This window comes from Rhizobium sp. USDA 3886, assembly GCF_056279785.1.
Genome location: NZ_JBWCDC010000003.1, coordinates 1,923,396 through 2,376,844 on the forward strand (window position 1 = coordinate 1,923,396; position 453,449 = coordinate 2,376,844).

Consider the following 453,449-nt stretch of genomic DNA (forward strand, 5'->3'; position numbering starts at 1 on the left):
TCACCGTTTCGACCACGGCGTCCAGCGTCCGCATGGCGATCGCCATGTCGCTCGGATGGGTGGCTATGCAGGCGTCGCTCGTGCCGACGACAGCGTGCTGGCGGCTAAAGCCGCCGATGGCCGAACAGCCGCTGCCTGGCTGCCGCTTGTTGCACGGCTGATTGGTATCGTAGAAATACGGACAGCGCGTGCGCTGCAGGAGGTTTCCCGCCGTCGTCGCCCTGTTGCGGAGTTGGCCGGATGCGCCGGCGACGAGCGCTCGGGAGAGCAGCGCGTAATCTCGACGGACGGTTTCGTGCGCGGCGAGCTCGGTATTGCGGACGAGCGCTCCGATGCGCAGCCCGCCCTCCGGGGCGGCTTCGATCTTGTCCAGGCCGAGGTCGTTGACGTCTATCAGATGCGTCGGCGTCTCGATCTCGAGCTTCATGAGGTCGAGAAGGTTGGTACCGCCGGCGATGAACTTCGCGTCCAGATTGGAGGCGGCCGCCTTGGCCGCGGCCTCGACGGACGAGGCACGCTCGTAGGTGAAGGCTCTCATGCTTTTGTCTCCGCGACTTCGACGATGGCGTCGAGAATGTTGGAATAAGCGCCGCAACGACAAATGTTGCCGCTCATGCGCTCGCGGATTTCGGCCGGCGTGACGGCCGTCTGTGCGGTTAGGTCGCCAGTGACGTGGCTCGGGATGTTCGCCTTGATCTCTTCCAGCACCGCCACGGACGAACAGATCTGTCCGGGCGTGCAGTAGCCGCATTGGAATCCGTCATGCTTGACGAAGGCCGCCTGCATCGGGTGGAGATCGCCTGGCTTTCCGAGACCTTCGATCGTCGTGATCTCGTCACCCTCGTGCATGACGGCCAGCGTCAGGCAGGAATTGATGCGATGGCCGTCGACCATGACCGTGCACGCGCCGCACTGGCCGTGATCGCATCCCTTCTTCGTGCCCGTCAGATGAAGATGCTCGCGCAACGCGTCGAGCAGCGTCGTCCGGTTGTCTACGTCGAGGTCGCGGCTCTCGCCGTTGACCGTGAATGAAACCTTCGATGTATAGGCCATTTCATTACCCGCCGACTGTGCCACCGCCTTCCCGGCGGCCCCGGTGACCGCGACAGTCGCGGCCGACGAGATAAGTAAGTCCCGGCGGGACATTTCAAGTTGGATCACTGTCTGCATGTCCAGTTCCACTTCGTTCGTTGGACGGAGGCGCGCGAGAGAGATCGCTCGCGCAACAACGCCGTTCGAAATGTAGAGAATGCTGGGACAGCGATTAGGGGGGCTTTCGCGCATACAGTTATCGATCTGGCTCATGAAAGCTCCTTGCCTGACCTGCGGGTGGGCACCAATCCCAGCCAGCGGGGCGAAATACTCTCTTCTCGCGTGGAACCGCAGGATCCTATCACGCCCGAGATCTTCACGACGCTCGCAAAGCCTCTGCTCGCAGTTTTCGACGCGGGGGGAACGATGTTTTCACCCTGTGCCGGACAACATCGCCGTTACGAAAGACGTCGAAGAGTACCTCGGTGGCAAGGTTGGTCGGACGTTGTTTTCGAACTCGGATTATAGACGGTATGACGACGCCTTGCGTTTGACGCCGGACTGCACGCCTGAGTAGATCAAACAGGTCGAAGAACGTCTGACTTCTGCAAGACAGCATGGGGAGGTCAGTTCTGGACTGCGCCGGTCCCATGCCCTGATGACCTGCCTGATACCGTGCGGCAGCCCGAATTCGCACCTTCATTTCCTGGACGGGTTGGGTGGTGGATACACAAAGGCTGCTGCGATGCTGAAGCTCAAAGCGTTGAATTGCCATCCGACATTGCGACTGCCTGAATCGAGCAACCAGCCACCGGTGCTGCCATAGATACACGCGGATACAAAAACGAGGTTTCGGGACACATCCCTGGTTCAAATGTCGTGTGAAATCCCAATGCGACCCATCGGGCCATGAATGGCCTAATTTTACGAAGGATGACGACATGAAAACTATCCATGCAATCGCGCTTGCCCTTGCTTTCGCGGGAAGCGTATCTCCTCTCAGCGTGGCGCTCGCTGAGCAGCCATTGCAACGCACCGATCTGCTGAAGAACGATGTCGATATACCCGGTCACCAAGTCGTGCAGGTCCGCGTTGATTTCGTACCAGGCGCTCTGGCCGCAAGGCATTCCCACCCCGGCGAGGAGGTTGCTTATGTCCTTGAGGGAACGCTGCAATACGAGCTCCAAGGCCGAAAGCCAGTCGTGCTTACGGCCGGGCAATCCTTGTTCATTCCATCAGGCGTGGTTCACTCAGCAAAGAATGTCAGTAGCGGCAAAGCATCGGAGTTGGCAACCTACATTGTCCGCAAAGGCCAACCACTCGTCGAGCCTGCGAAGTAGGTCCCGCGAATCTCGTTTTTTCAGCGAACGCCGATTTTGGGGTTTTTTTAACAGTATCGGCCCCAAGCAGCGAAGCGGCATGCTCTTAAAACCAAAGATCGCTAACACAGCGCCCTTTGGAAGGAAGGTCTTCAAACGTGTCGAGACCGTCGAAATGATCAATAGGCAGATCATGAACGAGATCTGGTGGCGCAAGCCGCAAGTTTACGGCCATGCGCCGGCGGCCATCCTGTTGAAGCCGTAAGCCGCGCCAGCTCAATACACACGCGCAGGATGGGCAGAACAATACCTCGAGAGACGACTTATCCCTGCCTGCGCGGGTGTAGGAGGCAGTCTGCCCGGTGACCGCGATACGCTCTCCTTCGTAATCATAGGCCCATAGAGCGCCGTAGCGTCGGCAGAGCGTGCAGTTGCACGCTGTGATTGAGCCTGGATCACCTTCGAGTGTCCAGCTCGCCTTGCCGCAATGACATGAGCCCGTCAGCATGAGCGTAGGTTCAATCCTGCTCCATATTCAAGGATGGCATCCTGCCCCAATCACGCGATGACCGCAATTGCCGCGATCCGACCGGTGTCGCGCCCTAAGAGGTCAGATGGGTTTCCTCTAGACTTCGGCATTTCCGCGATCTACATTCGAGCTTCTGTGAGCCTGAAATTGTATCAAGCCTCAGCCCCTTCGCGTCGCCCACAGCAATGAATTGCGGTTTGGGCCTACGCTTCAGCCCTCAATCCAACGCAATCTCACCGTGCAAGCGGGAGGAGTTTCGATGGCCACTGCCCAATGCGCCTGCGGCGCTCTTAGACTGATGCTTAGCGAACCACCACAATTGACTGCGCTGTGTCACTGTTTCGCTTGCCAGCGAAGGATTGGTGCGCCGTTCAGCGCTAACGCGTTCTACTCGATTGACTGTGTCGAAATAATTGGAACGTCTACAGAATTCATTCGTACTGGCGAGAGCGGTCGCAAGGTCCGAATGCATTTTTGTCCAATTTGCGGCTCGACCGTCTACTGGAAGGTCGATGTTTCGCCGTCCTGGATCGGGGTGGCGGTAGGTTCATTTGCCGAGCCGGCCTTCGCGCCGCCTGCCATATCAGTATTCGAACAATCGAAGCATAAGTGGGTGCAGCTGGACGAAACGGTAGAGCCTTTCCAAGGCCTTCCAATCGGCCAATATTAGGATGAATCGACCCAGGGAGGCTAGCAGTTGGTGGGCGCACCGAACTTCGGATTTCGGCACAACGGCGGACATCGACAGTCCCGTCACTAAGCTTCGCGCCGCAATTCGGTCGTTACTGAGGGCCGTCGACTACCCCGAAAGCGGACGTTTCGAAATGTTAAATATTCAGAGCGGTCCTGGATCGCGGAAGGGGATGTGACATGGTGGATTCTGATCGGATCGACAACCTGATCGCAGCGGTGCCCCCCGCCTTGGCGCTTCGCGCCGGGCTGGACCTTGGCATCTTCACCCGGATCGGTGGCAGCGCGGTGACTGCTGATAGTCTTGGGGCGGCACTCAAAGTCGAGCCCGATCGTCTGTCGCGGCTCCTCTACGCGCTCGCCAGCATTGGTCTCCTCGAAGTCAAGGATGGTGAATTTCGCAACGGCGCCGAAGCGTCGGCCTTCCTCGACGCGTCCAAGCCGACCTATCGCGGCGGCGATCATGCGCTCCTGCGCGAGCTCTGGGGAGCCGACCTGCTGACTGCAGAGTCGCTGCGACAGAACCGGTCGGCTGCGCTGCACGACTTTTCCGAAGCGGGGCCTGAGGCCGCGGCGGCCTTCAGCCGCAGGCTCGCACCGGGCGGGGTGATTTTCGGCCGACATCTGGCCCGGGAGATGGACCTCTCGGCGATCTGTTCGGTGATCGACATCGGCGGAGGCCCCGGGACCACTCTCGTCGGACTTCGCGAGCGGCGGCCGCAGATTGCGGCGACGCTGATGGAACTCCCAACGGTCGCAGCGGTCGCGCCAGATATCCTGTCAGAATACGGTGCCGACGACGTGGTTGTCGAAGAGGGGGACATAACTGTCGCGCCATCGATCGGTCGGCACGATCTGGCGATCCTCAAGGCCGTGGTCCAGGTCCTTCCGCCGGACAAGGCGCGCAGTTCGATCCTGAATGCGGCGCGTTGCCTCACACCCGGAGGCGAGATCGCAATTGCGGGGTGGGGTGTCGTCGATGACGACCGCCTCGGCCCGCCTGAGGGCGTCTTTCTAAATCTCACCTTCTTGAACCTCTATCGCCACGGCGAATCGTACACTGATGGTCAGTATCGCGCGTGGATGACCGAGGCTGGATTCCGGGATATCTCCAGGTCGCGCCTGACGGACGGCTCCACGTTGTTTCGTGCGCGCCTCACGGGCTGACCGCAGCAGAATGGTTGGTTTCGGACGCAAGGATCTCCGAGGCGCCCCGACCCTATCCGGGGAGCCCTGCAACCTCCAGCGCCAAGAGCGTTCGCTTGTCCGGCGTCAACTCGAAGCGAGCCATATCGATGAGCTCGCATCGGCGAGCAATATTCCTTCCCGACGAATTGTCGAGGCGTGCGGTCTCCAATTGGAGCCGGTCCTGACATGCGGAATTGCGACCCCTCATGAAAGCGTGCGCTTTATAAAGTGACATTGGATGGAGAAGAGCGCGAAGCTGACTTTACCACATTGAACGCGCTGGTCTCTTTCAAGCCAATCCAACTTGAAAGCTGACCATCCGCCTGCGTGAAGAGTTTCGGGCGCCGACGGGCGTACGAATGTCGCCGAGGAAGGAATCCGCTGCAGTCTCCGACCCCGCGGAACAACAGGTCGTAGACCAGCGCCTTGTTGTGGAACGCGACATCGGAGACTGCAGCGGGCTCGTTCTCCGGCCCCGGAGCGGACATGCGCCGTGCCAACGCAATTTCGTGATTGTGTTTCGTAGCGCGTTGGTGGAGTGTCATGCGCAGAAGCGAAAGGAGTTGGCACGCTGATGGGCTGGTCGGAGATACTTGCATTTTTGTTGGCGGCCACCTTTTTGGTCACCTCACCTGGGCCAAACGGAGTGCTGATTGCCAAGACTGTGCCTACGTCCGGTCGCGAGGCCGGATTTGCTAATATTGCTGGCTTCTTTACCGCGTTCTACGTGCATGGTGCACTGTCGATCATGGGCATCTCAATCATCCTACTGAAATCCGCAACCGCCTTTACGATCGTAAAGTATCTTGGAGTTGCATACCTAGGCTGGATCGGGATCAAGGCGCTGTTTGCCGCGTACAAAGGGATCGAAACGGTAGCGAATGTTGCGCCTGCACGACCTCAGCGAAGTCTCCTCAGAGCCTTCGCTGAGGGATTCCTGACGAACGGCTTGAATCCCAAGGTGTCGATGTTCTATCTCGCCGTATTTCCTAATTTTATACCGCTAAATGACCATGCTATAGCGTATGCCTTTCTACTCGTTTTCCTGCATTCTATGGTCAATGTTGTTTGGTTTGGCTCCATAGTTGTTCTATTCTCGAAATTGACGTTCGTTGCACGGCACGGGCGCTTTCAGCGCTGGCTGAAAGGCGTGACAGGCGTCGTGTTCATCGGATTTGGGTTAAAGTTGGCGACTTATCGGCCAACCGTCTGAGGTCTGGTGCCTTTGGATTTGTTGTAAGCCGTGTTGATGTGGCCGATGCCGCGGTCGCCTGTCAGCCCTGAGGGTTGATAGTTTCGTGGGCGATCTCATAACTGCTCGACGTTCCCACTATCTCAGATCCGGCCGTCATGACCCGCCTATTTCCGAACATTTTCTAAGATTTTCTAATTGAGATTGCAGCCGGAAGATGGTCCTATGCGATCCGCATAGCTGCCTTTCTCGCCCCTCCCGATATTAGATCGAGTGGCCCCATGTCGATTTCAGAAGCGATCTACCGTCCCTTCGAGACGCTGATCCGGCCGCTCGACATCCCTTACCGGCCGCTGCCTTCCAAGGGGCCTGTGGCCGTCCTTCTGCACTTCATCTCGATGTTTCGCGGCGTTCTGATCGCCCTGGCGCTTTCCTCCATGACGGTCGAGGCGATCAACCTGACGATCGTCTGGGGACTTTCGGTCATCGTCGACGGCGTGACGCAGAAGGGCGCGTCTGCCTTCCTGCACAGCGAATGGCCGCTCCTTACTTTCCTCGGGCTCCTGATCTTTCCGGGCATGCCTGTCGCCTCGTTTCTTACGAACACCCTCACCTCGCATACGCTCGGTGTCGGCATGCCGGCCGCCATCCAATGGCAGGGTCACAAGGCGGTGGAGAGGCAGGATCTTGCCTTCTTTCACGATCTCTTTGCCGGACAGGTCGCCTCGCGCCTGTCGCAGGTGGCGTCCGCCGTCCAGCAGCAGATCATCGCCGCCTTCCAGTCCATTCCGCGCTTTCTGCTGCAGATGGTCGGCTCCGTGATCCTGCTTACGAGCCTGTCCTGGCAGCTCGCCCTGCCAGTCGTCGTCTGGATCGCGCTCAATGTGGCGCTCGCCGTCAGGATGGCGCCAGTCTTCGCAGAACGCTCGCGCCGCACCGCCAAGCAGCGCAGCCTCGTCGCCGGCGCCATTACCGATCTCTACACGAACATGCAGATGATCAAGCAGTTTGCGGCCGAAGACAGTGAGGCGGGCGCCATCCGCCGCGTCATTCAGAAGGCCATGCAAACGCAGCACAGGGAACAACGCATCTATCGCACGTCGGAACTGACTGTCGTGGCGCTCAATATGGCGCTCTGGCTGGCGATGCTTTCGATCGGTTTTTCGGGCCTCGTCAACGGCTTTCTGACGGTCGGAGAGTTCGTCGGGGCGGTCTACATTCTCAACCGGCTGTCCGGGCATACCTTCACCTTCCTGCAGATGGGCCAGCAGATCTTCCAGGCGATCGGCACCATCAAGGACGCCATGCCGGTGATGACGACGCCGCCCACCATCACCGACCGGCCGGACGCGGCCGAAATGACGGTCAGCCGCGGGGAGATCCGTTTCGAAAATGTCCGCTTCGCCTACAGGTCCGGCACGCCGGTGATCGATGCGCTGTCTTTGACGGTCCGGCCCGGCGAGAAGGTGGGCCTGGTCGGCCTCTCCGGGGCCGGCAAGACCACGCTGGTGAGCCTGCTGCTGCGCTTCTACGACATACGGGACGGCGCGATCTTGATCGATGGACAGGACATCCGCGCGGTCACGCAGGCAAGCCTTCGCCGCAACATCGGGGTCATCGCTCAGGATGTCGCACTGCTGCACCGTTCAGTCGGCGACAATATCCGTTACGGCCGGCCTGAGGCGACGCAGGATGAGATCGAACAGGCGGCGAAGATGGCAAGAGCCGATGCGTTCATTGCCGACCTTGCGGACGGCGAAGGGCGCAGGGGCTATGACGCCTTCGTCGGCGACCGCGGCATCAAGCTGTCAGGCGGCCAACGGCAGCGTGTGGCGATCGCCCGCGTTCTGCTGAAGGACGCGCCGGTCCTCGTACTGGACGAGGCGACCTCCGCCCTCGACAGCGAATCTGAGGCCGCCATCCAGGAGAAGCTCAACCTGGTGATGGAGGGAAAGACGGTCGTTGCCATCGCACACCGCCTTTCAACCATTGCCAGGATGGACCGGATCGTCGTGCTCGATCAGGGACGCATCGTGGAAGAAGGCAGGCCCGACGACCTGGTCGAACAGGACGGCCTGTTTGCCCGTCTGTGGAAACGCCAGACCGGCGGCTTTATTCCTGAAAAAATCAATTAATCTAATTGTTTATCCCGTTCGCGCAGGTAGACGCTTCTAAGGTATTTCGAGGCCAAGCGGATCTCATTCCCAAAAGGCCGGCGGAGCGGTCCTCGGGCCGGAGTGAGCGCAAAATCAGCGACGTTAGGATCAGCTCAGATTCGCCAGGCCATGTCGCGTCAGGTGGTAGCGGGGCCGCCGGTTGATCCGCAGTTGTTTTCAGATTTACGCAGCAAACGCGACCACCGCAAGGGGAGCATCTGGCCCCGCCCTGGCAGGCAGTCCGCCCCTACACGTCAGGACGCCACTTCGTCCTGAGGCAGCTGGATCAACGCCCTTGCTGCAGCTTTCCCCGCCGCGAGCATGCGATCCGATAATTCCGTCCCTTCCACTGCGCGGGCCAGTTGCAGCGAGCCGATGAGCGTCGCAAAGACACCCAGTGCCACACCGTCCGGATCCTTGGCCTGGGGAAGTGCGGCAGACAACTGGCGCACCAAAGACAGTAAGTGGTGGGTGTAGACTTCTCGCGTTTCGGGTGGCTGGCGCGCGAGCTCCGGCAGAAGCGCGGCAGAAGCGCAGCCCTTTCCCGGATTGTCCCGGTGCTCAGCTGACAGATACGCCTCTATGGCCATCTCCGGGCCAAGAGAGGCCAGTGCTTCCGCAAGTTGCTGCGACTGGAGCTCCATAGCTGCCACCACGCTTTCACGCACAAGCTCCGCCTTGGAGTGAAAGTGCGGATAGAAGGCCCCGTTCGTAAGTCCGGCGTCGCCCATGATGGTTGCCAGTCCAGACGCTGCTATGCCGTCACTTCGAAAACGGTCGGCAGCGACCTCCATGATCCGGCCGCGTGACGCGTCCTTTCGGCCCTTTTCGTAACGCATGGCTGCTACTCCTTTCTGCTATTGCATTATACTCATAATTCTATATTATAAACGTAATCTAATTAACGCGAAAAAGCTAGCCCTCACGATTTTGGAGCACGAAATGAAGACGAATTCGGGAAAGACGGCGCTCGTGACCGGAGCCTCCTCAGGCATCGGCCGAGCCAGCGCCGAGGCACTGGCGCGGGCCGGGTTTACAGTTTTCGGGACAAGTCGACGCGCGGTCGGCAACGGCCCAGACGGGGTGACCATGCTGGTTTGCGACGTAACAGACGGCGAGTCAGTCGCATCGCTGGCTTCGACGGTACACTCGCAGACCGGCCGTATCGACCTCCTGGTCAACAATGCCGGCGTCGGCATGCTTGGAGGCGCCGAGGAATCCTCGGTGGCGCAGGTACAGGCCCTGTTCGACGTCAATCTGTTCGGCGTCATCCGCATGACCAATGCGGTGTTGCCGGCGATGCGGCGGCGCGGTGGAGGACGCATCATCAACATAGGCTCGATCTTGGGATTGGTCCCCGCGCCATACTCGGCTCACTATTCGGCCGCCAAGCACGCGCTCGAGGGCTATTCGGAATCCCTCGATCATGAGGTTCGTGCCTTCAACATTCGTGTCTCGGTCATCGAGCCGGCATTCGTCCGTACCGTCTTCGACCAGAACGGGATCGAGCCGGATTCCGCGTTGAAAGAATACGATCTGGCTCGAGCCGGGGTCGACGCGCTCCTTCGCGATGTGATGCCGAAAGCCGATCGGCCCGAAGTTGTGGCGGATGTGGTCGTGAAGGCCGCGACCGATGTTCGTCCGCGACCGCGCTACACCGCCGGCAAGACCGCGCGGCAGGTCAGCCTCCTGCGCCGTTTTGCCCCCGCGGAGATATTCGACAAGAGCTTGCGCAAGCAGTTCCGCTTAGCGGTCTGAAAAACAGCGATGCAGAGGATTTCACGCACATGCGTCAAGCAACCACAACACAATTGGCCAGGCCCTACAGAACGGAAGTGCCAAGCATGACGCATACATCCAATCAGTCGCCCCGTTCACGGGCATTGTTCCAGGACACGCCAACTCGCTCTGTCGATGTCGGCGGCACGGCATTTGTCTACCGGGAGGTCGGGCCCAAGACGGGCGTGCCGGTGCTCCTGCTCAACCATCTCGCGGCTCAGCTGGACAATTTTGATCCGCGCATCGTCGATGGCCTCGCTGCGACCCGGCGGGTGATTGCCTTCGACAATCGCGGCATCGGTAGTTCGGGTGGCAAAACTCCGTCGACCATTCCCGAGATGGCGCGGGATGCGGTCGCCTTTATCCGGGCGTTGAGCTTCGAGGAAGTTGACCTCTTCGGCTTTTCACTCGGCGGCTTCGTGGCGCAGGAGATTGTGCTGACTGAGCCTAAGCTTGTGCGCAAACTCATCCTGGCTGGCACGGGGCCAGCCGGTGGGGAAGGCATCGACAAGGTGACGCCGCTGACGATCGCGGACATGATCAAGGGCGCGCTGACTTTTCGGGATCCGAAATACTATCTCTTCTTCACAAGGACGCCGAATGGGCGGCGCGCTGCCAAGGCATTTTTGGAACGGCTGAAAGAGCGCCGGACCGACCGGGATGGGGCGATATCGCTGAGCGCGTTCGTCGCGCAACTCAAAGCGATCAAGGCCTACGGACTGCAGGCACCGCATGATTTGAGCGCCATCCGCGTTCCTACTTTGGTTGCAAATGGCGACCAGGACAGGATGGTGCCGAGCAGCAATACCTACGATCTCGCCCGGCGTATCCCGGGGGCGCATCTGGTTATCTACCCGGATGCAGGGCATGGCGGGGTATTTCAGAACTTCGCCGATTTCGTCCCGAAAGCTCTGTCGTTCCTCGAGGCTGAGGCCTTCCCGCAGGGCGGCTATGCAGCTGAAAACGTTCGACTTGTTTCGTCCAAATACACCAACAGACATTCTTAGAAAGTCACTGCCATGAAGGCATTCGTTGTCGATAAGTATAATAAAAAGGGCATTCTGCGGCTGGCCGAGATGCCGGAGCCGGAGCTTCAGGATCACGACGTCTTGGTCGAGGTCCATGCTGCAGGGGTGAATCTGCTGGATTCAAAGATCAGAACAGGCGAATTTAAGCTCATCCTTCCCTATCGCCGACCCTTCATCCTTGGCCACGATGTGGCCGGGATGGTGGTCCGCGTGGGATCAAACGTCCGAAAATTCAAGCCCGGCGACGAAGTCTACGCACGGCCGCGCGATGGCCGGATAGGGACGTTCGCCGAATCCATCGCCATCAATGAAGCCGACGTCGCCTTGAAGCCCAAGAACCTCAGCATGGAAGAGGCGGCCTCGATCTCGCTGGTCGGTCTGACTGCCTGGCAGACGCTCGTCGAAAGGGCAAAGCTGAAGAAGGGACAGAAGGTCTTCATTCAGGCTGGCTCCGGCGGCGTGGGAACATTCGCCATCCAACTGGCAAAGCAGCTCGGCGCGACCGTTGCGACAACAGCGAGCGCAGCGAGTGCCGATCTGGTAAAGGGTCTTGGCGCCGATATCGTCGTCGACTACAGGAAAGATGACTTCGAGAACGTCCTGTCGGGCTACGATGTCGTCTTGAACAGCCAGGACGCCAGAACGCTTGAAAAATCCCTGAATGTGCTGAAACCGGGTGGGAAGCTCATCTCCATCTCCGGCCCCCCGGATCCCGAATTTGCCAGGGAGCGGGGACTGAACCTGGTGCTGAGGTTGATACTGCGCCTATTGAGCCGCGCTATTCGGATCAAGGCCAAGCGCCGTGGCGTGAAATATTCGTTCCTCTTCATGTGCGCGCAGGGTGATCAGCTGACCAAAATCACGTCACTCATAGAATCCGGAGCGATCCGCCCGGTTGTCGATCGCGTCTTTCCATTTGCAGCGACCAATGAGGCTCTGGCTTACGTCGAAACAGGACGTGTCAAGGGCAAGGTCGTCATCAAGGTCAGGTAGCAATTCCTTGTTTTTGTAAGAACGCAAGACGGCCTCGCTCGACGTCCGGCCATGGCGCATTCCTGCCGGTGTCGGCCCATTGCTGATGTTAATGCTTTTGGTATGCTACCCGCATGGCTAGTATGGATTTGACAGCACTTTCAGCCGCAAGGGATAGGATCATCTCGGTCGCGTCGGATCACTTCAAAGGTGATCCCAATGTGCTAGCCATCTTTATTTCTGGCTCCGTTGCGGCGGGAAGCTCGGACGCATACTCCGATGTAGACCTGCGGGTTGTTGTGCGCCACGAACGTCATAGCTGGTTCGTTGAGCATCGGCGCGACTTTCCACAGCAGTGGCCCGGCTTTCTTTTCAACGAATGGATGCCCAGAACCCGTCACTGCGTTTCACATTTCCGGCCCTTCAACAAGCTAGATATCTTCTATCTCGATGCCACGGAACTCACACCATCGGCGTGGTACCGACTTCCTACGATCATCCTGCATGATCCTGACAAAATTGTCGCTGACGTCGTTGATCGCTCCAAAGACCTGACCTTTGTTCTCACGGTTGACGAGATCGACTTCTCTATCAGTAAGGGGCTTGCGGCGGCGCATGAGACATACAGGCGTGCGAAACGTGGAGAACTCTTTTACTCCCAAACTCTTCTCGACGAACTGCGTCAACACATGATGCAAGCCGACGACTGGCTTTATGACCGGACGCCCGGGACGTCGGTCCTCGCGAAATTCGACCGACCGTCCAGTCTGGATGTGCGAGAGGTCCTAGTAGGCTCGTATTGCCCGTGTGATGCAGAAATGATCTTGGGTGCACTAAATCGTCTATTGGCCGTCTATCGCGGACAAATCGTGCACCTGCATCACCGGTTTAAACTGAGCCGCCCAATAGAACACGATCTGACCGCGTTGGATATCTGCACGCAATGACCGCAATTGGCGGCGCTTTTCAGCCGAAGGCCCGCGACGGCCGTCGGCTTGGGGAAACGTCGATCCGGCGGAACTACTCAGGCCGGGCGAACTTCGGCAAGCCGCTTGACTGCATATTCGTCCCGCCAGCAGACGGCGGCTTCCCATGCGGCTGATGCTTGCGCGGCGATGTCATGCGCGCCGTCGTCGAGATCGGCAGCGTTGCCGGGCAGCACCAGGTCAAGGTCGGGGACGTCGACATGTGCCTCGTCCCAGTCGATCAACGTGACCCGATCTGCGGTCATGCGGACGTTGCCGGGGTTGTTGGGGTTGCCGTGGACAACGCATGTCCGGCGTCCGACTAGCCGTGCCCATGCTGCCCGACATCTGATGACGCCCTCCGGCGGCATCGCGGCTAGGTTGATCCTCGTTCCGGTTTCGGCATGCAGGAGGTCGCTCGACGATCGCCAGCCCGGGCGCTGCGGCCAGCCCTGCGTCAACCGATGCAGCTCGCGGAGCGTTTCGGCCACGCGACGCCAGTCGGCCTCCGTCTCGGGCGGTCCGCCCTCCATGTATCTCATGACCACCAGACCGTCCACGAACAGCCGGCCGTCCATCGTCGGGATCGGCACTGGAACGGTCATCCCTTCACGGTCGAGATGTTGGAGCAGCCCGGTTTCCCTTGCGAGATCAGCGTCGGTCCTGGAGCCGCGACGACCGACGGCGATCTGCCTGTAGATGCGAACGCTCCACACGTTGTTAGCAACTCCGCCGGTGAGTGGTTCGATGCGAACCGCATCTTCACCCCATTGCCCGAGTGCTTCCCATCCCATTGACGATATCCCTGGCGGTCGTGATCAAAATCGACGGAGAAATAGAAAAAGTTTGCGACGCCACGATGTCCGCTGTCGGCCCAAAGCGGACGAACGGAACAAACTTGTTCGTAAAAATTAAGGCCCAGATTTCCTTTCTGGGCCTCATGTGATGTCAATGACGTGCCGCGTGAATCACGCCGTCAGGTGCTGATTGAAGAACGTGGAGAGCTTGTCGAACGGAATGAGGTCGACCCGGTCGTAGAGATCGACGTGCCCGGCACCCTTGACCCAAACCAGTTCCTTCGGCTCTGCGGCACGATTGTAGGCATCCTGGCTGAACTCCTTCGAATGGGCTTGGTCACCGGAGATGAACAGCATCGGGCGGGGAGAAACGGTCTCGATGTCGTTGAACGGATAGAAGTTCATGAACTTCACGGCGCTGGTCAAGGTCGGCTTCGTCGTCGTCTGCTTCGTCGCGCCAGCGGGGGTGAATTCACCACGCGAGGTCCGATAGAAGTCGAAGAACTCGCGCTGAACGGGATCGGTGTCGGCCGTCAGTTCCAGAACCGTGCCGCCGATGTACTGGGTTTCTCCGCCATCGAACTCCGCCCAGCGCTGTTCGGCTGCCGTCGCGACGAACTGCTTGCGCTGTTCGACGGTCTGCGACTTGTTCAGTGCATCGCGGAACGCCGCACCCATGTCATACATGCTGACCGTGGCGATGGCCCGAATGCGAGGGTCGATCTTGGCCGCGCTGATGATGAAGCTGCCGCTGCCGCAGATGCCGATGCCGCCGATCCGCTGGCGGTCCACATATCTCTGGCTCCCAAGGAAATCCACGCCTGCGCTGAAGGCCTCGGCGTAGACATCGGGGGAAACGAGATTGCGGGTCGTGCCTTCGCTCTCGCCCCAGAACGGCAGGTCAATGGACATGGCCACGAAGCCCTGCTCAGCCATCTTGGTCGCGTAGAGGTTGGCGCTTTGCTCCTTTACCGCTCCCATGGGGTGACCGACGATGATCGCCGGGGTCTTGCCGTTGCGGTCCAGGTCTTTCGGGGTGAACAGGCTGCCTGCGACGGTCGTCTTGTACTGGGACTTGAACGTCACTTTCTGCATAGTGACCTTGTCGCTGGTGTAGAAATTGGCAGCGCCACGGGACATGTCCTGCGCCATTGCCGACGAAAAGCCGACCAGAAAGGCAGCTCCGACCGCAGCCACACCTGCACCAGTCATTTTCAGAATCTGGCGGCGGTCGAGGCCTGCCGAGGTTTCGGTCTTGTCATTCATGGTCGTATCTCCGTGAGTTGAGGAAAAGGCGCATGCAAATTCGGGTGTCGTCAAACCTGTTCAATGCGGAGCGAGAACTCGCCGCGCATCAGCAGGGGTTCGAAGCCGTCGTCGAAACGGCCAAGACGGATCAGGCCGGATGAATAGCGGTAGCCGCTGTGGAAGAGCGCCAGGTTGCCCCAGGGCGCGTAATAGCAGAGGTCGCCCGGACGCTCATTTTTGAACGGACCGCTCCCAGCCTCGCTCAGCTTGTGCGGTAGGTAGGTGATCTTCTCGTTGGTCGAGTAGTCCTCGATCTTCAGGTCCAGCGGCAGTATCGACGCGAAGTCGCGGGCCGAAGCATTATCGTAGAGGGTCGCGGTCATCGTCTGACCGTTGAACGTCATCCTGATTTTCACCTTGCTCGCCTCCTGGCTTGCGGGATCGTTGCCCTGTTGTGCTCGGGCCAGCGGCGGGAACATCGCAGTCACGACCATCGACCCGAGTATGGCGCGGCGGCTGAATGTCTTGGAATTCAGAACCATGTCAGTTGCTCCTGAGGTAACGCCATGCGACAGCGGCAAGGACGGACGAGCCGGTCAGAAGCGCGGCGGCAAAGGCAAAGGTGGTCCACCAACCCGTCGTGTCGAACAGAACGCCTCCGAGAGATGCGCCCATGGTGATGGCGAGCTGGATGGTGGCAACCTGCAGGCCGCCGCCTGCCTCCGCGTCGTCGGGCATGGTCCGACTGAGCCATGTTCCCCAGCCGACCGGGGCGGCCGTGCCGAACAGGCCCCATGCAATCAGAAGGATGGCGGTGACGACGGACGACGTGCCGAATGCGATCAGCAGCAGTGCGATGGCCGCCATCACCAGCGGGATCGATCCCAGAATGCTGAACAGCCGTGTTTGAAGAAGGCCGCTGACGCAGTAGGTGCCGACGATGCCTGCCAGTCCCATCAGAAGGAGCAGCAGGGAAAGGGTCGAGATCGAGACCTGGGTCACGGTTTCGAGGAACGGGCGCAGATAGGTGAACAGCGCGAACTGCCCCATGAACAGCAGCATGACGGAAGCCATGCCGATCGCCACCTGCGGACGGGCAAGCAGGCGCAGGACGCTCGGCGAGCCTTCCTTACGGCGTGGCGGAAGAGATGGCAGGCTGATCCACTGCCAGACGAAGGCCAGCAGGGCGAGTGGCACCACGGCGAAGAACGCGCCACGCCAGCCTATATAGGAACCGAGCAGGCTGCCCAGCGGTGCGGAAATCGTTGCGGCGATGGCATTGCCCGCATTCAGCATCGCCAGTCCCTTCGCAACGGCCTCTTCGGGCACCAGGCGCATAACGATCGCGGTCGACATCGACCAGAAACCGCCGATGGCGACACCGAGCATCGCACGGCCGATCATCAGCACCACGTAGTTCGGCGCAAAGGTGACGATGGTCCCGGAGAGGATCAGAAGCAACGTCAGAGACGTCACCACCAGCCGGCGGTCCAGTCTACTGGTCACCGACGACACGAACAGGCTGGTGACGACAGCGAAGATGCCCGAGATCGAAATCGCCTGACCCATATGACCTTCTGTGACGCCGAGATCCGTCGCGATTGGCGACAGCAGGCTGACGGGCATGAATTCCGAGGCGATCAGAACGGCAACGCAAAGCGCCATGGAGAACACCGCTCCCCAGGCTGCGGTCAACGGGACGTCTTTACCTCGCGGGCTGGCCGCACTCTCTGCCATCAGTTCGAAGACGAGGTCGGGATCGATTGTGAGTGCTTGCTGTGTCATGAGGGCAATATACAGCGCACGCACTTCACTGATTAGCCGTTGCAATTAGGATGGACTTATCGAATGGTGACATAAGTTATCGGGAGGTTTGCGTGAAGAGAGAAGACCTGAACGACATGCTCTGGTTCCTCGTGGTCGCCGAGGAGCGCAGCTTCACCAAGGCGGCCGCAAAGCTCGGCACCTCGCAGTCGACGATCAGCCATACGATCAAGAACCTCGAAGCGCGGATGGGATTGCGGCTTCTGACCCGCACCACGCGAAGCGTCTCGCCCACAGAAGCGGGCGAAAGGCTCATTCGATCGCTCGCTCCCCGGATAGAGGAGATCGAGACCGAGATCGACGAACTGATGGAAATCCGCGACACCCCGTCCGGAACGGTCAGGATCACCTTGTCCGACCACGCGATGGAAAGCGTCGTGTGGCCGAAGCTTCTGCCCGTGTTGAAGGACTATCCGGACATCAAGGTCGAACTCAACACCGACAACGCTTTCCGCAATATCGTCGAAGACCGATTTGATGCCGGGGTCAGACTGGGCGAGAGCGTCGACAAGGACATGATCGCCGTGCGGATCGGGCCGGATTGGCGTCTCGTGGCTGTCGGGTCTCCAGCGTATTTTGCCGCTCGGCCTGCGCCCCGGTCACCGCAGGAGCTTGTAGCGCACAACTGCATCAACCATCGCCAATCCCGATCCGGTGGCCTCTATGCTTGGGAGTTCGAAAAGGGAGACAAGGAACTGCGTGTTCGTGTCGATGGACAGCTCACATTCAGCACGTCCTACGCGATGATCGATGCGGCAGCCAATGGCTACGGGATCGCCTACGTGCCGGAGAACATCGTCGGCAACGACATCGCCTCCGGGCGGTTAGTTCAGGTTCTCGACGACTGGTCACCGATGTTTCCGGGCTACTATCTATACTACCCAAGCAGGCGGCAGAACTCTCCCGCGTTCAAGGTCGTGGTCGATGCGCTGCGCCTCTGAGTGAGAGGGCCGCCGCCAGAAGCGACTTCTCCTTTTGGCGCAATCCTGCCAGGGCGGCTATCGGCCCTTAACAGTTATTGAGTTGCGCTTCCATTATGTGGCACTCGCCATCTATTGGCTCCCGCTGTCAAACCTGTAGGCTCGCTGAACAAGAGCGACGCGAATTTCGTATTTCGAGTACCAGTCTTTGCGGCCTCTTCGTTGTGCTTCAACATGGTCGACGACGGCCTTCCATGCGCGGATACTGTCTTCGTCCTTCCAGAATGAGACCAGTATTCCGAAGCCATCTGCGCCGCGAGCGCTTTCGAAGCCAAGATACCCCCGGTTGTTGACTAGCAAGTTTGGTCATTGCGTAACCAATCTCGCCATATCCATCGTCTACGTTTGTTCGCTGCGAGGTGAAGCTAACCATATAGTATGGTGGTTCTGGTAGGGCGGCTATCGGCATGTGATTCCTCTGTTTTCGAGGCGGAAGCTACTTGCGCAATCCATTTTACATTCATTTCGTCGGGACCGATGAGGCTGCTTTTGGCGCGAAGCCGCAGGTTCGTCTGCAGTCGGCCCAAAGCGGACTTTGCGTGCAAGGCTAAAGCAACTTTCGCAAAAATATTCTCTGGTGTGTATCGGGGGGATATCGTTCCAGCGTTCCGAACACAGAGTATCCTTGCTTTTGATAGAAGCCCGGAGCCTGAAAGCTAAATGTGTCAAGCCAAATCCCCACGCAGCTTTGTTCTTCGGCCCATTGCTCCGCCTGAGCCAGAAGCTTTGCCCCCAGTTGCTGGCCCCTCATAACTTCGGGCACAAAAAGCAGCTCGACGAACAGCCAGTCATAATAGCATTTCGCCCATAGGCCGCCTTGGATTCCGCCCTCATCATCGCGCAGTAAAATTGCAAGCGGCTTGTAACCATCCTCTCCAGCCTTCGAATCATTAAAGGCGAGCAGGGGATTTAGGATTGCCTCGCGGTCACCTTCGTTAGGGTCGAGCTTCACTTCTAATACAGGCATTTCGTATCTCCATTCAGCCATTTCCGCCTATGTGGCCGATGTAACAGACACGTGAATTTGTCGCCATACTCGGGAGACCACTTTTGGCGCAAAAGCGGCCGAGGCTCGTCGGCGATCGGTCCCAAGCAGCCAGCGGCTAGTCATCGCGAAATGCTGCGTTTTAATCGTAGCTGGCCCGCCGACGCTGGAGGTCGTCCTCGCGCAATAGGCGAAGTGCCGCCGCCTTCATCTGTGCAGCGCACAGGAACTGTGGCATAACTGGGCCATGGCGATACATGTCTTGGCGGTCCATCGCGACACGGTCGGGACGGAACAGGCGGCGGGCGGTTCGCTTGCAGCCGCCTATTCCGTGGGGGTTTTCTGCTGGCTGCTGTCGGCCGGCGTCTATATCGCCGCGAAATGGGTCTCTTCGGAGATGCCGCCCTGGGCGCTTTGCTTCTGGCGCGTGCTTATCGCCTGCGCGATCCTGATGCCGATCGTGTACCAGCATTTCGGCGCCATGGTCGCGCTCGTGCGGGCTCGCGGCCTCGAGTTGCTCGCCATCGGCGGTATGGGGCTTGCGATCTGCCAGGGCCTGATTTTTGTCGGCCTCGAACATGCCGATGCCACTACCGCCGGCATCATCATCGCCCTGATCCCGATCATCACCATGATTCTTGCCCGTTTCATTCTGGCTGAGCCGATGGGACGCTGGCAGGTGATCGGATCGATCCTCGCCTTTCTCGGGATCGTGGTCATTATCGTCAAGGGCAGCCCGGCTGCGCTCTTGCGTCTCGACCTCAATCCCGGAGAGCTGTGGATCGTCGCTGGCGCGTTCTGTTTCAGCCTCTATACCGTCCTGCTCCGCCGGGCGAAATTCGATGTGAATCGCCTTGCGCTCCTGGTACTCCTCCTCGGTGCGGCGGTGCTGACGGCCCTGCCCTTCTACCTGTTTGAGCTTCTCTCCGACGAGCGCTCGACGCTGAATGCCAGCGGCCTTATCGCGCTCGGCTATGTCGCGATCCCGGGCGGCGCGGTTATGTATTATCTCTTCAATCGCAGCATCGAGGCCCTGGGGGCGGCGCGGGCGGGCGTGCTGCTTTACATCCAGACGATCTTTATCGCCGTGCTCGCCTACCTGTTCCTCGGCGAACAGTTGCAACGCTATCATCTCGAAGGCACGGCACTCATAGTCGCCGGCTTGCTTCTCATCATCCTGCTGAAGCCAACGACCAGAGCGGAGGCGACCAAAGCCTGAGGACGAACGCAATGGCTTTCCTAGTGACCGCTTCTGGCGCGAAGCCGCCGAACGCGTTCGTCTGCAGTCGGTCCGAAGCGGACCTACCCTCGCGGCGGCGCGACGGCAGGCCGTGACCCAAGCCGGACATGGGTGCCTCGGTTTGCAATGCAATTGCCGGGTCTACACCTCACCCAGACTGTCGACGTCCACTCCCGATCAGGACTTCCATCTCGATCACGAGCCGCCGACCATCGTCGGGCGCACCAAGGCTGTCCCGAACCTCGTCACGCACGCGGCGCTGAACGCTCGGCGATAGTTGAACGAACTCTTGGCCGCTCAGCGTTGCCCCCTTCTCAATGCCGCTGAAGTACCCATCGAACGATGCAAACTCGATCCCCCGGCTTTCTGTCTGTATCTCAACCTCGCGGAAACCCGCACCGCCCATCAATGAGCGCAGACGCTCGGTAGTTGGAATTGAGAAAAAGCGGTTCAGTTTCTCCGCCTTCTCGGGAGCATGGCGAGCGATAACGGCACCGATGCGAGCGAAGAGCGAGCGTTCGGCCGTCGTTGTGACACTTACAGCCGCCCATCTGCCGTTGCGGAGAACCCGATAGAACTCGGACAAGCCACGCGCCGGATCATTGAAGAACATCAGCCCGAGCTGACAGATCACGGCATCGAAGCGGTTATCGGGATAGGGCAGTTCCTGACCGTCGAGAATCTCCAGCCTGACCGGCAATTCCTTCAGATTGCGCCGGGCCGCCTCTAGCATAGTGGGTGAGGCGTCGCCCGCGATGACAGAGCCCGATGAACCGACGACGTCCATCGCCGCTCGTGCGGCAGCGCCGGTCCCAGTGGCGACATCTAGTACCGTTTGCCCTGACTCTATGTGTGCCGCGCGAAGGAGCGAGGGAATGAACAACTGTGTAGCCCGTGCGAAGAGTTCGTCGTAACCCTCCGAAGCCCCTGCATAGATCGGTTCGGCCATTGGGCACCCGTCGTGTCGGAGTACATTCTCAATCTCGAAGGGCAGGCTAGCACAGCATCGACAAGTCCGGAATTGGCGCTTTCTGGCCAAGGCACCCTTCCGCAGTCGGCCCATTGCTGCGGTTCACCGGAGCGAGTGCTAAGAAGCGCAATCGCGACGCTCAAGCTTTGGAGTAGCGATACACAAGGTGCTCGGGGTCGTCTCTTAAAGCTGATGTGTCGAGAATTCCTCCAAGCCGCGTCGCAACGGCCATTGATCTGAAATTATCTGGAGCCACGTAACTCACTAAAGTGCGTGAATCCAACGTCTCAAAGGCCCAGTCACGCATTTCGCTGGCGGCCTCCGTGGCATAACCGCACCCCTCATATCCATCGTATAGGAACCAGCCTAGTTCCTTTTCACGAAAAAGAGGTCCGTGATTGATGCTGACCTGTCCAACACACTCTCTCGTTTTAGTCAGTTCGACCATGAGTGCGCCGTGGCCGAAGAAGCGCCACATCGCCAAGTCACCGCAAAAAAGTCCCCAAGTAGTGCGCTTGTCAAATGGTCCACCCATTCCAGCTGATCGTTTCGACGCTAAGAAAGCCTCATAAGCGGGAAAATCCTCTAACGTTTGCGGACGAAGCGTTAAGCGGTCAGTTGCAAGCGTAGTCATCAGTTGTGGCATGTTGTGGCCCTCTCGATGGAGCCCGTCGGCGGGACGTCGTTCAGTCGCGCGTCGCTCTCTTCGTTGCCAGCCAAAAGAAGGATCGGCGGACGACGAAGATTCATCGACAATGCAGGTCGCTCGCTCAGGAACTCTGGAAGTGGTGTCGGCTCGCCAAAATGGTCCAATCGAAATCCGGCTCTGAGAAGCGTAGTGACATACGTTTCAGTAGTGCGATGGAATTTCACCACGCCATCGACAAACCACTTCGTATGACGCACTCCTTCCTTTTGATAATTATCCAACGGCCAGCTAACCGGATGCCCATCCGCGTCTTTCGTCCATCCAACCGGATTTGCCGTGCAGACCGGATGCTCCACAGAGAAGATGAACCGACCTTCAATGGGAAGGCACGTAAATACTCTCTGCACGATGGAGGCGTAATCATCGACATAGTGAAGAGCCATCGAGGAGACGACGAGATCAAAGCTTTCGGGGGGAAAGGCGATTTCTTCAATTGAGCTACAAAGATAGTCGATCTGCGAGTCGTCGGTGAGAAGTCTCGCTTCAGCGGTCATGCTCTCGGATACATCCAATCCGGTGACCGATGCCGCGCCGGACGACCGGGCATAGCGAGCGAAATCACCGAAGCCGCAGCCCATATCGAGGACACGCAGCCCTTTGAGGTCAGGGACCAGAGCACGAATAGCCGGCTGCTCCAGTGCCCCATTTAGACCGGTGTCGTTCTGGCGAAGATTCTTGTAGCGTTCGAAGAAGATTGGCTCGTCGTAAATATTTTGTGGCATGATTCACCTCGGAACATTGGCTTTAGGTTAGAAGGGAAGGTCTTCTCCCAAGAGCTAAGAAAACCGTCTAATTACATCATTTTGCGAAAGTTGCATGACCACACATGGCGCGATCCGGCCGAGGGCCTCGCCTGTCGGCCCAAACCGGCCGTAGTCGATCAAAAGCGAGTTCCTGAGCTTCGTTTTGAAGCTCAGGCGCGCTGGTGCTCTGATCCGGAGTGTGTCGGGAGCTTTGGGCTTCGACGCTCAGATTCCGAGGCCACCGGCTATATTCACGGTTTCTCCGTTGATGTAGCCCGCATGTGGTCCGGCAAGGAAGCAGATGGTTTCCGCCACTTCTTCGAGGGTTGCGATGCGACGGATCGGATGCATGTCCAGGATGGCGTCACGGTTCGGAAGCTCACCGGCAACGTCCGCGGCCATGTCCGTGGGCATAATGCCCGGCTGGACCACGTTCACAGTGATATTGCTTGGGCCGAGGTCGCGCGCAATACCTTCGCGTATCCGGCGAGCGCCCACTTTGTTCCGGCATAGTCGGCGACACCTGGGAAGGGTACGCAGGAGCCGAGCAGGGAGCCGATGAAGATGATACGACCACCGTCGGTCAGCTTGCGTGCCGCCGCGCGGGTGCTGGCGATCGTGCTTCCGAAAGGCCCTGGCGCGCTATTACGAGCGATATCTGGACTACGTCCCGGCGGCGCTAAAGCTCGCCACAGCGCGAGACGTTGCCGCGCAAATCCTGCATAGCGCCATCGAGCTCAACACACGTTATCCCGACCATACAGGATGTCTTGGCATCAATGGCGTCCTAGCGGGATCGGATGAAGCGGAGCCTGTTCGGCAAGCCTTGATAGAGGCTCGTGCGGCTGGTGAGGCACAGCTTCGTGAACGCTTCGAACGGGCAAAGGCCGAGGGCGATTTACCAGAGACGGCCAAGTCCGACACGCTTGCGGCATTCGTGATGGCTGTTCTTCACGGCATGGCTGTGCAGGCGAAAGCCGGTTTCAGTCGTGACACACTGGAGGCTGTTGCCGAGCAAGCGCTGTCTACGCTGCCTACCGGTAGTTCGACCCTGTCCAGAAAATCATCCTGAACGCCCGGACGGATTGGGCATCGCGGTAGACCTGGCCTGCGCGGACCTCGCAGTGCTCGCCGTCTTAAGCCATCCCGCCGCGCACAACCCACTCCAGACGATTTAAGAGCGTTTCATACGTCGCCACTGACGCGACTTGATCATTTTGCTCCCAGGAACCCGAGCAGGACGGTGCCAAAACGACCTCGAGAAGCTCGTGTTATCCGGCACCGTCCGTGATTTTTTATATTTGAGTTGAGTAGGAAAGCTTGGGATACCAATCTGCCGGACGTCCTTCCGGCGTGGTATCGAGTACCGTCCAGATCGGCATGGGGTCGGGCGCACCGCGCGGATCCTGTCCCGGATCGGCCGTCACCTGTCCCATTTCTTCGCTCCAGAAGTGGCGTATCGTGCCGTCGCGCCGTGTAAAGACATTGAACGCGGCATCATCGCTGCCGCCTTCTCCGAGCGCGCGATAGTCCCGGCTGTAGTCGCCATCAATGTCCGAATAAAGCGGGAGATAGCGCCAGCCGCGCTCCTTCTTGAACGACAGCAGCCTTTCGATGGGCGAGCGGGCAACGACCGCCAGCGCCACCCGTTGCTGCATGTCGGGCACTTCACCGTCCCAGGCAGAGAGCAAGCATGTGCACATAGGACAAGGACGCTCCCGTTCGGGACCGAACATGTAGCTGTAGACAACCAATGTATCCTTGTCGGCGAACAGGTCTTTCAATGTCACGGGACCGCCATTTCCCTGGAACCTATATTCCTTCCTCACCCCGCCTCCAGGCGGAAGAGCGCGCCTTTGCTCGGCGACGCGCTCGATGTGGCGGCGCAACTCGATTTCTTCGGCAAGCAGAGCATCGCGCGCACGCCGATAGTCTTCACTTTCATTTGGAAATCGCGCACCGTTTCTGCGGGCGAGTTCGATTGCGGGTGTGAGGTGCTGATGATCAGTCATAATGTCCTCCGTCGATCTGATCGTGAGAGAGGAGCCATCTGCCGTCTCTCCCAGGCTATTGAACGCAAGGCACCGGCCGTCATTCGAATGCCGGTCTGGGACTTGAGCGTTCGCCTGTTCAAGGACGATTGACGGGCGCCGAAATCGACAGCGCTGCGGATAATGTTTCCCTGTGCTTGCGAAAAAGATCGGCCTGCCCGGCTTCGAAGACTTTGTCTAAACGCCGACAGGAAGATGGTATGCAGAACCTGCGGATCAACCCGGTGGAGTTCGGATCTCGAAGGTGTGTTCCTTACCCGGGAAACGGCGGTTTCGGACATCGTCGGCATAAGCGCTTGCCGCGTCTTCGATCGCCTGTGCGAGACCGGCATAGCGCTTGACGAATTTGGGCGTGAAATCCGTGAACATGCCCAGCATGTCGTCGGCAACCAGGATCTGGCCGTCGCAGGCCGGTGACGCGCCGATGCCGATCGTCGGCACGTGGATTGCAACGGTCACCTCGTGCGCCAGGGGCTCGACCATACCCTCGATGACGACGGCAAAAGCACCGGATCCGCCGACCGCTCTGGCATCCCGCCTGATCTTGGCGGTCTCGCTTTCGCAGTGGCCGAGTGAGCGATAGCTGCCGGCCGTGTGCACCTGCTGCGGCATCAGCCCGATATGTCCGCAGACCGGCACGCCGCGGGCGGTCAGGAAGGCGATAGTTTCGACCATCTCCTCGCCGCCCTCCAGCTTGACGCCGTCGCAACCGGTTTCCTGCATGATCCGCACGGCGCTTCGAAAAGCCTGTTCCTTCGATTCCTGATAGCTGCCGAAGGGCAGATCGACGATCACGCAGGCCCGTGTGACGCCCCGCATGACCGCCTGGCCGTGGGCGATCATCATGTCGAGCGTAACGGAAATCGTGCTCGGTAGGCCATAAAGGACCATGCCGACGGAATCACCGACCAAAAGCAGGTCGCAATGGGCATCAAGGGCGCGCGCCATCGGTGTCGTGTAAGCGGTCAGGCAGACGATCGGCGCTGAGCCCTTCATCGACTGGATGCGAGACGGTGTCAGCCGTTTTTGACCAGAAGCCTTGCTCATCACGCAGCCCTCGACTGGGTTTGGCGCTGGCGGCCGACGACCCTGTTGTCGAGAAGCCTGGTCGTGCCGATCCGCACGAAGAGGGCGACAAGTGCTGGCCGATCGCGCAGCGTTTCAAGCGGCGCCAATGTTTCCGGGTCGCGAACGGCGACGACTTCAGCCACGGCGAGCGGCTCGCGTGCAATGAATGCGGCCAATGCGGCCTCGAGCACCCGCGGATCATCGGTTCCCTCGCTGTAAAGCCGTTCAGCCTCCTCAAGTGCCTTTGGAACGATGACCGCAGCGGCACGCTCCTCAGCCGTCAGGTAGCTGTTACGCGACGAAAGCGCCAATCCGTCTGCCTCGCGCACGGTCTCGACGGCAACAACGTGAACCGGCAGGGCAATATCCTCGACCATCCGTTTGATGATCACGACTTGCTGGTAGTCCTTTTCTCCGAAATAGGCCGCATGCGGCTGAACGATATTGAAAAGCTTGGTCACGACGGTCGCGACACCGGCAAAATGTCCGGGCCGCACGGCACCCTCCAACTCGCAACCAAGCGACGGTACGTCCACGATCGTCTGCATCGGCCGCGGGTACATCTCCTCGACGCTTGGGGCGAAAAGCATATCAACGCCGGCGGCGGAGAGCATGGCACTGTCCCTTTCGAGGTCTCTCGGATATCGCGTGAGGTCTTCGTTCTGGCCGAACTGCAGCGGATTGACGAAGATGGAGACGACGACCGCATCGTTCTCGCTGCGGGCATGCGCGACCAGTTCCATATGCCCGGCATGAAGGAATCCCATCGTCGGGACGAACCCGAGCGTCCGGCCTTCATTCTTGATCGCCGCGATGTGCTCCCGCAGTTCGGCAATCCTTGTTACGACACGCATCCTTCACCTCCCCAGAAAGCGGTGGCGGATAGAAGTTGATTTCGCGCGAAGCGTCAACTTACCTGCTAAGATAATATCGATTAGAAGCTCATCAAACCGATTTCAGGCAATAATGAGCGGAGCTGGCTTCCGGAGTGCGGTTGCCAAGCGGAGACTTCAGCATCGTTGGCGCGCTAAACCGATTTCCTGGGACGTCCACCCTTAGCACCGTTCGCGCGGCTTGCTGCTATTTTTGCGGGAGAACGGGATTGTCCGCCGCGTCGCTGAGCCTCCATAAAGGCCTTTGAACCGAATACTCCGTTCATGAGGCCGGAAATCGTATAGTCCGCGTCGAGGCTTTCCCAATGCAGTCCCGTTTCGCCCAACAATTCGACCTCAGCAAGCTCCGCAGCCGTTGCTTCTTCCAGGCCCTGTAGAGATCGTGCCGGGAACATGAAAGCGGCCCCGTTTGTAAATTCGACAATGATCCGCTCGGAGGAACTATCGAAACGGACTGACGCAGGAATCGGCCTTTGAGCGCGTTCGACCTCCCAACGCCGCTTTGCTTGCGTCAGTTCTGCATCCGTGATCTCAACCATGATACTTTCTCCACGTGTCGAGGAATAATTCCTGGTTCTCTTCGATAACCGCAACGGCGCGCCTAACGTCTCTATCAGACATCCTGCCTTGTGTGATCACTTTCAGATTGACGATATCGATACGTGCCTCGCCTTCGCCTACTACATGGGCATGCGGAGGCTCGTGGTCAGCAGTCTAAATGACAAAGCGCAGGCCATGTTGCCGGATAACTGTAACCAAGAGAGAATAACCTAACAACTTAGGTATTTCAAGATCAGCCTGCTATATCCTGGCGGCAATTGCTACGCCACACCGTTTTGCCGGGCGACGAAGTCCGCGAGATGCGGCACGTAATCCTCAGGACCGTTGCCGCCGCCTGCGACTGCCGCGGCATAGGAATTCTTCACCGCACTTGCGAGCGGCGTGGCAACCGTCGCGTCATTCGCCATGGATTCCAGGTATTTCAGATCCTTGTAGGCATTCGAAAGGGTGAAGCGATGGGCATTCCGGTTGCCTTCCAGGGCGTAACCCATGAAGGTCTGGTAAAATCCGCTGTCCATGCGCCCACCACGAATGACGCTGTCGAAGCGTTCGACCGAGATTCCGACTTTCCGAGAAAGTGACAGAGCTTCCGCGAAAAGAGCACCCATTCCCAAGGCGATGAAATTGTTGAGGAGTTTCATGCGATGGCCGTCGGCGACCCCACCGATATGGACGATCTTCGCCGCCCAGGTCGATATCACCGGCTGAATCCGCTCGAACGTCGCGGCATCCGCGCCGACCATGCAATCCAGCGTGCCCTCCCATGCTTCCTTCGGCGTCCGGCTGAGCGGTGCGTCGGCAAAGTGAACATTCTGCGCAGCGAGCGTTTCGGCCAGACGAACCGTCACCGTCGGATCGCCTGTCGAACAGTCGACAATGACGGTTTCCGGGGCAAGGGCCGGCCGCATTTCCTCGATGACGGCGGACACTTCCTTCGAGCTTGTGAGGCATAGAAAGATCATGGTCGAATTTTTCGCGAGATCGATGAGAGAGCTTGCCTCCCTGGCGCCGCGGCTCAGCAGATCCTCGATCGGCTTGCGATTGCGGTGAGCGATCACCGTCAGGGGCAAGCCTTTTTCGACGATGTTCTTCGCAATGCCATGCCCCATTAGTCCAACACCGACAAAGCCGACTTTTTCCTCTAGTTCAGCCATTGCTCTCTCCCATTCATTCGTTGTGACGTTCCGCCGTCGACGCGGCCTAAGGAAGGTTGAAGCGTTTGCGCAAGTCGTCCACCTGTTCTGCGGTCAGCATCCTTTTGGCGTGATGCTGCAGCATGAGAAAAAGCTTTGCGGTTTCTTCAAGCTCTTCGGCGGCGAACTGGGCATTTGCAAGCGTCGTGCCGGCAACGACCGGCCCGTGATTGGCAAGCAGCATGGCGTGATGGCGCCCGGCGAGCGAGCGGACTGCGTCTGCGAGCGCCATATCGCCGGGTGAGAAATAGGGAACAAGCGGCAAGCGCCCGACGCGCATGACGTAATAGGCAGTCAGAGGCGGAAGGACGTCCTCAGGATCGATGTCGCGCAGGATGCTGACGGCGGTTGCGTGGCTCGAATGGAGGTGGACGACGGCACCGGCATCGCTGCGTTCACCATACATCGAAAAATGCAGGAACGCCTCCTTGGTCGGCGCATCGCCCGACAGAAGCCGGCCAGAAGCATCGAACAGCGAAAGGCGCGCCGGATCGAGCGAACCCATTGAGGCATTGGTCGGTGTCATCAGCCACCCGCCCTCGGAAAGACGCGCCGAAATATTGCCGGTCGAGCCGGAAGTCAGCCCGCGTTCGAAAAGCGACTGCCCCGCGCGGCAGATATCCTCGCGCAGGCGATTGATCTCATGCATCTGGAGCCTCCGTTTCAAGCAGCGCCCATGCCTTCTGGAAAAAATCCGGGGCGCCGAAGTTGCCGGACTTCAATGCAAGCACAATATCTGGACCGCCGATGCTGCGGGTCCACGGCACGCCCGGATCAATTTCAGGGCCGATCGAAAGCGCCCTGATCCCAAGCGCATTGATCACCGCACCCGATGTTTCCCCGCCGGCAATGAGGAAACGGGTAAAACCCTTCTGCAAGAGCCGCCGGGCGACATCGGCCAGCGTCTGCTCGACAAGGGCTCCGGACTCATGCCTTCCCATGCTTGCCTGGATGCTCAGAAGCTCCTCCGGACTGGCGCTGGAATAGATCAGCGGCGGACGGTCACCGGTCTGCGCAATCGCCCAGTCGGCAATCTGCGCCGCGCTCTGGCTTCCATCTGCAATCGCCAAAATATCAAGCCGCAGAACCGCAGCACCGGCGTTACGGGCGACCTCTATCTGGCCACGCGTCGCAAGCGAGCAGGATCCGGCAAGGATAACCGCTCGCCCGGCCGGGGCCGTGATGCGGGTCACGGCCTTTCGGACCGGCAATTTTCCTCGTTTTCTGAAATTGTCCGGCAATCCCATGGCAATCCCGGATCCGCCCGTGACAAGCTTCATGCCGTCGCAGGCAGCACCGATCGCCCGCAGATCGGTGTCCGACAACGTGTCGACGATAAGGATGCGCTTGCCGTCCGCCTCGTGTTGCGCAAATGCCGCCCGGATGGCGGTCTCCCCTCTGGCGATCACCGGCCAATCGACGAGACCGACCGGACGCCTTGTCTGCCGCTGCAGCACGCGGACGAGGTCGGGATCTTCCATCGGCGTCAGCGGATGGTCCTTCAGCGGGCTTTCCGACAGAAGCCGGTCGCCGACAAAGAGGTGACCCTTGTAGACGGTGCGGCCCGTCGCGGGAAAGGATGGGCAGGCAATCGTCAGTCCGCCACCGGTCAGGTCCTGAAGCGCGTCGGCGACTGGCCCGATATTGCCGTCATCGGTGGAATCGAATGTCGAACAGTATTTGAAGAGCAGTTGCTCTGCGCCGGCAGCGAGCAAATTGCGTGCCGCTGCGACCGAATCCCTGACGGCTTCCTCGGACGGCGCCGTTCTTGACTTGAGCGCGACGACCACCGCATCGGCATCCGCAAAAACGGCACCCTCTTCCGGCAAGCCGATCAACTGGATGGTTCGCATGCCCTCACGCGACAGCATGAGGCACAGATCGGTGGCTCCAGTGATATCGTCGGCTACTGCGCCAATAAGCATCATCCCTCCTCGCTCTACCGCTGTTCACGCTTTTCCCACGATCGGCATGTGGAAGTTCCGGCCAAAAATAAGAACTTGCAATCCGTTTCACCGATAAGCTAACCATAGAGTGGCAGCGCTGTCATTACTTTTCCGCGGGTCACACTTCAAGCCGAATTTGGCGCGTGAAAGGAACAGAACAATGGATCTCGAACATGAGCGAACGGACAAATTCTAAGGTCTGCGTCATCGGTCTTGGATCGATGGGTTTTGGCGTGGCGTCGTCGCTGCTGAAAAAAGGCTTTGAGACCAGCGGCTACGACATCAGCGCGGAGACGATGACCCGCTTCTCAGCGGAAGGCGGACGGGCGGCGGCAAGTCCGGCCGAGGCGGCTGACGGCGCCGACGTCGTCATCACGGTGGTCGTCAACGGCGCTCAGACCGAAGCCGTGCTATTCGGCGAGAACGGAGCCGCCACCAGAATGTCGAAGGGCGGCACGGTCCTGTCCTTTGCAACCATGCCGCCACAGACGGCCGAGGATCTGGCGCGGCGCGCCGGCGACCTCGGTCTGAACTACATTGACGGACCTATCAGCGGCGGCGCAAAGCGCGCCGCTTCCGGGGAACTCACGGTGATGGCCTCCGGACGGCCGGAGGCTTTCAACCATGCGCGTCCGGTGCTCAACGCAATCGCCATGAAGGTCTACGAGCTCGGAGACCGTCCCGGCATCGGATCGTCTTTCAAGATCGTCAATCAGCTCTTGGCCGGGGTTCACATCGCGGCGGCCTGCGAGGCGATAACCTTTGCCAAGGCGCTCGGCCTCGATATCGACAGGGTCTACGAGGTCATTACGGCATCGGCGGGCAATTCCTGGATGTTCGAAAACCGCGTCCCGCACATCCTGCAAGGCGATTATTCCCCGCAGAGCGCCGTGGACATTTTCACGAAGGACCTTGGTATCGTGTCGGACCTTGGACGCGGACTGAAATTTCCGCTGCCTATCACCTCGACCGCACTTCAGATGTTCATTATGACGGCTGCAGCCGGCATGGGCCGGGACGACGATGCCTCCGTCGCAAGGCTGATCGCCAAGGTGACGGGCATCGAACTTCCCGGCGGGCCGGAGGACGCCTGATGCCGCAGTTGGCCGCAAATCTCACGATGATGTTCAACGAAGTTGCATTTCTGGAGCGGTTTGCGGCAGCCGCCATGGTGGGATTCACCGCTGTGGAATTCCTCTTTCCCTATGACCATACGCCGGAAGTCATCGGCGAGCGCCTTCGGGAAAACGGGCTCACACCGGCACTCTTCAATATGCCGCCCGGAAACTGGCAGGCCGGTGAACGCGGCCTGGCTGCACTCGACGGCCGCCAGAACGAGTTTCGGGCGTCGGTTGATGTTGCCCTGCGGTATGCCCGAAGCACCGGTGTCCGCCGACTGCATGTCATGAGCGGCCTGGCGTCGGGGAAGGATGCGGCCGCGGTTGCGATTTACCGCAACTCTCTGACATACGCCTGCGATCAGGCGGGCGCGGACGGCATCGACATCGTCATCGAGCCAATCAATCCGCGGGACATGCCGGGGTACTTTCTCAACGACTTCGACTTTGCCGCTGATACTATCAGTGCATTGGATAGGCCAAACCTGAAGCTTCAATTCGACATCTACCATCGTCAGATCATTCACGGCGACGTGCTCACCGCACTTCGGCGGCTGATGCCGATTATCGGCCATGTGCAAATCGCTTCTGTGCCGCTGCGCAATGAGCCGGCGACAGGTGAGCTTGACGATTTTCGTCTGCTGAGAGAGCTGGATATCCTTGGCTACAAAGGCTTTGTCGGCTGCGAATATCGCCCGGTAGGCAACACAGTGGCCGGACTTAGCTGGATTGACGCGTTTCGCAGCCAGTGAATGCAAGCGCTGCGGCAAAAGCGTAAACTGCGCCAGCGAGACGCCGTAACGTTGCATTTCGGCGCCTGCGGCTCGCAAGGCCGGGGCGCCTTGATATAAGGGCCGCGCAATATCAGCAGATGGCGCCTGCTTGCGGGCAGAGGGCACGAGGAATCCATGCAGCAAAAGCAGCGCCTGCCGGCGAGGAAAAGCAAGGTAACCGTCAAGGATATCGCGCTCCGCGCCGGGGTGGGCGAGTCGACCGTCTCGCGGATCATGCGCAACAAGGGTCCCGTGGCCGAAGAAACGCGCCAGCGGGTGATGGAGGCTGTACGGGCGACAGGCTACGTGCCCAACCGGATTGCCGGCTCACTCGCCTCGCTCGACTCACACCTGGTCGGCGTCGTCGTGCCGTCGCTTTCCAACATCGTCTTTCCGGAAGTTCTGCAAGGCGTTCACGCCGCTCTGCATGGCAGCGACTACCAGCCCGTCATCAGCATCACGGGCTACGATATCGATTTGGAGGAAACGATTGTTCGCGGACTGTTGTCATGGAAACCCGCAGCCATCCTGATCGCCGGTTTCGACCATACCCCGGCAACCCACCGCATGCTCTCTGAAAGCGGCATCCGCATCGTCGAGATGATGGACATCGATTCGACGCCGATCGATATTGCCGTCGGCATGTCGCATCGGCGTGCTGGCTACGCCACCGGCCAGTACCTTGTCGAGCGCGGATACCGCCGTTTCGGATATGCCGGACATGACTGGAAAGCGGACAGGCGTGCGCGGCTGCGCTATGACGGAATTTGCGACGCCTTGCGCAACGCGGAATTGGGAATTGCGGCCCACGCGATAGCCGAAGGGCAAAGCTCCGTCGGTGCCGGACGGGAGATGACCGCACGTCTTTGCGCTCAGCCGACGAACCTGGACGCAATCATCTATTCGAACGACGATATGGCGGTCGGCGGCGTCTTCCATTGCCTGGGTGCCGGAATTCGCATGCCGGACGATCTTGCCGTTTTTGGCTTCAACGGCTTGGATATCGGCCGCGAATTGCCGCAGCCTCTTTCGACGGTGCGCTCCAACCGCTTCCTGATCGGCCGCACATCGGTGGAAAAGGCCTTCGAAACGCCTGAACGGCCGCAAACGAAATCGATCGTCGATACCGGCTTCGAGATTTTCCCCGGCGCCACGGCTTAAGGCGGTGAAGTCCGCGATATTCTTCAATAGGTGGCGCGACCGCCAGACAGGTCGAAGGTCGCTGCCGTGGTAAAGCTGTTTTCCTTGGAGACCAGCCAGGCAACCATGGACGCTGCCTCTTCGACCTTCAAAAAGCGGCCGCGCGGGATGCGCGAGCGCATGTATTCGATGAACTCCGGCGTCAGCTGCTCGAGAATCCGCGTCTGAGCAGTTGCGGGCGTAATGCAGTTGACAGCGATGTCATAGCCGGCAAGCTCCTTGCCCAGCGATTTGGTAAGCCCGATGACGCCTGCCTTCGAGGCGGAATAGGCTGCAGCATTCGGATTGCCTTCCTTGCCTGCGATCGAAGCGACGTTGACGATGCGGCCGTAATTGCGTGCCTTCATGTCCGGAACGACGGCGCGGTTGACGTAGAAGGTGCCGGTGAGATTGATGTCGATGATCTTCCGCCACATGCCGATGTCATAGCTGTCAACCGGCGCGGCGTCTCCTGCGATACCAGCCGAATTGACGACGATCGAAACCGGCGGGCGATCGGCGGCGGTGGCGGTATAGGCGGCCTCGACCTGTTCCCAGTGCGAGATATCGGCGACGGCGCTGCGAGTTCCGGCGCCGAGCGCAGCCTTGGCCTTCTCAAGCAATGGGGCATCCATATCCCAAAGCGTCACCACCGCGCCGGAGGCGACGAGGCGGCTGGCGATCGCAAAGCCGATGCCTTGTGCACCTCCTGTTACGATCGCGTGCTGGCCTTCCAGGTCGATCCTGTTCATCCGCCCCTCCCCTCACCAACGTCAACTGCACTCATCATTCCTTCACCGCGCCGGTCATCGACGAGACATAGTAGTCGACGAAGAACGAGTAGAGGATCACGACGGGCAGCGAGCCGAACAATGCACCTGCCATCAACGATCCCCATTCGAACACGTCGCCGCGCACCAGTTCCGTCAGAACGCCGACGGGGATGGTCTTGTTTTCCGACGACTGGATGAATGTGAGCGCGTAGATGAATTCGTTCCATGAGAGCGTGAAGGCGAAAATGCCCGCCGATATCAACCCGGGCACCGCGAGCGGGAGAATGATCTTCACCAGGATCTGCCAGCGGTTCGCACCGTCGACCAGAGCACTTTCCTCGAGCTCGAAAGGGATCGAGCGGAAATAGCCCATCAGCAGCCAGGTGCAGAAGGGGATGAGGAAGGTTGGATAGGTGAAGATCAGTGCCAGCCTGGAATCATAGATTCCGAGCTTGAAGACGATGAAGGCGAGCGGAATGAAGAGGATCGAGGGCGGCACGAGATAGGCGAGAAAGATCAGGAGCCCAACCGGGCGCGAGCCGGTAAAGCGCACGCGCTCGATTGCATAAGCGCCGAAGACGGATGCTGCGAGCGATAGAACCGTCGAGCCGACGGCAACCAGCATCGTGTTCCAGAGCCAGCCAGGATAGGATGTTTCGAGGAACAGATATTTGATGTGATCGAGCGTCGGCTCCACGACCCAGAAGGGACTGTAATTGTTGTAATCGGTTAGCTGCGAGTTCGGTTTGACGGCGGTGATCGCCATCCAATAGAACGGAAAGAGCAGCACGAAGACGAAGACCGCCATCGGCAGATAGAGCATGACGATCCGCCGTGGCAGGCGATTGAGATAGCTCATGCCCTGGACATTGTCGGTCAGAACCTGATCGGTGGTGTTGGCGTTCATGATTGTCTCCCGACCTTTAATCCTGGCCGCCCTGCTGCCATTTGCGGCGCTGCAGACCGAAGAAGCTGAACATGATGGCGGCAAGCAGGAAGGGAATCATCGCGACTGCAATGGCAGCACCCTCGCCCAGCTGTCCGCCCGGAATGCCGCGCTGGAAGGACAGCGTCGCCATCAGATGCGTTGCGTTGACAGGCCCGCCTTTGGTCAGCACGTAGATGAGCTGGAAATCGGTGAAGGTAAAGAGCACGGAAAAGGTCATCACAACGGCGATGATCGGCGTCAACATCGGCAGCGTCACGTAGCGGAACCGCTGCCAACTGGTTGCACCGTCGAGCGAGGCCGCTTCCTGGAGCGAGGCAGGGATGGTCTGCAGGCCGGCGAGCAGCGAGATGGCGACGAACGGGATGCCGCGCCAGACATTGGCGATGATGACTGAGATGCGCGCATTGGTGGGATCGCCGAGAAAATTGATCGGTCCGTCGATCAGGCCCATCTTAATCAGCGACCAGGAGAGGATCGAAAATTGCGCGTCGTAGATCCACCAGAAGGCCAGCCCTGAGAGAACCGTCGGAACGACCCATGGAAGCAAGACGATTGCGCGGAAGAACGACTTGAATGGCAGGTGCTGGTTGAGAAGCAGCGCCAGCCAGAGGCCGAGCACGAATTTCAGGATAGAAGCGACAACCGTATAAAGCAGGGTGTTGAAGACCGAGAGCCAGAAGACGGAGTCGCTGGCAAGGAACTGATAGTTCTCAAGGCCGATGAAGATACCGTCGCGACCGATGCGGGTATCGGTGAAACCGAGCCAGACACCGAGCCCCAGCGGATAGGTGAGGAAACATACGAGAAAGATGGCCGCCGGCAGCATGAAGAGGAAGCCGTGCACATTGTTGTTCTGCATGAGCGATGCGATCGGGCCGCGCGTCGTATCCCCGGATGTCACGGTCGACATGGTGGTATCTCCTGATGGACAATCGCAGCATGCCGTTGCCGGCATGCTGCAGACCTTTAAGCGGGCTTAAACACGGTAGTAGCGGTTTGCCCGGCGCTCCGCTTCCTTCATCGCGTCTTCGGGCGTCATCTGGCCCGTTACGGCAACGGCGAACATGTCGACGAGGACATAGTCGGCCATGGTGCCTGCCGAGGCATAGCCCAGCGGACCGGCATAGCCGTTCGGGCGAAGCGTCTCCGATGCACGGGCATAAGGCGCGTGTATCGGATCGGACGTCCAGACGGGATTGCTGGCGAAAGCCTTCAGAGGCTGGCAGCAATAGGCACTGGAACCCGTAATCCAGGCGTTCATCTGGTCAGCTTCCATCATGAACTTGATGTAGGCCTTGGCAGCTTCTGGATACTGGGTATGGTTAAAGAGAAGCAGCGAGCTCGTCTGGTGCAGCTCGACGCTCTTGCCGACAGGGCCAATCGGGAAGTTCGTTGTTCTCATATCCGCAGCGATTTCGGCAAGCTTTGGATCTTTCTTCGCCGCATAATAGACCGATACGCCGTTTGCGATCAGCGAAACCTGCCCGGCGAGGAATGCGCGGTTGTTGTTGATGTCCTGCCAGCTTTCCGTGCCCGGAATGAAGGTTGCATAGAGTTCCTTGGCATAGTTGATGGCAGCCAGCGTTTCAGGGCTGTTGATCGTCACCTTGCCGCTTTCGTCCACCATCTTGCCGCCATGGCTCCAAAGCAGCCAATGGGCGTAATTGTTGCCGTCGCCGACAGCCTTGCCGTGCGGGAAGCCGGCGGGCGTACCCTTGGCCTTCATCGCCTTGCAAAGTTCGAGGAGGCCCGCGGTGTCCTTCGGGAATTCGCTGAAGCCTGCCGCCTTCACATGGCTGTCGCGGTACACGACGGCATTGCCGATCGCCGTCAGCGGCATAGCGATGAACTTGTCGCCGCGCGTTGCATAGCCGCGGACACCGTCATACCAGCCGCCGTACTTGTTACCGAGATAGTTGGCAAGCTCGGTCAGGTCGACGAGCTTGTCGGGATACTGGTGGGCGTCGTCGAACCAGCACATCACCATGTCCGGACCGGAACCGACATTGGCGGCAACGGCAGCCTTCGGGCGGATATCTTCCCAGCTTTCCTTGTCGACGCGAACGTCGACGCCGGTCGCCTCGGTGAACTTCTTGGTGTTGGCCAGCCAGGCCTCCTCGTCTCCTTTGACGAACGGCGTCCAGCGAAGAAGCCTGAGGGTTGCGCCCTCTTCCGGCTTGTAGCTCGGCTCCGCCTGGGCGAAGGACGGGCGTATGCCTAGCGGCGACAGGCCCGCGATACCGGCGGCAGCCGCCGACGCAGCAAGGAAATCACGTCTTTTGATTGTCATAATACCTCCTCCTATAAAAGCGGGAGCGAATTCTCCGGCGTTCACTTTCCCGCTTCGTGAACGGCGGTCATCGCATCGGCGGATGGGCAGGAAAAGACTCCTCTTCTTCCCATGCCTCCGCTGAAGCGTTATCAGGCACTCAATCTCTGGCCGCTTTCGGCATCAAAGAGATGCACATGTGGCGCGTCGATCGAGACGCGCAAGATATCGCCGGGCCGCGCATTGACGCGTTCGCGGAAGATGCAGGTGACATCGCTGCCCGCGAGCTTGGCGATCAGCTGTGTCTCGTAGCCCATCGGCTCAATCACGACGATCTCCACCGGCAGGCCATTGGCGTCGAGCGTGATATATTCCGGGCGTAAGCCATAGATCAGATCGCGTCCCTTTGCGCCGGCGGGTGGATTTGCAACCGGCAGGACGGTTCCGTCCGATGCGATGAACTGATTGCCGTTGTCCGGATTGAGACGGCCCTTGATCATGTTCATCGCCGGTGAGCCGATGAAGCCCGCGACGAAAAGGTTGGCTGGTCTGTCGTAGAGATCGAGCGGTGCGCCCACCTGTTCCACGACGCCATCATGCATGACGACGATCTTGTCGGCCATCGTCATGGCCTCGATCTGATCGTGGGTGACATAGACCGTCGTGGTGCTGAGGCGCTGATGAAGCTCCTTGATCTCGGCGCGCATGGCGACGCGGAGCTTGGCGTCGAGATTGGAGAGCGGTTCGTCGAAAAGGAAGACCTGCGGATCGCGCACGATCGCCCGACCCATGGCAACGCGCTGCCGCTGGCCGCCGGAAAGCTGGCGCGGATAGCGGTCGAGAAGTTTGGTGAGGCCGAGGATGCCAGCGGCCTTGTTGACACGCTGATCCATGTCCGCCTTCGGCGCCCGTTTGAGCATCAGCGAGAAGGCCATGTTCTGCGCCACCGTCATGTGCGGATAAAGCGCGTAGTTCTGAAAGACCATGGCGATGTCGCGTTCGCCCGGCGCCAGCCCATTGACGACGCGGCTGCCGATGCGGATTTCACCGGCGGAAATATTTTCAAGCCCGGCAAGCATTCGCAAAAGTGTGGATTTTCCGCATCCGGACGGTCCGACCAGGATCACGAACTCCCCGTCCGCGACCTCGATGTTCACACCCTTGATGACCGGGAACGCCCCGAATGATTTCCTGACATCGACGAACTCGACACTTGCCATAAAAGTTCCTCCCAGAACTTGTCTTCGCTTTTGGCCTCCATCTGCCGGTCATCCCTCCTCCAGGATATTCACCGCCAGGACTTAAGGCCAATTGAACTCGATATGCCTATCCCCTGCCCACGAGCGGCATCTTTGTCGCCATCACCGTCATGGTCAGCACGTTTGCCTCCAACGGCAGGCTTGCCATGTAGACGACGGCGCGGGCGATATGCTCAGACGGGATCGTCGGCTCGCTGGCGGTCTCGCCATTTGCCTGCAGCACTCCCGAGCTCATCTTCGACGTCATGTCCGTCGCAGCATTCCCGATATCGATTTGGCCGCAGGCGATATCATATGGTCGCCCATCGAGCGCCGTCGATTTCGTCAGGCCGGTGATCGCATGCTTGGTCGCCGTATAAGGGGCGGAATTCGGCCTCGGCGTCGTGGCGGAAATCGACCCATTGTTGATGATGCGGCCGCCGCGTGGCTCCTGCGACTTCATCAGCCTGAAAGCCTGCTGCGTGCAAAGAAAGGCGCCGGTCAGATTGGCCGCAACCACCCCGCTCCACTGATCGAAGGTAACCTCTTCCAACGGGATCGCCGGAATGTTGCTACCGGCATTGTTGACGAGAAGGTCGATCCTGCCGAACTCGGCTTTGATGTTGCCGAAAAGATCCGCGACCCGTTCGGCAGCACCGATATCGCAGATCATCGCGCGGAGCGTGCCGCCGGTTTCGGCAGCGATCTCAGTGGCGGCCTTTTCCAGAACATCGCTCCGGCGGCCGGTGATAACGACGATATAGCCTTCGGCGCTCAGTGCCTTGGCGATGCTGCGACCGATGCCGGTGCCTCCGCCGGTAACGAGCGCGATCTTACCTTTCTGCAGGGTTGCGGATTGCGTCATCTCAGATCTTCCCCCCGAGTTCATCCTCAATGTGGATCTTGATGATCTCGTCGAAATTGGTTTCGGCCCTAAAGCCGAGTGCGGTCGCGCGCTGCGCATCGAAATCTGTCGCCCAGCCGGAAACAATCGCACGAATGACGGGGTCGGCTTCGCGGCGGATGAGCTTGACTGCCTTGTCGCCGGCAACGCGGCGCAGCGCCTCGATCTCTTCGCCGACAAGCGCGGAAAGGCCGGGCATGGTCAGATTGCGGCGTGGGCCGATGTTGCTGGTGTCGATACGCGCGGCATGGACGAAGAAGCCGATCGCCGAACGGGGACTCGCAAACCAGTGGCGGACGTTCTCTTCAACCGGGAGGACGGCCTCCTGACCGGCAAGCGGTTCGCGCAGGATGTTGGAGAAAAAGCCGGAGGCGGCCTTGTTGGGCTTGCCGGGGCGAATGCAGATCGTCGGCAGGCGGATGCCGATGCCGTCGAAGATCCCACGCCGTGAATAGTCGGCCAAGAGGAGCTCGCAGATCGCCTTCTGCGTCCCGTAGCTCGTCAGCGGCGTCGTGAAGAAATCATCTGCGATCTTTTCCGGGAAAGGTTGCCCGAAGACAGCGATGGATGACGCAAAAATCAAGCGCGGCGTATAAGGCGCTTTCTGGCCCTCGTGCCGGATCGCCTCGAATAGCGAACGCGTGCCGTCGAGGTTAATACGATAGCCCTTTTCGAAATCGGCCTCGGCCTCGCCGGACACGATCGCCGCAAGATGGAAGATCAGATCCGGCCGCATCGCGGCAAGCCTGGCTGCGGCGCCGGCTTCCGAGAGATCAAGCGCCAGCGCGTTGGAAACGGAGGCAAGTGCGGCAGGCAGCGGCGGAGCAATGACGTCGACGAGCGTCAGCCTGTCGATGCCGCGGCCCAGCGCTTCGGCGTCGGAGCCGAGCTTTTCCACCAGTTTGCGGCCGATCATGCCGGCTGCGCCGATAACCATCACATGCATCTCAGGCAAATCTCCTCATGCCATCCGGCTCAAGCCGGCCTGCCGGCGGTCAACAGGACCCTTGTCGTTTCGTAAATACGCGTCAGATGATGCTGAAACGCCGCCACAACGGCCTCCCGGTCATGCCGCGCGAGAGCCTCGACGATCGCAACATGATCGTTGTAGCTGGCCTCGATGGCACCCGGCTGGGACATGGCGTTGCGCCGGTAGTTCATCATGTAAGTGTACAGATCGGTGACGAAGTCGGCGAGCAGCGGGTTGCCGCAGGCGCGATAGATCGCAACGTGGAATTCGCGGTCGCAGATGAGAAAGCGCATCGCATCGTCCCCGCCCAGACGCTGCGCTTCCAAAAGGCTCTGCAGCTTGTTCAGCGTTTCGCCGTCTATCCTTTCGGCGGCGTCGCCGACGATCTTGAGCTCGATATGCAGCCGCGCGGCATGAACCGATTCCAGATCGTAACTGTCGATGGCGTTAGGGGATGCGATCGTGACGGTGATGTGGCTGAGGTCAACCTTGCCGACACGGCTGCGGCTGCCATGCGACACCTCGATAATGCCTTGCGCAGCAAGCATCTGGACTGCGCCGCGCACGGTTTCCCGGCTGACATGAAGAACATTGGCAAGCTCACGCTCGCCCGGCAGTTCGTCGCCCGGCCGCAGCATGTTTGTGGCAATCAGGACCATCAGCTTTTCAGCAATGACGTCTCGTGCGGTCTGGCGGGCGAGGCTTCGCCCGACATTCGGCACCTGCGTCAAGATCGGGCTTTCGTCCATGATCCGCATCACTCACTGATATACTGGTTGGTCCAGCAGATCAGTTGAGTAAAGGTTACGGGCGACAGCCGTCAAGGGACATTCGTCGCCGCACCGCAGCATAGATTGTTCGCGAAGATGCGCATTGGCGCCGATGGGCACCCTCTGAGATTGCACGTGGCGCCGCGGCGCCACGTGGTGGGCTCTTCACCTCGCGGGGCAGCCACTAGTGAAGGCCGCCCGACTGCGAATGCTGACCTCCGTGCCGCGATATGCCCGCAAGAGTTGCGCCTGCCGACCCTTTTTCGACGATTGTTGCCAGATCGCCGAGGGACAGTATGCCGACCAGCTGCTTGTTCCGGTTGACCACTGGAATCCGCCTGATCTGCTGATCGGCAAGATTCTTGCAGACCTCTTCCGTGTCTTGATCATCAAAGCAGTACCTGACCTCGGACGTCATGATATCGCCGACTTTCGCCTCGGGGCCCTGGCCCTGAGCAATGGCGCGCACCGCGATGTCGCGATCCGTCAGCATGCCAACGAGCCGGTCATTGTCCTGGACCGGCACGACGCCAGCGTCGAGTTCGGCCATGATCTTCGCTGCTTCCTGTATCGTGTGGTCCGGCTTGACGAGCCGGACGTCACGCGTCATCACTTCGCTCACTTTCATGGTCTTTTTCCTCCGCCTTGCATGGATTTTCCACAGGGGCCGAACGTATTGGACCCCCTAATGTTCCAAGCCGCTTCGGCCAAGGTCGCGGCAGTTGTTTTTGCGGCTCGGGCCAGCCAAAAATGCGCCGATAATCCCGTCTGCTGAAGTTTTCTTTGCAGGGCAGCGAAACAATTACGGCCGATTGCGGTTGTGCTTATAGAGAAGGATTTTCGGGGTTCGACCGGCCCCTTGCAAAGGAGGGTGTGAAGATGAGCACATCCGGTCTCGATGTCTTCGACAAGACACTGCAAACCACCAATACCTGGCTGAACGAAATCATGGCCGATCATGGTCCCGACAGGCACGTCGCATGGCATATACTAGGCGCCGTCCTGAAGGCTTTGCGCGATAGGCTTTCGCCGGACCTTGCCGCCCATCTCGGTGCGGAACTGCCACTCATTGTGCGCGGCATTTACTACGACCAATACCGCCCTTCGAAGACGCCGGACAAAACGCGTTCACGTGATGAATTCCTCGAGCATATCGCGGAAGGGCTGAAATCCATTCGCCCGGTCGATCCCGCCGCTGCAGCAAAATCCGTATTCCAGGTTCTTGCCCGCCATATCGATCTCGGCCAATCGGCCAAGGTGCGCGATGCGCTGCCGAAGGAGATCCAGGCTCTGTGGCCCGAGAGCGTCGGCGTGAAATAGCGGTGGTAGACGTGCGATCCGTCTCGCCGCGGCGGGCGCAATGCGCGGCCCGATCGCAGCGTTTTGGATCACATGAAATCGAACCAGCCTAGGCCTGATAGGTTCCGGTAATGGTCGCTTCCGCGAGCACGTGTTTCCTTGCTTCGTTCCACATCGACGCGATACCTGCGTCGCCGGGAATCGAAAGGCTCGGGACATCCAGAGCGGCAAGGCGAAAGATATAGTGATGCGGGCGGTCGCCCCGCGGCGGCTGCGGACCGTCATAGCGCGCATTGCCGAAATCATTCTTGTAAAAGCGTGCCGTGTTTTCCGGTGCAGTATCGGCGCTTTCGGCCAGAGCATCCCAATCGGAGGGGATATTGGCAATGCCGCAATGGCGGAAGGTACCGCGCGGCGCATCCGGGTCTTCGACGACCAAGACGAAGCTCCTCGTTCCTTCCGGAGCGCCGCTCCACTTAAGAGGCGGAAACAGATTTTCGCCGGAGCGCGCATATTTCTGTGGAATGGGTTTGTCCTGGGTGAATGCCGGGCTCATCATGGTCAGTGCCATAGCTTCCTCCTCCTTTATCCTGCTGGCTCGCGCGGCCTCGCTTTTGCGTTGAAGCTAGATCAACCTGACGGCAGCGATATTGTTCCCGAGTTAATGGCGTTTCGAAACACTCAGACGAAAGAGCACGCGCTCGGTGGCATAACGCGTCATCGGTGGCGTCCTCTTGGCGTTCGCGAGCACGCTGAGTGAGCCGATCGCGCACGCAGACGCCAGTATTCTTCGGCGCCTTTCTGAAATCATGGCCTCGATATAGGGAGGCATTACGGTTTGGGTGCGATCGATCTCAGCTGTTGGGCGAGAGCTCGGGCGCGCGCTTACGGTGCTCCGAGGCTGAAGTTTGGACCGCCAGTATTTTGGCTGGAATTAACGCCCGCCGAAGCCGGAGCCGATGGTGACGCCCCGGTAGATTACCCTCTGCAGCACGATGGCCAGGACGATGCCCGGCAGCATGGAGATCGCCGCGCCTGCCATAATGTAGTTCCACGAGGTGCCCTGTTGTGTCTGGAACAAGGTGAGCCCGAGAGGCAGCGTGGCTTTCTCCATGCCGTTGGTGACGATCAGCGGCCACAGGAAGCTGTTCCACTGCCCCATGAAGGTGAAAAGCGCCAGCAGGCCGATGGCCGGCATGGCGAGCGGAACGATGATCGTAACCAGGATACGCAGGCGCGATGCCCCATCGATCATCGCCGCCTCATCGAGATCCTTGGGAATGCCGAGAAAGAACTGCCGAAGCAGAAAGGTGCCGAAGGAGCCGAACGCCACCGGCAGGATCATGCCGTGATAGGTGTTGACCCAGCCGAGCTTGCTGACCACCAGAAAGAGCGGGATGACCAGCATCACCTGCGGGATCATCAGCGTGCCGAGATAGGCCAGCAGCAGACCCTCCCGGCCGGGAAATTTCAGCCGCGCGAATGAGTAGGCGGAAAGGCAGGACACCGCAATCACGATTGCCGTGACCCCGCTGGCGACCACGAAGGAATTGAACAGGAAGGTTCCAAACGGCAGTGAAACCAATGCTTCGACAAAGGTTCCCCATTGATATTCCTGCGGCAGAATGCGGACCGGCACGGCCAGCACTTCCGTGTTGGAGCGAACCGCGTTCGACACCATCCAGAAGAAGGGGAAGAGGAAAAGCATGGAAATCAGCGAAAGCGCGGCATAACTGATGAAGGTGCCAATGCGCCGCAGGGCTCTGTTCCGCGATACGGAATCCGGGTGTATCAGGTCCGGCCTAGTCGCCATAGTGCACCCATTTGCGCTGCATATGAAACTGCAAGATGGTCAAGGCCATGATCATGATGAACATCACCCAGGCCAGCGCCGAAGCGTAGCCCATCTGGAAGTTGGCGAAGCCCTTCTGGTAGATTGCGAAGCCGAGCGTGGCCGTCGCCGAGCCCGGACCGCCGCGAGTCATCGCATAGATTTCATCAAACACCTGCAGCGAGGTGATCGCCGTCATCACGGTGGCGAAGAAGATCGTCGGCGAGATCAGTGGCAGGCGGATGCGCCAGAAGCGCTGCCATGCGTTGGCGCCGTCGATTGTCGCAGCCTCGATGTAGTGCCTCGGCACAAGGTCGAGCGCGGCGTTGAACATCACGACATTGTAGCCGACATTCGCCCACAGAGTGACGAGTACGATCGCCTGCATTGCCCAGGTCGTGCTGAGCAGGAAATTGGGCAGGCCGAGGCCAAGCGAACGGATGAGGCTGTCTGCCAGTCCATCCGGCGTAAAGATGAGCAGCCACACCACCGACGCTGCGATCGTCGGAGTGAACGTCGGCAGGAAAAAGATCACCCGGAAGACCGCCTTGCCATGCCTCAGGCTCGATATCCATACAGCGAGCGTCAGCGAGACGATGATGTTCAGCGTCAGATACTCGACGGCGAAGAATAGTGTGTTGCGCAATACGGTATAAAAAGCCGGATCAACGGTGAAGAGGCGGACATAATTCTGAAAGCCGGCGAAGGACGGCGTCGAGATCAACTGCCAATTGGTGAAACTGAGCGCCAACGACGCTGCGATCGGCAAGGCCATGAAGGCCATGAATCCGAGGAAACTTGGCAGCAGGAACAGCACGGCCGTCTGCGTGTCTGGCTTCAGAAAGCGCCGCCGCTGAACGGGCTGTACGGGAACTTCGGCGACGGCGCTTTGCGACATATTTTCCTCCATGCGCGGCAATTCCTGCCGGGGCGAGAGCTATTGTTGCGCGAGGCTCTGGATGGTCTCCATCGTTTGCTGGGCGTCGGCACTGCCGGCGAAGGCGGGAGGAAAATACTGGTTGAAGAGGTTTTCTACCGCCGCCCAATTGTCGGTGATCGCGTAGGGTATGGAGTGCGCCAAGGAGTAGTCGAGGGCCTCGCCGCCATTGGTGATGTCTTTGGCCGCCACTTGGTACCAGGACGATTGCGCGGCAGTGCGCGCCGGCAACGCACGCCCCTTCTCGGCAAGGTACGACAGCGCTTCAGGGCTCGTAAGCACCTGAATCGCCTTCCAGGCCGCATCCTTGTTCTGGCTGCTGGTGGAAATGCCGAAACCGGAGCCCGCCGTAACGGCCGCCAGCTCGCCCTCGTCGCGCGGCAGGGTGGTGAGACCGACCTTGAACTTGACCTGGTCCTTCATGCCAATGATGGACCAGGGACCGTCGACATACATGGCAATATTGCCTGAATTGAACCGGCCCTGGATGACCGTGCCGGCATCGTTGCCTGACGGGACAAGCGGCGCGATCTTATCCTTGGCGGCAAAGCCGATCAGCCTGTCGGCTGCGGCAATCGCGCGCGGATTGACGAGGTCGAGCTGTCCGGCGTCGTTGACGTATTTGTCGCCCCAGGCGGACGCCATGACCGAATAGTTGACCGGGGCGACACCGAAGCCGTAATTGCCGTCCTTGGTGAGCTTCTTTGCGGCATCGGTAAACTCGGCAAGCGTCCAGCCCGGTTTCGGCAAAGGAATGCCGGCGGCCTCGAAAGCCTCCTGGTTGTAATAGATGACCCATGGACCGACATCGTAAGGGAGGCCGTAAAGCTCCTTGTCAACCGACATGCCGCCGATGATCGAGGGGGTGAAGGCGCCAAGGTCGAATTTGTCCGCCTCTATCCTGGCATTGAGCGGTTCGAGCAGCGAATAGAAGTTCGACATGCGCAATGATTGCATGGAGACAATGTCGGCCAGCTGGCCCGACGCTGCCAACACCGGCAGCCTGGTCCAGTAGTCGACCCAGCCGGCGGTCTGCAGCGTCACTTTGATGTCTGGGTGCTTGGCACTTACCATGTCGGCCAAGTGCTGCCAGGTCTTGGTGTCGGTTTCGGAGGCAGTCCACATCTGCCAGGTCAGATTGACCTGATCGGCGGTTGCAGCCGTAGCAAAGAGGCTGCCGCCGATTGCGGCAAGCAATAGCGCTTTCTTCAGAACCTTCATGGGTTTTCTCCTCCCTCCATGAATGCAATGGACAAGCAATGGTCGAACGCTACGGCTTCAGGACGATCTCGATCACCGGAACAGTAACGTCCGGCCGCCGTACCGGCAGTTCGAGCGTGATCACGCCTTCCGGCACGGTCACGCCGATATTGGAATCCACCTCCTTGATGTGGCTGAGCCAGCGCACCTCACTGGCGTCGTGCAGGAACTGCGCATAGGCGATCCTGTCGGCGATACCCTCGATGTGGATGTGGCGGAAAGGCCAGTTGCAGACGTGCAGGTAGAGACGGTTGCCGCGCTGGGTATAGCGGCAGCCCGACGGCACGGGATAGTCGCACGGCCCTGCCCCGTAGATGGAGCGCCCGTTCACTGAAATCCAATTCTGGTAGACCTCAAGCCCAGCGATCGCGCGCGCATCAAGCGTGCCGCGGCCGGTCGGGCCGACATTCATCAGCAGGTTGCCTCCCATGGCGACGGAATCGATGAGCAGCTTGATGATTTGTTCTGGGCTCTTCCAGCTGTCCTCGTCACGATGATAGCCCCAGGAACCGCTGAAGGTATGGCAAGCCTCCCAGCGCACGGGCCGGCCAGCGATGGTGGGCGCGACGCGCGGCGTGTACTGCTCCGGCGTTACAATGTCGGGCAGGTTGTCGCCGTCGAGCGGCAAATCGAGGCGGTTATTGACGATGATGTCTGGCTGCAACTCGCGCACCAGCCCAACCAGCCGCTCGCTCTCCCAGTCGGCGCGTCCCTTGCCGGGCAGGCCGCGATATTCCCGTCGCGGATAGCTGAAATCGAACCACATGATGTCGATGCGGCCGAAGCCGGTCAGAAGCTCACGCACCTGTTCGTGCATGTAGGCGGTGTAGTTGGCCATGTTGCGGCCGGCATTCAGCGCCTTCGCGTCGGGGTGGTTGCGCAGCGGATGATGGACGTCGATCGGGAAGTCGGGGTGGTGCCAGTCGATCAGCGAATAGTAGAAGCCGATCTTCAGTCCCTCGGCGCGGAACGCCTCGACCAGCGGGGTCAGCAGGTCCTTGCCGCAAGGCGTGTTCGTCGCCTTGTAGTCCGTCACCTTGCTGTCCCACAGGCAGAAGCCCTCGTGATGCTTGGTCGTCACCACGACATATTTCATGCCGGCGAGACGGGCTCGCCGAGCCCATTCCTTGGGCTCATAAAGATCGGGATCGAAATTGTCGAAGTAGCGCTGGTACTGCTCGTCGGTCAGTTCCTCGCGGTTTTTCAACCACTCGTGCCGGGCGCCCAGAGCGTAGAGACCCCAATGGATGAACAGGCCCAGACGGTCGTGGCTCAACCACGCATGCTTGTCCAACTCCCCAGATGCCGGGCTCCCCGACTGACGCACCGCAATCGCCACAGGCCTCTCCTCCCTTGTTTCCAGTTCAGCATCCTCATCGAACCGGTTCGGCATTTTGATAATCTTCCTTGATCTCGTAGCTGTCAAGCAGGAATCAAGGATTGCGAATTCTGAAAAATTTCCCTGCAACTTCGGGATAACCAAGATCCATGTGTTGCATAGGCGAAAAGAATCTGACACAAGAGCGTCATAGAACCGGTTCGATCATAATGGCAACCATCCGAGATGTCGCGCGCCTTGCGGGAGTTTCGATCTCGACCGTCTCGCTCGCGCTCAACAGCCCGAAGCGGGTCGGGATCGAGACGCTCGACCGCATCCAGCAGGCCGTAAAAGCGACCGGTTATCGTATCGACCCGGTGGCCCAGACCCTGGCACGGGGACGCAGCTCGCTGATCGGCTTTGTCTCGGCCAATCTGGGCAACATGTTCTTTGGCGACATCCGCCGCGAGATAGAACACCAGGCGCTGGACAACGGTTATTTCGTCCTGATCGCCGACTCATCCGGTAAGGCGGACCTCGAGCGGGCGTTGCTGGAGCGGCTGGAAGCGCAGAGGATGGCCGGCATCGTGCTGGCTGCAAACGGGCGCGGGAACGACTACGCCGCATTCCTGCGCGACTTCAAGATCCCCATCGTCATGTTCGACCAGAAGGTGGAAGGCGCCGAGCGCGATTTCGTCGGCTCCGACAACCCGCTCACCACCGCCATCCTGACGGAACACCTGCTGCAGCTCGGCCACAGACGCATCGCCTTCATCTCCGGCCCGGCCGGTCTGCACACCGCCGACGAGCGCCTGAAAGGCTATATGGACACGATGGCCGGTGCCGGCGTGGACATCGACCCTTCGCTGGTGGTCGAAGGGGGCTACACGCGGACGGGCGGCTACAGGCAAGCGATGCGCCTGCTCGCCCGCCGCGATCGGCCGACCGCCATCATCGGCGCCAACAACATGATGGGCCTTGCAGCGCTTCAGGTGATGCAGGAGATGGGCTTCCGCTGCCCGGACGACGTGTCGCTGGCGATGGTCGACGACGTGCCCTGGAGCAGCGTGATCACGCCCCGCATCACGATGGTCGTGCAGGACGCCCAAAAGCTCGGCGAACTGGCGGCACAGCGCCTGCTGGCAAGAATCCAGAGCTCCGAGGGAGCCGCCGCGCCGCCGCAGGACCTCATCCTGACGCCGAGATTTGTGCGCGGTGACTCAACCAGACGTCTCTGACGTGTTTTCCAGAAAAACTATGCTGTGTGGTGCTCGTACCAGGCGGATCGGCGGCTGTCGATCGATCCGTGGGATGGACAATGCGCATGCCGCGCGCGGGCGCACGATAAGGCAGCCTTGAATAATGGAAATCTTATGATACATTAATGGCCGTAACGTATCATAAGATTTGCATTATGAAGACAAAAGTAACGATAAGTCCAGCCACTAGACGAGAGTTGCGCACCTTGGGCACGCAGCTCCGCGAAGCTCGCTTACGTCGAGAACTTCCCCAATCCCTTATAGCCGAAAGGGCATCCCTAAGCCGACCGACGATTACGCGGATCGAAAATGGCGATCCCAGCGTAAGCATCGGATCATATGCGATGGTGATGCAGGCACTAGGATTGATCGACGGATGGGGCAACGTCGAAGACAAGCTCGGCGAGGTACTAGCCGAGGAGCAGTTGCGCAAGCGCGCGCCGAGGGACGGGACATGACGATCGATGTCTACATTGACGCATATGGCGTCAGCCGCAAGGTTGGAACACTGCGCCGACATGCAGGCGCAGGACGCGAGCGCGTCACATACGAACACGACGACGCATGGCTCAACTCGCCAGAGGCGTTCCAGTTCGACCCGACGCTTCCGCTTAGACGCGGCGTGTTACACCCGGGCGCGAATAAGCTGATGTTCGGCACTTTGGGAGACAGCGCCCCCGATACGTGGGGAAGAACCCTTATGCGCCGCCGGGAAAACCGAGAAGCGAAGCGGGAAGGCAGAGCCCCGCGCACTCTCCATGAAGCCGACTACCTTCTAGGGGTATCAGACGAAACCCGTTTAGGCGGTATACGATTTTCCGTGGAAGGTACGTTTCAGTCGCCGCAGTCGAAGGGAGTTCCGACGACCGTGGCTTTGGGCGATCTCCTAGCCGCGGCCCAAAGGATCGAACGAGGCGAGGAATCCGATGAAGACTTGATGTTGATCTTCGCCCCTGGCTCTTCGCTTGGTGGAGCGCGGCCAAAAGCATCCGTATTCGATCAACACGGCAACCTTTCGATAGCGAAGTTCCCAAAGGAGCTGGACAAATACTCGGTGGAAAGATGGGAGGCCATTGCAATGGACATTGCCGCCGCCGCGGGCATCGAAACGGCGCGCCACGAACTGGTTCAGGCGGCCGGCCATACAGTGTTCCTGTCCCAGCGCTTCGACAGGATAAGACAAGCGGGAGAGGAAACGCATAGGATTCCCTTCGTGTCAGCGATGGCGGTTACCGAACATAATGACGGGGATAAGGACTGCAGCTACCTTGAAATCGTTGATGCCATCAATACCTTCGGCGCGAAGCCCGCTCACGACCGCGCCGAACTCTTTCGCAGGATAGCGACCAACATCCTGATATCGAATGTTGACGATCATTTCCGCAATCATGGGTTCCTGTGGGCCGGCAAGAAGGGATGGCAGCTCAGTCCCGCCTATGACCTGAACCCCAACGCGAGCAGCATTCGGGTTCTCTCCACGAGGATCGATTTTGAGGATGGGACCGCATCGATCGATTTGTTGCGGTCGGTTGCCGAGTACTTCGTCACGATGGTCGATGCCGACGCAATCATCGCGGAATGCAGAGCCGTGACATCGCGGTGGCGTGACTTCGCCCACGCACGAGGCGCGCCGCCATCAGAGGTCCGAATGATGGAGACTGCTTTCGAACACGAGGAAACCCGCTGACGGGCGAAGACGTCCGCCATTATGGCAAGCGGAGCTCGTCTCCACCTTTCCAGCCGGAGCGGACCGCTTGCCGCCCTTTAGCCGCCGCGCCGGCTCGATCTGGCGAAGATGGCCGGCAGGCGTTCGCCATCAATGCGCACTTTTTGTGTCATGGGCATTCCAACTCCAAGTAAGCCGCGTTGTGAAAGTCGATCTCCAGCTGCTGGACCCGGCCGAAGATGGCGCTGAGCCGCGTGCGTTCGGCAGGATCGAGCGTGTCGCCCGCGAGATCCAGTTCGGTCTTCAACCAGCGCGCCTGTGCAGCGAAATCCTCGTGTCCGTGGAGGTCCACCCATTCCTTGAGCAACGGATCGCTGATCCGGCATTCGGCGGCCTGCCTGGACCAGGTCCAGTACATCCATTCGGCTGCGAACATTGCGGCGATCGTATCGAGGTATTTTCCGGATCTTGCAGTTTCCAGCATGCCGTCGCGGAAGGCTGCCACCTCCGGGCGATTGGTGTCGAAGGCCGAGGGATCGATCCCGAGCAAATTGAACGTCTTCTCGAAATAGGCGATCTGCTGATTGGCAAGCGCATCCAGCACGCCGATCAGCCACCGTTTCTGCGCGATGGTCGCGGCCTCGGCCGTCGCGTGGGCGAAGATCGAAATGGCCGTGTCGACGAAGTCGCCTTCGTAAACAAGGTACCGGTCGAAGACTTCCTTCGACAGCCGGTCCGCCTTGATGTCCTCGACAAAGCGGTGACTGACCATCGCCTCGAAGACGGCGCGGTTTTCCCGGATGATCTGGTCCGAAAGGCTCTCCAACATGCGGCTCATCGCTTCAATGCCGGTGCGGCCGCGGCGACGAAAGCCTTGACCCGTTCGATGTCCACCGGGCTCCACCACACGCCGCCATGCTTCAGCGACGACGCGACGATGACGCCGTTGGTGCGCTTTAGGATCTCGACGATATTCTCCTTGCTGACACCCGACCCGACCAGCAACGGCAAATGGGTGGCGGCGCCGATCTCCTCAATCTCCTCGATGCTCGCCGTGCTGCCGGTGCGCTGCCCGGTGGCGATGACGGCATCGGCATCGAAAAATGCGAGGTCGCGGGTCAACTCCTGGATCGTGCGGTCGGCCGTTATGGCATGGGCACCGTGCTTGACATGGCTGTCGGCGAAAACGCGGATATGTTCGGCTCTCAGCATGGAGCGGTAACGCATCGCTTCGGCCGCGCGTCCTTCCATGAAACCCTCGTTCGCTACATAGGCATTGGCCCACTGGTTGACACGGATGAACTTCGCGCCGCCGGCCATGGCTATTGCGAACGATGGGATCGGCGCATTCGCGAGGACGTTGATCCCGAGGGGGACACCGACGGCGCGGGCGATGCGATCGGTGATGACGGACATGAAGGCCGCGGTCTCGGGGCCGATATCCTCCGGCTTCGAGAAAGGGATGTCGCCATGGTTTTCGATGATCAAGCCGTGCATGCCGCCTTCAATCAGGGCCTCCGCATCACGCATGCAGGCGTCGTAGATGGCGTTCATCGCCTCACCACGATAGCGCGGCGCTCCGGGGAAGGCGGGGCAATGGATCATGCCGATCAGCGCCTTGTCAGTCCCGAATATTTCCCGTATGGCGCTTGAGGTCTTGTCGGATATTTCCTGCATCTGTTTCCCTTTTCGAAAGCCAGTTATGCGTGCTTATGTCATCGGCAACGTCACAGTGGACGAAACTATTTCCGTATCGGCCATGCCAGAGGCAGGCGCCTCGATCCTTGGCCGCGAGGAGACCCGTGATCTGGGCGGCAAGGGTGCGAACCAGGCCGTGGTGATGGGCCGCGCAGGCCTTGCTGCTACGCTGGTTGCGGCCGTCGGCGAAGATTTTCGCGCCGAGACCATCCGCAGCCAGTTGGCCGAAGAGCCAGTCGAGGCCAGACTGATCCAGCTGGCCGGCAAGGCAAGCGATTTCTCCATCATCTTCACGACCCCCGACGGTGAGAACGCCATTGTCACGACCACGGATTCGGCCGGTTCGCTGACGCTTGCGGAGGCGGTCGCTCCGCTTGCCGAAAGCATCCCCGGCGATCTCCTCGTCCTGCAAGGCAATCTCACCGACGAGGTTACCCGCGGCATCCTTGAAGAAGCCAGGCATCGCCAGCTGCTCACAGCCTTCAATCCATCCCCCCTTCGCCCCTTCTTCACCGGCCTCTGGCCGCTCGTCGATTTTGCCTTTCTGAATAAAGGCGAGGCCGAGAGCCTGACCGGAACCGCAGGCCAAGCTGCCGCCTCGGTCCTGATCTCCGCGGGGGTCAAACACGTGGTCCTGACCCTCGGCGGCGAAGGCGCGATGCTTGCGAGCGAAAGCGGCGCGCTGACGATTCCGGCGACACCCGCCGGCGTCATCGATACGACAGGTGCTGGCGACACGTTCATGGGCGTCACGCTCGCGTCTGCTGCCTTGCGGGGCGTGCCGATCGACGCACGCGCCGTAAGCCACGCGACCGCCGCCGCTGCCCTCACCGTCAGCCGGCGGGGAACCCGATCTGCGTTTCCCACCAAGGCCGAACTTCGTTCCATTCTCGCCGGCTGATCCTTCAGCGCGCCTCCGTCATCCAGGCAAGAAGATTGATCCACAAGCGTCCATAGCCCTTCCATTCGCAAAAACCCGGCGACAGCCAGTGAGGGCCGATGTCGGAGGTCCAGGCGGCCGTGCGGCCCTTGCCGTGCGAACCGATTACCAGCAACGGATGGCTCCCTTGATCCTCTGGCAGACGAGCAAGAACCTCGACATCGGGGCGGTCGCGCACTTCCACCTCGTTGACGCCGAGAAGCAGCGGCCATTCGCCGTTAAGGCCGGCCATGACGGGATGCTCCGGCTTCAGCACGACGGCGGTCGAGCCCTCCGGCATTTCGACGCGGTCGTCATAGGCAAGGCAGGTGACCGGCAGGACATCTTCAACCGGCGTGCGGCGCCAGCGCGCCTTGCCGTCGATGCCCTGGAACGAGAAGTAGCCGCCGACCATCAGCAGGCCGCCGCCTTTTTCGACCCAGGCCTTGATGAGTTTCAGCCGGTTCGGCACTGTCTTCGAATGCAGCCAGACCGCCGGTGGCAGTAGCAGCGAGTTTGCCCCGATATCGGAAAGGATGATCGCATCATAGGCGTCGAGCCCGGCCATATCGAAGGGGAATTTTTCGACGGCCTCATGCGCCGGCATATAAGTCAGTTCGAACTCGCTGCCTTCGAGCGCCTTTACCAGCGGCTCGGCGCCCAGATGGAAGGTGACGCTGCCGAACTGGTCGAAACCCTTGTAATGGGTTGCCGAGCTGACCCAGCTTTCACCGACGAGGAGCACTTTCTTTGTCATTGTCTTACCGTATCTTACCGTTTCTTTGAGGAGTTCCGGCCGTCAGGCAGAGGCTTGGAAGACCGAACGCGGGTTGTCGCGCATCATCCGGCCGATGACCGCGTCATCGAGGCCATGCCGTTTCAGGCGCGGTAGGAAATGTTTGAGAATATAGGCATAGCCGTTGCCGCCGTATTTCGTCAGCATCATCTTCAGGAAGACGTCATGGGAGAGCAGGACGCGGTCGCCATGCCCCATCCCCACGAGCCTGACGATGGCGCGCGCGGCCTCCTCGTCGCTCGGGCACTGCACCTGCTGGTCCCCATAGAAGAAATCCATGCCGATCATGTCATACTCCAGGAATGCGCCGCGTGATGCGATCTCGCTCTGATAACCGAGATCGTCATGCGACGGGTTCATGTGGCAAAGTACGGTGTGGCGAAGATCGCCGCCCTCTTCCGCCACGATGTCGAGCACCTTGTGGCCGAGCCGGAACCAGCCGGGCAGATGCACCATCAGTGGAAGGCCTGTGCGGCGATGAGCCTGGGCCGCACCGCGCAGCGACTTTTCTTCCTCCGCTGTGAAATCGGAAGAAACGCCAATCTCGCCGATCAGGCCAATCTTCACATCCGTGGCGTCAGCACCCTCGATCGCCTCGCGGACGATCTCGTCGGCGATTTGCGTCACACCCATGCCCGCCACCTTGGCCGGATGCGACGACGCAAGGTAGTAGCCCGCACCCATCACGATATTGAGCCCGGTCGACTTGGATATGCGTCGGAGCGCCAGCGGGTCGCGGCCGATGCCCTGGCATGTCGGCTCGACGACCGTCCTGCCGCCTTCTCTCGCGAAATCCTTGAGCTCGGCGATCGCCAGCGCCTCGTCGTCCAGCGTTATATTGTGCTTGTTGACGAACGGATCCTGCCGGAGCTCACCGAGGATTTCCATGCACACGAAGCCGTCGGCGAGATATTGCCGCTCCGGCGTCTTCGGCGCATGCCACCAGCAGCGGCAGTCGTTGAGGATATGCTCGTGCATCAGCGTGACGCCGAGCCCATCGGTCGGGACCGGTCCGGCAACGGTCATCACCTTGCCGGAGCGAATATGGCCTTCAGAGAGTTCGGCTGCCATCGATCAGCCCTTTCTCTTGCCGCCGAAACGGAAACTGGTGGTGAAGATGCGGGTATTGAGCCAGATCGCCAGGAGGATGATCGCGCCGGTGACGATCTGCGTGAAGAACGGCGAGATATGCATCAGGATGAGCCCATTGCCGATCACTGCGATGGTCAGCGTGCCGAGTACCGTGCCGAGGATCGTACCGCGGCCGCCCATCAGCGACGTGCCACCGAGCACCACGGCCGCGACCACCTGCAATTCGAAGCCGACGGCCGCGTTCGATGATCCGGAGCCAAGACGTGCAGCGATCAATAATCCGGCCAAGGCCGACGCCACGCCGGAGACGAGATAGACGGAGGCGACGATCCATTGCGCCGGCATGCCGACGCGGCGGGCCGCTTCCATGTTAGAGCCGACCGCCACGACCTGTCGTCCGTATTTCGTCGAGGAAATTACGACATAACCGATGGCAGCGACGAGAATGGCGATCAACGCCGGCACCGGCAGCCCCACGAGCTGGCCGCGTCCCAGCCAGAAAAAGCCCGGGACGTCCTTGATCGGGATCGAATATCCCTGGGTCAGATAAAGCGCCAGGCCGCGCAGGATGGAGAGCCCCGCCAACGTGACGATGAAGGCCGGAATGCCCTGGTAGGCGACGAACCATCCCTGGACCAGGCCCATCAGCGCACCAAAGGCCAGCATACCGAAGACGACGACAGGCCAGGGATAACCCATGGCGAGGATGATCGCCGCCACGGCATTGACGAGCGCCACCTGGGAGCCCACCGACAGATCGATGCCGCCGGTGACGATGACCAGGGTCATGGCGACTGCCACGACGAGAATCGGCGCCGCCTGGCGTATGACGTTCAGAATGTTTCCGGTCGTCATGAATGTGTCGGTGGTAATCGAGAAGAACACCATGCAGGCGAGGAAGAAAAAGGCGATCGAAAGGACCTGCGCATGTTCGCTGACGAAATCGGCAAGCGGCGAGCCCTTGGCGCGTTCAGTGTAGACTGTCACTGTCTTTCCCCTCCGACAATGAGCTTTACCAGATCCTCGAGATTGGTCTTGCCGATATCGCGCTCGGCGACCTTGGTGCCCTCATACATGACGGCGATACGGTCACAGACACGGAAAAGGTCCTGCAGACGATGGGTAATGAGTACGACCGAAACGCCCTTCGCCTTGACGCGATTGATCAGCGAAAGCACGGCTTCCACCTCCGCAACAGCAAGTGCTGAAGTCGGCTCGTCCATGATCAGGACCTTGGGGTTGAAGGAAGCGGCGCGGGCAATTGCAATTGCCTGGCGCTGGCCGCCGGAGAGCTTTTCGACCTTGGCCGTCAACCTCGGGATACGGATTTCCAAGGCGTCGAGCATCTTGCGCGCTTCGGCAAGCATTGTCGCACGATCGAGGAAAGGACCCTTGGTGATTTCTCGGCCGAGAAAGAGATTACCGACGACATCGATATGATCGCAGAGGCTCAAGTCCTGGAAGACCATCTCGATATTGCGCGAGCGAGCCTCGGCGGGGCCGGAAAACCGTACCTCCTCCCCGTCGATCGAGATCGTTCCGCCGTCGGGAATATAGGTCCCGGAGACGATCTTGGTGAGTGTTGACTTCCCCGCTGCATTGTCGCCGACAAGCCCGAGGCATTCGCCGGGATAGAGGTCGAGGTCGACACCGCGCAACGCCTGGTGCGAGCCGAAGGTCTTGCGAATATCGCGAAGCGACACGCGCGGCAGTCTTCCCGCCTCCCCGGACTGCCGGGAGAGCATGGCTCCCCCGGCCCCGGAGACAGCGCTTGAGTGCTGTCCATTCGCGATCATTTAAAAACGGCCCTGTAGGGTTCGACATTCTCCTTGGTGACGATGGTGACCGGAATGGCGATGTTTTTCTCGACCGAACCGCCATCCGAGATCTTCTTCAAGGCATCGACGGCAGCGGCACCCATGGCTGCCGGATCTTGCTGGATCACGGCTGCGACGTAACCTGCGTCGATGCCGGCGATCGCCTGGGCGGTTAGATCCCAGCCGAACACCTTGATGGTGTCCTGTTTGCCCTGGCTTTCAACAGCTGCGATGGCGCCCATCAGCGCCGGTTCGCCCGTCGCATAGACGGCCGTCATGTCCGGATTGCCGGTAATCAGGTTTTCGGCGGCGGCCAGCGCATTGTCTTGGATGTTCTGGCCGTCGACGACGCCTGCCTTTTCAATACCGGAGACACCTTCCAATGTCTTTTCGAAGCCTTCCTGGCGGACGTTCTGGATGAACGAATTCAGCGCGCCGACGACCCCGATCTTCGCCTTGCCGTCCATGCTTGCCTTGACATAGTCGAGGAAGAACTTGCCCATGTCGGCGCCGGCCTTGGCATTGTCGACGCCAATCTGTGCTTTTTGCGGGCCATCGGGGAGGATGGCGTCGATCGCCACGACGGGGATGCCGGCGTCTGCCGCCTGCTTGACGGCCGGCATGATGCCGTTGACGTCGATGGCAACGACGGCAAGGCCGGCGACCTTTTGCTGGATGTAGGTTTCGATCGCGCTGTTCTGGGCAGCCGGATCGTTGTTGGCGTTGAAGATCACGAGTTTTGCGCCCGCGGCATCGGCCGCCTTCTGGGCGCCCTCGTTCATCTGGTTGAAGAACAATGCCTGCTGGTTGATCTGCACCAGCGCGAAGGTCTTTTCCTGCGCCTTTGCGCCAAGCCCTGCGAGCGAGGCGGCTGCCAGTGCTGTGAAGCCGAGTGTGATTGTAAATGTTCTGCGTTTGATCGTCCGGTCCATGTTCTCATCCTCTGGTTCTTTTTTGCCCATTGCATTTATGGCTTCGCAGGCGGCGCAACGGAATTCCGCACAACGATTTCGACCGGCAGGAGTTCCTCCTGAGAGGACGGAGCCCGCTCCTGCCAGTTCGTCTCAAGAAGCAGCGAGAGTGCGCGCTGGCCGATCTTCCGAACGGGCTGGCGGATGGCCGTCAGCGGCGGCGCAAAAAGATGCAGCGGTCCGACGTCATCGAAACCGATGACCGATACGTCTTGCGGGATCGAAACGCCCTCGCCGCGTAAGACCTCGATGAGGCCGATGGCGATCTCGTCCGAACTCGCGAAGATCGCGCTGGCAGGCATTCCTTCGCCGATAAAGCGCCTGGCGGCTTCCCGCCCGAAGGCAACGGTGTATTCGCCCTTGTAATTGAGGAAGGCGGCATCAGCGCCCCACCGTTCACGCACACCTCTTTCGAGCCCATGGAAACGGCGCTGAGCACTAATCATCCGTTCAGGCCCCCCTACGAACAGGACGCGGCGATGCCCCGTTTCGGCAAGATGCTGCCCCGCGAGATAGCCGCCCCTTTCATTGTCGCAGAAGAGCTTCGGCGCCAGTGCATCCGGCACGTCTTCGTCGACGACGACGACTTTGCCGGTGCGGTTGATGAGCGCACCAAGCTGTCCGTCGTCCGGATGGTTGGTGACGAAGATCAATCCGTCGACATGATTGCGCTCGATAAGCTGGAGATAGACGATCTCGCGGCCCGGTCGGTTCAAGGTCGCATAGAGCGAAACGGCAAGCCCGCGGCGATCCGCCTCCTCCTCAACCGCCGCAACCAGCGTTGCGAAGAACGGATTGGCGATGTCAGGCACCACGAGGCCGATCGTATCGGAGCGGCCGCGGCTCAGGCGCCGTGCATGCGGATTGGGCTGATAGTTGAGGTCGCGGATCGCATCCTCGATTCGCTTCCTCGTCTCGTGGGGAAGTGCCAGCGAGCCGTTCAGCAGCCGCGAAACCGTCGTCACGGAAACGCCAGCAGCACCCGCGACATCCTTCAGGCTCGTAACCCGTTCATTCGCCATGACAGTCTGTAAACCGCTTTAGTAAACCGATTTACTATTTAGCCCACCGATGCTTTCATGAGTCAAGCGGACTTTGCGCGCGTTGTTGCAGGCGCCGAACCACCGGCGCCGTCGCCTCACTGCAATTGCGGCTTTCTAAGAAAGCTGCTGCGGTCGGCCGACTTGATACGCAACCAGGCCTCGCGCCCATCGCGCAATATTCTCATGGGGATCTCCACGCCCGCGGGACCGCTCTTCCAGAGCTTGCGGTAAAAATCGGCAAGGCCGTCAACCTCCCCATCGCGAATCTCCGAGATGATGTCGCCCTGACGCAAGCCCGCTTGGGCCGCCGGCCCTCCTTCGGCCACACTCATCACGACGACGTCGCCGTTGCTTTCGGCAGAGAAGGCCCCGAGCCACGGGCGCGGCGGCTTGTTGACTTGGCCGCGGGTGAGGAGGTCATCAAGAATTGGCGGCAGCAGGTCGATCGGCACGATCATGTTTATGTCGGCACTCTCTCCCCTTTGGCTCATTTGCAGGCGAAGCGAGCCAACGCCCAGAAGCTTGCCGTCGGAGCCGATGAGTGCTGCACCTCCCCAGGAGGGGTGTGCCGGCGCGATGAAAATCGCCTCGTCCAGCAAGTATTCCCAATAGCCGGCGAATTCCTGCTTCGCGACAATTTGTGCCTGCACGAACTGACCGATCCCATCAGCGAGCATGACCGGAGCACCGAGCTGCGCTTCAGCCGCATCGCCAAAATCCAATGCGGGAACCTCAAGCGACCCAAGCGCCTGTACCAGACCGAAGCCGGTTTCCTGATCGTAGGCAAGGGCATGAGCCGGAACGACATACCCGTCATTGCGTGTCAGCCAAACTTCCTCGGCCTCGGTGATCAGATAGCCGATCGTGAGCACCAACCCATTTTCCCGGATCACCACGCCACTCCCCTCCCTTTGGGTGCCCAGCGTCGTCGCCGTGAAGGCATCTTCGGGAATTGAGGCGCGAACGGCCACGACAGACCGCAAAATCCTATCGATATTCATGCTTTCGTTCCTGTTGGGGCAAGATTTACGCACAGGAGGCTTCAACCGCTGGCACGCGGGCGCCTGACTCTAAGATACGGCGCGCCACAGAGCAGCACAAGCCTTGGTGCCAATCTGCTTTCGGCCGATGCCGCATTTGAGGAGAGATCGATGTGCGCCGACACGCAACTGTCCTTCAATGTGACGCATGACAGAGCGTACGTGAAGGATTGACGTTTCGTACACCACAACAAGAACTCGCAGAGCTCCATCCCTTGTCAGCACAGTGGCACCGTCTCAGATGAGAAGAGGAATGTGCTGCGTCCGAGTCTGCCAATGAAAATCATCGAGTTAGCCAGTTCTGCGTCCCGTCCTGTTTATGCCGTTGGCGATGTTCATGGAATGGCCGGCTTGCTCGAAGTTCTGTTAGCGACAATTGACGAAGACGCGGACAAAAGCGGCGCGAAGCCGCGGATCGTTTTCCTTGGCGATATCGTCGACAGAGGACCGGAAAGCCGCCGGGCGATGGAACTCGTGCACGGGACCCTTCAGCAGCGTGAGGGATCGCAACTCATTCTCGGAAATCACGACTACCTGTTCCGCGAGGCGTTGAATAATCATCTCGGCGATCTCGCTCTTGATCATTGGGTGTCAGGCCTCGGCGGAAAGGCGACCCTTCGGTCGTATACCCACCGCATGCCGGGCTGGGCAGGAGAGCTGCCGGATATGCTGCTTCCTCGATACGCGCATCATCTGGCATTGCTAAATCAGGCCGCGGACATGGTCATCGTGAACGGCTATTGCCTCGTCCATGCCGGGATCGATCCGAAGAGACCGCTTACCGAACAGAACGAGGACGATCTTCGCGAAATACGCGAAGACTTCCTCGATGCCCCCGAGCCACTCGAAAAAGTCGTGGTGCATGGGCACACGATCACAGACTCCGAACTCCCGGAAATCCATTCGAACCGGATAGCGATCGATACGGGCGCCTATCGCACCGGACGCCTGTCAGCCGTCGTGATTGCCGGCAATAGCGAGCCGCGCTTTCTGTATGTCTCCCACTCCGACTAGATTCAATCCACATTCAGGATTCCATTTGGTGATGAGTTCTGGCCCACTGAGTTCCGGATTTATATGGTTCGAAGCGATCGGATGGGCGTAAACCGGTATGCGAGGCGTAGAAGCACGGTCGGGGCCGGCGATACGCGCGGGTCGGTGCTGATCATCGCGAGAATTGTCCGATCGCTGATGGAATTGACCTTCCTCCAGGAGCGGCGATATTGGCCCTATGACGAATGGTTCGGAACGGCCCTCGGACAGCTTGCCGCAGGAGACGGAACGCCCCTTCACAGTCACCGCACCTGCGACGAAGTGATCTACGTCGCATCGGGCGATTGCTATGACGGTCCGGATCCGGATGGTGCCCTGACGCGCGATCAGTTCGTCACTCTCCTTGAGGATTTCGCCGTGCGCAACGCGCTGCCGATCGAACCGGATACTGCGGTAAGCGAACTCACGCACGAGAATGGCGCTTATCGGCTAACCACCTCACGCGGCACGCTTTGGGCGCGCAATGTGATCGTCGCAAGCGGCAGCCTGAATTGTCCGGTGCGCCCGGTCTGGGCCGCTGCGTTGCCGCCCGCTCTCCGCCAAATCGATGCTTCCGGCTACCGCAGCGCCGCCGATCTCCCCGGTGGAGCGGTGCTGGTGGTCGGAAGCGGCCAATCAGGTGTCCAGATCGCGGAGGAGTTGGCGGACGCGGATCGAGCACTCTTCCTTGCCACCAGTCGTGTCGGACGGCTCCCACGGCGCTATCGAGGCCGCGACATCATGGTCTGGCTCCTCGAAAGCGGGTTTCTCGATGTGCGACGAGAGGAGGTCATTCGACTTGCGGGACGCATCCCGCCTCGTGGTGTGCTCGGGTCGGTGCGCACGATATGCCTTCAGGCGCTGAGCGCACAGGGTATCGTGCTTCTTGGGCATTTCACTGGCGTCGAGAATGGCGACCGCCTCTCGTTCGCTGACGATCTCGAAGCGAATGTTCGCTTTGCAAATGAAGCCTCCGAAAATGTCAAACGCCATGTCGACGACTATTATCAGCCGCACCGGGATCGATGCACCCGTTGCCGAGCCCGACCCGGCGGAGACGGTCGCGATGCGTCAGCCTAACCCGACGATCGGTTCGCTTGATCTCTCCCGCTCCGGCGTAACGAGCGTGGTGTGGTGCACGGGCTTTAAGGGCGATTTCAATTGGATAAGGCTTCCCGGTGCGCTCGACAGCGCGGGACAGCCTGCTCACGAGGATGGTGTGGCCGCCCTGCCAGGCCTCTACTTCACCGGGTTGGATTTCGCCTCCACCCGCAAGTCAGGCATCATCTTGGCGACCGCCGAGGAAGCACCTCGCCTTGTTGAACACATCGTAGAGCATTCGTGACCGTCTTTGGCGCTTTCCCGCCGAGCCGTTCATCCCTGTCGGCCCGAAGCGGACACTCGACATACCTCAGATTTAGAGGACAAGCGAATTGGGGGACTGGCTGGCTTGGGCGTGGCCTATTAATTTGGTCGGGGCTTTACCAAGGTGGCCCCATGGATGTACAAAACAGCCGCGACAGCCGGGGGGGAAAATTATGGGGCATCAGTATATTTCGCTCGGCGCAGCGTGCAATGCTGCGACGATGATCAAAAAGCTGGGCCTGAGAAAGACGTCCTATCCGTTTGATTGGCTACTTAATCTTGATAGCGGTCTCGCATCCGTCACCGAGATGATTCAGGATGACTTTCACAAGGTCTGCGCACCCGATTGCTACATGCCCGCAAGCCATTCGATCGTCACAACTGAGGTAGTCGCGTATCGGGATTATCCGACCGTACTGCACATCCACACCAATCCGATGTCGAAGACCGGCGAACATGATGAACTGGTCCGGCGGTTTGACCGCTTTCGCCGTACTCTGAGATCGAGAGATAAGCTGCACTTCGTGTACTATCGCAATCTCGCCGCCGCACGGCTGACCGATCCGTCCGCCACGGCGCAACAGGTGCTAAGGCAGCTAATCGACGAGGCGAGTGTCTTTCTCGACACCATATCTGCGTGGCGCGGTGGCGACACCTCTCTGCTTCTTGTCTTGGAAACCGGCATTGAAGACATCGAGCCGGCCTTGATCGCACTGGCGTCAGTGACAGTACCGGATCGCCGCATCCAAGTCGGGCACGCTATCTCACGCTATGATGAGAACCCTGTGTTCAATGATGTCTGGAAACGGCAATGGACCGATCTGCTGCTGAACCGGACGGAGATGCCGTTACACCTCACAGCCCGCGCTCTTGCTAAGGTCTATTTCAGACGGCTGAAGAGCTTCATCAACGGCGACCGCCTGCCTCCCATTTCTTTGCCCTCGCCGCTCACCCATTGAGGAGCGATTCCGTTATAATTCACTCACCTTAAAGGCTGTTTGCGCGGCGACAATCAATCAGGTGAGACTCGTATGAACGATATCCTTAATAAGCTAAAGATGTCCGAAATTGCTATCGGTCCCGTGCTCAGACGCGGCATCGGAACTTCTGAGGCTTTCCCGTGGCGTCTTGGCGAACGAGTCGGTCTATTCGCTCTGCCGGAAGTTGCGGATCCGGTCGAACAGCACGGCAAGCACGATGGCGCCGCCGATGAAAGTGCCCTGCCAGAAGGCATTGATGCCGAGCAAGCCGAGACTGTTGCGGATCACTTCGATCAGAGCGGCTCCGACCAGAGCGCCGAAAGCCGTGCCGACGCCGCCTGCCAGATTGGCGCCGCCGATGACGGCGGCCGCGATGACCTGAAGTTCCATTCCCGCGCCGATATTGGTGGTGACGGCACCGAGCCAGCCGGTCTGAACGATGCCGGCGATCCCAGCCGACAAAGCGGAGATCATATAGACCGCGATCTTGATCCGGCGCACCGGAACGCCGGTCAGTGTTGCGGCGTGCTCATTGCCGCCGATTGCGAAAACATAACGGCCGAACCTGGTCCAGCGCAGCACAAAACCCGTCAGCAGCGCCAGGATGATCATGTAAAGAACGGGGTTAGCGATACCGAGAAACCATGCGCCGCCGCCCAGCGACAGAAGCGCCTCGTGGTCAGGGCCGAACTGGAAGACGACGGTGTTGTTTGACGCGACCATCGCCAGGCTGCGCGCGATCGACAGCATGCCGAGCGTAACCACGAACGGCGGGAAGTTAAGATAGGCGATCAGCACGCCGTTGAACCCTCCGATCACAAGCGCCGTGCCGATCGAGGCGGCAATGCCGATCTCGATGCTGTAGCCGGCATGCATGACAACCGCCAGCACCATGCTGCACAGGCAAAGCACCGAGCCGACGGACAGGTCGATGCCGCCGGTGATGATCACCAGCGTCATGCCGAGCGCGATGATCGCAACGAATGTGACGTTGCGGGTGATGTTGTAGAGGTTTTTCGCCGTAGCGAACGAGTCAGTAGCGAAGGATAGAAAAAGACAGGCGAGAATGACGGCGATCAGGACCCAGAACGTCTGGCCCCCCAGTATCCCCGCAAGCCAGTTCCGCTGCTTCTGTGCAATTGTCTGGTCAAGGGTAATTGCCATCGTCGACCTTCATTTCTGCCGATACCGGTAAGCAGCGCCATCACACCTGTTCGATGGCGCCGGTGATAAGACCTGTGACTTCCTCGGGCGAACTCGCCGCAATCGGCTTGTCGGCGACCTTCCTTCCCCGCCGCATCACGATGACACGATCGGCGACCGTAAAGACGTCAGGCATGCGATGACTGATCAGGACAACTGCAATGCCGCGGTCGCGCAGCTCGCGGATCAGATTCAAAACCTCCGCCACCTGACGGACGGAAATCGCCGCAGTCGGCTCGTCCATCAGCACGATCTTCGCTTCCGACAGCATGGTGCGCGCGATCGCCACCGCCTGCCGCTGGCCGCCCGACATCTTCCTTACGAGATCTCGCGGGCGTGTCTCCGACTTCAGTTCCTTGAAAATCTCTCCGGCCCGTCCGTACATGGTCTTGTGGTCCAGGACCTTCAGTGGGCCGATGCCGCGCCGCAGCTCGCGTCCGAGGAACACATTCGCCGCAGCCGTCAGATTGTTGCAAAGTGCCAGGTCCTGGTGAACGATCTCGATGCCGTGCTGACGCGCCTCCACCGGACGGTGCATGACGATTTCCGCGCCATCGAGACGCATCGTTCCCTCGCTCGGACGGAAGTTCCCCGCGATCATCTTGACCAGCGTCGACTTGCCAGCACCGTTATCGCCCATCAGGCCGACGACCTGCCCCGCCTCCAACGAAAGCGAAACGTCGTTAACTGCCCGGATGGCACCGAAATGTTTGGAGATGTTGGTGAGTTCGAGAACCGCCACCAGCCTGCTAACCTCCCCGATTCCGCGGACTGCCCGTTACCGTCGCTTATTCTTCCTTGGGCAGGCGCACCCTATCTCGCCTGTCCCATTTCCTCCCGGAAAAAGCGATTGAACGCATTTACGCAAAACCTTGCAAGACCGTCAATCAATTGTCCGGAAAATCGGGCCGTCATCACAAAAATCTGTTTTGTATGACAAATTCCATTGACGCCGAAAGCGCGCGCATATTAGCTGTTTCTGGGAGAGAGAGCATGCTGATCCTTGTCACCGGCGCAACGGGCAAGGTCGGGCAGCGCTTCATTGCTGGGCTGCTTGACGATCCGAGATTTTCCAAAGCACGCATCCGCGCGCTGTGTCACAATCGTTTGCTCGAAGAGACCGACCGCGTCGAGGTGGCAAGGGGCTCCATCGCCGACCGCGATGTCGTTGTGGCCGCATTGGAAGGCGTTACCCACGTCCTGCATCTTGCGACCTGTAAGGAAACGCCTGCCGACATCATGGATGTAACGGTCAGGGGGCTCTTCTGGCTTCTTGAAGAATTTCGCGCGAGCGCCACCGCGCAACAATTCATCCTCATCGGAGGCGATGCCGGTGTCGGCCATTTCTACCATCGCCACGACGGACCGATCACCGAGCATGCGCCCCATCGTGCCTATCCGGGAGGCTACGCGCTGTCCAAGGTTCTCGAGGAGGTGATGCTGGAGCAATTCGGTATCCAGTACGGCACCAACGGCTGCTGCCTTCGCGCGCCGTGGATCATGGCAAAGGACGATTTCAAGTACACGCTGTCCTTCGGCAGCGACGTCTTCGGCGGTCCCGACTGGAAGACGCTGGTTCCGGAAGGCGACGCGAGGCGGTATGCGCAAACCGGTGCTGTGCCGCTGCTGCGCGACGCCGACGGGCGTCCGCTGAAGCGCAATTTCGTGCATGTCGACGATCTGGTCTCGGCAATATTGGCGGCAATCGACAATCCCCGCGCCAAGCGCCAGCTCTTCAACATCTGCATGGATCGCCCGGTCGACTATGGCGAGGTCGCCACCTACCTGGCGCGCACGCGGGGCCTTGCGGCTGTCGATATACCAAGCCAGTACCACTCGAACTGGATGGACAACAGCAAGGCCAAATACCTGCTGGGCTGGCAGCCCAGTTACGATCTGGAAAGGCTTATCGACTCGGCCTGGCAATACGAGCGTTCGGAGGATGACCCTCGCATTGTCTGGTATCCGGGTTGATCACGTATGGCGGTCGCGCCGCGCCCGTCTGTTTCAAGGGAGGAAACTATGAGGAAGGCATTATTACTTGCATTCACCGCTCTGGCGCTCACCGCAGGCCCGGCGCTTGCTAAGAAGCAGCTCGTCATCGTCGTGAAGGGCCTCGACAACCCGTTCTTCGAGGCGATCAACCAGGGTTGCCAGAAATGGAACAAGGAAAACCCAGACTCGGAATATGAGTGCTTCTACACAGGTCCGGCATCGACGTCCGATGAGGCCGGCGAGGCACAGATCGTCCAGGACATGCTGGGCAAGGCAGACACGGCTGCGATCGCCATCTCGCCGTCGAACGCCAAACTCATCGCCCAGACGCTCAAGACGGCCAATCCGAGCGTTCCGGTGATGACGCTCGACGCCGATCTCGCGGCAGAAGATGCAGCGCTCCGCAAGACATACCTGGGCACCGACAACTACCTGATGGGGGCCCGCATCGGCGAGTACATCAAGAAGGCCAAACCAAACGGCGGCAAGATCTGCACGATCGAAGGCAATCCGGGAGCCGACAACATCCTGCGCCGCGCGCAAGGCATGCGCGATACGCTCACCGGCCAGAAGGACCTTGCCGCGCTGAAGGGCGAAGGCGGCTGGACGGAAGTCGCCGGCTGCCCGGTCTTCACCAATGACGATGGCGCCAAGGGCGTTCAGGCGATGACCGACATCCTTGCCGCCAACCCGGACCTCGACGCATTCGGCATCATGGGAGGCTGGCCGCTTTTCGGCGCGCCGCAACCCTATCGCGACCTCTTCAAGCCCATGGCCGAGAAGATCGCCAGCAACGAATTCGTCATCGGCGCCGCCGACACGATCGGCGACGAAGTGGCGATAGCCAAGGAAGGGCTTGTCACCGCGCTGGTCGGCCAGCGTCCATTCGAAATGGGCTACAAGGCACCGACCGTGATGATGGACCTGATCGCCGGAAAGCCGGTCGAGGATCCGGTGTTCACCGGGCTCGACGAGTGCACCAAGGAGACCGTCGACACCTGCATCCAGAAATAACGCGTGTCTCGGAGCGCCCAAAACAGTGGGCGCTCCGCTTCCCGGTCATCTCAGCAGACACCGTGTCTCCCGGAATTTTTATAGGTGACGAAAGCTCGCCGCGCTTCCTGTCATCGCAGCGACTTTTGACCTGATCCGTGCTGCAGCATGCGCAGAAACGTCATGAGAACATCGAAAAAACTTCGATTGCAGCGGCGGCACACTGCCCGCGGTGCGGTTCGCAAGGCATTGGCAAACACCGGCCAGATCATATCCGGGCGCTCACGATAGGTGCCCGCTCCGTAGTTGTCCCAGTCATCCGGCGCACGCCGATCCATCAAGACCGGCGTGACCGTGATGGCTGGGAAAAGCGGCGGGATGTCCCGCAGCCGCCTTCACTTTCATTTACCGGCGGCCTGTGTGGCGTACATGTAGCTGTCGTAGCTGTATTCGGCGACGCGGAACCACTCGAAGGATTCGTCGCGGAATTTCTTCCAGGACGGATAGATCTTCGCCCAGGCCGGATATTTGGCGCTGTATTCGCCATAGAGCTCGAATGTCGCCTTATAGGCCGCATCCATGACGTCGCGCGGGAGCGGACGAAGTTTCACGCCCTTGCCGACCAGCGAACGGATCGCCTTGGTGTTCTTGACGTCGTAGAGCGCCTGCATGTTGACATTGGCCGCCTTACAGGCGGTGTCGAGCGCCGCCTTGTAGGCGTCCGGAAGCCCTTCATACTGCGCCTTGTTGATGAAGAAGTGGATGGTCAGGCCGCCTTCCCAATAGGCGGGATAATAGTAATAGGGAGCGATCTGGTAGAAGCCGAGGCGCTCGTCATCATAGGGTCCCACCCATTCGGCCGCATCGATCGTGCCGCGTTCGAGCGCCGGATAGATGTCGCCGCCGGGAAGCTGTTGCGGAACGACACCGAGACGCGACATCACTTGGCCGGCGACGCCGGCAATGCGCATCTTGACACCATTCAGGTCTGCAAGGCTGTTGATCTCCTTGCGGAACCAGCCCCCCATTTGGGCGCCCGTGCCGCCGCCGGGTTTGCCGACGATGCCGTATTCGGAAAGAAACTCGTCATAAAGCTCATTGCCGCCGCCGTGATAGAGCCAGGCGTTTTGCTGGCGGGCATTGAGGCCGAATGGGATCGTTGACCCGATCGCAAAGGTCGGGTTCTTGCCAGTGAAGTAATATCCGCAGGTATGGGCGATTTCGACAGTGTTCGCCTGAACGGCGTCGATTGCCTGGGGGCCTGGAACGATCTCGCCGGCTTGAAAGACCTGGATCTGAAATTTGCCCTCGGTGATCTTGGAAAGCGCGTCGGCCATGACGACCGCTCCACCGTAGATCGTATCAAGATTGTTCGGAAAGCCCGATGTCAGCCGCCACTTGATCGTCGGCAGTTCCTGGGCGACGGCAGGAGCAGCCAGCGCTGCACCGGCAACGGTGGCAGCCCCTCCGAGCGCTCCCTTAGTCAGAAAATTACGGCGGCTCAGTTTATCGGTCATTATTTCCTCCTCGGTTGATGGCATGCAGCACTTGGCAAAGCGCAATTGGGCAAACGGTTGTGTTACTTGGCGGGTTCGGACGGCGGCGCGCCGAAGCTTGGGGTCGGCGATCCGAAATCCGGCGCGGGTGCCCCAAAACCTGGCGCTGCCGGCGCACCGTTTGACGGCTCAGGAGCGCCAAATGGCTGTGCGGGGGTTCCAAACGGGTTCTCTCCGCCGGCACCCGGCATCGGGACATTCAGCTGGATGGTCGACGGATCGACTGTGACCTGGCCGGATTTGTAGTGGGTGACGAGCTGCGGGAACGCGATCACAACGATGACCATAGCAAGCTGGATTCCCAGGAAAGGCAAGGCGCCCATGTAGATCTGACCTGACGTGACCGGCTGGATCGTCGCGCCAGAAATACGGTCCTTATAGGCCCGGCTCGGCGCGACAGATCGCAGGTAGAACAGCGAAAAGCCGAATGGCGGATGCATGAACGAGGTCTGCATGTTGATCGCCAGCATCACGCCGAACCAGATCAGGTCGATGCCGAGGCTGTCGGCAACGGGGGCGAGCAGCGGAATGATGATGAAGGCGAGCTCGAAATAATCGAGGAAGAAGGCAAGAAAGAAGACCAGCAGGTTGGCGACGATCAGGAAGCCGACTTCGCCGCCCGGTATCGACGTCATCAGATGCTCGACCCAAACGTGACCGTTCACTCCATAAAACGTCAGCGAAAAGACGCGCGCGCCCAACAGGATGAAGATCACGAAAGACGAGAGCTTCGCCGTCGAATAAAGGGCGGCCGTGATCATCTTGAGATCGAGGCGGCGATTGAATGCCGCCAGGATCAGGGCACCGACGGCACCCATCGCACCACCTTCGGTCGGGGTTGCAAGACCGATGAAAATGGTTCCTAGCACCAGGAAGATCAGCACGAGCGGCGGCACGAGCGATGTGACGACTCTGCCGGCGAGCTTCCACCCGCGCAGCAAACGCGCTTCTGCCGGTAGCGCCGGAACGCTCGCGGGCCGCAGGAAGGACATCACGATGATGTAGCCGGAATAGACCGCCACCAAGAGCAGGCCGGGCACCAGGGCACCCTTGTACATGTCGCCGACAGACCGGCCGAGCTGGTCTGCAAGGATAATCAGGACGAGGCTTGGCGGAATGATCTGCGCCAGCGTCCCCGATGCCGCGATGGTGCCGGCGGCAACGCGGCGATCATAGCCGTAACGAAGCATGATCGGCAGCGAGATCAAGCCCATCGAGATAACGGAGGCTGCGACTACGCCGGTCGTTGCGGCAAGGATGGCACCGACGAAGATGACGGCAAACGCCAGGCCGCCGCGTACCGGTCCGAAGAGCTGGCCGATCGTGTCCAGCAGATCCTCGGCCATGCCACTTCGCTCGAGGATCAATCCCATGAACGTGAAGAAGGGGATGGCAAGCAGCGTTTCGTTGGACATCTGCCCGAAGATTCGGTCCGGAATCGCTCCGAAAAGATTGATCGGTAGCAGGCCCATCTCGATACCGATGAAACCGAACACAAAGCCGACGAAAGCCAGCGCAAACGCCACCGGATAGCCGAGCAGAAGCACGACGATCAACGACAGGAACATGATGGGCGCGAGATTTTCCGCGAAGAAAGCAAACATGGATTTTTTCCTGCCTAGAGAATTTGTGCTTCAGCGTCGGCAAGCGCGATCGCGTCCGGAAGATCGCCCTTCAGGATCGCGATGCGTTTGATGAGTTCCGAAAGGCCCTGAAGGGTAAGCAAGCCGAAGCCGGCGGGAATGAGCGCCCATACCGGCCATAAGAGCAGGCCGCCGGTATTGTTCGACACTTCACCGCTGACGAACTTCGAAACGACGATCGGCCAGGACAGGTAGGTCGTGATGAGACAGAACGGGAAAAGGAAGAAGATCGTGCCGAGGATTTCGATCCAAAGCTGCGCTCGCCGCGGTAGCTGACCGTAGACAAGGTCCACCTTGACATGCTCGCTCCCCAGGAGCGTCCAAGCCGCAGCGATGAGGAATGCGGCAGAAAACAGATACCACTGGGCCTCGAGCCAGGCATTCGAACTGAGGTTGAACAGCTTCCGGGTCGTTGCATTGATCGCGCTGATCAGGACGGCTGCCAACAGCAGCCAGGAAACGGATTTACCCAAAAACGTATTGATCGCGTCGATGACGCGCGACAGCGACAGCAAGCCAGACATGATGTAATCCTCCCAGCGGTCACCGGCTTTGAGAAAGCCTGACCACCGGGCAACTGGTATTGCGTGGAAATTTTCGGAACAAGACTGAAAATGGGCAAAATATGCGGGCCTACCCAGTACTGGGTAGGCCGCTTAACTGTCGGCCCAGGTCAATCCGTTCTCGATCGCATAGCGGGTCAATCCGGCCGTCGTCGCGATGCCGAGCTTCTTCTTTATGTTCTTGCGATGCGTTTCGACTGTTGCAGCCGAAATGCCCAGTGTCTGGGCAATATCGCGATTGCTTTTTCCTGCCGCGAGCAACAATAAAACATCATGCTCGCGTGTCGTTAGAGGAAGCGCATCCGGCGCCTCCTTTCGCTCGAGCAGAACATCCGAGACACCGGAAGAGAAGTAGGTTTTTCCATCTGCCACGGCTTCGATCGCCGCAATGATCTCGTCGGTCGAGACATCCTTGAGGATGTAGCCGGAGGCCCCGTGCAACACCGACGTGGAAATGTACTCGCGACTGTCGTGCATCGACAGCATCAGGATCCGCGTCTCAGGCAATTGTTCCTTAAATAGCTCGATCGCATCGATTCCGCTTAGCTGCGGCATATTGATATCCATCAACACGACGGCAGGCCTTTCCCTCTGCGCAATCTCAAGTCCGGTGCGTGCCAATCCGGCGGTGCCGACAATTTCGATGTGTTCATAGGTTTCCAGCACGGCCCCTAACCCGTCGAGAACCAGGGGGTGATTATCGATCAAAAGAACCTTGATACTTTTCCTGCCGCTCATGCTGCTTCCTTGCGTTGCACGCGGTTCACCGTTGCCGACCTTGGAAGCATCGCCGTCAGGATCGTGCCAGCCGACGTTGTCTTGATCAGCAGCAAGCCGCCGAAATGGGCCAGGCGCTCCTGCATGTTGCGCAGCCCGAGCCCACCGCCGAGTACTTTCTTTCCCTCTGCGATGTTTTCATCGAAGCCGTTGCCGTTGTCAGAGATCGTCATGCGGACGCGGCCGCTAACGCTCCAAATCTTAATAGCGACACGCGTTGCTCCGGAATGCCGCTCCACATTGTTCAGCGCTTCCTGCGCAACACGATAAAGCGCCGTGCTCGCCTCGGGCTTCAGCATGTTCTTGAAGGTCAGCGCCTCAAGCCGCGTGTCGATGGCAGTGCGCTCCGAGAAGTTGTCGCAAAGCGCCTTGAGCGCCGGGGTCAGGCCGAGATCGTCAAGCGCCCGCGGACGCAGGTCATGCGACAGGCGCCGCACTTCCTTGATCGCGCCGTTCAGCGCCTCCGCGCCCCGATCGATTGCACGAGCCGCATCCTCGGACTGGCTCTTGACCTTGCGGCTCGCCAGATCGATTGCGTAGCGCACGCCGATCAGGTTTTGCGAAATCCCATCATGCAGTTCGCGGGCAAGGCGCGCCCTTTCCTCTTCCTGCGTGTCGATGATGCGCTGCGCAAGCTGCTTAAGCTTGCTGTCTGCAAGCCGCCGTTCCCTCAAGGTCAGCAGCATGCCGGTGGCAAAGACGGTGAGAACCGCCGGCACGGCGATCAGCGCGATGATCAGAAACGTTTTGCGGATATTGGCGCGGAAATCGGCATTTGCAGCGGCGGTCTGCGCGAAGACGTCATCGAGATAGACGCCTGTGCCCAGCATCCATTTCCATTTGTCGAGACCGACGGCGAAGGAGAGTTTGTCGGCCACCTCGCCGGAAGACGGCTTCTGCCACTTGTATTGGTGGAGCCCCCCGCCCTCCTTGGCCTTCTGGATCAGGTTGGCGATCACCTTGTCGCCATCGGGATCCGTCAGGTCGAGCCAATTATGGCCCGGGCGAAACGCCTGGCGCGGATGCACGATATTGTTGCCCTCGTAATCATAGACGAAGAAATAGCCATCCTGGCCATAGTCGAGAGCAGTCAGGATCGCGCGAACCTTCTCCTTTGCCACTTCGTCATCCGGACCGGCAGCCGTGTAGATGTCATGGATCGCAGAGAGCGCAAGATTTGTGAGGTTGAGGAGCTCCGTCTCCTTGGCCTTCAGCATGTTTTGCTCGAAGGTGTCGATACTGCTGCGCACGAGCGTCGCCGATTGCCACGTGATGAACGCAGTGACGATCAGGATGGCCAGGATCAACGGGATGATGGCCAGCGCCACAATCTGATGCCTAAGGTTCATATCCTCACCTCCCCACCGCCTTCGTCAGGCGGACGAGCGACGAGCATATATACGAAATAGCACCGACGGATAGCGCAAGCATCGCCGCATCCGCAAACTTCGTTTTTCTCTACAAATGAGATCGTGAGCTCGGCGAGGGTGTCTATTCGAGTAAATGCCTTAGTGGGCCACTTGGCCGCCCTCTTAGCATTTTGAGAGAATATCATTGACAACGCTGGCGAGCGGCGCAGTTGCGTCGATGCTCATCGCGTTCTTCGGAGTATCCTCTTGCGTTGTGTGCAGCCGCACAATGACTTCTCGTTCGGCCGGCTTTCCGCCAAACTCGTCTTCTGGTCTGCTGGCAAGCCGGCTGTTCAGCGTGTTCAGATCGACGTTGAGAACGAAAACCCCGTCAAACAGATCAATAAAGCGATGGAAATTCCTGGAGCCGCCGCAGAAGAAGGTGATCGGGTGGCTTCGATCGGCGACCAGCGATTTGACTTTGTCGACGTTCCAAAGGTGGTGCTTGTGCCCAAAGGGCACATCCAGAATGTACTCGTGCGCAGAGCCGTCCAGCGGTTCACCCGTTTCTGGATCGCCTTTATAAGCCAACTCGCGGTCGCCATGGATAACGTGGTGACCGCGCCGCTGCAGCTCGGTGGCGACTGAGGTCTTGCCCGTCCCAGAAACGCCTTCCAAACTGAGCGACGGCTTCTGCCGCGCACTTGACCTCGCGACTGTCAAAATTCGGTCCTATCGGGTGGTTAGCCTCGGATGCTCCAAACCGGAGGTATCGAGTGCCAATCGACCCCCTGATAGGCAGCGGAAGCGTGAGGAGCCGGCGCGAGCATATCAGCACGCGCGAGGCATTGCGCTGGCACGACAGTGGATTCGTCTTCGAGACCGCCGATTGGCGGAGCGAGGAAACCGAACTCGAATGGGCTGCAAACTACCATCTGTTTATTCTCACGAATTACGGATCGACGAGGGTCACGCAGGTGCGCGGCGCAGGACAGCTTGCGTTCGAAGGCCGGGACAAGCCCGGCGCCCTATCCTTCGTTCCAGCAGGCGTCGATCGCCGATGCAGCTATAAGTCAGCCGATCTCAACTATTCCGCTCTGTGGCTGAAACCCGATCTCTTGAAAGAATGGTATCTGCCTCTACCGCCCGACAGGCTGACCATCAATGGTCACGATCCGGTGATCGCTGCGATCATGGTGGCGTTGCGCGATGAAACGCTGAGCGGCGAAATACCTGATTTAGCCTATGTCGAACAGGCCGCGCGGATGATGATGCACCGGCTGTCGCATCTCGACCGACAAAGCCGTCCCGATGCCGGGCGGCTTTCACGGCGGGTGCTTTCCGCCGTCGATGATTATATCCGCTCCCATATCGGCCGGAACATCTCCTTGTCCGACCTGTCCCTGGTGACTGGCATTCCGGTTGATACCTTCGCCCGGCGGTTCAAGGCGACAACCGGTTACACACCCTATGCCTGGATCTTGGAAATGCGCGTGCGATGCCTGACAGAGCGGCTGTGCGAAAAAGACGTCGATCTCGGCCACCTTTCGATGGAGCTTGGCTTCTCGAGCCAGAGCCATATGACCAATACCTTCCGCCGGATACGGGGTGTCACGCCATCCCGCTATCGTCGTCAATTTCTTTCGGATTCGTGATAATCGCCCGGAATTCTGCAAGAAAGAGGACGATCCGCATCCCAACTTCGCTTTCGTCGCACTTGATCGAAGGAGTTTTGGATGACGCCGAATTGCCCAAAAGATCACCCTGCTGTTTTGGAGACGACCCGCCGGGACCTGCTTCTGGCGAGCGGTGCTGCTGCCGTTGCCACTGCCTTTCCACCTGGAGTGAACCAGCTTCATGCGCAGGAGGCATCGCAGGCGTTTGAGCCCATACCGCTCAGGCTGTCGGTCAACGCCAATCCCGTTGAACTGACTGTCGATCCGCGCATGAGCCTTCTCGACATGCTGCGGGAAGAGCTCGGCCTGACCGGGACCAAGAAAGGCTGCGACCATGGCCAGTGCGGCGCCTGTACGATTCTTCTCAACGGCCGCCGCGTTAACGCATGCCTGACGCTTGCCGTCATGCATGAAGGCGACGAGGTTCGAACGATCGAGGGGGTCGGCGAACCGGGCAAGCTGCATCCTCTGCAGACGGCTTTCGTGGCGCGCGACGGCTACCAATGCGGCTATTGCACGCCCGGCCAGATCTGCTCGGCGCTCGGCATGATCGAGGAGGCAAAGCAGGGCTGGCCGAGCCACGTCAGCGCCGATGTCGCACAGCGCGATATTGCACTCACTGAAGCCGAGATCCGCGAACGCATGAGCGGCAATATCTGTCGCTGCGCCGCCTACCCCAACATCGTCGCCGCCATTCGCGACGTGGCAGTGGAGGCTTGAGATGCGAGCCTTTACCTACGAACGCGCGGCTGACGTCGCCGCCGCCTGCGCGTCGGTGGCTGGCGATCCCGACGCCAGATTCATCAGCGGTGGAACCAACCTGCTGGATCTTATGAAACTCGGCGTCGAGCGGCCGGCCCATATCGTCGATATCAGCCGCCTGGACCTGAAGGATATTAAGGAGACGCCGGACGGCGGTCTGAAGATCGGTGCGCAGGCGTTAAACAGCGATGTTGCCGCCAACCGGCGCGTGCGGGAGCGCTATCCCCTGCTTGCCCAGGCACTGCTTACGGGTGCCTCCGGCCAGATCCGCAACAAAGCGACGACCGGCGGCAATCTTCTCCAGCGCACCCGCTGCCCCTATTTCTATGACATGCGGATGCCCTGCAATAAAAGGTCCCCCGGGGCAGGCTGCGCTGCGCTTGAAGGCCTGAACCGCAACCATGCCATACTGGGCGCCAGCCAGTCCTGCATCGCCACGCATCCCTCCGACATGGCCGTTGCCCTGACAGCGCTCGGAGCCAGCATCGAAATCGCCGGCAACCGAGCGGAGCGGCGGACCTTGCCTGTCGGCGATCTTCATCGCCTCCCTGGCCAGACGCCTGATACTGAGAACAACCTTGAGCACGGCGAAATGATCACCGCCGTGATGCTTCCGCCGCCGCCTGTGGGCCGTCAGCTCTACCGGAAAGTGCGCGACCGGGCGTCCTATGCCTTCGCTTTGGTTTCTGTCGCGGCCATTGTGGCCACCCAGGACAATCGGATTGCCTCCGGACGCATCGCACTGGGCGGCGTTGCACCAAAACCCTGGCGGACAGAAGAGGCGGAAAAAACCATGGGCGGCCAGCCGCTTACGAAGGAAACTTACGATTCCGCAGCAGGTGTCCTGCTTCAGGGCGCACAGGGCTACGGACACAATGATTTCAAGATCGAACTGGCCAGGCGAACGCTGGGCCAGACCCTGGCGGCTTCAGCCGGTCAAGCTTGAGGACTATTCATGACGCAGACAAGCCAATCGCAAAATAGGTCGTTCATCGGACAACCGATGAACCGGATCGATGGTCCTCTCAAGGTGAGCGGCCGCGCGACCTATGCCTACGAGCAGCCGCACGGCGAACCACTTTACGGCGTGCTTCTCGGTGCCAGTATCGGCAAGGGCCGGATCGCCAGGCTTTCCGTTGCGGCAGCCGAGGCCACGCCCGGCGTGCATCTCGTCATGACCCACCGCAACGCGCCCGCCCAGGCGCCGTTCGGTGAGCCGACCGTCCGGCCGGGCGTTCAGCGTCCCCGGCCGGTCGTCTTCCAACCGGAGGTCCGCTATTTCGATGAGCCGGTAGCGCTCGTCGTTGCAGAAAGCTTTGAGATCGCCCGGGCGGCGACAGAGGAGATCGAAATCGAATATCGCGAAGCGGGCGGAACTTTCAGCCTCGACGACGCGCGCGAGGCCATCTACGCGCCGGCGATGGCCAATGCCGGTCTTGCCACCGACAGCGTGCTCGGCGATCCCGACGGCGCATTTGCCGCCGCACCTGTCAAATTCGATCAGACCTACACGAACGCCTTCGAGCACCATGCGCCGATGGAGCCGCATGCCGCGCATGCAATCTGGGACGGCGATCAAGTGACGATCTACACCTCCGCGCAAACCCCGGCGCAGATCAAGGATGGCGTTGCCAACACGCTGCAGATTCCGCCCGAAAACGTTCGCGTCATCTCGCCCTTCATCGGCGGTGGTTTCGGCTCTAAGCTGATCGCGCATGCCGAAATTATCTCGGCCGTGCTCGCCGCCCGGATGCTGAACCGCCCGGTGAAGGTGGCGCTGACGCGCCAGCAGATGTTTGCCAATGCCGGTCACCGGCCGATGTTCGAACAGCGCTTCCGCATCGCTGCCGACACCGGCGGACGGCTCATCTCCTTCAGCCATGATTCACTCTGCACAACGTCGCGTTTCGAAGAATTCGCCGAACAGGCGGCTACCGCCTACCGGAGCATGTATGCGGCTCCCAATCGGGCGACACGCCACCGGCTTGCGCCGCTCGATATCAATCGCGGGGAATGGATGCGCGCACCGGGCGAAGCACCCGGACTGTTGGCCGGTGAATGCGCCATGGACGAATTGGCAGAGCAACTCGGTATCGACCCTATCGAATTCAGGATCCGCAACGAACCGGAGCGCGACCCCGAACGCGACGTCCCCTTTTCGACCCGGGGTCTGGTGCAGTGCATGCGGGAAGGTGCTCAACGTTTCGGCTGGAACAGGCGCGTCGCCAAACCGGCAAGCGTGATGGAAGGCCGCAAGCTGATCGGCATCGGCATGTCGGCCGCCATCCGCCCGAACCTGATCGGGCCAGGCGCCTGCCGCGTCAGGATCCATGCCGACGGACGCCTGACCGTCGAACTCGACATGACGGATATCGGTACCGGCACCTACACGATCCTCGCCCAGATCGCCGCCGACAGCATGGGCCTTCCCATCGATCGCGTCGGGGTCGCGCTCGGTGATACCCGATTTCCGAAAACCTCCGGTTCCGGCGGCTCGTGGGGATCAGGCAGCACGGGGGCGGCGCTTCATGATGCATGCCGTCTTCTCAAGGAACAGATCACCACTGCCGCGCGCGCGATGTCCAATTCGCCTCTCTTCGGTGCGAATGCCGAAAACGCCGTCTTTTCGGGGAGCCGCGTCACGATCGGCGACCGGAGTGCTGCTCTGACCGAAATCCTCACCGTGGTCGCACCGAAGGGTCTGTCGGCGGAAGGCAAGGTCGAACGTGGGCAGGCGCTTAAAGACTTTTCCCAGCATACCTACGGCGCGCATTTCGCCGAGGTTTCCGTCGATGCGGATACTGGCGAAATCCGGTTGCGCAGGATGCTCGGCGTTTTTGCCGCAGGGCGGATCCTCAACCCGAAAACCGCACGCTCCCAGATCATCGGCGGCATGATCTGGGGCGTTGGTGCGGCCTTGATGGAAGAAGGCGGGCTCGATCCGCGTTACGGCAACTTCCTCTACAGCGACCTCGCCAACTACCACGTGCCGGTCCATGCGGACATTCAAGACATCGACGCCGTCTTCCTCGACGAATATGACGACAAATCCAACGTCTTCGGATCCAAGGGCATCGGAGAACTCGGCATTTGCGGAGCCGGCGCGGCTTTGGCAAACGCTGTTTACAACGCGACCGGATCGCGCATCCGCTCGTTTCCGATCACCGTCGAGAACGTACTGCCCGGATTGCCGGATGCTTAACGTTGAGCCAGGCGTTTCAGCAGAAATCGTAAATCAATCCTGGGAAGGTTGTTTTAGTAACAGATAAACTTTTTGAGTGCATGGTCCCATGAGAGGGCGGGCCATGAAGAGAACTCAAATTACGTCACACATTACGATCGTCTTGACGCTCGTAACGGCCATCACCGCGGTTTTGATCGCGGGCTTTGCGTGGCTTGCATCGACGAAGGTCGACGACCTCTCTCTCATAAGGCAGGCGGACTTCGTCAAGCAGGGTCTTCAACAGCAGATCAACGCGGTCCCGCGTGAGCAGGAAAGCGTTACCAAATGGGACGACGCGGTCCTCTACGGCAAGATGCGCAACCACGACTGGCTGCTGGAAAACATCGGCAAATGGACGCATGACTACTTCGGCCATGACCGCACCTATGTTTTCGATGACACCGATCATCTCATGTTCGCGATGCGCGACGGTATCGATGTTCTTTCGCCATCACTCGGCGACGACCATGATCCGGTAGCACGCCTCGCCGCCGAGATGCGGCACGCACTCAAGGAACGGTTGCAGGCCAACGATCCTGCGCCGATTGCCGATGTCGCCAGCACCAAGGTCGTCGATATCGTGGGCAGGCCTGCCGTCATCAGCGCCCGGCCGATCATTCCAAGTTCAGAGCGAATGACGGTCGAAGCCGGGTCGGAGTTCATTGCCATCGCCGTGAAATTTCTCGACGCCTCTCCAATCGAGCACATCGCCCACTATGCGCGTCTCGACGGCTTGCACTATGCGCCCGCCGGCGAAGAGGCGGGCGACGCCAGAATTCCCGTCATCACTACGAGTGGAGCAACGCTGGGTCATCTTACCTGGGAGCCGATCAAGCCCGGCCTAATGCTTCTGGAGCAAATTGCGCCGGCAAGCATAATCGGCATGTTTATCGCAATGGGAGTCGTCCTGTTCCTTGGCCAGGGATTGCGCAGGACATCGTTGAATCTCATCGAAAGCAAGGCGCAACTCCTTGTGCACCGCGACCACCTCGAAGAAACCGTAAGACTGCGCACCGGCGAGATCGAGAGGCAGCGGCAGGAGCTTGATCGATTGCTCGCCCAGGAACGGCAGGTCAATGCGCTGCAAAGGCAGTTCGTGACTATGGCGTCGCACGAGTTCCGCACGCCGCTTGCCATCATTGATGCGGCTGCCCAGCGCCTGACGCGGACGAAGGGGGAGCTGAGCACCCAATACATCTCGGAAAAGTCGGGCCAGATCAGAAGCGCCGTATTGCGCATGGTCGATTTGATGGAAAGCATCCTTGCGGCCGGCCGCCTCGAGACCGGGCGCATTTCGCTTTCGCTTGCGGACTGCAATCTCATCGACGTGATCGCCTCGTGCTGTGCAAGACAAAAGGAAATCAGCAAGGAACATGTGTTCCGTACAAACCTTGGCGAACTGCCTGCGACCATGAAAGCCGATCGCGCGGCACTCGAACAGGTGTTCACAAACCTGCTCTCCAATGCCGCAAAGTATGCACCGCATGCACCAGACATTCACATTCGCGGCTGGGCTGATGAACGATTTTCTTACGTATCGGTTTCAGATCAGGGGATTGGAATCGACACCGACGACTTGCCAAAATTATTCCAACCCTATTATCGAGCCCGAAGCGCCACAGGGATTGCAGGCACCGGTATCGGCCTGAACATCGTCAAACAAATCGTCGAGTTGCATGGTGGCACTGTTACCGTGAGCAGCGCCCTCGGCCATGGAACGACTTTCACTGTAGCACTCCCGCGGGACGGTGCCGCGTCTTTAACGACGCCGCAGGCAGCATAGAATAAGGAGAAGAAAGATGATCACCATATTGTGCGTCGAGGATGAAGCAGACATCCGCAAGCTAATTGTCGAAGAACTGAACGAAGCTGGATTTGCCACCCTCGAAGCAGCCAATGGTCAGGAAGCGCTGGAACTCATCCTGTCGAAATGGCCCGATATCGTGATCACCGATATTTCTATGCCGATCATGGACGGCCACCAGTTGCTCGCCGAGATCCAGGTCAATCATCCGCAGTTTTCCAACATTCCGTTCATCCTGCTGACGGCACTCACCGACCGGGAGAACATGTTGACCGGTCTTCGGGCGGGAGCGGCGGACTACCTGACGAAACCCATCGACTTCGACATATTGCTTGCGAAAGTTACAGGCTGCGTCACCCGGATTGAAAACGATAAAGCGGCCGGCCGGGCGTTCTGATTGCGTCCACCGCATTCCTCTACACTGCGAATGCTGGCTGCCTCGTCAGGCTATGGTCTTTCAAAAGCCATAAAGCTGCGGAGGCTGGTGGCCGCGCAGAGAGATCAGACATGATCGTCGCCGGCCGCTTGGCGTCAGCGTCTCTGTAACGGCGGCTTTTCTACCTTTTGAAAAGCTGCTCATGCCCGAACGGGCATGCCATAAGGACCTGAACGAGAAGGTTCGCCGTGACCAAAGCAGACGTGCGAGGTTCAATGCGATGCATTCCATACAAGATCATGTTCCGGTTTCCATTATCATCGCGAACTATAACTATGCGCGCTTCTTAAAGCGCTGCATCGATAGCGCACTGGAACAAAGCCACGATAACGTAGAGGTCATAGTTGTCGATGACGCATCAGCTGACGACAGTGTCGGTGTCATTGGCGCATATGGGTCCCGGATCAAAGCTCTTCTAAAAGAGCGCAATGGTGGTCACGCGGCAGCGTTCAACACGGGATTTTCGGTCAGTCGCGGTCAGATCATTCTGTTTCTCGACGCCGACGACTATCTTTATCCGAATGCCGTATCGGAAATCGTCGAAGCTTGGGACGACGAAGCTGCCCAGGCGCAATTCAGATTGCACATCGTCGACGAGCGCCAACGCGTCAAGGATGTGTTCCCGCCTGAGGAATTCCCGTTCGATTCAGGCGATGTCACCCCCCAGCTATTGCAGAAAGGCCGGTATCAGACCACGGTTACAAGCGGCCTGGCCTTCAGGCGTTCGGCTTTGGAGGCGGTCATGCCCATCCCCGAGACGGACTTTCGCCAAGGGGCGGACGGATATCTCGTCACCGTAGCGCCCCTCCACGGAACGGTGACGTCGATCGATTCCTGCCTCGGTGCATACCGCATGCATGGCGCCAATCATTCCGTCTTTGCAGAAAAACTTGGCCAGCGGGCGCGCTGGCGTGTAGAGCACGACTTTCGCCGGCTGGAGGCCTTGTCCGGTCAGGCCGCCGAAGTCGGCCTGACCGTGCCGCCCGACGTTAGCCTTCATGACACGGTCCATCTGGAAGAGCGCCTGGCATCGCTTTGCATAGACCGTGACCGGCACCCGGTACCCAATGACTCCAGGCACACTCTCGGCGCCGCGGGCGCAGTCGCCAGCCTAGAAATGAATGTATCCTTAAGACGCCGTGCCGTGCTGGCGGCCTGGTTTCTCTCCGTCGGCTTCCTCCCCCGGCGTATGGCAAAAGCGCTCTTGTCGTGGAAACTCGTCGCCTCCTCGAGACCCGCCTTCCTGCTGCGCCTGTCGAAAACCATCCGGCATGCCATGGGGTAGGGGTCAGGAGAGCGGGCAACACCTCGCGCTCTTGCGGCTGTTCGGGTTTGCCGTCGGCTTGTGCCAGAAGCGCTGCGCGACGTTGAACCTGCTTCAAGCTCGGGAAATAATGGAGCAAGTGCCACGAACCTTATCGGCGGCTCGTAGCACACTTGAGTTTTGGAGATGCGATCACGTGATGATCGGTGCTTCCCAGCGATATTTTGATGGCCGGTTAAGCAGGATCGATCATGCTGACCACTCTGGCGACAATTTCGTCAGTGGTGGAGGTGTCTAGCGTGTCGACATGTCTGGCCGTCTTTTGTTTCACCCGCTCCATGATGTCGAGCGCTCTCACCTGATTGCATAGAGCGACCCCGGTCGTCTTATGACCTGAGATGTTGACGGCAAGTCCAGCTTTGCGGGTAAACGCACCCCCCGTTGTAATAGGAACCGTAAGGCACATTCCCACAAGATTGATTTCGCGAGGGGTGATTACGACGCAGCGATGATCATCCCTCATTTCATTACCTACGACTGGATTCAGGTCGACGAGAAAGACGTCGCCACGCTTCGGAACGTTGCTCCGGACCATCAGAACACTTCGTTACCGACAGGCGAGCTAACATTCCAGGAGGCTGCTTCCTTGTTGAGCGCGGCCATTTCATCTGCTCCTTCGAGCAGCTCGGCTAAAGTATATCTTTTCTTCGCCTGCTTCGGCGTCGCCACAAGCGACCCGTTACTGACAACCAAGGTCAACTCCGTGCCGACTTCGACGCCGAGCATTTTCAAAAGCGCGGGAGGAATGCTAAATACGGTTGCGCCGCCCTGACGGCGAATCTTTACTGTGTTGCTCATCTGAATACCTACAATTTGTGCTACTTAAATAGCACATTTTTTATATGAGACAAGGTGCTCGCCTGGCCTGACCCGAAAGAAGGCTTCGGACAGCATCCGCTGTTGCGCCCGGATGGCCGCGATCTCGATCCGGAGAAGGTCTGGTCGCTCTCCGAGGACGACGCCTACGGCCTGTTCGTCGACTTCCGCTGGGCCGACAATGGCGGCAATCCGTTTGCCCTCGCTGCGGATGCCTGGAGCCGTATAGTCCGCCGACATCGTTTCCGATGCTCGGAGCCGGAATGCCGCGCCGAGTTTTCCGTAACCTCCGGGACGGTCTTTGCCAACCGAAAGCTGTCGTTCAAGAAGACCGTCATTGCGATCTGGGAGGAGATCACGGCCGCCAAGGGCATGGCGGCACTTCATCTGAGCCGCAAGCTCAACGTCCAGTATAAGACGGCGTACGTCCTGCTCCAGAAGCTCCGCGAGGCCGTCGTCGCCGCGTTAGTCACCGCGATTGATCTGGAGCATGCGCAGGAGACTGACCTGCCGGTTCTCTCATCGGCTGGCAAGTGAGGCAAGCTGGGCGAACATGTTCTCTGCAGCCACTCTTGCCTTTAGTACATAAGATCGGCCGCAATCGAAGTCGGCCTGCTCCCAAGTTGAGATCCGCTCGAACGCCTCTTTTGGCGTCTGCACGTAGAATTTCTCAACCCCAGCTGCTCGCAGCATTCCCTGCGTTTTGGCGGTGTTGGATGGCATGGCCACAAAGGGCGTTCCGGCGACCAAAGATAGACATGCTGCATGGAAGCGACCCGCTACCACAGCGCGAGCTCCACTAATCGCCTGCAACAGATCTTCCGCGCTCAGTGGATGATCTAACTGCTTTTTCATGCGCATTCGAGCGAACATATGGGGCCGAAAAGCCGATCTCGCGACAAGCGTCATTACCGAGACGCGCTGTGTGGTCCGTCGCTCTCCTTCCGGCAGAACCGCGACCAAAGGCTCCAGATCCGACGGGACAAAGCGATTCTTTGTGTCCGATACGTCCATTCGCATGAACTGTATGCCCCTCTGCCCGATCGCGTAGGCAAGTGTCGGGCGGCCGAACTCGCGATTAGCGTTATCGGTAACGATGATATTTCCGGTCCGGAGCGCCCCCTTGTAGGGTTCCAAGACGTCCGACGATAGCGTCAGGTCAGGAACGACCGCACACTCTAACCCGGCGGCTTGTGCGTTCATCGCACTATTTGGTTCTCTAAAAAATCGCATCGCGAAGTGGCTGCAATGTTCCGCAATTTGATCACTATTCTGCTCATAGACCGAATTGATAAGGACGGACGGAATTCCCAACGAGCGGCAATATGAGGCAACCTCGGCCAACGCGAGGGCCTGAGGCGTAGCATGATGTAGGGTACCTTCACCATTGACGATGACGAGGTCGGCTCCTTTCATCGCATCAAGGATCGCGCCTTGACCGCGCCAATCCACGTGAACGGAACAAGTTGCCACCACCTTTATCCCAGCCTTTGCAGCCAATCGAAGAATCTGGGAGACCACGATCCGGCACCCGATGTGCGATTTTGTTGAGGTGTCGTTTATGAGGACTGCCGTTTTCATCGGATATCCTAGCGTGAACTCGTTGGCAGCGCGTTCGAAACTTGACCCCGGACGCGGATGCCGGAAAGGACGGGGTCAAAGACAAAGGAAATCGATCTAGCGCCAGTTGCCGACAGATGATCTCCGTCTTTATAACGAACGATGCCACCTGAAGTCGCGCTGCACGACAATTCACTACAAAGGACTGGCAACGGATCGACAACGCCGACTTTCATGTCCAGTGCCACATCGCCTACAACGCGACGCGCTGCTGCCTGGCGCGCATCCACGTCGTTTCTCGGCACCTCAAGCTTGGCGGAGTTTCCCTGCATCGATAAGCGCGCAAGGGTTTGCGGCACAGCATATCTCATCTCGGGCACATCCATAACAAGCCAGACACGCGCGCCATTCGCCTGCATCCTTCTGATGCTTTCGACTAACCGCTTCGTGACAACAGCTGCATGATCGTCGGACGCCGAAGCCGTCGCATCGAAGAAATCACGCTGGTTTGTCAGATCGGTTTTATAAATGTATTTGCGCCAGTATGCGGCAAGCAGGACATCGCGTATCTGGTTCTGATCGATAAGCGATTGCACGGCATCATTGAAGCTATCGCAGCGGCCTACACGATCAGCTCTTATCAGATCGTCCGAGCCGAAAGGCGGACATCCGGCGCTCGCTACGAAGACGCCACCGATACCTGCCCGTCCCGCGGCAAGGTCCAGGCCTGGGGCTATCGCCGCAGCGTGAGAATCTCCCCAAAGAATGAACTTCGGTTTCGTCGCCGCCGTTCCCATCGGGCAAACTTTGCCGTCTCGCACATCTGCAATCGAGAGGCCGTTTCCATCCGGATCCGCAAAACACTCTGGCTCCATAAACTGGCTGCCGTCGTCCTTTGCAGCGTAGAGACGGGCGGCTTCGTCCTTGAGGCGTTGAGGTAGTCCATTCAGCCTTATGACTAAGACGTTGACCGAGACCAATGATGCGACACCGATCGCCAAAGCGACAAAGGCAGGTTGTGGTCTTTGGATTGCAAGCGCGCCAAACCGGAACGGCTCCTCAACAAAGCGCCACGAGATCCAGCCCAGAAAAAGCGACAAAGCAAAAATCAGTGCGACGGCTGCTCCGGGCGAGGCCGCACTCGTAAAGTAAGGGAGAAAAACAACGATCGGCCAGTGCCAGAGGTAGATTGAATAGGAAATCTTCCCCACAAATTTCATGGGCACATTGCCGAGCAGCACTTTTGTGATCTTTGATTGATCACCGAAAGCGATGACGGCGGCCACCGAGAGACACGGCAATAGCGCAGCAAGTCCCGGAAACGCGGTGGCATCGGAATAGAGAAGCGCGCAAGCCAGAAGGCCAGCGATGCCGAGACAAGGGATTATTTCTGCAAGGGCGGGTCGTATCAACGGCCTATGAGCACCAATCAGCGCGCCGAGCAACAGTTCCCACAAACGGAACGGCAATAGGTAGAATGCTTTTGTCTGATCTTGTTGCACCATCAGTTGGCTTGCCGCGAAAGATGCCACAGCGACAATCGCCAAAATTGGAACGATCGCGTTTTTCTTCATCCGATAGGTGATCATCAGGCCAATGGGAAAAACGAGGTAAAACTGCTCCTCGACAGAGAGTGACCAGGTGTGAAGCAAAGGTTTCGTATCGGCGGCCAGATCAAAGTAGCCACTTTCACGCCCGAACTGGATATTGGAGTAGAAAAGTGCGGTCGCCCGCGCGCTCCGGGCGAAATAAACGAGATCGTCTGGCATAAAAAGCCAGGTTGCGAGGGCGGAGACTACGGCCATCATCACAAACAGCGCCGGCAGGATCCGGCGGATCCTTCGGACATAGAAGTCGATGATTGAAAATCTCCCGTTGGCGAGGTCGCGCAGGATCATAATTGCCATGAAATAGCCCGACAGCACGAAAAAAGCGTCCACGCCGACATAGCCGCCATAGCCGCCAGCGACGGCCTGAATACCAGCGTGGTAGAAAACGACCAGCAGGACGCTAAGGGCTCGAAGGCCGTCCAAATCGCTCCTGTAGGGAACACCAGCGATCAATAAGATCCTCCCTTGGACTTCGGGGCAGGACTTTGATAACACGTGAAAATCAAAAGACAATGCGAGCGTCTGCCAAGACCGGCCAATGCGCGGGAATCCGGGATCGATTTGATGGGCAATGGAGGTTCCGATCACGCGGATATCGATCTTCTGACGTGGTGCGTGAGCGAGGAAAAAATCGGCACGATGTCGCAGTGCGTCGGGGTCGCGCGAAATCTCAGCCGGAAGGAGCCGGTTGTGAAGCCCTTTGTGCCGGTCCATGGGATAAGGAAGGCCTTTGCTCCCGCGCTGTATTCCCGCAAAGAAAGCCGTCCGGACATCATCATTTCCTGTGGCTACCGGCCGGAGAAGCTGGTTCTGAAGATGAAAAGGACATTTAGCGGCGAGCCCTTCACAGTTCATCTGCAACGGCCCGAGATTGAGGGCTACGATCTTGTCTTTGTTTCCAATCACGACTGGACGAGGGAGCTAGAGGCACGGCCGAACTACGAGAGGATGATCGGCGTGCCTCACCGGCTCAGATTGGACGAGATATCGAAACGCCGCCATGCGGCAAGAAGTCTTTTTAGTCCCGACGACCGTCAGTTGGCTTCTGTCTTCGTCGGCGGCGACAACGGCGCCTATATCTATGACGAGAAGTCGGTTGATAACATCACAAATGCCATCGACAGTCTGACGAGCAAGGATTGGCGCGTTCTGGTCTCAACGTCCAGGCGATCCGATAGACGGACCTTTGATGCGCTCCTGGCTCTGTCGTCTCCATTGGTTACCGTCTGGGATAGGCGGGAGCCTAACCCGTATCTTGATTATGTCGCTGCTGCAGACGCGTTTCTAATCGCCAAAGATTCCATCACAATGCCTTGCGAAGCCTTGCTCACAGGCCGGCCTGTCTATTCCCTGGAGTTGACAGAGGTGCCAGGCGAACGCCTGATAAAATTCGAACGCTTCCACCGGGATCTACAAGAAACACTCAAGCTCACCCGCAGGTTCGATGGCGGTCTTCAATCATACTCTTACCAGCCGATCAACGAAGCGTTGCGCATCGCGGAAGTCATACGGTCAAGGGTTGCTAAGCACTCTTGAAAGGCCCTCATGGTTCATCGTACCAATGGCCGGCAATAGCAGAAAATCGGCTTGGTATCGGCCATTAAGAGGTCGCAAACGAGCTAGTGCCCGTCCATAGTCGTGACGGGAAAATTCATGGGAATGAGTAGAGCACAAAAACAGCTGTTTTCCCAACCGTTACAGGGCCATGATTCATCTTGCCGCAGGCGCTGTCAGCCCGTCAACAACGGTCGCCTGACCTTGGTCGGGCGGATCTTTTTCCAATCCATTCCGGCCAGCAATGCCATAAGCTGAGAATGGTCCAGACGCACCCGCGTCACCGATATGCCCGGCCAGCAGAAGAACTGCAACAGGATCTAAAGCCGCGTGCAGGAAGTTGAAGCGAAGGTTCCGCATGTTTGCCCCGCGAAAGGAAAAATGGGCGATGTCCCTTTTCGGCCGCCCTAAACCAGTTCCTGAGCGGCGAACCAAGCGGAGATCTCGGGCATATTGCGTTCAAATCCACCGGGTATGAAAAGATTGAGCAGCCTGGCGGTCGTCTCTCCTGGGTTTCGGAAATCGTGGACGACACCGGCCGGTATTCGCAGGAAAGTGCCCGGTGTGCACCGCCGCCAGCAGTCGCCGACGAGGATTTCGGGCACACCTTCAAGCACGTAGAAAACCTCGTCATTTGCTGCATGGCTGTGTCCGCCGACACCTTTCAGACCAGTCTCGAGAATCCACTCGGACACGGAATAGGCGGCCTCCGTCTCGGCTTCATCGGCCTTGAACACGCCCGTGAGCGGGCCGAGCTCGTAGCGCCGCCCCTCTCCCGGCTCCAGAAAGATGACGTCACAGCAGCGGTGCGACGGACTGCCATCGCCCGCTCCGCCGCCTCCTTCACTTCGATTTCCGTCGGCCGCGTTCACGCCCCGGTTTCCTCGTCCCAGCGGCGCTGCATTTCTTCAGGCGCCACAACTTCGATCTTCTGCGAGAGCATCCACCGGTGACCGAATGGATCGACGACCATGGCGACACGCTCGCCATAGGCCTGATCTGCGGCGGCACGCAGAACGACGGCCCCCGCTCTGACGGCCCGGTCAAGATTTGCGTCGACCGTCAAAGTTGCGAGGTGGAAGGTTACGGGAGAGCCCCCGATCGTATCGGGGCTCAGTGCGCCGAAGTCTGGATACTCGTCGGCGATCATGACCGTGTTTTCGCCGAGCTTGAGCTCCGCGTGGCCGATCCGACCGTCATGCGGGTCGGTCAGCCGGAAAAGCTCCTCGGCCCCGAAGGCGCGGCCATAGAAAGCAATCGCTTCCCGAGCATTCTTGACGATGAGATAAGGCGTCAGGGATTGAATCGAGGTGGACATGGCCGGCCCCTTGCCGCTGGCATATGATTACGTTACGTTACGTTTCATAACTAGTTGAGTCAAGAGCACATGAGCCCACCGAAACGGCGTGGAAGACCGCCAAGCCAATTGGCCCGGGCGAGAATCCTGAAAGCCGCGCACGACATACTGATCGAGGATGGATTCGGCCGTCTGACCGTCGAGGCGGTTGCCTCGAAGTCCGGCGTAGGCAAGCCGACGATCTATAGGCAATGGGCGAACGCCTGCGAACTCGCTATGGCTGCGCTGATGTCTGGAGATTCGGGCGCCATCGAAGAACACGGCATAAATTTGCGATCGGCGCTGACTGCGCAAATGCGATCGCTGATCCAGGCTTTTGCGACCACCAGAGGGCGCCAAATCGCCATGACGCTCGCGGCCGCCGACCCCGAAAGCGAATTCACCAAGGCCTTCCGCAACCAGGTCATTCTCTCGAGCCGCGAGGCGGGTCGCGCCTTGTTGATCGAGGCAGCCGCTCGAGGAGAAATCATGCTGCCGCAAAACCTGGAGGTGTTGCTCGATATGATGTACGGACCTGTTTTCTACCGGCTGCTGGTCGGACATCGCCCACTCGACGCGAGCTTCGCCGAAAACATCGTCGCGATCGCGCTGAAAGTTGTAGCGAGCCCCTAGCGACGGGTAAGAGGTACCGGCCGACGGCCGATGTTCCCGTCGATACATTATCGATCATCAGGACTACCTGGTTCATAACCCGACACAGCCGTACATCGCCTTTGTTGAACAGCCTAAGGTGGACGCTCTGAAGCTGCATTTTCCATCGCTTTGGAGAGATCCCGCAGAATGGCCAAAAACGTACGGTTTCCGAATACCGAGGATTCGCCGTCCCTCTGTGCCAAAGTCTGTTTGATGCAGTCAGCGATCTCTTTCTCGATTGCCGCACGGTCATCGGCTGACATGCTCTGAAGTTGTGCATTCGCAACATTGTGTGGGGAGCGGCCGAAATCGGTGCGGTCATGAACCAATCCTTTGCCGGCGCCCCCTACCCCGCCGACGCTCGTTCGACGTAGCGTAAAATTCTGGTCACGGTCGATCGACTAACGCCTGCCTCTCGGGCGATACAATCTGTTGACTTACCTTCCGCCTTTAGCCGCAACACGTCGTCGGATTTGTGTCTCATGGCGTTTGCTGACGAATCGTGTGCCGCCATCATGCCGAAGGAGATGGCATTTTTGACCGCTGAGGCTTCGCAATATTCGGTATTGATAAGCGCCATAACACGCTCCCTTGCAATCACTGGAACATCAGAATCAATGACGTCAATGTTGCCGCGAGTAAATTCAGACCTTAGCGGTATCTAATTCAAGCTTTATTCGGTACAGGCAATGAGGTGCGCATACCGCTCTCGTTCGAGCAAGGGGTTGATTCTAGCGAATTGGCGCGTATGCCGGCTCTCAGTACATGAAGGCCATTCGGCATCGTTATGTGAATGGCGACCAGAATAATTCCAACGAGATCGGCATGTTCACTCGCGGCGCGCGCTCCGTCGGAGCCTTGTGGGACAATGTCGGCAAAATCATTACGTTCTTCAAACCACAGGAATGTGCCGACTACTTCGCATCGGCCACATATGACCCCGATTAAAATGGGCGCGCGCTAGCGTGGTGCTGAAAGTTCGGTCGCGTTCTGAATGAGCGTCATCCCTGTAATCTCCGAAAGCTCCGCCTCCGTCGTAAAAAGGTTTGGATACGCGCTGAGCTTCGTGAGCGCGTAGATATCCTCGTCAATCTGCTTGCGCGTTTTTCCAACCTCATTGTACGAATGCCCCATTTTTGTAACGGACATTCCTGAAACGACAATGCTGGGAGCGCCCAGAAAAAGGCCATAACAGATGGCCGCCACACCATTTGTAGCCTTCCCTATTTTGCCGATGCCTTCAGGGATCGGCCCGACAATCTCGTTCATAATCGCGTTGCGCTCGTCCTTTGTAAGTTTCTGCAGGGTGCCGACACGGACATGCGGCTTTAACAACAGTTGAAGCCGCATGATCGCCGTCGGTGCGGTGTGAAACCAAACTAAACCGCGGGTATTAAGCCTTGGATGCTCCAGCCAGGACTTTCGTCGCTTGCGAATTGTCAGGTCGGCCCGGCCGAAACCAAGCATTTCAGCTGTGCGGCCGGAATTGTTGACGTCCACACGTGCACAGAGTTCTATGAAATCGTCGGTAATCGTTGGATTTGGGGCGGACCCAAAAATCAACCACGGCCTGTGCCGAATTCCGAGCTTGTCGAGCCAGGCGGTGTGCCGCCGCTTTAGTTCTCGAAGGCGCTGTTCCGTTACAAAATGGTGCCGCGTCATTTCTGTTCAGATTCGCAGAGTTACGGTTTCAGTTAAAAGAGACTCGCGATTGTGAGTGATCATGTCAATCGCCGCTCAGCCTGGCGCCTGATTCATCGACATTGCGCGCAGCCGGCAGCTCCGCCAGTTCAGAAAATGCGGCTAATAGTTGAAAAACTCTTATCTAAATTTTTATTTCGGCGTCCCTTGAAAGAACCAGATTGCTTTTTGGTATTGTTCGAGGCGGTTGCATTAGACTATGCTGCATCTTCGCAAACGTGCGCGCTCGCTCTGATCAACGACGCAAACTTTGAGATTTGAACCGGCAATGAGACGTGTGAATGGGTAGGACCGCCGTTTATACATTCACGGATAAGTACATGCTGCCTGCTGCTTGTTGCGCGCTTCTGTCAGTCGCACGGCATTCGCGCGATCGCGATTTGGGGCAGGTGATTGTCGGGATCGATCTTTCGCCGGAACATAAAGCCTCAGTTGCGGCATTCAACGCAAGACATGGCAGCAGCATCACAATCGTCGATTTCACCTTGCCGGCGGACCTTCCTGAGGCAAGCGGGCGTTGGACGAAAGCGACCCTTGCACGTCTCTATATCGATGAAATCATTGATGAAACCACCGAGCGCGTTCTGTACATCGACGCGGACGTATTGGTGGTCGATCCTATCGACGCAATATTTCAGTCGGATCTTCGCGGCAATGTAATTGGCGCCGTCGACGATTACGTCACTGCTTTTCCTGACAAAGCCAAAAAAAGAGAGTTGAAGCTCGGTCTCAAACATGGACCACGATACTTCAACGCCGGGGTTATTCTTCTTGACAGTACAGCCGTTCGTACCACTGGGCTCTTCAAGATGGCCCGAGAACTACTGCAGTCCGGAGAACGTTACGATGCGAACGATCAGGATGTACTTAACATTGCTTTTCAGGGAGCATGGGAACCATTAAACCCTCGGTGGAACGTGCAGACGGGCATCATGCCATTCGTCCGCGACCCGGTGATCGTTCATTTCACCGGACGCCGAAAGCCTTGGCAATCCTCGATCCGATGGATGCACACTCCCTACGCCCACGAATATCGCCAGATGCTACTCCAAACATCTTGGGCAGAATTTGTGAAGGAACGCTGCGTGCAACGGCAAATCGCCGATCTGCTTCTTTCCTTGGGTGGATACCTCGGCGGCGTTTACCGCGCAGGAAAAGTTAAGGCATATTTTGGCGATCAACGACGTTTGCCCGATGCCTGACAGCTTTCCAGACCTGTATAACACCCAAAGCAACGAAGCCTGGCGGGACTTCTTCGAGAAGCATTCGCACATCGTTTTGGTCGCAAATAGTGACGTCCTCGATCCCCGATCGATCCGCTCGCATGTGCCGGACGACACCTTGTTTATCTTCTTCAACAAAGCCTACAAAGTCCTGCACGAGAATTTCGCCGGACGTTCGATGCTCGTTGCCCGCAGTGGATCGATGGGGGCAAACATCGTGCACCGACATGAGGTCGACGATGTATTGCGATATTTCTCGAAATGTGAGTTCGCAGGAATACTCAACATCCGGACGGCAGCCGATGAGCGCTTCAGTCCCGCCTCAAAATTCAACGGCGCCAAGGTGTTACACGCGGATCTTGAACCCCTGATGTCGACGAAGTACCCGCCGAACAAAATACCGACGAGCGGGTTTGCGTTGATCATCTGGATGAGAGAACTCCAGATAAAATCCAATATTGTCTTGGCCGGTTTCTCGGGGCGGCGAAGCCCGCGATGGAAGGTCTTTGATGTGCACGACTGGACGTTCGAAAGAGCCTTTCTACGGCTTCTGGCCGACCGTGAGGTCATTACGAATTTCGGCCTATTGACATCGGCGCGGTTCGAAATTCTGAGCCAACAATTTCAAGATGCGAGCGCAGCGGAAATTCAGTCGGCGATAAATGAAACACTTGCAGCGCGCCTTGATGACGCTCTCGCGCATATCGATAGTTTGATGTCGATTACCAAATGGCAAAGAGCATTGAATTCTGCGTTTCGACGAATTCGACCAAAAACCCGAAAGCAGCGCAGCCTGGATCACAACAAATAAGCCGCTCACTTTCCGTGACTTGCCAAGCAACCAAGGGTCCCGAACGAGAGGAGAACACATGACGGAAGTCGTCAACATATATGTCGGTTTCGATTCGAAAGAAGTCGTCGCTCACCACGTGCTGTCGCAGAGCATTCTGGAGAGATCAAGTGTGCCGGTTCGTATAACGGCGATCTATCTTCCAAACCTCGGAAAGGTATTTACGAGAGAGCGCAACGCGCTGCAGTCGACGGAGTTCTCGTTCTCTCGTTTCCTAACGCCATACTTGAGCTCCTTTCAGGGGTGGAGCCTCTTTATGGATTGCGACATGCTCGCGAGAGCAGATATCGCTGAATTGTGGGCACTCAGAGATGACCGGTTCTCAGCCATGTGCGTCAAGCACGACTACCAACCAAAAATAGAGACGAAGTTCCTGGGCCAAACGCAAACGAAATACGAAAAGAAAAACTGGTCCAGCTTGATCCTCTTCAACAATGCTCGGTGCAAAGCGTTAAGTACCGAGTACGTGAATACCGCGACCGGCCTACAGTTACATCAGTTCAAATGGCTTGAAAGCGATGATCTGATCGGCGAACTGCCGGTCACGTGGAACTATCTCGTGAATGAATATGACAAGAGAGATGATGCCAAAATTGTGCATTTCACGGACGGCGGCCCGTATTTCGACGAGTATAAGGATAATGACTACGCCGACGAGTGGTTTGCGACAAGAGATCGAATGCTCCATGTTCAGCAGCGAGCATGAGCGATCGCACTGACGGCTCCACCCCGGAAGACCCGTCTTCAAGAGACCTGCGTAGCCGTCGTCAGGTTGTCGGCACCGGTTGCCACAGCGGTAGACCGGTGGCCTCCGATACATTCGGATCAGCCGTGAAAATCGGCATCCCCAACTTAACCAATCGCCGGATCATGTTCATATCCGGCTCTGAATGTTTTCGTGCCAGTCCAACATGATTATACACGTGTCCCGCTGATGATGGATCAATGCCCGACAAAATCACGGCCGCCGCATTGCTATTGAGAGCGAGTAAAGCCGCGATAATGCCGTTCGAGTATTTCGTCGAGGCATCGAGCTCGAAATTAAGAATCCCACTCACCTTCCGAACCAGTGAAACTCGCCTATAGCGGTCGACAATCTCAAGATTGTCGCACCGGTAATCAAATGCGCGTAGCCCCTGCTCTAGTTGGCGCCGGCCATGGCGCCAAAGCATAAGATAAAGAGTTCCGGTCTCCCTTCCCCTCAAAATCCGACGGACTTCGCGAGCATTCGTATTAAGCCCTTCAATCTGGTTGTACTGCATGATCGTTATGTGTGGCTTGGCGACGCCCCATGATTCCACCGTATGTTGAGAACCATTGATCGTCACGATTCGATACGTGTCATCCATGTTGGCGGGCATGTTCGCCTGTGGCGCCGATCCGACGACCGCAACAATCTTACCGGTTAGTGTGGGATCGAATACAGGCTCAGGTCGCACTAACAGGTATTTTATAAGCCGATAAATCCATTGCTTGGCACGAAACACCTGGCCGTGCTGGATGTTTTCCAAATCATCATTCTGCAAGCTCAATCACCCCAGATTGCCAAACCAGAAGTAGCGCGTTCATGCGCCGATCCCGAAAATGCCGTCGTCATCGGTCACTATGCATGACCAGACGCTTTGCCCATATTGATTGAACGCGAAATTCTTTGCCTCATCAACGGTCGAAAAATAAGGCCCATTGCATAGAATCTTCTCTCCGGAAAATGCAGCTTTAAGAACGCAAATCATTCCAACGGGCGTCTCGGCGTTCCGGTGTATCGCGAACTCGCTGTCAATGAGATCTATCTACGCTAAAACGGCTTGATTTGAATTGCCATTTTCAGCAGGCTCGCGCGTAGCTTTCGCCTCGTGAACCTGAGCTTTCGAAAATATTACAGCCTTCATGGGCCTGGTTATCGTGTCTACTACATGATTGATGCCGTGTCCGTGTGGTTGAGCAAAGCCCGAAGCTGCCGTTTGTCCGGCGCTGTGCCTCGGGTGCGGTCGACACGAACGGGCGAAGCGGCCCGGCCCAAGGTCAGGACGATGCGAGGCGAGAAAGGTGGGGTTGCGGACAATGCGGACCGCGTCCGCGGTCTGCAGTGGACGCGGCCATGCCTTGCGAAGCAAGCTGAATGATTGCAAGAACCGACAAGAGATTTTACGCAGCATCTCGAGGCAATGAAGGAGAAAAAGAATGGCTAGAACATTGGATGAGGTTCTTCAGAACCTCTCCGCGGAGCGCCGCGAGCGTCTCGAACTCCTCGGCAACGAGCGCCTAGAGGAATACCGCACACTTCAGGACCTCCGGAAAGCTCGAGACTTGACCCAGGTTCGCATGGCTGAAACGCTTGGCGTAAAACAGGAGAATATCTCGCGGCTGGAGAAGCGAAGCGATCTGCTGTTGTCGACCTTGCGCGGCTATGTCGGAGCCATGGGCGGCACGTTGGAACTCGTCGCCCGGTTTCCGGACCGGGAACCGGTGATCTTGTCGTCCTTATTTGACGATAACGCCGAACCAGCATCGAAACAAAGAACGCCGAGAGCTCGCGTTAAAAAACACCGCTCGGCGGCCTGAGTCGATCGCCGTCGCGGGCTCCTTTTTAATACGTCAGCACAATCGAGACAAAAAGGGCGCTCGACCCTTTCGGGGAGCGCCCTTCCAACCCGGACAGCATCGAACGCTCCAACCGGAGGTCAAGCAAGAGGCCGTCAAAACGGGAAGTGAGCTCTAAATGAGACCTGCATGGGCCGATTTCAAGTGGCACGAATCTTCAGCGATTGCTATCGCGCGAGCCATGCTCGTAATTCGAAATCGGAGCCGGACAGAATGACATCACGCCATAGCCGAGCGGGTGATTCGACGGAGACGCCGAGTTCATGGCGATCGTCGAGCTGTGGGTTTCTGGAGACATCTAAGCAGACGAGATGCGCGATCGGTATAATGCGTTGCTGGCACACCGTTCGCGCAGCAAACGCCGACTCGGTCTCAGCCGCGAAATCAGTCCGCAAATACCGAAAGCAACGGCCGTCCGGGCGGGCGATGGTTAGACACAGGACGTAGCGAAGATAGCCGCGCTTAGGATGCAGATTATCACCGGTTTCATTCGACCCTCCGGGACACGGCTTGAGCCGTGTCCCATTCCCTTAGAGTTTGCGCTTTATCAAGCGCCAAGCCAGGCCACTGCAGCTCTTCGCATTTACGCGGCGATCTGCAGATCCACATGGATGTTGCCACGCGTTGCCTTAGAGTATGGGCAAGTCTGGTGGGCTTCCTCGACAAGCCCTCGGGCGAGTTCCGGCTCGATACCCGGCAGGCTGATTTTCAAGCGGGCCTGCAGGAGATAGGCGCCATCCGTAGTGCCGAGATCGATCTCCGCATCGACGGCCGCGTTGTCGGGAAGCCGGAGCTTGCGTTTTCCGGCGGCAAGGCCCATAGCGCCGATGAAGCAGGCCGACCAGCCGGCTGCGAAGAGCTGCTCGGGATTAGTGCCGGCGTGGGTACTGCCCGGAGGCGAAAGCTTGATGTTCAGTTGACTATCATCGCTGCGCGAGAACCCGTCGCGCCCGCCGGTGGTATGAGTCCTGCCGGTGTAGAGAACCTTGTCGATCTTCGTCATGGAGCATTCCTTTGTTTGTGTCGCTGTCTGCAACGTCTTCTGACAGGGAGTCGTTTGACGGATTGACGTGTCCGGCATGTTTCCGAAATCGGCGAAAGTGTAACAAAGCGCAGCAGCGGCCCGGCGGACGTTTTTCCAAAAACGTCCGAAATTCCCGGAGTTAGCCGATGCTGACCTCGGCCGCCAGTCCGCCTCCGGCGCGATTGTAGAGCCTGACCGAGCCACCGATCGTCGCGGCAAGCTGCTGGGCGATGGCAAGACCCAGACCAGTTCCGCCGGTCTCGCGGTTGCGGGATTGCTCGAGGCGGAAAAAAGGCTGCATCGCAGCTTCGAGCATCTCTTCCGGAATGCCGGGTCCGCGATCCAGCACCGTGATGATGATATTGCGCTCGCCTTTTCGCTCCACGCTGATTTCGGCGGCACCGGCGAATTTCAGCGCATTGTCTATGAAATTCGACAGGATGCGGCGTAACGCATGCGGCTTCGTCGTGGCCGTGCCTTGGACGAGGCCGGTGACGGTCACGGATTTCCCGGTATCTTGATAATCATACGCAATGCTGTCGATGAACGACGCAAGCTCAATGCGGGAGGTCTTCTCGCCATTGCCATGCGAACTGCGCGCATAGGCTATGCCGTCCTGCACCAGCCGCTCTATCTCGCCAAGATCATGGAGGAGCTTGTTCTTTTCGGGCGAGTCGTCCGCCATGTCGGCGCGCAGCCGCATGCGGGTGATCGGTGTCTGCAGATCGTGGGAGATCGCCGCGAGGATCTGCACCCGCTCTTCGAGGTAATGGGCGATGCGGTCGCGCATGGCATTGAACGCTCGCGCGGCATGGGCGACTTCGCGCGGCCCGGTTTCACTGAGCGGCGAGGCTTTCTTGTTCGGGTCGAGGGCGTCAGCCGCGGCGGCGAGGTCGCCCAGCGGCCGGATCGCCTGGCGAACCGCGAGCCAGGTGCAGAGCACCAGAAGGGCCATCTGGACGGCGAGCACATAGGGCAGCCATTCGGCGATCGGCATGACGCCGGTCGGCGTGACGTCGATGGTGAGCGGCGAGCCGTCGGAAAGCGTCAGATGGCCCTGCAGCCTTTTCCCGTCGCCGGGAATGGATTCGATGCGCAGCGGAAGCCGGTGCCCGACTGCCTCCTCGATCCGGCCGGCGATCTCGGCTGCCCGCCCGGACATGTCCGGCACCCCGGGAAGGCCCGGCCCGAGCACGACACGGTAATTGCCGCGGCTAAGGCGATCCAGCCAGTCAGCCCTTTCGTTTGCCGGTAGACGGTCGAGGATCGCGATCGAGGTCGCAATGTCGCTCTCGAGCGTACCGAGCATGACGGCCTTCGCCGACATGTAACGCTCGAGGAAGAGCACGCTAAAGGAAAGGCCGTAGGCGATCGTAAGACCGGTAAACAGGATGAGAAAAAGCCGGGCGCGGAGCGTGCTTGGCCACCAGCCGGGACGAGACATGCCGTCCGCTTTCATGGCTTGGGCTCCGCGATCTCGATCGGAACCGCAAAGACATACCCTTCGCTGCGCACCGTCTTGATATAGACCGGCTCACGCGCGGCGTCGCCGAGCCGCTGGCGCAGGCGACTCACCAGGAGATCGATCGAGCGGTCAAACAGGTCGGCATCGCGGCCCTGGGTGAGGTTCAGGAGCTGGTCCCGGCTGAGGACGCGCTGCGGGTGGTCGATAAAGACGCGCAGCAGCCGATATTCGGCGCCGCTCAGCGCGATCTCCGTTCCCTCCCTGTCAAGGAGATGCCGGCCGACCGTGTCGAGCCGCCATTCGCCGAAAGCCAGCAATTCGCCTGCCTCGCTGATCTGCAGGTTCGGCGGCAGCATGCGGGTGCGCCGCAGCACCGCCTTGATGCGGGCCAGAAGTTCGCGTGCGGCAAACGGCTTCGGCAGATAGTCGTCGGCGCCCATTTCAAGCCCGATGATCCGGTCCATTTCGTCGCTGCGGGCTGTCAGCATCAGGATCGGCGTCGCCTTGTGCTTACCGACCCGCAACTCCCTGCACAATACGAGCCCGTCATCACCCGGCATCATCACATCCAGCACAATCAGGTCGACCGCATTGGCATCGAGGAAACTGCGCATCTGGCGGCCGTCCGCGGCGGCCGTTGCCCGAAGGCCATTCTTCTTCAGATAGCTCGACACCAGTTCACGGATCTCGCGGTCGTCATCGACGATCAGTATATGGTCGACATGCTCCATCTTCGGACCTTCAAATCCTTTATCAGCTCCGGGCAAGATCGTGGCCCGCTGCCTTTCTTAAACGCTGATCCGGCTGCCGCGAAGTGTGGAAATGCTCTGACGGCAGCCAAGCGCCCTTCAGAAGCGATCGACATCCAGGATGGCCTGCGCGAAAGCCTGCGGCGCCTCCTGCGGCAGGTTGTGACCGATGCCGCCAGTAATGGTACGATGTTCATACTTGCCGGAGAACTTCTTCGCGTAAGCGGCCGGTTCGGGATGCGGCGCGCCATTGGCATCGCTTTCCAGGGTGATCGTCGGCACGGTGATGACCGGAAAGGCGGCGAGCTTCTTTTCCAGTTCGTCATATTTCGCCTCACCCTCCGCAAGACCCAGCCGCCAGCGATAATTGTGGATCGTGATCGCAACATGGTCCGGATTTTCGAGGGCCTGAGCCGAGCGGTCGAACGTTGCGTCGTCGAAACGCCACTGCGGCGAGGCGAGCTTCCAGATCAGTTTTGCAAAGTCATGCCTGTTGGCCTCGTAGCCGGCGCGGCCGCGTTCAGTGGCGAAATAGAACTGGTACCACCAGGAAAGTTCGGCCTGCGGGGACAACGGCTTTTTGTTCGCTTCCTGGCTGCCGATCAGATAGCCGCTGACGGAGACCATAGCCTTGCAGCGTTCCGGCCAGAGGGCCGCCATGATATTTGCCGTGCGGCCGCCCCAGTCGTAGCCGGCGATGACGGCGCGTTCGATCTTGAGCGCATCCATGAAGGCGATCATGTCCGCGGCGATTGCAGCCTGCTGGCCGTTGCGCGGCGTATCCTTGGAGAGGAACTGTGTGGTTCCGTAACCGCGCAGGTATGGCATAAGTACGCGATAGCCGGCCGATGCCAGTAGTGGCGCAACATCCACGAAACTAAAGATGTCGTAAGGCCAGCCATGCAGCAGCAGGGCGACAGGGCCGTCTGCCGGACCGGCCTCGGCATAGCCGATATCAAGCACGCCGGTCCTGACCTGCTTCAATGTATCAAAGGAGATATGCGTACCCGCCTCGACGGCAGGCAGCGCCGCCACGGGAACCTGGGCGGGCTGGGCGCCAGCGGTCCTGCTGAGGCCGAATTCGACCGCTGCCACCGTCAGGGCGGCCATGCCAAAGAAACGACGGCGCTGGTGATTGATCTCACTGGACATTGGCTTTCTCCGATTTGAGTTTGATGACGGCAGAAAACGGCCGGCATGTATCCCCGATGTTTCGCGCATCGCATCCTATTGCATGCGGATGTAGCATCGAGCCCTCCAGATACATTCCGATACAATTCACCTGCGGCCGGCACGCTAGGGCAGCAAGGTCCGCGGGCAATTTGTGTCGCACTGTAGCGCCCGGCCGATTTCTACACTTCGGTACAATTCCCCTTAAACCGGACACATCCTGGATACGTCGCACCCGCCAGATTGGCCCCCGTTGCTGGTCGAGCCGCATCGCCGTCCAGAGCCCGACAGTTCGGTTTCAAAGGAAACGATGATGACGCTTCTTATCATTGCCTATCTCGGGGGAGCGCTGACCATTCTCAGCCCGTGCATCCTCCCTGTCCTTCCATTCGTCTTCGCCCGCGCTGGGCAGCCTTTCGTCCGCAGCACGCTGCCGATGCTGATCGGCATGGCCGCCACCTTCTCGCTCGTTGCGACACTTGCCGCGGTCGGCGGCAGTTGGGCAATCCACGCCAATGAATACGGCCGCCTCGCCGCAATCGTGGTGCTTGCCATCTTTGGCGTCAGCCTTCTTTCGCCGCATGTGGCGAGCATCGTCACCCAGCCGGTGGTCGACTTCGGCAACAGGCTGCTGAACGCCTCGGGTAAGTCGGGTTCCGCACAGACTGCGGCAAGCTCGCTTGTGCTCGGTGTTGCGACCGGCCTGCTTTGGGCGCCTTGTGCAGGGCCGATCCTCGGCATCGTGCTCACGGGCGCTGCGCTGCAGGGCGCCAATCTTGAGACGACGTTCCTGCTGCTCACCTATGCTGCTGGTGCGGCGACCTCGCTTGCAATCGCCCTTACTGCCGGCGGAAAAATCTTTGCCGGCATGAAACGGTCGCTCGGCGTCAGCGAGCGGATCCGCCAGGTTCTGGGCGCGGCCGTGCTGGCCGGCGTCGCCGCCATTGCGCTCGGCTTGGATACCGGCCTGCTGGCTCAGCTTTCCTATGCCAGCACCACCTCCTTCGAACAGACCGTGCTCGACCGCCTGCATGCAAAGCCCACCGCCGATGCGCCGTCCAAGGCCGCCAGCGATGACCGGATGATCGCAGCCGCCGATACGAAGCGGCCGTTCCGCAGCGACCTGCCCGTCGAGGGCCCAGCGCCTTCCCTGGATGGCGCCGTCGAATGGCTGAACTCGCCGCCGCTTACGACAGAACAATTGCGCGGCAAGATCGTGCTTGTCGATTTTTGGACCTACTCCTGCATCAACTGCATCCGCACCACGCCTTTTGTCCGTGCCTGGGCCGGGAAATATAAGGACCAGGGCTTGGTGGTTATCGGCGTGCATGCCCCGGAATTTGCTTTTGAGAAGAAGATCGACAACGTCAGAAAGGCGGTCGGCGACTTCAAGATCGGCTATCCCGTCGCGATAGACAACGACTACCGCATCTGGCGTGCCTTCGAAAACAGCTACTGGCCGGCCCATTACCTGATCGATGCCAAGGGCCAGATCCGCTATCACCACTTCGGCGAAGGCAACTACCGCCAGACCGAGCAGGCGATCCAGGATCTGCTGCGCGAAGCTGGAAGCGCGATGGCGGCCAGCGCACCGGTCAGCCCCAACGCGAAGGGCGCAGAAGCAAGCCCCGACCTTCGCAATGCCCGCTCCGGCGAGACCTATCTCGGCTACAAGCGCGCCACCAACTTTGCCTCCCGGGAAAACTTGCAAGCCGACGCCGCCCGCGACTACTCGGTCGCCGAGCCGAGCCTCAACGAATGGGGCCTCTCCGGCAGCTGGACCGTCGGTGCGGAACAAGCAACCCTCAACCAGCCGGGGGGCCGCATCGCCTACCGCTTCAGCGCCCGCGACCTCCATCTCGTCCTCGGTCCGGGTCCGTCCGGCAAACCGGTCCGCTTCCAGGTGACGATCGACGGCAAGGCTCCGGGAGCCGGCCGGGGAGCCGATATCGATGCCGACGGCAACGGCACGGTGACGGCGACCAGGCTCTACCAGCTCGTCCGCCAGTCCGGCGACGTGGAGGCGCGGAATTTCGAGATCCGTTTCCTCGATCCCGGGGTCGAAGCTTACGCTTTCACCTTCGGCTGACCATCCCTTCCCTCATCGAAAACATAAAAAAACAGGAGTAACCCCATGAACCGCCTTTATCTTTCCACTCTCGCCATCGCATTCGCCTCCAGCGTGATCGCATTCGCAGCCCAGGCTGCGGACGTGAAGAACATCGTCATCGTCCGCGGCGCATTGGCGGACGGCTCCGGCTGGCGCAAGGCGACCGAAATCCTCGAACGGCGCGGCTTCCATGTTACCATTGTCCAGGAACCGATCACCTCGCTCGCCGACGATATCGCCGCGACCAAACGGGTCCTCGACCTCCAGGACGGCCCGGCCCTGCTCGTCGGCCACAGCTATGGCGGCATGGTGATCACCGAAGCCGGCCACAGCACGAATGTCGCCGGCCTTGTCTATGTCGCCGCGTTCCAGCCGGACAAGGGCGAAAGCCTGCTCAGCCTCGCAAGCTCCAAGCCGGCCGGCGGCATGAACATCCGCGAGACGACGGACGGAAAGTATCTCTATCTCGATCCCGCCGCCTTTGCGAACGACTTTGCCGCCGACCTTCCGAAAGACGAAGCCGCGTTCCTGGCGAAATCACAGGTCTTCGCCTCCAAGGAAGCCTTCTCGGCCAAAGCCGGTGATCCCGCCTGGAAGACGAAGAAAAGCTGGACGATCGTCGCCACCGAGGACCGCGCCATCAATCCGGACCTCGAACGTCAGATGGCGGAACGGGCCGGCAGCGAGGTGACCGAGATCAAGGCCAGCCATGCGGTGTTCGCCTCGCAGCCGGAAAAGGTGGCCGACGTCATCGAAAAGGCGGCGAATGAGGCCGGAAACTAACTGGGCGGCGGCCCGTGCAAGCGCGAGCACGGGCCGCCGCCCCTTCTCAAGTGCCCCGACCAGTCAGCCACGAAATCCGGCTCTTCTGCCCAGTGGAGGTGTCACCGGCACATGCCGAATTGAGATTATTCCATCTCCCAAATTGAAAATGCCCGCACAAGGCGGGCAAATCCTTCCATACTGTCAGCAAGCTGCTATCGCAGCACTTCCAGTCCTTTTCGTTCGACAAGATCAAGAATCTTGATGGCCATGCTGCCAGGCTTACTCGCCAGAACAGATTCTCCTAAATCGCTGATAAACTTAATTTAATCTCTATCGGCCATCCAGATTTAGTTGCTCCGGAGCCAACGGGATAAGCCATTTTGAGAAAGCAATCTGCTGGTCGATGGCTGAGTTTTCGCGCCCGCCTGTTCCACTCGACAGCTACCCGCAGTACCTACGCAGTCTCTTACTTTCTGGATGCATCATTTGCAATTTCGCCGTATCGTTCCGAGAGACTTGGGGGCGGGCGAAATCCAATGCGTCATCGCACGAAAATTCGAACGGCGCTGGGCGCCGTGACTATCCTGCTAGGCATATATTTGCTGCTCGCTTATTTTGTCATTCCCGAGATCTGGGTTTTTCACGATGCGGATCGCGTTGCGAAGCTGGGCAACATGGTCACGACCACCGCGCAGGACATTCCGGGCGATCCGGTCAATGTCGGTCTCGTCGGTTCGAAGGAGGACGTGGTCCGCGCCTTTGTCGCGGCCGGATGGGATCCTGCCGATAAAATCACCTTGCGCACATCGATCGATATCGGGTTGAGCGTCGTGCTTGACCGGCCCGACCTCGATGCCCCGGTCAGCCCGCTGTTTTTTGAGGGAAGAAAGCAGGACCTCGCCTTCGAGAAGCCTTTGGGCAAAAGCGCCGACGAGCGCAACCATGTTCGTTTCTGGCTCACGAAGCAGCCCGGGGAGGACAACCGTCCGCTATGGTTTGGCTCGGCAAGCTTTGATCGTGGCGTCGGTCTCAGTCACGACACCGGGCAGATTACGCATCATATTGGCCCGGATATCGATGCCGAGCGGAACCTGGTTATCGGCGATCTTCTCAAGGCGGGCCAACTTCTGTCGAGCTATGAGATCGATGGCATCGGGGCGACAAGAACCGGTCGCAACGGAGGCGGCGATCCCTATTTCACCGACGGGAAGGCCCTCATCGGCGTGCTTCGGACGAAAAAAGGCGATTAATCATCGATGTCGTGACCATCCGTTTCTTGTCCGTCAGCTTGCATTCCGGAGATTTGCCTTGCTTACACACTGAGCGCCTTGTTGATTGCCGCGATAAGATCGGATCCGGCAAACGGCTTTCGCAAGTACGCGATGCACCCCGCCCACTCGGCCTCTGCCTGCAGGCGTCGCTCTTCGAGTGCTGTGATAAAGATGACCGGCAGGTTCGAGCCCGCCTCTTTCAGCCTACGCTGCAATTGCATGCCGGACATGCCACCGTCCAAGTCGATATCCAGCACAAGGCAGGCAACGTCGATGCTTTCATATTGAGCGAGAAAGGCTTCAGCGGATGCATATTCTGTGGCTGCAAAACCATAGGCGTTGAGGAGCCGTCCGACGCTCCGCCGTATGCTTGCGTCATCGTCTACAACGGCGACCGTGCGGCGCAGCTTTCCCATCTCAAGCCCCCACTCGTGACTATGTGAGAGATACACGATAGCCCTAATAGTAGGCGTGTTGGCGTTCGATTGATATTGCCCTAAAGGGAACTCGCCGGGACGTTCCGCCCAGAAGGGCTTCGCTCTACAGGACTGATACTGGCTGCAATCGACACGACTTCGGCAACGGACCGTACGCCGAGCTTTTCCATCACGCGATGGCGGTGCACCTTCACCGTACGCTCCGAAACGCCAAGGGCATAAGCGATCTGCTTATTGAGACGGCCACGGATGATGAACTCAAAGACTTGGGCTTCGCGCGCGCTCAGGCTCGCCACCAACGCCCGCTCTTCCTGACGCCGCTCGTGCTCGCTGCGCTGCCTCTCATATTGGGCCAACGCTCGCTCGATCGTTTCTATCAGCACCGCCGTCGATGTGCGTTTTTCCAGAAAGTCCTGTGCGCCCGCCTTCATCGCGTCGACGCTGGCCTTTATATCTCCTTCGCCTGTGAGGAAGACTATCGGCAACAGAGGTGCTCGCTCCCGCAGTTGCCGCTGTACTTGCAAGCCGCTCTGGCCGGGCATCTGCAGGTCAAGAAGAACGCAGCCCGGCTCGCAGTCTGAAAGGCAAGAGAGAAACTGATCGCCGGATTCGTAGGCCTCGACTTTGAGACCATACGTGGAAAGCAGCCTCGCAGTCGCCGTTCGGTAGGACTCGTCGTCGTCTACAATATGGATGACCGGCTTCATCAAACGTTCTCCTCCCGCCGAGCCAGGGGCAGGACAACGCGAAAGATTGCGCCGCCTTCGGGCCGGTTGGAAGCCGAGATCGTGCCTCCGTAGGTCTCGACAATAGCGCGCGCTATGGAAAGACCCAATCCGGTCCCGGCTTGCTTGGTCGTATAGAACGGGTCGAAGATTCTGGGAAGGCGCTCCTCTGGAATACCGTTGCCTGTGTCGGTGACACAGAGCGCGGCCTTCTCGTTGGCCAGTCCTGTCGCGAACGTCAGTGTCCTCCTGGGAGAACCGACATCCAACATGGCGTCCATCGCGTTTGTTGCCAGATTGAGGACGACCTGTTGCACGTGAACCTTGTCGGCACGTACGGGTAACTCTGCTGTCGGCTCAGTCGCCTTCAACGTAATGCCCCGGCGTTCGGCCTCACCGTGAATGATGCGAATGGCGCTCGACATGACGTCGTTGAGGTCGAACTCTTGCCAGTCGATCTCGCTTCTCTTCTTGAGCAACCCCCTCATCCTGCCAATGATATCGCCTGCCCGCTGGTCGTCTTCCTGGATGTCTTGAAGAATCTGCCGGATCAATTCCAGATTGGGGGTTTCGCTTCGAAGCAGCTCGGAAGCGGCTTCGGCATTGTTTCGGATGGCCGACAGGGGCTGGTTCAGTTCGTGGGCGATAGACGACGACAAAGCGCCAGCCGTTGCGGACTGGTTGAGATGAACAACCTCGAGCAGGTGAAGGCGAGACCGGCGCTCCGCGTCACGGCGTCTGCGTCGCTCGAATAGAAGGATTGCGATAACGCCCGCCTGCATAAAAACGACGGCAAGGACCCCTGTCGCCGCTAGCCAATGTTCCTCCCAAAAGCCTTTCTGCTTGTACATCTGGATGGTACCCGGCGGCAGATCCTTCTCCGGCAGCCCCCAGCGCCGAAGTTGCCGGGCATCGACGATGTATGTCTGCGACGCGTTGACGTCCGCCACCAGCTTGCCGGCGATCGCATCGATGACGAGGTTTCCGACGGTGCGCCCCAACGTCTCGAACGTGACGGTATTGCCGCCGACGACGCCGTGGTCGATGTAGGTTTGATAGGGGCCGTAGACGGGCGCACTGGCAGTTGCTGCAATCTGCCTCACCGCTTCGCGCGGAATGAAGTTCCGTCCTGCGCGATCTTTAAAAACCGTCAAGGCAAGGATGATGCTGTCGGAGGGCACATGTGCTGCGCGTTCGATGAACTCCTCAATCGTCAGATCTTCCAGGTATGTCGTGTCGTATGATTTCGAGAACTCGCCGAGATCGGCGCGGGCCGTCGCCAACCATCCCCGGTCGAAGTCGGACGATCCGCCGATGATGTAGAGGTGTCGGGCCTTGGGTTGCAGGTTGCGGGCCATTTCAGCGGTTTTCAGGATGTCGAATGTCGTGAAGGCGCCGATGACGTCATCCGGGAGATTGATCTTCTCGGCAGTGGAGTTGCCGAAACCGGCCGCGACAATTTTTGCGGTGGGTGCGATCGCACTGCGGTTGGCCGATATGAAGCTGGCGGACTCCCTGCCAAGCGCGACGACCACATCGGGGCGACGAGCGGCATACTTCTCTGCGAGGTATTGCCCCATGCGTGCGACATGGTCGGCTTCCGGAAATCTCGACAGATCCAGGAACTCTGAAAACAAATCAACCTTGCCATCTGTCGCTCCCAGCAAACGGCTACGCAACGCTTCTCCGACAACCGTCGTCGCCACGACCCTCTCGTCGTAGGGATAGAGGATGAGGATGCGCGGGACCCGGTCGATGATTGGGAACGATGTGCCGGAATTTGCCGCGTGGCAGTTCGAAACAATCAATGCGCCGGCCGCCAGCAAGAGGCCAGCGCACTGCAATCGACCTGACCACTTGCCCGAACCCATCCGGCTTCCCCCAAAGCCGCACAACAATAACACCTTAACGGTGTAATGTCATCTCACAATATACTACCATTGATTGGGACATCGCATGCCAGATTCCCTAAAGGGCAATATCGGCGACCACCTGCATCCGCTAATGTCCACGTCGGCCGACTGGGTAGAGGCTCCGTCGGTTTATCGCAGTGTAAAGTTCCGTTTCGCCTGACGCATGCAACCGCGCGGCGACGCCCGGTATCTGCCATCACTCAGGCGAACGTCCAACCGAGGATTTGATATGAACAGCAGAATCCTTATCCGCTGCATGGGAGCATTGGCTTCCTCCACCATTGCCTGGTGCGCAGTCTCATCCGCGCAAGCGCAGGACGCGCCAGCAAAGCCCAACATCCTGTTCATCGTCTCCGACGACACAGGCTACGGCGATCTCGGCCCCTATGGCGGCGGCGAGGGCCGCGGCATGCCGACGCCGAACATCGACAAGCTGGCAGACGAAGGGATGACGTTCTTTTCTTTCTATGCCCAGCCGAGTTGCACGCCCGGCCGCGCCGCGATGCAGACCGGACGTATTCCAAACCGCAGCGGCATGACGACAGTTGCCTTCCAGGGCCAGGGCGGAGGCCTGCCCGCCGCCGAATGGACGCTCGGATCCGTAATGAAACGAGGTGGCTACCAGACCTATTTCACGGGCAAGTGGCACCTTGGCGAGGCAGACTACGCGATGCCGACCGCTCAGGGCTATGACGAAATGAAATATGTCGGCCTTTATCATCTCAACGCCTACACCTATGCCGATCCGACCTGGTTCCCGGACATGGATCCGAAACTCAGGGAGATGTTCCAGAAGGTGACCAAAGGCTCGCTGTCCGGCAAGGCCGGCGGCGAGGTTAAGGAAGACTTCAAGATCAACGGCCAGTACGTCGACACGCCGGTGATCGACGGCAAGGAAGGTGTCGTCGGCATCCCATACTTCGATGGCTATGTTGAGAAGGCGGCGATCGAATTCCTGGATGCCGCCGCAAAGAAGCCGGATCAGCCGTTCTTCATCAACGTCAACTTCATGAAGGTGCACCAACCGAACCTTCCGGCGCCCGAGTTCCAGCACAAGTCCCTGTCGAAGTCGAAGTATGCAGACTCGATCGTAGAACTCGACACGCACATCGGCAGGATCTTGGACAAGCTGCGTGAAACCGGCATGGACAAGAACACGCTGGTTTTCTACACGACGGACAACGGGGCCTGGCAGGACGTCTATCCGGACGCCGGATACACGCCGTTTCGCGGCACCAAAGGCACCTTGCGCGAGGGTGGCAACCGTGTTCCTGCGATTGCAGTCTGGCCGGGCAAGATCAAACCTCGAACCAAGAATCACGATGTCGTCGGTGGCCTCGACCTGATGGCGACCTTCGCCGCCGTCGGCGCGGTTCCTCTGCCTGACAAGGACCGCGAAGACAAGCCCATCATCTTCGACAGTCACGACATGTCGCCGATCCTGCTCGGCACCGGAAAGTCGGACCGCAAATCATGGTTCTACTTTACCGAGAACGAGCTCTCGCCCGGCGCGATACGCGTCAACAACTACAAGTTCGCGTTCAATATCCGCGGCGATGACGGAGCCTCAACGGGCGGGCTGGCCGTCGACTCCAACCTCGGCTGGAAGGGTGCGGAGAAATATGTAGCCACAGTGCCTCAGGTGTTCGATCTGTGGCAGGACCCGCAGGAACGCTACGACATTTTCATGAACAACTTCACCGAGCGGACCTGGATGGGCGTGGTCATGGGCGAGGAATTGAAGAAGATCATGGCCACGTACGTGGAGTACCCGCCTCGGAAGCCCCAGAGTCTGACCTACAACGGCCCCATCACACTGTCGGATTACGAACGCTTCCAGTGGGTCCGAGACTCCCTGGCGAAAGAAGGCGTGAGCATTCCGATGCCGACCGGCAACTAACGCCGCACGGCGGCCTAGGATCACGCCTGGGCCGCCGGACTCTGACCGCCTCAGTGCGAAATTGGGCACGTGTCAGTTGGGCAGTTTTCAACGAGGGCGCAGGCCACCGGCCCCGCCTCGGGCAGTTGGGAGGAATTGAACAATGCATAGATTTAAAAACGTCTGGCTTGGTCTTTTGGGTTCCGCATTTGCCGCGATAACAACGGTCGACCCCGCGGCGGCACAGGAAAAACCCAACATCGTCGTCATTATGGCAGATGACGTCGGTATCTGGAACATCGGCGCCTATCACCGCGGCATGATGGCCGGGCGCACGCCGAACCTCGACAAGATCGCCAACGAGGGCATGCTGTTTACCGACTACTACGCCGAGGCGAGCTGCACGGCTGGTCGCGCGGCCTTCGTTATGGGCCAACTTCCAATTCGCACCGGCCTGACCACGGTTGGCCAAGCCGGCGCCACTGTCGGCATGCCGGCGGAAGCAATGACCATTGCGACGGCGCTCAAGGACTTGGGCTACGCCACGGGGCAGTTCGGCAAGAACCATCTCGGCGACCGCAACGAGTACTTGCCCACGGTCCACGGCTTCGACGAGTTCTTCGGCTATCTCTATCACCTCGACGCCATGGAGGACCCGTCACACCCCGGCTACCCGCAGGAATTGTTGGACAAGGTCGGCCCCCGCAACATGGTTCACAGCTTTGCGACCGAAACCGACGATGCAACGGTAGACCCGCGCTGGGGCAAGGTCGGAAAGCAGAGGATCGAAGACGCCGGTACTCTTTATCCGGATCGGATGGAGACGGTGGATGAAGAAATCCGCGATATCGCGTTCAAATGGCTCGACAAAGTGAAGGCGGACAACAAGCCGTTCTTTCTGTGGCTCAATCCCACACGCATGCATATCGTGACCCATCTGTCACCCAAATATGAGGCTTTGCGCAATTCGAAGAACGGATGGTCGCTTCAGGAAGCAGGCATGGCCCAGCTCGACGACATAGTGGGCGCGACCATGCAGAAGTTGACGGACATGGGCGTGGACGACAACACGATCGTCGTGTTCACGACGGACAACGGCACCGAGACCTTCACCTGGCCGGACGGCGGCAACACCCCGTTCAAGGGGCAAAAAGGCACCGTCTATGAAGGCGGCTTCCGTGCCCCCGCGATGATACGCTGGCCCGGCAAAGTGCCTGCGGGCAAGGTCGAAAATGGCATCGTCTCCGGCCTCGACTGGTTCCCCACCTTTGTTGCCGCTGCCGGCAATCCGAACATCAAGGAGGAACTGCTGAAGGGCAAAACCGTCGGCGACAAAACCTACAAGAACCATCTCGATAGTTACAATCAGCTGGACTTGGTCACCGGCAAGGGACTCTCTGCCCGGCAGGAGGTATTCTATTTTGGCGAAAGCACTCTCGGAGCGGTGCGCATAGGCGACTACAAGTATCGCTTCATTGACCAACCCCACGGTTGGATCGGCGTCAAGAACCAGCTCAACGCGCCCACCCTGACAAACCTGCGCCTGGACCCGTTCGAGCGCTTAGGCGATCCGGAAAACGGGACCTTGGATGGCGCGCAGGGAAATTTCATGGGCTGGTTTGTCTACGAGTTCTGGCGCTTCGTGTTCGTCCAACAGCAGGTAGCTGCCCTCGCCCAAACGGCAATCGAGTATCCGCCGCTGCAGAAGGGCGCAAGCTTCAACCTCGACGCTGTGAAGGCGCAAATCGAGGCCGCGGTTAAACAACGCGCAGCTCAGTAGCATGGCGTCAATCTGCGCGGCTGATCGCTCTTTGCGGTCGGCCGCCAATGAATATTTCGCCGTCGATCGGCAACGTGATGAACATAACAATACGGAGTGTCACATGCTTGCGAAGTATGATCTCCCCGAACTGACCCGTCGCGTCATATTGGCTGCCGCCGCGGCTCTGCTCGTCGCACCGCTGGCTTTCGCCCAGACCGATCCTCTTCCCTCCTGGAACGACACCGCCCCGAAGGCGGCGATCGTCGCCTTCGTCGAGAAGGTGACAAAGGAGGGTTCGCCGGAGTTTGTCCCGGAACTGGAGCGCATCGCCGTGTTTGACAATGACGGCACGCTTTGGACCGAGCATCCGATGTACACGCAACTCGCCTTCGCGCTCGATCGCGTGAAGGCGCTTGCTCCGGAACACCCGGAATGGAAGGACACGCAGCCGTTCAAGGCCGTGCTCGAAGGCGACATGAAGACGCTGGCCGCATCCGGCGAAAAGGGTCTCCTGGAACTCATCATGGCGACCCATTCCGGACTGACCAGCGACGACTTCCAGAAGATCGTTACCGATTGGCTTGCCACTGCGCGCGACCCGAAGTTCAAGCGCCCCTACACCGAACTCGTTTATCAGCCGATGGTCGAGCTGCTCGCCTATCTGCGCGCCAACGGCTTCAAGACCTTCATCGTCTCGGGCGGCGGTGTTGAGTTCATGCGGCCATGGACGGAGCAGGTCTACGGCGTCCCGCCAGAGCAGGTTGTTGGGTCGTCGATCAAGACCGAGTTCAGGATGCGTGACGACACGCCGACCTTGTATCGCCTGCCGCAAGTCAACTTCATCGACGACAAGGCAGGCAAGCCGGTTGGGATCAACGAGCATATCGGCCGCCGGCCGATTGCGGCCTTCGGCAATTCCGACGGTGACCTTGAAATGCTGCAATGGACGACGATGGGCGGTGCGCCCGCGCGTCTCGGCGTCCTCGTCCACCACACCGATGCGGAGCGCGAATATGCCTACGACCGTGACACTCAATTCGGCCGCCTCGACAAGGCGCTCGACGCGGCAGCGATCATAGGTTGGACCGTTGTCGACATGAAGGCCGACTGGAAGCAGATCTTCAAAGACTAAGGCCTTACGCGGCTCTGCGGTGACATTGGACTCCAACAGCGTTCACCGGGACAGGTGTGCTGCCTGTCCCGCCTGGGAGGATATCACAATGAAAATCGACCATATTGCTTCACTGGCCTTCGCCGGAGGTTTCGCGCTGGCCACTGCCGCCTTTGCGCAGGAGCCCCGAAAAAGCCCCACGTACCGCTCGAAAAGGCAATTGGCAAAGTCGCGCCAACGGGTCCGGTCCCGTCATTGGCGGTTATCAACTCGGCAGCCAAGATCGAGAACGGAAAGCTCGTGCTGACCGGTGTCTCGCCCAACTCGATCGTCTTTGCTGACCGGCCGGTGCGAGCTTCCGGGCATATGATGACCGAACACTTCATCATGCAATGGGACGACGGCAAGGACAATTTCGCCGTCGATCCTCCGAACGCGACGGTATCGGTGCTGGGTGGCGACGGATCGGACGTCAGCGACGCCGTCGTCACGCTCAAAACCCCGAAGCTCGACGGCAACACGCTGACATTCGACATTGCCATTCTGGAAGGAAGCCTGAGCGGTGCAACTGGGCCTGCAGCCCTGTTCATCGATCACTTCGGCGGCGGTGGCGGCTTCGGCGGTGGCGGCTTCGGCGGCGGCAGTTTTGCTGGGGGAGATTTTGGCGGAGGCAGCTTCAGGGGCAATGGCGTGCAGATCGGCGACACCAACATCAACCGTGTGGGAGGCAGCTACTGGCATGCGCCCGTCTATCACGGAGCTTGGTATCGCGGCGCCCCGGTCGCCGCTGGCGTGGTCGCCGGTGCGGCCATCGGAGCGGCAGCAGCGCGTCCCTACTATCCCTACTATACCAACGGCCCGCAATGCGGCTACTATCCCTACCCGCCTTGCTACTGACCCCATTCCCGTCACGCCGCCGCGGCGGCGTGACGTTTCCTAAACTGGTATGATGGAGCGATTGAGTGGCAGCATCTGTTCGGTCAGCGGCGGTTGGAAGGATAATCCTCCTGTTGTTGGTGTTGCTCGCGTCCACCGGGGGGAGCCTTGCGACCGATGACGTCGCGATACCTGTCCCGGATCCTCGGATATCTGTTCATGAGGGCTTCGTCGACGAGAAGACCTGCGCGTCCTGCCATGGCGATCAGGCGGCCGCTTTCGCGAAATCCGACCATGCAAGGGCCATGGCGTTAGCCGACGAAAACGCCGTTCGGGCGGATTTCAACAATTCCCGGTTTGAACATGACGGCACTGTCACGACGTTCTCCCGCCGCGACGGACGGTTCCTCGTCAGAACGGAGGGACCGGACGGCAAGGAAGCCGAGTTCGAGGTGAAATATACATTCGGCTATGAGCCCCTTCAACAATACTTGGTCGACACGGGAGGCGGCCGGCTGCAGGCGCTTGACGTCGCCTGGGACACAACCAGACAGCAGTGGTTCTGGCTCGGCAACAATACCCCAGCCAAACCAGGCTCGACCTATCACTGGACGGGTCCGTTCTACCGCTGGAACCGCACCTGCATCGACTGTCACTCGACCGATCCACAAGCGGGCTTTCAACCGGCGACGAACGAATACAAGTCGACCTACATCGCCACGAGCATCGGTTGTCAATCCTGTCACGGCCCTGGCGCGAAGCACGTCGCCTGGGCGGCGTCCGGCAAGGCCTCCTCCATCAGCAATCCAGACCTCGGATTGCCGAAAGCCGACGCAAGCGCTTGTTTTGCCTGCCATGCAAGACGGACCAGGCTCCTGACCGGCCACGAGGCCGGGAAGCCTTTTCTCGATTACTTCTCCCCGGCACTGCTGCGAGAGGATCTCTACTTTCCCGATGGGCAGATACTCGACGAGGTCTTCGAGTACGGCTCGTTTCAGCAAAGCAAAATGGCAAGGGCGGGCGTGACCTGTCTCGATTGCCATCGTCCGCATGAGGCCGGCCTCAAGGCCGCGGGCAACGCGCTCTGCACGCAATGCCATTCGGAAATCAAGCCCGAGCGCTTTGCGAAGCAGGATCCCAGCGGACTGTTCGACGATCCGAGCCACACCCACCATCCAGTCGGCTCGGCCGGCGCGCAATGCGCCAACTGTCACATGCCACAGCGCACGTATATGAAAGTCGATCCGAGACGCGATCACTCGTTCGTCATTCCTCGACCGGATCTATCGGCGACCTTCGGAACGCCAAATGCATGCATGACCTGTCACGCGGGCAAGAGCAACGCCTGGGCAGCGGAAACCATGGACAAATGGTACGGAGCGGAATGGCGCAAGCGTCCGACGATCGCCCATGCGTTCGCGGGCGCCGCGAATGGCGAGCAGGCTGCGTTGGACGCACTCCGCAAGCTCGTCAACGACGAGGACCAGGCCGGGATCGTCAGGGGCAGCGCCGTTGCCAGAATGAGCCGAATTGACGGAGCGGACGTCACCGCTGACGTTCGATCCGCATCCGTGGACGCAGATCCACTCGTCAGGCTCGGAGCAGCGGAAGCCGCAGTCAACCTTCCGCCGGAGCGCCGGCTGGAGGCGATCGGCGGCCTGCTCAGCGATGAAACGCGCGCCGTGCGCGTAGCGGCAGCAACGGCCCTCGGAAGCACACCTCCCGACCTCTTCGGCAACCAGCGAGGCAGCTTCGAAGCCGCCGTCAACGACCTTCGTGCCTACGTCGATACAAATGCAGACGTTGCGGAAACGCAGAGCAACTATGGCTTCTTCCTGTTCGGCCAGCAGCGCATAGCAGAGGCGGAGGCCGCCTTTCGGCGAGCAATCTCGCTGGACCCGACACTGGAAGGATCACGGGTTAATCTTGCGGAGTTCTATCGTGCCACCGGCCAGACCGACAGATCCGAGCAAACCTATGCCGAAGCAATCTCGGTGGCGCCCGATCGCGCCGATCTGCGTTACGGGCATGCTCTGTCCCTGGTTCGCAAGAAGGCGATTGACAACGCCATTTTGGAACTGGAGGAAGCGATCCGGCTCGATCCTCAGAACTCCCGCTACAAGACGACGCTTGCGGTTGCCCTCGACTCCGTCGGAAGGACGGGAGACGCGCTGAACAGGCTCGATGCCTGGGCGGCCGCCGGCTCGGATCCCGATTTGACGGGCCTCGCGCTCCAATACAGTCTCAAGCTTCAGCGGTTGCCGGACGCGTTGAAGTTCGCAGAGCGCATGGCCGAACTGAGACCACAAGACCAGCAGATCTCGGATCTGCTGAGGCAGTTGCGACAGGCCGTCAACCAGCAATAGATGTTCCTGCCTGCCGAAATCCACTTCCTATCGCACAGTCGCGAGCAAACGATTTCGGGGGCCTTCTCATGAAGGCCATTCATGTGCATGCGATCCTACTGCTGACAGGCGAATCCTCGGCGGGGCGAAGACGGTCGAGACCCGCAGCCAGCAGGGGCCGATCGTCGGCGTGTCCGTTCATTTCTGGGGATTGCAGTCGCCGGATGGGGAGCGGCTGGCGATTACGATGTCGGGCGATCGTCGTGCTCGCGCTGTGAGAGCCGGATGTCCTGCAAGAGCCGGAAGAACGCCACCGCGAGGAAGGAAAGAGTAGCGATGAAAAGAAGGGCGGCTCCCGGCTCGTGGCGGTATCCCAGGAAGGCGATGACGAAGCCTAAGAGCAGCAAAAACGCGCGATTAGGTAAGCAACTGCCACCAAGGCGAGCCGACTAAAACTCGTTGGATCACCGCGATCCAGAGGGGCTGATAAACGAGAAGATAATAATATCTCATCCTACGCGCGCTTAAAATTGCATCGACAGGACTGTTAAGCAGGTAGTGCGCACCCTGCAATCATGTCTTGACTTTATATCTTTGAAGATATATTTCTTGAGGCAGTCGATGACATACAACGTGCAATTCCACCCCGACTTCATCCCTGAATGGAAAGAGCTGGAGATGGGTTTGAAGGAGTTGGTTGGCGAAGTGTTGGACCACCTAGAAGACGATGGTCCTTTCTTAGGTCGTCCTGAGGTCGATACGCTTTCGGGTCCGATTATGCGAATATGAAAGAGATCAGAGTCAAGTTTGGAAAACAGGCGTGGCGTTTTGCTTTTGCCTTCGACCCCGCTCAAAGTGCGATTATTCTTTGCGGAGGGGATAAGCAAGGCATGAACCAATCGCTCTTTTACAAACAACTGATCAACAAAGCTGACGCGCGGTTCGATGCGTGGTTAATGGAGAAGAAAAATGAGCACTGAGTGGAAGACGTTACGAGCCGAACTTCCCGAAGATGTTCGAGCTCGGCTTGACGCAAAACGTCAAGAGCGTCGTCTGGGTAAGGCCCTGGCGGAAGTGCGCAAGGCGATGCATGCCACGCAGCAAGAGGTTGCGGTACGTGCCGCTATGACGCAGAACACGGTTTCGAAGATCGAAAGCGCTGACGACGTCCTCATATCGTCAGTCGTGCGGTACATGCATTCTATTGGAGGCGGAGTCGAGCTTATCTTGAAAACGCCTGATGGGAAGGCAAGGCGCGTCGACTTTGATCCCGAGATTTATGTGAAGCAGACCGCGTAATTGTAGAGCACCAGCAGGGGGAGCGGCTGGCGATTACGATGTCGGGCGATCGTCGTGCTCGCGCTGTGAGAGCCGGATGTCCTGCAAGAGCCGGAAGAACGCCACCGCGAGGAAGGAAAGAGCAGCGATGAAAAGAAGGGCGGCTCCCGGTTCGTGGCGGTATCCCAGGAAGGCGATGACGAAGCCGAAGAGCAGCAAAAACGTCACGCCGATTCCGGCCAGTACGGACAGGTGGAGCGCATTGTTCAAGAGCCGTTCCCGCCGCCGCAGTTCACCTATTTCCTTCTTCAACCGCGCTCTTGCGACATCGTCTTCGTGGATCTCGCGAAGCTTTCTGATGCGCTCCGTGACGCTGGCTGTTCGATTGACCAGAATTGCCACCATCGCGACGACGCAGTTGAGCATGAACGCCGGTGCGACCGCGTGATTGATCATGCTCGCAAGCTGGTCAGCTTCGACCGACACGTTTCTCACCTTGTATCCACACATATGCCCGATCGCGGCCCCAGCCATTTGCCCCACACACTACCGGGCCAGAGACGAATAGTCGATATACAGCGACGCGCATCCGAGCGGGTGCAGGACGAGGCCCAAAATTTAGACGACAAGTGGGCGCGAAGGTGACCTGGCGTCGGCAGACATGGACGGCGATGGGTCAGCATCAAGGCCCCTTCATGCTGACTGGCCAGACATAGGATCAAGCGAGATCTCGCACGAGAAATCGATGAGCCTTTTGACAGCAATGAGTTGGCGACACCCATTCCTCACGTGGAGGTGTCTGCCAGGCATACGGTTGGTTTACGACAGGGTCGAGCTATCGTCGTGGTCCGCGACCTTCGAACTCGGTCTCTTCGGACGAATCGTCCTGCTCGTCTGGCAGGTCGATGTCGAAGGCGTCGCGAACGACCGCTTCCGCTGACTTTACCTCCTCGTCGGTCATCTTCTCGAACTCACGACCGCGCCGCCTCTTGGAAAGAGTACCCTTGTTCTGACGGATGAAGTTGACGAGGCTGGCGATCATCGTGTCCGGCATCTCGAGGAAATCCTGAATACGGCCCTTCGCCTCATCGAAGCGCGCGAGGTGGTCGAACTCGTTCGGCAGGTCGTGCATGATGGTCTGTACGACACAAGCATAGAGAAATTCGGTCAGCTCCGTGAAATCCCCAAACCTGTAGAGATCGGCGGTTTCGTTGACGACACGCACGTTCTTTTCCGCTGTCGGCACCCATTCGATAAAGGGCAATAGCCGTCCAGTGTAACCGCGCAGGCGCGCGCCATACTCCTCCTGGCGTTCGAGAAGTACGGTAGAAACAGGAAAGATCATTCCAGGAGGCGTGTATCCGCGCTCGGACAGCACATGGTGTATAAGGTACCTATGCAGACGACCGTTTCCGTCTTCGAAGGGATAGACGAACACAAAGGCGAAGGCCATGACGGAGGCTTGAAGCACGGCGTCAACCCCACTCTCCGACATCCTTCTTCCTCCGGTTATGATTCCTCCGAGGAGATCGTTAATGTCTTCGTGCCGGGCTGAAACGAATTCGGGGAGAGGATCGTCGTTCCAGTCGCGATCGCCAATGAAGCCGCCGGCGTCCCGCAGCCCGCGCTTAATGAAACGGTTCTCCTCGATGACGATGTGCTGGAGGCGCACGAGTTCATCCACAGAGATCGGCCGCTTTCCAGCTTGGGCAACCGCCCGCATCCACCGCTCTAAGCGGTTTCGTGGCGGGCGCTCGCCTTCGATCTGATAGGATGCCTGGCTATCCGAAAGAAGCAGAAAGCTTGCCGCGCGGGCAACGATCCCCTTCCCGGTCTTTCCGATGAGCTCTTTGGCTTCAGCGTCCCAGCGGTGGGCGACCGTTTCGACGAGATATTCGGTGCGCCTTAAAACCGGGCAGAATGCTGGTGTGCCGAGAAGATTGTCCCGCACGCGGTGGCGGGGCGAGTTCACAGGGGTCGATGTAAAGTAACTGGCGGTATCAAGCGCTTCAACATAGTTCCCCCGTTCTGCATCTGGAATGTCGAGACGTGTACCGGTCAGCCATTCATAGAAGAACCAGATGCGGCGCGTCGCGCTGCTTGTCGGCTCGGCTTCGATCAGCGCCGCGATCTCACTTGCCGGAACGGCGTGAAACAGCTTTTTCAAGACCAACAGATCGATCGTCTCGTGCCTTAGTGCGAAAGACAGATGCCCGAGCAGACTGTCCTCTGGAGCGAAGCGCTTGTCGAAGATCGTCCAATCCTCATGTGCTCTCCTGGAACCATAGATGAAGCCCTTCGCGACGCACGAGGGAAGACGAACAGGGGCTGCGATCCCGTATTTCTGGACGAGAGCGCTATACCCAACAGGCGCTGTATCCGATGGCACAATACGTTCCTGGAAAACCGCCGGATTTGCGGGATTGGCTGTCATGCCCCCTCCTTTGTTATCGTAAAACGAGCTGCGCCATCGAAAGACAGTTATTTCCGGCCAGTGCAATCGAAAAATTATTACATTACCACGCCGATCATATCGAAAATCAATTAGTAGCGCCTTTCCATCGAAAACGCTAGTACCTCATCGAAAACCGATTATCAAGCAGACTGCATATCGAAATACGATTAGGACGACCAAGCAACTGCGGTACTCGTTAGGTTGTCGCTTGCACCTCCGCTTATTTTATGGACGCGCACTGGCGAGATCGCACCACATCAGGAGCATCGCAGTCCTGTTCTGCCACCTAGCATTTCCAACTGGTTCAGAGAACGCTCCGCTGCATGCCGATAATCTCATCAGGGAACATTTCTTAATGGATGCGGTTACGGATATCACCGAGAGAATGCCGCCTCGTCGCCCCGCTAATCGCATCGTTGATCGGTTGGGTATCTGGAACATGCAGTCTGGCTGCCATCCTTGCCACGGCGCCATCCACGGCAAGTTCGTGAAGTGTAATTGCCGATATGAAAAGGGTGGCCGTTCCAGCACCGGCTCGCCAACCGCGGAAATTCGTTTGGCGCGATCATCATCTGCTCGATCACTTTTTCATCAGGCTTTCCACCACCTCGGGACCGAGAACTTTTTCTAGGGCTTTCACCCCGTTCTTGGGCAGTCTCGATAGGCCGCTGACGATGCCCTCTTTCCACGCATCCCCTCGCTCCCATGCTTCCTCCCAAGCATCGGCCAGCTCGTCGCCATGGCGCGTCTCCATGAGGGCTTCGAAGAGCAAGGCGGCCTGCGATAGGTCTTTGTCCGCTTTTACGCGTCCTAGCGTGTCTGTGAGTCTTCTGGAGGATACGATAAGCTTGTGGACGGCATACCTCTCGGGAGCGGGGACGAGAACGTTCACGCCTTCGCGGAAGAGAAGCACCGTGCGGACAGGCTCGTAGATCAGGTAATCGAGAAACCGCAGGTTTTCCGCCGACGCGCCGCCGAGAGCGGGCATGGGCGACGGCTTGCCCGTGTATTCGTCCGATCCCCGGTTTCCCGTCAGGAACTCTACCCGATAGCCTTTGGCGTTCTGGAAGGCGACCACCTTGGCTTTGTCCGCCTGGTGCGGAACCGCTCGGAATTCGGGATCGACTGATTGGAGAACTTCGAGGATCGGTGGCAGGCTGTCTTGGACCTCGGCCGAGATCGCGAAGTCCTGCGCGAAATCCGCGTCGCCGGTTTGCATGGCCGACGATGGCAGCCGGACGCCGAGCATCCCCGCATAGGTGCTGAATGCCACCGACCCGATCAGGACAGCCCTGAGCCGGAACAATCCGGCGTCGGCTAGGGCTTTCGTGACGTCGCCCGCAAATGGATCGGGACCGGGTAGGCCCGCACGGCGCAGCGTGCTAACCATGCGCCTCCGCTCGCGGATGTTGTCCTTGATCTCCTTGTGGGCCTTCACCCGCTCCGTGATCGCTTCGTCGCTGTGTCGGCCGACATAGCTTCGCTTGTCCTTGCCCTCGGGAGTAGGGAGATCGAAATACCAGTAGTCGCGGCCCTTCACGGTAACGGTTACGAACCATCCCTCCATGGGGAAGTCCGCCAGAAATTGCCCGTCAAGCGTCCGCTGCGCCAGCTCCGCGAACATCGTCCGATAGCTGATGTCGATCTCTTTCATCATTGGCATCTTTCCTTCTCGAGTGCAGCGGCCCTCTCGGCGGCAAAGTCGACCATCGCCTTGTCGAGGCGACCTTGCCTTCTCTTGATGAAGTCGTCCCCACTCATCTGATCTTCGTTATAAGTTTCTGCCAAGACCTTATAACGGACCTTGCCGTTGTCAAGTTATAAGTTCATGCCAAGACCTTATAACGAAAGCCTGACCTGATCTTGATCAGGCGCTCGACGATGATGAGAAGCGGGCGGACGAAACTTTGTCCGTCGCGGCTTAGCTTGCCTGTTGACGCAACTCTTCGATCAGTTCCGGATGCCGGTCGAGAAGACGCAGCAATTGGCTGGTCGGGCCGCTTGGCTCGACCAGGCCGCGCTCATACTTATCGAACGCCTTTTCACCAGCCTTCAGGATCCCGCCTGCTTCACGCTGCGACAGTTTTAGCTTTTTGCGTACTCTGCGGATTGTTGACGGAGAAGGAATGCCTTCAACCTCATCCTTTAAGGCGCGCAAGGGCCGCGTCCGTTGCCTCCATGTCACTGCCGACATGAATACCTTCGTCGCCATTTTCGGGATAGTATCCCGGCAGGTCAACCGTCTTGCTCTTGCCCTTATAGGTCACGGCAAAAGGCCGGACATCCCGCCGCAGTGTCTCTCCGGTTTCCGGGGAGATCATCGTTTCGGGCAGGATATTTGTTGCAGCCGCCATTATCATCTCTCCTTGAACGACATGATCCGGAATTCCGTGATCACGTCCGCCTGGAATTTCACATAAAGCACGATGCCGACCTCGGGGACGGGCACATGATAGACATCTTGCCATACCCGGTGGCGGCGTTGGTCGTCATCGACTTGTAGAACATACGGCGTTCAATTGTGTCGATGGTCGCGACGATACTGGAGCGGTCGTAACCCAATGAAGCCGCATCCCGCAGTGCGGTCGTCGTGATGGCAAGCGTCGAAATCGACCCGAAAACAGCTTTAACGGCCTCGAGATCGTATGTCGGGCGCTTTTTCTCCATAATTCTAGATGACACCTTAATGGTGGCAACTCAAGATTGTCGTTCCTGCGGAAAACGAAAAAAATAGGGAGGAGAACCCGTCGCAGAGCGTTCGTCCGTCGCCGCTGACGGTCAACTGCGGCCCCCGCCTCGCGACCGCTCGTCCCGCGCAGGCCCTTGCCCACTTGTCCTTCGCAGCAGGGACGCCCGGCTGCAGTTGCGCCGGTCCGCCCGCCCTGCGGTCCGGGAAGTGTCTTCATCGGTACTTCCGCAACACGGGCGCGGTCATCCGCCATGGCGGTTCGCAAGCCTACTACTCGCCGGTCGCGAACCATATCCAGACGCCGCCGCTCGAGACCTTTCGCGACGCAGCTTCTTACGTGGCTACGCTCAGCCATGAAGCGACGCATAATGCCGATATCGGCATAACGTCCACGCATCGGGCGCCAAGCATCGCCTCGACCGCGATCTTTCCGGACGGTTCGGTTCGGCCGCCTACGCGATGGAGGAGTGCATCGTCGAGCTCTTGAGCGCGATGATTTGCGCCGATCTCGACCTCGGCGTCGAGCTGAGAGCGGACCACGCCCGCCATATCGCTTCCTGGCTCAAGGTCTTGACCGACGACCCTCGCGTCATATTCACCGCCGCGAGCGAGGCACAGCAGGCGGCTGACTGGATGCATGCGCAGCAGCCGCAAGCCAAGCAGATGCCGGCATGATCAGCACTATCTCCAACGGCGTAAGTTTCAAAAAAAGGGGCTGCGCCGTCGGATATTGGGAAAGCATGGGATCAATAGCCACCGCACCGAGTAGTGCTGTGACAGACAAAGCGTCGGGCGCCCGGAGAACCGGCTTGACTTCATGTCAAGCCTGGAGCATTCGGGCATCGATGACATTGATAAAACTGTCATCGATTCAAAGGAAAACCAGATGAACCCCGACGGTCGAAGTTCGACGTCATCACGACCGCTGCTCCCGTAACCCGTCTCCTGGTAAAGGCTCCGGAGAGGCCGGCGGTCTTTCAGGAGAGCCCATGCTGCGCACCTACTGGCACCACGCCGATCACCTGGCACGCGAGTCGCCCATTCCCGGTCCGGGAACAGTCTCCGCTCCGGTCTGGCACGACCTGCTCAATCCAACCCCCGATGAGGACAGGTCGGTCGAGCGACAATTGGGTATTGCCATTCCGACGCGCGAGGAGATGGAGGACATCGAGCTGTCAGCCCGCCTCTACCAGGAGAGCGGTGCGGAGTTCATGACGATGACCGCGCTCACCGGTCTCGACGGCGACGAACCTGTAAAAACACCAATAACCTTCATCCTGAAGGGATCGACCCTGGTGACCGTGCGATATGCAGAACCAAAGCCGTTCGACGTATTTCTGTCGCGAGCGCAGCGCACGAATGGCACCGGCGTTCCCTGTGTCAATGGCGAGATGTTGATGACTGGGCTGATCGAGGCGCTAATCGACCGTCTGGCTGACTCGCTTGAGCGGCTTGGTAACGAGATCGATGCGGTCTCGCGCGAAGTCTTCCGCTCGAAGGTTTCGAACGTGACAAAGAAGACGCAAGACTTGCGGTCGCTGATCGAACAGATCGGCAGGAAGGCCGATTTCCTGACTGCGATACGTGAGAGCCTGATCAGCATCTCTCGGCTCGTCGCCTATCATGCGGCGCTGGAGAGCCCGGAAAGTCGGCCGTCCAAGGAGATCCGGCAGCGTATCAAGCTGCTGCAGCGGGATGCTACCTCGCTGGGAGACCATGCCAACTTCCTATCGGGAAAGATCAATTTCCTGCTCGATGCGACGCTCGGGCTCATCAATCTCGAGCAGAACCAGATCATCAAGATTTTCTCGGTGGCGGCCGTGGTGTTCCTGCCGCCGACCCTGGTCGCCTCGATCTACGGCATGAACTTCGACTTCATGCCGGAGTTGAAGTGGTATCTCGGCTATCCCTTCGCCATCCTTCTGATGGTCCTGTCCGCCGTGATGCCCTACCTCTATTTCAAGAGACGAGGATGGCTCTGACAGCGGCCAAGCGATCTCTGCATTGATTCCAACACTCTTGGTGCCCGCGCCGATTTCTTCATAGAAGGACAAAACGAACTCAAACGCGGCCCCTGTCCCCGTGATGCGCTCGACCGTGTCAACAGGTTAGTGTGCATGGTTCCAAGGATTGAAGATACTAACGCCGGTCGGCCCAAAGTCAGCGGGGTTACGCGTCACGACCTCACGCGGCGACACGCCTGTCGGCCGCCTCTCCCGCATTCGCCGCGAAAACGACGTTGACGCGCTGATCGCCGAAATCAAGGCCCAACGCGCCGGCCGGCAGGTCGCGACGCAGGACGAGATTCGTGAGTGCCGCGATGAAGGCCGCCGCTCCTGATGTCCTTTATTCTTGAGAATTTTGGGCAATCCGAACGTCATCGTGACGTTGTTACAACGCGCGAGCATCAAAGAAGCTTCAACGAAAACAGCAATTTCAGCTTAAGTCTGAACGCTTAGCTTCAAACGCGAGGGGCCTTGTCGGATATGAGTCAGGGGATGTCTATTTTCACCGGATGTTTGTGGATCGGCAGATCGACGTAGGCGCCCGGCTCGTTGACATTTCGCGCTAGCAACCTCGAGGCAATACCCTCGGCAGCAGCCTCCGCTCCCTCTTTCGAATAGAAGTTGCCGCGAACCTGCACGGAGGCGGCGAGCAATCGCATGAACGCGTCAAGAAGCCTTGCCGACGGGGGGTGCGGAATCTTGCCAGAAACGATCGATGGAGTTCGGATCCGTCAGCCCTTCGATAAGGCGAGAGCTCGGCGTTCATGATGACCGCGGCTCCAGCGGAGCTCGATAGACGATGACCCGACCGCTCGGTATAATCTGGGAGAGGAAATCGAAGTCCCGGACGTTACCAGTCAGCACACTCGCGCCGAGTTGTCGTGCCTGCAGGAAAACGAGGGCGTCATTGACGAAGCGGCGCTCATGTCCAGCACCCTTTGGCAACTTGCTCAAGCGAAAGAGCAGACCCGCCAACACGCCGGCCTGTCCCCAGATGGCTGCATCTGGGGCATGAAGTCGGTGCTCCGGAATGTCTTCTACGGTCGCCGTGATCGTTTCGAGGACCGCTTTTGTAGAGGCATGCTTTGGATCCAGCCGCCCGAAGGCATGAGTCAGCTCAGACAGGCAGACTGCCGAATGGTGGCATAGGCGATACGTAAGCAGCGTATCAACCTCCACGGGCGAGCGCCCTTGAAGCACATCCAGATAGACGCTGGTATCTAGAAATAGAGGCCCTCCGATTGCCGGTTCGTCAGCAGCCCATGGGATATCTTCGTCGCGCCTGCGCTCGAGCGTTCCGACATGCTTCTGGGGCTTTAGTGATCGGAGGGTCTCAGAAAGATCAAACCCCAAGATCGATATCCGTCGGGATAGTGCCCTTGCGGCCCACCAGACGGGCGCCGAAGTCATCTTCAAGAGCCAGCCGGGAAAGCGCCAATTCCAGCAGCTCAGTGTCGGAGGTGACATGGGCGCGCTTCTTCGCCGCCTCGATCAACTCCGAGGGCACTCGCCCCGACAAGCGGGTATTCTTCGCCGTGCCAAGGAGACCGACGGCCTTCGCTTGCTCGAGCACGAGCTTATTGCGAGCCAATGCGACCTTTGCTTCTCTTTCCGCAGCAGTTCGTGGTTGGGTACCCATAGGATTCTCCCTGTGTTGAACATAATATGGATTGCGTTGAACTGGAAGGCAAGGTTCAATAGTGGTCGGCGAGTTGGGAATCACGAAACGCCAACCGTCCAGATGCGGCTGCCAGCCGGGAAGGAAGGTCTGGATAGCGACGTCGGCATCTGGGGTTTCCGATAACGATCGGTCGCTCGGCTGTAAACGGTGTGCTGCTCACACGTGGGACAATTCCAGTGTTCGATATCAAAATGCCCCCGCATGGAGCGGTTCGCGTCACGAGCGGCATTGACCTGCAAAGCGCACGGTCAGAGGTTTTCTGCCATCCAAGTGCGAGCCAGGGTGAGATCACGATCATCGGACGCCCAGCCGTGTCCTGCCTCCAGCGCATGATGCGTGACATTGGCCTCAGCATGTCGAAGCTGCTGCGCAAGCTGCAGAGCATGGTGCGGCTGTCGTCTGCTATCATGGAGGCCAGAGATGATGAGAACCGGCTTCCCTGAGAGATTTGGAAAAGTAAAATCATCGGCAATTACCTGCGGACGCAGCAGGATGGCACCGACGAACAAACCCGGTGCAACAGCAAGTTGGCCCGCCGCGAAAATTGCTCCACTGGAATATCCAACGGCGAGTATCTTTTCGCTGGTGACTCCGGAGACAAAACCGGATGGGCCGACGCTTTCTTTTGCAAGGTCGAGCAGCTCGTCGGCGGGTATGCTGAAATCAGGGTTGCGTTTAAAGAAAGTGAAGCCGTCACTATCGGCAAACGTCCCTCTTGGACAACAGGACGGAGCGTCCGGGGCAAGCCGATCTATAAAGCTCTGGATAAAGGCTGGGTGGCCAGACGACCCATGAAGGCCAAGTATCGCAAACATCGAGTCGCTCCGACCAGCTCCACCACGCTGCGGATAGCATGATTTTGCATGTCCGCGAGGGAGAGGATTAGCGGTCATTTGTGCCTCTTGCTACACAAGACCGAATAATTCCACGGAAGCAGATCATCAATCTGGCTCTGCTTGTCGTTGACGATGGCGGTGAGCGCGGCGGTCAGGTAAGCTAGCGGATCAACAGCGTTGAGTTTGCAGGTCTCAACGAGCGAGGCGATGGTGGCCCAGTTTGCGGCCCCGGCGTCGTGCCCGGTTCATCCACAGAAACTTTAAAGCGGCGAGTGAGGCGCTCCAGTTTTTCTTCAGTAGTAAGATCATCTCTTGCCATACCGTCCAGAAGGGCGGCAACCGACGGCTTCAACTCCACGCCTTCAATTGCGTTGTTCTCGTGCATCTGCTGCACTCTCCACGCAATATCTTCTGGCTTACGAGACAAAAATCGTGAAACCTCTGCCATAGAATCTTCCTCTTGCAAGCTCCAAAACTACCAAACCACATTGGCTGTCGACTTAATTTTCGGCGATCCGAACGTCATCGTGACGTTGTTACAACGCGCGAGCATCAAAGAAGCTTCAACGAAAACAGCAATTTCAGCTTAATTCTGAACACTTAGCTTCAAACGCGAGGGGCCCTGTCGGATATGAGTCAGGGGATATCTATTTTCATCGGATGTTTGCGGATCGGCGGCTCGACGTAAGCGCCCGGCTCGTTGACATTTCGCGCTAGCAACCTCGAGGCAATACCCTCGGCAGCAGCCTCCGCTCCCTCTTTCGAATAGAAGTTGCCGCGAACCTGCACGGCGGCGGCGAGCAATCGCATGAACGCTTCAAGAAGCTTTGCCGATGGCGGTTGCGGATCTTGCCAGAAACGATCGATGGGCTTCGGATCGGTCAGCCCTTCGACATCGTAGATCGTAACGCCGAGCGTCTTCACTGGCTTGCCTGCCTGCAATGCCGAAAGGGCGGCTGTGGAATTCACCGTTACCATGCCCCGGCATGTCGAAATCAATGCGGAGAGATCACCGCCATCGATAACCTGCACGCGGCCCGACACTCCAAGCGACCGGGCGGTGGCGTTCACATAGTCGTCCCAGTCGATAAGGCCATTGTCGAGGGGATGGATCTTGACGACCAGCTGCGTATCTTCGGATGCATGCTCGGCAAAGGAGCGCAAGACGTATCGGATCGCATCCCGCTGGCTGCGGAACGGCGAATGGGCTCGTAACTGATAGTCGGTTTCAATTTGCAGCGGATAGATGAAGAAAGCTGAGGCTCCCGAAGACAACCTGCGAACCTCGAAATTCGCCTTGCGCCCGCGACCTCGCCCCATTGCGAGCCTCCTCAGCCAGCCGGCATATTCGGCGAGCGGATGAAACAGTGCGTGCCGCCGATAATGCGGATAGAAGAACCAGAAAAACACGGTCGGCAGATTATAGAGCAGATCGGCGATCGCTTCCGACAGGAAAGTATGACTGTAGCGCCTGGTCCAATCCGGCTCCGGCAGTCCCTCCGCCGCCTCAAGGATATGCGCCGGATCGACAGGAAAACGTGAATTCGAGGAAAGGCCCTCGCGCTCGATCGTCACCCAGTCAGGCCTCAGATGCCCCATCTCGATGGCGTAGACCGAAACGCCCATCGCGCGGGCTTCGGCGATGGCAGCACGGTGATAGGGCCTTTCCTCTCCCTGGACGATGAGGTCGGTAATCTTGCGGTCCGCCATGAGCTGACGAACATAGCCCGGCCAGGCTGCGAAGGGACCGCGATAGTTCACGGCACCACGCCTGCGCCAGAATAGCCAGTCTCCGCTGTTGAGGTTGACGCGAACGCACGCACAGCCAGCTGCCTCAAGACGATCCGCAATCCGGCAATAGAGGATGGACGACGGCCCCTGCAGAAACAGGAAGACGCGTTTCGCCTTCTCCTCTGAGCGGACCGGCATGATCATTCCGCCGGCAACTCCTTGCTGAGACCGGCATAGCGCAGCAGCGTGCCGAGCAGGTTCCACGGCGCTTCTTCCCGCGGCGGGACCGGACGCTGCGAATGCGACCGAGCGCGACCGAGCGGCACAATCATATAGTCGGTACGAGGATCCGGAAACGGATCAGCGAAAGCCTTCAAGAGCGGCGCATGATCTCCGTAGAAAAGCAGCCAGACTGGCCGGTCCAGGGTGTCGAGGTGATGGGCCAGGTTTCCAAGCGCGTGATCGGCGCGGCGAAGTAGCTCGGAATAGATTTCCACAGGGTCCGTGAGATCACCGACGCGACCAGCCTCCCAGGGGCCATGGTTGGCCATCGAGGCGACGAACAGGAAATTCTTGATGTCCGGATCCTTTTCGATCTCGCGGATCACGTTCTTCGTCAGCGCCTGATCGCTGACGTAGGGGCCGTCGCGCTCCGGATTATGATCGAATTCGTCGAGCATCATCATGTGATCGAAGCCAAGCTGCGGCATCGCCTTGTGGCGCAGGAAGAAGGTACGGTCGTAGGGATGAATGAACTGCGTCTTCCAGCCGGCCTCCTTGAGTTTGTTCGGCCAGACGACATCCGCATATTGGCTTGCGCTCAGATAGGGATAGCTCGCATCGATATGCACGTCGTCCGGCTGAAGGCCGCTTAAGACAGCAAATTCGGTACGAAGCGTATAACCGCCCTCGAAAACGCTCGTCATGCGACCCCATTGGGCCGCCCGCTTGCGCAGCCGATCAAGGTTGGGAAGCTTAAGGTCTTTGACCTCGAAATGACGAAGATCGATGAAGGATTCCGACTGCCAGATGACGATGAGCGGCGGCTCCTCATCGCCATCCGGATCCCAAAGATCGTGCAGCGCCGATTTCAGCATTTCGGACAGCTCGTGCACGATCTTCTCGCGGCGGCGGCCGAGCCATATGATGAAATGCAGGACGACAGACGTGAACGTGCCGAAGCGGACGGTATTCTTCTTGATATCGATTGGTCCGACGAGCTGCTGCGTGGCCCGCGATACCGGTCCGTTCACAGGACCCCAGAAAAGTGCCAGCCACGGGCCGAAGGCAACGGCAAGCCCGACCAGCACCCAGAACGCCTGTGCGCTGTCAGGCAGGATATGGGACTCGAAATAAAAGTAGAGCCCGGTCACGCCGAAGACGTAAAGGAACGAGAACATCCAGAAGAAGATGTTCAGCGAGGTCGCGTAGAAGATCTCCTTGTATTTGAAGACATCGACGACGAGCGCAATGTCAGAGAAAATCAGCGGCTCACGGATGAACTTGAACTTGGCGCGCGAAATCCCGGTGAAAATCACGAAGAAGCTCATCGTCGCCTGCATGGCGTAGATCGGCCGCCACGTCACCGAGAAGAAACCTGCAAAGACGAGAGCGATGACCGGAAGGCGCGCGGCAAGATCGAGCGCATGGCGTGCTGGCGTTCGCTCGATGTTGTTCTGGCGATAGACGGCGGACGGCATCGCGAACCAGTCCGTCGCATAGACGAAGATGCACGTCAGGGCGAAGCAGAAGGCAGTCAAAAGAAAGGGGAAATCAAGTAAGCGCAACGGAACCATCGATTTTCTATTACCGGCAACAAATGCCAAATCCGACTAAAGCTTGGGCGTGTCAATGCCCGATGATATCCCCGTCTTCAAATGCACAGTCGATGACATTGCATGCGTTTCCCTTGCGCCACGCCTCAATCGATGTCGATACCAGAGCGAAAGCAGCGGTTTGATGAAAGGCCCGAGATAGGCAAGCGCCATGAGAGACGGCGTAAAGTGGATCTTTGAGCGGCCGCGGTCGATACCGGCGATGATGCGCTCTGCAATTGCTTGCGCCGTCCACGGCTTCACCTTGCCCATCAGAACCTCGGCCTGCCATGGCCGCACCGTCATTTCACGCTGATACTGCGGTGTCAGCGTGTCCGGCGGAAAGCAGATGGAGATGCGAACGCCCGTTCCGACGGCTTCCGCCTGCAAGGCTTCCGCAAAGCCGTTCAGCGCCGATTTGGAAGCGCAGTAGGCCGCATAGCCATGAAGGCCGATCAACGCGGCACCTGACGACACCACCATGATGGTGCCCTGCCCCCTCGCCTTCATGCTGTGATAAACGGCACGGGCAGCATTTGCTGTGCCGAGGAGATTGGTGGTCACCTGCTGATCGAAGAATGCTGCCGGAAGAGCGTCGAAGGCAGCCGGCTCGACAATGCCGGCCGAGGCAATCATCACGTCGCAGGGACCGTTTGCGGTTTCACAGGCTTTGACCGCAAATGCCAGGTCCTCATGCCTGGAAACGTCGGCCGAAACGGCAAAAGCGCTTCCGCCCTTCGATACAGCCTGGACGTCTCTAACCGCCGCATCGAGGCGTGCTGCATCGCGCGCGATCAGCGAAACACGCTCGCCTCTGGCGGCGTAGGCCTTTGCGACTGCTAACCCGATACCGCTGGACCCGCCGGTTACGATGACATGCATTGCATCGTCCTGCCTTAAGGCTTCCCCGCCATCTGGTTCATCGGCAGGAGCTTCATGACCTTTTCGAAGTCGATCGAACCTAGGCCGAAATTGCGGTCCTGTAAATCTTTCAGCCGCTTCGCTGTCGCGGTGACAGCGTGGGCGATCTGCTCATCGGTGTGATTGCAGGTGATAAAGAAACGCAGCCGCGCCATGCCCTCAGGAACTGCCGGATGAATGATCGGCAGTGCGTTTACGCCCTCTTCGAGGAGGTCGTTGGACAGCTGCACGGCGCGAACGGAATCTCCAACGATGACGGGGACAACGGAATAACCGGTCGCAAGGCCGGTATCGAGACCGGCTTCCTTCGCAAGTTTGAGGAAGAGCGCGCCGTTGCGCCGCAGCCGGGCGGTACGCTCCGGTTCTTTCGTCAATATTTCCAGGCCGGCCAATGCCGCAGCCGCCAGCACCGGTGCCAGGCCTACGCTATAGACAAAGCCGCCGGCCTCCGCCTTCAAGACGTCCGCCAAGGCCTGGCTTCCGGCTATGTAACCGCCGCAGCTCGATGTGGTCTTGGAAAGCGTTCCCATCCAGATGTCGACTTCATGTGGGTCGATGCCGTAATGTTCGAAGCTGCCGCGGCCGGTTTTTCCGAGCACGCCGAGGGCGTGCGCCTCATCGACCATCAGCCAGAAGCCATAACGCGACCTGAGCTCGACCAGTGCCGGCAGATCGGCGATATCGCCATCCATCGAGTAGACGCCTTCGACAATCACCAAAATGCGCCGGAAGTCGGAGGACAGCGTCTTCAGAACAGATTCAAGGTTCTCGACATCATTGTGCTTGAAGAGACGGCGCGTCGCGCCCGATTGCTTGATCCCGGCAAGCGCGCTGTTATGGATGAACTCGTCGTGGATCACGAGATCCTGCGGGCCCATCAAACAGCTGATCGCAGCGACATTGGTCAGGTAGCCGCTGACGAAGCAGACCGCAGCATCGACGCCATAGACCTTGGCGAGCGCCTGTTCCAGTTCGACATGTACTGGCCGCTCTCCGGCCACCAGGCGGCTTGCCGAAGCGGAGATGCCAAAGCGATCTATCGCCTCTTTTGCCCGCTGGTTAACAAGCGGATCGGTATTGGTCGCGAGGTAATCATACGAGGCGAAGTTGGCGAACTCCTTGCCGGACATGACCGTCGTCGCACCCGCCGCCTTGTCATGAGAGCGGTAGAAGGGGTTGCCGATGCCGGCCATCTGCGCCCCGATCTTCTGGGTCATCACCCGCTGGTACTCCGGCAGTTCGTCGAATCTTGTCACCTGGCGAACCGGCGGCTGGGGATGACGGCTCATCCGGGCTGCCCGGTTTCTCCCAGACGACTCGTTGGCGTGCCGCATCTGATCGAGCAGTCCCGTTTTCCGGTCCTGCGCCTTGCCGTCTGGATTGTTTGTCATCTCACATTGCCGCTTTCTGAACGGTTCCAGAATGACTCTGGATCAGCTGGCTGACAACCTGCGAGGCCTCGCCTGCTCCCTCGTTTCCACTGCTACGGCTGGCCACGCGCTCCCGGAGACGAGCCACAACATCGCCGATGGTCGTGCCATCGCTGATGCCGCTCAGCGGAATGTCGAAACCGGTCTTCTGCTGGAAGCTCATGCCGAGTTCCATCGCCATCAAGCTGTCGAGGCCAATATCCTTCAGCACCTTTTCCGGCGTGATCCCGTCTTCGGTGACACGCAGGATCGCCGCGATTTCGGCGGCGACCAGCTTATGGAGAAGGGCCTGGGCTTCATCTGCGGTCTTTCCGGCAACCATCGCCTCGAGATCGATGGTTTCGCTGTCATTGGCCGCCTGGCTGCTTCCCGCCTGGCGCATGATCGTTTCGAAGAGCAATTTCCCAGCAATTGGCAAGAGCCGAGCCGCACTCCAGTCGACCTCGGCGATCATGACGGTCGCACCCTCGATGAGGCCCTGATCGGCAAGCATGTAGCGCTCGACCTGCTCCAGAGCATCGCCCGCCTTCAATGCCGACTTGCCGATGCGCTTCGAAAGAAGCTCGTTCACCTCGGCGTTGCGTGCCAGGTAGCCCTTGTCTGCAATCGCGCCGAAGCCAACCGCCAGACCGGCAAGACCGGCTGCGCGGCGTAGGCGCGCCAGACCTTCCAGGTAGCCATTGGCAGTGACATAATTCGCCTGGCCCGGATTGCCGAGCATGGTCGTCGCGGACGAGAAAAGCAGGAAGAGATCGAGATTGTCATCTGCCGTCAACCGGTGCAGGATTTCCGCGCCCTTGACCTTGACGTCGACGACGGGCCGGTTGCGTTCTGCCGTGAGGTTTGAAAGCAAGGCGTCGTCAAGGACCATGGCTGCATGGACGATGCCCTTCAGAGGCGCCTTGGTCCGCAATTCGCCAAGCAGAGCGGCGACTGCCTTTTCCTCGGTAATGTCGCAAGCATGCACGCTTGCCGTGACACCCTTCTTTGTCCATTCGGCGATCGCCTTGCGGGTCTCGTCGTCGGCAACGCCCTTGCGCGAACAAAGCGCGATCTTCCGGGCGCCTTTCGAAACCAGCCAGTTTGCGGTCGCAAGGCCGAAGCCGCCGATACCGCCTGCCACCAGGAAGATGCCATCGGAACCGAAATGAAGCGCCTTGCCAGGTGCCGGAAGGACCTTGTCCTTGCCGATGACCGGCGGACGGACAACGATCTTGCCGATGTGGCCGGCATTCTGCATCAGTCGGAAGGCGCTGCTGATCTCGTCGTAGCGGAAAGCGCGATAAGGAATCGGCACCAGCTTTCCGGCGGAAAACAGCTCTCCGATTTCGGTGAATATCCGCTTCGTGAGTTCCGGCACGTTGACGAGCAGCTGATCGGCATCGATGCCGAAATAGCTGATGTTGCGGCGGAAGGGTCTCAGCCCAATCTTGCGGTCCGAATAATAATCACGCTTGCCAAGTTCGAGGAAGCGCCCGAATGGCTTCACGAGCTCCAGGCTGCGCTCCATGGCTTCGGAGAAGAGCGAGTTGAGAACCAGATCGACACCGGCGCCATCGGTAAGGCTGCGGATATCGGTCACGAAATCGAGGGAGCGCGAGTCGAAGACATGATCAGCGCCAAGGGTTTCCAGGAAACGACGCTTCTCGAGCGTTCCGGCAGTGGCAATGACGGTCGCGCCCTTCAGTTTTGCAATCTGCAGGGCAGCCAGGCCGACACCGCCTGCGGCACCATGGATCAGGATCGTCTCGCCGGGCTGAATGCGGCCAAGCTCGACCATGGCGTAATAGGCCGTGAGGAAGGCGACCGGCACGGTTGCTGCGGCGCCCGTGTCCATCCGTTCGGGCAGCTTGGTGACGCCGTCCCGGCGAACCCTCACATGCGTCGAGAAGGCGGCCGGGCCGATACCCATCACCTTGTCGCCAACCGCCAAATCGCTGACGCCCCTGCCCGATTCGACAACACGTCCGGCAAACTCCATGCCGATCGTGGCGCCGGCAAAGCCGTCTTCCAATGCCTCTTCAGGCAGGAGGCCCATCGCCCACATGACATCGCGGAAGTTGAGACCTGTTGCCTCGACCGCGACAACAATCTCGCCGTCGGATGCGACCGGTACGCCACAGGCTTCCCAGGCGACACTGTCGAGGCGTCCGGCCGAATGCTGGCGGATCGTGGCCGCGGCATAGCCGCCGGTCATCCGTGCAGACGAAGCCGAAGGCCCGGCAACGGCGCGCAGTTCACGGACCTCGCCGGTTGCTGCATCGAGCACCCATTCACGGTTTGCGCCATGCGATCCAAAGATCGAATTCACGATGCCCGAAAGACGCCGATCGCCGGCCTCCGCATCGAGCATGTGGACGTCCAGGAATTCATACTCGTTCTGCAGAACGCGCGCAAAGGCCCAAAGTCCGGAGTTCGCGCCGTCGGTTCCAACGCCGGAAAGCGGCGAGCCGCCGGGCGCAGTAATCAGCAGCTGCGGCCGGCTGTTTTGCGCAGCCTCGCCGGACTGCATGTAGACGGCAAGCGCCTCTGCAAACGCCGCAAATGTGACGAGCCGATCCTGTGACAGCTTCGACGGGTCTTCCTTCGACGCCCGCTCGGCATAATAGACCGCACGCACCGGCTGGCCTGCAAACTTGGAGAAGGCTTCGGCGTAGGCGGACCTTGGCTGGTCGGCCGCAACGGATATCGTTGCCACCCCACCGAAATCCGAGGCGTGGTTTGCGCCTTCCCCGATCACAAGCAGCGGACCATTATCGGCTCCGGCGGCCAATGGCTTTTCGGTCACCGCCTTCGGTTGCGCAATCAGCGAAACGAGCCGGCCCTCCGGATACTCGGCTTCCTCGACCTTCGCATCCGTAAATCCGAACGAATGTGCAAGTTCTTCGATCTGCCGGGCGGTTCCGAGCTTCCCGATCGGAAATTCCGGAGACTGGCTGCCTGCAAACCAGCCGTCGGACAGGCCGAATACGAAGTCGTTGAAAGCGGAAGGCGCGCGCTCGGCAAGGACGAGCGCCGCACCGTGAGCCGCTGCCTTGCGCATGATAGCCTGGAGCGCCTCGTCGCTGGAAAGATACTGCTGGCTCTGATCGCCCGCAGCGACCACCAGATCGACTGCTGCCTGATCGCCGAGCTGATCGGGCTCTGCGACAATGACATGCGCACTGTCTTCGAAGGCGAGTTCCAGCGCACGCCGGATATTTTCGCGCGGTTCGGCAATGACGAGCAAAGCGCCGTGTTCGGCCGCCGCCAGGGCGAGCTTGCGGCTGAAGGCGGTCGAGATCGACCCGGCTTCCAGGATCCAGCGGATGCCGCCTTTCTTCGCCTTCAGCAGGCTATCGACCATGCCGCTTACGACGGAAAGGCGCCGTGTGCTCAACGGCGAATGGACGAGAACATGTTCGAGCGTCGCTTCGCTGACCGACTTCGAAGACGGTATGTCGGCGCCCTGCTTGAGGGCCGCGATCTTTTCGAGAGCGTCTCGATGCGCATCGTTGATGAGCACGGCTTCCGCGATGCGGCCGGCATCTTCTCCATAGAGTTCCCGCAGAACCTCCCCGACCAGCGGCAGCGAGAATTCTGTCGCAACCGTCCATTTTCCGTCACCGGAAGAGGCAATGCCGGCATCTTCGAGGCTGAAGAGGCAGCTGGTGAGGAAGGATCTGAACGCGGCATCGCCGGGAAGATTGCCAACCGCAATCGAGCCATTCTTTGCCGCGACCGCAAGCGCGATCTCATGACACGCGCGATAGACGGCGGCGTCGAGCAGGAGAGTTGCGTTATTGAGCGCCACGTCCGGAGCGCCGGCAATGACCGGGAGCGCACGAATTTCGGACGTCGCAGCAAAGCGCGTTGACGGAACGCTCTCATAGTGGAACGCAACGGAATCCAGCGTGTGGTGGCGCCTCAGATATGTCCGGCGGAAGCGGCAATCATCGAATGCGGCGACCTGTGTGCCGGCATCGTCGAACATCCGGAAACGCACTTTGATCGAATTCTGGCTGAACCGCTCGATCCCGATCGTCGCCTTGACGACCGGCCTTACGGAACGCCTGACGCGAACCGAGCCGAAGCGCACGGGGATATAGGGCGCGCCTGCCTGGTCGCCCGACAGCTGATCGAAGAGCGCCACCAGACCGTGAAACGCCGCATCGACCGACATCGGATTCAGATTGTAGCGCAGGTAAGGATGGGCAGGCTTTTGCGCCGTCTTGAGATCAACCTCGATCAGACCGTGCCCAAAAGCGACAGCCTTCGACAACAACCGGAAATGCGGACCATATTGCAGGCCAAAGCGCTCAGCCGTCTCATACGTCTTTTCCGCCGTCAGAACCGATTTGACTTCGCCGGCGACGGGGGCTGCGCGCTCATCGGCCACAGCGTCGATCGTCTTGCGCACCCGGGCAACGGCATGAACGGTCCAGTCGTCATTGCTCAGCCGCTCGCGCGAGCGGATCTCGATGTTGCCGGTTTCGGGAGAAAGGACCGTCGAAAGTTCGGCGATGCGGTCATGCCGCAGTTCCAACGGCCGGACGATCTCCAGATTTCCGAGCTCGACCTCGTCCGTATCATAGTACTGCTGGGCAGCTGTTACGGCGATCTCGATGAATCCGCTGCCAGGCATGATCGCCTTGGAATCCACGACATGCTCTGCAAGGTCTGGCATTAGGTTGGCGTCGACATGATTCTTCCAGCTCGATCCGTTTGGATCGGTGCGCCAACCGAGCAGCGTATAAGGCACACGCTGATCGCGACCGAAGATGTCGATCTCGTCGCTCGTCGGCTGCGGACGCAATTCCACCTTCTCGAACGGCAGCGGCGGAAGTTGAATGAAGGCATTGCGACTGGCGGCGTTGCGTGAACGAAGCGGAGAAACGCCATGCGCGACGGCACGCGCGAAGGACTGCGCGACCGGATCGCGGCCGGTTCCGCTTTCGCGCAAAAGCGTCGGGATTACGGCCGCTTGATGCGAAATGTTCTTGGCGATGTCCGTCACATAATTCGAAAGAATCGGGCGCGGCGAGATTTCGATGAAAAGGTTGCAACCCATTTCCATCGCGGCTTCGCAAGCGTCCTTGAAGAGCACCGGATCGCGCACGTTGCGCCACCAGTAAGCCGTGTCGAGCGTCTGCCCATCTGCATGGCTGCCCGTGACCGTGGAAATGAAAGTGCCGACGCCGGCATCCGGCTCGAGATCCGGCAGATCGTCGAAGAATGCATCCTTCGCCCGATCGATGATCGGATGATGGAACGGATAGTTGATGTCGAGCACATGCGCCACGATCTGCGCCTTGCGGGCGGCGTCGCGGAAGGCTTGCACCTGGTCTGATGGGCCGGAAATCGTTACAGAATTCGGGGCGTTGATGGCTCCGATGCAGATATCCTCGAAACCGTTTGCTTTTGCAAAAGTAAGCGCGGCATCCGCGCTCATGACGACGGCTGCCATCTTTCCTTCGCCAGCGAGCAGGTCCTGACGCTGCGAACGCTTGGCGACGATCGCCACCGCTTCCGCGGCCGTCAACGCCTTGGCGGCGTAGGCGGCGGCAATTTCGCCAACCGAATGGCCAAGTACGGCATCGGGCCTGAGACCCTGCGCCGAAAGGCAGTCGGTCAACGCCGCCTGCACCGCAAACAACATCGGCTGCGCGATCTTGGTGTCCGCGAGCCGTTCCGGCAGGTCTTTGGAAAAGAGCAGATCGGTCAGCTTTTCGCCGAGGTAATATTCAAAAAGAGCGCTGTAGGACTGGAAGCATTGGCGGAAATGCGCATTTTCGCGATAGGCGTCCACGCCCATGCCCGGCCACTGCGAGCCGTTTCCAGCAAAGACAAATGCCACCCGCACGCCGTGACCAGGAACCTCCCCGCGCTCGCCAGCCGTCGGCTCACCCGCCAGATGAGCCTTGATTGCCGAGAGCACCGCATCGCTGTCTTTCGCTTTGACGGCAAAACGGTGACGCATTGCCTCACGGTTCACGGCCGCCGAAGCGACGAGTTGGCGCGCCTCCCGCGTTTCGGCTTGTCCAAGACGCTGCTTGTAGTCCTCAAGCAGGCCCTCGAGTGCCGAGGCGCTGTGAGCGCTTGCCATGAAAATAACGCGATCACCCTTCGCCTGCGGCTCAGGCGGTGCGACAGGATCCGGATCGCTGATGACGACATGGGCATTGGTGCCGCCAAAGCCGAACGAATTCACGCCTGCAAAACGCGGCGTTTTCGCAGGCATCAGCTCGATCGCAGAGGTGTTGACGCGAACGTTCAGGCTCTCGAAATCGATGTCCTCATTGGTCCGTTCGATGTGAAGAGTTGCCGGCAAGAAGTTGTTTTCAAGGGCAATAACGGCTTTGAGCAGGCCAAAGAGACCCGAAGCCGGTTCGGTATGGCCGATATTCGACTTGATCGAGCCGATCGGGACCGGCGCGCGACGGTTTTTGCCGATAACGCTGCCGATCGCCCAGACTTCTGCCGGATCGCCGACACGTGTACCGGTACCATGGCCCTCGATGAAGGCGATGCGGTTCACATCGATATTGGCGCCTTCGTAAACCGACTTCAGGAGCGCAGCCTGCGCCTCGCGCGACGGGAGAGAAATGCCATTGGTACGGCCTGACGAATTGACGCCGGTTGCATGAAGGCGGGCGTAGCTGCGGTCCCTTTCGCGCAGAGCCTTGTCGGTGCGGCGAAGCACCAGCACGACGCCACCTTCAGCGCGCACATAGCCGTGGCCATTCGTGTCATAGGCACGGCACAGCCCCTCCGGCGACAGCATCCGAGCCTGCGCAAAGCCGACGAAGGAAAGCGGATGCGCCAAGAGATTGATGCCGCCGACGATCGCCGTATCAATGTCGCCGCGATCGAGCGCCCGCACGGCCTGGTCGAGTGCGACCAGCGACGACGAACAGGCCGTGTCGATCGTCATGCTCGGACCGCGCAGCCCGAAGATATGCGAGATGCGGTTCGAAACGATCGAAAGCGTATTGCCCGTCATGAAATATGGGCTGCCGGTCGCAGGATCCTCGACGGCCAGATTGCCGTTATCGAGGCTCGATGCGCCCACATAGACGCCCACCTGCTCGCCACTTAAGGAAGTTGCAGGAAGATTGGCATCCTCAAGCGCACGCCAGACAAGGCTCAGCAAGATCCGCTGCTGCGGATCCATCTGCATCGCTTCGCGCTGGGAAAGACCAAAGACAGCCGGATCGAAATGATAGACGTCGGTAAGAACGCCGGCGGCGAAGGTGTAGGTCTTGCCCTGGATGCCTTGATGCGGGTGCCAGTAGCGAGCAAGTTGCCAACGCTCAGCGGGGATTTCGCTGACGGTGCACTTCCCGTCCTCGAGAATTTGCCGCAGTTCATCCACGGAAGAAGCGCCTGGAGCAACGCTTGCGCGCCCGATAATCTCAATCGTCATGTTCACCCGGTGTCGTTATGGCGGTAGTCGGCAGAGGGTGGATATCAATGCCAGCTAAAGTTCACATCATAAAAGATACGGCTTGTCACCCGAAAAAATCGTATCTGTGGTTGTATTCCAATAACTTTCAATAACAACCGTAACCGATTGTAAACAAAGGAAGGAGCGCCATCATTTCCTGATGGGACCCTTCCATAGGCATAGCAACGATCAGCAACTGGGTCTAATCGTTCATGTTGTTGTAAATCCCGGCACTCTGCGCGGCAATACCAACCGGTTGTCCAACAATACCCAGGAACATACGTATATCGACGGCCGGATGACGCGAGATGTAGATAACGTCGCGATTTTTGACCGGGAATGTCTGTCCGACGATCAAGCTATCCGGATGACTCATGTCGAAACGATAGACGATCGGATAGCGGCCGACGCTGTCAGGCGCCAACCCCTTGTTCAGCAACTCATGGAACCGCTGGCTTCCAAGCAGGCTCATGACGACATCAGGTTCCTCATAGCGGAACAGGAAGTATCCTTTTGCATCCGTTGCCAGGTCGTTACCACCTCGACCGAGTGCTACCGCCTCAAGCAAGTTCAGATCGTTCGCACCGAAGTTAATGCGTGCATTGAGATTGGCAGTGCCAAGAATTGTAAACGTCCGCGGGTCCTTCGACACGAAAATCCGGTCTCCGGGCTGGACGTAAATGTCTTCCGACGGATTTTCGATGATCGACTTCAGAAGCGCCGTGCCGGTTTTCTTGCCACGAACGAGCGTAACGTAGGCTTCGTAGGGCTGCGCCTGCGAGCCCCCTGCCTTCGCAAGCACTTCTGTGATCTGCTCGCTGACCAAGCTCAGCGGCACCTGGGATGGCTTGCCGACCTCACCAGAAACCGTCACGTTTCGCGATGCGGTGCTGACACTCGTCACGATGACGTCCGGCTCGACGGCTTTGTTCGCCAGTGACGCAAGAATTGCCTTACGTGCTTCTTCAAGTGTCTTGCCCTCAAACTGAACCGATCCTGCATAGGGAATTGCGGCCATACCATCTGGCTGCACTACGATATCGAGGTTCGTCTGCTTCGATTCCGTCGTCGAGAAGAGGCCGTCGCTGCCTGCTTCGAAAATCGTAACCTTCAGGTGGTCCCCGACACCGATCACAACGCGGCCAACGCCACCACCGATGCCAAAACGGCGATTCAGAGCAGTCGTCACATAGTTGGAAACGAGAGTGGCAGAGCGGCTGTCAACGTCGACGATATCAAAAACGGCAGCGTTACGGCGGCCGACTTCTGCAGCGGATCGCCCAGCATCCTTGTTAATTGTATCGGCATGTGGCCCCTGCGAAGGCAACCCCTGGCAGCCCGCCAAGGCGAGGCAGATCAACACAATACTCGATCGAACCAATTGATTTCCCTCAATATCGGCAGAGACAATTTTCCTGGTTGTCACAGCCGACCTATTTGCAAAAGATTCTAATTGGCACCTGCAAAGCACACTGAACGTCTCACAACAAGCCAATTGGCGAACCGATCCCTAAAAAAATCACAGCTGCGTTATCAATGCCATAGTGCAGTAAGGGCTCAACCACGCTCCTGCAAGCAGGCCCAGCGAACTATCTACAATTTGAGTTAAAGGCGCTTAAACAAGCCGGAGTGCGCCAAATCTTGCCGGTCCGCTAAAAGCATCGCGACGACGACCGCGGCGCTTGTGTCCATGCGAGATCCCTGGTGGTCCAGTGCTCGGTTGCTCAACCATTATTTGACGCAGGACTGCTCAACCGATCCATACAGCCGACGTGAGATAGCGGCAAAGATGCCAAGGATCCCAGGTGGCGCGATCTGCGCCCGCGAAGCCGCACTTAAAGCCACTCGCCCTGAACTAAGCTGAAACCCGCGGCGCGACTTCCGGAGCGTTGGGCCTTTGTGGGCTCTTTCAATCGGAGAGTTGCTCATAATACTTGCGCAACTAAGCTTCCATCCTCGCCGAAATCCAAGATATGTTGCTTAACGCGGGCATGAATAACCGCTTTGGCTTGTTCCGCATCCCGCAAATCCACGGCATAGCTATTGCGCAGCAGATACCAGAAGCGTCGAAGGTCGGCCGGTGATACAGCAGTTCGTCCGGGCTGGAACTGTTTCTCGAAGGCACCTGTTTGCTCACAAACGAAGCACGCGGCCATGTAGTCTGAACGACCAAAGACATAGACTGGCTTTTCGTGCAGCAGGGCCTCAGCACCAACGCCGGAGTTTATCACACAGACAGCAGCCGATTTGGCGATGATGCTGTGAATGCTGCCGGTGGCTGAGATGATCCGGCCGGCGCTTTCGTTTTCTCGGATATACTTTCCGATCACTGTCGAGCCGCAGAGCGGATGGCGTTTTGCGACAACAGAGTAGCCGATCTTCTCACACGTGGTTACGACTTCCTCCATCATTTCGATGGGGCTGCAGTACGCCAATTCCTGAACTGAATCGCCCACCATTTGAAGAGCGATGAAAACAAATCGGCCGGGCAAAATCTCCGCAGCATGAATTGGGTCTTGAGCATATTTAGACAGGTTGCGGGAAATGGTTTGTTCTTGATCTCGCTGAAAAAAGTTGGCGGCAGTCGTAGCGTCCACCTCATCGAGCGGCAGTTCGGCTAGGCTTTTTCTTGAGAATTCCGACCATCCGGAGTAGCCGCCGGTATCAAAGCTGAAGCGTGATGGGCGGTCGGTCTCCTTGAAGTGAAGACCATTTCGATGCCCGGACACCGTGTGATACGAGAAGAAAGGTACCGGCAAGTCTTCGACACCGTGCAGCTTGATCTGCCCCTTCACTCCGTAATCGAGACCGATTGTCTCGAGGCAGTCCGCGATGGTCTGCAAAACAAACCTGATATCGGCGCGAAAGCCGGAATAGTCGATCTTGTTGGACCGCAATGCTGCCGATGGGATGATGATGACGGCATCGGGCGTCCGGGGTATCGGAGAGCTCAGCCCAGCGCGCGCCAGAATATCCTGATGTCCGCGTCCGATAAGGCCAGACATCGGTGCAAGTGCATCAAGGTTGAGCCGTCCCTCCAACCGGTCTGCCGCTTTTTCCATCCCGCTCTTGCGAAGAGCTTCGACCACCTGCCTTGCTCCCGCCAGATCCAGGAGCCATATCGAAGCCTCGACCGCCCGTTGAGCAAACCTCGAAAGGAGCTTCGGGTCATTGAGAATTGCATCGCGATCGCGAACGATTCGCTCGATCACAGACCTGAGGATGTCATTACGGCCCGCACTATCGGCTGCGGCAGCTACGGAAGCGGCAAACTGGAAGAGGGGTTTATCGGGGTCTTGCGAGAGCCGCGTCATACCGTCGACGGCGAACTCCTCGTGCCTCCGTTCCTCCAGCAACAAACTTCTTCTGAACTCGGCGACCTGAATCCGCGCAGGAAATGACTCTGCAACATAGTCCAAGGCAGAGAGAGCCGCTTCATACTCCCCGCTCCTGCGCAGGAGAGCCGCCTCGATAACCGGCGAGAGGTTGTGATCGAATCGGGGTGTCTTCATTAATTTATGCGCATATCGAGGATCGACATGCCCGAGAACCTCGTAGAAAAACAGCCGCATCGAATCCGCACCCGGCGTCTCCCGGTTGCTTAGATCAACGAGGATTTTGGCTGCCTTTTTGAAATTTCGCTGCTGACAAGCAATATACATCCGGCCGTCACAGATCCGGCGGCGGTGCGCCGGCATCGGCAGAAAGCGAACGACAAAAGCAAGGGCAGCGAGGATCACGCCTAGACCGCCGAGGAATTTCTTTCTCTCGATCAAATCTTGAACGTGTTCCGCCAATCGGTCGATCAGGTACTTCATTGCATCTCGGTCTAGTTGCTTACCGTCGCAAACGCGAGGTCGCGCAATCAGCTTGACGGCACTGCGTCTACACCCCGGACGTAACGCGTTGTCGTCCATCCCGCAACAGAAGCCTCCGCTGCATCACCGGGGGTCGAGCGGCCCTGCCCGACGTCCTTCCAGATTTGCCGCCATAATAGCGCTCCCGTGGGCTCTCGCATCAGGAGATAAGAGCGCGAATGAGGGGAACGGTCGAGGTGGCCTTTTTTTTGTCTTGGCGACATCATGCAACTCAACACATAATGTGAAGCAACCCTCCGTTGCTGATACGCCTTGATGTCGAATACTCGGCTCTGCTGCCCGGCACTTGGTTCAGACTGTCTTGTCAGATTGGCGAGATCTTCTCGCGGCTTGACCTGTTAATTAACGCGCAGTTTCATTGGTTCGAATGCCACCAAGGAGAACTACGGCGCACGGTGCTTGCCATGCCGCTTCGTTTCGACTACCGGATTTGAAATTGCGCGTGTCGGAGTTGACCCATTACCTTCCTCCACGCCGGTATGCTAGAAGTGTCGCAGAATGCGTGCGCGTTATGGCAATAGGATCGACGCAACCGTTTTTGGACAAGTTACGTCTTTGAGACCTCCTATTCGACGGAGCAGAAACGCGGTATCTCATGGCTAATGCAGTCAGATTAATCTTCTCCTCGCTCTTTGGCAGTGCACTTCGCCAGTCGAAGAAAGAGCCAGCGTTTGTTATAGGGCTGAGCGCGTGGCGCCCTTACCTTCGCGATTGGTTCGAGGGTGAAAAAATCTACAAATACGGACGCAGCATCTCCTGGTTGCGATTCTATCTAACGGTGGCTCCGCTGATCCTGGCTGATCCCCGTTCTAAGGTCTATGTATGGGCATACAAACACCCGGATTTTATTAAGAACTTTTGTCGCGCTTGGAACGTTCCCCTGATTAGAGTTGAGGACGGCTTTATCCGCTCGGTTGCTCTTGGTGCAACGCGGGCGCCTCCGCTCTCCCTGTGCTTCGACTCCTCCTCGCTTTACTTCGACGCGACTGAACCATCAGACTTGGAAATAATCATTCAGACGCACGACTTTGATACCGATAACGAGACAACGGCACGTGCGCGCAAGGGCATTGAAAGGCTCATTACTTCGAAGCTCTCCAAATATAATAATTCTCAGAATGCAGACGTTGAAGAACTATACGGTCCAAAGCGTCGTCGCCGCGTTCTTGTTCTGGGGCAGGTCGAAGATGATGCGTCAATAAAGTTGGGCTGCAATAAGAAATTAAGCAATAACGATGTCGTTCGAATTGCCGCAGTGGAAAATCCCGATGCTCAGATTATCTATAAGCCGCATCCCGAAATACTTCACGGAACAAGACCCGCCCAGTCGAACCCTGACGCAGTTCGAGATATAGCCCTTATTCTGGATGTCGATATAAGTTTGGCAGATAGCCTTGAGACGGTTGACCATGTTTATACAATTACCTCCTTATCGGGCTTTGAGGCATTGCTACGCGGCATCAAGGTTACCTGCTTGGGAATGCCTTTCTATGCTGGTTGGGGCCTCACAGACGATCGTCAGATCTGCGAACGGCGAACGACCAGGCGATCGGTGGAGCAGCTCTTTGCAGCGGCATATATTTTGTACGCGCGTTACTTCGACCCGATACGCCACTGCGAAATCACGTTCGAGGACGCAGTGGAACTTTTACGATCAATGAAGCAACAACAACTCGACGATCAACGGCCCGCGCAAGTCATTCCTATTTGAACTTAGCCCCGCATCGAGCTCTCCAAATAGTGCTGCGCGCTAGCTTTTTTGGGCTAGCCAGACAAGATGCCCTGCTATCAGGAGCTTTTGAAAGTTTTTTTCTTCATGCGAGGACTTGATCCAGCGACCGTCGATGTAATGGTTGAATAGGCTCTCGAAACTAAAGAAATTATTGAACTTTTCTCGATCAATCACCCGGCGCATCGTAAGCGTTATTCCGTCAATTCCTGGGCGTATCTGCTTCACGAATAAATCATGCGATTCGAAAACTTGGACGATTCCATATGCGGTCCAATTGAAAATACTATGGCTGTGATAGGGCTCAAGCTGCGAGCATGATCCTACGAAAATACCGCCCGGCTTCAGTATTCGAGAAACCTCCGCAATTACGGCATCGGGATGCCTGACATGCTCGAGTACTTGCTTGCAGAACACGACATCAAACGTCTTGTTCGAAAATGGCATAGTTTTGCCATCATAAACCCTAAAGTCTAAATCTGTTCTTGTTCTCGATTCTACCTCGGGAGAACGCTCAATATCCAAACCCGTATACTTTAAATTTGGAATATAACGCTTCAAACGATCAAACGACGCTCCGGTCCCAGCCCCGAGATCAAGAACTTCTGTTTTGTTCTCAAATTCCGCGGAATTCAGTTTAATGATAGAAAAAGCATCGACTTGCGCTGAAGAGTCGCCCGGTACTTTCCCTTTAAGTACCTCATGAATTGTATCGCTCACTTCTCATTCCCTTAATCTTCTTCTCACCTACGCTCGTAGCGCCTTGTTCTTCCAGACATGCTTAGCGAACGCAATAGGGCGCCTTGTCGCCGCCTTCCTCATAAAGTGGCGGGCAAGGACGATATCCCCATTATTTTGAGCAAATCGCCACGCGAGCATGTCCATACGAAACAACCTCATCTCACAGAAACGATCGCCGTACCGTCTAAAAAGCGTTCGATGCTTGTCGAAAATGATCTGATTGCACTCTCGGATTTCGAGAGCTTTCCGACCCTCGTCGGATTTGTGATATGCGCAAAGCGGTTCAGTCTTGGTAGCGTTATAAATTCGACCGCCATGCATCTGAAACCGTATAAAGAAGTCCAGGTCCTGCATTCGTGGCAGGCGCTCGTCAAACCAACCAACATCCTTGAACGTGGCAGCCGGCCCTATCAGGGTCCATAGGTAGGCTCGCAATTGCGATCCTATTAAAAGAGATTTCAATTGATCCCCGTCTACCTTTTGGACGCGCCTGCGCGGCAATCCACCGGTCCAAATCCAGTCGTAGTTACAAGTAACCCAAAACGGGATTCCGCCGCTGGTTTGTTCAAGCTCGGCAATCTTTTTAAATTGTTTCTCGAGTTTTAATGGGTACCATTCGTCACCAGCGTCAAGCCATGCAACATACGGGCTCTCAATAGCAGCCAGAAGGACGTTTCGTGTGTACGGGCGCCCACGGTTTTGCTCATTTTCAATGATTTCAATCTTGAATGAAAAACCAGCGGCGATTTCTCTCAGCTTTAGTTTCGTAGGAGCATCTGAACCATCATCTGCAATTACCACGCGAACCTGCCCCACCCAGCTCTGGGCTTCAATTGAGCGCAAGCTTAGGTCGAGCCCTGCGGCGTCATTAAAATGCGGCATAAGGATGTCGAGATCAGCCATCAGGCAGCCTCCCCAATAAGTTTACCTATCAAGCTCATCCAGCGATGACGATAGTTGTCTACTGTAAAACCTGCAACCGACGGGGGGCCATTCTCCGCCAGCGCCTGGCGCAGTTCATCATTCGCCATCAAAAGCCGAAGTCCATCGGCAAGTCCATCCGTTCCGGACCGCTTGCGAACAGCTACGCCGTTATAGCCATCCTTGACGAAATTGCTTAACCCCGGGCAATCATCATAGAAAACCACCGGAGTTTTGAGATAGAGCGCTTCCGCGGGGGCTAAGCCAAATCCTTCGTGGTGGGCTGGATGGCAGAATATAGAGCTCTTTGCATACACCTCGCCCAAATCACTGCGGTGTCCAAGAAGTTTGAAACTTTCACCTATTCCCAAGGCCTCGACTTCGCCACGCAGGTCGTGGCGCTGCGGCCCCGTCCCGAACAGGTGGACTTTCCAATCTGGAAAGTCGGCAGCAACCTCCCGCCATGACCTAACCAACTGAAGATAATTCTTAACAGCAGCAAGACGCCCCGCGGCTACTATTATCTTCTCACGCTTGGGTGCCGGAGTATGCGATGAAAACTCCGGCGAAATATAGTTTGGAATCGTCACAATCCTATCCTGGAGATGGGGCGGGAACCAGTTGCCAAAGTCGTCAAACAAAACGTGGATGGCGGCCGCATGGTCGAGTGCCTTCAGGCGCATCTCCCTATCGAGCGGATTGGGATCCCATCGCGCAGCCGACTCATAGTCTTCCCTGGGAACGTTGTGGTTTGTAGCAACCACCTTTGTATTTGTTCTCCAACCTGCGATGAGTGTAACCGTGTTCGCGGACGGCAGCAGACTTATTGCAAGGTCGGGGTTATTATACCGAAAATAGTTTTCTAATTGCTCAAGGAAAAAATCGTGTTTGGCAACCCAATTAGCTCTATTGCGCCAAGATTCGGGTATAAATTTAAATGACGGCAGTGCTTCGGCCCGCCTATGCGCTTTGGTTTTAGTTTTTCCATAAAGATTTATAACTTCGACTTTTGGATTCACAGGATAAAATGGACGCCCCGCTTTCTCGTCGAAGTGAAGACATGTCACCCTAAAGCCCTCATCTGAGAGCATATTGGCTAGCTCGCAATAAATTCTCTCGGCTCCACCGCTACGCCCCGCCAAGAACCTTATGACTATAGCTATATGCTTGCCGGTTCCGAATTTTCGCAATGCGATGCCCCCATACGTTGATGTCGGCGGCATCCTCCATAGCAAGGGGCAACAGGTCAAGTAGACGTTGAAAATCTTAAACAGGGAACCGCGCACTTGAAACGAGGCTCAGCGAGAGGCTACGATTTGGAAGGAATATGCAGGAGCCACCTTGAGAGATTCTTCACACGACGACTTTTTACGCAATTCGCATAGGCGGATCTACGAACTGCCATCCGATCAGCCAACCTGCGACGTCAGTGTTGTCATCCCAACCTTTAACAGATCGAAGTTTCTCCACAGAGCGCTTTCGAGTGTGCAGGCTCAAACCATGATGCCTGCCGAGGTATTAGTGATTGATGATTGCTCCAACGAGGCGGAGGCGGAGGCAACGGAGCGGATCGTCAGAGACTTTTCTGAGCGGCTAAATTTAGTACTACTGAAGAACGGTTCGAACAGAGGAGCCAATTACTCCAGAAATCTCGGGATACGCATCGCTAAACACAAATACATTGCTTTTCTCGATAGCGACGACTTTTGGATGCCAGAAAAACTTGCCACGCAGATGGCAATACTTGAGGCTCAAAAGGAGGAAAAGAAAGCGACACTTTGCGTCACTGGGCGGTACCGGGTCGCTGCGGAGAGTGGACAAATACTAGCTCGTCAGCTTGTACGAGCGAGCTTCAGTCGCGAAGCGATTATCCGATCAAACTTTATTGGCACGCTATCTTCGGTTTTGGTGGACGCGTCATTGGCGCGAGCCGTCAACGGCTTCGACGAGTCGTTACCTGCTTGCCAAGATTGGGAGTTTTTTATTCGCATTTCGGAGAACGTCAATTTCATCTCGGTTGCCGTTCCCTTATGTGTATACGTTGAACACCGTGAAAATAGAATAAGCGCCAGTAACAGGAATCGGCTTCGTGGCCATCTTTTCATAAAGCGGAAATACATAAACAGCTTGGAAGACAAGACGGGTCTCTCGGCATTCTATCGCAATGTTGGGGAGGAGTTACAGCTACTTGGGCGAGATCGCTTTGCAAGAAAGATCTATATTAGAGCTAAGACTGAAGGCATCTTCCCAGCTTGGAAGCAGTCACTTGCGGAGGCATTGCTGTATACATACTACACGTGGCGTCGAATGCCCATGTTAAAGACGGAACGATACTTATCATATAGTCAGACACTTGCAAAGTTGAAAAGCAACAGCGGAGAGATTTCACAATTCAGAATAGACCAAAACTTTATCTATACAGCGTTCCAGCGTTGGTAGAGCGAATACCGTGTGACATATTAATTATTTAAGAATACCGATCTTCATTTTACCACCGTCCTTACTTACGCCAAGTTTCCGCGCCGACACCTTGCTTGATGCAGTCGGACTGCTAAAGGGAACAAGGAAGCACGTTTGTCCGGTCGAGCAGTTTGTCGACGGGTGGCCTGCTTGGCATTGCTGCTCAACGCCTGGGTTCGGAATTCAAGAGTGACGAGGCGTCGGTTGAACGGGCAAACGTGCTTCCTTGTTCGAAGTAAAACCTGATGGACACGATCGCCTCGATGAAGGTACTCAGGCGCTTAGAAGTGGTCTGCTGACATGGTGATTTTTCCTCTTGCGAGTCAATCGGTGAAACGACATAACACACGGTAGAGTGGAATAAGCAGGCGGAGATTTAATGACGGGCGTTATAACTTCCATAAAGAATGTGAGCTTGACGGGAGATGAGAGGGTCAACGGGCTTCTCAGCGGCTATGCATGGGACGGAACGATAACTTATGCGTTTCCCACCAGCTCTTCATCGTACTCGTATAATGGCGAGAAAGATTACAGTTTCTCTTCAATTTCCCAGCAACAGCAGTCTGCTGCCTTGTTGCTCATGGAACAATCCTATGGAAACACGGCGAATGACGGTTTCTCCGTAGAGGGATTTACTAACGCCAACTTTGTCGCCGGGAACGTGGACACCGCATCGGTGCGATTCGCTCAGTCGTCGGACCCCAGTCTCCCGACGGCAGGGGCCTATTATCCAAGCACAGATAGCTGGGGTGGCGATATCTGGTTCGGGACAGAATATGCTGGCACAGAAAGTGATTATCGGTTTCCGGAGTTCGGCAACTATGCGGGACATACGTTGGCGCATGAACTGGGTCATGCTCTTGGCCTGAAACATGGTCATGAACCGGATGCCAATCCGTCGGTCGTGCCCAGCGACTTCGATTCTATCGAATATACGATCATGACTTACCGCACGTATATGGGAGACGACGTAAGTGGCTACGACTACGAGCAGAATGGAGCGCCACAGACCTTCATGATGTTCGATATCGCCGCCCTACAGGAAATGTATGGAGCGGACTACACGACCAACAGTGGCAATACTATCTATAAGTGGAAGCCGAACGAAGGCATCACCTATGTTGACGGAGTCGCGGCCATCACGCCCGATGACAACAGGATCTTCGCCACGATTTGGGATGGCGGCGGTGTCGACACCTATGATCTGAGCGCCTACACCACGCACCTTACAATCGACCTGCGGCCAGGCAGCTACTCGGTCTTTTCCCAAGGCCAGTTGGCCGATCTGAACGGTGGTCCGAATAACGGCTATGCTCGCGGTAACATTTTCAACGCGCTTCTCTGTGGTGGAAATACCGCGTCTCTGATCGAGAACGTTAAAGGCGGATCAGCCAGCGACACCATTCATGGCAATGCTGCGAAAAATGGCCTTTACGGTTATTCAGGGAACGACAAGCTCTATGGTGATGGCAACAATGATGGGCTCTATGGCAACGACGGAAACGACCGCTTAGTCGGCGGAGCTGGCAACGACCGGCTTGGCGGTGGTGGGGGAAGCGATACCTTTTTCTTCGAGACATCGTTCAGTAGCCGAACGAACATCGATGTCGTCACGGATTTCACAAATAACAGGCAGCAGAATGACCTGTTCTGGTTGGATGATGCGATTTATGAGGCATTCATGCTCGGTGACATTAGTTCATCAGCCTTCAAGGACCGCGCATTAGGCAGAGCTGATGGATCAGACCGCATCCTGTACTACCAGCACAGCGGCGAGATCTACTATGATGCGGATGGATCTGGCATAACCTATGACCCCATCAAGTTCGCGATTGTGGAGAATCACGCGACGCTCACGGCAGCAGATTTTTTTATTGTCTGAACCTGGAAGATGATTTCGCCCCGAGATTGTCTACATCACTTCGGTTCGTCAGAAGGAAGATTGCGACCCCATCATGACTGACGCGTTCGGAGATCTACCGAGTCGCATTCCCGCATTCTCGACCGCGTCGGAATCGAAACGGGAAGCCACTACCGCACGCTTCCAATATAAGACTTAGCCGTCCACTGTTGTTGCTTAATAAAGCACGTGTTGGCACTCAAATGCCTGGGAAACTCAGATATCTGGCAACCGATTTTTGGCAAGACGCGTTCTCGTTGAAGAGCTGCCTTCTCAGTCGGCAGGCATTAAGCTACAAAGCGGTCAGGCCAAAATTGGAGTGTGCACATTTTGACACTAGAGGAGCTCATTCACCGACTGGAAAACGCAACAGGCCCCGACAGGACTCTTGATGTCGAAATCGCGTTGGCCGTTGGATATCAGCGAAGAGCGGAGAATTCGAACGACGCCGAACGACGGGTCGTTTGGATCAAACCAGATGGCAGTTTGCCGCAGAAAATTCCCTTCTTCACAGCCGCCGTTGACGACGCTCTGGCGCTCGTCATGCGTGTAGCCCCTGACAAATCAGGTGGCTTCAGCTGGGAATCCGGCATGGGTAGCGCCAAGCTAGGTGAAAGTCAGTACGTTCAATCGGCGTCTCCAGCAATTGCGCTGTGTATTGCGGCTCTGAAGTACAAGACGTACACGGGTACTTGATATCAGCGACGCGTTCGTATCGCGAGACATGACGTCGCTTACAAGCCGCTGTCGCTCAGATGTTTTAGTGCCGCCATACATATGGCGATAGCAGGCGTGCCGCCTTCAAGAGGCGAGCCGTCATTCAACGCGGCTTTTGCTGACATCCCGCCAAACGTACATGCGCCAAAATTCAGGGGACACGCACTCTCTGCCGCCATCATCGCAGCGTCAACAGAAGCGGTGAATGGCGGCACACGATTGAATGTCCGCTCGCCAAGAACCCAGTAGGACGCGCCACCATCAGATTCCTCTCTCATCCCCAGGACTATCGCGATGGTTCGATCAGCACGCCTGTCGGGCTCAATCATTCTACTCAGATCGGAAATGATTGATTCTAAATTCATCAGCCAAGCCGCTTAAGACAGAATGAAAAATGCCCGTGAGATTCAAGGGTAATGTACTCGTACTGCCAGCCGTATTCGGTGCAAAATTTCGCGACCGCCTGAATGACGCCATACACCATCGGTCTAACCACGTTCCCCGTACAAAAATCGTGGCCCGCAATATGCCCCTCCCGCTTAACCTTGGCGTCACACAATACCAACTCCTCCCACGTTGTCTGGTATGTATGGTTGGTGTCGATATACACCCAATCAAAGAAATTGTCGGAGAATTTTTTCAGCCGCTCAGTGGAGTAACCTTGGTGAAGGTGAAGCCGTCCGGTCCCTATCTCGCTCACAAAGTTCTTCTTAATCTCCTCCATGCCTACCTTGTACCGGTCGGTGTCCCATGCATCAATGAGATGCAATTGCCGAGGGCGATTTCTCGCCAAGATCTCAGCACTGTAATTCCCGAACGCAGCTCCGATCTCGGCGACAATGCCTCGATCAGGTAGATGATGCAATAGTTCCAACCTGTTCGGAAGAACTCGGCAATTAACCGTTTGAAAATACCCCAAATCTGTCAGGGGCGTGTCCGCAACAAGCTTCGCACGGCGCCTTTCGCGCTGCTCGTACAGATCCATGGGCAAAAACTCCTTTGAAAGGCGATCAATTTAGTAACAGCAATATGAGAAGGCAACAGCACTTACCCGTTTTTCCGCCTTGATGTCGTACATCTTTTATGTACAGTCGCGCAACGTTTCAGCTAGGGGGTACAACCTTGACAAACTTTAAGAATGTCCTTTCGCTTTGCGGCCTATCCTCTCAGGCAGCAGCGGATTTTTTGGGTCTTTCGAAGAGTACCGTGGATTCAATGGCCTCCGGGAGACGGCCGGTCTCGGACAAGACATGGCGAGCTATGAGTGACCTTTGGCAAGAGATAAACTGCGCGGCAGCCGACATGAAAGTCGTCCTTCAATCCGTCACAGGCAAGGGTATTGACCCAAGAGTAGGCGACGCGGCACCGCCGATAAGCGGTTACGAAAATATGCAAATGGCTGCTCAAGGCGTTGCCGCGGCGATTGCGACATTAGACACCATTTCAGAACTTCCGAGGGAAGAGGACAAAGAGGACTCGGCGGCTGGGAAGCGTCTTCTTATGCCAATCTCCGATATAAAATTGCCGGAGATTGGCGGTCGAATCGGACGCATACTCCTGCGCGAACGTTGGTATGAACAGGAGATGCTCGATTATATTCGCACGCTCGGCATAACGGGAAACTATCTGGACGTGGGGGCCAATATTGGCAACCACTCCGTATATTTTGCTGCCAATACGGAAGCAACGCGCGTCTTTGCTTTTGAGCCCACAAGAAGGGCCCGCGCTGCGCTCAATAAGTTCATCGAGTTGAACTCGCTGTGGACGAAGATCTCCACAATTCCTTATGCATGTTCTGATTTTGAAGGAGAGATCGAGGTCGTCGAAAGCCTCGCCAGCTCAGCGGTGCCGGTAAAATACCCCTGCCGTCGTATTGATGACTTGATCAACGTTCCAGTATCACTGGTGAAGATGGACATTGAGGGTGCAGAGCCTTTTGCGCTTAGGGGGGCCGTGCGCGTTCTTCGCGAATTCAAACCTATTATGTTTATCGAAGTACACGACGACAATCACATGAATGAGATTATGAGCATCATCGCGCCCATTGGGTACGAAGCTACTGGGAACGTTTGGAACGCGTCGCCAACGTACGAGTTCGTCGCGAATAAAACTTAGGCCTACCGATGGTGCGACCTATCACGGGGTGCAATGCCTAGTCTTCGGGAGGATCGTCAGACGGCTATTGGTTCGAACGATGTGTGGCGATGGACTTCGTGCACGACCAACTCGCGACCGGGAAAAAGCTGCGGGTTCTGACGGTGGTCGACGCCTTCTCACGTTATGTGCCGGTCCTTGATCCGCGTCACAGCTATCGAGGTGAAGATGTCGTGCAGACCTTGGAACGGGTGTGCCGGAAAGTCGGCTATCCGAAGACGAGCCGTGTCGATCAGGGGACGGAGTTCGTGTCCCGCGATCTTGATCTTTGGGCCTATGCCAAGGGCGTGACCTTGGACTTCTCACGCCCAGGCAAGCCGACCGACAATGCTTTCATTGAAGCTTTCAACGGCCGCTTCCGGGCCGAATGCCTGAACCAGCACTGGTTCCTAACCCTTGCGGATGCCCGTGAAAAGATGGAGGATTGGCGTCGATCTATAACGAGGAACGGCCTCATGGTGCGATCGGCAATAAGGTGCCGATCTCGCTGATGAATTCAGGAAGCGCAACCAGCCCGCCTCCCTGATGAAGTCGGAAAACTCTTGCCACCGCTGGTCCAGTGTTTGGGGGCGGTTCAAAGCCGCCGAGACTCTAATCGCCGCTGGATGAAAGTTTAGTGGCAGGTCAACATGGGTCCTCTTTACGCGGAGCAATATTTAACCCACGGAGCCGTCGCCTGAAAAAAGTGCGAAAGATTCTGGACACTACCAACTGCCAGATGACTGGATGGGGTGGACGGCCTCCGCTCCCGACATCAGGTCACCTAAAGTGACGAGTTGTCGATAGTGATCATGTCGCCTCCTTTATCCAGATACACAAAGCCCCACCGTAGCGGGGCCTCGCTTCCAGTTTTTATATGTCGTGAGATCAGAGCACGAAGAAGCCGTTGTCGAGCGTCATTATCGTGTCGAGATAGATGGACATGTCGGCCACCGCGTCGCCGTTGATGTCGGCATAGATTTCAGTTCCGAATGCCGTCTTCTCATACCTCAGTTGACCTGGCCGGCCTGTGAAATCCGCCTCTTCAAGGAAGGTAAAGGTGTTGTTCGTCCTCGTCAGCGCGTTGGCGTCCATCGCCGACAAATCGATCCTGTCTTCGATGGTGAAGTCATAGATGGTGTCACGGTCCGAGCTATTGGCACGAGATTCCTTGACCGAGTAGAAAATGAAAGTATCTGCTCCAGATCCCCCCGTCAGGAAATCTTGGTCCCGTCCGCCGTGCAGGATGTCATTGCCGCGTCCGCCAACGAGCGTGTCCCTCCCGTAGTTCCCGATCAGCTTGTCGTTTCCAGCCTGGCCATTGAATGTATCGTAGCCAGATCCACCGCTGAAACTATCATGGCCGGTAAGGGCCCTTGCGATCAGCGCCGCATCATCGTCTATGCCGACCGTATCGGCCACCGCGACAAACGAGGCTGCGGCAATCGATATTCCCTTGATGCTGATTTCGACGTTTCCATCATATAGGAGCGAATAGCTTGTCACCGTGCCGGCGAATGGAACTCCATCGCTGTCGTAGCGGAATCCGCTGCCGCTGAATTCCTCCGCCTCTCCCGTATCGTACGTCGCCCGAAAAATCGTCGAATTCCGGTAGTACGACTCCGCATAATAAATGGAACTAAAATCAGGCAGACTAGAGTCGAAGTCGTAGATCGAATTAATTGTGATCGTCGCGCCCATGGCACCCCTCGCTTGTGGACGTTGAACCGATATCGCATTCTATGGTTGCGATAAAGTGATGAGCGCCCGCCTACTTCAGAATCGAGGATGGTGAAGCCTACCACGATGCACGCAGGGTGAAATGCGACTGGACTCGCGGAAAGCGAATCAGCCCCTATCTGAGCTTTCAGTTGCGGGGCACAGGCTCGGGGCACGTGTGAACAGCTCCGCCTGGTAAGGGGCGGCATTGATTCCATTAACCTGAGAGACCTGCTTGGCTATATCAAGACCGACGATGCTAACATTCTCCACGGACGACTCTCCCTCGTGTGACCCAGCCACACTATGGCACAGCGATGCCAGGAGCCGAGGCCGTCCGCCTCATTAGGTCGCCGACGGGCACAATTAGACTGGGAATTTCCGGGAGCTTCGCCATTACCGTGACCCGCAAATGCTTGCCGAGAGAATTTTGCCTCGCATTATGCCGATTAACAAGATTCTCCAATTGCAGTCAGCATTTCAGTTCCGGTCGCGAATATTGTAATAGGCCATGACGGACACGCCCCAAGCAAAAAGGCATCCTAAAAAGACGAGCGCAGACACCATGAGCCGGCTCGGGTACTGTGCCTTTTCAGACAGTGTTGGCTGGATGAAGGTGGCCAAATATCGCTGCTGATTATTGGCATCGATGCGCGCTTTCTCGAGGCTAGCAAGAGAGCCAGTATAGGCCTTCTCGGCAAATTCCCGCTCGGTCTCGAGTTCCTCATATTGCCGAATCCGGTTTGCAACATCGCTGCCGCCAGCTCCACCTGCCATCCCGCTGCCGAAACGCTGTTTTTCCTGCGCCAACTGTTTTTCAAGACTGTCGATCTGTGTGGTGAGCACGCGCATGCGCGGTGAATCCGCTGCCATTCGCGTACGAGCGGTCATCAAATCGGTGTGAAGCTGGGTAAGCTGCTGTTCGAGGGAGGCAACTAGCTGGCCAGCCAGCTTTGCCGCTTCTACTGGATCGGCCTCCTGAGAGACATCGCGGAAATTGCGCAGGGCATTCCGCGCTGCAGACAAACGGCCTTCGGCGAGCGCCACTTCGTCCTGGGACGCTTTCAGAACACCATTTCTTGCCTTGAGCGAAAGATCATTGATAAGCCTCTCACTCTCGCCGATGATAACGGATGCGATTTTTTGGGCGTTTTGCGGATCGAAGCCCTTAACCGTCAGGTTGAGAATGGACGAGGTGTGATCGAAATCGACATGTACCATCTTTTTCCAATATTCGAGCCGCTCCTCAATCGGCAGGCCGGCCGCCATGCTGAAATAGAAGTCGGCGCCGTGGCGCGCAAAGGCGGCGTCGAGATCGACGGCCTTCTCGACGGCCTCGATCATCCGCTCGCTCTCGACGTAATCGAGGAGCATATAGGAGTCCGCCCCGGTCGTGCTGCCGCCAGTACTTTGCGTAAACATGCCAAGGATATCGCTGCCTGCCTTGCCATCGATGCTGCGCACGGCAAAGGCAGCCGAGCTATGATATTGGTCGGCTGCGACAAAGAACATGTAGAACGATGCAAGCACGGTCGGAAGCGCGACGGCCAACGCGAAGCTGCCGGCGATAATTAGATGCCGCAGCTTCAAATGCCCGACTTTCAAAGAGCCGTGCAGTGGTTTCTTCTGATCGGGCTGCGGCGTCTCTGGTTTTGCGGGACGCACCTCGAGTTTCAGCAGACTATCAAGCAAAGCAATGCTTGGCCTTTTAGCAAACGCCCGGATCTCGGCCGTCTTGCTCTCTGAACTTGGCGGATTCGCGCTTGTCATCAGTTGCCCTTCATGTTTCGCTCATGAACTCGAATAGCATCTTCCACATCATCGAAATAGGTGAGTTTGCCATTTTCGAGAACCACACCACAATCACAGTACTCACGGATCGTGCTTGTGCTGTGGGAAACCATAATAACGTCAGAATCTTGCAATCGATGTTTGAAGACATCATGACATTTTTTTTTGAAGTTCGCATCGCCGACTGCAGTGATCTCGTCAACCAGATAATAATCGAAGTTGACGCCCATGCTGACACCAAAGGCTAGACGGGCCTTCATGCCGGAGGAATAAGTACCAACCGGGGCGTGGAAGAATGGGCCTAGCTCGGCAAAATCGGTAACATAGTCAACCAGCTCTTCGGTATCGACACCATAAATGCGCGCGACAAAACGAACATTCTGCTCGCCGGACATGTTTGGTTGAAAGCTACCTTGAAAACCGAGGGGCCAGGAAATCTTGCCTTGCCTTACTATCCGCCCCCGATCGAGCCGCAGCGAGCCCGCGATCAACTGCAAAAGTGTCGACTTTCCCGCACCGTTCCTGCCGAGTAGACCGACACTTTTTCCGCGCCGGATAACAAGAGAAGCGTTCTCGATGATTGGCTTCGTTAGGCCCTTGGTCTTTACATACATAGTAGCGCGTTCAAGTCTGATCATCGGCCCCTCGCCACCGCCACGGAATTGGTGAAAACAAAGAGCCCGCCGAAGATCGCCGTAAAGACAATAGAATAAAGATAGAACATGTCGAGTTCCGCAGCCCGGTATTGAGGGTAGAATCCCTGGCGAAATAGCATGACCACATGAACCAATGGATTGAATAGGACCACCTCACGCATAGGTCCCGGAAGCGCGTCAGGCAAGAAAAAAACGCCAGAAATCAGAAACATCGGTCGATTGATGATACCGAAGACCTGTTCATAGAATGGAAAACGTAAGAACATTACGGTGTTAAATATGCCCACTCCGAGACCCAACAATGTCGCTGCAAAGGCCGCCTCCAGGATCGCCGGCCAATAGAGCTCGGGAGGTTGATGCATCGTCATAATGATCGCGCCGAGAACACAGATGGCGACGAAGACCGTCGTAGCAGCCTGAAGGATGTAACGAGCGACGATGGTATCGATCGGGGCGACGTTTGGATAGCTGAGCAAAGTCCGATTGGATTTGATAGCGCCGTTCAAAAAACCGCACATCGCGGCGTAAAACTGGAATGCAATATAGCCGGTTGCAAAAAACAGCGGAAAGCTTGTCCCGAGCGCCGGTAATCTTGCGATCCCCATGAAGATCACCGACATGAAAGCGATGTGGGCCGCGGGGTCAAGGATCGCCCAGATGTAGCCGCCGGGCTTATTGCCGAAGCGTGTCGACATTTCGCGTATGAGCAATGCGGCAACAACGCGAATATGGGTCGTCAAATAATACAATAAAAGCCCCCGAAACAAGCCACTTCGCCAGACCGGCATTAATATCATTTTTTTTGGCGAGAGTTAGTCCCTCGGGCCAAATTCCTCCACCATTGATCGGATAGAGCATGCCTCGCACCCGAGGCACCGGGTGGATTGTCCACAAAGATAAGTCCTCATCGTACTATCTCCATTTTCTTTCATATCAATTTCAGCTTCGTTGCCAGAGCTGTTGCCTGTGGCAGCGTGCCCGCGTCCAAGGCTTTACGAGCGTTATTCAAATGAAAATTCACATTGTGGTACGTCATATTCTCGATGGTAGCGATCGCTCTCATGGACTTGCCCTCGGCGGACCATTTCAAGAGCTGGGCTTGTTTCAGCGTCATCCGAATCCTTGATTTTGCGGTCGGATCAAACTCCGCGTGCTCGATCCTTGCATGAAGCTGCGCGACAGCCGTCGCAGCGGCAACCTGATCTATCTCTCGAGCAAGCGAAATCGACGGTCTATGCGAAGCAACCGTCAACATTGACACGTGCCCGAATGCCGTTGCGACAGGAATGGTAATACCGGATCGGATACCGAAGTCGGCGGCATCCGCATAAAATCGCCGGATCGGCTTTGACGCGCGCCTTTTTGAGCTCTCAGAGGACCAGACGAAAGTCCTCATAGTGGATTTGGCGATTGCGACTATCGGATCGACCTCGTCGAACTTGTTCGTGAAATATCGCTCCTGCCATTCGGCAGGATAGTTAGAAAAGGCAGATGTTCCGATCGGCTGGACATTCAAGTAGGCGTAATAGTCGCAACCGAATTCCCGTGTGAGTTCTGACAACGCTTCCTTCAACATCTCTCTGGTACGCGCCAAAGCCGAAATATCAATTAACTTTTGAAGCCAGATCTTCACCTTCTCAACTCCGCTGCACCGCCAACAGACGTCTGCGTTGTCGACGGAAAGTTGAAATAGTGGCAACGATAGTGGTCGCCACTCGATCGGAATGTCTTGACGATTGGCGGACCGGCAAAGACACCCTGTCTAACCGGGACTGCCCGTTTCGACTTTCGCGAGTAGGCCCGATAAATTTTTTATGTGCCCTCGGCAACAATAAATTTCAACGGACTATGTCAGGCCATACGCAAAGTCTTCATCTTGAACCGCTTGCTCGCGGTGCCGATGCCAGCGAGCGGGCGATCTCGACTATCTCGTCGCGGTTCGCGGTAGGATCTTCCTTGTTCCAGGCGAGCCCCAAGCCGATTGTGAAGTTCATGTCCTGCACCTCACGAAGCAGAAACGAGCGATTGGGCAGATCCTTCGTCCATTCCGGGACGAAGCCTACGCCGATGCCCGCAGAAACCAGCGAAACGAGCGAGAGCGTGTCATCGCAGCTGCAGGCAACGTTATTGAGAAGCCCATGCTTCCTGAACTGGTCAACGAAGAACTTCTCCGTGTAAGACAGATTGGAACGGGAGAAGGAGATGATCCTCTCTCGTTTCAGGTCGCTCATTGTGACTTTCTCCGCCTCTGCCAGTGCGCTGCCAGCCGGGACTGCCAGGAAGTACCGTTCATTGGCGATGCTCTGCCAGCGCAGCGACCCGATGTTTTCGACCGGCCGGATGAAACCCAGGTGCACACGACCTTTTTCGATGTCGCGGACAATCGCATCGGTGGAGCCGCTACTGATATGGATCTGGATATCGGGAAATCGCTTACCCAGCCTAGTTAGAAACTGTGGGAGGACGCCGAATGTGGCGGGATAGATCGTGCCGATGGTGATCCTGTTGACATCCTTGCCGGCAACGGCTTGGACGATGGAGGAACTGTTTTCGATGTCTTGCAGGATACGGATGCACCGCTCGTAGAAAACTTCGCCGGCTTTCGACAGCTGGACTCGGCGGGTTGAGCGGATGAGGAGCTGAACTCCGAGCTCCTTTTCGAGCGTCTGGATTTGAAGGCTAAGGGCAGGCTGTGCCATGGACAACATTGCCGCCGCCCGGCCGAAGTGCAGTTCCTCGGCTAAAGTTGCGAAACATCTGATCTGACGCAATTCCATTCACGATCCTCTCTGCGCCTCCTCCGGGTACAGGTCGGAATTCGGTCGCGTACACGGCCAGGATCATTGATTAATAGTACCGCAAGATCAATCCGCTGTTTTTTGATACCGCATTTCCTATAACTTCCAGTAGTAGACGGCGAATCGTCTTTGGCCTATCGATGGACCCATGCGATCGTCCCTGGAACATCTGCCGGAAGAAAAGCAGCGCGAGCTTGCCCGCGTCGTTGCGATCATCCATGAGGAGTTCGCCGATGCGCTGTCGGGGACGTCTGCCGCCTTCAAGAAGCGCGGCCGGATCTTAAAGATCATTTTGTTCGGTTCGTATTGCCGCGGCAGTTGGGTCGACGAGCCGCACACGATGAAGGGCTACCGCTCCGACTACGACATCCTGGTCATCGTCAATTCCAAGCAGCTAGCCGAGCCGCAATACTGGGACAAAACCACCGACCGGCTGATGTGGGACAGAGGCGTCAAGACGCCGGTCGGGCTGATCGTCCATGGCGCCAGGGAGGTGAACAACTTCCTGGCCGACGGCCAGTATTTCTTCGTCGACATCCTGCGCGAGGGCATCGTGCTCTACGAGCTCGACGACCGGCCGCTGGCGGAGCCGAGAAAGCTCTCGGCGGTCGATGCGTATAGGGTAACGGAGGAGCACTTCGAGAATCGGTTTCCATCGTCCACTGGGTTACTCGACACATCCCGCTATGCGTTAAGTAAAGCACGTGGGAAAGAGGCGGCATTCCTCCTGCACCAGTCCGTCGAGTCGGCGTACGCTGCATTGCTTCTCACGCTGACCAACTACAGCCCGCCATCGCACAATCTAAAATTCTTGCGCGGGCTGGCTGAAGATCAGGACCGCCGGCTCATCGACGCCTGGCCGCGCGACCAGCACCGCTACACCGCCTGGTACAACATCCTCAACGAAGCCTATGTGAAGGCCCGATACTCGAAGCACTTCGAGATCACCGAAGAAGCGCTTGGCTGGCTGCTCGAACGGACGGAGCACCTGCACCAGATCGTCGAGACGATCTGCAAGGAGCGTTTGGCTGAACTGGAGCGCGCCACCAGTGGCAGTTGACCACTGCGACGATGGCGCGGCTTCCATAAACAAGTAGACAAAAGAAATTTTTACTTCACCTCAAGCGGGAAGTGATCTAAGATTCAACCTAGCCGACATGCAGGATGCATGTGCTTCCGGACGATGCGATTTCGATTTCGCTGTGAAACACGTCCGGCCACATTTTCCTTGCGCCGGGCTCTCACAGGAGAGTCTTCATGTCGAAGCTATTGGAACATAACCCAGATCCGTCATACGGGGCGGATATGCAGCATGACGTCGCGGTCGCGGCGGCGGTAGAACTCGCTATGGAATTCTACGGCTGTGATGCGGTCACCGCCGCAGCGAAGCGCGCGATCGAAGCTAGAGACCTCGATCGCGAAAGCCACTTCCGGTTCTGGGTGAATGTCTTCAAATCCCTGAAATCCAAGCCGCACCTGATCGCGGACATCTGCCGTTCGGGCTGATACGGCTGCATAGCCGCTTGACGCCAGCCGCACGGTCGGGGCCGCCGCTCCAGCGGCTTTACAGCGCACGCTTCGATGGTTCCGGCGTGCACGGTCCGTCCGCGTTGCTGCGCTCCGTGCGGCAGAAAGGTAACGCTATTGATATGAAATCAATATCAATACGCGTGAAACAATATTGGAAATTCCCCGATCGCCCAGCGCACTGTCGCCGGATCGACAACGAACAAAGGGAACAGCCATGAGATTTTCCATGCTCAGCGCAAGCGCGCTTATATCGCTGGCGTCGCCCACATCCGGCAGCGCCGAAACGCTCGTCGTCAACAGCTACGGCGGCCCCTACGAAAAGATCATCCGCGAACGGATCATCGAACCCTTCGAGGACAAGTTCGGCATTGATGTCGTTTACGACGCGGTCGGCTCGGCTTCGCAAGATTACGCGAAGATCAAGGCCACCGGCGGACGGCCCGGCTTCGACGTCGTCGTCATGACCGCCTCCCAGTCTCTCGATGGGTGCAAGGAAGGCCTTTTGGAGAAGTTCACACCAGAGACAGTTCCCAATCTTGCGCGTCTGTCGCCGGCGATTGCAGCCGTCGCCGGGCCCTGCGGCGCCGTTCACGAGGTGCAGTATCTGTCGCTGCTCTACCGCAAGGACAAGCTGCCACAGGCGCCAGATTCCTGGTCCGTGCTTCTCGATGAGCGCCTCAAAGGAAAGATCATCCTGCCGACCTTCCAGAACATCATGGCCGCCTATCTGACGGAGGTCCTCTCGGTCGCCAATGGCGGGGACCTGCTCGACAACGTCGAACCCGGCTTCGCCGCCATGGCAAAACTTGCCAAGCAATCGATCGGTTTTGAACAGTCCTCCTCGGTCATGGAAACCTACATCAAGGACGGCCAGGTCTGGGCCATGCCATTCTGGAACGGCCGAGCCCAGCTTCTGGCCGACAGTGGCCTGCCGGTCGACTACGTCCTGCCAAAGGAAGGGTCGATTCCTCTTGTCGCCACTTTGAACATACCCAAGCACGCCGAGAACCGGCAGGCGGCGCTCAAATTCGTGGACTTCTTTCTCGAAAAGACGAGCCAGGAGGCCTGGGTTACCGGTTACAAGGTCGGAAGCGCAAGGACGGATATCGATGTTTCCGCCGACATCCGCGCCAAGCAAATCACCACTGAGGCCGATCTGAAGGCGCTCCTTTTGCCCGATCTTGGGGCAGTCGCTGCGCACCTGTCAGAGTGGGGCGAACGCTGGGAACGCGACGTCGTCGCCGCAGCCGATTGAGGTGGAGCATGGCGACGATTGCTTTTTCCACTCCGCAAAGGCCAACACGCACCGCCTTTCCTTTCAAGGCTTTTCTGCCGCTATCACTGCCGTCGATCGTGCTGCTCCTCTTCTTCGCAGTTCCGATGGGACTGATGCTCGGTCTCAGCTTTCAGAACCAGGAAACCGGCACCTTCACACTGGCGAGCTACGGTCGTTTCTTTAGCGATGATCTTGTTCTTGCGGGCCTCGGACGCACCGTGGTGATGTCGGGATTGGTCGCCATTTGCGTGACCGTGCTCGCCTATCCCCTCGCCTACTACCTTGCACGCTCGACATCACGCTGGCGAACGCTTGTCTTTGCTCTTGCCATTGCCCCTGAGCTGGCCGGTGTGGTGCTTCGAACCTATGGCTGGCTTGTCATTCTTGAAGACCGAGGCTTTATCAATTCAGCATTGATTTGGACCGGCCTGATTTCCGAACCCTTGCCGCTGTCGAAGAACCTGTTCGGCGTCGTCGTCGGGCTGACGCATGTGATCCTGCCATTTGGCGTCCTTTCGCTGCTTACGAGCCTCCAGGGCATCAATCCAAATCTGGAAAGATCGGCCCAGATTCTTGGCGCCTCGCGACCTGCAGTCATCCGCCATATCGTCCTGCCGCTCTCTGTGCCGGGAATTGTAAGCTCGCTCCTGATCGCCTTTACGATGGCGGCGAGCGCCTATGCCACCCCGTCCCTCCTCGGCGGCGCGGGTTTCAAGGTCATGGCCACAATGGTCTACGAGCAGGTGCTCTTTTACATCGACTGGTCTTTTGCGGCGGTCATGGCCAACGTCCTTCTCGCCATGATGCTCATTTCGGCGTTTGTCGGATCCAGGCTCGAATCCCGCCTTCAACAGAAACTTCACCTGTAGTCTCGGGAGGCTTCAATGAACCGACTGCTCACCATTCTGTTCAGGGTATCGCTGACTGCAATTCTTGCATTCATCACCCTGCCGCTCTTGGTCGTTGTTGCAGCGTCCTTCAGCCCAACGTCGACCGTCACGTTCTGGCCGGGCGCTTGGACATTTCAGTGGTACACGGCACTCCTGGAGAGCCGCTGGCTTGATCCCTTTCTGCTCAGCGCAGGGCTGGCGATCATCGTCAGTCTCGCAAGCGGGTTGCTGGGCGTCCTTGCAGCCTACAGCGTCGCCTACCAGAAATGTCCACACCGCCATCATGTCGTTCCTGCTATCGCCAATGGCTGTGCCGCAGATCGTCAAGGGTGTGGCGATCGTTCTCTTCGTTTCGTCGGCTGGTCTTTACCAGCTGCTCGGCACGCCGGGGCTTGTCATGGCCCACATCGTCCTCACCATGCCCTATGTGATGCGCATGGCGGCAACCGCGATGTTCAACTTCGACAAGCGGCTGGATCGGGCCGCCCGCATTCTTGGCGCGGGTCCGGTCCAACGGATCAGATATGTGCTTCTGCCGCTGATCCGCTCCGGCCTGTTCTCGGGCATGACCTTCGCCTTCATCATTTCGTTCAACAATATACCGCTGTCTGTCTTTCTCGTGAGACCCGGACAGACGACGCTCCCGATCGCCGTCATCAATCATCTCGAATACAGCCTGGACCCGGTGCTTGCGGCCGTGAATGTCGCATCACTCCTCTTCGTCCTCGGCACGATTATCCTTTTCGAAAAAATCGGCGGTTTCTCCGCGCATTTCCATGGGGGTAGCAAATGAGCAACAACGATATCGAGCTTCTTTCTGTCAGCAAGCAATTCGGCGCGAACCGCATCGTCGATAACATCAACCTCGCCGTTCCGAAGGGCAAGTTCGTCAGCATCCTCGGTCCCTCCGGATGTGGCAAGACAACGACGTTGAATATGATCGCCGGGTTCGAAAGACCTTCGAGCGGAGAAATCCGCATCCGGGGTCGCAACCAGGCAGGCGTCCCACCGGAGGCTCGCAAGATCGGGCTCGTCTTCCAGAACTACGCGCTCTTCCCACACATGACGGTCGGGGAAAATGTCGGTTTTGGCCTCAAAATGCAGGGCAAACCACACGAAGACATCTCCGAGGAGGTCTCGCGGGCCTTGAAAAGCGTTCATCTCGAAGGCTTCGAAAGGCGCTATCCGAAAGAGCTGTCGGGCGGTCAGCAACAAAGGGTCGCCGTCGCCCGTGCCATTGCGCCGTCCCCCTCTGTCCTGCTTCTCGATGAACCGCTTTCAAACCTCGATCTGAAGCTTCGCGAGGCAATGCGTGTCGAGTTGAAGGACATCCAGCAGGAACTCGGCATAACCTTCGTCTATGTCACGCATGATCAGGAAGAGGCCATGGCAATGTCCGACCAGATCATCGTTATGCACGAAGGGGCTGTAGCGCAGGAAGGCTCGCCAGCAGACATCTACAACCGACCAAAAACATCCTTTGTGGCGGACTTCATCGGCAAATCCAACATCCTGCCGGTTTCCGGCCTGGACGACACCGAAACCGGTGGCGAATGCGTGCGCATATTTCTCGGAAAAGAAAAACTCCCGATCTCGGCCGTTTGGCCACACGACCTTCGTCCGGGCGAGGCCCGGTTCTGTTGCATAAGGCCCGAGGCAGTCAGGCTTGCAGATGCTGCAGGGGCCATGGATGGGCCTGTGAACCTTTTGACAGCCACCGTCCAGAAGGTGGTCAACCTCGGCGCCTATCTGGAGGCCTGGTTGTCCGTGAATGATGAGACGACGTTGAAATCCATGATCCGCTCCACGCGCCTCGATACGCTCGCCGTGGGCAGTCGCGTCGAACTCGCTATTGCCCATTCCGCGGTCCTACTGCTCGAATACTAATTCGATTGATAAAAATCCAATATCAATAATGACGAATTGATTTTGGATTGCCCCTTGCAACCTTGGCTAGACTTCAGGAGATCCCACGTCCGGGATCTCCTGAAGGAGGCACAAGAATGCTCACCAGAACGAAGGTTTCCGCTGTTCAGAACTCCAGCAACGTCTGCGCCGACATCGTTGGGTTCGACTTCTCCAACTATCACGACAGAGAAATCGCGGCGATCCGGTCATACTGGCTGCAATACGGCGTTGTCCGCTTTCGCGCAGCCCATATCACCGATCAACAGCAGGTGGATTTCTCCCGTCACTTCGGCGACTTCGTCATCCATCCGAAGCAGTTGCAGGAAGGCGGACACGCGACACACCCTGAGATCCTGGTCATCAGCAATGCGATGAAGGACGGCAAGCCGAGCGGCGCGCTCGGCAACAGCGAAGCAACCTGGCATACCGATACCTGGTTCTACGAACGTCCGCCGGCAGGAGCAATCCTCAGAGCAATTGAAGTCCCTCCTTCGGGAGGTGATACATATTTTCTGTCGACCTACCGTGCTTACGAAACGCTTCCTGACGAATTGCGCAAGGCTGTCGATGGACGCCAGATCTTCTTCCAGAATGTCTACGACAAAACGGGCAAACTGCGACTTGGAAAATCCGAACCGAAGAGCGACGATTTTCGCGAGTGGAGCGGTGTCGTCCATCCCCTGGTCCGGACCCACGGCGAGACTGGGCGGAAGGCTCTCTACCTCGGCGGCACGTCCGAGGGATCCTGGATTGTCGGCATGCCGCTCGATGAGAGCGTTGATCTGATCACAAAGCTCTGGGAACACACGACCGGCAGTGCCGCCCAAGTCTTCATCCAGAAATGGAACGTCGGCGACATCATGATGTGGGACAACCGCTGCACGATGCATCGGCGCGACTCTTTCGATCCGAACACGACCCGCATCATGCATCGGACGACCACCGCCGGCGAACGTCCGATCTAAGGCACGATGACAGAGAAGATCGGAGTATTGTCGAATGACTGAACCATACCGGATGAAAACACGGCCAAAGGTTATTCCGGAATCGTTGCGAACACTCCTGGAGGGTGTCGAAACCGCGACCATCGGCCATTTCGAATATGTCGGCTTCGTGGGTGCAGGTGTCGCCCCGGTCTTTCCGGCAAGGGCAATTGGAACGGCGATGACGGTGGCCGCGCCAGGCCGCGATGGAACCGTCATCTACAAAGCCATTGATCTGCTTTCCCCGGGAGATGCTCTCGTCATCTCCAGGGTTGATCAGGACGACGTTGCCTGCGTCGGCGGCGGTGTCGTGGCGGCGGCCCGCGCGCGCGGAGCGGTGGCCGTCATCGTCGATGGTCCCTGCACCGACGTCGAAGAGATTCGGGCCAGCCTGTTTCCAGTCTGGTGCCGCGGCGTCTCATCCAAGACGACGAGCCGCCGGCATCAGATCGGCGGCGCGATCAACGTCCCGATTGCATGCGGTGGCGCAGCCGTCCTGCCGGGCTACGCAGTCCTGGCTGATAACGAGGGCGTCTTCGTTGCCGAACCATCGCATATGCGCCGCGTCGCCGACTCTGCTCTCAGGCGACAACGGCATTCGCTTCAGCTGCGGCCCCATCTTGAGGCCGGCCATTCCATCTTCGATTTGGATCGGATCGTGTCATGAAAATTTCCCTCATCCAGATGAATTCCCAGTCCGACCGCGATCTCAACCTGCATTCAGCCATGACCCTGATGCACCAGGCAATGGAACGCGATCGACCGGACCTCATCGTGCTTCCGGAGCATTTCGACTGGTCCGGGGGGACTGCTGCGGAGAAGCTCGCGGCGGCCGACGACATGCCGGGCGGCAAGGCCTATCGGATGCTGCAGGAATTTGCGGCCCGAGAACAGATCTGGATTCACGGCGGCAGTCTGCTCGAAAGGATTGGAGGAAGTTCGAAGATATATAACACGACGGTTGTTTTCGACCCGAAGGGTCGGGAGGTCGGTCGCTACCGCAAGATCCATCTATTCGACATCGAAGCGCCGGACGGCAAGATCTATCGAGAATCGGAGACCGTGGCTCCCGGCGGAAAACTCTTCATCTACGAAGCGCACGGCTTCCGGATCGGCTGCGCCATCTGCTACGATCTTCGTTTCCCCCTGCTCTTCGATGCGCTTTCAAGTGCGGGTGTCGATGTCGTCATTCTACCCGCGGCCTTTACGCTGCAAACTGGCAAGGACCATTGGGAAGTACTTTGCCGTGCGCGCGCTATCGAGCTTCAGGCCTATTTCGTCGCCTGCGGCCAATGGGGTGGTTATATGGCAGCGAATGGAGAACGGCGTTTCACTTATGGCAATTCTCTTGTCTGCGATCCCTGGGGCCAGGTGATCGCCCGAGCGGTCGACCAGGTCGGCGTGCTTTCTACTCACATCGATCGCACCCGCGTGGCGGTGGTCCGGCAACTCATCCCGACCGCATCGCACAAGACGAGCTTCGAGGGGTTGGCCCGAGAGTCACTCGATTGCGGCATCGCAGGCTCCTGCGGTTGCTCCTCCTGCACCGGCAGGCGGCATGATGGGGCTCCGGATTCTTATCGTCCGGCGCAGCAACTTCAGATCGCGTTGATGATCGGCCATGTCGTTCCCTCTGTTTTTTACTTTGTTAGTCGTAAGGCGCGAAAGGCAGCAAGAGGAAATGCCGACAATACAAGCTTGAAGGTGCTTTGCATATATTTTGTGCGTCGATGCCCCTTATGGATGCATGGGTGAAAAGGCGGGACGAAAAATCCGGGAAATTCCTGGTTTTCACTTGGCACACTGATTGCTTCGCTTCTGCCGAGTAGAAGCGGTCAGAGCCGTATGGCTCGGGACATTGCTCGGGAAACGGTTCTGAAAGGGACTGCCGTGCTGTCTGCTGCTGCTCGAAATCATCTGAACCACGTCCGAGTTGCGCGCGTGCATGGCATATCGCCATGCACTTGGCTTCAGCTCGTCCAACAATGAGGGGAACAATTGATGCTTCGAAAGCTGTCGCGGATCCTGCCGGCAACCCTATTGGCCGCCGGCGCGCTCGTTTCCAACGCCCTTGCCGCCGACAAGGTGGTCTTCCAGCTCGACTGGCTACCGGGCGGCGACAAGGCGCCGATCTATGTCTGTATTGAGAAGGGCTTCTGTGCCGACGAAGGCATCGAAGCAACCGTGGCGCCGGGCCGCGGCTCCGCCGAAGCGATCACCCGGCTCGCCGCCGGCACTTCTGACGTCGGCTCCGCCGATATCGGCGCGCTGATGGCGGCGAAGGTCACCGATAAGGTCGGTATCACAGCCATCATGTCGATCTTCAACAAGGGGCCGCACGCCTTCTTCGTGCTGAAGGGCGGCAACATCAAGAAGATCGAAGACGTAAAGGGAAAGAGGGTGGCGACATCGCCCTTCACCTCGTCGAACGTGTTCCTGCCGTTGGTGCTGAAGGATGTCGGCCTCGACGAGGGCGACATCACGCTCACCAAGACTGATCCGGGCGCCCTCGGCCCAATGCTGATGACCGGCGCCACCGATGTCATCATCGCCTGGACGACCAATGTTGCGATCTTCACCAACCAGGCCAAGGCGGCCGGCAAGGAGATCGACATCTTCACCTGGGATGCGGCCGGCCTGGAACTTTATTCCGCCTGCCTGCTCGCCTCCGACAAGTTTATCACCGAACGCCCGGAGGTCGCCAAACGCTTCGTGAATGCCTTCAAGAAGTCGCTGGAATACGTCAAGCAGGATCCGGACGGCGCGGCTGCGGCTGTCGCCAAGCTCGTGCCGGAACTAACGGTCGCCGACGTCAAAGGCGCTATTCTCGACACCATGTCGCTGGAGTTCAACGAAGTGACCACCAAGGACGGTCTCGGCGCCTTTGAGCCGAAGCGGCTTGCGACCACCTGGGAGCGCGTTTCGGCAGCCCAGAACCTCGACAAGACGGCCCTCGATCCGGCCAAGGTCGCCAACACGAGCTTCCTGCCCTGATGAACATGGCAAGCCCCACTCCGTCCATCGCTCCGCCGGCATTGTCCTTCAAAGGGCTCGGGCAAGTTTACCAGACCGGCTCCGGTCCGCTGGAGGCACTCCGCAGCGTGGACTTTTCCGTCGACCGCCACCAGTTCGTGGCGGTCCTCGGGCCGTCCGGCTGCGGCAAATCCACACTGCTGCGTCTGATCGCCGGGCTCTTGAAGCCCACGAGCGGCGGCGTGGAAGCCTTTGGTCACCCGATCACCGAGCCGCGCGACGACATCGGCATCGTCTTTCAGAAGCCAACTCTGCTTCCCTGGGCCTCGGCCGAGGACAATGTCGTCTTCCCCGTGAGGCACAAGTCAGGCCGGGTTACGCGCGAAGATCGCGAGAGGGCGCGCGACCTGCTCGCCAAGGTGGGGCTGGCGGGTTTCGAAAAACGGCTCCCGGCGGAACTTTCGGGCGGCATGCAGCAACGCGTCGGCATCGCCCGGGCGCTCCACATGAACCCGGACATCCTTCTGATGGACGAGCCCTTTTCGGCGCTCGACGCGCTCACCCGCGAGGAAATGGGCTTCGAACTGCTGCGCATCTGGGAGGCCCAGCCGAAGACCGTACTTTTCATCACCCATTCGATCAGCGAGGCGGTCCTGCTCGCCGATCGCGTGCTGGTCATGAGCGGCCGTCCTGGCAGCGTCATCGAAGACATCAGCATCGAAATCCCCCGCCCGCGGGACATGGAAACATCGAGTTCCGCCGAGATGCAAGATTATGCCGGACACCTGCGCAAGCTGCTGCTCAAGCGGCCGGAGACCATATCATGAGACAGGTTCCATCCTTCCGCTCGCTGATGGACATGCCCTTCCTCCTGCCGACGGTGACTTTCGCGCTAATCGTTATCCTCTGGCAGCTCGCAACCGACGTCTTCGCCATCCCGAGTTACATTTTGCCCTCGCCCACCCGGATTCTCGGTGGCTTCGAACAGATCGATCTCGCCCGCTGGACGGACCATGTCTGGGCGACGCTCCGGATCGCGTTGATCGGATACGTCCTATCGATCGCGATCTCGTTGCCGATTGCCATCATGCTCGTGCGTTCGAAACTGCTATCGCGCGCCTTCTATCCGATCCTGGTGGTGATCCAGTCGGTTCCGGTGGTGGCGATCGCGCCGATCATGATCGTCGTGCTCGGCTCCGACGACGCCCCGCGCATCGTCATCACCTGCCTCATCACCTTCTTCCCACTGGTGGTTTCGACCGCAACGGGCCTCATGGCGACCCCGGAAGAGCTGATCGAGCTGTCGAAGAGTCTCAGGGCTCCCGCATGGCGCGAGATCACGCAGATCCGAATTCCCTATGCTGTGCCCTATATCTTCTCGGCCTTGAAGATCTCCATCACGCTCGCAGTGATCGGCGCGGTAGTCGCCGAATTCGTCGCGGCCGAAAAGGGGATCGGCTACTTCATTCAGTTCTCCACCTCCTTCTTCAAGCTTCCGGAAGCCTGGGCTGGCCTCGTGATCCTGGTGATCATGTCACTCGTACTTTTCCAAGTGGTGGCGATCGTCCAGCGCGTCTTTTTCCCCTGGAGCCTGCCAAAGGAGGGACGATGAACAGGGCAACGGCAAAAAGGAGGTAAGACCGGCACTTAGGGGCCGCCTGCCCGTACGAACATGAGACCGGAGTAGAAGCAGTCAGCGCCGAGCGCGCGGGTCATTGCTCCTTTGCGAAACGGCCGGACCGCCCGATGTGGCAGGCCAGAACCGAATGGAGATCATGATGCAGACCAGTGCAGGTCAGAACGAACATACGCTCGCGGAATTGAAAAAGGAGAAAGGTTTCGGCGGTGCAGGGCTCGAAAAGGCGCGCATCGTTCCGCGCATCGACATGGGCGACTACGAAAACCGCAAGGTCGAGATCGCCGATGAGCTTTGGGAGGCCTCGACCAACAGCGGTTTTTTCCAGCTTGTCAACCACGGCATTCCGCAGCAGGCGATCGACGAGGCCTTCGAAATGTCGGCGCGTTTCTTCGCCCTGCCGGTGGAGGTGAAGGGCAGATATCCGCTACGCCCGGGCTCCAATGCCGGCTGGGAATACAAGGCACAGATCCGCCCCTCGACCGGCACGGCCGACCAGAAAGAGTCCTATCAGATCACCTTGCCGCGCATGGTCGACCTCTGGCCGACCGGCGAGGAACTCTCCGGCTTCAAGGCCGTCATGCTCGCCTTCGAACGCTACAACTGGGCGCTCGGCATGAAAGTGCTGGAATGCTTCCGCATGAAGCTCGGCTTCAAAGTGGATTTCTTCACCGAGGCGCACGACCCGCAGTCGCCGGACTATCTCAGCACGCTACGCCTGCTCCACTATCTCGGCATGGAGAATGCCACCACCGAGGACCTAAACTACTGGCGCGCTGGCGCGCATACGGATTTCGATTGCCTGACGTTGCTTCACCAGCGCCCCGGCCAGGGCGGCCTTCAGCTTTGCCCGGGCAAGGAGTCCGACAAGCTGGAATGGACGGATGTCGAGCCGCTGCCAGGCGTCGTCACCTGCAATATCGGCGATATGCTGATGCGCTGGAGCGACGACAAGCTGCTCTCCACCCTGCATCGTGTCCGCATGCCGAAGGAAGGCGAATCTCTCGGTCCGCGTTATTCGCTTGCCTTCTTCTGCCAGGCGAACCGCGATGCCATCATCCAGGGACCGGAGAAGCGCTACGAGCCGATTACGGCTTACGATTACCTGCAGCAGCGCATCGCCGCCAATCGGCTCTGATTCCCAAGGCGGCGGCTGTTCCGGCCGTCGCCGCTTCTTCCATCCGTCTTTGGAGATTGCCCCATGAATTCCATGCTGGATGCCCGGCGGATCGATGCCGCCACCCTGCCCGTGATTGACGTTTCCGGCCTTTCCTCGTCCAGGTTCGAGGACCGCAGGGCCGTGGGTACAGCGTTGCGTGCCGCCTGCACCGACACCGGCCTCTTCTATTGTTCCGGCCGAAAAATCGAAAGTCTCGAAATGCACCGCGGCTACGAGGTGCTGGGCGGCCAGACGCTGGAGGCCGGCGCACCGCCGGACCGCAAGGAGGGCTATTACATCGGCCTCGAGCTGCCGTTGCCGTTCGTGTCGAAGACCTGCTTCAATGCTTCGAGGTCGGTCTTCGCCGAAGAATCCCATTCGGTGAAAACGAACTCCCTCGACCGGCTGATCTTGCCGTCGCCGTCCGCGTCGATCACCAGCACGCCGGTTCCCTCACCCGCCCAGGCGGTGCGGCTCTGGTAGCCACTCCCGTCGAAGTCGAGGAACTTCGACGAGGACGAAAGATCATCGACGTTCAGGCCATTGCCCGAGATGTCGAGAAGAACAGCCCAACCTGCAAAGCCACCCCATCCGCCGCTCGAGCTTGCCCTCCCCATATCGCGGTCGTCCTTCTCCTTACCGGAAAATGACGATGACTGTCTGGAGCTTGACGTCTTCCCGGCCGTACTCCTGGATGCACCGCTCAGGCTGCCGCTCCAGCTGGTAGCGCGCAATATACCCGCTGTCTCCAAAATCAATGAGCCATTCCCGATATTGATCAGGCAGGTCTTCAACGAGGCGTCCCGCGTAGGGATGTGCGCCAAGGGCCTGCACACCTTTGCGAATAGTTTCGCCTGCTCGCCTGGTGCCGATGGGTTTTTCGACCGCAAGAATTCCCGAAGTCGTTCGAGGTCACGAATTGCAGCCGGGGAGAAGATTATTTGTGGCATTCCGGTGCGGCGCGCTCGTCGTCAGTGCCCCATGTCGAAAGCCATTTTTCGACCTCATCCGAAGTGACATGCAGGCCGGTCGCCTGAAATTCATCCCAGGCGTCCAGTGTCTCGCGCCGCAGCGCCTCCCGTTTCTCTTCCCGTTCCACATATTGCGTAATCGCTTCACGCATGATCCAGTGAGACGAACGGCGACGGACTTCGGCCAAGTGTTGGACGCGGCCTTTTAGCTCATCATCAAGCATGAGCGAGGTCGGGGATGCCATGGCAGCTTCCTTAGTTAAAGGTAATACCAAGCGCTAATATAGGTTCTGTCATTTGCGCTTGTCCATGACGCTGCTGAATTGTCGCGCTGAATGACTGGGGAGGTCCCTTCGAACATCGCTTTCGAACGCCAATCCAATCCCGGACAACGTAACGAGATGACCGGCAGGAGCAACTTGGCTGAGCGAATACTTTTTGTTCTGGCTCATGGTCGGTATCGTGCCGGGCTGCGAACGTTTGTCGACGGTACCAAAGATGTCTTTCTCGCAGAGCGCTCGGCTTGGTGAATGGCCGGCAGCGATTCCGTTTTCGACCTCGTCGGAAATCCCGACGACTGGATCAGGCTTGGACAGGACTCGGCCAGGATTGGCGTAGAGTTCCAGACCCAGGACCAACCGATCCGGAGCGCCGGCTTGACCTTTGAACGCGGGACCAGGCTTCGCAAGTTCGCGCACTGAATCCAAATGTGTACTTTGGCTGTTCGGCCTCTCTCGGATTGTTTCAAATTGCCCTCCCCCAACCCCACCACTCAAATAGTTCAGCTACGTCCGCCATCGGTCGGAACAACTTCAACGGCTGGTCGGGAAACGGCAAAAAACTCTCCCGCTCATAGAAGCGGCGTGCATTCTCATCCTTGTCGTCAACGATGACCGCGAAAGAGGCGATTTCACTGCGGACGGCCCGAAACAGAGCATCCGCCAGAAAAAGGGCCGTACCCCTTTCCCTGCTGACGCCGGTCGACAGCGAGGCGCCCCAGCAGTGTTGCCGGATTAACCGGGTAGCGCGGCAGCTCGCGGCCAGTCTGAGCAGGGCCACTCGCCCACATTCACTGCTGTTGACGACAGCGTGCAGTAGCCCGCGACGGCGACATCGGGCACCCGCGCTGTGAGCGAGACAGATATTGACAAAGTAAGGATTTTTCCTTACATGATAAATCACATATTAAGTGGGAGATCGCAATGGTCGCGCTGCTAAAGGAAGAAAGCACCATAACGGCCAAGGGCCAGACAACCGTCCCGAAAGCCGTTAGACAGGCGCTTGGCGTGGACTACGGCGGACGCATCGCGTTTTATGTGGACGATGAGCGGCGGGTGTATGTCGAACGTGCCGATGAAGAGGTCTCCGATCCCGTTATCGAAAAGTTTCTGGCGTTTCTCGCACGCGATATGGAAGCGCGTCCGGAAAAGTCCATCGTCGAATTACCGGCTGCGCTTCGTAACCGCGTCGCCGCGTTGACGAAAGATATGAAAGTCGATCTGGACGCTCCGATCGAAGGCGACGTCGCGCTGTAGCCATGCTCGTCATCGATGGTTGGACCATCCTCGCTCACCCGCTATTTCTCGATCAGCTGGAAAAGCTGACTCATGCGGTTGGGGCACTGAAAACGAAAGACCCAGAAGAGTACCAGAAAAGCGCGAACGCAAAGTTGCTTGCGGCGCTCAACGAACTTGTCTTCAACAAGATCCCTTCCGATCCGACGTCCGGCGCCTATCGTCAGGGCAAGACGCTGGGCGGCGACAAGAAACACTGGTTTCGCGCAAAATTTGGAAATGGGCGGTTTTGCCACTTTTTCCGATATAATACGACCGCAAAAATCATCATCTTCGCGTGGGTGAATGATGAGGAGGCCTTGAGAACTCGCGGCTCCAAAACGGACGCCTACAAGGTCTTCAAGGGGATGCTCGATGGCGGCAATCCGCCTGACGACTGGGCGGCCCTTCACAAGGCCTCAGGCCGCCTAAGGCCACAATCAATCAAAACCAAGACTCTCCCTCAACCCGGAGGAGATTAGAGTCTCAGGTCAGGACGAGGCCCATCCTTTCCTGTCGCCGAACGACGAGTTCGCCAACTTCGAGGCACGACGATGACCGTCACCGCGCGATCCTAATACCCCGCCGATCTGGTACACACCGTAAGCAGCGAGTCATTGCATGACGCACTCATTGACACGGGCGCAAAGACCAATGTTTAGTCTGAGTGAGGGCCGCAGCCCGGCAGCCTCGCGCTCAACGGCGGGCTCGCGAAGCTGCAGGAGAGCGGGAAACACTGACCGGGTTCTGGAAATCAGGGGGCGTCGGACAAGCGCCTTGCGCGACCCTCACGGCCAATGGGAGCAGACTCATGACAGCAGAGAAAATCCGCTCGCCTGCGGCGATCGTCCGAAGAGCAAAGCGCGAGCTCAAGGAATATGCCTTTCTATCCGCGTATCTGTACGTCTGCTTCGGAGCACTCGTTCTTTACAAGATAGCGATCCTTGGCGGGCAGGGTGTGCATTTCTCGGCATTCGGCATCCCGGCTATCAAGGCGCTGATCCTCGGCAAATTCATCCTGCTCGGCCACGTCCTCAAGTTGGGTGAACGAGATACAAGGCGGAGGCTCGTTTCCGTTATACTCTACAAGGCGATGCTCTATCTTGTTCTGCTCATCGCCCTCTCGGTCGTCGAAGAGGCGATCGTCGGGCTCGGCAACGGCAGAACGATCGCCGCCACGCTCGCGGAAATTGGAGGCGACAAGCTGCCGGAGATGATGGCGACGAGCGTGATCATGCTGCTGATACTCATCCCCTATCTGGCTTCAAGGGAACTCGACGTCGCACTTGGCGAGGGGAGGCTGTGGGATCTGCTGCTCGCATATCGCGTCCGTCTCGATCATGACCGACCAGTAGTCTCGAAAGAGTGACGTTTCCTGTAGCCTGGACGATGTTGACTAGCGGTCAAGCTTCCGGAGGAACTCGACCATTCGAGATGCGGCCGCTTTGGGCTTGTTCTAAGGGAAGGGGATGGGCTGCCGCAGGAACAGTGACGAGCGTGGTCGGCGGGGTTCACAGCAGGTCCAGAACTCGGTTTTCGCCGACGGGACAGAAAGTGCGGGGTACACCAGGTTAATCGCTCGAGCGTTAGAACAGGGTCCGACCCGTCGGCAGCAACTGAAGCAGACAGTCGAAGTCACTCACATTGGCCGTGAGAACGGTGAGGCCGAGCTTTTGCGCCGGCAAGAAGAGGACGCAGTCGTGAAGGGCGCGTAGGCGGGCATCGTGCTGGTAACCTTGCAATCGACATAGCATCCCAGACAGGAGAGCCGCGCGTCCCAGTATATCGGCATCCGGCGCGAAGATGCGGTGCGCCGGCATTTCACGGATCATCGTCCTGATCTGCCGAACCGCCGTCCTCGTGCCGGGATGCTCGGGATCGAGCACGCCGACAGTGTGCATCAGTTCCTGGACAGCGATTGTCGAATGATTGCTATGGCGGATGTCGAGCAAGTCCGCAACGATGTCAGGGGCACGTCCCTGCAAACCATCTATGTAGACGCACGTGTCGAGAAGGAGTTCTTGCCCGGCCTCCGCCACATCGGCAACTCATCATCATCGCGCCGCGCCAAGGTTTTTCCCGGATCGAACCGTGCCCAACGGACGGCCGCGTCGAAGTCGAAGCCTGACACATTAGAACCCGAGCTTCAAAGCAGGATCGACGGTCCGCCGTGTCCTGCGGAACGTGGATCCAAAATTGTCGTCGAGAGCTACGTTCGCCAGGGCGAATTCGATGAGATCGGTATCGGTTTCAATGCCTGTGTGCTTCTTCGCCTGCTCAATAAGCGCGGGACTGATACGGCCCCCTATTCGCTTGCTTTTTTCCCCGAGCAGGCCGGAATGTTCGGCAGCTCTCATCACGGCATTAAAGCGTGCTTTACTTATCGCAACGAACTTTCCAGTTTTTACGTGACGTCCCGCCTTTGTCAGAAGTCCACCGTCCCCTGTTGTCGGCTTTTTGGAGTTGCTTCGCTTTCTCATGACCTCGGACTCCAACAAAATTAAATCTTGTCGAACATAGCATTCACAGTCTTTTTTTAAGAAGGTCTTTCTTTGACTGTGCGCTTGAGTACTGCAGCGGACGCCAAGGCTCGCTTTGGGGCTGGTCCGACTTTAATGCGTCGACGCGTGGGAGGTTGGTGCTGGCGGTGTTCTGGAACTGGGATGACGTCGATCCGGCAAACGAGGTCAGCGATCAGTGGTTCGTCGCGGGGCTTGAATGCAGTGGTGACGGCGAGAGCTATCCAGGCGACACGGTCCAGATGGCGCCGGGTCAGCACCGGATCGTCAATCTGTACACCAGCATGGCGTTTCCCGCCAACAGGAAGGTGTGAGTTTACGTCGGTCTCGCTGACGAGATTTGGGCACTGCTCAACGACGTCAGCATCGATATCTCGATCGACTCGGCGTGGTGGCTCAACTCCATAGCCGTCCGGTCAATATGAAACCAATAGGCGGAAAGGCAATCCACTTCTATCCGGCTCGGCGATTGGATTCAAAGCCTCTCCGCACGAGCCAATGACGGAATGCTCGAGAGCCACTTCTCTCGGACGTCCTCAAAATTAGTTCCTGCCAACGACACCCCATGTCCTCTTCGACGCCAAGCGAAGGAACCAAAGCAGCGTCTGGTCACGACGACACCACCAGGCGGAGTCTTTCTTTTTCGCGCATCCGGAGCCGAGAATCAGCCAGCAAAGCCGCTGAGCTATCTGGTCATCGCCCGTGATCATCCTGAATGATGCACTTGGCGCAGGTTCTCCAAAAAAGAGCAGCGGCACTTGAACATCGGTGACGCTGGACCATCCTCTCATACGTCCTAGGCCGGGCTACCGCGCCCCCCAATGGCGGACGAGTGAGGGATCGATTGCTTTCCACCAGCCGATTTTACGCTGACGCGCGCGCCGTATGGGGATACGAACCAAGCCACGACGGCACGCTGATGGCATGGTGGGGTTCCAAACTCGGCGTTCGTGCCGTGTTCGTTGGGGAGCTTGTTGGCGCAAAATTGAATCTGCTCGCCACTTTCAAAGGCGGTGTCGTCCATTTTGGTTGGCGACGATACGCGAACCTTCTTGTTCTCACCCAGAATGACCGCCTGTGGGAGGTCGATCCCAGGCGGCCGCAGACAAGAACCGACGTGACACCAAAAGGATTGCGAACCTGGCAGGTCATCGCGGAATCACGACATGCCGCCGACGGCCAATCGATCCTTTCATATGACCGAAACCCCGCCTTTGCCGACCTTTACTCAGCGAGGGCAGACGGAAACGGCAAGCGGCTGCTCGAACAAAATAATGGCCGGACGGAAAGCTGGCTGTTGAATGATGCCCAGGTCCCGTGCCTCCGCGTTGAACTCACCTCGTCCGGAATGAGGCGCTATCTTCACCGAGCCGGCGAGAAAGAGCCGTGGCGGGAACTCGCGATCATTGAACCCGAGGATACGCTCATCGTTTGGCGCACGGACAGAAACGGCAAGAGCTACGAGGCTCTCTCAAACCGGCAACGGGACAAAGTTGCGTTAGTGTTCCTGGATCCCGCAACCGGCGCTGAATCCGTTCTCGCCGGAGACAACAACGTAGACGTATCGGACGCATTCCGCTTCACGCCCGCCGAGCCGACGGATGTCGCCGTCATTCATGATGGCTATCCCCGGTATCTCGCGCTGTCGGAAAGAGGCGCGGTCTTCACTGAGCTCATTTTTGATCGCGGCAGGCATTGTGATGTTGCGATATCAGGCTCGTCAAAGAATGGCTCCCTCGTCACTGTCGCAATTTCTTACGATGAGGAACCCTATCAGCACTACCTTTTGGACTTAAATCAAGGGAAGAAGACGCTCCTTGCCCCGTCCGCTCGACAGCCGCTGCCCGCTCCACCGGCGGTGACCAGGCCCGTGAGCTTTAAGGCCAGAGACGGCGAGCGCATACCAGCGTTGCTGACACTTCCGGTGGATGCCTCCTGCCCCGTCCCAAGCATCGTGATGGCCCATGGCGGCCCTGCACGACACGACCGCTGGGGTTACGATGTCGAGAAAAGCTTCCTTGCAAGCCGTGGATACGCGATCTTATCCGTCAACTATCGAGGCTCCACCGGCTTCGGGAAAAGATACCAATCCCTGGGCTATCGGCAGTTCGGGCGACGGATCCAGGATGACATTGCCGATGCCGGGCTTTGGCTGATCGCAGAAGGCATAGCCAGAAAGGGAAAACTTGCTGTTGCCGGCGAAAGCTACGGCGGGTTCGAAGCCGCACTGGCGATGAGCAGTGATGACAAGCTTTATTCGGCGGCAATCATCGATTATGCGATTTTGGATCTACCCTACCAGATGCAGAACAACCCTGCCGGTTGGGGATTATTCCTGAGCCAGGTCATACGCTACTTCGGAGATCCGGACGAACCTGGGGAGCTTGCGCAAATGCGGACCTTCTCACCGGTCCACAACGTGAAGAAATTGCATGGCTCGTTCCTGCTCACTGCCGGCTTGGACGATGCGGTCGTGGGATTTGAACAAACGAAAGCGTTCGAGAACGGATTGCGCGGCGCGGGCCTCGATGTCACGGCTCTTTACTTCCGGCGCGAAGGTCATGGGTACCTGGGCTGGCAGACCAAACTGGTTCGAGCACGCGAGATTGAGATGTTTCTGAAGCGGATGGTGGGTGGCAGGGCAAAAAAGATAGACGCGTTCGCTTGGTTGTTAAAGCACTGGATTCGGAGGCGTTTTATGAAGCGACATTGAATAACTCGCGCTTTCCGTGCGCTAATTGCGAAAAAAGAACCTTGATACCCTCCCTGATTGCCCTAACCTCCCCTCGTTCGCCCGACTGGCGGTTTGGCTTTACCTCGGAGGCACCTATGGTTGACGTTCAGAGTGTTAATGCAGATTCCAGCGAATATTACATTTATCCCCTTGAGGATGACGAAATCGACGCGGTGACAGGCGCCGGCTCCTGGGTCGGCCATGTCGATCGCGGGCTCATAGGTGGCGGATACGCGGCAGGCGGAACCTACGCGACGACCGGCAGCATCGGCAAGGCCGGTATCGCGGGCGGCGTGGGGTTCGCGGCCGGCGCGACTGGCAGTATCTATAACGGTGGCCTTTCCGGCGGTGGCAACAGTAGTGGTCGTGTCATCTGCACCCACTTCTTCCGTCGCGGGATGCTGGACCGCGATCTTTGGCGCGCGGACCTCGAATTCACGTATCAGGCGTTATCGCAGACAACCGTCCGCGGTTATCAATATTGGGCAATTCCTTACGTCCGCCTGATGCGGCGCAGTCCTCTGGCGGAAAAAATCATGTACCCACTCGCGAAGGCCCGCGCCGAGGAGATCGCTTATCAGGCCGGCCGCCGCTCCAGGGGGTCGCTGGGTGGGAAATTCGTGCGCCTCATCGGCGAACCGCTATGCTTCCTGATTGGCAGCGTGGTGAAGCAGAAGGACTGGGCTCCGCTTTGGGCCGAAGGCCGGCAATCGTCAGGAGGACAATGATGACAGCTCTTTCAAAATTGATCGCCCTGGAGATTGCCTTGTCGGCGCTATTGGCGGCCGTCGCAGTCATCGGCATTCCGAAACTGACGGATCCGAACACCACCGCCAACTATCCCTTGGCGATAGGCGTATTCCTGGCAATGTCCGCAACCTTCGTGGCATACGAGTTCCTAACCAGGAGACCGTCCTGATCGTATAGGACCACTCGCTGTTCGTGGTGGATCCATGATGTGTCAGGGCCGAGAGAATAGATCTCTTGGCCCTTTTTCCTGTGCCGAATGTCGAGCGCAAAGCCAATAATCATCATCTTCAGGTTGACGTGATCGCCGCCAGGCCTAGTTTTCCCGTGCACGTGGTGCTTTCGACCCTTTCCGAAGAAACGAATGGTGAGTTAAGTGCAAGGCATCAAAGACCTCTCGAAAACGGAGATCGAACACAGTGCTGGTGGTGCCGTCAGCTCCGGCGTTCGAAGCGGAATCGACGCGACAGCCGCGCGCGCAGGCAGCCGTAGCCTGGCCTATCCCGCAGCCATTGATGCCGGTATCGGCCTTTCTGCCGTTGGTGTTGGAGCGCTTGCTGCGGCCGGTGTTGCCCGTAATGCATATGATGTTTGCAGATTAGCCAGAGCTTTCACCTGAGCATTGAAACAGGAGGCTCTCCGTCCAGGAGGCGGGGAGCCTCCCCTTAGCCTAACGGTCGCATCTGATCAGCATGAGTCTGTTTCGTCGAGAGGCCCTCGAACGTCAGTCCCAGCGTTTAACGGGATCGGTGTCGATGGCGGTGCCCATGGGGTGGCACGCAACTGGCTATCTGATGGCCAGCGTTCTTGTTGCCGTTGTCCTGTTCCTCTCCATTGCAAGCTACGCCCGGATCGTCACCGCAACGGGTGTGATATTGCCTGATAGCGGCGTGGCTGCGGTGATGCCGCCGCGTTCCGGCGTCGTCATGAAGATGATGGTCCATGACGGCGACCAGGTAAAGGAGGCTCAAGAGCTCGTGGCTGTACGCTCCGAGGACTATCTGGTGAGCGGTGAATCGGCGTCCCAGAAAGTCGCCCAGATGCTCGCCCGGCAAAACGCAAGTATTACCGAGCAGCTGATCGAGGTGAAGAACGATCAAGCCTCCCAGACTGCGCAATTCGACGCGCAAATAGCCGGCTACCGGACGCAAATCGAGAAACTGCAAAATCAGATCGTCTTGCAGCGAGACCTGGTCGCTTCGATCGAGCAGGACGTTGAGCGGATCCGGGGGCTGGTGGATAAAGGGATCGTTCCAAAACGTGACGTGCTTTTGCGCGAAGATTCGCTCACGGAACGGCGGCAACAGATGGCCGTCCTCGAAAGTACATTGACGGAGCGACGGTCGGATCTATCCGACGCCGAGCGGATGCTCGATCAGGTCAAGGCAAGGGCGAACGAGAAAATTGCCGCACTTCAATCTCAGCGTGAGGATATCAATCGCAACATTGCCGCCAATGAACAGTCCCGCGCCTACGTCATCAGGTCCCCGATCGCCGGAACCGTTTCCGGGCTCACGGCCAAGATCGGCGAACCGCTGAACGCGCAGCAGGCGCTCATGAGCATTGTGCCCCTGAATGCCCCGCTGCACGCGCAACTGGACGTCCCGAACGCAGCAGTCGGCTTCGTGGAAGTCGGACAGGCGGTGCGCCTGGCGATCGATACCTTTCCCTATCAGAGTTTTGGAACGATCGCGGGGCGCGTCAAGAGCCTCTCGAAGAGCCCGGTCAATCGCGGCAATGGCACGAATACCAACCTGAATTATCTCGTAACGGTAGAGCTCGAGCGGCAGAGCATAATGGCCTTCGGTAAGCCGCAAGCCCTGTTTGCGGGCATGACATTGTCCGCCCGAATTGCAACGGCCCGTCAGTCGCTGCTCGAATGGCTGTTCGAACCCCTGTTCGCGTTGCAAAGACGATAGGATAGCGCGATTGTCTCCAACGCCACTTCAAGCCGGATTCCTGTCGATCGCGCGTATTCGTCTCATTCGCCAGAATGAAGTCAGCGAATGCGGCCTGGCTTGCCTGGCCATGATCGCAAGCTTCTACGGGCGCCAAATCGACCTGGCAACCATGCGCCGCCGCTTCACCCCCTCTTTCCGTGGAGCTCCGCTTTCAAGCCTGATAAAGATCGCCGACCAGATCGGCCTTCTTCCGCGCGCGGTAAAGCTTCCGCTCGAAGCGCTGGCCAATCTCGCGCTGCCTGCCATCCTTCACTGGAACATGAACCATTACGTCGTCATCGAACGGGTTTCGGGTGAAAAGGCGTTGATCCACGACCCCGCCGGCCGCAGCGAATGGCTGAGGATGTCCGAGATCTCGGAGCACTTCACGGGCGTCGCCCTCGAGCTGCGGCCGAACGAAACATTTGAGAAAAAGACCGAGCGCACCGTATTGGGCTGGTCGCAGCTCTGGACCCGGATCAACGGCCTTGGAAGCTCCTTTCTGCAGGTTGTCGTTCTAAGCGTCGTGCTGCAGGTCTATGTTCTTGCACTTCCCTACTTCCTGCAGATCGGAATAGACAACGCTTTGCCTGCACTCGATCACGACCTGCTTTCGGTCCTGGCGCTGGGCTTCGGCCTGTTCACGCTGTTTAACGCCAGCGCCAGCTTTCTTCGCTCCTTCGTGATTTTGGCCGCGGGGTCGGCCCTTGGCTTCGGCATTGCTTCCAACATCGCCAGGAAGCTGTTCCGGTTGCCGCTCGATTGGTTTCAAAAACGCGAGGTCGGCGACATTCTTTCCCGGTTCCAGTCGGTCGAGCCAATCCAGAAGATGCTGAGTGAAGGCGTCGCCGGAACGCTTGTCGACGGACTGCTTGCTCTGACGACGCTCGCCATCATGTTCTTCTACAGCGCCAAATTGGCGCTTGTCGCGTTGACGGCCTTCGTCCTCTATCTCGTTGTCCGCCTGCTGTCGTTTTCATTCGAACGCCGTGCCCGGGAAGGCGCGATCATTGCGCATGGCAAGGAGCAGACAGCGCTGATCGAGACGATACGCGGCATCCAGACGTTCCGCCTCTACAATCGCGAAACGATGCGTCATGCGATGTGGCAGACGCTGTTGACGGATGCGGTAAACGCAAACATTCGCGCTTCCCGCGTTGGCATTTGGCAGGCGACGGGCAATGCTTTGCTGTTTGGCCTTGAAAACATCCTGACGATCTATCTTGCGATCGGCTTCGTCATGGACGGCGGCTTCAGCGTCGGCATGGTCTTTGCGTATCTCGCTTATAAAGGCCAGTTTCTCGAAAAAGCCGGAAATCTCGTCGACCAAGGAATGGCGTTCATGATGCTGAGACTGCATCTCGAACGGCTGGCCGACATCGCCCTGGAGGATGACGACAGAAGCTTTGGAGCAAGCTCGGTCGCCGTTACGGAGCTCAAAGGGAGGATCGAGCTGAAAGGTATGTCATACCGCTATTCCTCAACCGATCCTCTCGTCTTGAGCGACATCGACCTCGTTGTTGATCCAGGCGAGCATGTCGCGATCACGGGGCCATCAGGAACTGGAAAATCAACGCTTTTGAAGGTCATGCTTGGTCTTTTGGAGCCGCAATCGGGTGACGTCCTAGTGGACGGCATGGCCCTGCGGCAGTTCGGTTATAAGAGTTTTCATGATCAGATCGCGGCCGTCTTGCAAGACGACAACCTCTTTGCCGGTTCGATAGCGGACAACATCACCTTGTTTGCCGAGCAGGCCGATCCCGTCGCCATTGCCGAGGCGGCAAAGGCTTCGGCAATTCATGATGAGATCATGAAAATGCCGATGCAGTACGAAACGCTCGTCGGCGACATGGGCTCGAGCCTGTCGGGCGGTCAAAAGCAGCGGGTTCTGCTCGCTCGCGCTCTCTATCGAAAGCCGAAGATGCTGTTCCTGGACGAAGGCACGTCTCACATGGACGCAGCGAACGAAGATCGCGTGAACCAATCCATCCGCTCGCTCGGCATCACCCGCATCGTCGTCGCTCACCGGCAGGAAACCATCGCATCTGCCGACAGGATACTCTACATGGACGGCAGCGGCCTGCAGGCGATCAGCCAGCCAAGCGAGGCTGGAAATCAAGAACCGGCCGAGTGCTCAGGCGCTCTGACGCAGGCAAAAATTTAGGTGTTCGGAAGCCGAATGGCATCGGGCCGGACTGTTTTTCATAAGCGGTGTCGGCCATGACGATGTTGGCGGGCAGGCCTCGATCAGGGCATCGGCTTGCGGCGCATCGCCCTTCTGGCCTGCAGTCAGTGTGAAGCGGACCGGCGTTTCCAGACTAGTCTCTGCCGGCTTGTCTTTGGCGTTGTTTGCCTCTGACAAGCACAAGGTACGCAAGGCCATTTTCAATAGGAAGTGTCATTCCTTTCCCAAATTTCTGACAGGCGTGCGGAGTAGTGCTTATTTGGGGCCTTCGTTGCCGACTGCAATCTCAGGATGCTCCGCCAGAACCAAATGCGAGACGATCAAGCAGCGGTGCTTGCAAGATCGCCGGCAAATCACATAATTGAGATGCAGGCGGTCAAGAAACTCCAATCTTCGCAATGCCGGCTGGTTTCAATTCGGTTGCGGACGGACGAAATGGGCGTGGGGCCGCGGAGCGCATTTCAAAAATCAAAGAGGTTGTGAGGGATTTACATGGCATTGACCATACGTGAGGCTGTGCGCGCAGACGCCGCGACGCTGTTCGGTTTTATCCGCGAATTGGCGATTTACGAAAAGGCCGAGGACGAGGTCACGGCAACCGTCGAGACGATCGAGGAATCGATCTTTGGCGAAGGCTCCGTTACGCGAGCGCTGGTTTGCGAACAGGATGGCCAAGCGATTGCCATGGCGATCTGGTTCTTCAACTATTCGACGTGGCAGGCTAGGAACGGCATCTATCTCGAGGATCTCTATGTGACGCCGGAGGCGCGCGGGTTGGGTGCCGGCAGGGCACTGCTGAAGCAGCTGGCGCAGATTGCGCAGGAAAACGGCTGCGGCCGCTTCGAGTGGAGCGTTCTGGACTGGAACGAACCGGCGATCCGCGTTTACGAGGCGATCGGCGCAGAGCGGCTGCAGGAGTGGATCCGCTACCGGATGTCAGGAGACATGCTGAAGAGCTTTGCCGATACCTAAACTGTGGGATTCGCGTCCGGCATCTGCATCGATCTGCGTTTCGCGCCACTTGCACTCGCAGGGCTCTTTGGCGGCGCGATTGCGGCTGCGATTGCGGCAATTCCGGCGATCGTCTTCCGGGGCACCGCCGGTGGTGCCGGAGCCTTCGACGGCGTCGTTGCCATACTGGTCATCAGTGCCATAGGCGCGGTAGTCCATTTCGCCTTTCGACGGAAAACGGCTGACATTTACAAGCTCGCGGCTATGACCACGGGGCTTGGGATCGCACTGTCCGTCATATTGGCGACTCTCGCGAGCCTTACGAAATCCGGGGCATCTTCGCATCTTCGGCATTCCGCTTGTCCTCATGAACTGTGTCGCCACGATCGTCTGTGGTCTGATCATGCTGAAGACGGCCAGATTGAAGCTGGAACGGCAAGTGCTGGAAACCGCTTTCTCACAATCGCCTGACTATCTCTCTGTGAAGGACCGGGACGCCGTTCCTGACAGCAACACGCCCATCGATTACGACATGCCTGACACGGCCAAGGTTCGCGTGGTCAACAACGGTCAAATCGGCGCGTTTGCGTTTTTCAATCAATCCGCGATCCCCTGCCATTTGTGGGAAGACGGCCGCGACATTCCGGGTGGCAAGCGCAACCGCTGCAGGCGCGGACAGCTGTCCGGTTTTCACCATCCGATGGATTGCCTCGAGGATTCCGTCCCAATGACCACCGGCGAAGTCGGTCGAAATCGTATCCACGCAACCGGCATCGATGAGCGCATCCAGGTTGACGGCGTCATTGCGCCACTGCGTGCTAATGCAGTCCAGTGTCGAGACGTCTATAATGGCACCCTTGTTTCTCAATTCGGTAGCAACCGAGACGGCCTCATCCGGCAGGAAGCTCGGATGATTGCTGTGTGCGGCAACTATCCGCGCGTTTGGATGTTCCTCAACAACCGCGCACAAGCGTTTTGCCGATGGCGCCGCGTTGTGAAAAATGGCGGGATAGCCGACCCGCTCCGCCTCCTCAGCGATCTCATCGAAACCGTCGAGCGAAAGTGCGACGGATGGCATTACAGATCGTGTGATGATTTCGCGGATGCGCTCCGTTGTGACATGCCCAGACAAGGCGGCACGTTTCAACTCATCCGCCAGCATCGAATCCGAGATTCCAGCGGCTTGATCGAGAAAGCGACCGAGAACAGCATCCTTCAGACGGCTTGCCGTTGTGGGCGTCACCTCTATCCCAGTCTCCCGCAGGACCGCTTCCGGAATGAACCTGTATTCCTGAGCCCCGCCGCCCAATGTCTGCCCGCCGCCAACCTCTCCAAGTGCGACCGCGCCGGCCGCAAGCATTTCATCGATCGTCGCACTCAGGTGCGGCACGGACAGGCCTCTACCGTCGACCGCAAGGGCTGCCTGGATGTTCTTGAGCGTATGAGCGGTGGATACGTGAATATCCATCTGATGGCGGACCTCGCCGTCAGAATAGACCTCATCGGCCATTGCCAGACCACAGACATTCAAAAGAGTGGTTGTTCCCTGAAGAAGATGCCGATTGCGAAAATAAGCGACGTCGTCAGCACTGAGCGGCGGCGAGCCGCTCGGCATCGACGGCCCGCAAATGCATCCATGCGCATGCGCATTGATGATACCTGGAATGACAATGCCGCCTGTCGCATCAATGACTGTTCGGGCCGCGATTTCGTCGCTCGTGTCGGCACTCCCGATCTGGATATCTGCAATCCGACCGTCCCTGACGTAGACGGTCGCTCTTTTGTGAAACGCTTTGCCATCGCCGGTTATGAGGGCTCCATTGCGGATAACGAGATCCATGACGAATGCTCCTTTTCGGGGGCATGATGCAGTGCTAGCTGTCGGCCTCCTCGTCGGGCCGATCCGCCGTCGGGTTTGGATTGCCCGGGCGGGAGGCATCCAGCATGTATCCGGACGACCGTATCGTCCGGATCACATCGGAACCGCCGGACACGTTCAACGCCTTGCGCAGCCGTCCGACGTGCACGTTGACCGTCTTGATCTCGACGTAGCGCCGCTCCGGCCAACCGGCTTCGATGAGTTGCGCGCGGCTGCAGGCTTGCTCACGATTCTCCATCAAAAATTGCAGCAATCGAAATTCGATCGGCCCGAGATGAATGCTGATACCAAAACGCCTGACACTGTGCCGGACGGTATCGAGTTCGATTCCCGCGTAGGTGAGAAAGCGCCCGTCTCCCGCCCACCAATGTGAGCCGGGCTGGAACAGGACGCGATCACGCAGAAATCCGAGCAGCTTGGAAGGTGCAACCGGCCTTACGAAGTTTTCGTCGATTCCGGCCTTCAGGAGATCGATGAACCGGCCCTCCGCGCCCGGTCCGACAAGGGCGACGGTCATGATCCCTACGGTCTGCGGCTCCTGTTTCAGCCTCAGGCACGCCTCTGGCGCCAGAGTTTCGCCGGAGCGGCAATCGAGCAGAACCGCATCGACGTGTTTTTCGCATGCGAGATGGACGATCTCCTCCACGCCTGAGCCCAACGTCACGTCATATCCTTCGGCTTCCAAAATGTGGACAAGCAGCAGATAGTAGTCCGCATCGGTTGAACCGATGAGAATCTGTGGCCTCCTCGACGTCAATGCTCTCTCCCTGCTCGGCGCCACGTTCCGATCGCTCAAAATAATCCGCCTTCGGCTGAACAGAGCCCGAGCCGCGACCAAGGGCTGAAGGGCATATGCGAGCTTGCCGAATTTCGCAGACGCTTCGCATATTGTGGCTCCTGGCTGCATGCCGATACGGCTCGACAAGGGATACCTTAGCGGAACGCAGCGCGTCTGCTATTCCCATTCCAAAAACAGTCGAGCCGTTAGACTCGCATCATGCAGCGACATGATCGTATTCCAATTGCCGATCGGTAGCCGACGGGGCGAAGGCGTTCGAAACTTTCAGCGTTTGCAGGAAGGGTTCCCGCAACAGCAATGGTATTTCCAATGGGACACGGCGCGCCAAGACGCTGCATTGGCCACCCAGCACGTTTGAGGATTCGTTCGAAACGCAAATCGGTCGCCGTGACAATCTCATGAAAGCCACTTGCGATCGACCATTCGATAATGCCTGCAAACATCATGCGCGTTGTCCTGTGTAGAAAGCCGCCCGCATGATTTTGGGCGATTGACGTATCGACGCAGAAGCGTGAGCTTTCGACCATGCGCGCATGCACCTTAAGGCTGCGCGATGACAGCAGCTGTGGAAAGGTGTTGGCGAGCATTGTCGGGCCTGTCGCCGGAAGAAGCCTGGCGCAACCCGCAACCTTCCCCGCCGACGAGACCGCAAGGATGTAAGTCGGATCGAGTTGGTCGTACTCGTCAGCCTCAAGACCGTTCCTGACCTCTACATCCCAATTCAGTCTGTCGCGGAAGACACGCGTACGCAGCCTGTGCATTGAATCGATCAGGTCAGCAAACTTACCGCAAGCGGTCACCCGAAAAGCCAGTATCTGCATGAGCAGCTCCGATAGAAATTGGTTCGCTCCATATTGGACACCAGTCTCCTTCCGTAGGCGACTAATAGAATTAGCAGTCGAGTGCGCCGGCTAACCGTGCACTAAATTAGGACGACGGCGGCATCAGGCACCTGTCCTCAACGGCCGTTGGAGGAATGGGCTGTCCCGGCAACTCAAGGAGGTAACGGTCTGGTGGCAACGAACGGGCGGTCGACAATTAAAGCCGAAACCCATAGAAATGCCGCCGAGAGCTATATCTTGGCGTCGAATCCGTGCGACCTCGTTGAGCAGATTACCCTGCCGATTTCCCATCTCGCCCGGAGGGTCAATGGCAACGGGACGGAACGGACGCTAGTCTTCGACGAAGGCAAGGCAATCGTCCGGGGTTTCGAGGGAGGCCTCCTGCTGTGGGTCTGTGCCAGCACCCTCGTCGTCCGCCACGCTCTTCAGATACTGCTTGAGAGCAGTCTCTTTCTCGCAACGTCGGAGAAGCGGCTCGAAATCTCTTGGTACCCAAGTGTCGGCGAGCCCTTTGCGGTGGTCGAGAAACTGCTGTTTGCAAGGCCTCGCATCGACGGACAGCGGCGGCCGCTTACTAAACCAGGCAAACTTCTATGATGAACGAAAATCCACTACACCCTCGATCCGACCAATGCGCAGGCGCTTTCGCTCTGAGGTTAGGCAACTAGTTTGCTTTAAAAGCGCGCCACAAATATTGCGGCGTCAAACGGAAATAAGAACCGCATATACAAAGCACTTTTGTATTTGCGCTCATCTCCAAGAAATACAATATATTTTGCAATTATCCCAGGAATACAGAACATAGCCCAAGTCTCAAAAAATAATAAGCATATCTCAGACACATACGAAGATATTGCAATCGTAGCGCAGACTAATATTCTGTATATTATAATATGATCATCGATAATTTTCATGAGTGCCTCGACTGTCTCCTTATCTGTATCCGGTCAGCCGTCCACTACAATATCAAGCCACGAGGCCAACTGGTCCGCTAGGGCGCCAGTAGTCTCGTACGCAAGCCGCAGCGCCGATGCCGGCAGCAGAAACGAGACTGTTAAAACATTAACCCTATTACCCGTTGTAGCAGTCGCGAAGAGATACGCGGCTGTCCAAGTCAGGTTCAAACCGGGAATACACTTGAAGTGAAGCGATCTGCCGACCTGCACCTCCAGTAACGGTTAAATTCTATTGCGATTTGCCGTCGCTTTCATCAACCGAGCCGTCGGCTCAGTATCGCTGCCCGTCGTGAGTCTATGCTCTAATCAAGGCAGCAAAGGTGAACCAGAGGATCGTACGATCCTAAGAACCCCTACGCTCGTCTGCCGTCGCGAGCGAAGTTGCCCGGTTGAACAATTCTCCAATCTTGACATGGAGTGTTTTGATATCGATAGTGGGGGCCGCCGGTTCCGCCTTGGCCTCATCACCGAAAACCCCGGTCGCCCCCTCAAGGAGCTGGTCTTTCCATTGCTTGATCTGATTGGCGTGCACGTCGAACTGCTGGGATAATTCCACGAGCGTCTGTTCGCCCCTGATGGCTGCAAGCGCCACCTTCGCCTTGAAAGCCGGCTGTGGTTCCGGCGCGGTCGTCTCGTCATGCTATCTCCTGTTTCCGGCATCTAAGCCAAATTCAGGCAGAAATTCCACTTATCCCGGCTGTTCAAATTTCCCGACCCAGCTCTGCTGTCACGGACACCGCCGGCAATATCGATGCAGAACTCGGTCGGGAGCCAACATCGACCATTTAACGTACCCGCTTCAGTACGCCACCTCATCAAAATAGCGAAGTGGCATTTCCCATATGACATATTTGAGTTGCTTCTGCTGGTGAAGCTTCTCTTTGAGGAAGGTCTCCATCGGGGTGAACGGCCCTTTTCCTTCCTCAGCGAAATTAACAACGTCGACTTTCGCCTCCACCTTCAACTGGGCTTCGAAGCTCCATTTGGCATTGGCGCTGTAGCTAGAGCCCACTATCGCTATCTCGGGCCCCTCATCGTCGTCGGATATCAGGTCGTCAAGGCTGGCATCCGGGGTCACGGCGGCAAGCGACGTGAGGGGATCGCCGGGCATGGGGACGAAGCGCTCAAAGATCGAGAACTTGGCGAACTTGTAGAGGTCACCCACGTGCACGATTTCTCCTTCTGGCTTCAACGCAAATTCTTTGTGCTTCAGCTCGGAATCATGTGCTAGCACCTGCGCGACGGAACGGGCGGCCACACCAGCGCCTTGCACAGTCCAGTGAGTGTCAGACTTCAGGAAGACCGGCTTTTGTTCACGAGCTTGTCGGAAGGCCTTCTGCAGATCGGGAACCGGTGCACCCATATTGCTCAGCCGCAGCCGCACGCTTTCATAATAGTGCTCACGTGACGAAGGCTCGGCGGCATTGCCGAGCTTATCGCGATAAATGTCCGCCTTTTCCGGAACCAAAAGAAGAATAGGCTCCACACCGGCCCCTCTTAACGTGGAAAGCGTGTCCTCGACGAAGCTTAGATGCTTCTCAAGCATGCTCAAGGATTTGCGGCTCCAGCTGAATTCCTCATCACTGAAGAACCAGCCGTCGCTCCCCTTGATCAGTCCCTTGCGCGCTTCGCCAAATACCTTGAAGCTTATGAGGTTCAACAGACCGGTGGAGAAATCCCTAATCGGGAAGATATCTTTGTAAATCCTCTCGACCGCCAATGCCTCACGTCCCTGGACGACATCAGCGAGGGAACGCTTCGACTGCATATGCTCAGCCACCTCCTTGCTATTCCAGAAGTGACCGAGGACCGCAACGCCGCAAGCAAACAGGATAAAGATCGACAGAGCTGGGAGATAGGCCAGTGTCCCCTTCAGACTAGGTCCGTCTTTTTTCGGCGTGAGAGCATCTATTTTGCCGGAAGTGATAACCTGAGAGATCTCGTCCATATCAGGACTCTCCTTAGAACTGAAAATAGAGGAAGGGTGTGTCGCTATCGGCCACGAGCTTGACGATCGCAGCCAGACCGAGAAGGGCCGCGGTAACTGCCAGGACCGGATTGACATGCGGATAATCGATCCCTCCGACGTACACCAGTTCGTTGGTCGTTTTAAGACCGAAGAACCGGCGCAATTGCGGCTCGCCAAGCGCCGTGAGAACGCCGACCACCATCAGCAGAAACCCAAAGTTGGGAAACTCCCAGGCATAGTCACTGCGCAAACCAAATCCATTCCGCCCGACCATTCCGGCGAGCATGCTCATCGCTTCAGTCATATTGGCCGACCGGAAGAAAACCCAGCCGATCACCACGAGCAGCATGGTGAAGAGCCAGGACGAAACGCGAAAGGGCGCACTGGCCGAAACCTTGAAATAGCGCTCGACCACAAGCCACAAGCCGTGCCAAGCCCCCCAAACGAGGAAGGTCGTGTTTGCTCCGTGCCACAGGCCTCCAAGAACCATGGTGGCCGCCAGATTGAAATAGGTACGCCCAACGCCTTTTCGGCTGCCGCCCAGCGAAATGTAGAGATAGTCGCGTAGCCAGCTCGACAGAGAAATGTGCCAGCGGCGCCAGAAATCGGTAATGTTGACGGATCTGTAGGGCGCGTCGAAGTTCTCGATAAAATGGAAGCCTACCATCATGCCGAGTCCGATCGCCATCGACGAATAGCCGGAGAAATCGAAATAGAGCTGGAGCGTGTATGCAATGGCGCCGAGCCAGCTCTCTGCCATCGTCGGATTTGGGATCGAAAAGGCCGCGTCAGCAACCGGAGCGATCGAGTCGGCGATCAGCACCTTTTTGGCAAGCCCCGTCAGGAAGCGCATCGCACCATAGTTGAACTTCGCCCAGTTGTGTTCACGGCCATAGAATTGCTCGGCAAGATCGGAAAAGCGCAGCACCGGACCGGCGATCTGATGGGGAAAAAAGGCGATGAATGCCGCATAATCCGCGAAGGTCCGCGAAGGTTCGAGATCGCGCCGATAGACGTCGACGACATAGCTGATGTTGTGGAAGATGTAGAAGGAGATGCCGATCGGCAGGATGACGTGCGGCAACGACCAGCTGTAGGGCTCGCCCTGATTGAACACATAGGCGCTGCTGTCGGCGAAGAAGTTGAAATACTTAAAATAGAAGAGCAGCGCGAGGTCGCCGGCGATGGTTGCGACGAGGAACAGTTTTCGCCTCTGCTGTGTTTGAGCCCCGTGGATCATCAGCGCCGCGCAATAATTGAACGCTGTCGTGGCCAGCATGAGCAGAGAGAAATCCACCCGCCACCAGGCATAGAAGCAATAGGAGCCAATCAGGATGAAATAGGACCTATATCGAACCGGGCAGGCGTAATAGAGCGCCAGGAACAGCGGCAGATAAACGAAAATGAAGATGACTGACGAAAAGACCATGTCCGCAACCTCTCCTAGTTCTGGCGGGAACTCGGGCGGCAACCGGCGCGGCTCGATACGGCCGGCGCAACCTCCCGCGAGAATGAGTAAAATGCGCAGCCGGGCAGAGCTGCGCCCTCATGGTCAAATGCAAGATCAGTGGCCAAGTTGATGTCCTCATTTTGTGATTGCCGGCCGGCGGCGAACCATTCCGTTCGGCCTGTCGGGTCAAATCAGACCGGCAAAGCCGGAATTCACTGCAATTCTTTTAGGGTGTCGTCGACTTCGTAGATCGAGCAAAGGATGTGGTAGAAACTGCTGGCAGGCGCAGGCTCGTTGACAAACTGCCCGCTCGGCGGGAGTTTGTCGTACCAGAGCCCTGGAATGTCTGTGGCGAGGAATTTGCGTAGCGCGGCTGCCGCCTTCGCTGCCTGGCGCAGATAGTAGGTCCGCTGCTCGCCGCGGCTGATCTGGGCGAGTAGCGCGGAAGCCTTCAGCCACTCGGTCTGCGGCCAAAGCCTGGCGACGTGGTCAGAAATCGAAAAATCGTCGAACAGCCCCATGAAGGCTACCTGTCGCTCCTCGCAGACGCCGTGTTCGACGCCGATTTCGAAAAGTCGCTCGGCGACTGCAATTGCCTTCGGGACATTGCGCGCAATCCCCCAGCGGGTCAGAAGCCATGCCCATTCGAATTGATGGCCGGGCTCGACGATCCGCCCCTTGTCACCGGGAAAGGGTGTCCAGTCACGGTCGAAGAACTCCCTGAGCGCTCCGGTCTCCCGATCGATGAACCGCGTCATTGCGAGATTGGCGATCTCATCGGCCAATGCAGTCCAGGGTGTAGGATCGGCGGCGACCCGCTCCCAGGCGAGGCAGGCCTCGAAGAGATGCATGTGCGGATTGGAGCACAACGGCAGCTTGACGGGGCAGTCTTCCTCGAATCCAGCTTCCGGATGGGCATATTCCGCCTTCAGCGTGCCGAGCAGGGCGCGTGCCTTTTCTTCCATCGCGTCCTTCAGTTCGGGGGCGGACAGGGCCAACTGGGAAAAGGCGAACAGGGCGAAGGCCTGATTGTAGAGGTCGAAGCTTTCGTCGATCATCTCGCCCGAAGGGGACGCGACACTGCCGAAGAACGCATCGCCCCTGCGATAGACGCGCTCGAACCACGAAAATCCGTGCTGGATCAGTTCGCGCCAATCGACAGACAGATTGCGCGCGCCGGCCGCGGCAAAACAGTAGATCTGCCGCGGATGCACCCGAGCCCTCCGGTTGTCCGCCATGCAAGGCGTGCCATCCAGCCCGATCCGTTCAAAGAAGCCTCCAGCCTGCCGGTCGTAGCCGACCTCGTACCAGAGCGGCAGCGCGTCACAGTGCAACCAGTCGCGCAAAAGAGAGACCTCGTCCGAAAAGGCGGCCAAGGCGCGTGCATACTCAGCGTCCAACATTAGCCGATGCTCCCGTTAGGTCTTGGATTTGAGATAAGTCAGGGCGAAGGGGTCACCCTGCCCCGCTGCCTCGTTGAGATATTGCAACGCCATCTGCTTGGATTGCGGATTGCCACCATTCTCGTAAAGATCGACGCCGAGCTCGTATTGCGACTTGGCGTCGCCCGCGTCGGCTGCCCGTTGCAGCCACTTGAGGCTTTCTGTCCGATCGGCAGGCTTGAAGCCGCCGATACGGTAGAGGGAGCTTAGCGAGCGGGCCGCCTCGACATTACCTTTTTGTGCCGCGTTGACGACACCGTCGAACAGGATGTCAGCGGCCTGCCGCCCGGCTTCCGCACGCATCAGCTGGGAGATCATCAGGTCCAGTGCCTCGGGCTTGCCCTTGGAATAGGCCTTGACGAGGAGACCGTTGATTTCGCTCGGGTCGCCGCGCATGCCGATGTAAATAGCGGCAAGTTCATAGGATGCATTCGGATCATTGTTGCGCGCTGCTGCCTTCAGCGGTTCGAGGATCTTCGCCCGGTCCAGATCAGTCTTGGCGCTACGATAAGCTTCCAGCAACTGCTCTCGTGACAGCACGTTGACGCCGGCGGACGTCGCAACACTGATCAGATAGGATCCGTCACGCCCGCCGGAGGTGGCACGATAGACGCGTGCGGCCAGTTGGCCAGCGCCCTGCTTGTCGAGCTTACGCGCCAGTTCAAGCCAGGCGTGACCGAGCTTCGGGTTGGAGCCGCTTTCGAGGCCGAGATATTGGACCCGCGCTTGGCGCAGGGCACGATCGGCCTTCGATGTTTTGTCCGCCCCGTAGTAATAATCGGAGGCAAGCGCGACATTGCCGGACTTCTCGGCCCGCTCGGCCAGTTCGCGGAATGCCTTCGTCGAACCTGCGGATGCCGCTTCGTTGAGCCAGGCGTCGGCGGTGCGAAACTCCCCACCTCCGATCTCACCTCGCTCAAGCAACTGCGCCAGGAGCAGCCTCGTGTTTGCGTCGGACTTGTCCGCTGTCAGCGGCAGATAGACCGAATGAGCGATCATCGGGACGTTTGCCGGACGATAGACCCCATCGAGATGACCCTTGACAAGGCGGCGGCCGGAGCTGGCATCGCCGGCAAGTGCAGCACGCTCGAAAGCGGTATAGGCCTCATGGTTCTTGCCGCGATCACGCACCAAGTTGGCATAGGCGCGGTTGTAGCGGATTACCTCGTCCTCAGCCTTCGCATGCTGCGCGGCATACGCAAGCAACGGTTCCGGATCACGGCGCGACTTGAAGCCCGCCTTCTCGTAACCGATCTGGGCCTTAGCGTCGTCATAAGCAAACTCAGGCGAACTCGTGCACGCGGCCGCTGAGATCACCATGGTTCCCACCATCAGCGCCTTACTCAAACTCATCATCTTCTTCATTTTCAATTCACCCTTACCCCTCAAATACATCCAACGGCGGTCCTAACCGATCACGCGTCGGCCGGTTCAAACCACCACCAAGGCCGGCGTCAGGCCGGCGCTATCCCCATGTTCAGCACCGATCGGGCTGTGTCGAAGTCGCGCAGTAATCCCAGCCCTATATCGAGCACCTGCGCCGTCTCCTCGGGGCTGCCGGCCTCGACATAGCAGCGCATCTCAGGAGCATTCCCGGACGGTCTGAAATGGACGATCCTGCCGTTGCTCAAAGTCACCCGCAGTCCGTCGAGCTCGCTGGTCCCGGAGACTTGCCCCAGTGGGGCAGTAAAGCGTTCAAGATTAGTGTCATCAGCACGCAGCCAAGCCATCAATGCGGCGCTCCGCTCGGTCGCAAAGTTCTCCAACCGATCGGCAGCTGTGAATGGCAGACCGAGGTCCAGTTTCAGCTTGGACAGCGCCTGGCCGGTAGCCGCCGCGGTGGCGAGTACGGCCAGAATGGGAAGGAACGAGTCACGTGTTGGCAAAGGCTCAAGCAAGCCTGACGCCACCGGAAAGGAGGAACCGGTCAACGTCCCACCATTGGCCTCGAAACCAACGACGCCTTGGTATGTCTTCAGTGCTTCTTGCATTGCGGCGACCACAAAGGGCGAGCCTACCTTGGTACGCACGACGTGACGGCCAAGCGCCTCTATGCCCGAGTTGGAGGTGACCGGCGTGACAATCGCATCGGCGCCGAGAAAACGGGCGGCGATCAGGCCGCATATGTCTCCATTGATCGGCGTGCCGGTCTCGTCGGCAATCAGCGGCCGGTCACCGTCACCATCGGTCGATACAATCGCGTCGAGGCGGAGCTCGGCGGCCCACTGTTGCAACGCCGCGATGGTTTGGACGGAGACGGCTTCCGTATCGACCGGAATGAAGACTTCGGATCGGCCTAGGCCGAACACCTCGGCCCCGTAGTAATTCAGGATCTCGTTCAGCAAGTCGCGCGCAACCGTCGAATGCTGGTAGACGCCGACGCGCATACCGGACAAGCCATTTTTTGGCAGCAAGGTCTTGTTGCGATCCATGAACACCGACACGGCATCCGCCGCCCCATCGGCTTCCTTTGCCGAATCCGTCGCGACAGGCAGCTCCAAACCGACCAATTCCTGGGCGATCGCGGAAATTCCCTGCTCGTGATTTTTGTCGATTTCTCCGTCAGGGAGGTAGAATTTGATGCCATTGCGATCGGACGGAATGTGCGAGCCGGTGATCATCATCGACGCGGCGCCCGTGCGGATCCCGTAGAAGGCGAGCGCGGGGGTAGGCAGATTGCCGCAGTCGACCGGCTGCAAGCCGTGTGCGCCAAGCGCCAATTTGACGTTGGCGGCGATCGCCGGACTGGAGTCGCGGAAATCATAGCCGACCAGAACGCGATCGCCCGGTTTTGCGATCCGGTTTCGCAGCAGAAAGGTTGCAAACGCTGCCGAGTAGACGAAGGAGGGCTTCCCCTTCAGATCCACAGACAGACCGCGCAATCCACTCGTACCAAATTTCAGGCTCAAACCAGCCTCCTTGAAGCAAAACGCAATTAAAGGTCAGTCTCGTTGCGATACGTTGTAGAGAACGCTGACGCGTCCTCCGAGATTCGAGGAGAACAACGCCCCTTCGAACAGTTTTCCGTAAGCCTTTCTGTCCTCTGGATAATAATGCAGGTAGGCATCCAGCCATGCGATGCGATCAGGACGGATCAGGCCGTTCTTGTCGCGCGGCAGTTTGACCTGCGGTTCTCCCGCCAGCATCTCCATCTTCGATGGGTCGTTGATTGAATCCAAGGCGAAGTGCGCCAGCCTCTCCAGGCTGTTGTCGCATTGCGACAGCGCATCGTATCCGTTGGCCTCTAAAAGCGACGCCATCATCACCAGAGGCCCGGCGGCATGGAGGTGGTAGTCGCGCGCCTTCTTCTTGCGCATGAGTTCGAGAGGCAGCGCACCGTCGGCCGTCACCTGACAAACGCCCAGCTTGTAGCTTTCGAAGCCGAAATCCAGGAAGTCCTTGCGCCCGATCGCAACTCCGACCGCGCTCACGGCAAATCCGCCCCAGTAGCGATGATTCTGCTTGTTAGAGTTACGGTCGCCCGATTCCGTGTAGACGGGGATCGTCCGTTCGGCGAGGTCGCCCAGCCACTTTTCGATGGCACCGGTATCGAACTTGAGCAGCGCCGCAGCAGGGCGAACCTGAACATAGGCTAGGGCGGCACCGGCCAGAATTCGCGTCGTGCTCAGATAGCTCTGGCGCGTAGTCAAATCCGAAAGCGCATCGGCCCGCGCCCAACTGTCCAACGCCTTTAGGGCACAGCTTGCCGCATCCAGACGGTTGCCATCTGTCTCGGTATAGTTGCTCGCATATTTCGTGACGAAGCCGGCGAACTGACGCGTCTGGGCAATCGCCTTGTCGTAGCGTTGCTTGTTCTGCGGATCGATCGTCGAGTGGCTCTCGTCTTCATCCTCGTAGATGCTGGTCAGACTGAGCGAGATCACCGGCAAAGGTAGGCTGACCGTGCAGGTCGTCTTGCCATTGTTCTTCGCGACATGCCTTGCGAGCTCAAAGGGCACCATCAATGTGGCGCCCTGAACGGCCTGTGTTGTGCCCACCACGATAAAGGCACTTGCCAGAAGGCTAAATCTCGAAAGCTCGACCATTGCCATTTACTCGGTTCATTTCGTTGCATCGCCGGTTTCCAGCCCCGATCTTCACGACCGGTGCTGAAATGCTCTTCATTGCCCCGTGGACAGGGCCTTGTATTTACTGTCCCAATAGGCAGCCTTGTCGACATCGGGATCCAGTCCGACAACGCCGACCTTGTAAGCGACGGCTAACTCGCGCACAGCCTTGGAATTACCGGCGTCCGCCGACTTGGTCAGCCAGTCGACAGCCTTGGCGGTATCCTTTGCCGCGCCGTTGCCGAAGAAATAGGCTTGATAGAGGCGATACATGGCATGTGGCTCTCCGGCCTCAGCCGAAACTGTCAACCAACGAATGGCCATGGCATCGTCCCGGCTCCCCAGCTTGCCGTCGATATTAAGGCGCGCGATCTTCAGCAGATACTTGCTAGGCGCATTGATGTCCGGCCCAAGGAAAATCAGAAGCTCGTTCACTTCGGCCGGCGTCGACGCGATGCGTTCGCCGGCAATCTCGCTGATCAGCTTGTTGGCCGCATCCTTGTCGCCGGAGGCATAGAGCTTAAGCAGGTCTTCCTTGGCGTTTTCGGCGGAGGAGTCGGTCCACATACCCTGCAGATGGCCTTCGGCCAGGTCGCGCAGGACGGAGATGCGCCCAAGCGCATAGGAGCGCAGGAAGAAGCCTTCTGCCTTGCCACGGTTGTCTACGCCGTCCACGCCGTCGCGAAATGCGGCGCCGACCGCGTACAAGTCGTCGGCATCCTGATCGGACATGCTCTCGGCCACCGACAGCCAATAGCGTGCCAGGGTCTTGGCCTGAGGATCCGGCAGGGTCGAATAGACACGAGCAACATTGACGATGGCATCGACCGAGCAAGCCTCGCCCGCGGCGGTCATTTTCGCCAGGTCCTGCAGCGCGTTCGGATCGCCGGGATCGACAAGCGAGATCCTCGCCTTCAAGTCGCCGGCATCTGCCGCCCTGCGCAGCCAGGCGCGACCGGGTGCGGCGTCCTGTGACAGGTCGGTAAGAAGGATCTTGCCGTATTCCCGCATGCCGCGCGGATCGCCCATTTCGGCAAGTTTCTTGTAGATGTCGTTGAGAGCCGCCGGCGTCGCCTGCCCGGCTCGCTGCAAGAGCTGGGCCTTCAGCATCAGGGCATCCCGGTCGCCTGTCTCGGTCAGCGGATCAAGGGCGGCGATCTGGACAAGCTTGTCGCTGAGCTTGGTCATCACATCGAAGCGGTTGCTAACGATCGACAGTTGCGCCAGGCGCTGCTGCTCCTTGTCCCTAAGCGACGAGACGAAGCGAAGCAGACGCTGCGCAGCTTCTGGGTTTCGCTCGAAGCTGTCGGCACCGGTCTCCCAGCGGGCAACGACATAGCCGATGGCGTCCGGACTACCCTTAAAGGCTGCCTGCTGGAGGTATACGCGCCCCTTGGCGCGATCAGCCTCCTCCGCCTTGGTCAGCATGTTCAGACCTGTAACATAGATCGAATGGACCGACCCAAAGATCGCCGCCTTATGGCGCCAGTCGTTTGCCAGTTCAACCGAGATCGGGGCGCCCTGTCCGCAGGCGAACATGCCGGCGAGTTTTGCCGCACCGTCGGAATTCCCGGCCATCGCAGCTTCGCTAAAGAACTGCATGGCTTTGCTCAGGTAGTTGGGATCCTTTCGGCCCATCTGCAGATAGATTTTGCCGATCTCGTCACTGGCATCGGAGGAGCCGGTCGCGGCGGCGGCTTGCAGGACCGTCAGTGCCTTCTCGACGTCGTCTTTTGAGGCATCGCTGCTGGCAAGAAACTCGCCATACTGCACCGGCACATCTTTCGAACGGTCCGGGGCCTGCATGGCGCGCTCGAAATAGGTTTTCGCCTTCGCGTCATCGCGGTCGCCGCCGAATTCACCCGCATAGATTCGGGCCAGCCACTCGTCTGCCGGACGAAGCCCGGCTCCGGAGGCGGCGCCTAAATATTTCACGGCCAGCTTGAGGTCCTGCGGCACCGAGATGCCGGTCGCATAAGCCTTGCCGAGGCTGAACTCGGCCGACGACATTCCTCCGTCGGCGGCCTGCTTGAGGTAAGTCATCGACTTCTGGATGTCGATCTGGTCGATCTGGTTTGAGCGGTAGAGTTCGGCCAGGTTCTGTGCCGTTTTCGGATCACCGGTTTTGGCGAAGGCTTCCAGCCACTTGAGCGCGGTTTCGACCTCTTTACTGACGAGGTTGCCGCGTAGATAGAGAAAGCCGATCTGGCTCAGGGCCGAGCAATCGCCCTGCTTGACCTGTGCCATAAGTCCGAGAAGGGCGTTGGTCACCGCACTCTTCTTCTGATCGTCAGAAGCCTGCGGGTCGAGCGTAACGATGCGGGCATATTCGATCATCCCCTGCGGGTCGGATGCCAGGGCCGACTTCTCCAGGTAGAAACGCGACTTTGTCAGATCACGAATCTCGCCTGGACCCTCGTCGCCATAGAGCTGACCGAGGACGAAAGCAGCACGGGTACTGCCCGAACCATAGGCATCGAGCAGATAAGTCTCCGCCTCGCGGAGTTCATCGATGGTCGATCCGTTCTCCATCAGCACGCGTGCGAGAGGGATGAGGAAGATGTCACGCCGGGCGGGATTTTTCTCCAGGCCGGCGCGCAAGAGTTCCTCGGCCAAAGCAGGCGCCTTCGGCACCCGCTCGCTGCCCCGGCTGTATTCAAGGGCAAGAGCAACGACATCCTGCGCCGGCAGCTTGATGTCGCCGATCGGACCCTTCGTCCAATCCCGATCGAGTTTCACGCGCGCCGCCTGATTGGTTACAGGCTTGCACACAGCCTTGTAATCGAGATTCGGAGGGTCGAGCGGGATTGCCGGATTGCCGGCCCGGACTGTAGTCGCAAACCCGACCGAAGCGGCCACGACCGCGACGGCAGCGACTAAAGACTGATGAAAATGAAATTTGCGCACTCTACTCGTCCCCACTCTCGTGCCCCATACGTTTCGAAGTTATCGGTCGATGCCCGTCGCTGCCAGGAAACCGGCCGGACCACTCGGCGTCTCAACGACAACGACATTCTGTCGGTCCTTAGCGGTCAGAGAAACTTTCTCTAGCTGGGTGACCTTCCTGTCCCCCTCAGAGACTTCCAGGCTGATGTCGATGACCGGCAGTTCTTTGGATGCCATGGCGGCTGGCGCAAGATTTTTGAACAGCACCTTGCTGTCGCCGTTGAGGCGCAGGGACAGGTTGGCCGGCTTTGTCGAGAAATTGTAAAAGGTCAAAGCTGACTTCGAGGGATTTTCGACCTCCTTGTCGGGAATAACCACGATGCCTTTTTGCCCGGCGCCGTCCGCGCCGACCGCCACGGTGTAGAATTTGCCGGGTTCGAGCGTGGCTTCGGTCGAGCTTGCATCGTCGGAAATCTTATAGGAGCCGTTGCCGATCAGCCGGTAATTCGACAATGCGACAGGATCGACGTCGAACTTCTGTCCCGAGAAATCGAGGCTCACTCCGTTCTTCAGCTTCACATTGAGGAAGCGAACGAGGCTTTTGTCGGCCGGGATCGGCGCATCGTAGAGGCCGGCATCGTTTGCCAGAAGGTGCGTTGAGAAGGTGCCTACAGAGGCTCCTCCCAAGACGAGTGCAACAAGGACTGCTTGGATTTTGCGTTTCATGATCTCATCATCACTCTTCAATTGGAGGTTGCTGCATTCTGGAAAATGCGTTCTGGGTAACGGCACAGTTTCACCGAGCCCGCCGATTTTGCCGCTCCCTCGATCTTGAGGCGAACGTGGACAGGTGCATTCCGCGTCCCTCCCGGGAGCGCCTGATAAAGCTTAGCAAGTCCGCTCACGCGCGATGGGTTTTCGAAGGAAGCGTTCTTGGCGGGACCATTGGCGTAGCTATAGGTCGACTGGAACCCGGTCAGTGCTTTGTTGGTAAACGCGTAGGCGAGGTAATGATCGGATGCCTTGCCAACCAACGTAGGCAGATCAAGATCAACCGTATCGGTCTCATCAAACGTCTTCTCGGCGAGCTTTAATTTACCGTCGCAATCACCGACAATTGCAGGAACGATCGTCTCGTCAATATAGTCCACGCTTCGCAGCACCGACTGGAGATCCGAGTACTCCCACACCAGTATTTCAGGCTTCTTGGCCAATCCATTGGCGTTCTGCGTCCAGCCGTAAATCGACTGTGTCAAACCACCACCAGCAATCGAGAAGCCAGATACATCGTGCTTCAGGGCCTCCCGAAGGAAGCCGTTGAAGTTGAAATCCATCCGCTCATCGGTAAAAGACGTGCCAACGACATGGACGACTTCCCGGCCCGGCGTGTCACCCTCGCTCAGCAGGGCATCCAAGTTATCGACATTGCGCTTAGTCGAATAGCCTGTGACACTTTCGGTAGGGATCTTCTCTTGGCAAAGCTCATTGAGCGCTTTGCCCATATTGAAGCGTATCGGAGCGGCCTTACCAGTCAGTTCAGTCTTAAACTCAACCGTGTCAGTAATGTCCCCAGCCAAGCCACGAATCTTCTCCGCCAGAGCCTGGGCGACAACTTGCGCACCCTCCGGAGTCCAGTGAATATCCCGCTTCAGATAATAGGCACTCCAGTCGAAATCCGGTTTGATGTCTTTGATTTTAGTAATGTCGATTGCATCAATCCCGACGTCGCGCAAAGACTGAACCATCGCTCGGAACTGCTTGGCGGAGAACGCCGGATCGTAGAACATGTCAGAAAATATGCCGCCATCGGGGATAGACTGCGCACCGGCAATGCCACGGGGCAGCATCGGCACCAAAATGAGGTGAATGCCTCGATGGCGCAGGGCGTCGCTCACGTCCTTGAATGCATCCAGTGTTTCCGCAGACAGCTCATACATGTTCTCCATGTCGCCTTCGCGGAAGAACCAGCCGCCATAACCTTGATACATTTTCACTGCCATCGAGGTCTGAGGAGACTTTTCCTCGAGCCCCTCGCACTTGTAGAGTATTTCACCGGCCGACACGGAAGCCACCGAAAGAGCCCAGGTAAGAGCTGCCATGCCAGCCATGAAAAAAACGCTCAATAAACGCGCCGTGCTGAAAGAGTTGGCTTGCATCATTTCGAAACTCCTGCACGGGCTTCCTTGACGTAGGAGTTTTTCAGGCGCCGCGCGAACTGGCTGCCCAATTCCTCGGCGTGGTCGAGCAGGGCGAAGATCTCATCCTTGTTGGCGTCCTTGTCGCGGCCATAGAGCAGAACGGCTTTGCGCAGGATCATGTCCGGAACTTCGGCCGCAACGAGCGCGTTGAGCCAACGTTCGGCCTCGGGGTTCTGGTTGGTCGGGTTCTTGATGAAATGGTAGTAGTAGAGCTGAATCATCGCGTCGGTGTTACCGAGCTCGGCAGCTTTCTCCAGCCAAGCAACGCCCTTTTGCTCGTTCTGCACGGCACCGGCACCGGCAAGATAACTCCGACCCATCTCCGTCATCGCGGTGACGGACCCGTTGAGCGCGGCCTTGATGTAATAGGCGAAGGCTCGTGATTCATAGACGCGCGAGCTCGGTCCCTTGGAATAGTTGCGCGCCAGCGCCAGCGCGCTACGGTTAGATCCCATGAATGCCAGATCCCGATAGAGCGCTTCGGCCCGATCGCGATCCATCTCGACATCCTGGCCGAAATAATAATTAGTCGCGATGCTGTTTAGAGCTTCCTCATTGCCCAGTTCAGCCGCCTGCTTCGTCAGTTGGTCGGCCTTGGTGAAGTCCTTGGGCCTGTATTGGCCGTTCAGATACTGCCGGGCAAGGAACATACGCAGATTACCGTTGGTCGGCAGATGCGGCAGTGCGCCTTCGACCGTGTCGATCAAATAGCGGAAGCTCTCGTCGCCGACCACCTTGGGATTGACGTTGACGGCGACGCGCGTGAGTGGCCCGCCTTGTCCACGTTCGGCAAGGATGTTGCACCAGCCGACCACCTTGCGGAAGTTTAACGCTTGGCTCGACGGCCATTTCTGGCGGAGCTTGAACGCGGCGATGATCGCATTGACGTCACGCCGGTCCGCGAGTTGTGCCAGCCGCACTAGAATCGGTTCGGCAAAATCTTCGCTGAGGCCATCCTCCTGCGTTAGTTGCTGAACGAAGCCGAGTAGAGTGGCATCGTCGCCCTTGAAGGACACGACGACATCTTTCATTTGTCGATGCGCTTCCGCCGCATCCAGCTTGCCGGCCGCCCGCCTGACTTGGACCAAGAGAAAGCGGCCAGTCGGCAGTTCCAACATTTCCGGGGTGTCCAGCAGGACCTCTGCCTTGTCGAACTGCTTGAGCGCAAAATCGATCTTAGCGAGCTGCACATTGCTTTCCGGCGTGAGGATGCGCGGATCGAAATTTGCGTAGACATCAGCAAGACGTTTGAGCTTGTCGGCACTGCCGGTGGAAAGCGCAAGTTCGGCGGCATCCGGACCGGCGGTAAAATAGCCTTGCGACAGCGCATTCAGAAGAAGCGTGAATCCGGCTTCCGGATCGGCTTCGAACTGCGGCGCCCCCTTGGCCAGCAGCACGCCATATTCCTTCATCGCCCACAGGTTATGCTGGCCGGCCAGCTCGCGGACCTCGGCATAGTAGGGCGAATAATTCAGCGTAACTTCGAGGTCTTGCCGAACCAGCTTGGCAAGCGCCTCGCGCAGCTTGAGCTGCATCTCGGGCGAATCCGCATACTGCTGTTTCAATCCCTCGTAGATCGAATGGGCCCTGGCCGACTCCGCCTTGACCAGCCGCCCCTCGCGAAAGATATCACCGAGGATGAGGCCTACCGAAAGGTCACCCGCGTCATAGGCGCTCGACAGTTCGGCGACGAGCTGCTCCGGCGGGATGGGCATCGCCGCCGATGTCGCATAGTAGCCGGCCTTCTCGGCGCTGACGACTATGCGAGCCAGACGACCGATGACCGACGATTTTCCGCCCTTCCAGATGTCCAGGTAGATCGGCAGGGCGTATTTTGCGATCAGGCTGTCCGACAGGTTAATGCGGGCGAAGCGGTCTGCTACGACGAGACGCTCCTGTCCTGCCTCGGCGGCTCCGTCCACCATGCGGTCCATAGCAGCGGTGGCGCGGGCCAGATCTTTCTCGACATAGATGCCCTGGTAATAGAGCTTGGCGATCAGGTAATTGGCTCGGTAGCTTCTGGCCTCTTCGAGCATCGATACGGCCCACTTGGAATCCGCCTCGTCGAAGCCGTAGACGTTCTCATCAACTAAATCGAGCGCGATAAGCTCGGCTGCGCGGCTCGAGCCGCCGTCGACGAGCTCCCACATCTGATGACGCAGTTCGTCCTTGCCGAGGATGGAAAACAGCACACCCCGGTTCTTCTCGATGATCCCGACGGCGCTATCGCTACCGTAACCGGCGGCCAGTGCCAGCAATGACTTGAGCACATCGGGGTGCTGTTGTGCATCGAAGGAGGAGGCATAGCGTCCGGCGAGGCGGATAACCGCGCTGTCGCTGTCGAGTGCCGATAAGTTGGCCATCAGCACGAGCTGGCTGCGTAGCGTATCGGCTTCGGGGGAGTTCTGACGATTAAGGAGCAGAAGTAGCTCGAACGCCGCATCGAGCGAGCCCTTTGACATCTTGTCGCGTAGGGCCGCTTCGCCGTCCGTGGCAAGATCCTGTGTCTGTGCATCGGCGCCGGGCGGAGCCTTGGTAGCAGGTTCGGCAGGGTGCAACGCAGCGCGCAGAGCTTGCGCTTCGCCTTCGTTTGCCGCACCGCCCTTGCGGAGCAGCAGTTCGGCCAGCCCCGCCGTCACCTTGGCATTGATCTTAGCATCGCCGGCCGCCAGCAGACTGCGATAGACGGCGATGGCCGCGTCGATGTCGGCAACCCTCACGGGGTTGTGATCGTTGGCGATCCTGCCGCGCGCCAGCAGTCGGGCATAGGCCAGGAGCGCGCTCGCCTCCGTCGCCGTGCTGTAGTCGGCTAGTATCTTCTGCTCGGCCTGATAGGCCTTCTTCGCCTCGGCCGCCAACTGTCGCGGCATTTCAGACGCGGTCGTAGCCGGCGCCACGCCAAGGAACACCACCGAACACGCCAATACGTTGAGCAGCGTCACGGAGAGGTGTGATTTTCTCGTTGCGAGAATCATCCTCTCACTCCCCTTGTTGCGCGTTGAACGCAGCCGATTGCGGCGAGCCCGCAGCGTTGATGCAATAATTGGTCGAGGCCCCGTCGGCGCGGAATTCCGGTTGCAGGGACTGCGCAATGATGATGCCGTTCTGCGTCAGCGCGCAGTGCTTCTTCACCGGAATGCGCGGCACGCAGACCGACCGCACCAGCACACCCGTCTTCATATTGCGGGTGACGACGTCGAGCCCGAGCGGCTTGAGATCACCCGAAACGTAGCGAGGCAGCTGGTCGACGAACTTGTTGCGGTAGAACATCGCCTCGGACGCACCGCGGGTCATCAGACCGACGCGGTTATTCTCAAGGAGGTTGTCACGGGCAACCATCGTCGCGATCGGATAATACGGGTCCTCGACGAAATCGCGGAACTCACTCTGCTCTGCGACCTTGAGGTTGTCGATATACGCTTCGATGCCGGCGGCCTTATTCTGACGGATCTGGTTGCCCTCCACATGGACGTCCCAGGAATTGCGCACCTTCACGCCGGATCGGCCATTGCCGTAGAACATGTTGCTGTCGACGAGAGCGCAGGGACTTTCCATCGCGGCGAACCCGTCGCCTTCGTTGCGGCTCGAATCGTTGGCATAGACGATTGTGCCGTAGCTTTGGCGGTCGAGCATGATGCCGGACCCGTGGTTCTCGAACGAGAGGTTGCCGAGGATGAAGCTGTCGTCGACCTCGCGCGAAATGATGATGCCGTGTTTCTTCTGCGTTCCATAGGCCGTGTTGTAAGCCATCATCAGGTTCTTCGACCGGTCGTGCGGGTCGAGGCCATAGATCACGCCGTTGACCAGTTCGTTGCCGACGAAGACGATGTCCTTCGCCTCGAACGCGTAGAAACCGTAATAGAGGTTCTCGAATGAGTTATTGATGAAGTAGCCGGTTGGCGCAGCCGCCTGGACCTTTCGGGCCACTACGTCGGTCGAACCGGAGGAAAGCGACATGCCGTAGGTGCGGCCGCCGGCGTAGCCCAGCGCGACGAAGTGGGAATCCGAGGCAAGGGTCTCGCTGCCGCTCCAGCTAAGGATGAAGGGACGGAAGAAGATGCCCTTCTCGTGGTCGTAGACATAGCTTGGCTGATCCGTCGTCACATCCACCGATGAGACAGTCACGCCATCGAAATAGATCTTGCCGCTGTTGACGATGAAGGCGCCGGCCTTGGTATTGAGCTTCAGCGACTTGATCTCTTGGCCGCTGACGACCAGCGAGGCACCGTCGTTCACAGCAAGCGGCACGTTCAGGGTAACCTCGTTGCCATCCAGCGAAATGGCATCCGGATCGGTCGCCCGCACCTGGGCGATGAGCTCGCTCATGGTCAGCACCCCACGCGTGACGAAGATGATGCGTGGAACGGTCGATTCAGAATTGAGGTAGAGATATTCCCGGACACCGAGGTTGATGATCTCGTCGAAATGTTCGGATGAGAAGCGGATCAGGCGGGTGGCGCGCGTCTCGCCGCGCTTGGAAATGTCGGCAAGCGCTTCGTTCGCCTCCCGCAGCGGCGGCACAGGAATCCTCGAGGTGACCGACTCGCGCCCGAGCAGCAGGTTGGGCATGAAGGGCCGGCCGGCCGTCGGCAGACTGTTTTCCTTCGGCGAGTACAGGACCATGCGCCCATCGCTGATGGTTGAGGCTCCCCCGACGTCGAGCGCATCGGGCTCTGACTTTGCCGGCGCGGTAGCGCTATTCAGCCAGCCTTTGTCGTCAAGCACGCCGGCGCGGGCCTCGGCCAAGCGGCGGAATTCGCCGACGCGTGCCCTGTAGTCGGGAACCGTCTTCAAGCGGGTGGTCGCCACGTCGACATTGCTGAAGATGGCGTCCGCCTTCTCGACTGCGACCTTGTCGGCATCGGCGACAGCTGCAAGCGGAGCTACGGACTGGCCCCTCGCAGCCAGATAACGCGCATAGCGCGACAGCGCCTCGCCCCGCAGCCTGGGGAGTTCTGTCCCCTGACCTATGGACGCAGCAAGCAGCGTGTGCCCCTCGCCCGAAGTCGACGGCAACAGGTCGGCGATAGCGGCGACGAAGTCGGCACCTCTGCCCTCAGTGCCACGGAAGCCGGCAAAGCCTGTTACGCCGAGCGCAACCGCCTGCCTAAGATCGGCATCGGCTCTGCCGCGGACGAATTCGGTAAGCAGTTCCCGACGGCTGGCATATTGCCAGAGCCGCGCCGCCGCCTGCGACAGCAAGGCAATGTCGCCGGCGTTCGATGAGTCGATCTTGGCGAGCACCGCTGCATCCGGGACTTCTCCATTGATCAGACTTGCAGCCACCTGCAGAGCCTTTGTCGCATCCGGACCGGTTGTAATCATCTTCGCTCCGACCGGTTGATCCACGGGAAGGGAAAAGACCGTCCGGACGTCGGCACGCAGTGCGGTGATCTGCGAGATCTTCGCGTCACCCGTTATGTCCTGTCCCAGCGCCCGGATGAAAGCGGGGTCACGAAGGATCTCCATGTCGCGGAACAACGCCACGGCTTGCCCGTCTCTCAATTGCAGCTGTTTCGACTTGGTGGCACCGGCGACGAGCTCCACCAGGGCCTTCACGTAGTTGTCGTAACCGGCGCCGGAGAAGCTGTGAATGAGCGCCAGATAGCTATCGATAGCCACGGCCGGCGGTAGTGCCAGATTGACCACCCTGTCGTAGCCCACCAGCGGTCGCTTTTCCCGGATGTCGGCCATGACCGCATCCGAAACCAGCCGGTTGCGCGCCGCCTCATCCTTTTCTGCCAAAATCAGGAGCTCGAAGGCACGCGTATCGAGGCTGAGCCGCGCCTGTTCGCTAAGCGTCGCGATATCATCTCCAGCCTTGACGCCATGGGCAACTTCCACGGCATCGACCCATGCCGACAGGATCAGGTTGCCAGAACCGGCACTGTCACGGGCATGCCGGACAACGTCGACGTCGATCTGATCGAATACAAGCTGGGCGAGTTCGACCTTTTCGGCGCGCGGCGACATGCGCAACAGATCAGTCAGCACCCGGAAGACAGCCGGGTCGGCGACTGCGCCCGCATTCGCGCTGGCGAGCTTCATCAGCTCCTGCCGATCAGCTGCGGAGGTCAGACCATTGAAATAGAGCGGCAGGAAATCGACATAAATGTCCAGTGCAAGTTCATTCAGCTTCGACTGAGCCAACCGCTTGGCAAGATCGAGGCTGAGGTTGGCTACCTCGATCCCGGACATGTAGTCGAGAATGAGCGTATAGCGCACCTTGAACGAATCCGGATCCGTCGTCGACAACGACCTGTCGGAGCTGGCAATGAGAGTTTTCAATGCGCTGACACCGGCATCGCGCGCCGATAGCCCTTGCGCGTTCATCTGGTTGTTCAGCTCGGCGGCCACGACGGCCAGCCGGCCGTGCACGTCTACGCCGGCGATCTGGGTGGCATGGTCGAGACTCTCGATGCGGGCCACTTCCCTGAATATCTCGAAATAGGCGTCGAAACTGCGTGACTTCTCGTCGTCGCGCAGGGCCTGCCAGCGCGTCAGCGCGAGCTGCGCCCCATATTTCAGGCTGTCCTCGGTGATTTCGCGCTCAGTCGGAGCGAGCTGGTCCAACTGCGGGCTCTGCTCGCCGACCGTCAATTCCTGCGCGTGGACAGCGCGGGGGCTCATGCCCGTTGGTACAACCGATAGGAGCGTTACCAGGGTGGTCAGGCCGATAAGACCCTTGACCACAGGCGTTGCAATAAATGTCAAAGAGGTGCGCATGCCATTCGATCCTTACGACAGCAGCGAGGAGACGGTCTTCAGCCACTGCGGCGACGTCACCGAGGGCCACCATATCGACCGTTGGAATTTCACGATCACCGGTTCGCCGACAGGAATGTCAACGCCGTCCGGGATCCTGAGTTTAATTTCCGCTAGGGCCTTGCCGTCCTCGTCAGTTAAGACTTTGGTGCTGTTCACATAGTTGCTTGCATCGATCGGAACCGAAACTGTGCGCCCGGATTTGGGGAACTCGATCCAGGCCTCTGCCGCGTTCAGGGCAGTAACGGCATCAGTCAACCTGACATAGGCCGCAACATAAGGCCTTGCGCCGTCGTCTGCGAGGCGCACGACCGGCGCGCCCTTGCGCACATAGTCCTGTTGCGCAACAGCCTGAGCACTGATGTCGCCACCATTGCTGGCCTCAAGAAACTTCGCGAAGTTCTGGGAGGTTTTCAGTGCTGCGAAGAATTCCCCCTTCGCCACCTTCCCGACATCCTTCACATAGACGACCTGGCCCGCGGTGTGGGCATCGAGCTCCACTCCCGGTACGGCCACATAGGCCATCTGCGAGGTAGCGTTCACACTGCGTTGCGACACCAGCTGGAAGATTAGTCCGATCAATACAAGTGCGACCACGCCAAGACCGGCCAGCTTGGCGGATCCACCAAGGCCTGTGGAAACACGGCGAACATCCGGCGGTACGCTGTCGGCGAATTGATCGGCAAAGGACGGATTGCGCCCGTCATACCAGTTGAGCACGCTGACCAGCCTGCGATATTGGTCGCGTCCACCCGCGACAACGAGGTTAATCTGGTTGCCGGACCGCTCCGCCCGAACAAGAACATCTCCCCTCCAGGCCCCTTCGTTCTTGACCATGGCAACGCGAGCAACGCCGCGATAACCCATGAGTTCCTGCACCAGCGGAACGATGAGACCGCCGGAACTCAGGTCGAGCATGGGAAACGTGCGGCCAGAAATTTCCACCGTTATATCCGCAGGCGCGTTCATATCGTTTATATCCCTCGTGCTCAGCCCAGACGGACCTTGGGTGCTTCGACTTCGGCCACCTGGGGGAACCAGTCGTCGATCTTCCAGTTGAGATCAGGGTCCTTGCGGACATACGTGAACTCGGACAGTCCGGACGCGTTGCGGATCGTCACCACCTGCCCCCTGCTGAAGGAAACCGGGTTACCGGAGACGAAGGGTGTGAAATGCCCGTCCACGCCGTACTCGGCACGCTTGTCACCATGCAGGAACCATGTCTCGCGCTCGGCACCAGAGACGATGTAGGTGACGGAGTTCCTGCCTTGGAAACTCACTGCGCAGACCTGGCTGTCACCGTAGCTGCGGTCGATCTTAACCGCTCCCCAGCTTTTCACCGCACTACGGGTGAAGCTGACCTCTGGAGCGTCCATCTTCTTCAGCGAGTTGACGATTTCCTTCACCCGCTGCGCTTGCGCCTTAGGCAGCACGACGACAGCATCCTCGCAGTCAATGACCATGATGTCATCGATATGACTGAGAACGACGCGACGGCCGGACTGTGCATGCACGAGGCAATTACGCGACTGCGAGACGAAACTGTCGCCACGCAGCACATTGCCGTTCTCGTCCTTATCGCTGATATCCCAGAGGGCGGACAGCGACCCGATGTCGGCCCAGCCAATGTCGTCACAGGGCACAACCGCGACATTGGCGCTCTTTTCCAGGACCGCCGTGTCGATCGGAATGTCGAGCGGGCAACGAGCGAAGTGCTCCTCCGCAGGCATCAGCAGCATATGGCTGCCGAGGTCACGGCTCGTGCCGCCGGCGATCGAGGCCGCAACGGCTTCATAGACGGCCGGAGCGTGCCGCTTGAGTTCCTCGACCAGCGCCGATGCGCGGAAGAGGAAGATGCCCGCGTTCCAGAGGTATCCCATCTCGACGAACTGCTTGGCTCGCTCCAGGTCCGGCTTCTCGAGGAAGCCCCCGGGTTGGTTGACCAGCGCACCAACCTCCTCGCCGTCCACAACATAGGGATCGCCGGGACGGATATAGCCAAAGCCGGTTTCCGGTTCGGTCGGCACGATACCGAAGGTTACGATCTTAGAACTCTCGGCCAGCGGCACCGCCTTCTTGACAGCCTCCAGGAAGAGGGCCGGATCGTCGATGACATGATCCGCCGGCATGGCCAGTACAAGCCCATCCGCGTCGCCCTGACTCGCGGCAACCGCTACAGCCGCAAGCGCCGCGGCCGTACCGCGCTGGAACGGCTCCAGAACGATGCCGGCGAGTTCCTGCTCCATCTGCCGCGCCTGGGCATTGACCATATCGATGAAGGCACGGCTGGTCAGCAGCCAGGGCGCCGAAAACATCGCGTCGTTGACGCGTGCCAGTGTGTTCTGGAACAGGCTGCGGTCGTCGACTAGTCGCAGGAACTGCTTCGGCATATTACTGCGCGACAACGGCCAAAGCCGCGTGCCGCTTCCGCCGATCATGATCGCTGGCGTTATTTTTACAGACTTTGTCGGTATGCTCATTGTCATGCCTCCGGCCTCATCAGCGCAATGGATCTCAATCGTGCAATTTAGTGCCACGGCGCCGTGTCGAAGGTCGCTAGCACCGGCTGGCCGACCATGGACGGGTCCAAGCTGCGACCGGGCTGCACCTGAATTTCAAGCTGTGTGGTGGTGTATTCGGTCACCTTCGGAATGGAGACGATCTCGACCTTCTTCGCCTCGACACCGTCGAGATAGCTGAGCGAGATCTGCGGTTTCTCGGAGATGTTGGCGAGACGACGGAACGGCACGCGAACCGACACGTAGAGGGGCGCATCCTGGCGGACGAGCGAGAGCATCCGGCCGCCCGCGCGGCCATAAGTCGAGCCCGGATGGTCGACCGACAAGACATAGCAGTCGCAGGCAGACAGAACCTCCACAATCGACTTGCCGTCAGCGGTCGGCGCATCGAGGACAATCGTCGCTAGACGGTCTCCCTGCTTCACCTTCTGCGGCAGAGCGGCAAATTCGACCACCCCATCGCGTGGCTGATAGACCGTAACCGTCTCCGCAGCGATGCTCGCCGAAACAGCCTCGAAGGTGAACAGCCTCTTGTAGACGATACTGGAGAGGAAGGTGAAAGCGGCCAAGCCGATGACGACGAATATCAAAAGCCCGAATATACGCCCTGCAAGACCGTTCCCAATCGACGACGCCGTCACACCGACCACCGCAGCCTTAGCATCTACTTTTTCTGCCATCTGATGTCCCAATACGTAAACTTTCGAACCGCTTTGAACGACCCGCCCGGCGAGATAGAGGTCGGCGAAATGCGCCAAAGGCGCTGTTGTCTCCGCAGGGTCGAGAATTTGTAGGCCGGCGCGCCGCTCGTCTGCATTCACCCAGACAATGCGCGTATTAAGGGCCAGCTCGAGACAGGAGCCCTCGGTTTCTAAGAGCAGGGTCACGGCGAGGTAGTCACCTGGAGCCTGCGTGAGCGCGACCGCGGCGAGCCCGAGACCGGTCACCGACCAGTCGCATACCTCGATGCGTTTTCCGTCGATTAGCGCCGCCAGCGGCAATTTGAAGCGCGGGAACTCCCGTTCGCGACGCTTGGGCACGGCAACCGCAGTCATCAGAACACCCTATCTGTGATTTTCGGCAAGCGTTCCGGTGCTTCGTCCGTGAAATAGCTACCGAGATTTGTGAGAAAGACGAGAACCGAGACGAAGACCAGCACGGCAACGGAATTGACCAGCCGGGACGACCATAACTTGAAAGCCGCGTCGAACTGAGAATCGGTCCGCTTGAAGGCAGTCTTCTGGCGCGTCCACTTCTGCCGGTCGAGCCGGAAGAAGATCAGCACCTTAACCGCCGAGCCGAAGATCTGATTGAAGTAGAGTAACGGAATATAGACCAGATTGATCGATGGACGCACAGTCAGGAAGGTCAGCGCGAGGATGTATCGCGAGACAACGACCCAGAGGACATAGAAGGCGGCCGTCCACGGTGTGATCATCGCGGTCCCGAGAAGGGCAAGCGTGATGCCCGACAGGCTGGTCCACATCGACATGCGCTGATCGAGAATCGACCACCAAGTAAACGCGCCGATTTTGATCGGCCCAAGATTAAGGGCGCGAGCATTTGTGCGCAGCATGTTTCCGAACCAGCGGGTCATTAGCACATAGGCGGAGCTGATGAAGCTCGGGCTTGGCGGCTGCTCGATGGTCTCCACCTGAACGTCCGGCACGTAATACATGTTGTAGCCGTTCTTGAGCAGCCAGAACCAGCTCGACTTGTCGTCGCCGGTGAGCATGCGGATTCGGCCCAGGCGCCAATGATCGATATAGTCGTTCTGCACATGATCAATGAAACCGGGATCACAAGCGAGCCGCGCGCGGAACATTGACATGCGTCCTGTCAGCGTCAGCACGCGCTCTGCAAGACCATGCGACGACATCAGAATCTGCCGCTGTGCAAAGCGCATCGAATACCACTGCTTGAAGATTTCCGCGCCCTCGACGGTGCACACCTCATCCGTGGTAAGCGCGCCCAGATTCGGATTGATCAGGAACATGCAGGCACAGCGCTCTACGAGATCGGGCGGCACAATGCTGTCGCCGTCGATCACCGAGACCGTGTCGTCGCCAGCCGGATTGAGCGCCGCGATGGCACGGAAACCGGCAGCGAGGGCATCGCGCTTGCCCGTCCCGGGAATGCGGACGATTTCCAGCCGGAACGGCAGGCTATCGCCATACATCACTTCGGCAAGGCGACGGATGAGGCGCTCGTCACCGATTTCGACAATCGAGCAAACGATCGTTGCGCCGGCAGGCGCATTGGCTGCCGCGATGAAAGCGCCGCTATAAACCTTGGTGGTGGTCGGGGCATCGATCCTGAAGCTCGTGATCAGAAAGTAGGCATGCCCCAACCCTTGCGCCTTTGCTGCCGCTTCGGCCATCCGACGCATCCGCGGGAAGCGGACCAGCCGGAACCAGACGCTGCGCAGCAGATGAAGCAGTCCCCAAGACCATCGCCACAGCCCGATGACGCCGACCACTAGTGCGGCGTCGCGTGCCTTCTCGTCGAATGCCTGCTGCGGCAGCAGCGCTGCACACACAGCCAGCAGTAGGACGAAAACGATATGCTTGAGGATACCCAACATCACCGTTTACCAGACGAGACCTTCGTAATGCACGCCGGACGGCATATCGACGGGAATACGGACGAGGTCGATGACCTTGACGCCTTCCCGCGCTTTCTTCAGCGCATCCTTAGTGCCTTGGCCGTTGATGCCGACCACGATGGCCTCGCTCTCCGACACGACTTCGTCGGGCGACGAACGCATGAAGCTTGCCAGGTGCGAGATGTAGTTCCGGCCGCCATGATCGTTGACCGAGACGTTGGAGTCATAGATCGACAGCTCGTAACCCTTACCCATCAAGCGTTCGGCCAGAAGCACAAGCGGGCTCTCACGCAGGTCGTCCGTGTCCGACTTGAAGGTCAGGCCGAGAAGGCCGATTTTCTTGGCGCCGGAGCGGTTGACGAGGCGGAAGGCGCGCTCGAGCTGGTATTGGTTCGCCTCGACAGTGGCGTCGAGAACCGGCGTCGACACGTTCTGCATCTTGCCGAAATGGCGCAGCGCCCGAAGATCCTTCGGAAGGCAGGAGCCGCCATAGGCGAAGCCGGGCTTCATATAGGCGCGGGAAATATTGAGTCGCGTGTCGGCGCAGACAACATCCATCACGACGTGGCTGTCGATGCCGACGGATTTGCAGAGATTGCCGATTTCGTTGGCGAAGGAAATCTTTACCGCATGCCAGCAGTTGTTGGTGTACTTGACGATTTCGGCGCTGCGGATCGGGATGACATGCGGCTTTACTTCGACCGAGGCGCAGAGGTCGTGTAGGGCCTGAATGGTTTTCTCATCGCCTTCGTACTGGCCAAAGACGATCGCACCTGGGCTGTAGTAGTCGGCGATTGCCGTACCTTCGCGCAAAAATTCCGGGTAGTATGCCAGACCGAAGTCCACTCCGACCGTCTTTCCGGAGGCGCCTTCAAGGGCCGGGATGACCACGTCCTCAACAGTGCCTGGAAGGATCGTCGAGCGCATAACGACCATGTGGAAATCGCTCTTGCTGCGCAATGCAACACCGATCTGCTCGCAGACCAGCTTAACATAGCTCGTGTCCAGCGAACCGTCTTCACGGCTCGGCGTACCCGGGCAGCAGAACGAGATGTCGGTCTCGTTGATCGCGGCGATATAGTCGCTGGTTGCAGTCAAGAGGCCGTTCTCGGCGGCCGTTTCGATCAGGTCAGGCAGACCCGGCTCGTAGATTGGGGAGCGACCTTCGGAGATGCACTTGACTTTGTATTGGTCTGGATCGACCGCGACTACTTTGAAGCCGTCTTTTGCAAGACAACCGGCTGATACAGCTCCAACATAGCCCGCACCAAAAATACTTACGCGCCAATTTTTCTTGCCCATAAGCTGCACCTTTCCCGCAATGTTTGTTCAAAAAAGAATAGAAATGCCGCTTTTCTTGCCGCCACATTAAATTCAAATAAATCTATATGTTGCGTCTGCGAAGAGCACCCCTCTCAATTTCGCAATACAGCATCTGTTTATGACGTCAACATAACGAATCTCAGTTATCAACATGCCAGGCCGGTAATATTTGCATCAAAATTGTGCAGACTCGTTTCGAGCCAATATTACGTGTAGTAATACATAGGAGTGACATGCTGACTAAGATTTTGTTAACAATATCAACATATTAGAATATGATTAAAAGATGCGCACAGGGCGCTTACTTTTTGTGCGCCGCAGCATTAACCAAAACTTGATTTCGGTTGGTTTTTTTCAACTGAGGCAACTGCGCAACGCTCGGGCATCTGCGCCAACTGAAAAACGAATCAACAGCCGACGCACGCTCTGCGCAAGAGCTCGCAACGGGGCGCAATGCTAAGTAGATCTTCGTCGCAATGCCGCTTGTCTGCCCCACGACAGAGGTCGCCGAAAGCATGGTGCCAATCCGTAAGAACAGTCAGCTTTGACAGCCAACGCTTCGCAGCCGGACAGCCGAACATCGTCGCTCGTATTGACGATGAGCGCTCTCAAAGAATGAGACATAGTCCACCTAAATATGCAGAAGCGTCCCGTAATTAATTTTCACTTAATCCATTCCATAAATTACCGTCATCAGAGTTAACTACCAGTATACAAAATAAAAAATCGATTGTTTAAAATTTTATACGTCAAAAAGACGGAATATTGCTTTGTATTTCTTATTGTCTTCCCAACGACGGGAGATAAATATGAGAATAAAAGCATTCCAAATCGGGACTATTATTGCACTCAACATATTCTCCCCAAACATCTGCGGCGCTCAGGAAGCGGCAACTGTGCCCGAAACGGTCACGATCCAATCGCCAAGCACTTCAAAGAGACTAACGGCTCTATTCTCAGATTTGCGTGGCCGCGTTTTCGGCACTTCTGACCAACAGGATGCCGCCACGTCAGTTGACAGCGCAAAAGCGACAGCGGCTAGCACTATCGACAAGGACTATACGATCCAAACGGGCAGTATTTCGTCCCTTTCCACCGGCAACGGCTTCGGGACAGCCGGTGCGGAACCAGAGCAAGTTCCTCTTTGCGTCAGCATCCCTGCGCCACCCGCAACGCTGCAGACACAATCGAAATACAAGGCTGACGACAGTTCAAAATCCTCGATCGACGACGACGCCTTGCAAGCGCGCGATAGGACCGTGCAGCCAATCCGCAACTCTATTCGCCTGCTGACCAACATTGCCTATGCCGGATCGAACAGTTCGCTAGTGACCCAGGCGCGGGCAGAATGCGTGCTGCATAATGTTGATCGGTGGGCGTCTGCGAAGGCGCTGACCGACATGCGCACTGTTGACGCCTATCTGAGCCGCGACCGTTGGGTGGCCGAAATCGCTCTTGCGGTTCGGTCGGCCAGCAAACGTGTGGAGCTCTCCAGTAAGCGTAAGGCTCTTTACTCGACATGGTTCAGCACAATTGCCGGCGATACCATGGACGCTTATGCGTTTCGCCTCGGCCCGAAGGCGAAGACGAATAATCACCGTTATTGGGCGGGCCTGTCGGTCGCTGCCGTCGGTTTTCTTCTCGATAATGCTGAATTCAAGACATGGGGCAAAACGAGTTTCGAGATCGGCGCTTGCCAGGTAGATGATCGCGGTTTCCTGCCGGCGGAGCTGGCCCGCGGCGAGAAAGCCCTTGACTACCATGTCTATGCGTTGCGCCCACTCGCTGCCATCATCAAGCTCGCCTCCGACGACGGCGAGCCGCTTCAGTCAAAGTGCCTCGATAGGTTCAAACGTCTCACCGCGATGACGCGCGAGGCCCTACTGGATCCCACGGAATTCGAGCGTGTCGCCGGTCAGCGCCAATCGATAATCTCCTCGGAAACCAGCTACTCTGCTGCGTTGAAGCTCGACGCACTTCCGCTCCTATGAGACAGTCCGAAAGCGTTGCAAACGGTCGGGAACCTGACATCAGTTGCGCGTTGGCGAAGCCGGCAGTTTGATCTGTGCTGCTTCGCGCCATCTTTTCTGATCTATAATGGAAGTGCTTGTCGCGGCATTGCTGCCTAGCAGTAGCGCGCTGTAGATGGCCTGTTTCATGCCGTCGGCGCCGAGCTTGGCGAATTGAACCATGTCCATACCAAGTGCCGCACTCACCTCATCGATATGTCTTGGCGCTGCGAGATTTTCAATATCTACAAGCGCCGCCTTCAAAATTGCTCTTTGCTGAAAGTTCACAGGATCCTCCCATCCTTTTCCTAAGCTGATTTTCCCCCAAAAGCCCATTAAGGCGAAGTGTGGATGCCCATTCTTCAATTGTGACACGAATTGAAAGATCCTACAACTTCTTATATTATAAAATAGTAATATCCAATTTACGAATACAAAGCCGTGACTTGCGAGTGGGGGAAATACAAGCGCGTGGCCAAAATAGAAAGACGCTCAATGGCTGTAGCTATGTCCTCGCCGGTTAAATCAATATGTGACCTCTTTTTTGGGCTTGCCCCTAATTTAGACCGTATGTTCGTGCGGACAGTGCGACCACCTATTGTCCGTCAGAAGATAAAGTCACTGCTTTGAAGCTGAACGACGCCATCGACGTGGATCGAAAAGTCCGCAGTCCCATCCCCATTGATATCGCCGTAGATATAGGTCTCGGACCCTGTATTGACGTAGCGCAACTCGCCGACTTTCTCTGAGAATGCTCCAGTCCCGATGAAATCGAAGGCTTGACCGCCATTGACGGCGGTGTTCGCATCGATCACGCTGAGATTGATTATATCGCCTTCAGCCTGAGAAAACTGGTAGATGTCGTCGCGACCGATGGAGGTTAACGTCGACGGATCGAGCCAAGTGAAGACGAAGGTGTCGGCGCCTGTCCCGCCGTAGAGATTGTCAGCGCCTTCATCGGCATAAAGTCGGTCGTCGCCGGCCCCTCCGTAGAGCGTGTCGTCGCCGTCGCCGCCCACCAGCTTGTCCGATCCTGCGTCGCCGTATAGCTTATCATTATCGCTATAGCCATAGAGCGTATCATTGCCAACTCCCCCCGACCAACCTGTCAGCGCCGCCCTGGCCCACGAGCATGTCGTCACCGTCTTGGCCATAAAGCCGGTCGGCGCCTTCACCGCCATAGAGCCGATCGTTATCCCCGCCGCCACTGAGGATGTCGTCGCCCTCACCTGCAACGATCGTGTCGGCACCGGCGTCACCGCTCAGGTCATCGATACCTGCCCCACCGTAGACGATATCGTCCCCGTCGCCGCCGGTGATCGTATTCGCGCCGGCTTCGCCCTTGAGTGTGTCGTTACCGGCACCGCCATCGATTGTGTCGTTACCGGCACCGCCGTAGACGATATCATCGCCCGCCCCGGCGGAAACCACATCGGCGCCGTCCTGTCCCTGGAGCTTGTCAGCGCCAGAGCCACCCACAATCCTGTCGTCGCCGGCGCCGGCGCGAACTACGTCATCGCCACCATAGCTGTAGATGACGTCAGCAAGCTCACCGCCTGTAAGCACATCATTGCCGATCGTACCGGTTGAATCTGCCGAGTAGTCGCTCGTGCCGTCATCGGCTGTCACGGTGCTCACCAGGCCGCCCAACCCGTCTCCTGTTTCGTGAGAAAAATCAAACCCATAAAATGATACCTGGCCAGCGCCGGTACTGTTCGTCTCATTATTTCCCAGATAGGCACCCGCCTTGAAGTAGAACTGGTCTCCGTCCCAGACAGAACTGACCGCTGTGACCGACTTGTAAGTGTACCCGTCGGCATAGACGATGACCGTCAGCGTATCGCCCTGGACGTCAATCTTGTAGGAGAACTGCTCCCCAAGGGAAACTTGCGGCGTGTCGCCGTCCGCATTGGTGAGCTCGAATTTCAAAGAATCGTTGCCGTCTCCGCCCTTGTCGCTCTTGAAATAGACCTCTCCATTGTCCCAATAGAGCCTGACCAGTTCCTCTTCCGAACCATGAATCTGGCCGACGACGATACGCCCATCCGCACCATCCGTCGTTTGCGGCGCCTCATCGACCTTCAAGGTCGCGGTCATAGTGCCTCCTTCATCTACGCTCCAGGAGGCTAACGAGTGACCATCCATCTCGCGCAGCTCCGACCTCGCGCAGGTTGTACCCTTGGTCAAGGCGCCGTCAGTGATCGCGCGAAACACCATCGCCCCATCGTCGGCTGTATAAAAATAGGACGAATGTTCGAAACCCGTGAGATCTAGAACCTCCAAAGCCGTACCAACAGTTGCACCGTCCTCGTCGATCGGCAGGCAGAGTTTCCAGCTCACTAAATCGAAGTTATCGGAATTTGTCGCCACTAACTCGTCCTCAAAGGGGGGATAATATCTCGTCTCATCAGGAACTTGGGTCTATGCGGTCATCGAGACTGTTCGTCGAAGCTAACAAAATCTGAGAGCGCTTCGGTACGAATGATCTCCGACGAAAGAGCTGAAACCGCTCCATCAATCGTTTTGCTTGCCCTACTATGCAGGAAGAAATGCTACGGGAACGTAAAGGTCACCGCGAGGGCCTAACATTGCAAAGGCCCATGCCGAGCATAGCGGTGCCTTGTGTGGCCGGAGGCGCAAAAGCCCCAATCAGATGAATAAGGAGATTGAGAAAGGTAAGGTGCCGAAAGGAGTGAATGTGTTGACACCGGTAAAATCAAGCAAACTCACGTGCACTTCAACGACGGATGCGCCCCCGGAAGGACACTACACGGGCATGGGACATGGCAGGTATTCGGCGCAGCCGCCGCGGCTGCAAAGCTGATGCGGCTTGACGCGAGACAGTGGCGCAAACAATTGCGATCGCCGCGGCCAATGCGCCAGTCGCCTCATGAAGACGGTTGCGGCGAATCCATCCGATGCGAATAGCCCATATTTTGCCGGCCCTATGATGCGGGCAAAACGCAGCATCACCTCATATGCTACCCTTCGCGATAGGGCTTGTTCCAGCGCCCGCGTTACCACTTGTTGAGGCTCACGCCTTCGCGCCGTGCGGCGCTCGACAAAGCCTTGTGCACGCTCGGTTCGGTCCGGACGACGAATTGGCCGGAAAATGGCTTCTCGGGTTCCTCGCCGCGTTCTTTGCAGCACGCCAGATAATCCTCTACGGAATCCGCAAGAGCTTTCGTCAACTCCATAGCCGAGCTGCCTTGAAAGGTGATGACATCGCGCATGTCGATGACTTCGCAGTGGAAGATTTCGGCATCTTCGTCAAACTCAACAACAGCTTCGTAGCCCTTATAGTTGCATTGTGGTCATGGTTGTATCTCCGCTTCGAGCAGGAAGCGCCGGACGGATTTCACCGCTCCTTTGTCGATTTCCTTTTGCGGGTGCGGCCGATGACATACTGCGCGCACGCCGTTGAGAGAGACCCGCACCCGCGACCCCTGCCCTTCCGTGATTTCTGCCCCACATGCGGCAAACAATGCCTCAATATCGCCAGGCAATCCCGGCACGAACAGGGTCAGCAAACACACGGCTTCAAGGTGGACGGTCGAACGTCGATCAAGGAGCCATTTCGAAGCCGCGGTCGGATCCTCGCGCCAGCCATTTCTTGGCGACAACTGGTTAGACTTTATTAACCATGTCCACGCAATTTCATCATCCATAAGGTGCATGAAGCGTCGATTCCATTCCTACTTCAGCCTCCGGTTTCGTTTTCAGGATCGTCGATGTCTTCCGTCACGACAAATGTCGCATCGATTGCCGCGCTTCAGACACTGCGACTCATCAACTCGAGTTTGCAGAATACCGAGGGACGAGTCTCCTCCGGCTTAAGGGTTGGAACGGCCTCGGACAACGCTGCTTACTGGTCGATCGCGACCACCATGCGTTCGGACAGGGCGGCAGTTTCGGCGGTGCGAAATGCACTCGATATCAGCGCGAGTGTCGTCGACATGTCATATGAGGCAATGGCACAGGTCAAAGACGTCCTCAGCGAGATGCGGGCCAAGCTCGTCACGGCAAAGGATGACAGCGTCGACAAGTCGAAGATACAGGATGAGATATCACAGCTCGCGCAACAGACGCTCAGCATTGCGGCGGCGGCTTCCTTCAATGGAGTGAACTGGCTGTCCACCGATATCCACGATCTCTACGAAGCCCTCCCCAAGGACCGGTCGGCAAAGTTGACGTCATCATTCGTGCGCAGCGCCGACGGCGCAGTTTCGGTTGGCACGACGATGTTCGATCTGATCAACGCGTCGCTGTTCAACAGCGAGGGAGACGGGATCCTCCAGGGCGATCCACGCAGTCCAGGGACGATTGGTGGCATCCGGCCGTACGAGAATTGGCTGACCCCGGACATCGGAAATGACTATCAGCCCAACTACCCCGTCCCGGGCATGCCTGCGACCCTCCTGCAATACATCCCTTACACGGTGGTTGGCGACGACGATGTTCCCACGCCAATAGTATTTTCAAACACCGACGCGATAACCTTCGACATCACGATCGACGGCGACGACCCGTCGCAAGGTTTGGCCGGCCCGCTCAATCCCGGCGTCACGACGACTGGCATTACGATCGACTATGCTCTTGTCAATTCGATCGCGGGCGGGGCGATCGACAATGCGACGGAAATGGTCGCGGTGCTGAATGCTGCCTTTCAGGCAAAAGGAATAGACACTCTGGTTACCGCATCCCGTCCGATGATCCACCCACTGGGTGCCCCGCCCTACCCCGATCCTGCTCACTATGAGATCACGACGATGGAGAACTCTGGTCTCGACGGGTCACAGGTTCAGATCTCGAACTTCTCCTCGACCATCAATCTCGGAAGTCTCGGCGACGCCAATAGCTACGGGATCCTCGGATCGCTCATCCCTCTGACCTTCGAACCATTCAAGGTGTTTAAGGACGTCGCGATCGATTTCACTTTCGGCGTCAACGGTGAACCCACCGAAACACATACGATCGACCGAAACACGGTCAATTCGATTCTTGGAACGACGGACGGATGGGTCAATACGGCTGACGACATGGTCACGATCTTGAAGGCGCTCATCACCCGTCCGAACACGATCATCGAGGCGAACGGTTCGAGCATCCTTATCCGGTCCGATCCACTCGACGACCGACTGAACGGCGGAAAAACCCGCATCGGATTTACCGACATGTCCGTCAACGTCGAGCCTATCCCGGAAATGGGTGTGCTGGACATCGACATCGACAAATATCCCGGTGCCGTGGGCTCGTATCTGAACAGCGTCGACATAATGCTCGCGCGCGTCACGAGCGGAACCGCCGCGCTTGGCGCACTGAAGAAGCGGATCGACATCCAGGCGGACTACACGGAGACGCTGATCGACGCGATCAGCTCCGGCGTAGGGCGACTGGTCGACTCGGACATGGAAGAGGAGGCTACCAGGCTGGGCGCCCTTCAGACCCAACAGCAGCTCGCACTCCAGTCCTTGTCGATCGCCAACGGTGCGCCGCAAGCTCTCCTCAGCCTGTTCGGCTAGTGCTAGTGCCGGTAGAGGGCCGCGCGAAAGCAGCGCTTCCAAGGTCTGCCCGGGCGGCTGGCTTCGAGGTGCGCGGGCTGTCCCGGGAAATGATGGTCGCGATGATCAAGGAATCCGGCAAGCCGACGCCGCCAAGCCTCGGTGAACGGCTCGGGATCGTTCGTTAGTCAACGCATGCCACAACCGTTCCAGACCCGCATCGAGCGGCCGGGAACGGAGCGAGGGGCGCCCTGACGCCCCTCCCCAACCACGGTCGCCGCCCGTTTCCCGGTGTGGCCGGCCACTCCGGTGCGGCCGGCCACTTCAGCTTATTGTCGTTGTCGCAGTCGAACACCGGAGCCAGGCCGTCGCCTTCTCCCTTGGGCATCAGGCGGCGGCTTCGACCCCGGCCATGCCCTAGGATTTTTCCCACCATGGTGACGATCTCGTGCTAACCTCAAAGCGGTTTGCACTGGAACTGCCGAAGAATGTCGAGGATCAGCCTATACCATCGGTTGGCGACACGTGCCGATATGCCGGCGCTGGCTGTGCTGATGAACGCCGCCATCGGTGAGCTTCAGAAGCCATTCCTCACAGAGGAGCAGATCGCTTCGAGCCGAGCAATCATGGGGCTCGATACGCAACTCATTGATGATGGAACGTATTTCATTGTGGAGCAAAGTGGCGTCTTGGCCGGTTGCGGCGGATGGAGTCGGCGCGCAACCCTCTACGGCGGCGACCGTTCACCCGGGCGCGATGCAGCGCTGCTTGATCCGACGAAAGACGCTGCGCGCGTGCGTGCCATGTATACACATCCCAGCTTCATCCGCCGAGGCGTGGGTCGTCTAATCCTCACGCTATGCGAGGACGCCGCCCGCGGCGAGGGCTTTACAAGTGTCGAGCTCATGGCAACGATGGCCGGCGAACCGCTCTATCGGGCCTGCGGCTTTGAGGCGGTTGAAGAAGTCGTCGACAATAGAGGCGGAGCGGGCGTGCCACTGTTGCGGATGAGGAAGGCATTGTGAATGATCGGCGGGGTCGCACTCATAACCAGTAGCTGACGGTAGCTGTGAGGCAGACGGCGGCATGGAAGTTCGTCGCCGATCGATCGTACCGAGTGGCGATGCGGCGGAAATCTTGTCCCGTTCGAGGGCAGCGGGAAGCAGCGCTTCTGAGGTCTGCATCCGCGACCCGGTGCCGATCGACCTCTTGCGGAAAGCATATATCTGCTCAGATTGTTCGCAAAATGCCGTCCGCTCCTCGCTCGAGAAGCCTAATCCGTAAGCGCCAAGCTGAGGCCGTCCAGGGGCGTAATTCCAGGCCGGGATGCAGTGGCGCGGGAGTCCCGCGATGCTTCGCTCACATGCCCCTCAAACGCATCGATCCCTGATATACGTTTGATGTACGCCTCCTAGACCACGGTGTGATTACGCCTCCATTGCGAACGGAGATAATGGATCACATCAGGAACGGAACAGTCAGGAGGGGCCGACCATGAATATGAACAATACCTCATACCCCGGCAGACCGGAACCGACGGCCGGCAGCATGGAGCCGATCATGGACGTATATGAGGCAGTCACAAGCCGACGGGCGGTGCGCGGATTCAAGGACGAGCCTGTGAAGAGGGAGGTGCTTGAGCGTGTGCTGTGCGCCGCAGCTTGGTCGCCGTCAGGATCGAACATCCAGCCGTGGAACATCTACGTGATGACCGGCGCACCGCTGGCAGAGCTGAAGACATCCGCCGTCGAGCGCGTGGCTCATGGCGACCCCTGGGACAAGCGGCAGTACGAGATGTATCCGGCCGTGCTGAAGTCCCCCTACGGGGAGCGCCGATCCGCCTTCGGCAAGGAGCGCTACAGCGCGCTCGGCATAGCGCGCGAGGACTGGGAGGCGCGCCAGCGGGCAGCAATCGCCAACTGGAACTGTTTCGGCGCGCCCGCCGCCCTGTTCTGCTACATCGACCGTGACCTGGGCCTACCCCAATGGGCCGACGTCGGCATGTATCTGCAGACCGTCATGCTGCTGCTCCGCGCGGAAGGTCTGCACAGTTGCCCGCAGATGGCGTGGTCGCAGGTTCGCGAGACGGTCGCGGAGGCCCTGTCGCCGCCGGACGGGCTCATCCTCTTCTGCGGCATGTCGATCGGGTACGAGGATCCGACGGTAAGTTACGCCCGTACAGGCCGCGCCCCGCTCGACGAGACGGTCACGTTCCTCGGCGATTAGTGACTTGCGATCAAAGGACAAGAGACCCCTTCTATGTTCTTGCGTATAATACGTCCTTATCATGCCAGATATTGGAGAATGCCATGACCACGCATAAAGTAGGCTATCTCATTGGCAGCCTTGCCAAAGGATCGATCAACCGAAAGCTCGCCAAGGCATTGGTGCGGTTTGCCCCGCCGGAACTTGAAATGTCGGAGATATCCTTCAAGGACCTGCCGCTCTACAGCTACGATTATGACGCCGACTACCCTCCGGCTGGCAAGGCATTCAAGGCAGCAATCGCGGCCGTCGACGCCGTGCTGTTCGTCACGCCCGAATACAATCGATCCATACCCGGCGGGCTGAAAAACGCAATCGACTGGGCGAGCCGCCCCTACGGCACCAATTCGTTCACACGTAAGCCATCAGCGGTGATCGGCACGTCGCCGGGCGCGATAGGCACAGCAGTCGCCCAGCAGAATTTGCGCAGTGTGCTCAGTTTCTGCAACTCTCCCCAGATGAATGCCCCGGAAGCCTATATCCAGTTCACACCGGGGCTGATTACCGATGACGGTGAGGTCACCAACGACACCACCGCCGATTTCCTTCGCACTTTCATGCAGGACTTCCATGTCTTCATCGCAAGGGTTCGCTCAGTGCTGCCGAAAGATGCCTAGCGCATCGGCCAAAATCGGAATCGATTTTCGGAAGCACGATGCGTAGATTCAAAAGCCTAATCTCCGTAGTAGTAGATCGGCTCCCGAGTGAGTTCGCCCTGCCCGATATGCCGATACAGTTGCTTGCCGAAGATCCAGAAGGCGATCGTCTCGGTCCTCATGCAGAAGACGTAGTCGCCGTCTCTCCAATACGTGGCGGCCGACGAAGAGAGAGGAAACAGATAGTCGCCGGCCTCATAGAAAACTGCCCTGTCCGATTCACAGTCATAGAGGTACCTCTCCTGAGCAGCCACGTGATCCTCCCGACAACCGTCCCTGAGACGCCTACCAATGCTTCAGGCTTCGCGGACACCGCTCGCCGGCGGTGGTCGACCGACTCGAGCCCGAACTGCAAAGCCCATTCCAATAGAGCTTGCTTATTTAGGATTTTTCAACATGCCGAAGGGTAGAATTTGTTACCTTCTTCTCAATCAACGCTCGCTAGTTGTTCTTTTGGTAACCACAACGAGATTTGATTGCAAAAATCTGCGGCAGCATGTTAGCAATGTCTCAACATGACTGATGCGGGAATGAGAGATTCTAATCTGGCTGCGTCTATGCAAGGTCAAGCTAGTGAATTTGTTTCCTATTATGGGAATAGCCTAAGACTCGTAAAATGCTCTGCAAAGGTTGCCCAGGCCTACAGAATCGTAGGCGCGGGAGATGCGACCCTTTGGCAGGTCTATCCAGAGCTGCTGGTTTCCGATCGCAAGCCGTTTGTCGAAGCCGTGCTTGCCGGCGGCCTCCCGCGCAATATTGCGATTGAACCTGGCGCGTCCGATGAGGACCGCAATCTTCTCCTTTTCAGCACAGAGCGCGGACTCGGCGTCATCGAGACGCGAAATCAGGTCGCGCTTTCGCAAGCGTCGATTGCAGATACAGATCGGGCTCTGCTTCTCTATCAGGCCAGACACGACGCTTTGACGGGATTGCCCAACCGCCGCCAGTTCAGCAGCGATCTTGCGACAAATCTTCCGTTGCCTGGCGGGCAGAAGCTTGCACTCATGCAGATCGATCTCGACGACTTCAAGCCGGTCAACGACACCCTTGGGCACGGCGCCGGCGATATCGTACTGAAGATGACGGCCGAACGAATTCAAACAGTACTCCGCAATGGGGAGACCGCCTACAGGCTCGCCGGCGATGAATTTGCCGTCATCCAATGCCATGACGATCAGCCTGCTGAAGCCGAGCGGCTGGCCGAATCGCTGGTCCATGCGTTCAAAGAACCGTTCACCATCGACGGGATCGATGTCTTTGTAGGTGCAAGCGTCGGAATCGCCGTTGCGGCAAATGACGGAAACGACGGCGAGCAATTGATGAAGGCCGCCGACATCGCTCTCTACGCTGCGAAGAACGATGGACGCGGCCGTGCGCGGACATTCAACCGCTCGATGCTCATCATGCTGGAGCAGCGCGAGATGCTGAGGCGCAGCTTGCGTGTCGCGCTCCAGGAAGGGCAGTTCTTCATTGAATACCAGCCGCTCATCGAGCTGCCGGAAGGGATCGTCGGCTTCGAAGCTTTGCTGCGGTGGCGTCATCCCTATGCTGGAGTCATTCCGCCGAACCTTTTCATTCCCATGGCCGAAGCTGACGGCCTGATGGGAGAAATCGGCGAGTGGGTGCTGGAAAACGCCTGCCGCCAGGCGACAACGTGGCCGCCGCACTTCATTGTTGCGGTCAATCTTTCCCCGGCCCAGTTCCTACTCGGTGGTTTCACCGATCGCGTAGCGGGAATCCTTGACGAGGTCGGACTCGCCGCCGATCGGTTGGAACTCGAGATAACGGAAACCGTCTTGCTTGAGCGCGTGACCAACAATCTTGACACGCTCAACACACTCGAGGTCCTGGGCATCCGGATCGCGCTCGACGACTTCGGTACCCGATATTCGTCCCTGAGCTACTTACAGAACTTTCCGTTCGATACGATCAAGATCGACAAGCACTTCATCAACGATGTCGAGACGAACCGGAACAGCCAGACGATCGTGCGCTTCATCATCGGGCTTGCTCATGGATTGGGGATGCGGGTCACTGCCGAAGGCGTCGAGACTGTCGGCCAGGCGAGCTGGCTAGGCAGACGGAAATGCGACCGGCTACAGGGAAACCTCTTGGGCGCCCCGATGCCTGCCGAAGCCATCGGGGATTTCTTGCATCATCCATCGCTTGCTATTTTGTAAAGAAGATCGAAGTCTGGATCTGCTACACCGCGCCGCGCTTTTCGGCACGCGAGTCCATCAAGGCTGATCTTATGGAGTTCCCATGATGAAGATTGTAGCAATTACGTTCGCTGCGGCAACGGCGGCCGCTGTTGTCATGACGCCCGCGGCAGCGCAAGCCCTAGTCAGTAGCATCATTGTCGAACGCGGCCCATGTCTTGGGACATGCCCTGTTTACCGTTTGCAGGTGGACGCCGCGGGGGCGGGCCTGTTCGAAGGGCGGCGATTCACCACTGCGCTCGGCAAGCACCGCTTTGTCGTCACTCCGAAGGCATGGGCGGCCTTTCAGGCAGCCCTTGCGCCCTATCGTCCGGTCGGCACCGAGGAGATCACCGTCGGTCATCCCCGCTGCAAGCGGATGGCTACGGATCATCCATCCGTGTCCGTCACCTGGCAAAATGGAAAGGGTACCGATCGCCTCAGCTTCAATTTTGGCTGCCGCGATCCGAAGAACGCTGCCATGGCACACGCTCTTGCGGAAGCACCCGATCTCTTGCCGGTCGCCGACCTTATCGAGCGAATTCGCCTGGACGAAGGTGAGTTTCACGGCCGCAGATAGAACCTCAATGGCGCGGACCGGGTAACCCTGTGAATGCCTCGACTCAAGATTCGCCAAGGTGACGCTGTCATCGGTGCCGATCGCGCGATGGGAACGCGCCGCCATGAGCGCCAAGCAAAATCCTTCCGTACACAGAGATTGTGTTTGCCGGAACAACGGGAGACAAGCAATCCAGCGATCGGAGGGCGTCCTTCCAAATATTCCTGACGTCATTGTCAAACATCATCGATTCCAGGCAAGAACGCCTCGGACTTTCCGCTCAATCGGCGGGGAACGAATAGCTGTTACAAAGGTAGAATTTCCTCTGGCGGCGTCGTGCCGCGGCTAAAAACCTGCGCAACCACTGAACCTGGAACCTCATTGGAAAAAAGCCAAGAACAACGGCAGTGTATCTGCATCCAGACGTCCTTCTCGCAACTGCGAAAATTGTCCCGGATTTGAAGTAACTGTTCGGTTCCCACGCACTCGCTGCCCACGATATATTTCTAACATGGGAGATATATTTATACACGCATAGATAGTGCCTCCCAATTTCAGCCGCTCCTTCGCCACGATATCACCCTATTTGCCAAAATCGGTCTTATATGCTTGATTTTATGGGGTTTGGGGGCAATTTCGTTGTGTACTTGAAGAAAGGAAACACGGATGCTGAAAGCGTTACGCGGCGCCGCACCGGCCGGCCTCGCACTACTCATACCCATGGGACCCGCCCTTGCTGCAACCGCAACGGGCAATATGACCGTCCGCATCACAATCCAGGCCGAATGCAGGATCCAAACCGCCAGTGATCTCGATTTCGGCACCGCGGGCGTTATCGACGCCAACATCGACCAGACGAGCACTATTGGCGTTCAATGCACGTCCGGGCAGACCTATAATGTGGGCCTAAGCGCCGGTGCGGGCGCCGACGCAACCACAGCCGTCCGCAGGATGACCGGACCCGCCGCGGCGACTCTTGATTACACGCTCTACCGCGATACGGCGCGAACCCAACTGTGGGGCGTCACCATTGGGACTGATACGGTGGCGGGTACGGGGAACGGTGACGTGCAAAATCTGACCGTCTACGGCCGGGTCCCTCCGCAAGTCACACCGGCCGCCGGTGTCTATACCGATACGGTAGCGATTACCGTTACCTACTGAACTCTTCAGCCCCCGGAGGCTCGCCATGCGACGGATGCTCTCATGCATTGCCGTGACTGCGCTCTTGTCTTTGACTGCGCCTATTGCAAACGCCGCCTCGCTGAGGGTGGCTCCGACCAATCTCGACCTCGTCGCGCCCGACAGCGCCGCCGTGCTCAACCTGACAAACGACGGTGATCATCCGATCAATGTCCAGGTCCGCGTCTTTAAATGGAGCCAGACGGACGGCGCCGAGCAGCTCGAACCGACCACGGACGTGGTCGCCAGCCCGCCAGCCACGAAGATGGGTCCACACGCCGAATACGTGGTTCGGGTGGTTCGGACCAGCAAGGCACCTGTCCGCAAGGAAGAGACCTATCGCGTCATCGTCGACGAGCTGCCGGATCCTTCGCGGGAAAAAGCCGGTACCGTGACCCTGATCATGCGTCACTCGGTTCCCGTCTTTTTCCGGAACCCCGACGCCAAAGCTCCCGATATCACGTGGAATCTCAGCCGACGCGGCGGCAGCCTGTTCCTGACCGGCACGAACAACGGCGACAGTCGCTTCCGTCTCTCGAACGTGACCCTCAAGCAGGGGGCCACGAAGGTGGGCGGCCGCAGCGGCCTGGTCGGCTACGTTCTTGGCGGTGCGACAATGCAGTGGCCGGTCGCCAGTGCAAAATCCCTCTCCAGCGGGAGCGTGACGTTGCAGGGCCAGAGCGATCTGGGACCGTTCGATGCCAACATCTCAGTTAAGAAGCGCTAGCGTCGGGATCGTCGTTGCGGGCACCATTCTTTCTGTCTCGGCGCTGAACGCGCAAGAAGTTCCAAACGAGCCGGCGGCGACCGAAATCGGTGAGACGCCTGCCGACGTGCGCGACGTCCTGCTTGAAGTGTTCATCAACGACGCGTCGATGAAGATGATCGGCACCTTCCGGCAGCAGCCGGACGGGTCGCTTGCTGCGACGGCCGACGAACTTCGCCAGGTGGGGATCAAACCGCCGACAGGCGCATCCGACGATGAACTGGTCGAGTTGAACGATCTGAGCGATCTGTCGTACCGGGTGGACGAGGAGGGCCAACGGCTTTACGTGACCACGACGAATGACGGCCGCGTGGCACGTGTGATCGACGTCGCGCAAAAGCAAAAGAGCGAGGTCCCGGACGCGCAGGCTGGCTACGGTGGTGTGCTCAACTACTCGCTGTTTGCCAGCTCAAATACCTTGTTCGAAGACGACGTGAACATGTTTCAAGGAGTATCGGGATCGTTCGATGCACGGCTCTTCAGCCCCTATGGTACGCTGAGCCAGTCGTTCCTGGCCGGCTATTCGGACGGGGAACTTGACGGCATCACCCGTCTCAACACGACCTGGAGCTATTCCGATCCGAAGAGCCTGATGACGTATCGGATGGGCGACTTCACGACCGGCGGACTGTCCTGGACCAGGCCTGTCTATTTCGGCGGTATTCAGGCGCAGCGCAATTTTGCATTGCGTTCCGATCTGGTGACCGAACCGCTTCCAGCATTCGAGGGAACGGCGGCGGTTCCCTCGACACTCGAGATCTACAGCCAGAACGTCCGGACCTACTCTGGCGACGTTCCGGCCGGACCGTTTCAGGTTACCAACCTCCCCGCTTTCGCGGGCTCGGGGGAGGCCCGCGTCATCCTGCGCGACAGCCTCGGCCGCGAAACGACACAAACGCTGCCATTCTATTCCTCGAACCTGCTTCTGCGGGAAGGCTTGCTCGACTTCTCCGTGGAGGCCGGCGTTCCGCGCCGCAACTTCGGAATTGAATCGGACGATTACGACGACCGCGTCATGGGGGTTGCCACGGCACGCTATGGGCTGACCGACTGGCTGACCGTGGAGAGCCATTTCGAGGGCGGCGAGGATGTGCTCAACGGCGGTGTCGGCGCCGCCTTTCCGGTGGGCCCTTGGGGTGTGGCTTCGGTCGCCGTGGCAGGAAGCACGAGCGACGCGGGCTCGGGCGCGCTTTTAAACGCCTCTCTGGAATTGAGCAACGGCGACTGGTCGGTCTACGCGCGCATGCAGCGCGCCTTCGACAATTACGACGATATCGCGTCGGTCACGGCAGAGCCGGTGTCCAACAATTCGGGGGAATTGCCGGTGTTCAGCGCGGGCGTCCCGCGCGCGCTCGATCAGGTGACTGTCAGTGTTCCGGCACCCCTCGACCTCTCGAGCCTCAACTTCTCCTATACTCGCCTGGAAAGTGCCGACGGCGAAAAGAGCCAGATTGCCGGCGTCTCCTACAGCCAGACCTTCAAGCGAGCGACATTCTACGCCTCGGCCTTTGCCGATCTCGAGGACAACGACAGTTTCGGAGTCTTTGCCGGCCTTTCGATTCCGCTCGGCGACAATATTTCCGCCAATACCGGCGTCGAAAGCGGGCCGGACGGGTTCAATGTCGTTGCCGATATTTCCAAGTCCGAACAGCAGGAAGACGGCGGCATCGGCTGGAGGGCGCGCACGTCCGAAGGAAAAGTTTCCAACCGGGAAGCCGCGATCAGTTACCGCGCCCCCTTTGCAAGATTCGAAGGCGGCGTCCAGCAGTATGACAGCGATTTCCGTGCCACGGCTCAAATGGACGGCGCCGTTGCTGTTGCCGGCGGCGGCCTCTTTGCCACCAACCGCATCGACGACGCCTTTGCTATTGTCGATGTTGGAACGCCGGACGTCGATGTCCAGCAGCAGAACAGGCCCGTCGGCAAAACGAACAGCAGCGGTCGGATCATTGTGCCGAACCTCAAGTCCTATGAGCCGAACACGGTGTCGCTCGATCCCAAAAACCTGCCCGTCGATGCCGACGTGCCGGCGACCAGGGAGGTCGTCGTGCCCGCAGACCGTAGCGGCGTCGTCGTCAAGTTCGGCGTTTCCGATGCACCGCAAGCCGCGCTCGTCACGATCGAGGACCAGAATGGAACGCCCCTTCAGGCGGGCCTCAGCGGCAAGCTGCAGGGCGCGAACGACGAGTTTGTCATCGGCTATGACGGCCAGACCTATATTCGCGGCCTCGGCGACCGGAACTCGATCGACGTCACGCTTAGTGACGGCAGCAGATGCCATGCCGAGTTTTCCTACAAGCCTGACCCGGGAAAACAGGTTGTGATTAACGATGTGAAATGCCTATAACCAAGGAACGATGGATGCTACGCGCGGTCGGTCTCTTGCTTTTCTTAATGCTGCCAACTTTGTCCTTTGCGCAAAGTTGCAGCTTCAGCACCTCGAACATGAACTTCGGCGCTGTCGACACCTTGTCCGGCAATCGGGTCAATTCGACCGCGACGATCAGCGTCAATTGCACCGGAACACCGCTGCAGCGCATCCTGCTCTGTCCCAACCTCGCCGCCGGCAGCGGGGGCGCATCCTCGGCGGCGGCCCGGCAGATGCTGAGTGGAGCTAACCCCCTGAACTATCAGCTCTACGCCGATTCCGCCCGGAGCGTGATCTGGGGCTCCTATAGCTGGGCATATGCCGCCCGTGCGCCGGCCTTTGCGCTGACGATGAGCGCCGTCGGGACCGGCTCGGGCACGATTACCGTCTATGGGGCGGTATTGGGAAGCCAGCCAGCGGCTACGACTGGAACTTACCTCTCGAATTTTTCCGGAACCCACGCCCCGTTCCGATATCGCTACACAACCAACAGCAACTGCAATGCAGCCTCGGGAACTTCGGCCACGACGTCGTTCAGCGTCAATGCGAGTGTTGCAGCGAATTGTCTCGTCGCAGTACAGAATATCGACTTTGGCACCAGAGGGGTGCTCAACGCCGATGTCGACGCCACTGGTTCCGTTACGGCGACCTGCACGCCTGGAACGACCTATATGATCTCCTTGAACGGCGGCACGACGAACGCAGCACCGACGGCCCGCAAGATGTCGAGAGGACCGGAAACCGTCACCTACGGCCTCTACAAGGACGTGGATCGCTCGCAGCCGTGGGGGGATGCGACCACACCAGGCAGCACAGTCGCGGGAACCGGAAACGGCGCGGCCCAAGTCCTGACCGTCTATGGACGCGTGCCTCCGCAGGACACGCCCAACCCCGGCACCTACACCGATACCGTGGTCGTCACGCTGACCTATTGATGCGAGACGGCGATGCTTGAACAAGCCTATCGCCGGACAGACCGGCGTCCCGGTCGGTCGTGCGACTGGGTCGTCGCGTGCTATCGATTAGCGGTAACCGGTGTTCCTCTCCCACGTTGCTCTCGCCGCCGTGATCTGTGATCGGCTTTCCAAGGACGAGCAACGGGAGTTTCTCCATGGACAGTACATTGGAGGTTTTCACGACCAGGAAGTCTGGACGTGAGGTGCATCGGCATTGGCCAGACGACGTCAAGGCGCAGATCGTTTCTGAGAGCCTTCGGCCCGGCGCTATGGTCAATGAAGTCGCGGAACGACATGGCCTGAAGCCGAACGACCTGTCCACCTGGCGGATGATGGCACGGCAGGGCAAGCTGGTTCTGCCTGCACCCGAGGATGCGGTAGAGTTCGCAGCGGTCATCGTCGATCCACCCGTTGGGGAACCGCCGATCAAGAAAGCCAGCCGTCCCGAGATCATCGTCGGCTCTCTCACGATCCGTCTGGAAGAAGGTGCGTCTGCCGCCCAGATCGCCGCTGTCGCGCGTGCATGCGCAGGTCCGGCATGATCTTTCCATCGAACCGTGTGCGGATCATGGTGGCGACCAAGCCCGTCGATTTCCGCAAGGGTCACGACGGCTTGGCGGCGCTGGTAAAGAACGAGCTGCACAATGACCCGTTCACAGGGACGGTCTTCGTATTCCGGTCACGCAAAGCGGATCGGTTAAAGCTGATCTACTGGGATGGCAGTGGTCTGGTGATGGCCTACAAACGGCTGGAGGAGCACACGTTCACCTGGCCAGACATCCGGGACGCCCTGATGACCTTGGGACATGCCCAGTTCGAGGCGCTGTTTGCAGGGCTCGACTGGCGGCGGGTCCGGTCCGTTGAGGCACGAGCGCCGACGGCAATCGAATAGGTGCGTCACGATGACTCGGTTCGCAAATTCCGGCGGTGAGACGACGCGTAATTTGATAGACTTCCTCCATGTTGGATGCGGTCGATCTTCCAGACGATATTGCTGCCCTGAAGGCGATGTTGATCGCGGCGCAAGCGCGTGAAGTCCGCAAGGATGAGCGGATCGAACGGCTGGAGAAGCTGGTCGCCGCTTTCAAGCAGGCAGCCTTTGGTCGCAAATCCGAGAAGGCCGATCCCGAGCAATTCGATCTTGCACTTGAAGTGCCATTGCGGCTGTCCATGCCGAAGACGAAGCAGACAGCCCCTCGGGTAAACCGCGCCCCAAATCTCGTGCCACCAATCGTGGCTCTCTTCCCGCCCACCTTCCTCGTGTCGAGGAGATCATCGAGCCGGAAAGCCTGATCTGCCGCTGTGGCGGTGGCCTGCATTGCATCGGTGAGGACGTGTCCGAGCGGCTGGATGTCATCCCGGCGCAGTTTCGCGTCATCGTTACTCGACGTCCCAAATATGCCTGCCGTGCCTGCACCGACGGCGTATCCCAGGCTCCAGCGCCAGCGCGACTGATCACCGCCGGATTACCAACCGAGGCGACTATCGCGCATGTGTTGGTGGCGAAGTACGCCGATCATCTGCCGCTCTACCGCCAGGCCCAGATCATGAGCCGACAGGGCATCGACCTTGACCGATCCACTCTCGCCGATTGGGTCGGTCGGGCAGCATTCGAACTGCGCCCGGTCTTCGACACTCTGATTGCCGACCTAAAGCGGGCGACGAAGCTGTTCATGGACGAGACCCGTGCGCCGGTCCTCGATCCCGGCTCCCGCAAAACCAAAACCGGATACTTCTGGGCGTGGCCCGTGATGACCGACCGTGGAGCGGAGCTGCGCCGCCAGGCGTCGCCTTCACCTATGCTCCCGGTCGCGCCGGGCACCACGCCGAGCGGATATTGCAAGGGTTCACGGGCATCCTTCAGGTAGATGGATATGCCGGATATAATCGGCTGATCGCACCGGATCGCGTTGGACCGGACATCCGACTGGCCTATTGTTGGGCCCATGCACGTCGCAAACTGGTCGAGATCACGCGCAACGGCTCGGCACCAATTGCCGAGGAAGGCGTGAAGCGGATCGGTGAACTCTATCGGGTCGAGGCCGAGCTACGCGGGCTTCCCGCAGAAGCTCGCCTCGCCGGGCGGCAGGAACGATCAGCGCCATTGATTGCGGACATGCGAACTTGGCTCACGCAGCATCGTGCTCGTGTCGCTGGTAAGTCGTCGCTCGGCGAAGCTCTCGCCTATGTGGCCAAATACTGGGATGGCCTCTGCATTTTCCTGACCGACGGTCGGATCGAGATTGACAACAATGCCGTCGAGCGGACAATCAGGCCCGTTGCCCTCAATCGGAAGAACGCTCTCTTCGCCGGGCACGATGCAGGAGCGGAGAACTGGGCGACCATTGCCTCGCTCATCGAAACCTGCAAGCTCAACGCTGTCGATCCGTTCGCCTACCTGTCCGCCACACTCACCGCTATCGTCAACGGCCACAGGCAGAGCCAGATCGACGTTTTGATGCCCTGGAATTATTCGCGGCGGACAAACGGCTGAAGTCTGCTTTTGGCCCATTCCGGTCGCTTTCGGCCCAATGCGGAAATACGCGTTATCTGCCGCCCCACAAAAATTCGAAAGCTTCCAATGGCAGCAGGCTGGGACCGTAAGTAGCTTCCTCGTTCTTCTTCCTGCGGCCACCAAGGAGCCAATGCCTCACCGCTAGACCGAAGCAGGCCAACGCCATCCAACCCCCAAAAAACAGCAAAAACATCTCATGCACGAAGCAAAGCGAGAGCGCAAAGACGACAAGCGCTACGCGATAAAGCAACAGATGATCCGCGATGAAAGTCTTGGCGGCCGAAAATGCCTCTGTTGGAATTGAGGCGATTGCCATTAACAAAAACACCAGCGTGGCGGCGGGGACAAATACGTATAAGACAAGCATAAGCAGCACCCAGCAAAGTGACTTGCAACTATAAGGCAGAGCGTCGATAGAAATCAACTTTATACGCTTGACAGCTTCTGGCGCTTCGCTGCCATTGCGATGGCGCCAGTCGTGCCGAAGCGGCCATCCAAAGACCGCCGATGGCAGAGCCCAGTCTCGTCAAATCGACGCGCCACGAGACCGAGTGATAATTGGCGAATCCGCAAAAATCTGCAATGCTGACGGGAACGCTAGGCAACGATGAGGGACTGATGTCAGGCCGAATAATTGACCGCGTTGATCTTCCGGATAACGCGGGCAGCGTCGTGCTTTACCACTGGGAAGATATGAGGGACGGCGACAACCTCGTGAGGCGAAATTCAGACGATGAGGTTCTTTGGAGAACTGCCCCTCCGATGAAAGACATGCAGGACTGTTTCACCGCGATATCATGGGACGGCAAAGTCCTCATCGCCAATACGTGGAGTTGCTACCGCATTGGTGTAAACCTACAGAACGGCGCAACTACGGTTCTGGGCTTCGCAAAGTAGATGCTTGCTGAGTTTCAGGTCCTAGCAATAAGAACCCAGCCCCTCACCTGACCTTTAGTCTTCTCAAACCCCGAATTGGCGCGATCCTTATGAGGTGCTGTCGCCAGTGGGCGCTTCACTGCCATGAGCCAAGTCGCCTGTCGGCCCGAAGCGGACACCCGATGCCAGAGCGTGGGGTGGCGCTCCTCATCGCCTAGCCTATATGCTCCTGGCGGGAGTAGGATAGCTATGGGCCACATCGTTTCGTGTCATTGCGGGCGGCTGCGACTGGAGGTCGATGCGGAGTTGGACGAGGTTATTGAGTGCAATTGCTCGATCTGCACCCGCAGCGGCTTCCTGCATTGGTATGTCCCGCCGGATAGTGTGAAGTACCTCAGCGAGAAGAACGGCGCGAGCACCTATTGGTGGCGCTCCGCGACTGGCGGTCAGCACTTTTGCTCCAACTGCGGTATCGCGGTAGTTCGTACGTCAACACTCTTCCCGCCACCGGTGTCGATCAACGCCCGCTGCATCGAAGAGATCGACGTTTCCAAGCTCAACATTCGCAAGTTCGACGGCCTACACGCCTACCCGTAGGCGCTGGAGTGCGGGTATCCGCTCCTGGCGCATCCGGCCGGTGTCGGCCCTTAGCGGTCATGCTATGGTCAATGTTTGTCCATCACGAAGGCCGCAAAATATCCGCTCGGAGGAGTTGCTCACGCCATATTGGCCCACCAACTCCTTGTTCGGCGGCACCCCCACAAAAATCGGCATGGAGCCTTTTGGGGACATGATATTCAGCATCCCAAGCGGCTATGATCTCGAACGTCTGGATCGCGGGATCATTTGGGAATGTTTCATAGGACGGTGCGCCGTTGAGCCAAATAGTCACCTTCGACGCCCCAATCGGCCATTGCACGGTCGGCTGTGAACGAATGTCTGCCGGGAGAGGTGCACGGCCAAGCTTCTTCCACCTACCCGACCGAAGCGCCCGGCCTATAGAGGGATACGCAACCGTGAAAATCGACATAACGGATGAGGCTGTAATGTCTCCGATATCCGGAATAACTTTTTCTCGCCTAAGGAAGAACGCCAGGGACTTATCTCTGCAGACCTGCCCAAAGTAAATCCACTCATCATCTCCGGCGATGGCGTATAGCGTTCCTTCTTTGACGTCCGCCTTTGCCTGGGGAGCCGCTTCAAACATCGCACCTCAATACCTTAGTTGGTCAGCTCTAGTTCCGTAGCAGTTCTTCCATTGAGTATCCTAGTGGCTCAATGACCGCAATTGGCGCGAAGCAGCTAGCGGCTCAAAGCAGTCATTCCTCGCAACCCACACCCCGTCAAAGGCGTGGGTCGGCGCTAAGCGGTCGACTCACTCGACTAGGAACAAGCGCAGTGGTACCATTGAAAAATGACCTACTTGGTGCGAGACGCAGCCACGATCAGCGGCCGAATTCGTTACCCGGCCTGATACGTCGGGTCGGGTTTATGCGCGTCTGCAACACCACGCGTAAATCGCGTCTTCGCAAGGTCTCGATCCATGTTTTCGCACGAAACAACACTGCATTTCCTATGCGGCAAGATCGCTTCTGGAAAGTCCACCCTCTCCACTGAATTGGGTACGGGCCCAAGTACGATTGTGGTGAGGGAAGATCATTGGCTCGCCCGCCTGTATCCGGGCGAGCAAAAGACCTTGGCCGATTACGTTCGTAATTCGACGCGATTGCGTGATGCTATGGCTGGGTTGCTCGTTGATCTACTCCGAACCGGACTGTCGGTCGTACTCGACTTCCCCGGGAACACTCCTTCCCAGCGGGCATGGATGCGCACGCTGTTTGTGGAGGCTGGATGTGCACACCGGCTCCACTATCTCGATGTACCTGACGAGGTCTGCAAAGCCCGACTTCTTGGAAGGAACACGAGCGGCAAGCACGAGTTCTCGGTCAGTGACGAGGACTTCGATCTCTTTACCAGCTACTTCGTTCCGCCTTCCCCCGATGAGGCGTTCGACTTATTGGTGCACCGCCAGTGAGCTCGGCATTCAATGACGGACGACGCGCTAACTCGTGGATTAGGGAAACCGGAGGCAGTCGCCTCCGATGGTTAGAAGTGACCTTAGGTCTGCTTCTGGCGCTAAGCGGTCATTTCAAAAGCTTTGCCATAAGAGGATTAGGCCGGTGTGCATCGACAATTTCCCAGCCAATTTTGTAATAGAAACCCACTGCGTCGGGCGCTGCGTGGGCTTCTAGCCTGACTGCGTCGTGAGCCATGGCTAGTCTCTCGACAGCGGTCATCATGGCTCGGCCGATACCTTGCCGCTGGCGCTCCGCAACGACTGCAACCGTGCGAACCACCCCATTCCCGTTCCCAGTGAGATCAAGACGGACGGCACCGACGCACTCATTGCCGTCGACAAAAATCAGCGGAAGATGCTCCGGCTTTCTGTCGTCAGGATGGTGATCGTCGTATCCAGACAATCCGCGCAGATCGAACAGCACATGCCGTCGAATCTGATGATACGCCTCCCATTCAGATTGGCTCGATACCCGTACCAGCTTCAAATCAGCAGCCTCTCGCAGTAGAACGATTATAGGGGCGGTCCATCGGGGCGCAATGACCGCAATTGGCGCGAAGCAGCTAGCGGCTCGAAGCGGACTACTTCCGACATTTGAACCATCGCCTTAATCAGTCGAAAACGAGCTGCGGCTATACCTGAGGATCGGCGCTAGTTGCAAGCCGGTGGAGGACGGGCCACGATGAGAGTTCGGTTTTGCTGTGCGATTTTGTTGTTGGGTACGACGCTGCTTCCACGAGTTTCAATGGGAGAGACGTGGACAATTGAAGGGCCGAACAACGCCACAATTTCTGTCGATTCGGCGTGCGTTAAGCGAAATGAACCAATCGTTCTCAGCGACACTGATCACGAAACACGTCCGGTCTGGATTGACTGCGAATTTGCAGGTAAGCCGGTGACCCTGATGATAGCTGGGCTTTCCAGGGTTCTCACAAATTACAACGACTTTTCATCCGATAAGGCTGACAACCTATTCGACGAGATCACCGTTGGTACTGAGTGGTACCCATTGAGGGAACGGTTATCGTTCTTCGGTGGATCGTCTAACAGCAGCTTTGCACCCTTCGCCAGGATACACTCGGATGGATGGATATGTCCCGACGCGAAGAAGGGGTGCGGAAGTCCTGAAAGAGTCATAGATTTAAAGGTCATCGGGAGCCAGGTTGCAACCATTGCGCTTTTGACAATAGGCGACTTTGAAAGAGGCGAGGTGAAAGCAGCCGATGGAAGGACAATCGGGGTTCGTTGGTATTTTCCCGAGCCTGTCGGAAAGATGATTGCAACTTTTAGTTTTGAAAACTAATCGTGAATTTAAATACTGCAATCGTAAGCGTCTGAAAAGCTTGCGGAGATTATCAATTACCGACAGGCCGCCAAAGTGAACGAACGCTATAACACGACAATCATTCAAATCGTCATCGGTGCATTGAAGGAGCTGGAGAAAGACGACGATGTCATCCTTCTCGGACCTTCACCTCGAAAGGCCGCAGAGAAAATCGCCGCTGAGTTAAGATCAGTGGTGCCGAATCCTAACCTCACGCCAGAGGAATTGCATGGTGTGCGACTGCTGATCCTTCATGCGATCGCTAAGAAGTCTTTTTTTGACTGGGAAATGCCGACGCTTACGGGATTTACTGCTGAGCAGTTTCAAGAAATTGCGGACAAACTTCCTCGCGAATGACCGCTGATGGCGCTTTCTGGCCAAGGCACTCTTCCGCAGTCGGCCCGAAGCGGACACCCGATGCCAGAGCGTGGGGTGGCGCTCCTCATCGCCTAGCCTATATGCTCCTGGCGGGAGTAGGATAGCTATGGGCCACATCGTTTCGTGTCATTGCGGGCGGCTGCGACTGGAGGTCGATGCGGAGTTGGACGAGGTTATTGAGTGCAATTGCTCGATCTGCACCCGCAGCGGCTTCCTGCATTGGTATGTCCCGCCGGATAGTGTGAAGTACCTCAGCGAGAAGAACGGCGCGAGCACCTATTGGTGGCGCTCCGCGACTGGCGGTCAGCACTTTTGCTCCAACTGCGGTATCGCGGTAGTTCGTACGTCAACACTCTTCCCGCCACCGGTGTCGATCAACGCCCGCTGCATCGAAGAGATCGACGTTTCCAAGCTCAACATTCGCAAGTTCGACGGCCTACACGCCTACCCGTAGGCGCTGGAGTGCGGGTATCCGCTCCTGGCGCATCCGGCCGGTGTCGGCCCTTAGCGGACGACCTCCGAAAGCTGGAAGTCTTGACGCCAGACACGGAGGGCATTATTCGAACGATGTCGAAAAAGGCAGGGTCAGATTAGGTAAGCCTGACCCCTTCCCGTAGAGGAAGCTCTGTCCGTGCCCTTGGCATGAGAACCCGCGACGAGAACAGTGTGCATCCCGCACGCTGCCTCGGCGGATTCCGGAGCTGATGTAATGCTCATATTCGTCGGGAAACCAGGATATTAGCATGCGAATGAATCATCTCGACGTTCATGTCCCCGATGTTCAACGAACTGCCGCAGTTCTCGTAACCCATTTTGGGTTTCGGCAAGAATTTGCCCGCGACGGCCTGATCGTCCTACGTGACGAGGCCGATTTCGAACTGGTCGTCAGTCAGCCCGTTGCCGGGTTCGGCACTTCCGATCAGGTGAGCCTCGGTACATCGACGTATCACATCGGCTTCATGCTGGAGTCCGCAGATGCCGTCGACAAAATGTACGCTAACCTGCAATTGTCCGACGTGGAGCTTAATCGACCGCCAAAGGCTATTCGCGACGGCTGGCTCTTCTACTGCATGCTCCCTGGTCGCATACAGATCGAAATAGGTTTTCGAGGCACGCCACTTTGACCTCCTAAGGCGCAGCTCGAGAACCGGGTTGCGCCTGCAAACGCCATGGTCGTGCCGGGAATGCGCGCAACACGCTATGGCCGCTTCGGCGCGAAGCCGCCGAACGCGTTCGTCTGCACTCGGCCCGAAGCGGTCACTGGGAATAATCCGATTGATTGTCTCAGAGAGGTTTTAGGCCCTGGCTGTTACGATCCAGATCGAGGCGACTAGTGCGACGCTAGCCGGATTGCCGAGGTCTGCGAGTGCTTCGCGCAACTTGGCTTCAGCCGCCAACTTGATCGTGGCGTTCTCGCGAGCAATTTTACCAAGCGGGCCAATGCTCAACAGCACGCGCGTCATTGCGTCGACGTCACCACTTGTCACTGCTTCGTCATAAGGCACGATTGCAATGTCTTTAAATCCGGCAGACATCAGAACGTTGTGGACATATCCCGCCTCTGAAAAGCTGAAAGGGGTCTCGTCTTCTGGCGATTGAAATCCCGCCGCAAATAACGGAAACCTGTCCAATTCATTATCCCGAAAGGGCCGCCAACAGCAGAATGCAAGCCTGCCATCGAGCTTTAGCAACCGATGGAAATTGGAGAATGCGGCTATTGGATCGCCAAATGACATCACGCCAAAACGGGAGAAAATCGCATTCACGCTGCGGGGTGGTAGCTCCAGAACCTGAGCATCGGCCTCAATCAAGCGAACACATTTGCATTGGCTCGTGCGTTGACGGGCGACCGTGAGGAGCTGTTCTGCAATATCCACACCGTAAATCAATGCTTCCTCACCGACTCGATCCGCTAATTGCAAGATCGTCTGCCCGGTCCCACAACCGACATCGATGACGGTATCCGTAGGACCCAAATGCAACTCCTCCATGGCTCGCAGGCCAAGAGGAGAAAGCTGGCGGTCAATGAGTTCGTATTCTTCGGCCCAGGCCTTGGCGTGCATTTGCCTTGGACTGCAGGTATCGATGCTTGCTTCTGTCATTCACTGGTCCGTCCGATGATCCCGCTCGCGCAGAACTGTAGACCATTCAAAGCAATGACCGCAATTGGCGCTTTGTTGCCGTCAATGTTGCAGCGGTAGCTTTCGGAACGGCCTACCGCGCTTGGTCAATGGGGAGGAAGACACCGCTTACGATTAGCGCATCGCCACGACCATCTTGCAGAGTTTGACAAGGCTTGCGTCGAACCCGCCGGAGCGCAAAACGTCCTTGCAGCGTAACTTGGCCTTGGTTTTGTCGATCGCGGACATCTCGTTGAAGGACATCAATGCACCGCGTGGAACGCTGCCGTTGCCAACAGCGCCGGTACCGGTGGCATCTCCGGAAAGCGTTCCAACTCCAACATCGCCGTTGAGAAGCGCGTCTTCGGAGAGGCCTATCCTTGCCGAAGCGGCGGCGAGGCTTGATTCGCCAAGGCTCGCGTCGATATCCGCGTTGACGCCCTTCGAACCGCCGACGCTAGCCGTCGTGCTGACGTCGAGGGCGGAGCTATAGAAATTGGTTCGCTCCATATTGGACACCAGGCTCCTTCCGTAGGCGACTAATAGAATTAGCAGTCGAGTGCGCCGGCAAAGCGTGCACTAAATCATGCCGACGGCGGCATCAGGCACCTGTCCTCAACGGCCGTTGGAGGCATGGGCTGTCCCGGCGACTCAAGGAGGTAACGGTGGCAACGAGCGGGCGGTCGACAATTAAAGCCGAAACCCATAGAAATGCCGCCGAGAGCTATATCTTGGCGTCGAATCCGTGCGACCTCGTTGAGCAGACTACCCTGCCGATTTCCCATCTCGCCCGGAGGGTCAATGGCAACAGGACTGAACGGACGCTAGTCTTCGACGAAGGCAAGGCTATCGTCCGGGGCTTCGAGGGAGGGGTCCTGCTGTGGGTCTGTGCCAGCAATCTCGTCGTCCGCCACGCTCTTCAGATACTGCTTGAGAGCAGTCTCTTTCTCGCAACGTCGGAGAAGCGGCTCGAAATCTTTTGGTACCCCCGTGTCGGCAAGCCCTTTGCGGTGGTCGAGGGGATGCTGTTTTGCGACGCCTTGCAACGACGGCCTCCCAACAATAGTTGAGAGCCCATCTGACAATTGACAGACTTGCGATGACGCAGGGTATCGCCCTCTAAGTCGAGGGGACCATGACGATATTCTCGTAGGACTTGAAGACGCGGTTTGAGAGCCAGTTTTCACGCATGAAGAGACTAGAACGGACGTGCTCTAGAACTCAAAATCCTGCGGCTTGATATCCTCAGCGCCGTGCTTGACGCGGAGGACCACGATGCGGTCGTGGTACGAGCGATAATAAATGCAGCGGTTGCGATAAGGAAGGCCGCGCAGGCCCTCGGCGATGTGGTCACGAGGCGAGCCGGTGAAATCTACCTCGGCGATCCATGCGATCTTGGCCGTCAGGTCGGCCAAGAACTCTTGTGCATAGTGGGGGCTGCTCTCGGCAATATAGCGCCGCATGTTCCGGAGATCCTCGATCGCGGACGGCGCGACAATCAGGCGTTTCGGTTTAATGGCCCTATCTTTCGTTCATGAGGTCTTTGAGGAGATCCGCACCGCTAGGGTATTCTTTACCAAGCCCAGCCTCAATCTCGGCGTCTGCCGTCTGAATGTCTTTGCGCAACGCCCGCATTTTCAGCTCGTGATCAGCCAACATGCGGATGCCAGCGCGCACAGCTTCGGTTTCCGTCCCGAAACGTCCATTGCGGACGAGGTCCGCTAAAATCCCATCGTAGTTGTCGCCAAGAGAAAACGTCTTTGCACGTGCCATGTGGGTCGCTCCTTTTCCTCCCGCTATATTGTAAAATACCATACTTCTACAATATTTTGTTGGCAAGTCTGATAAGTGTCCCAGGACCGCACCCGCTCCGAGTCAACCTGAGGGGCGATCAGATGCTCAAAAATCCCCACCGTCATCGCGCCGTTGAAGACCGCCAGCTTCCCGTTTGCCACGACATGGCGGACACGACCAAGATTGTGGCTGTCCGCGATCACGACGTCCGCTCACGACAAACAGCGACTGTCATATCAATTCCGATTCTGCGTTCAACGGACGTGCTCTAAAACGCCGGGAGTGCGACATTCCAACTTTGCAGAAACAGGACACACTCTTAACTTTGCAGTTGGAGAATCTACGCCAAGTGCAAGATGCCAGACTACAGGGCATGGGATCAGCCACATTCCCGCAAATGGGCGATGAACACTTCGGCCGGTGTTTTGTAGCCGAGGCATTTGCGTGGCTGCGCATTCAGATGATGGGCAAGGTCGACGAGCTGTTGCTGGGTGATGTTGGATTGGTCGGTGTCGCCAGGCAGGAAGCGGCGGATCCGCCTATACTGCACCCGACCGGTATATACGTTTGAGGATCCTTAGATGGCAGCAAATGCAAGCCGACAGCACGAGGATAAAAAGAAGCGTCCCGAGCGGTGAGGATAGCGGCAGGAAAGACCAGTCGCCGCGCAGCAGTCGCGGCAATGAAAAGCTGGAAAGGCCGGCCTGCGCCACTGCCGCCCGCCCCATAGTGAGACCGGTCGCGATCAACGCGACATGCGCATGGATGAAACCTGACCGCAGGTGTCGTTGTGGCTGCAAGGCGAGCTGAATCCCGAAGAGCGATGCAAGAATCAGGAGCACCGTAGCGATCCAAATTCCGACTCCAGTTACCGCAAAAAGCAGGTAGATAGGCTCGCGCATGAGCGGAAGAATCGCCATATAGAGCCACCAGGCGGATGCGCTTGAGGGAGAGTATTCCAACAGCAGCATACTGATGAGGAAGACCGCCGCTGTCGCATAAGCCAGGGATGGCCCCAGTCGCACCAAAGTGAACATAGCGGTCCGCATATGACTTTTATCCTTTGGCCTTACGGTCACGCTACGACCGATAGGAACAATATAGGTGACGTTTGATTAATTTTTACTCTACCAATTACAATCCGCGAAGCGCGGGTTCGAATCGCGCGTTTCCGAATACTGGCTCATTTTGCCTCACAACGGGCGGCGCATCTGTCGCTATTTTACGACTGTTTATCTAAATTATTGAGTTATTAGTTTTTTTCAAGAAGACTTCTCGTGGACACATCCGAATGCTTGGCTAGGATGCCTGAAAGATCGGGGGATCAAATTGCAAATGCTGCAGGTTAGTGCTCGGATTAAGTGCATCGCATTCCTGCTTGCGAGTGGAGCGATCCTGGTCGGGTGCCAGTCGTCCAGCTTTGATAACCTGGCAGCTTATGGCGATAGCGCGAAGACCGTCGAGGATGATTCAGCCGTCGCCTTCTACAAGAACGACGAACTGATCACTGTTGGCAAGCTGCAGTTTCAGGAAAAGAACTACGGAAAATCATACGCCATTTACAAGCGCGCGGTTAACGTCTTTCCGGAAGATCCGGCCGCCTGGCTCGGCTTTGCGGCCTCTGCAGATATGGTCGGCCGCTTCGATACCTCCGACCGCGCTTACCGGGAACTCGCAAGGATGATCGGCAATACCCCGGTCTACTACAACAACATCGGATACTCGCACCTCTTGCGCGGCGACCTTCCCGGTGCCAGACGGTACTTTCTGAAAGCCTACGAGCTCGATCCCGCAAACGAGGTGACTGCCCGGAACCTCGAATTGTTGAAGAACAGCGTGAATTTCGCACAACGGAGGTAGGTTTTCGGCGATTCGGGCTCCCAGTCGAGATTCCGCCGACGGACAGCCTGGCGTCGTTTCCGATTGTGAACCGACACGGTACCAGGACGATTCGCGTCGCCGTGCGATTGTGTTGGAGATTTCGGTGAGGTCGCGGTTTACTGCACCTTCCGGAGTATAAGCTTCCCTTCCGGTGAGACCGTTCGCTCGTAGCGCGGCAGGTCGTCGACCGCGACGCCCTTAGCATCGATGGACGTTAAACTTTCATCCGGAGTCTGATATCCAGCTGGCGGGGCAGCGGGCGATGGCGCGAAATATTGTGCCGGTTCCTTGCCAGGAGCACTCAGCACCAAAGCTCCGCCAGCGCGCGAAGCAAACGAACCAGAGCGCATCCGTTCATTCATTATGAAAATCGTCTTTTGCAGGCTTTCGGTCTGCTGCCGGATGACTGCCACTTCATCAGCCTTCGCATTTCCGGCAAAATTGCGCCCCTGCTTGTCTACCTGCGCTTTCAGGCCGTCGATCGACCTCTTGAGCGCGACAATCGTCTCGCGGCTCTCGCGCAAATCCGCGGCGTTTTTGGCAGTATAGATCAGAATGCCTGCATTGATCGGCAGAAGCATCACAACCATGGCGATAAGCGGCGCATTTCTTGGGTGCCTCTGCTCTCCGGTCTTTCGCATACCGCGCAGTTTTGCGTCGTCCGCTTCGGCGTCGAGATTCGGGATGCTGGTCATTCGCTTTGCTCCACCGCTCGTCATCACGTCATTGTTTCAGGCATTCCTTAATAACGCTGGCACTTATTCCAGAGTGAACACCCCTTCCCAGGCCCGTTCCAGCATATCCAGCGACGCGACCTTCGGTATTCCATTGAATTCACAGTAAGACCCGACGAAGTCGAGAATATACTTCGGATGATAGCAGGACGCGAGCATCGTGCCATGGTACTTGCGATCATAAAAATGGTTCAAATCAATATCAGTGACATGTATCGCGGCACCGCCGGCATACGACTTGAAAATTTGGATGTATTCGTCGCGCGACGGGTTATTCACGAAGATCTTGTACTTCAGGCGCCTAAGACCAGCCTCGTCGGAAAGATCCTTCGGGGCGATGTTAGTCGAGAAGACGACCAGCTCGTCGAATGGAACCTTGAACTTCTTGCCGGTGTGCAGCGTCAGGAAGTCGTATCCGCGCTCGAGGGGCACGATCCAGCGATTGATAAGCGATTGCGGCGCCACCTGCTGGCGCCCGAAATCGTCGATGATGAAAACGCCGCCGGATGCCTTCAGATGCACCGGCGCTTCATAGACATTTGGTCCGTCGTTGAAGGTGAGATCGAGCAGATCGAGGGTTAATTCCCCGCCGGTCTTCACCACTGGACGACGGCATTCGATCCATCGCTGATCGGCCTTCGGATAAGGTTTTGCGTCAGCCCCGGCTATGGGTTGATGCACAGCTTCGTCAAAGAAACTGATGACATGGCCGCCAACCTCGATGGCATGGGGTACAAAGATCGTTTGGCGAAACAGTTGCGACGTCCGCTCGGCAATGCTCGTCTTTCCGTTTCCGGGCGGTCCGTAAAGCAGGATGGAGCGACCCGAGTTCATGGCCGGACCGAGCTTTTCGACCAGCGAATCTGAAAGCACCAGCCCTTCAAGGCTCTCGATCAGCCGCTCTGGGGTCACGCGCTCGTCATGGATGGACTGCAAACCCACTTGTCGGCAGAAAGCGTCCAGCGATACCGGCGCCGGTCCGACATACTGGGATTGACGCGACGCCGCGCGGGCATATTCGAGGCCATTCGTCGAAAGCGCATAGCGAATGTCGGACCTCACATCCTCGCCGGCCAGGCCCCGAGCCTCCAGGAGTGCGAGCTTCACAAGTTCCTTGATCAGGATATTGGCCAACACTTTCGGCAATTTCATGCGGTCAGCCAGGTGAGATGCCGTGATGGTATCCTGCTCGGCCGCACATTTTGCCGACAGCCTAAGCAGGAACGACGATTCCAGGCCAGTCTCCTCTAGGCTTGCCGGTGCCATCGGCATCCGTGGATCGAGGAGCACTACGACGTCTTGACGATTCTGTTCGGGCGAATACTGCATACGGACCTCGCTTGGCTCAACCGCCGGGTTTCAAGCCGACGAGAATACTGACGACACGGATAACAATCGGCACGAGCACGATGATCAGGCTCACCGGAAACAGGAAGGCTCCGAGCGGCAGCAACATCTTGATCGGCAGGGCGTTGGCCTTTTCCTCGGCCCGTACGATACGAAGATCGCGCATTTCCTTACTGTAGACCCGTAGCGTCTGAGTAACGCTCGTTCCGAGTTCCTCCGATTGGCGGAACAGTACCGAAAGCACCCGCGCCTCATCTATCCGCAAGCGTGTCGCAAGATTGGCCAATGCATCGCGCAAGCGGCGCCCGCCGCGCACTTCCAGCATCATGATCGAGAGATGCAGGCCGAAGTCCTGCTGCTTGTCGATGAATTCCCGGGTAACGCGGTTGGCCGCTGCCTCGATGCTCATCCCCGCATCGAGGCAGACGATCAGCATGTCCATGAAGTCGGGAAAGAGCCGGCGATACTCCCGCTCCTTGGCGCCGCCGCGCCGGTCGATATAGATGTTGACCAGAATAAAGGTCACGCCGGCGGCAAACATGGCGATGATCAGCGTAGCTATCCGCGACATCTCGGGCACGAAGCGATCGAATGCCGAGACCGCCGCGACAAACACGCCGATACAGATCAGCGCGCGAACCACCTGGAAGATCGTCACTGCGCTGGCATTGAAAAATCCTGCGCGGATCAGGCGGTTCTGGGTGGAATTCTGATTCGTGTCACGCCGGGTAATCTCGAAATAGCGGCGGATCAGGCGGTTTTCCGCCTCGCCGAGATCGGCAATCGTTGTATCGCCAAGGTGGAGTTCCTCGCCTGCCGTCGTGGCCTTCGACAGCCGCGCCCCGACCTCACGCCGACGAAAAACCAGTTCCGACGCCGCTGCGGAAAATATCAGCACTGAAAAGAAGACGATGAAGTAAATTCCATATTCACTCGACATGGCTCAGTACTCGAAGTTGACCAGCTTGTAGAGAATGAGATTGCCGACCGCCATGAGGGCCAGCAGCACGCACACCACGATGGTTCCGTGGCCGCTGTCCCAGACGGGATCGAAGTAGGTCGGCGACAGCGCCTTGATCATCCCGTAGAGCAGAAACGGGTACATCGACATGAAGATCGCGGTGATGCGCCCTTCCGAGGAGATTGCCTTGACCTTTGCCTTCAGCATCGTCCGGTCGCGCAGAGTCTTCGAAAGGTTCTGCAGGATTTCGACGAGATTCCCGCCGGTTCCGGCCTGTACGCTCAGCGATATTGCGAGCAGGTTTAGGTCCTCGACGCCCACCCGGTCGGCCAGATTTATGAGTGCGTCGTCAAGCGCCACACCATAGGTGAGTTCGTCCGAGAGGAGGCCGAACTCACTGCCGATCGGATCAGGCATCTCGCGTGCCACCAGAGCAATCGCCGCAGGCAGCGGGTGGCCGGCGGCCAGGCTGCGGTTGGCGACATCGAGCGCTTCGGGAAGCTTCAGTGCGAATTTTCGCATGCGGCTCGCCCGGGTGCGCCAGACGACGAGCACAGGGATGAGAAGGCAGATCAGGAGAAAGACCGGTACCCTGACCAGATTGCTCGGCACCAGAAACTGAACGACCAGCCATATTAAAGGTGCGCCGGCGATCGCGAAGAGGCCAAATCGCCTGGCATCGAACTTAATGCCGGACTGGACGTAGAACTGCCGCAGCCGCTGCATCAACGGTGTCTGCCGCCAGCTGCCGTCCGCACCACGCTCCTTCAGCATGTCGCGGTAGGTCTTACGATGATCATCGCTGACATTGAGCAGGCTCAGCCGATGGTTTACCGCGCGGTGACGCTCGGATGTCCTGAAGTAGCCGCGAACGATTGCATCGACGGCAACAAGGGCCGCGATGAATACGGCCGCGTAAAGCAGGATCAGGGTCATGGTTCAACGGGCCCCGTTTGCAGCGGTTTACCGGGATCGAAGATCATCGCAGGAATCTCGATCCCGAGTTCGGCAAATTCCTCGATGAAGCGCGGCCGTATGCCCGTGGCGCGGAATTCTCCGTGGATCCGCCCGTGGTCATCGGTGCCGGTCTTCTTGAATTTCATGATCTCCTGCATCTGCACGACCTCACCCTCCATGCCCGTGATCTCTGAAATCGAGACGATCTTGCGGCTGCCGTCGCTCAAGCGCTGAACCTGCACGATAATCGTAATGGCGGACGAGATCTGCGAGCGAATGCTGAGCTGCGACATCGGCATCCCTGCCATCCCGACCATCTGTTCGAGCCGGCCGACGGCGTCGCGGGGCGTGTTAGCGTGAATGGTCGTCATCGACCCCTCGTGACCGGTATTCATCGCCTGCAGCATGTCGAAGGCCTCGTCGCCGCGCACTTCGCCGACGATGATGCGGTCCGGTCGCATACGCAGCGCATTTTTCAAAAGTTCGCGTTGACGAATTTCGTTGCGCCCGTCGAGCGTCGGCGGACGAGTTTCCAGCCGGCCGACATGCGGCTGCTGCAACTGGAGTTCGGCCGCGTCCTCGATCGTGATCAGACGCTCCTTCGGAGAAATTTGCGACGAGAGCGCGTTGAGCAAGGTGGTCTTGCCCGAACCCGTGCCACCCGAAATGACCATGGAAACCTTGCCCCTGACTGCGGCGCTAAGAAGGACGCGCATCGCGTTGGCCATGGCGCCATATTCCACGAGGCGCTCCATCGTCAGCGGCTTGCGCGTAAATTTTCTGATGGAAACGAGCGGTCCGTCGACCGAGATCGGTCTGATGGCGACGTTCACACGAGAGCCATCCTTGAGGCGGGCATCGACCATCGGCGTCGATTCGTCGACGCGGCGGCCGACCGCCGAGACGATCTTGTTGATCACCCGCAACAGATGGTCCTCGTCCTTGAAGCGCACGGCGGTGCTTTCGAGCCTGCCGCCCCGCTCCACATAGACGCTATCGTGGCCGTTGATGAGGATGTCGGCAATCGTGTCGTCGGCGAGTAGTGGCTCTATTGGTCCCAGCCCGAGCATCTCGTCGGTGATATCGCGGATCAGATCATTGATTTCCTTGGCATTCAGCGGAAAGTTGTTACGCCGGATATAGTCCTTGACCAGCGGCCTGATCTCAGTTGCAATCTCCTCGTTGTCGAGCGTGTCGAGAATGCCCAGGTTGATCCGATCGAGAAGGTAGCGATGCAGATTGACCCGCTCCGACACCATGTCTGGCCCGAGCGAAGCTTCTTCGACATGTATCGGCGCTTCGCCAGACGCGGGTTGCCGAGCTGGGACGTGCGGAACCGCGCCGGCCAGAGACAGTTCGATCGCCTCCGGATGCTCCCGGTTTTGCGGTTCCCGCTGCTTGTAGAAACGCCCGATGATTCCGTTCGTCATGCCTTCCACCCTCGACTATTTTACAATGACCGTGGAACCGACCTTCACCCGCTCATAGAGATCGATGACATCGGCGTTGCTCATGCGGAAGCAGCCCGACGATGCGAAACCGCCGACCGTCGACTGCTCGTTCGTTCCATGAATTCGGTAAAGCGTGTCGGTGTTACTCTTGTAGAGATAGATTCCGCGAGCGCCCAAGGGATTAAACGGCCCTGGAGGTACAAGGTCCGGAAGTTGCGGCGAGCGCGCCTTCATCTCGGCCGGTGGCCGCCAGCTAGGCCACTCTGATTTGCGCCCGACCTTCACGACGCCGCTCCAGCGAAATCCATCGCGACCGACACCGATTTTATAGCGGATCGCCCGATTTCCGGAGACGACGAGGTCGAGCGTCTGGTTCCCGCTGACAATGACGATTGTCCCTGCTGCGTAGCTTTGCTCGATGGTCACCATGGCGCCTGTTCTCGGTCCGAGACTTCGCGGCACAAGCCCGCCTGCCGCGGCATCCGCGACCGCTGTCGCGAAAACCGCAACACCAAGAATGGCGGCACAGGTCCTTATGCGCCGACGGTCGATCGCCTTCATCGCACCAGTGCTCCGAGTTTGCCGACCGCGCTGCAGAAGCGCGCTCGGGAATTCACTTCCACCGGCAGCACCCCGCGATTGACCGCCTCACTTAGGGTATCCCAATCATCCGCGATGACATGAGTGGGGATCTCCCCGAATATCTTCTGCGTTTGCTGTCGGCGCACCCCGAGGCCGAAAAGCTTGGTGCGGTATTTGTTGATGACGATGAATATCTGATCCGAATTGCCGCGCAGCCGCACCAGATTGGCGAACAGGTCCTTGGTTTGCGAGAGCGCAGGAATGGTCATTTCGGTCACGATGCAGACGCTGTTGACCGAACTGAGCACATCGTACTTCCACGGCGTGTCGTAGTAGGGAATGTCGATGACGGTGTGATCGCTCTCGAAGGCGGCTACGTCCAGCATCCGCAGCACCAGTTCGGAGCCCCTCGGCGTCAGAAGGACGGACGGCTGCTTGAAGGACAGCAGCGAAAAGCCGCCCGAATGGCGCTTGCGGACCAGATCGATGAATTCCAGGTCGACCCGGGAAGGATTGGCGATGACCGGCTTCAGGTCGTAGTCGTTGACAAGGTTAAGATAGTAGCCGAGCGACCCCGATGAAAAATCCATGTCGAACAGATTGACCCGCGGCGCGGAAGTCTTGGTCGGCTGGGCAAGCACATGCGCCAGCGACGAAGCGATCACACTGGCGCCCGCACCGCCGACGGCCGAAACCACGGCATGGACCCGGCTGTCGCTTGCCCCGGTGCCAGGAGCGTGGGTCGAGATCATGTCGATCAACGCGCGGCGCTCGAGGGGTTTCTTCAGCCAGTCGTTGCCGTTCAGGCGAAAGAGCAGCCGCAGCATGTCGTCCGGCAGATCCTCGGAAACGACAATGAGCGGAATGTCCCGATGGCTGGTGCGGAACGCAAACAGTTCCGGACGGTGCAGTGATTCGCCGTCGTCGACGTCGAGAACGATCAGGTCAAACTGTGTCGAATCGAACCGACCTTTTTCGCCAAGCGCCTTCAGCGCCACATGGCGCACATCGTAACGCGACAACGCACCGAACACATCGAGCATGAGGCTTGCGGCCGCAGCATCGTCGGAAAGGACCAATATCTTGGTGGATGCGGCAATGTTGATGTGAGCTGTCATTTCGCTTTCCTACGCAAGATTTAAGGAGTCAGCAGGTTGAACAAGTCTTGAGGTCTTCCGTCGTGATCGTCACCGGATGGGCTGGAACGACGATGTCGTTGATCCCGAGCAGTGCCCCGAGGATTGGCAGTTCGAAAGTGACGTCGCGCACTTCCAGGCGCATAGTCAGCACCGGCCCGTCCGGACGGCCCCAGTAGCCAAGCCCGGAGCGCTGATAGGTCACCACGACATTGTCCGGCTGGATCCGCCAGTTCAGATCGCAGATGCCCGGACGCGAATTGCCGACCGGCCCGCAGACTCCATCGCTCCCCAAGACGATCCGGTCTAGTTCCGCAACGTTGCATCCGTCTTTGCCCGGTCCACAGGTCGCGGAGATCGTCGCATCGTTCGGCGCCGCGTTGCCGTTATTGATCGGATCGGCAGCCTCGGTCGGGAAGGCCACCAAGAAGTCCTCTTCCTCCACCAGCGGATCGGATACTGCAGCCAGGCGGGCTCCATATTGCAGCGCCTTGACCGTCTGGTTCCATTGCGACATCGCATAGCCGAACTCAACGAAGGCGGCGAACACCAGCATAACGATCGGAAAGGTCAGAAGCGCCTCGGTGAGGCTGACGCCACGGGTATCTTGCCAGAACGCCTCAAATGTCCGAGAGCTCACCATCCGATGTATCTCTCTTCATGGAAGGAACTGATGGTGATGGCATCGAGTCCGAGCCAGCCGAACAGAGGCGAAGTCTGGTAGAGGTGAGCGGTAGAAATAGTAATGTTTCCGTCGGCATCGGGCGCTGCGATGGTGATGTCGGCAGCGTCCTTCCAGCCCGGCACGCGGGGTTTAGCATCCGCTGCAGGAGTTTGCGTTCCGTAAAAGGCGATCGTCTTCGCCGTCGCCTGATTGCATGTCGGCTCATAGGTTGCCGACGCCGGCCGACAGCGCGACAAATAACGCCCCGCATCGCGCAGGCCTGCATCGATCTGCATCCGCTCCCAGAAAATGTTGCCGAATTCGAGAATACCGGCGGCGAACAGCGTCACAAAGGGCACCGCCACCAGTGCTTCGGCCAGTACCGCTCCCTCCTGCCTTGACCAGAACCCGAGACCAAGACCTTGACGGACGAACTTGCGGAGCGCCATCATCATCGGACTAGTTCCGCTTCTTCGCGCAGGAACTCATCGAGCGTACCGCGCCCGCCCTTGCCGGTTATGTCGATCATTTCGAGCGAGAGGTATCGCTCACCGCCATCTTTGATCGCCGGCTTGGTCAGGAACATCCGGGCAAAGGCGATTGCGCGGGTTGCCTTATGCCCGTTCAGATGGCCAACGGACTGCTCGTAGCCGCAGTTTACGATGGCAGAGAAGATCTCGCGGCGATCGCCATATTCGGCCGCCGTATAGTCCGCGAGGTCAGGCCCGCTGTAGCACTGGCCGCCTGTCGCAGGCGTCCCCGTCTCGCCGTTCGCCGAGGCGTGGCTGATGAGCGCCGGGTTAGTGAGCTCGTAACGGTAGACGTCGTAGGCGGAGGGCTGGGATGGTGTACCGGCTGCCTGGTGCGGATAACTGGAGTGGTTGCTTAAAATCGTGCTTGTTGAGGGAGCGGCCGTTCCCTGCGCAACGTTCCAGTATGTCGTATACTGCCAGTTGTTGCCGCTGCTGATCTTGCCGCCGGAGAGGGAGGTCATCGCCGCTCCGTAACCTAGCGGTAACGCCTGGGTGGGATCGCCGACAATGTCTCCGACTTTTACCGGATTGTAGGCTTTGCAGCCGTCTTTGCCCTTTTCGGTTGTCGTTTGAGCCGAACGCACGTTCTGCGCCGGCCGGTAACGCGGATCAGTCTTGCTGCCAATTGAACCGTAAAAGCCGAAGCGCGTATTCACGCCGTCTTCGACAGGCCCCGCCTTTGCGCCGGTCTCGGTATCGAGGCTGTCCCGTGTATAGCAGGTACCGGGCTTACCGGTGGCAAGAGCCTCCGCCAGCTCGTGCGCGCCGTTACCCAAGGGAGTTCGCAAAAACCCAAAATTGCCAGGGCCGGGGTTGGACGCCGAAGTGCTGTGAAGCTCGATCTGCACGCCATAGAGATTGCCGGCCGCAAAATTGGTGTGCAAGGCCTCTGCCGCATCTTCGCTTGCAGTCTCGCTCGTGTTCCCAACGGGTTCGAACGGATTGCAGATAAACAGGGGCGTCACGTCGCAGGCGCTCACCCGGTAGACCGCCACGGCATCCGCCGAGACATTCACCGTGTCACGCGTAAAGCCGACTGGTATCGGGAAGATCGTCTGCATCGCCTGTTCTTTGGCGATCACCCAGGCATAGGAGGCTTCGTTGGAGTTCTCCGCCTCCATCGTACCAAGGTCGATGTCGTCGTCATCCTGAGCCGGTATGCTCTTGAGATACTTGACAATAACGGTGCTCGCGGCATCGTTTCCGGGGTCATAGCTCACCGTTATGTACGAGCCGAGCGACATGCCGTTCCCGCCGCCGGAAAAAGCTGCACTGTTGGCAATTTTCTCAATTGCCGCGTCCGCCCGGTCGATCGCGTCGTCGCGGCCGTCGAGTTCGCGGGCTCCGGCGAGCGCCATCGCATCGACGGCGCTCTGCAGGTCGGTATGCAGATTGCTGCTGCGGCCTACATCGATGACCAGCAGCGAAAAGCCGAGAAGCAGCGGCATGGCGATGAGCGTCAAGGCGATGACGTAGCCATGATGATCATTCCAGAACCGTCTGATAACCCTGCTAAGCATTGGCATACCCCCATCGCAGCGCTATCGCCGTGACCTCCGTGCCTTGTGCGTCTTTTCCTTCCGGCGTTGCCGCCGTTCATGCCGTTCGATAGTTACTTGCCGACGCCTGCCCCATTGGACGTGCCATTGGCTGGCACCGGCTGCACGATAGCCGACCCGCCGTTCTGGTACTCGGTGACCACCCTGCGGATCACCTTGCCGTCGCTGGCGATATGGGTTCGCTGCGCTTCCGGCGGGAACGGGTCCTGCGTATGGATGGCCTTGTTGGCTTCCACGGCATTCCCGAGCCCGAAGGTGATCGAGTCTCGATGGTTCATGTAGTCGGCGCAGCCGGAAACGAGGCTGGTGACGATAAAGACGAGAAGCACGCGCTTATCTTTTTGCAACAGCAAGTTGGCCTCCCTGATCCAGATCGAGACGATGGCCATAGGGGCCTTTCACACCTTCGCCGTTGCGAAAGCGGCGCAGCATGTCCTTGTCCACTTCCAGTATACCGAGCGCGAACAGCTCCGCATCGTTCGATGAACGTGTCTGGTCGAGCGGACTATAGAGGTCCTCGCCTGGCGACGCCGGCCGCACGATATGCGGGGTGACGACGATGACGAGGTCGGATTCCTTTTTCTGGAAACTCGTCGAGCGGAACAGCGCGCCGAGAATCGGTATCTGCCCGAGACCCGGCAATTGCTGGATGTCCTTGGCATTGATCGACTGCAAAAGCCCCGCCATTGCGAAGCTCTGCCCGTCGCGCAGCGCTACCGTAGTGCTGGCAGCGCGCGAGATGAAGCCCGGATTGCCGTTGACGTTGATCGACGTATCGAGCTCGGAGACTTCCGGCTCGATCTGCAGGTTGATGAGGCCGTCATCGAGAACCACCGGCTTGAAAGTCAGCCGCACGCCGAAGGGGCGATAGTCGGTCTCGGTGGCGACGGTCGCGCCGTTGGTCGTCGTCGTCAGGATCGGCACTTCGCCGCCTGCATGGAAGCTGGCGGTCGAGCCGCTCATGGCGATCAGGTTCGGCTGCGCCAGTCGGCGCACTACACCTTTCTGCTCGAGCGCGTTGATCACCACGTCGATTTGGCCGCCCGAGATTTCCAGCACCTTGGCGATTAGTTGGCCGAAGGGCTGCATACCCGTCGCTGCGCCTTTGGGGTCGAGGAGGGTGCGGACGAGGCTGCCGTCGTCCACTCCGATACCCTGGCTGGTCGTTGCCTTGCCGATGCCGTTGTTGCCCTGCCCGGACCAACCGATCCCGAGGTCGCGGCCCGTCTGGCGCGAGGCTTCGATGATACGGACCTCCAGCATCACCTGCTGGCTGTCGCTGACCCTGAGCTGGTTCAGCACCGGTCGCTCGGAATAGGACTGGGCGATTTCAATCACCCGCTGCAATTCCACGGCATCACGTACGGTGCCGGTCAGGCGGATGCGATCGTTGGAGTTGAACACCCTGACCTGAGCCCGGGGCGCGGCGGAGCGGATGGCGAGGGCCGCCTCGCTGAAATCGCTGGCGACGCGGACGTCGATGACGCCGAGCAGTCTCTTGCTGTCGTCATAGACCGAGATATTGGTAGCGCCGATCTGCTTGGCGCGAATGAACAGCGATCGGTCCGACAGCGGCACCACGTCGATCATATCGGCGCTGCCGATGACGAGATCGCCGAAAGTCTGGCCGGTATTGAGCGTCAGCGTCTCGTTTGGAGGCAGCGTGACCTGCTGGACCGAACCGCCGAGGGTCACGAACTTTTCCTGCGCGTCGGCGCGCCCGGCAAAGCCTGGCCCCCAGCATACACAGGCCGAAAAAACTGCGACTAGTGCCGCAAGTCTTCTGGACCTTGCAATTCCCTTCTTGCCACACCTCGACATGCCTGCCTTCACCCCCCATTCGGCCGCCGCGCTCGCGCTGCGGCCACCCCGCATCTATGTCACTGGATCAGGCCGACTCTGTGCTCCTCGCGCTTCGTTGTGTTCCAGACGCCCACAGTCGCCCACCTTGGCTCTATCGGCAATGCCGGTTCGACCTTGCTTTCGACAATCTCAACTTGTTTTTCGCGCTCCGGCTTCTTCGCCAGATCCTTGCCGAGTTCGGTCGCCGTCGGCCCACCGCCGAGATCGGCGACGGTGATCTGCCGGGTCTCTTCGACGGAGGACGAAGCGATGTTGCGAAGCGCCAGCGACAGCGTGCCGATTGTGGCGCCGAGCGTGAGGCGCTGCGCCTCGTCGGTCGTCACCTCGAAGGTCACGGTTTTCACGACGGAAGGCTCGTCCTTGCGCTCGTCCGCGGTCTGGTCCACGGCCAGCACCTTGACCCCCTGCAGCAGCACATCGACAAACGTCTGGTCGTTGCCGGCCTGGCCGCGCACGACCCGCGTCAGAAGCACGTCGACGCGGTCGGACGGCCGCACGAAGCCGGCGACGCCGAGCACATCGTTGACGCGGATGGAAACGGCCTTCATGCCCTGGTCGAGTGCCGCCGAGAGCGTGGCGCGCTCGCCGGCTCCGGTGATTTTCGAGGACAGAACCGGCTCGCCCGGATCGATCGCCTCCATGGCATAGCGCGGCTGGGCATCGTCGCCGACTACGGCCTCGATGCTTGCGAACGAGCCTGTGGGCGTTTCGTTTGAGGGCCATGGGATGGCCTTGAGATTTTCAGGACGTACGCGGTCGCCGAAGCGCATCGGCTTGGCGGCGACAACCAGCGTTTTTTCCTGCGTCTTGGTGCGGCCCATCGCCAGCAGCCGAGCCTGCTGATCGGCGAGATACTCGCGCATTCCAAAGACCGCTGCTCCTGCGAGCACGAAAGCAATAACGAGACTGAAAATCGTCGAAGAACGCATTGCCGCTACTCGCTACACTGGACGGAACACATCCATCTGCTGTTTCTAATTTAGAAGAGAGGGGTTAATAAACCCCCCTCTATCTTTCGGTAGCGTTATACGCCGGCCGCCGGAGGAGTAACGTCATCCGGAGCGTTGTCACCGAGAAGGCCAAAGAAGTCACCCCAGTCAGTCCAGGCGGCACTCAGATTTTGTCCTGCCACCATTACAGCCGTAATAACGCCACCAACCAGAAGCCCAAGAAGGACAAGATATTCTGACAGCGCCACGCCATCTTCTTCCCGCGCGAAAGCGCGTACACTATTTACAAGTGCTTTCATCGAGAATTACCTCCAGATTACTTGGCTAGCCGTCATTCCCCCGGCACCGCCTCTTGCCGTCGAGACCACCCCTCCGACTAGGTATATTAATAATCTGTTAATTCTAATTTAGTCAATTAGTGATATTGCATACGAATCGTCGTATATAGTTTATGGTTAAGATGCGGCTCGACAAATCGCGCCGCAAAAACTGCTCCATCGCGGCACGCATCGGCTTTAGAGCTGAATTTGTAGATTATCTTCGCCAATAGAGTTAGGTGGCATGTTACAAATAGTCAGCTTTACTACGTGGCTTTCCGTATTGCTTTTTCTTTATGCCGGGTGGACCGATTTCCGAACGTGGAAAATTCCCAACACACTCGTCCTCGCGCTCGTAACCCTGTATGCGCTGCGCGCCGTGGCAGTAATGCTTGGCTCCGAGGATGTCGGCGCGACGCTGTTTGCCCCTACTGGGATCGGCGGCGATGTCGGTGCCGGCCTGCTGATGTTCGCGCTCGGCGTCGTGCTCTGGGCTTTCCGGATGTTCGGCGCCGGTGACGCCAAGCTCTTCCTGCCGATCGGCCTTTTCATCGGCTGGCACGGCATGCTGCCGTTTTCGATCTTCCTACTCGTCCTCGGTGTCGCGACGATGCTGATGCTGCGGCTGCCGGTGCCGCTGCCGTTTAGCCATCTCGCCTTTTTTATGCGCATCGAGGAAATCCGGGCGAGCCGCAAGGTACCCTATGGCGTCGTCATGGTCTTCGCGGCGCTCCTCACCTTTGCTTTGCCCTCGGCAGAAACTGACGCTTCGGCAACGTCCGCTTCCAGGGCACCAGGAGTTCCCGCACTACTGCTTACGGTGTGATCACCAGCATGAAAGCGAAGAGCTGGAGACCATAGCTAACGGCTTGAAAATGGTGCCGCCTAGGGGCGTTCACGCACCTCTGTCTTGATCGGCTGAAAAGGGCCGTATCGGTCCGCAACAGGTGGTGGGAAGCGGAGGTTCACGAGCAAATGAGAGGCGTTTTGCCGCTCGCCGAAACCGCTCCATATGAGAAAATGGCCCACCACAAGAGCCTGCCGGCATCCCAAAACTCAGGAGCACGCGCGACGTCCGAGAGGCCCCAAGCCAGCCACCTTCGATATTCTGAGGAGAACGGGATTGAGGAAATCCGTTAATCCAGCTAATCGCAGCACGTCTTGCGGACGTAGGTGTTTCCGAACGTCACCATCGAATCCTTTGCAATTAAGTCGGATTTCTTACCGATCGGTAAGGAAAGATTGTCCGGCGAATGTCCGACCTCAGCGCCCTTGCAATGCCTGGTAATTGAGAAGAGAGGATTTCTGGTTCATCGGAGCCCGATCAAAGGAAGCGAAGATGAGACAGAAAGCCGGGCCGCAAAAACCAGCGGCAGAGCAAGTCATCAAGGATATCCGGCGTGCGACGCGCAAGCACCATTCGGCGGAGGACAAAATTCGCATAGTGCCATGACTTACTCTTTTGATGTTGGCCCTTCCATGCTGCGTGATGCACAGGCATGCGCCCATGCCAGGGCCAGGACCAGGGTCACCAGAGCCATGAGCAGATGCAGCTTTGCCGGCTGCGTCACAAGCCGCGGGTCTTTGTGTCTGCGAACGGGCATCCGGAAACAGGAGCAGGTCATCAATGCCCCCACGGCTCAGATTCGCACCGCAGGCAAGTTGATTGCATCGATGTCAGACGAGCTGGGCCGGAACATTTCGTTCCCGCGGAAGCTCACGGCCAGTTCGGACAGGCACCGGCGACGTCCGCCAATCGAGGGCATGGCGGAACAAATGGCCGCCATTATCCGTTGCGGTTGCATGATATTGGGACGCAGACAATGGGTTGGGTTGTCAGAGCTACCGATATCTTACGATCTTGTGCCTTCGCTGAGACTGATAAATACACGCGCGTCTCGGCGACCTGGAGGGGAAACGAATGCATGAGCATGCGATAGGATTCCTGGTTGCAGCGGAGCTGTCGGCCATTTTCTGGGCCGGTCTCTTTCTCGTCCTAGGACACGTTTGACACTCGCAATTGCGGCCGGTTCGCCGCTGCCCGCGATAAATCTGCATCGCCCATCGGCCCGCGCAGGCCCCTCTAGTTGAGCCTCCGAGGTGCGAGAACGAAGTCTCGGCATGCTTAGGCATCATAGACCGGAATAATATCGATGATGTCGGCAATCCGAAATCGATGCTTCACGCCGGCGCCATCTACGAGCACGAAGTCGCCTTGAAAGATCAAACCTGTCGATAGAAAGTTGCGTTCATTCCCGCTATCAAGTATCGACACGATAAGCATATGCTTAATCCTATGCATTACTTACGATAGACCTATATTTACAGACGACAGTAAATTTAATGTATTCACTTGAAGTGGAACCTGAGAGCCCGATCCGAAATTAAGATAAATTGTATCAGCAGGTTAGCTTGACGGCTTGGTCAGTCGCTGATTTTGGGTTTCGCCAAAAACTACCAAGGATCACCTATGCCGGCGACCCGCGCTCGTCGTGGGCGAAGCGGGCTCCCACGTCTCCTGTTGTTCTCATTGACTGAAACGGGGCGCCCGCCCGCTTTCGCCGCAGATCTCACGGGAACCTTTCTGGTCGAGCAGGCGTTCACACCGAGTTTAGGGCCTGGAGAAGGACAAATGAAACTGCAGAAGATCTACACCGCATTCCTCACCGCAGACCTTGCTGCGGCCGAAGGCTGGTATACGAAGTTGCTTGGTCGTGGACCGGATTATCGGCCGATGGACACGCTGGTGCAGTGGGAGCTCTTCGATCAGGGCGGATTAGCGCTTTCAACCGACGATGCGATCGCTGGCAGGGGCGTGATGTTCCTTGTCGTCGATGATGTCGCGGCCGAGCGCCGCAGGCTGCAGGGCCTGGGGATCGTGCTCGGGGACGACATTGAGGGCGACTACTCGACGTTGGTGCAGGTGCGTGATCCCGACGGCAACCTGCTCACGCTGGCGACGCCGCCCTCGCGCCCCTATCCGCCGGCATGACCGCGCCGGAAGAGCGAAATCCATTTCAAGCGAGAAACGCGCCGGCCGATGAAGGCTGGCTCCCCGAATTGAATTCGAACCAACGGCCGCTCGACTAACAGTCAAGGGCTCTACCGCTGAGCTATTGATATCAGCAGGTTAGCTTGACGCCTCGACCTGTCGTTGGTTCAGTGGTTTCGCCAAAAACTTCGAGGGATCAACGATGTGGACCAATACCGCCCGCGCCCTTCATCCGCGAAGCGGGCTGGCTTCGCCAAGCGATTTGACCGACGCCGAGTGGGCAGTGCTGGAGCCGTTGCTCGCTCTTGCCTCGCATGTGGGGCGGCCGCGCAAACGCAGGGATGCACTGCGCCGGATTGGCAAATGGACTGTCGAGATCGTCAAGCGTTCCGATCCGCCAAGGGCTTCGAAGTTCTCCCACGCCGCTGGGTGGTCGAGCGCACGCTGGCCTGGCTCAACAGAAACCGCCGCCTCGCCAAGGATTTCGAGCAAACCATCGCCTCGCCTCGGCCGCCGCGTGGCTGTTCGCTGCCTCCGTCCAACTTCTCGTCAGACGCATTGCAAGACATCGCTACCAAATGGAATAATTTCGAATCCGACCCTGAGGACTTTGAAGCAATATCGGTGGCCGTCCGCGGAGACGTCCGGGCGCGACGGGATGAGGCAGTCGACACCAAAAGCGATCGCCGGCAGTTAAAATAATGCGGACGCAATCGCGAGAAGGGTCGCGGCTAGCGCAGCAAGACTGGGGATCATGACGGCGACACCGGAGATCAACGCCAGCGCTCCTACCCAATCGAACGGCCTGTCAACCGACCTGATCATGACTGCTTTCCTTCGTTCTGTCCTTTAGCGGAACGATGCCGATCAGACGTGTGTTCCATGTCCTCTGCAGCCACCTCGCCTTTCCGCTTCGTGTCGCGAAGGGGAGCGTCCACCGCATTGGGCAGCAGAACCCTTTCCGCGGCTCCATCGAGATCGTCGTACTGGCCGCTGCGCATCGACCATAGGAACGCCATCAGGCCGACGACACCCATCCCCAAGGCAATTGGCAGGAGCCACACGAGATAGCTCATCGGGCAGCCTCTTTGAGATCGAGCCTGCGAATAGCCTTATGCCGCCGGGACGAAACCTTGTCACCCGAAAGCCGCAATGCATTGCCAACCACGAGGATCGATGACGTTGACATCGCGACCGCCGCCATGAGAGGCGTGACATGGCCCGTGATGGCGACGGGCACGAGGAGAACGTTGTAGGCGACGGCAAGGGCGAGGTTCTGGCGCACCAGCCCGGCGGCAGAGCGCGCGACGCCTATCGCTTGTGGGACAGCTTCCAGGCTGGCGCCCAGGAAGACGAGATCGGCAGCATTCCGTCCGATATCCGCGGCCGACGAAGGCGCCATCGAGACATGCGCTGCGGCAAGCGCCGGGGCATCGTTCAGCCCGTCGCCGACCATCAGGACGTGGCGGCCGATCGCGGCCAATTCCGTCAGGCGCTCGACCTTGGCTTCGGGGACGGCGCCGTGGCGATGTTTCTTGATGCCCAGCACAGCGGCAACCTTGCCGACCTCCTCGAGACGGTCGCCGGAAAGAACCTCGGTTGCCAGTCCGTCGGCTGCCAGCCTTTGGACCGCAGTCCTGGCGCCGGGGCGCATATCGTCGGCGATTGCAAACCAGCCCACCGGCTGTCCGTCGCGCGAAAGCCACACGCCTGCTTGTTTCGAATCCTCGAATGTGCCGCCGGAGACCCACGCCTTTCGCCCCAGCTTATAGACGGTCCCGCCGATGCGGCCTTCGATTCCGCAGCCTGGGGTCTCGCGAAAATCCTCGACCTCGACTTTGGCGGGCTGTAGCGCGGTGACGGCCCGCGCTGCGGGATGCTTCGACAGCGCGGCAAGCCCGGTCGCGGCGGCCAGGTCCCGCGGCGCGACGGTGTGCTCGATCACGCGGGCGACGCCGGTCGTGAGTGTTCCCGTCTTGTCGAAAACCACGGTGTCGGCCTCGGCTAGCCGCTCCAGCGCACTGCCGTCCTTGAGTGTGATGCCGAAGTCGAACAGCCGGCGGGCGGCCATGACTTGAACCATGGGCACGGCCAGGCCAAGCGCACACGGGCAGGTGATGATGAGGACCGAAATCGCCACCGTGATCGACCGATGCCAGTCGCCCGTCTGCAGCATCCAGACGGCGAAGGTTGCGAGCGCGAGCAGGTGGACGACAGGAGAATAAAGTGCTGCCGCGCGGTCGGCGATGCGGCGGTAGCGCGCCCGGCCGTTCTCCGCCGCCTCCATCAGTCTCACCATGTCGGCAAGGAAGGAATCCTGTGCCCGTCTGTCGGCCCTGACCGTCAGTGCGCCGTCGACGCTCATCGTCCCCGAAAGAACCGCGCTTCCAGGTTGCGCGCTTTCAGGCGCGGACTCGCCGGTTACCACCGAAACGTCCAGCTTCCCCGTGCCTGCAACGACGGTTCCGTCGACGGGCATACGGTCGCCAGGCCCGACGAAGACGATGTCCCCCGGTTCGACTTTCGCCAGTTCGCGGAACTCGCGGCTTCCGTCCGCTCCAATCACCGTCGCGCCCCTCGGCAGCAAGCGGGCAAGACCGGTAACGGCAGTCCGCGCCTTCTGCCGCATCGCGTGATCCAGCGTGCGTCCTGCCAGGAGAAAGAAAATCAGTGACGTGACCGCGTCAAAATAGGCATGCGGTCCTCCGGCAAAGGTGTCGTAGAGGCTCAGTCCCAGAGCGAGCAGGATTCCGACGGAGATCGGCAGATCCATGTTGGCCGTCCGCTTCCTCACCGAGTTCCATGCCGAAACGAAGAACACCCGTCCGGAATAAGCAACAGCGGGTATGGCGAGCAGCGCCGAGATCAGATGGAAGACATTCCGCGTCGCGGCGTCGGCCCCGGACCACACCGACACCGACAGCAACATGATGTTCATGGCGGCAAAGCCCGCGACCGCCGTCGCCCGCAGCAGCCGGGACATTTCCTGATCGCGTCCGCCATTATCCGTCTCGGCAAGACAAGCGTCGTATCCAATATCCCGCAAAGCCTCGATCATCGGAGGCACATCGCCCTCGGCCCTCCACCTGACGGCGACGCGGCGGGACGTCAGGTTCAGTCGAGCCGCCACGACTCCGTCGAGGCCCTGCAGCGCGCCCTCGATCGCGGCAATGCAGGCGGCGCAACGCGCCTGCGGCACCGAGAGGTCCGTCTGGAACAGGCCACCGCCGAGGTCACGGCTCGCAAGCACGATCTCGCGCGCGGAGGTCCCTCGCGGCGGTACCGGCAGCGATCCGGCTTCGGTTCCGGTCGCACAGCAGCTCATTGTGGCGGCTCCTCGGGACGCGCAACGACCCTGTAGGCATGCCAGGTGGCATGGCCCAGCAAAGGAAAGATGACAATCATCCCGACGAGGCCCGTCGCCACGCAGACTGCGAAAAGCACGAGCAGCATGGCCCCCCAGGCGACCATCGGAGCGAGGTTGTTCCACACCAGCTTCATGCTCGAGCCCATGGCGGTCAGCGCGTCCACACGCTGGTCAAGCAGCATCGGCACCGAAAAGACGCTGAGCGCAAAGGCAAAGGCCGCAAACAGGCCGCCAATTGCCGTCCCGACCACCAGCATCGTCCAGCCATAGGCGGTACCGAAGAGCATGCCGGCGATGTGGTCGAGGCCGGGGAACGCCGTCACCCCGAAAAACAGCGCGTAGAGAAGCACGGCCGCCCGCATCCACAAAAGCACGAGCATAAAAAGCAGAAGGCCGGCGAAGAACACCTGCGCGCCGGCACGGGGACGCACAAACAGCATAGAGCCGAAGCCGATCTGCCGGCTCTCTTCGATCGACCGGCTCTTCTCGTAGAGGCCGATCGCCAGAAACGGAGCAACGATCATGAAGGCCGCTAGCGCAGGAAATAGAATGTAGTCGAGCCCGAAGGCGACGAGCATCCAGACGAACGCGACGGAAAGAAGGAAGACGCCTATTCCGTACGCCAGGCTCGAAGCCGGCCGCGTCCAGACGTCCCGCCAGCCCGCTGACAGCCAACGGAGCCCCTCAAGGACGGGCAGCCCTCGCTGAAGGCGGGGATCCCGTGTTTCGCCAATGCCCGACGTCTCGCTCAGCAGCCAGTACGACTTGTCGCTCTCGCCCATCTCGTGTCTCCTCAGCATGCCGGCTTGGCAGCACGATAGCCGTGACCATCGCCCACTGACTTCAAATGCTCGACGCATTCAGGCTGCGACTGGACGGCCACGTAGACCAGGTGCGCATTCGCCGCGGCCACCAGAAGCAGCCCTGCGGGGATCAGCGCCCAGAGGAGCCACTTCGTTCGGGATCTCTTCATGCGTCCCGTCATGGCTGTTGCGTCCCCAGGTCGTGGACGTAGATCGCCAGCGTGCGGATCTCGGCGGTCGTCAGCCTCTCGTCCCAGGTCGGCATGTGGCCCTGGCGCCCGCCGTGCACGGAGGCGATGATCGTGTCCAGGTCACCGCCGTAGATCCACGTGGAGTCGGTGAGGTTCGGAGCGCCCACGTCGCTTTTTCCCTTGGCGTCTTCGCCGTGGCAAGCGGCACAGGTGGTGATGAACACTTCGCGCCCGGCCTCCAGGCGGTCGACGTTTGCCGGCGTCGAGTAGTCCGAGTGGGACAGCGAATAGACATAGGCGGCGACGCTTCGGACCTGCTCGCGGTCGAGCATCTGATCGCGCCCGAAGGCCGGCATCTGCCCGATCCGGCTTTCCGCATGCCGGGTGTTGATGCCGACGCGCATCGTCTGCTCGATAAGCTGTGGACCTCCGCCCCAGAGCCAGTCGTCGTCTGTGAGGTCGGGGTAGTTCGCCCGCCCCTTCCCGTCCCTGCCGTGGCAGGCCGCGCAATTGTCGCCGAAGAGCTGCCGTCCGGTATCGCGCACGGTCTGCATCAGCGCTTCGTCGGAGAGAATGGTGTCGTAGGGCTCTGTCGCGATGCGGCTCATCCAGCCGGACCGGCTGCGCTCGGCCTCGACGACCTGAGCCTCGACCGTGGTCTTCTGGTCGATGCCAAAGAGCCCCTTGGTGTAGGTCGTTCCGAGCGGCCAGGCCGGCACGAGGAACCACCAGGCAATGGCCCAGATGTGGGTCACGATCAGGAAGATGAGAACGCCGCGCGGAACGGGCGTGTCCAGTTCCGTGATGCCGTTCCATTCGTGGCCGGTCGTCTCGCGGCCGGTGACAGGATCGCGCTCACTCACTTCCATGGCGTGTCATCCCGCTCGAGGATGCTGTGCTTGGCCCGGTCGAAGCGCGTCCGGTTCGACGGCCAGAAGGTGTAGACGAGCACGCCGACTGCAAGGGCGATCAAGTAGAACAGCCCCCAGCTCTTGGAGAATGCGACGACGGTGTCGTGGTCCAGGTCCATGTGACAGTCCTCCGCCTTCAGTTTCCGGGATCCGGTTTCTTCTCGGGAGCCGCGGTATGTTCGTACGCGGCATTGGTCAGCCGTCCCAACACCTGGAGATAGGCGACGAGCGCGTCCATCTCGGTGACGTGCGTCGTGACGCCGTCGAATGCGCTCACCTGCGTCTCCTCGCCGTAGCGCTCGGTAGCTCCGGCGGCAAAGCCCGTGTCGGGAGTGGCCTGGCCGTAGGCGTCGCGCGCTGCGTTCTCCACCATCTCGTCGGTGTATGGAACGCCGAGGGCGCGCTGGGCCGCGAGGTGCTGCGGCAGGTCTTCCATCTTCAGCGGGTTCCGCGCCAGCCAGCGATAGGCGGGCATGTTCGATTCTGGGACGACGTCCCGCGGGTTGGTGAGATGGGCAACGTGCCAGAAGTCGGAATACTTTCCGCCGACGCGGGCAAGATCCGGGCCTGTCCGCTTCGAGCCCCAGAGCATCGGGCGGTCATACCGGGATTCGACGGCCAGCGAATAAGGGCCGTATCGCTCCACTTCGTCACGGAGTGTGCGGATCATCTGGCTGTGGCAAGCATAGCATCCCTCGCGGATGTAGATGTTGCGCCCGGCGAGCTCCAGAGGCGTGTACATCCGCATGTCCGGCGCCTCTTCGACCGTCTCGTCGATGGTGAAGAGAGGGGCGATCTCGACGATGCCGCCGACGCTCGCAGCCGCAATAATTGCGATCACGAAGCCGATCGCCGAACGCTCGAGCTTGCGGTGGAAGAGTTCCGGCATGTCGTCACTCCCCCGGTACGGCGGCGGGGACGACGGGCATATCCCCTTCATGCGCCACGGCAAGCTGCGCGGACCGAACCGTCATCCAGATGTTCCAGCAGCCGACGATGGCGCCGAGAAGAAAAAGCAGGCCTCCGAAAGCGCGGGCGATGTAGTACGGATACATCGCCACCAGAGAATCGACGAACGAATAGGCAAGCGTCCCCTCCCCGGTATAGGTCCGCCACATCAGGCCCTGGATGAGGCCGGAGTTCCACATCGCGAAGACGTAGATCAGCGTTCCGGCGATCGCCAGCCAGAAATGCACCTCGACGAGCGCCGCCGAATACATGCGCTCGCGCTTCCACAGGCTGGGCACCAGTGTGTAGAGCGAGCCGAAGGTGATCAGCGCGACCCATCCGAGCGCTCCGGCATGGACGTGACCGACCGTCCAGTCCGTGTAGTGCGACAGCGAGTTCACCGGCCTGATGGCGAGGAACGATCCCTCGAAGGTGGAAAGCCCGTAAAATACCGCGGCCGCCATCATGAAGCGCAGCGTCGCGTCGTCCCGAACCCGGTGCCAGGCGCCGTTGAGCGTCAGCAGCGCGTTGCCAGCCGACGCCCAGGACGGCACCAGCAGCATGACCGAAAAGGTCATGCCGAGCGTCTGGACCCAGTGGGGAAGTGCCGTGTAGTGCAGGTGGTGGGAACCGGCCCACATGTAAAAGAAGGTGATGCCCCAGAAGCTCAGGATCGACAGCCGGTAGGAGAAGATCGGCCGCTGCGCCCGGACCGGCAGGTAGTAGTAGAGCATTCCGAGGAAGCCGGCCGTCAGGAAGAAGGCGACGGCGTTGTGTCCGTACCACCACTGCACCATCGCGTCCTGGACGCCCGGCCATATGGTGTAGCTCTTGGCGTGTCCCAAGGAAACCGGGAGGGCGAGATTGTTGACGATGTGGAGGATCGCGACGACCAGGATGAACGCCATGAAGTACCAGTTGGCGACATAGATGTGCGGCTCCTTCCGGCGGGCGATCGTTCTGATGTAGAGCACGAAATAGGTGACCCAGACGACGACAAGCCAGATGTCGGCGTACCATTCGGCTTCCGCGTATTCCTTGGACTGGGTGATACCCATCATGTAGCCTGACACGGCCAGCACGCAAAACAGGTTGTAGCCGAAGAGCACGAACCAGGGACTGAGCTGGCCCGCCAGCCGCGTCCGCGAAGTGCGCTGGACGACGTGGAAGGAGGTAGCGATCAATGCGTTGCCGCCGAAACCGAAGATGACGCCTGTGGTGTGCGTCGGCCTCAGCCGACCGAAACTGGACCATCCGGCGTCGAATGCGAGATCCGGCCAGGCGAGCTGCGCCGCCACCCAGACGCCCATGAACATCCCGAACACAGCCCAGGCCATGGAAAGCACGATGCCGACCTTGATGGGATCGTCGTAATATGACGCCTCCCGGTCCTCAACTGCTTCAGGCTCGAAGAGCGAGGACATGACGAGGTAGAGGAGGCCTCCGGAAAACAGCATGACGATCACGCCGTGGACCCCGAGCGCATCAGACCGGCCGGCCGCGGCCATCGTTGCTCCAGCTATCGCGACAGCGATGGCGATGGCGAAGGCCGCCTGCCGTTCCGAGGTCGTAAGCCGCGTGATCATGCTCCCCATCCTCCCCCGACGCTGCAACTCATCGCGCTACGTCACAAAACCGCCGCGGACGTCAAAACAGTTCCACAAGTAAAGTGCGTGTGCGTGCGATATCGGCAAGGTGTAGCCGCCAAATACTTTGGCACCCCTCTCAGCCCATGGAGTGCGCGGTATACCCGTATACGTGAGGCGCTATGCAACGCCCCGTTCGAAGTTGGGAGCATATCTTCAGACATTTGACGACGTCTTCGAACCCATTCTCACACGGCTTGATGCCATTCGCGAACACCGCAGCCATGGCACGTCGATAGAGTAATGTTTATTTGGAGGCTTCGTTGCCGACCGCAATCTCAGGATGCTCCGCCAGAACCAACTGCAAGACGATCAAGCATTGATGTTTGCAAGATCGCGGGCGAAAGCCCCGTTACGCGAGCGCTGGTTTGCGAACAGGATGGCAAGGCGATTGCCATGGCGATCTGGTTCTTCAGGACGTGGCAGGCGAGGAACGGACATCTAACTCGAGGATCGCTATGTGACGCCGAAGGCGCGCGGGTGCCGGCAAGTACCCCGGAGTTCGAATGACGAAGGTCCTGCATACACCCCTCACATCAACAGGGTCTTCTTGAGGCGATGTATATGCCCGGCGCCAATGCCGCAGCAGCCGCCGATTATCGTTGCACCGGCCTCCGCCCAAGAGCAGGCAAAGTGCGAATAGGCATCGTCGCTGAGATCGTTGCGGGTCGTATGGAGGTCTTCGTTAGCGCCGGAATCATTTTGCTCCCCCTCGAAGGCATTGGCATAGACGCCAATCTCTAACGTGGAACTCCTGTTCTTGAACACATGAGATGCTGCCTCCACCGCCGCCCGCATGACTTCCGGCTTGCTGCAGTTGAATAATAGCGCCTTCGCCCCGGATGAGGCCGCCCAGATTGCCGCATCCTCGACCCGTTCGCCGGAACGCAGCTTCGGCTCGCCGCCTTTGACCTGTGCCTCATCATCGGCCAGCGTAAACGACACCCAGAACGGCCTGCCGGTTGCGGCGATAGCAGTGCGGACGGCTTCTCCTTCGGCGATCAGGCTAAAGGTTTCGCCGAGCCACACGTCCACATAAGGGCTCAGATTTTCGACCAGCACCTTGAGATAGTCCTGCACGCGCGAAACATCGAAGTTCTGTGGCTCGTAGGAGCCGAAGATTGGCGGCAGCGAACCGGCAACCAGAACTTTCCGATCCTTGACTGCATCGGCGGCTTCGCGCGCCAATCGACCTGAGAGTGCGATAAGCGCCGCACCCTCCTTCTGGAACCGTTCCTCGCCGATGTGGAAGGGCACCAGCGCATAGCTGTTGGTGGTGACAACGTCCGAGCCGGCGGCGATGAATTCCTCGTGGACCTTTCGCACAATGTCCGGCGAATTCATCAGCGCCAGCGCCGACCATTCCGGCTGCTTCAGCTCGGCGCCGAGGCGCAGGAGTTCGCGGCTCATGCCGCCGTCGAGAATGCATAGTCTGCTCATGGATGGGTCTCCTTAAGGGAATTGAATCAAAGCCGGCCGTAAAGCCTGGCGCAGTGCCGATGATGTCGTCCGCGGTTTCGAGCCGATCGGCAACCGCAAGAGCCTCCGGCGGATGGCCTTCCAGCACTCATTTCTGCCAGCACGGCGAAACGGTCCGCAAAGGCGTGGAATCATGACCGTTCATTTCCCCATTTGCGTTAGCGTCGCGATGGCACCTGCGCCTCGATGAGGCGGAAGGCTCGGGCGATGATCGCCGTAAGAATGAGATAGAAGACAGTAACGACGATCAGCGGCTCATAGACGAGCAGCGTGTCCTGACGCACCTTGCTCGCCACCGCGTAGAGATCCATCACTGTGACGGTGAATGCGAGCGGCGTCGCTTTGAGCTGCATGACGATTTCGCCGCCGATTGTCGGCAAGGCGATCCGAATGGCGCGGGGCAGCCAGATGCGCCGGATCAGCGTGAAGGGCCGCATGCCGAACGCTCGGCCGGCTTCCAACTCGCCCTTCGGTACTGCGAGCAGCGCACCGCGCAGCACCTCTGCCTCGTAGGCGGCATAGTTTAGCGTAAAGCTCACCGCCGCGAAGAAGAAGCCCTCACGCAGGATCGGCCAGAACAGGCTCTGGCGAAGGCCGGGGATCATAGGCAGCAGCGCACCGACACCGTAATAGAGGAGCCAGAGTTGGATGAGCAGAGGTGTGCCGCGGAAAAAGGTGCAGTAGCCGCGAGCGAGATATTGCGTCAGCGGACCGCCGCTCACCTGCGCGAAGGCGAGGCCGATCGCGAGGACGAAGCCGAAGGCAACCGAGATCACCAGCAGCAGCACCGTCTGCCCGGCGCCTGCCAACAGAAGCGGCCAATAGGAGACTATCCATGAGAAGGTCATGCCGTGTGCTCCTCAGGAGGCTTCGGCTGTCCGCGGCGCACATGGCGCTCGATCAGGTTGAAGACGATGTTGGAGACGAGCGTGATGGCAAGATAGAGAAGGGCCGAGGCCAGGAAGAAGATGAAATAATGCTTGGTGCTCGCGCCGGCCAGGCGCGTGGCGAGCGCCAGCTCCTGATAGCCGACGACGGCAACCAGCGCGCTGTCCTTGGTGACCGACATCCACAGATTGGCAAGACCCGGCAGGGCATTTGGCAATAACGCCGGCAGGATGACGCGGCGGAAACGCAGCATTGGCCCCATGCCGAAGGCCTTCGCTGCGTCGATCTGGCCAACGGGGATGGCGAGGATCGCGCCGCGCAGCACTTCCGTCACGTAGGCGCCCTGCACGAAACCGAGCACGGCGACGGCGACGACGAAGCCGTTCACTTCGATCGCAGGCAGATTGACCGCGGCCAGGAGCCGGTTGAGGCCGTCCATTCCCGCATAATAGAGCCCGACGATCAAAATCAGTTCCGGAATGGCGCGGATAGCTGTCGTATAGAGATTGAGCAGCAGGCCGAGCGGCCTGTTGCCGGAAAGCTTGCCAAGCGCGCCTCCTGTCCCGAGCAGGAGGCCGATCAGGAATGCGCCGACGGAGATGGCGATCGTGGAGGCGGCGCCCATAAGCAGGGTTCCACCCCATCCGGGCGGATAGGGGGAGAGCAGATCCAGAACACCTTGTGGGGCAGCCGCCATCGATTGGGTCGCTTACTTTGCGCCATAGATGTCGAAGTCGAAATACTTCTTGGTGATTTCGTCGTATTTGCCGTTGGCACGCACGGCAGCGATCGCGGCGTTCAGCTTTGCCTCGAGCTCGGTATCCTCCTTGCGCAGGCCGCCGGAAACGCCAGCCCCGAGAATCACTTTGTCGTCGGCAACGTCGCCCATCTTCGCGCAGCAGTCCTTGCCGGCGTCACTCTTGAGGAAGGCATCAAGGGCAAGCGAATCGCCGAACACATAGTCGATGCGGCCGGCGGCGAGATCCTGGAATGCCTCGTCAAGCGTCTGATAAGTCTTCTCGTCGGCGACATCGGCGAAATACTTCTTGTAATAGTCCGACTGAATGGTCGAGACCTGAATGCCGATGGTTTTGTCCTTGACGTCATCGGCCGCAGCACCCGGCTTCTGGTCCTTTGGGCCGATCAGGGTGCTCGGCGTGTTGTAATACCTGTCGGTGAAGTCGATGACCTTCGAGCGCTCTGCGGTGTTCGACATCGATGACCAGATGACGTCGAACTTCTTGCTTTGCAGGGCCGGAATGAGCCCGTCCCAGGAGAGCTCGACGATCGAGCATTTCTCCTTCATCTCGTCGCAGACGGCATTCATCAAGTCGATTTCCCAGCCCTGCCACTCGCCGGAGGCGTCCTTGGCGAAAAAGGGGGGATACGATTCGTTCATGACGCCAAAACGGACTTCAGCCTGAGCTGTGATGGCAGAAATGGCCAGCGTGGCGCCGGCGAGAAGCAGGGGGAGCAGTTTCATTCGTGGCATTCTCCTGTTTGGATTGTCTGTAATGAAGCGGTGCATCAATGCGTAAGCATGCCGGTGAATTCCCGGCAGCGGGCACTCAAGGGGGCGTCGAAAATCTGTTGAGGCGGACCCTCCTCCTCGATCCGTCCCTGATGCAGGAAGAGAACGTGGCTGGAGACGTCGCGGGCAAAGCGCATCTCATGGGTGACGAGCAGCATGGTGCGGCCCTCCTCCGCGAGGTCGCGAATGACCTTGAGTACCTCTCCGACCAGCTCGGGATCGAGTGCGGAGGTCGGCTCGTCGAAGAGCATGACGGCTGGATCGACGCAAAGTGCACGGGCAATGGCGGCTCGCTGCTGCTGACCGCCGGAAAGAAACGCGGGATAGGCGTCGCGCTTTTCGTAAAGCCCGACCTTGTTGAGCAGTGCTTCCGCCTTCTCGATAGCCTCGCGACGGTCAACGCCCATGACATGGACCGGCGCTTCGATGATGTTCTCAAGAACGGTGCGATGTGCCCAAAGATTGAAGTTCTGGAAGACCATGCCAAGGCCCGTGCGCAGCCGCTCGATCTGCCGCCGGTTCACCGGCTGCATCTTCCCGCTGCGGCTGCGTTTCAAGGTAATTTCCTCGCCGTTCACGACGATGCGGCCCCGATCGGGCATCTCCAGCAAATTGATGCAGCGCAGGAATGTGCTCTTCCCTGAGCCCGACGAACCGATGATTGAAATCACATCGCCTTTACGGGCCGTTGTCGAAATGCCCTTGAGGACTTCATGTGGGCCATAGCTCTTGTGAAGATCATCCACACGAAGTGCCTGGGGAGACGATTCTGTCATGCGCGGTACCGGTCCAAATAATGTTCGGAGAATATCGCGGATAGATGCGGTTTTTACGCGCAAATTATGATTGTTTTGCATATATAATGCAGAAATCTATTTCTGATGCATTTAATATGACAGAACGCCGGTATCGCCGGGTAATTTCGCCGCCGAAATGGAGGAACAGGGATGGAAAGACTGGATGCCTTTGATCGCGATATTCTCGACATCATTCAGCGCAATTGTCAGCTGACGGCGGAAACCATCGCCGAAAAGGTCGGGCTTTCGACCTCGGCGGTGCAGAGGCGGCTGAAACGCCTACGCGAGGACGGCATCATCAAGGCGGAAGTAGCCGTCGTCGATCGCAAGGCGACGGGCACGCCGATGGTGTTCATCGCCGGATTGGAGATCGAGCGTGACAACTACGATGCGCTCGCGAAGTTCCGCCTTTGGGCGGAAAAGCAGGATCACGTCCAGCAGGTTTACTATGTGACCGGAGCGGTGGACCTGATCGCCATTGTCACGGCCCGCGATGTCGAACATTACGACGATATCGCGGCCCTGATCATGAAGGAAAACCCGCAGATCCGGCGCATGCATACCAATGTAGTGTTAAGGGACGTCAAGCTGGGTCTGTTGGTTCCGCTGAGCGCTTGCGATGATCCCAGCAGATAGGACGGCCAGAGAGGCACACGCTCGAATACCTTGGCCGAGACCATGTATAAAGACCGCCCAAAGATTGCGGGCGGTCGCACTAGGGCCAAACCAGTGCTCGTTGTCTGGTCCTACGAAATTTTGATATGCGCCGGGACGAGAACGCCTCGCTCAAAGGGTCCGGGTTCGACCGAATGTCCGAAGCAGTAGGTTGATCGAGACAGCGACTTTGTCAATGTCACGAACGTCCTGAGAGTAACGCCCGGTATAAAGCTTGACGATCATCTTATCGCGGGCCGACCCGCTAAGATCGAAATGGAGGTGCAGGTAGAAGGCCTCCTTGTCGCCATGGCGAGCAACGCTCCTTCGTCTTTGAGTGACCATCCTTAGTTCCGTTTTGAAGGGTGAAAAACCCTCGAGCGACAGCGTGACATCGGCAGATGCAAAGCGCGTCTTTGTCGGCACGGCAACGACTGCCTTGTCGAGCGCCAGACTGACCATGCGGCCGGGAACGCCGTCGACGTGAACCTCTTCATCAAGTTTGAACGCATTGAAGAGCCGTCGCGGTTTTTCAAAGCAGATCAAGGACGCGATAGCGAGAACGACAATGTTGATGCCCGACCAACAAGCCGCAATCGGCGAGAATTGCGCCTCGACATGGGAGGTCTCAGGCACAATATTGATGACAAGACCGATGGCCGTCGCCAAGATCAACACTGCTATCCAGGCAAAGCTGTATCCATCAACTCCGATCGCCTCGTTGCCGCTGCCCTTCGGGGTCACCCTAAACGGTTTGCCGAAGGGACGCACCACACTGGAAATAACGGTTGGTAACATCCGAAACGTCGCAAAGGCTCCGACGGCACTCGATACGACGGGCAAATACCGCGTCGGTGTTATCCAGAGCATCAAGAGGAAATAGGCCGTCAGCAACGGTACCTGATTGGAGATATAATCCGCAGCGTTGGTGAAGTAGAGCGGAAGCAAGCCGAACCAGAGATATATGATCGGAATGATCAATATCGTAAAGCGCACCAGATACTGCACCAACCACGACAGCGGAAGGAACATGATGCGTTGAAAAAGTGAGAGACCAGGGCCGCGCAGTGGGCCGTTGTGAAGATAGAGTGTTTGAATTCCCCCCCGACACCAGCGCTCGCGCTGTACGAAATAGCCAGTCAAATTCTCAGCGGCCAATCCCATCGACAGGCGCTCATTCAGGTAACGGGTCTTGTAACCCTTGTTGAGCATGGAAAGGGTGGTCAACAAATCCTCTGTGATGGATTCTGTCGGAAAACCCCCAATCGCGTCGATCGCCTTGCGTCGCGCGATCGAGCATGAGCCGCAGCAGAAACTGACGTCCCAGATATCTCGGCTCGGTGCAATTTCGTCAAAAAACAAACGCTGCTCGTCCGGCCAGATATTTTCGAGACCGAGATTTGACTGCACCGGATCGCTATTGAAGAAATGCTGCGGCGTTTGAACGATGCCGATGGTTCCATCGGAAAAGAAGGGAAGCGTGCGGCGCAGGAAGTGACGATAGGGCACGAAGTCAGCATCGAATATCGCGATGAAGTCGCCGGAGCTGACCTTCAGACCGTTGTTCATGTTTCCGGCTTTGGCATGGCTGTTGTCGGGCCGTGTGACGTGGATTGCTCCCCTCTCCTTGCAGTACGCCTTAAGCCAATCACGACGCTGATCGTCGAGCACATAGACTTTCAGCTTGTGTTGCGGATAATCGAGCGCAAGCGCCCCTATAATCGTCCTTTCCAGGACGTCGAGCGGCTCGTTGTAGGTAGGAATGAACACATCCACCGTGGGTAATTGTTCCTCGTCACCTCTAAAGAAGTCTCGCGCGAGCCTGTCCGCTTCTGCGCTCCGGTCCACGTATCGACTCATCAAGACCAGGAAGAGGACGACTTCGAAGAACGCGAGAATTTCTACGATGAACAGAAACCAGACCCAGTAGAAGTTGGGGCCATCGTTGGGATAAGGAAGTACCGTCTCGAATAACCGCCAGAGTATATAGCGCAATGCAATGGCGCCAACGACAGCGCATGTGATTGCGCGGGTCCAGCTATGGTTACGCGACCAGTTGAAAGGCCCAAGCAAAAAGAACGCCAAGACCAAAAACGTCGGCGCCAGTGCTATGAGATACTGAACCACAGGCCTTCCACCCAGTTCCATATGCGGATGTTAGGTTTGGGCAGGCGCACCTGAACAGAACGCCCCACCTGGCAAAAGTTCGCAAAGTCCGTGTTGAGAGCGGAAGGAGTCATGCCCACGCGGATTCGATCGTTGCGTTTGGCTGTTTCGGGCTGATTTGCTGCCAGCGTATCCTTCTCGGCGACCGCGGCGCTACCTCTTACCGACAGGACCACGCCTTTGAAGACGTCGCCAGCGCCTAACAAGCGCACCTCTGCAGCAAGGCCAGGATAAATCTCTTGGTAATCGACCTCCGGAACCAGGATATCGACGAAAAGATCGCTGCAGTCGAGGATACGCATCAGCTCGTTATTGAGAATGACGTTCGAGCCGTTGACGACGTTGCTACTCCATACGACTCCATCGAAAGGCGATGGAACGGATGCCGAAGTGAGACTGCGGACGCGGTTTTCCTCCTCAATCAGCTGCTTTTGCACCTGTGCGGCCCGTGTTTCGTTTTCGGCGATGCGCGTGTTGAGATCGTTGATACGAACAATCACCTCATCCTGCCGCTGGCGGGAATAGGGCACATCGTTCTGGCCGTCACCGAGAACGAAAACTCCTTGGCGAACCGCCTCCAGCTTTTGTTCGAGCTGGGCAACGGTCAAGCCACTGATTTCGAGTTCGCCCCCCGTGGCTTCCCAGGCCGCTCGGGCGGACTCGACCATCTTGGTCGAGAGGATACCCTTCGCTTCGAGCGCCAGCCGCCGGTCAAAGTCGACTTGCGCGACATTGTCCTGCGCCTCGGAAACCTTGACCCGCTTGTTTAGAATCTCAACTTGTCGCTCCAAGTCGGCAATGGTTGTCCGTGTAAAGACTTCCATGCGTGCAGCCAGCTGATCACGAAGCCGTACGAGCTCATCGCGTTCCCGCTTCAGCGCCGCAGCATGTTCGACGGCAGTCATGTGGTCGGCCTGCAGCGAAGTCAGTATTGCGCGGTTCACGCGGGCATTGCGAATTAAGGCGAGCGGCTCTCCTGCCAACACGCGCGCACCAACTTTGGGGGGCGTTTCTGCGACCTCGCCGTCGATCGGAGCGTTCACGATCGCAAATCGCGCATTCACCGTACCGTCGAGGCTTGTGAAGCCAGTGAGGCTGGGCAGCATAAGAACGATCACAAGCGCGAGGAGTGATATGCCGACCAGAATACGGGTGATGCGGTGATTCCAAATCATTAGCGTTTCCGAAAATTATCAACTGCAAGGCATTCGTGCGGGGTTAACGCGATGCCAATGCAACCCAATCTTGTGGTGATCTAGGCTTGTCAGAGCCACCGGCAAGAGCGAGGAGCTGGCTGCGCGCAATGCGTGCAGTAAAATGTTGGATATGGCTAACCTTTGGACCAGCTGTCTTCTATGGCGGGAGGCTCGTCTTGTATCATGATTGGAGCGTCGACGCTTCTTTTGGCGAAGTTGCCGGTCGTTCCGTGGTTCCTTTTTAGCCCAAGTCGTCCCAGTAGGATCAAGAGCAGCTCAAAACGAGCAAATCTGCGATTTGGGCTTTTCCGCTTTCCGGACTGCAGCCTCGTGGCGGTTGAAGCAGTGGGTGTCGCGATATTTCAGCCCGCTGGAGGCCTCACTTAGCAAAACAGGAACAGCACCTGTCGACAGTCATTGTGACGTTGCCAGATAGGCCAAGTCGGCCCGCTGCGATTTAGGCCATAGGGAGCCGGGATAAGGCAATCAGTCAGAACAAGAGCTGTGCCGTCTGCCCTTGTTGCGTTATCAGTTCGATCGCTTGTTTGTCGAACGAGACGAAGGTTTCGCCACCCAACCAATTGCCCTCATAGGCCATGATGCCATCCGCAAAATCGCCGCCAGCTTCGAGGATCGCAAGCCCGGCCTCGACAGCGGGACGGTTCATCACGACATTTCCAGCATCCAGCAAATCACGGATCGTCACGGCTACATCTTCTTTCGGGAGCTTCGCGCCCCTGCGCAGTATCCAGACCAGTTCACACAAGCAAGGCAAGGAAACCGCGATCAGCGAAGCCTCTTTCAGGAGCTTACTTGCGGCGCGGCCTCGCTTTGCGTCGTCCTGCAAAACGGCTCGAGCCAACACGTTTGTATCGACAGAAATTTTCATTGCTCACCCGCCCAACCAGAGGCGGCAATCTCGTTCATTTCTTCAATCGTCATCGGTTTTTTAACCTTGCCCGCATGCCGACCAATGAAATTATCAATAGTGCCAGTTGGCCGCGCCGCCTTCACCCGAAGCTCACCGCCCGGCAGCTTGTCAATGTCGATCCGTTCGCCCGGCTTGATGCCGAGGTGCTGCAGCAAATCCCGCTTTAGCGTGACCTGCCCTTTCATCGTTACCGCTAGTGAAGTCATGGGGCGTCCCCTTTCGTTAATACGCTTATATGGTAATTGAAATTTTCATTACAAATAAGCTGAATCGAAGATTCGATCGTGTTGGGCTGAATTGGGCCGTGTTGCATGGAACGGATCGCAGATGAAATGATCCTCCAGGTATTCCAATCGGCTGGCTTTGCCTCTGAGGGGAACAGCGTTGATGTTCGCGCTCGCCGTTCCCCTCCCCTCAAAAGGGAACAGATGCTTGACGGGGCTGACGTGCGGCCAAGAGCCAAGAGCCCGCATGAGAAAGCTATTACGGAACGGCCTCAACGTGCTTTTCGAAGCGAGGAATATGAGGATTAATCCAGGCCCAGTCTGGAGCTGATGCCGTCCAGATCACACTCGTCGGCTCCGCGATGTTCGGCTGATCGAATGTGCCCACGCGAACCACAATATAGCCCGGCTGAGACATGGCTTCGCTGAACATCTGGGTTCCGCAGGTCGGGCAAAAGCGGCGTCGGATAATCTGGCCGCTGTCAGCGACGCTTGCGTATTCTGCAAGCTCGCCTTTGATGGCAATATCTCCGCTGGCGAAGACGACATTGATGGAAGCATTGCCACAGGAGAGGTATTGGCAGTCCCTGCACCAGCAGGCGCGTTTGAGGATCGGTGCGCTGGATACTTCGAACTGGGCCGCTCCGCAAAAACACCGCCCTGTTATCGGTTTGCTCGTCATGCTTCACCTCATTTGCTTGCTCAGGTGTAATATCGTTCGTGAACATGGGCACGTCCACGCTGTCATAAAAATGGTTCCCGCCCGGCTTTGCGAAACAGACGGCAAGTTGCGTCCGTATCGATCAGTCAAACAGGCCTGAGGAGGCGCGACAGGAGTGCGGGAACGAGGATTTTGTGTAACGGCAGGACGGCTGCGAGATAAACGCGGCCGAGCAGGTTGTTTCGCTGAACCAGCGTCGTGGCGGTAACCCGGAGCGTGGCGTCGTTCAAATCTGCGACGTCGACAATGAGCCGAAAGTTGAGGTGCCTGTCGTCAAGGCCAAGAACGATGCGCTCGGGAGACGATGAAAAGACTGGAAGACCTCTGTGCTGGGTCGACAAGTCCAGCTCGTCGCCGGACTTCAACCCAAAGGGAGCGACGACGAGATTGCGAAGGGCCAGAAGTTTCGCGATCCAGCCCGGCGGCTGACTGAATGCCAGCTGTGCTGCCTGAGGCGCGCTCATCGTCGTATCGATCACCTCGATGGCAAAAGCGTCGCAGAAATCGGCGGATGGCAGGATCTGTCCGCAGCCCTCGGGGATGGATATAGGAAATGGCCGCACGGAATGCTCCTTTCGATCTGCTTGCATTGCGTCGAGTGGCGGCTGCGTCTGAAGGCATTCAGTTGGCAGAACCGGTCGCCGGCATGTTTCCCCAGACGACCAGAGCGAATGCGACGCTCATCAGAATCCAGCTTGGATGAAGACGGCGCACCCCCCATAGGGCGCCGAGAGCGCCAAAGAGAAATGAGCTGCCCGCGAAAAAACTGGCTGCAAGTTGCGCCTCACGTCCGTACCAAACGACAGCCGCGATCAAAGCAACGCCGCTAAGCAACCAGTTGAACGTGGTGAAATGCAGCAGCAGCGGTATCAGCCTCCGCATCGGTGCCGGCGGTGCCACTTCGGTGGCAATAAGCGCGTCAATGCGGGTGATGATCAGCTTCTGCATGAGAATACCGTGAGGCACCGCTGTTCCGCCGCCGATGACCCCGGCTGCTATCAGGGCTGCGCCATGCAAATCCATCATCTCGAACCTTCTCCATACATATCTGTATGGTCAAGATGAAACGCTTGTTGCCAAGAGTCAATACACCTGTGTATGGTCGGCCCATGAATGATCGTCTTGCGAAGTCCGACTGGATCGACCATGGCCTGCGCACCCTTGCCGAGCGCGGCCCCAATGCCCTGAAAATCGGCGCCATGGCGGAGGGGCTGAACGTTTCCCGCGGCAGCTTTTATTGGCATTTTCGGGACGTCGCCGATTTCCGGACACAACTCCTGGAGCATTGGAGAGACTGGACAACGCAGCGGGTCATCCGGGAACTGGAGGCTGATCTCAATGAGCCGGACCGCCTGAAATCGTTGGTGAGCAGTGCATTTGCCGGCGATCGGGGGAACGGTCGATCAATAAGATCACTGGACAAGGCTGTGCGTGCCTGGGCCATAGATAGTGATGAAGTTGCGGCGGTCGTTGCCTCCGTCGATGCCGACCGGGTGGCCTATATCGCAAGGTTGCTGGTGGAATCCGGGGTGGAAAGCGAAAAGGCGGCCTATCGGGCATCCTTCCTTTATTGGGCCTATCTGGGCCAGCCGATTGCGATGAACCCCGTTTTTTCATCCGTCACATCGACCGCCATCGCCGATATCTGCGAGCTATTCAGAAGATGAGGATCAAGACGATGTTCAGATTGACGCCGCGCTCTCTGATCAACTTCACCGCTTCAAGCTTGTATACGCAGTTGAACTTCCGTCTTTGGATTCACGCTCTCCGGTTTCGGGAAGAAGCACCTTATCTCGATGTCCAGGAAACGGGGAGCAGGCCGTTCCATCGCTCGCTCAAGGTCCGTCGGCTGCGGATCGTAGTCCAATCAGCACAGCGCGCTGTGGCGTGCTGTAGCCTGGTTGCGGGGGCAGGATTTAATCTTAACTTGCGATCTCCGAGCACCCCGAACCCCTTACTCAAGCTTCTGGTTGCCGAGAACCGCATCGGCCTTTTTCGTAGCGCTGCGTAAACATGGCACCCTAATTCTGCGCGCCAACCGAGGGCTCAACCTCTCAAGCTTTGCGGCGCATCGGCGCTCATACCGCTTCGCCGAATACAAGGACCACTCTTCCTCTACGGCTGGCCGCATTGTACTCAAACCATCGAGATCAATCACGACCGTCCCGCCAAAATAGGCATCTGCAACATCGATGCACTCGGTAACGGGTTAGGCAATCTTCTGCAATTTATCATCACTCTGGAAGCGGGATGTGCTCATCCCGGTCGTCGACCCGAAGATCGAAGCGACCCTTGCCCCAGTTTTCAGCGCGCCACTCGGCCTTTGCGGCTTCGATACGTTCCTGCGACGAGGCAACGAAGTTCCACCAGATATATCGGGGTCCAGCTAGCGTCGCACCGCCCAGGATCATCAGCCGCGCGCCTTTTTCCCCGGCTGCGACCGTGATCCTGTCGCCAGGACGAAACACCATCATCTGGGGTGCTTCGAACTCCCGGCCAGCGATTGAGATCGAGCCTTCGACAATGTAGATGCCCCGGTCCTCATGATTGTCCGGCATCGGCAGGCGAGCGCCTGCTTCAAGCTTAACATCAGCATAGAATGTTTCGGAAAACATGGTCGCGGGAGCGAACTTGCCATAGGCGTTCCCGAGAATGAGCCTCACCGACACACCATGGTCCTCTATCATCGGCAGCGTCTCCTTGCCGTGGTGTTCGAACATCGCCGCGATGTCTTCGTGGCTTTCCGGCAAAGCCAGCCAGGTCTGGATCCCGAACAAGCCGTTCGGCCCTGTCCGCGCCGCTGCGGATGTCCGCTCGGAATGAGAAACACCTCGCCCTGCGACCATCCAGTTCAACTCACCGGGACGGATGATCTGGTCAGCCCCGGTGCTGTCACGGTGGTGAAAGTCACCGCGATACAGATAGGTGACCGTGCCAAGACCGATATGGGGGTGCGGCCGAACATCGATGCCCTGGCCGGTCAACAGCTCGGCCGGGCCAGCCTGGTCGAAGAAAATGAATGGTCCCACCATCTGCCGCTTCGGCGCCGGCAGGGCGCGCCGAACCTCGAAGCCGCCAAGGTCACGGGCCCGAGGAACGATTAGGGTCTCGATCGCGTCGATGCCGACCTCGTCAGGACAGCCTGGTTCGATTGCAGGGTTCCAACTCATGCGCCTTCACCTCATCCGTTTGGCGATCTCCTGCCTGCGTAGAGCGCAGGGGTCGCTGCATGGCCCCAAGTGACTAACGGGTGAGCGCCCCCAAGACTAGTTGCGCGGCGCGGTGAGCTGTGTCGCAAAAAGTGGAACGCAGTCCATGCGTCAACACGCAGATCCTACAAATGCGGATTTCTTTCGAACGATTCGATCAGGAACTCGGAGAGGATACGCACCTTTCGCGCCGGGTGCGGGCTGGGTGGCCGCACGACGTAGACCCCACCGACCGGTAGCGGAAAACGGGTCATGACTGGAACGAGCGCGCCGGACGCAAGATATTCATGGGTAACGCAATCGGGAAGCCACGCTATACCAAGCCCTGCTGCGGCCGCGCTGGCGAGCGCCGCGCCATTGTCGGAACTGAAGCGCCCCTGCGGCTGCACAGTGATGATCTTGTCGCCATCCATGAAACGCCACGTTTCGGCGCCCACGAGGGCTTGATGAGCGGCGATTTCATCCGGCTTTTCAGGTGAACCATGTATCCTGATATAGTCCGGGCTCGCCACCAGCTTGCCGTAGATCTGACCAACGCGCCTTGCAATCAAGTTCGAGTCGCGCAGGGCGCCGACCCGGATCGCGCAATCGAACCCGTCCGCAATCAGATCGACGAACCGATCGGCATACTCGGCATGGATCTGAAGCTGCGGGTGGTGGCGCGCCATCTCCGCAAGCACGGGTGCGAAGTGTATCGGGCCCGATGTTAGCGGGACGGCCACCCGCAAGCGCCCGCGAAGATCACCGGCAGGCAAGATCGTTTCCCGCGCAAGGTCGATCTCGGCACAAATCCTGGCGGCATGTTCTCGAAACGTGGTCCCGGCTTCCGTGAGACCGGCGCCACGGGTCGTTCGTGCAAGAAGCTGGATACCGAGCGCTTCCTCAAGCCGGATGAGGCGCCGACTGACCATTGACTTAGAGATCCCCAGTCGACGTGCCGCGCGAGAAACGCCCCCGGCATCGGCAACTTCGACAAATGTCCGCAGATCCTCGATGTCCAATTGGCGTTCCCCGCTTTTGCGATACAGCCTGGCATCCATGCCTATCGCGCTGCCCTCACGATTGGCGCGACTTCAGTGCCGAGAAGTTCGATCGATGTCTTCATCGCTGCCGTGTCGAGAGAGGCTGTGCTCATCTGGAAGGTGATGCGCGAAACGCCGCCAAGCGTCTCACTGGCCTGCAGCATCTTGGCTGCGACCGTCTTCGGGTCACCGACCAGGAATGCGCCCTCCGGACCTGTCATGCCTTCGAACTGCTGGCGCGTCGGCGGTGACCAGCCGCGTTCGCGACCGATCTTCGTCGTCAGATGCGCCCATCCCGGAAAGAAGGCGTCCTTCGCTGCGGCGCTGGTCTCGCCCAAGAATCCCATCGCGTGGACGCCGACCTTAAGCGTCTCGGGGCTATGTCCCGCGCGACTGCCAGCTTCGCGATAGAGATCGACAAGCGGGCGGAAGCGCTCGAAGCTCCCGCCGATGATTGCGATCATCAGCGGAAGGCCAAGCGCACCGGCACGAGCGAAGGATTGCGGCGTGCCGCCGACCCCAATCCATAATGGTAGCTGTGGTTGATGGGACGCGGAAAAACACCTTGCCCTTTGAGGGCCGGACGGAAGCGACCTTCCCATGCAATATTGGTCGCCTCGCCAAGCTTGAGAAACAGGTCAAGCTTTTCAGCAAAAAGGTCGTCATAGTCCCGCATGTCGAGGCCGAATAGCGGATAGGCCTCGACGAAGGAACCTCGGCCGGCAACGACTTCCGCACGACCTTTGGAAATCAGATCGAGAGTTGCGAACTCCTGAAAAACCCGCACCGGGTCGGCGGCACTCAGAACGGTCACCGCGCTCGTCAATCTGATCCGGCTCGTCCGGGCCGCTGCCGCGGCCAGAATGACAGTCGGGGCAGAATCGAGAAACTCGCCGCGATGATGCTCGCCCATGCCAAAGACATCGAGCCCGACGCGGTCCGCGACGACGACCTCCTCGATGAGTTCGGCCATACGCTCGGTCGCCGAAGGAAGCCTGCCTGTGGTCGGATCCGGGAGGATGGCTGCAAAACTGTCGATACCGATTTCCATTTTGGTCCTTGGATATTTGTCAGTCTACGCCGGCGACTGACGCTGGAAATGCATCATGCGCACAATCAAGCCGGTGCTTCAGATACTTCGACCTGTCATGAAAAAGGGACGACGAGGTACAACGCACCGTCCGGGCTCTTGCGACACGTTCATCGAGAAACCCGTCATCCCCGTTAGGTTTTTTAGTGCCCGCTTTGGGTGCTCGGCACCGGCGTGTTGAGAAGTTGCTGCTCCCAAAGATACGCGATGCCGCTGCCGCCGAAGTGCTGGATGAGAATCTCGGTCAGCTCCTCGACATGCTCGGTGCGCGCCCAATCGCGTTGCCATTCGCCAGCGAGCGCCATCACGGTCATCACGTTCGCGCCGGCCGCGATCATTCGCTGGATGGCAACTTCATGAGACTCCTTCGAAATCCCGCCCGACGCGTCGGTGATCACGGTCACGTCCCAGCCTTCGCCGGCGGCCTGGATGGCAGGCATTGCGACGCAGACCTCGGTCCACAGGCCGGCGATGATCAGCTGCTTGCGGCCGGTCGCCTTGACGACGTTCACCACATTCTCGTCCTGCCAGGTGTTCACCCAGGTGCGATCGATGACTTCCTGGCCAGGGAACACGTCGGTGATCTGCTTAAAGAGAAGTCCACCGCGCGCCGCGATCACGCTGGTGAGAATGGTCGGAACATTGAAGGCTTTTGCCAGCTTCGCCAGCGCGGTCGTGTTGTTGACCACCATATGAGGATCATGGCTGTTCAGGTTCGCGAGCTGATAAGGTTGATGGTCGATCAGAACGAGGACGGAATCTTCGGGGCGGAGAAGTGAGTCAAGGCCGTTACGAAAGGTCATGGTTTCATCCTATGTTGGCGGTTTATTGAAGCGCGTTTGCTCAAAAGACATGCGCCCTCCGAGGCGCTGCCGCGGGACGAAACTTGTCATTCCTGTTTGTGATGCGGTAGTCCTTGCCTGTGCTAAGCTGTGTCGCAGAATGAGGAACACTGAGTGGATATCGAAGATCTCCGGACATTCGTCGAAGTTGCTGATGCGGGAGGCGTCACCTCGGCCGCGCTGCGGCTTGGCATCTCCAAGTCGATGGTCAGCCGACGGCTTGTGCGGCTTGAAGCGGAGCTTGGTGTCCAGCTCCTAGCCCGATCCACACGCGGGGCTTCTCTAACAGAGGCAGGCGCAACCTTCCGGGACTACGCAGCCAGGGTTTCCGCCGAGATAGATGTGGCGAGGGAGACCATCCTGCCGGCTGGTGAGCTTCGCGGTCGCTTGCGTGTAGCCGCGCCGCTTTCCTTCGGGCCGACGCATTTCGCGAAAGTACTTGCACAAATGGCGCGTCGCCATCCTCATCTCCAGATCCAGACCTGTTACAGTGATCGCTTCGTGGACCTCATCGCAGAAGGATATGATTGTGCGATCAGGGTCGGCACTCTTCAGGACTCAAGCCTGATCGCAAGACGCGTCGGTCCCCTCTACGGGAATTTCGTCGCAAGCCCGGGCTACATCAAAGCCCATGGCTCTCCGGAGACACCGGACGAGCTTGTGACCCATCAGGCTCTCATGCAGGGAACGGAAACCTGGCAAGTGATGGATGGAGACAAGGTGATAACCGTTCGCCCGCAGGGACGCTTCAAGGCCGACAACGGGGTCGCTCTCGCTGTCGCCGCAGTAGCCGGCTTGGGTATCGCCGCGCTCCCTGACGAGCTTATAAAAGATTATCTGGCCTCAGGCGAGTTGGTTCCGGTCATGAAACGCCATCCACCAACCCCGATCGGGATATATGTCGTCAGACCGCCCGGGCAGCATCCTGCAAGAAAAGTCCGGGTGCTGACCGAAATGCTGATCGAGTGCTTCGACCATGGCCCGGCATTGCCGAAGACGGCGCGGATGTAAATCGCTAACCGGCCGGATATTTCGCATAGAACGCCGCCAGCCGCTCAATCGCTGCTTCAGCTGTCCGTTGCTTTCCGACGCCCAACAGAGGTTCGTGAACGTCGGGAAGCATCCCACGGAAGCTTGCCCCCCGTCGTTCCCGTGAAGGCGGCCCTTGCGCCGGTGGCGACAAAGTCAGGGCACCATTACAACGCGCCCGCAGCGCATCCGCGGCCGTCAGACCCTGTTCGATCGGGCTTTTGTCGAGAAGGCTGAGGAGATAGGTCATGACACCACGATCCGATCGCTGGTTGCAAAGTTTAGTCTATAATAGAAATGACATTCTCTTTCGAACGCTTGAATGAAAAAAACGGCCGTGTCCCGTCGCCGTCGAATGGCTTCTTTCAATCGACCACTTGATGGTCTATATTCTGGTCGAAAGGGAGTAACCGCATGAAGCTGTCAGAACAGGTCAAGCCGATCAGCTATCTCAAGGCGCACGCGCCCGAGATCATCCGGACATTGAAGGATAATCCGCAGCCGGTCGTCATTACGCTTCACGGGGAGGCGAAAGCCATCCTTCAGGACGTCGGCCAATACGAAGAAACCCAGGAGACACTCGCGCTTCTGAAGGTGCTGGCGCTCACCAACCGGCAAGTCGAGGAGGGTAAACTGCGCCCTGCTGCGGAATCCTTCGCGCGCATCCGCAAACGTCTGGCGGACAGCCAATCCTGATGCCATATCGTGTTCTTTTTGCCGAGGACGCGGAACGCGACATCGAGGATCTCTATCGCTTCATCGCCGGTCGCGACGGCGCCGAGACGGCGGAGCGCATCCTGACGGAAATCGAGAGCGCATGCGCCGAGCTCGAAGAATTCCCCGCCCGCGGAAATATTCCGAAGGAGTTGGCGGGTATCGGAATCTCCGAATATCGGGAACTGCACCATAAGCCGTGGCGGATGATTTATCGCATCATGGGCACTGATGTCGTCGTCTACTGCGTGGTGGACGGACGGCGCGACATGCAGAGCTTTCTAGAGCGAAGGCTCATCCGCTGAAGTTCGGCATATCGTTCTTCGTCGATTCCGACATATGACTTGCCTGCGATCACCCCACCCCTTGTGGAAGAGCTTTGTGCCGATGATGCCCTATGCGCGCCGCTCCACGGTTTCGCTCACTTCGAGCAGTGTGCGCCTCAGCCGAGCTATGGCCTGGATCGCTGTCGTTCCGACGGTGCCAGAGCATAGTCTCCTCGTATCCGGCATATTCGAATGGCACCGGGAAAGCCCGTATATCGGGCCCATTTTCCCGATGCTCTTTGGAGATTCGCGTGTTTGTACGCATCCAGTTCTCGTTTCACGATTTCGACGAAACTCCATAATGTAAATTGGTTGCACGCGACCGCGCGGCACCAGAAGCGAAATCAGCGCCGGCTCCAGCACCCCGGAGGCGAGCGGGGTCCAAGCAAGCTTTCCCTCAGAGACCTCCTTTTCCACACCGAAGGTCGTTAGCTCTCTTGACGGCGCAATGTCGGGACGACTGGCGATCGGGGCGCCAGTTGGGTTTGGCACAACCGTGTTGGCCGACTACCTCATTGACTTCAAGCGAACGCATCCCGGCCTTTTGCTGGACGTCTCCCTGACAGACAGCTTCGTCGACGTCGTTGCCGAGAGGCTGGACGTGGCCATACGCATGAGCGGTGTGGTCGATGATCGGTTGATTGTTCGACGTCTGGGCGTTATCGAACGATGTCTGGCGACAACGCCAGCCTACCTTGAACGCGAGGGACGGCCACAACATCCGTGCGAGCTGTCGGGCCATGACTACATCCTTCATAGCAATGTCGTCGGCGGAGAGCGGTTCAGACTGATGAATTCCCAAGGGGAAACATGTGATATACGGGTGGAGCCGGTCTTTTGTTCAGACAACTCCGCTCTGACCGGACAGGCGATATCCGCTGGACTGGGGATTGGCTTGATCCATAAGGTGTTGCTCGACCCCCTGGTCGCAGACGGCACGCTGGAGCACGTGTTGCCCGATTGGCGGTACGAGCCTCAATTCGTCCATGCCGTTTATCCGTCCAATCGATATGTGCCGGTCAAAGTGAGAGCCTTCGTGGAGGGCCTTTCAAGACATCTTCAATCGTTGAAGATCTTCAGCCACGAGCACAAATAAGCGGGAACTGTGTGGGCATGCCTTCTCCGCTTCGGCAATTTCGGCCATCAACAAGCGGCTGGACGAAAGCCTCAAGGCTTTTGCCAAGCGCCTGCTTCCCGAGCCTTTCCCCCACCTCATCCTCGATGCCCGCTATGAGAAGGTGCGCGAAGCTGGCGTGGTCAGGAGCCAAGCGGTGCTGTTTGCAATCGGGATCGACTGGGACGGCCGCCGTCAGGTCCTGGCTGTGGAGATCGCCAATCGCGAGAGCAGCTCGTCATGGAAGGACTTCCTGCTTGGCCTGAAGACGCGAGGCCTTCACGGCGTTGAGTTTGTTGTCGCCGACGATCATGCCGGCTTGCGCGCCGCCATTCGCGAAGTGCTCAACGCCGCTGCCTATCTGGCTGTGACGAAGACATCGCTCAGGTGTTTCTCGGCGTCGGACATGCGCCAATGTGTTGTCACGGCCAGTAGTTCGCACTCCGCGAACCATCTCGATTTCAAGAGTTGCCACTACGCAAAGCGGGCAGTTTATGGCCCGGATCAGGCGTGCGGAGGGAGGGGTACGCCTGCGAGTTTGGTCTTGATCCAGTCTGAGACGCGATAGTAGCGCAGCATCAGTTGCGGACCATAGCTCATATAGAAGGGCGCAGCGGTCAACGGCTCAAGCTTCAGCGCCAGGTCCTGCGTGGGCACGCCTTTTGCCCATTCCGAAAGTATGCCGCCCAGCATACTGCCGGTGGGCACGCCGCGGCCGGAAAGGCCGGTGAGAGCCACGACACCAGGCGCTAGGTCATAAAGACGCGGGATGGTTTGGTATTGCATATCCAACTCACCAAACCAGAAATATTCCCAGCGGATATCCTGCTTGATCTGCGGGTGCAGCCATTTCAGCCGGTCGCTCATGACGGTGCGAGTATAATCCAGGTCGCGACCGCGCCGGCCCATGGGAAACATCGAGGCGACGATCCGTCCCTCGGTATTGTATTTGTAGACAAAGATATCGCCGCGTCCATCATGAATGGTCGTATTCTGCGGTAGGACTGACTGGCGCTCATCATCGGAAAGCGGCTGTGTCGCCGCGACAAATACCTTCTGGATCTTGAATGTCTGGTCAAGCTTCGGCCAACCGCCTGCCGTGTAGGCGCCGGTAGCAAAAATCACCTTATCGGCCAAGACCTTGCCCCTGTCCGTGCTGATCACCCAACCGCTGCCTTGTCGTTGGCACCCGGTGACAGGCGAATTCGTGTGGACTACGCCTCCTTCCTGGATCACCGCGCGAGCAAGGCCGCGCGAATAGCTGAGCGGGTTGAGATGCCCTGCTTCTTCATGCAGCCAACCGCCATAAAAACGTCGGGTGCCCGTTACCGTTTCGACCTCGCCTCGATCAAGAACGCGCGTTCGGGCACCCACAGCGTTGTAGGTCCGAACCTTCTCCTCGATCGTCTTCATCATGCCGGGATAGGATGCCCCCATGACGTAGCCGTTCTGCTGCCATTCGCACTGGATCTGGTAGCGTTTTATCATTTCGGAAACGCGGTCGTTGGCACGGGTTTGGCGGACAATCAATCGCTCGGCCCAGGGCTCGCCGAGCATCTTGCGCAATTCCGGCAGGCTGTAATGGGTAAAGGTCGGAGTGCAATGTCCGGCATTGCGACCGGATCCCCCAAAGCCGATCTCTTCCTTTTCCAGAAGCACGACACGAAAGCGATTCTGGGCAAGTTCCAGTGCCGTCGTCAGCCCGGTATAACCACCACCGACAATGCAAACATCCGCGTCGACCGTGCCTTGCAGCCTCGTCGTGTCGGGAGCTGGCGTGGCGGTCGCATACCACAATGTCGTCTTGAAAGGAGAAAACGTGCGCATCGCCTCCTCTCAACTAAGATCGCTTCGGGCGTCGAGCGCGTCGCGCAGGCCGTCGCCGATGAAGTTGAAGCTGGTGACGGCGAGCGTAATGGCGATGCCGGGCACGATCGCCAGCCATGGCGCCCTGTCGAGATATTGCTGCGCGCCGTTCAGCATATTGCCCCAGCTTGGCAGCGGCGGCTGTATACCATAGCCGAGGAAGCTGACATAGGCTTCAAGCAGGATCGCACGGGCGACCGTCAGGGTTGCTGCGACGATGATCGGGCCGATGGCATTCGGCAGCAGTTCACGGAACATGATCCAGCTGTTGGAAAGGCCGAGCATGCGCGCCGCCAGCACGAAGTCGCGCTCGCGCAACGAGCGCACCTCAGCCTCGACGATGCGGGAAATCTCCATCCAGCTCGTCACCGCGATGATGACCGTGATCATGAAAGGGCTCGGCTTGATGAAGGCCGCCAGCGCCAGAAGCAGAAAGATACTGGGAAAGGACAGGAAGGCGTCGACGAAGCGCATCAGCGCTGCGCCGACGCGCCCGCCGTAATAGCCTGCACAGACGCCGATGACAGTACCGATGAAGGTGCTGAGCAACATGGCAAAGAAACCGACCAGAAGCGAAATACGGCCGGCCATGAACAGGCGCGCTGCAATATCGCGGCCCAGCGGATCTGTGCCGAAAATATGGTAGCCTGTCAGGGGCGGCGCAAAGCGGGCGCGCAGATCGATGTAAAGCTCGTCGTAGGGCAGGATCGAGGGACCGACAATACAGGCGAGCGCCAGAACGGTGATCATCAGCAGTCCGAGCATCGCTAGCCGGTGACGGGCGAACCGGCGGAAGGTCCGGCTTTGCCACCAATGCGATTTCGTGGAGCGGGAAATGGACAGGGTCACGGACATGGATTTTTCTCCCTAACCCAACCGAATGCGCGGATCGACGAAAGCGACGAGAAGATCGGCGATGAGACTGCCGATCAAGACGAGGATGGCGGAAAACATCAAAAGACCCATGACGACGGGATAATCGTTATAGCCGAGACTATCGAGGAACAGCCGGCCCATGCCCGGCCAGGTAAATACCGTTTCGGTAACCAGCGCGCCGCCGAGAATAGTTGGCAGCTGCAGACCCGCAGATCATCGGCAGCAACGCGTTCCCAATCACGTGTTTCATCAGCACCCGTCGCTCCGAAAGTCCCTTGGCCTTTGCGGTTCGCACGAAATCCTGATTGATGACGTCGAGCGTCGCAGTGCGCATGTAGCGGCTCCAGACCGCTACATTGACGAACGCCAGAACCACGGTCGGCATGATCAGATGAATGGCATAATCGGCGACGGAGCCGTCGCCGATCGTGTACATGTTACCGGCCGGCAGCCATTTCAGCTTGAGGGAAAACAGGTAGATGGCGATAAGCCCGAACCAGAAGGTCGGGATCGACAGCGCCACCATTGCGCCAATCGTGGCGGTATAATCGAAGATGGAATAGCGCTTTGTCGCCCCCTTGATCCCGACCCAGGTGCCGACAGCGATCGAAAGCACGGTCGAGGACCCCATTAACAGTAGCGTGGCAAAGAGGTGACCCATTATGATGCCGAGAACCGGCTGGCTGTCGCGGTAGGAGCGGCCCCAGTCGCCTTGCAAAAGGTGCCGCAGCCAGTCGAGATATTGTATCGGCAATGGCCGGTCGAGGCCCATCTGCTTCGCAATTCGGTCCATTGCTTCCTGGGTCATACCCGGTGTCAGCGCATATTGCGACAACGGACCACCAGGCGCCAGATTGAGAACCGCAAATCCGATCATGGACACCAGAAACAGTAAGATCAGGCTTTGCCATAAACGGCCGAGAAGATAGCGCAGCATCGCAGTCTCTCCAATTGCTATTGGACATCAGGTCAGGGACGTCGAGACGCTTCGTTGGACCCTCCCCCGAAACGGGAGAGGGTTGCTCAAAGGTAGGCAGCTTAGGAAGTCCAATACCAGCTTCCGACGTTCCAGCTGTCGATGCGCGTATTGACGTTCGGAACGACGCTTTCGGCACCCGTCTTGTGGCCGCGCACCTGCGCGTATTGGAAGACCGGCATGAAGGGCAGATCGGCGCGCATGATCTCCTGAATCTTGAGATAGATCTTCTTGCGCTCCTCCGGCACGAAGATCTGGCCGCCTTCGGTCAGGAGTTTGTCGACCTCGGGATTCGAATACTGCCATGTATTCTGTCCGGCGCCGCCCTTGGCGCCGATCGATGTCGATTTGAAATAGTCGGATGTATCGGGATCGGCGCCGGTCAAAAAGTCGATGCCGACGACGACAGAATCGAACTGTGACATCATCCAGTATTCGCCCCACATGACTGCCGGGGGCAGGTTGGAAATGGTCATTTCGACACCGATATCCTTGAACGACTGCTGCATGAACTGCTGCACCTGCTCGCGGATATGGTTGCCGGCCGTCGTCGAGTTGGAGAAGGAAAGTTTGACGCCATCCTTGGCGCGAATACCGTCGGTGCCCAGTACCCATCCGGCATCATCAAGGATCTTCTTGGCCTTTTCTGGATCGTATTCGTGCTTCGACAGGTCTGGATTTGCATAGAAGGACTGCTGCGGCATGTAGCTTTCGGTCGGCGTCGGCAGGCCATAGTACAGGGCGTCAATGATCGTTGCCTTGTCGAGCGCATGATAAAGCGCCTGACGAACTGCGAGATCCTTGAACTGTGGCTTCTCCATGTTGAAGGTGACGGATTCGACCGTAGAGCCGGGGACGACGAGAACGGCCTTGCCTTCAAGCGCTTTGGCTTCTTCATAGTGGTCAGGCGTGATCCACTGCAGGCCCACCACGTCGATGTCGCCCGTCTTGAACTGCGTATAGAGAACCGTGAGATCCGGAATATACTTGTAGATCACGCGCTCAAGATATGGACCGTCGCCGAAATAGTCGGCATTGGCTTCGAGCGTGATGTGATCGCCAGCGACCCGCTCCACCCATTTGAACGGGCCTGTGCCGATCGGAGCAGCGTTGAAGGGCGCCGTGTTCTTGTCCTTTTCAGCGCCAAAGGCGTGTTTCGGCACGATGAAGGTCGACGCCAGGATCGACGGATAGGGTGCAAACGGCTTTTCCATTTTCCAGGTGAGTTCGGTCGGTGAGACCACCGTCAACTCGCGTACTAGTTCATGTCCCGTCTTGCGCCAGCTGCGGAAATCCGGATCGACCAGCAGCTCCAACGTGAACTTGACGTCATCGGCCGTGAATGGCGTCCCGTCATGCCATTTGACGTCCTCTCGAAGTTTAACTTTCCAGGAAAGGCCGTCAGCAGAGATGCCGCCATTCTCGACACTCGGCACCTCCAGCGCCAGTGCCGGCGTAAATTTGCCCTCGGGGGAAAGGGCAAAGAGCGGATCGAAAAGGCTGAAATGAATGCCTTCATCGACTTCAATATGCGGCATATGCGGGTTGAAAACGGTTGGCTCCTGCGAAAAGCCTACAATCATCTGTCCGGTCGGCTTGGCAGGAGGCGCGGCTGCGAATGCCCTGTCGCGGCCGAGAAGATTGGGTATGACTAGGCCGGATGCGCCGGCCAGCGCCATCATGGTCAGCGCCTGACGGCGCGTAGGATTGAGAATCGCATTCTTGGTTTCGTCAGACATCGGTCTGCTCCCTTTGCTGTTGCTCAGTCACTGTTCCACTTCGTTTTCTGCACGTTATGCGATCTGCCTTCTTTATTCGGGCAGACTAGAAGCCGCTGATCAGCTCGACCTTCGAGCCATCGGAGAAGCGTGAAAAACGGAAATCCTTAGGGTCGACGACCGGCGGCCTGCCGGTAACGATATCGGCCATCAGCCGTCCGGCGGCGGGCCCGATGCCGAAGCCATGACCGGAAAAGCCGGTGGCTATATGGAAGCCTGGGATCCTATCAATCGCTGAAATGACCGGCACGGCATCCGGCGTCACGTCGATGTAGCCGGCCCAACGCTGGGCGATCTCCGCCTTCTCGAAAACCGGAAAGGCCTTCTTCAGGTTGGCGAGCGCCAGGTCGGAAAGCTTGGTTGCCGGCTTCGGGTCGAGCACGCGGTTATATTCGAACGGGCTTGCCTCATCCATCGCCCAGCGGTTGGCGATGCGCGCCTCGTCGAAGAAGCGACCTCCCAGACGGAACCTCAGCGAGCGCCACTCCTTGCCGAGCGCCGGCATGAAATCCTTGGCATAGCGGAAGGATTTCGGGACGATATCGACGACATTCTCATGACCCGATGCGATCGTGTAGCCGCCATCCTGGCGTTTGCGCACAGCAAACCCCTTGGACCAGATGGCCTGTTCCGGCCCTCCGTCCAAGGGCTTGGTGCGCAGCACAGAATTCATCACTTTCAATTGCGGCAGATCGATACCGAGATTGCCGGAAAACAGGCTCGACCAGGCGCCGCCGGCCAGCACAACGGCCGAGCAGGCAATTGGACCACGCTCGGTGATGACACCGGATATCTTGCCGCCCGATGTTTCAATGCCGCGGACCGCGCATTCCGTCAAAATAGTGGCGCCCTTGTCGCGCGCAGCTTCAGCCACCGCTGGAGCCGCTTTCTGCGGCTCGGCACGACCGTCTGCGGTGGTGTAGAGGGCGCCCTTGATGTCCATATTCGCGTTCGGGAACATTGCCTTGAACTCGGTGCGGCTGAGCATCCGTGAATCGAGCTGATAGCCCTCGAGGTTGCGCTTCCAGCGCTCATGATCTGCAAATTCCTGATCATTGGCGCAGGTGAACATGATGCCGGCGCGAGTATAGCCGGTGGCGCGGCCGGTTCTTTGATCGAGGCTGCTCCAGATCCGCAGCGCCTCCGCCATCAGCGGCACTTCGCGCGGATCCCGCCGAGAAATGCGCACCCAGCCCCAGTTGCGGCTGGATTGCTCATGCCCAATGCCCCCCTTTTCGCACAGCGCGACCCGCAGGCCACGTTCGGCCAGTTCGAGTGCCGTCGAGGTGCCGATGATGCCACCGCCGATGACGACGACATCCACTTCCTTGGGCAGGTCAGCGTCCCCGTGGACAGGAACAACGTAAGGTCCCGGCATTCAGTAGGACTCCTCAAGCTGGCAATTGATGGTGAATTCGGCGACGCTCGCCTCGTTCGGCAGGACCAGCAGCATGGCAATGACACGGGCGAAATCACGCGGATCGGTCATCTGGTCGTCGGCGCGACTGGTGATGCCGCGGGCCATATCAGTGGCAACAAACCCCGGACAGACCGCGGTGGCGCGAATGCCGAAATCCCAGCCCGCGTGGCGGATGCCATGCGCAAGTGCAACTGCGGCGAACTTGGACATCGAGTAGAGTCCAGCATTGGCACTCTTCACCCGCTTGCCGGAGAGGGAGCCGAGAATGATGACCCGGCCGCGACCGCTGGCTGTCAGCTGTTCCCAAGCCGCCTTGGCAAGCCGGCGCGGTGCCTTGACGTTGACCGCCATCGTTTTATCGACGTCGTCTTCGTCTGCCTCGATGACTGTTTTTGGGATCATGATGCCTGCATTGGCAATGATGGCGTCGACGCGGCCGAACGCGGCGATGGAGGCTTCCACCCAGGATCTCTCACCGTCAGGATCATCGGCATCGTACGGAAAGACGGCTGCCGAGGCGGAATCTGCCCAATCCGGCTGAATCGGCTTGCGCATGCCGAGCGACACGCACCATCCCTGACTGTTCAGCAGCCGGGCCGTCTCCGCGCCAATACCACGATTGGCTCCCGAGATTAATACGACACGTTTTGCCGTCATGGCACGATCTCCAGAAACGGTTCACGATAAGCCGGCGATCCGCCGGTAGGCTCTGCGTAGGATATCCATCAGCAGGCGTTGCTCGTCTTCGGGAATGAAGGCGAAAAAATCCTTCGATTGCTGGGTGACGAGGGCTCGCACCTGTATCGCCAATTGCGCGCCCTTCTCGGTGATATAAAGCTCTTGCGCACGGTTATCGTCGACCGACGTTTCGCGCGTTAAAAGCCCATGATTTTCCATCTGATCGACAAGCCGGCCCATCGCGGATCGATCCTTGAGAATGAGCTGCGCAATGACAGACGGGCGGATCCCCGGGTGGCTATCGACCATCAGCAGAGTGGTGATTTTCCCCGTACCGCGGGCGACATCTAAGCCCTCCAGCCGCTCGTCGAGATCGCGTGACACCGCCAGATTGACGGTACGGATATAGAAGCTGAGTGTATCTTCCAGCACATCGAGGTCGATGTCGCCGATCGATATGGGTGGTGTTTTCTTTGGCTCAAGCACGGCACTAACGCTCCGAAAAACAAAAGGATAGCGTCCTGTTTTCCGGTAAGGAAACAGGTGTTTCAGTCTCATCTCCAGCAGTGTCAGGCGTCGTTTCGACGGTGATGATTTGCTAGATAGTGGACAAATGCAACTATTTTTTCTGAGGCTTCGGCGCTAATTTGATCACGACAAAGGAATGCCTATCAGATAGGCGAACAGACCATGACGGGGAGGCAGAAACGACAAAAACTGCCTTGCTTTTCAGCAGGACGGTTTAGTCACGCTCCGAAATTGATATGTCAGGCAGCCGGCTCCCACTCGCTGCCGGGGATCGCCGAGACGAGCTTGCGGGTATAATCGTGATGAGGTGCGCGGAAGATCTGTGAGGGCCGGCCGTATTCGACGATCTCGCCCTTGTACATGACGGCAACTTCGTCGCAGATCTGGCTGGCGACCCGAAGATCATGCGTGATGAAGACCATCGCCACCTTGGTCTCCTTCTGGATCTTGGTCAGCAGCTGCAAAATCTGCGCCTGGATCGACACGTCGAGGGCCGATACCGCTTCGTCGGCCACCAGCAGAAGCGGGTCGAACATCAGCGCCCGGGCAATACCGATCCGCTGGCGCTGGCCACCAGAGAACTCATGCGGGAAGCGGTCATAGGCACCTTCGTCCAACCCTACCAGCGTGAGCGTCCGAAGCGCTTTTGCCTTGGCCTCATGCAGCGAGACGCCATGAGCGATCGGTCCGACGGTCAGAACTTTGCCGATCGTGTGGCGGGGGTTGAGCGAGGCGAATGGATCCTGGAAGATCATCTGGATATAGGGGCGCATCGACCGGAAGGCATCGCTCGACATGGGCGCGATATCACGACCGTCGAACAGCATCTTGCCGTCATCACAGTCCATCAGCTTGAGCAGAACGCGGCCGAGCGAGGACTTACCGGAGCCGGATTCCCCGACGACGCCGAGCGTTCGGCCCTTGCGGATTGAAAAACTGACCTTGTTGACCGCTTTGACTGTCCGGCTCTTTGAAAAGAATCCGCCCGACGTGTGGTAGGTTTTGCTCAGATTCGTGACTTCCAGCACCACCGGCGTATCGGAGGCACCTTCGCGGTCCTTCGCCGTCATGCGCGGCACGGCAGCAATCAGGCGTTTCGTGTAGGGATGTTCCGGCGTGTTGAGCACCACACTCGCCGGCCCCTCTTCGACGAGGCTGCCCTTTTCCATGACGACGACGCGGTCGGCAATCTCGGCGACGACACCGAAATCATGGGTGATAAACATGACGCTCATATTCTTGCGGCGCTGGATCTTGCGGATCAACTCCAGGATCTGGGCCTGTGTGGTTACGTCCAGCGCCGTTGTCGGCTCGTCGGCAATCAGCACGTCCGGGTCGAGCGCCAGCGCCATGGCGATCATGACACGCTGCCGTTGACCGCCTGATAGGCGGAAGGGATATTGATGTTGTAGCAGCGCCGGATCGGGCAGACCGACTTCGTCGAGCAGCTCGAGGATCTTGATGGCACGGCTTTCTTGCGTCCCGATCTTGTGGGCCTCCATCACCTCGCCGATCTGATCGCCGATCGTCATCAGCGGATTGAGCGCCGAGAGCGGATCTTGAAAGATAATCGAAACGGCGCGGCCGCGCAGTGTGCGCAAGGTCTTTTCTTCCGTTTGTACAAGATCCATCCCTTTGAAAAAAATGCTGCCATTGGTTACGGCGATCGCCGATGGGAGCAACCCCATGATGGCGTTGGCAGTCACGGATTTCCCCGAGCCGGATTCGCCGATGATGCAGAGAATTTCTCCCTGTCTCAGGTCAAAGGAGATGTCGCGCACAGCGTGCGTCCGCTCCATGTTTTTGGGTAGGCTGACCGTCAATTCCCTGACAGATAGCACCACGCTTCTGGCAGTTTCGCTTTGGACAGTTGCAGTCTGCTGCATGGCGAAATCCTTTTTGTCGTGAGTGATCATGGACAACAAGCAAGAATAGTGCCGAGTCCGCTTTTTAAAGCGGATCATGCCCTTTGCATTTCGTCAGTCAACGATAGTGCGAGACACTATCCCGCAATCGCGTCCGGCAATGTCTAAACGACTCGCTTTAGCCCCAGAGACGGACGGAAACTTTTCCGGGTAGGCAATGATTGAACTTGCTAAACATATGGCAATCGCCTAGGCGATTGGTACGGTGAGCGCGCCCCGCATGGACGCATGCCGCGCCATTTCCGTGGGTGTCGTGCCGAACCGGCGTCGAAACGAGGCAGCGAACCGTGCCGTGTTGGTGAAACCGTATCGGCGGGCGATCGTGCTGACCGAAGCGCCGGACGTACCGGCTGCGAGCTCAGCACACGCCAGATCGAGCCGGATAGAGTGCAGCATCCCCAAGGGCGTAGTACCGCGGAAATGGTTGAACACGGCGGTCAACGTTCGCAAACTGCATCCAGCGGCCGCAGCGACATGCGACATTCGAATAGGCTGTGCACTTTGAGCGCGCATGAAATCCTCCGCTCGCCGAACATAGGCAGGACCCGGCTGCATTAGCTAGCCGATCAGTATAGCTGTGCGCGGCGCCGCGGAGGGCCAGCGAGACAAGTAGGTCTTGTTTCGTTCGGATCGGCAATATGTCGGCGGCAAAGGGGCGGGGCAGCGTCGGCATGATCTTCGAATAGGTCGCCAACCGAATTACGCAGACGCCAGTCGGACGCATCTTAACGAGATGCTGACAGTGGAGGCTGTTGGACATTTCAATGAATTCATCTTTTTACGTGCATCCGGACTTCCGTGATGGCGACAATTCCGGCACGGAGAACACCCTGACCAACCCCTGGAACCAATAACGCGTCACGACATTCTCCTCCCCATAAGGAGATGCCAAATGACGTATGATCCTGAAAACGCAAACCGTGATCCCGAGCGTCGAACCCCATCGGTTGATTATCGCCGAACGAATTGGGTCGCATGGATTGCAGCGGCTGGGTTGATTGCGATTGGCGCTTTCGCTCTCATCCAGTCGCCAAACGTACCCGACACCGATCCACAGACCACTTCTTCGACGAGCAATTCCGAGCCAGCGCCGGCTCCAACAGCCCCATCCGCGCCGGCTGATAATAATGCCGCGCCTGCTCCTGTCACGCCGCCTGCAGGCACGACGCAACAGTAGGTTTGACTTTGCAGTCGTTGGACTCCGCTTGCGACGGGTCATGGTGACGATGCCAAATGCGCGTCATGGCGGCCGCAAGCGCCCTGTGCCCATGAAGACGACGGCAGCATTGGTGATGGGCTATTCTTTCACGCCTTATTGATTGAGGCCGCGCCCACGACCGATTGCTTGCGCCCGACGCTCACTCTGGATCTTTTGAGTGCTTTCGATCCGAACAGCCCGCTGCAAGACCTTGAGCGATGCCCACATCGCTTCGAACGCCTTTCGGTCGGCCGGTGGCACCATGTTGACGGCGTCCTTCTCATCGCGCCCGATTACACCAGGCCCGAAGCGCGCATCGAGTGCGTTGCTCACCGCCGCGAACTCGTCGCGGATCTTCGGATCAAGCGCGCTGATCATTCCGGAAAGCGCCCGCGGGTTCTTCGCGACCGCTAGGGTGAGGCGCTCGAGATCATCGCGGGCGCCGCTGCTCAACCCAGGAATGGCTATCCCCATGCGTCGCCGTTCTTCGCCGAGCGTGCGCAGAGCTGCATCGAACGCATTCGAGTAAGCCGAAGCAAGGGCGGTCAGGCGAATGGCAACCTCTGGAAGGGCTTGGAGCGCATCTCTGCGCTCTCGCCCGGAAGCAAGCAGCCGGTCGATCAGGCGGTCCGAACCGCGCAGCGCTCCGTAAGCTTTAGGATCGCTGGCCACGGCAGCAGCGATGCGATCCGCCACAATACCCTTTGTGACCAGCGCCTCGATCGTCGTCACGGCTGCGGCAGGATCACGCCAGATGCTAATCGCGGCTTCCGCAAGGGCTGCGCGACGCTGCTGGTAATACGGCGTCGACAAGGCCGTCGCTTTCGCGTCCTCCTCGATCGGCGCCTTGAATTCAGCAACCGCGGCAAGCAGCGGCGGCGCGGAGGCTTTCTGCCGCGTCGGATCAAAAGCTCCAGCGGCGACAATCCGCGAGCGATCCTGGCGTTCAGTCTGATGCTGCGCTTCGGCAAACCTCTTCACGGCCGTAAAGAGCTTCACCAACTCCTCGCGTATTTTCGACCCCAAATCCTCCGGTATGCGCTCCATAATGACGCGCTCGACATGCTCGTTTGCCTTGTCCGTGAAGGCACTCCAGCCGAAGCGGACCGTCAGCGCCTCGCTTACCGCCTTGATTTCCTGCACGACGGAACGATCCTCGGCGGCAAGCGCAAAGGCAGTCTTATAGGCCTCCTCACCACCCCTTTCGCGAACGGCTTCGATTTCGTCGAGGCGCGCACGGGCACCTCTCGATAGCGCTGGAACCGACAAAGACATATGCATACGGCGCGTCCGCTCACGCGCTGCGAACCGTTCGGCGTTCTTGCGGAAGGCCGCGGCATGGGCGCGTACCAGCGGCTTCAGTTCAGCAAGAGCGGCAATCGCGACATTGCGCTCGTCACGCGCCGCCCGCCCATCGATCAAACAGTCCGAGCCCAGCAAACGTCCGAGCTGGGCCGGCGCACGCGTGATGTCGTCGGCAAGCCGGCGGGGCATGACGCCAGTGTGTGAAGCCCGGTCGTTCAGCAAGGCAAGCGCCTCGCCCGGATCAACAAAGATCTTCCCTAGCTGAGCGCGAAGGATCACTTCACGCTCCTGACAGCCGGGTGAACCCAATTGCGCCCGGCGCGCATCCTCGTCCACACTCCTCGAGAAGGAGGTCACAGGCGCCAGAAGATACCGCATCTCCCCGGCACTGGTCCGCTCGACGGATGGGACAGGGACTCGGTCATCATAAGCGGTGCGCCGCTCGCGCTCGATCGCAAAGCCTAGGGCAACGTTTGCCCGTTCCCACAGCATCGCCAGTTCCTTCCTCATTCCGGCAAGTCGCGCCAGCTGTCGGGCAACGTTTTCCTCTATCCCGGCTGCGATCTGCGCGAGATGATTAATCCCGCGACGCCGCGCGAAATCACCCGCAAAAGTCTGGTAGCCGGCCTCATCTTCGAAATCGAGCGTGGTGGTCTTAGCGCCGGACCGCGATAACCGTTCGACAAGCTGATTGAACAGTTCGGGCCGGTGATTTTCCTGCTCGATCCGCTTCCGGCGGGCCACCGCGGCCTCGACCTGTCTGGCCGTCCAGACATTGCGATCCACTTCCCTTTCCTCGAAACGTTTCTGCCCGGTTTCCTCGTCGATGACAGGAACTTGAACCTTTACTTTCTCAACCCCGTCCTTGCGCAGAGTGACCGTGTCCCCGACGTCGACTCCACCCTCCAGTAGTGCCTTCGGTAGGCTCACACCCCAGAGCCTATGCGTAACCCCGTCATCCGTTTTGACGTCGGCGTAGGGGCTTGGATCGGCGTCCTCTCCTTCGCGGAATTGTGCCCCGCCGACATCGACAAGTTCCCCGGTGACGCCGGCGGCATGATCGACCCGGCTCTTCGCGCCCCACTCCGGTTTTGCCTCAAAATCTTCCTTGGCCGCGTAGAGATCGGCACGATCGCGATGGCGGGTCATCGACACATAGGTCAGATGCTGATCCATCATGGCGGTCGCGAGAACGAACGTCCGGTCGACTGTGGCACCCTGCGATTTGTGGATCGTCGCGGCATAGCCGTGATCGACATCGCGGTAGCTGTCCTCACTGAAGCTGACATGGCGGCCATTGTCGAGGCGCACTGAGAGCAATGTCCGACTGCCTTTGTCGGTCGTCGAAACAACTGTGCCCAGCATGCCGTTCTTGACATATTGGGCCTCGGGATGCTCGGCGTACGGCTCGAAGAAACGGGCGTTTTTGAGGAAGATGATGCGGTCGCCAATGGCAAACTCGCGCGCCCCTCGTTCGGTCTGGAAGGCATGACTATCACCGACCGCGCCCTCGGCCGTCATCACGGTCCTTAATGCCTCGTTCAGGCGCTTCACATCCACATTCGTGTGACCAAGAACGAGGAGTTCGTCGCCGCGTAAACCGCCCAGGCTTCCTTCATTGACGGATTTCTGAAGCAGCTCACGACGAGCATCGGTCCAGTCGGAAACGATGCGTCCGATGGCCTCCTCCCGTGTCTCCGCTTCGACAAGATGGCCTCGCTCCACATAGGCGTGCAGACCCTGTTCGACTTCGCGGCGCGCAAACAGCCGGGACGCGTCGCGTGCCCATTGCTCGCTCTGGCGGCGCACGCCGGAAAGCTCGGCAAAGCCGATCCGCTCCGTGATTGCCCGGAACGCTGCACCTGCCTGGATCGGCTGGAGTTGCATGGCGTCACCTACAAGGACGATTTTTGCGCCGGCCTCTTCCACAACCTTCAGGACGCGCGCCATTTGCTTCGACGACACCATGCCGGCCTCATCGACCACCAGCACGTCCCCGCGCCCAAGCCTGGCGCGGCCGTTGGCCCAGGCGAGCTCCCAGGATGCGAGCGTCCGCGACTTGATGCCGGAACTGTCTTCCAGACCTTCGGCAGCCTTTCCAGCAAGCGCAGCACCGATCACCCGGCGACCTTCGCTTTCCCAGGCGCCGCGCGCAGCATCGAGCAATGTGGATTTGCCCGCACCCGCCAGACCGACGACGGCAGCAACGGCACTGTCACCAGTGACATGTCGGACAGCGTCCACGTGCTCCGCATCAAGCCGGAAGCGCCTTTGCGGATCACGTGTCTCAACGCTTCCGATCGCCTCAGTGATCCGCCGATCGGCAACGGCGTGCCCGCCGCGCTCCGCGAGAACCCGGGCCGACTGCGCCATGTCATATTCGGTGCGCAGGATGTCGCGCGTGGTGAAGATTGCCGGCTCTGCAGCTTTTCCTGTTTGCGGATCGAACAGCTGCGGCTTCAGCGTGACGAGGTCGTTCGACGCCATCAGCCGCGCACGGATAGTGGCAAAGTCAACCGGATCGTCGACATAGCGGTGGAGCGCCCGGGCGATATCGCGCTCATCAAAGGTCGAGCGCTCATTGGCAAGCCGTTTCAACAGGAGTTCGGGTTCCGCAAGCAGGCGATCTACTATTCCCTGCCGGCGGGCAAGCTCCGACGGCGCGAAGAACATCTCCTTGCCCCTGCTTGCCAATGCCACTTTTTCCGGACCGAGGCGTTTCTGTGCGATCCCGTCCAGCCCCTGTTCGGCGTAGGAGCGGCCGTCGAGCCAGATCTCATGGCCGGCGAGTGCCAGATGCCGATTGGCCGTGTCCGCCCAGCCGATCTTCCACGCCTCTATCGTTTTCTTGTCGCCGGCCCAGAACCGATAGACGATCCTGCCCTTCGGCCAGTCCGGCGTGACGACGCGCAACGGCTCACCGTCTGCTCCTGTTACCGCCATGCACTTCGGCCCGAACCCCTCCTCCGTCAAGGGACGCAGCGTCATCATCAAATGGATGTGAGGATTGCCGTCCTTGTCATGATAGACCCAGTCGGCGACCATTCCTTTCGAGGTAAGGTTGTCGCGGACGAACTCGCGCACCAGTGCGACGTTCTCAGTTCGCGTCAGTTCTTCTGGCAGAGCAATAATCAGTTCGCGGGCAAGCTGTGCGTCGACGCGCTTCTCGAAGGCTTCGACGGCGTTCCAAAGCACCTCACTGGCGCCGGCGACCGAGCGTCGGTCAATCGCCTTGCGCAGCCACGCCGGCGCCTCATCCGGCAAGGCCAATTCCTCGTGCACCAGTTCCGACGAAACGCCGCGACGGCTGAACGTCGTGCCGACCTGCTGATCGGTCATTTTCCTGCGATGACGATAGGCGGCCGCCGAGACAATGCTGCGTCCGGCTCCCCTGCTGATCATCTGCGCTCTAACGAACATGATCGCCACAACTGTCTCCTGACCTACGTCGCGCAAGCGACGTTTGTTGCGCTCACAAACCGATCGGCCCGACTGGGTGATGCCGTTTTTGCGGACGAGAGCAAACGGCGGAATTCCTTGATTCTTAGCGTCCGCGCAAACTAGCCTATTTAACTATCTTGTACTAGTGTGTATAACCGCGAGTATCACAGTGACAAAACACAGCGGATGATCGTTAATGGCCGCAAAAACATCGATTTCAGACCTCGACACGCAGATCGAGAAGCTGAAGAAACGCCGAAGATTTTTGATAGTTAAATCCGCCGAGCGGTTTGCTCGCGCCGCGACCAAGGCCGGCCTGGCGGAGATGGATTTACCCGACGAAGAGCTCGATCAGATCATCGCTGAGATCGCAGCGCGATTTCAAAAGAAAACAAGGGACGCAGCCGACGCATCACCTCAACCGCATCGACCGGAGGCTGGCCGGATTGGAACACCGGCGGCGGTTTCGCATGGCAGCTGAGCGCAAGCGCGAGGCGCGGCAGAAATTTCTGCTTGGCGGAATCGTCGTCAAGGCCGGGCTATCGAAGGCCGACCGGGCGTTCCTGCTTGGCGGCCTGCTCGAACTGGCTCGGATCGTTCCGGGCTCTGCGGAACATCAGAGGCTGCGCGACATCGGCATCGACGCGTTCAAGGCCTCTTCGCTGGATACCGTTTAGGAGAAAGCGGAATGGCACTGACGCATCGATTGCATCCGGGTCTTCTGCTTGTTCTCGTCCCAGTCGCCGCTACAGGCCTTGCCGTCTACCTGACTGGCTGGCGATGGCAAGAATTGGCCTCCGGCATGTCGGCGAAAACGCAATATTGGTTCCTGCGGTCAACACCCGTGCCGGCACTTATGTTCGGGCCGCTCGCGGGGCTTCTGACGGTCTGGCCCTTGCCGTTGCATCGACGCCGGCCGATCGCGGTGGCAAGCCTTCTCGGCTTTCTCGTCACTGCCGGCTTCTACGCCTTGCGGGAATATGGACGTCTCGCTCCCTCCGTTGAGCGCGGCGTCGTCACCTGGGACGTGGCGCTCTCGTATCTCGACGCTTTCGCCGTCGCTGGATCGGCTCTCGGCTTTCTGATTGTCGCGGTGTCGGCGCGTATCTCCGTCGTCGTTGCCGATCCGATCAAACGCGCCAAGCGCGGAACCTTCGGCGACGCCGACTGGCTCTCGATGCCTGCGGCCGCAAAGCTTTTCCCGCCGGATGGCGAAATCGTCGTTGGCGAACGTTATCGCGTCGATCGCGAGCTCGTCCATAAGCTTCCATTCGACCCGAACGATCGTTCGACGTGGGGACAGGGTGGCAGGGCGCCGCTCCTGACCTATAAGCAGGATTTTGACTCCACGCATATGCTGTTCTTCGCCGGTTCCGGTGGATTCAAGACAACCAGCAATGTCGTGCCGACCGCGCTTCGATATACCGGTCCGCTCATCTGCCTCGACCCGTCGACAGAAGTGGCACCGATGGTGGTCGAGCACCGCCGGCGTGTTCTCGCCCGTGACGTGATGGTGCTCGACCCCGCCGATCCGGCAACTGGCTTCGACGTCCTCGACGGCATTGAAACATCCGTCCGCAAAGAGGAGGACATCGTCGGCATCGCACATATGCTGTTGTCGGAAAGCGCACGTTTCGAATCGTCAAGCAGTGCCTATTTTCAGAACCAGGCGCACAATCTGCTGACCGGCCTGCTTGCGCATGTGATGCTCTCGCCGGAATATGCCGGAAGGCGAACTCTGCGCAGTTTGCGCCAGATCGTTTCCGAGCCGGAGCCGTCGGTGCTCGCCATGCTGCGCGACGTTCAGGAGAACTCAGCGTCCGCTTTTATCCGCGAAACCCTCGGCGTTTTCACCAACATGACGGAGCAAACGTTTTCCGGCGTCTACTCGACGGCCTCGAAGGACACGCAGTGGCTGTCGCTTGACAGTTACGCTGGTCTCGTCTGTGGCAACGCCTTCAGATCCCGCGATATTGTCTCCGGCAAAAAGGATGTGTTCCTCAACATCCCGGCCGCGATCCTGCGCTCCTATCCTGGCATCGGAAGGGTGATCATCGGCTCGCTGATCAAGGCCATGGTGCAGGCCGATGGCGCATTCGAACGCCGCACATTGTTCATGCTCGATGAGGTCGAGCTGCTCGGCTACATGCGCATGCTGGAAGAGGCGCGCGACCGCGGCCGCAAATACGGGATCACGCTCATGCTTATGTACCAGTCGGTCGGACAGTTGGAACGGCATTTCGGCAAGGACGGAGCGACCTCATGGATCGACGGCTGCGCGTTTGCCTCCTACGCCGCAGTCAAGGCACTCGACACGGCTCGCAGTGTCTCGGCCCAATGCGGGGAAATGACCGTCGAGGTAAAGGGCAGGTCGCGCAATGTCGGCTGGAGCAGTTCTGCCATGGGGTCACGCCAATCCGAGAGCGTGAATTTTCAGCGAAGGCCGCTGATCATGCCGCACGAGATCACGCAGTCGATGCGAAAGGACGAACAGATCGTCATCGTCCAAGGCCAAAGCCCGATGCGCTGCGGGCGAGCGATCTATTTTCGGCGCAAGGACATGAATGAGGCGGCCGAGGCCAACCGCTTCGTCAAAACAAGCCTCTAACCGGTAAGCGATATCGACGATCAATCAAGATTTATATTTCCATGCCTTTCAATTCTGACTGCCAGGTTCCGAGCAGCCGGCGAACTGCGCGGGTGCCAAGCCTCTACTTGTAAGCCACCGCTGCACTTGCAGGTCCCGCCAACGGAATAATCTCGCAGCGACCGAACCCTGCCTCCTTGCACCACTCGGTAAACTGGGCGCCGGTAAAGTCAAACGCCTCGCCAAATTCGATGAGCATGTTCAGCGACATCATGAGACCGAAGCTGTTTTGCCTGCGCTCGTCGTCGATGATGTTCTCGATGGCGACCAGCGCGCCGCCGGACGGCAACGCACGGTAGGCCTTGGCGATCAGCATTTTCTTGTTCTCGAGATTCCAGTCATGAAGGATCAGTCCCATCGTGATAATGTCTGCTTTGGGAAATTCGTCCGCGAAAAAGTCGATCACCTCGGCGGTGACGCGGCCGCCGAGATTGCGCTCCCTCAACCGCCGCTCCGCGATCGGCTGCACATCGGCGAGATCGCACGTCCGGCATTGCATGTGCGGATGCCGCGCCGCGACGATGGCCGAAAGCTGCCCGGTTGCCCCGCCTATATCAACCAGCGTCTTGTATTTGGAAAAGTCGAATTTCTCGGCGAACGCCGTGAAATTGCCCATCGAGATGCCGCTCATCGCATCCATGAACTGCTCCAGGCGCGCCGGGTCCGCATAGAGCTCGCCGAACATGGACTTGCCTGTCTCCTTGATCTCGTTTTGAGGCTTTCCGGTTTGCAACGCCTGTGTGAGATCGCCCCAGAACCGATACAGGCGTGCGTTCGCCATCTCGAGGATTCCACCGATGTATTGGGGGCTCCGCTTGTCCAGGAACAGTGCTGTTGAAGGCGTATTGCCGTATTTGCCGGTTTCACCGACGCCGTCCCTCTGCAGCAATCCGAGCGCGACAAGGGTGTCGAGAAAATCATACGTTCCGCGCGGATGCAGCCCCATGGCGCCTTGCAGTTCGAGGCCCGTTTTGGGGCCGTCCGCAAGCAGCGAGAAAAGCCCCAGTTCCACGGCGCTCAACAATGTCTTGGCTGGCCAGAACCCAAAGCCAATTTGCAGGATGTGGTCTGGAGAAATTCCGTTTTGCATATGAGCCTCCCCAATGGGCGAATGCACCCGTGGGAGCCACGCCGATGCGTCCCATTATCGTTCAATGTTAAACCAATCCACGGAAATTCACCAATTTCTAATAGGAGCTGGGGCGGCGCATCGAACGGGCTATCGGCAAAATCAAGCGTCACACGACCTGGAGTATTATTTACACGCTCCAGAAGGGGATCCGCCTTCCGGTTCCGCATTTGCCGCCCGCCTTGATTTGATCGTTCAGCCACCCTCACCTGACAGCTCCCAGCGGGTCGCTCTGCCCTTTCGCCCGGCTCGCCGCCTGAACTCCGCCGGACCGACCGCCGCTTCCCTCAGCACCATCACGCCGTAGCGGGTCGATGCACGCGATGCCGCCGACCAACCTCGACGACCGCCACAAGCAGTGGCAGCGTACAGCCTCACGGCGGAACAGCCGTTCGAAGCGCCAGGCCAAGGCCAGACGCCACGCCGCGCGGATCGCGGCGAAGGCGGCGCGCAAACGGCTACACTGGCAACACGTGACGACGACGCGCATCGCGCGGCGCTTCGCAACGGCCGTCCTCGAGGACCTGAAGATCAGGACCATGAGCGCCTCGGCGAAAGGGACCGTCGAAGAGCCGGGCAAGACCGTCGCCCAGAAGGCTGGCCTCAATCGCTCGATCCTCGCGGCGGCGTGGTACCGCTTCGAGCTGTTGCTGACTTACAAGCTTGCCGTCCTCGGCGGAAACGTCGTGAAGGTCGATCCGAGATACACGTCCGTGACCTGCTCAAAGTGTGGGTCGAGGGACAAGGGAAACCGCGAAAACCAAGCGAAGTTCCTCTGCCGCTCCTGCGGACACGCAGACCACGCCGACGTCAACGCGGCGGTCAACATACGACTGGCTGGAACACTGCCATCGGCGGCGGCGGAGACTTCCGGCGGGAGCCGAGGACTCGAAAGGGCGGCCTAAAGCCGCCCCTGAAAATCCCCGTCCTTCAGGGCGGGGAAGATGTTAAGATTGCCCCTGATGCTTAGAAAAGCCAATCTCGCGTTAAAGAGGCACTTCGGGCGTCAGCGTTACAGTGTCCGGCCTCGTCGGCTTCATCTTGGGCGCTTTTTTGGTGGTCCGATTGGTGACGCGGGTAGCGCTTCAGTCAACTATGTGTGGGGACGCGTGTTTCCGCCGGCGTGGGTGGCAAGCATTTCACTTGGCCTCACGGGTTTGGGCGCGAATTGGCCCATTCATTGATCTCCGTGTCCGTCGCATTCGGGCCCAATTGAGAATAGTCGCGGAAAAGCTATTTGGAGATCGCAGAAGAACCTTTGTCAGCTGGTCACGGGACCGTTCGACACGATCGCTGAGATTGAGACCTAGGAGCGAGAAAGCCATACAACCCTCCGCAACCTTGCCAAGTTTGGCCGATTAAGGTAATTTAAATTACTGTATTCTTGACTAAGGTAATTACGATTAAGGTAATTTAGATTACCTTAGGGAGCCACAATTGAAATTTTTAGGCCGTGAGCGGGAACTCGAGTTATTGAGAAACGAATTGACGGCTGCACGGCCGTCACTCGTCATTTTGTTTGGTCGACGTCGTATCGGCAAGTCGAGGTTCCTGCGGGAGCTGGGTAAAGAACATGCCGAGATTTATTTTCAAGCGACGCGGGTGTCATCGCTTTTGAATCTGGAACAATTCAAAGCTGAGGTAGGAAAAACAATCGGCTCCAAGCCACAGCTTGATGCATTGTCCAATTGGGAAGGAGTGCTCCATTATGTCGCAGAGCATACGGCGGAAAATCCAGGCCTGATCGTTACAATCGATGAATTTCCCTACCTCCTTGATGATGAACCCGCACTTCCTTCTATCCTGCAAAAATTCTGGGACTCTGGCGCGCCTGACCAAGGAGCCATGAAGCTGATCCTTTGCGGTTCTGCTATCTCCCAAATGGAAGAAATGTTAGCTGAGCGGAATCCCCTCTATGGGCGCAAGACTTTATCGCTGGACATGAAGCCGCTGCCTCTGAGTGATGTTGCCAAGTTCTTCCCTGAGTACGATGCCGACGACATCATCAAGGCTTTTGCGATTTTCGGTGGCATTCCCTACTATCTTCAGCTCTGTAACCCGAGCGTCTCCCTGAGGGAGAACGTGGTCAATCTATTGCTGACCGAGACGGGTACGCTGATTGACGAACCGAACACTCTGCTCCAGACCGAGCTAAGGGAGCCAACCTTTTACTCCAGCATCCTGGCGGCTGTTTCCGATGGCCGTAACAGCAAATCGGAGATTGCAAATCGACTCGGGGTTAAAGCAGACAACATCGGGCCATACATGGCAAAGCTGCAGGCCCTCGACCTCATAAGCAATCCCAAGTCGTTAGATGCCGATGAGAAAGGTCGAAATCGCCGCTATCGGGTCGCAGACAGCCTGATTTCGTTTTGGCATCGCTTTGTTCGCCCAAACCTGACTGCGATCAGCAGCGGTTTCGGCGAAGACGTTTATGACCGCGTCGTAGAGCCTCAGTTTTCAGAGTATATGGGCATCGAGTTCGAAGGTATCGCGCTGGAATATGCCAAGCTTCACATTCAAGAGATACTCGGAGTGCCTGCCCAGGAAGTTGGCCAAATCTGGGGTCATTCGGATTTCGATATTGATGTCGCGGGGAGACTGCTGAACGGTGCGTTCTTCTTCGGGGAGTGCAAGTGGAGGACGAGCACAATCGATCTTGGCCACGTTCGGCTGCTACGCCAGCGGTCAGAAAAAACAACTTACGGAAAAAGTGCGGCCAATAAGCATTTTCTGTTCTTCAGTAGAATTGGTTTTTCAAGCGACGTTATTGATTTAGCAAAGGAAGAAAAGCAACTTCATTTGCTTACCCCTGAAAATTTGGTGAATCCGCGCAGATAGACACCACGGGCCAACGCGGTCACGGACACGGCCCGCAAAATTGCCGTCTTGCTCTACAATACGCTGTGTCACGGTGTGGAATACAGCGATCCGAAGCCTCCTATTACCAGGAGAGTTACCGCCGACGCCGGCGCTTTTGCCGGTGCAACCGTCTCTGCAATCTCGGTAATGGAACCCGTATTGTTCTCCTCAGCCGTCCAATTATCTCCCTCTGCAGGCAAGAGTTCTTTTCGTCTGGGTAGAGGACGGAGTCAACATGAGCGCTGTTGGATGCGCGTCGAGACGGAGAAAGCCTGACTATGAACCGGATCATCGCCGCAACGTTCATCACCCTGTCGCTATCGAGGGCCGGCTTGGCCGCACCGCTCGACGCCGCCACGGCCGCTACAGTCATCGGGGCGGCGCCTGCGGCAGCGTGCGGCGCCTTCTGCTCGGTCTTGCGCACAAACCGCAGCGTCTCGACTTCCTCGGCTGCCGGGTTACTTTACAACACGACGACTTTCGCGCCGATTTTTACCCGCTCATAGAGATGGATTACATCTTCATTCATCATGCGAAAACACCCCGAGGAAGACGACTGCCCGACGCTCTGCGGTTCGTTCGAGCCGTGGATGCGGTAAAGCGTATCTCCCAGATAGATGGCGCGCGCGCCTAGCGGATTGTCGGCACCTCCGGCCATATAGGCAGGAAGGTCCCGTCGCCTTGCGCGCATGTCCGAAGGCGGACGCCAATCCGGCCACGGGCGCTTGGCGCTCACCATCTCGGTTCCGCGCCAGCCGTAGCCTTCGCGTCCAACACCGACACTGTAGCGCAACGCCCTTCCACCGGCTTCTATGTAGTAAAGGGCGTAATTGCGGGTTTCGATGATGATCGTACCGGGCGCTTCCCGGGTCTGATAGTCCACCACGTGCCGCCGCACGAACGTCCCGGCATGTGGATAGGGCCCCTCTTCCCGGGTTCGCCGTGGCGGGTAAGCCGGCGGTGACATCAGAAAGCCGATATAGTCGCTGTCGATCCAGACCCTGTTGTTTTTCTTGTCCAACAATGGCGGCGAGACCGGGTCTGCTGCCGCGTGGTTGATCGCCGTCGACAAAAGAACAGTGAAAAGCAGCCCGCCCATGCCGCGCCTAGTCAGTACTTTCAGTTCCGACATATGAGGTCTCCATCGACGTTTGCGACGTTCAAATCAAACCATTGGCCACCAAAGTATTCGCCACCTGCTGGAAGACACGGTCCGGAACAGGCGCTCCCACCGGCGTCTTGCCAAGCTCCGCGGCGAGTTCCGCATCAGTCACTAATGGGATCCCTTGACCTCTGGCCTGCTCTCTCATCGAGGCCACCGCTTTACCGGCGGCACGACAAACGATGATCGGCACAGGCGTTTCGCCCCGAACGTAGCGGATCCCGACTATTGCCGATTGCTCTCCAATCAGCAGCACTGCGTTGGCAAGACCGGTCCTGCTCGTGCCAAGCAAGTGCGCGAGCTTGCGGCGCTCCCGCCGTATCAGCGGGTCGCCTTCCGTGTCCTTGTGTTCGCGTTTGGCCTCCGACTTGGTCATCCGCATTTCGCGCATGAACAGCCAGCGTTGCAGAAAGACATCGAAGGTGCCCATGACGATAAAAGCCGCGATTGCGATGAAGGCCGTGGTCTTCAGCATCGACAGCGAGGTCGCGTGCAGGCAGGCAAAACCACATGCGGGCGCCTGAAACAGCGCCTTCAGGCCCGCATAGAAAACAACGGAAAACGCCACGGAAAGCGCAAGAATCTTGAACAGTGCCTTGCCGAACTCGACAACGCTCTTGAGTGAGGTCAGGCGCTTTACGCCGGCCGCCGGATTGATGCGGCTGAAATCCGGCTCGACGGGCTTTGCCGAGAAGACGAAGCCCTTCGTGATCGCGACGTTCGTCGCAAGGATCGCTGCGACCGTTATCCCGAGGATCGGCAGCACCGTTGCCCAAAGCGCACCGGCGGCAATCGTGCTCAGCCGATACCAGACGTCCGCGAAGGGGCGGTCGTAGATATGCGACGCCTCGTCCAGAAGCATGTTGATCTTCACTTGCAGATGCGGCGCGGCATAGAAAAGAAAGAGCGTCGAGAACAGGATCATGATGCCCGAGACCATGTCGGGGCTGTGGAGCACCTGGCCTTTCTTGCGCGCGTCCAGGATCTTCTTTTCGGAAGCCGGAAGCGATTTTTCTTCGCTTGTCTCGCTCATGTGATACCGCCATCCTTGGATGACGCCAGCAGGCCGATTTCCTGGGCGCGCCTGGCCGCATCGGAAATCGACCGCAACTTTGCCGCTTTCGCCAGGATCGCGCTCTTCTGCTTCTCCGTCATGTCGGGCACGCCGACGGATCGTGCTTTCTCCGTCTCCCCGGCCATGGTCAGGACGATCAGATAGTTGACGAAATGCCGCCTTTCGGCGAGCGGCGACGCGACCACGCTGCTCATATGCGTTACCGCCTGCGGCAGGTTGTTCGCAAGCGCCTCGGCGAGGGCGAGGTTCGTCGTGGTGTCGAGATTCGCTGGCTGCAGCGAAAGCGCTTTCGAAAAGGCTTCCTCCGCCGCGGCCCCGCTACCGCTGAAGACGAGCGCCGTTCCGAGCCGGTTATAGGCGATGACGGAGTTCAGTGCCTCGGCGGCCGGCGCCAGAGTTCGGGCAGCCGCTGCCGCCTCGCCTTTGCGCAATTGGGCGGTGCCGAGCCCGAGCAGTGCCTCAGGATCCTGGGGGCTCACCTGCAGGGCGGCGCGAAAGTCTTTTTCCGCCCCTTCGGCATCGCCTGCCCTCAGGCGCGCATTCGCAAGCCGGACGCGCAGCGATACGTCGTCAGGAGCGTTCGCGGCGGCGCGCTCGTAAAGCGCAAGCGCGGTTGCGCTTTCCCCCTTGGCCTCGATGCTGTGGGCGATGTTCAACAGTTTCGCCTGCTCGCTCGAAGGCTTGTCCTTCTCCTTCTCGGCTGACGTCGTCGTGCATGAGGAAAGTGCCTGAAGCGCAAGGAGTATGGCAACACCCTTCCTTAGCGCGCCGAATTTCAGAAAGGAACGCGCTCTCATTCTTCACCTGTATTGTTGTTCGCCGTGTTGCGGAGTCTGCGGCCCTCCTCGCTGTAACCGTCGAGGTAGTTCTTCGCGGCGCGCGCCACCGGAGCAGCCATGGCAGGACCCATTTCACGGCCCCGGATGAGATGTCCCTGATCCTCTGCCATGAACTGCAGATTGAGATTGTTGGCGCAGCCCGGCGGCAGGTAGAGCGGCTGATCGGCGGTATCGGGGGTGATACAGGCGTCGGGAACCAGCGTCCGGCTTTCCGCCTCCTCGTAACCCTTGCGAACAAGCCCGCCTTTTTCCGGCGCGCCGTGCGTCGAAATATAGCTGTAGTTGGGAGAGTAGGGTTGCGGATGGGAACCGTTGCAGCCCGCAAGGGCAAACAGCAGGCCCGCGGCCAGCATCACGCGGGCCTTTGCCGCACCATCGCCCGACAAACGATCACTCCACATAAAAACCGTATCCGTTGTTGTTGACCGCGGGCTTCGCCTTCTTGCGCGGCGCCGTAATGGCGCCTGCAGGACTATCGAGCGGCGTCTTCATCTTTCGTTCGGAGGTCGGCGACACGAGGAAAGGGGTAATCAGGATGACGAGTTCCGTTTCATTGCGCTGAAACCGTTTCGACTTGAACAGTTCGCCAAGGATCGGGACGTCGCCGACGACCGGTGTTTTGTTGAGCGTCTGCGATTCCTGCCGTTGAAACAGGCCGGCGATCGCAAACGTCTGGCCGCTGCCGACCTCGACGGTTGTGTCTGCACGGCGAATGCGCAGCGACGGCACGACCAGGCCGCCGATCGAAACGACGCTGTCCTGCGAAACGCTGCTGACTTCTGGACGCACCTGCAGCGCGATTCGGTTGTTCGGCAGAAGCGTCGGCGTAAACTGGAGTGAGACACCGAACTGCTTGTATTCGATACCGATCTGGTCGTTGCCGACCGGCACTGGCACCGGTATCTCGCCGCCTGCGAGAAAGCTGGCGCTCTGGCCGGTGACGGCGGTGATGTTCGGTTCGGCAAGGATCGTCAATATGCCATTCGCCTGGAGCGCATCGAGCAGCACGTTGACGTTGACGTGCTCGCCCCTTGCGCCGATCGTAATCCCCGTGTCGTCCTCGTTGCTGGCGCCGCCGGTCCGGATGATGCCGAAGGAGAACGATCCGCTGTTGACGAAGGCGCTCCAATCGATGCCGTAGCGCGTCAATTCGTTGCGGGCGACTTCGGCGAAGCGGACGCGAATATTGACCTGGTTCGTGCCGGCGATCGTCGTATTGTTGAGCGCCGGATTGTCCGGGGTCGAATAGCTCTGCAGGACATTTTCCATGTCCATCGCTTCACCGACATTGCGGGTCTGGCCGGTGCCGACATATTGGCCGCCGAACAGCCTTATATCGACTCTGGTGGTGGGTTGCAGCGCCCGCGCCGACTGGTTGGCGGCTCGCGGGTTGCCGCTGACGCGAACCTGCACTGTACCGCGCGTGCTCTGGTCGGCGCTGAGCGCAGTGAGATCGGTGTCGCCGATCTTCGTCGCATAGATATAGACCACGCCCGGCGAGACGACGCGCACATCTGCGATCGCCGTATCGGCGAGGAAGACCGACTCGACCGGTTCGTCGAAGCGCAGGATCTGGCCCTCCCCGACGGCGAGCTCAAGAACCTGGCCGTTTTTCGCATCGATCTTCACCTGCGCCTTCGCAGATGGCGCAAAAAAGCCGAGCGCAAGCGTGGCCACCAGGATGAATGAAAGTAAATCTCCTGCCGCAATCGCGCGGAGGCTTCGCAAGCTCAGCATTCCATTTCCTATTCGTTCCCCTCACCGGCGCGCCCGGGCGCGCATGTCAAAGCCTTGTCTTTTATGATGTGCCCCGGAGAATTCATGCACGGCCGCCTTCGAGCTGCGCCGTTCCTGCAACCGGGAGCGCGATATAGCCAATGCACTGGACGCTGAACTCCGGGGAAATTTCCTGGTAGGAAAGAACTGCCACATTTACGTCGTGGCGCGTCAGAAGGTTCCGGATGTGCCGACGGACGTCCATCGACGTCAGGATCGCGGTTCGGCACTGGAGATCCGCTTTCTCCTGCCGCTTCTTCAATTCTTCCAGGATCGGCGTCGCCAGCCGGTCCGAAATCGCGCCCGCCGGCCCCATATTCTTTTCGATAGCCGCTCTCACCTCGTCTTCGAACGGCCGCGTCAGCAGATAGGCCGAAACGATCCTGTTGTCGTCGGCAAGGCGGAAGCAGATTTGCCGGCCGAGGCTTGCCCGCACGCTGTCGGTCAAAGCCTGCACACCCTGAATTTGTCCGCCGCGCTCGGCAATCGCCTGAAGAATGATGCGCATGTTGGTGATCGGAACATCTTCTTCGATCAGCCTTCGCAAGACGTCGGCAAGCTTCTGCACGGAAACTGCCTCCAGAACCTCTCGGATCAGGTCGCCGTAGGGCTCCTCCAGGCGGCCAAGGAGCGCGCGCACTTCCTGTGCGTCGACGAACTCCGGCGCATAGCGGCGCAGGACACGCTCCAGAAGCGTCATCACGACATCGGCCGGCTCGCAATAGCCGACGCCGGCAGCGTCAAGTGCTGCCGCATGGGATTGTTCGACCCAGACGAGCTTCAGCCCGAGGAGGTCCGGTTGCCTCACATAGGGGACCAACATGATGTCGAGATCGACCGTTTCGTCCCACACCATGACATGGCCGGGCAAGAGCGCGGCTTCGACGACCGGAACGCCCTCGAAATCGATGCGAAACTCAGCCGGCGCCCGCCGGGGATCCGCCACCAGGCCGATCGCCGGGACGCGAATACCGAGGTCGCCGAGGATCGCTGCGGCGGACGCCTCTGTCCGCTCGGCGAAGACCGGCAGCCGAAGAGCCCCGGCAAGGTCCTCTCCAAGCGATACAGTGATCCTGTGCGCGACCCCGACGAGGTTGCCGGAACCGCCGGGCAAACTGCCGGCTATATGCTCGACGACGGGACTGCCGGAAGAGACCGGCCGGGGCGCCTCGCGTCGGATCGATGCGGTTCCTGCCGCATCGCCGACGGCAGGCCGCCGGCGCGCAGTGTGGGCAAGAAGGCCGGCCACGGCAGCGAGCGTCCAAAAGACAATCAGCGGAAAGCCCGGAACCAGGCCGAAGGCGAAGAGGATGGCGGCCGCCAGCGCCAGCGCGCGGTCGCTCGCACCGAGTTGCCCGAGGATTTCAGAACTCAAGTCCTGCGGGCGCTGGCCAGACGGCACGCGCGTTACCACCGCTCCGGCCGCCACTGCCATCATCAGCGCAGGTATCTGTGAGATGAGGCCATCGCCGACGGTCAGCAGTGAATAGGTATGGGCAGCGTCGCCGACGGTCATGCCGCGTCGCACGGATCCAATCGTAAGCCCGCCGACAAGATTGATCGTGATAATGATCAGGCCCGCGACGGCGTCTCCTTTGACGAACTTCATGGCACCGTCCATGGCGCCGTAGAACTGGCTCTCGCGCTCGAGCTGTTCGCGCCTTCGACGCGCCTCCTGCTGGTCGATTTCGCCGCTGCGGGCCTCATTGTCGATGCTCATCTGCTTGCCCGGCATGGCGTCGAGGGCAAAGCGCGCGCCCACTTCGGCGACACGTTCGGCGCCCTTGGTGATTACGACGAACTGAGTGACGGTGATGATCAGAAAGACGATGAGACCGACGAGCACATCGCCGCCGACAACGAGGTCTCCGAAGGCTGAAACGATCTGCCCGGCGTCTGCCTGCGTCAGGATCAGCCGGGTCGTCGTGATCGAAAGCGCGAGGCGAAAGAGGGTTCCAAGCAGAATGATCGACGGCAGAGACGAGAATTGGACGGGGCTCGACACATAGAGCGCGCCGACAAGGATAAGGAGGCTGTAGAAGAAGTTAAATCCGATCAGAGCGTCGACCAGAAAGGTCGGCATCGGAATGATCATCATCGTGATCGCGAGCATCACCAGTGCCGCAACGACGATATCCGACCGGCGGGAGGCGGCCCTGGCGAACTGGTTGACGGTGGCGATTGCGTTCATTTCACCACCCTCGCCTGAAGATAGGCCTTGAAGGCCTCGCGCGCCTGGTCTTCCTGTCCACGCAGCCAGTGCGCCCTGCTCCTCAGGCGGGCAAGATCCGGATCGGCTTCCTTTGAGATTTCTCTGATGCGATCGATGGAGGCGATCGCACGCATTCCAGCGTCCGTCTCGACGAATGCGTCGGCCAGCGAATGCAATATCGAGACGTTTGCAGGTGCCATTCGTGCTGCGAGAAGCAAGAAGACGAGGCCGCGCTCATGGTGTCCGGCGCGACAGTAGAGCAGGCCGAGCGCATGAAGAAATTCGAGGCTGTCCGCGCGTTGCTGCGTCAACTGCTTTGCGCCTGCATGAGACGGTGCTGAAGATCGCGGCGACTTTCGATTTCGTCCTTCAGCATGGACGCCGTAAGCTTGGCGACATCCTCGTCGAGGTCGAGGCCGGGCAAAACTTCCTGGACGATATAGGCCAGGATCTCCTGGGACCGCGACAGGTCGAACAGGGAAGCGTTCGAGAGCCTCGCCCGCTCCGTCGCACCGGTGCGCGCGCCGCGCGTCTCAGCCTTCTGCCTGGCCTGGCGGACCGATTGCAGGATCCTGGCGTCGAAGGCCTGATGCTGCGCTTCCACGGCCGCATCCGGCCGAACGGAAACCGCGCTTGACTGGGCGCGGCGATTGTCGTGTCGGCGGACCTCCAAACTCATCTTGCTGTTCCTCTCGTCGCGCCTGTCAGAAGCGAAGGATGAATTCTTCGCCTTGCCGCCCCACCTTCAGGCTGCCGTCGCGAATGTCCTTTATGTACCAGCCGTCCTCGAGCGCGGCACCCTTGTAGAGGTGGGTGCCGTCGGCACCGATCGCATAAGGCGTTTCCCCGAACCAAACGGCCTGGAGATTGAATTTTGGCGACGTTTTGGCCGCGGCCTCGCCGACCATGCTCGTCAAGACGTAGTTGGTGCCATAGGACCGGTCGAACCAAGTCTGGATATCGCTCCACGACTTGCGCGCCTCCTCGTCGAGCGCACCGGAAACGGCAAACCGCGTCCCGTCCGCCTTTACCTGAAGATCACTCAAGCCCGCCGCAGCGAGCTTTGCCGCAAGCGCCGAAGACACCTCATCGGCCGAGGGCATTGAGGCGCTCACAGTTGCGGCCGCCACCGTCTTTTCGTCAAAGCTTGCCATCGGCAGCCGGTCGCCGACGTTAGCAATCCCTGCCTGGACAGCCGCAATCGTGAGAAGCGAGAAAGCCGCTGCGCCGCCGATCATCCAGGTTGTGCGCTTCGACTTGTCTGCTTTTCTGCCCGGCGCGGCCTGCGCCGGTCGGCAAAGACGAAGGCGCGCGCTGCCAAGCGAAATCGTCACAGGGGTTTTGACGTGAAGGCCGTGGCCAACGGGCACGCTTGTATCCTGCACCATCACGTCGGCACCGGTTGCCTCGATCATCACCTCGGAACCCGCAAACTGCAGACGCATATGATGCGCGCTCACGTCGCGGTCACTGAGCATGAGATCGCAGTCCGGGGCTGAACCGATCAAGTAGGAGCCGTTTTCCAAAGGCAAGGAGACGCCACTGTGAACGCCGTTGAGGACATCGAGTGTCAAATCGGCAGCAGCATTCCTCAAGACCAGATTGGATGCCATGAACTCTCACCTCGCTCGCCGTATACCAAAGATGCCGACGCCACGCTGAAAGCACGGCGTCGTCCAAGCCAAGTCTTTGCAATGGAGATGAGAGGGGCGACGCAAGTCGCCCCTCGGCTTGTGCTTAGCCGTTCGGACGCTGCTTCGCGGCGTCGAGGGCGACCTTCTTTTCGGTCGTGACTTTGGTAATCTCGGCAGACTTCTCGATCGCCTTGTCGAAGGCTTCCGTCATCGTCTTGATTGAATTGTCCGAGGTTTGCGTACCGCTTACACCGGAAACTGCCATTGTCTTCTCCTTGATAATTCAGTCCGGCCGGGAGCAAGGCTCCAGCGCCGGTGTACAGTTCTCATCGAGTCGACTGCCCTGCATAGGGCACCGCAATGGTTAGAGTTGAAGCTCGGAATTGACAATTTCCAAGCGCATCACATAATCTTTCAATGCGTAATATGTCGTGATTTCAAACGATTGAAACAGACGTTTCAATGTCATGGAACTGTTACGCATTGAAGAAACACAGTTATTTTTCAGGGTGTTTCAGTTTTGGCTTGTTTAGCAAATAACATTGCTTTGAATTTTGTCCAACTGCGAGTTGCGCATTCCCGGCTGCTGTAATAGTTTTTGGAGCCGCTCGACGCGAACAATCGGAACGTTTGACATGAAGAACGTCATGGTTGCGGGGAAGCTCTTTATGTTAGCTACGGCTATATTGGCATCCACATATCCGGCCCTTGCAGCTATGCCGCGCTGGTACAGCAGCAAATACAGCTACGTTTTAATCAGCCAGGATGTTCGTGACGCACTGAAGGAGTTCGGGCGCAACCTTTCGATTCCGGTGATCCTGTCGGATCGAATCCGTGGCCAGGTACGCGGGGAGATTCGCGCCGAAACGGCGGGCGGATTCCTCGACAAGGTGACGCAGGCCAACGGGCTGATTTGGTATTTCGATGGCTCGGTTCTGTACGTCAATGCCAGTGACGAGTTCGCGACACAGATCGTCAATATCGGCAGGGCAAACGGCCAGTCGGTCATAAACGAGATTAAGCGGTTAGACCTCATGGACGAGCGCTTCTCGGTACTCGCGACCGCCAACGCCCCGGCTATTCGTGTCTCAGGTCCGCCTGCCTTCATCGCCATGGTGAAGCAGGTCGTTTCATCCGTTCAGCCACCCCCAGTGACCCAGGTGGACGATCCCCGGGTGCGGATCTTTCGCGGCGGCCAGCACAACGAGGTTGCGGACGATCTGACCGGTAAGGGCCGCCAGACCGTCGCCAATTCCAGCACAAGCGACACCTCAGCAGGAGAGCACAAATGACCGGATCGGTAGCCGCGACAGCGCAGACGCCCACCCAGACGCAAAATGTGGACCCCTCGCAGGCACAATTCGAGGAAGCCTTGCAGCAAGCCATTGCAAGCGGCGGCGGCCAGTTGATCGGGCAAGAAATGATGAAGATCGCCCAGGAAGTGCTGAACGAAGCCTTGTCCGACGAGGAATAATCCCCTTTTTCCAGCAGGAGACGCAACCATGACGGTTGTCCAGCCAGTTGAGAATGCAACGCTTGCGATGTCCTCTGCGCCGCAGGATCCGGCCTCGGTCGCGTCGCAAGGCCTGTTCGAGCATTCGGCGCTGAACGCCCAAACCCTGCCACACGGGGCAAGCCCGGCCGATCTCGGCCGGACGATCGTCGACAACCTGAAAGGTTTCGTCGAGCGCGCCGGAAAATTCGCAAGCAACACCGAGCTTTTAGCCCCATTGGACCAATCACCGGCATCGCAGTCGTTTGCGCCGGATGCGGCCGGCGCTCAAACAAGCGTGACGCGGACACCGGACAGCGAAGCAGGACGGCTAGTCGAGGCACTGGGGAGGATCTTCGATCATGCGATCGAAACGCAGATGGTCGTTCGCGGCCCGACGCAATTCACAAGCGCAACGATGACCCTCGTCAAAGGTCAATGAATATCTCCTGGCGCTCCTCATCGATTGCGCGCGGACTGCTGCTCGCGCTTGTGGTCCTGACGCTGCAGGCTTGCAGCGTCGATCTCTATACCAATCTTGACGAACGCGAGGCCAACGAGATGGTCGCAACCCTGCTCTCGAAAGGCATTGCGGCGAGCCGGGTCGTGCAGAAGGACGGCAAGCTGACGGTGACGGTCGACGAGGATCAGTTCTCGCAAGCCGTGACCACGCTCAACATGGCCGGGCTACCCAAGGCGAAATTCGCGACACTCGGCACCGTGTTCAAGCAGGAAGGCCTCGTCGCTTCGCCCGTGCAGGAACGTGCACAGATGATCTATGCGTTGAGCGAGGAGCTTTCCCGGACTGTTTCCGAGATCGACGGGGTCCTGTCGGCGCGCGTCCACGTCGTGCTCCCGGACAACGACCCGCTGCAGCGCAATGCCATACCGGCCTCCGCTTCTGTCTTCATCCGCCACGAAAAAGATCTCGACGTCAATCCGCTGATCCCGCGGATCAAGACGCTGGTCGCCAACAGCATATCCGGCCTCACCTACGAAAAGGTCTCGGTCGTGCCCGTCGCGAGCGAGCGGGCGAGCGAGCCCGTCACCGGCGCGGAACTCACATCATTCCTGGGGATCTGGATGCTGCCGGCGAGTGTGGCCAGGGCCAAGCTCATCTTCGGCTGCCTTGCCGGCGCCCTGATTGCCGCGATCGCCGGCCTTGGATACCTGGCATGGCGCAAGCACAGCGGCCGGCGGAAAGTCTATCCGCTGCAGCCCTACGGTCCGGCAAAGTGACGGATCGCTCATCGACAAACGGCGCGGCGGCCGCCGAACTGGAGAATGTCTGGGCGGCCTTCCGCACCGCCCCGGCCCGCCTTGTTCATCACCGCCATATCGTTCAAGCCTATGACCAGGCGATCTCGATCGAGGCCGCCGTCAGGCTGCAGCAATCCGATCGGGTCCAGCGTCCGCTTATGCGGCTGCTTATGGACAAATTCGACCTTCCGGACGCCGGCTTTTGCCCTTGTCCCGAACCGGACGATCTCAAACTCCTTGCGTTGCCGCCAGAGGCTGTCGCGCAACATAGCTACCTGGCTGGGGCCGTGTTCTGGGGTCATGCGCTTGCCGGCGAAATCCGCAGCCGCGAAGTCGCCTTGATGAAAGAGCGCGTCGGTGACCGTGCATTTCGGGTAGCCGTCGATAACCGCGACCTTGCCGCGGGCCATGAGATTGCGGGCGGCTTCGATGCCTTGATGCAGGCGATTGACGTCGACGGTCGCAGATGCTGGGCGAGCTGGCAGGCCTCGCTGCCCACTGCACTGGCGGCATGGCTTCGACTGAGGGGTGAGACTGTCGGCGACGTTGCTCCGTTCACCGAGCCGGGAGACGCCGCCACCGGCGCTGCGATCGTCAGGCGCCTGTTGCGGCACGAAACCGCCAGGGACGATCACGCCGGCGCCACCGTCAAGGAGGAGCGATGAACGAGATCCCCACAAGCCCGGCCAAGAAGATCCTCAAGCAGGCCGAAGGCGAACATTGGCTTGAAGGCTTCGCATTCCTGGAGGCGGCGAAGGCCAAGGCGGATCAGCAGCTTGCGCAGGTTCGCGACGTCGTCACGACGAGCAGAAGAAAGGGCTACGAGGCTGGCAGGCTGGAGGGAGAACGGCAGGCAGCGGCCCTGCTCCTGAAGACCACCGCCGACGTCAATGCCTATCTGGCCGGCATCGACCGGCAGATTGCCGAACTCGGCCTGGCGATCGCCGAAAAATTGCTCGGCCGTTTCGATCAGGCAGAGCTGGTCGCCAATCTGGCGCAGCAGGCGCTGCAATCGTTTCAGCATGAGCGCGAGGTAACGATCACCGTCTCTCCCGCATTGGCCGACCGGGTCGCCGAACTCGTTGAGCGCCACAACGGCAATGGCGCGCTCAAGATCGCCGTGCTTGCCGATCCGCGGCTCGACGGCAACAAATGCGTTCTCGCCAGCGCCGTAGCCGTCGTTGATGCAGGCCTCGATACACAATTGTCGGTCATCCGCGAAGCCCTGCTCGGCGTCCAGCCCGGCCGATCGGAACCTTCCGCATGAACGAGCATGTGCTGTCGGATCCAGGCGCGCTCATCGAGCGCCTGCGCCAACGGGCGCTCACGAGCGAGACGCGACCCGTTCGCGGCCGGATCCGCAGGATTACCGGCATCATCGTCCATGCGACCGCGCCGATGGTCAGGATCGGCGAACTTTGCCACCTCAGGGATCCCGTTTCCGGCGCGACCGTGCCGGCGGAGGTGGTGGGCTTCGAAGACGAGGAGGCCATCCTGACGCCGATCGGCGATCTTCAGGGCATGTCCACGCGCGCGGAGGTGATCGCAACTGGCAAGACCTTGCAGATCCCGGTTTGCGACGACCTCCTCGGCCGCGTGCTCAATCCCTTGGGAGAGCTCCTCGACTTTGCTGATGATCGTCCCATTCCGGTCGTCACCGACACCTACTATCCGACCCACCGGCCACCGCCCAATGCGCTCCAGCGCGACCTGATCACCGAGCCGCTGCAACTTGGGATCCGTGCGATCGACGGGCTGCTGACGGTCGCCCGCGGGCAGCGCGTCGGCGTTTTCGGCGAGCCTGGCGTCGGCAAGTCCTCGCTCCTTTCCACCATCGTTCGGGGCACGAAGGCGGATGTCGTCGTCATCGGGCTGATCGGCGAGCGCGGGCGCGAAGTGCGGGAGTTCATCGAAAGACAGCTCGGCGAAGAGGGCCGCAAGCGCTCGGTCGTCGTGGTCGCAACATCTGATCGTCCGGCGATCGAACGGGTGAAAGCGGCCTACGGTGCAACGGCGATCGCCGAATATTTTCGCGACCAGGGTCAAGACGTCCTTCTGCTGATGGACAGCGTCACCCGTTTCGCCCGGGCGCAACGGGAAATTGGCCTAGCGGCGGGCGAACCGCCGACGCGGCGCGGTTATCCGCCCTCGCTCTTCGCCGCGCTGCCGCGCCTGTTGGAGCGCGCCGGCCCCGGACAGGGCGGTTCGATCACAGCCCTCTATACCGTGCTGACCGAGGGTGATGGCACGCTCGATCCGGTTGCCGAAGAGACAAAAGCCATTCTCGACGGTCACATCATGCTGGGCTCCAGCCTGGCCGAGCGCAACTTCTTCCCAGCCATCGACATCCTGAAGAGCCGCAGCCGCCTGATGGAAAGCGTCGCAGGCAAGGCGCACCGCGATCACGCGGCCCATATCCGCACGCTGCTTGCCCGTTACGAGCAGATCGAACTCCTGCTCCGGGTCGGCGAATACGAGCACGGCGTCGATCCGCTGTCGGATGAAGCAATCGAAAAGCACGGCGCCATCGAAGCCTTTCTGCGGCAGGAGAGCGGCGAATTTTCTTCCCTGGAAGAAACCCAGGAGCAGTTGAAAAGGATCGCATCGTGACCCGGAAGGTCGATTTGCGGCAACTCGTCGAGTTGCGGGCGCTTAGAATGCGGCGGGCGCAAGAAAAGGCGCAGCGTCAGCTGAGCCTCCACCAGCAGGCCGCCCGGGCCGCTGAGGCGGCAAGGGACGAAAGTCTTTCCCATGAGGAAGAGCGCAGACGGGAAGAAGACGTTCTCTACGCCCATCTCGCGCAAGGCACTGCCGGTCACCGCGACCTCCAAAGATACCGCGGCGCGCTGGCCGCCATGGACCACCGCGCCCGCCAGCTCGAGGAGCAGGTTCACGGCGCCGAAAAGCGCGAGAGGGAGGAGGCGAAGCAAAAGCAGGAGCTTGCGGCCGAGTACCGGCGCAAACAGAAACTGCATGATCGCATCCTGTTCCTTGCCGATGAAAACCGGCGCGAGGAAGCGAGGCGTGCCGACGTCCTCAGCGAGATGGAGGACGAGGACATCATCCACCCGAAGAGCAAGAAGCGGGGAAGGTGACGGGATGAGCATCTCCACGCAGACGCGCGCCGGCGCCCAGGAAGTTCGTACCCTTACCGAGGACCCGTCCTGCCTGCCGGAGGTTGCAGCCGCCCATGTCGACGCACTCAACGTGTTGGCAGGGATCCGCGTGGCTTTTCGGCTCTCGCTGGCCACAGCAACCATTGTCATTCGGCCCGAGGACGGCACGCGATCCCTGGTGGAACCGGTCGAGCTTGTGTTCTTCATCGGCGCGTCGGCCGGCCGCTTCATGATTCCTGCAGCCGCGCTCGACGAGCTTGCGCCGGGGCTTGGGGTTCGCGGAAGGATCGCCGCCCTTTCCCCTCTGCAGCGCAACATCCTCATCGAGGAGGCACTCGCCTCAAATCTTGCAGAACTGGAAGACCGTATCGGGGAACCGGTGCGCCTCGGCCCGCCGGATGCTGCGGGCGAATGTCCCGTCAAGCTTTGCTGGACGATCGATTGCGGCGGCCTGCCCCACCATGCGGAACTGCACTTGAATGCTGCGGCGGCGCTTAAGATCGGCAACGCCCTTGGTGAGCATGGAAGCGGCCTGGGCGCATTGACGGCAAACCTGGTCCAGCCCATCCACCTATGCGCCGGCATCCAGCACCTGACCATCGGCGAATATGAAAGTCTTCGCGCCGGCGATATCGTCATGTGCCAGCAGTTTAATGCCGAAGAACCCTTCGCCCTTATCGGCAACCACCTGATCGCCTCGCTGCGCCGGGGCGATTCCGGCCTCGTACTCACGTCTACGTGGCAAGATCTAAGAGCAAGCTGGGAATATTCCGCCATGTCAAAACAGGATACGCCTCCGTCCGATAAGCTCGAAACGCTGGCAGACCTTCCAGTCCAGCTGGTTTTCGAGATCGGTCGCGCCGAGTTCCCGCTGAAGGAAATCGCCAGGATGGGCGAAGGGACGGTTCTTCACACAAGTCCGAGCCTTTCTAGCCCCGTCAACATCATGGCGAACGGGCGGCTCGTCGGAAAGGGCGAACTGATCAGGATCGGCGAAGGCCTTGGCGTGCGCGTGGTGCGGCTTTCGACAGATGGGTGAGACGACCACCAATCTCATCCCGATCATCATCATCGTCTCTACGATAGGGCTCATTCCGCTCGCGGTGGTGACGATGACCGGGTTCCTGAAAATCTCGATCGTTCTCTTCCTCATTCGCAATGCGCTGGGTATCCAGCAATCGCCGCCCAATCTCGTGCTCTACGGCGTTGCGCTGATCCTCACGGTCTATGTGACGACCCCGCTTGTCGGAGAGATGTACCGCACTTTGTCGAGCGAGCAGGTCGACGTGCAATCGATGGACAGCATGATGCAGGCGGCGGAGTCCCTGCGCGCACCGCTGCAATCGCATCTTGAACGCTACACGGATGAGAATGAACGCCGGTTCTTCATGCAGGCAACCGAGCGCATCTGGTCGGAGGAAGCGAGAGCCTCGGTCAAGACCGACAGCCTTCTCATCCTCGTCCCGGCCTTCGTCAGTTCGGAGTTGACGCGCGCCTTCGAGATCGGCTTTCTGCTCTATCTGCCGTTTCTCGTCATCGACCTCATCGTTTCAACCGTGCTGATGGCGATGGGGATGATGATGGTCTCCCCCACCCTGATTTCCATTCCCCTGAAGATATTCCTCTTCGTCGCGGTCAATGGCTGGTCGCGGCTGATGCACGGCCTGATCCTGAGTTACGGATAGCGCCGATGGATCAAACTGCCTTCCTCGCCCAGATGCAGAAAGCGATGTTGACCGTGCTGATCGCCTCGGCACCGGCGCTTGCAATCGCAATCGTCATCGGCGTCAGCGTCGGTCTCATCCAAGCGCTGACCCAGATCCAGGACCAGACGCTGCCGCAAGCTGTCAAGCTCGTCGCCGTCATGCTGCTACTCGTGATTCTCGGTCCGGTGCTTGCCGCCCAGGTCGCCAATTTCGCCAGCAACACGCTCGACGTCTTTCCGGCCTTGACGCGGTAGGTGGGCGCGTGGACTTTCTCGCCACCACGTCAGCGCTGTTCGACACCATCTATCCGGTACTTGCGGGCACAGCCATTGCGATGGCGCGCGCGCTCGGCATGATCGTCGTCACCCCTGCCTTCGTGCGGCTCGGCCTTACGGGGCTGATCCGCTCGGGCGTGGCGATCGCCATAGCCTTGCCGCTGATACCAAGCTTCACGACAACGCTCGCGGAAGGGCAGAGCCTCTCGACCCTGATGGTGACCGGTCTTATCCTGAAGGAAATCATCATCGGCGTCATCCTTGGCGTCGTGCTCGGCATCCCCTTCTGGGCGGCCGAGGTCGCCGGCGATCTCGTCGACCTGCAGCGAGGCTCGACATCGGCGCAGCTCGTCGATCCGCTGCAAGCGACAGAAACCAGCATCGCCGGAACCTTTTTCGTCCTGGCGCTGGTCGCCCTGTTTTTCAAGTCCGGCGGCTTTTCGCTCCTCGCCGACACATTCTACAGAAGCTACGAAATATGGCCTGTGACCAGCTTCTCGCCGACGTTGGGCTCCGGGGCGGCCATGGCGGTGCTCGCGATCCTCGACCGGATCATGCAGACCGGCGTTCTTTTGATCGCACCGATCGTGCTCGCCCTGCTGATCGCGGACCTCATGCTCGCCTACTTGTCGCGCATGTCGCCGCAATTGCACGTGTTTGATCTTTCCCTGGCAGTCAAGAACCTGATCTTCGCTGTGCTGATTGTCCTCTACCTCAACTATCTCCTGCAATACATGGTTGCAGAGCTCGCCATCCTGAAGTGAGCGTCCGGTGAACTCATTTTCGCGTGGTTGAGGGAGCGAAGCTATAGGACGCGTTTCATTTCATCTGCCATGACGCGCTCGATGATCTCGGGGTCGCATTGTTCGTCGACGAGGAACTGGTGGATACCACCATCCCACGTCCTTATGTCGGTTAGGAGATTTTGAAGTTCGTCGATACCATTCTCGGTCAGACGCTTCGTGCCATCTTCACTGCCATCGCTGACGTAAACCAGTTCGCCCTCGGAGATGTTGTCCGAGTTGGCGGTCACCTCTTCGATCAGTTCGAGGTTCTCGCCGATCATGACGGCGACTTGCTTGAGCGTGTAGATGAACCTCGAGCGTGCCATCACGCAACCTCGCATCGGTCTTTCGCTGGCGTCCAGTTCCAGGGCAATAGGTCCTCAAGTCGGCCCTTGGGGTGATCCTGGATCCGGGTCAGGACGTCTGTCAGATAGACCTCCGGATTGTGGCCGTGCAATTTGACCGTTTCGATGATGGTCAGGATGTTGGCGATGCGCTCACCGCCCTTATCCGAGCCGGCGAAGAGCCAATTTTTCCTTCCAATTCCAAGTGGACGCATGGCTCGTTCAGCTATGTTGTTATCGATTTCGACACGGCCATCGTCGATGTAAACGCTCAACGCTGCCCATCGAGAGAGGGCATATCGCATTGCCTCGGCCAGCTTCTGCTTCTGCGGCAACGTCGAAAGCGTCTCTTCGATCCAGACCTTCAGTTCTTCCAGAATGGGCCTGGCGTGTTGTTGGCGCAGTGTACGCCGCTGGTCGGCCGGCATGCCGCGGATACGATCCTCGATATCGTAGAGCGCGCCGATGCGCGATAGCGCTTCGTCAGCGATCGGCGATGGCTTCAGCTTGATCACGTCATGGAACTTGCGGCGCACATGCGCCATGCAGGCGGCCTCGACGATCTGGTTGCCGTAGAGCTTCTTGTAACCCCCATAGCCATCGGCATGCATCACACCGCTGAAGTTTGCGAGGTGGTCAGCCGGATGCATGCCCTTGCGGTCAGGGCTATAGTAATAAGCGATGGCACCGGGAGTGGCGGCTTGATAGCCACTGCCGTCGAAGACGTAGACCCAGACCCTGCCGGTTTTTGTCTTGCCCCGTCCGGGGTCGAGAACATCGACGGGGGTATCGTCCGTATGTATTCGGTCAAGCGCGGCGATATGGGCCCTGATAGCAAAGACGAGCGGCGCAAGCAGACCCGATACGCGGCCGACCCAGTCAGCCATTACGGATCGGGAGATGTCTATCCCCAACCGATCGTACATCTCGGACAGGCGGTAGAGGGGGATGTGATCGTCGAATTTGGCGATCATGATATGGGCGAGCAGTCCCGGTCCGGGTTTGCCGCGCTCGATCGGCAGGGTCGGCATCTCGCCAGCCACCGTCGTATCGCACTCCCTGCAGATCATGCGCTTTTCGACATGGCGGACAATCTTGACCGACGCCGGCACGTGCTCCAACACCTGGACCACCCTGTCGGCGGCCTTCAGGAACGATGTGCCACCACAGGTCGGGCAATTGCAGGGGGCCGCATAGACCAACTCTTCGGTGGGAAGACCATCGGGCAATGGTTTGCGCTTCGGCTTGTCCGGCGCGTCGTCCAACTCCGGCAGAGGAGTTTTCCCGGAGCGCATTTCAGCCTCGGCACGGGAGGCCTCAATCTCCTCCAGCATCAGTTCGAATTGCTCTATCTTCCGGTCGATCTTTTCCGAAGACGCGCCATGCTGCCGGTGTCGGAGCAATTCCAGTTGTGCCCGCAACAGCCCGATTATGGAGTCGCGCTTGATGACCTCGGCTTCCTGGCTCTCAAGTTTCGCCGCCTGTTCCGCGACGAGTGCGCGCAAAGCAGTTAGCTCGTCCTGACTGTCCAGCGGCGCTGTTTCCATACCCGCAAATCTAGCCGATTTGCCCCTGGCACGCCACCAATATACCCCGGATGCCCCTGCAAAATATAGCTTTTATCCCGTTCGACCGGGAGCGGAAGTCCACGCCGGGCGTCGCCAATCGATCCCCTCAACGAGCATCGAAAGCTGCGCCTGCGTCAGGTGCGCCACGCCCTCTTTCGCCGTCGGCCAGGGAAAGTATCCGCGCTCCAAAATCTTGTAGAACAGGCAGAACCCTTGACCGTCCCACCAAAGAAGCTTGATCCGATCAGCGCGTTTTCCGCGGAAGCCGAAGATCGCGCCGGAGCCCGGTGCCTCCTTGATCGCCGTCTCGACCAGCGCCGATAGACCATCAATGCCACGCCGCATATCCGTCACCCCGCAGGCCAGATAGACACGCACATTCCCCGAAGGCCCGATCATGCCGCCTCCAGACAGGCCACCAGCGACATAAGCAGCTTCAGTTCAACGTCAATCGGAACCTTCAAGCACCGACCGTTTCGGAGCAAGATCTCGACAACCGCTGGCCTCGGCAGCGTGGTAGACGCCTGGCTTACGCCCACCTCCTCGGTGATCTCAACCGGAAGGAACATCGCCGGTCGGTCAACATAGCTGAATGACTGCCGCCACAAGCGGATCTGCCCAGGATGAATGTCATGCCGGCGAGCCACATCACCAATGCGAGCGCCAGGTTCATCCGCCTCCGCCAATATCCTCAGTTTCGCCTCGTCCGACCAGCGCCGTCTGCGCTCAGTACCGGACATGATCTCAATTCGAGCCATGAAACCTCTTTGATCTGGTATTAATGTCAGCACTAATGCTGGTTCTAATGCCAGAACATCGCCTGATTTGCCCGATCAGCAAAAACCGCTCACCGGACGCTCACATCCTGAAAGAGGCCCCAGCGATGCTGCGAAGCCTCCTTGGAACGGCGTCTCGATAGAGGCCTTCGCCCGCGGCGCAAGAAATCCGGCCCTTGTCATCAAATCATTAAGTAGGCCCGCCATAGTGGCCCCGCGCGCTCGCGCGCAACGACCAGCGTCTTGATTTCAGAGACCAAGTTCGCTTCCGGCGCTTTCGGCCGGATGTGCCTTCCTCGCGTGCCGCATAAAGCCAAGGAGATCACGCCCCATGTCCTATCGCATCGATATCGACGGCAGGAACCGTTACGACGCAAGCGGCGGTCGCGCCACTGGCGTTTCCGACCAGCAGCGCCGGTTCTTCATCGAGCAGATCAACCAGGCCGTGCGCGAGCGGGCCGAGCAAGGTGGGCCGAAGACGATCGATCCTGGTACCGAGAAGGTGATTGTCGTCGAGAAGGGCGACAGTCTCTCGCAGATCGCCAACGAAAACCATGTCAGCCTCGACGACCTCATGGCCGCCAACCGCATCAAGTTGACGGCGAACACGGCGGCGATCGACCCCAATGACGTGGTGATCGTGCCGCTCGCCTCGCCCGAGCTCGTCGCGCAAGGTCCCGTGGACGGCAAAGGCGTGCCCAAGGGCGAGGCCGCCTTCATCGATGATCTCTATGGCCGCGGCAACAAGCTCGCCTATGCCGACGACCCTTCGAAGATCGACTATGCCGCCGAAGGTAGGGACATGCAGCGCGACGTCGGAGCCTATCTCGACAACCTGCCGAAGGCAGAGCGGCAGGCCGCAGCCCTCAGGCTGATCGACAGCGACTGGCTGGATGCAGGCCCAGCCGGCAACGCCGTCAAGGCGGCGATCGAGGAACGTGGCCTCAAGACGGACGGGGAATCGGTGATAGCAGACGAGATCTATGATCGCGGCAACCGGATCCAGTATTCCGACGACCCGAAAATCGACTATCAGGCGGAGACCGGCGAGATCGCCAAGGACCTCAAGACTTATGTCGAAAAGCTGCCGGAGGAAGAGCGCTCCCAGACGCTGCAGCGCCTTTACGACCGCGACTGGACCGATGCGGCACCCGCCCGGATGGCGATCGAAGATACCGCGAAAGCGCTGAATGTCAGCTTGCGCCCCTCGACGCATGCCGGCGTCGATACTGAGGCCAAGGCACGCACAATCATCGACACTGCAAACGCTGCTGGAGGGCCGGACGAAGCGTTCCGCAAACTCTCTTCAGCCTACGGTTCGGCCACGCCTGAGGTACAGCGCGTCCTTCTCAGCTCCGAGGATGGGAAGGCCCTGGTCGACAAGGCCGCCAGCTGGGCATCGAAGCCGCTCGCAGACTACCAACCTGGGAAGGGAATGAGCGATCAGGGCGATGCCGCAACGACGATGGCCAATCTCGAACGGCTGACCGCCGGCGCCGATCCGCAGCTTGCCGTCGAGCTGGTCTCTTCCGCCATGCCAACCATCGAGGCGGCGAATACCAGGAAGCAGGAAAAGATCGGCGGCGACTTGATCGGAATGAACGGCCAGGCGGACATGATGACGATCATCGACCGCATCGGCGGCAGTCCGGGCGCCGATGCAATCGTCGAGCGCTTTGCCGAGATCGGCGGCTATCACCCGAACTCCATACCGATGGCGATCGGCAACGGCTCCCGCCTCGACTACCCGATTGCCGTCGCGGCCAAGAGTGCGGCAGTCTCACCCGATTTCGTCGTCCGGAACATCATTCCAAACGTGAAGCTATATGCCGCCAAGGTCAACCAGGACGTCATTGCCTATTCGGCGCATATGCAAGAGCTGCAGTGGCTGGTTTCCAACCACGGAAGGACCATGACCCCCGAGCAACTCGCCAAGGCGATCGAGGACTACAAGACGGAGAAAGGCCCGGAATGGGCCAAAACAGAAAAGCGTCTGGAGGACAACATCGCAGCAAGCGGCGAAAAACTGCTGCAGCAATTGATGGCACTCGGCAATCTTCCGCCGGAACTCGCCTCGCAGCAGCAAGTCGTCAACGACGAGATCGGCAAGATCTTGTCGGACGAAAAGACCGCGATGGCGGTCGAAATCGCAATGAAGAAGAATCCGGCGCTGCTCGACAGTCCGGCCGCGCTGAACCTGCTGGGCGCTCAGGCTCGCCTGACCGACCGGGGCAGGAAGCTCGCCGAAGAGGCAACGACCCAGATCATCCGTCACAAGGTCCTGCCGTCCTTCACCGACCTGCAATCCGGCGATCCGGCCGCACTTGGCAAAGCCCGGAACAGTCTTGAGGCGCTGAAGCAGGGCAAGCTCTCGCAGATGCTCGGCATTCCCAAGGCCGACATGGACGGGGCGATCGATGCGGTCGCCAAGTCCCTGCCCGAGCCGGGCGAGACGGTCGAGCAATCCCGCGCAAAGATGGCCACCCTCAACGACGACCTGAACGATCTGAAGAGTTCGAGCGGCGTCAGGTCGTTTGCGAACACGACCGGCCCTGGCCAGATGCTGCGGCTCATCGGCATTGCGGCCACGGGAGCGAGCGTTGCAAATTCGGCGACTGTGGCGCAGAACAACCCCACTCTCAGAAACGATCTGAAAGTGGTGATCGATGCGGTCGGGCTCGGCCAGCGAACGGTGGAGATTCTAGGCGGAATGGACCGTCTCAACGCCGGCTCCGCCGCCGTCAAGCATTTCGGCAGCAGCAGCAGGCCGGCCGTCAAGTTTCTCGGGGCGCTGAGCGGCGGGTTCGATGCGTGGGTGGCCTTCGACTACTTCAAGGCCGGCGACCCGCTCATGGGCAGCCTTTCGGCCGCAGCAGCCGGCGGAACCATCATGGCGGCTCTCGGCACCGGCACGATGTTCGGTCCGGCCGGTCTCGTCATCGTCGGCGCCGCGGTGATTTCCCAGATGATCGTTGCCGATACGCGCGATTCGAACAAATACATGACGGATACCTCAAAGCGCTTCCTCGCCCATTCCGAGCTCGACGAAACCACCGCCGGCGCGCTCGTCGACCAGAGCGGCGACGGCCACAGCCCGGTGCCGATCCTCGCCAGATACGCGGAACTGAAGGGCTATCGTCTCGATCAGCCGGCCGATCGCCAACGTTTTATCGACTGGCTGAACAGCATTCCGAAGGAAGGGCTGGAAAAGTTGCGCGACAATCTGCACCGTACGCTCGACGAGTTCGGCGGCGATCCGGCGAAATTGCCGGCGACCACCGGCTCAGACGGAAGCTACACGGACGCGCAGCGATTGAATGAGCGCTATATCAGCGGGCAGGTCTATATACCGAGCCTGGCCGACAAGATCAGAAACGGGGATGCCGCTCCTTCCTCGGCAAAGCAGATCGACGTGGTCCTCGTCGAATTGGGAATTGGAATTCCCGTGGCCTGATGCGCCGTTCCTTTAAGATCAAGGGGCGCCGCCAGGTTGACGGCGCCCCTTGAGGAATATGGTGGTCACTGACGCATTTGCTGCGCCAGCATTACGTCGGACAGCGTCGCCGGCGTCTGCGTCCGCCGATGCTTGCTGACCCAGTTCCATCCGCCCCAAAGCGCCAGCGCGACGAAGGGGATCGAGGCGACGGTATAGGTCCCGTTCGGATAGTCGAGCGCCATCAGCACCACGACCCCGAAAAGGAAGGCAAGCGTCAGCCACGAGGTGACCGGGGCACCGGGCATCTTGAACGGCACGTCCTCGACCTCGCCGCGGGCAACGGCCCGGCGGAAGGCCATCTGGCAGACGATAATGAAACCCCAGGTGCTCAGGATCCCGAGCGAGGCGACGTTGAGGACGATCTCGAACACATGCGAGGGCACGAAATAGTTGAGCAGGACGCCGAAGACGTAGATGGCAAGGGTCACCAGTATGCCAACATGCGGCACCGCCTGCGCATTCATCCTTGCAAGGGACGCCGGCGCGGAACCGCCTTGCGCCAGCGAGCGCAGCACGCGGCCGGTGGAATAGAGGCCGGAGTTCAGGCTCGACAAGGCTGCAGTAAGCACGACGATGTTCATCACCGTGCCGATGCCGGGTATGCCGAGTGCGCCGAAGAATGTCACGAACGGGCTCTCTCCTGACTTGTAGGCGGTCCAGGGCAGCAGGCAGACGAGAAGCACGACCGAGCCGACATAGAACAGAGCGATGCGCCAGATCACACTGTTGATGGCACGCGGCAGGATGGTCTTCGCGTCTGAACACTCACCGGCCGCCGTACCAACCAGTTCGACGCCGGCAAAAGCGAAGACGACACCCTGCACGAGCACGAGCGCCGGAAGCAGGCCGTTCGGGAAGAGCCCGCCGTTCTCGCTGATCAGATGCAGACCGGTGGCACTGCCGGCGACCTCCATGCCGGTTCCAAGGAAAAACGACCCAACGGCAAGGAAGAGCAAGATCGCCGACACCTTGATGAGGGCGAACCAGAACTCCATCTCGGCGAACCACTTGACCCCGACAAGGTTCATCGAGCCGACGATCAGCAGCGCGCCGAGCGCCGAGACCCATTGCGGCAGGCCGGCGAAGACATCCCAGTAGTGCATATAGAGAGCAACGGCAGTGATATCGACGATGCCGGTCATTGCCCAATTGAGAAAATACATCCAACCGGCCACGAAGGAGGCCTTCTCGCCGAGGAACTCACGGGCATAGGAGACGAAACTGCCGCTGCTCGGCCGGTGCAGTACCAGTTCGCCAAGCGCGCGCAGGATGAGAAAGGAAAAGGCGCCGCAAACGAGATAGACGATCGCCAGCGATGGACCTGCGGCCTGCAGACGGGCGCCGGCGCCCAGAAACAGCCCCGTACCGATCGCCCCGCCAATCGCGATCATCTGCACCTGGCGATTGCCGAGTGCCTTGTGATAGTCGGCCTCATGAGACTCCAGCCAGCTTCTCTTGTCGAAGACGGCGGTTGCATCGTCCGGTCGCGACTTTTCCATGACAGTCATCAGAACTCTTTCCTCCTTCTTGGCAATTTGTCGGTCCGTGCTGCGCGCCGCTTCCTCCGTACAGGCACGCCGTTTCCAAGGCGCACTGCTCTATCCTCAGCCGTGCGTGGGTTGTCCCTGGTTTGTCTCTGATTTTCCGGTTCGGGCGGCAGCGAGGTTCGGTCAATCGACGCTGAACCCCGCCTTTGCGCTTCCGCCAGCAGCGCCCACCCGCACAAGACGGTGGGCGCAGCAAGGGCCGGCCCCTAGAGATAACCCTTTCGTCTGAGCCACGCCTTCAGTCCCTCGGTGCTGCGCGGCTCTACGTACGAGGCAAAGGCATTTTCATGCATCAGCGTGCCGTCCGAGGGTCGGTACCATAATGGATCGTCGCTCGGCAGCATCGCATCCTCCGCGGAAATCTTCTTCTGCGGCATCCACCACTGGCTGCCGTCCCAATACATTGTCGTCACGGAATCTTCGTAGCGCTTGCGCTCAGCGTTGTATGTCACCGTCGGGTAGTCCGACAGGTCCGCCTTTGCTGGATCGACCGGAAGCTTCAGGTATTTCAGATCGTCTTGCGTACCCGGCAGCTTACCCTTGCTATCGGCTGTCATGTCGCGAATGGTTTCGGACAATTCGGTCGCCTGCTCCGGCGTCAGGCGATTGAAGAGCTTGCCAAGACGCGCCCGCGTATATCCCTCGACGCCGTAGGTCCCCGTAAGAACAGCGTCGGCACTGCGGGTCCCCTTGTCTCCGCCCATCAAATGTTCATCACCGGGGAAGACCGTCTGCAAGATGCCCATGACCCCTTCATCGAGAAGATCATTGTGGTCCGCCAGGGCCTCGGCGACTTTGCGATCCTTCACGCCGAACATCACCTGGATCGCGTCCGCATCCGCCTTGTCATAGGTATGGGAGGCATTATAGGCGCTCCGGCCCTGGACAATGCCGGCGCCGGCGAGCTGCAGCACCGCAGCAACGCCAGAAAACTTCAGCGGACCGAGCCGCCTCATGAGCCGCACCAGTCCGTTGTTCGCCGCCTTCGCTTCGAGCGCACCGGCTCCACCAGCGGCTGCGAACATGGCATCACTCACCGTTGCAATGCCGTAGCCCGTCGCCTTGACGCCGTCGGCTTTGTCTCCGACGATCCAACCTGTGCCCTGCATGATGGCGTTGCTGAGATCCGCTCCGACGTAGAGCGCGTCGATGCCAGTGCCGCGAAGGAAATGCCCCGAATTCAACGCGCCGCTCCAGACCTTCTTCTGGCTTGATGAGAGACCGCTGCTGTTGACGCGCTCCTTGATCGCGTCGATCCTCGCTTCTGCCGTCGTCGGGACATCAGGTCCTTTGCCAAGGATTATCTCGCGGGCGTTCGGCATCAGTGCCGTCTTCGCCGCCGTCATCATCATCATGGCGTGCGGCACGTAATAGACCATGTCGTCGCCGGTCGTGCCCAGCGCGTCGAGGTTACGCCCGAATAAGATCGCGCTGCCTCCTCCCGAAACCCTGTTGATCACGTTGGTCCCGACATTGAGCCTCTGCATTTGCTGGATTTGGGCCTTTTCGGTGTCGGTCGCTTGGACCCGGCCGGCCACGATATCCTTGAGGCGGCCCTCGCCGATCTTGTCCACCACGTCTTTGACGTACTTCTTGAGGTCGGGATTCTTGTCGTCTCCCTTCCCCTCGATATACTTCGTGACGGCGTCCTGCTCCGCCCTGCTCAAGCCCGCCCCACCGTTTGCGAAAGCGGATTGGATTTGGTTTTCCGCAAGGGCCGTGTGGATATCGCCAACACGGCCCTTGAGGGTTTCGGTAACGGCGAAGGTCGCGAGCGCGCGCGCCGAGCGCTCCACCCAGATCGTGCCGGTAGCGGCAGGATCGCCGCCCTTTTCCACATTGGCGTAGGGATCCGGACCTTCGTTCTTCGGCATATCCGGCAGGCCCTTCATCGCCTCGCTGATCGACTTCGACTTCGTCATCATGATGCCGGTGCCGAACAGCGACGGTATCGGCGCCTCCGTATTGAGGCCACCGACCTTGTTGAGCGGCGCCTCGTACATCTTGAGGGCGAGATCGATGCTCTCCTGCTGCTCCCAGAGCTGCTGCCGGACCTCGCCTTCCTTCGCCAGATCCTTGGATTTCTGCTTGTTCTCCGGGCTGAGGTTATCGATCGCCTCCATGTCGCGGGCGAGCTGGGTAGCGCCCGAAACCGGCTCGTCGCGCTTGACGCCATTCCATCCAGACAGGCCATGATAGAGCTCGTTGTAGAGCGTCGTTATCTTCTCGTCCTGCCCCTTCGAGACATTGCCGAAATTCTCGATGCTGCGGCGGACCGCCCACTGGGCGTCGGAGTTCTGCTCCAGATATTCATTGTAGCCGAGTTCGCCCTTGCCCTTCAGATCGTCGCTCCTCGCACTTCCGAGCTCGGCCGTGCGGGCCGCGATCGCGGTCAACAGCGTCGTGCCGCCGCCCTTTGCGTCCTCGCTGCTCAAAATGTCAAAGATCCGCTGATGCGACAGCACGTTGAAGTCGCTGTCGGGCAGATCAGTGTTCATCTTGTCGACGAGGCGATTGGCGATATGGTCGACGATCTCCTTGCCCGCGCCGGCTTTCTTTCCGTCGCCATAAAGAATGTTCTGCGAGGCAACAGCGAGATCCTGCACAGCCTTGATCTTTGCCTTGGTGTCTCCGTCGATTCCCGAAGCGGCGATGCTGTCGATCGACTGGTCGATCATCTTGCGGACGCGAGGGTCCGATGCGATCAGCGAGCCGCTCGATTGATCGAGCAGCTTCTTGATATCTCCCGATGCCTTGCCGGAGGTATCGAAACTCGGAAGCGCATGGGTGCGGTCGGTCTTCTCGCTGAGCTTGGCGAGGAATTTCTCGGCACCCTCGACGCCTCCCTTTCCATAGGCGCTTTCGAGATCGCGGACCTGGCGATCGACACGCACCTCCTGAAGCGCGTCCTTGATCCCCGACTTCAGAGCGGCGGCGTATTTCTCCGGGTCGCCGGCGGTGTAGCCCACATAGATCGAGGCGCGGTTCGTGAGCGCAGTGACCTGTGCACCCTCCTCGCTACCGGCGGCAAGGGCAACATCGATGAGTTGATCCTTTGTCTCCCTGGCGACCGCGTCATAGTCCTTCTTGTCGCCGAGGCTTGCGATGCGTCCGAGTTGATCGTCGGTCTTGCCGTCGGCTTTTCCACTCCTTCTCCTTCATGTCGCGCACCTGATTGAGTGCCTCCATGAAGATCGGGTCGTCCGGTGCCCGCTCGGCCATGGGGCGGATGAGATCGCTCACCTCGCTCACGTCGAGCTTCTTGTCGTTGTTCTTGTCCGTGCCGAACTTCGGCGTTCCGAGGCTTTTTGAGGCCTGATCTACCTCCTCGGCGATCGCGACCACGAGATCGTCCTTCGCCTTGTCTCGATCGGTCTCGCTCTTGGCCTTGTCGCTGGCCGTGCCGAGCGCCGTTCGCTGCTTTTCGAGCAGGTCCAGCCGTTCCGGGCTCAGGACGAAAACATCGTCTCCCTGCTCCAGCGCCTTGTCTGCCTCTTTGCTCGCCGACGGCCGGTTACCGAAAGCCATTGGGTCGAGCTCGGGCGTCGCCGCCGTTTGCTCGTTCAGCGCCTTGTTATCATTCGGGTCGATGCCCGCCTCCTCGTAGATGCGGAATGGCCAAAGCCCCGGCTCCACCTGGCGCTCGACGATGCCGGACGGACCGCCATTCCACGGCAGTGCGGGTGGAAGCTCGTTCTTTTTGCCGTTCTTTGGCGTCTGATCGATGATCGAGTCGAACGGCTTCGACGAGTCAGGACGTACGAAACGGTTGCGTGCGAAGAAATTGATCAAAGACATCAGCTGTTCCCTGCTCCGTTTTTTGAAACTCGGATCGGCAAGAGTGCCGCAGAATGCAGATCAAAGGGCGGCGGTGCCGCCCTTTGAGAACGTCAGGATCTTGGGGATGGGCACCCTAGTGGATGCCGTATGCAATGCGCGCATGGTCGCCGATAGATGTGTTCATGCCCTTGTCATCGATGGCTCTGTCGTTTGACGCTTCCGATGACCATGAATGCTGCGGCAGCGCGGCGAATATCTCCCGCCAAGCCTTTACCTGTTGCGGCGAGACGTCGATTTCGCGGATGTTGTCGGCGTTCTTCAGCCGAAACCCTTTGCCGACGACCTCCAAAGTGAACGCCATGATTACCTCCCCTGCGTGCGTCGATCGTGGTGGAGTTATGCCTACTGAAAGGCGTTTCGTTTACTCGGCTCGCTACTTGAGACGTTCTCCATACGATACGTTTGCAAAGATGAAAAGAGACTATAATATCTATTAGTGATTGCAAATATATAGAGAAATGAGCAAATATTACCCCATATAGTGGCATAATAGGCGCCATGGTTCCCTCACTTTCCACCCTCAGCCGAGTTTTGCGACACTCCCGCGCGCGATGCATTCCAAGGGGTTCCGTTTCGCCCGTTAGCGGTTTCTGGCTGCAATCTTTAGGAGAGTAATAGGGTCGGGGGCGCACATTTTTGGAGCTCTATTCAAAGGAATGACGAGGGCCGCGGAATCGGCTCGTGACTGCTGCTTCAAACTGCGTAGGTCCAATTGCCTGTTGATGAGGCTCACTTCTCCCATGTAGTTGGAACGGCTTTGCTATAGCAATGTCGGCTGGAGCAGTTCTGCCATGGGGTCGCGCCAATCGGAGCGCGTGAATTTTCAGCGAAGGCCGCTGATCATGCCGCACGAGATCACGCAGTCGATGCGAAAGGATGAACAGATCGTTATCGTCCAAGGCCACAGCCCGATGCGCTGCGGGCGAACGATCTATTTTCGGCGCAAGGACATGAACGAGGCCGCCAAGGCCAACCGCTTCGTCAAAACAAGTCTCTGACCGGTAGCGCTATCGATGAACGATCAGGGTCTATGTTTCGATGTGTACTTTGTCTGACTGCCAGCTCCGGAGCGCTCTCACTGCTCTTCTGCCGCTTCGCACTAATGGCCCTGCACAGGGATTATGACTCTTTGGTGGTTGGTTTTGGATAGGCTTTGGCCAATTTGAGACGGGCTTGCTCGGTAGAGAATATCCAGTTGAAAGTGCCACTCCCCACGCATCGGCGTATTGAACCTCCACCACCGGCGGTTCCGGTGACGCGTCGGTCATGATCTCGCCTTCGACGCTACCGTTCCACCGCAGCGATTCTGCATGAATCAATCTTTGCGTGCAAGTTGCAGATAATCGCCTATCAAGGGTTGCTTCACGCCCGTGTCACGAGACTCTCGTCGCCCCTTTGTGATTAGTTCAGTTGCGAGGGCTCCTCCTCCGCTATCCGTCTTGGCGGACCCGATAGGCAAAGTGCTCGTCTGTGTTTGCGTGGCGAGCACTTTTCTATTCGATGATGGGGCGGGTGGGGGGTCTCTCTGTCTGTAACGGCAACCATGATCCCGTTCCGTACACGCTCTCGATCTTTGCAACAGCGCCGCTGCGATCTCGGTTGGGGACGCCATCGTGCTCGTCCTAATTTCCATTCCGCCACGGCGCGCGAGGATGTGTATAACTACAACGAGGATACGATAGCTGCCTTCGTCAACGCCGTCTTCGTGCCAGTATTCGCCTTCAACCACCGCTCCGACGTTAGGATCCACTGGCGTTTCGGCGAATGCCATGTTTGCAATGAACAGAAAAATGCACCCGCATAATTTGCGGATGGTCCGATAGCCCCGCGGTGTCGTTTTCCGACGCTCGTCATTACAAGGTGTATCCCTTGGTATGAAGTCCTAATCCTAGGATTTCGAAATACGGCGAAAATTGCTGGTTCGACTATAGATTGAACGCCACCGGCCGCCCGCTGGGTTCATATTACAAGATTGTAGGCGATAAATTTTAGATCGACGCCAGCCGGGAGAAGTCCGAATCATTCAATTGCTGATCGATCCCGAAGCCTTGCCCATCCTGAGAAAAGCCTCCGACCGGTCATAATCTCTGCGGAACGATACTATCGAGCGTAAGTGCGCTGTCACAAACGGATAGACGCGATCTTGACGAAGGCAAGATAGTTGGCGGCGAGCTTGTCGCAGTGGGTGGCAATACGCTGCAAAAAATGCCGCGCGTACTTGCGGTTCGTATGATAAAGCTTTTCCTGTTTATGTAGTCTACTGGACGGATCCGCGCATAGCGCGCCTGAGGGAGGGAATGTTCTGTCCTGAGAGAGGGTAAGTCTTACGAAAATTTCATTAGAACTCAACGGGAGGGGTACATCATGAAAGCCATTGGCAGGTCCGCGGTGCTGGCGTTGACATTCGTTGCAACAGGATACCTTGGCGCGGCAGGCCACGCCGCCGACATTCCCCCATCGCTCGTCACTCCCGACAAGGTCGAGTCGTCTCTTGGTGCGCTCGACTTCAAGGACGGCGTGCCGAGCAAGGCGACCGCGCAAAAACTTTACGACAACCTCGACTTCACCTACGCCTACCGCGCGTTCATGGACAACATGCGAGGCGTCAGCATTCTGGGTTTCCGCCAAGGTCTGCAAAGCGTTGGCGTCAAGGAAAACGAGGTCATTGTTTTCGAACAGTTGATGGATGCCAAGTCGCTGTTCCTGACCGCGAATGCAGACACGATCTACGTCATGGGCTTCCTCGATCTCAGCAAGGGACCGGTGGTGCTCGAGACTCCGCCCAAGTTTCTTGGCGCTGTGCAGGACGCCTGGTTCCGCTGGGTCATCGACCTCGGCGGCCCTGGGCCTGACCGTGGGGAGGGCGGCAAATATCTGATCGTGGGGCCAGACTACAAGGAGCCGCTGCCGCAAGGCGGGTTCTTCGTCGCGCGCGCCCGCACCAATTCCATCGTGTGGTTCGGCCGGTCGTTCCTGGAAAATAACGATCCCAAACCGGTGGTCGAAGGGATCAAGAAGTTCACCAAGGTCTATCCTTACGAAGTCGGTGGTGTCGGCACTCCTGTCGCCGACTTCCTGGCCGGCAAGGCCAAGCTTGGTAAGATCACCCCGCCGCCGCCGACCGTGTTTCACGACGGAAGCGGCAAGGTCATGAATACCCTTCCGGCCAACGACTGGGGTTTCTACGAGATGCTCAACGAGGTCGTGCAGAACGAGCCGGCCACCTCGCTCGACCCGGAACTGATGGGTCCGATCGCGGCGATCGGCATTGTCAGGGGCAAGCCTTTCGCGCCCGACGAGCGTATGAAGAAGATCATGACCGAGGCACTGGCGGTCGCCAATGCAACCTCGCGCACCCTGTTCATGTCTTCTCCGCGCGATCCGAGCTGGTACTACTATCCCAACTCGTCGTGGTTCAACTACCTGTTCGAAACCGGATACGAATTCGAGACGCCAATCCCTGAAATAACGCCCGAGGGCGTCAAGCCTTATCCAGCCACCGGCTACCGCACCATGGATGCGCGCACCAATTTCTTCTACGGCATCACCGGCATCACGCCCGGCATGGCCATGCGCCTGCCCGGCATCGGCTCGCAGTATCTGTTTGCCTTGACGGATGCTGACAAGAACCACTTTGACGGCGCCAAGACCTACAAGGTGACGCTGCCCAAGGGTATCCCTGAAGCCAACTTCTGGTCGTTCACGCTTTACGACAATATGACCCGCTCGATGCTGGATACGCCGCAGCGCTATCCGCGTGCCGGCAGCCAGAGCTATCCGTCGCCTGCCGCCGAGGCTGCGGCCGACGGCTCCACGACCATCTCCTTCGGCCCGACCCAGCCCGATGGCGTGCCACGCGGCAATTGGATACAGACTGATCCTGCCAAGGGCTGGTTCACGATCCTGCGTCTCTACAGCCCGCTCGAGCCATTCTTCACCAAGGAGTGGCGGCCAAGCGAGATCGAGTTGGTACAGTGACGGCCGCTGATCATGCCGCACGAGATCACTCAATCGATGCGAAAGGATGAACAGATCGTTATCGTCCAAGGCCAAAGTCCGATCCGCCGCGGGCGAGCGATCTTTTTTCGGCGCAAGGACATGAACGAGGCGGCCAAGGCCAACCGCTTCGTCAAAACAAGTCTCTGACCGGCAGCGCTATCGTCAGACGGCCAAGGACTGCCACGGAGCCGACACAGGAACCGGAAAAAGTCAGGGAACCGTTTCGACGCAGTTTGCCGAAATTTACGAAGTTATAGAGCAAATACCACAAGGACTGCTCCTTCTTCCGGTTTGATGTACTCATCGGAGAATGAATGTTACCTTGAAGGATCGCTATCTCGCTTTATGACCCCTTGAGGTGACATCGCTTGACATATTGGGTAAGTGCTGGAACCACCGCTCGGGTCGACGCGGCTCTACGGATCCATTTTTTTGGGCCGCCCGCGGCCGAGAGCGCCGTCGGCGCGGGCTTGCAGATAGGCGTAAATGTCATCGATATAAGGAGCGAAATTGGGATCGTTGGCGAAGCCTTTCATGGCCGATCTCCCGCTCTTGCTCTGCCCGTCGCGGACGACACGCCTGAATGTCTCGATATCGAGGCGCCGGTCGACGAGAGAGGATGCAAAAGTCGAGCCGACGCCATCGGGGCCGTGGCAATGGTTGCAGCCACCATGATAGCGCCGGTAACCGTTGTAGGTCCGCGCATCAGCCTTGCCCTCGACCACTCTGTAGAGCTCATCGGCGGCCGTGGCCTCCTGCGAAGATCGCCCGGAACCGACCGCGACCCCACAGGCAACGACAGCGAACAGTACCAGGCGCTGCAATGGACGCATCTCCCGTTACCTTAGAAGCCGCTTAGCGGCGCGTTTAGCGGCGCGTTCGGCCGCGTTGTCCGATGGCGAGTTCGTGCGGACCAATAGCGTAAAGGATCGAGCCCCAACTGTATCACAAGCCCCTGCCGGAAAAGCCGAGCCAACTTTCTGTGCTCGAAAAGTCGCCTTCTCGCACACAAAGCTCACTCGGCTCTTTCCCCGACCAGCCCTCCGGGGTTGATGGTCCTTGCATTGTCATCGTAGACAGCAAGTATGTTGGGCCGCTCGCCCGGCATGGTCAGATGGGTACGGTCGGAATCACCCTCTCATCGCCCGAGGATTCCGGCCAAGAGGATCACTCCTCGATTAAGGCGCTGGTCGACACGTTATCGATCAAAGTGACGCTGGGCTCCTGCACGAGAAGGACGTCGCCATCGCGTATGATCTCGAAGTCGGCGGACGGCTGGCCGAATGCTTGAGGCACGGAGATCATCAGCCGCTGCCCCGGTGCGAGTGTGGACACGAAGCGGATCGGCTGTACTTCACTTCCGGAAGCCATGGTCGCAACCACCTGGTAGCCGCCGTCTTTCTCGACCGTGTAATACACCGCACCACTGAAGCGGTCGAGATGAATACTGTGGCCGTTCCCCGGCGCCAGTTCCGACGCCGCGGCGGCGCCTGTCGTGGCGAGTAAGGCCAATGCAAATGCGGTAGAACCTCTGGTCATCACTATCCCTCCTCCGCTAACCATCACCTGCCTGGGCATTCTCTTCCCATGACGGTAAGCGCAGCTTATGCGCGGAGCAGCTCGGGCACATCGGTACGGTCACCCAATTTCCCGGCGACTGGTGACCTAAATTCTCAAGCTTGCTCGAATTAGCGATCGACAGCGTGTGGAGCGTCAGCGGCTGGCAGGAGCCATGGCTCGCCGCGCAGGCGCAGGAGGACCTCCATACGATTGGCGGCGTTGAATTTGCCGAGCACAGCGGAAACTTGATGCTCGATCGTGCGCGGCGAGCGCGACAAACGTCGGGCGGCTTCCTTGTTGCTCATGCCCGCTGCGATCAAGGCGAGCACTTGTTGTTCGTGCCACGTCAAACCAAGCGGATGATGGCGGGCCACCCCGTATGGCCCTCTGCGGGCTTTCGGCAACTGGCTTGCAACACCCAGGCGCTGCGCCTGCTTTCGGGCCAGCGCCGCGGCGGGACGCGCCTCCAAAGTCTCGAACGTCGTGACGGCACGACCCAATGCCGGCCCGGCATCGGCTCCGCGAACCTGCATCAGGGCAAGCGCCGCTTCATAAGGCAGCCCCAGGCGATCCCACTCCTTTGCCGCCGCCAACGGATCGCCGCGGAGCTCGGCGGAATGCGCCAAGGGAACCTGCGACTTCGGCGCCGGCAGCGGGATTGTCATGCCGCATCGCTGCCACCACACTGCCAGTTCGCCGAAGTCCCAGGTACGGAAGTTTTCGAGATCCATCCTGACGAGGGCGCTTAATTGCTCATGGCCGGCACTGTCGTCTCCGTCAAGCCAGGCCGCTTCAGCCAGCGCAAGGCGGACTGGCACAATGCGTTGGAGCTCGCCGGTCGCCAATCCCTCTTGGAGCGCCTGCTGGAGAAGCGCCAAACTGCCGGGCTCACCCAGTCGGACGCGCACCCTTCCAAGCATAGTGAGCGCCAGCAGGTGCATGACCATCGGTAGGGGTTCCAGGCTCATGACGCCCTGCGCAACAGTCTCGGCCTCGCGAAAACGGCCCTGCTCCATGCGAAGCTGCGCCTGCCGGCCGAGCAGGTATTGCGCCGCTGAATCGAGGTCGTGCCTGGTGGCGAATGCGATGCCTTCGGCCAACAAGCGTTCAGCCAGGACAAAGTCCTTGGACACGACGGCGCATTCTGCGAAGTTGGTGTAGGCTCGCGCCGCATGGTCGTGAAATCCGTGCTCAAGCGCCAGCGCCAGGCTTTCCTCCAGCCGCTCGCGGCCGCCCGGACGGTCGGCGAAAAGAAGCGCGGTGCCGACATTGTTCAAAGCGTGGACGCGCGTTTCGATTTCGCCCAGTCGGTCGGCCAGGGTGATCGCACGCAAGCCCCAATCGATCGCTTCGTCGAAGCGATAATGCAGCATGTGAAGCTGGGAACGCGTGCTGTAGGCCATCGCCAGTTCCGAGCAAGGCGGCAGGTTTTCCATTTCGCGCACCGCCTGGTCTGCGTAGTCCTCCGCCGGCTGGCCTTCGCCCCGGCGCCAGTGCAGCCGTGACAGCCGGCACAGATTAGGACCGATCTTGTCGGTGCGTCCGAGGTCGCGCCAAATCGCGATAGCACGATGGTGCGCCTCAATTACCGGTTCATAGACGAGGAGAGCCATTCCCGCCTCATAGGCCCAGTCCTCGTAAAGCTGTGCGGCAAGCTCCGGTGTGGCTTGTGCGACGTATCTGAGAGCCGTCGCCAAATGTGAAGCCGCCTCCCCGTGAGCGCCAAGGCGCGCCGCATGTGCCGCGGCTTGTGGCGCGAGTTCGAGAACGCGCGCGCCATCGTTGGCCCCGTGAGCGTGGTGTATCCGGCGTGAAAGCAGGGCAGACGCATTGGTCGTGATGAGTTGCGATATCGCCGCCTCCACCTTTGCATGAAGCGACCTCTGAAGGCTCGGCGGCAGCCGGTCGAGCGTCGCCTGCCGGGCAAGTTCATGTCGAAACATCACGGCGCCCTGGTCGTCTCGCCGCAACAATCCGCGCGCCACGCATTCGTCCACCAGCGCTTCAGCCTCTACGCCGAGCAGAGGCCGAATGAGCCACGGTTCCACGCTGCCTGGCACTATGCTGATCACCTCAAGCACTTTGCGCTCACCCGCTGTCAGCCGAGACAGGTGCGCCCAGACCGCATCGCGTATGGAATCCGGCACCCGCCCGGGCTCCACCTCGCCGCTTGCCAAAAGTTCGGTGATGAAAAAGGGGTTGCCCTCCGTAACGCGATAAAGGTCGGCCGCGCTGCGGCCGGCCTGCTCAGCCAATACCGTCACCGCTTCGGGAGACAACGGCCCAAGCGCTATGCGGGTGACTGATGCGGACGGAAGATCGCCGATCACATGCGTCAGGGGATGATCGGCGCCGATTTCATCACTGCGCAGACTGAGCACCAGCACGGTTGGAAGCAAGGAGATGCGGCGGCCGAGGTATTTCATGAGGTCGAGCGTCGCGTTGTCGGCCCAGTGGACGTCCTCGAAGATCAGTACGATCACACCACTGGCGTGCTGGAGCACATTCAGCAGTGCCGGAAAGAGCCGCTCCTGCGGAGCCGCCTGATCGAGCAGTGCTGCAACGCGCGGATCAAGCAGTTGCCCCATGTCCTGCAAGGGTCCGAGCGGGCGCGGCGTGAAAAGCGCCTCGCACCAGCCCCACAAGACCTGGCAACCATTGTCGGCATGCTCCGCGAACGCGCGCAGGAGGGAGGTCTTACCAATCCCGGCTTCGCCTTCGAGCAGCACAGTGCTGCCGTGCCCGGCCGCAGCGTTGTGCATCGCACTCAGCAAAGCTTCGAGTGGACCCTCTCGGTCGAGCAGCATCGCGAACCCTCTTCGTCGGCAGTATAACAAATTAGATCATTTTGACACAATGAGGTCTGTTCGAGTTGATGGCCGTATTTCGCCAGCAAAAGCTATAGTTTTTCGCCTTTTCCTCCTCGGAATCTTAAGCAATCCTCTTGCGGTTGCTTCTGAGTTATACTTGAAACCAGAACGCGCGGAGATCTGAGCAATTCATTATTGCCACTCACGCACTTCTGGATTGCAGAAAGTACAGTTTCAAGGCCGACCGCACGCATCAGGGGAAATCAGGTTCCAGCGTCATCAGAAAGCGCTGGCGAGGCTCCGATCGCCTCGTGGCCTTTAGCCTATTCCGGTAAATGATGGCAGCCAGACCAGAGCCAGGAATGCAGCAACTCGGCGCGTTATCCTGACAATCAACAGGAAACTCGCTGAAATGTCATGTGCCGTCCCTATTTGTGTCGCCATACCTTGTAAGCGGAAATGAGCAGTATCGCTGCAAGAGCGGGTAGCAGGAGTTCACTCGGAACGATGCCAAGAAGGTATCCGCCGCCGAAGGCACCGCAGATCGATCCAACCGCCATGATCATCACGAACGCCTTGTTGCGTCCGAGCACGGAAAAACTCTGGTCGCGGCTGTAGCGCGAGAAACCGACGAGCATCGTCGGCAGACTAACGGCCAAGGACAGGCTGCCGGCCAGTTTAATGCCGGCGCCAAAGAGCAGCACCAGGGTCGGGATCAACAGTTCGCCGCCGGCGACGCCCAGGAGCGAAGCGACAACGCCAATGACCAGACCCGCGGCAAACCCCGCGATGATCTGCGCAGCACCAGTCAGAAAGGGCTGGCCCGCACGAGCGTCGTGACCAGCGACAAGGACGATTGCGATTGCAACCAGTAACACGGCAATAACTTTGTACAGGCTCTCGGATCGCAGCCGCGTTGCCCAGCCCGCGCCGAACCATGCGCCAATCAGGCTGCCGGCTAGCAGATTGACGATGATGGGCCAATTCGACGCAATCTGGCCGAAGGGGATCGTGCCGGCGCGAAACGGCAACGAGAAGGTGACGACGACAAGGCTCATCGCCTTGTTCAGAATGACCGCTTCAAGGGCACCGAACTGGAACAAGCCGATCAGAAGGGGAAGCCGAAACTCCGCGCCGCCCAGTCCGATCAGACCACCCAGCGCGCCAATGATCGCGCCTGTCCCGAATGCCGCACCCTTGTTTTCTCTCACTCGTAAACCTCGATTCAATCGGGTCACAATCGACAGGATTGCAGCCGGCCATGCAACGGAAACTTTGCGGCTATCGCGACAACGTGGAGATATCCATCGAGGTGCCCCAACAAGCGAACAAGAGGAGAGGCGGTCCTCTCTGTCTTCCTCACTGACCTCATTCGAGGTCAGTGAGGATACTTCGATGTCGCGTTCGAACTGCTCGTCCTCGGCCTGCGGCTGCGCAACCAGGGCGGCCAGTTCGGCTTCGGCCGCAGCGCGTTCATCCTTCGTGAAGTAGCAGCTCCGAAGCTCCGAACACAGCTCGTTGATTTGATCGAGAGTGTTCATGTTGATCGTCTCCTTTTGATGACGTCAACGCGGCCACGTGCGCACGAAGGCGGGTCAGTGATCGCGTGACGCGACCGGCGGAGCCGATTTTTGCTCCGCGAAGTGCAACGAAGAGCGGTAAAAATTGGGGAACCGTTCGTCCTTGACGCGGGCTAAGGAGCCGTAGGATGGGGCGGAAGAAAGAAGGGAACCCGCGGCCCTGACCAGGGGCGCGACCGTATTCCTGAGAGTTCAGCCGCGTGCCGCCTGGTTCCTCCAGGCCGAAGGTCAGCCCAGCCCCACCCGCCACTCTGGAGGGGTCAGATTCCCGGACATTATCTGGACCGGCTGATCTCGGTAAACGACTTGCGGCGCGCGATGAACTCGCGGAGAAGGGGAAGGAAAAAGGCCTTGCTGAAACGCCCAATAGGTGGTTCGGGCTCCAGGTAAAAGGAACGACCGACGACATCGCTGTTGAACTCATCGAGGATGATCCAGAGCCGTAAATCTGCATCAATGCCGGCCCGCCGTTTCTCGATGGCGGGGATTTCTGCGGCGAAACGAGTCTTCTCCGGCTGCTTCGTGGTGATTGGGAAAAGCAGAACGAGATCACCGTCAGGTCGTGGAAGCCTCACGCCAACGGCAACCGGCCGATCCTTACGGCCCCTCGGTCTCACCCTTGCCGGCCTCCCTAGCCCAAAGATAGGGATAACGGATGACCGTCGCGGTCTGGATGTCGTCATAGCCGCTCATCGGCTGACCTCATCGGTCTCCGCATAAGCGTCGACCGCGGCCTCGAATTCGTCGAGTAGCTCGCGCGGCATTGTTTCCAGCCTGCCAACTGTCCGAGCATCGGATTGCCGCATCAGCCGCTCGTAGTCATCGATGTTCAGAAGCACGAGGCGCGGTTTATTGCGTTGGGTGATCGTGACCGGATGGCGTAACGCCTCGGCGATGATATCGCCGGATTTCCGGGAAAGATCGCTTGTCGAATAGGAACTACCGGTACGGCGCATTCTGATCTCCATGGATGTCGGTGCCGACGCGACGAGCGTCTGCACAGACACAAGTACAGCATTTACAGCATTGCTGCAAATGCTGTATGTTTTCAGCCTTTAGGCCCTGCCTATACGGCGGGGCCTGTTGGCCGGAATCTCAGTCCCGGTTTGCGGGCGGGACCAGATGGAGTGTCCCGACCTATGTGTTCGAGCGGGCCAACGATGTCCTGGGGAAACACTTTGAGCCGCTGACCGATCTCCGCGAGATGGGTTTCCGGAAGTAGGCTGGCGAGCCATGGCAGCAGCCTGTTCGCGCCGACCGTTCCTGATCGCAGCGGCACGGTGAGCGAGATCGGGAAGGCTGAACGGCGCTTCCCAGGATGGGTCGTATTCGAGCCGCGATTCACCTTCGAAGGTCATCTGTACGACGGCGAAGGATTCGTAAAAGATGGTTGTCATTGACCATCACCGAAGGTCGGCAGGAAACCGAGATCATCTTCTTCCGCTGCAGCTGGTGACGGCTGGGCTGTCTTGAGGTCGCCGACTTCGAGACCGCCAGTGCGCGCGACGAACCAGAGCTTTTTCGAGCTGGCAGCTCGGCTTGCCGGATTCGAACTCGACGATGAAACGTTCACCCGTGCCGGATCGCGTGGCAAGCTCCGCGATCACCAGAACGATGACTGCTACCCCAATAAGCGCCGCGAGGCCCATTCCCCACATCATTCCGCTGCCCATCATGTCGTTCATCATGGCATCACCCTTCATTCGGCCGCTTCGCTCAGGGTGTTCGAGCCAGGCTTAACGTCGACCAGCGGAATCTCTGCGCTGGCAGTCAGCTGCCAGCCCTTCACCAGTCCGTAGATTGCCGGTATCACCACCAGGGTGAGGAGCGTCGAAGAAATCATGCCGCCGATCATCGGCACGGCGATGCGCTGCATGATCTCCGATCCGGTCCCTGTGCTCCAAAGAATGGGCACAAGTCCCGCCATGATGGCCACAACCGTCATCATCTTCGGCCGGACGCGTTCGACCGCCCCGACCATGATCGACTGATGAAGATCGGCTCTCGTGAAGTCCCGCCCATCTGTCTCGCAAATGGAGCGTCGCTCCTTCAAGGCCTGGTCGAGATAGATCAGCATGATCACGCCCGTTTCAGCGGCGACCCCGGCCAGGGCAATAAAGCCGACCGCCACGGCCACGGAGGCGTTGAAACCGAGCCACCACATCAACCAGATGCCGCCGACCAATGCGAACGGCAAGGACAGCATGACGATCATCGTCTCCGTCAGCGCCCTGAAGTTCAGGTAGAGCAGCAAGAAGATCAGCGCCAAGGTCAGCGGCACAACGATCATCAGACGTGCCTTTGCGCGTTCGAGATACTCGAACTGACCGCTCCAGGCGACGGAATAGCCTGCTGGCATCTTCACGCTTTTTGCGACGGCCTCCTGAGCTTCCGCCACGTAGCCGCCCAAGTCTCGATTGGCGATATCAACGAAGATGTAAACGGCAAGCTGACCGCTCTCCGTCCGGATTGTCGTGGCCCCGCGTGTGAGTTTGACATCGGCCACTGCCCCTAAAGGCACCGACCCGCCGCCCGGCAGCGATACCTGCACGTCCCGGGCAATCGATTGCGGGTCACTTCGGGAAGCTCGTGGATATCTGATGGCCACGCCGTAGCGCTCCCGTCCCTCGACCGTCGAGGTGACGACTTCAGAGCCGAGCGCCATGCTGATGACATCCTGGATATCGTTGATCGTCAGGCCGTATCGCCCGAGGGAGATACGATCTGGAACGATGTCGAGATAATAGCCACCGATGACCCGCTCAGCGTAAGCGCTGGAGGTGCCGGGGATAGTTTTCAGGACGCTTTCGATCTGGCGGGCGACGTTTTCCATCTCGCCGAGATCGGCGCCGTAGACCTTGACGCCGACGGGCGTCCTGATCCCCGTCGACAGCATATCGATGCGGGCGCGGATCGGCATGGTCCAGGCATTTGAAACTCCGGGAAACTGCAGGGCGGCGTCCATCTCCTGCTTCAGGCTGTCAGTCGTCACACCAGGCCGCCACTGCGACTTCGGCTTGAGTGTAATGATCGTTTCGAACATCTCCGTCGGAGCCGGGTCGGTGGCGGTTAGTGCACGGCCCGCCTTCCCGAAGACGCTCTCGACCTCGGGGAACGACTTGATGATGCGATCCTGCGTCTGCATCAGTTCGGCCGCCTTCGTTACTGATATGCCTGGCAACGTGGTCGGCATATACATTAACGTGCCTTCGTCGAGGTTGGGCATGAATTCGCTGCCGATGTGCTGGACCGGCCATGCGGTTGCCGCCAGGATCGCGACAGCGGCCAGGATGGTCAGCGTTTTGACCTTGAGGACTCCCGCGATCACCGGCCGGTAAATCCAGATCAAAAAGCGGTTCAGCGGGTTCTTATGCTCGGGCACGATGCGGCCGCGCACGAAGATGATCATCAAGGCAGGAACAAGCGTGATCGAGAGGAATGCCGCCGCCGCCATGGCGAACGTCTTGGTGAAGGCGAGCGGCCCGAACAGCCGTCCTTCCTGAGACTCCAGGGTAAAGATCGGCAGGAATGACACTGTGATGATCAGAAGACTGAAGAACAGCGCTGGTCCGACTTCACTGGCGGCATCGACCAGTATCTTGGTCCTGGGCTTGTCTGGCGGAGCGCGTTCGAGATGCTTATGGGCGTTCTCGATCATCACGATTGCCGCATCTATCATCGCGCCGATGGCAATGGCGATACCCCCAAGGCTCATGATGTTTGCCCCTATGCCGAGCAGCTTCATCGCGATGAAGGCGATGAGGATGCCCACCGGCAGCATGATGATCGCCACGAGAGCACTGCGAACATGGAGAAGGAAGGCGACCGTTACCAGCGCGACGACGATGGATTCCTCGATCAATGTGCCCTTCAGCGTCTCGATGGCGGCCTCGATCAATGTCGACCGGTCATAGACCGGCACGATCTCCGTTCCCGCCGGAAGGCTGCTTTGAACGGAAGTCAAATTCTTCTTCGCGTTGTCGATGACCGTCAGAGCATTCGCTCCGAACCGCTGCAGCACGATGCCGCTTGCGACCTCGCCTTCCCCATTCAGTTCGGTTATTCCTCTTCGTTCATCCGGAACGAGTTCCACCTTGGCGACGTCGCCTAGCCTGAGCGGCGTGCCGTTCTGGGTCTTCAGCACGATGTTCTCAATATCGCTGATACCCTTGAGATAGCCGCGTCCGCGCACCATGAACTCGAATTCGGAAAGCTCGATGGTCCGGCCACCGACATCCGTGTTGCTGGCTCGGACTGCATTGGAAATGTCGTTGAGCGATATGCCCTGAGCCTTCAACCGAGAGGGATCAACGACGATGGAATACTGCTTCACAAAACCGCCGACGCTGGCCACTTCGGCGACACCCTCTGATTTGGAGACGCCGAACCGCACCACCCAGTCCTGCAGAGAGCGGAGTTCTGCGAGCGTAAGGTTCTTGGCGACGACGGCGTACTGATAGACCCAGCCGACGCCTGTCGCGTCCGGCCCGAGCGTCGGTGTCACTCCTTGGGGCAGGCGGCTCGACGCCGCGTTCAGATATTCCAACACGCGGCTTCTCGCCCAGTAAGGGTCGGTGCCATCGTCGAAGATCACGTAGACGAAGGAGACGCCGAAGAAGGAGAAGCCGCGAACGACCTTCGACTTCGGCACCGTCAGCATCGACGTTGTCAGCGGATAGGTCACCTGGTCCTCGACCACCTGCGGGGCTTGCCCCGGATATTCGGTGTAGACGATGACCTGGATGTCTGAGAGATCGGGAATGGCGTCGAGCGGAAGGGACCGTAGGGCATAGATACCGCCCGCTATGGCAAGCGCCGCGCCGGCGAAGATAAGAACGAGATTGTGAGCGGACCAGGAGATGACGCGGGCGATCATGGCTTCACCTCTTCTGTCGCCATGCCGCTCAGGGCCGAGTTGAGATTGCTTTCGGCGTCAAGAAGGAAGTTCGCCGCCACCACCACCTGATCGCCTGCTGCGATGCCTTTGGTGATCTCGGTCTGCTCCTCGCCGCGCATGCCGAGGGCGACATCCTTTGGCTCGAATTTACCGTCGCCCTTGTCGATGAAGACGACCTGCCGTTCGCCGGTATCGATGACTGCACTGTTGGGCACGGCGACAACGGGCTCCTGTACGCCAGTTTCGATCTCAACGTCGGCGTACATGTTGGCCATCAGAATACCGTCCGGGTTTGGAAGCTCGATCCTGACTTTCGTTGTCCGGGTCTCCTGCTGGATTTCGGGATAGATGAGATCGACGGTTCCTTCGAAGGTCCGGCCTGGGAGGCTCCGAACACTCACGGCAACCAGGCCTCCGTTTTGAATGGAAGCCAGATCGAACTCCGGGACGTCGGCGATGACCCAGACATGGGAGGTGTCCGCAATCCGAAACAACGGATCACCCGGTTTCGCCATCATTCCGGTTGTCGCCATGCGTTCGAGGACAACCCCATTGCGCGGGGAAACATATTCGATGCTGGTTGGCACCTGATGCTTCTCGGCAATGCTCCGGATCACTTCGTCCGGTACACCCAGGTTCTTCAGTCGAAGCGCCGAACCGGCATCGCTGCGGAGATCGCCCTTCCCCGCAGCGAATTCCGCTCCAACGGTGGCGATCTCCCGAGAATAGAAGTTGAAGAGGCTCTCTCCCTTGCCGATACGGTCACCCGTCGTCACACTCGCCACGTCATCGATGAAGGCATCGGTGCGCATAGAGATGACGCTGATGAGCCGCTCGTCCAAGGCCACCGTTCCCGGCACCCGGATTTTGCGGGAGATGCTCGCCATTTCCGCAGTGGCCGTCCTGACGCCCGTGCGCTGCAGCTTGCCGAGCGAGACCTTGACCGTCGATGCGTCGGCCTGATCTCCTTCAAAGACCGGGATGTAGTCCATTCCCATGGAATCCTTCTTCGGCACTTTGGAAGTGCCCGGAAGCCCCATTGGATTGCGGTAATAAAGGACCTTGCGTTCCATCGCAGCCGATCCTGACGCGGACCTTTTCGGCTGGGTGGAGGCTTCGGCCGTCTTGATGCCTGAGGCTGTAAAGCTGATGTCTTCACTCTCGCGGACCGACACGAAATCGCGGCCGTCCAGTGTTTTCTTAGGTTTGGCCGAATATTCGGGAAGCCCGTCCGGATGCCGGTAATAGATCACCGGCCCCGACCCTTCGGGCTTCCTCGGTTGAGCTTCGGCGACGGCCATGTCGACGAGCATGTGGAGTTGCTGTTGGCCTACTCCCCGGACACCAGCCAGGTACGCTCCCCCGCCGACAACGGCGAGGGAGGTAACGGCGACCAGCCATGTTGCGGTCTTCATGGGGTGGCCTTGACGACGACTTCATCCGTCACGGTTTCGCCTTCGCCCTGAACTTTCGCCCCCAGCTGAAAGCGCCATCCGCCTTCCATGCTCAGGTTGGTCTTGAATTTGTAAGTCCCCGCCTGTTCCGAGGGTAGTTCCTCGACTGGTGTGGTCATCGTCTCCATACCTTCAGGGGCCATGTCCATTCGGGTGGTGAAAATAACCGCGTCAGATACGGCCCGACCGTTTCGTTTATCGACGAGACGAACAGAGACTTCGGCGTCGGATCCCTGTCTCACCTCTGCTGACAAAAGCTGAAACTCGTAGTCCTGAGGGCTGGCATAGGAAACTGTCGATGAGGCTGACAAAACGACAACCGCGGCGAGGCTTCCTCGCGCAAAGTTCCTTGTGGTTTTCATAGTTCACATCTCTATAGGCGGGCCACGGCCTCGCCAGGAAACAGGTAGCCGCACTCGCGCTCACGCAAGCAGCGACGGTCAAAAGAGGATGAAAACTAGACGCGTGGGGGGCGTGCCGGAGGCTCCAGCAGGGCGGATGCCAAACTTGCGTCATGACCGACCAGGAAGGACGGCGCTTCCGAATAAGAAACCGATAGGCTGGCGGCGTCTGAGGCTTGCACAAGGAGCATGGACGCGCAGATGAGCGCCAACGGGCAATTCTTCGAGCAGTCAATGGGTGGCTGCTTCTCGTCCGGACAGCAAGGCATCTCCTCGGTCGTGGAAGCGGTATCCGCAGACGCCATCTGCATGTCCATGCCTGCCATCGCGGCAGGTGCTGACGAGGCCATCGCGGTTTCCGCCACGCCCATACTCACCGGACCAAGAATGACCCCGAGCATTGCAAGGACGCAAAGCAGGCGTTGAATGGCGGCGACGAACTTCATCTGCCTATACTCGCATGCCACCTTGGCCGAAGAAAGCGGGCTCACGAAAATTTGTGCTATTTCCGATATCCGCGAAGCTCATTGTATTTGGCAATCTGCTCTGGCGTCAGGATCGCTTTTACCTCCAAGTGCGCTGAAAGATGAATCATTCGCAGGCGTGAGCGGCTTTCCTCAGCGTTGTCAATCAGGGCCGGTAGTTGGCTTTCTGCAACCGACCTGTCCTGGAAGACGGCATCAAGCTCGCGCTCGGCCGCCACGAACCTCTGCCCTTCCCGTATCGCGCGACGCTGCATGTCGGCGAATATGAACTGGACGCGATGAAGCTGCTCTTGCGTAAGCCCGATTTCATTTTTCATCGCAAGCAGGTGCGATGGGCCAGGATAGCCGTTCAGCTCCGCAGGTTTCGCAAGGCCCCAACCGCCCCCACGCATCAGTTCGTCGATGTCAGCTTCGGAAAGCGACTTGATCTGGCGTCCAGTCTCTTCGGTGTATGGCGACATCGTGGGGTGCTGGTGCTGTTCAGTCGCGAAGGCGGCATTGGAAAGAAGAACGACGGCGACAGTCGAAACAATATTCATGAGGGTTCCTCAGGTGGACGCCCTCCACTCTTGCCCGCTTTCGCTCCGTGAGACATGATAGCTATCATGTCCGATCTCTTCCTCGACCATTTTGTGGAACTCTCGACAGGCAAAGCAACCTTTGCTGCCGGACAGCACATCTTCAATCAAGGTGACGCGATCACATGGCTGTATCTCATTCAGGCCGGTACAATCCATCTTGTCCGACACCAAGCCGATGGGAACGTCGCCGTGCTTCAGCGGGCCCTGCCAGGTATGGTCCTCGCAGAAGCTTCAGTGTTCTCGTCCCTGTATCATTGCGATGCCGTCGCTGTAACGAATTCGGCGGCGCTGATCGTTCCCGTCAACTCAGTCAGACGGCTCCTGCGGAGTGATCACGCATTCGCAGGAACCTGGGCCTCCTATCTGTCGTATCAGCTGCAACAGGCACGAAAGCGTGCTGAGATCGCGAGCCTCAAAACCGTTGCAGCTCGCTTAAACGCGTGGCTTGCGTGGAATGACGGGGTGCTGCCATCAAAAGGCGAATGGAAAAACCTCGCCGATGAGATCGGAGTGTCGGCGGAAGCACTTTATCGAGAACTGGCAAAGCGCGGCAAATCTTTTTCGCCCAAGACTTCTTGACCTTCCCATGATGGGAAGCCCCACATGTGAATGATCGCAAATTACGGAGACGACCATGTACGAGTTCGACATTCAGAATATGACCTGTGGCCATTGCGCGAGCACAGTCGAAAAAGCAATCAAAGCAGCCGACCCGGAAGCGTCCGCTACCATCGATCTTACGGCCAGGGCTGCCAGAGTGCAGAGCAAGCTCGAACCGGCGGCCATCAACGCTGCCATCGAAAAAGCGGGCTATCCGTCCAGCTTCAAGCACATTTGATTTCCGTAGCGGGCCGCCAAGTTAAACAGGTGTCCCATCGGTTTACTGTCACCGGGGCAACTCATAGGTCTGCGGCGACCGTCGATATGCCTCTTCGCAACGCGGCGAACAAAACCACGGCCCCTGCGGGGCGGCCCGCCTATAGGGTGAATATGGTGCATGCATCTTGCAAACGGGATCGATCCAGGCTGGGTCAGCCGACGGAGCAAGCTCAATCTCATAAAGAGGGGCTTCCCCGGCTACCGATCTAAGCGCCATCATTCCGAGGTCTCGCACCAGGATGCCTCTGGTGACAGCCGCCTCGGCAATGGGTTGAGTGGCAAGCAATTGACCGGGTGATGCGAGCGCGGCGATTCGTGCTGCAATGTTGACGGTCGATCCAAAGAGATCGCCTGCTCTGCGGATGACCGGCCCATGGTTCAGCCCCGTCCGCGTGAGCGGTAGCCGCGGTTCTTTGCGGCATGCCTGCAACAGCGTTCCAAGTACCTGGATCGCTGTATCGGGCTCAGGAAACGAGAGCATTGCCTCATCGCCGATCCATTTGATCGGGGGCTCATAGCCGCTGAGGGCGTCGCGGACCATGCTCTCGAATACCTCAAGTACGTCAAGCGCGGCAGCGTCTCCATACACGTCCGCGATAGCGCTGAATCCCGCGATATCTATGAACGCAACGGTGGCCGGTGCTTTCTCCAGATTCTCTCGCTGCCTCACATCGCTCTCCATGACCCAACGATTTGATCCCTCGCAGTGCCGCATTCTCGCTTGCGTTTGCTTCCTAAGCAACTTCTGGAACTCATCGCCAACAAGACCCCCTTGACCTTCCCATCATGGGAAGGATTACTTATGTATGCAGTTCAATGAGGATCGACCCATGACTGCCATATCACAGATCGAAAAATCGACCGCGCTGCCCATCCCAACGGAGTTCGGGATCGAAGGAATGTCCTGTGCGTCGTGCGTCGTCCGGGTCGAGAAAGCCATCAAATCTGTTCCCGGCGTCAATGCCGCGTCAGTTAACCTTGCGACAGAGCGAGCAACGGTAACTTTCAAGGATGCGGTCGATACCGCTTCCGTCCTGCGGGCCATCGCGGATGCTGGTTATGAAGCAAAGATCGAAACGCAGGAGTTTCTCGTCGAGGGTATGACCTGCGCGTCTTGCGTCTCGCGCGTCGAGCGTGCTCTCAAGGCGGCTCCAGGCGTTACGGAAGCCAACGTCAATCTTGCGACGGAGAAGGCGACAATCCATTATGTCTCAGGCGCAACGACCTCAGCGGCTCTCTCCGCCGCCATCCGCAATGCGGGTTACGAGGCCAAGGCCACCGTCAATGTTGCCCCCGAGGATCAAGAAGATAGGCGCGACGTTGAAATTCGGTCGCTCGGCACACAGCTACTTCTCGCCGCCGCTTTAACGCTGCCGTTGTTCATCGCGGAAATGGGGTCGCACTTCATTCCCGCGATCCATGAATACATCATGGATACAGTCGGAATGCATGAGAGCCTGTATGCCCAGTTCGGGCTGGCAACCATCGTATTGTTTGGCCCGGGGCTTCGTTTCTTCCGCAAGGGTATACCAAACCTCCTGCGTTGGACACCTGATATGAATTCGCTCGTGGTTCTCGGGACAACGGCGGCGTGGGCATATTCGGTCGTCGCAACGTTTCTTCCGAGCGCCCTGCCCGCCGGTACCGTTAATGTCTATTATGAGGCAGCGGCCGTCATCACCACGCTGATCCTCCTGGGTCGGTACCTTGAGGCTCGAGCGAAGGGCAAAACCAGCCAGGCAATCAAGAGGTTGCTCGGCCTTCAGGCCAAGACTGCCTTTGTCGATCATGGCGGTGAATTCGTGGAAATACAGATCAGCGACGTGGTCGTCGGCGACGTCATTCGAATTCGTCCGGGCGAAAAAGTGCCTGTAGACGGCACCGTGGTGTCAGGTGAATCCTACGTCGACGAGGCCATGATCACCGGGGAACCGATACCAGTCTTGAAGACAGCCGATTGCGAAGTGGTCGGCGGCACGATCAACAAGACGGGTTCATTCACGTTCCGGGCGATGAAAGTCGGAAGCGACACCCTGCTCGCGCAGATCATCAAGATGGTCGAGGCAGCGCAGGGCTCTAAACTGCCAATCCAGGCGCTGGTTGACAAGGTCACCGGCTGGTTTGTGCCTGCGGTGATCGCCGCAGCTCTCCTGACGTTCGGCGCTTGGATGGTATTTGGCCCGTCACCGGCTTTGAGCTTTGCGCTGGTCAATGCGGTCGCGGTCCTGATCATTGCCTGCCCCTGCGCCATGGGCCTCGCGACGCCAACCTCGATCATGGTCGGTACCGGACGCGCGGCCGAACTGGGCATCCTGTTCCGCAAGGGCGAAGCCTTACAGGCCCTTCGGGATACACAGATCATCGCAGTCGATAAGACGGGTACACTGACCAAGGGCAAGCCCGAACTCACCGACTTCCAGGTGTTGCCCGGCTATGGCCGTGATGATGTGCTCTCTTGGGTTGCCAGCCTTGAAACCCTCTCCGAGCATCCTATTGCGGAAGCTATTGTTGCAGCAGGAATGGCTAGTGGGCTTCCGAACCTGGAAGTATCTGGTTTCGAGGCATCGCCGGGCTTCGGCGTGCGCGGTATCGTTGCCGGGCGTAAAATTCTCGTCGGTGCTGACCGAGCGCTGGCCCGCGAAGGCATTGAAGTCACAGCCTTCGCCAACCTCGCGAGCGATCTTGGTCGGGAAGGAAAGTCGCCCCTTTACACAGCGGTCGACGGACAGCTGGCAGCCATCATTGCGGTGTCCGATCCAATAAAGGAAACGACGCCAGCCGCAATCCAAGCACTACACGCCCAAGGCTTGAAGATTGCGATGATTACCGGCGACAATCGTCGCACGGCAGAGGCAATTGCCGCGCAGTTGGATATTGATCAGGTTGTCGCGGAGGTTCTTCCGGACGGCAAAGTCGAGGCCGTTAAGCAGCTTCGCAAAAACGGCCAGAAGGTTGCGTTCATCGGCGATGGCATCAACGATGCCCCGGCCCTGTCTGAAGCTGACGTCGGCCTGGCGGTCGGTACCGGCACCGACATAGCCATCGAAAGTGCGGATGTCGTGCTGATATCAGGCGATCTGAGAGCTGTGGCTCGCGCCATTGCACTCAGCCGGGCAACGATCAACAACATCAAGCAGAACCTGTTCTGGGCCTTCGCCTACAACGTCAGCCTGGTGCCGGTCGCAGCAGGTGTCCTGTATCCCGTAAATGGCACCTTGCTTTCGCCGGTATTCGCGGCAGGCGCAATGGCAATGTCTAGCGTCTTCGTCTTGGGCAACGCGCTTCGTTTGCGTCGTTACCAAGCCAACTGATAGCAGAGCTGCATCGCGGATTCCCGGTGCAGCTCCCTCGCATGAAGGAAAATAAGATGAACATCGGACAAGCAGCGAAAGCCAGCGGCGTCTCGGCGAAGATGATCCGCTATTACGAGCAGATCAAGCTTATCACACCACCGCATCGTACGGAATCGAGTTACCGGACCTACGCTGAGAACGACATTCACACGCTCCGCTTCATTCGCCGAGCACGCGATCTCGGGTTTTCGGTTGAACAGATGAAAACCTTGCTCGCGCTGTGGCGAGACCGGTCACGCGCGAGCGCAGATGTAAAGAGCATCGCTCTTGAGCACATTGCTGAACTGGAGCGTAAGGCTGCCGCGATCCAAGCGATGACTGAAACGCTTAAACATCTTGCAAATCATTGCCATGGAGATGACCGGCCAGACTGTCCAATCATCGAGGAGTTCGCGAACTCCGCCCAAAAAGATGATGATCTGCCTGCCATCAATGCTCGTTTTGGAGTGAACGGCTTCAGGACAGAGCAGTCCTCGCCCTGACGACGTTCCATATTAAAGGTTGTCGTCAGAACATCTAATGTGGCTCGCCGTTGTTGCGCTGTATGAAAGGTTAGGTCGGCTGCCGTTGCCGTCACTCCATCCTGAATCGAGAATGGCAGGTCGTACAGGTCTGCAGCATCAGATGAAAGGCGTGCTCGGCCGGTATGGAGGACAACTGCGCCTCGTTCTTGACATGTGTTCCGAGCGGTCCACCGCCCATCGGCTCCCACGGTTTCATGCGCATGCTCTTCGTCATCGCTGCAGGATTTCTGTCGGCGGCTGCGTCTAGTGCGGTCGCGTATGACTTCAGATCGTTCGCCAGACGATCAAACCGCTCGCGCTCTTCGACGATATTTGGTTTTGCCTTCGACTTTGGATTGGCGGCTTCGGCTGCAAAATGGCCGACCAGTACCTCTCCGGATTTGTCGCGAATGGTGTCGGCGGCCCACTTGAACTCGGCTGGAGAGTATGTCGCTGGTTCCTTAAACATTCCGGCGATGGTCTTCGTGGAGGTGGCAATCGCTTTCATATCGGATTGCCTCAGCGCAACGATATCACCAGCAGCAACGACCGCCGACGCAAGCGCAAAGCAACAGGTAATCGCATAGAATAAAACGCCTGGCTTCATTTCAAACTCTTCATTCTTTTCACCAACCAGTCGTGTCCAGGAGGTTCCTGCCTGGATTTAGAAGTCAAAAGGGAGGGCAAAGCGCCCAGCTCCTAACGAAAATGCAAATCAGATGTATCTTCACACACCAAAATTTACGAAAGATTTAGGTTAATTTTATCGATCCCAAATCTGCTTGTTTCGGCCCGAAAGAAGAAAGCTTAGGTTGCACCACACGCCCTCTGGCGTGCCCCAGTCTTTTCAGTGACAGCCACGGATCGTCACAATGAACACCATTGCCCATTCAGATTCTGCGTATTTCCCATCAGCGCGAAGTCTCTCATCTCAAACCATAGAGAAGGTGCAATCCAGGGCGGTTGGTCCCGATGTTCTCCGATCATTGGCGATCCTTCTCGTCATGCTCGTGCACCTCCCTATCGAGGCGACACCGTCGATGCTGGTCGGCGTCCGCAATTATGCATGGGTGGGCGTCGATATTTTCTTCGTTCTGAGCGGATTTCTGATCGGAACCCAACTCTTCAAAGAGATTTCACGGACAGGAGGCGTGGATTTGAAGTCCTTCTATCTCCGTCGCGCCTTCCGTATTTTTCCAGCGTTTTTCGTTGTTCTCGGCCTCTACGCAATTTTTCCCATTCTCCGGGACGCGCCGACGATGCAATCGATCTGGAGTTTTGCGACCTTCACTGTGAACTTTGACTTCGACCCGCGCATAGGACGGGCCTTTACACAGGCTTGGTCGCTTTGCGTCGAGGAGCACTTCTATCTGGTCCTGCCGCTCCTCGTGTTGATGTTGCACCGCCGGATCAGCATTGGGCTGGACGCTTCTTATCGCTGCGGCAATGATGATTGCGGGAATGATCCTTCGGCACACGATCTGGGAAAGCCAAGTCGGCGTTCTTGTCGATGCCGACAAGCTAAGAGATGCCTTCGCCGTCTATCTCCGGGACGTGTATTATCCGACATACACCCGCCTGGATGGCTTAATGTTCGGTGTGGTCCTTGCTGCCGCCAGATTTTTCAAGCCGGAACTATGCAAGCGTTACGCGCCTCCGCGTATTGCCCTGCCGTTAGGTATTGCTCTCGTCGTGGCCGCTCTTGTCCTGTTTTCGATTCGAGGGCCACTTGCCGAAACAAATCTCTTTCTCGTCTTTCAGGCGCAGCTTGGTTCGGTTGCTGGCTTCCCGCTCATTTCAATCGGTATCGCTCTCATTCTCGGCGCTATGCTCGACCTGGAGCAGGTCATGAGACGATGGCCGGTTCCGGGTGCCATGGTCGTCGCCACCTTGTCATACAGCCTTTATCTGACCCACAAGTCGGCCTTCCATGTCGACAGGCTTATCTTTGGGGAAGCGAACCTCCAGGGCGGTTCCGGCTTCGTGGTCTATCTGGTCACCAGCTTCGCCGTAGCAATTGTGCTGTGGTTCTGTGTGGAGAGGAGCTTTCTCCGGCTTCGGGATCACATTCTCTCACCGAGCAAATGACTTAGACTTGCCAGCTTCGATCACAACTCAAGGCTGGCAAGAGTCAGTTTTTCGCGAAGTTCTTTGCAACAGCTCCGAATTGGGCCAGCGGTAGACCGTCGCTCCTGTCGCGTTTGGCATTATTCTTATCAACTCGGGTGACAGCAATCCACGAACGATCCCTACTGCAACCGAAGTGCGAGAACCCCCCTACACGCCCTCAGCAGATCGGAACCTTCGACAGGTCTACTGATGTTTCTCCCGAAATCGAGCATGACATGCTTTGCAAGTTTGGAGCATCAGGTGGAACAAGTGTTCTGCAGGGATCGAGCCAAGCATCTCAGCCGAGACGTCCGTGCCGAAAGGGCCGCCGCTCATCGGCTTTCCAGGCTTCATCCGCATGTCGTTGGTCATCTCGGCCGGATTTTTCTGCGCCGCCGCTCCCAATGCATCGGCGTACGCCTTGAGATCGTCGGCAAGTCGGGCGAAGCGATCCCTATCCTCAAGGATATTTGCTTTGGCGTCGGACCCCGTCGCCGGAATTTCGAAACTGAAGTGCTCGATGATGGTCTGCCCAGACTTGGCGCTGATCGTCTGGGCAGCGTTACTAAGCGCTTTTGCGTCATAAGTGGTCGGATCGAGAAACATGTCAGAGATCGCCTTAGCCGCCGCCGAGATGTCTTTCATATCCTGCTTTCGCAGCGGGACCAGGTCACTTCCGGAAAAGCTTGCGTCGGCTAAAGAGCCCACTCCAATGACTAGAACGAGAAGTATAAAAAACCGCGCCCGCAACAGTCTCATAAGGATCACCGGTTCGCCCAAGAGAATAGATGCGCGATATAAGCTATTTGCAGTTTGGTAATATTATGATTTTGTCAGAGGAGGCGGCAGCCGCCTCCTCTGAGTGCAGCATTTAAGCCGCCATTTTCTCGCAGCTTTCCGCGCAACGACGGCACGCACCGACACAGCTGTCCATATCGCCGACGCGTTCGCAATCAGCAGCGCACTGCCTGCAGATTTCTGCGCATTCACGGCAGGTGTGCTTGTGGTGCTCTGTGCCGATCAGCATAAAATGCGCCGACGTCCGGCAGATTTCAGCGCACGCCATCATCAGTCGAAAGTGCTCTGGTTTCGTATGCTCACCGCCCATTGCCAAGCAGTGTGTCATCGCCATCGACAGACATTCCTGATAACAGGCGAGGCAGTTGTCGATGCACTCCTTCATCTCGGGAGATACGTTATGCATGGTCGGGTCTCCTGTTACTTTGCTTCCTTGTCGAGCCACTTGGTCATGTCGATGATCTCTTTCTTCTGAGCATCGATGACCATCTGAGCCATCTCCTTGGCTTCCTTGTTGTCGCCGTACTTCAGCTCGACCTCAGACATGCTGATCGCACCCATGTGATGGGCGATCATGCCGCAGATGAAGGAGACGTCGGCGTCCTTCTTCATCATTCCCTGCATCATGTTCATGTGCATGGACTTCATTCCGTCCATCGATGCCTTTCGATAGTCGGTCATCTCCCCTTTGGGCATGTCGCCCGTCTTCATATCCCCACCCATGGACATGCCCATCTTCGACATGTCCATTCCTTCAGTCTTGCACTTTTCGGGATAGGCCATTTCCTGGGCCGATGCCGCAAGTGGAGTCAGCGACAGCAGAGCAGTTGCGCCGATCATGGCGATCGAAGTTTTCACGAAAACATTCATTGGATTCTCCTTTTGAGATCATTTGATGTTTGAAGACCTTCAGACGCCGGTAGCCTTCGGCGGTGGGTCAATCGGCCTGATCAGGAGAAGCGGACTGGAGGTGGCAACCGATGGGCGAACGACGAGCGGCTCCGAAAGTGGCTGCGCGGCGGTTGGAAGTGTGGGCATGATCGGGCAGCAGTGCATGCTCACGCAGCACAGTCCCGGGAGACGATCCAGCTGATGACTTTGCGAGTGACCCGCAGGCACACGCAGAGAAATGCAGCCTTCATCGCCTGCATTGGCGAGGCGGCCCGGAATGTTGACTAAGGTCAACGCCACCAGCAGCACGACGGCTAGACGGCAGATTTTACTCCAGCTGACCATACGTCGAGATTCCCTTCCGCCGGAGAACTCTCGCGGTAGAAAGATGTTCCGCTACCCTCTGTAATTGGGCCAGCCGTGCGAGAAGGCAACCGCTTAAAAGTACCCTTAACCGAAGTTCAATGGACGTGCGGTACGACTGGTGGCGTTGGGGGATTGATATGACGCCGCGCTACTCACTTTCGCAGATTGTGCTCCATTGGGCTGTGGCCGTGCTGGTACCCATCCAGTATTGGACCGGCGGAAGCATCGAGCGGACGCATCACGCGGTTCACATGGGCCTGTCCCCAGACCCATGGGACGTGATCCAGCATCAGATTCACAACTATGCGGGGATCATTATCGGGGCGCTTATGGTTGCGCGGCTCACGCTTCGCATATTTGACCGAGGACCTTTGAGGATATCCGCGCGGGGTGCGGTGGATCGACTTGCACAAGCGATGCATTTTGCATTCTACGCAGCGGTTATCGCTCAAGCAGCTATGGGCTTCGTTGCAAGCTATTTCTGGTTCGGGATCGGTTCATTCCATGTTCTGGGCTCGCGCATTATTCTCGGGCTGCTGGCACTGCATATTGCTGCAGCTGCGTGGCACACTTTTGTTTGGCGCGACGAAACGGTCGACCGGATGATCATTCCCAAACGCACGACCTCCTGAATTACGCCATCAATTTCAGAGTGGCCAAAACCAGAACCAAGTAGCGCCCCGTTTTTGCGAAGAATACCAAGATTGTGAATGTCAGAAGCGGTTCGCGCAATACGCCCGCTACGACTGTCAGGGCGTCTCCAAAGAGCGGCATCCACGACAGTAACAGCGACCATTTTCCATACTGTCGATACCAACGCGACGACCGTTCAAGAGCCTTTTCACTCACCGGGAACCACCGTCGATCCCGAAATTGCTCGATCCCTCGCCCGAGGAACCAGTTCAAAATGCTACCTAGAGTATTGCCGACGCTGGCGACAACCAGAAGGGCAGGCCAAGGAAACTTGCCAGTTAAAATTAATCCGACAAGCACTGGCTCCGACTGCATCGGCAATACCGACGCCGCGCCCAATGCCGCGAAAAACAGTCCCAGGTAGGTGGAGATGTCGATCAATATGGGCGTTCAGCCTTCGAGGACAGACCAGAAGAAGCTGCAGAAAAATTTTTGAACTTCATTTCAGCCTGGCGGCTCCCGCAGAAAGGACTGGCTCGTTTCTGTAATAAGTCCGCTTCAGAGATGAACAGGGTGATTGCGACCAACCTCAGGGCGCTTCTGACGGAAGATCCTTATCCGCAATCCAATTCTTGAATTTGCGTTCAGATTGTAGTTTCCTTTCCCTCGCCTGCAACTCCGCCTGTGTCATCGCAGCTTTCGTTGCGCATTGAGCAAAGGAGAGATGCGACTTTGTTTTCTCATCCCTTCGAATCTTTTCCAGCATTTTTTCCACTGAGCGGAGCGCGATATCTGTCGGCATGCCACTGAGCCTCAGACTGTTCTCCGCTGCAACACGGGCGTCATTATACCGAGAACGTCCAATCAACGCTCGACAGTTGTAGACAGTCGCCAAGTGGCGATAGGCAGCTCCTACATAGCCGCGATAAGCCTCATCATACCCCTGATCAGCAAAGGCTGGGATCGCAGAAGACGACGATATCAAGCAAACAGATAGAAAGGTCTTCATCAAAAGGTTCCGGCGCTGAAAAGCTCAGCTGCTAACTAAATGAGATTGAATTATGGCAGCTACGTTGGTCTCGACCCTGGATACTTCGCACGACAACGCTCGACCTTCCAATGGTAGGAATGCTTACCAGACGAACGAGTGCTGTTCGCGCCACAGAAACGACGCGAATCGTTGGCAGCTATTCGTCGCAATTGAAAATCGACTGCTTTGATAGTAGTCGACGGAGCATGGGCAAAATGTACCGAATCGCAATGAGCAAACTGCTCTTGATTGTGCGGCTGGCGATCATCGTATCGCTGGCAGGCTACAGCTTGTCCAATGCGAACGCGGCCATGCACGGCACGGCATTTCCTGAGTTCGAGCAAGCCGCTTCGCAAGCCATGCAGAACGGCGATCGTGACATGAAGCAAATGTCTCCCCACGGTCACTCAGGCGATCATGCTGCTGGTGACAAAGACGGTACCAAATTGGTGAAGCAGGAATGCTGCAGCGATTTCTGCGGCGGGCTTGGCATGATTTGTGAAGGCCCCGACGTCGGCGGACCGGTTGTGACCTCGATCCGGCAGTTCATCGACGATCAGCAAACCTTTGGCGAGCTGCCGCCCCTTCACCGTCCCCCGAATATCTGAATAGAGACTAACCCGCATTGGCGGGTCCGCAGGGCATTCCCGGTATCACCGGGTCTGCCGCTCGAAGTCTATTATTCGGATTTTCAAAAATGAGACCTTCCATATTGGTGGTGGGGCTGCCGCTTATCATAGGTGGCTGCGCATCCACATTACCTCCCGATGTCATTGCATCGACGGACGTTGAACAGACGTATTCTGTGCGTCCGGTTCGATATCACTCGCCCATTTCCGGCTATGTTTCCCGTCAACCGGTCGACCCCAAACCCTGGCGTCAGCAGAATGAGCAGCAGCCTCCGAAGACCGGAGATGCGTCATGATCACGATCAGGAAACTTGCGGCCGTCGCGACCCTTCCCGTTGTTTTGGCGAGCTGTGTGAGCGGAGCCGACTACGCAAAGCGCGACGCGGGCTTCAGCACCGTCGCGGCGACAACCTCGACGGTAACCGCCAAGCAGACCGTCTGGGTACAAAATCAGCAACAGGCTCAGGCAGCCTCTGCCGAAGTGAAGACGCTTCTTGCCCGCAAGAAGTCACTCGACGCCGAAACCGCCGTCCAGATCGCCCTGCTCAACAACAAAGGTCTGCAAGCGGCGTATGCCGATCTCGGCGACAGCGCGGCCGACGCCTGGCAGTCGACGCTGTTCATCAACCCGACCGTCGCCATCGGCACGACAGGCATAGGGACGCCGGAACTGGAGGCGTTCAAGACGATCGAAGGGATGATCACGACGAACATCCTGGCGCTCGCGACGAAGAACCGGGACGTGGCGATCGCCGACACCCGCTTCCGCCAGGCGCAGTTGACCGCGGCGGTGAAGACCCTCCAGCTCGCCGCCGAGACGCGGCGTGCCTTTATCGGCGCGGTGGCGGCCTGGGAAACCGTCGGGCAGCTCCAGCGTGCCCAGGCAGCAGCCGACGCCGCTTCCGAGCTGGCCGAGAAGCTGGGCGAGACCGGTGCGATGGCCAAGGGCGCCCAGGCCCGCGAACATGTGTTCGTCGCCGAACTCGCCGCAGAAACGGCGAAGGCCCGCCTGGCGGCCCGTCTCGCCAAGGAGGAGCTGACACGGCTGATGGGTCTGTGGGGCTCCGACCTGGACTACCAGGTTCCCAACACCCTGCCACCGCTACCCAAGGCCGTCGTCCGGCGCGACACCATCGAGGCCGAAGCCCTCCGAAACCGGATCGACCTGCAGGTCGCGAAGCTCGAACTGGAGGCCACCGCCAGGTCCCATGGGCTCACCGAAGCCACACGGTACGTCACCGACCTCGAAATCCTGACGGGCTTCGAAACGGAACAGGAAATCGAGGACGACGAGAAGAAGACAAGGACGACGGCTCAGGTCGAGCTGGAGTTCGCGATCCCGATCTTCGACACCGGCAAGGCCCGCATGCGCAAGGCCGAGGTGGCCTACATGCGGGCGGCAAACCAGCTCGCCGAGAAGGCCGTCAATGTCCGCTCGCAAGCACGGTCCGCCTATGAGGCCTACCGCTCGAACTACGACATCGCGCGGCACTACCGCAACGACGTCGTGCCGCTGCGCACCAAGGTCGAAGAAGAATCCCTGCTGACCTACAACGGCATGATCACCAACACCTTCGAGCTGCTGACCGACACCCGCGACAAAATCAACGCCATGCTGCTTTCCGTCAATGCGAAGCGCGACTTCTGGCTCGCCGAAGCCAACCTCGCGCCGGCGATCTACGGCGGCGGCGCGACGAACGCCTCGGCAGAGACCGAGGTCACCGCTGCTGCCGAAAGCAGCGGTGGCGGCGGCCATTGAGAAAGGAACTCACCATGTTCAACAGACGACAACTGTTCGGTGCGAGCGCGGCGCTGCTGGCGGCCGGCGCCTGGACAAAGACATCGGCGATGGGTCTGCCCGACGCCCCGACAATGGCATCGGCCGACATGCAGCCGCCGCTCCACCCGGCCTCGGGTCCGGACTACCAGCCGGTGGTCACCCTCAACGGCTGGACCCTGCCTCACCGGATGAACAACGGCGTCAAGGAGTTCCACCTCGTCGCCGAACCGGTCGAGCGCGAGATGGCCGACGGCATGACCGCATATTTATGGGGTTACAACGGACAGTCGCCCGGCCCGACGATCGAGGCCGTCGAAGGCGACCGCGTCCGCATCTTCGTCACCAACAAGCTGCCGGAGCACACGACGATCCACTGGCACGGCATGCTCGTGCCGTCGGGCATGGACGGCGTCGGCGGCCTGACGCAGCCGCACATCCCTGTCGGCAAGACCTACGTCTACGAGTTCGACCTCGTGAAGTCCGGCACCTTCATGTACCACCCGCACTCCGACGAGATGGTGCAGATGGCCATGGGCATGATGGGCTTCTTCGTCGTCCATCCCAAGGATCCGAAGTTCATGCGCGTCGACCGCGACTTCGTCTTCCTGCTCAACGCCTACGACATCGATCCCGGCTCCTACGTGCCGCGCATCATGGAGATGACCGACTTCAACATGTGGTGCTGGAACAGCCGCGTGTTTCCGGACATCAGCCCCCTGGTGGTTTCCAGGAACGACCGCGTTCGCGTCCGCGTCGGCAACCTGACGATGACGAACCACCCGATCCACATGCATGGCTACGATTTCGAAGTGACATGTACCGACGGTGGCTGGGTGCGGCCGGAAGCGCGATGGCCGGAGGTGAGCATCGACATTCCGGTCGGCGCGATGCGCGCCTACGAGTTCGACGCCAAGTATCTCGGCGACTGGGCGATCCATTGCCACAAGTCGCACCACACGATGAACGCCATGGGTCACGACATTCCGACCTTCATCGGTGCGGACAAGTCGAAGGTCGCCGAGAAGATCAAGAAGCTGCAGCCGGACTATATGCCCATGGGCACCAAGGGCATGGCCGACATGGGCGAAATGGAAATGCCCATTCCCGAGAACACCGTTCCGATGATGACCGGCTGGGGGCCGCACGGCCCCATCGAGATGGGCGGCATGTTCTCGGTCGTGAAGGTCCGCGAGGGCATCTCGGCGGACGATTACGCCGATCCGGGCTGGTACGAAAACCCGCCCGGAACGCAGGCCTGGGAATGGACCGGCGAACTGCCGGAGGCGACCAAGGCCAAGGACGCGAAGACGCACATCACCCCGAAGCCGACAAACGGCTGAGGCTCAATCTTCCACATCAAAAAAGGATTTACCGATGAAGAACTATCTGTTGGCACTGGCGCTGGTCGCCCTTGCAACCCCAGCCTTGGCGAGCGGCAATCATGCCGGCGGCCACGCTGAGAAAATGGCCATCGGCGAACCTGGCGATAAAGCCAAGGCCACGCAGACGATCCGCGTCACGATGAAGGAAACCGACGATGGCAAGATGATATTCACTCCCGCCGTCTTCAACGTCCGCAAGGGCCAGACGGTCAAGATCGCGATCAAGAATGCCGGGACGGTCGACCACGAGTTCGTGCTCGATCAGGAAGACAAGATCCTTGAGCACAAGGCGGTCATGGAAAAGTTCCCGGAGATGGAACACGACGATCCGAATTCGATCCGACTTCCGGCCGGCCAATCCGGCGAGATCGTCTGGAAGTTCACCACCGACGGCCAGTTCAAGTTCGCCTGCCTGATCCCCGGCCACTACGAGGCTGGCATGCATGGCGACGTCACCGTCGCCGGGAAATAATCGAAACCAAGGAGACACAGAGATGAGAACCGCAATGAAACTCGGCCTTGCCGCCCTGCTTTCGGCCAGCGCAGCCTTCGGTGCGTTTGCCCAGGAGTTCACCAAGGGCGTCGTCAACAAGGTCGACACCAAGGCCAACAAGGTCACCATCAAGCATGAGGACCTGAAGAGCCTCGACATGCCTGCGATGACGATGGTCTTCCGCGTCGAAGACCCGGCTCTGCTCAAAAGGCTGAAGGAAGGTTCGAACATCGAGTTCGTTGCCGAACGCGTGAAGGGCAAGCTGACCGTCACCGAGGTAAAGTAAACCAGCCTCCCGCCGCCCGGAGGCGACTATATACGCGGCCGTTACTGGCGGCCGCGTAACCTTATCCACATCAACTGTGACAACGAGCGCGTCCGTTATAAAACACGCAGGCGCAATCGAATACCTTCCGGTAACGACCGCCATGAAATCTGCAATCGGCGCTCATTGGGACTACGCGCGAGAAATTCGCTCGATCCTTCTGCGCGTTGTCGCCTTCGCCATTCTTCTCGCTAACCTCTTGCTGGGCGGCAATGCAGGTGCCGAAAGGACGCATTTAATCGTCGTCGTCAGCTATCTCGTCATCAGCATCGCTTCGGTCGCGACAGCGCGATTTCTTCCTGATCGCTCCTGGCTGAAAACGCTCTTTGTCGTGCTCGACGCCTTGCTGGTCGTCTTAATTCTGTATGGGCACATCCTTGGCGGACCGATTACCGAAAACCACAATTTGACGACTACCAGCTTGGTGGTGGCATTTATCTTGCTCAACCATGTGGGCCTCAAACTGGATCGGCGGCTGGTCCTTATCTTCTCCAGCCTCGTCCTCGTTTCCTGGATGACCATGCTGGCTATCACCGCTGCGAGACATCATACGGCTGATACGGTGTCGGTGATCGCATCGTTTTTCAATCAGGACCTGGGTCTCACGGTCAGCTTTGGCTTCACCGCCTTTGCAATCTATCTTCTCGCGAAAGACCACGACCGTACGCGCAAGGAGGCGCTGCGAGCGGATGAGCGACGTCTCAACCTTTCGCGTTTCTTCTCGCCGCTCGTGGTCGCAGACCTTGAGGAAGGCAGCTCGGCGCTCGATCTCGAACGTCGCAACGCGGCGATCATGTTCGTTGATCTGCGAGATTTCACGAGCTTTGCCGAGACTGCGCCAGCACGCGAACTGGCATGGGTGCTGGGGGAATACCGGCACCTTGTTTCCGGCATCATTTTTGAGCATGGCGGGACCGTCGATAAATTTATCGGCGACGGGGTCATGGCGGTCTTCGGCCAACCCTCCCCCACAGACGACGACGCAGATCGCGCCTTGGCGTGCGCTCTTGACCTCGTCGATGCGCTCAGCGATTGGAAGAACCACAATGTGCGGAATGGCTACACCGCCCTCAACGCAGGCATCGGCTTGCACTACGGCACGGTCGTCGGCGGCGTCCTGGACAGCGGATGCCATAGCGAATTCACCGTGATCGGTGATGCGGTTAACGTCGCCCAGCGCCTGGAGTCTCTGGCCAAATCATTCGACGCGCGGCTCGTCGTATCGTCAGCACTGATGGCCCAACTGCGTAAGCCAGTCCCGACCGCCCTCTGGATATCGCAGAGTTCGGTGGTTCTGCCGGGACGTCGGCTTCCGATAGATGTGTGGTATTTGTCCCGCGAAGCGGGCCCTGCGCTCGCTGAGTACAATCTGCGCTACGAGACAGGGGGCATGCAGACTGCCCTCCAAAGGTCGTCCTTCCAGTCATCGCCTCCCGGGCCTGATGTGTGCACCGGATAGTCGATGCCTCGGACGGATACCTTGGCCGGATCGCCACACTTCACGAATGCTCGATGCTTCCCCGGGTCGCTGTAAAAGGCACCTGCAGGATTGCCTTGTGAAAGCGAGATCAGGACATCGAAATCGTATCCGGCTCGCTCTGCGGTGTGGTTGCTTACAAGGCCAAGGCTAACAACGGTATCGTCGTCGAAATGCGCCGTATGAAAAATCAACGGTTCCATTGCCTTCGCATTGGAAACCAATGACAGACCGGCGATAAATACGGTCAGATACCAACGCATTCACCCCTCCCGTGGTTCATGCGAATGGCAGATCATATCACTTCAACGGCCGGGCTGCTATCAATACCCAGAGATCAGAAAGAACGGTGGGGACTCAGCGAAACTAGCACGAACTCCCTCGCTTGTTCGGGTACGCAACGGACATCATCGCGCACCGTCTATCTGCCTCGCCTACCCGCATTCCACCGGAACCGGGTGATGATCCACAACTGTGACAGCACGAGAATAGCCGCATAGGCAGTGAGACCAGTAACAGCGGCGACTATGACTCAGCATTCTCCGCTTGGGCTTCGAATCCCGTTTTCGCCTTCTCTTGAAAGCCATTGCGTCACATATAAAGCGACAGATCACGTTGGAGGTAATGCAATGGCCGTCGCAGCAGAGAATGCCGTCCCGGAAAGAAGTGGAAGCGAATTGCAGAAGATAGCGGACCTGTTCGGCGTGCACGTATCCTGTCGCGCCGCCTGACGAGCGCGTTGGATCAACTCGTCGGGCAACTCGTCTTCATCCGCAAGGCGGACTCACTCGAAAAGGCCGTCGGCATAAGCCTGCGGACCGGGCAGCGCCGCAAGGCTCATCCCTCCTGACCGCTCGGTCAGGCGTAGAGCGGACGGGTATGGAAGTTTGCCGAGATCCTGACAAATGCGGCGGATGTCTTCGCATCGCAGGCGGAAGCCGAGCAATGGCTGCAACGTCCGGCAATTGGCCTCGACCAGCGCCATCCGATCGATTTCTTGGCGACGCCAGTCGGTGTCGGGTTCGTCAAGGATTATCTCGAGCGGCTCGAATACGACGTTTATGCATGAGGCTGCTGCCGATAGCGCTCGGCGGTTAAAGCGTTGCCCTGCACGTTCGGCGTCTCTATCAGGATAAACTGGAGTTGGTTGAAATCGTCGGGAGCGCTTCCAATCTGAACCCGCAACCGCCCGGCGCATCAGTCGTCGATCCGAAAACCGACTTTCATGACCACCTGGTAGTGGGCCACCACGCCGTCCTTGATGTGTCCGCGGATTTGATCGACTTCAAACCACTCGAGGTTTCTCATCGTCTTCGAGGCCCGTGAAATCGCCGTTTCGATCGCCTCCGTGACAGAGGTGGTCGAACTGCCGATCAGTTCAACCTTCTTGTAAACGTGGTCGCTCATGTCATCCTCCCGTTCGGATCAGGTCGTGCTTGGCTTGAAACCTCTCCAATACGGCGTTCAAGCTTGCCGACGACAGCAGACGATCCGGCAATAGGCGTCTGTTGTCAAACGGCTCGGGATACGAGCGCTTTTGACCGGGTCGGGACAGTCAGTCTACCCGATTGATCCGGTGCCCACCGCGCCGGGCGGCATTGGAGAACGTCGCCGCGACCTTCATCATGAACGGCTTGGAAAACGGCCGGGGATATCCTGTCCGGGCTCCAGATAGGAGGAACGCTTGGCGATATCATAATTGTATTCGTTGACGACGATCCATGCCCGCTTCAGGTCGGCGCGGCGAAGCGCATCGAAGGCCAAGTGTGGACGGCGGAAATGGCGGTCGGGAAACAGCGATACCTGCGGTGACCGATTTTGGCTTCGTCACCTTTCCCAAGGCCTATTAGTATTCACATGAGTCTGAGGACGGTGATGACTGCGATCGAGAGATAGACTGCGGCGCCGAGGTTCGCAAAGCTGCCGACCTGTGCACAGCCGACCGGTTGCCGGAGATGCGCGATTGTAAAGACGCAGACAGAGGCGGAGACCGAGCGCATGCAAACGTATATCGCGCTTAGCAAGACTATTTGCATAGCGATCGAATGATCCGGATCTATGAATTGTGGGAAGAAGGCGGCATAGAAGAGAAGCGCTGCAGGATTTGCGAAGGCAATCGTCAGCCCATCCAGGACCGGCGGACGAGCGCGAGACAAATTCGGAGAGCGCCAAGGCCGGCGGCGGAGGCGCAACGCGCCCGCAGCGAGCCAGATGAGATAAACGGCTCCGGCGAGTGAAAGCCATCGCAACAGCACTGGCAAGAGTTCACCGGAAAGTGACAGGCCGGCGAACATTGCCCCGAGCAGACACACCTCCCCGAACTCTACGCCAATCGCGGTCGAGAAACCGGCCATCGCCCCGTGCCGCAGCGTATTGCAGGCAATGATCGCCATAATCGGGCCGGGCGTGATGAGAATCAGAAGTGTCGCGGCCGAGAATTGGGCAAGACTGTTCCAGTCCATCTTATCAGCTTTCGAATTCGCTTACCGCATCGATATCAGGTTCGTGACTAAACCTGCCTTGACTTCAAGCACGGGCGCGGGGGCCTCGGCATGACCGATGTCCCTCAACTGATTGGGGCTCAAATCCGCGATTGCCCGACGTCTTGAGACGGTCCGTTGCCAAGTCTTGAGAGCCGAGATCGCGGTTGCTGTGGTTTTCAGCACAAGTCCAAGCAGACGTACCTTTGACGAGTGACGATCGACGCGAGTTTCCGTGTGAGCCATTTCGGCCTCCATTATCATTGTCGGCAGGGTTGAACTGCAGGGCGCCTATTCCCCTTCGCTTGCGCCTTACGGCTTGCGGCCGATCACGGCGCCGTTCGCGCCGGGTGCGTCGAACCAGACCGTCTCGATGTGGCGGAATCCGGCTTCCTCGAGCCACGCCGAATATTCGGCCGGGGTGTAGTTTCGTCCTTCCGTCTCGATCAGCATGTTGAGGCTCATCAGTGCGGCCGGCGCCGGCCCGGTCTTTTCGTCATTGACGAGAAGCTCGCTGATGACGACTGCGCCGCCGCTCGGCAAAGCATCGAAGGACCGGCGCAGCAGGGCGCGGTTCTTCGCCTCGTCCCAATCGTGCAGGATCATCGACAGGAGATGCACGTCGTGATCTCCCGGAAGTTGTTCGAAGAAGTTGCCGCAGGCCGTCTCGATGCGGTCGGTCAAGCCGGCCTCGGTAATTTTTCCCGCGGCGATCGCGGCCACATGCGGCAAGTCAAATACGGTCGCGTGCAGCTCCCCATACTGTTTGCAAAGCTCGATGTCGTACGCGCCCGATCCCCCGCCGATGTCCAGGAGGCCGCGGAAACGACTAAGGTCCACGGCTTCCCCGAGCTTGCGCGCGGTCATCGTGGAAACCGAATGCATCGCCTCCCAGAAGAGTGCCAGCATCGTCGGGTCCTCGCCGTCGAACAGCGAGGATTGCACTGCCGGGTCCCACGTGGTTGGTCGGTTCGTTCGCAGCGCTTCGGTAAGTTTGCCCCAGCCCGCGTATAGCCGCTTGTCGGCCATCTGCACGAAGCCACCGAAGTAATACGGCTTCCCGCGGACGAGATAGGCTTCGCTTAAAGGCGTGTTGCGATAACGGCCTTCCGTTTTCTCCAGAAGCCCGAGTGCAGCGCAGCCAGTCAACAGCATCTCGGCCGGGCGTGGATGCAGACCGAGCGCTTGCGCGACCTCGCCAGCAGTCGTGCCTGGGCCGCCCGCAAGGTGGCTGAAGAGGTCCAACTCGTGCGCAGCGGCCAGAGTCTTGAAAGCCCAGAAACCGGTCGAAAGCGCCATCAGCGGGACGGCGGAAGGAAGTTCCGGAGTGGCGGCAATCGGCTGGACGTTTGCATGCTTGGCCGGAGGCGCTGTCCGCGAAAGCTTTCTGGCCATGATCACCTCTCTTTCAGAGCAAGTCACAACCGCCACCGGCAGGCTTGTGGCCATCCACTCGGCGTGCTGTGACTACCGTCTGCTCAGGTGCGAATCTGGCGGTGCGGGGTTACGCTACGATTTCGGAAGGAGAAGAATTCAGTTACACTTGAAACTCATATTATTTGGCCGGAGCCGGCTGACTTTCTCGATCGTGGAATGTCTGAAATCGATTATTGATGTGGCAAAACCATTATAAGACGATACAAATGTCGATAATTGATGAGTGGATGCTTGCGCGCATTGAACACAGCCAACCGGTCGACCTCGCATTTAAGCGGCCGGTCGCCCTTGATGACGTGGCCGGCAACATTCGTGTCGAGCATATAAAGGCTCATTCCTTCCACCCCTCGAACGGATCGCGTTCCTGCGACGTCTGGCTCCGGTCGTCCGGTCCCATGAATTCGTAAGGCACGCTTTCTTTAAACTCGCGCACGGACCTATCGGAACTCACGATGATCGCGACTGCTGCCATCGGACATGCCGGCTGCGGTCGCATGGGCGTCCCGGTAATAGACCTCGCTCACCCGAAACCGTCCATCGATGCGTTTGCACTGGACGATGACGTCGATGGCGATCATCAACAGCTCACGGATATCATGCCTGTCGAGGTCCCTGCCACCTTCTGATTCCTTGACCAGCAAGGTCAGCTGTTCGAAGGCAAGCTGCGCGGAGTCGGCGTGGACTGTCGTGATCGAACCGGGGTGGCCTGAATTGACATTGCGGATGTAATAGAAGGCCGTTGCGTCTCGCAGTTCCTGGAGCAGGATCCGATCCGGCCGCATGCGCAGGCAGGATTCCAGCAGGTCCTTGGCGCCGACCTTCGCCAGGCCTTGACCACCCTTGGAATAAAAGAGGCGAACGTGGTTCGATTGCGGGATGACCAGCTCGGGCGTGTCCTCAATCGAAATGATCCGCTCGTTTTGCGGAATATGACGGATCAACGCCTTCGACAAGGTCGTTTTGCCCGAGCCCGTTGCGCCGGAAATGATGATGTTCTTTCTCGCTTGGACGGCTTGCCGCAGAAACGCCTTGTAAGCCCTGTTCCTGTAGAACCCCAAAAGCTTGCGGTCCGACGCGTTACCGTCTCTTTCGGCTTTTGCGGCATCGTCGAATAATCCGCCCTGCTCGAGATCGTCGAGGCTCAGCGAAACCGACGACGGTTTTCGGATCGTGACGCTGACGAGTCCCTTCGTCGTTGCCGGTGGGATCACGATCTGGATGCGCTCATCACCTGGCAGCGTGGCCGAAAGGATCGGCCGCGTTTCGTCGATCGATTGATTGGAATAGCTTGCGACAGCGCGCGCGAGACGCATCAGCTTGTCGAAGGATAGATCAGGCAGGTCGTATGTCTGCCATCCGGCCGTCCCCTCGGTCACCACCTGACCTGGCCGGTTGACGATGATCTCGTAAAGCGACCGGTCGCGCAGATAGGGGCAAATTGGCGCCAGGAGCTCGCGCACCACACCGGAATCAGCTCCTTCCGTCATTTGCGATCTCCTACTTCGTGACAAGCCTCGATGCGGGACTGAAGCCGCCGCGCAAAGCGCGATCGTAGACCCTGTTGCGAGGCTCGGTAACGCGCAGCCGGTAGACGCCGGAAAAATCAAGATCCCGCGCCACGAAGATTGAGACCAGTTCGCCCTGGTGTTTCTGAAGCGTCGGCGGAATGTTGATCGACTGTTCCACGGCGATTGCCGCGGCCTGCTGTCCGGCGCTCGTGGTGTTCTGCGCCTCGACATCGCCGTCCTGCAGCCGGCTGCTCGCGTAGGAGGTCGCATCGCCGACGATCGACAGCAGGATCGCGCTGCCGAAGCGCTCCCACCAGTGGGTGTCGACATGGCCGTCCAAGCCGGCGCGCCCGAGAGGATCCGTCGCAGGCGACGCGAGCGTAACGATCACGCCCTTTGGCGTCTTGGCACGGTTCCACAGGACAAATAGGCGTTTTTGACCGCGGCGATATTCGCCGACGATCTGGGTGCCCTTCTCCATCAGCACGACACGGCCATTGTCCGACAGCACGTCGCGGTTGACGACGCAGCTTGCAAACCCCGGCTGGTCCGAGGAAAGCGCCGTTTCCAGCACACAAGGGATGGACGTTCCCATGGCCACGATAAAATCGCGATCTCCAAGCATGCCGGCGCGCGAGCCTTGCAGTTGCGTCGGCGTCAGCATCCTGTTGAACCGCTGGTCTTCGTTTGCTGCCTGCGAACCGGGAGCGCCGGGATTGGCGCCGAACGGAAAGCCGTTCGATGCAGCATCCGAACTCTGGTTCTTCCGATCGCCAGCCGGCGCCTTTTCGCCGCCATAAGCGATCACCGGCGCACGGCGAGCAGCGTCCAGGAGCTTATCCTCCTCGACCGGCGCCTGCTCGGTCACGACGGGCGTTGGCAGCTCGACTTCCGCCGGCATCGTGACAGGTTGGACCGGTTCCCTGGCGGGCTCGAAATCCGACGTCTGGCGGATCACGACCCGTTCGGGTTGGGTCCCCTCCGCGGGCTTGTTCTGGCCTCGCATCGACCAGAGTGCAAAGGCGACGAAGGCCACGATCGCCATGGCAACCGCGCCGCGTTTCAGGATCGGGTTGTTGTCGAACTGGCGGCCGGCCGTTGTTTCCGCGCGCTCGCCGGGGATCCGGGTGTTGTCTTCCTCGGACATGACATTTTCCTATTGCGCGATAGCGGGTTGTGTCTTCACGACCCGCTCCACGGACGGTGACGTCGTGTTGGTCTCAGGCTTGATGCCGACACGATCATAGGCCTCGTTGAAGATGCACAGGACGTCCCCTCCCCTGCGCAGAATGAACTTGCGGCTGACGGCATGGACCAGCACCAGATTGCCGTCGACGGATTTCGGAACCAGGCTCTCGGTGCCGTCGGAGTTTTCCAGGTAGATTGCCGGCATTTCCTGATTGCCGGCAAAGGCGAAGGTCGTGAGCTTGCCGTTGTCATAGACGGCCTGCGGTTCGAGCGAGACAGAGCCTTGCGCCGAATATCGCCAGTTCCGCGGCCCATAGGCCTCATCGAGCGCGAGCACCCGGTCCACCCGACCTGCCTCAGCAGCCTGAGCACGGAGGGCGGCCTCCTGACGGCGGCGCTCCGCCTCATCGGCTGGGTAGCGGTACTTCACGTAAAAATAGGTGTTTTGTCCGACCTCGACCGTTCCGTCCCGCACGGTCAGTTCCATCTGATAGCTGCGGGTCGATCCGTCGCGCCTTGTCGTCACAACCGAGATATTGGTCACCGGCTGATGTTCGCGCGGCTTCAGGAACAGCATGTTGCCGGCCGGCGCCACCTCCCATGCGACGCTATTGCCGAGCGCCACATGGGCAATCTCCTCGTCGGCGGCAAACTCCACCTGGATCGACGAGCGCAAGGTGCCGACGATCTTTGTGATGTTGTAGGGCTGATAATCCACGAAGCGGATACGGCTGTCCTGCGATGCGCCGCGGGGAATCTCCAGGGCACCTGCTCTCAGTGAAAGACCAAGGCTTAAAACAGAGGCGATCAGGAATATCTGTTTCAATTGATGGCCTCCGGATCGGCGCGATATTCGCTGACGGCAAAGCCCAGGGGATTGACGAGGCGGTCGGTCGACGACATCGGCGCGTTGACATAGGAAAAGGTGAGCGTTGCGACCCAGTGCGTGGTGCGCACATCGTCTCCGCGGGTGATCGTCCGCATGTAGCGCACGGAGGCGACGTTGGCATTGATCAGGGAGATGGAAACAATCTTGATGCGCGCCGTTGCGCTGCGGCCGTAGACATTCTGCGGTGATTGCGGGTTGCTGCCCCGATAGACGGTTGCAAAACGCGTCTGCTCCGGCTGCGTGGAGAGCAAGGCAACGGTTCGGAAATTCTCCTCGGCCTCGCTCCAGACATAACCTTCTCGCGCGCGCACATACTTGGCCCCGAAATATTTGGTGACGGCCTCATCATAGCTCCCGGCGGTTGACGTCAAGGCGGAGACGACGTCAACGATGCCGGTGGCGTTGTCGACGCGGACCACGAAGGGCTCGACCGTTTTCAAGGGGGTCAGCCCGGCAATGGCGAAGACAGAGACGGCGGCCACGATGCCGGCACAACCAGCAACGAACCAGGCGATGCGGGCAGAGCGCTCCACCTGGATCAGCCGCTCCTGATCGAACCGGCGCGCCTTTTCGAAGTAGCTCTTCAGATTATCCGGCGTAACCATCTCACTCGCCCTTACCTCGATGGTTAGTACCTCCGACATCGAAACGCGCGACGGCGGCCGGCTTTGCTGAGCCTAGCTCCTGCGCGTAGGACGCGGCATGGCCTGCCGGATCCGCAGGACTGGCCTTCGACGCAGGCTGCTTCAGCTCACTGTCATCTTCCCACTGCCACATGGACCGGTTCAGCGGCCGGCGGGAGTAGCCGTCGCATTTGGGAAGCGGGTGTGTCATCGCGCTGCAGGCGGAGAGTGTCCCGGCGAGGAGAAACAATGAAACGGTGCGAAGCATGCGGAAACAACCTGTTCATTTTCTGAGGGGGACGGCCGTCATTCTGCCCCTTTCGGTCTGAAGCGGCGCGAAACGGTGCGGGCACGTCGCCCGGCCGCTCTCGCGGTATACGAGGCTGCCCGGGCAAGCGTGCTTTCGTGAGCATCGCGAGCGGCACCATAGCCGTAGGTCAAGGATGCCCCGCCTGCGGCGAGAGCCGACGCAATACCGGGCAGCTGATAGAAGACGTAAAGCGCGGCAAGGCAGATGGAGCAGAGCGCGATCGGGCGCATCAGGACGTCGCTATAGCTTTCGATAGCAGTAAAGGTCGTGTCGATGCAGGTGATCAACAGCGAGCCGATCGCAACGACCAAAACCTGCAGAATGACGAAATTGGCAAGCTGGCCGATCCAGGACTCGGTGAAACGGCGCGTGGACTGGAACATGGCAAGCGCAATGAAGATCGGGCCGATCGCAAGCACGATGGCGAGTGCCAGCCGAGCGTAGAGGGAAATGATGTAACCGATCGCCGCGACAATAAAGCTCGCGCCAATAACCATCATACCGCCGATACCGGTAACGATGTCGACCGGCCAGGAAGCGCGGGACCAGATTTCGTAGGCGCACCTCTGGCCCTTGTCGAGCAGGCTGTCGAACGTCGAGGCGCTCGGCGCGGTGCCCGCGTTCAGCGCCTGAGAAATCTCTTTGGGCAGCGTCTCGAAGAATAGATTGGTCACATAGTTCTGGTACTCGCTGGCGTTCCTCACCAGCATGACGATGATTGCAAGCTTCATTGCCCGAAACGCAAACTCAAGAATGGGCTCCTGGACAGAACCGCGCAGCACAAGGTAGCCGAAGAGCACGACGTAGAGCGTCAGCGCCGCGGTGAGCGGGCCGGTCACCCAGTTGGCAATGTTTGCGGTGCCTGACGAGATGAAATTCTCGAGCGGCGCCTTGAACTGCCCATCCACGAAGCTGAAGACCTGATACATCCCTTAGCCTCCGGGCCACTTGCGCATCGGTCCAGACCGCAGCTTCACGTCCGCCGCCTCCGCGTTTTCTTGCATGTCAGCAGGTCCGCTGCGATTGTTCCGGCACTCGGCTGCGACCTTCGCAAGCAAGGCCTGATCAGCAGGCTGATCGATGGTAGAGGTTTCCTCCGTCTGGCCGAAGCAAACCGGCAAAGCCGGCGCGATCATTCCAAGAGGGGCCGGTTTCATTTGAGCGCTGCTCCCATTGCGTCCATGCGGCTGCGCCAATCTTCCGCCTTTCGCTGGTCATCGACCTGCACCTGCGCCTGCTGGACCATCTGCAAACCCTGCATGCGCAGCACGTCGGTTTGAAGAAACGCCGTTTCCGCCTGCAGCCGTGCCTGAAGATCGGCGATGTCCTTGGCGCCCGCCGCGCTGGAAATCTGCTGGCGGAGCTGATCGATGCCCTCGACGCGCTTGGTGGCTGCGTCATAGATCTGTTGGCCGAGGCTCATCTGGCCTGCGTTCTGCTTCTGGGCGCGCTGCAATTCCTGCGCGTAGAAATCATTGGCGTCCGTGCGATAGGTCAAATTGTCCTCAAGGAATTTCGAAGCGGAGTTGCCGAAGACGCCGGTACCCGATCCTTTGAACAGGCCTTCGATGGCATTGAAATTCTGCGGTAACGCCTTGCGGATCGAAGGATCGTTCAGCAAGCCTGCGACATCCGCCATGTTGGTGATCTTGTTCAACGATCCATAAAGCTGCTCAGCCTGCTGGAGCTGCTGGTTCAGCGTCTCGAGCTGGGATTTCAGATGCGTGATGGTTTCGATCTGCTTTACGATCGCCGTCTGGTCGATGACCGGAATGCCCTGTGCGGATGCCATTGCGGTCGGCAACAGGGTAGCTGCCGTCATAAGAGAAAACCTTGCCCTTTTCCTTTGCCTCATCCCGCTCTCCTTCTTTGCTGAAATATCGCCAGCCAGTCCTCGCGCCGGTCACCGGCTTCTGCCCTGATCACCTCGGCGAGTTCCACGTTGGCCGTGCGGCCGGACAATATGGCAAGCTCGTCATCGAAGCCTCTGAGGTTCAGTTCTGCGACGACGCTGTTATGCCCTTGCTTGACGATGAAGCGGCGGCTTTCGGCAGAGAGCTCACGTGCGACAAGCTCGAACTCGCGTTCTGTGAGCTTGAAACCGTCTACGTAGTCGGCATGATCGCCGCGCGGATTGGGAAGGAAGATCTGCGTCGGGCACTGCTCGATGATCGTGTGGGCGATCGGCGACACGATCGCATCGCGCGGGCTTTGGGTCGCAAACAGCATGAGCCCGTTCTGCTTGCGGATCGTCTTGAGCTTGTTTTCGGCGAGATCGCGAAAACCTTCGTCCTGAAGGGCCTTCCAGAATTCATCGATCACGATGATGGTGCGGCGCCCGTCGATCAGTTGCTCGATGCGGAAAAAGAGATAGGCCATCAAGGGTGTGCGGATTTCCTCATTGTCGAGGAAATCGGTCATGTCGTATCCGATGAATTTGGCGCCGATCCCGATCTCGTCACCATCGTTGTCGAAGACCCAGCCAAGCGGCCCTTCTCGTTCCCAGCGCCTCAATCGCGAGGCGATGCCCTCGGGGTCGGTGTTGTTGAGGAAAGTGCGCAAGGCGCCGATGGAGCGTCGTTCGACCGGCAGGTCTGCCAGACCATCGACGGCCGCGGCTATGTCGCGCAGCTCCGTGACCATCAGCTCACGCTTCGCCGATCCCACGAGCTTGCCGACCCACCGTGCGAGAAACACCTTGTTTTCCGCGGTGAGCGCAAGTGCCTTGAGCGGTGCGCAGCCGGTGGCAACGCCATTCCTCAGCGGCAGGTAAGCGCCGCCCGATGCCCGGACGAAAAGGTCCGCTCCACGATCCTTGTCGAAAAAGACCATGTGGGGATCGTGCTTTTCGAGCTGGGAAAGCATGAAGTTCACGAGCACGGTCTTGCCCGTGCCCGATGGTCCGCAGATGAACGTGTTGCCAAGGTCGCTGTGGTGGAAGTTGAAGTAGAAAGGCGAGCCGGACGCAGTTTTCAACATGGCGACGGCCGGTCCCCACTCGTTTCCGTCCTTCTGCCCGATTGGATAGGAGTGGAAAGGCGAAAGTGCCGCGAAATTCCGGGATGTGATGGCGCCAGACCGCGCACGGTAGCGAAAGTTGCCGGGCAGTTGCGCCCACCAGGCCGCTTCAAGCCCGAGATCCTCGCGCGCGACGACCGCACCGCCATTGGTAAGGTGCGAGCGTGCCTTCGCCAGATTGTCGGTCAGCTCTTTGACCGAAATAGCGAAGACTGAAAGAGTAAGGTGATGCTCGCCGAGCACGAAGCGGTTGGATTCGAGATCGTCCATCGCCGCGTCGAGTTCCTCGACCTGGGAGGCCGCCTTGTCGCCGGCGCTGACCATCTGGTTCTGCTTGCGCCCCATGATGACGCGCGCATCCGCTTTCGAGATGAAGGCAAAGGATTGTGTGAGGATAAGCTCGAACGGGGCCGTCAGGATGCCGTCGAGCATGCCGCTGCGGGTGGTTGCCGGATATTCCTTGAACCCAAACATTGCGGCATAGCGGCTTTCGGCCTCGTGACGGATTTCGATGGTCTCGCGGCCGAAAATCAGCCGATCGGAATAGATCGCCGATGAAATCCGTCCTTCCGTCAATGGAATGGGCTCGCGCCGGCCGCCCACGATCTGGTGCAGGACCTCGCTCGGCTCGGAGAAAAGGGTGCCGTCCTGCTCGTAGAGGGAGAGCACGCGGGGCTCGAAGCGTTTCAGGCCCGCCGTGATGTCGGACAGCTTGTCGTGCAGGTGCTTCAGCGCGGTTTCGTTGAGCTCGATATCGGCCCGGCGTGCCCTGCGCAGCCGCGAAAGAATGTCGGCGGCCTTTTCGGCGGGATCTCGTCCGGGATGCCAGACCAGTGAGAGGTAGAGATCGTTGCGAAACAGCTCCTCGCCGATCATGCGCTCGCGATATTTTGAATTCAGCGCGTCGGAGAAAGGATTGGTGAATTTTCCTTCCGGATAGTTGTTGTCGCGGCGGCGAACGACATGCGTCCAGAGCGCGAGGCGCTCGTCGGCGATGTTCCGGTAGAGGGTGTTCAGGTTGCGGTGCAGGCTGTTGAGGTCCAGGACATCCGCTGTTTCAAAGGATATGCCTTCGAGTGCGATCATCACCATCAACGCCCTGGAATCGAGCCCGATCGCGATCTCGTCGACATGGCGCACGTAAGGAATAAAGGTCTCAGGCCCGAGTTCGCGGAACCGAAGCTTTGCTTTGCTAGGCAAGGCTCAAGTCCCCTTCGTCATAGCGTCTGGTGAACTTCAGGGGCGAGAGCGTGGTCCCGCCCCAATAGGAGGTGTTTCGCGATCGACCGCGGGTTTCGATCCACGAAATCAGGATCCGGAACGTGTTGTGGTCATGCTTGACGAGCGTTCGGAATAAGAGGTGGAAGACGATCCCGACAAGCGCGTAGGCGATCGATCCCGCCGTGATGTAGAGGATCGTCGTCAGCATGACGTTCAAACCCATCGCCTCCATCGTCACACCGGCGATCATTGCCGGCCGTGTGCAGGCAAGGAACAGGGTGTCTTCTTCGATACCGGGAGCTGCCGCCATCGGTCTCATCCTCCAACGATGGTGTTGACGAGTTCAGTGGCGCCAAAGATCCCTCCGATACCAATGATCCAGAAGCCAGCGCGGCGCAGATCCATGTAGCCGAACATCCAGGCAATGCAGATGATGATCACGGCGATCACGGCGAGCAGTCGGGCGATGTTGCCGGTCAGCATATCGACGATATTCTGCAAGACGGTCTCGATACCGGCGGCTTGGGCGAAGGCCGGTTCGACTATGCAGGCAACAATGGCTGCGGCCGTCAAGGCAGGGGCAGCGACACGGCGAAGACTGGATTTTGAAGTCATTCACTTTGCTCCGATCGATCATTCTGAAACACAAGAACCGAGGATCGCCGCCGGGAATTGAAGACGTCCCATGAGGCGGTCTCATTGGCTTGGGGAAGGCGTTTTGCGACTGCTGACACGTCCTGTATGTCTGCGGGCTTCTCGAAATGAGCTTCAATGCGCGGCGCGACAACGGAAACCGACGCCAGTTTGTGGGACAGCCGGACCATTTCGTGGCGGACCTGCTCGTCATACCGGACCACTTTGCCGAGGGACGGATCGCCTCGGCCGAAATGAGACTGAAGCATGATGTTTTCCGCTTGCGCCGGATCGGCGCCTGCGCGCAGGGCAAGGCGATAGTATCCATCGAGGAGAGTGGCAGTGGCCTTGAGGTTCAGGCAGGCATCGAACGCATCCGATATAGAAAGGTTCAGCTTGCGCATTTCCTCCAAACCGAGACCGCCAAGGCCGATCTGGATGTCCTGGTGATCCACAATGAGAGAAGTGGCGAGCTCAATTGCCTGCGCCTTCGATGCCGGTTGTGCGGGACGCGGTGGGCCACTGTTGATGCGAATAGCATAGGGATGGAAATCGCTCTCCAAGCTGACAACGGCGGCGATCGTCTCGACCGCAACGTTGGGAGCGCATGTCCGTGCAAGATCGGCGAAGGCGACCGGCATGGCTCAGTACCACACCCTTTGGCTTCCGATCCCATCGATGGTCACGTCGACGTAATGGGGCCGCATGCGCATATGTGGCTGCATCGTCACGTGGCGCCGGCATTGCCGCTGGCCGTCATCCCAACGCCAGCCGGAACCGTGAGTTCCGCGTTCGTGGTCGAAGGTGCATTCATTGTTTGAGATAGTCTGCGGCGTGGTCGAGATGCAGCTTACCTGCCGTCCGCCATCATTGTATCGCATCGTTAGCCTGTAGCCCTCGTCGCAATAATAGGGCGCGTATCTGGGCCCAGATCCCTGGAAACCAGCGCCGTTGCAGCTTGGGAACGCGCGTCCCTTTTTAAGTTCTCGCCACAGTTTCTCAGTCGGCGGGCGGCATTCGGCGAATTGCGTTGCTCCACCGGGATTGGAAAGGCATAGGATAACCTGGCATCCCCAATCATCTGCCCGCGCATAACTCCCTGAAATGAGATATGATGGCGAGACATTGAGAAGAGCCATGAACGTCCTGATCAGAAGGTTTTTCATGAGCCGTCCCTCCGCAATCAAGACGCCAACGATGCCGCGGGCGTCTGTGTCGTCTGGAAATTTATACAACCTTATATTATGCAGTTAAACAAATGACAAGAGCACTCAACATTCAGTGGCACAACCTTGCCTTCTCGGCTTTCATATTCCACGAGATTTTTGACAATCCGCTGGAGGATGAAACGCCTCAGTCGCGGTTGAAGCAGATCGGCATGATGAGTGTCCTCTACATCATGCATCAGGGGCATCAGCCGCTAACGCTTTCAAATATCGTCGAAACCACGGGTTTAACACGCACTGGCGTAACCGAAACGGTAGACCCGCTGGTTCGACGCGGGCTCCTGACGGAGAGCTTCGTGAAGAACTCGATGGGGCGCGGCAAGGCGCGGCGGTTTGAGATCGCGCCGGAGCTCTTGGAGAAGATCCGCGGCTTCCAGGGAAATTAAAACCCTGCCAAAGATGACATCGCTGCCGAATCAGACTGCCTTAAACAAGTTAATTTTGCGCGCCTGGGTTAGGCGTGCGCTCTTCGCTGGCCCGGAAGGTAGCCCTACGATTTACAGCGTATCAATCCGTTTAACGTCATTACCCCCGAAAGGGTTTGGCCGTAGCCAGCGCTGGGAGACCCGTCAATTCGTACACGTTGTGAAAAAGAAATCGCGTTACAAGTTGTAAATTCCGAGACCTGTCTTGACGGCATCGATCGGTTTAACCGGGAAATCTCTTGCGTCGAGCGCAGGCGCCCGGCGCCGCGTTTCAATCGGAACGTCTGCCGAGACAAGGCCCTCACATTCGCGAGGTCGGCCGGCAACGTCCTCGAAAAGATCAATTGGGGAACAGCAGCGAGGTGAATGCAGCCATTTCGAAGATGGCGCTCTGGATGAACAGGCGCGATCGAGCCGACACGCGCAGACGACTGTTAGGGGCCTACTTGTCTTCTATCTCAGCGGGCCACATCTGGGCGCCATGCAAAATGCGCAGTATACGAATCTTGTCGGCCATCGCCACGTAGGCCGCGATATAAGGTGTACGCGGGATAACAAGTTCGCGTGTTCCCGCAACCCGGCCAGGGCGTCCACTTTCAGGAAACTCAAGGGGACGGCGCGCCGTGCGAACGATCTCTTCATCGACATGAACCGCCGCCCGTGGGTTTGCTGCTTCGATATAGCTGAAGATATTGTCGCGGTCATCAAGAGCGTATTGTGTCCAGACGAGTCTCATCATTCATCGGCTTTGCGCAGCGCTGCAGACCGGCGTGCACTGAAATGCCTATCGGCGTCGACGTCCTCGACATCGGCCCGCGTATCCTCGAGCGCTTGCAGTACCCTCGCACGGAACCAGGCATCGTGGACGTCGCTGTTGCTGACGAGCTCCAATGGCAGGGCGCCTTCATTTGCAGTTCGGGTCAACAGGATACGGACAGCATCCGAAACCGTCAGCCCCATGTTCTCGAGCACCGCCGTGGCGCGCTCCTTTACAGCGGCGTCAATCCGCGTCTGAACCAGCGCATTTGAGGCCATATGCAGATCTCTCCCTTTGGTTCTTAGTAATGTAATACATTTGCATGACATGCGCCAGTGTCATCACACTTTTCTGTATCTAGTGGCGAAAGTCTGACACTTGGCACCGTCGACGGCAAGAGCCGACCGATAGTTTGAAAAAGTCCGGCAGAGCAGGATGTTTTGCCTTCCAACCTCCATCCCGCTCCAAGTCTCTACTTGGTCGCGTGTCCGGACGGAAAACCACCATTTAAGCTGCCCCGGCTTTGTGCGCCAAAGGATGCCTCGGCTGGTAAAGGCCAAGCGAGCCGCCACTGGGAAGCGAGACATGCGTGAGCAGGCCCCAGCCTTCATCGGTGACCGAAGTGCATTCAACATCGCGCGATTTCAGCTCTTGGATTGTGGCATTGACGTCTTCGCACATGAGATAGATTTCGTGGCTGTCGCCTTCGGCGGCCGGGTGAACGGCAATCTCGGCCGGCGGCAATGCGAAGATCAACCAGCCTTCGCCAGCATCGATTGCTGGAAAACGCAGAACATTGCGAAAAAATGCGCGGTCTGCCTCGGCATCCGTGCTGTAGATGATCATGTGTGCGCCGGAAATCATGGCTCCTTACCTCCCCGAAAAGTGATGCGGACAAGCTATTGCCGTTGCAAACGACGTTCCGGCGCTACCGCCGTCCACACAGCCGCTCGATACCGGCAAGCTTCAGTTAGATATAGGTCGGCTGGCCGTGATTGCAGGTGCCGGAACCCGGGGTTGCCTCCACTTTGGCCGGCACCGTTATCGAAAAGTGCGGCGACTGGGCATCACTCGGCCAGCGCAGAGAACATTTCCGACGATATCAAGAGCAAATCGTGACTGTCTCATTACTGCCATTTGAGCAGCGGCCACAGCTTGCCCGCCGACGGCGGAGCCCTTTGCCTAAAAGGCCTGGCTGAAGACGTCTTCCCGCATCCGCAAACGACAAGCATGATGGGGGAGCGCCACCTAAAGGGTGCGCGAGAAAGTAAATATGTGGGGCTCGTCCCGTCATGGCTGCGGATTTTTAAACTGCTTCACTTCCGATAAGCAATGTTATCGGAAGTTAGATGTACACACGACTTGTACACCTAATGGTATCGCGGCAGCCGCGTTCGCCGGATCGGAGCGGGTGTTCAGGCGAGGTCACGTAGCGGAAAGGCGATCGACCAGTTCGGCGCTGGTCGGTATCGCCATTGAGCGCTACCTTGTTCACCGATCCGCAGCCACCGAGACAGGAATCCTTTCGGGCGACGATAAGCGCCCGCGGTTGATCCGGATCGACATTTAACTGACGAGGATGCGCAGCAATGAGGCTCTTCCTAAGTGGGGACGTGATGACCGGCCGCGGCATCGACCAGATCATGCCGCATCCCTCCGACCCGACCCTGTATGAGCCGCATCTCCGCTCCGCGCGTGGCTATGTGGACTTGGCGGAACGTCGGTCGGGAGAAATCCCGAGGGCGGTGTCTTTCGACTATGTCTGGGGCGATGCGCTGAACGAGATTGATCGGCGTGAGCCGGATTTGAGGATCATCAATCTCGAAACCAGCGTTACCGCAGACGGAACGCCCGAGCCGAAAGGCATCAATTATCGGATGCACCCCGATAATCTGCATTGTATCGTCGCTGCAGGGATAGACTGCTGCATCCTTGCCAACAACCATACCGCGGATTGGGGGCTGAGGGGCATGAAGGACACCTTGCTTGCCCTGCAGGGGGCGAGGCTTGCGACAGCCGGCGCAGGACTCGATGCCGATGGTGCAAGCCGCCCCGCCGTGCTCGAAACGGTCCCAGGGCGGCGACTGCTTGTATTCGCCTTTGCCTGTCCATCCAGCGGGGTTCCGGCCAACTGGGCGGCCGGGAAGGAGCGACCGGGCATAAACTTCCTCGCGGATTTCAGTGAAGACGCACTCGCGGCCGTCGCTGACGGCATCGACGAGTGGCGCCAGCGCGACGACACCGTCCTGGTTTCCATACATTGGGGATCCAACTGGGGCTATGAATTGCCCCTTGAACACCGACGCTTCGCCCATCGTCTGATCGACGGCGCCCGCGTCGACGTCGTTCACGGACACTCATCGCATCACCCACTGGCGATAGAGATCCATGCTGACAGGCCTATCCTTTACGGATGCGGCGACTTCATCAACGACTATGAGGGAATCGGCGGGCAGGAGAGATTTCGCCCGGATCTGACTCTCGCCTATTTCGTCGATCTGGATGATCAAAGCCATCGGCTGCGCCGAATTGAAATGGTGCCCTTCCGGCTGCAGAAATTTCGGCTCATCCGCGCATCTGATGAAGAAGCCGCCTGGCTCGGCCACACCATGAAACGCGAATGCGGACGTTTTGGCCACGATGTTGCCACGAGCGAAAAAGGGACCCTGACGCTATCGGCCTGAGCGATACGGGAAGAGATGTGCCTGTTGTGGCCGGCGGAGACGGTCGGCCTAGGGACGAAGCCGCCCTTCTGGCGAGCGTGCTGAGAGGTGTTGAAAGCAGGCAATGGTGGGCTTGTATTTGGCCGCGGCGTCGAACGCAGAAGGTTGAGGTCGTTTAGCCACGCTTGAGCGTGTCGATGACTGCGCGGGCTTCTGCGGAAAGATGGCGCTGGCTCGGATCGTGAAACAATTGAAACTTCAGTCGATGCTGTCAGAGAAATGTGCTGCTGGTCGCGGGCTTGCGGCACTTGGACGTCGCCTTGACTATGACATCTCTTCAATATTGCGCGATGTCGCCAGTTTCAGATTGCGCGAGCGTCAGGGGATAGCGCTCCGGGTGATGCACGAGGGCCGTGAGGTTTACCGGCCGGTTGCGGTTGTCGAAGGCGATCTGATCGACGGTCAGAACGGCCGCCGGCGATTGTAGATCCAGCATTGCCGCCTCCTCGGGAGTGGCCAGACGCGCACTCAGCGTTGTCTGTCCGCGTGATGGATGGATATGGTGGTGGCGGCGCAGCTCTGCGTAGAGCGAGCGGTTGCCCACCGTCCAATCCAGATCCAGCAATCCTGGAACGCGGCCCGCCGGCAGCCAGTCCGTTTGAATGACGACCGGCACCTCATCGAGCAGCCGCAATCTGGAGAGCACGACAACATCGGCGCCGGGCGGCAAGAAAAGCGGCCGGCTGATCTCCAGCGGCGCGCGTAGAACACGTGCCTCGATCAGGCGATGTCCGGGCACCCGGCCGTTCGAGATGGCCGTGGCCGTGAAACTCTTGAGAACCTGCAGCTCAAAGCCGCCGCTGTGCTCTGCCACATAAAGCCCTTTGCCAGGCTGACTCGTGACCACGCCCTGCTGGACCAACTCGCGTACTGCGTGCCGAATGGTGATCCGGCTTACGTCGAAAAGATCAACTAATTCACGTTCTGAGGGCAATTTCCCCCGCAATGGCAGCTTGCCGTTGCGGATTGACGTCAAAAGCGCTTCGTAGACTTGCTTGTGGAGCGGCCGCGGATCCTCCCGATCAACCAGACTTTGAGGCATAATGGAACGCGGGTGCTCCTGACGCTTATTCAAACCTGTTCGCCTTCCCTTCCCGTCATTTTGCAACCACTCTCCACGCAAATCCCGACAAAGTCCATATTGACATGACTGGATATAACCAGTCCTAATGTGTGCCCAGGAGCCGGAGAGTTCCATAGATACCGAAGCACCATCACAAAAAGGGAACAGTTCATGTTGAAGAGAAGTCTTGCTGCTTTAGCCATCTCCGTCGGCATCTGGACCGGGAGCGCACATGCGGAGACCATTTCGGTCTTCTGCTCGCCTACCGAATTCGAGCTTTGTACGACGGTCGCCAATGCCTGGAAGGAAAAGACCGGCAACGAGGCGAAGATCAACAAGATGCCGGCATTGCTGGATGACGCCATCCCGCTCTATCAGCAGCTGCTGGCATCGAAATCCACGGATATGGACGTCCTGTTTTTGGACGTCATCTGGCTCGGCATGTTCAAAAACAACCTGCTCGACCTGAAGACCCTGGTGCCGCAGGCCGACCAGGACAAGCATTTCGCCTCGACGCTCGGTGCGGCCAAGCTTGACGGCAAACTCATTGCCATGCCCGCCTATATGGATGTCGGGCTGATGTTTTATCGCAAGGACCTTCTGGAGAAGTACGGCAAGCAGCCGCCGAAGACATGGGACGAACTGGCGGCCAGTGCGAAGGAAATCCAGGACAAGGAGCGCGCAGCCGGCAATGGCGAGATGTGGGGCTATGCCTGGCAGGCCAAGAGCTACGAAGGGCTCACCTGCGACGCCATCGAACTGATCGCCTCAAACGGCGGCGGCACGATCATCTCGGACGACGGCAAGGTCACGATCGACAATCCGCAGGCAGCCGAAGCGATAGAAAAGGCCAAAGGCTGGATCGGCAGCATCAGTCCGGAAGGCGTGCTGAATTATGACGAGGAAGCCTCCCGCGCGATCTTCGAGTCCGGAAACGCGGTTTTCCACCGCAACTGGCCGTATGTCTGGGGAACGTCGCACCAGCAAGGCAGCGCCATCATCGACAAGGTCGGCATGATGCCGCTTCCCGTCGGCAAGGACGGCGAAAAGTCGAGCGGCTGCCTCGGTCCGATGTATTACGGCGTTTCGAAGTTCAGCGCCAAGCCCGAGGTTGCGGCCGACTTCGTCAACTTCATCGCCGGCCCAGACATGCAGAAGATGCGCGCGATCCAGGCAGCTCTTAATCCGTCGATCCAGGCACTTTACAGCGATCCGGACGTGCTGGCGAAGTTGCCCTTCCTCAAGGACAACCAGCAAGCATTTGCCGACAGCGCAGTCCGCCCGTCCGGTTATACAGGCACGAGCTACAATCGCGTTTCGCAAGCCTTTTATCGCTCGGTCCACGACATGCTTTCGGGCGGCGGCGACATCAAGGCCGGGCTGAATGCCCTTGCAACGCGACTTGAGAAGCTGAAGGAGAGCCGTTGAGGCTTTCTGACAAGCCGGCGCGAGCAGGGCCCCTCGCCTGCTCGCGCAGCCGGCTTGCTTGCCGTGCAGCCGGCCACCGAAGTGGCCGTTTCCTTTCAGCATAATTCAAGTCCGGGTGTAAGATGGCATCGGTTTCATTGGACTCCGTTTCAAAAAGCTATGGCACGCATTCCGTGATCGACGATGTCGATCTTCGGATCAGAGATGGCGAGTTCATCGTCTTTGTCGGCCCTTCAGGTTGCGGCAAATCCACTCTGCTGCGTATCGTCGCTGGCCTTGTTTCCCCGACAAAAGGCGCCGTCAGCATTGGCGGCGACGATGTCACCGACGTTCCAGCCTCCAAGCGGGGCGTTGCCTTTGTCTTCCAATCCTATGCGCTTTATCCGCACATGAGCGTTGCGCGCAATATCGGTTTTGCGCTGGAAACGCTTGGTCTTGCGCGCACCGCGGTCAGCGACAAGGTGCTTGCCGTTGCAAGGATGCTGAAAGTCGATCATCTCCTGAATCGCCGTCCAAGAGAGCTGTCCGGCGGGCAGCGACAGCGTGTTGCGATCGGCCGGGCGCTGGTCCGTCAGCCGGAGATTTTTCTTTTCGACGAGCCCCTTTCGAACCTCGATTCCGATCTTCGCATGGAAATGCGCATGGAGATCGCCAAGCTTCACGACGAACTCAAGACGACGATGATCTATGTGACGCACGATCAGTCCGAAGCCATGACGCTCGCCGACAGGATCGTTGTTCTCAATCACGGGCGCATCGAGCAGGTGGGTACGCCGCAAGCTCTGTACCACACGCCGGACAACCGCTTCGTGGCAAGCTTTATCGGAAGCCCACGGATGAACTTCCTGTCCGTTTCCATGCAGGACGCTGCCGGCGGCCGGAGGATCACCGGACCGGGCGGGCTTTCTATCGGCGCTGCATTTCTAGGTTCCGATACAACCGCAGCGGCGATCGGCGTGAGGCCGGAAGGACTCGCGATCGTAGCCGATGGGACTGGGCGCATATCAGGCGTCCTCGAGCGCGTCGAGGACCTCGGGCACGAGCATTTTGCCTATTGCCGCATCGCGGAAGACGTCGTGTGGGTGATCCGGGTGACTATCCCGCCTGCCAAGGAAACGATCGGCACGCGGATCGGATTGGGGTTTGCTGACGAGGCGGTTTTCGTCTTCGATACGGCCGACCGGCGGATCCCGCACGAAATGGCGACCGCCAGCAATGTGAGGGCAGCCGAACAATGAGTGCGCGTCTGGCACGCCGCGACCATCTGGCCGCATGGCTTTTCCTGGTCCCCGTCATCATCGTGATGCTGCTCGTCGCCGTCTGGCCCCTCGGACGGACGTTCTTCTTTGCCTTTACCGATGCCTATCTCGACGATCCCTCGGTCTATTCGATGGTTGGGATCGCTAATTTCCTCGATGTCATCAATGACAGAAGCTGGTGGGTGGCCGTCAGGAATACGATGGTCTTCACGGTCATTTCGGTTGCCATCGAAACCGTTCTCGGCCTTGCAATTGCGCTTTTGATCAATGAGGCCATTCCAGGTCGAGGGCTGGTGCGTGCCGCCATCCTCGTCCCTTGGGCCATCCCGGTCGTGGTTTCCGCGAAGATCTGGGAATGGATGCTGAATGACCAGTTCGGCGTACTCAACAAGATCCTGATCGGACTGGGTTTTATCGATCACGGAATCGCCTGGACGGCGAGCAGCTCGCTGATCATGGGCGTCGTCATTTTCGCCGACGTGTGGATGACGACGCCTTTCATGGTGCTGTTGATCCTCGCCGGACTGCAGCTGATTTCACCGGAGATATTCGAAGCTGCAGAGGTGGATGGTATCCCGGCATGGAAGCGCTTCTGGTCGATCACCTTGCCGATGCTGAGGCCGGCAATCGGCGTGGCCGTGCTCTTTCGCGTGCTCGATGCGCTTCGGATGTTCGATCTTGCCTATGTCATGGCTGCGAGCAACGAGAACGTCATGACCGTGTCGATCTATGCGCGTGACAGGCTCATCAGCTTTCAAGAGCTGGGCGTCGGCTCGGCCGCTTCGACATGGGTGTTCCTGCTGGTGGCGCTCGCCGCCATCATCATCATCGGCGCGCTGCGTCTCGATCGGGCGAGCGGGGAGCTGACGAAATGACGGACGTTGCACTCTACAGAACGGTACGCAAACCTGCCGCTTACTACCGCGTGCGGCGACGAATCGTAAGGTTCTTTCAATCTGCAGCACTCATGCTCGTGCTGATCTATACACTCTTCCCGTACTATTGGGCCTTTGTGTCCTCGACGAAACAGGGCGCAGCCCTCTATCAGGCAGCGCTCGTTCCCGCACTCGACTTCACCTACTACCGGCAGCTCATCGACAATCCCGTCTTCATGGGCTCGCTGCTCAATTCCGCCTATGTCGCGGTGTCCACGACGTTTCTCTCGCTCGTCATTGGCCTCAGCGCCGCCTATGCGCTCGGGCGGATCGATTTTCCGCAGCGCCGGGTGCTGCTGATGATCATTCTGATGATCTCGATCTTTCCGCAGGTCGTCGTTCTCTCCGGCATGTTCGAACTGATCAACTGGATGGGCCTGTTCAATCGCCCAAGCGCGCTGGTTCTGACCTATCTTCTCTCGACCGTGCCGTTCACCACCTGGGTTCTCACGACCTTCATCCGCGAATTCCCGCGTGAGCTGGAAGAAGCGGCCATCATCGATGGCTGCTCGCATTTTCGCATTCTGATGAAGATCCTGCTGCCGCTGATGGGTCCGTCGCTCGCCAGCACCGGCATTTTAGCGTTCATCCTGGCATGGAACGAATTCCTCTTCGCACTCACCTTCACATTGACGGACGAAAACCGCACCGTGCCGGTTGCAATCGGCCTCATTGCCGGAAACAGCCGCTACGAATATCCCTTCGGCCAGATCATGGCCGCCTCGGTCACCGTCACCCTGCCCCTTATATTGGTGGTGCTCTTCTTCCAGCGCCGCATCGTTGCAGGCCTGACGGCGGGCGCGGTCAAGGGCTGAAAGACAAAGGATAAAGTCATGGACATGCTGGTCAAACTCTACGAACTCAAGCCCGACGCCACGCTCGAGAAACGTTTGGCAGATCAGGACATCCTGATCCGCCGGGTGCTTGCACCCGAGCTCAAAGCACTGACCTCGTGGATTGAGCCGCGCTTTGGCGCCGGCTGGGCGGCGGAGGCGACTGTTGCGACGATGCGCCAGCCGCCGTCGTGTTTTATTGCGGTCAAAGGTGGCGAGCTCATCGGCTTTGCTTGCCATGAGGCGACGGCAAAAGGCTTCTTTGGGCCGACGGGCGTGGATGTTTCAGCCCGCGGGCATGGTGTCGGTCAGGCGTTGCTTGTGACCACCCTGCTCGACATGCACGCCCAAGGCTACGCCTATGGCATCATTGGAGGCGCCGGCCCGATGGAATTTTATCGCCGCAGCGTCGGCGCGATCCCGATCGAAGGTTCCGTTCCGGGCATTTATCGCGACATGCTTGCGATCGCCACGCCAAGCGAAGTATCCGACTCCGAAAAGCCGCTAACGGGAAAACAGACGTGAAAATCGCGGTCGCATCCGGCGCATGAAAATTAATTTCATGATTCCGGAAGAAGCCGCGTTTACAGTTGACGACTTATAATTTTTGCCCCAACCTGAAGAAAATAAATTACGAAATGGGAACGACAACGGCATGAAAGTGGGAATCGTAGGGCTGGGATTCCGGCTCGGCTATCTTGGCTACGTTTTCAAGGCAATCGACAGCAGCTTCGAAATCGCAGGCTATGTCGATCCGGAGCCTGCCGGTCTCCCCGGCTTGACGGAAAAGGGTATTTCTGTCGGCAAAGCCTACGCATCGCCCCCGGAGCTTCTTGCCGGCGAAAAGCTCGACCTCCTGATGATCGGCTCGCCCAACCACATGCATCTCGAGCACATAAGGCTGGGCCTTGAGGCCGGCCTGAAGGTATTCTGCGAAAAGCCGATCGTCACCACGATCGCCGAAAGCATCGAACTCGCCAGGCTGATGGCAAGGTTCGGCCATGAACGGCTGATGGTCGGCCTGGTTCTGCGGTATTCGCCGCTCTACAAGGACCTGCGTGCCGTTCAGGCAGCCGGCAAGCTCGGCCAGATCGTCTCGATCGAGGCATCCGAACATATCGAACCCTATCACGGTGCCTTCTTCATGCGCGACTGGCGCCGCTACGAGCGTTTTTCCGGCAGCTTCATGCTGGAAAAATGCTGCCATGACCTCGACCTTTACAATGGCGTCGTCGGTGCCCGCCCCGAGCGTGTTGCGAGCTTCGGCGGACGCAAGAGCTTCATCCCTGCAAACGATCCGGCGCGTGAAGGGATCAACGACCTTGAACTCTTCCATCGCAAGCCAAGCGGCTGGATGGGGTCGGACAGGGTCTTCGACAGCGATGCTGACATCATCGACTACCAAGTCGCCATCGTCGAATATGCCAATGGCGTCGGCATGAACTTCCACACCAACTTGAACGTTCCAGACCAGTTCCGCCGCTTTGCCATCATGGGCTCGCGCGGCATGGCCGAAGGCGATTTCGTCCGCGGCTATCTCGACGTGCACGAACAACTGACCGGCAAGAAGATCGTTGAGAACAAGTACGCGGCAACCGAACTTTCCCAGCATTACGGCGCGGACGAGCAGATGGCCGCCGACCTGCTCGACAGCGTCCGCACCGGGACCGAACTCCCAGTCTCCACACTGAATGCGCTCGAGGCCGGCATCCTTGCCTTGGCGATGGACGAAGCGCGTATGAAGAGGGCGGTCGTCGATCTGCGGCCGGTATGGGATCGCTTCGACGAGGCGCTCCACGCCAGAGCGGCTTGAGGAGGACGGCAGGATGGGTGTTCAAAAAAGCACGGTCATCTTCGCCTGGATCCTTCTCCTTCCAGCTGTCCTTTACGTCATGGCGATCGTCGCCTACCCGCTGGTCGATACGTTCATTCTGTCCTTCACAGACGCATCGCTCAGGAAGACGACGAACTGGGTCGGCTGGATCAATTACGAGAAGATCTTCAACGCCACATTCGCGGAGGTCATTTTCCGCACCTTCATCTGGACGTTCTTTTCGGTATCGATCAAAATGATCATCGGTACCTTTGGCGCGACAATGCTGAATGCTGCCGTGCCCGGCCGTGCGCTTTTCCGCCTGCTGACCATGCCGCCATGGATCGTGCCGATGGCCATCGGCATCTTCATGTGGGGGTGGATGTATAACGGCCAGTTCGGAATGATCTCCGGCCTTTTGCAGCGCTTCGGTCTGGTCAATGGTCCGGTCGCGTTCCTCGCCTACGGAAGCACGGCGTTCTGGGCAACGATCATCACCGATGTGTGGATCGGCGTCCCTCTGGTCACCATCTACTTTCTGGCCGCGATCCAATCCATTCCGAAGGATCTTTATGAAGCCGCCTGGACTGATGGGGCCGGCCGTTTTTATCGTTTTCGCCGCATCACACTGCCGCTGATGGTCCCGGCAATCATTACGATGTCGATGCTGTCTTTGATCGCCACGTTCAATTCCTTCGACATCATCTGGATCCTGACCCAAGGTGGTCCGAGCGGCCAGACGACGACGATGATCATCGATACCTATCAGACCGCGATCGGCTCCAAGAAATATGGTGAAGGTGCTGCACGTGCCGTGCTGATTTGCATCTTCCTGTCGCTCTTCTGCTTTGCCTATTTCCGTGTCACCCGCCGTCTCAACCCGGAGAAGCGCGCATGAGCAGTCCCGCAATGATCGATCGCTACAGCTGGTGGGAAATCGTGCTGATCTATTGCGGCATCGCGCTGTTTCTGGCCTTCGTTCTTTCGCCCTTCGTCGAAGGCTTTCTGGTTTCGCTGAAACCGTTGAGCCAGCTCTTTTCGTCGCCTTACCGGTTCTGGCCGGAGAACGGCTCTTTCGAGGCCTATCGAACGATGTGGATCAGCGTTCCAGGTTTCGGGCGCTATATCTTCAATTCGTTCTTCATATCGATCATCGTCACAGTGATCGTGCTCTGCCTAGTCATTCCGGCGGCTTATGCCTTTGCACGGTTCGAGTTCAGGGGGATGGGCATCCTTCTCGGCGCCTTTCTCACCGTCAACATGTTCTCCGGCGCAGTGCTTCTCATCCCGCTCTTCCGGCTGATGCGCAGCATGGGCGTTCTTAACACTTATTTTGCCATGATCGTGCCGGGCGTGGCTTTCCTCATTCCATCGGCGATCTGGCTGCTTCGGACCTATATGATCCGCATTCCCCAGGAACTGAATGAGGCCGCGTATATGGATGGCGCAAGCCATTTTTACACGCTTCGCCGCGTGATCCTGCCGATCGCCATGCCCGGGATCATCGTCGTCGCGATCACCACCTTCATCGGTGCCTATGCGCAGCAATTCATCTTCGCGCTGACCTTCAACTCGAAGACCGAATACATGCCTCTGCCGGTGGGACTCTTTGCTTATTTCGGTAAGCAGGAGGTCATCTGGAATGAACTGATGGCGGCCTCTTTCGTCGGCATCCTGCCCGCGATGATCGTCATCTTCTTCCTGCAACGCTATCTCGTCGGCGGGCTGACCGCCGGTGCGGTGAAACAATAAGACCAAGAAACGAGTGAACAGCTAACACAAGAACGGGAGTCGTGAAGTGAACATTACCTTCAAAACAGGCCTTATGGCACTCGCCCTGCTCGGTTCGACGGCGCTCACCGCCGTCACAGCCGAAGCCGCCGACCAGGAGATCAGCTGGATTTATTGCGGCGACAAGCTCGACGATATCCATGCGAAATACATCAAGCAGTGGGAAGAAAAGAACGCCGGCTGGAAGATCGCGCCGGAAGTCGTTGGCTGGGCCCAGTGCCAGGACAAGGCGACGACGCTGGCGGCTGCTGGAACGCCGGTTGCCATGGCCTATGTCGGTTCGCGCACCCTTAAGGAATTTGCGCAGAACGACCTGATCGTCGAGGTCCCGATGACGGACGAGGAAAAGAAGGCCTACTATCCGCACATCGTCGACACTGTCACCTTCGACGGCACGCAGTGGGGCGTTCCGATCGCTTTCTCGACGAAAGCGCTCTACTGGAACAAGGACCTCTTCAAGCAGGCCGGCCTTGATCCCGAGAAGCCGCCGAAGACCTGGGACGAAGAGATCGAATATGCCAAGATCATCAAGGAAAAAACCGGAGTCCCGGGCTTCGGTCTTTCGGCCAAGACCTTCGACAACACGATGCATCAGTTCATGCATTGGGTTTACACGAACAACGGCACGGTGACGGACGCAGAAGGCAAAATTACCCTTGATAGTCCCGAGGTGCTGAAAGCGCTGGAGGCCTATAAGAGCATCGTGCCCTATTCCGAAGAAGGCCCCACGGCCTACGAGCAGAACGAAGTCCGCGCCATCTTCCTCGATAGCAAGGTCGCGATGATCCAGGCGGGCTCCGGTGCCGCCTACCGCCTGAAGGACACCAAGATCGATTGGGGCATCACGACCCTGCCGCTTGGTCCGCAGGCCAAGGGACCGGGCACTCTGCTCATCACCGACAGCCTAGCGATCTTCAAGGGTTCAGGCGTCGAGGACAAGGCGATCGAGTTCGCCAAGTTCATCACCTCTCCCGGCCCGCAGGAGGAATATGAGCTGAACGGCGAATCCGGCCTGACGCCGCTTCGCCCCTCGCCGAACATCGACAAGCTGGTGGCTGAAAAGCCCTACTGGAAGCCGTTGATCGACGGCATCAGCTACGGTGGCCCGGAACCGCTTTTCACCGACTACAAGGGCTTCCAGAACTCGATGATCGCCATGGTGCAATCCGTCGTGACCGGCCAGGCCCAGCCGGCAGACGCACTCAAGAAGGCTGCTGGCGAAATCGAGGCGTTCAAGTAGCCTTCGTGGGGATCGCGGGGAGCAACAACCCGCGATCCTTCCCTGATTGTATAAGCGCTGCTTCAACAGCGAGCGGAGACAGGTTTTGGGACAGCTTTTTCTCAATAATGTGCAGAAATTCTACGGCGACTACGAAGTTCTGAAGGGCGTACAACTCGATGTGAAAAATGGCGAATTCGTTGTCTTCGTTGGTCCCTCGGGCTGCGGCAAGTCCACCCTGCTGCGCATGATCGCCGGTCTTGATGCGACAACTGCAGGCGACATCGTCATCGACGGCATCCGGGTCAACGACCTGCCGCCGGTCAAGCGCGGCATTGCCATGGTGTTCCAGTCCTACGCGCTTTATCCGCACATGACCGTTTTCGAAAACATCGCCTTTCCGCTTCGCGTCGAGAAGATGGACGAGACGAAACTCAAGGCCAAGGTCGAGAATGCGGCACGCATCCTTCATCTCGATCAGCGACTCCAGCAGAAGCCCGGCATGCTCTCCGGCGGCCAGCGCCAGCGTGTCGCAATCGGCCGGGCGATCGTTCGCGAGCCGAAGATATTCCTTTTCGATGAGCCGCTGTCGAACCTCGATGCGGCGCTGCGCGCCGATATGCGCATCGAGCTTGCAAAGCTGCATCGCCAGTTGAAGGCTACAATGATTTATGTGACGCACGATCAGGTGGAAGCCATGACCATGGCCGACCGCATCGTCGTGCTGGATGCCGGCGATATCTCGCAGACCGGCGCGCCGCTGGAGCTTTATCACAAGCCGGCCAACCTTTTTGTTGCCGGCTTCATCGGCAATCCGAAAATGAACTTTCTGCCGGTTATCTGCAAACGCGTCAGCGATGCCGGCGTGGAGGTGGACTATGGCGGGCAGACCGCCATGCTGCCGGTTACCCCGCGCGAAGGCATGGCCGGCAAGGCATTGACGCTCGGCATCCGGCCGGAACATGTACAGCTTGGATCCGGCGACATCTCGCTGACTGTTACACCCACCGTCATCGAACGCCTCGGCGCCCATACCGTCGCCTACGCTTCACTTAACGGCGAGGGCGAGAATTTCTGCGCGATGCTGCCTGGCAGCGTCGGCATCCGCGCCGACGTGCCGGTTGCCACCGGCATCAACGCTGCCGATTGCCACCTGTTTGACGATACCGGCATTGCCTTCGAGCGGCATGTGGAACTGACGGAAATCGACATGGGCGTGCTTGATCCGACGGCGCCCTAGACCCAGAGCTTCGTGGTTGTCATCGGGCAGGTTGGAACCGCGAGACCGTAGAAGCGCCACGGAGTTTCAGAGCACGATCGTGATACTCACGCGGTCCGTGAACGCCGCGATCCACCACATCTCGTCGATGCTTGTATAGATCGAAGTCTTGCTGATCCCGATGAGATCGGTTCCGGACATGCGATCCCGAACAACAAGAAGGCCTGCTGCAGATCGTAGCGTTTTGACATCCGAAGTCCCCTTTGAATCCGGTGCACCAGATCACCGTCGTGATCTCTCGCGCAGCGAGATCGATTGATCGGATTGGTGGATTCGGCAGAAGCGCGCCAATCACCTCCGCCGGGTCCGGCTCAGCCCTCGGGGCATCAATCCCATTGCGAGCGATGTACTCATCGATCAGGTTGCGAACCATAGCGGAGCCTTCGTCTGCATGGCGAACATGCTCTTCTGCATCGTCGCTAAACGAGAGGCGGCCGTCAACGACGCCCGTGAGCCGGCCCAGCAGGACAACGCCTTGCGCGCTGAGGGACTGCAGGCTGATCGTATGGAGCGCTCCTTGCAGCGGTCTTCCAGGGATGGGCCCCTGTTGAAGAATTTCCCGGCGCGTTATATCCATCCGTCCGCTAAGAACCAGCCAGACACTGAATGTGACGACCTCGGTACATTCGGGGCAGCCGGCCGACTCGACCCGTTGCAAGAAACACAGTTCGCCCCGCCTGGACCAGGTCCTCAGCGATTTGGCCGCCCGACTGGGCGCTACCGACCACCAACACGGCTCCACTGTCGAGACCGGATGCATTGCGGTAGGCTGATGCATCAATCTGGTGGACTTCGGGTGGCAACAAAGCAGAGAAAGGCGGGCGCACCGGGCAATTCTGGTTGCTGCTCGCAATCACCACATTCCTCGCCCATAGGGGGGCCGCGCGGAATGTTCAGCCGGTACAGGCCATCGCTCGCAACAAGGTCGGTCACGGGCGTACCGGTTTCCACCGGGAGGCCCGGCCGGCATAGTCCTCCAACAGCGCGACAAACTCGCCGCTTGTCATTGCACCGTCGGGATCAGGGCCGACATAGGTATCCCCGGGCATGATGGTTTGGATGTTGGGTGTGTTTATCCGAAAGGAGTCCCAGCGCTGGGTTCGCCAGGTCTCACCAATGCGACCTCGCTCCAACACTCTATGACGCAAGCCGCGCTGCGTCAGCGCATGACTGACGCCCAGCCCCGCCCAACCGGCACCGATAACGACGGCATCAAGAATATCCGTTCCGCTCGTCATTACGTTCCCCTCTGATTGTCAGCCTATTGTACTTTGGGATTCAGTAAATGGTCCGATTTCTACTACGGCGTTGCCCTCACGCATGACAAAATCGAAGACGACAGCACTTGGCGAGGCGATGACTGAGATGTCGCGTCTCGCCTACGCCCCACTCTATGGAAGTCCGTCAGCCAAACGTCGCAATGCGGTCAAGGACTTTACAGTTGGCTCATCGGAGCACGAGAGACGCGCCATGTGAGACCGACATGCAGGACACAATCATGCCCGACACAAAGTCGAACAAGCGGAGATTATTGCGTTGGGTCAAGATCGAGGCAAGCAGACTTCCAAACATTGCCTAGCCGAAGCAGCAAACAGCGGAGATGCCAAGCAAGGCCCCGGCACATTGCGTGCGGTTGAAGTTCGTGCTGAAACTCTGGGCAAATCAACACGCCGCCATTGTTGCGCGGGCAATGGGTGAAGACCCCATTTGAGAAGATGCGTCGGAGCTGTCCAGACACACGCCTCGATGTGCCCACCAGTGGCATTTCGGACGAAAGAGACTATGCCTTGCCCAGATGCTTCGGCCAGAATTCCTGATGGACTTTGGCGGCTTCGTCTTCGAGGTTCGTCGGGCCAACCACAGTGACGTTGCGCGCGCCGGTTTGCAACACCGCCCGGCTCGGCACGTTCAACCCGATCCCAGCGATCTCGCCAAGCCGCGTTTCGGAGCACGCAAACACCATACGCCCGATGCCCGACCAGTAAATCGCCCCGGAGCACATCGCGCACGGCTCCGTGCTGGTGTAGAGCGTGCAGTCGCCGAGAAAAGCAGAGTCGTAGTGCTGCGCCGCCAGTTTTACCAGGTTCATCTCGGCGTGGTTCGTCATATCGTGGCCGGTGAAGACGCTGTTTTCGGCACGAAGGATTACTTCGCCGTCCTTCACAAGCACCGAGCCAAATGGTTCGTCGCCGCCTTCCATCGCGGATTTCGAGAGCGCAATCGCCTCGCGCAAAAACGGCTCGTGGTTTTCCATCGGAGTCTCCCCAAACACTAGACCATGATGATCTTGTCTTGAATCGAAGAGATTTCCAAGGGCTGCCAATCAGATTCAAGATGCTGGCAGGGGAAGGAGGCCGATATGGATGTCTCCTATTGGCGCGAAGCCGCCGAACGCGTTCGTCTGCAGTCGGGCCCATTGCGGACGTTTGCGATTAGTGCGTTCAACGACGGCTCCGCGCCCGCTTGTCGGTCGTAGAGGCAGTTGTTGCCTCGGACCGAAAGCGGCCATCGCATTGGTTTGACGCGACGACATCTGTACGCCAACACAAGCCGTGAGAGCGCCAGGCCTAATGTTCGTGTTGCGATGCGGCCCGCGTCACAGCCGCGCCCTCCATGACGTAGGTCGCATATCGATGGTCGCGGATCAGTGTTATCTTTTGGTCCCTCCATTCAAGCACCATGAAGTAAGCAGGAGCAGCGGACGGCGCAGCCGAGACCAGCAGTATTTCCCTGCCCTCCAGACAAGCCGGTTCGACCCAAACCCGCGGATAGTCCGCATAATAGGAAAAGAATCGGCCAACGTTCGCCGCACCGGAGACCTGCGGCCGTCGTGCCTGACGAAGCCGAACATCCTCGGCAAGCAGCTTGCGCAAGGCCGTCCAATCCCTCGCGTTGAAGAGCGCTGCGAAATTCAGAACCTCGGCACTTGGGGGCAGCGGAACTTCGGACTCTGACTCGGAGACGGATCGCAATCCTGCCCGACCACGTGAGAGATGGGCTTTGACAGCATCGATACTCAGGCCCAATAGCGCGGCGATGTCTGCGATGGACTCTCCCAGCACATCCTTCAGGATCACCGCGCTACGCTGCGGCACCGGCAATTTAGCAAAGTGGGCCAAGGCGATCCGCACCGTGTCCTGCCGAATCAGTGCATCCTCTGGATCAACAGCACTGACATCAGCTAGATCAAAGGCCGTCTCCAGCGGCTCCGACCGACGGGTACTTCGCTGGCGCAGCGCATCAATGGCGCGATTGTGAACAATGCGAAACAGCCAGGGTCGCAGCGGCGTGCCGGACGAGATCGAGCCGACCATCGCGAACGCACTGACTAACGCGTCCTGTATCAAGTCCTCGCCGTCGATCACCGAGCCGACCAATCGGGCGGCATAGCGATGCAGTTCCGGGCGAACCGCATCCGCCTCCTTGGCCAGCGCCGCGTACAGTGTGTTCTTCGCTTCTGCTTCGAGGGGAGCTTCATCCATCATTCGATGACCGTCACGCCCGTATCTCCACGCACGGCGTAGATCATAGCCTCTTCCAGCGCCGTCTTGCCGATCAGTTCGGCTACCATATCGCCAAAGCCACGCGGTGTCATGTCCGGCCAGGTAGCGGCCTGTTCGGCGAATGTCCGGCCCGCCGCCGCAGCATAGCCGGAAATTCCGGCGTTGCCCACACCGGTTCCTGCGAACATCTGCCGGGGAACAATGACCCGGAAACGCAAGCCCAGGCCGAGCTGGGTCGACAAGCCCTCAGCATATTTTGCAATGAACCACTGTGCCCGTTTTGCTCCTGCATAGCCTCCCGATAGCGGCGAGCCCTGCACCGCGGCTCCGCTGGAAACGAGAACGACCAGCCCGCCCGACGCCATCGGTAACGTCAGAGCGGCCTGGACCCAATGCAGGGCGGCCTTCACATCGACGTTCCAGTTGGTCGTGAACGCCTCCCAGTCAACACGGTCGATACGTTCCATGGGCGGTTCCGCGCCGGCATTCATGATGACGACATCAGGTCGTGTCTCTGACATGATCCTCTTCGCGGCGTCACCATTGGTCGCGTCAGCAGACACAGTCGCGACGGCTAGTTGCTCGCCCAGCGCTTGCAAAGTCGTCACGTCGCGAGCGACGACGGTCACTTTAGCTGCGCGCGCTACAAACGCCTCGGCCATTCCGAAGCCCAACCCGCGGCTACCACCGACGACAACTATTCGTTTTCCATCCAAATCCATGTTCTTTTCCTCATTCGATTCAACCGCGCAAAGGCAGTCGCGACAAGGACGTTCGAATGAGCTGAAAAGAGTCATCATTTTCGCGCTTGGGCGTGGACAATGAAATGCTTGATTGGGCGCGACTCAACTCAGACAGATTTCGGTCTGTGCAGGCTCCAGTTGCAAATGTAAAATGCCAATTCCTCAATCATGCGGACGTTCGGGACGGAAAAAGCGAAACCTCTCTGCGCCGCTTCAGTGATCTTGATAACAGGAGGGTAACTTCGCGCTAGCCGCTGCCAAGACCCCACGGCAACTTTGGGTCGAATCTCACGCATTCGCTCCAGCCTTGCTATCGCTTCTCGGGCACCAAAAGCCGGCCGCCCGCACTCAGCCCCGGTTCAGCCGTCGAACTGCCCGTCAGCAGAGCGCCCTCATGGCAGTCATTCCTACGTTCCGTTCATTCATCAAAAGCGGACATCGCCGACCGCTCGCAGAGCGTCAAGTTCGTCCAACCGCCGACCGAGCCGGGTTCAGCGCCCCGGCATGGTTTCTTTCCTGTCAGCCTGTCTGCGCACCCGCGCAAACTGCAGGCCGGCAATGCCAGCGGTCGCAGCAAGCGCCAGGCTGATCGGAATAAGGCTCGAGGGCTGGTCGGCCCTTCTGAGCACGGCGATGACGTCATATCCGACATCCAGCCCGATGCGTTTGGCATAGGAACCGAAATCGACATTGCTGATCATCAGCGCGTCGCCCGCTTGCGTAATGGTGAGACCGATGCCGCGCAGCCGCTCCAGCGGTTCGCCTGGCTCGCCGAGCGGGACGTTTACGGTCTTGCGGACGTCGTCGCCCATCAGGTCTACACCCTCAACGACGAAATTGATGCGCCCATCGGCCGGCGTCTGCGCGACTGCCGTCAGGAACTCGCTCGCCGGCAATTCCTCGTAAGGCGGCGATACCTGATTGAGCCACCAGTCCGGCCGAAACAGCGTAAAGCAGATTAGAAGCAGGGCCGCGCTTTCCCAGAGGCGGCTTTTCGCCACGAACCAGTTCATCGTCGCGGCAGCGAACAGCAGGATGGCAATCAACGAGACCGTCACCACCAAGATCGTCTGGGGCCAGGTTTCGACTCCGATCAGCAGGATTGCTGGATTGAAGATGAAGACGAACGGCAGGATCGCCGTGCGCAACGAATAGAGTGCGCCCTGGAAGCCGGTGGCGATCGGATCCTCCTTGGAAATCGCCGCCGCCGCGAAGGCCGCCAGCCCTACGGGCGGGGTGATGTCGGCCATGATGCCGAAGTAGAAGACGAAGAGGTGGACTGCGATCAGCGGGATGGGCAATCCAGCCTGCGCGCCGAGATCGACCACGACTGGCGCCATCAGCGTCGCGACCAAAATGTAGTTTGCGGTGGTCGGGATGCCCATGCCGAGCACGAGGCTGATCGCGGCGATGAGGATCAGCATCAGGATGACGTTGCCGCCGGAGATGAACTCAACTAGTTCCGTCATCATCAGACCGAGACCGGTCAGCGTGATCGTGCCGACGACGATGCCGGCGGTGGCCGTGGCGATACCGATGCCGATCATGTTGCGAGCGCCGAGCGCCAGCCCGTCGATTAGATCGTCCCAGGAGGCACGCACCGAGGCGGCGAGGTCTTCGTTGCGGAATATTGCCATCAGCGGCTTGCGCGTGGCGACGATGGCGAGGATCGACACGGTCGCCCAGAACGCCGAGAGGCCGGGCGACATCTGCTCTACCATCAGGCACCACAGAAGCACAGCGATCGGGATAAGAAAATCCAGCCCGGTCCGCGTCACGTCCCAGGCGCGCGGCAGTTCCAGGATTGGCGCGTTCGGATCGTCGAGCGCTAGATCCGAATAGCGGGAGGAATACCAGACGGAGGCGATGTAGAGAGCTACGCCAGCGATTGCGAGCACCGGCGGCGCGGTCACACCGAAGACGGCCTTAATAGCAACGATACCATAATAGACGATACACACGGCGAGAATGCTGCCGGACAGTCCCAGTCCCATCCGCAGCATCCGTTCCCTTGCCGGCGTCGGACGCTGCGGGATGGTCTTCAAGTCCATCTTTATCGCTTCTAGATGGACCATGTAGAGTAGCGCGAGATAGGAGAAGACCGCAGGCAACAGCGCGTGCTTGACGATCTCCGAATAGGGGATCCCGACATATTCGACCATCAGGAAGGCGGCCGCGCCCATGACGGGCGGCATGATCTGGCCGTTGATCGAGGCCGACGCCTCGATGGCGCCCGCCTTGACCCCGGAAAGGCCGGTGCGTTTCATCAACGGGATCGTGAAGATGCCACCTGAAACCACATTGGAGACGGACGAGCCGGACACGACGCCGTTGAGAGCCGATGAAACCACGGCGACCTTCGCCGGGCCACCGCGCAAATGGCCGAGCAGCGCGATGGATATCTGCATCATCCAGTTGCCGGCGCCGGCCTTTTCCAGAAGCGTGCCGAACAGGACGAAGAGAAAGACGAAGCTCGTCGACACGCCAAGCGCGATGCCGAAGACGCCTTCGGTGGTTAGCCATTGATGATTGAGAAACTTGGTGAGCGATGCGCCGCGATGCTGGATCACATCCGGCATGGACTGGCCGGCAAAGGTGTAGAAGATGAAGACGCAGGCCACGACCACCATCGGCAGGCCGAGAGCGCGGCGCGTCGCCTCGAGGAGCAACAGGATGCCGAGGGTGCCGGTGACGAGATCGAGCGTGGTCGGCTGGCCGGGTCGGTCGGAAAGCTCGACATAGAAGAGAAACAGATAGGAACCGGCAAAGGCGCCGACGACCGCCAGAACCCAGTCGAGCAGCGGCACGCGATCGCGGGGCGAGGATTTCAGAGCCGGATAGGCGAGGAAGGTCAGAAACAGCGCGAAGCCGAGATGGATGGCGCGCGCTTCGGTGTCATTGAGGATGCCGAAGCCGAACACGAATGGCAAAGGCGAAGCGTACCAGAGCTGGAATAGCGACCAGGAAACCGCAACCCAGAGCAGGATTCGACCGACGGTCCCGCCCGAATGCCGGCCACCCGTATCGGCCTCCGCAACGAGTTGTTCTAGAACTTCAAGATTAACGTCAGCCGGCTGCTTCTTCGCTTCGCTCATGACGCCCTCCCGTTGCGGATGCCGCCGGCGAGTTCCCCCGAACTCGCCGCTCTGTCGTCAGGTCGCGAAGCCTACTTCAGCCAGCCCTTCTCCTTGAAGTATTTTTCGGCGCCCGGATGCAGCGGCGCGGAATTTCCCTCCCCGACCATCCTTTGCGGATCGAGATTGGCGAAGGCCGGATGCAGCGACTTGAACTCGTCGAAATTCTCGAACACCGCCCTGGTCAACTGATAGACGCTCTCTTCGGGAACCTTGGCCGAAGCGACCAGCGTGGCAAGAACGCCGAAGGTCTCAGTGTCCTCGGCATTGTTCGCGTAGAGACCGCCCGGGATGACCGCCTTGGCGTAGTAGGGATTTTCCGCGACCAGCTTGTCGACCACTTCGCCGGTCAACGGCACCAGCTTGGCGGCGCAGGTGGTAGTCGGGTCCTGGATGTTCGCGGAGGGATGGCCGACACCGTAGAAGAAGCCGTCGATCTTGCCGTCGCAGAGCGCCGGGCCATGCTCGTCGGCCTTCAGCTCCGATGCCAGCGAGAAGTCAGCCAACGTCCAGCCCATGGCGCCGAGCAGGCGCTCCATCGAGGAACGCGTACCGGAACCGGGATTGCCGACGTTGAAACGCTTGCCCTTGAAATCCTCGAATTTCGTCACGCCGGCGTTCGGATGCGCCAGTACGGTGAACGGCTCCGGATGGATCGAGAACACCGCGCGCAGGTCGGCATGGGCGCCGCCTTCCTTGAATGATTCCTCACCCTTGAAGGCGTTGTACTGGACGTCGGATTGCGCCATGCCGAAGTCGAGCTCGCCTTCCTTGATCGTGTTCACGTTGAATGCCGATCCGCCGGTCGATTCGACCGAGCAACGGATGCCATGTGTCTTGCGATCCTTGTTGAGCAGGCGGCAGATGGCGCCGCCGGCGGCATAGTAGACACCGGTGACGCCGCCGGTGCCGATGGTGACGAATTGTTGCTCCTGCGCAGACGCACCGCCGGCTAACAGAAGCGCGCCCGCAAGCATCGCCGCCTGCGTGGCACGGCCGATCATGGTGGTATTTTTCATCTGGTGCTCCCTTTCTTGTTCCCGGCGTGCCGATACTGCCTATAAGGTTTGCATGCTCGACCGCATTCGGCTTACGTTACAACTGGTTCACTTTATCAAGCAAGGGCATATTTGTTACATAGAGAGATGACGAGCTTCGCGACCGCACAAGACAAAATTCTGGAAGAGCTTCCGTCGCTCAGCACGGAGCTCCGCAAGGCAGCCCGTTTCCTGCTCGATCATCCCGACGAAGTTGCGCTCGTTTCCATGCGCGTGCTGGCAAGCCGCTCTGAGGTGACGCCGACCACTTTCGTAAGACTCGCCCGCCGTCTCGGCTTCGGCGATTGGGCGCAACTGCGCGAGCCGTTCGAGAACAGGCTGCGATCGGGCAGTTCGCCCTATGCGGCGAAAGCCGACGCGCTGGTGTTGCGATCGGCTCGGGAGACGATCTTCGCCGAATCCGTCAACGCGGCGGCGGCCAATATCACGGCAGTCACCACGACGAATTCAACGCACGACGTATCGGCTGCATGCGTCCTGCTTGAAAAAGCCAAGGGTGTTCGTGTCGTCGGGTTCCGGAGCTGCCGCGCGCCGGCACATTGCCTGGTCTATCTTTGCCGCATGTTCCGGAACGACGTCACACTGCTCGGCAGCGACGGCGGAGCCCTCGAAGCCGAACTGGCCTCGCTCGACAGGGGCGAGGCGGTGGTGGCGATCGGCTTTCAGCCCTATTCGCGGGAACTCGGTCTTGTGACCGACGTGGCGCGACGCCGCGGCGTGCCTGTACTGGCGATCGTCGACAGCATGGCGGCGCCCCTGACGCGGGACGCCGACGTGATCCTGCGTTTTTCGGTCGACAGCCCATCGTTCTTTCCGTCGGTGGCGGCGGCGGTCGCGACCGTCGAGGCGCTTGCCGCAACCATGCTGACGCGCAGCGGGGCGAAGGGCGCAGCCAAGGTCAGGCAGACCGAAGCGGAGTTGACCGCGTTGGGCGCATATATGCCGGATTGATCTTGTGCTCAAGCGACGGCCGCATCGACGGCGTCGCCAAGCCGTTCGACGATCGTGTCGATTGCCGCCCGGTCGACAATGAAGGGCGGCGCAAGCAGCACATGATCGCCTCGCGCGCCGTCGATCGTACCTCCCGCCGGATAGACCAGCAGGCCACGCGCCATCGCCTCGCGCTTGATGCGCGCATGCAATTTGCGGCTCGGGTCGAACGGCTCTTTCGACGAACGGTCCTCGACCAGCTCAAGCCCCATGAAAAGGCCACGGCCGCGGATATCGCCGACATGGGCGTGGTTGGAAAAGCGCTCACTGAGGCGCCAGGCGAGATGGGCACCCATCGCCTTGACGTTGTCGAGCAGGCGATCACGCTCGATGACCTCTTGGACGGCAAGTGCTGCGGCGCAGGCCATGGGGTGACACATGTAGGTATGGCCGTGCTGGAAGAAACCGGAGCCTTCCGCGAAAGCGTCGAAGATGCGGCGTGACAGTAGCACTGCCCCGATGGGCTGGTAGCCTCCGCCGAGGCCTTTGGCGATTGTCATCAGGTCGGGCACGACGCCGTCCTGCTCGCAGGCGTACAGCGTTCCCGTGCGACCCATGCCGCACATCACCTCGTCGAGGATCAGGAGCACGCCGTAGGTGTCGCAGACCTCACGGATGCGCCTGAAATAGCCGGGAACGGCGGGCACCGCACCCGCCGTGGCGCCGACGACGGGTTCCGCGACGAAGGCCATGACGGTATCCGACCCCAGTTCGAGAACCTTGTCCTCGAGCGCCTTGGCGGCGCGCAGGCCGTAGGCCTCCTCACTCTCGCCGGCATCCCGGTAGCGGTAGGCATAGCATGGGTCGATGTGATGCGTGTCGATCAGCAACGGGCGGAATTGCGCCCGGCGCCATTCATTGCCGCCGGCAGCGAGCGCGCCGAGCGTGTTGCCGTGATAGCTCTGGCGGCGGGCGATGACGTTGCGCCGCTCGGGCCGGCCCGTCTCGACGAAAAACTGGCGCGCCATCTTGAGCGCCGCTTCCACCGCTTCAGAGCCGCCGGACACGAAATAGGCGTGGCTTATGCCTTGGGGCGCACCGGTGATGAGCATGTCGGCCAGTGTCTCAGCCGGCTCGTTGGTGAAAAAGCTGGTGTGGGCATAGGCGAGCTTGTCGGCCTGTGCGTGGAGCGCGGCTATCACGTCGCGATGGCCGTAGCCGAGGCAGGAAACCGCCGCGCCGCCCGACGCGTCGATATAGGCGCGGCCATCGCGGTCGAAGAGTTCGATGCCCTCGCCGCCACTCGCAACGGGCAGAGTCGCGTGGATCTGGCGGTGCAGGATGCGTGTCATGCTTTCCTCGATTGACGATGGCGCGATTTGGAGCGAACCTATCATGCAACATATGTTACATATCACGCAATACTGAAACAACTGGACTGTATCTATCCATGACCGCTGATTCGAGCCCGGCCGGCCCGGGATTCATCGCGCCGACGGTAATCGCCGTTGCGCCGAACGGCGGGCGGCGCGGCAAGAGTGACCACCCCGCCCTGCCGATCGGCCCGAAGGAACTGGCCAGCACCGCAGCCGCCTGCCTCGAGGCGGGCGCCGCGATGATCCATGCGCATGTCCGTGATCGAGACGGCGGTCATTTGCTCGACGCCGGCGCCTACCTTGAGGTGACGAAAGCGATACGCGACGCGTCGGGCGAGCGGCTCGTCATCCAGATCACCAGCGAGGCCGTCGGCAGATACCGACCGGCTGAGCAGATGGGGGTGGTGCGCGCCACCCGTCCCGAGGCGGTGTCGCTGGCGCTGCGCGAACTGGTCCCAGATGCCTCCCTTGAAACCGCATTCGCGGACTTCCTGTCGTGGCTGAAACGCGAGCGGATCGCCCCTCAGATCATCCTCTACACGCCCGAGGAGGCGTCCGCTCTGGCTGTCATGCAGCAGCGTGGGCTCGTGCCCGACGATGTCCCGGTACTCTATGTGCTCGGACGCTACACGCCGGGACAGATTTCGCGGCCGGCCGACCTGCTTGCCTTCCTTGTTCACGGCCGTCCGCGCTTCGCGCACTGGATGGTCTGCGCCTTCGGTCGGGAAGAGACCGCATGCGTTGCCGCAGGTGCGCTGCTGGGCGGTCATGCTCGCGTCGGCTTCGAGAACAATCTTGTTCTGCCTAGCGGCGTGACAGCTACCGACAATGCTGCTCTGGTCGTTGCGGCTGCGGCCGCACTCAAGGCTTGCGGCCTTGAAACCGCGAGCGCCGACCAACTGCGCGCCGATTGGTCGATCGAGCGTTAACCCTCACCCGCGCACCTTGATGCAGGTTTCGTCCCTATGCCATTTCGCGGTCACGGCGCTTGCGCTGTTTGAAGCGGTAGCCGGCCGCGGCAAGGGCGGCGTGAGGAATGACTACTTCGGGTCAGTGAACGAACCCGCTCTCGCGGGAGGGAAGGCGCGGGCTTTGAGACATTCGTCGAGCGCACTTTCGCCCGCAAACGGATGGATCAACGGTAACCAATTATCTGAAGCTGTCGCTGATTGAAAAACAGACGTCGATCTTGCTGGATGGCCATCCGCCACCCAGCATCTCTGTTTACTCACTTCGCACTAAAGGCAGGCTTCCAGCACCATGTTGAACGGTGTTTCGGCCGATCGCCGGACTCTCGAGAAGCCCCCTTCGTTCAGGACTTGCGTCAACCTCGCTTGGCCGGCCTGTGCCCCCAATGCAGCCCCCACTTCCTGGCCCAATGACGCCGGGACACAGGTATTGGCTGAGGCGGCATAGAAGACCCGACCAATCGGATTGAGGTTGTCCACGAGACTGTCGCCTGCCATCGGTTCGACCAGCATCAGAACGCCGTCCGGCTTCAGAGATTTAGCTACATGGCGGGTGGCCCCAACTGGGTCGCCCATGTCATGAAGAGCATCGAACATGGTGACGAGGTCGAATCCCGAGCCATGAAAGTCTTGAGCCCGCGCGGTCTCGAACTGCACATACCGCGGAGGCGATCCGGATTTCCAAGCTTTTCCTCTACCAGTGGCATCGTGACGGGCAGCTTCCCTATGCATCCATGATCGCCAACGTCAGTCACGGCGATGCGATCATAGAGAAATGCCAGGACTATGCTCCACACCACTATCAGTCCGGAGAAATTGTTGCCGAATTGCTGCAGCTGTCCGGTCTGCCCAAGCGGTCGTTCGATCGGCGGTTCAAGAAGGCGACAGGCTATTCGCCACTCGAATATGTCCAGTGGTTGAGGGTCGAGGAAGCAAAACAGATGCTCGAGCTCGAGGACAGGCCGATCGAGGAGATCGCATTCGAGGTGGGATATTCTGACCTTGCCTCATTTCGCCGTTTGTTTCGCAAGATCGCCGGGTTGACGCCAGGGGAGTATCGCCGACGCTTTCGGCTGCCGGCGAACGTTGAGGCGGCAATTCGAGCTGCATCGGCCGCGACACCATTGTGACGTCCCCTTTGGAACCAATAACCCCGCTTCGGCCCTAAGCGGCCCTAGTGGCGTGTTGGACCGCCCTCGAACGCTCTCTTTAGGAATGGGCGAAGGGCTGCCTGCGAGTCTTCGCGCGGAATGCGATGCCCACATTCGAACACGTTGAGGGCAACCGGAACTCCAGCATCGGACAGGGCCTCAGAGAATGCCTCAGCTTGCGCGACAGGAGCACGGTCGTCGTGCCTGCCGTGGAGGAGCAAAATCTCCGATCGGATTTTATGAGCGTGGTGGAGAGCAGAGCGAGCCATAAAGGCTTCGGAAGATAGGCCCGCCTCACTTTCGATTGCCTGTCTTATACCCCGCGAACTATTCTCGAACGCCGCTTTGAGATCATAAACGCCCCTGGACAAAACGATGGCCCGCAAATCAGCAACCTGGGCGGCGACCATCGCCGCAGCAACCGCGCCACGACTATTGCCGTAGAGAACGATCCGGTCTGGATCGACGCAAGGCTGCTCCCTCAAAAAGGACAACGCGACTATGATCGCTTGCTGAGTGTCCGGGCCGCAGAAATCGGTGGGGACCGTCAGAAGCGCCAAAACCGGGTTGTGAGACGGCAGCCGCCGTGATGCTTAGGCCAGACGAAAACCGAAGCAGGGCTCCGCTATCTGCAAACTCTTTCGCACCGAGAAGACGGCCACCCTGATTGCCATGGACAAACAGAATGGCTCCCGTAGGCGCGGCGCTGTTGGACTGAGCCTGGAATAATTCAACTGCGGCTCCGCCACCTCGCTTCACAACATGTCGCGTCACTGTCGTCATGATCATCACCAAATTGAGTGAGCCAGCAACGATAGGAGGTGCGTTGAGCTTGTCAATGTCCGGTGTTGGCGCGTTGCGGAAGCGGCCGATCTTCCGCTGGCGGCCCTTAGCGGGCATCCAGATGTGCGCCATTGGCGATTTCAGTGCAGCTGGGAAGACCGAATTGCTCGGCCCACAGACAAAGTGAACCTGCTGCTGCGTTGAGCCCCGCGCCTCGTTCTGTCAGCGAATAGACGACCTTCGCTGGAACCTCGGAAAAAACCTGCCGGTCAACAAGGCCGTCGGCCTCCAGTTCTCGCAATTGTTGCGCCAGCATCTTTTCACTGATGCCAGAAAGCGCGTGCTTCAATCGGCCAAATCTGCGGGATGCCGTTCCGAGTTCGCAAAGTATATCTACTTTCCACTTTCCTTCGACCATCCTGATTGCCGCTGCAAAGCCATTGTCCGTCGATTTATTCATAGTGCTCTCCTTACCGTCTGGTGACCACTTACGCCCAGGTGCGTATTGTGCGCCGGCCATTTCAGCATACCTCCACAAAGTCACAGCAAAAGCGCGCCGTTTTGCGCAAATTGATATGGAGAGTTAGCATGAAGCGTTCAATCACAATTTTGGGAACCGGCCGTATGGGATCGGCACTCGCCCGGGCCCTGCTTCATGCGGGTCATCGGACGACGGTCTGGAACAGGACGATACAAAAGGCCGAACCACTAGCCGCGCTCGGCGCGACTGTCGCGCCATCCGTGCTGGAAGCTGTAAATGCGGCAGAGATTATCATCGTGAATGTAAGCGACTATCCGGCAACAGCAGCAATTATGCGCAACGATGCTATTGCTTCAGCCGTTCGCGGCAAACTGATCGTGGAACTGACCTCGGGAACGCCGCATGGCGCACGCGAAGCAGCTGAATGGTGGGCTGAGCACGGAGCCAGCTATCTCGATGGCGCGATCATGGCCACGCCGGATTTCATCGGCACAGATGCGGGGACGATCCTGGTCTCGGGGTCAGGTCAGGCTTTCGACGCGAACGAGGACATGTTCCGTGCCTTGGGCGGCAATGTCCAGCATATCGGGGAGGAATCGGGACGCGCGAACGCGCTTGATAGCGCGCTGCTTGCACTGATGTGGGGCGCACTTTTTGGAACGCTCCATGCGATCGCTGTGTGTCAGGCCGAAGAGATCGACCTCGGCGAATTGGCGCAGCAGTGGACCGCAACAGCGCCTGTTGTCGAGGGACTTGTCGCTGACCTCATCAAGCGGGCGAATGCCGGCCGTTTTGCCAGCGACGACGAGACGCTCTCGTCAATTTCTGCACACTACGGCGCATTCCAGCATCTCTTGGAACTGATGGAGGCGCGTGAAATCGACCGCTCCGTGGTCCTCGGTTACGACGCGATCTTCCAACGGGCGATTGCAGCTGGCCAGCTACATGAAGATTTCGCGGCGTTATCACAATTTCTCGGAAAGTCCGCATAAGAGTTGTGGCAAACAAAGAAGAATGTAGCGGGCGTTGTTTTTCAGCCTACCGCCAAGGATACACATGAGGGAATAGAATGCTGTTGACGCTTCTCGTCGATTCGTATTGCGCCGCTTGGTCTACGGAAAACGCCCAGCAACGACGGGCGCTGCTGTTACCGATCTGGAGCGACGGCGCAACGTATACGGACCCTACAGTCCACGCTACCGGCGCGGAAGAACTGCTAGCCCACATCGCAGGTATCCAGAGCGAGCATCCGGGGGCTCGCATTGTGCGGACCAGCAACGTGGATGTTCATCATGACGTCGCTCGCTTCGCGTGGAAGTTTGTGATGCCTGACGGATCGTCTTTACCCGAAGGCTTGGATATCGCCTTTCTCGATGCGGAGCAAAAACGCCTGACGCGCATCATTGGCTTCTTCGGTTCATTGAAGCCAGCTTGACGTCCGCATTTGGCGCCATCCGGTCATGATCGAGGTCACCTTCCAGCCCAATGCAGTCATTTTTGCCACGGAAGCTGAGTTTCAGAGAAGCTTTCGGCAAACCGAAGGGTAAGGCCTAACGAACTCGTCTTCGTTCGGAGATCGAAGTCAACATGGTTGGCGTCGAATTTCTTTTCCAGCACTATGCCGCTCAGGATACCGACGATTGATTTAGGCGTCTGTTCATCAGGCCTAATGCGATCGCGGTTGCCGGTCTGAACGGCCACCAGGAAGCGTCGATTAACCTCTGGATTGGCCTCAGGAACCACATTGCTCATCGAAGCGAGAGGTCATTCAAGGCGATGAATGTAGCATTGGCCAGCGGGGGCCTGATAGTCCCATCAAGGCGACAGAGCGACGGCTTGTGCGTGCCGCTCATGCCGCCGGCGAACCGCTTTCGCTAAGAAGCGGCAACGCCGGCGGCCTGATCGAAGGTTTTGTCGGCGGCCATTTTGCGCTCGTCTGAGAACGCGAAATGGCAACGCAATACTAATTTGCCGAAACCCTTCGAGCGAGAGCCATGACGTAGTCATCGGCGATATCGGCCAAGGTCAAGGCGACCTCCGGCTCATGCCAGCCCGCAGCAATTGCCCTTTGTACGAAGTCCCGAAATGCCGCTGCAAGGACCTCCTCGCGCTCGACGCTGCGGTACGGACTATCCGCAGCGTGCTGAGGCTTGCTGATCTGTATAGTCGGACGAGTGGATTCCATTGATACGCCCCCTTCATGGTTGCCTTACTGCATGGAGAGTACATTCGCCATGCACCCAGTCTCTTTTGCCTGTACTGCTATTGTGCTTCTTTTCTAATAGGTTACGCGGCAGGTGTCGTTAGCCACGCATCCTGAAACTTGCAGCAGCGTCCATTTCTGCAATCACCGTTCCGCGATCCAAGCCTTGCGGCCGAAGGGCCGCTCGCCATGCCGAACGCAATGGGTATGTGCAGCGAAATTGCGGCGTCACGGGTCGCCCGATGCTGATGATGATCAACCGGGATCAGCGACTATGGCCGAGCGCCTTCAACCATCTGTCGAAGGAATGAGCGCTCTCGGCCTCCGGCACCGGCGCGACAGCGTGTCCGAGATGGGGCGGAACGGCAACGTTCCGCGCCTCGCGCGGACTGTAGCCAAACTCCTTGCTGAATGCCCGGCTAAAGTGGGCAGCGGAAGAAAATCCGACCGTGAAGGCGATGTCCGCGATTTTCTGCCGGTTGGCGACGTCACTGAGCGCGGCATGAGCCGTCAGAAGCCGGCGGCGTTGAATATAGTGATGAACGCCGCCATCCGGCTCGAACACCTGATACAGGCGGGTACGCGAAACGCCCAGTTCCCGGCATAAACGATCCGTCGTGAGATCGGGCGACGTCAAATTGCGTTGGACGAAACGGCGTACACGCTCCATCAGGGCCAACGTGCTTTGCTGCTCCGGGAGAGTAAGATAAGCCGACGATGATGCAACACATCTCAAAATCATGTCACGCATCGTCTGGACCACGTAGGGAAGGTCTGCTGCGGTCAGGCGCGAAAGGTTCGTCTCGACTCCATCCAGATAGTCGATGAGCAGTTTGGTGTACGTCCCGGACAAGGAGATATTGTTCTTAATCTCAGCGGAAGCCGGAATATCGAGAAACAACTCGCGCGGCAGATAAACCGACAGGGTTTGCGCCTGGGTGGATCGGCCTCGAAAGGGCTCTGCCAAAGACCGCAGGTCCACTTTTCCCGGCTCACCTTCACAGACAAGCCCATGGACTTCGGTCCAGGTCCGACCGCTGCGCAAGACCGAAATATGCCAATGATCGATGAGGTTCGATCTTATCTTGGCCTCCGAGCGCATGTAGCTGTGGGGAGGTGTGCTTTGTTGGACGACCAACATCGCACCGAGATTCCATGCCATATGATCGGCTAAAAATTCTGCTTCAGGCTGTATATTATCTGCGCGTCGGATATCCATAAGAGGCGCCACATAGGCCTGCCAGGCGGTAAACTGATCTGCCGGTTCCAGATCGCGCGTTGAAAACTGCAGCGGCTCCAAGGCCGGCGGAGCCGGAGGTTCTTCATCAGTTACCTTCGTCCGTGGAAAACGGCGGCGCTCGGCCTGCACCGGCCCGGCTCCTTCGACCCGCGCGTCATTTTCAGTCTCAGCGGCGCCGGATGCGGGTGGCTCCTTGCGGTGAACATCTGACAATTTGGCCTCCAAATCGTGTCAGCCCAAAAATAGTCACCACGAAATCTTGTTTTCTCGCTGGATCTATCAAGGAGTGCGGAGAGCTCTGAGCACCCTTTCGCGCTCGCGGCTGCCAATCGACGATCCTTCGCCAGTCGTCCCAAACAGCGTGACGCTTGAGCAACCAGCCGCGAGACTGCGTCTGTCCTGCGCAATCATCGCATTCACTGCAATGTTACCCTCACAATCGAAAGCTGTCGCCAGCGCGACCGATAGCCAAAAAATGCAACGAAACGGTGTCCTCTATCTTGCTAACGTGTCAGTCGTGACTCGGCAAGCGGAATTTCACGAACTCCAACCGGTCATGGAGCGAGAGAGGAGCTGCATCAGGCGCTGGGCCGATCCCCAAAACCAGGCTTTCGATATCTCGGCTCGTGCCTCCTGTGGCGTGACGCCGATATCGCTCATATCGGCTCCAATCTCTCATGAGTTGATGCCTCCGGCAAATCCGGCGCGGTCCAGTCGGTTCGTATGGCTTGGGTAACACACCAATCTTTGCAGATGTGAACCACAGATCGAAAGACAGCGCTATCAACTGGCGCCTGGAAGACAACATGTTCGAAGTCCTCGAGGCGCAATACGAGAGAGTTCTAAATCTGAACCACCCGTTTTTGTTTTTCAAGGCTGGGATGTCGCAAGTTCCCGCGTCTAAGCCGTTGGCGTTGTTTAGCGGAAAACCAATGCCACGCCCGCTAGCGCGTCCTCGCATTTTTGGACCGGCATATCCTCCATCGGCGAAGATATTCCTGAGCCAAGGCCAGCGGATGAGGATGGTTTTGAGGACTGGATGTCGGCGTGCCTTGATCATTCAGTCTCTACGAGAGAATGCCAATGCGCACTTGGATGTGTGCAAAGTGCCCGGAGCGGGAACGCGGGTGAAGGCACTGTTTGCGCGGGACAACTCAGTCGATGATGAATGAACGCGCACCGGCGTAGGGTGAAAGAATGATTGCCGCCGCAAGGCCAACGATCGCTCTACGGATGCCGCAAACGAAACCGAAGCCCGTCACCGCCTCCGACGGCAGAATCGTGGCGCTGGTCACCGCCGACCATGAGTGTGCGGAATTCGATGCATCGCATCCTCGAAGATCACGACCAACAACCCTGCACGTCCGTCCGCTGGTCATCACTCCCTCATTCGATCAGCCGGATGGCACCGGGATTGTTGATCTCGTTGTTTGCCAATTCCGCCTTGCAATCCAGCTTAAACGTGCTGTTGCCGATCATGGTGATTTTCTGGGCGATGATGCGCACGCATTCGCCGGTCGTCGAGCCATTGCCGGCATACTCGATTTCCTCGGCCGCCGGCATGTAGATGATACCGTTGAGATGCGAGTTGCTGTTGCCGGTGATGACTGCGGAGGCGGTATTGTTGCGGTCGGCGACGATCGAGAAACCAGCCCATGTACCCGACGTCGGGGCGGTGACATTGAAGGTGGAGCCGCCATGAATGTCGATCTGGGCACCGTTCAGCAGAAAGAAGGTGACCTGATCGCCGGTGATGACCGACTGGCTTGCGAACTTCAGCGTGCCGCCGTCGATAAGGTAATTGCCGGGTTGTAGCTTCACATTGCCCTTGATTTCAAGGTCGTGGTAGGTCCCCGGCTTAAGCGTCACGGTATATCCATCGGGCACCTTATTCGGCGTCTTGCCCATACCGTTGCAGTCGCCATTGCCGCCGCCGTTGCCCACAAATGTCTGTCCGCATCCTCCCAGGTCCACCCAGAATCCGGCCTCCGGCATGGCTTTGCGCTTAAACGGGTCGCTGGCCGGTGACGTTCCCTCGCCCGCCTTGTCGCATTCGAGATCAATGCTGCTCGGCAAGGCGGAGACCTTGCCTGGTGTATAAAGGCATTCCGTCTTAAGGGTCCCCGACCCGCCTACATAGATGGCTTCGCTACTGCGCGAGTTTGCGGTGATCGTGCATCCCGATGTGTCGACCGTCGAACTGCCGCTCACTTCGAAGGCGCGATCGGCCGTGGGGTTGAGCGCCAAAATGCATGCCTCCTTGTCTGGCTGGCGAGCGGCGGCGCTGCGGCGTGAGATCGGGAACGATAACCGGGTCAAGAACACCGGTTGGTAGTTGAGGGCATAGTCGCCCGTCGCCATTACACCTTGCCCCGCCTGGGCATAGACGATGTGGAGGGATGGGAGTTCCGCCGGTGGCGTGGTTTCCTCGGTGCCCCGGAATAAGGCCAAATTGCCGAAGAACATTTCGTTTGCCAACTGGGTGGCTTCCTCCTCGCTGCTGCCTTCGCCGTAAAGCCGCACCGCTGCCAGCACGGCGGTGTCCAACGACTCCTGCAATTTGTCAGCCTCGAACCTGGCGTTGGTAAAGTCGACCGCGACGGAGGCCGCCCCTAGCAGCGGAACCATTGCCAGCGCAGTCATGACTGCGAAATTGCCACCTTGGTCGCGAAGAAATCGATTGGCATGCCGTTTGAGAAATTCACGCATCTCTGCGCCTCGGGTCCGTTTCAACCTATATGTACTTTATACATCAGTAATATATAGTTTATTACTCCATCTACTCGAATTGTAATTAACGCGAATACCACGCTCGCATTCAGTTGATCTGACAAGCCGCCCCGCCGCCGTCTCCCCTCGATTCCACGGCGCGGATCCCCGGGATCGTCATCAACAGCTTCGTCTCCTGGCTTTCCCGCGCCGCTACGAGCAACTGGCAATCAAGATCGGCCGCGCCTCAGGCGTCATTCCGATCCAACGGTTCCCTGACATTGCCATCAAACGCCCGACCTATTCCTTGGGGACGATAAGACCGAACGTCTTCATCAGGCCGCGGATCTGGTTGCTGAGCTCGATTGCGAGCTCCGACCAGCGTGCGTGTCAGCATGCTGTCGAACGCTTTCACCCGGGCCGCCTTGTAGAAGCCGGCTTCGATGTCACGTTTCAACCATCGCTCGACAGAGATCGGATCTTCACCCTCGCACAACTCGGCTTTGTTGACCGCCACGAGGCCATTCATTTCCTCGGGCCGCCGGGAACCGGCAAAAGCCATCTGGCAGTCGCGCTCGGCGTCGAAGCTGTCAAAGCCGGCAAAAGCGTCTACTTCTGCCCACTGGCCGATCTCATTGCGGCCCTGTTCAGAGCCGAACGCGAAGGACGGCTTCAAGAACGCATCCGCTTCTTCTGCAGGCCCAGTCTCCTGATCGTTGACGAGATCGGTTATCTCCCGGTCATCGCTGGCGGAGGCAACCTGTTCTTCCAGCTCGTCAACGCATGCTACGAGAAGGCGCAATGATCCTCACATCCAATCGCGGCTTTGCCGAATGGGGCGATGTTTTTGGAGATGCCGTGGTCGCCACAGCTTTGCTCGACAGACTTTTGCACCATGCCGTCGTCGTCCAAATCGAAAGATCAAGCTACAGGCTGCGCCAACATGCCGAATTGATGCCTGAACACGTGCGATCGAAGCTTGGATCACCCCGCCGTCCTTCGCTCCGCCGCAACGCCGACGCGGGAGACGCCGAAAAATACGCAATTCTCCACGTCGTCCGGAGCGGCATAATTGGGGAATTTTACTTCGGCACTTCTGCGGAAATTTCACCCGGCATTGACAGCATGATTTGCTGGTTGGTCAATTCTTCACCGCCTTGCCGCCCGCGTCCCCCAAAATAAAGCGGTATGCCACGTCCAAGTCACTCGACAATATTTATTAAGTATGTTTGAGTAGTCGTTGCTCGGCTAATCAGCTTTTTAGAAATGGCGATACTTGCATGACAAGAATTAGAGATGCGCTTATGACCGTTGAGACTTGGGCGCGTTACCCGGTGTCAGACTTAGAGGACATGGACGCCAACTTGCCGGGTCTTCGCGAGGCTTGGGAGATGGATCTAGTTCAGGAAGACAGTTCCGGCTTCGATGTCAGCATGAACTTCTCATTGACCCGCGCCGGTGTAGAGTTCCTTCACGGCCCTCAGCCTTCGTTGCTTGATCAAATATTGAAGTCTGCGAGAAGCCTGTTCGGTCATATCGTGGGGCATCCCATCGCTTGAACGAACGTCGTTTTGAACATACATTTATGTCCACTATCAATTGGATCGCGCTCGCCTCTCGAGGCCGCTCAAATACCGCTGGCTGAAATCCGTCCGCGATTCCACGTCCTCCTGCGTCAGATCCTTTTCATGACTCAAGCGCCAATTTTCGGCCTCCATCAAGTTTTGCTCGGCCAGGCCGCTGCAGCCATGCTGTCAGAGGGATCAATGAAGATCGATCGTTCCCCCCGCCAGCCGTCGGCCTCCTCCTCCCGCACCCCGCGTTCGGCCTCAGCTTTTGCGCAGCTCAAGGTTTAGGCTCTGACCTCGACCCGGCTTTGTTCCACGAAGTGTCAAAACCATGCCGCCGTCCCTTCGCACGATCGTCAGCCGCGCGGGTGGGTTGGGGCGAATACTCTCTGGCGTTTCGGTAAAAGAGAGCGAAAGCGTCTGGCCCTGGCGAGAGCCTGCGAGGTCTGCGATTGTGCCCATGCTCTCGCGAAACGAGCCAGAATAGCGCCCCGTTCCTGGATCGTATTGGATATCAATGCGCATCGATGTGCCAAATATGATCGCCGTTGAGCAGCGCCCATCCAGGAGAACTTGCCGCCCTTCACTATTGCCATTGAACCTGCATGTCAGCCTATGGCTCGAACCGCTGGCACGCTCCAGGCTGCCGGTTCCGGCAAACTGCCCGTCAAACGCACGAAGAAAGGCGATCTCGCGGCTGACAGCACTGGGCGCCGGCTGCGCCGTCGCTGTCGGCGCCGCCACGGCCAGAAGCAAGACCGGGGCAAATGCCTTGAGTGCTATGGCGCGATGAAACATCGGATTCCTCCAGTAAGCCGAAACGTCGGTCATCGAGCGGCGACGCTTGCTCCCATTCAATGTTTGCTCAGAGGTTGCACAAGTTGCAGCTGCTTCTGCAACGCCGGTGATATTTTCATCCGAACTGTGGGAGCGTGGCTCTTGTTCCAAGGGCGCGGGAGATCAATTGTCGCTTTCACGTCCGGCAAAGTACGTCGTCAGTTCAAAGCAGCAGTTCATACGTTGCAGCGGACGCATCGGGTCGAAACAGCTCACATGACACGTTCGAACGAACTCCGAACCTTTGCTTGTTAAGCTCGCCCCAAGTTCAAGAAGGCGGCACACGCTCGGCGCTTAAAGCTGCCTCACCGCCGGCGCAATGACCGCTGATTGGAACCGTGAGCGCTTTGCATGAAAGAATGAAACAGCAAACATCCAAACACGCCGCAGCCGTAAACATTCCGCTTCTGCTTGGCGGGCAGCGGAAAGACCCATGCGTTCATCAACTCAAAGTTGCTCTGTGTGTTTCAAACTATAACAGTAGGTATTGGTGGGCGGTCAACGCGAATGCTCTGTCCCTTGGGCGCTCGACTATCCTGGTGCCGGGTTCAATTCGGATTTGATTCCCGAGGCATCGAAGCAGATGCGGCCGTCTTCTTCAACTTCCGCAGAATCGGGCTCTTTTCTGCGGGATCTTCCTCATCATCGGGGTCACTCGTCGACCCGACCTCATCCATTCGGTGCGCTATCGCAAGCGCGTAAATGGTGTGCAAAACATTGCGATCCTTCACGTGAGGATCCGAAAGAGCAAGAAGCGAGGCGCGCACAATCTTCTTGCTGGTCGCTTTTGGACAGCGCCGCAGCACGAAATTGTAAAGCTCCTTACCGGAAAGACCTTCTGTGGCACCATCCAACAGCGCCTCGTAAACTCGTTTGCGTTTTTCGCTCACGGTTCCTCCTACCTCCAACGATCATCGCGGCAGCTTCTGTCGCAAAACTGTCATATACAATAAATCACCGCGCGCAATTCCAACGCGAACTCGCGCCTACGCCAGACGGCGTCGCCGCAGGCCGCGACAGCTGATCCAGGACCACAGCATTTGTTTCTTGGCGACCTTGAGCTGACCTAGTATTTCGACGGCACATAGAGCTCCGGCGGGAGGACCTTGCGTTCGTAGTCGGGATTGAACACCCGCTCGGGAAGCGTGATGTCTTCGTGCGGCACGTCTTCGTAGGGAATCTGCGTGAGCAGGTGGTCGATGCAGTTGAGGCGGGCGCGCTTCTTGTCGTTGCCCTCGACGATGTACCAGGGCGCCTCAGGGATGTTCGTGCGGGCGAAGGTCTCTTCCTTGGCCTTGGTATAGGCTTCCCACCGTACGCGTGATTGCAGGTCCATCGGCGACAGCTTCCATTGCTTCAGGGGATCGTGGATCCGAACGAGGAACCGCATCTGCTGTTCCTCGTCGGTGATCGAGAACCAGTACTTGACCAGGCGGATACCTGAGCGCACCAGCATACGCTCGAACTCGGGAACGTCGTCGAAGAACTGCTCCACCTGATCCTCGGTCGCAAACTCCATGACCCGCTCGACACCCGAGCGGTTATACCAGGACCGGTCGAAGAGCACGATCTCGCCGCCGGCCGGCAGATGCGGCACGTAGCGCTGGAAGTACCACTGAGTCTTCTCGCGATCTGATGGGGCCGGCAGCGCCACCACCCTGACGACGCGAGGGTTGAGGCGCTGGGTGATGCGCTTGATCACGCCGCCCTTGCCGGCCGAGTCGCGTCCCTCGAAGATCACCACGACCTTCTCCTTGTGGTACGAGACCCAATCCTGCAATTTGATCAGCTCGGCTTGCAGCGACAGCAGCGTGCGGAAGTAATCGATGCGTGGCATCGAGGGCGGATGCGACTTGCGATAAACCTTCCGGATTTCTTCCGACAGGGCCGGTTCCGAAAGTTCAAGTTCGTAATCCTCGTCAAGTGTATCGGCCAGTTCGGCTTGCAGCCAGTCAGGCATATCGAAATCGTCCTTCGACCTATTCATGTCGCTCTCCAACGTGCCGCCACATCATGCTGCAACGTTACCCTTATTCCATTACCGGATGAAGGGAATGTGAAGCAGTTCCGTCATGTTCAACGGCGATCCGGCAACAGGTCTTAAAAGACGCCGATTTGACGCCGCGGCATGCGCACGGCGTCAAATGCCCTTTATCCTGCCGGGCAAGCTGCGCCGGTTTCTACCCAGGCCTTGGTAAGCTTACCAAACTCGGCCTGCGTGCCCGAAACCGGTTCCCGGCCTTCGCCGGGGGTGCAGCCCCAATCCGTGCTCGACGATCTGGTTGAGGTCCTTGCCGCTGTTCCGCGCCGGGTCCTTCAACTGCTGACAGATTTTCGCCGAGCGATTTGCCGACCGAAGCCATTTCGATGGGCGGCCAGATGCCACGCCGGATTGCCGGGTAGCGCCTCAGGTCGCTCCCTTATCTATAGTAGACCATGCGCATGGGTAAGCGGGCCACAACTGCGGTTTGCCGCGCCGCCGAAATCAGACAGCTCCGGCCTAGTTTGATCGATCTTCCATATACAAGGATATTATTCCTCGAAGATCTTGCCGCTCCGTGATTCCAAGCGATAGCGATGACCGGGATAGACAAGTCTGGCGATCGAGACGACGTTTCTGCCCGACCATGTCCGCCGGCGGATCGTCAGGCAGGGTTCCGTTTTCAAGATCGTCAACAGCTTGCATTCCCAGGCTTGCGGCATCGCCGCTTCAACGACATGCTCGGACCCGCTGAGTGGTGCTGCCGCTGTTAAATAGGCGTTTGGCGTTACCGACGAGAAGTCCTGCTCAAGGTAATCGGGCGCAGCCGATGGATTGACGAAGCGGTCTTCTATTTGCACCGGCACGCCGTTTTCGCTGTGCACTATGAGCGAATGGAAGGCAGCGCCGCCAATGTCGAGTTCCAGCGCATCTGCCACTTCCGGGGAAGCAGCTTCTCTCGCGAGAACGATGACGTTCGCCTCATGCGTATGTCCGCGCTCGGCGATCTCATCAGCAATGTTGCGCACCTCAAATAGCGCCGAGTAGCCTTTTCGCTCGGCCACGAACGAACCGACCCCCTGGATCCGCACCAGCTCGCCTTCGCTGGCAAGCTCGCGCAGCGCACGATTGGCGGTCATTTTGCTGACGCCAAGTTCTTCAACGAGTTCGTTCTCGGAGGGCACGCGGTGCTTCGGCGGCCATTCGCCGCTGTGAATGCGGTCGAGGATCATCTGTTTGACGCCTGCATAAAGCGGTGCGGTGTCGTTTTCGGCAAGCTCGCGCTTCATTTCGCCGGGACGCTTCATTGCCCACTCCTTGTGCATCGATGGAATCTGCCCCAAAATCGACTTTTCATCTTGCATATCACGAAATCTCTCATATGGTACCCTATACAACCTCCTGATCGAACTATTCGGACAAAATCGATAACGACAGGCAAGCCGGCGCAGACCGGTTTCATGCGGCCACAAGGTCAATGACAACTTCAGAGGAGATTTCATACGATGAAATTCAGTGCCATTCTTCTTTCCAGCGCCTTCGCGCTGGCAACGTTCGCCGCTCCGGTCACCGCCAAGGACTGGAAGACGGCAACCATAACGCTCGAAGGCGCCTATGCGCCATGGAATCTGACCAATGCCGACGGCTCGCTCGGCGGCTTCGAACCGGAACTCGCCAAGATCCTTTGCGAACGCGCCAAGATCGAGTGCACGCTCGTCGCGTCCGATTGGGACGGGATGATTCCCGCGCTTAATGCCGGCAAGTTCGACGTCATCATGGATGCGCTGTCGATCACCGAGGAACGCAAGCAGATCATTGACTTCACGGTTCCCTATGCCGCGACACCAGCCGCCTTCGCGACAGCCAAGGATAGCCCCCTTTCCAATGCTGCAGCCACCGGCTCGACCATTAATATGACTCCCGGCCAGACCGGCGTGAAGGAGATCGAAGCTCTCAAGGAAGCCTTCAAGGGCAAGACGATCGGCATTCAGGCAGCAACCGTCTACGCCAAGTTTGTGTATGACAACTTCGGCGGCATCGCCGAAGTTCGGGAATACAAAACGGGTGCCGACCGCGACCTCGACCTGCAGAACGGCCGTATCGACCTCGGCTTCGATGATGCCGTCTATTTCAACAACGCGTTCCAAGCCGCAAATGGCGCGCTTGCCTTTACCGGTCCGGAGATCGCCGGCCCCATTTGGGGCGAAGGCGAAGGCCTCGGCCTGCGCAAGGCAGATACGGATCTGCGCGATAAGTTCAACGAGGCCATAAAGTCGGCCCTTGCCGATGGCACGGTCAAGGACCTTTCGATGAAGTGGTTCAAGGTCGACGTCAGCCCGCAGCAGTAAGCCTCCGGCTCCTGCCGAAACTTCCGGTCCCCGCTTTATCGCCGGGGACCGCATGTTATTCTGACAGCTGCCCTTCGAGCGGCAGTGCGGGGAACGGATATGGCGATACTGGAACTGATTGGCTTCGGCTCGACGGGATGGGGGGCACTGCTGCTGCTCGGTGCGTTGACGACGCTCGCCGTCACGGCGACCGCACTCGCAATCGGGGCGGTCCTAGGGACGATGGTCGCGGGCGCCAAGTTATCCGGCAATTGGCTGCTTGTCGCCATCGGCAATCTCTACACGACGATTTTTCGCGGCGTTCCCGAACTACTGATGCATCTATCTGATCTATTTCGGCGGATCATCGGCGGTGACTGCGATCGGTGCGGCAATGGGCTATGAGGGTTTTCTCGGCTTGCCTTCCTTTGCCGCCGGCGCGCTTGCGGTCGGCATCATTTCCGGCGCGTATCAGGCAGAGGTCTTCCGCGGCGCCTATCTTGCGATTTCCGAAGGCGAACTCGAGGCTGCATCTGCGGTCGGCATGCATCGCGGCTTGCGCTTCCGGCGCATCATCATGCCGCAGGTCCTGCGCTTTGCCATTCCCGGTCTCGGCAATGTCTGGCAGCTGAGCCTCAAGGACTCGGCGCTGGTTTCGGTGACGGGTCTTGCGGAATTGATGCGAACCAGCCAGGTCGCGGCCGGCTCTACCCGGCAATACCTCCTCTTTTTCATCGTCGGCGGCGCGCTCTATCTTATCCTGACCAGTCTTTCCGACCGGGTGTTCAACGGGGCCGAGCGGCGAACCAACCGCAGTATGCCCGCAGCCGCGCTGGGCCGGGCCTGAGGGACGATCATGGATTTCTCCTTCCTGTCGCAAACCATGATCACGCTGCTGAAGGCCGTGCCGATGACGCTGGCGCTGTTTTCCGCGTCGATCTTCTTCGGAGGCATTCTGGCGCTCCTGATCGTCTGGATGCGCGTTGGCGGCAACCCGCTCCTTTCGGCGATTGCCAAGGGCTACGTCTTTGTCTTCCGCGGCTCGCCGCTGCTAATCCAGATGTTCCTGGTCTTCTACGGTCTCAGCCAATTCGGCTTCATCCGCTATTCCTTCCTCTGGCCTTTTCTGCGAGAGCCTTTCGTCTGTGCCGTCCTGTCACTGGCGCTCTGCACGGCCGGCTATACGGCGGAAATCTTCCGCGGCGGTATCCGTGCGATCTCTCCGCGGGAGATTGAGGCCGCCCGCTCGATCGGAATGTCTGGCTTTTTGCTGATGCGTCGCATCCTGGCGCCGATCGCCTTCCGGCACGCCCTGCCTGCCTATTCGACCGAGATCGTCCTGATGATGAAATCGACGGCGCTCGCAAGCCTCGTCACGGTTTGGGAAGTGACGGGCGTGGCCCAGCGGCTTATCTCGCAGACTTACCGCACAATGGAAGTCTTCCTCTGTGCCGCCGTCATCTATCTTGTTCTCAACTTCATCATCCTTCAGGGCATGGCCCTGCTCGAATACTCGCTTTCCCGACATCGCCGCGCCGCCCCAGCGCCGCTGAAGGCGTAAGATCAGACTGAACCCGATTGGAGCCTTCATGCCCGCCGTAACCCGACTTTCGGTCCGCAACATCCGCAAGAGCTTCGGCACCCACGAAGTCTTGCGCGGCATTTCCCTTGATGCTCAGGACGGCGATGTAATCTCGCTACTCGGAGCCTCAGGCTCCGGCAAGTCGACGTTCCTGCGATGCATTAATCTTCTGGAGACCGCCACGAGTGGCGAAATCTGGGTCGATGGCGAAGAGATCCGGATGGTTCACAAGAACGGCAGAAGCAAGCCGGCGAGCCAAAAGCAGATCGATCACATTCGTTCTGAACTCGGGATGGTTTTCCAGCAATTCAACCTCTGGTCTCATATGACCATCCTGCAAAATATCATTGAAGGTCCGGTGCATGTCCTCAAGCGGCCACGGGCGGAATGCATCGCCGAAGCCGAAGCGCTGCTCGAAAAGGTTGGTATCGCCGACAAGCGGCATGCCTATCCGGCGCATCTTTCCGGCGGCCAGCAGCAGCGTGCAGCGATCGCTCGTGCGCTTGCGATGAAACCGAAAGTGATGCTTTTCGACGAGCCGACCTCCGCTCTCGATCCGGAACTCGTCGGCGAGGTGCTGCGCGTCATGCGCGCGCTTGCCGAGGAGGGCATGACAATGCTCGTTGTCACTCATGAAATGAGCTTTGCGCGCAACGTCTCCAATCGAGTGATCTTCATGCGCGAAGGTCTCGTGGAAAGCAGCGGCCCGCCGGAGGACATGTTCGGTGCCGGTGCATCGCCCGCCTTCCGCCAGTTCATCGGTCATTTCGGAAGCGGACAATGACCGTTACGATCGAAGATATCATTGGCTGGCGCGATATCGCCCGGGTAGGCGAAGGGGAGGCACTGGCGCTGTCACCGGCTGCGACGCAGCGCGTCGTGCACGCGGCCCTGATCGTCGCGCGTATCGTTGAAAGCGGCGTGCGCGCCTACGGCATCAATACCGGCGTCGGCGCTCTGTCGGATACGATCGTCGATCGTGCTTCGCAAAGCCGCCTGTCGCGCAATATCATATTGAGCCATGCCTGCGGTGTCGGTCCGCTCTTGGCGCCGCGCGAAGTGCGGGCGATCATTGCCGCCCAGGTCGCCAATTTTGCACATGGCCATTCGGGCGTACGGCCAGAGATCGTCAGCCATTTGATTGCCTTTCTGGAGAGGGATTGCATTCCCGATATGCCGTCGAAGGGCTCTGCCGGCTATCTCACCCATAACGCCCACTGCGCTCTCGTCCTGATCGGGGAGGGAGCTGCCTGCGTCGCCGGCCGGCCGATGAATGGCCGCGAAGCGTTGGCCGCGATCGGTCTTACACCGCTCGCCCTGGAGGCAAAGGAGGGGCTGAGCCTCGTCAACGGCACTGCCTGCGCAACCGGGCTTGCGAGTATTGCCCTTTCGCGTGCAGCCCGGCTGCTCGACTGGGCTGACGCGGCGGCCGCCCTCACCCTGGAAGCTGCCGGCTGCCAGATCGCAGCGTTCGATCAGGCGGTGCTTGCGCTGCGCCCTTCAAAGGGTATCGCGACGGTGGGCGCATCCCTGCGTCATCGGCTTTCAGGCAGCGGACTTGTCGCCGCCGCGCTTGGAACGCGTACGCAGGATGCGCTCAGCCTCCGTGCAGTACCACAGGCGCACGGTGCTGCACGCGATGTATTCGAACAGTCAGCCGAGATCGTCGAACAGGAACTTGCCTCCGTGACCGACAATCCCGCGATCTCGGGCACGCCAGAAAATCCGACTGTCTCGTCGCAAGCGCATGCAGTTGCTCCGGCGCTTGCACAGGCGGCCGATAGCCTTGCGGTCGCGATTGCCCAGATCGGCGCAATGAGCGAGCGGCGGACGGACCGGCTTGTCAATCCGCTTGTCAGCGGCCTGCCGCCCTTTCTGGCAAGTGACGCCGGCAGCAATTCTGGCTTCATGATCGCCCAATATACGGCCGCGGCATTGAGCAATGAGAACCGCCGCCTCGCCGCCCCGGCCTCGACGGATGGCGGACTGACATCCGCTCTGCAGGAGGATTTCCTCGCACATCCGACGGCCGCCGCAAACAAGCTCCTCGTCGTGATCGACAACGCCGAATACATTCTGGCGATTGAATTGATGGCGGCAGCCCAAGCCCATGATTTTCTCGGTGAGACCGCTCCGCGGGCCAGAGGAACGGAGCAAATCCGAAAAATCGTTCGTGCGCAGGTGCCGCACTATGCCGATGACCGGCCGCTTGCCGGCGACATGGAGGCACTGCGGGCTTTGCTTCGCGATGGCCCGCCGCCGGCGATAATCTGAAGAGGTTGCCATGACAGCTCAATTCGACGTCGCCGTCATCGGCCTCGGTGCCATGGGGAGCGCAGCACTTGCCTTCCTCGCCGCCCGGGGTGTCAAGGCGATCGGAATCGACTCGTATTTTCCCGCGCACGCGATGAGTTCGTCGCATGGTGACAGCCGATTGATCCGGCTTGGCTATTTCGAGGATCCATCCTATGTGCCGCTTCTCCAGCGCGCCTATCGCAACTGGAGAGCGCTCGAAGCAAGATTACGGGCCGATATTCTGACAATCACCGGCGTTCTCCAGATCGGCTCGCCGCAAAGCAAGATCGTGAGCGGCACGCGCGCCTCGTGCAGGCTGCATGGCCTTGCCCACGAAGAGCTCGACGCGGCGGAAACGGCGCGCCGCTTCCCTGCGTTTCAGCTGGATGATGACGAGGTTGCGATTTTCGATCCGCAAGGCGGATATCTGCGGCCGGAAGCTGCTGTAATGGGATACATCAAGCTTGCAGCCGAAAGCGGAGCAACCATCCATTTTGGCGAGAGGGTTGCAGCAATCGATCCGGATGACGCAGGCGTCACCATTGTTTCCACGAGCGGCCGCTACCACGCCAAAAAGGTAGTCATCGCGACCGGAGCTTGGATTGCGGAGCTTGTGCCGCTTTTGAAATCGCACGCGACCCCGATCCGCCAGGTTGTTGCCTGGTATCAGCCGAAAGACAGCTTTGCGACCGAGCCGCAGCGCATGCCGTGCTTTCTTCGCGACGAAGGCCCGGACGGCTCCTATTTCGGCTTCCCCGCGATTGGTATCGACGGCGTCAAAGTCGGCCGGCACGCCCATTTCCGCGAGCCTGTTGATCCCAACGAGCCCAATCCGCCGGTCAACGACAAGGATACGGCACTGCTCGACGGCTTTATCTCCAGACGCCTGCCGGCGGCCGCAGGTCGTCGGGTTCAAGCAACGACCTGCCGCTATACGATGCTGCCGAGCGAAGATTTTCTGCTCGACCTGATGCCCGGACAGCCAAACATCGTCGTCGCGTCCCCCTGCTCCGGCCATGGTTTCAAATTCACGAGCGTTGTGGGCGAAATTCTATCTGACCTCGCGCTTGACGGTGGTACGGATCTGCCAATCGCGGCCTTTTCTTTCGAAGCATTGGACAGATTTGCGCCGCTATCGAAGCGAGAAGCGCCATCCGCCAGCCAGATCGGAACGTCAACAACCTGTGCAGAAGCGCCAGAGAGATAACCAACACGGCCCATCGGAGAGACGTTCAAAACCTGATGGCCGGGTATTCGTCGAAAGTGATCGTTTGATTGCTTTCCTGTCCGCGGAACTTTGCCTTTTAGCTTCTATTTCCTTCCTGGTTGAGATTTGGTAGTGCGCTCCGGAGGTCTGGTGAAGATCGCAACCTACAACGTCAATGGTATCAATGGTCGCCTTGACATCCTCCTTCGATGGCTGAAGGAAGACAAGCCCGACGTCGTCTGCCTTCAAGAGCTGAAGACCGAAGACGCAAGGTTTCCGCGGAGAGAAATCGAACGGGCCGGCTACGGCGCGGTCTGGCATGGGCAGAGGAGTTGGAATGGCGTCGCGATCCTTTCGAAAGGCTCGATGCCTGTCCTGACACGACGCGGTCTCCCCAGCGATCCGGACGACACCCATAGCCGCTACATCGAAGCCGCGATCAACGGTGTTTTGATCGGGTCCTTGTATCTTCCGAATGGAAACCCTGCGCCTGGTCCGAAGTTCGACTACAAGCTTCGGTGGTTCCAACGTCTCCATGAGTACGCGGCCGAGCTGCTTGAACTTGAGGTCCCCACCCTCCTCGTCGGCGACTTCAACGTCATGCCGACGGAGATCGACGTTTACAAGCCGGAACGCTGGCTCGACGACGCGCTCTTTCGGCCGGAAGTCCGGAAGGCCTATGCTGATCTCGTGGCGCAGGGATGGACGGATGCCGTGCGCCATCTTCATCCTGGCGAGCGCATTTACACCTTCTGGAAATACTGGCGGAGCTCCTTCGAGCGCGACGCCGGGCTGCGGCTCGACCACTTCCTGCTCAGCCCGGTCGTCGCTCCATGGCTCAAGTCGGCGAACGTCCGGAGGGAGCCGAGGAGCTGGGCGCATACGAGCGACCACGCTCCCGTTATGATCGAACTCGATGTTCCCAAGCCGGAGGACGACGGACCAACCGTCAGTCTTTCTTGAAAGCCTTGACGATCTCGGTGCGGTAGGCGTCACCCTTGAGCCCACTTGCGGCGAGCTTCTGCGAAAGCACCTTGGATGCCGTACTCATCTTCAACCCTTCGACCAGGGCGAATTTCGCGGCTTTCTTGCCGCCGATCGGGTGCGTCACGAACTTGCCTGTTCCGTCCGAACGGGATGTTTTCGTCTCTGTGGTCATGACTCACCTTACCATCTCCGCCGAGCGGTTGCCTGCTGCTTTATGACAAAGCCCGCTGGACTAAGATCGGGGTCGGTTGGCAGAACGGCGACAGCGACAACCTCAATCTCATCATCAACTATACCCCGCTGGTCGCAGGCCGCATGGTTGCCCGCAAGATCAAGACGCAGGAGACCGACGCGGGCTTTGCATCCCGATGGACCGGGAGGGAGAACGCAAGGTACCAGGGGAGAAGCTGCCGAAAGAACCCGGCGCATTGGCGGCGTCCGTCGTCAAGGAACTGTCGGCGCATCGCACTGCCACCATTCAGGCGGGTCTCATACTAAACGCGGCCATTGCTCTGGCGGCAACGGTCCATTCGCTTGCCCTACCCCCATTCGGCGGTCATTCCACCAACACCTGCCTCAGCCAAAGGAGACGGCTGCACGCTATGTCATGGAGGCGTTGGCAGGAACTAACTGGCTTCCCTTGGTTCTCCGGGAGAAGGACGTAGTCGGGCAAACTAAAGAAGGCGATCTCCAAGGCAGCGTAGTCATCAAAACCGACGGGTCATCGGCAACGATGGCTCTTTTTTGGGGCCGAGATTTAGCCGCCTGATTGGCGTTTTAACGGGCATATTTTACGAGAATCGTACAAAAGAGCGACCATGACCATCAGCGATATCTGCTTCAAACATGCCTCGCAGCGCTCCACACGGACTGATGCAATTTCGAGCAATCCACGCGCCGTCAATGGGCTACGTACAAGTGACAAGGAACATTCGGCTTGCCTTTGACCTGCCCCTTTTCTCTACGCCCGAGACGCCCGCAACTTCCGGCGGGCCGAAAACATGCCCCCGCTTAGGAAGCAGGCGTTGCATGTTCGTAGAGCTGGTCCATGCTTAACGTCGCGATTTCGGCAAACGGGGTCTGATGCCTGACGCGGCCGCCATCAAGGATCACGATGTCGTCGCAAAATGAAATCGTGCTGCGGTGATGGCTGATGACGATCGTCGCACGACGACCGGCTCTGGATTTCAAGGTCTCCACGATCGCTGCTTCGGACAATCCGTCCATGGCATTCGTGGCCTCGTCCAGGATGAGGATTTCCGGATCGCGCACCAGTGCCCTTGCCAGCGCAATCCGCTGCCGTTGGCCAGCTGAAAGACTGGCCCCCCTATAGCCGACGATCGTCTCATATCCGTCAGGAAGCTTCTCGATGAACTCGTGCGCCTCAGCAAGCTTGGCTGCGCTCTCCGCTTCGGCCAAAGAGGCATTGTGACCATATGTGATATTCTCAAGGATAGTACCGTCGATCAGCTCAAGGTCCTGGCTGGCGAGCGCAATTTTCCGCCGCCATAGGACTGGGTCGATTTGATTAAGAGAGGTGCCGTCGATCAGAACGTCCCCTTCATCGGGCTCCACAAATCGGCACAGAAGATTGACGATCGTGGTTTTTCCAGCGCCAGAGCGTCCGATAATGGCCGTCGAGCGACCTTGGCGAATTTCGAAAGTCGCAGCGCGCAGCACCACGGCTCGCGAGCCAGAACCCGGATATTTGAAGGTCACGCGATCAAATTTGATCTGCTGTAGAGGGGCATGAAGCTGGCCGCCCCCTGCTGGCGGCGCCGGCTTGTCGGATGAATCCAGAAGCCATCTGACCTCCTCCAAAGAGCCGCTCCAGCTTTGCACCTGGCTCCACGCCATTTGCAGTGAACGTACATGTGGCTGCAGCCGATAGAGCAGCACCACGAAAGCAACGATAATCGGGAAACTCACGCCCCAAAGCCAGGCGCTGACGACGACGGCTAAAAAAAGGCCCGAATGCAGCGCCTCGGTCAGCGGCGGCAGTACGGCCTGGCGGGACTGTAGAACGAAACCTGATTTTCGTACGGCATCTGAAGCAGAATCAAAGACTGCTCTCTCGCGCTGCTCCTGTCCGAATGCACGAATGAGCCGTCCGGCGTGTACCAGATGAAGCATCCTGGCGGCGAGCTCGCTGTTGAACGACGTGACACTGCGGCTCGGGGCTTTCAGGCTGGCTGACAAGATCGCGTGAAGGGCTTGGATCAGAACAAGCCCCAGCGCAACGCACAGCGTCATCTGCCATGAAAGAAGCAGGAGAAAGGCGAGCAGAATGATGACGGCCGAAGCATAGACGATCGAAGCGAGCATGGTCTGGATTGCATCCGAAGCGCGCCAGGATTCGTTGGAGATGATATTGAGCAGTCGCCCAGGACTTTCCTGGAGGAAAAACGGGTATCCGATTGTCAGAAGCTGACCGGCAAGAGAGCTGCGGAGCGCGTGGCCCGCTTTGCCGTAGATGAAACCGGCAAGCACGGCGTTGGCAAACGCCAGCACATTCTTCAGAGTGATCAGTCCAAGGATGGCGGCAGCAATTGCAATCAGTCTTGTGCGGTCGTCCAAACCGGCACCCACTTGCTGGAAGACCGCCGAGAGCCCGGCCATCCCCGAAGGATCCTTTTCGCCGGCAATGATGCCGAGCATCGGAATGATAAGACCAATGCCCGTGCCTTCAAGGACAGCGCTGCCTAGCCCAAGAGCGACGACAACCGCAACGAGGCCGATCTTGTTGCCCAGCGCCTGGCGCAATAGCCGAAAACTCGACGCAATGAATTCTAGCATGGCGGTTGTGACCTCGGCAGACGAGTTCTACAGTCGGGCAGGGTTACCTCTAACAGCGCCTGTCCTACGAAGATGACAAGAGGCGCAGACGTGGCAGCACCGCCGCCCACTATGTGAGCCCCTGAAGCGGCGGGACCATTTTGACAGGCACCGATCGGCAGTAACGCGCCAGCGTATCCACCCGCCGGGTGGCCCCGTCCGAAAAGCGACACAGCCACGGGGCATGAACGGCAGAGCGAAGTCCATATCGCTCGCGCCGCCGAATGACCTGCCACTTTCCGGTTCGCGTGAGAAACTCATGGGTTAGGTCGGGACGCTGCTCATCGGCAATGAGCTGATAAAGGAAATAGAAGAAAGACAAGGCTCCCTCCGCATAGCTGGTGGCTGCCGGTGCAGCCTGCTTGGCGATGTTTCTCTCCACCGTGAGGATGCAATTTGCAGCACGGCGTACCGTGTCTAGTGTGACGGCTGCACCGATGTCATGAAGAGCGTCCGGGTCATCGTTGAGAGATTGCCGTTCGAGGTTCTCGGCAACGATCTTCAGATGGGTCCGGCGCATTTGCGGCTTATGCCTGTTTGTGATGCTGTCTCCGTGAATACGATAGGCGACCAGGCTTTCATCGATCATGGCCGCCGGAAACTCTCTTGCGATGCGCCTGAAGAGATCGAAATCTTCCGCGTGCACATAGCTGGCGTCATAGACCAGCATGTCCTCAGGAATGAGCTTTCGGTTAAACATCACCGTCGAGTGCAAGAAGATTGTAAAGAACAGCGACAAGATGTGCCAATCCCCGGACTGATAGACCGGATTTGGCTTACCGCGTACGACGCGATTGCCGAGAAGCTGATCGATGCCCGTGCCACTCATCGCGAGCTGGGGCTGCTGCACAAACAGCGCCACCTGGCGTGAAAAGCGGGACGGATAGGAAACATCATCTGCGTCCATCCTGGCGATGAGATCGCCCTCCGCCAAGGAAATGCCCTCATTCAAAGTCGCCACAAGCCCGCGGTTCTCCCGCGAAACGATACGGACGCGCTGGTCGACGTCGCGATACTGTTGAAGAATAGTCAGCGATCGATCGGTCGACCCGTCGTCAAGCGCGATGACTTCAAGGCGCCGGTAGTCCTGGCGCAGAATGCTCTCTAGCGCGGCCGCCACATAAGGTTCGGCGTTGTAGACAGGCAGCACAACGGAGATCAATGGAACAGACATCGTTCAGCTCGCACGTTCGTCGGAAATGCGGCGATAGGCCGAAGTATCATATTCCCGTCCGCCAGCCTCATTTGGCTTCATAGATGAAGGAAGGCTGGCTACGCGTCCGGAGCGGACGTAAGGGAAGTAGCGTTTAAACTGGTTGAGCGGTTTTTCAAAAGCCAGCCACGAAATCGAAGCGACCAGCAAGGTGGCCGTCGTCCCAATCATGAATCGCCAAGGACCCTGTTCAGAAACATTGACCGGGATAAAAGGCTGAGCCTTGACGATCAGCGATAGGACGATTGGATGGAAAAGATAAACGCCGTAGCTTACCCGCCCGACGGCAACAACCGGCGGCAGCTCCAGCAGGCGGCCGAAGGCGCCTCGCAAGCCTGCCGAACAGCATCCAACGAGCATGACGAGCGGGACGAGCGGAGAAACCTCGCTGCCAATCCACGTCAGCCATTCGAGCGCCGGCGTCATCGAGATTGATCTCAGCCAGAGGAAAATGACGGCGGCAGCAGTCAGCGGAGCCCAGCTTAGCCGTATCCATTGTGGCCAAGCCTCGGTGCTGCTTCGATAAACTGCGAGGAGCGCGCCTGCGACAAGCGCATCCATCGACGCGGGAGGAAGAAGGTCACGCGCAAGCGATGGTGTGCCTGTCAGTGGCCAGTAGAAACGATATCCGAGTGAGAATGTGATCACGGCGATGCAAATCGGTGCGATCAACCGGCGTGGTGCGAACAGGATGACCAGCGGCCACACGATGTAGAACTGTTCCTCGATGCTCAGGCTCCAAGTGTGGCACAACACCCATGGCGTCCATTCGTCGCGAAGGGCATACCAGAAATTCGAGAGATAGAGCGCGTGCCATTTGAGGCTGCCTCGAGCACCCTCGAGATTGATGAGCCAAACGAAGCCCAGGATCGCGAAGTAGGGGGGAAATATCCGAAGCGCGCGGCGAATGTAGAACGACTTCAGCGTGTTGCCTGGCTCATATTGGGTTGCCGATCGGGATTCCAGGAGGAGCCGCGTTATCAAAAAGCCGCTGAGCACGAAGAACAGGCGAACGCCGAGATGGCCCAAAACTGAACCTTCGGCTGCCCAAAAATGGTCGTACAGCACCATTGAAACGGCAAAGGTCCTCAGACCATCCAGTTGCCGTTCGCGTGCATAAGACATGGATCCCCCTCAGTCCCGTAGGCCTCTTGTCGCCGGACTCCCCGGGCGGCACCCGCTCAGCCTGCTGCTGCTTACTCCGGTCCCGGATGGGGCGGATCGATGTATCAAAGCGCATTCTAAAAATTCCGGGGAATCGGGCCAAACTGTGACGCTGGACGCTTTTTCGGACTTTAGTCCGATACGGCTGCACAGTATCGACCGCGATTTCGACCGGTTCTGTCCCGCGCGTTTCGGGCGAATAAGCCGGTGACGATCGCCACCTGCAACGCCAATGGTCTCAATGGCCGCCTTGGCATCCTCCTTCGACGGCTGACGGACAACAGCCGCACCTTGAAGCGAATTCCAATATCGCGGGCCGAAGTCCCTAGGCCGTTTTTGGACATGAGCATCGATCACTTTCGTGGCGAATCAGTCCGGCACCAGGCCCGGATTGTCGCGAAGAAGTGCCCGGCCAGAGCCAGTACGCCTCCGCAGCCTGCTGTTCTGTTCGCGTCGATAGAGCCTGCGCACGTTGGCTGATTTCACTCGTCCCGACATCGATGGCGTCGGTTGCTTCAGCAACCGCTCGCAGCGTTTCGGCAAGCTGGGCCGTGGCGCTCTTGAAATCCGCCCGTAGACTGTCGAGTTCCCCAACGAATTCGTATGGTGATTTGGCCGCTCTGGTACGGACACTCGCACCGTCTTTGGCGAGGAGAGACTTCGTCGGCTCCCGAGCAGCTTTTATCACCCCCTCAGTCCGTTAGACATTTCTTATAACGTCCATTAGGGAGAGCTTGCATAGACGTGGTGCGCGGACGTACTATTTGCGTTTCGCGAGCCTGCCCCTGCGCTCAGCCGAGGTAAAGGTCTGGCGAGAGGGAGGTCTGTCATGAGAGTTGCATCGATATTCGCAGCCGGCTTGCTCGGATTATGCGGGATGGCCTCCTTTGCTTGGGCAGAGGGTACGCACACAATGGTCACTCCCGATGATGTCAAGTGGGGGCCGGCCCCCAAAGTGCTTCCTGCCGGAGCAGAAGCGGCGGTCCTGTTCGGCGATCCCACCAAGGAAGGTTTGTTTGCCCTCCGGCTCAAAGTGCCGTCGGGCTATGCGATCGCGCCGCACACACACCCTGCGGATGAAGTGGTCACAGTCGTATCAGGGACTACTAATCTTGGAATGGGCGAAACGGTCGATCGGAAAGCCGCCAAGGCACTGCCTGCAGGCAGTTTCTTCGCGTTGCCGCCCGGCATGGCGCATTTCGTTTACTTCGACGAGGAGACTGTCGTTCAAATTACGACTACTGGCCCATGGGGCATCAAGTATGTCAATCCGGCCGACGATCCTCAAAAGTCACAATAGCCAGCCGCTGCGTTGATGGCCGACTGCCCCGCCGAGGGCGGCGGGGCTAGATGCTTGTTGCCGTCACGGATCTTGCCGACAATCATATGCTCGGACTGGCGTCGAACGACGACACGTCCGCAACCAGACGAGTGCGAAAACCACATCCTCGATGCAGACTACGCTTCAGTCAACATGACCCCTGTGGCTGTTTTGGTCGCGGCATTTCGGTGGCGCGGACTGAGGCGAACCGTTCGGGCAAGTCCCACGCCGAAACACACGCTGGAGGTGCGGTCATGGACCTCCCGTCCCTTCCCGTCGGCGAACCATCTCGGCGATCCAGACCGGCGCGTAGGGTGGCGTGCAGCCAGGTGATGCAGGGTAGTCGATCAGGACGGCGAGCCGCTCGCCAATCCCCATAGCTCGCGGGCGGTGTTCTGGATGATGAATGCCAATCTCGGCAAGGCAATGATTCATGGCCCACTGTTTCTGAGCAGGTGCCTGCTTCATCTCCTTCTCGATCTGGTTGAGCAATGCATCGAGGTCGAGGCCCTCAGGGTTCTTGACGACTCTTTCAGTTGTCAGACTCCAACCGGCGCGACCGACGAGGTCGTCGCCGTCCTTCCAGCCCAGACGGAGTTCCTCGGCGTAGCGACCGGGCTTGACCACATTCACGATAAACCAATCAAGCAGCTTTGGAGCGTGAATTTCGCGGATCATTGCGTTGAGCTGGACCGCGGAGAAGGCCTTCGGCCTGCACACGAGGGTCGCGAGAAGGCGCGCGGCAGTGTCGCGGGTATCCCACAGATGAAGTGCGAGTTCTTGCTGTGTCTTCAGCCGCTTGGCGAGAGAGCGAAGATGGGTAAGGTTCACGCCGTGATCGTCACCACGGCGTTCATTAGCCACGCGCATCTTCGGGTCTTCGAGTGCGGCGAGCTCGCCCATGACATCCTTGATTGTCGTGCCCGGTGACATGATGCTCCCTTCGTCACGTTCCCTTTGCTCGCTTGATCTGTGAGTTGCGCGCCTCTTCGATCAGCAATCTCCGCGTTGCGCGGCCAGCTATTCACGAGTGCGTTCCAGTCTATCGGGACATACATAGGGCAAATGGCCGCAACACATCGAATCAGCCGCCTTTCCTCGCCGAGGAAAAACGGCTCTCTTCTGGCTGGATGCGAATGATTCAGCCGTTTTTCTAGCAACGGGCCTCGTAGGTCCGTCCGTAGCGATCTCGATACACGCAGTAGCCGCGACGTTCGGTGGAGCGGCCAATCAGGGCGCCGGCGACGCCACCAGCGACGGCTCCAACTGCAGCACCTTCAACGCTGTTGCTGACGGCTCCGCCGATGATCGCTCCGGTGCCGGCTCCAATGGCCGTTCCCCTCTCGGTGGCTGTGCAAGATGCCAGGGCGCCAACGAACGCACTGGCAAGAACAATTTTTCTCATCATTTTGAATGTCTCCTTCTCTGCCAACAATTTACTGCTGTGCGGGAGCCGCCGGCGGTGTAGCCGGTGCCGGCGCCGCGCTGTTATCAGCGGGTGCCGTCGGCTTTGCCGGGACAGATGCAGGCTCAGAATTCGTGGTGGATGCCGTGGTCTGCAAATCGGAACCCGGCGTGTCGGTCCACAGCGTGTAAGCAAAGGCGACCACGGCGATCGCGGCGATGGCAGCGATCCAGCCCACCCACGGTTTGGAGCGAGTACGATCCACCGGCGTAGTGCGTACGTCCAGATCACTTAGGCGATTAGGGTCGTGCAGGGGATTGGGATTTTGGATCATCATACATTCTCCGCGTTTTTGACGACAGGGGAAGCATTTCGCGGACTGTTTGTTCCGCAGCGGCGCCCGCTCAAGCGCCCGTATTGGACTTCGGTCCCTGACCGGATCAGACTTTGGTCCGTGAATGACAGGGTCCAAAGCCTCTCGGGCCTTCGGACTGTGGTCCCAGGGCGGGAACGTCATTTGCTGCCCGGCATTGGGGTACGATGACGGAAGATGGTCAATGGAGGTTTGCGATGAAGGACGAGGGATCACGCCGGGGCAAAGCTGGCTGGAGCACGGCGGCCGTCGCACTTGTCATCGCCCTTGCCGGCTTGCTCTATGTCTATGGCGAGCTCCTTTCAGGCGACCGCGGGCAGTTGACGATAAGACTTCGCGATGCCGTGGTCATGGGCGATGGTGGCTAAGGAAAATCGGAAAGCGGATGCGCGACCGCCAAACGGACTGCTGGCGTTAACGGTCATCAGCTCGTAGTCGGATTTTCGATCGATTGGACGATCGAGCCAAGCCCTTGGTTCTGCGCTCTCAAGTTCAACACCGATGTTGCGATGAAAACATTAGTTATCACTAAAACAACTGTCAGACTAAGGTCTTACGTCAGTCCGGCCTATGGTCTGATGTAGGGAACTCCTTCATTGAACCATCGTTTGGTCACTGCGCGGCCGCCAAGACAGCCGCTGAACCAATGGAGGAAACAATGCTCAAGAAGATCCTGGTTTCCACCACAGCGCTCGCCCTTATGTCGGGCGCGGCTTTTGCAGGATCGTCGACGGTCAACGGTGCGGTTGGTGGTGCAGCAACAGGCGCGATCCTCGGCGGCCCGGCTGGTGCCGCGGTCGGTGGTGCAGCAGGCGCCGTCGCCGGCACTCTGCTTGCGCCGCCGCCGCCAAAGGTGGTCACCTACGTCCGCGAGGCACCGGCTCCGTCGGATACCGTCGTGATTGAAGAGAAGGTTGCCGTTGGCCAACCCCTTCCACAGACGGTCGTCGTGACGCCCGTGCCCGAAGACCCGAAATATGCTTACGCTGTGGTCAACGATCAGCGGGTGATCGTGGAGCCTTCTTCCCGGAAGGTCATCCAGATCGTCAACTGACGACAAGGAATGGGTGCGGCCTGCAGCATCCATTCCGTCAAACGCTCAAGTTGATATCGACGCTTAAGGACGCCGCGTTGCGACGCCCGCTGGAAAAGCGCGTCCCAACCCAAAGGAGATAGACATGAACCGCAAGATCCTACCTATCCTGATCGCCTCTCTGGCGCTCGGTACGTCACCGCTTTGTCTGCTTTCCGCATCTGCGCAGGATGCGGCCCCCATACTGCCGAAGAAGGGGGCAACGCA

The 453,449-nt window shown here is 58.8% G+C and carries 434 protein-coding genes and 33 pseudogenes (2 of these 467 cut by a window edge); 190 read left to right on the forward strand and 277 right to left on the reverse strand.

Features of this window, described 5'->3' with window-relative positions; all coding sequences use genetic code 11:
* Positions 1–538 carry the 5' portion of an FAD binding domain-containing protein gene (locus ACZ9BX_RS32085; protein WP_476222301.1) on the reverse strand. The gene continues 413 nt to the left of window position 1, outside the view, so only the first 538 of its 951 coding nucleotides appear in the window; the start codon lies at positions 536–538; its stop codon lies off the left edge, out of view.
* Entirely contained in the window at positions 535–1,170 is a 636-nt protein-coding gene (gene paoA / locus ACZ9BX_RS32090; RefSeq protein WP_476222302.1) for an aldehyde dehydrogenase iron-sulfur subunit PaoA, read from the reverse strand. The genes ACZ9BX_RS32085 and paoA overlap by 4 nt, the downstream gene beginning before the upstream one ends.
* Positions 1,171–1,609: 439 nt before the next feature.
* On the opposite strand from paoA, the gene ACZ9BX_RS32095 reads away from it, so the two are divergent.
* Positions 1,610–1,858, forward strand: a complete 249-nt coding sequence (locus ACZ9BX_RS32095; protein ID WP_476223103.1) for a DUF3095 family protein — start codon at positions 1,610–1,612, stop codon at positions 1,856–1,858.
* A gap of 115 nt (positions 1,859–1,973) precedes the next feature.
* Entirely contained in the window at positions 1,974–2,372 is a 399-nt protein-coding gene (locus ACZ9BX_RS32100) for a cupin domain-containing protein (RefSeq protein WP_476222304.1), read from the forward strand.
* An 85-nt stretch (positions 2,373–2,457) separates the two neighbouring features.
* Here the strand turns inward: ACZ9BX_RS32100 and ACZ9BX_RS32105 are convergent, their stop codons facing one another.
* Positions 2,458–2,859 carry a GFA family protein gene (locus tag ACZ9BX_RS32105; protein WP_476222305.1) on the reverse strand — a complete coding sequence of 134 codons (402 nt, stop codon included), beginning with the start codon at positions 2,857–2,859 and terminating at the stop codon, positions 2,458–2,460.
* Between the two features lie 280 nt (positions 2,860–3,139).
* Between ACZ9BX_RS32105 and ACZ9BX_RS32110 the strand changes: the two genes are divergently transcribed.
* The 4 genes from ACZ9BX_RS32110 (at position 3,140) to ACZ9BX_RS32125 (ending at position 8,085) form a co-directional block, all read left to right on the forward strand.
* The gene (locus ACZ9BX_RS32110; protein WP_476222306.1) at positions 3,140–3,550 is read left to right on the forward strand and encodes a GFA family protein; all 411 of its coding nucleotides are present in this window, start codon (positions 3,140–3,142) and stop codon (positions 3,548–3,550) included.
* Positions 3,551–3,750: 200 nt separating this feature from the next.
* Positions 3,751–4,737, forward strand: a complete 987-nt coding sequence (locus ACZ9BX_RS32115; RefSeq protein WP_476222308.1) for a methyltransferase — start codon at positions 3,751–3,753, stop codon at positions 4,735–4,737.
* 595 nt (positions 4,738–5,332) lie between these two features.
* Positions 5,333–5,971, forward strand: a complete 639-nt coding sequence (locus ACZ9BX_RS32120) for a LysE family translocator (RefSeq protein WP_476222309.1) — start codon at positions 5,333–5,335, stop codon at positions 5,969–5,971.
* 260 nt (positions 5,972–6,231) lie between these two features.
* The gene (locus ACZ9BX_RS32125) at positions 6,232–8,085 is read left to right on the forward strand and encodes an ABC transporter ATP-binding protein (RefSeq protein ID WP_476222310.1); all 1,854 of its coding nucleotides are present in this window, start codon (positions 6,232–6,234) and stop codon (positions 8,083–8,085) included.
* A gap of 275 nt (positions 8,086–8,360) precedes the next feature.
* Here ACZ9BX_RS32125 and ACZ9BX_RS32130 read toward each other — a convergent pair whose 3' ends face one another.
* Positions 8,361–8,945, reverse strand: a complete 585-nt coding sequence (locus ACZ9BX_RS32130) for a TetR/AcrR family transcriptional regulator (protein WP_476222312.1) — start codon at positions 8,943–8,945, stop codon at positions 8,361–8,363.
* Positions 8,946–9,048: 103 nt separating this feature from the next.
* Here ACZ9BX_RS32130 and ACZ9BX_RS32135 point away from each other — a divergent pair, with 103 nt between their 5' ends.
* The 4 genes from ACZ9BX_RS32135 to ACZ9BX_RS32150 all read left to right on the forward strand — a co-directional run bounded on the left by ACZ9BX_RS32135 (position 9,049) and on the right by ACZ9BX_RS32150 (position 12,832).
* On the forward strand, positions 9,049–9,864 hold the full coding sequence (locus ACZ9BX_RS32135; RefSeq protein ID WP_476222313.1) for an oxidoreductase: 816 nt from the start codon (positions 9,049–9,051) through the stop codon (positions 9,862–9,864).
* An 86-nt stretch (positions 9,865–9,950) separates the two neighbouring features.
* The gene (locus ACZ9BX_RS32140; protein ID WP_476222314.1) at positions 9,951–10,892 is read left to right on the forward strand and encodes an alpha/beta fold hydrolase; all 942 of its coding nucleotides are present in this window, start codon (positions 9,951–9,953) and stop codon (positions 10,890–10,892) included.
* A 12-nt stretch (positions 10,893–10,904) separates the two neighbouring features.
* Positions 10,905–11,906 (forward strand): NADP-dependent oxidoreductase, encoded by a 1,002-nt coding sequence (locus tag ACZ9BX_RS32145; RefSeq protein ID WP_476222315.1) that lies wholly within the window; start codon positions 10,905–10,907, stop codon positions 11,904–11,906.
* A gap of 122 nt (positions 11,907–12,028) precedes the next feature.
* Positions 12,029–12,832, forward strand: coding sequence for a hypothetical protein (locus ACZ9BX_RS32150; RefSeq protein WP_476222316.1), 804 nt, complete (start codon positions 12,029–12,031; stop codon positions 12,830–12,832).
* Between the two features lie 77 nt (positions 12,833–12,909).
* Here ACZ9BX_RS32150 and ACZ9BX_RS32155 read toward each other — a convergent pair whose 3' ends face one another.
* The 4 genes from ACZ9BX_RS32155 to ACZ9BX_RS32170 all read right to left on the reverse strand — a co-directional run bounded on the left by ACZ9BX_RS32155 (position 12,910) and on the right by ACZ9BX_RS32170 (position 16,632).
* Entirely contained in the window at positions 12,910–13,644 is a 735-nt protein-coding gene (locus tag ACZ9BX_RS32155) for a phosphotransferase enzyme family protein (RefSeq protein WP_476222317.1), read from the reverse strand.
* 174 nt (positions 13,645–13,818) lie between these two features.
* The gene (locus tag ACZ9BX_RS32160) at positions 13,819–14,913 is read right to left on the reverse strand and encodes an alpha/beta hydrolase (RefSeq protein WP_476222318.1); all 1,095 of its coding nucleotides are present in this window, start codon (positions 14,911–14,913) and stop codon (positions 13,819–13,821) included.
* Positions 14,914–14,963: 50 nt separating this feature from the next.
* Positions 14,964–15,437 (reverse strand): cyclophilin-like fold protein, encoded by a 474-nt coding sequence (locus tag ACZ9BX_RS32165; protein ID WP_476222319.1) that lies wholly within the window; start codon positions 15,435–15,437, stop codon positions 14,964–14,966.
* 1 nt (position 15,438) lies between these two features.
* Positions 15,439–16,632, reverse strand: coding sequence for an MFS transporter (locus ACZ9BX_RS32170; RefSeq protein WP_476223104.1), 1,194 nt, complete (start codon positions 16,630–16,632; stop codon positions 15,439–15,441).
* A 140-nt stretch (positions 16,633–16,772) separates the two neighbouring features.
* On the opposite strand from ACZ9BX_RS32170, the gene ACZ9BX_RS32175 reads away from it, so the two are divergent.
* Entirely contained in the window at positions 16,773–17,660 is an 888-nt protein-coding gene (locus ACZ9BX_RS32175) for a LysR family transcriptional regulator (protein ID WP_476222320.1), read from the forward strand.
* A 111-nt stretch (positions 17,661–17,771) separates the two neighbouring features.
* On the opposite strand, the pseudogene ACZ9BX_RS32180 reads toward ACZ9BX_RS32175, so the two are convergent.
* Positions 17,772–18,108 (reverse strand): annotated as a pseudogene (locus tag ACZ9BX_RS32180) (antibiotic biosynthesis monooxygenase family protein).
* 138 nt (positions 18,109–18,246) lie between these two features.
* Positions 18,247–18,666 (reverse strand): GNAT family N-acetyltransferase, encoded by a 420-nt coding sequence (locus tag ACZ9BX_RS32185; RefSeq protein WP_476222321.1) that lies wholly within the window; start codon positions 18,664–18,666, stop codon positions 18,247–18,249.
* Between the two features lie 265 nt (positions 18,667–18,931).
* On the opposite strand from ACZ9BX_RS32185, the gene ACZ9BX_RS32190 reads away from it, so the two are divergent.
* The gene (locus tag ACZ9BX_RS32190; RefSeq protein WP_476222323.1) at positions 18,932–19,903 is read left to right on the forward strand and encodes a DMT family transporter; all 972 of its coding nucleotides are present in this window, start codon (positions 18,932–18,934) and stop codon (positions 19,901–19,903) included.
* Positions 19,904–20,072: 169 nt separating this feature from the next.
* On the opposite strand, the gene ACZ9BX_RS32195 is transcribed toward ACZ9BX_RS32190, so the two are convergent.
* The 5 genes from ACZ9BX_RS32195 to ACZ9BX_RS32215 form a co-directional block, all read right to left on the reverse strand.
* On the reverse strand, positions 20,073–20,987 hold the full coding sequence (locus tag ACZ9BX_RS32195) for a class I SAM-dependent methyltransferase (protein ID WP_476222325.1): 915 nt from the start codon (positions 20,985–20,987) through the stop codon (positions 20,073–20,075).
* 46 nt (positions 20,988–21,033) lie between these two features.
* Entirely contained in the window at positions 21,034–21,540 is a 507-nt protein-coding gene (locus ACZ9BX_RS32200; protein WP_476222327.1) for a GNAT family N-acetyltransferase, read from the reverse strand.
* A complete protein-coding gene (locus ACZ9BX_RS32205; RefSeq protein WP_476222328.1) occupies positions 21,528–22,325 on the reverse strand; it encodes a class I SAM-dependent methyltransferase in 798 nt (265 codons plus the stop codon). The genes ACZ9BX_RS32200 and ACZ9BX_RS32205 overlap by 13 nt, the downstream gene beginning before the upstream one ends.
* A 246-nt stretch (positions 22,326–22,571) precedes the next feature.
* Complete coding sequence (locus tag ACZ9BX_RS32210; protein ID WP_476222329.1) at positions 22,572–22,844, reverse strand: SDR family oxidoreductase; 273 nt, start codon at positions 22,842–22,844, stop codon at positions 22,572–22,574.
* Positions 22,781–23,041 carry an SDR family NAD(P)-dependent oxidoreductase gene (locus ACZ9BX_RS32215; RefSeq protein WP_476223105.1) on the reverse strand — a complete coding sequence of 87 codons (261 nt, stop codon included), beginning with the start codon at positions 23,039–23,041 and terminating at the stop codon, positions 22,781–22,783. The genes ACZ9BX_RS32210 and ACZ9BX_RS32215 overlap by 64 nt, the downstream gene beginning before the upstream one ends.
* Here ACZ9BX_RS32215 and ACZ9BX_RS32220 point away from each other — a divergent pair.
* Entirely contained in the window at positions 22,939–23,418 is a 480-nt protein-coding gene (locus ACZ9BX_RS32220; protein WP_476222330.1) for a TetR family transcriptional regulator C-terminal domain-containing protein, read from the forward strand. The genes ACZ9BX_RS32215 and ACZ9BX_RS32220 overlap by 103 nt on opposite strands.
* A gap of 223 nt (positions 23,419–23,641) precedes the next feature.
* Here ACZ9BX_RS32220 and ACZ9BX_RS32225 read toward each other — a convergent pair whose 3' ends face one another.
* The 8 genes and pseudogenes from ACZ9BX_RS32225 to otnK form a co-directional block, all read right to left on the reverse strand.
* The gene (locus ACZ9BX_RS32225) at positions 23,642–24,358 is read right to left on the reverse strand and encodes a DUF899 family protein (RefSeq protein ID WP_476222331.1); all 717 of its coding nucleotides are present in this window, start codon (positions 24,356–24,358) and stop codon (positions 23,642–23,644) included.
* Between the two features lie 255 nt (positions 24,359–24,613).
* Positions 24,614–25,444: a 3-methyl-2-oxobutanoate hydroxymethyltransferase gene (gene panB / locus ACZ9BX_RS32230; RefSeq protein WP_476222333.1), complete on the reverse strand. Its 831-nt coding sequence runs from the start codon at positions 25,442–25,444 to the stop codon at positions 24,614–24,616.
* Positions 25,444–26,319: a pantoate--beta-alanine ligase gene (panC, locus tag ACZ9BX_RS32235; protein WP_476222334.1), complete on the reverse strand. Its 876-nt coding sequence runs from the start codon at positions 26,317–26,319 to the stop codon at positions 25,444–25,446. The genes panB and panC overlap by 1 nt, the downstream gene beginning before the upstream one ends.
* 173 nt (positions 26,320–26,492) lie before the next feature.
* The gene (locus ACZ9BX_RS32240) at positions 26,493–26,897 is read right to left on the reverse strand and encodes a DUF2442 domain-containing protein (RefSeq protein ID WP_476222335.1); all 405 of its coding nucleotides are present in this window, start codon (positions 26,895–26,897) and stop codon (positions 26,493–26,495) included.
* Positions 26,890–27,054, reverse strand: a pseudogene (locus ACZ9BX_RS32245) (DUF4160 domain-containing protein); the annotation flags it as partial. The pseudogene ACZ9BX_RS32245 and the gene ACZ9BX_RS32240, both read right to left, overlap by 8 nt.
* A gap of 125 nt (positions 27,055–27,179) precedes the next feature.
* Positions 27,180–28,097 (reverse strand): annotated as a pseudogene (locus tag ACZ9BX_RS32250) (NAD(P)-dependent oxidoreductase); the annotation flags it as partial.
* Positions 28,098–28,119: 22 nt separating this feature from the next.
* A complete protein-coding gene (otnC, locus tag ACZ9BX_RS32255; protein WP_476222337.1) occupies positions 28,120–28,761 on the reverse strand; it encodes a 3-oxo-tetronate 4-phosphate decarboxylase in 642 nt (213 codons plus the stop codon).
* Positions 28,754–30,037 carry a 3-oxo-tetronate kinase gene (otnK, locus tag ACZ9BX_RS32260; RefSeq protein WP_476222338.1) on the reverse strand — a complete coding sequence of 428 codons (1,284 nt, stop codon included), beginning with the start codon at positions 30,035–30,037 and terminating at the stop codon, positions 28,754–28,756. The genes otnC and otnK overlap by 8 nt, the downstream gene beginning before the upstream one ends.
* A gap of 194 nt (positions 30,038–30,231) precedes the next feature.
* Here otnK and ltnD point away from each other — a divergent pair, with 194 nt between their 5' ends.
* The 3 genes from ltnD to ACZ9BX_RS32275 all read left to right on the forward strand — a co-directional run bounded on the left by ltnD (position 30,232) and on the right by ACZ9BX_RS32275 (position 33,110).
* On the forward strand, positions 30,232–31,152 hold the full coding sequence (ltnD, locus tag ACZ9BX_RS32265; RefSeq protein WP_476222339.1) for an L-threonate dehydrogenase: 921 nt from the start codon (positions 30,232–30,234) through the stop codon (positions 31,150–31,152).
* Positions 31,152–31,928, forward strand: a complete 777-nt coding sequence (otnI, locus tag ACZ9BX_RS32270; protein WP_476222340.1) for a 2-oxo-tetronate isomerase — start codon at positions 31,152–31,154, stop codon at positions 31,926–31,928. The genes ltnD and otnI overlap by 1 nt, the downstream gene beginning before the upstream one ends.
* 156 nt (positions 31,929–32,084) lie before the next feature.
* On the forward strand, positions 32,085–33,110 hold the full coding sequence (locus ACZ9BX_RS32275) for a LacI family DNA-binding transcriptional regulator (protein ID WP_476222341.1): 1,026 nt from the start codon (positions 32,085–32,087) through the stop codon (positions 33,108–33,110).
* A gap of 23 nt (positions 33,111–33,133) precedes the next feature.
* Here the strand turns inward: ACZ9BX_RS32275 and ACZ9BX_RS32280 are convergent, their stop codons facing one another.
* The 9 genes from ACZ9BX_RS32280 to ACZ9BX_RS32320 form a co-directional block, all read right to left on the reverse strand.
* Positions 33,134–33,880: an SDR family NAD(P)-dependent oxidoreductase gene (locus ACZ9BX_RS32280; RefSeq protein WP_476222342.1), complete on the reverse strand. Its 747-nt coding sequence runs from the start codon at positions 33,878–33,880 to the stop codon at positions 33,134–33,136.
* Positions 33,881–33,914: 34 nt separating this feature from the next.
* Positions 33,915–34,808, reverse strand: coding sequence for a carbohydrate ABC transporter permease (locus ACZ9BX_RS32285; RefSeq protein WP_027510397.1), 894 nt, complete (start codon positions 34,806–34,808; stop codon positions 33,915–33,917).
* 16 nt (positions 34,809–34,824) lie between these two features.
* Positions 34,825–35,760, reverse strand: a complete 936-nt coding sequence (locus tag ACZ9BX_RS32290) for a carbohydrate ABC transporter permease (protein WP_027510398.1) — start codon at positions 35,758–35,760, stop codon at positions 34,825–34,827.
* Between the two features lie 66 nt (positions 35,761–35,826).
* Positions 35,827–37,140 (reverse strand): ABC transporter substrate-binding protein, encoded by a 1,314-nt coding sequence (locus ACZ9BX_RS32295; RefSeq protein ID WP_027510399.1) that lies wholly within the window; start codon positions 37,138–37,140, stop codon positions 35,827–35,829.
* A 131-nt stretch (positions 37,141–37,271) separates the two neighbouring features.
* Positions 37,272–38,339, reverse strand: a complete 1,068-nt coding sequence (locus tag ACZ9BX_RS32300; RefSeq protein ID WP_087000456.1) for an ABC transporter ATP-binding protein — start codon at positions 38,337–38,339, stop codon at positions 37,272–37,274.
* 106 nt (positions 38,340–38,445) lie between these two features.
* Complete coding sequence (locus ACZ9BX_RS32305) at positions 38,446–39,222, reverse strand: SDR family oxidoreductase (protein ID WP_476222344.1); 777 nt, start codon at positions 39,220–39,222, stop codon at positions 38,446–38,448.
* 1 nt (position 39,223) lies between these two features.
* Complete coding sequence (denD, locus tag ACZ9BX_RS32310) at positions 39,224–40,207, reverse strand: D-erythronate dehydrogenase (protein WP_027510402.1); 984 nt, start codon at positions 40,205–40,207, stop codon at positions 39,224–39,226.
* A gap of 29 nt (positions 40,208–40,236) precedes the next feature.
* Positions 40,237–40,980, reverse strand: a complete 744-nt coding sequence (locus ACZ9BX_RS32315; protein WP_476222346.1) for a FadR/GntR family transcriptional regulator — start codon at positions 40,978–40,980, stop codon at positions 40,237–40,239.
* Positions 40,981–41,185: 205 nt separating this feature from the next.
* On the reverse strand, positions 41,186–41,629 hold the full coding sequence (locus tag ACZ9BX_RS32320) for a CBS domain-containing protein (RefSeq protein WP_476222347.1): 444 nt from the start codon (positions 41,627–41,629) through the stop codon (positions 41,186–41,188).
* A 251-nt stretch (positions 41,630–41,880) separates the two neighbouring features.
* Between ACZ9BX_RS32320 and ACZ9BX_RS32325 the strand changes: the two genes are divergently transcribed.
* Complete coding sequence (locus tag ACZ9BX_RS32325; protein ID WP_087000464.1) at positions 41,881–42,321, forward strand: DUF2267 domain-containing protein; 441 nt, start codon at positions 41,881–41,883, stop codon at positions 42,319–42,321.
* Between the two features lie 88 nt (positions 42,322–42,409).
* Here ACZ9BX_RS32325 and ACZ9BX_RS32330 read toward each other — a convergent pair whose 3' ends face one another.
* The 5 genes from ACZ9BX_RS32330 to ACZ9BX_RS32350 all read right to left on the reverse strand — a co-directional run bounded on the left by ACZ9BX_RS32330 (position 42,410) and on the right by ACZ9BX_RS32350 (position 47,667).
* The gene (locus ACZ9BX_RS32330; protein ID WP_476222349.1) at positions 42,410–42,871 is read right to left on the reverse strand and encodes a YbhB/YbcL family Raf kinase inhibitor-like protein; all 462 of its coding nucleotides are present in this window, start codon (positions 42,869–42,871) and stop codon (positions 42,410–42,412) included.
* Positions 42,872–43,234: 363 nt separating this feature from the next.
* On the reverse strand, positions 43,235–44,113 hold the full coding sequence (locus ACZ9BX_RS32335) for a carbohydrate ABC transporter permease (protein ID WP_476222352.1): 879 nt from the start codon (positions 44,111–44,113) through the stop codon (positions 43,235–43,237).
* The gene (locus ACZ9BX_RS32340; RefSeq protein WP_476222354.1) at positions 44,103–45,029 is read right to left on the reverse strand and encodes a carbohydrate ABC transporter permease; all 927 of its coding nucleotides are present in this window, start codon (positions 45,027–45,029) and stop codon (positions 44,103–44,105) included. The genes ACZ9BX_RS32335 and ACZ9BX_RS32340 overlap by 11 nt, the downstream gene beginning before the upstream one ends.
* Before the next feature lie 39 nt (positions 45,030–45,068).
* Complete coding sequence (locus ACZ9BX_RS32345) at positions 45,069–46,289, reverse strand: ABC transporter substrate-binding protein (RefSeq protein WP_476222356.1); 1,221 nt, start codon at positions 46,287–46,289, stop codon at positions 45,069–45,071.
* A gap of 49 nt (positions 46,290–46,338) precedes the next feature.
* Positions 46,339–47,667, reverse strand: a complete 1,329-nt coding sequence (locus ACZ9BX_RS32350; RefSeq protein WP_476222358.1) for an alpha-L-fucosidase — start codon at positions 47,665–47,667, stop codon at positions 46,339–46,341.
* 209 nt (positions 47,668–47,876) lie between these two features.
* On the opposite strand from ACZ9BX_RS32350, the gene ACZ9BX_RS32355 reads away from it, so the two are divergent.
* The 3 genes from ACZ9BX_RS32355 (at position 47,877) to ACZ9BX_RS32365 (ending at position 50,592) form a co-directional block, all read left to right on the forward strand.
* The gene (locus ACZ9BX_RS32355) at positions 47,877–48,884 is read left to right on the forward strand and encodes a LacI family DNA-binding transcriptional regulator (RefSeq protein WP_476222359.1); all 1,008 of its coding nucleotides are present in this window, start codon (positions 47,877–47,879) and stop codon (positions 48,882–48,884) included.
* 176 nt (positions 48,885–49,060) lie between these two features.
* Positions 49,061–49,363 (forward strand): helix-turn-helix domain-containing protein, encoded by a 303-nt coding sequence (locus ACZ9BX_RS32360; RefSeq protein ID WP_476222360.1) that lies wholly within the window; start codon positions 49,061–49,063, stop codon positions 49,361–49,363.
* Positions 49,360–50,592, forward strand: a complete 1,233-nt coding sequence (locus tag ACZ9BX_RS32365; RefSeq protein WP_476222362.1) for a type II toxin-antitoxin system HipA family toxin — start codon at positions 49,360–49,362, stop codon at positions 50,590–50,592. The genes ACZ9BX_RS32360 and ACZ9BX_RS32365 overlap by 4 nt, the downstream gene beginning before the upstream one ends.
* A gap of 148 nt (positions 50,593–50,740) precedes the next feature.
* Here the strand turns inward: ACZ9BX_RS32365 and ACZ9BX_RS32370 are convergent, their stop codons facing one another.
* Entirely contained in the window at positions 50,741–51,400 is a 660-nt protein-coding gene (locus ACZ9BX_RS32370) for a TenA family protein (RefSeq protein WP_476223106.1), read from the reverse strand.
* Between the two features lie 5 nt (positions 51,401–51,405).
* The gene (locus ACZ9BX_RS32375) at positions 51,406–52,248 is read right to left on the reverse strand and encodes a BtpA/SgcQ family protein (protein ID WP_476222363.1); all 843 of its coding nucleotides are present in this window, start codon (positions 52,246–52,248) and stop codon (positions 51,406–51,408) included.
* A gap of 25 nt (positions 52,249–52,273) precedes the next feature.
* Between ACZ9BX_RS32375 and ACZ9BX_RS32380 the strand changes: the two genes are divergently transcribed.
* Positions 52,274–53,170 (forward strand): ribokinase, encoded by an 897-nt coding sequence (locus ACZ9BX_RS32380; protein WP_476222364.1) that lies wholly within the window; start codon positions 52,274–52,276, stop codon positions 53,168–53,170.
* Positions 53,171–53,174: 4 nt separating this feature from the next.
* Here ACZ9BX_RS32380 and ACZ9BX_RS32385 read toward each other — a convergent pair whose 3' ends face one another.
* The 7 genes from ACZ9BX_RS32385 to ACZ9BX_RS32415 form a co-directional block, all read right to left on the reverse strand.
* Entirely contained in the window at positions 53,175–53,945 is a 771-nt protein-coding gene (locus ACZ9BX_RS32385; protein ID WP_476222365.1) for a glutamine amidotransferase, read from the reverse strand.
* Between the two features lie 42 nt (positions 53,946–53,987).
* Positions 53,988–55,055, reverse strand: a complete 1,068-nt coding sequence (locus tag ACZ9BX_RS32390; RefSeq protein ID WP_476222366.1) for a phosphotriesterase family protein — start codon at positions 55,053–55,055, stop codon at positions 53,988–53,990.
* A 3-nt stretch (positions 55,056–55,058) separates the two neighbouring features.
* On the reverse strand, positions 55,059–56,063 hold the full coding sequence (locus ACZ9BX_RS32395; RefSeq protein WP_476222367.1) for an ABC transporter permease: 1,005 nt from the start codon (positions 56,061–56,063) through the stop codon (positions 55,059–55,061).
* Positions 56,060–56,872, reverse strand: a complete 813-nt coding sequence (locus tag ACZ9BX_RS32400; protein ID WP_087000486.1) for an ATP-binding cassette domain-containing protein — start codon at positions 56,870–56,872, stop codon at positions 56,060–56,062. Before ACZ9BX_RS32400 ends, ACZ9BX_RS32395 begins: the two co-directional genes overlap by 4 nt.
* Entirely contained in the window at positions 56,869–57,825 is a 957-nt protein-coding gene (locus ACZ9BX_RS32405; protein WP_476222368.1) for a substrate-binding domain-containing protein, read from the reverse strand. Before ACZ9BX_RS32405 ends, ACZ9BX_RS32400 begins: the two co-directional genes overlap by 4 nt.
* A 35-nt stretch (positions 57,826–57,860) precedes the next feature.
* Positions 57,861–58,886 carry a LacI family DNA-binding transcriptional regulator gene (locus tag ACZ9BX_RS32410; protein WP_476222369.1) on the reverse strand — a complete coding sequence of 342 codons (1,026 nt, stop codon included), beginning with the start codon at positions 58,884–58,886 and terminating at the stop codon, positions 57,861–57,863.
* A gap of 116 nt (positions 58,887–59,002) precedes the next feature.
* The gene (locus ACZ9BX_RS32415) at positions 59,003–59,908 is read right to left on the reverse strand and encodes a S1C family serine protease (RefSeq protein ID WP_476222371.1); all 906 of its coding nucleotides are present in this window, start codon (positions 59,906–59,908) and stop codon (positions 59,003–59,005) included.
* A 315-nt stretch (positions 59,909–60,223) separates the two neighbouring features.
* Between ACZ9BX_RS32415 and ACZ9BX_RS32420 the strand changes: the two genes are divergently transcribed.
* The 4 genes from ACZ9BX_RS32420 to ACZ9BX_RS32435 all read left to right on the forward strand — a co-directional run bounded on the left by ACZ9BX_RS32420 (position 60,224) and on the right by ACZ9BX_RS32435 (position 63,303).
* Positions 60,224–60,961: a metallophosphoesterase gene (locus tag ACZ9BX_RS32420; RefSeq protein WP_051336581.1), complete on the forward strand. Its 738-nt coding sequence runs from the start codon at positions 60,224–60,226 to the stop codon at positions 60,959–60,961.
* An 18-nt stretch (positions 60,962–60,979) separates the two neighbouring features.
* Positions 60,980–62,059, forward strand: a complete 1,080-nt coding sequence (locus ACZ9BX_RS32425) for an NAD(P)-binding domain-containing protein (protein WP_476223107.1) — start codon at positions 60,980–60,982, stop codon at positions 62,057–62,059.
* Positions 62,046–62,324, forward strand: coding sequence for a hypothetical protein (locus ACZ9BX_RS32430; protein ID WP_476222373.1), 279 nt, complete (start codon positions 62,046–62,048; stop codon positions 62,322–62,324). Before ACZ9BX_RS32425 ends, ACZ9BX_RS32430 begins: the two co-directional genes overlap by 14 nt.
* A 193-nt stretch (positions 62,325–62,517) precedes the next feature.
* On the forward strand, positions 62,518–63,303 hold the full coding sequence (locus ACZ9BX_RS32435; RefSeq protein WP_476222375.1) for a DUF1796 family putative cysteine peptidase: 786 nt from the start codon (positions 62,518–62,520) through the stop codon (positions 63,301–63,303).
* 186 nt (positions 63,304–63,489) lie between these two features.
* Here ACZ9BX_RS32435 and ACZ9BX_RS32440 read toward each other — a convergent pair whose 3' ends face one another.
* Both ACZ9BX_RS32440 and ACZ9BX_RS32445 read right to left on the reverse strand, forming a co-directional pair.
* Positions 63,490–64,488: an ABC transporter permease gene (locus ACZ9BX_RS32440; protein ID WP_476222377.1), complete on the reverse strand. Its 999-nt coding sequence runs from the start codon at positions 64,486–64,488 to the stop codon at positions 63,490–63,492.
* A 40-nt stretch (positions 64,489–64,528) separates the two neighbouring features.
* Entirely contained in the window at positions 64,529–65,272 is a 744-nt protein-coding gene (locus ACZ9BX_RS32445; RefSeq protein ID WP_425299050.1) for an ATP-binding cassette domain-containing protein, read from the reverse strand.
* A gap of 248 nt (positions 65,273–65,520) precedes the next feature.
* Here ACZ9BX_RS32445 and ACZ9BX_RS32450 point away from each other — a divergent pair, with 248 nt between their 5' ends.
* Both ACZ9BX_RS32450 and ACZ9BX_RS32455 read left to right on the forward strand, forming a co-directional pair.
* The gene (locus tag ACZ9BX_RS32450; protein WP_132567479.1) at positions 65,521–66,501 is read left to right on the forward strand and encodes an NAD-dependent epimerase/dehydratase family protein; all 981 of its coding nucleotides are present in this window, start codon (positions 65,521–65,523) and stop codon (positions 66,499–66,501) included.
* Between the two features lie 48 nt (positions 66,502–66,549).
* Positions 66,550–67,536, forward strand: a complete 987-nt coding sequence (locus ACZ9BX_RS32455; RefSeq protein WP_027510437.1) for a substrate-binding domain-containing protein — start codon at positions 66,550–66,552, stop codon at positions 67,534–67,536.
* Positions 67,537–67,916: 380 nt separating this feature from the next.
* Here the strand turns inward: ACZ9BX_RS32455 and ACZ9BX_RS32460 are convergent, their stop codons facing one another.
* From ACZ9BX_RS32460 to ACZ9BX_RS32485, 6 genes are all read right to left on the reverse strand, one after another.
* Positions 67,917–69,032 carry a TRAP transporter substrate-binding protein gene (locus ACZ9BX_RS32460; RefSeq protein WP_087000520.1) on the reverse strand — a complete coding sequence of 372 codons (1,116 nt, stop codon included), beginning with the start codon at positions 69,030–69,032 and terminating at the stop codon, positions 67,917–67,919.
* 62 nt (positions 69,033–69,094) lie between these two features.
* Positions 69,095–70,675, reverse strand: coding sequence for a TRAP transporter large permease (locus ACZ9BX_RS32465; protein WP_087000523.1), 1,581 nt, complete (start codon positions 70,673–70,675; stop codon positions 69,095–69,097).
* A gap of 14 nt (positions 70,676–70,689) precedes the next feature.
* Positions 70,690–71,238 (reverse strand): TRAP transporter small permease subunit, encoded by a 549-nt coding sequence (locus ACZ9BX_RS32470; protein ID WP_087000525.1) that lies wholly within the window; start codon positions 71,236–71,238, stop codon positions 70,690–70,692.
* Positions 71,239–71,370: 132 nt separating this feature from the next.
* Complete coding sequence (gene mctR / locus ACZ9BX_RS32475) at positions 71,371–72,015, reverse strand: two-component system response regulator MctR (RefSeq protein ID WP_087000527.1); 645 nt, start codon at positions 72,013–72,015, stop codon at positions 71,371–71,373.
* On the reverse strand, positions 72,012–73,403 hold the full coding sequence (gene mctS, locus ACZ9BX_RS32480; protein WP_476222382.1) for a two-component system sensor histidine kinase MctS: 1,392 nt from the start codon (positions 73,401–73,403) through the stop codon (positions 72,012–72,014). Before mctS ends, mctR begins: the two co-directional genes overlap by 4 nt.
* 183 nt (positions 73,404–73,586) lie before the next feature.
* Positions 73,587–74,126 carry an AAA family ATPase gene (locus tag ACZ9BX_RS32485; protein WP_476222383.1) on the reverse strand — a complete coding sequence of 180 codons (540 nt, stop codon included), beginning with the start codon at positions 74,124–74,126 and terminating at the stop codon, positions 73,587–73,589.
* Positions 74,127–74,179: 53 nt separating this feature from the next.
* On the opposite strand from ACZ9BX_RS32485, the gene ACZ9BX_RS32490 reads away from it, so the two are divergent.
* From ACZ9BX_RS32490 to ACZ9BX_RS32520, 7 genes are all read left to right on the forward strand, one after another.
* Entirely contained in the window at positions 74,180–75,058 is an 879-nt protein-coding gene (locus tag ACZ9BX_RS32490) for a helix-turn-helix domain-containing protein (RefSeq protein WP_476222385.1), read from the forward strand.
* An 81-nt stretch (positions 75,059–75,139) separates the two neighbouring features.
* Complete coding sequence (locus tag ACZ9BX_RS32495; protein WP_476222386.1) at positions 75,140–75,799, forward strand: 2Fe-2S iron-sulfur cluster-binding protein; 660 nt, start codon at positions 75,140–75,142, stop codon at positions 75,797–75,799.
* A gap of 1 nt (position 75,800) precedes the next feature.
* On the forward strand, positions 75,801–76,787 hold the full coding sequence (locus ACZ9BX_RS32500) for an FAD binding domain-containing protein (protein ID WP_476222388.1): 987 nt from the start codon (positions 75,801–75,803) through the stop codon (positions 76,785–76,787).
* A 57-nt stretch (positions 76,788–76,844) separates the two neighbouring features.
* Positions 76,845–79,043, forward strand: coding sequence for a xanthine dehydrogenase family protein molybdopterin-binding subunit (locus ACZ9BX_RS32505; RefSeq protein ID WP_476222389.1), 2,199 nt, complete (start codon positions 76,845–76,847; stop codon positions 79,041–79,043).
* A gap of 103 nt (positions 79,044–79,146) precedes the next feature.
* On the forward strand, positions 79,147–80,847 hold the full coding sequence (locus ACZ9BX_RS32510) for a sensor histidine kinase (RefSeq protein ID WP_476222391.1): 1,701 nt from the start codon (positions 79,147–79,149) through the stop codon (positions 80,845–80,847).
* A gap of 16 nt (positions 80,848–80,863) precedes the next feature.
* Positions 80,864–81,265, forward strand: a complete 402-nt coding sequence (locus ACZ9BX_RS32515) for a response regulator (RefSeq protein ID WP_476222393.1) — start codon at positions 80,864–80,866, stop codon at positions 81,263–81,265.
* A gap of 259 nt (positions 81,266–81,524) precedes the next feature.
* Complete coding sequence (locus tag ACZ9BX_RS32520; protein ID WP_476222394.1) at positions 81,525–82,589, forward strand: glycosyltransferase family 2 protein; 1,065 nt, start codon at positions 81,525–81,527, stop codon at positions 82,587–82,589.
* Positions 82,590–82,803: 214 nt separating this feature from the next.
* Here ACZ9BX_RS32520 and mazF read toward each other — a convergent pair whose 3' ends face one another.
* Both mazF and mazE read right to left on the reverse strand, forming a co-directional pair.
* Entirely contained in the window at positions 82,804–83,163 is a 360-nt protein-coding gene (gene mazF / locus ACZ9BX_RS32525; RefSeq protein WP_476222397.1) for a type II toxin-antitoxin system toxin MazF, read from the reverse strand.
* Complete coding sequence (gene mazE, locus ACZ9BX_RS32530; protein WP_476222399.1) at positions 83,163–83,426, reverse strand: type II toxin-antitoxin system antitoxin MazE; 264 nt, start codon at positions 83,424–83,426, stop codon at positions 83,163–83,165. Before mazE ends, mazF begins: the two co-directional genes overlap by 1 nt.
* Positions 83,427–83,480: 54 nt before the next feature.
* Between mazE and ACZ9BX_RS32535 the strand changes: the two genes are divergently transcribed.
* On the forward strand, positions 83,481–83,981 hold the full coding sequence (locus ACZ9BX_RS32535) for a hypothetical protein (protein ID WP_476222400.1): 501 nt from the start codon (positions 83,481–83,483) through the stop codon (positions 83,979–83,981).
* Here the strand turns inward: ACZ9BX_RS32535 and ACZ9BX_RS32540 are convergent.
* On the reverse strand, positions 83,964–85,025 hold the full coding sequence (locus tag ACZ9BX_RS32540) for a polysaccharide pyruvyl transferase family protein (protein WP_476222402.1): 1,062 nt from the start codon (positions 85,023–85,025) through the stop codon (positions 83,964–83,966). The genes ACZ9BX_RS32535 and ACZ9BX_RS32540 overlap by 18 nt on opposite strands.
* Positions 85,026–85,033: 8 nt before the next feature.
* Complete coding sequence (locus ACZ9BX_RS32545) at positions 85,034–87,067, reverse strand: acyltransferase family protein (RefSeq protein WP_476222403.1); 2,034 nt, start codon at positions 87,065–87,067, stop codon at positions 85,034–85,036.
* A gap of 111 nt (positions 87,068–87,178) precedes the next feature.
* On the opposite strand from ACZ9BX_RS32545, the gene ACZ9BX_RS32550 reads away from it, so the two are divergent.
* The gene (locus ACZ9BX_RS32550) at positions 87,179–88,150 is read left to right on the forward strand and encodes a mitochondrial fission ELM1 family protein (protein WP_476223108.1); all 972 of its coding nucleotides are present in this window, start codon (positions 87,179–87,181) and stop codon (positions 88,148–88,150) included.
* A gap of 425 nt (positions 88,151–88,575) precedes the next feature.
* Here ACZ9BX_RS32550 and ACZ9BX_RS32555 read toward each other — a convergent pair whose 3' ends face one another.
* Both ACZ9BX_RS32555 and ACZ9BX_RS32560 read right to left on the reverse strand, forming a co-directional pair.
* Positions 88,576–89,040, reverse strand: a complete 465-nt coding sequence (locus ACZ9BX_RS32555) for a cupin domain-containing protein (protein ID WP_476222404.1) — start codon at positions 89,038–89,040, stop codon at positions 88,576–88,578.
* Positions 89,037–89,486: a VOC family protein gene (locus tag ACZ9BX_RS32560; RefSeq protein WP_476222406.1), complete on the reverse strand. Its 450-nt coding sequence runs from the start codon at positions 89,484–89,486 to the stop codon at positions 89,037–89,039. The genes ACZ9BX_RS32555 and ACZ9BX_RS32560 overlap by 4 nt, the downstream gene beginning before the upstream one ends.
* 69 nt (positions 89,487–89,555) lie before the next feature.
* Here ACZ9BX_RS32560 and ACZ9BX_RS32565 point away from each other — a divergent pair, with 69 nt between their 5' ends.
* Positions 89,556–90,137, forward strand: coding sequence for a TetR/AcrR family transcriptional regulator (locus ACZ9BX_RS32565; RefSeq protein WP_476222408.1), 582 nt, complete (start codon positions 89,556–89,558; stop codon positions 90,135–90,137).
* A gap of 367 nt (positions 90,138–90,504) precedes the next feature.
* On the opposite strand, the gene ACZ9BX_RS32570 is transcribed toward ACZ9BX_RS32565, so the two are convergent.
* The gene (locus ACZ9BX_RS32570; protein ID WP_476222410.1) at positions 90,505–90,738 is read right to left on the reverse strand and encodes a helix-turn-helix domain-containing protein; all 234 of its coding nucleotides are present in this window, start codon (positions 90,736–90,738) and stop codon (positions 90,505–90,507) included.
* A gap of 380 nt (positions 90,739–91,118) precedes the next feature.
* Positions 91,119–91,820: a hypothetical protein gene (locus tag ACZ9BX_RS32575; protein ID WP_476222411.1), complete on the reverse strand. Its 702-nt coding sequence runs from the start codon at positions 91,818–91,820 to the stop codon at positions 91,119–91,121.
* A gap of 320 nt (positions 91,821–92,140) precedes the next feature.
* Between ACZ9BX_RS32575 and ACZ9BX_RS32580 the strand changes: the two genes are divergently transcribed.
* From ACZ9BX_RS32580 to ACZ9BX_RS32590, 3 genes are read left to right on the forward strand one after another with little or no spacing between them, the layout of a single operon-like run.
* Positions 92,141–93,061 carry a glycosyltransferase family 8 protein gene (locus ACZ9BX_RS32580; protein ID WP_476222413.1) on the forward strand — a complete coding sequence of 307 codons (921 nt, stop codon included), beginning with the start codon at positions 92,141–92,143 and terminating at the stop codon, positions 93,059–93,061.
* On the forward strand, positions 93,030–93,893 hold the full coding sequence (locus ACZ9BX_RS32585; RefSeq protein ID WP_476222415.1) for a 3-deoxy-manno-octulosonate cytidylyltransferase: 864 nt from the start codon (positions 93,030–93,032) through the stop codon (positions 93,891–93,893). The genes ACZ9BX_RS32580 and ACZ9BX_RS32585 overlap by 32 nt, the downstream gene beginning before the upstream one ends.
* A gap of 58 nt (positions 93,894–93,951) precedes the next feature.
* Positions 93,952–94,638, forward strand: coding sequence for a glycosyltransferase (locus tag ACZ9BX_RS32590; RefSeq protein WP_476222417.1), 687 nt, complete (start codon positions 93,952–93,954; stop codon positions 94,636–94,638).
* Between the two features lie 61 nt (positions 94,639–94,699).
* Here ACZ9BX_RS32590 and ACZ9BX_RS32595 read toward each other — a convergent pair whose 3' ends face one another.
* Complete coding sequence (locus ACZ9BX_RS32595) at positions 94,700–95,458, reverse strand: membrane-anchored protein (protein ID WP_476222418.1); 759 nt, start codon at positions 95,456–95,458, stop codon at positions 94,700–94,702.
* A gap of 655 nt (positions 95,459–96,113) precedes the next feature.
* Between ACZ9BX_RS32595 and ACZ9BX_RS32600 the strand changes: the two genes are divergently transcribed.
* Positions 96,114–96,494, forward strand: coding sequence for an XRE family transcriptional regulator (locus tag ACZ9BX_RS32600; RefSeq protein WP_476222419.1), 381 nt, complete (start codon positions 96,114–96,116; stop codon positions 96,492–96,494).
* 622 nt (positions 96,495–97,116) lie between these two features.
* On the opposite strand, the gene ACZ9BX_RS32605 is transcribed toward ACZ9BX_RS32600, so the two are convergent.
* The 4 genes from ACZ9BX_RS32605 to ACZ9BX_RS32620 form a co-directional block, all read right to left on the reverse strand.
* Complete coding sequence (locus ACZ9BX_RS32605) at positions 97,117–97,536, reverse strand: organic hydroperoxide resistance protein (RefSeq protein ID WP_476222421.1); 420 nt, start codon at positions 97,534–97,536, stop codon at positions 97,117–97,119.
* Positions 97,537–97,696: 160 nt separating this feature from the next.
* Positions 97,697–99,016, reverse strand: coding sequence for a sensor histidine kinase (locus tag ACZ9BX_RS32610; RefSeq protein ID WP_476222423.1), 1,320 nt, complete (start codon positions 99,014–99,016; stop codon positions 97,697–97,699).
* Positions 99,013–99,753, reverse strand: coding sequence for a response regulator (locus tag ACZ9BX_RS32615; protein WP_476222425.1), 741 nt, complete (start codon positions 99,751–99,753; stop codon positions 99,013–99,015). Before ACZ9BX_RS32615 ends, ACZ9BX_RS32610 begins: the two co-directional genes overlap by 4 nt.
* Positions 99,754–99,870: 117 nt before the next feature.
* Positions 99,871–100,923 carry an alpha/beta fold hydrolase gene (locus tag ACZ9BX_RS32620; protein ID WP_476222427.1) on the reverse strand — a complete coding sequence of 351 codons (1,053 nt, stop codon included), beginning with the start codon at positions 100,921–100,923 and terminating at the stop codon, positions 99,871–99,873.
* Positions 100,924–101,254: 331 nt separating this feature from the next.
* On the opposite strand from ACZ9BX_RS32620, the gene ACZ9BX_RS32625 reads away from it, so the two are divergent.
* From ACZ9BX_RS32625 to ACZ9BX_RS32635, 3 genes are all read left to right on the forward strand, one after another.
* Positions 101,255–103,030: a cytochrome c biogenesis protein DipZ gene (locus ACZ9BX_RS32625; protein WP_476223109.1), complete on the forward strand. Its 1,776-nt coding sequence runs from the start codon at positions 101,255–101,257 to the stop codon at positions 103,028–103,030.
* A gap of 45 nt (positions 103,031–103,075) precedes the next feature.
* Entirely contained in the window at positions 103,076–103,834 is a 759-nt protein-coding gene (locus ACZ9BX_RS32630) for an alpha/beta fold hydrolase (RefSeq protein ID WP_476222429.1), read from the forward strand.
* A 518-nt stretch (positions 103,835–104,352) separates the two neighbouring features.
* The gene (locus tag ACZ9BX_RS32635; RefSeq protein ID WP_476222431.1) at positions 104,353–105,066 is read left to right on the forward strand and encodes an LssY C-terminal domain-containing protein; all 714 of its coding nucleotides are present in this window, start codon (positions 104,353–104,355) and stop codon (positions 105,064–105,066) included.
* Between the two features lie 62 nt (positions 105,067–105,128).
* Here the strand turns inward: ACZ9BX_RS32635 and ACZ9BX_RS32640 are convergent, their stop codons facing one another.
* The 3 genes from ACZ9BX_RS32640 to ACZ9BX_RS32650 form a co-directional block, all read right to left on the reverse strand.
* Positions 105,129–105,503 carry a response regulator gene (locus tag ACZ9BX_RS32640; protein WP_476222433.1) on the reverse strand — a complete coding sequence of 125 codons (375 nt, stop codon included), beginning with the start codon at positions 105,501–105,503 and terminating at the stop codon, positions 105,129–105,131.
* Positions 105,504–105,583: 80 nt separating this feature from the next.
* Entirely contained in the window at positions 105,584–106,231 is a 648-nt protein-coding gene (locus tag ACZ9BX_RS32645; protein ID WP_476222435.1) for a response regulator transcription factor, read from the reverse strand.
* Positions 106,231–108,120 (reverse strand): sensor histidine kinase, encoded by a 1,890-nt coding sequence (locus ACZ9BX_RS32650; protein WP_476222436.1) that lies wholly within the window; start codon positions 108,118–108,120, stop codon positions 106,231–106,233. The genes ACZ9BX_RS32645 and ACZ9BX_RS32650 overlap by 1 nt, the downstream gene beginning before the upstream one ends.
* Before the next feature lie 271 nt (positions 108,121–108,391).
* On the opposite strand from ACZ9BX_RS32650, the gene ACZ9BX_RS32655 reads away from it, so the two are divergent.
* The 8 genes and pseudogenes from ACZ9BX_RS32655 to ACZ9BX_RS32690 all read left to right on the forward strand — a co-directional run bounded on the left by ACZ9BX_RS32655 (position 108,392) and on the right by ACZ9BX_RS32690 (position 117,434).
* Positions 108,392–110,062: an arylsulfatase gene (locus ACZ9BX_RS32655; RefSeq protein WP_476222437.1), complete on the forward strand. Its 1,671-nt coding sequence runs from the start codon at positions 108,392–108,394 to the stop codon at positions 110,060–110,062.
* 142 nt (positions 110,063–110,204) lie between these two features.
* Positions 110,205–111,821 (forward strand): arylsulfatase, encoded by a 1,617-nt coding sequence (locus tag ACZ9BX_RS32660; RefSeq protein ID WP_476222439.1) that lies wholly within the window; start codon positions 110,205–110,207, stop codon positions 111,819–111,821.
* A gap of 103 nt (positions 111,822–111,924) precedes the next feature.
* Positions 111,925–112,935: an HAD family hydrolase gene (locus ACZ9BX_RS32665; protein ID WP_476222440.1), complete on the forward strand. Its 1,011-nt coding sequence runs from the start codon at positions 111,925–111,927 to the stop codon at positions 112,933–112,935.
* A gap of 88 nt (positions 112,936–113,023) precedes the next feature.
* Positions 113,024–113,811: pseudogene (locus ACZ9BX_RS32670) on the forward strand (hypothetical protein).
* Between the two features lie 65 nt (positions 113,812–113,876).
* Positions 113,877–116,156, forward strand: coding sequence for a tetratricopeptide repeat protein (locus ACZ9BX_RS32675; RefSeq protein ID WP_476222442.1), 2,280 nt, complete (start codon positions 113,877–113,879; stop codon positions 116,154–116,156).
* 600 nt (positions 116,157–116,756) lie between these two features.
* Positions 116,757–116,924: a hypothetical protein gene (locus ACZ9BX_RS32680; RefSeq protein WP_476222444.1), complete on the forward strand. Its 168-nt coding sequence runs from the start codon at positions 116,757–116,759 to the stop codon at positions 116,922–116,924.
* Positions 116,921–117,115 carry a type II toxin-antitoxin system RelE/ParE family toxin gene (locus ACZ9BX_RS32685; protein WP_476222445.1) on the forward strand — a complete coding sequence of 65 codons (195 nt, stop codon included), beginning with the start codon at positions 116,921–116,923 and terminating at the stop codon, positions 117,113–117,115. The genes ACZ9BX_RS32680 and ACZ9BX_RS32685 overlap by 4 nt, the downstream gene beginning before the upstream one ends.
* On the forward strand, positions 117,105–117,434 hold the full coding sequence (locus tag ACZ9BX_RS32690) for a helix-turn-helix domain-containing protein (protein WP_476222446.1): 330 nt from the start codon (positions 117,105–117,107) through the stop codon (positions 117,432–117,434). The genes ACZ9BX_RS32685 and ACZ9BX_RS32690 overlap by 11 nt, the downstream gene beginning before the upstream one ends.
* 33 nt (positions 117,435–117,467) lie before the next feature.
* Here ACZ9BX_RS32690 and ACZ9BX_RS32695 read toward each other — a convergent pair whose 3' ends face one another.
* From ACZ9BX_RS32695 to ACZ9BX_RS32720, 6 genes and pseudogenes are all read right to left on the reverse strand, one after another.
* The gene (locus tag ACZ9BX_RS32695) at positions 117,468–117,899 is read right to left on the reverse strand and encodes a DUF2721 domain-containing protein (protein ID WP_476222448.1); all 432 of its coding nucleotides are present in this window, start codon (positions 117,897–117,899) and stop codon (positions 117,468–117,470) included.
* Between the two features lie 349 nt (positions 117,900–118,248).
* A complete protein-coding gene (locus ACZ9BX_RS32700) occupies positions 118,249–119,847 on the reverse strand; it encodes a Fic family protein (protein ID WP_476222450.1) in 1,599 nt (532 codons plus the stop codon).
* Positions 119,848–120,448: 601 nt separating this feature from the next.
* Positions 120,449–121,525, reverse strand: a complete 1,077-nt coding sequence (locus tag ACZ9BX_RS32705) for a nucleotidyltransferase family protein (protein WP_476222452.1) — start codon at positions 121,523–121,525, stop codon at positions 120,449–120,451.
* A 264-nt stretch (positions 121,526–121,789) separates the two neighbouring features.
* Positions 121,790–122,026, reverse strand: a complete 237-nt coding sequence (locus ACZ9BX_RS32710) for a type II TA system antitoxin MqsA family protein (protein WP_476222454.1) — start codon at positions 122,024–122,026, stop codon at positions 121,790–121,792.
* A complete protein-coding gene (locus ACZ9BX_RS32715) occupies positions 122,007–122,222 on the reverse strand; it encodes a hypothetical protein (protein WP_476222456.1) in 216 nt (71 codons plus the stop codon). The genes ACZ9BX_RS32710 and ACZ9BX_RS32715 overlap by 20 nt, the downstream gene beginning before the upstream one ends.
* Positions 122,223–122,224: 2 nt before the next feature.
* A pseudogene (locus ACZ9BX_RS32720) lies at positions 122,225–122,535 on the reverse strand (type II toxin-antitoxin system MqsR family toxin).
* Positions 122,536–122,699: 164 nt separating this feature from the next.
* On the opposite strand from ACZ9BX_RS32720, the gene ACZ9BX_RS32725 reads away from it, so the two are divergent.
* The 4 genes and pseudogenes from ACZ9BX_RS32725 to ACZ9BX_RS32740 all read left to right on the forward strand — a co-directional run bounded on the left by ACZ9BX_RS32725 (position 122,700) and on the right by ACZ9BX_RS32740 (position 124,897).
* The gene (locus ACZ9BX_RS32725; protein WP_476222458.1) at positions 122,700–123,044 is read left to right on the forward strand and encodes a zincin-like metallopeptidase domain-containing protein; all 345 of its coding nucleotides are present in this window, start codon (positions 122,700–122,702) and stop codon (positions 123,042–123,044) included.
* Positions 123,002–123,232: pseudogene (locus ACZ9BX_RS32730) on the forward strand (zincin-like metallopeptidase domain-containing protein); the annotation flags it as partial. The gene ACZ9BX_RS32725 and the pseudogene ACZ9BX_RS32730, both read left to right, overlap by 43 nt.
* A gap of 314 nt (positions 123,233–123,546) precedes the next feature.
* A complete protein-coding gene (locus ACZ9BX_RS32735; protein WP_476222460.1) occupies positions 123,547–124,539 on the forward strand; it encodes a magnesium transporter CorA family protein in 993 nt (330 codons plus the stop codon).
* 148 nt (positions 124,540–124,687) lie between these two features.
* The gene (locus tag ACZ9BX_RS32740; RefSeq protein WP_476222462.1) at positions 124,688–124,897 is read left to right on the forward strand and encodes a type II toxin-antitoxin system Phd/YefM family antitoxin; all 210 of its coding nucleotides are present in this window, start codon (positions 124,688–124,690) and stop codon (positions 124,895–124,897) included.
* A 151-nt stretch (positions 124,898–125,048) separates the two neighbouring features.
* Here ACZ9BX_RS32740 and ACZ9BX_RS32745 read toward each other — a convergent pair whose 3' ends face one another.
* The 13 genes and pseudogenes from ACZ9BX_RS32745 to ACZ9BX_RS32805 all read right to left on the reverse strand — a co-directional run bounded on the left by ACZ9BX_RS32745 (position 125,049) and on the right by ACZ9BX_RS32805 (position 144,220).
* Positions 125,049–125,222: a hypothetical protein gene (locus ACZ9BX_RS32745; RefSeq protein ID WP_476222464.1), complete on the reverse strand. Its 174-nt coding sequence runs from the start codon at positions 125,220–125,222 to the stop codon at positions 125,049–125,051.
* 103 nt (positions 125,223–125,325) lie between these two features.
* Complete coding sequence (locus ACZ9BX_RS32750; protein ID WP_476222466.1) at positions 125,326–125,916, reverse strand: type II toxin-antitoxin system VapC family toxin; 591 nt, start codon at positions 125,914–125,916, stop codon at positions 125,326–125,328.
* The gene (locus ACZ9BX_RS32755) at positions 125,906–126,202 is read right to left on the reverse strand and encodes a hypothetical protein (protein ID WP_027512753.1); all 297 of its coding nucleotides are present in this window, start codon (positions 126,200–126,202) and stop codon (positions 125,906–125,908) included. Before ACZ9BX_RS32755 ends, ACZ9BX_RS32750 begins: the two co-directional genes overlap by 11 nt.
* A gap of 290 nt (positions 126,203–126,492) precedes the next feature.
* Positions 126,493–127,059, reverse strand: a complete 567-nt coding sequence (locus ACZ9BX_RS32760) for an alpha/beta hydrolase (RefSeq protein WP_476222468.1) — start codon at positions 127,057–127,059, stop codon at positions 126,493–126,495.
* Positions 127,060–127,133: 74 nt separating this feature from the next.
* Positions 127,134–127,322, reverse strand: a pseudogene (locus tag ACZ9BX_RS32765) (transposase domain-containing protein); the annotation flags it as partial.
* Positions 127,241–127,528, reverse strand: a complete 288-nt coding sequence (locus ACZ9BX_RS32770; protein WP_476222470.1) for a hypothetical protein — start codon at positions 127,526–127,528, stop codon at positions 127,241–127,243. The pseudogene ACZ9BX_RS32765 and the gene ACZ9BX_RS32770, both read right to left, overlap by 82 nt.
* A 188-nt stretch (positions 127,529–127,716) precedes the next feature.
* Positions 127,717–129,015: a capsule biosynthesis protein gene (locus ACZ9BX_RS32775; protein ID WP_476222471.1), complete on the reverse strand. Its 1,299-nt coding sequence runs from the start codon at positions 129,013–129,015 to the stop codon at positions 127,717–127,719.
* Positions 129,012–130,637, reverse strand: a complete 1,626-nt coding sequence (locus tag ACZ9BX_RS32780) for an LTA synthase family protein (RefSeq protein ID WP_476222473.1) — start codon at positions 130,635–130,637, stop codon at positions 129,012–129,014. Before ACZ9BX_RS32780 ends, ACZ9BX_RS32775 begins: the two co-directional genes overlap by 4 nt.
* Before the next feature lie 6 nt (positions 130,638–130,643).
* Positions 130,644–131,507: an SDR family NAD(P)-dependent oxidoreductase gene (locus ACZ9BX_RS32785; RefSeq protein WP_476222474.1), complete on the reverse strand. Its 864-nt coding sequence runs from the start codon at positions 131,505–131,507 to the stop codon at positions 130,644–130,646.
* 14 nt (positions 131,508–131,521) lie between these two features.
* Positions 131,522–132,937: an aminotransferase class I/II-fold pyridoxal phosphate-dependent enzyme gene (locus tag ACZ9BX_RS32790; RefSeq protein ID WP_476222475.1), complete on the reverse strand. Its 1,416-nt coding sequence runs from the start codon at positions 132,935–132,937 to the stop codon at positions 131,522–131,524.
* 1 nt (position 132,938) lies between these two features.
* Positions 132,939–140,381 (reverse strand): type I polyketide synthase, encoded by a 7,443-nt coding sequence (locus ACZ9BX_RS32795; protein WP_476222477.1) that lies wholly within the window; start codon positions 140,379–140,381, stop codon positions 132,939–132,941.
* Positions 140,382–140,604: 223 nt separating this feature from the next.
* A complete protein-coding gene (locus tag ACZ9BX_RS32800) occupies positions 140,605–141,783 on the reverse strand; it encodes a polysaccharide biosynthesis/export family protein (protein ID WP_087000772.1) in 1,179 nt (392 codons plus the stop codon).
* 544 nt (positions 141,784–142,327) lie between these two features.
* Complete coding sequence (locus tag ACZ9BX_RS32805) at positions 142,328–144,220, reverse strand: capsular polysaccharide export protein, LipB/KpsS family (RefSeq protein WP_476222478.1); 1,893 nt, start codon at positions 144,218–144,220, stop codon at positions 142,328–142,330.
* Positions 144,221–144,875: 655 nt separating this feature from the next.
* On the opposite strand from ACZ9BX_RS32805, the gene ACZ9BX_RS32810 reads away from it, so the two are divergent.
* A complete protein-coding gene (locus tag ACZ9BX_RS32810; RefSeq protein WP_476222479.1) occupies positions 144,876–145,991 on the forward strand; it encodes a capsular polysaccharide export protein, LipB/KpsS family in 1,116 nt (371 codons plus the stop codon).
* Between the two features lie 39 nt (positions 145,992–146,030).
* Here the strand turns inward: ACZ9BX_RS32810 and ACZ9BX_RS32815 are convergent, their stop codons facing one another.
* The 3 genes from ACZ9BX_RS32815 to ACZ9BX_RS32825 are packed head-to-tail and all read right to left on the reverse strand — an operon-like array spanning position 146,031 to position 148,894.
* Positions 146,031–146,729: a class I SAM-dependent methyltransferase gene (locus ACZ9BX_RS32815; RefSeq protein ID WP_476222481.1), complete on the reverse strand. Its 699-nt coding sequence runs from the start codon at positions 146,727–146,729 to the stop codon at positions 146,031–146,033.
* A gap of 27 nt (positions 146,730–146,756) precedes the next feature.
* Positions 146,757–147,653 (reverse strand): glycosyltransferase family 2 protein, encoded by an 897-nt coding sequence (locus ACZ9BX_RS32820; RefSeq protein ID WP_476222482.1) that lies wholly within the window; start codon positions 147,651–147,653, stop codon positions 146,757–146,759.
* The gene (locus tag ACZ9BX_RS32825; protein ID WP_476222483.1) at positions 147,653–148,894 is read right to left on the reverse strand and encodes a glycosyltransferase; all 1,242 of its coding nucleotides are present in this window, start codon (positions 148,892–148,894) and stop codon (positions 147,653–147,655) included. The genes ACZ9BX_RS32820 and ACZ9BX_RS32825 overlap by 1 nt, the downstream gene beginning before the upstream one ends.
* Before the next feature lie 118 nt (positions 148,895–149,012).
* Here ACZ9BX_RS32825 and ACZ9BX_RS32830 point away from each other — a divergent pair, with 118 nt between their 5' ends.
* The 4 genes from ACZ9BX_RS32830 (at position 149,013) to ACZ9BX_RS32845 (ending at position 152,727) form a co-directional block, all read left to right on the forward strand.
* Positions 149,013–150,110, forward strand: coding sequence for a glycosyltransferase family 2 protein (locus ACZ9BX_RS32830; protein ID WP_476222484.1), 1,098 nt, complete (start codon positions 149,013–149,015; stop codon positions 150,108–150,110).
* 91 nt (positions 150,111–150,201) lie between these two features.
* Entirely contained in the window at positions 150,202–150,324 is a 123-nt protein-coding gene (locus ACZ9BX_RS32835; RefSeq protein WP_476222485.1) for an antitoxin Xre/MbcA/ParS-like domain-containing protein, read from the forward strand.
* A gap of 186 nt (positions 150,325–150,510) precedes the next feature.
* Complete coding sequence (locus tag ACZ9BX_RS32840; RefSeq protein WP_476222486.1) at positions 150,511–152,013, forward strand: M10 family metallopeptidase; 1,503 nt, start codon at positions 150,511–150,513, stop codon at positions 152,011–152,013.
* 348 nt (positions 152,014–152,361) lie between these two features.
* Positions 152,362–152,727, forward strand: a complete 366-nt coding sequence (locus tag ACZ9BX_RS32845) for a hypothetical protein (RefSeq protein WP_476222487.1) — start codon at positions 152,362–152,364, stop codon at positions 152,725–152,727.
* A gap of 38 nt (positions 152,728–152,765) precedes the next feature.
* Here the strand turns inward: ACZ9BX_RS32845 and ACZ9BX_RS32850 are convergent, their stop codons facing one another.
* Positions 152,766–153,113, reverse strand: a complete 348-nt coding sequence (locus ACZ9BX_RS32850) for a hypothetical protein (protein ID WP_476222489.1) — start codon at positions 153,111–153,113, stop codon at positions 152,766–152,768.
* Positions 153,113–153,733: a class I SAM-dependent methyltransferase gene (locus tag ACZ9BX_RS32855; protein ID WP_476222490.1), complete on the reverse strand. Its 621-nt coding sequence runs from the start codon at positions 153,731–153,733 to the stop codon at positions 153,113–153,115. Before ACZ9BX_RS32855 ends, ACZ9BX_RS32850 begins: the two co-directional genes overlap by 1 nt.
* A gap of 317 nt (positions 153,734–154,050) precedes the next feature.
* Here ACZ9BX_RS32855 and ACZ9BX_RS32860 point away from each other — a divergent pair, with 317 nt between their 5' ends.
* A complete protein-coding gene (locus ACZ9BX_RS32860) occupies positions 154,051–154,863 on the forward strand; it encodes an FkbM family methyltransferase (protein ID WP_476222492.1) in 813 nt (270 codons plus the stop codon).
* Positions 154,864–154,902: 39 nt separating this feature from the next.
* Positions 154,903–155,428 (forward strand): annotated as a pseudogene (locus ACZ9BX_RS32865) (integrase core domain-containing protein); the annotation flags it as partial.
* A 341-nt stretch (positions 155,429–155,769) separates the two neighbouring features.
* Here ACZ9BX_RS32865 and ACZ9BX_RS32870 read toward each other — a convergent pair.
* The 6 genes from ACZ9BX_RS32870 to ACZ9BX_RS32895 all read right to left on the reverse strand — a co-directional run bounded on the left by ACZ9BX_RS32870 (position 155,770) and on the right by ACZ9BX_RS32895 (position 161,824).
* Complete coding sequence (locus tag ACZ9BX_RS32870) at positions 155,770–156,582, reverse strand: calcium-binding protein (RefSeq protein WP_476222494.1); 813 nt, start codon at positions 156,580–156,582, stop codon at positions 155,770–155,772.
* 498 nt (positions 156,583–157,080) lie between these two features.
* A complete protein-coding gene (locus ACZ9BX_RS32875) occupies positions 157,081–158,370 on the reverse strand; it encodes a KpsE/RkpR family capsule polysaccharide export protein (RefSeq protein WP_476222495.1) in 1,290 nt (429 codons plus the stop codon).
* On the reverse strand, positions 158,370–159,029 hold the full coding sequence (locus ACZ9BX_RS32880; RefSeq protein WP_476222496.1) for an ABC transporter ATP-binding protein: 660 nt from the start codon (positions 159,027–159,029) through the stop codon (positions 158,370–158,372). The genes ACZ9BX_RS32875 and ACZ9BX_RS32880 overlap by 1 nt, the downstream gene beginning before the upstream one ends.
* Positions 159,026–159,796: an ABC transporter permease gene (locus ACZ9BX_RS32885; protein WP_476222498.1), complete on the reverse strand. Its 771-nt coding sequence runs from the start codon at positions 159,794–159,796 to the stop codon at positions 159,026–159,028. Before ACZ9BX_RS32885 ends, ACZ9BX_RS32880 begins: the two co-directional genes overlap by 4 nt.
* A 179-nt stretch (positions 159,797–159,975) precedes the next feature.
* Positions 159,976–160,680, reverse strand: a complete 705-nt coding sequence (gene traR, locus ACZ9BX_RS32890; protein ID WP_476222500.1) for an autoinducer-binding transcriptional regulator TraR — start codon at positions 160,678–160,680, stop codon at positions 159,976–159,978.
* A gap of 238 nt (positions 160,681–160,918) precedes the next feature.
* Positions 160,919–161,824, reverse strand: a complete 906-nt coding sequence (locus ACZ9BX_RS32895) for a LysR family transcriptional regulator (RefSeq protein ID WP_476222501.1) — start codon at positions 161,822–161,824, stop codon at positions 160,919–160,921.
* A 169-nt stretch (positions 161,825–161,993) separates the two neighbouring features.
* On the opposite strand from ACZ9BX_RS32895, the gene ACZ9BX_RS32900 reads away from it, so the two are divergent.
* From ACZ9BX_RS32900 to ACZ9BX_RS32965, 14 genes and pseudogenes are all read left to right on the forward strand, one after another.
* Positions 161,994–162,905 carry a nucleotidyltransferase and HEPN domain-containing protein gene (locus ACZ9BX_RS32900; protein ID WP_476222502.1) on the forward strand — a complete coding sequence of 304 codons (912 nt, stop codon included), beginning with the start codon at positions 161,994–161,996 and terminating at the stop codon, positions 162,903–162,905.
* A gap of 197 nt (positions 162,906–163,102) precedes the next feature.
* The gene (locus ACZ9BX_RS32905; protein WP_476222504.1) at positions 163,103–163,351 is read left to right on the forward strand and encodes a hypothetical protein; all 249 of its coding nucleotides are present in this window, start codon (positions 163,103–163,105) and stop codon (positions 163,349–163,351) included.
* A gap of 238 nt (positions 163,352–163,589) precedes the next feature.
* Complete coding sequence (locus ACZ9BX_RS32910) at positions 163,590–164,630, forward strand: ABC transporter substrate-binding protein (RefSeq protein WP_476222505.1); 1,041 nt, start codon at positions 163,590–163,592, stop codon at positions 164,628–164,630.
* A gap of 8 nt (positions 164,631–164,638) precedes the next feature.
* A complete protein-coding gene (locus tag ACZ9BX_RS32915; protein WP_476222506.1) occupies positions 164,639–165,520 on the forward strand; it encodes an ABC transporter permease in 882 nt (293 codons plus the stop codon).
* A gap of 15 nt (positions 165,521–165,535) precedes the next feature.
* Positions 165,536–166,334, forward strand: a pseudogene (locus ACZ9BX_RS32920) (ABC transporter permease).
* Positions 166,331–167,428: an ABC transporter ATP-binding protein gene (locus tag ACZ9BX_RS32925; RefSeq protein ID WP_476222507.1), complete on the forward strand. Its 1,098-nt coding sequence runs from the start codon at positions 166,331–166,333 to the stop codon at positions 167,426–167,428. The pseudogene ACZ9BX_RS32920 and the gene ACZ9BX_RS32925 overlap by 4 nt, the downstream one beginning before the upstream one ends.
* Before the next feature lie 116 nt (positions 167,429–167,544).
* Positions 167,545–168,414 (forward strand): TauD/TfdA dioxygenase family protein, encoded by an 870-nt coding sequence (locus ACZ9BX_RS32930; protein ID WP_476222508.1) that lies wholly within the window; start codon positions 167,545–167,547, stop codon positions 168,412–168,414.
* Between the two features lie 34 nt (positions 168,415–168,448).
* Positions 168,449–169,099 carry an RraA family protein gene (locus ACZ9BX_RS32935; protein ID WP_476222509.1) on the forward strand — a complete coding sequence of 217 codons (651 nt, stop codon included), beginning with the start codon at positions 168,449–168,451 and terminating at the stop codon, positions 169,097–169,099.
* Positions 169,096–169,905, forward strand: a pseudogene (locus ACZ9BX_RS32940) (carbon-nitrogen hydrolase family protein); the annotation flags it as partial. The gene ACZ9BX_RS32935 and the pseudogene ACZ9BX_RS32940, both read left to right, overlap by 4 nt.
* 525 nt (positions 169,906–170,430) lie before the next feature.
* The gene (locus ACZ9BX_RS32945; protein ID WP_476222510.1) at positions 170,431–171,426 is read left to right on the forward strand and encodes an ABC transporter substrate-binding protein; all 996 of its coding nucleotides are present in this window, start codon (positions 170,431–170,433) and stop codon (positions 171,424–171,426) included.
* A gap of 26 nt (positions 171,427–171,452) precedes the next feature.
* Positions 171,453–172,232, forward strand: coding sequence for an ABC transporter ATP-binding protein (locus tag ACZ9BX_RS32950; RefSeq protein WP_087002135.1), 780 nt, complete (start codon positions 171,453–171,455; stop codon positions 172,230–172,232).
* Positions 172,229–173,017 carry an ABC transporter permease gene (locus ACZ9BX_RS32955; RefSeq protein WP_476222512.1) on the forward strand — a complete coding sequence of 263 codons (789 nt, stop codon included), beginning with the start codon at positions 172,229–172,231 and terminating at the stop codon, positions 173,015–173,017. The genes ACZ9BX_RS32950 and ACZ9BX_RS32955 overlap by 4 nt, the downstream gene beginning before the upstream one ends.
* A gap of 163 nt (positions 173,018–173,180) precedes the next feature.
* Positions 173,181–174,179, forward strand: a complete 999-nt coding sequence (locus tag ACZ9BX_RS32960) for an isopenicillin N synthase family dioxygenase (protein ID WP_244564677.1) — start codon at positions 173,181–173,183, stop codon at positions 174,177–174,179.
* A gap of 63 nt (positions 174,180–174,242) precedes the next feature.
* On the forward strand, positions 174,243–174,683 hold the full coding sequence (locus tag ACZ9BX_RS32965) for a hypothetical protein (RefSeq protein ID WP_476222513.1): 441 nt from the start codon (positions 174,243–174,245) through the stop codon (positions 174,681–174,683).
* 454 nt (positions 174,684–175,137) lie between these two features.
* Here the strand turns inward: ACZ9BX_RS32965 and ACZ9BX_RS32970 are convergent, their stop codons facing one another.
* Entirely contained in the window at positions 175,138–175,416 is a 279-nt protein-coding gene (locus tag ACZ9BX_RS32970) for a CopG family ribbon-helix-helix protein (protein ID WP_476222514.1), read from the reverse strand.
* Between the two features lie 957 nt (positions 175,417–176,373).
* On the opposite strand from ACZ9BX_RS32970, the gene ACZ9BX_RS32975 reads away from it, so the two are divergent.
* From ACZ9BX_RS32975 to ACZ9BX_RS32985, 3 genes are all read left to right on the forward strand, one after another.
* Entirely contained in the window at positions 176,374–176,706 is a 333-nt protein-coding gene (locus ACZ9BX_RS32975; protein WP_476222515.1) for a type II toxin-antitoxin system PrlF family antitoxin, read from the forward strand.
* A 2-nt stretch (positions 176,707–176,708) separates the two neighbouring features.
* Positions 176,709–177,206, forward strand: coding sequence for a type II toxin-antitoxin system YhaV family toxin (locus ACZ9BX_RS32980; protein ID WP_476222516.1), 498 nt, complete (start codon positions 176,709–176,711; stop codon positions 177,204–177,206).
* Positions 177,207–177,535: 329 nt separating this feature from the next.
* On the forward strand, positions 177,536–178,093 hold the full coding sequence (locus ACZ9BX_RS32985) for a hypothetical protein (RefSeq protein WP_476222518.1): 558 nt from the start codon (positions 177,536–177,538) through the stop codon (positions 178,091–178,093).
* A gap of 217 nt (positions 178,094–178,310) precedes the next feature.
* Here the strand turns inward: ACZ9BX_RS32985 and ACZ9BX_RS32990 are convergent, their stop codons facing one another.
* Positions 178,311–178,625, reverse strand: coding sequence for a DNA-binding protein (locus ACZ9BX_RS32990; protein ID WP_476222519.1), 315 nt, complete (start codon positions 178,623–178,625; stop codon positions 178,311–178,313).
* Positions 178,626–178,658: 33 nt separating this feature from the next.
* Between ACZ9BX_RS32990 and ACZ9BX_RS32995 the strand changes: the two genes are divergently transcribed.
* From ACZ9BX_RS32995 to ACZ9BX_RS33030, 8 genes and pseudogenes are all read left to right on the forward strand, one after another.
* Positions 178,659–179,228: a hypothetical protein gene (locus ACZ9BX_RS32995; RefSeq protein WP_476222521.1), complete on the forward strand. Its 570-nt coding sequence runs from the start codon at positions 178,659–178,661 to the stop codon at positions 179,226–179,228.
* A gap of 92 nt (positions 179,229–179,320) precedes the next feature.
* Positions 179,321–179,668 (forward strand): annotated as a pseudogene (locus ACZ9BX_RS33000) (hypothetical protein); the annotation flags it as partial.
* A 419-nt stretch (positions 179,669–180,087) separates the two neighbouring features.
* On the forward strand, positions 180,088–181,956 hold the full coding sequence (locus ACZ9BX_RS33005; RefSeq protein ID WP_476222522.1) for an alpha/beta hydrolase family protein: 1,869 nt from the start codon (positions 180,088–180,090) through the stop codon (positions 181,954–181,956).
* Between the two features lie 116 nt (positions 181,957–182,072).
* On the forward strand, positions 182,073–182,705 hold the full coding sequence (locus ACZ9BX_RS33010) for a hypothetical protein (protein WP_476222524.1): 633 nt from the start codon (positions 182,073–182,075) through the stop codon (positions 182,703–182,705).
* A complete protein-coding gene (locus tag ACZ9BX_RS33015; RefSeq protein ID WP_027512817.1) occupies positions 182,705–182,896 on the forward strand; it encodes a hypothetical protein in 192 nt (63 codons plus the stop codon). The genes ACZ9BX_RS33010 and ACZ9BX_RS33015 overlap by 1 nt, the downstream gene beginning before the upstream one ends.
* 204 nt (positions 182,897–183,100) lie before the next feature.
* The gene (locus ACZ9BX_RS33020) at positions 183,101–183,343 is read left to right on the forward strand and encodes a hypothetical protein (protein ID WP_476222525.1); all 243 of its coding nucleotides are present in this window, start codon (positions 183,101–183,103) and stop codon (positions 183,341–183,343) included.
* 136 nt (positions 183,344–183,479) lie between these two features.
* Complete coding sequence (locus ACZ9BX_RS33025; RefSeq protein WP_476222526.1) at positions 183,480–184,643, forward strand: beta-barrel domain-containing protein; 1,164 nt, start codon at positions 183,480–183,482, stop codon at positions 184,641–184,643.
* 10 nt (positions 184,644–184,653) lie between these two features.
* Positions 184,654–186,828 carry a peptidase domain-containing ABC transporter gene (locus ACZ9BX_RS33030; protein ID WP_476222528.1) on the forward strand — a complete coding sequence of 725 codons (2,175 nt, stop codon included), beginning with the start codon at positions 184,654–184,656 and terminating at the stop codon, positions 186,826–186,828.
* Between the two features lie 37 nt (positions 186,829–186,865).
* Here the strand turns inward: ACZ9BX_RS33030 and ACZ9BX_RS33035 are convergent.
* Positions 186,866–186,981: pseudogene (locus tag ACZ9BX_RS33035) on the reverse strand (IS5/IS1182 family transposase); the annotation flags it as partial.
* 360 nt (positions 186,982–187,341) lie between these two features.
* On the opposite strand from ACZ9BX_RS33035, the gene ACZ9BX_RS33040 reads away from it, so the two are divergent.
* Entirely contained in the window at positions 187,342–187,821 is a 480-nt protein-coding gene (locus ACZ9BX_RS33040; protein ID WP_476222530.1) for an N-acetyltransferase family protein, read from the forward strand.
* Between the two features lie 3 nt (positions 187,822–187,824).
* A complete protein-coding gene (locus ACZ9BX_RS33045; protein ID WP_476222532.1) occupies positions 187,825–188,271 on the forward strand; it encodes a LytS/YhcK type 5TM receptor domain-containing protein in 447 nt (148 codons plus the stop codon).
* On the opposite strand, the gene ACZ9BX_RS33050 is transcribed toward ACZ9BX_RS33045, so the two are convergent.
* The 3 genes from ACZ9BX_RS33050 to traI form a co-directional block, all read right to left on the reverse strand.
* Positions 188,258–189,739 carry an amidohydrolase family protein gene (locus ACZ9BX_RS33050; RefSeq protein WP_476222534.1) on the reverse strand — a complete coding sequence of 494 codons (1,482 nt, stop codon included), beginning with the start codon at positions 189,737–189,739 and terminating at the stop codon, positions 188,258–188,260. The two genes, ACZ9BX_RS33045 and ACZ9BX_RS33050, sit on opposite strands and share 14 nt — an antisense overlap.
* Entirely contained in the window at positions 189,675–190,436 is a 762-nt protein-coding gene (locus ACZ9BX_RS33055; protein ID WP_476222536.1) for a response regulator transcription factor, read from the reverse strand. Before ACZ9BX_RS33055 ends, ACZ9BX_RS33050 begins: the two co-directional genes overlap by 65 nt.
* Before the next feature lie 227 nt (positions 190,437–190,663).
* Positions 190,664–191,299, reverse strand: coding sequence for an acyl-homoserine-lactone synthase (gene traI, locus ACZ9BX_RS33060; RefSeq protein WP_476222538.1), 636 nt, complete (start codon positions 191,297–191,299; stop codon positions 190,664–190,666).
* Between the two features lie 192 nt (positions 191,300–191,491).
* Between traI and rctB (ACZ9BX_RS33065) the strand changes: the two genes are divergently transcribed.
* Positions 191,492–191,917, forward strand: a complete 426-nt coding sequence (gene rctB / locus ACZ9BX_RS33065) for an SMa0974 family conjugal transfer regulator (protein ID WP_476222540.1) — start codon at positions 191,492–191,494, stop codon at positions 191,915–191,917.
* A 753-nt stretch (positions 191,918–192,670) separates the two neighbouring features.
* On the opposite strand, the pseudogene ACZ9BX_RS33070 reads toward rctB (ACZ9BX_RS33065), so the two are convergent.
* The 17 genes and pseudogenes from ACZ9BX_RS33070 to ACZ9BX_RS33150 form a co-directional block, all read right to left on the reverse strand.
* Positions 192,671–192,915, reverse strand: a pseudogene (locus ACZ9BX_RS33070) (transposase); the annotation flags it as partial.
* A gap of 160 nt (positions 192,916–193,075) precedes the next feature.
* Positions 193,076–194,224 carry an alginate O-acetyltransferase AlgX-related protein gene (locus ACZ9BX_RS33075; RefSeq protein ID WP_476222541.1) on the reverse strand — a complete coding sequence of 383 codons (1,149 nt, stop codon included), beginning with the start codon at positions 194,222–194,224 and terminating at the stop codon, positions 193,076–193,078.
* A 13-nt stretch (positions 194,225–194,237) separates the two neighbouring features.
* Positions 194,238–195,674, reverse strand: coding sequence for an MBOAT family O-acyltransferase (locus tag ACZ9BX_RS33080; RefSeq protein ID WP_476222542.1), 1,437 nt, complete (start codon positions 195,672–195,674; stop codon positions 194,238–194,240).
* 233 nt (positions 195,675–195,907) lie between these two features.
* Positions 195,908–197,098 (reverse strand): AGE family epimerase/isomerase, encoded by a 1,191-nt coding sequence (locus ACZ9BX_RS33085; protein WP_476222543.1) that lies wholly within the window; start codon positions 197,096–197,098, stop codon positions 195,908–195,910.
* Positions 197,099–197,113: 15 nt separating this feature from the next.
* The gene (locus ACZ9BX_RS33090; RefSeq protein WP_476222544.1) at positions 197,114–198,502 is read right to left on the reverse strand and encodes a tetratricopeptide repeat protein; all 1,389 of its coding nucleotides are present in this window, start codon (positions 198,500–198,502) and stop codon (positions 197,114–197,116) included.
* 89 nt (positions 198,503–198,591) lie between these two features.
* A complete protein-coding gene (locus tag ACZ9BX_RS33095) occupies positions 198,592–200,046 on the reverse strand; it encodes a phosphomannomutase (RefSeq protein ID WP_476222546.1) in 1,455 nt (484 codons plus the stop codon).
* 33 nt (positions 200,047–200,079) lie between these two features.
* The gene (locus tag ACZ9BX_RS33100) at positions 200,080–201,189 is read right to left on the reverse strand and encodes an alginate lyase family protein (RefSeq protein WP_476222547.1); all 1,110 of its coding nucleotides are present in this window, start codon (positions 201,187–201,189) and stop codon (positions 200,080–200,082) included.
* A 69-nt stretch (positions 201,190–201,258) separates the two neighbouring features.
* The gene (locus ACZ9BX_RS33105) at positions 201,259–204,111 is read right to left on the reverse strand and encodes a tetratricopeptide repeat protein (protein ID WP_476222549.1); all 2,853 of its coding nucleotides are present in this window, start codon (positions 204,109–204,111) and stop codon (positions 201,259–201,261) included.
* A 39-nt stretch (positions 204,112–204,150) separates the two neighbouring features.
* Positions 204,151–204,816, reverse strand: coding sequence for an alginate O-acetyltransferase AlgF (locus tag ACZ9BX_RS33110; protein WP_476222551.1), 666 nt, complete (start codon positions 204,814–204,816; stop codon positions 204,151–204,153).
* A 17-nt stretch (positions 204,817–204,833) separates the two neighbouring features.
* Positions 204,834–206,249, reverse strand: coding sequence for an alginate O-acetyltransferase AlgX-related protein (locus tag ACZ9BX_RS33115; RefSeq protein WP_132563794.1), 1,416 nt, complete (start codon positions 206,247–206,249; stop codon positions 204,834–204,836).
* A complete protein-coding gene (locus ACZ9BX_RS33120) occupies positions 206,246–209,263 on the reverse strand; it encodes a tetratricopeptide repeat protein (protein WP_476222553.1) in 3,018 nt (1,005 codons plus the stop codon). Before ACZ9BX_RS33120 ends, ACZ9BX_RS33115 begins: the two co-directional genes overlap by 4 nt.
* Before the next feature lie 4 nt (positions 209,264–209,267).
* Positions 209,268–213,014, reverse strand: coding sequence for a NosD domain-containing protein (locus ACZ9BX_RS33125; protein ID WP_476222554.1), 3,747 nt, complete (start codon positions 213,012–213,014; stop codon positions 209,268–209,270).
* A gap of 12 nt (positions 213,015–213,026) precedes the next feature.
* Entirely contained in the window at positions 213,027–214,022 is a 996-nt protein-coding gene (locus ACZ9BX_RS33130; protein WP_476222556.1) for a hypothetical protein, read from the reverse strand.
* A gap of 20 nt (positions 214,023–214,042) precedes the next feature.
* Positions 214,043–215,533, reverse strand: coding sequence for a mannose-1-phosphate guanylyltransferase (locus ACZ9BX_RS33135; RefSeq protein ID WP_476222558.1), 1,491 nt, complete (start codon positions 215,531–215,533; stop codon positions 214,043–214,045).
* A 47-nt stretch (positions 215,534–215,580) separates the two neighbouring features.
* Positions 215,581–216,627 (reverse strand): PilZ domain-containing protein, encoded by a 1,047-nt coding sequence (locus tag ACZ9BX_RS33140; protein WP_476222560.1) that lies wholly within the window; start codon positions 216,625–216,627, stop codon positions 215,581–215,583.
* Positions 216,627–218,156 carry a glycosyltransferase gene (locus tag ACZ9BX_RS33145; RefSeq protein ID WP_476222562.1) on the reverse strand — a complete coding sequence of 510 codons (1,530 nt, stop codon included), beginning with the start codon at positions 218,154–218,156 and terminating at the stop codon, positions 216,627–216,629. The genes ACZ9BX_RS33140 and ACZ9BX_RS33145 overlap by 1 nt, the downstream gene beginning before the upstream one ends.
* Before the next feature lie 6 nt (positions 218,157–218,162).
* A complete protein-coding gene (locus tag ACZ9BX_RS33150; RefSeq protein ID WP_476222563.1) occupies positions 218,163–219,479 on the reverse strand; it encodes a nucleotide sugar dehydrogenase in 1,317 nt (438 codons plus the stop codon).
* 791 nt (positions 219,480–220,270) lie between these two features.
* On the opposite strand from ACZ9BX_RS33150, the gene ACZ9BX_RS33155 reads away from it, so the two are divergent.
* Positions 220,271–221,491: an alginate lyase family protein gene (locus ACZ9BX_RS33155; protein WP_476222565.1), complete on the forward strand. Its 1,221-nt coding sequence runs from the start codon at positions 220,271–220,273 to the stop codon at positions 221,489–221,491.
* Between the two features lie 39 nt (positions 221,492–221,530).
* Here ACZ9BX_RS33155 and ACZ9BX_RS33160 read toward each other — a convergent pair whose 3' ends face one another.
* The 5 genes from ACZ9BX_RS33160 to ACZ9BX_RS33180 form a co-directional block, all read right to left on the reverse strand.
* Positions 221,531–221,884 (reverse strand): hypothetical protein, encoded by a 354-nt coding sequence (locus ACZ9BX_RS33160; protein WP_143534108.1) that lies wholly within the window; start codon positions 221,882–221,884, stop codon positions 221,531–221,533.
* Between the two features lie 230 nt (positions 221,885–222,114).
* Positions 222,115–222,663 (reverse strand): M10 family metallopeptidase C-terminal domain-containing protein, encoded by a 549-nt coding sequence (locus tag ACZ9BX_RS33165; RefSeq protein ID WP_476222567.1) that lies wholly within the window; start codon positions 222,661–222,663, stop codon positions 222,115–222,117.
* On the reverse strand, positions 222,590–223,879 hold the full coding sequence (locus ACZ9BX_RS33170) for a polysaccharide lyase family 7 protein (RefSeq protein ID WP_476222569.1): 1,290 nt from the start codon (positions 223,877–223,879) through the stop codon (positions 222,590–222,592). The genes ACZ9BX_RS33165 and ACZ9BX_RS33170 overlap by 74 nt, the downstream gene beginning before the upstream one ends.
* A gap of 647 nt (positions 223,880–224,526) precedes the next feature.
* Complete coding sequence (locus ACZ9BX_RS33175) at positions 224,527–224,742, reverse strand: type II toxin-antitoxin system HicB family antitoxin (protein WP_476222571.1); 216 nt, start codon at positions 224,740–224,742, stop codon at positions 224,527–224,529.
* Between the two features lie 81 nt (positions 224,743–224,823).
* Positions 224,824–225,186 (reverse strand): type II toxin-antitoxin system HicA family toxin, encoded by a 363-nt coding sequence (locus ACZ9BX_RS33180; RefSeq protein WP_476222572.1) that lies wholly within the window; start codon positions 225,184–225,186, stop codon positions 224,824–224,826.
* Between the two features lie 54 nt (positions 225,187–225,240).
* Between ACZ9BX_RS33180 and ACZ9BX_RS33185 the strand changes: the two genes are divergently transcribed.
* Positions 225,241–227,031, forward strand: a complete 1,791-nt coding sequence (locus ACZ9BX_RS33185; protein WP_476222573.1) for a flagellin N-terminal helical domain-containing protein — start codon at positions 225,241–225,243, stop codon at positions 227,029–227,031.
* A 533-nt stretch (positions 227,032–227,564) separates the two neighbouring features.
* Positions 227,565–228,035, forward strand: a complete 471-nt coding sequence (locus ACZ9BX_RS33190; protein WP_476222575.1) for a GNAT family N-acetyltransferase — start codon at positions 227,565–227,567, stop codon at positions 228,033–228,035.
* Between the two features lie 19 nt (positions 228,036–228,054).
* Here ACZ9BX_RS33190 and ACZ9BX_RS33195 read toward each other — a convergent pair.
* A pseudogene (locus ACZ9BX_RS33195) lies at positions 228,055–228,150 on the reverse strand (IS5/IS1182 family transposase); the annotation flags it as partial.
* A gap of 420 nt (positions 228,151–228,570) precedes the next feature.
* Here ACZ9BX_RS33195 and ACZ9BX_RS33200 point away from each other — a divergent pair.
* A complete protein-coding gene (locus tag ACZ9BX_RS33200) occupies positions 228,571–229,236 on the forward strand; it encodes a nitroreductase (protein WP_476223110.1) in 666 nt (221 codons plus the stop codon).
* An 83-nt stretch (positions 229,237–229,319) separates the two neighbouring features.
* Positions 229,320–229,892: an NADPH-dependent FMN reductase gene (locus tag ACZ9BX_RS33205; RefSeq protein ID WP_027509821.1), complete on the forward strand. Its 573-nt coding sequence runs from the start codon at positions 229,320–229,322 to the stop codon at positions 229,890–229,892.
* A gap of 56 nt (positions 229,893–229,948) precedes the next feature.
* Here the strand turns inward: ACZ9BX_RS33205 and ACZ9BX_RS33210 are convergent, their stop codons facing one another.
* Positions 229,949–230,185, reverse strand: a complete 237-nt coding sequence (locus ACZ9BX_RS33210) for a hypothetical protein (RefSeq protein WP_476222577.1) — start codon at positions 230,183–230,185, stop codon at positions 229,949–229,951.
* 303 nt (positions 230,186–230,488) lie between these two features.
* On the opposite strand from ACZ9BX_RS33210, the gene ACZ9BX_RS33215 reads away from it, so the two are divergent.
* The 9 genes and pseudogenes from ACZ9BX_RS33215 (at position 230,489) to tnpC (ACZ9BX_RS33255) (ending at position 240,454) form a co-directional block, all read left to right on the forward strand.
* Complete coding sequence (locus ACZ9BX_RS33215) at positions 230,489–232,111, forward strand: putative bifunctional diguanylate cyclase/phosphodiesterase (protein ID WP_476222579.1); 1,623 nt, start codon at positions 230,489–230,491, stop codon at positions 232,109–232,111.
* Between the two features lie 82 nt (positions 232,112–232,193).
* Entirely contained in the window at positions 232,194–232,709 is a 516-nt protein-coding gene (locus ACZ9BX_RS33220; RefSeq protein ID WP_476222580.1) for a DUF6438 domain-containing protein, read from the forward strand.
* 645 nt (positions 232,710–233,354) lie between these two features.
* Positions 233,355–233,852: a Csu type fimbrial protein gene (locus ACZ9BX_RS33225; protein ID WP_476222582.1), complete on the forward strand. Its 498-nt coding sequence runs from the start codon at positions 233,355–233,357 to the stop codon at positions 233,850–233,852.
* Between the two features lie 25 nt (positions 233,853–233,877).
* Positions 233,878–234,597, forward strand: coding sequence for a fimbrial biogenesis chaperone (locus ACZ9BX_RS33230; RefSeq protein ID WP_476222583.1), 720 nt, complete (start codon positions 233,878–233,880; stop codon positions 234,595–234,597).
* Positions 234,569–236,983: a fimbria/pilus outer membrane usher protein gene (locus ACZ9BX_RS33235; RefSeq protein WP_476222584.1), complete on the forward strand. Its 2,415-nt coding sequence runs from the start codon at positions 234,569–234,571 to the stop codon at positions 236,981–236,983. The genes ACZ9BX_RS33230 and ACZ9BX_RS33235 overlap by 29 nt, the downstream gene beginning before the upstream one ends.
* A gap of 14 nt (positions 236,984–236,997) precedes the next feature.
* Positions 236,998–237,939 (forward strand): Csu type fimbrial protein, encoded by a 942-nt coding sequence (locus ACZ9BX_RS33240; protein ID WP_476222586.1) that lies wholly within the window; start codon positions 236,998–237,000, stop codon positions 237,937–237,939.
* Between the two features lie 176 nt (positions 237,940–238,115).
* A complete protein-coding gene (gene tnpA / locus ACZ9BX_RS33245) occupies positions 238,116–238,502 on the forward strand; it encodes an IS66-like element accessory protein TnpA (protein ID WP_476222587.1) in 387 nt (128 codons plus the stop codon).
* Positions 238,499–238,852 carry an IS66 family insertion sequence element accessory protein TnpB gene (tnpB, locus tag ACZ9BX_RS33250; RefSeq protein ID WP_476222588.1) on the forward strand — a complete coding sequence of 118 codons (354 nt, stop codon included), beginning with the start codon at positions 238,499–238,501 and terminating at the stop codon, positions 238,850–238,852. Before tnpA (ACZ9BX_RS33245) ends, tnpB (ACZ9BX_RS33250) begins: the two co-directional genes overlap by 4 nt.
* Positions 238,853–238,920: 68 nt before the next feature.
* Positions 238,921–240,454, forward strand: a pseudogene (tnpC, locus tag ACZ9BX_RS33255) (IS66 family transposase).
* A gap of 52 nt (positions 240,455–240,506) precedes the next feature.
* On the opposite strand, the gene ACZ9BX_RS33260 reads toward tnpC (ACZ9BX_RS33255), so the two are convergent.
* Entirely contained in the window at positions 240,507–240,842 is a 336-nt protein-coding gene (locus ACZ9BX_RS33260) for a hypothetical protein (RefSeq protein WP_476222590.1), read from the reverse strand.
* A gap of 251 nt (positions 240,843–241,093) precedes the next feature.
* Here ACZ9BX_RS33260 and ACZ9BX_RS33265 point away from each other — a divergent pair, with 251 nt between their 5' ends.
* A complete protein-coding gene (locus ACZ9BX_RS33265; protein WP_476223096.1) occupies positions 241,094–241,372 on the forward strand; it encodes a DUF7957 family protein in 279 nt (92 codons plus the stop codon).
* 228 nt (positions 241,373–241,600) lie between these two features.
* Positions 241,601–241,948, forward strand: coding sequence for a GFA family protein (locus ACZ9BX_RS33270; protein WP_476222592.1), 348 nt, complete (start codon positions 241,601–241,603; stop codon positions 241,946–241,948).
* 82 nt (positions 241,949–242,030) lie between these two features.
* Here the strand turns inward: ACZ9BX_RS33270 and ACZ9BX_RS33275 are convergent, their stop codons facing one another.
* Positions 242,031–242,558, reverse strand: a complete 528-nt coding sequence (locus ACZ9BX_RS33275) for a hypothetical protein (RefSeq protein ID WP_476222593.1) — start codon at positions 242,556–242,558, stop codon at positions 242,031–242,033.
* 336 nt (positions 242,559–242,894) lie between these two features.
* Between ACZ9BX_RS33275 and ACZ9BX_RS33280 the strand changes: the two genes are divergently transcribed.
* On the forward strand, positions 242,895–243,386 hold the full coding sequence (locus ACZ9BX_RS33280) for a P-loop nucleotide/nucleoside kinase family protein (protein WP_476222595.1): 492 nt from the start codon (positions 242,895–242,897) through the stop codon (positions 243,384–243,386).
* A gap of 109 nt (positions 243,387–243,495) precedes the next feature.
* Here the strand turns inward: ACZ9BX_RS33280 and ACZ9BX_RS33285 are convergent, their stop codons facing one another.
* Positions 243,496–243,915 (reverse strand): GNAT family N-acetyltransferase, encoded by a 420-nt coding sequence (locus ACZ9BX_RS33285; RefSeq protein WP_476222596.1) that lies wholly within the window; start codon positions 243,913–243,915, stop codon positions 243,496–243,498.
* 258 nt (positions 243,916–244,173) lie between these two features.
* On the opposite strand from ACZ9BX_RS33285, the gene ACZ9BX_RS33290 reads away from it, so the two are divergent.
* The 4 genes from ACZ9BX_RS33290 to ACZ9BX_RS33305 all read left to right on the forward strand — a co-directional run bounded on the left by ACZ9BX_RS33290 (position 244,174) and on the right by ACZ9BX_RS33305 (position 246,254).
* Positions 244,174–244,731 (forward strand): hypothetical protein, encoded by a 558-nt coding sequence (locus ACZ9BX_RS33290; protein WP_476222597.1) that lies wholly within the window; start codon positions 244,174–244,176, stop codon positions 244,729–244,731.
* Positions 244,732–244,806: 75 nt separating this feature from the next.
* Positions 244,807–245,109, forward strand: coding sequence for a hypothetical protein (locus tag ACZ9BX_RS33295; protein ID WP_476222599.1), 303 nt, complete (start codon positions 244,807–244,809; stop codon positions 245,107–245,109).
* Positions 245,110–245,236: 127 nt separating this feature from the next.
* Positions 245,237–245,584 (forward strand): GFA family protein, encoded by a 348-nt coding sequence (locus ACZ9BX_RS33300; protein WP_476222592.1) that lies wholly within the window; start codon positions 245,237–245,239, stop codon positions 245,582–245,584.
* Between the two features lie 295 nt (positions 245,585–245,879).
* Complete coding sequence (locus ACZ9BX_RS33305; RefSeq protein WP_476222601.1) at positions 245,880–246,254, forward strand: VOC family protein; 375 nt, start codon at positions 245,880–245,882, stop codon at positions 246,252–246,254.
* A gap of 171 nt (positions 246,255–246,425) precedes the next feature.
* On the opposite strand, the gene ACZ9BX_RS33310 is transcribed toward ACZ9BX_RS33305, so the two are convergent.
* Both ACZ9BX_RS33310 and ACZ9BX_RS33315 read right to left on the reverse strand, forming a co-directional pair.
* A complete protein-coding gene (locus ACZ9BX_RS33310; RefSeq protein ID WP_476222603.1) occupies positions 246,426–247,232 on the reverse strand; it encodes a class I SAM-dependent methyltransferase in 807 nt (268 codons plus the stop codon).
* Positions 247,233–247,385: 153 nt separating this feature from the next.
* Positions 247,386–247,769 (reverse strand): hypothetical protein, encoded by a 384-nt coding sequence (locus ACZ9BX_RS33315; protein ID WP_476222604.1) that lies wholly within the window; start codon positions 247,767–247,769, stop codon positions 247,386–247,388.
* A 146-nt stretch (positions 247,770–247,915) separates the two neighbouring features.
* Between ACZ9BX_RS33315 and rctB (ACZ9BX_RS33320) the strand changes: the two genes are divergently transcribed.
* Positions 247,916–248,320: an SMa0974 family conjugal transfer regulator gene (gene rctB / locus ACZ9BX_RS33320; protein ID WP_476222605.1), complete on the forward strand. Its 405-nt coding sequence runs from the start codon at positions 247,916–247,918 to the stop codon at positions 248,318–248,320.
* 144 nt (positions 248,321–248,464) lie between these two features.
* Here the strand turns inward: rctB (ACZ9BX_RS33320) and ACZ9BX_RS33325 are convergent, their stop codons facing one another.
* The 4 genes and pseudogenes from ACZ9BX_RS33325 to ACZ9BX_RS33340 form a co-directional block, all read right to left on the reverse strand.
* On the reverse strand, positions 248,465–248,767 hold the full coding sequence (locus ACZ9BX_RS33325) for a type II toxin-antitoxin system RelE/ParE family toxin (protein WP_100770858.1): 303 nt from the start codon (positions 248,765–248,767) through the stop codon (positions 248,465–248,467).
* 4 nt (positions 248,768–248,771) lie between these two features.
* Positions 248,772–249,023 carry a type II toxin-antitoxin system ParD family antitoxin gene (locus tag ACZ9BX_RS33330; RefSeq protein ID WP_100770859.1) on the reverse strand — a complete coding sequence of 84 codons (252 nt, stop codon included), beginning with the start codon at positions 249,021–249,023 and terminating at the stop codon, positions 248,772–248,774.
* A 400-nt stretch (positions 249,024–249,423) separates the two neighbouring features.
* Positions 249,424–249,585: pseudogene (locus ACZ9BX_RS33335) on the reverse strand (IS30 family transposase); the annotation flags it as partial.
* Positions 249,584–250,093, reverse strand: coding sequence for a hypothetical protein (locus ACZ9BX_RS33340; RefSeq protein WP_476222606.1), 510 nt, complete (start codon positions 250,091–250,093; stop codon positions 249,584–249,586). The gene ACZ9BX_RS33340 and the pseudogene ACZ9BX_RS33335, both read right to left, overlap by 2 nt.
* Positions 250,094–250,379: 286 nt before the next feature.
* Here ACZ9BX_RS33340 and ACZ9BX_RS33345 point away from each other — a divergent pair, with 286 nt between their 5' ends.
* Positions 250,380–250,904, forward strand: a complete 525-nt coding sequence (locus tag ACZ9BX_RS33345; RefSeq protein ID WP_476222607.1) for a tetratricopeptide repeat protein — start codon at positions 250,380–250,382, stop codon at positions 250,902–250,904.
* A gap of 137 nt (positions 250,905–251,041) precedes the next feature.
* Here ACZ9BX_RS33345 and ACZ9BX_RS33350 read toward each other — a convergent pair whose 3' ends face one another.
* From ACZ9BX_RS33350 to ACZ9BX_RS33415, 14 genes are all read right to left on the reverse strand, one after another.
* Positions 251,042–251,620: a hypothetical protein gene (locus tag ACZ9BX_RS33350; protein ID WP_476223111.1), complete on the reverse strand. Its 579-nt coding sequence runs from the start codon at positions 251,618–251,620 to the stop codon at positions 251,042–251,044.
* A gap of 63 nt (positions 251,621–251,683) precedes the next feature.
* Positions 251,684–252,988 carry an ATP-binding protein gene (locus ACZ9BX_RS33355; RefSeq protein WP_476222608.1) on the reverse strand — a complete coding sequence of 435 codons (1,305 nt, stop codon included), beginning with the start codon at positions 252,986–252,988 and terminating at the stop codon, positions 251,684–251,686.
* 16 nt (positions 252,989–253,004) lie between these two features.
* Positions 253,005–253,946 (reverse strand): type II secretion system F family protein, encoded by a 942-nt coding sequence (locus ACZ9BX_RS33360; RefSeq protein ID WP_476222609.1) that lies wholly within the window; start codon positions 253,944–253,946, stop codon positions 253,005–253,007.
* Between the two features lie 3 nt (positions 253,947–253,949).
* Entirely contained in the window at positions 253,950–254,903 is a 954-nt protein-coding gene (locus ACZ9BX_RS33365; protein ID WP_476222610.1) for a type II secretion system F family protein, read from the reverse strand.
* Complete coding sequence (locus ACZ9BX_RS33370; protein ID WP_476222612.1) at positions 254,900–256,354, reverse strand: CpaF family protein; 1,455 nt, start codon at positions 256,352–256,354, stop codon at positions 254,900–254,902. The genes ACZ9BX_RS33365 and ACZ9BX_RS33370 overlap by 4 nt, the downstream gene beginning before the upstream one ends.
* Before the next feature lie 15 nt (positions 256,355–256,369).
* A complete protein-coding gene (locus tag ACZ9BX_RS33375; RefSeq protein ID WP_476222614.1) occupies positions 256,370–256,936 on the reverse strand; it encodes a L,D-transpeptidase in 567 nt (188 codons plus the stop codon).
* On the reverse strand, positions 256,933–258,075 hold the full coding sequence (locus tag ACZ9BX_RS33380) for a pilus assembly protein (protein WP_476222616.1): 1,143 nt from the start codon (positions 258,073–258,075) through the stop codon (positions 256,933–256,935). The genes ACZ9BX_RS33375 and ACZ9BX_RS33380 overlap by 4 nt, the downstream gene beginning before the upstream one ends.
* A 28-nt stretch (positions 258,076–258,103) precedes the next feature.
* On the reverse strand, positions 258,104–258,736 hold the full coding sequence (locus ACZ9BX_RS33385; RefSeq protein ID WP_476222617.1) for a TadE/TadG family type IV pilus assembly protein: 633 nt from the start codon (positions 258,734–258,736) through the stop codon (positions 258,104–258,106).
* Positions 258,730–259,209, reverse strand: a complete 480-nt coding sequence (locus ACZ9BX_RS33390) for a TadE/TadG family type IV pilus assembly protein (protein ID WP_476223112.1) — start codon at positions 259,207–259,209, stop codon at positions 258,730–258,732. The genes ACZ9BX_RS33385 and ACZ9BX_RS33390 overlap by 7 nt, the downstream gene beginning before the upstream one ends.
* Positions 259,209–260,810, reverse strand: a complete 1,602-nt coding sequence (locus ACZ9BX_RS33395; protein WP_476222618.1) for a TadE/TadG family type IV pilus assembly protein — start codon at positions 260,808–260,810, stop codon at positions 259,209–259,211. Before ACZ9BX_RS33395 ends, ACZ9BX_RS33390 begins: the two co-directional genes overlap by 1 nt.
* Positions 260,811–260,902: 92 nt before the next feature.
* The gene (locus tag ACZ9BX_RS33400) at positions 260,903–261,199 is read right to left on the reverse strand and encodes a hypothetical protein (RefSeq protein ID WP_476223113.1); all 297 of its coding nucleotides are present in this window, start codon (positions 261,197–261,199) and stop codon (positions 260,903–260,905) included.
* Positions 261,183–262,670, reverse strand: coding sequence for a type II and III secretion system protein family protein (locus tag ACZ9BX_RS33405; protein ID WP_476222620.1), 1,488 nt, complete (start codon positions 262,668–262,670; stop codon positions 261,183–261,185). Before ACZ9BX_RS33405 ends, ACZ9BX_RS33400 begins: the two co-directional genes overlap by 17 nt.
* Positions 262,671–262,729: 59 nt before the next feature.
* Positions 262,730–263,641 carry a Flp pilus assembly protein CpaB gene (gene cpaB / locus ACZ9BX_RS33410; protein WP_476222622.1) on the reverse strand — a complete coding sequence of 304 codons (912 nt, stop codon included), beginning with the start codon at positions 263,639–263,641 and terminating at the stop codon, positions 262,730–262,732.
* Positions 263,642–263,736: 95 nt separating this feature from the next.
* Complete coding sequence (locus ACZ9BX_RS33415; protein WP_476222624.1) at positions 263,737–263,961, reverse strand: hypothetical protein; 225 nt, start codon at positions 263,959–263,961, stop codon at positions 263,737–263,739.
* Between the two features lie 262 nt (positions 263,962–264,223).
* On the opposite strand from ACZ9BX_RS33415, the gene ACZ9BX_RS33420 reads away from it, so the two are divergent.
* Positions 264,224–264,805 carry an A24 family peptidase gene (locus ACZ9BX_RS33420; RefSeq protein WP_476222625.1) on the forward strand — a complete coding sequence of 194 codons (582 nt, stop codon included), beginning with the start codon at positions 264,224–264,226 and terminating at the stop codon, positions 264,803–264,805.
* Between the two features lie 1,299 nt (positions 264,806–266,104).
* On the opposite strand, the gene ACZ9BX_RS33425 is transcribed toward ACZ9BX_RS33420, so the two are convergent.
* Positions 266,105–266,263 (reverse strand): hypothetical protein, encoded by a 159-nt coding sequence (locus ACZ9BX_RS33425; RefSeq protein WP_476222627.1) that lies wholly within the window; start codon positions 266,261–266,263, stop codon positions 266,105–266,107.
* A 348-nt stretch (positions 266,264–266,611) separates the two neighbouring features.
* Between ACZ9BX_RS33425 and ACZ9BX_RS33430 the strand changes: the two genes are divergently transcribed.
* Together ACZ9BX_RS33430 and ACZ9BX_RS33435 are read left to right on the forward strand one after the other, a co-directional pair.
* Positions 266,612–266,971 carry a VOC family protein gene (locus ACZ9BX_RS33430; RefSeq protein WP_476222629.1) on the forward strand — a complete coding sequence of 120 codons (360 nt, stop codon included), beginning with the start codon at positions 266,612–266,614 and terminating at the stop codon, positions 266,969–266,971.
* Positions 266,972–267,302: 331 nt separating this feature from the next.
* Positions 267,303–267,558: pseudogene (locus ACZ9BX_RS33435) on the forward strand (transposase); the annotation flags it as partial.
* Positions 267,559–267,664: 106 nt separating this feature from the next.
* Here the strand turns inward: ACZ9BX_RS33435 and ACZ9BX_RS33440 are convergent.
* The 14 genes from ACZ9BX_RS33440 to ACZ9BX_RS33505 form a co-directional block, all read right to left on the reverse strand.
* Positions 267,665–267,796 carry a hypothetical protein gene (locus ACZ9BX_RS33440; protein WP_476222630.1) on the reverse strand — a complete coding sequence of 44 codons (132 nt, stop codon included), beginning with the start codon at positions 267,794–267,796 and terminating at the stop codon, positions 267,665–267,667.
* Positions 267,793–268,047: a cbb3-type cytochrome oxidase assembly protein CcoS gene (gene ccoS / locus ACZ9BX_RS33445; RefSeq protein ID WP_476222631.1), complete on the reverse strand. Its 255-nt coding sequence runs from the start codon at positions 268,045–268,047 to the stop codon at positions 267,793–267,795. Before ccoS ends, ACZ9BX_RS33440 begins: the two co-directional genes overlap by 4 nt.
* Positions 268,044–270,296 carry a heavy metal translocating P-type ATPase gene (locus tag ACZ9BX_RS33450; protein WP_476222633.1) on the reverse strand — a complete coding sequence of 751 codons (2,253 nt, stop codon included), beginning with the start codon at positions 270,294–270,296 and terminating at the stop codon, positions 268,044–268,046. The genes ccoS and ACZ9BX_RS33450 overlap by 4 nt, the downstream gene beginning before the upstream one ends.
* Positions 270,293–271,120, reverse strand: coding sequence for a DUF2189 domain-containing protein (locus ACZ9BX_RS33455; protein WP_476222635.1), 828 nt, complete (start codon positions 271,118–271,120; stop codon positions 270,293–270,295). Before ACZ9BX_RS33455 ends, ACZ9BX_RS33450 begins: the two co-directional genes overlap by 4 nt.
* Before the next feature lie 11 nt (positions 271,121–271,131).
* Complete coding sequence (locus ACZ9BX_RS33460; RefSeq protein ID WP_244564657.1) at positions 271,132–271,311, reverse strand: hypothetical protein; 180 nt, start codon at positions 271,309–271,311, stop codon at positions 271,132–271,134.
* An 8-nt stretch (positions 271,312–271,319) separates the two neighbouring features.
* Positions 271,320–272,201, reverse strand: a complete 882-nt coding sequence (gene ccoP, locus ACZ9BX_RS33465; RefSeq protein ID WP_476222636.1) for a cytochrome-c oxidase, cbb3-type subunit III — start codon at positions 272,199–272,201, stop codon at positions 271,320–271,322.
* Positions 272,192–272,362: a cbb3-type cytochrome c oxidase subunit 3 gene (locus ACZ9BX_RS33470; protein ID WP_476222637.1), complete on the reverse strand. Its 171-nt coding sequence runs from the start codon at positions 272,360–272,362 to the stop codon at positions 272,192–272,194. The genes ccoP and ACZ9BX_RS33470 overlap by 10 nt, the downstream gene beginning before the upstream one ends.
* A 17-nt stretch (positions 272,363–272,379) precedes the next feature.
* Positions 272,380–273,132, reverse strand: a complete 753-nt coding sequence (gene ccoO / locus ACZ9BX_RS33475; protein ID WP_476222639.1) for a cytochrome-c oxidase, cbb3-type subunit II — start codon at positions 273,130–273,132, stop codon at positions 272,380–272,382.
* Positions 273,133–273,136: 4 nt separating this feature from the next.
* The gene (gene ccoN / locus ACZ9BX_RS33480) at positions 273,137–274,777 is read right to left on the reverse strand and encodes a cytochrome-c oxidase, cbb3-type subunit I (protein ID WP_476222641.1); all 1,641 of its coding nucleotides are present in this window, start codon (positions 274,775–274,777) and stop codon (positions 273,137–273,139) included.
* 591 nt (positions 274,778–275,368) lie between these two features.
* Positions 275,369–276,277: a homocysteine S-methyltransferase family protein gene (locus ACZ9BX_RS33485; RefSeq protein WP_476222642.1), complete on the reverse strand. Its 909-nt coding sequence runs from the start codon at positions 276,275–276,277 to the stop codon at positions 275,369–275,371.
* Positions 276,278–276,474: 197 nt separating this feature from the next.
* Positions 276,475–277,164: an ABC transporter permease gene (locus ACZ9BX_RS33490; protein WP_476222643.1), complete on the reverse strand. Its 690-nt coding sequence runs from the start codon at positions 277,162–277,164 to the stop codon at positions 276,475–276,477.
* A complete protein-coding gene (locus ACZ9BX_RS33495; RefSeq protein ID WP_476222645.1) occupies positions 277,161–277,901 on the reverse strand; it encodes an ABC transporter permease in 741 nt (246 codons plus the stop codon). Before ACZ9BX_RS33495 ends, ACZ9BX_RS33490 begins: the two co-directional genes overlap by 4 nt.
* A gap of 12 nt (positions 277,902–277,913) precedes the next feature.
* Positions 277,914–278,687, reverse strand: a complete 774-nt coding sequence (locus tag ACZ9BX_RS33500; RefSeq protein ID WP_476222647.1) for a transporter substrate-binding domain-containing protein — start codon at positions 278,685–278,687, stop codon at positions 277,914–277,916.
* A gap of 44 nt (positions 278,688–278,731) precedes the next feature.
* Entirely contained in the window at positions 278,732–279,511 is a 780-nt protein-coding gene (locus ACZ9BX_RS33505) for an ABC transporter ATP-binding protein (RefSeq protein ID WP_476222648.1), read from the reverse strand.
* Positions 279,512–279,682: 171 nt separating this feature from the next.
* Between ACZ9BX_RS33505 and ACZ9BX_RS33510 the strand changes: the two genes are divergently transcribed.
* A complete protein-coding gene (locus tag ACZ9BX_RS33510) occupies positions 279,683–280,168 on the forward strand; it encodes an Lrp/AsnC family transcriptional regulator (protein WP_476222650.1) in 486 nt (161 codons plus the stop codon).
* Positions 280,169–280,318: 150 nt separating this feature from the next.
* On the opposite strand, the gene ACZ9BX_RS33515 is transcribed toward ACZ9BX_RS33510, so the two are convergent.
* From ACZ9BX_RS33515 to ACZ9BX_RS33545, 7 genes are all read right to left on the reverse strand, one after another.
* Positions 280,319–282,313: a glycosyltransferase family 2 protein gene (locus ACZ9BX_RS33515; RefSeq protein WP_476222652.1), complete on the reverse strand. Its 1,995-nt coding sequence runs from the start codon at positions 282,311–282,313 to the stop codon at positions 280,319–280,321.
* The gene (locus ACZ9BX_RS33520; protein WP_476222653.1) at positions 282,295–283,527 is read right to left on the reverse strand and encodes an HlyD family secretion protein; all 1,233 of its coding nucleotides are present in this window, start codon (positions 283,525–283,527) and stop codon (positions 282,295–282,297) included. The genes ACZ9BX_RS33515 and ACZ9BX_RS33520 overlap by 19 nt, the downstream gene beginning before the upstream one ends.
* 511 nt (positions 283,528–284,038) lie before the next feature.
* Positions 284,039–284,437 (reverse strand): type II toxin-antitoxin system VapC family toxin, encoded by a 399-nt coding sequence (locus tag ACZ9BX_RS33525; protein ID WP_476222654.1) that lies wholly within the window; start codon positions 284,435–284,437, stop codon positions 284,039–284,041.
* Complete coding sequence (locus ACZ9BX_RS33530; protein WP_476222655.1) at positions 284,434–284,685, reverse strand: AbrB/MazE/SpoVT family DNA-binding domain-containing protein; 252 nt, start codon at positions 284,683–284,685, stop codon at positions 284,434–284,436. Before ACZ9BX_RS33530 ends, ACZ9BX_RS33525 begins: the two co-directional genes overlap by 4 nt.
* Before the next feature lie 277 nt (positions 284,686–284,962).
* Positions 284,963–285,385, reverse strand: coding sequence for a GFA family protein (locus ACZ9BX_RS33535; protein WP_476222657.1), 423 nt, complete (start codon positions 285,383–285,385; stop codon positions 284,963–284,965).
* A gap of 125 nt (positions 285,386–285,510) precedes the next feature.
* Positions 285,511–285,987: a DUF2867 domain-containing protein gene (locus ACZ9BX_RS33540; protein WP_476222659.1), complete on the reverse strand. Its 477-nt coding sequence runs from the start codon at positions 285,985–285,987 to the stop codon at positions 285,511–285,513.
* A gap of 58 nt (positions 285,988–286,045) precedes the next feature.
* A complete protein-coding gene (locus tag ACZ9BX_RS33545; RefSeq protein WP_476222661.1) occupies positions 286,046–286,372 on the reverse strand; it encodes a hypothetical protein in 327 nt (108 codons plus the stop codon).
* Between the two features lie 104 nt (positions 286,373–286,476).
* On the opposite strand from ACZ9BX_RS33545, the gene ACZ9BX_RS33550 reads away from it, so the two are divergent.
* On the forward strand, positions 286,477–287,091 hold the full coding sequence (locus ACZ9BX_RS33550) for a TetR/AcrR family transcriptional regulator (RefSeq protein ID WP_476222663.1): 615 nt from the start codon (positions 286,477–286,479) through the stop codon (positions 287,089–287,091).
* Positions 287,092–287,658: 567 nt separating this feature from the next.
* Here the strand turns inward: ACZ9BX_RS33550 and ACZ9BX_RS33555 are convergent.
* From ACZ9BX_RS33555 to ACZ9BX_RS33570, 4 genes and pseudogenes are all read right to left on the reverse strand, one after another.
* The gene (locus ACZ9BX_RS33555; RefSeq protein ID WP_476222664.1) at positions 287,659–288,594 is read right to left on the reverse strand and encodes a pirin family protein; all 936 of its coding nucleotides are present in this window, start codon (positions 288,592–288,594) and stop codon (positions 287,659–287,661) included.
* A gap of 164 nt (positions 288,595–288,758) precedes the next feature.
* Complete coding sequence (locus ACZ9BX_RS33560; RefSeq protein ID WP_476222666.1) at positions 288,759–289,634, reverse strand: LysR family transcriptional regulator; 876 nt, start codon at positions 289,632–289,634, stop codon at positions 288,759–288,761.
* Positions 289,635–289,675: 41 nt separating this feature from the next.
* Positions 289,676–290,706: pseudogene (locus ACZ9BX_RS33565) on the reverse strand (LLM class flavin-dependent oxidoreductase).
* A 182-nt stretch (positions 290,707–290,888) separates the two neighbouring features.
* Complete coding sequence (locus ACZ9BX_RS33570; protein WP_476222668.1) at positions 290,889–291,548, reverse strand: hydrolase; 660 nt, start codon at positions 291,546–291,548, stop codon at positions 290,889–290,891.
* Positions 291,549–291,701: 153 nt separating this feature from the next.
* Here ACZ9BX_RS33570 and ACZ9BX_RS33575 point away from each other — a divergent pair, with 153 nt between their 5' ends.
* Positions 291,702–292,598, forward strand: coding sequence for a LysR family transcriptional regulator (locus tag ACZ9BX_RS33575; protein ID WP_476222669.1), 897 nt, complete (start codon positions 291,702–291,704; stop codon positions 292,596–292,598).
* Between the two features lie 4 nt (positions 292,599–292,602).
* Here the strand turns inward: ACZ9BX_RS33575 and ACZ9BX_RS33580 are convergent, their stop codons facing one another.
* Positions 292,603–292,866, reverse strand: coding sequence for a hypothetical protein (locus ACZ9BX_RS33580; protein ID WP_476223138.1), 264 nt, complete (start codon positions 292,864–292,866; stop codon positions 292,603–292,605).
* A 164-nt stretch (positions 292,867–293,030) separates the two neighbouring features.
* Here ACZ9BX_RS33580 and ACZ9BX_RS33585 point away from each other — a divergent pair, with 164 nt between their 5' ends.
* The 4 genes and pseudogenes from ACZ9BX_RS33585 to ACZ9BX_RS33600 form a co-directional block, all read left to right on the forward strand.
* Complete coding sequence (locus ACZ9BX_RS33585; RefSeq protein ID WP_003591561.1) at positions 293,031–293,312, forward strand: type II toxin-antitoxin system Phd/YefM family antitoxin; 282 nt, start codon at positions 293,031–293,033, stop codon at positions 293,310–293,312.
* Positions 293,312–293,635 carry a type II toxin-antitoxin system RelE/ParE family toxin gene (locus ACZ9BX_RS33590; RefSeq protein ID WP_476222672.1) on the forward strand — a complete coding sequence of 108 codons (324 nt, stop codon included), beginning with the start codon at positions 293,312–293,314 and terminating at the stop codon, positions 293,633–293,635. Before ACZ9BX_RS33585 ends, ACZ9BX_RS33590 begins: the two co-directional genes overlap by 1 nt.
* A gap of 469 nt (positions 293,636–294,104) precedes the next feature.
* Entirely contained in the window at positions 294,105–294,752 is a 648-nt protein-coding gene (locus ACZ9BX_RS33595) for a substrate binding domain-containing protein (RefSeq protein ID WP_476222674.1), read from the forward strand.
* 4 nt (positions 294,753–294,756) lie between these two features.
* A pseudogene (locus tag ACZ9BX_RS33600) lies at positions 294,757–295,131 on the forward strand (transposase); the annotation flags it as partial.
* 143 nt (positions 295,132–295,274) lie between these two features.
* Here the strand turns inward: ACZ9BX_RS33600 and ACZ9BX_RS33605 are convergent.
* The 10 genes and pseudogenes from ACZ9BX_RS33605 to traA all read right to left on the reverse strand — a co-directional run bounded on the left by ACZ9BX_RS33605 (position 295,275) and on the right by traA (position 310,749).
* The gene (locus ACZ9BX_RS33605; protein ID WP_476222675.1) at positions 295,275–296,597 is read right to left on the reverse strand and encodes an NAD(P)/FAD-dependent oxidoreductase; all 1,323 of its coding nucleotides are present in this window, start codon (positions 296,595–296,597) and stop codon (positions 295,275–295,277) included.
* Between the two features lie 9 nt (positions 296,598–296,606).
* The gene (locus tag ACZ9BX_RS33610) at positions 296,607–297,491 is read right to left on the reverse strand and encodes an ABC transporter permease (protein ID WP_476222677.1); all 885 of its coding nucleotides are present in this window, start codon (positions 297,489–297,491) and stop codon (positions 296,607–296,609) included.
* A gap of 12 nt (positions 297,492–297,503) precedes the next feature.
* A pseudogene (locus ACZ9BX_RS33615) lies at positions 297,504–298,449 on the reverse strand (ABC transporter permease).
* Positions 298,450–298,550: 101 nt separating this feature from the next.
* Positions 298,551–300,227, reverse strand: a complete 1,677-nt coding sequence (locus ACZ9BX_RS33620) for a peptide ABC transporter substrate-binding protein (protein ID WP_476222679.1) — start codon at positions 300,225–300,227, stop codon at positions 298,551–298,553.
* Positions 300,228–300,312: 85 nt separating this feature from the next.
* Complete coding sequence (locus ACZ9BX_RS33625; RefSeq protein ID WP_476222680.1) at positions 300,313–301,644, reverse strand: NAD(P)/FAD-dependent oxidoreductase; 1,332 nt, start codon at positions 301,642–301,644, stop codon at positions 300,313–300,315.
* Positions 301,645–302,343 (reverse strand): SDR family NAD(P)-dependent oxidoreductase, encoded by a 699-nt coding sequence (locus ACZ9BX_RS33630; protein ID WP_476222682.1) that lies wholly within the window; start codon positions 302,341–302,343, stop codon positions 301,645–301,647. It lies immediately after the preceding gene.
* Positions 302,344–302,364: 21 nt separating this feature from the next.
* Complete coding sequence (locus ACZ9BX_RS33635) at positions 302,365–302,850, reverse strand: MarR family winged helix-turn-helix transcriptional regulator (protein ID WP_476223114.1); 486 nt, start codon at positions 302,848–302,850, stop codon at positions 302,365–302,367.
* Positions 302,851–303,131: 281 nt separating this feature from the next.
* Positions 303,132–304,778, reverse strand: coding sequence for an ABC transporter ATP-binding protein (locus ACZ9BX_RS33640; protein WP_476222684.1), 1,647 nt, complete (start codon positions 304,776–304,778; stop codon positions 303,132–303,134).
* A gap of 228 nt (positions 304,779–305,006) precedes the next feature.
* Positions 305,007–305,372 carry a helix-turn-helix transcriptional regulator gene (locus ACZ9BX_RS33645; RefSeq protein ID WP_476222685.1) on the reverse strand — a complete coding sequence of 122 codons (366 nt, stop codon included), beginning with the start codon at positions 305,370–305,372 and terminating at the stop codon, positions 305,007–305,009.
* 757 nt (positions 305,373–306,129) lie between these two features.
* Entirely contained in the window at positions 306,130–310,749 is a 4,620-nt protein-coding gene (gene traA / locus ACZ9BX_RS33650) for a Ti-type conjugative transfer relaxase TraA (protein ID WP_476222687.1), read from the reverse strand.
* Between the two features lie 208 nt (positions 310,750–310,957).
* On the opposite strand from traA, the gene ACZ9BX_RS33655 reads away from it, so the two are divergent.
* Genes ACZ9BX_RS33655 through traG form a run of 3 tightly spaced genes read left to right on the forward strand, consistent with a single transcriptional unit; the run spans position 310,958 to position 313,369 of the window.
* Positions 310,958–311,242: a TraC family protein gene (locus ACZ9BX_RS33655; protein ID WP_476222689.1), complete on the forward strand. Its 285-nt coding sequence runs from the start codon at positions 310,958–310,960 to the stop codon at positions 311,240–311,242.
* Complete coding sequence (locus tag ACZ9BX_RS33660; RefSeq protein ID WP_476222691.1) at positions 311,232–311,438, forward strand: conjugal transfer protein TraD; 207 nt, start codon at positions 311,232–311,234, stop codon at positions 311,436–311,438. The genes ACZ9BX_RS33655 and ACZ9BX_RS33660 overlap by 11 nt, the downstream gene beginning before the upstream one ends.
* A gap of 11 nt (positions 311,439–311,449) precedes the next feature.
* Positions 311,450–313,369, forward strand: coding sequence for a Ti-type conjugative transfer system protein TraG (gene traG, locus ACZ9BX_RS33665; RefSeq protein ID WP_476222693.1), 1,920 nt, complete (start codon positions 311,450–311,452; stop codon positions 313,367–313,369).
* 103 nt (positions 313,370–313,472) lie between these two features.
* Here the strand turns inward: traG and ACZ9BX_RS33670 are convergent, their stop codons facing one another.
* On the reverse strand, positions 313,473–314,498 hold the full coding sequence (locus ACZ9BX_RS33670) for a methyltransferase (RefSeq protein ID WP_476222695.1): 1,026 nt from the start codon (positions 314,496–314,498) through the stop codon (positions 313,473–313,475).
* Positions 314,499–314,860: 362 nt separating this feature from the next.
* Here ACZ9BX_RS33670 and ACZ9BX_RS33675 point away from each other — a divergent pair, with 362 nt between their 5' ends.
* Positions 314,861–315,442 carry an RNA-guided endonuclease InsQ/TnpB family protein gene (locus ACZ9BX_RS33675; RefSeq protein WP_476222697.1) on the forward strand — a complete coding sequence of 194 codons (582 nt, stop codon included), beginning with the start codon at positions 314,861–314,863 and terminating at the stop codon, positions 315,440–315,442.
* Between the two features lie 532 nt (positions 315,443–315,974).
* Complete coding sequence (locus tag ACZ9BX_RS33680) at positions 315,975–317,378, forward strand: ATP-binding protein (RefSeq protein ID WP_476222699.1); 1,404 nt, start codon at positions 315,975–315,977, stop codon at positions 317,376–317,378.
* Between the two features lie 484 nt (positions 317,379–317,862).
* On the opposite strand, the gene ACZ9BX_RS33685 is transcribed toward ACZ9BX_RS33680, so the two are convergent.
* From ACZ9BX_RS33685 to ACZ9BX_RS33730, 10 genes are all read right to left on the reverse strand, one after another.
* Positions 317,863–318,531 (reverse strand): L,D-transpeptidase, encoded by a 669-nt coding sequence (locus tag ACZ9BX_RS33685; RefSeq protein WP_476222701.1) that lies wholly within the window; start codon positions 318,529–318,531, stop codon positions 317,863–317,865.
* Between the two features lie 28 nt (positions 318,532–318,559).
* Positions 318,560–319,594 carry an EscU/YscU/HrcU family type III secretion system export apparatus switch protein gene (locus ACZ9BX_RS33690; RefSeq protein WP_476222703.1) on the reverse strand — a complete coding sequence of 345 codons (1,035 nt, stop codon included), beginning with the start codon at positions 319,592–319,594 and terminating at the stop codon, positions 318,560–318,562.
* Positions 319,591–320,433 (reverse strand): tetratricopeptide repeat protein, encoded by an 843-nt coding sequence (locus ACZ9BX_RS33695; protein ID WP_476222705.1) that lies wholly within the window; start codon positions 320,431–320,433, stop codon positions 319,591–319,593. Before ACZ9BX_RS33695 ends, ACZ9BX_RS33690 begins: the two co-directional genes overlap by 4 nt.
* Complete coding sequence (locus ACZ9BX_RS33700) at positions 320,430–320,876, reverse strand: hypothetical protein (RefSeq protein WP_476222707.1); 447 nt, start codon at positions 320,874–320,876, stop codon at positions 320,430–320,432. Before ACZ9BX_RS33700 ends, ACZ9BX_RS33695 begins: the two co-directional genes overlap by 4 nt.
* A complete protein-coding gene (locus ACZ9BX_RS33705; RefSeq protein WP_476222709.1) occupies positions 320,866–322,212 on the reverse strand; it encodes a type II and III secretion system protein family protein in 1,347 nt (448 codons plus the stop codon). Before ACZ9BX_RS33705 ends, ACZ9BX_RS33700 begins: the two co-directional genes overlap by 11 nt.
* An 82-nt stretch (positions 322,213–322,294) precedes the next feature.
* A complete protein-coding gene (gene sctV / locus ACZ9BX_RS33710) occupies positions 322,295–324,442 on the reverse strand; it encodes a type III secretion system export apparatus subunit SctV (RefSeq protein WP_476222711.1) in 2,148 nt (715 codons plus the stop codon).
* A complete protein-coding gene (locus ACZ9BX_RS33715) occupies positions 324,439–324,774 on the reverse strand; it encodes a tetratricopeptide repeat protein (protein ID WP_476222712.1) in 336 nt (111 codons plus the stop codon). Before ACZ9BX_RS33715 ends, sctV begins: the two co-directional genes overlap by 4 nt.
* Positions 324,771–325,142, reverse strand: coding sequence for a hypothetical protein (locus ACZ9BX_RS33720; RefSeq protein WP_476222713.1), 372 nt, complete (start codon positions 325,140–325,142; stop codon positions 324,771–324,773). The genes ACZ9BX_RS33715 and ACZ9BX_RS33720 overlap by 4 nt, the downstream gene beginning before the upstream one ends.
* Positions 325,143–325,167: 25 nt before the next feature.
* Positions 325,168–326,076, reverse strand: a complete 909-nt coding sequence (locus tag ACZ9BX_RS33725; RefSeq protein WP_476222714.1) for an FHA domain-containing protein — start codon at positions 326,074–326,076, stop codon at positions 325,168–325,170.
* 124 nt (positions 326,077–326,200) lie between these two features.
* Positions 326,201–326,362: a hypothetical protein gene (locus ACZ9BX_RS33730; RefSeq protein ID WP_165614753.1), complete on the reverse strand. Its 162-nt coding sequence runs from the start codon at positions 326,360–326,362 to the stop codon at positions 326,201–326,203.
* 370 nt (positions 326,363–326,732) lie between these two features.
* Between ACZ9BX_RS33730 and ACZ9BX_RS33735 the strand changes: the two genes are divergently transcribed.
* The 12 genes from ACZ9BX_RS33735 to sctT are packed head-to-tail and all read left to right on the forward strand — an operon-like array spanning position 326,733 to position 334,710.
* On the forward strand, positions 326,733–327,389 hold the full coding sequence (locus ACZ9BX_RS33735; RefSeq protein WP_476222717.1) for a type III secretion protein: 657 nt from the start codon (positions 326,733–326,735) through the stop codon (positions 327,387–327,389).
* Positions 327,386–327,571: a hypothetical protein gene (locus ACZ9BX_RS33740; protein ID WP_476222719.1), complete on the forward strand. Its 186-nt coding sequence runs from the start codon at positions 327,386–327,388 to the stop codon at positions 327,569–327,571. The genes ACZ9BX_RS33735 and ACZ9BX_RS33740 overlap by 4 nt, the downstream gene beginning before the upstream one ends.
* A gap of 28 nt (positions 327,572–327,599) precedes the next feature.
* Positions 327,600–328,031, forward strand: coding sequence for a hypothetical protein (locus tag ACZ9BX_RS33745; protein ID WP_476222721.1), 432 nt, complete (start codon positions 327,600–327,602; stop codon positions 328,029–328,031).
* Positions 328,028–328,828 carry a type III secretion system inner membrane ring lipoprotein SctJ gene (gene sctJ, locus ACZ9BX_RS33750; protein ID WP_476222723.1) on the forward strand — a complete coding sequence of 267 codons (801 nt, stop codon included), beginning with the start codon at positions 328,028–328,030 and terminating at the stop codon, positions 328,826–328,828. Before ACZ9BX_RS33745 ends, sctJ begins: the two co-directional genes overlap by 4 nt.
* On the forward strand, positions 328,765–329,514 hold the full coding sequence (locus ACZ9BX_RS33755; RefSeq protein ID WP_476222724.1) for a SctK family type III secretion system sorting platform protein: 750 nt from the start codon (positions 328,765–328,767) through the stop codon (positions 329,512–329,514). The genes sctJ and ACZ9BX_RS33755 overlap by 64 nt, the downstream gene beginning before the upstream one ends.
* Positions 329,511–330,116 carry a FliH/SctL family protein gene (locus ACZ9BX_RS33760; protein ID WP_476222725.1) on the forward strand — a complete coding sequence of 202 codons (606 nt, stop codon included), beginning with the start codon at positions 329,511–329,513 and terminating at the stop codon, positions 330,114–330,116. The genes ACZ9BX_RS33755 and ACZ9BX_RS33760 overlap by 4 nt, the downstream gene beginning before the upstream one ends.
* Complete coding sequence (locus ACZ9BX_RS33765) at positions 330,113–331,459, forward strand: FliI/YscN family ATPase (RefSeq protein WP_476222726.1); 1,347 nt, start codon at positions 330,113–330,115, stop codon at positions 331,457–331,459. Before ACZ9BX_RS33760 ends, ACZ9BX_RS33765 begins: the two co-directional genes overlap by 4 nt.
* On the forward strand, positions 331,456–331,944 hold the full coding sequence (gene sctO, locus ACZ9BX_RS33770; protein WP_476222727.1) for a type III secretion system stalk subunit SctO: 489 nt from the start codon (positions 331,456–331,458) through the stop codon (positions 331,942–331,944). The genes ACZ9BX_RS33765 and sctO overlap by 4 nt, the downstream gene beginning before the upstream one ends.
* Before the next feature lie 4 nt (positions 331,945–331,948).
* Complete coding sequence (gene sctQ, locus ACZ9BX_RS33775; RefSeq protein WP_476222729.1) at positions 331,949–333,004, forward strand: type III secretion system cytoplasmic ring protein SctQ; 1,056 nt, start codon at positions 331,949–331,951, stop codon at positions 333,002–333,004.
* Entirely contained in the window at positions 332,997–333,650 is a 654-nt protein-coding gene (gene sctR / locus ACZ9BX_RS33780; protein ID WP_476222731.1) for a type III secretion system export apparatus subunit SctR, read from the forward strand. The genes sctQ and sctR overlap by 8 nt, the downstream gene beginning before the upstream one ends.
* A 5-nt stretch (positions 333,651–333,655) precedes the next feature.
* Complete coding sequence (locus tag ACZ9BX_RS33785) at positions 333,656–333,925, forward strand: EscS/YscS/HrcS family type III secretion system export apparatus protein (protein ID WP_100770922.1); 270 nt, start codon at positions 333,656–333,658, stop codon at positions 333,923–333,925.
* An 8-nt stretch (positions 333,926–333,933) separates the two neighbouring features.
* On the forward strand, positions 333,934–334,710 hold the full coding sequence (sctT, locus tag ACZ9BX_RS33790) for a type III secretion system export apparatus subunit SctT (RefSeq protein WP_476222732.1): 777 nt from the start codon (positions 333,934–333,936) through the stop codon (positions 334,708–334,710).
* Positions 334,711–334,751: 41 nt separating this feature from the next.
* Here sctT and ACZ9BX_RS33795 read toward each other — a convergent pair whose 3' ends face one another.
* The 4 genes from ACZ9BX_RS33795 to tnpA (ACZ9BX_RS33810) all read right to left on the reverse strand — a co-directional run bounded on the left by ACZ9BX_RS33795 (position 334,752) and on the right by tnpA (ACZ9BX_RS33810) (position 337,401).
* The gene (locus tag ACZ9BX_RS33795) at positions 334,752–335,057 is read right to left on the reverse strand and encodes a hypothetical protein (protein WP_132568906.1); all 306 of its coding nucleotides are present in this window, start codon (positions 335,055–335,057) and stop codon (positions 334,752–334,754) included.
* Positions 335,057–336,622 carry an IS66 family transposase gene (tnpC, locus tag ACZ9BX_RS33800; RefSeq protein WP_132568907.1) on the reverse strand — a complete coding sequence of 522 codons (1,566 nt, stop codon included), beginning with the start codon at positions 336,620–336,622 and terminating at the stop codon, positions 335,057–335,059. Before tnpC (ACZ9BX_RS33800) ends, ACZ9BX_RS33795 begins: the two co-directional genes overlap by 1 nt.
* 72 nt (positions 336,623–336,694) lie before the next feature.
* Positions 336,695–337,042 carry an IS66 family insertion sequence element accessory protein TnpB gene (gene tnpB / locus ACZ9BX_RS33805; protein ID WP_006204819.1) on the reverse strand — a complete coding sequence of 116 codons (348 nt, stop codon included), beginning with the start codon at positions 337,040–337,042 and terminating at the stop codon, positions 336,695–336,697.
* Positions 337,039–337,401 carry an IS66-like element accessory protein TnpA gene (gene tnpA / locus ACZ9BX_RS33810; protein WP_132568908.1) on the reverse strand — a complete coding sequence of 121 codons (363 nt, stop codon included), beginning with the start codon at positions 337,399–337,401 and terminating at the stop codon, positions 337,039–337,041. Before tnpA (ACZ9BX_RS33810) ends, tnpB (ACZ9BX_RS33805) begins: the two co-directional genes overlap by 4 nt.
* A 349-nt stretch (positions 337,402–337,750) precedes the next feature.
* On the opposite strand from tnpA (ACZ9BX_RS33810), the gene ACZ9BX_RS33815 reads away from it, so the two are divergent.
* On the forward strand, positions 337,751–340,873 hold the full coding sequence (locus ACZ9BX_RS33815) for a LysM peptidoglycan-binding domain-containing protein (protein ID WP_476222733.1): 3,123 nt from the start codon (positions 337,751–337,753) through the stop codon (positions 340,871–340,873).
* A gap of 65 nt (positions 340,874–340,938) precedes the next feature.
* On the opposite strand, the gene ansP is transcribed toward ACZ9BX_RS33815, so the two are convergent.
* The 4 genes from ansP to ACZ9BX_RS33835 all read right to left on the reverse strand — a co-directional run bounded on the left by ansP (position 340,939) and on the right by ACZ9BX_RS33835 (position 346,603).
* Positions 340,939–342,423 (reverse strand): L-asparagine permease, encoded by a 1,485-nt coding sequence (gene ansP, locus ACZ9BX_RS33820; protein WP_476222735.1) that lies wholly within the window; start codon positions 342,421–342,423, stop codon positions 340,939–340,941.
* Positions 342,424–342,668: 245 nt separating this feature from the next.
* A complete protein-coding gene (locus ACZ9BX_RS33825) occupies positions 342,669–345,431 on the reverse strand; it encodes a hypothetical protein (protein ID WP_476222736.1) in 2,763 nt (920 codons plus the stop codon).
* A 106-nt stretch (positions 345,432–345,537) separates the two neighbouring features.
* Positions 345,538–346,260 carry a hypothetical protein gene (locus ACZ9BX_RS33830; RefSeq protein ID WP_476222738.1) on the reverse strand — a complete coding sequence of 241 codons (723 nt, stop codon included), beginning with the start codon at positions 346,258–346,260 and terminating at the stop codon, positions 345,538–345,540.
* A 115-nt stretch (positions 346,261–346,375) separates the two neighbouring features.
* Complete coding sequence (locus tag ACZ9BX_RS33835) at positions 346,376–346,603, reverse strand: hypothetical protein (protein WP_027514000.1); 228 nt, start codon at positions 346,601–346,603, stop codon at positions 346,376–346,378.
* Positions 346,604–347,069: 466 nt separating this feature from the next.
* Between ACZ9BX_RS33835 and ACZ9BX_RS33840 the strand changes: the two are divergent.
* The 3 genes and pseudogenes from ACZ9BX_RS33840 to ACZ9BX_RS33850 form a co-directional block, all read left to right on the forward strand.
* A pseudogene (locus tag ACZ9BX_RS33840) lies at positions 347,070–347,300 on the forward strand (type IV secretory system conjugative DNA transfer family protein); the annotation flags it as partial.
* A gap of 1,366 nt (positions 347,301–348,666) precedes the next feature.
* Positions 348,667–350,280, forward strand: coding sequence for a DUF1254 domain-containing protein (locus tag ACZ9BX_RS33845; RefSeq protein ID WP_476222740.1), 1,614 nt, complete (start codon positions 348,667–348,669; stop codon positions 350,278–350,280).
* Positions 350,281–350,448: pseudogene (locus ACZ9BX_RS33850) on the forward strand (type IV secretory system conjugative DNA transfer family protein); the annotation flags it as partial. It abuts the gene before it with no gap.
* 269 nt (positions 350,449–350,717) lie between these two features.
* On the opposite strand, the gene ACZ9BX_RS33855 reads toward ACZ9BX_RS33850, so the two are convergent.
* The 13 genes and pseudogenes from ACZ9BX_RS33855 to ACZ9BX_RS33915 form a co-directional block, all read right to left on the reverse strand.
* The gene (locus tag ACZ9BX_RS33855) at positions 350,718–351,134 is read right to left on the reverse strand and encodes a c-type cytochrome (RefSeq protein ID WP_476222742.1); all 417 of its coding nucleotides are present in this window, start codon (positions 351,132–351,134) and stop codon (positions 350,718–350,720) included.
* 334 nt (positions 351,135–351,468) lie between these two features.
* Positions 351,469–351,840, reverse strand: a complete 372-nt coding sequence (locus ACZ9BX_RS33860) for a hypothetical protein (RefSeq protein WP_476222743.1) — start codon at positions 351,838–351,840, stop codon at positions 351,469–351,471.
* A 149-nt stretch (positions 351,841–351,989) separates the two neighbouring features.
* Positions 351,990–354,668 (reverse strand): ATP-binding protein, encoded by a 2,679-nt coding sequence (locus tag ACZ9BX_RS33865; RefSeq protein WP_476222745.1) that lies wholly within the window; start codon positions 354,666–354,668, stop codon positions 351,990–351,992.
* Between the two features lie 431 nt (positions 354,669–355,099).
* Entirely contained in the window at positions 355,100–356,212 is a 1,113-nt protein-coding gene (locus ACZ9BX_RS33870) for a sulfite exporter TauE/SafE family protein (RefSeq protein WP_476222746.1), read from the reverse strand.
* Between the two features lie 314 nt (positions 356,213–356,526).
* A pseudogene (locus tag ACZ9BX_RS33875) lies at positions 356,527–356,944 on the reverse strand (hypothetical protein).
* On the reverse strand, positions 356,941–357,207 hold the full coding sequence (locus ACZ9BX_RS33880; protein WP_132563980.1) for a type II toxin-antitoxin system prevent-host-death family antitoxin: 267 nt from the start codon (positions 357,205–357,207) through the stop codon (positions 356,941–356,943). The pseudogene ACZ9BX_RS33875 and the gene ACZ9BX_RS33880 overlap by 4 nt, the downstream one beginning before the upstream one ends.
* A gap of 110 nt (positions 357,208–357,317) precedes the next feature.
* Entirely contained in the window at positions 357,318–357,596 is a 279-nt protein-coding gene (locus ACZ9BX_RS33885; protein ID WP_476222747.1) for a HipA N-terminal domain-containing protein, read from the reverse strand.
* Positions 357,597–357,644: 48 nt separating this feature from the next.
* Positions 357,645–357,852: pseudogene (locus ACZ9BX_RS33890) on the reverse strand (helix-turn-helix domain-containing protein); the annotation flags it as partial.
* A gap of 98 nt (positions 357,853–357,950) precedes the next feature.
* The gene (locus tag ACZ9BX_RS33895) at positions 357,951–361,127 is read right to left on the reverse strand and encodes an efflux RND transporter permease subunit (RefSeq protein ID WP_476222749.1); all 3,177 of its coding nucleotides are present in this window, start codon (positions 361,125–361,127) and stop codon (positions 357,951–357,953) included.
* Entirely contained in the window at positions 361,124–362,563 is a 1,440-nt protein-coding gene (locus ACZ9BX_RS33900) for an efflux RND transporter periplasmic adaptor subunit (RefSeq protein WP_476222751.1), read from the reverse strand. Before ACZ9BX_RS33900 ends, ACZ9BX_RS33895 begins: the two co-directional genes overlap by 4 nt.
* Positions 362,560–362,964: a FixH family protein gene (locus tag ACZ9BX_RS33905; RefSeq protein WP_476222752.1), complete on the reverse strand. Its 405-nt coding sequence runs from the start codon at positions 362,962–362,964 to the stop codon at positions 362,560–362,562. The genes ACZ9BX_RS33900 and ACZ9BX_RS33905 overlap by 4 nt, the downstream gene beginning before the upstream one ends.
* A gap of 95 nt (positions 362,965–363,059) precedes the next feature.
* Complete coding sequence (locus tag ACZ9BX_RS33910) at positions 363,060–363,449, reverse strand: hypothetical protein (RefSeq protein WP_476222754.1); 390 nt, start codon at positions 363,447–363,449, stop codon at positions 363,060–363,062.
* 56 nt (positions 363,450–363,505) lie between these two features.
* Positions 363,506–364,027, reverse strand: coding sequence for a Spy/CpxP family protein refolding chaperone (locus ACZ9BX_RS33915; protein WP_476222756.1), 522 nt, complete (start codon positions 364,025–364,027; stop codon positions 363,506–363,508).
* A 66-nt stretch (positions 364,028–364,093) separates the two neighbouring features.
* Between ACZ9BX_RS33915 and ACZ9BX_RS33920 the strand changes: the two genes are divergently transcribed.
* Positions 364,094–364,648: a Crp/Fnr family transcriptional regulator gene (locus ACZ9BX_RS33920; RefSeq protein ID WP_476222757.1), complete on the forward strand. Its 555-nt coding sequence runs from the start codon at positions 364,094–364,096 to the stop codon at positions 364,646–364,648.
* Positions 364,649–364,703: 55 nt separating this feature from the next.
* Positions 364,704–364,907 (forward strand): heavy-metal-associated domain-containing protein, encoded by a 204-nt coding sequence (locus ACZ9BX_RS33925; protein WP_476222759.1) that lies wholly within the window; start codon positions 364,704–364,706, stop codon positions 364,905–364,907.
* Between the two features lie 48 nt (positions 364,908–364,955).
* Here ACZ9BX_RS33925 and ACZ9BX_RS33930 read toward each other — a convergent pair whose 3' ends face one another.
* Positions 364,956–365,618, reverse strand: a complete 663-nt coding sequence (locus ACZ9BX_RS33930) for an adenylate/guanylate cyclase domain-containing protein (protein ID WP_476222760.1) — start codon at positions 365,616–365,618, stop codon at positions 364,956–364,958.
* A 160-nt stretch (positions 365,619–365,778) separates the two neighbouring features.
* Between ACZ9BX_RS33930 and ACZ9BX_RS33935 the strand changes: the two genes are divergently transcribed.
* Positions 365,779–368,259 (forward strand): heavy metal translocating P-type ATPase, encoded by a 2,481-nt coding sequence (locus ACZ9BX_RS33935; RefSeq protein ID WP_476223115.1) that lies wholly within the window; start codon positions 365,779–365,781, stop codon positions 368,257–368,259.
* Between the two features lie 56 nt (positions 368,260–368,315).
* Entirely contained in the window at positions 368,316–368,783 is a 468-nt protein-coding gene (cueR, locus tag ACZ9BX_RS33940; RefSeq protein ID WP_476222761.1) for a Cu(I)-responsive transcriptional regulator, read from the forward strand.
* Positions 368,784–368,874: 91 nt separating this feature from the next.
* Here cueR and ACZ9BX_RS33945 read toward each other — a convergent pair whose 3' ends face one another.
* Positions 368,875–369,411, reverse strand: a complete 537-nt coding sequence (locus ACZ9BX_RS33945; RefSeq protein WP_476222762.1) for a c-type cytochrome — start codon at positions 369,409–369,411, stop codon at positions 368,875–368,877.
* Between the two features lie 397 nt (positions 369,412–369,808).
* Between ACZ9BX_RS33945 and ACZ9BX_RS33950 the strand changes: the two are divergent.
* Both ACZ9BX_RS33950 and ACZ9BX_RS33955 read left to right on the forward strand, forming a co-directional pair.
* Positions 369,809–370,153 (forward strand): annotated as a pseudogene (locus tag ACZ9BX_RS33950) (acyltransferase family protein); the annotation flags it as partial.
* Positions 370,154–370,250: 97 nt separating this feature from the next.
* Entirely contained in the window at positions 370,251–370,892 is a 642-nt protein-coding gene (locus ACZ9BX_RS33955) for an acyltransferase family protein (protein WP_476223139.1), read from the forward strand.
* Positions 370,893–371,117: 225 nt separating this feature from the next.
* On the opposite strand, the gene ACZ9BX_RS33960 is transcribed toward ACZ9BX_RS33955, so the two are convergent.
* The 3 genes from ACZ9BX_RS33960 to ACZ9BX_RS33970 all read right to left on the reverse strand — a co-directional run bounded on the left by ACZ9BX_RS33960 (position 371,118) and on the right by ACZ9BX_RS33970 (position 372,551).
* Positions 371,118–371,672: a cytochrome c gene (locus ACZ9BX_RS33960; protein ID WP_476222763.1), complete on the reverse strand. Its 555-nt coding sequence runs from the start codon at positions 371,670–371,672 to the stop codon at positions 371,118–371,120.
* Positions 371,673–371,784: 112 nt separating this feature from the next.
* Positions 371,785–372,117: a four-helix bundle copper-binding protein gene (locus tag ACZ9BX_RS33965; RefSeq protein WP_476222764.1), complete on the reverse strand. Its 333-nt coding sequence runs from the start codon at positions 372,115–372,117 to the stop codon at positions 371,785–371,787.
* 14 nt (positions 372,118–372,131) lie between these two features.
* Positions 372,132–372,551: a DUF305 domain-containing protein gene (locus tag ACZ9BX_RS33970; RefSeq protein ID WP_476223116.1), complete on the reverse strand. Its 420-nt coding sequence runs from the start codon at positions 372,549–372,551 to the stop codon at positions 372,132–372,134.
* A 554-nt stretch (positions 372,552–373,105) separates the two neighbouring features.
* Between ACZ9BX_RS33970 and ACZ9BX_RS33975 the strand changes: the two genes are divergently transcribed.
* A complete protein-coding gene (locus tag ACZ9BX_RS33975) occupies positions 373,106–373,600 on the forward strand; it encodes a cytochrome b (RefSeq protein WP_476222766.1) in 495 nt (164 codons plus the stop codon).
* A 1-nt stretch (position 373,601) separates the two neighbouring features.
* On the opposite strand, the gene ACZ9BX_RS33980 is transcribed toward ACZ9BX_RS33975, so the two are convergent.
* Positions 373,602–374,042 (reverse strand): YqaA family protein, encoded by a 441-nt coding sequence (locus ACZ9BX_RS33980; protein WP_476222768.1) that lies wholly within the window; start codon positions 374,040–374,042, stop codon positions 373,602–373,604.
* A gap of 148 nt (positions 374,043–374,190) precedes the next feature.
* Entirely contained in the window at positions 374,191–374,610 is a 420-nt protein-coding gene (locus ACZ9BX_RS33985) for a hypothetical protein (protein ID WP_476222769.1), read from the reverse strand.
* Between the two features lie 227 nt (positions 374,611–374,837).
* On the opposite strand from ACZ9BX_RS33985, the gene ACZ9BX_RS33990 reads away from it, so the two are divergent.
* From ACZ9BX_RS33990 to ACZ9BX_RS34025, 8 genes and pseudogenes are all read left to right on the forward strand, one after another.
* Positions 374,838–375,239 carry a hypothetical protein gene (locus tag ACZ9BX_RS33990; RefSeq protein WP_476222770.1) on the forward strand — a complete coding sequence of 134 codons (402 nt, stop codon included), beginning with the start codon at positions 374,838–374,840 and terminating at the stop codon, positions 375,237–375,239.
* Positions 375,240–375,328: 89 nt separating this feature from the next.
* Positions 375,329–375,556 carry a hypothetical protein gene (locus ACZ9BX_RS33995; protein ID WP_476216729.1) on the forward strand — a complete coding sequence of 76 codons (228 nt, stop codon included), beginning with the start codon at positions 375,329–375,331 and terminating at the stop codon, positions 375,554–375,556.
* The gene (locus tag ACZ9BX_RS34000) at positions 375,553–377,019 is read left to right on the forward strand and encodes a TolC family protein (protein WP_476222771.1); all 1,467 of its coding nucleotides are present in this window, start codon (positions 375,553–375,555) and stop codon (positions 377,017–377,019) included. The genes ACZ9BX_RS33995 and ACZ9BX_RS34000 overlap by 4 nt, the downstream gene beginning before the upstream one ends.
* Before the next feature lie 14 nt (positions 377,020–377,033).
* On the forward strand, positions 377,034–378,380 hold the full coding sequence (locus ACZ9BX_RS34005) for a multicopper oxidase family protein (RefSeq protein WP_476222773.1): 1,347 nt from the start codon (positions 377,034–377,036) through the stop codon (positions 378,378–378,380).
* Between the two features lie 34 nt (positions 378,381–378,414).
* Complete coding sequence (locus ACZ9BX_RS34010; protein WP_132568657.1) at positions 378,415–378,894, forward strand: cupredoxin domain-containing protein; 480 nt, start codon at positions 378,415–378,417, stop codon at positions 378,892–378,894.
* Positions 378,895–378,916: 22 nt separating this feature from the next.
* Positions 378,917–379,201: a copper-binding protein gene (locus ACZ9BX_RS34015; RefSeq protein ID WP_476222774.1), complete on the forward strand. Its 285-nt coding sequence runs from the start codon at positions 378,917–378,919 to the stop codon at positions 379,199–379,201.
* Between the two features lie 142 nt (positions 379,202–379,343).
* Entirely contained in the window at positions 379,344–380,699 is a 1,356-nt protein-coding gene (locus ACZ9BX_RS34020) for an adenylate/guanylate cyclase domain-containing protein (RefSeq protein ID WP_476222775.1), read from the forward strand.
* Positions 380,700–381,346: 647 nt separating this feature from the next.
* Positions 381,347–381,786 (forward strand): annotated as a pseudogene (locus ACZ9BX_RS34025) (antitoxin Xre/MbcA/ParS toxin-binding domain-containing protein).
* 128 nt (positions 381,787–381,914) lie between these two features.
* Here ACZ9BX_RS34025 and ACZ9BX_RS34030 read toward each other — a convergent pair.
* The 15 genes from ACZ9BX_RS34030 to ACZ9BX_RS34100 all read right to left on the reverse strand — a co-directional run bounded on the left by ACZ9BX_RS34030 (position 381,915) and on the right by ACZ9BX_RS34100 (position 395,190).
* Positions 381,915–382,124: a dodecin gene (locus ACZ9BX_RS34030; protein WP_132568653.1), complete on the reverse strand. Its 210-nt coding sequence runs from the start codon at positions 382,122–382,124 to the stop codon at positions 381,915–381,917.
* Between the two features lie 446 nt (positions 382,125–382,570).
* Positions 382,571–383,179 (reverse strand): LysE family translocator, encoded by a 609-nt coding sequence (locus tag ACZ9BX_RS34035; protein WP_476222776.1) that lies wholly within the window; start codon positions 383,177–383,179, stop codon positions 382,571–382,573.
* A gap of 330 nt (positions 383,180–383,509) precedes the next feature.
* Positions 383,510–384,592, reverse strand: coding sequence for a methyltransferase (locus ACZ9BX_RS34040; protein WP_476222778.1), 1,083 nt, complete (start codon positions 384,590–384,592; stop codon positions 383,510–383,512).
* A gap of 479 nt (positions 384,593–385,071) precedes the next feature.
* A complete protein-coding gene (gene virB11 / locus ACZ9BX_RS34045; protein WP_476222780.1) occupies positions 385,072–386,121 on the reverse strand; it encodes a P-type DNA transfer ATPase VirB11 in 1,050 nt (349 codons plus the stop codon).
* A 10-nt stretch (positions 386,122–386,131) separates the two neighbouring features.
* Positions 386,132–387,289 carry a type IV secretion system protein VirB10 gene (virB10, locus tag ACZ9BX_RS34050; protein WP_476222781.1) on the reverse strand — a complete coding sequence of 386 codons (1,158 nt, stop codon included), beginning with the start codon at positions 387,287–387,289 and terminating at the stop codon, positions 386,132–386,134.
* A 9-nt stretch (positions 387,290–387,298) separates the two neighbouring features.
* Complete coding sequence (gene virB9, locus ACZ9BX_RS34055) at positions 387,299–388,156, reverse strand: P-type conjugative transfer protein VirB9 (RefSeq protein WP_476222783.1); 858 nt, start codon at positions 388,154–388,156, stop codon at positions 387,299–387,301.
* A complete protein-coding gene (locus ACZ9BX_RS34060) occupies positions 388,153–388,824 on the reverse strand; it encodes a VirB8 family type IV secretion system protein (RefSeq protein ID WP_476222784.1) in 672 nt (223 codons plus the stop codon). The genes virB9 and ACZ9BX_RS34060 overlap by 4 nt, the downstream gene beginning before the upstream one ends.
* A gap of 1 nt (position 388,825) precedes the next feature.
* Positions 388,826–389,110: a hypothetical protein gene (locus ACZ9BX_RS34065; protein ID WP_476222786.1), complete on the reverse strand. Its 285-nt coding sequence runs from the start codon at positions 389,108–389,110 to the stop codon at positions 388,826–388,828.
* Between the two features lie 38 nt (positions 389,111–389,148).
* Positions 389,149–390,081 (reverse strand): TrbL/VirB6 family protein, encoded by a 933-nt coding sequence (locus ACZ9BX_RS34070; RefSeq protein ID WP_476222787.1) that lies wholly within the window; start codon positions 390,079–390,081, stop codon positions 389,149–389,151.
* Between the two features lie 224 nt (positions 390,082–390,305).
* Entirely contained in the window at positions 390,306–390,974 is a 669-nt protein-coding gene (virB5, locus tag ACZ9BX_RS34075) for a P-type DNA transfer protein VirB5 (RefSeq protein WP_476222788.1), read from the reverse strand.
* 29 nt (positions 390,975–391,003) lie between these two features.
* The gene (locus tag ACZ9BX_RS34080) at positions 391,004–393,370 is read right to left on the reverse strand and encodes a VirB4 family type IV secretion/conjugal transfer ATPase (protein ID WP_476222790.1); all 2,367 of its coding nucleotides are present in this window, start codon (positions 393,368–393,370) and stop codon (positions 391,004–391,006) included.
* Positions 393,363–393,701: a VirB3 family type IV secretion system protein gene (locus tag ACZ9BX_RS34085; RefSeq protein WP_476222792.1), complete on the reverse strand. Its 339-nt coding sequence runs from the start codon at positions 393,699–393,701 to the stop codon at positions 393,363–393,365. Before ACZ9BX_RS34085 ends, ACZ9BX_RS34080 begins: the two co-directional genes overlap by 8 nt.
* 5 nt (positions 393,702–393,706) lie before the next feature.
* Positions 393,707–394,006 (reverse strand): TrbC/VirB2 family protein, encoded by a 300-nt coding sequence (locus ACZ9BX_RS34090; protein ID WP_132568637.1) that lies wholly within the window; start codon positions 394,004–394,006, stop codon positions 393,707–393,709.
* Entirely contained in the window at positions 394,003–394,665 is a 663-nt protein-coding gene (locus tag ACZ9BX_RS34095; RefSeq protein WP_476222793.1) for a lysozyme family protein, read from the reverse strand. The genes ACZ9BX_RS34090 and ACZ9BX_RS34095 overlap by 4 nt, the downstream gene beginning before the upstream one ends.
* A 3-nt stretch (positions 394,666–394,668) precedes the next feature.
* Positions 394,669–395,190, reverse strand: a complete 522-nt coding sequence (locus ACZ9BX_RS34100; protein WP_476222795.1) for a hypothetical protein — start codon at positions 395,188–395,190, stop codon at positions 394,669–394,671.
* Between the two features lie 92 nt (positions 395,191–395,282).
* Here ACZ9BX_RS34100 and ACZ9BX_RS34105 point away from each other — a divergent pair, with 92 nt between their 5' ends.
* On the forward strand, positions 395,283–395,636 hold the full coding sequence (locus tag ACZ9BX_RS34105) for a MarR family transcriptional regulator (protein WP_132568634.1): 354 nt from the start codon (positions 395,283–395,285) through the stop codon (positions 395,634–395,636).
* Positions 395,637–396,117: 481 nt separating this feature from the next.
* Here ACZ9BX_RS34105 and ACZ9BX_RS34110 read toward each other — a convergent pair whose 3' ends face one another.
* From ACZ9BX_RS34110 to ACZ9BX_RS34120, 3 genes are all read right to left on the reverse strand, one after another.
* A complete protein-coding gene (locus ACZ9BX_RS34110; RefSeq protein WP_476223117.1) occupies positions 396,118–396,411 on the reverse strand; it encodes a type II toxin-antitoxin system RelE/ParE family toxin in 294 nt (97 codons plus the stop codon).
* Complete coding sequence (locus tag ACZ9BX_RS34115; protein WP_476222797.1) at positions 396,411–396,710, reverse strand: type II toxin-antitoxin system RelB/DinJ family antitoxin; 300 nt, start codon at positions 396,708–396,710, stop codon at positions 396,411–396,413. Before ACZ9BX_RS34115 ends, ACZ9BX_RS34110 begins: the two co-directional genes overlap by 1 nt.
* Before the next feature lie 229 nt (positions 396,711–396,939).
* The gene (locus tag ACZ9BX_RS34120) at positions 396,940–397,296 is read right to left on the reverse strand and encodes a VOC family protein (RefSeq protein WP_476222799.1); all 357 of its coding nucleotides are present in this window, start codon (positions 397,294–397,296) and stop codon (positions 396,940–396,942) included.
* A 725-nt stretch (positions 397,297–398,021) separates the two neighbouring features.
* Here ACZ9BX_RS34120 and ACZ9BX_RS34125 point away from each other — a divergent pair.
* Positions 398,022–399,116, forward strand: a complete 1,095-nt coding sequence (locus ACZ9BX_RS34125) for a CapA family protein (RefSeq protein WP_476222800.1) — start codon at positions 398,022–398,024, stop codon at positions 399,114–399,116.
* A gap of 316 nt (positions 399,117–399,432) precedes the next feature.
* On the opposite strand, the gene ACZ9BX_RS34130 is transcribed toward ACZ9BX_RS34125, so the two are convergent.
* A complete protein-coding gene (locus ACZ9BX_RS34130) occupies positions 399,433–400,197 on the reverse strand; it encodes a GntR family transcriptional regulator (RefSeq protein WP_476223118.1) in 765 nt (254 codons plus the stop codon).
* A 192-nt stretch (positions 400,198–400,389) separates the two neighbouring features.
* On the opposite strand from ACZ9BX_RS34130, the gene ACZ9BX_RS34135 reads away from it, so the two are divergent.
* From ACZ9BX_RS34135 to ACZ9BX_RS34180, 10 genes are all read left to right on the forward strand, one after another.
* Entirely contained in the window at positions 400,390–401,646 is a 1,257-nt protein-coding gene (locus tag ACZ9BX_RS34135) for an ABC transporter substrate-binding protein (protein WP_476222801.1), read from the forward strand.
* Positions 401,647–401,768: 122 nt separating this feature from the next.
* Positions 401,769–402,884, forward strand: a complete 1,116-nt coding sequence (locus ACZ9BX_RS34140) for an ABC transporter ATP-binding protein (RefSeq protein WP_476222803.1) — start codon at positions 401,769–401,771, stop codon at positions 402,882–402,884.
* Complete coding sequence (locus ACZ9BX_RS34145) at positions 402,881–403,780, forward strand: carbohydrate ABC transporter permease (RefSeq protein ID WP_027512613.1); 900 nt, start codon at positions 402,881–402,883, stop codon at positions 403,778–403,780. Before ACZ9BX_RS34140 ends, ACZ9BX_RS34145 begins: the two co-directional genes overlap by 4 nt.
* Complete coding sequence (locus tag ACZ9BX_RS34150) at positions 403,777–404,655, forward strand: carbohydrate ABC transporter permease (RefSeq protein WP_132568622.1); 879 nt, start codon at positions 403,777–403,779, stop codon at positions 404,653–404,655. Before ACZ9BX_RS34145 ends, ACZ9BX_RS34150 begins: the two co-directional genes overlap by 4 nt.
* Before the next feature lie 18 nt (positions 404,656–404,673).
* Positions 404,674–405,198, forward strand: coding sequence for a GNAT family N-acetyltransferase (locus ACZ9BX_RS34155; protein WP_476222804.1), 525 nt, complete (start codon positions 404,674–404,676; stop codon positions 405,196–405,198).
* Positions 405,199–405,328: 130 nt separating this feature from the next.
* On the forward strand, positions 405,329–406,486 hold the full coding sequence (locus ACZ9BX_RS34160) for a Gfo/Idh/MocA family protein (protein ID WP_476222806.1): 1,158 nt from the start codon (positions 405,329–405,331) through the stop codon (positions 406,484–406,486).
* Between the two features lie 13 nt (positions 406,487–406,499).
* Complete coding sequence (locus ACZ9BX_RS34165; RefSeq protein WP_027512609.1) at positions 406,500–407,384, forward strand: carbohydrate ABC transporter permease; 885 nt, start codon at positions 406,500–406,502, stop codon at positions 407,382–407,384.
* On the forward strand, positions 407,381–408,238 hold the full coding sequence (locus ACZ9BX_RS34170; RefSeq protein WP_132568619.1) for a carbohydrate ABC transporter permease: 858 nt from the start codon (positions 407,381–407,383) through the stop codon (positions 408,236–408,238). Before ACZ9BX_RS34165 ends, ACZ9BX_RS34170 begins: the two co-directional genes overlap by 4 nt.
* Positions 408,239–408,311: 73 nt before the next feature.
* The gene (locus ACZ9BX_RS34175; protein ID WP_476223119.1) at positions 408,312–409,517 is read left to right on the forward strand and encodes an ABC transporter substrate-binding protein; all 1,206 of its coding nucleotides are present in this window, start codon (positions 408,312–408,314) and stop codon (positions 409,515–409,517) included.
* A gap of 85 nt (positions 409,518–409,602) precedes the next feature.
* Positions 409,603–410,736: an ABC transporter ATP-binding protein gene (locus tag ACZ9BX_RS34180; protein ID WP_476222808.1), complete on the forward strand. Its 1,134-nt coding sequence runs from the start codon at positions 409,603–409,605 to the stop codon at positions 410,734–410,736.
* 968 nt (positions 410,737–411,704) lie between these two features.
* On the opposite strand, the gene ACZ9BX_RS34185 is transcribed toward ACZ9BX_RS34180, so the two are convergent.
* The 6 genes from ACZ9BX_RS34185 to ACZ9BX_RS34210 form a co-directional block, all read right to left on the reverse strand.
* The gene (locus ACZ9BX_RS34185; protein WP_476222809.1) at positions 411,705–412,013 is read right to left on the reverse strand and encodes an NAD(P)-binding protein; all 309 of its coding nucleotides are present in this window, start codon (positions 412,011–412,013) and stop codon (positions 411,705–411,707) included.
* Positions 412,014–412,555: 542 nt separating this feature from the next.
* The gene (locus ACZ9BX_RS34190) at positions 412,556–413,029 is read right to left on the reverse strand and encodes a nucleoside deaminase (protein WP_476222811.1); all 474 of its coding nucleotides are present in this window, start codon (positions 413,027–413,029) and stop codon (positions 412,556–412,558) included.
* Positions 413,030–413,342: 313 nt separating this feature from the next.
* Positions 413,343–414,260: a sigma-70 family RNA polymerase sigma factor gene (locus ACZ9BX_RS34195; protein WP_476222813.1), complete on the reverse strand. Its 918-nt coding sequence runs from the start codon at positions 414,258–414,260 to the stop codon at positions 413,343–413,345.
* Positions 414,257–415,000 (reverse strand): SDR family NAD(P)-dependent oxidoreductase, encoded by a 744-nt coding sequence (locus tag ACZ9BX_RS34200; RefSeq protein ID WP_476223120.1) that lies wholly within the window; start codon positions 414,998–415,000, stop codon positions 414,257–414,259. Before ACZ9BX_RS34200 ends, ACZ9BX_RS34195 begins: the two co-directional genes overlap by 4 nt.
* Positions 415,001–415,512: 512 nt before the next feature.
* On the reverse strand, positions 415,513–418,005 hold the full coding sequence (locus tag ACZ9BX_RS34205; protein ID WP_476223121.1) for a TRAP transporter permease: 2,493 nt from the start codon (positions 418,003–418,005) through the stop codon (positions 415,513–415,515).
* Between the two features lie 182 nt (positions 418,006–418,187).
* Positions 418,188–419,174: a TAXI family TRAP transporter solute-binding subunit gene (locus tag ACZ9BX_RS34210; protein ID WP_476222814.1), complete on the reverse strand. Its 987-nt coding sequence runs from the start codon at positions 419,172–419,174 to the stop codon at positions 418,188–418,190.
* A 126-nt stretch (positions 419,175–419,300) separates the two neighbouring features.
* On the opposite strand from ACZ9BX_RS34210, the gene ACZ9BX_RS34215 reads away from it, so the two are divergent.
* On the forward strand, positions 419,301–420,164 hold the full coding sequence (locus ACZ9BX_RS34215) for a MurR/RpiR family transcriptional regulator (protein ID WP_476222816.1): 864 nt from the start codon (positions 419,301–419,303) through the stop codon (positions 420,162–420,164).
* 8 nt (positions 420,165–420,172) lie between these two features.
* Here ACZ9BX_RS34215 and ACZ9BX_RS34220 read toward each other — a convergent pair whose 3' ends face one another.
* Positions 420,173–421,495 carry an aspartate aminotransferase family protein gene (locus tag ACZ9BX_RS34220; protein WP_476222817.1) on the reverse strand — a complete coding sequence of 441 codons (1,323 nt, stop codon included), beginning with the start codon at positions 421,493–421,495 and terminating at the stop codon, positions 420,173–420,175.
* Positions 421,496–421,593: 98 nt separating this feature from the next.
* On the opposite strand from ACZ9BX_RS34220, the gene ACZ9BX_RS34225 reads away from it, so the two are divergent.
* Positions 421,594–422,448: a beta-keto acid cleavage family enzyme gene (locus ACZ9BX_RS34225; protein ID WP_476222818.1), complete on the forward strand. Its 855-nt coding sequence runs from the start codon at positions 421,594–421,596 to the stop codon at positions 422,446–422,448.
* Between the two features lie 309 nt (positions 422,449–422,757).
* Here the strand turns inward: ACZ9BX_RS34225 and ACZ9BX_RS34230 are convergent.
* Positions 422,758–423,144 (reverse strand): annotated as a pseudogene (locus ACZ9BX_RS34230) (class I SAM-dependent methyltransferase); the annotation flags it as partial.
* 77 nt (positions 423,145–423,221) lie between these two features.
* Between ACZ9BX_RS34230 and ACZ9BX_RS34235 the strand changes: the two are divergent.
* Complete coding sequence (locus tag ACZ9BX_RS34235; protein WP_476222819.1) at positions 423,222–423,617, forward strand: helix-turn-helix domain-containing protein; 396 nt, start codon at positions 423,222–423,224, stop codon at positions 423,615–423,617.
* A gap of 44 nt (positions 423,618–423,661) precedes the next feature.
* On the opposite strand, the pseudogene ACZ9BX_RS34240 reads toward ACZ9BX_RS34235, so the two are convergent.
* Positions 423,662–424,421 (reverse strand): annotated as a pseudogene (locus ACZ9BX_RS34240) (alpha/beta hydrolase family protein).
* Between the two features lie 106 nt (positions 424,422–424,527).
* The gene (locus tag ACZ9BX_RS34245; RefSeq protein ID WP_476222820.1) at positions 424,528–424,941 is read right to left on the reverse strand and encodes a winged helix-turn-helix transcriptional regulator; all 414 of its coding nucleotides are present in this window, start codon (positions 424,939–424,941) and stop codon (positions 424,528–424,530) included.
* On the opposite strand from ACZ9BX_RS34245, the gene ACZ9BX_RS34250 reads away from it, so the two are divergent.
* Both ACZ9BX_RS34250 and ACZ9BX_RS34255 read left to right on the forward strand, forming a co-directional pair.
* Entirely contained in the window at positions 424,929–425,894 is a 966-nt protein-coding gene (locus ACZ9BX_RS34250) for an NAD(P)-dependent oxidoreductase (protein ID WP_476222821.1), read from the forward strand. The two genes, ACZ9BX_RS34245 and ACZ9BX_RS34250, sit on opposite strands and share 13 nt — an antisense overlap.
* Before the next feature lie 77 nt (positions 425,895–425,971).
* The gene (locus ACZ9BX_RS34255; protein ID WP_476222822.1) at positions 425,972–426,337 is read left to right on the forward strand and encodes a hypothetical protein; all 366 of its coding nucleotides are present in this window, start codon (positions 425,972–425,974) and stop codon (positions 426,335–426,337) included.
* Between the two features lie 56 nt (positions 426,338–426,393).
* On the opposite strand, the gene ACZ9BX_RS34260 is transcribed toward ACZ9BX_RS34255, so the two are convergent.
* From ACZ9BX_RS34260 to ACZ9BX_RS34290, 7 genes and pseudogenes are all read right to left on the reverse strand, one after another.
* Complete coding sequence (locus ACZ9BX_RS34260; protein ID WP_476222823.1) at positions 426,394–426,654, reverse strand: hypothetical protein; 261 nt, start codon at positions 426,652–426,654, stop codon at positions 426,394–426,396.
* Between the two features lie 211 nt (positions 426,655–426,865).
* Positions 426,866–427,087: a hypothetical protein gene (locus tag ACZ9BX_RS34265; protein WP_476222824.1), complete on the reverse strand. Its 222-nt coding sequence runs from the start codon at positions 427,085–427,087 to the stop codon at positions 426,866–426,868.
* A gap of 283 nt (positions 427,088–427,370) precedes the next feature.
* Positions 427,371–428,474, reverse strand: coding sequence for a helix-turn-helix domain-containing protein (locus ACZ9BX_RS34270; protein ID WP_476223122.1), 1,104 nt, complete (start codon positions 428,472–428,474; stop codon positions 427,371–427,373).
* A 162-nt stretch (positions 428,475–428,636) separates the two neighbouring features.
* Positions 428,637–428,822: pseudogene (locus ACZ9BX_RS34275) on the reverse strand (dihydrodipicolinate synthase family protein); the annotation flags it as partial.
* A 677-nt stretch (positions 428,823–429,499) separates the two neighbouring features.
* Complete coding sequence (locus ACZ9BX_RS34280; protein ID WP_476222825.1) at positions 429,500–429,640, reverse strand: hypothetical protein; 141 nt, start codon at positions 429,638–429,640, stop codon at positions 429,500–429,502.
* Positions 429,641–429,731: 91 nt separating this feature from the next.
* Positions 429,732–431,054 carry a TadE/TadG family type IV pilus assembly protein gene (locus ACZ9BX_RS34285; protein ID WP_476222826.1) on the reverse strand — a complete coding sequence of 441 codons (1,323 nt, stop codon included), beginning with the start codon at positions 431,052–431,054 and terminating at the stop codon, positions 429,732–429,734.
* A gap of 154 nt (positions 431,055–431,208) precedes the next feature.
* Positions 431,209–431,496 (reverse strand): annotated as a pseudogene (locus tag ACZ9BX_RS34290) (IS110 family transposase); the annotation flags it as partial.
* Between ACZ9BX_RS34290 and istB the strand changes: the two are divergent.
* Positions 431,488–432,126, forward strand: a pseudogene (gene istB, locus ACZ9BX_RS34295) (IS21-like element helper ATPase IstB); the annotation flags it as partial. The pseudogenes ACZ9BX_RS34290 and istB sit on opposite strands and share 9 nt — an antisense overlap.
* A 232-nt stretch (positions 432,127–432,358) precedes the next feature.
* The gene (locus ACZ9BX_RS34300) at positions 432,359–432,613 is read left to right on the forward strand and encodes a hypothetical protein (RefSeq protein WP_132568609.1); all 255 of its coding nucleotides are present in this window, start codon (positions 432,359–432,361) and stop codon (positions 432,611–432,613) included.
* 270 nt (positions 432,614–432,883) lie between these two features.
* On the opposite strand, the gene ACZ9BX_RS34305 is transcribed toward ACZ9BX_RS34300, so the two are convergent.
* The 5 genes and pseudogenes from ACZ9BX_RS34305 to hutC form a co-directional block, all read right to left on the reverse strand.
* Complete coding sequence (locus tag ACZ9BX_RS34305) at positions 432,884–433,420, reverse strand: hypothetical protein (RefSeq protein ID WP_476222827.1); 537 nt, start codon at positions 433,418–433,420, stop codon at positions 432,884–432,886.
* 587 nt (positions 433,421–434,007) lie between these two features.
* On the reverse strand, positions 434,008–434,349 hold the full coding sequence (locus ACZ9BX_RS34310) for a hypothetical protein (protein ID WP_476222828.1): 342 nt from the start codon (positions 434,347–434,349) through the stop codon (positions 434,008–434,010).
* Between the two features lie 176 nt (positions 434,350–434,525).
* Complete coding sequence (ppk2, locus tag ACZ9BX_RS34315) at positions 434,526–435,446, reverse strand: polyphosphate kinase 2 (RefSeq protein WP_476222829.1); 921 nt, start codon at positions 435,444–435,446, stop codon at positions 434,526–434,528.
* 164 nt (positions 435,447–435,610) lie between these two features.
* Positions 435,611–435,868 (reverse strand): annotated as a pseudogene (locus tag ACZ9BX_RS34320) (Isoquinoline 1-oxidoreductase subunit); the annotation flags it as partial.
* Positions 435,869–435,991: 123 nt separating this feature from the next.
* A complete protein-coding gene (gene hutC, locus ACZ9BX_RS34325) occupies positions 435,992–436,747 on the reverse strand; it encodes a histidine utilization repressor (RefSeq protein ID WP_476222830.1) in 756 nt (251 codons plus the stop codon).
* A 198-nt stretch (positions 436,748–436,945) separates the two neighbouring features.
* Between hutC and ACZ9BX_RS34330 the strand changes: the two genes are divergently transcribed.
* The 7 genes and pseudogenes from ACZ9BX_RS34330 to xth all read left to right on the forward strand — a co-directional run bounded on the left by ACZ9BX_RS34330 (position 436,946) and on the right by xth (position 443,814).
* Positions 436,946–437,788, forward strand: coding sequence for a transporter substrate-binding domain-containing protein (locus ACZ9BX_RS34330; RefSeq protein WP_476222831.1), 843 nt, complete (start codon positions 436,946–436,948; stop codon positions 437,786–437,788).
* 99 nt (positions 437,789–437,887) lie between these two features.
* Positions 437,888–438,614, forward strand: a pseudogene (locus ACZ9BX_RS34335) (ABC transporter permease).
* Positions 438,615–438,623: 9 nt separating this feature from the next.
* Positions 438,624–439,328, forward strand: a complete 705-nt coding sequence (locus ACZ9BX_RS34340) for an ABC transporter permease (protein WP_476222832.1) — start codon at positions 438,624–438,626, stop codon at positions 439,326–439,328.
* A 28-nt stretch (positions 439,329–439,356) separates the two neighbouring features.
* On the forward strand, positions 439,357–440,133 hold the full coding sequence (locus ACZ9BX_RS34345) for an ABC transporter ATP-binding protein (protein WP_476222833.1): 777 nt from the start codon (positions 439,357–439,359) through the stop codon (positions 440,131–440,133).
* Entirely contained in the window at positions 440,130–441,623 is a 1,494-nt protein-coding gene (locus tag ACZ9BX_RS34350) for an HAL/PAL/TAL family ammonia-lyase (protein ID WP_476222834.1), read from the forward strand. Before ACZ9BX_RS34345 ends, ACZ9BX_RS34350 begins: the two co-directional genes overlap by 4 nt.
* Before the next feature lie 10 nt (positions 441,624–441,633).
* Complete coding sequence (gene solA / locus ACZ9BX_RS34355; protein WP_476222835.1) at positions 441,634–442,851, forward strand: N-methyl-L-tryptophan oxidase; 1,218 nt, start codon at positions 441,634–441,636, stop codon at positions 442,849–442,851.
* 150 nt (positions 442,852–443,001) lie between these two features.
* Positions 443,002–443,814, forward strand: a complete 813-nt coding sequence (gene xth, locus ACZ9BX_RS34360; RefSeq protein ID WP_476222836.1) for an exodeoxyribonuclease III — start codon at positions 443,002–443,004, stop codon at positions 443,812–443,814.
* On the opposite strand, the gene ACZ9BX_RS34365 is transcribed toward xth, so the two are convergent.
* The 4 genes from ACZ9BX_RS34365 to ACZ9BX_RS34380 form a co-directional block, all read right to left on the reverse strand.
* Positions 443,801–444,010 (reverse strand): hypothetical protein, encoded by a 210-nt coding sequence (locus tag ACZ9BX_RS34365; RefSeq protein ID WP_476222837.1) that lies wholly within the window; start codon positions 444,008–444,010, stop codon positions 443,801–443,803. The two genes, xth and ACZ9BX_RS34365, sit on opposite strands and share 14 nt — an antisense overlap.
* An 839-nt stretch (positions 444,011–444,849) precedes the next feature.
* Positions 444,850–446,634 (reverse strand): ABC transporter ATP-binding protein, encoded by a 1,785-nt coding sequence (locus ACZ9BX_RS34370; RefSeq protein WP_476222838.1) that lies wholly within the window; start codon positions 446,632–446,634, stop codon positions 444,850–444,852.
* A gap of 109 nt (positions 446,635–446,743) precedes the next feature.
* Positions 446,744–447,847: a glycosyltransferase family 2 protein gene (locus tag ACZ9BX_RS34375; RefSeq protein ID WP_476222839.1), complete on the reverse strand. Its 1,104-nt coding sequence runs from the start codon at positions 447,845–447,847 to the stop codon at positions 446,744–446,746.
* Positions 447,848–447,850: 3 nt separating this feature from the next.
* The gene (locus tag ACZ9BX_RS34380; protein ID WP_476222840.1) at positions 447,851–449,011 is read right to left on the reverse strand and encodes an acyltransferase family protein; all 1,161 of its coding nucleotides are present in this window, start codon (positions 449,009–449,011) and stop codon (positions 447,851–447,853) included.
* Positions 449,012–449,879: 868 nt separating this feature from the next.
* Between ACZ9BX_RS34380 and ACZ9BX_RS34385 the strand changes: the two genes are divergently transcribed.
* Positions 449,880–450,350: a cupin domain-containing protein gene (locus ACZ9BX_RS34385; RefSeq protein ID WP_476222841.1), complete on the forward strand. Its 471-nt coding sequence runs from the start codon at positions 449,880–449,882 to the stop codon at positions 450,348–450,350.
* A gap of 273 nt (positions 450,351–450,623) precedes the next feature.
* Here ACZ9BX_RS34385 and ACZ9BX_RS34390 read toward each other — a convergent pair whose 3' ends face one another.
* From ACZ9BX_RS34390 to ACZ9BX_RS34400, 3 genes are all read right to left on the reverse strand, one after another.
* On the reverse strand, positions 450,624–451,274 hold the full coding sequence (locus tag ACZ9BX_RS34390) for a DNA alkylation repair protein (protein WP_476222842.1): 651 nt from the start codon (positions 451,272–451,274) through the stop codon (positions 450,624–450,626).
* Positions 451,275–451,524: 250 nt separating this feature from the next.
* A complete protein-coding gene (locus tag ACZ9BX_RS34395; protein WP_027512577.1) occupies positions 451,525–451,779 on the reverse strand; it encodes a glycine zipper domain-containing protein in 255 nt (84 codons plus the stop codon).
* Between the two features lie 28 nt (positions 451,780–451,807).
* A complete protein-coding gene (locus ACZ9BX_RS34400) occupies positions 451,808–452,110 on the reverse strand; it encodes a hypothetical protein (RefSeq protein ID WP_476223123.1) in 303 nt (100 codons plus the stop codon).
* A 236-nt stretch (positions 452,111–452,346) separates the two neighbouring features.
* Here ACZ9BX_RS34400 and ACZ9BX_RS34405 point away from each other — a divergent pair, with 236 nt between their 5' ends.
* From ACZ9BX_RS34405 to ACZ9BX_RS34415, 3 genes are all read left to right on the forward strand, one after another.
* Complete coding sequence (locus ACZ9BX_RS34405) at positions 452,347–452,517, forward strand: hypothetical protein (protein WP_476222843.1); 171 nt, start codon at positions 452,347–452,349, stop codon at positions 452,515–452,517.
* 290 nt (positions 452,518–452,807) lie between these two features.
* Complete coding sequence (locus ACZ9BX_RS34410; protein ID WP_476222844.1) at positions 452,808–453,203, forward strand: DUF1236 domain-containing protein; 396 nt, start codon at positions 452,808–452,810, stop codon at positions 453,201–453,203.
* A 124-nt stretch (positions 453,204–453,327) separates the two neighbouring features.
* Positions 453,328–453,449: the 5' end (the start) of a DUF1236 domain-containing protein gene (locus ACZ9BX_RS34415; protein WP_476222845.1), read on the forward strand. It continues 709 nt past the right edge of the window; the window shows 122 of its 831 coding nt (coding positions 1–122); the start codon lies at positions 453,328–453,330; its stop codon lies off the right edge, out of view.

Excerpts from the sequence above, each read along its gene's own strand:
- ACZ9BX_RS33865 (WP_476222745.1), bottom strand. The coding sequence starts at position 354,668 with ATGCTGCTCGACCGAGAGGGTCCACTCGAAGCTTTGCTGAGTGCGATG.
- ACZ9BX_RS33190 (WP_476222575.1), top strand. The coding sequence starts at position 227,565 with ATGAACGCCGCCATCGGTGAGCTTCAGAAGCCATTCCTCACAGAGGAG.
- ACZ9BX_RS32240 (WP_476222335.1), bottom strand. The coding sequence starts at position 26,897 with ATGGTTGAGATCACGGATGCAGAACTGACGCAAGCAAAGCGGCGTTGG.
- ACZ9BX_RS33175 (WP_476222571.1), bottom strand. The coding sequence starts at position 224,742 with ATGCGCGATGTCATCACCTTTCAAGGCAGCTCGGCTATGGAGTTGACG.
- ACZ9BX_RS32140 (WP_476222314.1), top strand. The coding sequence starts at position 9,951 with ATGACGCATACATCCAATCAGTCGCCCCGTTCACGGGCATTGTTCCAG.
- ACZ9BX_RS32110 (WP_476222306.1), top strand. The coding sequence starts at position 3,140 with ATGGCCACTGCCCAATGCGCCTGCGGCGCTCTTAGACTGATGCTTAGC.
- ACZ9BX_RS33265 (WP_476223096.1), top strand. The coding sequence starts at position 241,094 with ATGTCAGGCCGAATAATTGACCGCGTTGATCTTCCGGATAACGCGGGC.
- ACZ9BX_RS32905 (WP_476222504.1), top strand. The coding sequence starts at position 163,103 with ATGTCGAAGCTATTGGAACATAACCCAGATCCGTCATACGGGGCGGAT.
- ACZ9BX_RS32340 (WP_476222354.1), bottom strand. The coding sequence starts at position 45,029 with ATGTCGCAAAGCGCCGTCGCCGAAGTTCCCGTACAGCCCGTTCAGCGG.
- ACZ9BX_RS32760 (WP_476222468.1), bottom strand. The coding sequence starts at position 127,059 with ATGTTTGCGATACTTGGCCTTCATGGGTCGTCTGGCCACCCAGCCTTT.
- ACZ9BX_RS32635 (WP_476222431.1), top strand. The coding sequence starts at position 104,353 with ATGCGTCATCGCACGAAAATTCGAACGGCGCTGGGCGCCGTGACTATC.
- ACZ9BX_RS32625 (WP_476223109.1), top strand. The coding sequence starts at position 101,255 with ATGACGCTTCTTATCATTGCCTATCTCGGGGGAGCGCTGACCATTCTC.
- ACZ9BX_RS34300 (WP_132568609.1), top strand. The coding sequence starts at position 432,359 with ATGACCGTTGAGACTTGGGCGCGTTACCCGGTGTCAGACTTAGAGGAC.
- ACZ9BX_RS32615 (WP_476222425.1), bottom strand. The coding sequence starts at position 99,753 with ATGGAGCATGTCGACCATATACTGATCGTCGATGACGACCGCGAGATC.
- ACZ9BX_RS33355 (WP_476222608.1), bottom strand. The coding sequence starts at position 252,988 with ATGCAGTATTCGCCCGAACAGAATCGTCAAGACGTCGTAGTGCTCCTC.
- ACZ9BX_RS33660 (WP_476222691.1), top strand. The coding sequence starts at position 311,232 with ATGGCAGCTGAGCGCAAGCGCGAGGCGCGGCAGAAATTTCTGCTTGGC.
- ACZ9BX_RS33720 (WP_476222713.1), bottom strand. The coding sequence starts at position 325,142 with ATGAGTTTGGAGGTCCGCCGACACGACAATCGCCGCGCCCAGTCAAGC.
- ACZ9BX_RS32415 (WP_476222371.1), bottom strand. The coding sequence starts at position 59,908 with ATGAATATCGATAGGATTTTGCGGTCTGTCGTGGCCGTTCGCGCCTCA.
- ACZ9BX_RS33270 (WP_476222592.1), top strand. The coding sequence starts at position 241,601 with ATGGGCCACATCGTTTCGTGTCATTGCGGGCGGCTGCGACTGGAGGTC.
- ACZ9BX_RS33370 (WP_476222612.1), bottom strand. The coding sequence starts at position 256,354 with ATGACGAACGGAATCATCGGGCGTTTCTACAAGCAGCGGGAACCGCAA.
- ACZ9BX_RS33205 (WP_027509821.1), top strand. The coding sequence starts at position 229,320 with ATGACCACGCATAAAGTAGGCTATCTCATTGGCAGCCTTGCCAAAGGA.
- ACZ9BX_RS32515 (WP_476222393.1), top strand. The coding sequence starts at position 80,864 with ATGATCACCATATTGTGCGTCGAGGATGAAGCAGACATCCGCAAGCTA.
- ACZ9BX_RS33620 (WP_476222679.1), bottom strand. The coding sequence starts at position 300,227 with ATGTCTGACGAAACCAAGAATGCGATTCTCAATCCTACGCGCCGTCAG.
- panC (WP_476222334.1), bottom strand. The coding sequence starts at position 26,319 with ATGCGTGTCGTAACAAGGATTGCCGAACTGCGGGAGCACATCGCGGCG.
- ACZ9BX_RS33290 (WP_476222597.1), top strand. The coding sequence starts at position 244,174 with ATGGGAGAGACGTGGACAATTGAAGGGCCGAACAACGCCACAATTTCT.
- ACZ9BX_RS32355 (WP_476222359.1), top strand. The coding sequence starts at position 47,877 with ATGGCAACCATCCGAGATGTCGCGCGCCTTGCGGGAGTTTCGATCTCG.
- ACZ9BX_RS32275 (WP_476222341.1), top strand. The coding sequence starts at position 32,085 with ATGCAGCAAAAGCAGCGCCTGCCGGCGAGGAAAAGCAAGGTAACCGTC.
- ACZ9BX_RS32305 (WP_476222344.1), bottom strand. The coding sequence starts at position 39,222 with ATGACGCAATCCGCAACCCTGCAGAAAGGTAAGATCGCGCTCGTTACC.
- ACZ9BX_RS32520 (WP_476222394.1), top strand. The coding sequence starts at position 81,525 with ATGCATTCCATACAAGATCATGTTCCGGTTTCCATTATCATCGCGAAC.
- ACZ9BX_RS33580 (WP_476223138.1), bottom strand. The coding sequence starts at position 292,866 with ATGACCTATCTCCTCAGCCTTCTCGACAAAAGCCCGATCGAACAGGGT.
- ACZ9BX_RS32790 (WP_476222475.1), bottom strand. The coding sequence starts at position 132,937 with ATGACAAACAATCCAGACGGCAAGGCGCAGGACCGGAAAACGGGACTG.
- ACZ9BX_RS33140 (WP_476222560.1), bottom strand. The coding sequence starts at position 216,627 with ATGACTGCGGTTGCCGTGCCCAAGCGTCGCGAACGGGAGTTCCCGCGC.
- ACZ9BX_RS32315 (WP_476222346.1), bottom strand. The coding sequence starts at position 40,980 with ATGGACGAAAGCCCGATCTTGACGCAGGTGCCGAATGTCGGGCGAAGC.
- ACZ9BX_RS33920 (WP_476222757.1), top strand. The coding sequence starts at position 364,094 with ATGTCCGATCTCTTCCTCGACCATTTTGTGGAACTCTCGACAGGCAAA.
- ACZ9BX_RS34030 (WP_132568653.1), bottom strand. The coding sequence starts at position 382,124 with ATGAGCGACCACGTTTACAAGAAGGTTGAACTGATCGGCAGTTCGACC.
- ACZ9BX_RS32185 (WP_476222321.1), bottom strand. The coding sequence starts at position 18,666 with ATGCCTGTATTAGAAGTGAAGCTCGACCCTAACGAAGGTGACCGCGAG.
- otnC (WP_476222337.1), bottom strand. The coding sequence starts at position 28,761 with ATGCATGAGATCAATCGCCTGCGCGAGGATATCTGCCGCGCGGGGCAG.
- ACZ9BX_RS32550 (WP_476223108.1), top strand. The coding sequence starts at position 87,179 with ATGGGCAATGGAGGTTCCGATCACGCGGATATCGATCTTCTGACGTGG.
- ACZ9BX_RS32125 (WP_476222310.1), top strand. The coding sequence starts at position 6,232 with ATGTCGATTTCAGAAGCGATCTACCGTCCCTTCGAGACGCTGATCCGG.
- ACZ9BX_RS32665 (WP_476222440.1), top strand. The coding sequence starts at position 111,925 with ATGCTTGCGAAGTATGATCTCCCCGAACTGACCCGTCGCGTCATATTG.
- ACZ9BX_RS34390 (WP_476222842.1), bottom strand. The coding sequence starts at position 451,274 with ATGGGCGAGCTCGCCGCACTCGAAGACCCGAAGATGCGCGTGGCTAAT.
- ACZ9BX_RS34340 (WP_476222832.1), top strand. The coding sequence starts at position 438,624 with ATGGATTTCTCCTTCCTGTCGCAAACCATGATCACGCTGCTGAAGGCC.
- ACZ9BX_RS34120 (WP_476222799.1), bottom strand. The coding sequence starts at position 397,296 with ATGATTTCCGGCGCACACATGATCATCTACAGCACGGATGCCGAGGCA.
- ACZ9BX_RS33725 (WP_476222714.1), bottom strand. The coding sequence starts at position 326,076 with ATGGCATCCAATCTGGTCTTGAGGAATGCTGCTGCCGATTTGACACTC.
- ACZ9BX_RS34100 (WP_476222795.1), bottom strand. The coding sequence starts at position 395,190 with ATGAAAAACCTTCTGATCAGGACGTTCATGGCTCTTCTCAATGTCTCG.
- ACZ9BX_RS33830 (WP_476222738.1), bottom strand. The coding sequence starts at position 346,260 with ATGTCTTTGATCAATTTCTTCGCACGCAACCGTTTCGTACGTCCTGAC.
- tnpC (WP_132568907.1), bottom strand. The coding sequence starts at position 336,622 with ATGGAAACAGCGCCGCTGGACAGTCAGGACGAGCTAACTGCTTTGCGC.
- ACZ9BX_RS32630 (WP_476222429.1), top strand. The coding sequence starts at position 103,076 with ATGAACCGCCTTTATCTTTCCACTCTCGCCATCGCATTCGCCTCCAGC.
- ACZ9BX_RS33440 (WP_476222630.1), bottom strand. The coding sequence starts at position 267,796 with ATGATCAGGTCGGTTGACAGGCCGTTCGATTGGGTAGGAGCGCTGGCG.
- ACZ9BX_RS32380 (WP_476222364.1), top strand. The coding sequence starts at position 52,274 with ATGCGTGCTTATGTCATCGGCAACGTCACAGTGGACGAAACTATTTCC.
- ACZ9BX_RS32880 (WP_476222496.1), bottom strand. The coding sequence starts at position 159,029 with ATGATCAGACTTGAACGCGCTACTATGTATGTAAAGACCAAGGGCCTA.
- ACZ9BX_RS33280 (WP_476222595.1), top strand. The coding sequence starts at position 242,895 with ATGTTTTCGCACGAAACAACACTGCATTTCCTATGCGGCAAGATCGCT.
- ACZ9BX_RS32770 (WP_476222470.1), bottom strand. The coding sequence starts at position 127,528 with ATGGCAGAGGTTTCACGATTTTTGTCTCGTAAGCCAGAAGATATTGCG.
- ACZ9BX_RS34260 (WP_476222823.1), bottom strand. The coding sequence starts at position 426,654 with ATGAGCAATGTGGTTCCTGAGGCCAATCCAGAGGTTAATCGACGCTTC.
- ACZ9BX_RS34105 (WP_132568634.1), top strand. The coding sequence starts at position 395,283 with ATGACAAGAGCACTCAACATTCAGTGGCACAACCTTGCCTTCTCGGCT.
- ACZ9BX_RS32700 (WP_476222450.1), bottom strand. The coding sequence starts at position 119,847 with ATGACAGCCAATCCCGCAAATCCGGCGGTTTTCCAGGAACGTATTGTG.
- ACZ9BX_RS33460 (WP_244564657.1), bottom strand. The coding sequence starts at position 271,311 with ATGAAGAGATCCCGAACGAAGTGGCTCCTCTGGGCGCTGATCCCCGCA.
- ccoO (WP_476222639.1), bottom strand. The coding sequence starts at position 273,132 with ATGCCGGAACTCTTCCACCGCAAGCTCGAGCGTTCGGCGATCGGCTTC.
- ACZ9BX_RS33765 (WP_476222726.1), top strand. The coding sequence starts at position 330,113 with ATGAACGAGCATGTGCTGTCGGATCCAGGCGCGCTCATCGAGCGCCTG.
- ACZ9BX_RS33745 (WP_476222721.1), top strand. The coding sequence starts at position 327,600 with ATGACGGTTGTCCAGCCAGTTGAGAATGCAACGCTTGCGATGTCCTCT.
- ACZ9BX_RS33835 (WP_027514000.1), bottom strand. The coding sequence starts at position 346,603 with ATGGCGTTCACTTTGGAGGTCGTCGGCAAAGGGTTTCGGCTGAAGAAC.
- cueR (WP_476222761.1), top strand. The coding sequence starts at position 368,316 with ATGAACATCGGACAAGCAGCGAAAGCCAGCGGCGTCTCGGCGAAGATG.
- ACZ9BX_RS33425 (WP_476222627.1), bottom strand. The coding sequence starts at position 266,263 with ATGCTTATCGTGTCGATACTTGATAGCGGGAATGAACGCAACTTTCTA.
- ACZ9BX_RS33675 (WP_476222697.1), top strand. The coding sequence starts at position 314,861 with ATGCCGCCGACCAACCTCGACGACCGCCACAAGCAGTGGCAGCGTACA.
- ACZ9BX_RS32190 (WP_476222323.1), top strand. The coding sequence starts at position 18,932 with ATGGCGATACATGTCTTGGCGGTCCATCGCGACACGGTCGGGACGGAA.
- solA (WP_476222835.1), top strand. The coding sequence starts at position 441,634 with ATGACAGCTCAATTCGACGTCGCCGTCATCGGCCTCGGTGCCATGGGG.
- ACZ9BX_RS34115 (WP_476222797.1), bottom strand. The coding sequence starts at position 396,710 with ATGGCCTCAAATGCGCTGGTTCAGACGCGGATTGACGCCGCTGTAAAG.
- ACZ9BX_RS32560 (WP_476222406.1), bottom strand. The coding sequence starts at position 89,486 with ATGTCCACCTCGATTCAATCCCTGACGCCTTATCTCATCGTCAAGAAT.
- ACZ9BX_RS33960 (WP_476222763.1), bottom strand. The coding sequence starts at position 371,672 with ATGAGACTGTTGCGGGCGCGGTTTTTTATACTTCTCGTTCTAGTCATT.
- ACZ9BX_RS33380 (WP_476222616.1), bottom strand. The coding sequence starts at position 258,075 with ATGACAGCTCACATCAACATTGCCGCATCCACCAAGATATTGGTCCTT.
- ACZ9BX_RS33815 (WP_476222733.1), top strand. The coding sequence starts at position 337,751 with ATGTCCTATCGCATCGATATCGACGGCAGGAACCGTTACGACGCAAGC.
- ACZ9BX_RS32755 (WP_027512753.1), bottom strand. The coding sequence starts at position 126,202 with ATGGGTACCCAACCACGAACTGCTGCGGAAAGAGAAGCAAAGGTCGCA.
- ACZ9BX_RS33735 (WP_476222717.1), top strand. The coding sequence starts at position 326,733 with ATGAAGAACGTCATGGTTGCGGGGAAGCTCTTTATGTTAGCTACGGCT.
- ACZ9BX_RS33935 (WP_476223115.1), top strand. The coding sequence starts at position 365,779 with ATGACTGCCATATCACAGATCGAAAAATCGACCGCGCTGCCCATCCCA.
- ACZ9BX_RS34090 (WP_132568637.1), bottom strand. The coding sequence starts at position 394,006 with ATGACTTCAAAATCCAGTCTTCGCCGTGTCGCTGCCCCTGCCTTGACG.
- ACZ9BX_RS32120 (WP_476222309.1), top strand. The coding sequence starts at position 5,333 with ATGGGCTGGTCGGAGATACTTGCATTTTTGTTGGCGGCCACCTTTTTG.
- ACZ9BX_RS32775 (WP_476222471.1), bottom strand. The coding sequence starts at position 129,015 with ATGATCATGCCGGTCCGCTCAGAGGAGAAGGCGAAACGCGTCTTCCTG.
- ACZ9BX_RS32345 (WP_476222356.1), bottom strand. The coding sequence starts at position 46,289 with ATGAAGGTTCTGAAGAAAGCGCTATTGCTTGCCGCAATCGGCGGCAGC.
- ACZ9BX_RS33275 (WP_476222593.1), bottom strand. The coding sequence starts at position 242,558 with ATGTTTGAAGCGGCTCCCCAGGCAAAGGCGGACGTCAAAGAAGGAACG.
- ACZ9BX_RS34155 (WP_476222804.1), top strand. The coding sequence starts at position 404,674 with ATGGACATGCTGGTCAAACTCTACGAACTCAAGCCCGACGCCACGCTC.
- ACZ9BX_RS33415 (WP_476222624.1), bottom strand. The coding sequence starts at position 263,961 with ATGAAAGCACTTGTAAATAGTGTACGCGCTTTCGCGCGGGAAGAAGAT.
- ACZ9BX_RS32985 (WP_476222518.1), top strand. The coding sequence starts at position 177,536 with ATGACAGCAGAGAAAATCCGCTCGCCTGCGGCGATCGTCCGAAGAGCA.
- ACZ9BX_RS33240 (WP_476222586.1), top strand. The coding sequence starts at position 236,998 with ATGCTACGCGCGGTCGGTCTCTTGCTTTTCTTAATGCTGCCAACTTTG.
- ACZ9BX_RS32995 (WP_476222521.1), top strand. The coding sequence starts at position 178,659 with ATGGCGGATGTCGAGCAAGTCCGCAACGATGTCAGGGGCACGTCCCTG.
- ACZ9BX_RS32165 (WP_476222319.1), bottom strand. The coding sequence starts at position 15,437 with ATGGTTCTGAATTCCAAGACATTCAGCCGCCGCGCCATACTCGGGTCG.
- ACZ9BX_RS32170 (WP_476223104.1), bottom strand. The coding sequence starts at position 16,632 with ATGGCAGAGAGTGCGGCCAGCCCGCGAGGTAAAGACGTCCCGTTGACC.
- ACZ9BX_RS34165 (WP_027512609.1), top strand. The coding sequence starts at position 406,500 with ATGGGTGTTCAAAAAAGCACGGTCATCTTCGCCTGGATCCTTCTCCTT.
- ACZ9BX_RS34200 (WP_476223120.1), bottom strand. The coding sequence starts at position 415,000 with ATGGATTTGGATGGAAAACGAATAGTTGTCGTCGGTGGTAGCCGCGGG.
- ACZ9BX_RS32565 (WP_476222408.1), top strand. The coding sequence starts at position 89,556 with ATGAGCCCACCGAAACGGCGTGGAAGACCGCCAAGCCAATTGGCCCGG.
- ACZ9BX_RS34195 (WP_476222813.1), bottom strand. The coding sequence starts at position 414,260 with ATGATGGATGAAGCTCCCCTCGAAGCAGAAGCGAAGAACACACTGTAC.
- hutC (WP_476222830.1), bottom strand. The coding sequence starts at position 436,747 with ATGAAGCGTCCCGGCGAAATGAAGCGCGAGCTTGCCGAAAACGACACC.
- ACZ9BX_RS34065 (WP_476222786.1), bottom strand. The coding sequence starts at position 389,110 with ATGCTTCGCACCGTTTCATTGTTTCTCCTCGCCGGGACACTCTCCGCC.
- tnpA (WP_476222587.1), top strand. The coding sequence starts at position 238,116 with ATGGACAGTACATTGGAGGTTTTCACGACCAGGAAGTCTGGACGTGAG.
- ACZ9BX_RS32160 (WP_476222318.1), bottom strand. The coding sequence starts at position 14,913 with ATGAATGACAAGACCGAAACCTCGGCAGGCCTCGACCGCCGCCAGATT.
- ACZ9BX_RS32930 (WP_476222508.1), top strand. The coding sequence starts at position 167,545 with ATGCTCACCAGAACGAAGGTTTCCGCTGTTCAGAACTCCAGCAACGTC.
- ccoS (WP_476222631.1), bottom strand. The coding sequence starts at position 268,047 with ATGAGCTATCTCGTGTGGCTCCTGCCAATTGCCTTGGGGATGGGTGTC.
- ACZ9BX_RS33225 (WP_476222582.1), top strand. The coding sequence starts at position 233,355 with ATGCTGAAAGCGTTACGCGGCGCCGCACCGGCCGGCCTCGCACTACTC.
- ACZ9BX_RS32105 (WP_476222305.1), bottom strand. The coding sequence starts at position 2,859 with ATGCTGACGGGCTCATGTCATTGCGGCAAGGCGAGCTGGACACTCGAA.
- ACZ9BX_RS34410 (WP_476222844.1), top strand. The coding sequence starts at position 452,808 with ATGCTCAAGAAGATCCTGGTTTCCACCACAGCGCTCGCCCTTATGTCG.
- ACZ9BX_RS33165 (WP_476222567.1), bottom strand. The coding sequence starts at position 222,663 with ATGGCCAAGACGGTGACGACATGCTCGTGGGCCAGGGCGGCGCTGACA.
- ACZ9BX_RS32735 (WP_476222460.1), top strand. The coding sequence starts at position 123,547 with ATGCTGCGCACCTACTGGCACCACGCCGATCACCTGGCACGCGAGTCG.
- ACZ9BX_RS33340 (WP_476222606.1), bottom strand. The coding sequence starts at position 250,093 with ATGCGGACCGCTATGTTCACTTTGGTGCGACTGGGGCCATCCCTGGCT.
- ACZ9BX_RS33485 (WP_476222642.1), bottom strand. The coding sequence starts at position 276,277 with ATGAGCAGACTATGCATTCTCGACGGCGGCATGAGCCGCGAACTCCTG.
- ACZ9BX_RS32505 (WP_476222389.1), top strand. The coding sequence starts at position 76,845 with ATGAACCGGATCGATGGTCCTCTCAAGGTGAGCGGCCGCGCGACCTAT.
- ACZ9BX_RS32785 (WP_476222474.1), bottom strand. The coding sequence starts at position 131,507 with ATGCATGTCATCGTAACCGGCGGGTCCAGCGGTATCGGGTTAGCAGTC.
- ACZ9BX_RS32605 (WP_476222421.1), bottom strand. The coding sequence starts at position 97,536 with ATGACGAAGATCGACAAGGTTCTCTACACCGGCAGGACTCATACCACC.
- ACZ9BX_RS34330 (WP_476222831.1), top strand. The coding sequence starts at position 436,946 with ATGAAATTCAGTGCCATTCTTCTTTCCAGCGCCTTCGCGCTGGCAACG.
- ACZ9BX_RS32810 (WP_476222479.1), top strand. The coding sequence starts at position 144,876 with ATGGCTAATGCAGTCAGATTAATCTTCTCCTCGCTCTTTGGCAGTGCA.
- tnpB (WP_006204819.1), bottom strand. The coding sequence starts at position 337,042 with ATGATCGGGCCTTCGGGGAATGTGCGTGTCTATCTGGCCTGCGGGGTG.
- ACZ9BX_RS32795 (WP_476222477.1), bottom strand. The coding sequence starts at position 140,381 with ATGACGATTGAGATTATCGGGCGCGCAAGCGTTGCTCCAGGCGCTTCT.
- ACZ9BX_RS32820 (WP_476222482.1), bottom strand. The coding sequence starts at position 147,653 with ATGGCTGATCTCGACATCCTTATGCCGCATTTTAATGACGCCGCAGGG.
- ACZ9BX_RS32470 (WP_087000525.1), bottom strand. The coding sequence starts at position 71,238 with ATGTCTGGCTTGCTGTCGCTGTCGCGCGTCATCGACGCGATCAATACG.
- ACZ9BX_RS32145 (WP_476222315.1), top strand. The coding sequence starts at position 10,905 with ATGAAGGCATTCGTTGTCGATAAGTATAATAAAAAGGGCATTCTGCGG.
- ACZ9BX_RS33505 (WP_476222648.1), bottom strand. The coding sequence starts at position 279,511 with ATGACAGAATCGTCTCCCCAGGCACTTCGTGTGGATGATCTTCACAAG.
- ACZ9BX_RS33345 (WP_476222607.1), top strand. The coding sequence starts at position 250,380 with ATGCTGCAGGTTAGTGCTCGGATTAAGTGCATCGCATTCCTGCTTGCG.
- ACZ9BX_RS33215 (WP_476222579.1), top strand. The coding sequence starts at position 230,489 with ATGCAAGGTCAAGCTAGTGAATTTGTTTCCTATTATGGGAATAGCCTA.
- ACZ9BX_RS33145 (WP_476222562.1), bottom strand. The coding sequence starts at position 218,156 with ATGTTGGGTATCCTCAAGCATATCGTTTTCGTCCTACTGCTGGCTGTG.
- ACZ9BX_RS33955 (WP_476223139.1), top strand. The coding sequence starts at position 370,251 with ATGATGATTGCGGGAATGATCCTTCGGCACACGATCTGGGAAAGCCAA.
- ACZ9BX_RS33870 (WP_476222746.1), bottom strand. The coding sequence starts at position 356,212 with ATGAACACTCTCGATCAAATCAACGAGCTGTGTTCGGAGCTTCGGAGC.
- ACZ9BX_RS33630 (WP_476222682.1), bottom strand. The coding sequence starts at position 302,343 with ATGACGGCAAAACGTGTCGTATTAATCTCGGGAGCCAATCGTGGTATT.
- ACZ9BX_RS32965 (WP_476222513.1), top strand. The coding sequence starts at position 174,243 with ATGAATTCCATGCTGGATGCCCGGCGGATCGATGCCGCCACCCTGCCC.
- mazF (WP_476222397.1), bottom strand. The coding sequence starts at position 83,163 with ATGGTCCGGAGCAACGTTCCGAAGCGTGGCGACGTCTTTCTCGTCGAC.
- ACZ9BX_RS33300 (WP_476222592.1), top strand. The coding sequence starts at position 245,237 with ATGGGCCACATCGTTTCGTGTCATTGCGGGCGGCTGCGACTGGAGGTC.
- ACZ9BX_RS33260 (WP_476222590.1), bottom strand. The coding sequence starts at position 240,842 with ATGCTTGTCTTATACGTATTTGTCCCCGCCGCCACGCTGGTGTTTTTG.
- ACZ9BX_RS32150 (WP_476222316.1), top strand. The coding sequence starts at position 12,029 with ATGGATTTGACAGCACTTTCAGCCGCAAGGGATAGGATCATCTCGGTC.
- panB (WP_476222333.1), bottom strand. The coding sequence starts at position 25,444 with ATGAGCAAGGCTTCTGGTCAAAAACGGCTGACACCGTCTCGCATCCAG.
- ACZ9BX_RS32705 (WP_476222452.1), bottom strand. The coding sequence starts at position 121,525 with ATGATGAAAGAGATCGACATCAGCTATCGGACGATGTTCGCGGAGCTG.
- ACZ9BX_RS33640 (WP_476222684.1), bottom strand. The coding sequence starts at position 304,778 with ATGCAGCAGACTGCAACTGTCCAAAGCGAAACTGCCAGAAGCGTGGTG.
- ACZ9BX_RS32955 (WP_476222512.1), top strand. The coding sequence starts at position 172,229 with ATGAGACAGGTTCCATCCTTCCGCTCGCTGATGGACATGCCCTTCCTC.
- ACZ9BX_RS33230 (WP_476222583.1), top strand. The coding sequence starts at position 233,878 with ATGCGACGGATGCTCTCATGCATTGCCGTGACTGCGCTCTTGTCTTTG.
- ACZ9BX_RS32580 (WP_476222413.1), top strand. The coding sequence starts at position 92,141 with ATGGGTAGGACCGCCGTTTATACATTCACGGATAAGTACATGCTGCCT.
- ACZ9BX_RS33090 (WP_476222544.1), bottom strand. The coding sequence starts at position 198,502 with ATGAAGAAGATGATGAGTTTGAGTAAGGCGCTGATGGTGGGAACCATG.
- ACZ9BX_RS32850 (WP_476222489.1), bottom strand. The coding sequence starts at position 153,113 with ATGAATTTAGAATCAATCATTTCCGATCTGAGTAGAATGATTGAGCCC.
- ACZ9BX_RS32295 (WP_027510399.1), bottom strand. The coding sequence starts at position 37,140 with ATGACAATCAAAAGACGTGATTTCCTTGCTGCGTCGGCGGCTGCCGCC.
- ACZ9BX_RS32825 (WP_476222483.1), bottom strand. The coding sequence starts at position 148,894 with ATGCCGCCGACATCAACGTATGGGGGCATCGCATTGCGAAAATTCGGA.
- tnpB (WP_476222588.1), top strand. The coding sequence starts at position 238,499 with ATGATCTTTCCATCGAACCGTGTGCGGATCATGGTGGCGACCAAGCCC.
- ACZ9BX_RS33690 (WP_476222703.1), bottom strand. The coding sequence starts at position 319,594 with ATGAGCGAGACAAGCGAAGAAAAATCGCTTCCGGCTTCCGAAAAGAAG.
- ACZ9BX_RS34170 (WP_132568619.1), top strand. The coding sequence starts at position 407,381 with ATGAGCAGTCCCGCAATGATCGATCGCTACAGCTGGTGGGAAATCGTG.
- ACZ9BX_RS32685 (WP_476222445.1), top strand. The coding sequence starts at position 116,921 with ATGAAAGAGATCAGAGTCAAGTTTGGAAAACAGGCGTGGCGTTTTGCT.
- ACZ9BX_RS33985 (WP_476222769.1), bottom strand. The coding sequence starts at position 374,610 with ATGAAGACCTTTCTATCTGTTTGCTTGATATCGTCGTCTTCTGCGATC.
- ACZ9BX_RS33945 (WP_476222762.1), bottom strand. The coding sequence starts at position 369,411 with ATGAAGCCAGGCGTTTTATTCTATGCGATTACCTGTTGCTTTGCGCTT.
- ACZ9BX_RS32805 (WP_476222478.1), bottom strand. The coding sequence starts at position 144,220 with ATGAAGTACCTGATCGACCGATTGGCGGAACACGTTCAAGATTTGATC.
- ACZ9BX_RS34370 (WP_476222838.1), bottom strand. The coding sequence starts at position 446,634 with ATGCTAGAATTCATTGCGTCGAGTTTTCGGCTATTGCGCCAGGCGCTG.
- ACZ9BX_RS34150 (WP_132568622.1), top strand. The coding sequence starts at position 403,777 with ATGACGGACGTTGCACTCTACAGAACGGTACGCAAACCTGCCGCTTAC.
- ACZ9BX_RS34220 (WP_476222817.1), bottom strand. The coding sequence starts at position 421,495 with ATGACACGCATCCTGCACCGCCAGATCCACGCGACTCTGCCCGTTGCG.
- ACZ9BX_RS32430 (WP_476222373.1), top strand. The coding sequence starts at position 62,046 with ATGCGTCAGCCTAACCCGACGATCGGTTCGCTTGATCTCTCCCGCTCC.
- ACZ9BX_RS33405 (WP_476222620.1), bottom strand. The coding sequence starts at position 262,670 with ATGTCGAGGTGTGGCAAGAAGGGAATTGCAAGGTCCAGAAGACTTGCG.
- ACZ9BX_RS32320 (WP_476222347.1), bottom strand. The coding sequence starts at position 41,629 with ATGAAAGTGAGCGAAGTGATGACGCGTGACGTCCGGCTCGTCAAGCCG.
- ACZ9BX_RS33655 (WP_476222689.1), top strand. The coding sequence starts at position 310,958 with ATGGCCGCAAAAACATCGATTTCAGACCTCGACACGCAGATCGAGAAG.
- ACZ9BX_RS34000 (WP_476222771.1), top strand. The coding sequence starts at position 375,553 with ATGATCACGATCAGGAAACTTGCGGCCGTCGCGACCCTTCCCGTTGTT.
- ACZ9BX_RS32450 (WP_132567479.1), top strand. The coding sequence starts at position 65,521 with ATGCTGATCCTTGTCACCGGCGCAACGGGCAAGGTCGGGCAGCGCTTC.
- ACZ9BX_RS33350 (WP_476223111.1), bottom strand. The coding sequence starts at position 251,620 with ATGACCAGCATCCCGAATCTCGACGCCGAAGCGGACGACGCAAAACTG.
- ACZ9BX_RS32745 (WP_476222464.1), bottom strand. The coding sequence starts at position 125,222 with ATGCGATTGCTCGCCGCCTCCGTGCAGGTTCGCGGCAACTTCTATTCG.
- ACZ9BX_RS33310 (WP_476222603.1), bottom strand. The coding sequence starts at position 247,232 with ATGACAGAAGCAAGCATCGATACCTGCAGTCCAAGGCAAATGCACGCC.
- ACZ9BX_RS33530 (WP_476222655.1), bottom strand. The coding sequence starts at position 284,685 with ATGACTTCACTAGCGGTAACGATGAAAGGGCAGGTCACGCTAAAGCGG.
- ACZ9BX_RS34400 (WP_476223123.1), bottom strand. The coding sequence starts at position 452,110 with ATGATCCAAAATCCCAATCCCCTGCACGACCCTAATCGCCTAAGTGAT.
- sctJ (WP_476222723.1), top strand. The coding sequence starts at position 328,028 with ATGAATATCTCCTGGCGCTCCTCATCGATTGCGCGCGGACTGCTGCTC.
- ACZ9BX_RS34160 (WP_476222806.1), top strand. The coding sequence starts at position 405,329 with ATGAAAGTGGGAATCGTAGGGCTGGGATTCCGGCTCGGCTATCTTGGC.
- ACZ9BX_RS33645 (WP_476222685.1), bottom strand. The coding sequence starts at position 305,372 with ATGCAGCCGGGTCCTGCCTATGTTCGGCGAGCGGAGGATTTCATGCGC.
- ACZ9BX_RS34085 (WP_476222792.1), bottom strand. The coding sequence starts at position 393,701 with ATGGCGGCAGCTCCCGGTATCGAAGAAGACACCCTGTTCCTTGCCTGC.
- traI (WP_476222538.1), bottom strand. The coding sequence starts at position 191,299 with ATGCAGATACTGGCTTTTCGGGTGACCGCTTGCGGTAAGTTTGCTGAC.
- ACZ9BX_RS32285 (WP_027510397.1), bottom strand. The coding sequence starts at position 34,808 with ATGAACGCCAACACCACCGATCAGGTTCTGACCGACAATGTCCAGGGC.
- ansP (WP_476222735.1), bottom strand. The coding sequence starts at position 342,423 with ATGACTGTCATGGAAAAGTCGCGACCGGACGATGCAACCGCCGTCTTC.
- ACZ9BX_RS34135 (WP_476222801.1), top strand. The coding sequence starts at position 400,390 with ATGTTGAAGAGAAGTCTTGCTGCTTTAGCCATCTCCGTCGGCATCTGG.
- ACZ9BX_RS33010 (WP_476222524.1), top strand. The coding sequence starts at position 182,073 with ATGGTTGACGTTCAGAGTGTTAATGCAGATTCCAGCGAATATTACATT.
- ACZ9BX_RS33670 (WP_476222695.1), bottom strand. The coding sequence starts at position 314,498 with ATGCAAAACGGAATTTCTCCAGACCACATCCTGCAAATTGGCTTTGGG.
- ACZ9BX_RS32435 (WP_476222375.1), top strand. The coding sequence starts at position 62,518 with ATGGGGCATCAGTATATTTCGCTCGGCGCAGCGTGCAATGCTGCGACG.
- ACZ9BX_RS33545 (WP_476222661.1), bottom strand. The coding sequence starts at position 286,372 with ATGCAGAAGCTGATCATCACCCGCATTGACGCGCTTATTGCCACCGAA.
- ACZ9BX_RS32385 (WP_476222365.1), bottom strand. The coding sequence starts at position 53,945 with ATGACAAAGAAAGTGCTCCTCGTCGGTGAAAGCTGGGTCAGCTCGGCA.
- ACZ9BX_RS33525 (WP_476222654.1), bottom strand. The coding sequence starts at position 284,437 with ATGAAAATTTCTGTCGATACAAACGTGTTGGCTCGAGCCGTTTTGCAG.
- ACZ9BX_RS33855 (WP_476222742.1), bottom strand. The coding sequence starts at position 351,134 with ATGCGTCCATTGCAGCGCCTGGTACTGTTCGCTGTCGTTGCCTGTGGG.
- ACZ9BX_RS33040 (WP_476222530.1), top strand. The coding sequence starts at position 187,342 with ATGGCATTGACCATACGTGAGGCTGTGCGCGCAGACGCCGCGACGCTG.
- ACZ9BX_RS33430 (WP_476222629.1), top strand. The coding sequence starts at position 266,612 with ATGAAACTGCAGAAGATCTACACCGCATTCCTCACCGCAGACCTTGCT.
- ACZ9BX_RS34395 (WP_027512577.1), bottom strand. The coding sequence starts at position 451,779 with ATGATGAGAAAAATTGTTCTTGCCAGTGCGTTCGTTGGCGCCCTGGCA.
- ACZ9BX_RS33590 (WP_476222672.1), top strand. The coding sequence starts at position 293,312 with ATGCCATATCGTGTTCTTTTTGCCGAGGACGCGGAACGCGACATCGAG.
- ACZ9BX_RS33100 (WP_476222547.1), bottom strand. The coding sequence starts at position 201,189 with ATGGCAATGGTCGAGCTTTCGAGATTTAGCCTTCTGGCAAGTGCCTTT.
- ACZ9BX_RS33795 (WP_132568906.1), bottom strand. The coding sequence starts at position 335,057 with ATGGCACGCTCGAGGTTCATCTACACGCTCAAGCAAGTCGCCGTCATG.
- ACZ9BX_RS32370 (WP_476223106.1), bottom strand. The coding sequence starts at position 51,400 with ATGTTGGAGAGCCTTTCGGACCAGATCATCCGGGAAAACCGCGCCGTC.
- ACZ9BX_RS34255 (WP_476222822.1), top strand. The coding sequence starts at position 425,972 with ATGCTGTTGACGCTTCTCGTCGATTCGTATTGCGCCGCTTGGTCTACG.
- ACZ9BX_RS32405 (WP_476222368.1), bottom strand. The coding sequence starts at position 57,825 with ATGGACCGGACGATCAAACGCAGAACATTTACAATCACACTCGGCTTC.
- ACZ9BX_RS32915 (WP_476222506.1), top strand. The coding sequence starts at position 164,639 with ATGGCGACGATTGCTTTTTCCACTCCGCAAAGGCCAACACGCACCGCC.
- ACZ9BX_RS32855 (WP_476222490.1), bottom strand. The coding sequence starts at position 153,733 with ATGGATCTGTACGAGCAGCGCGAAAGGCGCCGTGCGAAGCTTGTTGCG.
- ACZ9BX_RS34015 (WP_476222774.1), top strand. The coding sequence starts at position 378,917 with ATGAGAACCGCAATGAAACTCGGCCTTGCCGCCCTGCTTTCGGCCAGC.
- ACZ9BX_RS33705 (WP_476222709.1), bottom strand. The coding sequence starts at position 322,212 with ATGCTGAGCTTGCGAAGCCTCCGCGCGATTGCGGCAGGAGATTTACTT.
- ACZ9BX_RS33120 (WP_476222553.1), bottom strand. The coding sequence starts at position 209,263 with ATGATTCTCGCAACGAGAAAATCACACCTCTCCGTGACGCTGCTCAAC.
- ACZ9BX_RS33395 (WP_476222618.1), bottom strand. The coding sequence starts at position 260,810 with ATGCTTAGCAGGGTTATCAGACGGTTCTGGAATGATCATCATGGCTAC.
- ACZ9BX_RS33895 (WP_476222749.1), bottom strand. The coding sequence starts at position 361,127 with ATGATCGCCCGCGTCATCTCCTGGTCCGCTCACAATCTCGTTCTTATC.
- ACZ9BX_RS33860 (WP_476222743.1), bottom strand. The coding sequence starts at position 351,840 with ATGACCAGAGGTTCTACCGCATTTGCATTGGCCTTACTCGCCACGACA.
- cpaB (WP_476222622.1), bottom strand. The coding sequence starts at position 263,641 with ATGCGTTCTTCGACGATTTTCAGTCTCGTTATTGCTTTCGTGCTCGCA.
- traG (WP_476222693.1), top strand. The coding sequence starts at position 311,450 with ATGGCACTGACGCATCGATTGCATCCGGGTCTTCTGCTTGTTCTCGTC.
- ACZ9BX_RS32440 (WP_476222377.1), bottom strand. The coding sequence starts at position 64,488 with ATGGCAATTACCCTTGACCAGACAATTGCACAGAAGCAGCGGAACTGG.
- ACZ9BX_RS33080 (WP_476222542.1), bottom strand. The coding sequence starts at position 195,674 with ATGGTCTTTTCGTCAGTCATCTTCATTTTCGTTTATCTGCCGCTGTTC.
- tnpA (WP_132568908.1), bottom strand. The coding sequence starts at position 337,401 with ATGGCTCGAATTGAGATCATGTCCGGTACTGAGCGCAGACGGCGCTGG.
- ACZ9BX_RS34185 (WP_476222809.1), bottom strand. The coding sequence starts at position 412,013 with ATGACGAGCGGAACGGATATTCTTGATGCCGTCGTTATCGGTGCCGGT.
- ACZ9BX_RS33110 (WP_476222551.1), bottom strand. The coding sequence starts at position 204,816 with ATGAAACGCAAAATCCAAGCAGTCCTTGTTGCACTCGTCTTGGGAGGA.
- ACZ9BX_RS32335 (WP_476222352.1), bottom strand. The coding sequence starts at position 44,113 with ATGGCGACTAGGCCGGACCTGATACACCCGGATTCCGTATCGCGGAAC.
- ACZ9BX_RS32645 (WP_476222435.1), bottom strand. The coding sequence starts at position 106,231 with ATGAAGCCGGTCATCCATATTGTAGACGACGACGAGTCCTACCGAACG.
- ACZ9BX_RS33555 (WP_476222664.1), bottom strand. The coding sequence starts at position 288,594 with ATGAGTTGGAACCCTGCAATCGAACCAGGCTGTCCTGACGAGGTCGGC.
- ACZ9BX_RS33975 (WP_476222766.1), top strand. The coding sequence starts at position 373,106 with ATGACGCCGCGCTACTCACTTTCGCAGATTGTGCTCCATTGGGCTGTG.
- ACZ9BX_RS34125 (WP_476222800.1), top strand. The coding sequence starts at position 398,022 with ATGAGGCTCTTCCTAAGTGGGGACGTGATGACCGGCCGCGGCATCGAC.
- ACZ9BX_RS33385 (WP_476222617.1), bottom strand. The coding sequence starts at position 258,736 with ATGGTGAGCTCTCGGACATTTGAGGCGTTCTGGCAAGATACCCGTGGC.
- ACZ9BX_RS33500 (WP_476222647.1), bottom strand. The coding sequence starts at position 278,687 with ATGAAACTGCTCCCCCTGCTTCTCGCCGGCGCCACGCTGGCCATTTCT.
- ACZ9BX_RS32970 (WP_476222514.1), bottom strand. The coding sequence starts at position 175,416 with ATGGCATCCCCGACCTCGCTCATGCTTGATGATGAGCTAAAAGGCCGC.
- virB5 (WP_476222788.1), bottom strand. The coding sequence starts at position 390,974 with ATGACGGCAGCTACCCTGTTGCCGACCGCAATGGCATCCGCACAGGGC.
- ACZ9BX_RS33375 (WP_476222614.1), bottom strand. The coding sequence starts at position 256,936 with ATGAAGGCGATCGACCGTCGGCGCATAAGGACCTGTGCCGCCATTCTT.
- ACZ9BX_RS32420 (WP_051336581.1), top strand. The coding sequence starts at position 60,224 with ATGAAAATCATCGAGTTAGCCAGTTCTGCGTCCCGTCCTGTTTATGCC.
- ACZ9BX_RS33455 (WP_476222635.1), bottom strand. The coding sequence starts at position 271,120 with ATGGGCGAGAGCGACAAGTCGTACTGGCTGCTGAGCGAGACGTCGGGC.
- ACZ9BX_RS32925 (WP_476222507.1), top strand. The coding sequence starts at position 166,331 with ATGAGCAACAACGATATCGAGCTTCTTTCTGTCAGCAAGCAATTCGGC.
- ACZ9BX_RS33085 (WP_476222543.1), bottom strand. The coding sequence starts at position 197,098 with ATGTTGGACGCTGAGTATGCACGCGCCTTGGCCGCCTTTTCGGACGAG.
- ACZ9BX_RS34210 (WP_476222814.1), bottom strand. The coding sequence starts at position 419,174 with ATGAAAAATACCACCATGATCGGCCGTGCCACGCAGGCGGCGATGCTT.
- ACZ9BX_RS34175 (WP_476223119.1), top strand. The coding sequence starts at position 408,312 with ATGGCACTCGCCCTGCTCGGTTCGACGGCGCTCACCGCCGTCACAGCC.
- ACZ9BX_RS34040 (WP_476222778.1), bottom strand. The coding sequence starts at position 384,592 with ATGGCCAGAAAGCTTTCGCGGACAGCGCCTCCGGCCAAGCATGCAAAC.
- ACZ9BX_RS32715 (WP_476222456.1), bottom strand. The coding sequence starts at position 122,222 with ATGGCGGCTGCAACAAATATCCTGCCCGAAACGATGATCTCCCCGGAA.
- ACZ9BX_RS33755 (WP_476222724.1), top strand. The coding sequence starts at position 328,765 with ATGGCGCAAGCACAGCGGCCGGCGGAAAGTCTATCCGCTGCAGCCCTA.
- ACZ9BX_RS32980 (WP_476222516.1), top strand. The coding sequence starts at position 176,709 with ATGCTCGTCATCGATGGTTGGACCATCCTCGCTCACCCGCTATTTCTC.
- ACZ9BX_RS32620 (WP_476222427.1), bottom strand. The coding sequence starts at position 100,923 with ATGTCCAGTGAGATCAATCACCAGCGCCGTCGTTTCTTTGGCATGGCC.
- ACZ9BX_RS33905 (WP_476222752.1), bottom strand. The coding sequence starts at position 362,964 with ATGAAAACCACAAGGAACTTTGCGCGAGGAAGCCTCGCCGCGGTTGTC.
- ACZ9BX_RS34060 (WP_476222784.1), bottom strand. The coding sequence starts at position 388,824 with ATGGTTACGCCGGATAATCTGAAGAGCTACTTCGAAAAGGCGCGCCGG.
- ACZ9BX_RS32910 (WP_476222505.1), top strand. The coding sequence starts at position 163,590 with ATGAGATTTTCCATGCTCAGCGCAAGCGCGCTTATATCGCTGGCGTCG.
- ACZ9BX_RS32135 (WP_476222313.1), top strand. The coding sequence starts at position 9,049 with ATGAAGACGAATTCGGGAAAGACGGCGCTCGTGACCGGAGCCTCCTCA.
- ACZ9BX_RS33495 (WP_476222645.1), bottom strand. The coding sequence starts at position 277,901 with ATGGCGGCTGCCCCACAAGGTGTTCTGGATCTGCTCTCCCCCTATCCG.
- ACZ9BX_RS32460 (WP_087000520.1), bottom strand. The coding sequence starts at position 69,032 with ATGACCGATAAACTGAGCCGCCGTAATTTTCTGACTAAGGGAGCGCTC.
- ACZ9BX_RS33915 (WP_476222756.1), bottom strand. The coding sequence starts at position 364,027 with ATGAATATTGTTTCGACTGTCGCCGTCGTTCTTCTTTCCAATGCCGCC.
- ACZ9BX_RS33550 (WP_476222663.1), top strand. The coding sequence starts at position 286,477 with ATGGTCAAGATGAAACGCTTGTTGCCAAGAGTCAATACACCTGTGTAT.
- ACZ9BX_RS34020 (WP_476222775.1), top strand. The coding sequence starts at position 379,344 with ATGAAATCTGCAATCGGCGCTCATTGGGACTACGCGCGAGAAATTCGC.
- mazE (WP_476222399.1), bottom strand. The coding sequence starts at position 83,426 with ATGAGCAACACAGTAAAGATTCGCCGTCAGGGCGGCGCAACCGTATTT.
- ACZ9BX_RS33490 (WP_476222643.1), bottom strand. The coding sequence starts at position 277,164 with ATGACCTTCTCATGGATAGTCTCCTATTGGCCGCTTCTGTTGGCAGGC.
- ACZ9BX_RS32200 (WP_476222327.1), bottom strand. The coding sequence starts at position 21,540 with ATGCCACAACTGATGACTACGCTTGCAACTGACCGCTTAACGCTTCGT.
- ACZ9BX_RS34225 (WP_476222818.1), top strand. The coding sequence starts at position 421,594 with ATGACCGCTGATTCGAGCCCGGCCGGCCCGGGATTCATCGCGCCGACG.
- ACZ9BX_RS33925 (WP_476222759.1), top strand. The coding sequence starts at position 364,704 with ATGTACGAGTTCGACATTCAGAATATGACCTGTGGCCATTGCGCGAGC.
- ccoP (WP_476222636.1), bottom strand. The coding sequence starts at position 272,201 with ATGGAAGTGAGTGAGCGCGATCCTGTCACCGGCCGCGAGACGACCGGC.
- ACZ9BX_RS33130 (WP_476222556.1), bottom strand. The coding sequence starts at position 214,022 with ATGAACGCGCCTGCGGATATAACGGTGGAAATTTCTGGCCGCACGTTT.
- ACZ9BX_RS33910 (WP_476222754.1), bottom strand. The coding sequence starts at position 363,449 with ATGAAGTTCGTCGCCGCCATTCAACGCCTGCTTTGCGTCCTTGCAATG.
- virB11 (WP_476222780.1), bottom strand. The coding sequence starts at position 386,121 with ATGACGGAAGGAGCTGATTCCGGTGTGGTGCGCGAGCTCCTGGCGCCA.
- ACZ9BX_RS32500 (WP_476222388.1), top strand. The coding sequence starts at position 75,801 with ATGCGAGCCTTTACCTACGAACGCGCGGCTGACGTCGCCGCCGCCTGC.
- ACZ9BX_RS32330 (WP_476222349.1), bottom strand. The coding sequence starts at position 42,871 with ATGGCACTGACCATGATGAGCCCGGCATTCACCCAGGACAAACCCATT.
- ACZ9BX_RS33880 (WP_132563980.1), bottom strand. The coding sequence starts at position 357,207 with ATGCGCCGTACCGGTAGTTCCTATTCGACAAGCGATCTTTCCCGGAAA.
- sctV (WP_476222711.1), bottom strand. The coding sequence starts at position 324,442 with ATGAACGCAATCGCCACCGTCAACCAGTTCGCCAGGGCCGCCTCCCGC.
- ACZ9BX_RS33390 (WP_476223112.1), bottom strand. The coding sequence starts at position 259,209 with ATGATGGCGCTCCGCAAGTTCGTCCGTCAAGGTCTTGGTCTCGGGTTC.
- ACZ9BX_RS33740 (WP_476222719.1), top strand. The coding sequence starts at position 327,386 with ATGACCGGATCGGTAGCCGCGACAGCGCAGACGCCCACCCAGACGCAA.
- sctR (WP_476222731.1), top strand. The coding sequence starts at position 332,997 with ATGGGTGAGACGACCACCAATCTCATCCCGATCATCATCATCGTCTCT.
- ACZ9BX_RS34385 (WP_476222841.1), top strand. The coding sequence starts at position 449,880 with ATGAGAGTTGCATCGATATTCGCAGCCGGCTTGCTCGGATTATGCGGG.
- ACZ9BX_RS33220 (WP_476222580.1), top strand. The coding sequence starts at position 232,194 with ATGATGAAGATTGTAGCAATTACGTTCGCTGCGGCAACGGCGGCCGCT.
- ACZ9BX_RS33365 (WP_476222610.1), bottom strand. The coding sequence starts at position 254,903 with ATGACCCTGATCCTGCTTTACGCGGCCGTATTCATCGCGGCCCTTGTT.
- ACZ9BX_RS32325 (WP_087000464.1), top strand. The coding sequence starts at position 41,881 with ATGAGCACATCCGGTCTCGATGTCTTCGACAAGACACTGCAAACCACC.
- ACZ9BX_RS34190 (WP_476222811.1), bottom strand. The coding sequence starts at position 413,029 with ATGGAAAACCACGAGCCGTTTTTGCGCGAGGCGATTGCGCTCTCGAAA.
- ACZ9BX_RS33595 (WP_476222674.1), top strand. The coding sequence starts at position 294,105 with ATGTCGGGACGACTGGCGATCGGGGCGCCAGTTGGGTTTGGCACAACC.
- ACZ9BX_RS33015 (WP_027512817.1), top strand. The coding sequence starts at position 182,705 with ATGACAGCTCTTTCAAAATTGATCGCCCTGGAGATTGCCTTGTCGGCG.
- ACZ9BX_RS33050 (WP_476222534.1), bottom strand. The coding sequence starts at position 189,739 with ATGCCTCCCGCCCGGGCAATCCAAACCCGACGGCGGATCGGCCCGACG.
- ACZ9BX_RS34305 (WP_476222827.1), bottom strand. The coding sequence starts at position 433,420 with ATGTTTCATCGCGCCATAGCACTCAAGGCATTTGCCCCGGTCTTGCTT.
- ACZ9BX_RS34140 (WP_476222803.1), top strand. The coding sequence starts at position 401,769 with ATGGCATCGGTTTCATTGGACTCCGTTTCAAAAAGCTATGGCACGCAT.
- ACZ9BX_RS32130 (WP_476222312.1), bottom strand. The coding sequence starts at position 8,945 with ATGCGTTACGAAAAGGGCCGAAAGGACGCGTCACGCGGCCGGATCATG.
- ACZ9BX_RS33360 (WP_476222609.1), bottom strand. The coding sequence starts at position 253,946 with ATGTCGAGTGAATATGGAATTTACTTCATCGTCTTCTTTTCAGTGCTG.
- ACZ9BX_RS34130 (WP_476223118.1), bottom strand. The coding sequence starts at position 400,197 with ATGCCTCAAAGTCTGGTTGATCGGGAGGATCCGCGGCCGCTCCACAAG.
- ACZ9BX_RS32840 (WP_476222486.1), top strand. The coding sequence starts at position 150,511 with ATGACGGGCGTTATAACTTCCATAAAGAATGTGAGCTTGACGGGAGAT.
- ACZ9BX_RS33995 (WP_476216729.1), top strand. The coding sequence starts at position 375,329 with ATGAGACCTTCCATATTGGTGGTGGGGCTGCCGCTTATCATAGGTGGC.
- ACZ9BX_RS34365 (WP_476222837.1), bottom strand. The coding sequence starts at position 444,010 with ATGACCACAGAGACGAAAACATCCCGTTCGGACGGAACAGGCAAGTTC.
- ACZ9BX_RS34345 (WP_476222833.1), top strand. The coding sequence starts at position 439,357 with ATGCCCGCCGTAACCCGACTTTCGGTCCGCAACATCCGCAAGAGCTTC.
- ACZ9BX_RS33025 (WP_476222526.1), top strand. The coding sequence starts at position 183,480 with ATGGCGGTGCCCATGGGGTGGCACGCAACTGGCTATCTGATGGCCAGC.
- ACZ9BX_RS32975 (WP_476222515.1), top strand. The coding sequence starts at position 176,374 with ATGGTCGCGCTGCTAAAGGAAGAAAGCACCATAACGGCCAAGGGCCAG.
- ACZ9BX_RS32680 (WP_476222444.1), top strand. The coding sequence starts at position 116,757 with ATGACATACAACGTGCAATTCCACCCCGACTTCATCCCTGAATGGAAA.
- ACZ9BX_RS33185 (WP_476222573.1), top strand. The coding sequence starts at position 225,241 with ATGTCTTCCGTCACGACAAATGTCGCATCGATTGCCGCGCTTCAGACA.
- ACZ9BX_RS32360 (WP_476222360.1), top strand. The coding sequence starts at position 49,061 with ATGAAGACAAAAGTAACGATAAGTCCAGCCACTAGACGAGAGTTGCGC.
- ACZ9BX_RS33785 (WP_100770922.1), top strand. The coding sequence starts at position 333,656 with ATGGATCAAACTGCCTTCCTCGCCCAGATGCAGAAAGCGATGTTGACC.
- ACZ9BX_RS33125 (WP_476222554.1), bottom strand. The coding sequence starts at position 213,014 with ATGCGCACCTCTTTGACATTTATTGCAACGCCTGTGGTCAAGGGTCTT.
- ACZ9BX_RS32400 (WP_087000486.1), bottom strand. The coding sequence starts at position 56,872 with ATGATCGCGAATGGACAGCACTCAAGCGCTGTCTCCGGGGCCGGGGGA.
- ACZ9BX_RS34375 (WP_476222839.1), bottom strand. The coding sequence starts at position 447,847 with ATGTCTGTTCCATTGATCTCCGTTGTGCTGCCTGTCTACAACGCCGAA.
- sctQ (WP_476222729.1), top strand. The coding sequence starts at position 331,949 with ATGAGCATCTCCACGCAGACGCGCGCCGGCGCCCAGGAAGTTCGTACC.
- ACZ9BX_RS34005 (WP_476222773.1), top strand. The coding sequence starts at position 377,034 with ATGTTCAACAGACGACAACTGTTCGGTGCGAGCGCGGCGCTGCTGGCG.
- ACZ9BX_RS33075 (WP_476222541.1), bottom strand. The coding sequence starts at position 194,224 with ATGGACGAGATCTCTCAGGTTATCACTTCCGGCAAAATAGATGCTCTC.
- virB10 (WP_476222781.1), bottom strand. The coding sequence starts at position 387,289 with ATGTCCGAGGAAGACAACACCCGGATCCCCGGCGAGCGCGCGGAAACA.
- ACZ9BX_RS33685 (WP_476222701.1), bottom strand. The coding sequence starts at position 318,531 with ATGTCGGAACTGAAAGTACTGACTAGGCGCGGCATGGGCGGGCTGCTT.
- ACZ9BX_RS32300 (WP_087000456.1), bottom strand. The coding sequence starts at position 38,339 with ATGGCAAGTGTCGAGTTCGTCGATGTCAGGAAATCATTCGGGGCGTTC.
- ACZ9BX_RS32990 (WP_476222519.1), bottom strand. The coding sequence starts at position 178,625 with ATGCACACTGTCGGCGTGCTCGATCCCGAGCATCCCGGCACGAGGACG.
- ACZ9BX_RS32895 (WP_476222501.1), bottom strand. The coding sequence starts at position 161,824 with ATGGAATTGCGTCAGATCAGATGTTTCGCAACTTTAGCCGAGGAACTG.
- denD (WP_027510402.1), bottom strand. The coding sequence starts at position 40,207 with ATGCATGTGATGGTTATCGGCGCAGCCGGCATGATCGGCCGCAAACTG.
- ACZ9BX_RS33535 (WP_476222657.1), bottom strand. The coding sequence starts at position 285,385 with ATGACGAGCAAACCGATAACAGGGCGGTGTTTTTGCGGAGCGGCCCAG.
- ACZ9BX_RS32465 (WP_087000523.1), bottom strand. The coding sequence starts at position 70,675 with ATGTTTGCTTTCTTCGCGGAAAATCTCGCGCCCATCATGTTCCTGTCG.
- ACZ9BX_RS33200 (WP_476223110.1), top strand. The coding sequence starts at position 228,571 with ATGGACGTATATGAGGCAGTCACAAGCCGACGGGCGGTGCGCGGATTC.
- ACZ9BX_RS33115 (WP_132563794.1), bottom strand. The coding sequence starts at position 206,249 with ATGATGCAAGCCAACTCTTTCAGCACGGCGCGTTTATTGAGCGTTTTT.
- ACZ9BX_RS32570 (WP_476222410.1), bottom strand. The coding sequence starts at position 90,738 with ATGGCGCTTATCAATACCGAATATTGCGAAGCCTCAGCGGTCAAAAAT.
- ACZ9BX_RS33700 (WP_476222707.1), bottom strand. The coding sequence starts at position 320,876 with ATGTGGAGTGATCGTTTGTCGGGCGATGGTGCGGCAAAGGCCCGCGTG.
- mctR (WP_087000527.1), bottom strand. The coding sequence starts at position 72,015 with ATGAGCGGCAGGAAAAGTATCAAGGTTCTTTTGATCGATAATCACCCC.
- ACZ9BX_RS33900 (WP_476222751.1), bottom strand. The coding sequence starts at position 362,563 with ATGAAGACCGCAACATGGCTGGTCGCCGTTACCTCCCTCGCCGTTGTC.
- ACZ9BX_RS34035 (WP_476222776.1), bottom strand. The coding sequence starts at position 383,179 with ATGGACTGGAACAGTCTTGCCCAATTCTCGGCCGCGACACTTCTGATT.
- ACZ9BX_RS32375 (WP_476222363.1), bottom strand. The coding sequence starts at position 52,248 with ATGCAGGAAATATCCGACAAGACCTCAAGCGCCATACGGGAAATATTC.
- ACZ9BX_RS33235 (WP_476222584.1), top strand. The coding sequence starts at position 234,569 with ATGCCAACATCTCAGTTAAGAAGCGCTAGCGTCGGGATCGTCGTTGCG.
- ACZ9BX_RS33625 (WP_476222680.1), bottom strand. The coding sequence starts at position 301,644 with ATGCCGGGACCTTACGTTGTTCCTGTCCACGGGGACGCTGACCTGCCC.
- paoA (WP_476222302.1), bottom strand. The coding sequence starts at position 1,170 with ATGCAGACAGTGATCCAACTTGAAATGTCCCGCCGGGACTTACTTATC.
- ACZ9BX_RS34110 (WP_476223117.1), bottom strand. The coding sequence starts at position 396,411 with ATGAGACTCGTCTGGACACAATACGCTCTTGATGACCGCGACAATATC.
- ACZ9BX_RS32690 (WP_476222446.1), top strand. The coding sequence starts at position 117,105 with ATGAGCACTGAGTGGAAGACGTTACGAGCCGAACTTCCCGAAGATGTT.
- ACZ9BX_RS32510 (WP_476222391.1), top strand. The coding sequence starts at position 79,147 with ATGAAGAGAACTCAAATTACGTCACACATTACGATCGTCTTGACGCTC.
- ACZ9BX_RS33330 (WP_100770859.1), bottom strand. The coding sequence starts at position 249,023 with ATGGCACGTGCAAAGACGTTTTCTCTTGGCGACAACTACGATGGGATT.
- ACZ9BX_RS33845 (WP_476222740.1), top strand. The coding sequence starts at position 348,667 with ATGAAAGCCATTGGCAGGTCCGCGGTGCTGGCGTTGACATTCGTTGCA.
- otnK (WP_476222338.1), bottom strand. The coding sequence starts at position 30,037 with ATGCTTATTGGCGCAGTAGCCGACGATATCACTGGAGCCACCGATCTG.
- ACZ9BX_RS33570 (WP_476222668.1), bottom strand. The coding sequence starts at position 291,548 with ATGACCTTTCGTAACGGCCTTGACTCACTTCTCCGCCCCGAAGATTCC.
- ACZ9BX_RS33970 (WP_476223116.1), bottom strand. The coding sequence starts at position 372,551 with ATGATCGGCGCAACTGCTCTGCTGTCGCTGACTCCACTTGCGGCATCG.
- otnI (WP_476222340.1), top strand. The coding sequence starts at position 31,152 with ATGCCGCAGTTGGCCGCAAATCTCACGATGATGTTCAACGAAGTTGCA.
- ACZ9BX_RS33180 (WP_476222572.1), bottom strand. The coding sequence starts at position 225,186 with ATGCACCTTATGGATGATGAAATTGCGTGGACATGGTTAATAAAGTCT.
- ACZ9BX_RS32900 (WP_476222502.1), top strand. The coding sequence starts at position 161,994 with ATGCGATCGTCCCTGGAACATCTGCCGGAAGAAAAGCAGCGCGAGCTT.
- ACZ9BX_RS32410 (WP_476222369.1), bottom strand. The coding sequence starts at position 58,886 with ATGGCGAATGAACGGGTTACGAGCCTGAAGGATGTCGCGGGTGCTGCT.
- ACZ9BX_RS32290 (WP_027510398.1), bottom strand. The coding sequence starts at position 35,760 with ATGTCGACCGTGACATCCGGGGATACGACGCGCGGCCCGATCGCATCG.
- ACZ9BX_RS32365 (WP_476222362.1), top strand. The coding sequence starts at position 49,360 with ATGACGATCGATGTCTACATTGACGCATATGGCGTCAGCCGCAAGGTT.
- ACZ9BX_RS34235 (WP_476222819.1), top strand. The coding sequence starts at position 423,222 with ATGATCGCCAACGTCAGTCACGGCGATGCGATCATAGAGAAATGCCAG.
- ACZ9BX_RS32155 (WP_476222317.1), bottom strand. The coding sequence starts at position 13,644 with ATGGGATGGGAAGCACTCGGGCAATGGGGTGAAGATGCGGTTCGCATC.
- ACZ9BX_RS34215 (WP_476222816.1), top strand. The coding sequence starts at position 419,301 with ATGACGAGCTTCGCGACCGCACAAGACAAAATTCTGGAAGAGCTTCCG.
- ACZ9BX_RS32610 (WP_476222423.1), bottom strand. The coding sequence starts at position 99,016 with ATGAAAGCGGACGGCATGTCTCGTCCCGGCTGGTGGCCAAGCACGCTC.
- ACZ9BX_RS34405 (WP_476222843.1), top strand. The coding sequence starts at position 452,347 with ATGAAGGACGAGGGATCACGCCGGGGCAAAGCTGGCTGGAGCACGGCG.
- ACZ9BX_RS32205 (WP_476222328.1), bottom strand. The coding sequence starts at position 22,325 with ATGCCACAAAATATTTACGACGAGCCAATCTTCTTCGAACGCTACAAG.
- ACZ9BX_RS33585 (WP_003591561.1), top strand. The coding sequence starts at position 293,031 with ATGAAGCTGTCAGAACAGGTCAAGCCGATCAGCTATCTCAAGGCGCAC.
- ACZ9BX_RS34010 (WP_132568657.1), top strand. The coding sequence starts at position 378,415 with ATGAAGAACTATCTGTTGGCACTGGCGCTGGTCGCCCTTGCAACCCCA.
- ACZ9BX_RS33605 (WP_476222675.1), bottom strand. The coding sequence starts at position 296,597 with ATGCGCACGTTTTCTCCTTTCAAGACGACATTGTGGTATGCGACCGCC.
- ACZ9BX_RS34145 (WP_027512613.1), top strand. The coding sequence starts at position 402,881 with ATGAGTGCGCGTCTGGCACGCCGCGACCATCTGGCCGCATGGCTTTTC.
- ACZ9BX_RS34070 (WP_476222787.1), bottom strand. The coding sequence starts at position 390,081 with ATGTATCAGGTCTTCAGCTTCGTGGATGGGCAGTTCAAGGCGCCGCTC.
- ccoN (WP_476222641.1), bottom strand. The coding sequence starts at position 274,777 with ATGATCACGCGGCTTACGACCTCGGAACGGCAGGCGGCCTTCGCCATC.
- ACZ9BX_RS32540 (WP_476222402.1), bottom strand. The coding sequence starts at position 85,025 with ATGAAAACGGCAGTCCTCATAAACGACACCTCAACAAAATCGCACATC.
- ACZ9BX_RS32600 (WP_476222419.1), top strand. The coding sequence starts at position 96,114 with ATGGCTAGAACATTGGATGAGGTTCTTCAGAACCTCTCCGCGGAGCGC.
- mctS (WP_476222382.1), bottom strand. The coding sequence starts at position 73,403 with ATGAACCTTAGGCATCAGATTGTGGCGCTGGCCATCATCCCGTTGATC.
- ACZ9BX_RS32860 (WP_476222492.1), top strand. The coding sequence starts at position 154,051 with ATGAAAGTCGTCCTTCAATCCGTCACAGGCAAGGGTATTGACCCAAGA.
- ACZ9BX_RS33610 (WP_476222677.1), bottom strand. The coding sequence starts at position 297,491 with ATGTCCGTGACCCTGTCCATTTCCCGCTCCACGAAATCGCATTGGTGG.
- ACZ9BX_RS32870 (WP_476222494.1), bottom strand. The coding sequence starts at position 156,582 with ATGGGCGCGACGATCACAATTAATTCGATCTACGACTTCGACTCTAGT.
- ACZ9BX_RS33520 (WP_476222653.1), bottom strand. The coding sequence starts at position 283,527 with ATGATTTGGAATCACCGCATCACCCGTATTCTGGTCGGCATATCACTC.
- ACZ9BX_RS32935 (WP_476222509.1), top strand. The coding sequence starts at position 168,449 with ATGACTGAACCATACCGGATGAAAACACGGCCAAAGGTTATTCCGGAA.
- ACZ9BX_RS34095 (WP_476222793.1), bottom strand. The coding sequence starts at position 394,665 with ATGCCGGTCGCCTTCGCCGATCTTGCACGGACATGCGCTCCCAACGTT.
- ACZ9BX_RS32640 (WP_476222433.1), bottom strand. The coding sequence starts at position 105,503 with ATGGGAAAGCTGCGCCGCACGGTCGCCGTTGTAGACGATGACGCAAGC.
- ACZ9BX_RS34245 (WP_476222820.1), bottom strand. The coding sequence starts at position 424,941 with ATGGCCGGCGCACAATACGCACCTGGGCGTAAGTGGTCACCAGACGGT.
- ACZ9BX_RS32650 (WP_476222436.1), bottom strand. The coding sequence starts at position 108,120 with ATGGGTTCGGGCAAGTGGTCAGGTCGATTGCAGTGCGCTGGCCTCTTG.
- ACZ9BX_RS32455 (WP_027510437.1), top strand. The coding sequence starts at position 66,550 with ATGAGGAAGGCATTATTACTTGCATTCACCGCTCTGGCGCTCACCGCA.
- ACZ9BX_RS33730 (WP_165614753.1), bottom strand. The coding sequence starts at position 326,362 with ATGGCAGTTTCCGGTGTAAGCGGTACGCAAACCTCGGACAATTCAATC.
- ACZ9BX_RS34285 (WP_476222826.1), bottom strand. The coding sequence starts at position 431,054 with ATGCGTGAATTTCTCAAACGGCATGCCAATCGATTTCTTCGCGACCAA.
- ppk2 (WP_476222829.1), bottom strand. The coding sequence starts at position 435,446 with ATGAATAGGTCGAAGGACGATTTCGATATGCCTGACTGGCTGCAAGCC.
- ACZ9BX_RS33695 (WP_476222705.1), bottom strand. The coding sequence starts at position 320,433 with ATGAGAGCGCGTTCCTTTCTGAAATTCGGCGCGCTAAGGAAGGGTGTT.
- ACZ9BX_RS32495 (WP_476222386.1), top strand. The coding sequence starts at position 75,140 with ATGACGCCGAATTGCCCAAAAGATCACCCTGCTGTTTTGGAGACGACC.
- ACZ9BX_RS33420 (WP_476222625.1), top strand. The coding sequence starts at position 264,224 with ATGTTACAAATAGTCAGCTTTACTACGTGGCTTTCCGTATTGCTTTTT.
- ACZ9BX_RS33965 (WP_476222764.1), bottom strand. The coding sequence starts at position 372,117 with ATGCATAACGTATCTCCCGAGATGAAGGAGTGCATCGACAACTGCCTC.
- ACZ9BX_RS32660 (WP_476222439.1), top strand. The coding sequence starts at position 110,205 with ATGCATAGATTTAAAAACGTCTGGCTTGGTCTTTTGGGTTCCGCATTT.
- ACZ9BX_RS32590 (WP_476222417.1), top strand. The coding sequence starts at position 93,952 with ATGACGGAAGTCGTCAACATATATGTCGGTTTCGATTCGAAAGAAGTC.
- ACZ9BX_RS32195 (WP_476222325.1), bottom strand. The coding sequence starts at position 20,987 with ATGGGCCGACTGCGGAAGGGTGCCTTGGCCAGAAAGCGCCAATTCCGG.
- ACZ9BX_RS32225 (WP_476222331.1), bottom strand. The coding sequence starts at position 24,358 with ATGACTGATCATCAGCACCTCACACCCGCAATCGAACTCGCCCGCAGA.
- ACZ9BX_RS33990 (WP_476222770.1), top strand. The coding sequence starts at position 374,838 with ATGGGCAAAATGTACCGAATCGCAATGAGCAAACTGCTCTTGATTGTG.
- ACZ9BX_RS33135 (WP_476222558.1), bottom strand. The coding sequence starts at position 215,533 with ATGAGCATACCGACAAAGTCTGTAAAAATAACGCCAGCGATCATGATC.
- ACZ9BX_RS32875 (WP_476222495.1), bottom strand. The coding sequence starts at position 158,370 with ATGACAAGCGCGAATCCGCCAAGTTCAGAGAGCAAGACGGCCGAGATC.
- ACZ9BX_RS32100 (WP_476222304.1), top strand. The coding sequence starts at position 1,974 with ATGAAAACTATCCATGCAATCGCGCTTGCCCTTGCTTTCGCGGGAAGC.
- ACZ9BX_RS32390 (WP_476222366.1), bottom strand. The coding sequence starts at position 55,055 with ATGGCAGCCGAACTCTCTGAAGGCCATATTCGCTCCGGCAAGGTGATG.
- ACZ9BX_RS33450 (WP_476222633.1), bottom strand. The coding sequence starts at position 270,296 with ATGAGCTGCTGTGCGACCGGAACCGAAGCCGGATCGCTGCCGGTACCG.
- ACZ9BX_RS33760 (WP_476222725.1), top strand. The coding sequence starts at position 329,511 with ATGAACGAGATCCCCACAAGCCCGGCCAAGAAGATCCTCAAGCAGGCC.
- ACZ9BX_RS32655 (WP_476222437.1), top strand. The coding sequence starts at position 108,392 with ATGAACAGCAGAATCCTTATCCGCTGCATGGGAGCATTGGCTTCCTCC.
- ACZ9BX_RS34265 (WP_476222824.1), bottom strand. The coding sequence starts at position 427,087 with ATGGAATCCACTCGTCCGACTATACAGATCAGCAAGCCTCAGCACGCT.
- ACZ9BX_RS33305 (WP_476222601.1), top strand. The coding sequence starts at position 245,880 with ATGAATCATCTCGACGTTCATGTCCCCGATGTTCAACGAACTGCCGCA.
- ACZ9BX_RS33150 (WP_476222563.1), bottom strand. The coding sequence starts at position 219,479 with ATGGGCAAGAAAAATTGGCGCGTAAGTATTTTTGGTGCGGGCTATGTT.
- ACZ9BX_RS33510 (WP_476222650.1), top strand. The coding sequence starts at position 279,683 with ATGGAAAGACTGGATGCCTTTGATCGCGATATTCTCGACATCATTCAG.
- ACZ9BX_RS32280 (WP_476222342.1), bottom strand. The coding sequence starts at position 33,880 with ATGAACAGGATCGACCTGGAAGGCCAGCACGCGATCGTAACAGGAGGT.
- ACZ9BX_RS32575 (WP_476222411.1), bottom strand. The coding sequence starts at position 91,820 with ATGACGCGGCACCATTTTGTAACGGAACAGCGCCTTCGAGAACTAAAG.
- ACZ9BX_RS32960 (WP_244564677.1), top strand. The coding sequence starts at position 173,181 with ATGATGCAGACCAGTGCAGGTCAGAACGAACATACGCTCGCGGAATTG.
- ACZ9BX_RS32115 (WP_476222308.1), top strand. The coding sequence starts at position 3,751 with ATGGTGGATTCTGATCGGATCGACAACCTGATCGCAGCGGTGCCCCCC.
- ACZ9BX_RS34350 (WP_476222834.1), top strand. The coding sequence starts at position 440,130 with ATGACCGTTACGATCGAAGATATCATTGGCTGGCGCGATATCGCCCGG.
- ltnD (WP_476222339.1), top strand. The coding sequence starts at position 30,232 with ATGAGCGAACGGACAAATTCTAAGGTCTGCGTCATCGGTCTTGGATCG.
- ACZ9BX_RS34380 (WP_476222840.1), bottom strand. The coding sequence starts at position 449,011 with ATGTCTTATGCACGCGAACGGCAACTGGATGGTCTGAGGACCTTTGCC.
- ACZ9BX_RS33470 (WP_476222637.1), bottom strand. The coding sequence starts at position 272,362 with ATGGACCTGGACCACGACACCGTCGTCGCATTCTCCAAGAGCTGGGGG.